The organism is Streptomyces cylindrosporus, from assembly GCF_022698165.1.
Taxonomy (GTDB): domain Bacteria; phylum Actinomycetota; class Actinomycetes; order Streptomycetales; family Streptomycetaceae; genus Streptomyces; species Streptomyces cylindrosporus.
In genome coordinates, this window is sequence record NZ_JALDAY010000002.1 from 56,549 (window position 1) to 508,248 (window position 451,700).

General features: G+C 70.3%; 429 protein-coding genes, 1 tRNA gene, 11 pseudogenes and 1 riboswitch (2 of these 442 running past the window's edge). Of the genes and pseudogenes, 208 read left to right on the top strand and 233 right to left on the bottom strand.

Annotation, left to right across the window (positions count from 1 at the left end):
* Together MQP27_RS05225 and MQP27_RS05230 are read left to right on the top strand one after the other, a co-directional pair.
* A protein-coding gene (locus MQP27_RS05225; RefSeq protein ID WP_242761676.1) for an endonuclease crosses the window boundary here: on the top strand, positions 1–302 show its 3' portion. The gene continues 346 nt to the left of window position 1, outside the view; 302 of the gene's 648 nt are visible here — the last part of the coding sequence; the start codon falls outside the window, past its left edge; the stop codon is at positions 300–302.
* Positions 303–356: 54 nt separating this feature from the next.
* On the top strand, positions 357–1,157 hold the full coding sequence (locus MQP27_RS05230) for an SAM-dependent methyltransferase (protein WP_242761678.1): 801 nt from the start codon (positions 357–359) through the stop codon (positions 1,155–1,157).
* A gap of 11 nt (positions 1,158–1,168) precedes the next feature.
* Here the strand turns inward: MQP27_RS05230 and MQP27_RS05235 are convergent, their stop codons facing one another.
* From MQP27_RS05235 to MQP27_RS05270, 8 genes are all read right to left on the bottom strand, one after another.
* Positions 1,169–1,858 (bottom strand): SDR family NAD(P)-dependent oxidoreductase, encoded by a 690-nt coding sequence (locus MQP27_RS05235; protein ID WP_242761680.1) that lies wholly within the window; start codon positions 1,856–1,858, stop codon positions 1,169–1,171.
* A complete protein-coding gene (locus MQP27_RS05240) occupies positions 1,855–2,730 on the bottom strand; it encodes a cupin domain-containing protein (protein WP_242761682.1) in 876 nt (291 codons plus the stop codon). Before MQP27_RS05240 ends, MQP27_RS05235 begins: the two co-directional genes overlap by 4 nt.
* Positions 2,727–4,079 (bottom strand): amidohydrolase family protein, encoded by a 1,353-nt coding sequence (locus MQP27_RS05245; RefSeq protein ID WP_242761684.1) that lies wholly within the window; start codon positions 4,077–4,079, stop codon positions 2,727–2,729. Before MQP27_RS05245 ends, MQP27_RS05240 begins: the two co-directional genes overlap by 4 nt.
* A gap of 22 nt (positions 4,080–4,101) precedes the next feature.
* Complete coding sequence (locus MQP27_RS05250; RefSeq protein ID WP_242761686.1) at positions 4,102–5,082, bottom strand: alpha-ketoacid dehydrogenase subunit beta; 981 nt, start codon at positions 5,080–5,082, stop codon at positions 4,102–4,104.
* Positions 5,070–6,047, bottom strand: a complete 978-nt coding sequence (locus MQP27_RS05255; RefSeq protein WP_242763567.1) for a thiamine pyrophosphate-dependent dehydrogenase E1 component subunit alpha — start codon at positions 6,045–6,047, stop codon at positions 5,070–5,072. The genes MQP27_RS05250 and MQP27_RS05255 overlap by 13 nt, the downstream gene beginning before the upstream one ends.
* A 16-nt stretch (positions 6,048–6,063) precedes the next feature.
* A complete protein-coding gene (locus tag MQP27_RS05260) occupies positions 6,064–7,389 on the bottom strand; it encodes a M24 family metallopeptidase (protein ID WP_242761688.1) in 1,326 nt (441 codons plus the stop codon).
* A gap of 52 nt (positions 7,390–7,441) precedes the next feature.
* The gene (locus MQP27_RS05265) at positions 7,442–8,098 is read right to left on the bottom strand and encodes a helix-turn-helix domain-containing protein (protein WP_242761696.1); all 657 of its coding nucleotides are present in this window, start codon (positions 8,096–8,098) and stop codon (positions 7,442–7,444) included.
* 113 nt (positions 8,099–8,211) lie between these two features.
* Positions 8,212–8,427, bottom strand: a complete 216-nt coding sequence (locus MQP27_RS05270) for a hypothetical protein (protein WP_242761697.1) — start codon at positions 8,425–8,427, stop codon at positions 8,212–8,214.
* Between the two features lie 227 nt (positions 8,428–8,654).
* On the opposite strand from MQP27_RS05270, the pseudogene MQP27_RS05275 reads away from it, so the two are divergent.
* A pseudogene (locus tag MQP27_RS05275) lies at positions 8,655–9,089 on the top strand (response regulator transcription factor); the annotation flags it as partial.
* 7 nt (positions 9,090–9,096) lie between these two features.
* Here MQP27_RS05275 and MQP27_RS05280 read toward each other — a convergent pair.
* A complete protein-coding gene (locus tag MQP27_RS05280; RefSeq protein ID WP_242761699.1) occupies positions 9,097–10,509 on the bottom strand; it encodes a cytochrome P450 in 1,413 nt (470 codons plus the stop codon).
* A 138-nt stretch (positions 10,510–10,647) separates the two neighbouring features.
* Positions 10,648–11,115, bottom strand: coding sequence for a potassium channel family protein (locus MQP27_RS05285; RefSeq protein ID WP_242761700.1), 468 nt, complete (start codon positions 11,113–11,115; stop codon positions 10,648–10,650).
* Between the two features lie 215 nt (positions 11,116–11,330).
* Here MQP27_RS05285 and MQP27_RS05290 point away from each other — a divergent pair, with 215 nt between their 5' ends.
* The 6 genes from MQP27_RS05290 (at position 11,331) to MQP27_RS05315 (ending at position 16,921) form a co-directional block, all read left to right on the top strand.
* Positions 11,331–12,155 carry a hypothetical protein gene (locus MQP27_RS05290; RefSeq protein ID WP_242761702.1) on the top strand — a complete coding sequence of 275 codons (825 nt, stop codon included), beginning with the start codon at positions 11,331–11,333 and terminating at the stop codon, positions 12,153–12,155.
* Between the two features lie 112 nt (positions 12,156–12,267).
* Entirely contained in the window at positions 12,268–13,671 is a 1,404-nt protein-coding gene (locus tag MQP27_RS05295) for a type I glutamate--ammonia ligase (RefSeq protein WP_242761704.1), read from the top strand.
* A gap of 1 nt (position 13,672) precedes the next feature.
* A complete protein-coding gene (locus MQP27_RS05300; protein ID WP_242761705.1) occupies positions 13,673–14,803 on the top strand; it encodes an amidohydrolase family protein in 1,131 nt (376 codons plus the stop codon).
* A 24-nt stretch (positions 14,804–14,827) separates the two neighbouring features.
* Positions 14,828–15,355 (top strand): NUDIX hydrolase family protein, encoded by a 528-nt coding sequence (locus MQP27_RS05305; protein WP_242763568.1) that lies wholly within the window; start codon positions 14,828–14,830, stop codon positions 15,353–15,355.
* Positions 15,356–15,369: 14 nt separating this feature from the next.
* Entirely contained in the window at positions 15,370–16,290 is a 921-nt protein-coding gene (locus tag MQP27_RS05310; RefSeq protein WP_242761706.1) for a sigma-70 family RNA polymerase sigma factor, read from the top strand.
* A 79-nt stretch (positions 16,291–16,369) separates the two neighbouring features.
* The gene (locus MQP27_RS05315; RefSeq protein ID WP_242761707.1) at positions 16,370–16,921 is read left to right on the top strand and encodes a dihydrofolate reductase family protein; all 552 of its coding nucleotides are present in this window, start codon (positions 16,370–16,372) and stop codon (positions 16,919–16,921) included.
* A 2-nt stretch (positions 16,922–16,923) separates the two neighbouring features.
* On the opposite strand, the gene MQP27_RS05320 is transcribed toward MQP27_RS05315, so the two are convergent.
* The 13 genes from MQP27_RS05320 to MQP27_RS05380 form a co-directional block, all read right to left on the bottom strand.
* Positions 16,924–17,259: a DUF2218 domain-containing protein gene (locus MQP27_RS05320; RefSeq protein ID WP_242761708.1), complete on the bottom strand. Its 336-nt coding sequence runs from the start codon at positions 17,257–17,259 to the stop codon at positions 16,924–16,926.
* A gap of 113 nt (positions 17,260–17,372) precedes the next feature.
* Positions 17,373–18,191, bottom strand: a complete 819-nt coding sequence (locus MQP27_RS05325) for a hypothetical protein (protein ID WP_372511134.1) — start codon at positions 18,189–18,191, stop codon at positions 17,373–17,375.
* Positions 18,192–18,338: 147 nt separating this feature from the next.
* The gene (locus tag MQP27_RS05330) at positions 18,339–19,322 is read right to left on the bottom strand and encodes an aldo/keto reductase (protein ID WP_242761709.1); all 984 of its coding nucleotides are present in this window, start codon (positions 19,320–19,322) and stop codon (positions 18,339–18,341) included.
* A 70-nt stretch (positions 19,323–19,392) separates the two neighbouring features.
* Positions 19,393–20,058 (bottom strand): NUDIX domain-containing protein, encoded by a 666-nt coding sequence (locus tag MQP27_RS05335; RefSeq protein WP_242761711.1) that lies wholly within the window; start codon positions 20,056–20,058, stop codon positions 19,393–19,395.
* 57 nt (positions 20,059–20,115) lie between these two features.
* Positions 20,116–21,558, bottom strand: a complete 1,443-nt coding sequence (locus MQP27_RS05340; protein WP_242761715.1) for an alpha-amylase family protein — start codon at positions 21,556–21,558, stop codon at positions 20,116–20,118.
* On the bottom strand, positions 21,555–24,242 hold the full coding sequence (locus tag MQP27_RS05345) for an MGH1-like glycoside hydrolase domain-containing protein (protein ID WP_242761717.1): 2,688 nt from the start codon (positions 24,240–24,242) through the stop codon (positions 21,555–21,557). Before MQP27_RS05345 ends, MQP27_RS05340 begins: the two co-directional genes overlap by 4 nt.
* Positions 24,243–24,356: 114 nt before the next feature.
* Positions 24,357–24,962 (bottom strand): helix-turn-helix domain-containing protein, encoded by a 606-nt coding sequence (locus MQP27_RS05350; protein ID WP_242761718.1) that lies wholly within the window; start codon positions 24,960–24,962, stop codon positions 24,357–24,359.
* Positions 24,963–24,971: 9 nt separating this feature from the next.
* Entirely contained in the window at positions 24,972–26,057 is a 1,086-nt protein-coding gene (locus tag MQP27_RS05355) for an FAD-dependent oxidoreductase (RefSeq protein ID WP_242761719.1), read from the bottom strand.
* Positions 26,054–27,373: an FMN-binding glutamate synthase family protein gene (locus MQP27_RS05360; RefSeq protein ID WP_242761720.1), complete on the bottom strand. Its 1,320-nt coding sequence runs from the start codon at positions 27,371–27,373 to the stop codon at positions 26,054–26,056. The genes MQP27_RS05355 and MQP27_RS05360 overlap by 4 nt, the downstream gene beginning before the upstream one ends.
* Before the next feature lie 15 nt (positions 27,374–27,388).
* Positions 27,389–28,063, bottom strand: coding sequence for a GltB/FmdC/FwdC-like GXGXG domain-containing protein (locus MQP27_RS05365; protein WP_242761721.1), 675 nt, complete (start codon positions 28,061–28,063; stop codon positions 27,389–27,391).
* On the bottom strand, positions 28,051–28,908 hold the full coding sequence (locus MQP27_RS05370) for a class II glutamine amidotransferase domain-containing protein (protein WP_242761722.1): 858 nt from the start codon (positions 28,906–28,908) through the stop codon (positions 28,051–28,053). Before MQP27_RS05370 ends, MQP27_RS05365 begins: the two co-directional genes overlap by 13 nt.
* A gap of 11 nt (positions 28,909–28,919) precedes the next feature.
* Positions 28,920–30,227 carry a type III glutamate--ammonia ligase gene (gene glnT / locus MQP27_RS05375; protein WP_242761723.1) on the bottom strand — a complete coding sequence of 436 codons (1,308 nt, stop codon included), beginning with the start codon at positions 30,225–30,227 and terminating at the stop codon, positions 28,920–28,922.
* 154 nt (positions 30,228–30,381) lie between these two features.
* Entirely contained in the window at positions 30,382–30,876 is a 495-nt protein-coding gene (locus MQP27_RS05380; protein WP_242761725.1) for a PaaI family thioesterase, read from the bottom strand.
* Between the two features lie 107 nt (positions 30,877–30,983).
* Here MQP27_RS05380 and MQP27_RS05385 point away from each other — a divergent pair, with 107 nt between their 5' ends.
* The gene (locus tag MQP27_RS05385) at positions 30,984–31,451 is read left to right on the top strand and encodes a winged helix-turn-helix transcriptional regulator (RefSeq protein ID WP_242761727.1); all 468 of its coding nucleotides are present in this window, start codon (positions 30,984–30,986) and stop codon (positions 31,449–31,451) included.
* A gap of 28 nt (positions 31,452–31,479) precedes the next feature.
* Here MQP27_RS05385 and MQP27_RS05390 read toward each other — a convergent pair whose 3' ends face one another.
* Together MQP27_RS05390 and MQP27_RS05395 are read right to left on the bottom strand one after the other, a co-directional pair.
* The gene (locus tag MQP27_RS05390) at positions 31,480–33,744 is read right to left on the bottom strand and encodes a heavy metal translocating P-type ATPase (RefSeq protein ID WP_242761729.1); all 2,265 of its coding nucleotides are present in this window, start codon (positions 33,742–33,744) and stop codon (positions 31,480–31,482) included.
* Between the two features lie 110 nt (positions 33,745–33,854).
* Positions 33,855–35,570 carry an LCP family protein gene (locus MQP27_RS05395; protein WP_242761731.1) on the bottom strand — a complete coding sequence of 572 codons (1,716 nt, stop codon included), beginning with the start codon at positions 35,568–35,570 and terminating at the stop codon, positions 33,855–33,857.
* A 167-nt stretch (positions 35,571–35,737) separates the two neighbouring features.
* Between MQP27_RS05395 and MQP27_RS05400 the strand changes: the two genes are divergently transcribed.
* Positions 35,738–35,944, top strand: a complete 207-nt coding sequence (locus tag MQP27_RS05400) for a twin-arginine translocase TatA/TatE family subunit (RefSeq protein ID WP_242761739.1) — start codon at positions 35,738–35,740, stop codon at positions 35,942–35,944.
* Here the strand turns inward: MQP27_RS05400 and tatA are convergent.
* Positions 35,938–36,120, bottom strand: a complete 183-nt coding sequence (tatA, locus tag MQP27_RS05405; protein WP_242761741.1) for a Sec-independent protein translocase subunit TatA — start codon at positions 36,118–36,120, stop codon at positions 35,938–35,940. The two genes, MQP27_RS05400 and tatA, sit on opposite strands and share 7 nt — an antisense overlap.
* 95 nt (positions 36,121–36,215) lie before the next feature.
* Between tatA and MQP27_RS05410 the strand changes: the two genes are divergently transcribed.
* Positions 36,216–36,605 carry a BlaI/MecI/CopY family transcriptional regulator gene (locus tag MQP27_RS05410; protein WP_242761743.1) on the top strand — a complete coding sequence of 130 codons (390 nt, stop codon included), beginning with the start codon at positions 36,216–36,218 and terminating at the stop codon, positions 36,603–36,605.
* Between the two features lie 6 nt (positions 36,606–36,611).
* Positions 36,612–37,544 (top strand): M56 family metallopeptidase, encoded by a 933-nt coding sequence (locus MQP27_RS05415; protein WP_242761746.1) that lies wholly within the window; start codon positions 36,612–36,614, stop codon positions 37,542–37,544.
* 254 nt (positions 37,545–37,798) lie between these two features.
* On the opposite strand, the gene MQP27_RS05420 is transcribed toward MQP27_RS05415, so the two are convergent.
* Positions 37,799–38,344, bottom strand: coding sequence for a hypothetical protein (locus MQP27_RS05420; RefSeq protein ID WP_242761748.1), 546 nt, complete (start codon positions 38,342–38,344; stop codon positions 37,799–37,801).
* 238 nt (positions 38,345–38,582) lie between these two features.
* On the opposite strand from MQP27_RS05420, the gene MQP27_RS05425 reads away from it, so the two are divergent.
* The 4 genes from MQP27_RS05425 (at position 38,583) to MQP27_RS05440 (ending at position 41,207) form a co-directional block, all read left to right on the top strand.
* Positions 38,583–38,813 (top strand): NfeD C-terminal domain-containing protein, encoded by a 231-nt coding sequence (locus tag MQP27_RS05425; protein ID WP_242763572.1) that lies wholly within the window; start codon positions 38,583–38,585, stop codon positions 38,811–38,813.
* A 29-nt stretch (positions 38,814–38,842) separates the two neighbouring features.
* Positions 38,843–40,018, top strand: coding sequence for a flotillin family protein (locus tag MQP27_RS05430; protein ID WP_242761750.1), 1,176 nt, complete (start codon positions 38,843–38,845; stop codon positions 40,016–40,018).
* 117 nt (positions 40,019–40,135) lie between these two features.
* Entirely contained in the window at positions 40,136–40,912 is a 777-nt protein-coding gene (locus MQP27_RS05435) for a DinB family protein (protein WP_242761752.1), read from the top strand.
* A gap of 4 nt (positions 40,913–40,916) precedes the next feature.
* Positions 40,917–41,207 carry a DUF1905 domain-containing protein gene (locus tag MQP27_RS05440; protein ID WP_242761754.1) on the top strand — a complete coding sequence of 97 codons (291 nt, stop codon included), beginning with the start codon at positions 40,917–40,919 and terminating at the stop codon, positions 41,205–41,207.
* A 50-nt stretch (positions 41,208–41,257) separates the two neighbouring features.
* On the opposite strand, the gene MQP27_RS05445 is transcribed toward MQP27_RS05440, so the two are convergent.
* Positions 41,258–41,617: an ArsR/SmtB family transcription factor gene (locus MQP27_RS05445; protein ID WP_242761761.1), complete on the bottom strand. Its 360-nt coding sequence runs from the start codon at positions 41,615–41,617 to the stop codon at positions 41,258–41,260.
* Between the two features lie 178 nt (positions 41,618–41,795).
* Here MQP27_RS05445 and MQP27_RS05450 point away from each other — a divergent pair, with 178 nt between their 5' ends.
* Positions 41,796–43,136, top strand: a complete 1,341-nt coding sequence (locus MQP27_RS05450) for an MFS transporter (RefSeq protein ID WP_242761763.1) — start codon at positions 41,796–41,798, stop codon at positions 43,134–43,136.
* Between the two features lie 424 nt (positions 43,137–43,560).
* On the opposite strand, the gene MQP27_RS05455 is transcribed toward MQP27_RS05450, so the two are convergent.
* The 3 genes from MQP27_RS05455 to MQP27_RS05465 form a co-directional block, all read right to left on the bottom strand.
* A complete protein-coding gene (locus MQP27_RS05455) occupies positions 43,561–44,745 on the bottom strand; it encodes an FAD-dependent oxidoreductase (protein ID WP_242761764.1) in 1,185 nt (394 codons plus the stop codon).
* 67 nt (positions 44,746–44,812) lie between these two features.
* Positions 44,813–45,415 (bottom strand): hypothetical protein, encoded by a 603-nt coding sequence (locus MQP27_RS05460; RefSeq protein ID WP_242761766.1) that lies wholly within the window; start codon positions 45,413–45,415, stop codon positions 44,813–44,815.
* 121 nt (positions 45,416–45,536) lie between these two features.
* Positions 45,537–46,199 carry a class I SAM-dependent methyltransferase gene (locus MQP27_RS05465; protein WP_242761768.1) on the bottom strand — a complete coding sequence of 221 codons (663 nt, stop codon included), beginning with the start codon at positions 46,197–46,199 and terminating at the stop codon, positions 45,537–45,539.
* 91 nt (positions 46,200–46,290) lie between these two features.
* Between MQP27_RS05465 and MQP27_RS05470 the strand changes: the two genes are divergently transcribed.
* On the top strand, positions 46,291–46,917 hold the full coding sequence (locus MQP27_RS05470; protein WP_242761770.1) for a TetR/AcrR family transcriptional regulator: 627 nt from the start codon (positions 46,291–46,293) through the stop codon (positions 46,915–46,917).
* Positions 46,918–47,012: 95 nt separating this feature from the next.
* Positions 47,013–47,984, top strand: coding sequence for an NAD(P)-dependent alcohol dehydrogenase (locus MQP27_RS05475; RefSeq protein ID WP_242761772.1), 972 nt, complete (start codon positions 47,013–47,015; stop codon positions 47,982–47,984).
* 35 nt (positions 47,985–48,019) lie between these two features.
* On the opposite strand, the gene MQP27_RS05480 is transcribed toward MQP27_RS05475, so the two are convergent.
* Together MQP27_RS05480 and MQP27_RS05485 are read right to left on the bottom strand one after the other, a co-directional pair.
* A complete protein-coding gene (locus MQP27_RS05480; RefSeq protein WP_242761774.1) occupies positions 48,020–48,169 on the bottom strand; it encodes a hypothetical protein in 150 nt (49 codons plus the stop codon).
* A 92-nt stretch (positions 48,170–48,261) separates the two neighbouring features.
* Positions 48,262–49,122 carry an MBL fold metallo-hydrolase gene (locus MQP27_RS05485; protein ID WP_242761782.1) on the bottom strand — a complete coding sequence of 287 codons (861 nt, stop codon included), beginning with the start codon at positions 49,120–49,122 and terminating at the stop codon, positions 48,262–48,264.
* A 181-nt stretch (positions 49,123–49,303) separates the two neighbouring features.
* Here MQP27_RS05485 and MQP27_RS05490 point away from each other — a divergent pair, with 181 nt between their 5' ends.
* The gene (locus MQP27_RS05490; RefSeq protein WP_242761783.1) at positions 49,304–50,134 is read left to right on the top strand and encodes an aldo/keto reductase; all 831 of its coding nucleotides are present in this window, start codon (positions 49,304–49,306) and stop codon (positions 50,132–50,134) included.
* A 37-nt stretch (positions 50,135–50,171) separates the two neighbouring features.
* Positions 50,172–50,615 (top strand): tautomerase family protein, encoded by a 444-nt coding sequence (locus tag MQP27_RS05495; RefSeq protein WP_242761784.1) that lies wholly within the window; start codon positions 50,172–50,174, stop codon positions 50,613–50,615.
* A gap of 111 nt (positions 50,616–50,726) precedes the next feature.
* Here MQP27_RS05495 and MQP27_RS05500 read toward each other — a convergent pair whose 3' ends face one another.
* Positions 50,727–51,590 (bottom strand): alpha/beta fold hydrolase, encoded by an 864-nt coding sequence (locus tag MQP27_RS05500; RefSeq protein ID WP_242761785.1) that lies wholly within the window; start codon positions 51,588–51,590, stop codon positions 50,727–50,729.
* Between the two features lie 88 nt (positions 51,591–51,678).
* Here MQP27_RS05500 and MQP27_RS05505 point away from each other — a divergent pair, with 88 nt between their 5' ends.
* The gene (locus MQP27_RS05505; protein ID WP_242761786.1) at positions 51,679–54,522 is read left to right on the top strand and encodes a helix-turn-helix transcriptional regulator; all 2,844 of its coding nucleotides are present in this window, start codon (positions 51,679–51,681) and stop codon (positions 54,520–54,522) included.
* Between the two features lie 98 nt (positions 54,523–54,620).
* Here MQP27_RS05505 and MQP27_RS05510 read toward each other — a convergent pair.
* From MQP27_RS05510 to MQP27_RS05530, 5 genes are all read right to left on the bottom strand, one after another.
* Positions 54,621–54,697 (bottom strand) — tRNA-Pro (locus MQP27_RS05510).
* Positions 54,698–54,791: 94 nt separating this feature from the next.
* Complete coding sequence (locus MQP27_RS05515; RefSeq protein ID WP_278195779.1) at positions 54,792–56,087, bottom strand: MFS transporter; 1,296 nt, start codon at positions 56,085–56,087, stop codon at positions 54,792–54,794.
* 115 nt (positions 56,088–56,202) lie between these two features.
* Positions 56,203–56,562, bottom strand: coding sequence for an MmcQ/YjbR family DNA-binding protein (locus MQP27_RS05520; protein WP_242761788.1), 360 nt, complete (start codon positions 56,560–56,562; stop codon positions 56,203–56,205).
* Positions 56,563–56,625: 63 nt separating this feature from the next.
* On the bottom strand, positions 56,626–57,150 hold the full coding sequence (locus MQP27_RS05525; RefSeq protein ID WP_242761790.1) for a GNAT family N-acetyltransferase: 525 nt from the start codon (positions 57,148–57,150) through the stop codon (positions 56,626–56,628).
* A complete protein-coding gene (locus tag MQP27_RS05530) occupies positions 57,147–57,710 on the bottom strand; it encodes a helix-turn-helix domain-containing protein (RefSeq protein WP_242761792.1) in 564 nt (187 codons plus the stop codon). The genes MQP27_RS05525 and MQP27_RS05530 overlap by 4 nt, the downstream gene beginning before the upstream one ends.
* Before the next feature lie 513 nt (positions 57,711–58,223).
* Here MQP27_RS05530 and MQP27_RS05535 point away from each other — a divergent pair.
* Positions 58,224–58,487, top strand: coding sequence for a hypothetical protein (locus MQP27_RS05535; RefSeq protein WP_242761794.1), 264 nt, complete (start codon positions 58,224–58,226; stop codon positions 58,485–58,487).
* Position 58,488: 1 nt separating this feature from the next.
* Here MQP27_RS05535 and MQP27_RS05540 read toward each other — a convergent pair whose 3' ends face one another.
* From MQP27_RS05540 to MQP27_RS05570, 7 genes are all read right to left on the bottom strand, one after another.
* A complete protein-coding gene (locus tag MQP27_RS05540; RefSeq protein WP_242761796.1) occupies positions 58,489–59,391 on the bottom strand; it encodes a LysR family transcriptional regulator in 903 nt (300 codons plus the stop codon).
* A 43-nt stretch (positions 59,392–59,434) separates the two neighbouring features.
* Entirely contained in the window at positions 59,435–60,682 is a 1,248-nt protein-coding gene (locus MQP27_RS05545) for a glycine C-acetyltransferase (protein WP_242761798.1), read from the bottom strand.
* A gap of 36 nt (positions 60,683–60,718) precedes the next feature.
* Positions 60,719–61,747, bottom strand: coding sequence for an L-threonine 3-dehydrogenase (gene tdh, locus MQP27_RS05550; RefSeq protein WP_242761800.1), 1,029 nt, complete (start codon positions 61,745–61,747; stop codon positions 60,719–60,721).
* 172 nt (positions 61,748–61,919) lie between these two features.
* Positions 61,920–63,104, bottom strand: coding sequence for a Gfo/Idh/MocA family protein (locus tag MQP27_RS05555; RefSeq protein WP_242761802.1), 1,185 nt, complete (start codon positions 63,102–63,104; stop codon positions 61,920–61,922).
* Complete coding sequence (locus MQP27_RS05560; protein ID WP_242761804.1) at positions 63,101–63,514, bottom strand: YybH family protein; 414 nt, start codon at positions 63,512–63,514, stop codon at positions 63,101–63,103. Before MQP27_RS05560 ends, MQP27_RS05555 begins: the two co-directional genes overlap by 4 nt.
* 32 nt (positions 63,515–63,546) lie before the next feature.
* Complete coding sequence (locus tag MQP27_RS05565; protein WP_242761806.1) at positions 63,547–64,260, bottom strand: SDR family NAD(P)-dependent oxidoreductase; 714 nt, start codon at positions 64,258–64,260, stop codon at positions 63,547–63,549.
* Positions 64,261–64,389: 129 nt separating this feature from the next.
* Entirely contained in the window at positions 64,390–65,352 is a 963-nt protein-coding gene (locus tag MQP27_RS05570; protein ID WP_278195733.1) for a LysR family transcriptional regulator, read from the bottom strand.
* A gap of 107 nt (positions 65,353–65,459) precedes the next feature.
* Here MQP27_RS05570 and MQP27_RS05575 point away from each other — a divergent pair, with 107 nt between their 5' ends.
* From MQP27_RS05575 to MQP27_RS05590, 4 genes are all read left to right on the top strand, one after another.
* A complete protein-coding gene (locus MQP27_RS05575; protein WP_242761810.1) occupies positions 65,460–65,750 on the top strand; it encodes a muconolactone Delta-isomerase family protein in 291 nt (96 codons plus the stop codon).
* Positions 65,751–65,806: 56 nt separating this feature from the next.
* Complete coding sequence (locus tag MQP27_RS05580; protein ID WP_242763575.1) at positions 65,807–66,973, top strand: YbfB/YjiJ family MFS transporter; 1,167 nt, start codon at positions 65,807–65,809, stop codon at positions 66,971–66,973.
* A gap of 13 nt (positions 66,974–66,986) precedes the next feature.
* Positions 66,987–67,592 carry a GOLPH3/VPS74 family protein gene (locus MQP27_RS05585; protein ID WP_242761812.1) on the top strand — a complete coding sequence of 202 codons (606 nt, stop codon included), beginning with the start codon at positions 66,987–66,989 and terminating at the stop codon, positions 67,590–67,592.
* 70 nt (positions 67,593–67,662) lie between these two features.
* Positions 67,663–68,076, top strand: coding sequence for a cytidine/deoxycytidylate deaminase family protein (locus MQP27_RS05590; protein WP_242761814.1), 414 nt, complete (start codon positions 67,663–67,665; stop codon positions 68,074–68,076).
* Here the strand turns inward: MQP27_RS05590 and MQP27_RS05595 are convergent.
* The 8 genes from MQP27_RS05595 to MQP27_RS05630 all read right to left on the bottom strand — a co-directional run bounded on the left by MQP27_RS05595 (position 68,073) and on the right by MQP27_RS05630 (position 74,521).
* Positions 68,073–68,666, bottom strand: coding sequence for a TetR/AcrR family transcriptional regulator (locus MQP27_RS05595; RefSeq protein WP_242761818.1), 594 nt, complete (start codon positions 68,664–68,666; stop codon positions 68,073–68,075). The genes MQP27_RS05590 and MQP27_RS05595 overlap by 4 nt on opposite strands.
* Positions 68,667–68,720: 54 nt before the next feature.
* Positions 68,721–69,302, bottom strand: coding sequence for a GAF domain-containing protein (locus tag MQP27_RS05600; RefSeq protein WP_242761820.1), 582 nt, complete (start codon positions 69,300–69,302; stop codon positions 68,721–68,723).
* Positions 69,303–69,357: 55 nt separating this feature from the next.
* On the bottom strand, positions 69,358–69,957 hold the full coding sequence (locus MQP27_RS05605; RefSeq protein ID WP_242761822.1) for a GTP-binding protein: 600 nt from the start codon (positions 69,955–69,957) through the stop codon (positions 69,358–69,360).
* A complete protein-coding gene (locus MQP27_RS05610) occupies positions 69,935–70,306 on the bottom strand; it encodes a DUF742 domain-containing protein (protein WP_242761823.1) in 372 nt (123 codons plus the stop codon). The genes MQP27_RS05605 and MQP27_RS05610 overlap by 23 nt, the downstream gene beginning before the upstream one ends.
* A gap of 2 nt (positions 70,307–70,308) precedes the next feature.
* The gene (locus MQP27_RS05615; protein ID WP_242761824.1) at positions 70,309–70,743 is read right to left on the bottom strand and encodes a roadblock/LC7 domain-containing protein; all 435 of its coding nucleotides are present in this window, start codon (positions 70,741–70,743) and stop codon (positions 70,309–70,311) included.
* Between the two features lie 86 nt (positions 70,744–70,829).
* Entirely contained in the window at positions 70,830–73,259 is a 2,430-nt protein-coding gene (locus tag MQP27_RS05620; protein ID WP_242761825.1) for a sensor histidine kinase, read from the bottom strand.
* 395 nt (positions 73,260–73,654) lie between these two features.
* Entirely contained in the window at positions 73,655–74,065 is a 411-nt protein-coding gene (locus MQP27_RS05625) for a VOC family protein (protein WP_242761826.1), read from the bottom strand.
* A gap of 63 nt (positions 74,066–74,128) precedes the next feature.
* Positions 74,129–74,521 (bottom strand): helix-turn-helix domain-containing protein, encoded by a 393-nt coding sequence (locus MQP27_RS05630; protein ID WP_242761827.1) that lies wholly within the window; start codon positions 74,519–74,521, stop codon positions 74,129–74,131.
* A 122-nt stretch (positions 74,522–74,643) separates the two neighbouring features.
* Here MQP27_RS05630 and MQP27_RS05635 point away from each other — a divergent pair, with 122 nt between their 5' ends.
* Positions 74,644–75,030: a cupin domain-containing protein gene (locus MQP27_RS05635; RefSeq protein WP_242761829.1), complete on the top strand. Its 387-nt coding sequence runs from the start codon at positions 74,644–74,646 to the stop codon at positions 75,028–75,030.
* Here the strand turns inward: MQP27_RS05635 and MQP27_RS05640 are convergent.
* Together MQP27_RS05640 and MQP27_RS05645 are read right to left on the bottom strand one after the other, a co-directional pair.
* On the bottom strand, positions 75,002–75,811 hold the full coding sequence (locus MQP27_RS05640) for a DUF429 domain-containing protein (RefSeq protein ID WP_242761831.1): 810 nt from the start codon (positions 75,809–75,811) through the stop codon (positions 75,002–75,004). The two genes, MQP27_RS05635 and MQP27_RS05640, sit on opposite strands and share 29 nt — an antisense overlap.
* 34 nt (positions 75,812–75,845) lie before the next feature.
* Positions 75,846–76,250 (bottom strand): annotated as a pseudogene (locus MQP27_RS05645) (MBL fold metallo-hydrolase); the annotation flags it as partial.
* A gap of 147 nt (positions 76,251–76,397) precedes the next feature.
* Between MQP27_RS05645 and MQP27_RS05650 the strand changes: the two are divergent.
* Both MQP27_RS05650 and MQP27_RS05655 read left to right on the top strand, forming a co-directional pair.
* Positions 76,398–77,966, top strand: a complete 1,569-nt coding sequence (locus tag MQP27_RS05650; protein WP_242761835.1) for a recombinase family protein — start codon at positions 76,398–76,400, stop codon at positions 77,964–77,966.
* A gap of 583 nt (positions 77,967–78,549) precedes the next feature.
* Positions 78,550–79,272: an endonuclease NucS domain-containing protein gene (locus MQP27_RS05655; RefSeq protein ID WP_308289910.1), complete on the top strand. Its 723-nt coding sequence runs from the start codon at positions 78,550–78,552 to the stop codon at positions 79,270–79,272.
* Positions 79,273–79,560: 288 nt separating this feature from the next.
* Here the strand turns inward: MQP27_RS05655 and MQP27_RS05660 are convergent, their stop codons facing one another.
* A complete protein-coding gene (locus tag MQP27_RS05660; RefSeq protein ID WP_242761837.1) occupies positions 79,561–80,310 on the bottom strand; it encodes a DNA-methyltransferase in 750 nt (249 codons plus the stop codon).
* A gap of 599 nt (positions 80,311–80,909) precedes the next feature.
* On the opposite strand from MQP27_RS05660, the gene MQP27_RS05665 reads away from it, so the two are divergent.
* The 31 genes and pseudogenes from MQP27_RS05665 to MQP27_RS51885 all read left to right on the top strand — a co-directional run.
* The gene (locus MQP27_RS05665; RefSeq protein WP_242761839.1) at positions 80,910–82,052 is read left to right on the top strand and encodes a C40 family peptidase; all 1,143 of its coding nucleotides are present in this window, start codon (positions 80,910–80,912) and stop codon (positions 82,050–82,052) included.
* 63 nt (positions 82,053–82,115) lie between these two features.
* Positions 82,116–82,424 (top strand): DUF6112 family protein, encoded by a 309-nt coding sequence (locus MQP27_RS05670; protein ID WP_191846835.1) that lies wholly within the window; start codon positions 82,116–82,118, stop codon positions 82,422–82,424.
* The gene (locus MQP27_RS05675; protein ID WP_242761841.1) at positions 82,424–83,110 is read left to right on the top strand and encodes a hypothetical protein; all 687 of its coding nucleotides are present in this window, start codon (positions 82,424–82,426) and stop codon (positions 83,108–83,110) included. The genes MQP27_RS05670 and MQP27_RS05675 overlap by 1 nt, the downstream gene beginning before the upstream one ends.
* A gap of 30 nt (positions 83,111–83,140) precedes the next feature.
* Complete coding sequence (locus MQP27_RS05680) at positions 83,141–84,523, top strand: SCO6881 family protein (RefSeq protein WP_242761843.1); 1,383 nt, start codon at positions 83,141–83,143, stop codon at positions 84,521–84,523.
* Between the two features lie 99 nt (positions 84,524–84,622).
* Positions 84,623–86,092, top strand: coding sequence for an SCO6880 family protein (locus MQP27_RS05685; RefSeq protein ID WP_242761845.1), 1,470 nt, complete (start codon positions 84,623–84,625; stop codon positions 86,090–86,092).
* Positions 86,093–86,136: 44 nt separating this feature from the next.
* Positions 86,137–86,592 (top strand): DUF6238 family protein, encoded by a 456-nt coding sequence (locus MQP27_RS05690; protein WP_242761847.1) that lies wholly within the window; start codon positions 86,137–86,139, stop codon positions 86,590–86,592.
* 17 nt (positions 86,593–86,609) lie between these two features.
* Positions 86,610–88,127, top strand: a complete 1,518-nt coding sequence (locus MQP27_RS05695) for a putative type IV secretion/conjugal transfer ATPase (RefSeq protein WP_242761849.1) — start codon at positions 86,610–86,612, stop codon at positions 88,125–88,127.
* A gap of 81 nt (positions 88,128–88,208) precedes the next feature.
* Positions 88,209–88,385, top strand: a complete 177-nt coding sequence (locus MQP27_RS05700; protein WP_242761851.1) for a hypothetical protein — start codon at positions 88,209–88,211, stop codon at positions 88,383–88,385.
* The gene (locus tag MQP27_RS05705) at positions 88,378–89,496 is read left to right on the top strand and encodes a hypothetical protein (RefSeq protein WP_242761853.1); all 1,119 of its coding nucleotides are present in this window, start codon (positions 88,378–88,380) and stop codon (positions 89,494–89,496) included. The genes MQP27_RS05700 and MQP27_RS05705 overlap by 8 nt, the downstream gene beginning before the upstream one ends.
* Positions 89,497–89,582: 86 nt before the next feature.
* Positions 89,583–90,299 (top strand): hypothetical protein, encoded by a 717-nt coding sequence (locus MQP27_RS05710; RefSeq protein WP_242761855.1) that lies wholly within the window; start codon positions 89,583–89,585, stop codon positions 90,297–90,299.
* Between the two features lie 29 nt (positions 90,300–90,328).
* The gene (locus tag MQP27_RS05715) at positions 90,329–91,099 is read left to right on the top strand and encodes a hypothetical protein (protein ID WP_242761857.1); all 771 of its coding nucleotides are present in this window, start codon (positions 90,329–90,331) and stop codon (positions 91,097–91,099) included.
* A gap of 33 nt (positions 91,100–91,132) precedes the next feature.
* Complete coding sequence (locus MQP27_RS05720; RefSeq protein ID WP_242761859.1) at positions 91,133–91,630, top strand: hypothetical protein; 498 nt, start codon at positions 91,133–91,135, stop codon at positions 91,628–91,630.
* Positions 91,631–91,649: 19 nt separating this feature from the next.
* On the top strand, positions 91,650–92,351 hold the full coding sequence (locus tag MQP27_RS05725) for a hypothetical protein (protein WP_242761860.1): 702 nt from the start codon (positions 91,650–91,652) through the stop codon (positions 92,349–92,351).
* Positions 92,352–92,479: 128 nt separating this feature from the next.
* Complete coding sequence (locus MQP27_RS05730) at positions 92,480–94,273, top strand: type IV secretory system conjugative DNA transfer family protein (RefSeq protein ID WP_242761865.1); 1,794 nt, start codon at positions 92,480–92,482, stop codon at positions 94,271–94,273.
* Positions 94,274–94,377: 104 nt separating this feature from the next.
* Positions 94,378–94,614 carry a hypothetical protein gene (locus MQP27_RS05735; protein ID WP_242761867.1) on the top strand — a complete coding sequence of 79 codons (237 nt, stop codon included), beginning with the start codon at positions 94,378–94,380 and terminating at the stop codon, positions 94,612–94,614.
* Positions 94,611–95,792, top strand: coding sequence for a DnaB-like helicase N-terminal domain-containing protein (locus MQP27_RS05740; protein ID WP_242761869.1), 1,182 nt, complete (start codon positions 94,611–94,613; stop codon positions 95,790–95,792). The genes MQP27_RS05735 and MQP27_RS05740 overlap by 4 nt, the downstream gene beginning before the upstream one ends.
* Complete coding sequence (locus MQP27_RS05745) at positions 95,789–96,391, top strand: hypothetical protein (RefSeq protein WP_242761871.1); 603 nt, start codon at positions 95,789–95,791, stop codon at positions 96,389–96,391. The genes MQP27_RS05740 and MQP27_RS05745 overlap by 4 nt, the downstream gene beginning before the upstream one ends.
* Complete coding sequence (locus tag MQP27_RS50830; RefSeq protein ID WP_278195735.1) at positions 96,381–96,671, top strand: DNA cytosine methyltransferase; 291 nt, start codon at positions 96,381–96,383, stop codon at positions 96,669–96,671. Before MQP27_RS05745 ends, MQP27_RS50830 begins: the two co-directional genes overlap by 11 nt.
* Positions 96,664–96,915 (top strand): annotated as a pseudogene (locus tag MQP27_RS50835) (DNA cytosine methyltransferase); the annotation flags it as partial. The gene MQP27_RS50830 and the pseudogene MQP27_RS50835, both read left to right, overlap by 8 nt.
* 510 nt (positions 96,916–97,425) lie before the next feature.
* Positions 97,426–97,587 (top strand): hypothetical protein, encoded by a 162-nt coding sequence (locus MQP27_RS05755; protein ID WP_242763665.1) that lies wholly within the window; start codon positions 97,426–97,428, stop codon positions 97,585–97,587.
* 96 nt (positions 97,588–97,683) lie between these two features.
* Entirely contained in the window at positions 97,684–98,295 is a 612-nt protein-coding gene (locus tag MQP27_RS05760) for a DUF4913 domain-containing protein (RefSeq protein ID WP_242761873.1), read from the top strand.
* Between the two features lies 1 nt (position 98,296).
* Positions 98,297–99,106 (top strand): hypothetical protein, encoded by an 810-nt coding sequence (locus MQP27_RS05765; protein WP_242761875.1) that lies wholly within the window; start codon positions 98,297–98,299, stop codon positions 99,104–99,106.
* Complete coding sequence (locus MQP27_RS05770) at positions 99,103–99,573, top strand: type II toxin-antitoxin system RelE family toxin (protein WP_242761877.1); 471 nt, start codon at positions 99,103–99,105, stop codon at positions 99,571–99,573. Before MQP27_RS05765 ends, MQP27_RS05770 begins: the two co-directional genes overlap by 4 nt.
* A 32-nt stretch (positions 99,574–99,605) precedes the next feature.
* Positions 99,606–100,415: a winged helix-turn-helix transcriptional regulator gene (locus MQP27_RS05775; protein WP_242761879.1), complete on the top strand. Its 810-nt coding sequence runs from the start codon at positions 99,606–99,608 to the stop codon at positions 100,413–100,415.
* Positions 100,416–100,512: 97 nt separating this feature from the next.
* The gene (locus MQP27_RS05780) at positions 100,513–101,367 is read left to right on the top strand and encodes an SPDY domain-containing protein (RefSeq protein ID WP_242761881.1); all 855 of its coding nucleotides are present in this window, start codon (positions 100,513–100,515) and stop codon (positions 101,365–101,367) included.
* 28 nt (positions 101,368–101,395) lie between these two features.
* A complete protein-coding gene (locus tag MQP27_RS05785; RefSeq protein WP_242761883.1) occupies positions 101,396–102,247 on the top strand; it encodes an SPDY domain-containing protein in 852 nt (283 codons plus the stop codon).
* An 855-nt stretch (positions 102,248–103,102) separates the two neighbouring features.
* Positions 103,103–103,315 (top strand): hypothetical protein, encoded by a 213-nt coding sequence (locus MQP27_RS05790; protein ID WP_242761885.1) that lies wholly within the window; start codon positions 103,103–103,105, stop codon positions 103,313–103,315.
* A 74-nt stretch (positions 103,316–103,389) separates the two neighbouring features.
* Positions 103,390–104,649, top strand: a complete 1,260-nt coding sequence (gene istA, locus MQP27_RS05795; protein WP_242761887.1) for an IS21 family transposase — start codon at positions 103,390–103,392, stop codon at positions 104,647–104,649.
* Entirely contained in the window at positions 104,650–105,534 is an 885-nt protein-coding gene (gene istB, locus MQP27_RS05800; protein ID WP_242761889.1) for an IS21-like element helper ATPase IstB, read from the top strand. It abuts the gene before it with no gap.
* Between the two features lie 264 nt (positions 105,535–105,798).
* Positions 105,799–106,866 carry a tyrosine-type recombinase/integrase gene (locus MQP27_RS05805; protein WP_242761891.1) on the top strand — a complete coding sequence of 356 codons (1,068 nt, stop codon included), beginning with the start codon at positions 105,799–105,801 and terminating at the stop codon, positions 106,864–106,866.
* Between the two features lie 1,250 nt (positions 106,867–108,116).
* Positions 108,117–108,713 (top strand): annotated as a pseudogene (locus MQP27_RS51885) (tyrosine-type recombinase/integrase); the annotation flags it as partial.
* A 224-nt stretch (positions 108,714–108,937) separates the two neighbouring features.
* Here the strand turns inward: MQP27_RS51885 and MQP27_RS05815 are convergent.
* Positions 108,938–110,749: an ISL3 family transposase gene (locus MQP27_RS05815; RefSeq protein ID WP_443735747.1), complete on the bottom strand. Its 1,812-nt coding sequence runs from the start codon at positions 110,747–110,749 to the stop codon at positions 108,938–108,940.
* Positions 110,750–111,180: 431 nt separating this feature from the next.
* Here MQP27_RS05815 and MQP27_RS05820 point away from each other — a divergent pair, with 431 nt between their 5' ends.
* The 4 genes from MQP27_RS05820 (at position 111,181) to MQP27_RS05835 (ending at position 112,643) form a co-directional block, all read left to right on the top strand.
* Complete coding sequence (locus tag MQP27_RS05820; RefSeq protein ID WP_242761900.1) at positions 111,181–111,453, top strand: SPDY domain-containing protein; 273 nt, start codon at positions 111,181–111,183, stop codon at positions 111,451–111,453.
* 36 nt (positions 111,454–111,489) lie between these two features.
* Positions 111,490–111,714, top strand: a complete 225-nt coding sequence (locus tag MQP27_RS05825) for a hypothetical protein (protein ID WP_242761901.1) — start codon at positions 111,490–111,492, stop codon at positions 111,712–111,714.
* A gap of 245 nt (positions 111,715–111,959) precedes the next feature.
* A complete protein-coding gene (locus tag MQP27_RS05830; RefSeq protein ID WP_242761903.1) occupies positions 111,960–112,136 on the top strand; it encodes a hypothetical protein in 177 nt (58 codons plus the stop codon).
* A gap of 153 nt (positions 112,137–112,289) precedes the next feature.
* Positions 112,290–112,643 carry a hypothetical protein gene (locus MQP27_RS05835; protein WP_242761905.1) on the top strand — a complete coding sequence of 118 codons (354 nt, stop codon included), beginning with the start codon at positions 112,290–112,292 and terminating at the stop codon, positions 112,641–112,643.
* A 171-nt stretch (positions 112,644–112,814) separates the two neighbouring features.
* Here MQP27_RS05835 and MQP27_RS05840 read toward each other — a convergent pair whose 3' ends face one another.
* From MQP27_RS05840 to MQP27_RS05880, 9 genes are all read right to left on the bottom strand, one after another.
* A complete protein-coding gene (locus tag MQP27_RS05840; protein WP_242761906.1) occupies positions 112,815–113,222 on the bottom strand; it encodes a hypothetical protein in 408 nt (135 codons plus the stop codon).
* 67 nt (positions 113,223–113,289) lie between these two features.
* Complete coding sequence (locus MQP27_RS05845) at positions 113,290–115,035, bottom strand: relaxase/mobilization nuclease domain-containing protein (RefSeq protein ID WP_242761908.1); 1,746 nt, start codon at positions 115,033–115,035, stop codon at positions 113,290–113,292.
* Positions 115,036–115,037: 2 nt separating this feature from the next.
* Positions 115,038–115,388, bottom strand: coding sequence for a plasmid mobilization protein (locus tag MQP27_RS05850; RefSeq protein ID WP_242761909.1), 351 nt, complete (start codon positions 115,386–115,388; stop codon positions 115,038–115,040).
* A 269-nt stretch (positions 115,389–115,657) separates the two neighbouring features.
* On the bottom strand, positions 115,658–115,882 hold the full coding sequence (locus MQP27_RS05855) for a hypothetical protein (RefSeq protein WP_242761910.1): 225 nt from the start codon (positions 115,880–115,882) through the stop codon (positions 115,658–115,660).
* Between the two features lie 92 nt (positions 115,883–115,974).
* Entirely contained in the window at positions 115,975–116,997 is a 1,023-nt protein-coding gene (locus MQP27_RS05860) for a DUF2637 domain-containing protein (RefSeq protein WP_242761911.1), read from the bottom strand.
* Positions 116,994–117,587, bottom strand: a complete 594-nt coding sequence (locus tag MQP27_RS05865; RefSeq protein ID WP_242761912.1) for a WhiB family transcriptional regulator — start codon at positions 117,585–117,587, stop codon at positions 116,994–116,996. Before MQP27_RS05865 ends, MQP27_RS05860 begins: the two co-directional genes overlap by 4 nt.
* A gap of 100 nt (positions 117,588–117,687) precedes the next feature.
* Complete coding sequence (locus MQP27_RS05870) at positions 117,688–118,395, bottom strand: ATP-binding protein (RefSeq protein WP_242761913.1); 708 nt, start codon at positions 118,393–118,395, stop codon at positions 117,688–117,690.
* Positions 118,395–119,336 carry a hypothetical protein gene (locus MQP27_RS05875; RefSeq protein WP_242761915.1) on the bottom strand — a complete coding sequence of 314 codons (942 nt, stop codon included), beginning with the start codon at positions 119,334–119,336 and terminating at the stop codon, positions 118,395–118,397. Before MQP27_RS05875 ends, MQP27_RS05870 begins: the two co-directional genes overlap by 1 nt.
* Before the next feature lie 3 nt (positions 119,337–119,339).
* Complete coding sequence (locus MQP27_RS05880) at positions 119,340–119,699, bottom strand: hypothetical protein (RefSeq protein ID WP_242761917.1); 360 nt, start codon at positions 119,697–119,699, stop codon at positions 119,340–119,342.
* Positions 119,700–120,449: 750 nt separating this feature from the next.
* On the opposite strand from MQP27_RS05880, the gene MQP27_RS05885 reads away from it, so the two are divergent.
* Positions 120,450–121,352, top strand: a complete 903-nt coding sequence (locus tag MQP27_RS05885; protein ID WP_242761918.1) for a helix-turn-helix transcriptional regulator — start codon at positions 120,450–120,452, stop codon at positions 121,350–121,352.
* Positions 121,353–121,409: 57 nt separating this feature from the next.
* Here MQP27_RS05885 and MQP27_RS05890 read toward each other — a convergent pair whose 3' ends face one another.
* From MQP27_RS05890 to MQP27_RS05900, 3 genes are read right to left on the bottom strand one after another with little or no spacing between them, the layout of a single operon-like run.
* On the bottom strand, positions 121,410–122,588 hold the full coding sequence (locus MQP27_RS05890; protein WP_242761919.1) for an amidohydrolase family protein: 1,179 nt from the start codon (positions 122,586–122,588) through the stop codon (positions 121,410–121,412).
* A 24-nt stretch (positions 122,589–122,612) separates the two neighbouring features.
* On the bottom strand, positions 122,613–123,728 hold the full coding sequence (locus tag MQP27_RS05895) for an MAB_1171c family putative transporter (protein ID WP_242761920.1): 1,116 nt from the start codon (positions 123,726–123,728) through the stop codon (positions 122,613–122,615).
* Positions 123,729–123,731: 3 nt separating this feature from the next.
* Positions 123,732–124,082, bottom strand: coding sequence for a hypothetical protein (locus MQP27_RS05900; protein ID WP_242761921.1), 351 nt, complete (start codon positions 124,080–124,082; stop codon positions 123,732–123,734).
* Between the two features lie 880 nt (positions 124,083–124,962).
* Here MQP27_RS05900 and MQP27_RS05905 point away from each other — a divergent pair.
* A complete protein-coding gene (locus MQP27_RS05905; protein WP_242761924.1) occupies positions 124,963–125,394 on the top strand; it encodes a pyridoxamine 5'-phosphate oxidase family protein in 432 nt (143 codons plus the stop codon).
* Between the two features lie 205 nt (positions 125,395–125,599).
* Here the strand turns inward: MQP27_RS05905 and MQP27_RS05910 are convergent, their stop codons facing one another.
* Genes MQP27_RS05910 through MQP27_RS05920 form a run of 3 tightly spaced genes read right to left on the bottom strand, consistent with a single transcriptional unit; the run spans position 125,600 to position 128,255 of the window.
* Positions 125,600–127,069 carry a UbiD family decarboxylase gene (locus tag MQP27_RS05910; RefSeq protein WP_242761925.1) on the bottom strand — a complete coding sequence of 490 codons (1,470 nt, stop codon included), beginning with the start codon at positions 127,067–127,069 and terminating at the stop codon, positions 125,600–125,602.
* A gap of 2 nt (positions 127,070–127,071) precedes the next feature.
* On the bottom strand, positions 127,072–127,668 hold the full coding sequence (locus tag MQP27_RS05915; RefSeq protein ID WP_242761926.1) for a non-oxidative hydroxyarylic acid decarboxylases subunit B: 597 nt from the start codon (positions 127,666–127,668) through the stop codon (positions 127,072–127,074).
* The gene (locus tag MQP27_RS05920) at positions 127,665–128,255 is read right to left on the bottom strand and encodes a UbiX family flavin prenyltransferase (RefSeq protein WP_242761927.1); all 591 of its coding nucleotides are present in this window, start codon (positions 128,253–128,255) and stop codon (positions 127,665–127,667) included. The genes MQP27_RS05915 and MQP27_RS05920 overlap by 4 nt, the downstream gene beginning before the upstream one ends.
* Before the next feature lie 208 nt (positions 128,256–128,463).
* On the opposite strand from MQP27_RS05920, the gene MQP27_RS05925 reads away from it, so the two are divergent.
* Genes MQP27_RS05925 through MQP27_RS05935 form a run of 3 tightly spaced genes read left to right on the top strand, consistent with a single transcriptional unit; the run spans position 128,464 to position 130,903 of the window.
* Positions 128,464–129,651, top strand: coding sequence for a CE1758 family FMN-dependent luciferase-like monooxygenase (locus MQP27_RS05925; protein WP_242761929.1), 1,188 nt, complete (start codon positions 128,464–128,466; stop codon positions 129,649–129,651).
* On the top strand, positions 129,648–130,184 hold the full coding sequence (locus tag MQP27_RS05930) for a MarR family winged helix-turn-helix transcriptional regulator (RefSeq protein ID WP_242761931.1): 537 nt from the start codon (positions 129,648–129,650) through the stop codon (positions 130,182–130,184). Before MQP27_RS05925 ends, MQP27_RS05930 begins: the two co-directional genes overlap by 4 nt.
* Positions 130,181–130,903 carry a CE1759 family FMN reductase gene (locus MQP27_RS05935; protein WP_242761933.1) on the top strand — a complete coding sequence of 241 codons (723 nt, stop codon included), beginning with the start codon at positions 130,181–130,183 and terminating at the stop codon, positions 130,901–130,903. The genes MQP27_RS05930 and MQP27_RS05935 overlap by 4 nt, the downstream gene beginning before the upstream one ends.
* Positions 130,904–131,025: 122 nt before the next feature.
* Here the strand turns inward: MQP27_RS05935 and MQP27_RS05940 are convergent, their stop codons facing one another.
* From MQP27_RS05940 to MQP27_RS05950, 3 genes are all read right to left on the bottom strand, one after another.
* On the bottom strand, positions 131,026–132,807 hold the full coding sequence (locus tag MQP27_RS05940) for a tannase/feruloyl esterase family alpha/beta hydrolase (RefSeq protein ID WP_372511135.1): 1,782 nt from the start codon (positions 132,805–132,807) through the stop codon (positions 131,026–131,028).
* Between the two features lie 179 nt (positions 132,808–132,986).
* A complete protein-coding gene (locus MQP27_RS05945; RefSeq protein ID WP_242761937.1) occupies positions 132,987–133,727 on the bottom strand; it encodes a response regulator transcription factor in 741 nt (246 codons plus the stop codon).
* A gap of 195 nt (positions 133,728–133,922) precedes the next feature.
* A complete protein-coding gene (locus MQP27_RS05950) occupies positions 133,923–135,578 on the bottom strand; it encodes a subtype B tannase (protein ID WP_242761939.1) in 1,656 nt (551 codons plus the stop codon).
* A 335-nt stretch (positions 135,579–135,913) separates the two neighbouring features.
* Between MQP27_RS05950 and MQP27_RS05955 the strand changes: the two genes are divergently transcribed.
* The gene (locus MQP27_RS05955; RefSeq protein ID WP_242761941.1) at positions 135,914–136,090 is read left to right on the top strand and encodes a hypothetical protein; all 177 of its coding nucleotides are present in this window, start codon (positions 135,914–135,916) and stop codon (positions 136,088–136,090) included.
* A complete protein-coding gene (locus MQP27_RS51595; protein WP_372511136.1) occupies positions 136,044–136,661 on the top strand; it encodes a SpoIIE family protein phosphatase in 618 nt (205 codons plus the stop codon). Before MQP27_RS05955 ends, MQP27_RS51595 begins: the two co-directional genes overlap by 47 nt.
* Here the strand turns inward: MQP27_RS51595 and MQP27_RS05960 are convergent.
* Positions 136,639–137,532, bottom strand: coding sequence for a zinc-dependent alcohol dehydrogenase (locus MQP27_RS05960; protein ID WP_242761943.1), 894 nt, complete (start codon positions 137,530–137,532; stop codon positions 136,639–136,641). The genes MQP27_RS51595 and MQP27_RS05960 overlap by 23 nt on opposite strands.
* 216 nt (positions 137,533–137,748) lie before the next feature.
* A complete protein-coding gene (gene shiA, locus MQP27_RS05965) occupies positions 137,749–139,122 on the bottom strand; it encodes a shikimate transporter (protein ID WP_242761945.1) in 1,374 nt (457 codons plus the stop codon).
* A 382-nt stretch (positions 139,123–139,504) separates the two neighbouring features.
* On the opposite strand from shiA, the gene MQP27_RS05970 reads away from it, so the two are divergent.
* Positions 139,505–140,299 carry an IclR family transcriptional regulator gene (locus tag MQP27_RS05970; protein ID WP_242761947.1) on the top strand — a complete coding sequence of 265 codons (795 nt, stop codon included), beginning with the start codon at positions 139,505–139,507 and terminating at the stop codon, positions 140,297–140,299.
* A gap of 158 nt (positions 140,300–140,457) precedes the next feature.
* Here MQP27_RS05970 and MQP27_RS05975 read toward each other — a convergent pair whose 3' ends face one another.
* Complete coding sequence (locus MQP27_RS05975; protein ID WP_242761949.1) at positions 140,458–142,242, bottom strand: multicopper oxidase family protein; 1,785 nt, start codon at positions 142,240–142,242, stop codon at positions 140,458–140,460.
* Positions 142,243–142,444: 202 nt separating this feature from the next.
* On the opposite strand from MQP27_RS05975, the gene MQP27_RS05980 reads away from it, so the two are divergent.
* The gene (locus MQP27_RS05980; protein WP_242761951.1) at positions 142,445–143,068 is read left to right on the top strand and encodes a TetR/AcrR family transcriptional regulator; all 624 of its coding nucleotides are present in this window, start codon (positions 142,445–142,447) and stop codon (positions 143,066–143,068) included.
* Between the two features lie 57 nt (positions 143,069–143,125).
* On the opposite strand, the gene MQP27_RS05985 is transcribed toward MQP27_RS05980, so the two are convergent.
* Positions 143,126–143,596 (bottom strand): MarR family winged helix-turn-helix transcriptional regulator, encoded by a 471-nt coding sequence (locus MQP27_RS05985; protein ID WP_242761953.1) that lies wholly within the window; start codon positions 143,594–143,596, stop codon positions 143,126–143,128.
* A 232-nt stretch (positions 143,597–143,828) separates the two neighbouring features.
* Here MQP27_RS05985 and MQP27_RS05990 point away from each other — a divergent pair, with 232 nt between their 5' ends.
* Positions 143,829–145,259, top strand: a complete 1,431-nt coding sequence (locus MQP27_RS05990) for an MFS transporter (RefSeq protein WP_242761955.1) — start codon at positions 143,829–143,831, stop codon at positions 145,257–145,259.
* Positions 145,260–145,412: 153 nt separating this feature from the next.
* Here the strand turns inward: MQP27_RS05990 and MQP27_RS05995 are convergent, their stop codons facing one another.
* From MQP27_RS05995 to MQP27_RS06015, 5 genes are all read right to left on the bottom strand, one after another.
* Positions 145,413–147,053, bottom strand: coding sequence for a sodium:solute symporter family transporter (locus tag MQP27_RS05995; protein ID WP_242761957.1), 1,641 nt, complete (start codon positions 147,051–147,053; stop codon positions 145,413–145,415).
* Complete coding sequence (locus tag MQP27_RS06000) at positions 147,050–147,298, bottom strand: hypothetical protein (RefSeq protein ID WP_242761959.1); 249 nt, start codon at positions 147,296–147,298, stop codon at positions 147,050–147,052. Before MQP27_RS06000 ends, MQP27_RS05995 begins: the two co-directional genes overlap by 4 nt.
* Before the next feature lie 596 nt (positions 147,299–147,894).
* Positions 147,895–150,090: an ATP-binding SpoIIE family protein phosphatase gene (locus MQP27_RS06005; RefSeq protein ID WP_242761961.1), complete on the bottom strand. Its 2,196-nt coding sequence runs from the start codon at positions 150,088–150,090 to the stop codon at positions 147,895–147,897.
* Positions 150,091–150,269: 179 nt separating this feature from the next.
* Positions 150,270–150,884, bottom strand: a complete 615-nt coding sequence (locus MQP27_RS06010) for a TetR/AcrR family transcriptional regulator (protein WP_242761964.1) — start codon at positions 150,882–150,884, stop codon at positions 150,270–150,272.
* 460 nt (positions 150,885–151,344) lie between these two features.
* Positions 151,345–151,989 carry a TetR/AcrR family transcriptional regulator gene (locus tag MQP27_RS06015; RefSeq protein ID WP_242761966.1) on the bottom strand — a complete coding sequence of 215 codons (645 nt, stop codon included), beginning with the start codon at positions 151,987–151,989 and terminating at the stop codon, positions 151,345–151,347.
* Positions 151,990–152,188: 199 nt separating this feature from the next.
* On the opposite strand from MQP27_RS06015, the gene MQP27_RS06020 reads away from it, so the two are divergent.
* Positions 152,189–153,106, top strand: coding sequence for a 3-hydroxybutyryl-CoA dehydrogenase (locus tag MQP27_RS06020; protein ID WP_278195737.1), 918 nt, complete (start codon positions 152,189–152,191; stop codon positions 153,104–153,106).
* A gap of 116 nt (positions 153,107–153,222) precedes the next feature.
* Here MQP27_RS06020 and MQP27_RS06025 read toward each other — a convergent pair whose 3' ends face one another.
* From MQP27_RS06025 to MQP27_RS06060, 8 genes are all read right to left on the bottom strand, one after another.
* Positions 153,223–154,194 (bottom strand): hypothetical protein, encoded by a 972-nt coding sequence (locus MQP27_RS06025; protein WP_242761968.1) that lies wholly within the window; start codon positions 154,192–154,194, stop codon positions 153,223–153,225.
* A 667-nt stretch (positions 154,195–154,861) separates the two neighbouring features.
* Positions 154,862–155,812, bottom strand: a complete 951-nt coding sequence (locus MQP27_RS06030; RefSeq protein ID WP_242761970.1) for an NmrA/HSCARG family protein — start codon at positions 155,810–155,812, stop codon at positions 154,862–154,864.
* Positions 155,813–155,998: 186 nt separating this feature from the next.
* The gene (locus MQP27_RS06035; protein WP_242761973.1) at positions 155,999–157,762 is read right to left on the bottom strand and encodes an FAD-dependent monooxygenase; all 1,764 of its coding nucleotides are present in this window, start codon (positions 157,760–157,762) and stop codon (positions 155,999–156,001) included.
* A gap of 53 nt (positions 157,763–157,815) precedes the next feature.
* On the bottom strand, positions 157,816–158,154 hold the full coding sequence (locus MQP27_RS06040) for a DoxX family protein (protein WP_242761975.1): 339 nt from the start codon (positions 158,152–158,154) through the stop codon (positions 157,816–157,818).
* 1 nt (position 158,155) lies between these two features.
* Positions 158,156–160,069 carry an acyl-CoA synthetase gene (locus MQP27_RS06045; protein ID WP_242761977.1) on the bottom strand — a complete coding sequence of 638 codons (1,914 nt, stop codon included), beginning with the start codon at positions 160,067–160,069 and terminating at the stop codon, positions 158,156–158,158.
* Positions 160,066–160,467, bottom strand: coding sequence for a hypothetical protein (locus MQP27_RS06050; RefSeq protein ID WP_242761979.1), 402 nt, complete (start codon positions 160,465–160,467; stop codon positions 160,066–160,068). The genes MQP27_RS06045 and MQP27_RS06050 overlap by 4 nt, the downstream gene beginning before the upstream one ends.
* Before the next feature lie 23 nt (positions 160,468–160,490).
* Positions 160,491–161,429: a fumarylacetoacetate hydrolase family protein gene (locus tag MQP27_RS06055; RefSeq protein ID WP_242761981.1), complete on the bottom strand. Its 939-nt coding sequence runs from the start codon at positions 161,427–161,429 to the stop codon at positions 160,491–160,493.
* Entirely contained in the window at positions 161,426–162,592 is a 1,167-nt protein-coding gene (locus tag MQP27_RS06060; RefSeq protein ID WP_242761990.1) for a VOC family protein, read from the bottom strand. Before MQP27_RS06060 ends, MQP27_RS06055 begins: the two co-directional genes overlap by 4 nt.
* A 131-nt stretch (positions 162,593–162,723) precedes the next feature.
* Between MQP27_RS06060 and MQP27_RS06065 the strand changes: the two genes are divergently transcribed.
* The 3 genes from MQP27_RS06065 (at position 162,724) to MQP27_RS06075 (ending at position 164,761) form a co-directional block, all read left to right on the top strand.
* On the top strand, positions 162,724–163,389 hold the full coding sequence (locus MQP27_RS06065; RefSeq protein WP_242761991.1) for a TetR/AcrR family transcriptional regulator: 666 nt from the start codon (positions 162,724–162,726) through the stop codon (positions 163,387–163,389).
* Between the two features lie 92 nt (positions 163,390–163,481).
* Positions 163,482–164,120, top strand: coding sequence for a TetR/AcrR family transcriptional regulator (locus MQP27_RS06070; RefSeq protein ID WP_242761994.1), 639 nt, complete (start codon positions 163,482–163,484; stop codon positions 164,118–164,120).
* Complete coding sequence (locus tag MQP27_RS06075; protein WP_242761995.1) at positions 164,111–164,761, top strand: TetR/AcrR family transcriptional regulator; 651 nt, start codon at positions 164,111–164,113, stop codon at positions 164,759–164,761. Before MQP27_RS06070 ends, MQP27_RS06075 begins: the two co-directional genes overlap by 10 nt.
* 78 nt (positions 164,762–164,839) lie before the next feature.
* On the opposite strand, the pseudogene MQP27_RS51345 reads toward MQP27_RS06075, so the two are convergent.
* A pseudogene (locus tag MQP27_RS51345) lies at positions 164,840–165,118 on the bottom strand (muconolactone Delta-isomerase family protein); the annotation flags it as partial.
* 277 nt (positions 165,119–165,395) lie between these two features.
* On the opposite strand from MQP27_RS51345, the gene MQP27_RS06080 reads away from it, so the two are divergent.
* From MQP27_RS06080 to MQP27_RS06105, 6 genes are all read left to right on the top strand, one after another.
* A complete protein-coding gene (locus MQP27_RS06080; protein ID WP_242761997.1) occupies positions 165,396–166,253 on the top strand; it encodes a carbohydrate ABC transporter permease in 858 nt (285 codons plus the stop codon).
* A gap of 14 nt (positions 166,254–166,267) precedes the next feature.
* Positions 166,268–167,128, top strand: coding sequence for a carbohydrate ABC transporter permease (locus MQP27_RS06085; RefSeq protein WP_242761998.1), 861 nt, complete (start codon positions 166,268–166,270; stop codon positions 167,126–167,128).
* A 117-nt stretch (positions 167,129–167,245) separates the two neighbouring features.
* Positions 167,246–168,589 carry an ABC transporter substrate-binding protein gene (locus MQP27_RS06090; protein WP_242761999.1) on the top strand — a complete coding sequence of 448 codons (1,344 nt, stop codon included), beginning with the start codon at positions 167,246–167,248 and terminating at the stop codon, positions 168,587–168,589.
* A 52-nt stretch (positions 168,590–168,641) separates the two neighbouring features.
* Positions 168,642–169,721 (top strand): LacI family DNA-binding transcriptional regulator, encoded by a 1,080-nt coding sequence (locus MQP27_RS06095; RefSeq protein WP_242762000.1) that lies wholly within the window; start codon positions 168,642–168,644, stop codon positions 169,719–169,721.
* A 201-nt stretch (positions 169,722–169,922) separates the two neighbouring features.
* Positions 169,923–172,550, top strand: a complete 2,628-nt coding sequence (locus tag MQP27_RS06100) for a CBM35 domain-containing protein (RefSeq protein ID WP_242762001.1) — start codon at positions 169,923–169,925, stop codon at positions 172,548–172,550.
* A gap of 120 nt (positions 172,551–172,670) precedes the next feature.
* Positions 172,671–174,806 (top strand): alpha-galactosidase, encoded by a 2,136-nt coding sequence (locus MQP27_RS06105; RefSeq protein WP_242762003.1) that lies wholly within the window; start codon positions 172,671–172,673, stop codon positions 174,804–174,806.
* A 50-nt stretch (positions 174,807–174,856) separates the two neighbouring features.
* Here MQP27_RS06105 and MQP27_RS06110 read toward each other — a convergent pair whose 3' ends face one another.
* A complete protein-coding gene (locus MQP27_RS06110) occupies positions 174,857–176,539 on the bottom strand; it encodes a subtype B tannase (RefSeq protein WP_242762005.1) in 1,683 nt (560 codons plus the stop codon).
* Positions 176,540–176,768: 229 nt separating this feature from the next.
* On the opposite strand from MQP27_RS06110, the gene MQP27_RS06115 reads away from it, so the two are divergent.
* Positions 176,769–178,007 carry an ROK family transcriptional regulator gene (locus MQP27_RS06115; RefSeq protein WP_242762007.1) on the top strand — a complete coding sequence of 413 codons (1,239 nt, stop codon included), beginning with the start codon at positions 176,769–176,771 and terminating at the stop codon, positions 178,005–178,007.
* Between the two features lie 72 nt (positions 178,008–178,079).
* Here MQP27_RS06115 and MQP27_RS06120 read toward each other — a convergent pair whose 3' ends face one another.
* The 9 genes from MQP27_RS06120 to MQP27_RS06160 are packed head-to-tail and all read right to left on the bottom strand — an operon-like array spanning position 178,080 to position 186,123.
* Entirely contained in the window at positions 178,080–178,475 is a 396-nt protein-coding gene (locus MQP27_RS06120) for an SRPBCC family protein (protein ID WP_242762009.1), read from the bottom strand.
* Between the two features lie 38 nt (positions 178,476–178,513).
* Entirely contained in the window at positions 178,514–179,974 is a 1,461-nt protein-coding gene (locus tag MQP27_RS06125) for an aldehyde dehydrogenase family protein (protein ID WP_242762011.1), read from the bottom strand.
* Positions 179,975–180,016: 42 nt separating this feature from the next.
* Positions 180,017–180,802 (bottom strand): SDR family NAD(P)-dependent oxidoreductase, encoded by a 786-nt coding sequence (locus MQP27_RS06130; RefSeq protein WP_242762013.1) that lies wholly within the window; start codon positions 180,800–180,802, stop codon positions 180,017–180,019.
* A gap of 11 nt (positions 180,803–180,813) precedes the next feature.
* Complete coding sequence (locus MQP27_RS06135; protein WP_242762015.1) at positions 180,814–181,662, bottom strand: fumarylacetoacetate hydrolase family protein; 849 nt, start codon at positions 181,660–181,662, stop codon at positions 180,814–180,816.
* Complete coding sequence (locus MQP27_RS06140; RefSeq protein ID WP_242762017.1) at positions 181,659–182,531, bottom strand: fumarylacetoacetate hydrolase family protein; 873 nt, start codon at positions 182,529–182,531, stop codon at positions 181,659–181,661. The genes MQP27_RS06135 and MQP27_RS06140 overlap by 4 nt, the downstream gene beginning before the upstream one ends.
* The gene (locus MQP27_RS06145; protein ID WP_242762026.1) at positions 182,528–183,145 is read right to left on the bottom strand and encodes a carboxymuconolactone decarboxylase family protein; all 618 of its coding nucleotides are present in this window, start codon (positions 183,143–183,145) and stop codon (positions 182,528–182,530) included. The genes MQP27_RS06140 and MQP27_RS06145 overlap by 4 nt, the downstream gene beginning before the upstream one ends.
* Before the next feature lie 31 nt (positions 183,146–183,176).
* Positions 183,177–183,935 carry an SDR family NAD(P)-dependent oxidoreductase gene (locus tag MQP27_RS06150; RefSeq protein ID WP_242762027.1) on the bottom strand — a complete coding sequence of 253 codons (759 nt, stop codon included), beginning with the start codon at positions 183,933–183,935 and terminating at the stop codon, positions 183,177–183,179.
* Positions 183,932–184,576 carry an MBL fold metallo-hydrolase gene (locus MQP27_RS06155; RefSeq protein WP_242762028.1) on the bottom strand — a complete coding sequence of 215 codons (645 nt, stop codon included), beginning with the start codon at positions 184,574–184,576 and terminating at the stop codon, positions 183,932–183,934. Before MQP27_RS06155 ends, MQP27_RS06150 begins: the two co-directional genes overlap by 4 nt.
* A gap of 8 nt (positions 184,577–184,584) precedes the next feature.
* Positions 184,585–186,123: a carotenoid oxygenase family protein gene (locus MQP27_RS06160; protein ID WP_242762029.1), complete on the bottom strand. Its 1,539-nt coding sequence runs from the start codon at positions 186,121–186,123 to the stop codon at positions 184,585–184,587.
* A gap of 206 nt (positions 186,124–186,329) precedes the next feature.
* On the opposite strand from MQP27_RS06160, the gene MQP27_RS06165 reads away from it, so the two are divergent.
* Both MQP27_RS06165 and MQP27_RS06170 read left to right on the top strand, forming a co-directional pair.
* Entirely contained in the window at positions 186,330–187,277 is a 948-nt protein-coding gene (locus tag MQP27_RS06165) for a LysR family transcriptional regulator (RefSeq protein WP_242762030.1), read from the top strand.
* A gap of 217 nt (positions 187,278–187,494) precedes the next feature.
* Complete coding sequence (locus tag MQP27_RS06170) at positions 187,495–188,721, top strand: MFS transporter (protein WP_242762031.1); 1,227 nt, start codon at positions 187,495–187,497, stop codon at positions 188,719–188,721.
* Between the two features lie 94 nt (positions 188,722–188,815).
* Here MQP27_RS06170 and MQP27_RS06175 read toward each other — a convergent pair whose 3' ends face one another.
* The 10 genes from MQP27_RS06175 to MQP27_RS06225 all read right to left on the bottom strand — a co-directional run bounded on the left by MQP27_RS06175 (position 188,816) and on the right by MQP27_RS06225 (position 197,878).
* Positions 188,816–189,466 (bottom strand): CoA transferase subunit B, encoded by a 651-nt coding sequence (locus MQP27_RS06175; protein WP_242762032.1) that lies wholly within the window; start codon positions 189,464–189,466, stop codon positions 188,816–188,818.
* The gene (locus MQP27_RS06180; protein ID WP_242762033.1) at positions 189,466–190,221 is read right to left on the bottom strand and encodes a CoA transferase subunit A; all 756 of its coding nucleotides are present in this window, start codon (positions 190,219–190,221) and stop codon (positions 189,466–189,468) included. Before MQP27_RS06180 ends, MQP27_RS06175 begins: the two co-directional genes overlap by 1 nt.
* Before the next feature lie 14 nt (positions 190,222–190,235).
* The gene (locus MQP27_RS06185; protein ID WP_278195738.1) at positions 190,236–191,015 is read right to left on the bottom strand and encodes an SDR family NAD(P)-dependent oxidoreductase; all 780 of its coding nucleotides are present in this window, start codon (positions 191,013–191,015) and stop codon (positions 190,236–190,238) included.
* The gene (locus MQP27_RS06195) at positions 191,012–191,764 is read right to left on the bottom strand and encodes an SDR family NAD(P)-dependent oxidoreductase (protein WP_242762035.1); all 753 of its coding nucleotides are present in this window, start codon (positions 191,762–191,764) and stop codon (positions 191,012–191,014) included. The genes MQP27_RS06185 and MQP27_RS06195 overlap by 4 nt, the downstream gene beginning before the upstream one ends.
* Positions 191,761–192,732, bottom strand: a complete 972-nt coding sequence (locus tag MQP27_RS06200) for a fumarylacetoacetate hydrolase family protein (RefSeq protein ID WP_242762036.1) — start codon at positions 192,730–192,732, stop codon at positions 191,761–191,763. Before MQP27_RS06200 ends, MQP27_RS06195 begins: the two co-directional genes overlap by 4 nt.
* Before the next feature lie 117 nt (positions 192,733–192,849).
* Positions 192,850–193,782 (bottom strand): VOC family protein, encoded by a 933-nt coding sequence (locus MQP27_RS06205; protein ID WP_242762037.1) that lies wholly within the window; start codon positions 193,780–193,782, stop codon positions 192,850–192,852.
* Positions 193,783–193,786: 4 nt separating this feature from the next.
* Entirely contained in the window at positions 193,787–194,785 is a 999-nt protein-coding gene (locus tag MQP27_RS06210; RefSeq protein ID WP_242762038.1) for an amidohydrolase family protein, read from the bottom strand.
* Positions 194,782–195,906, bottom strand: coding sequence for an FAD-dependent oxidoreductase (locus MQP27_RS06215; RefSeq protein WP_242762040.1), 1,125 nt, complete (start codon positions 195,904–195,906; stop codon positions 194,782–194,784). The genes MQP27_RS06210 and MQP27_RS06215 overlap by 4 nt, the downstream gene beginning before the upstream one ends.
* Before the next feature lie 23 nt (positions 195,907–195,929).
* On the bottom strand, positions 195,930–196,886 hold the full coding sequence (locus tag MQP27_RS06220; protein ID WP_242762043.1) for a cyclase family protein: 957 nt from the start codon (positions 196,884–196,886) through the stop codon (positions 195,930–195,932).
* Positions 196,883–197,878, bottom strand: a complete 996-nt coding sequence (locus tag MQP27_RS06225; protein ID WP_242762044.1) for a fumarylacetoacetate hydrolase family protein — start codon at positions 197,876–197,878, stop codon at positions 196,883–196,885. The genes MQP27_RS06220 and MQP27_RS06225 overlap by 4 nt, the downstream gene beginning before the upstream one ends.
* Positions 197,879–198,008: 130 nt before the next feature.
* Between MQP27_RS06225 and MQP27_RS06230 the strand changes: the two genes are divergently transcribed.
* From MQP27_RS06230 to MQP27_RS06240, 3 genes are all read left to right on the top strand, one after another.
* Positions 198,009–198,944 (top strand): LysR family transcriptional regulator, encoded by a 936-nt coding sequence (locus tag MQP27_RS06230; RefSeq protein WP_242762046.1) that lies wholly within the window; start codon positions 198,009–198,011, stop codon positions 198,942–198,944.
* Between the two features lie 292 nt (positions 198,945–199,236).
* The gene (locus tag MQP27_RS06235) at positions 199,237–200,514 is read left to right on the top strand and encodes an MFS transporter (RefSeq protein ID WP_242762048.1); all 1,278 of its coding nucleotides are present in this window, start codon (positions 199,237–199,239) and stop codon (positions 200,512–200,514) included.
* Between the two features lie 85 nt (positions 200,515–200,599).
* Positions 200,600–201,349: an EthD domain-containing protein gene (locus MQP27_RS06240; RefSeq protein ID WP_242762050.1), complete on the top strand. Its 750-nt coding sequence runs from the start codon at positions 200,600–200,602 to the stop codon at positions 201,347–201,349.
* A 636-nt stretch (positions 201,350–201,985) separates the two neighbouring features.
* On the opposite strand, the gene MQP27_RS06245 is transcribed toward MQP27_RS06240, so the two are convergent.
* Positions 201,986–202,489, bottom strand: coding sequence for a MarR family winged helix-turn-helix transcriptional regulator (locus MQP27_RS06245; RefSeq protein WP_242762052.1), 504 nt, complete (start codon positions 202,487–202,489; stop codon positions 201,986–201,988).
* A gap of 139 nt (positions 202,490–202,628) precedes the next feature.
* Here MQP27_RS06245 and MQP27_RS06250 point away from each other — a divergent pair, with 139 nt between their 5' ends.
* From MQP27_RS06250 to MQP27_RS06260, 3 genes are all read left to right on the top strand, one after another.
* Positions 202,629–203,381, top strand: coding sequence for an SDR family NAD(P)-dependent oxidoreductase (locus MQP27_RS06250; RefSeq protein WP_242762054.1), 753 nt, complete (start codon positions 202,629–202,631; stop codon positions 203,379–203,381).
* Positions 203,382–203,392: 11 nt separating this feature from the next.
* The gene (locus tag MQP27_RS06255; RefSeq protein WP_242762056.1) at positions 203,393–204,301 is read left to right on the top strand and encodes an NAD-dependent epimerase/dehydratase family protein; all 909 of its coding nucleotides are present in this window, start codon (positions 203,393–203,395) and stop codon (positions 204,299–204,301) included.
* A 66-nt stretch (positions 204,302–204,367) separates the two neighbouring features.
* Positions 204,368–205,225 (top strand): alpha/beta fold hydrolase, encoded by an 858-nt coding sequence (locus MQP27_RS06260; RefSeq protein ID WP_242762058.1) that lies wholly within the window; start codon positions 204,368–204,370, stop codon positions 205,223–205,225.
* Between the two features lie 66 nt (positions 205,226–205,291).
* Here the strand turns inward: MQP27_RS06260 and MQP27_RS06265 are convergent, their stop codons facing one another.
* Complete coding sequence (locus MQP27_RS06265; RefSeq protein WP_242762059.1) at positions 205,292–205,663, bottom strand: MerR family transcriptional regulator; 372 nt, start codon at positions 205,661–205,663, stop codon at positions 205,292–205,294.
* A 119-nt stretch (positions 205,664–205,782) separates the two neighbouring features.
* Here MQP27_RS06265 and MQP27_RS06270 point away from each other — a divergent pair, with 119 nt between their 5' ends.
* From MQP27_RS06270 to MQP27_RS06300, 8 genes and pseudogenes are all read left to right on the top strand, one after another.
* The gene (locus MQP27_RS06270; RefSeq protein WP_242762060.1) at positions 205,783–206,856 is read left to right on the top strand and encodes an alkene reductase; all 1,074 of its coding nucleotides are present in this window, start codon (positions 205,783–205,785) and stop codon (positions 206,854–206,856) included.
* A 26-nt stretch (positions 206,857–206,882) separates the two neighbouring features.
* Complete coding sequence (locus MQP27_RS06275; protein ID WP_242762061.1) at positions 206,883–207,221, top strand: putative quinol monooxygenase; 339 nt, start codon at positions 206,883–206,885, stop codon at positions 207,219–207,221.
* Between the two features lie 43 nt (positions 207,222–207,264).
* Entirely contained in the window at positions 207,265–207,429 is a 165-nt protein-coding gene (locus MQP27_RS51600; protein WP_372511137.1) for a hypothetical protein, read from the top strand.
* The gene (locus tag MQP27_RS50845) at positions 207,357–207,605 is read left to right on the top strand and encodes an SDR family oxidoreductase (RefSeq protein ID WP_372511138.1); all 249 of its coding nucleotides are present in this window, start codon (positions 207,357–207,359) and stop codon (positions 207,603–207,605) included. The genes MQP27_RS51600 and MQP27_RS50845 overlap by 73 nt, the downstream gene beginning before the upstream one ends.
* Positions 207,606–207,723: 118 nt before the next feature.
* Positions 207,724–208,632 (top strand): STM4015 family protein, encoded by a 909-nt coding sequence (locus tag MQP27_RS06285; protein WP_242762063.1) that lies wholly within the window; start codon positions 207,724–207,726, stop codon positions 208,630–208,632.
* Between the two features lie 680 nt (positions 208,633–209,312).
* The gene (locus tag MQP27_RS51350; protein ID WP_308289911.1) at positions 209,313–209,717 is read left to right on the top strand and encodes a hypothetical protein; all 405 of its coding nucleotides are present in this window, start codon (positions 209,313–209,315) and stop codon (positions 209,715–209,717) included.
* A gap of 99 nt (positions 209,718–209,816) precedes the next feature.
* Positions 209,817–209,964, top strand: a pseudogene (locus tag MQP27_RS06295) (STM4013/SEN3800 family hydrolase); the annotation flags it as partial.
* A 487-nt stretch (positions 209,965–210,451) separates the two neighbouring features.
* Complete coding sequence (locus tag MQP27_RS06300; protein ID WP_242762064.1) at positions 210,452–210,925, top strand: SRPBCC family protein; 474 nt, start codon at positions 210,452–210,454, stop codon at positions 210,923–210,925.
* A 207-nt stretch (positions 210,926–211,132) separates the two neighbouring features.
* On the opposite strand, the gene MQP27_RS06305 is transcribed toward MQP27_RS06300, so the two are convergent.
* A complete protein-coding gene (locus MQP27_RS06305) occupies positions 211,133–212,419 on the bottom strand; it encodes a multidrug effflux MFS transporter (protein WP_242762066.1) in 1,287 nt (428 codons plus the stop codon).
* A gap of 35 nt (positions 212,420–212,454) precedes the next feature.
* Between MQP27_RS06305 and MQP27_RS06310 the strand changes: the two genes are divergently transcribed.
* Positions 212,455–212,973 (top strand): MarR family winged helix-turn-helix transcriptional regulator, encoded by a 519-nt coding sequence (locus MQP27_RS06310; protein WP_242762068.1) that lies wholly within the window; start codon positions 212,455–212,457, stop codon positions 212,971–212,973.
* Between the two features lie 63 nt (positions 212,974–213,036).
* Here MQP27_RS06310 and MQP27_RS06315 read toward each other — a convergent pair whose 3' ends face one another.
* Genes MQP27_RS06315 through MQP27_RS06325 form a run of 3 tightly spaced genes read right to left on the bottom strand, consistent with a single transcriptional unit; the run spans position 213,037 to position 215,758 of the window.
* Positions 213,037–213,744 (bottom strand): maleylpyruvate isomerase family mycothiol-dependent enzyme, encoded by a 708-nt coding sequence (locus MQP27_RS06315; RefSeq protein ID WP_242762069.1) that lies wholly within the window; start codon positions 213,742–213,744, stop codon positions 213,037–213,039.
* Positions 213,744–214,592, bottom strand: coding sequence for a fumarylacetoacetate hydrolase family protein (locus MQP27_RS06320; RefSeq protein WP_242762070.1), 849 nt, complete (start codon positions 214,590–214,592; stop codon positions 213,744–213,746). Before MQP27_RS06320 ends, MQP27_RS06315 begins: the two co-directional genes overlap by 1 nt.
* Positions 214,589–215,758, bottom strand: a complete 1,170-nt coding sequence (locus MQP27_RS06325; protein ID WP_242762071.1) for a cupin domain-containing protein — start codon at positions 215,756–215,758, stop codon at positions 214,589–214,591. Before MQP27_RS06325 ends, MQP27_RS06320 begins: the two co-directional genes overlap by 4 nt.
* A gap of 134 nt (positions 215,759–215,892) precedes the next feature.
* Between MQP27_RS06325 and MQP27_RS06330 the strand changes: the two genes are divergently transcribed.
* On the top strand, positions 215,893–216,669 hold the full coding sequence (locus tag MQP27_RS06330; protein WP_242762072.1) for an IclR family transcriptional regulator: 777 nt from the start codon (positions 215,893–215,895) through the stop codon (positions 216,667–216,669).
* Positions 216,670–216,691: 22 nt separating this feature from the next.
* On the opposite strand, the gene MQP27_RS06335 is transcribed toward MQP27_RS06330, so the two are convergent.
* Positions 216,692–217,684 carry a LysR family transcriptional regulator gene (locus tag MQP27_RS06335; RefSeq protein ID WP_242762073.1) on the bottom strand — a complete coding sequence of 331 codons (993 nt, stop codon included), beginning with the start codon at positions 217,682–217,684 and terminating at the stop codon, positions 216,692–216,694.
* A 71-nt stretch (positions 217,685–217,755) separates the two neighbouring features.
* Between MQP27_RS06335 and MQP27_RS06340 the strand changes: the two genes are divergently transcribed.
* From MQP27_RS06340 to MQP27_RS06400, 13 genes are read left to right on the top strand one after another with little or no spacing between them, the layout of a single operon-like run.
* Complete coding sequence (locus MQP27_RS06340) at positions 217,756–218,694, top strand: VOC family protein (protein ID WP_242762074.1); 939 nt, start codon at positions 217,756–217,758, stop codon at positions 218,692–218,694.
* Positions 218,695–218,731: 37 nt separating this feature from the next.
* Positions 218,732–220,135: an aromatic ring-hydroxylating oxygenase subunit alpha gene (locus MQP27_RS06345; RefSeq protein ID WP_242762075.1), complete on the top strand. Its 1,404-nt coding sequence runs from the start codon at positions 218,732–218,734 to the stop codon at positions 220,133–220,135.
* Positions 220,132–220,665 (top strand): aromatic-ring-hydroxylating dioxygenase subunit beta, encoded by a 534-nt coding sequence (locus MQP27_RS06350; protein ID WP_242762077.1) that lies wholly within the window; start codon positions 220,132–220,134, stop codon positions 220,663–220,665. Before MQP27_RS06345 ends, MQP27_RS06350 begins: the two co-directional genes overlap by 4 nt.
* The gene (locus tag MQP27_RS06355) at positions 220,662–220,862 is read left to right on the top strand and encodes a ferredoxin (RefSeq protein ID WP_242762079.1); all 201 of its coding nucleotides are present in this window, start codon (positions 220,662–220,664) and stop codon (positions 220,860–220,862) included. Before MQP27_RS06350 ends, MQP27_RS06355 begins: the two co-directional genes overlap by 4 nt.
* A 3-nt stretch (positions 220,863–220,865) precedes the next feature.
* Positions 220,866–222,071, top strand: coding sequence for an NAD(P)/FAD-dependent oxidoreductase (locus MQP27_RS06360; RefSeq protein WP_242762080.1), 1,206 nt, complete (start codon positions 220,866–220,868; stop codon positions 222,069–222,071).
* Between the two features lie 35 nt (positions 222,072–222,106).
* Positions 222,107–222,934 (top strand): SDR family oxidoreductase, encoded by an 828-nt coding sequence (locus MQP27_RS06365; RefSeq protein ID WP_242762082.1) that lies wholly within the window; start codon positions 222,107–222,109, stop codon positions 222,932–222,934.
* A gap of 2 nt (positions 222,935–222,936) precedes the next feature.
* Positions 222,937–224,085 carry an alpha/beta hydrolase family protein gene (locus MQP27_RS06370; protein ID WP_242762086.1) on the top strand — a complete coding sequence of 383 codons (1,149 nt, stop codon included), beginning with the start codon at positions 222,937–222,939 and terminating at the stop codon, positions 224,083–224,085.
* A 9-nt stretch (positions 224,086–224,094) separates the two neighbouring features.
* Entirely contained in the window at positions 224,095–226,191 is a 2,097-nt protein-coding gene (locus MQP27_RS06375; RefSeq protein ID WP_242762088.1) for a hydantoinase/oxoprolinase family protein, read from the top strand.
* Position 226,192: 1 nt separating this feature from the next.
* Positions 226,193–228,376: a hydantoinase B/oxoprolinase family protein gene (locus MQP27_RS06380; RefSeq protein WP_242762097.1), complete on the top strand. Its 2,184-nt coding sequence runs from the start codon at positions 226,193–226,195 to the stop codon at positions 228,374–228,376.
* Complete coding sequence (locus MQP27_RS06385; RefSeq protein ID WP_242762099.1) at positions 228,373–229,275, top strand: beta-keto acid cleavage family enzyme; 903 nt, start codon at positions 228,373–228,375, stop codon at positions 229,273–229,275. The genes MQP27_RS06380 and MQP27_RS06385 overlap by 4 nt, the downstream gene beginning before the upstream one ends.
* Entirely contained in the window at positions 229,272–229,664 is a 393-nt protein-coding gene (locus MQP27_RS06390) for an acyl-CoA thioesterase (RefSeq protein WP_242762101.1), read from the top strand. Before MQP27_RS06385 ends, MQP27_RS06390 begins: the two co-directional genes overlap by 4 nt.
* Positions 229,664–230,422 carry a CoA transferase subunit A gene (locus MQP27_RS06395; RefSeq protein ID WP_242762103.1) on the top strand — a complete coding sequence of 253 codons (759 nt, stop codon included), beginning with the start codon at positions 229,664–229,666 and terminating at the stop codon, positions 230,420–230,422. The genes MQP27_RS06390 and MQP27_RS06395 overlap by 1 nt, the downstream gene beginning before the upstream one ends.
* Positions 230,419–231,066, top strand: coding sequence for a CoA transferase subunit B (locus MQP27_RS06400; protein WP_242762111.1), 648 nt, complete (start codon positions 230,419–230,421; stop codon positions 231,064–231,066). The genes MQP27_RS06395 and MQP27_RS06400 overlap by 4 nt, the downstream gene beginning before the upstream one ends.
* Positions 231,067–231,254: 188 nt before the next feature.
* On the opposite strand, the gene MQP27_RS06405 is transcribed toward MQP27_RS06400, so the two are convergent.
* From MQP27_RS06405 to MQP27_RS06455, 11 genes are all read right to left on the bottom strand, one after another.
* The gene (locus MQP27_RS06405; protein WP_242762113.1) at positions 231,255–232,670 is read right to left on the bottom strand and encodes a carboxyl transferase domain-containing protein; all 1,416 of its coding nucleotides are present in this window, start codon (positions 232,668–232,670) and stop codon (positions 231,255–231,257) included.
* Positions 232,663–234,111, bottom strand: coding sequence for an acyl-CoA synthetase (locus tag MQP27_RS06410; RefSeq protein WP_242762115.1), 1,449 nt, complete (start codon positions 234,109–234,111; stop codon positions 232,663–232,665). Before MQP27_RS06410 ends, MQP27_RS06405 begins: the two co-directional genes overlap by 8 nt.
* Before the next feature lie 9 nt (positions 234,112–234,120).
* Positions 234,121–235,215 (bottom strand): maleylacetate reductase, encoded by a 1,095-nt coding sequence (locus tag MQP27_RS06415; protein WP_242762117.1) that lies wholly within the window; start codon positions 235,213–235,215, stop codon positions 234,121–234,123.
* A complete protein-coding gene (locus MQP27_RS06420) occupies positions 235,212–236,111 on the bottom strand; it encodes a dioxygenase family protein (RefSeq protein WP_242762118.1) in 900 nt (299 codons plus the stop codon). Before MQP27_RS06420 ends, MQP27_RS06415 begins: the two co-directional genes overlap by 4 nt.
* A gap of 104 nt (positions 236,112–236,215) precedes the next feature.
* Positions 236,216–237,157, bottom strand: coding sequence for a VOC family protein (locus tag MQP27_RS06425; protein ID WP_242762119.1), 942 nt, complete (start codon positions 237,155–237,157; stop codon positions 236,216–236,218).
* Position 237,158: 1 nt separating this feature from the next.
* Entirely contained in the window at positions 237,159–238,283 is a 1,125-nt protein-coding gene (locus tag MQP27_RS06430) for an alpha/beta hydrolase family protein (protein ID WP_242762121.1), read from the bottom strand.
* A complete protein-coding gene (locus MQP27_RS06435; protein ID WP_242762123.1) occupies positions 238,273–240,084 on the bottom strand; it encodes a CocE/NonD family hydrolase in 1,812 nt (603 codons plus the stop codon). Before MQP27_RS06435 ends, MQP27_RS06430 begins: the two co-directional genes overlap by 11 nt.
* Positions 240,081–240,899, bottom strand: a complete 819-nt coding sequence (locus MQP27_RS06440; protein WP_242762125.1) for a cyclase family protein — start codon at positions 240,897–240,899, stop codon at positions 240,081–240,083. The genes MQP27_RS06435 and MQP27_RS06440 overlap by 4 nt, the downstream gene beginning before the upstream one ends.
* Positions 240,900–240,928: 29 nt before the next feature.
* Entirely contained in the window at positions 240,929–242,059 is a 1,131-nt protein-coding gene (locus tag MQP27_RS06445) for an FAD-dependent monooxygenase (protein ID WP_278195741.1), read from the bottom strand.
* 240 nt (positions 242,060–242,299) lie between these two features.
* Positions 242,300–243,322, bottom strand: coding sequence for a helix-turn-helix transcriptional regulator (locus MQP27_RS06450; RefSeq protein WP_242762128.1), 1,023 nt, complete (start codon positions 243,320–243,322; stop codon positions 242,300–242,302).
* A 202-nt stretch (positions 243,323–243,524) separates the two neighbouring features.
* Positions 243,525–244,796: an MFS transporter gene (locus tag MQP27_RS06455; RefSeq protein ID WP_242762129.1), complete on the bottom strand. Its 1,272-nt coding sequence runs from the start codon at positions 244,794–244,796 to the stop codon at positions 243,525–243,527.
* Positions 244,797–245,174: 378 nt separating this feature from the next.
* On the opposite strand from MQP27_RS06455, the gene MQP27_RS06460 reads away from it, so the two are divergent.
* From MQP27_RS06460 to MQP27_RS06480, 5 genes are all read left to right on the top strand, one after another.
* Positions 245,175–246,797, top strand: coding sequence for a GMC oxidoreductase (locus MQP27_RS06460; RefSeq protein WP_242762130.1), 1,623 nt, complete (start codon positions 245,175–245,177; stop codon positions 246,795–246,797).
* Entirely contained in the window at positions 246,787–247,206 is a 420-nt protein-coding gene (locus tag MQP27_RS06465) for a C-glycoside deglycosidase beta subunit domain-containing protein (protein WP_242762131.1), read from the top strand. Before MQP27_RS06460 ends, MQP27_RS06465 begins: the two co-directional genes overlap by 11 nt.
* The gene (locus tag MQP27_RS06470; protein WP_242762132.1) at positions 247,203–248,216 is read left to right on the top strand and encodes a sugar phosphate isomerase/epimerase family protein; all 1,014 of its coding nucleotides are present in this window, start codon (positions 247,203–247,205) and stop codon (positions 248,214–248,216) included. The genes MQP27_RS06465 and MQP27_RS06470 overlap by 4 nt, the downstream gene beginning before the upstream one ends.
* 51 nt (positions 248,217–248,267) lie before the next feature.
* Entirely contained in the window at positions 248,268–249,134 is an 867-nt protein-coding gene (locus MQP27_RS06475; protein WP_242762133.1) for a siderophore-interacting protein, read from the top strand.
* Between the two features lie 210 nt (positions 249,135–249,344).
* Positions 249,345–250,529, top strand: coding sequence for an ROK family protein (locus MQP27_RS06480; protein WP_242762135.1), 1,185 nt, complete (start codon positions 249,345–249,347; stop codon positions 250,527–250,529).
* A gap of 50 nt (positions 250,530–250,579) precedes the next feature.
* Here MQP27_RS06480 and MQP27_RS06485 read toward each other — a convergent pair whose 3' ends face one another.
* From MQP27_RS06485 to MQP27_RS06505, 5 genes are all read right to left on the bottom strand, one after another.
* Complete coding sequence (locus MQP27_RS06485; protein WP_242762137.1) at positions 250,580–251,587, bottom strand: sugar phosphate isomerase/epimerase family protein; 1,008 nt, start codon at positions 251,585–251,587, stop codon at positions 250,580–250,582.
* A 77-nt stretch (positions 251,588–251,664) separates the two neighbouring features.
* Positions 251,665–252,408, bottom strand: coding sequence for an ABC transporter ATP-binding protein (locus tag MQP27_RS06490; RefSeq protein ID WP_242762144.1), 744 nt, complete (start codon positions 252,406–252,408; stop codon positions 251,665–251,667).
* Positions 252,405–253,175: an ABC transporter ATP-binding protein gene (locus MQP27_RS06495; protein ID WP_242762145.1), complete on the bottom strand. Its 771-nt coding sequence runs from the start codon at positions 253,173–253,175 to the stop codon at positions 252,405–252,407. Before MQP27_RS06495 ends, MQP27_RS06490 begins: the two co-directional genes overlap by 4 nt.
* On the bottom strand, positions 253,175–255,205 hold the full coding sequence (locus MQP27_RS06500) for an ABC transporter permease (protein ID WP_242762150.1): 2,031 nt from the start codon (positions 255,203–255,205) through the stop codon (positions 253,175–253,177). Before MQP27_RS06500 ends, MQP27_RS06495 begins: the two co-directional genes overlap by 1 nt.
* Before the next feature lie 29 nt (positions 255,206–255,234).
* A complete protein-coding gene (locus MQP27_RS06505) occupies positions 255,235–256,503 on the bottom strand; it encodes an ABC transporter substrate-binding protein (RefSeq protein WP_242762152.1) in 1,269 nt (422 codons plus the stop codon).
* A 313-nt stretch (positions 256,504–256,816) separates the two neighbouring features.
* On the opposite strand from MQP27_RS06505, the gene MQP27_RS06510 reads away from it, so the two are divergent.
* Together MQP27_RS06510 and MQP27_RS06515 are read left to right on the top strand one after the other, a co-directional pair.
* Positions 256,817–258,091, top strand: coding sequence for an ROK family protein (locus MQP27_RS06510; protein WP_242762154.1), 1,275 nt, complete (start codon positions 256,817–256,819; stop codon positions 258,089–258,091).
* A 38-nt stretch (positions 258,092–258,129) separates the two neighbouring features.
* Positions 258,130–259,272 (top strand): Gfo/Idh/MocA family protein, encoded by a 1,143-nt coding sequence (locus MQP27_RS06515; protein ID WP_242762156.1) that lies wholly within the window; start codon positions 258,130–258,132, stop codon positions 259,270–259,272.
* Here the strand turns inward: MQP27_RS06515 and MQP27_RS06520 are convergent.
* The 3 genes from MQP27_RS06520 to MQP27_RS06530 all read right to left on the bottom strand — a co-directional run bounded on the left by MQP27_RS06520 (position 259,265) and on the right by MQP27_RS06530 (position 262,014).
* Positions 259,265–259,522 (bottom strand): hypothetical protein, encoded by a 258-nt coding sequence (locus MQP27_RS06520; protein ID WP_242762158.1) that lies wholly within the window; start codon positions 259,520–259,522, stop codon positions 259,265–259,267. The two genes, MQP27_RS06515 and MQP27_RS06520, sit on opposite strands and share 8 nt — an antisense overlap.
* Before the next feature lie 93 nt (positions 259,523–259,615).
* On the bottom strand, positions 259,616–260,830 hold the full coding sequence (locus tag MQP27_RS06525) for a GDSL-type esterase/lipase family protein (RefSeq protein WP_242762160.1): 1,215 nt from the start codon (positions 260,828–260,830) through the stop codon (positions 259,616–259,618).
* Between the two features lie 41 nt (positions 260,831–260,871).
* Positions 260,872–262,014, bottom strand: coding sequence for an FAD-dependent oxidoreductase (locus tag MQP27_RS06530; RefSeq protein ID WP_242762161.1), 1,143 nt, complete (start codon positions 262,012–262,014; stop codon positions 260,872–260,874).
* 110 nt (positions 262,015–262,124) lie between these two features.
* On the opposite strand from MQP27_RS06530, the gene MQP27_RS06535 reads away from it, so the two are divergent.
* Positions 262,125–262,811: a TetR/AcrR family transcriptional regulator gene (locus tag MQP27_RS06535; protein WP_242762162.1), complete on the top strand. Its 687-nt coding sequence runs from the start codon at positions 262,125–262,127 to the stop codon at positions 262,809–262,811.
* Between the two features lie 310 nt (positions 262,812–263,121).
* Here MQP27_RS06535 and MQP27_RS06540 read toward each other — a convergent pair whose 3' ends face one another.
* Positions 263,122–263,790: a TetR/AcrR family transcriptional regulator gene (locus MQP27_RS06540; protein ID WP_242762163.1), complete on the bottom strand. Its 669-nt coding sequence runs from the start codon at positions 263,788–263,790 to the stop codon at positions 263,122–263,124.
* A 134-nt stretch (positions 263,791–263,924) separates the two neighbouring features.
* On the opposite strand from MQP27_RS06540, the gene MQP27_RS06545 reads away from it, so the two are divergent.
* On the top strand, positions 263,925–265,106 hold the full coding sequence (locus tag MQP27_RS06545) for an amidohydrolase family protein (RefSeq protein WP_242762164.1): 1,182 nt from the start codon (positions 263,925–263,927) through the stop codon (positions 265,104–265,106).
* A 103-nt stretch (positions 265,107–265,209) separates the two neighbouring features.
* Here the strand turns inward: MQP27_RS06545 and MQP27_RS06550 are convergent, their stop codons facing one another.
* The 3 genes from MQP27_RS06550 to mhpA are packed head-to-tail and all read right to left on the bottom strand — an operon-like array spanning position 265,210 to position 268,675.
* Entirely contained in the window at positions 265,210–266,214 is a 1,005-nt protein-coding gene (locus tag MQP27_RS06550; RefSeq protein WP_242762165.1) for a VOC family protein, read from the bottom strand.
* Complete coding sequence (locus tag MQP27_RS06555) at positions 266,211–267,074, bottom strand: alpha/beta fold hydrolase (RefSeq protein WP_242762166.1); 864 nt, start codon at positions 267,072–267,074, stop codon at positions 266,211–266,213. Before MQP27_RS06555 ends, MQP27_RS06550 begins: the two co-directional genes overlap by 4 nt.
* An 11-nt stretch (positions 267,075–267,085) precedes the next feature.
* Positions 267,086–268,675: a bifunctional 3-(3-hydroxy-phenyl)propionate/3-hydroxycinnamic acid hydroxylase MhpA gene (mhpA, locus tag MQP27_RS06560; RefSeq protein WP_242762167.1), complete on the bottom strand. Its 1,590-nt coding sequence runs from the start codon at positions 268,673–268,675 to the stop codon at positions 267,086–267,088.
* A gap of 122 nt (positions 268,676–268,797) precedes the next feature.
* Here mhpA and MQP27_RS06565 point away from each other — a divergent pair, with 122 nt between their 5' ends.
* The 4 genes and pseudogenes from MQP27_RS06565 to MQP27_RS06580 form a co-directional block, all read left to right on the top strand.
* The gene (locus tag MQP27_RS06565) at positions 268,798–269,430 is read left to right on the top strand and encodes a TetR/AcrR family transcriptional regulator (RefSeq protein ID WP_242762169.1); all 633 of its coding nucleotides are present in this window, start codon (positions 268,798–268,800) and stop codon (positions 269,428–269,430) included.
* A gap of 2 nt (positions 269,431–269,432) precedes the next feature.
* On the top strand, positions 269,433–270,215 hold the full coding sequence (locus MQP27_RS06570) for a 2-keto-4-pentenoate hydratase (RefSeq protein WP_278195818.1): 783 nt from the start codon (positions 269,433–269,435) through the stop codon (positions 270,213–270,215).
* A gap of 170 nt (positions 270,216–270,385) precedes the next feature.
* Complete coding sequence (locus tag MQP27_RS06575) at positions 270,386–271,426, top strand: amidohydrolase family protein (RefSeq protein WP_242762173.1); 1,041 nt, start codon at positions 270,386–270,388, stop codon at positions 271,424–271,426.
* 171 nt (positions 271,427–271,597) lie between these two features.
* Positions 271,598–272,761 (top strand): annotated as a pseudogene (locus tag MQP27_RS06580) (MFS transporter); the annotation flags it as partial.
* A 300-nt stretch (positions 272,762–273,061) separates the two neighbouring features.
* On the opposite strand, the gene MQP27_RS06585 reads toward MQP27_RS06580, so the two are convergent.
* A complete protein-coding gene (locus MQP27_RS06585) occupies positions 273,062–273,784 on the bottom strand; it encodes an IclR family transcriptional regulator (protein WP_242763581.1) in 723 nt (240 codons plus the stop codon).
* Positions 273,785–273,883: 99 nt separating this feature from the next.
* Here MQP27_RS06585 and mhpD point away from each other — a divergent pair, with 99 nt between their 5' ends.
* The 15 genes from mhpD (at position 273,884) to MQP27_RS06660 (ending at position 284,919) form a co-directional block, all read left to right on the top strand.
* Positions 273,884–274,699, top strand: coding sequence for a 2-keto-4-pentenoate hydratase (gene mhpD / locus MQP27_RS06590; protein ID WP_242762175.1), 816 nt, complete (start codon positions 273,884–273,886; stop codon positions 274,697–274,699).
* On the top strand, positions 274,696–275,631 hold the full coding sequence (locus tag MQP27_RS06595) for an acetaldehyde dehydrogenase (acetylating) (RefSeq protein WP_242762176.1): 936 nt from the start codon (positions 274,696–274,698) through the stop codon (positions 275,629–275,631). The genes mhpD and MQP27_RS06595 overlap by 4 nt, the downstream gene beginning before the upstream one ends.
* Positions 275,628–276,650, top strand: a complete 1,023-nt coding sequence (gene dmpG / locus MQP27_RS06600) for a 4-hydroxy-2-oxovalerate aldolase (RefSeq protein WP_242762177.1) — start codon at positions 275,628–275,630, stop codon at positions 276,648–276,650. Before MQP27_RS06595 ends, dmpG begins: the two co-directional genes overlap by 4 nt.
* 381 nt (positions 276,651–277,031) lie before the next feature.
* A complete protein-coding gene (locus tag MQP27_RS06605) occupies positions 277,032–277,262 on the top strand; it encodes a hypothetical protein (RefSeq protein ID WP_242762178.1) in 231 nt (76 codons plus the stop codon).
* Positions 277,240–277,752 (top strand): DUF6879 family protein, encoded by a 513-nt coding sequence (locus MQP27_RS06610; RefSeq protein WP_242762179.1) that lies wholly within the window; start codon positions 277,240–277,242, stop codon positions 277,750–277,752. Before MQP27_RS06605 ends, MQP27_RS06610 begins: the two co-directional genes overlap by 23 nt.
* 27 nt (positions 277,753–277,779) lie before the next feature.
* Positions 277,780–278,625: a helix-turn-helix domain-containing protein gene (locus MQP27_RS06615; RefSeq protein ID WP_242762180.1), complete on the top strand. Its 846-nt coding sequence runs from the start codon at positions 277,780–277,782 to the stop codon at positions 278,623–278,625.
* Positions 278,626–278,717: 92 nt separating this feature from the next.
* Positions 278,718–279,107, top strand: a complete 390-nt coding sequence (locus MQP27_RS06620; RefSeq protein WP_242762182.1) for a hypothetical protein — start codon at positions 278,718–278,720, stop codon at positions 279,105–279,107.
* Entirely contained in the window at positions 279,104–279,646 is a 543-nt protein-coding gene (locus MQP27_RS06625; protein WP_242762184.1) for an NUDIX hydrolase, read from the top strand. Before MQP27_RS06620 ends, MQP27_RS06625 begins: the two co-directional genes overlap by 4 nt.
* An 82-nt stretch (positions 279,647–279,728) precedes the next feature.
* Complete coding sequence (locus MQP27_RS06630; protein ID WP_242762186.1) at positions 279,729–279,974, top strand: hypothetical protein; 246 nt, start codon at positions 279,729–279,731, stop codon at positions 279,972–279,974.
* Positions 279,975–280,034: 60 nt separating this feature from the next.
* Positions 280,035–280,838, top strand: coding sequence for a diaminopimelate epimerase (dapF, locus tag MQP27_RS06635; protein WP_242762187.1), 804 nt, complete (start codon positions 280,035–280,037; stop codon positions 280,836–280,838).
* A complete protein-coding gene (locus MQP27_RS06640; RefSeq protein ID WP_242762188.1) occupies positions 280,835–281,929 on the top strand; it encodes a D-alanine--D-alanine ligase family protein in 1,095 nt (364 codons plus the stop codon). Before dapF ends, MQP27_RS06640 begins: the two co-directional genes overlap by 4 nt.
* A 12-nt stretch (positions 281,930–281,941) precedes the next feature.
* On the top strand, positions 281,942–282,493 hold the full coding sequence (locus MQP27_RS06645) for a cysteine peptidase family C39 domain-containing protein (protein WP_242762189.1): 552 nt from the start codon (positions 281,942–281,944) through the stop codon (positions 282,491–282,493).
* Positions 282,490–282,852 carry a glutamate ligase domain-containing protein gene (locus MQP27_RS06650; RefSeq protein ID WP_242762190.1) on the top strand — a complete coding sequence of 121 codons (363 nt, stop codon included), beginning with the start codon at positions 282,490–282,492 and terminating at the stop codon, positions 282,850–282,852. Before MQP27_RS06645 ends, MQP27_RS06650 begins: the two co-directional genes overlap by 4 nt.
* 475 nt (positions 282,853–283,327) lie before the next feature.
* A complete protein-coding gene (locus MQP27_RS06655; RefSeq protein ID WP_242762191.1) occupies positions 283,328–284,008 on the top strand; it encodes a DUF488 family protein, N3 subclade in 681 nt (226 codons plus the stop codon).
* Positions 284,009–284,094: 86 nt separating this feature from the next.
* Positions 284,095–284,919: a DUF8757 domain-containing protein gene (locus MQP27_RS06660; protein ID WP_242762192.1), complete on the top strand. Its 825-nt coding sequence runs from the start codon at positions 284,095–284,097 to the stop codon at positions 284,917–284,919.
* 18 nt (positions 284,920–284,937) lie between these two features.
* Here MQP27_RS06660 and MQP27_RS06665 read toward each other — a convergent pair whose 3' ends face one another.
* On the bottom strand, positions 284,938–286,053 hold the full coding sequence (locus MQP27_RS06665; RefSeq protein WP_242762193.1) for a DUF3644 domain-containing protein: 1,116 nt from the start codon (positions 286,051–286,053) through the stop codon (positions 284,938–284,940).
* A 490-nt stretch (positions 286,054–286,543) separates the two neighbouring features.
* Positions 286,544–287,770 (bottom strand): MBL fold metallo-hydrolase, encoded by a 1,227-nt coding sequence (locus MQP27_RS06670; protein WP_242762195.1) that lies wholly within the window; start codon positions 287,768–287,770, stop codon positions 286,544–286,546.
* A 247-nt stretch (positions 287,771–288,017) separates the two neighbouring features.
* Between MQP27_RS06670 and MQP27_RS06675 the strand changes: the two genes are divergently transcribed.
* The 7 genes and pseudogenes from MQP27_RS06675 to MQP27_RS06700 all read left to right on the top strand — a co-directional run bounded on the left by MQP27_RS06675 (position 288,018) and on the right by MQP27_RS06700 (position 293,974).
* Entirely contained in the window at positions 288,018–288,962 is a 945-nt protein-coding gene (locus MQP27_RS06675) for an acyl-CoA dehydrogenase family protein (RefSeq protein ID WP_242762198.1), read from the top strand.
* Positions 288,962–290,317: pseudogene (locus MQP27_RS06680) on the top strand (thiamine pyrophosphate-binding protein); the annotation flags it as partial. The gene MQP27_RS06675 and the pseudogene MQP27_RS06680, both read left to right, overlap by 1 nt.
* Positions 290,318–290,384: 67 nt before the next feature.
* A complete protein-coding gene (locus MQP27_RS50850) occupies positions 290,385–290,570 on the top strand; it encodes a thiamine pyrophosphate-dependent enzyme (protein ID WP_278195742.1) in 186 nt (61 codons plus the stop codon).
* A gap of 13 nt (positions 290,571–290,583) precedes the next feature.
* Positions 290,584–291,762 carry a glutamate dehydrogenase gene (locus tag MQP27_RS06685; RefSeq protein ID WP_242762199.1) on the top strand — a complete coding sequence of 393 codons (1,179 nt, stop codon included), beginning with the start codon at positions 290,584–290,586 and terminating at the stop codon, positions 291,760–291,762.
* 414 nt (positions 291,763–292,176) lie between these two features.
* A pseudogene (locus MQP27_RS06690) lies at positions 292,177–292,693 on the top strand (acetate--CoA ligase family protein).
* Between the two features lie 62 nt (positions 292,694–292,755).
* Positions 292,756–293,175 (top strand): hypothetical protein, encoded by a 420-nt coding sequence (locus MQP27_RS06695; RefSeq protein ID WP_242762207.1) that lies wholly within the window; start codon positions 292,756–292,758, stop codon positions 293,173–293,175.
* Between the two features lie 178 nt (positions 293,176–293,353).
* A complete protein-coding gene (locus MQP27_RS06700) occupies positions 293,354–293,974 on the top strand; it encodes a TetR/AcrR family transcriptional regulator (RefSeq protein ID WP_308289912.1) in 621 nt (206 codons plus the stop codon).
* A gap of 109 nt (positions 293,975–294,083) precedes the next feature.
* Here the strand turns inward: MQP27_RS06700 and MQP27_RS06705 are convergent, their stop codons facing one another.
* The 4 genes from MQP27_RS06705 to MQP27_RS06720 all read right to left on the bottom strand — a co-directional run bounded on the left by MQP27_RS06705 (position 294,084) and on the right by MQP27_RS06720 (position 299,376).
* Positions 294,084–294,869, bottom strand: coding sequence for an SGNH/GDSL hydrolase family protein (locus tag MQP27_RS06705; RefSeq protein ID WP_242763586.1), 786 nt, complete (start codon positions 294,867–294,869; stop codon positions 294,084–294,086).
* A 144-nt stretch (positions 294,870–295,013) separates the two neighbouring features.
* Entirely contained in the window at positions 295,014–295,727 is a 714-nt protein-coding gene (locus MQP27_RS06710; RefSeq protein ID WP_242762209.1) for a DUF6250 domain-containing protein, read from the bottom strand.
* 185 nt (positions 295,728–295,912) lie between these two features.
* Complete coding sequence (locus tag MQP27_RS06715) at positions 295,913–296,839, bottom strand: M23 family metallopeptidase (RefSeq protein ID WP_242762211.1); 927 nt, start codon at positions 296,837–296,839, stop codon at positions 295,913–295,915.
* Positions 296,840–296,843: 4 nt separating this feature from the next.
* Positions 296,844–297,001, bottom strand: a riboswitch (cyclic di-AMP (ydaO/yuaA leader).
* Positions 297,002–297,306: 305 nt separating this feature from the next.
* The gene (locus MQP27_RS06720; protein ID WP_242762212.1) at positions 297,307–299,376 is read right to left on the bottom strand and encodes an alpha-galactosidase; all 2,070 of its coding nucleotides are present in this window, start codon (positions 299,374–299,376) and stop codon (positions 297,307–297,309) included.
* A gap of 168 nt (positions 299,377–299,544) precedes the next feature.
* On the opposite strand from MQP27_RS06720, the gene MQP27_RS06725 reads away from it, so the two are divergent.
* Positions 299,545–300,342: a tyrosine-protein phosphatase gene (locus MQP27_RS06725; RefSeq protein WP_242762213.1), complete on the top strand. Its 798-nt coding sequence runs from the start codon at positions 299,545–299,547 to the stop codon at positions 300,340–300,342.
* Positions 300,343–300,585: 243 nt separating this feature from the next.
* The gene (locus MQP27_RS06730; RefSeq protein ID WP_372511139.1) at positions 300,586–303,033 is read left to right on the top strand and encodes a DUF8508 domain-containing protein; all 2,448 of its coding nucleotides are present in this window, start codon (positions 300,586–300,588) and stop codon (positions 303,031–303,033) included.
* Between the two features lie 67 nt (positions 303,034–303,100).
* Here MQP27_RS06730 and MQP27_RS06735 read toward each other — a convergent pair whose 3' ends face one another.
* The 20 genes from MQP27_RS06735 to MQP27_RS06825 all read right to left on the bottom strand — a co-directional run bounded on the left by MQP27_RS06735 (position 303,101) and on the right by MQP27_RS06825 (position 324,126).
* On the bottom strand, positions 303,101–303,226 hold the full coding sequence (locus MQP27_RS06735) for a DUF6126 family protein (RefSeq protein ID WP_242762214.1): 126 nt from the start codon (positions 303,224–303,226) through the stop codon (positions 303,101–303,103).
* Positions 303,223–303,846 (bottom strand): helix-turn-helix domain-containing protein, encoded by a 624-nt coding sequence (locus MQP27_RS06740; RefSeq protein ID WP_242762215.1) that lies wholly within the window; start codon positions 303,844–303,846, stop codon positions 303,223–303,225. Before MQP27_RS06740 ends, MQP27_RS06735 begins: the two co-directional genes overlap by 4 nt.
* A gap of 68 nt (positions 303,847–303,914) precedes the next feature.
* Positions 303,915–305,300: an aspartate aminotransferase family protein gene (locus MQP27_RS06745; protein WP_242762216.1), complete on the bottom strand. Its 1,386-nt coding sequence runs from the start codon at positions 305,298–305,300 to the stop codon at positions 303,915–303,917.
* Positions 305,297–307,231 (bottom strand): 1-deoxy-D-xylulose-5-phosphate synthase, encoded by a 1,935-nt coding sequence (dxs, locus tag MQP27_RS06750; RefSeq protein WP_242762217.1) that lies wholly within the window; start codon positions 307,229–307,231, stop codon positions 305,297–305,299. The genes MQP27_RS06745 and dxs overlap by 4 nt, the downstream gene beginning before the upstream one ends.
* A gap of 27 nt (positions 307,232–307,258) precedes the next feature.
* Positions 307,259–308,416 carry a flavodoxin-dependent (E)-4-hydroxy-3-methylbut-2-enyl-diphosphate synthase gene (gene ispG / locus MQP27_RS06755; RefSeq protein WP_242762224.1) on the bottom strand — a complete coding sequence of 386 codons (1,158 nt, stop codon included), beginning with the start codon at positions 308,414–308,416 and terminating at the stop codon, positions 307,259–307,261.
* A gap of 4 nt (positions 308,417–308,420) precedes the next feature.
* A complete protein-coding gene (gene hpnH, locus MQP27_RS06760) occupies positions 308,421–309,443 on the bottom strand; it encodes an adenosyl-hopene transferase HpnH (RefSeq protein WP_194081685.1) in 1,023 nt (340 codons plus the stop codon).
* 5 nt (positions 309,444–309,448) lie between these two features.
* A complete protein-coding gene (locus MQP27_RS06765; protein WP_242762225.1) occupies positions 309,449–310,090 on the bottom strand; it encodes a 5'-methylthioadenosine/S-adenosylhomocysteine nucleosidase family protein in 642 nt (213 codons plus the stop codon).
* The gene (gene shc / locus MQP27_RS06770; protein WP_242762226.1) at positions 310,090–312,096 is read right to left on the bottom strand and encodes a squalene--hopene cyclase; all 2,007 of its coding nucleotides are present in this window, start codon (positions 312,094–312,096) and stop codon (positions 310,090–310,092) included. The genes MQP27_RS06765 and shc overlap by 1 nt, the downstream gene beginning before the upstream one ends.
* Before the next feature lie 119 nt (positions 312,097–312,215).
* Positions 312,216–313,346, bottom strand: a complete 1,131-nt coding sequence (locus MQP27_RS06775) for a polyprenyl synthetase family protein (RefSeq protein WP_242762227.1) — start codon at positions 313,344–313,346, stop codon at positions 312,216–312,218.
* Entirely contained in the window at positions 313,346–314,773 is a 1,428-nt protein-coding gene (hpnE, locus tag MQP27_RS06780; protein ID WP_242762228.1) for a hydroxysqualene dehydroxylase HpnE, read from the bottom strand. The genes MQP27_RS06775 and hpnE overlap by 1 nt, the downstream gene beginning before the upstream one ends.
* A complete protein-coding gene (locus tag MQP27_RS51605; RefSeq protein ID WP_372511140.1) occupies positions 314,770–314,907 on the bottom strand; it encodes a DUF6380 family protein in 138 nt (45 codons plus the stop codon). The genes hpnE and MQP27_RS51605 overlap by 4 nt, the downstream gene beginning before the upstream one ends.
* Entirely contained in the window at positions 314,907–315,857 is a 951-nt protein-coding gene (hpnD, locus tag MQP27_RS06785; RefSeq protein ID WP_242762230.1) for a presqualene diphosphate synthase HpnD, read from the bottom strand. The genes MQP27_RS51605 and hpnD overlap by 1 nt, the downstream gene beginning before the upstream one ends.
* Positions 315,854–316,756 carry a squalene synthase HpnC gene (gene hpnC, locus MQP27_RS06790; RefSeq protein ID WP_242762236.1) on the bottom strand — a complete coding sequence of 301 codons (903 nt, stop codon included), beginning with the start codon at positions 316,754–316,756 and terminating at the stop codon, positions 315,854–315,856. Before hpnC ends, hpnD begins: the two co-directional genes overlap by 4 nt.
* Positions 316,757–317,147: 391 nt before the next feature.
* Entirely contained in the window at positions 317,148–317,924 is a 777-nt protein-coding gene (locus MQP27_RS06795; protein ID WP_242762237.1) for an ABC transporter ATP-binding protein, read from the bottom strand.
* Positions 317,917–318,846, bottom strand: coding sequence for an ABC transporter permease (locus tag MQP27_RS06800; RefSeq protein ID WP_242762238.1), 930 nt, complete (start codon positions 318,844–318,846; stop codon positions 317,917–317,919). The genes MQP27_RS06795 and MQP27_RS06800 overlap by 8 nt, the downstream gene beginning before the upstream one ends.
* Before the next feature lie 38 nt (positions 318,847–318,884).
* Positions 318,885–319,757: a glycosyltransferase family 2 protein gene (locus MQP27_RS06805; protein WP_242763592.1), complete on the bottom strand. Its 873-nt coding sequence runs from the start codon at positions 319,755–319,757 to the stop codon at positions 318,885–318,887.
* Between the two features lie 5 nt (positions 319,758–319,762).
* Positions 319,763–320,542 carry a CDP-alcohol phosphatidyltransferase family protein gene (locus tag MQP27_RS06810; protein WP_242762239.1) on the bottom strand — a complete coding sequence of 260 codons (780 nt, stop codon included), beginning with the start codon at positions 320,540–320,542 and terminating at the stop codon, positions 319,763–319,765.
* On the bottom strand, positions 320,520–321,581 hold the full coding sequence (locus tag MQP27_RS06815; RefSeq protein ID WP_242762240.1) for an iron-containing alcohol dehydrogenase family protein: 1,062 nt from the start codon (positions 321,579–321,581) through the stop codon (positions 320,520–320,522). The genes MQP27_RS06810 and MQP27_RS06815 overlap by 23 nt, the downstream gene beginning before the upstream one ends.
* Positions 321,569–322,345 carry a phosphocholine cytidylyltransferase family protein gene (locus tag MQP27_RS06820; RefSeq protein ID WP_242762241.1) on the bottom strand — a complete coding sequence of 259 codons (777 nt, stop codon included), beginning with the start codon at positions 322,343–322,345 and terminating at the stop codon, positions 321,569–321,571. The genes MQP27_RS06815 and MQP27_RS06820 overlap by 13 nt, the downstream gene beginning before the upstream one ends.
* Positions 322,342–324,126: a DUF5941 domain-containing protein gene (locus MQP27_RS06825; protein ID WP_242762243.1), complete on the bottom strand. Its 1,785-nt coding sequence runs from the start codon at positions 324,124–324,126 to the stop codon at positions 322,342–322,344. Before MQP27_RS06825 ends, MQP27_RS06820 begins: the two co-directional genes overlap by 4 nt.
* A gap of 280 nt (positions 324,127–324,406) precedes the next feature.
* Here MQP27_RS06825 and galE point away from each other — a divergent pair, with 280 nt between their 5' ends.
* The 3 genes from galE to idi all read left to right on the top strand — a co-directional run bounded on the left by galE (position 324,407) and on the right by idi (position 327,241).
* Positions 324,407–325,381 (top strand): UDP-glucose 4-epimerase GalE, encoded by a 975-nt coding sequence (gene galE, locus MQP27_RS06830; RefSeq protein ID WP_242762245.1) that lies wholly within the window; start codon positions 324,407–324,409, stop codon positions 325,379–325,381.
* A 149-nt stretch (positions 325,382–325,530) separates the two neighbouring features.
* Complete coding sequence (locus tag MQP27_RS06835; protein WP_242762247.1) at positions 325,531–326,472, top strand: cation diffusion facilitator family transporter; 942 nt, start codon at positions 325,531–325,533, stop codon at positions 326,470–326,472.
* Positions 326,473–326,647: 175 nt separating this feature from the next.
* Positions 326,648–327,241 carry an isopentenyl-diphosphate Delta-isomerase gene (gene idi, locus MQP27_RS06840; RefSeq protein WP_242762249.1) on the top strand — a complete coding sequence of 198 codons (594 nt, stop codon included), beginning with the start codon at positions 326,648–326,650 and terminating at the stop codon, positions 327,239–327,241.
* A 6-nt stretch (positions 327,242–327,247) separates the two neighbouring features.
* Here idi and MQP27_RS06845 read toward each other — a convergent pair whose 3' ends face one another.
* Positions 327,248–327,757, bottom strand: coding sequence for an ATP-binding protein (locus MQP27_RS06845; protein ID WP_242763595.1), 510 nt, complete (start codon positions 327,755–327,757; stop codon positions 327,248–327,250).
* Positions 327,758–327,931: 174 nt separating this feature from the next.
* Positions 327,932–328,513, bottom strand: coding sequence for an HdeD family acid-resistance protein (locus tag MQP27_RS06850; protein ID WP_242762251.1), 582 nt, complete (start codon positions 328,511–328,513; stop codon positions 327,932–327,934).
* A 68-nt stretch (positions 328,514–328,581) separates the two neighbouring features.
* Here MQP27_RS06850 and MQP27_RS06855 point away from each other — a divergent pair, with 68 nt between their 5' ends.
* Entirely contained in the window at positions 328,582–329,337 is a 756-nt protein-coding gene (locus MQP27_RS06855; RefSeq protein WP_242762253.1) for an enoyl-CoA hydratase/isomerase family protein, read from the top strand.
* Here the strand turns inward: MQP27_RS06855 and MQP27_RS06860 are convergent.
* The gene (locus tag MQP27_RS06860) at positions 329,309–329,959 is read right to left on the bottom strand and encodes a DJ-1/PfpI family protein (RefSeq protein WP_242762255.1); all 651 of its coding nucleotides are present in this window, start codon (positions 329,957–329,959) and stop codon (positions 329,309–329,311) included. The two genes, MQP27_RS06855 and MQP27_RS06860, sit on opposite strands and share 29 nt — an antisense overlap.
* Positions 329,960–329,985: 26 nt before the next feature.
* Entirely contained in the window at positions 329,986–330,939 is a 954-nt protein-coding gene (locus MQP27_RS06865) for a GlxA family transcriptional regulator (RefSeq protein ID WP_242762257.1), read from the bottom strand.
* Between the two features lie 122 nt (positions 330,940–331,061).
* Between MQP27_RS06865 and MQP27_RS06870 the strand changes: the two genes are divergently transcribed.
* The 3 genes from MQP27_RS06870 to MQP27_RS06875 all read left to right on the top strand — a co-directional run bounded on the left by MQP27_RS06870 (position 331,062) and on the right by MQP27_RS06875 (position 334,594).
* Positions 331,062–331,931, top strand: a complete 870-nt coding sequence (locus tag MQP27_RS06870) for an SCO6745 family protein (protein WP_242762265.1) — start codon at positions 331,062–331,064, stop codon at positions 331,929–331,931.
* A gap of 61 nt (positions 331,932–331,992) precedes the next feature.
* Positions 331,993–332,124: an LPFR motif small protein gene (locus tag MQP27_RS50855; protein WP_308289913.1), complete on the top strand. Its 132-nt coding sequence runs from the start codon at positions 331,993–331,995 to the stop codon at positions 332,122–332,124.
* A 100-nt stretch (positions 332,125–332,224) separates the two neighbouring features.
* The gene (locus MQP27_RS06875) at positions 332,225–334,594 is read left to right on the top strand and encodes a Tex family protein (RefSeq protein WP_242762267.1); all 2,370 of its coding nucleotides are present in this window, start codon (positions 332,225–332,227) and stop codon (positions 334,592–334,594) included.
* A 3-nt stretch (positions 334,595–334,597) separates the two neighbouring features.
* On the opposite strand, the gene MQP27_RS06880 is transcribed toward MQP27_RS06875, so the two are convergent.
* Genes MQP27_RS06880 through MQP27_RS06890 form a run of 3 tightly spaced genes read right to left on the bottom strand, consistent with a single transcriptional unit; the run spans position 334,598 to position 337,777 of the window.
* Positions 334,598–335,056 (bottom strand): DUF1003 domain-containing protein, encoded by a 459-nt coding sequence (locus MQP27_RS06880; RefSeq protein WP_242762269.1) that lies wholly within the window; start codon positions 335,054–335,056, stop codon positions 334,598–334,600.
* Between the two features lie 21 nt (positions 335,057–335,077).
* Complete coding sequence (locus MQP27_RS06885) at positions 335,078–336,718, bottom strand: ABC-F family ATP-binding cassette domain-containing protein (protein WP_242762271.1); 1,641 nt, start codon at positions 336,716–336,718, stop codon at positions 335,078–335,080.
* 36 nt (positions 336,719–336,754) lie between these two features.
* Entirely contained in the window at positions 336,755–337,777 is a 1,023-nt protein-coding gene (locus MQP27_RS06890) for an oxidoreductase (RefSeq protein ID WP_242762273.1), read from the bottom strand.
* Between the two features lie 66 nt (positions 337,778–337,843).
* Here MQP27_RS06890 and MQP27_RS06895 point away from each other — a divergent pair, with 66 nt between their 5' ends.
* Positions 337,844–338,797: an FAD-dependent oxidoreductase gene (locus MQP27_RS06895; protein WP_242762274.1), complete on the top strand. Its 954-nt coding sequence runs from the start codon at positions 337,844–337,846 to the stop codon at positions 338,795–338,797.
* A 15-nt stretch (positions 338,798–338,812) separates the two neighbouring features.
* Here MQP27_RS06895 and MQP27_RS06900 read toward each other — a convergent pair whose 3' ends face one another.
* Positions 338,813–340,756 (bottom strand): Xaa-Pro dipeptidyl-peptidase, encoded by a 1,944-nt coding sequence (locus MQP27_RS06900; RefSeq protein WP_242762275.1) that lies wholly within the window; start codon positions 340,754–340,756, stop codon positions 338,813–338,815.
* A gap of 174 nt (positions 340,757–340,930) precedes the next feature.
* Here MQP27_RS06900 and MQP27_RS06905 point away from each other — a divergent pair, with 174 nt between their 5' ends.
* Positions 340,931–342,418 carry a M1 family metallopeptidase gene (locus tag MQP27_RS06905; RefSeq protein ID WP_242762276.1) on the top strand — a complete coding sequence of 496 codons (1,488 nt, stop codon included), beginning with the start codon at positions 340,931–340,933 and terminating at the stop codon, positions 342,416–342,418.
* On the opposite strand, the gene MQP27_RS06910 is transcribed toward MQP27_RS06905, so the two are convergent.
* The 3 genes and pseudogenes from MQP27_RS06910 to MQP27_RS06920 form a co-directional block, all read right to left on the bottom strand.
* On the bottom strand, positions 342,399–343,304 hold the full coding sequence (locus MQP27_RS06910; protein WP_242762277.1) for a PfkB family carbohydrate kinase: 906 nt from the start codon (positions 343,302–343,304) through the stop codon (positions 342,399–342,401). The two genes, MQP27_RS06905 and MQP27_RS06910, sit on opposite strands and share 20 nt — an antisense overlap.
* Entirely contained in the window at positions 343,301–343,789 is a 489-nt protein-coding gene (locus tag MQP27_RS06915) for a macro domain-containing protein (protein WP_242762278.1), read from the bottom strand. Before MQP27_RS06915 ends, MQP27_RS06910 begins: the two co-directional genes overlap by 4 nt.
* Positions 343,790–343,828: 39 nt before the next feature.
* Positions 343,829–344,089: pseudogene (locus tag MQP27_RS06920) on the bottom strand (amino acid permease); the annotation flags it as partial.
* Positions 344,090–344,213: 124 nt separating this feature from the next.
* Between MQP27_RS06920 and MQP27_RS06925 the strand changes: the two are divergent.
* Positions 344,214–344,996 carry a MerR family transcriptional regulator gene (locus MQP27_RS06925; RefSeq protein WP_242762279.1) on the top strand — a complete coding sequence of 261 codons (783 nt, stop codon included), beginning with the start codon at positions 344,214–344,216 and terminating at the stop codon, positions 344,994–344,996.
* On the opposite strand, the gene MQP27_RS06930 is transcribed toward MQP27_RS06925, so the two are convergent.
* From MQP27_RS06930 to MQP27_RS06965, 8 genes are all read right to left on the bottom strand, one after another.
* Positions 344,973–345,698 (bottom strand): SDR family NAD(P)-dependent oxidoreductase, encoded by a 726-nt coding sequence (locus MQP27_RS06930; RefSeq protein ID WP_242762280.1) that lies wholly within the window; start codon positions 345,696–345,698, stop codon positions 344,973–344,975. The genes MQP27_RS06925 and MQP27_RS06930 overlap by 24 nt on opposite strands.
* A gap of 185 nt (positions 345,699–345,883) precedes the next feature.
* Positions 345,884–346,624: an IclR family transcriptional regulator gene (locus tag MQP27_RS06935; protein WP_242762282.1), complete on the bottom strand. Its 741-nt coding sequence runs from the start codon at positions 346,622–346,624 to the stop codon at positions 345,884–345,886.
* 107 nt (positions 346,625–346,731) lie between these two features.
* On the bottom strand, positions 346,732–348,360 hold the full coding sequence (locus MQP27_RS06940; protein WP_242762284.1) for a thiamine pyrophosphate-binding protein: 1,629 nt from the start codon (positions 348,358–348,360) through the stop codon (positions 346,732–346,734).
* A 92-nt stretch (positions 348,361–348,452) separates the two neighbouring features.
* Positions 348,453–349,736 (bottom strand): MFS transporter, encoded by a 1,284-nt coding sequence (locus MQP27_RS06945; protein ID WP_242762286.1) that lies wholly within the window; start codon positions 349,734–349,736, stop codon positions 348,453–348,455.
* Between the two features lie 80 nt (positions 349,737–349,816).
* Positions 349,817–351,994: a 3-hydroxyacyl-CoA dehydrogenase NAD-binding domain-containing protein gene (locus tag MQP27_RS06950; RefSeq protein ID WP_242762287.1), complete on the bottom strand. Its 2,178-nt coding sequence runs from the start codon at positions 351,992–351,994 to the stop codon at positions 349,817–349,819.
* Between the two features lie 39 nt (positions 351,995–352,033).
* Complete coding sequence (locus tag MQP27_RS06955; protein ID WP_242762289.1) at positions 352,034–353,248, bottom strand: acetyl-CoA C-acetyltransferase; 1,215 nt, start codon at positions 353,246–353,248, stop codon at positions 352,034–352,036.
* A 21-nt stretch (positions 353,249–353,269) separates the two neighbouring features.
* Positions 353,270–354,412 (bottom strand): acyl-CoA dehydrogenase family protein, encoded by a 1,143-nt coding sequence (locus MQP27_RS06960; RefSeq protein WP_242762291.1) that lies wholly within the window; start codon positions 354,410–354,412, stop codon positions 353,270–353,272.
* Positions 354,409–355,557 carry a CaiB/BaiF CoA transferase family protein gene (locus tag MQP27_RS06965; RefSeq protein ID WP_242762292.1) on the bottom strand — a complete coding sequence of 383 codons (1,149 nt, stop codon included), beginning with the start codon at positions 355,555–355,557 and terminating at the stop codon, positions 354,409–354,411. Before MQP27_RS06965 ends, MQP27_RS06960 begins: the two co-directional genes overlap by 4 nt.
* A 213-nt stretch (positions 355,558–355,770) precedes the next feature.
* Between MQP27_RS06965 and MQP27_RS06970 the strand changes: the two genes are divergently transcribed.
* Positions 355,771–356,949, top strand: a complete 1,179-nt coding sequence (locus MQP27_RS06970) for a saccharopine dehydrogenase family protein (RefSeq protein ID WP_242762293.1) — start codon at positions 355,771–355,773, stop codon at positions 356,947–356,949.
* Positions 356,950–356,976: 27 nt separating this feature from the next.
* Here the strand turns inward: MQP27_RS06970 and mmpA are convergent, their stop codons facing one another.
* From mmpA to MQP27_RS06990, 4 genes and pseudogenes are all read right to left on the bottom strand, one after another.
* Positions 356,977–357,138 carry a morphogenic membrane protein MmpA gene (gene mmpA, locus MQP27_RS06975; protein WP_372511149.1) on the bottom strand — a complete coding sequence of 54 codons (162 nt, stop codon included), beginning with the start codon at positions 357,136–357,138 and terminating at the stop codon, positions 356,977–356,979.
* A gap of 553 nt (positions 357,139–357,691) precedes the next feature.
* Positions 357,692–358,375, bottom strand: a pseudogene (locus tag MQP27_RS06980) (endonuclease V); the annotation flags it as partial.
* A 105-nt stretch (positions 358,376–358,480) separates the two neighbouring features.
* Positions 358,481–358,813 (bottom strand): plasmid stabilization protein, encoded by a 333-nt coding sequence (locus tag MQP27_RS06985; RefSeq protein WP_242762294.1) that lies wholly within the window; start codon positions 358,811–358,813, stop codon positions 358,481–358,483.
* 88 nt (positions 358,814–358,901) lie between these two features.
* Complete coding sequence (locus MQP27_RS06990; protein ID WP_242762298.1) at positions 358,902–359,999, bottom strand: WD40/YVTN/BNR-like repeat-containing protein; 1,098 nt, start codon at positions 359,997–359,999, stop codon at positions 358,902–358,904.
* 224 nt (positions 360,000–360,223) lie between these two features.
* Here MQP27_RS06990 and ssgD point away from each other — a divergent pair, with 224 nt between their 5' ends.
* Positions 360,224–360,640 carry a spore wall synthesis regulator SsgD gene (gene ssgD, locus MQP27_RS06995; protein WP_242762300.1) on the top strand — a complete coding sequence of 139 codons (417 nt, stop codon included), beginning with the start codon at positions 360,224–360,226 and terminating at the stop codon, positions 360,638–360,640.
* Positions 360,641–360,762: 122 nt separating this feature from the next.
* Here ssgD and MQP27_RS07000 read toward each other — a convergent pair whose 3' ends face one another.
* On the bottom strand, positions 360,763–361,590 hold the full coding sequence (locus MQP27_RS07000) for an isocitrate lyase/PEP mutase family protein (protein ID WP_242762302.1): 828 nt from the start codon (positions 361,588–361,590) through the stop codon (positions 360,763–360,765).
* Positions 361,591–361,675: 85 nt separating this feature from the next.
* Positions 361,676–362,299: a GOLPH3/VPS74 family protein gene (locus tag MQP27_RS07005; RefSeq protein ID WP_242762304.1), complete on the bottom strand. Its 624-nt coding sequence runs from the start codon at positions 362,297–362,299 to the stop codon at positions 361,676–361,678.
* Positions 362,300–362,599: 300 nt separating this feature from the next.
* Between MQP27_RS07005 and MQP27_RS07010 the strand changes: the two genes are divergently transcribed.
* The 3 genes from MQP27_RS07010 (at position 362,600) to MQP27_RS07020 (ending at position 366,308) form a co-directional block, all read left to right on the top strand.
* Positions 362,600–364,213 carry an ABC-F family ATP-binding cassette domain-containing protein gene (locus MQP27_RS07010; protein WP_242762305.1) on the top strand — a complete coding sequence of 538 codons (1,614 nt, stop codon included), beginning with the start codon at positions 362,600–362,602 and terminating at the stop codon, positions 364,211–364,213.
* A gap of 126 nt (positions 364,214–364,339) precedes the next feature.
* Positions 364,340–365,116: a dimethylargininase gene (ddaH, locus tag MQP27_RS07015; protein WP_242762306.1), complete on the top strand. Its 777-nt coding sequence runs from the start codon at positions 364,340–364,342 to the stop codon at positions 365,114–365,116.
* 217 nt (positions 365,117–365,333) lie between these two features.
* Entirely contained in the window at positions 365,334–366,308 is a 975-nt protein-coding gene (locus tag MQP27_RS07020; protein ID WP_242762307.1) for an acyl-ACP desaturase, read from the top strand.
* 6 nt (positions 366,309–366,314) lie between these two features.
* Here the strand turns inward: MQP27_RS07020 and MQP27_RS07025 are convergent, their stop codons facing one another.
* Positions 366,315–369,668, bottom strand: coding sequence for a hypothetical protein (locus MQP27_RS07025; RefSeq protein WP_242762308.1), 3,354 nt, complete (start codon positions 369,666–369,668; stop codon positions 366,315–366,317).
* Positions 369,669–369,714: 46 nt separating this feature from the next.
* Positions 369,715–369,960 carry a WhiB family transcriptional regulator gene (locus MQP27_RS07030; protein ID WP_242762309.1) on the bottom strand — a complete coding sequence of 82 codons (246 nt, stop codon included), beginning with the start codon at positions 369,958–369,960 and terminating at the stop codon, positions 369,715–369,717.
* Between the two features lie 200 nt (positions 369,961–370,160).
* Here MQP27_RS07030 and MQP27_RS07035 point away from each other — a divergent pair, with 200 nt between their 5' ends.
* Entirely contained in the window at positions 370,161–370,946 is a 786-nt protein-coding gene (locus MQP27_RS07035) for a VOC family protein (RefSeq protein ID WP_242763598.1), read from the top strand.
* Positions 370,947–370,959: 13 nt separating this feature from the next.
* On the opposite strand, the gene MQP27_RS07040 is transcribed toward MQP27_RS07035, so the two are convergent.
* Both MQP27_RS07040 and ligD read right to left on the bottom strand, forming a co-directional pair.
* On the bottom strand, positions 370,960–371,985 hold the full coding sequence (locus tag MQP27_RS07040) for a LacI family DNA-binding transcriptional regulator (RefSeq protein ID WP_242762310.1): 1,026 nt from the start codon (positions 371,983–371,985) through the stop codon (positions 370,960–370,962).
* A 72-nt stretch (positions 371,986–372,057) separates the two neighbouring features.
* The gene (gene ligD / locus MQP27_RS07045) at positions 372,058–373,089 is read right to left on the bottom strand and encodes a non-homologous end-joining DNA ligase (RefSeq protein ID WP_242762312.1); all 1,032 of its coding nucleotides are present in this window, start codon (positions 373,087–373,089) and stop codon (positions 372,058–372,060) included.
* 73 nt (positions 373,090–373,162) lie between these two features.
* Here ligD and MQP27_RS07050 point away from each other — a divergent pair, with 73 nt between their 5' ends.
* A complete protein-coding gene (locus MQP27_RS07050) occupies positions 373,163–374,230 on the top strand; it encodes an ATP-dependent DNA ligase (protein ID WP_242762314.1) in 1,068 nt (355 codons plus the stop codon).
* 28 nt (positions 374,231–374,258) lie between these two features.
* On the opposite strand, the gene MQP27_RS07055 is transcribed toward MQP27_RS07050, so the two are convergent.
* A complete protein-coding gene (locus MQP27_RS07055; RefSeq protein ID WP_242762316.1) occupies positions 374,259–375,449 on the bottom strand; it encodes a zinc-dependent alcohol dehydrogenase in 1,191 nt (396 codons plus the stop codon).
* 127 nt (positions 375,450–375,576) lie between these two features.
* Between MQP27_RS07055 and MQP27_RS07060 the strand changes: the two genes are divergently transcribed.
* Positions 375,577–376,587: a DUF3048 domain-containing protein gene (locus MQP27_RS07060; protein WP_242762318.1), complete on the top strand. Its 1,011-nt coding sequence runs from the start codon at positions 375,577–375,579 to the stop codon at positions 376,585–376,587.
* 14 nt (positions 376,588–376,601) lie between these two features.
* Here MQP27_RS07060 and MQP27_RS07065 read toward each other — a convergent pair whose 3' ends face one another.
* A complete protein-coding gene (locus MQP27_RS07065) occupies positions 376,602–377,066 on the bottom strand; it encodes a MarR family winged helix-turn-helix transcriptional regulator (RefSeq protein WP_242762320.1) in 465 nt (154 codons plus the stop codon).
* A 197-nt stretch (positions 377,067–377,263) separates the two neighbouring features.
* Here MQP27_RS07065 and MQP27_RS07070 point away from each other — a divergent pair, with 197 nt between their 5' ends.
* The 8 genes from MQP27_RS07070 (at position 377,264) to MQP27_RS07105 (ending at position 384,582) form a co-directional block, all read left to right on the top strand.
* Positions 377,264–378,019 (top strand): CoA transferase subunit A, encoded by a 756-nt coding sequence (locus tag MQP27_RS07070; protein ID WP_242762322.1) that lies wholly within the window; start codon positions 377,264–377,266, stop codon positions 378,017–378,019.
* On the top strand, positions 378,019–378,663 hold the full coding sequence (locus MQP27_RS07075) for a CoA transferase subunit B (RefSeq protein ID WP_242762324.1): 645 nt from the start codon (positions 378,019–378,021) through the stop codon (positions 378,661–378,663). Before MQP27_RS07070 ends, MQP27_RS07075 begins: the two co-directional genes overlap by 1 nt.
* Complete coding sequence (locus MQP27_RS07080) at positions 378,660–379,862, top strand: thiolase family protein (protein WP_242762326.1); 1,203 nt, start codon at positions 378,660–378,662, stop codon at positions 379,860–379,862. Before MQP27_RS07075 ends, MQP27_RS07080 begins: the two co-directional genes overlap by 4 nt.
* 20 nt (positions 379,863–379,882) lie before the next feature.
* Positions 379,883–380,656 (top strand): protocatechuate 3,4-dioxygenase subunit beta, encoded by a 774-nt coding sequence (gene pcaH, locus MQP27_RS07085; protein ID WP_242762328.1) that lies wholly within the window; start codon positions 379,883–379,885, stop codon positions 380,654–380,656.
* 6 nt (positions 380,657–380,662) lie between these two features.
* On the top strand, positions 380,663–381,268 hold the full coding sequence (gene pcaG / locus MQP27_RS07090; protein ID WP_242762330.1) for a protocatechuate 3,4-dioxygenase subunit alpha: 606 nt from the start codon (positions 380,663–380,665) through the stop codon (positions 381,266–381,268).
* Positions 381,265–382,599, top strand: a complete 1,335-nt coding sequence (gene pcaB, locus MQP27_RS07095; protein ID WP_242762331.1) for a 3-carboxy-cis,cis-muconate cycloisomerase — start codon at positions 381,265–381,267, stop codon at positions 382,597–382,599. The genes pcaG and pcaB overlap by 4 nt, the downstream gene beginning before the upstream one ends.
* Positions 382,596–383,726, top strand: a complete 1,131-nt coding sequence (gene pcaDC / locus MQP27_RS07100; RefSeq protein WP_242762332.1) for a bifunctional 3-oxoadipate enol-lactonase/4-carboxymuconolactone decarboxylase PcaDC — start codon at positions 382,596–382,598, stop codon at positions 383,724–383,726. Before pcaB ends, pcaDC begins: the two co-directional genes overlap by 4 nt.
* Positions 383,727–383,790: 64 nt before the next feature.
* Positions 383,791–384,582, top strand: a complete 792-nt coding sequence (locus MQP27_RS07105; RefSeq protein ID WP_242762333.1) for an SDR family NAD(P)-dependent oxidoreductase — start codon at positions 383,791–383,793, stop codon at positions 384,580–384,582.
* Here MQP27_RS07105 and MQP27_RS07110 read toward each other — a convergent pair.
* Positions 384,579–387,263, bottom strand: coding sequence for an ATP-binding protein (locus MQP27_RS07110; RefSeq protein ID WP_242762334.1), 2,685 nt, complete (start codon positions 387,261–387,263; stop codon positions 384,579–384,581). The two genes, MQP27_RS07105 and MQP27_RS07110, sit on opposite strands and share 4 nt — an antisense overlap.
* Positions 387,264–387,444: 181 nt before the next feature.
* On the opposite strand from MQP27_RS07110, the gene MQP27_RS07115 reads away from it, so the two are divergent.
* The 3 genes from MQP27_RS07115 to MQP27_RS07125 are packed head-to-tail and all read left to right on the top strand — an operon-like array spanning position 387,445 to position 391,008.
* Positions 387,445–388,761, top strand: coding sequence for an MFS transporter (locus MQP27_RS07115; RefSeq protein WP_242762335.1), 1,317 nt, complete (start codon positions 387,445–387,447; stop codon positions 388,759–388,761).
* Between the two features lie 4 nt (positions 388,762–388,765).
* Positions 388,766–389,920, top strand: a complete 1,155-nt coding sequence (locus MQP27_RS07120; RefSeq protein ID WP_242762336.1) for an anhydro-N-acetylmuramic acid kinase — start codon at positions 388,766–388,768, stop codon at positions 389,918–389,920.
* Between the two features lie 50 nt (positions 389,921–389,970).
* A complete protein-coding gene (locus MQP27_RS07125; protein WP_242762337.1) occupies positions 389,971–391,008 on the top strand; it encodes a DUF2510 domain-containing protein in 1,038 nt (345 codons plus the stop codon).
* A gap of 158 nt (positions 391,009–391,166) precedes the next feature.
* On the opposite strand, the gene MQP27_RS07130 is transcribed toward MQP27_RS07125, so the two are convergent.
* Positions 391,167–391,781, bottom strand: a complete 615-nt coding sequence (locus MQP27_RS07130) for a TetR/AcrR family transcriptional regulator (protein WP_242762339.1) — start codon at positions 391,779–391,781, stop codon at positions 391,167–391,169.
* 228 nt (positions 391,782–392,009) lie between these two features.
* Between MQP27_RS07130 and MQP27_RS07135 the strand changes: the two genes are divergently transcribed.
* Complete coding sequence (locus MQP27_RS07135; protein ID WP_242762341.1) at positions 392,010–392,813, top strand: phosphatase PAP2 family protein; 804 nt, start codon at positions 392,010–392,012, stop codon at positions 392,811–392,813.
* Positions 392,810–393,751 (top strand): DMT family protein, encoded by a 942-nt coding sequence (locus tag MQP27_RS07140; RefSeq protein WP_242762343.1) that lies wholly within the window; start codon positions 392,810–392,812, stop codon positions 393,749–393,751. Before MQP27_RS07135 ends, MQP27_RS07140 begins: the two co-directional genes overlap by 4 nt.
* Here MQP27_RS07140 and MQP27_RS07145 read toward each other — a convergent pair whose 3' ends face one another.
* Positions 393,752–395,287, bottom strand: a complete 1,536-nt coding sequence (locus tag MQP27_RS07145; RefSeq protein WP_372511141.1) for an FAD-dependent monooxygenase — start codon at positions 395,285–395,287, stop codon at positions 393,752–393,754.
* 50 nt (positions 395,288–395,337) lie between these two features.
* On the opposite strand from MQP27_RS07145, the gene MQP27_RS07150 reads away from it, so the two are divergent.
* Complete coding sequence (locus tag MQP27_RS07150; RefSeq protein ID WP_242762345.1) at positions 395,338–396,108, top strand: TetR/AcrR family transcriptional regulator; 771 nt, start codon at positions 395,338–395,340, stop codon at positions 396,106–396,108.
* A gap of 24 nt (positions 396,109–396,132) precedes the next feature.
* On the opposite strand, the gene MQP27_RS07155 is transcribed toward MQP27_RS07150, so the two are convergent.
* Positions 396,133–396,954, bottom strand: a complete 822-nt coding sequence (locus MQP27_RS07155; protein ID WP_242762346.1) for an LURP-one-related family protein — start codon at positions 396,952–396,954, stop codon at positions 396,133–396,135.
* Between the two features lie 65 nt (positions 396,955–397,019).
* Complete coding sequence (locus tag MQP27_RS07160; RefSeq protein ID WP_242762347.1) at positions 397,020–399,074, bottom strand: phosphocholine-specific phospholipase C; 2,055 nt, start codon at positions 399,072–399,074, stop codon at positions 397,020–397,022.
* Between the two features lie 406 nt (positions 399,075–399,480).
* Here MQP27_RS07160 and MQP27_RS07165 point away from each other — a divergent pair, with 406 nt between their 5' ends.
* Genes MQP27_RS07165 through MQP27_RS07175 form a run of 3 tightly spaced genes read left to right on the top strand, consistent with a single transcriptional unit; the run spans position 399,481 to position 401,689 of the window.
* Entirely contained in the window at positions 399,481–400,554 is a 1,074-nt protein-coding gene (locus MQP27_RS07165) for a Rieske 2Fe-2S domain-containing protein (protein ID WP_242762348.1), read from the top strand.
* Positions 400,551–400,754: a hypothetical protein gene (locus MQP27_RS07170; protein ID WP_242762349.1), complete on the top strand. Its 204-nt coding sequence runs from the start codon at positions 400,551–400,553 to the stop codon at positions 400,752–400,754. The genes MQP27_RS07165 and MQP27_RS07170 overlap by 4 nt, the downstream gene beginning before the upstream one ends.
* A complete protein-coding gene (locus MQP27_RS07175) occupies positions 400,751–401,689 on the top strand; it encodes a PDR/VanB family oxidoreductase (RefSeq protein WP_242762350.1) in 939 nt (312 codons plus the stop codon). The genes MQP27_RS07170 and MQP27_RS07175 overlap by 4 nt, the downstream gene beginning before the upstream one ends.
* Here MQP27_RS07175 and MQP27_RS07180 read toward each other — a convergent pair.
* Positions 401,604–402,455, bottom strand: coding sequence for an IclR family transcriptional regulator domain-containing protein (locus MQP27_RS07180; protein WP_242762351.1), 852 nt, complete (start codon positions 402,453–402,455; stop codon positions 401,604–401,606). The two genes, MQP27_RS07175 and MQP27_RS07180, sit on opposite strands and share 86 nt — an antisense overlap.
* A 156-nt stretch (positions 402,456–402,611) precedes the next feature.
* Here MQP27_RS07180 and MQP27_RS07185 point away from each other — a divergent pair, with 156 nt between their 5' ends.
* From MQP27_RS07185 to MQP27_RS07200, 4 genes are read left to right on the top strand one after another with little or no spacing between them, the layout of a single operon-like run.
* Positions 402,612–403,580, top strand: a complete 969-nt coding sequence (locus tag MQP27_RS07185; RefSeq protein ID WP_242762353.1) for an ABC transporter substrate-binding protein — start codon at positions 402,612–402,614, stop codon at positions 403,578–403,580.
* Positions 403,577–404,350, top strand: coding sequence for an ABC transporter permease (locus tag MQP27_RS07190; protein WP_242762356.1), 774 nt, complete (start codon positions 403,577–403,579; stop codon positions 404,348–404,350). Before MQP27_RS07185 ends, MQP27_RS07190 begins: the two co-directional genes overlap by 4 nt.
* Positions 404,347–405,126, top strand: a complete 780-nt coding sequence (locus tag MQP27_RS07195; RefSeq protein WP_242762358.1) for an ABC transporter permease — start codon at positions 404,347–404,349, stop codon at positions 405,124–405,126. Before MQP27_RS07190 ends, MQP27_RS07195 begins: the two co-directional genes overlap by 4 nt.
* Before the next feature lie 20 nt (positions 405,127–405,146).
* Positions 405,147–405,959 carry an ABC transporter ATP-binding protein gene (locus MQP27_RS07200; RefSeq protein WP_242762360.1) on the top strand — a complete coding sequence of 271 codons (813 nt, stop codon included), beginning with the start codon at positions 405,147–405,149 and terminating at the stop codon, positions 405,957–405,959.
* On the opposite strand, the gene MQP27_RS07205 is transcribed toward MQP27_RS07200, so the two are convergent.
* From MQP27_RS07205 to MQP27_RS07280, 16 genes are all read right to left on the bottom strand, one after another.
* The gene (locus MQP27_RS07205; protein ID WP_372511142.1) at positions 405,928–408,072 is read right to left on the bottom strand and encodes a discoidin domain-containing protein; all 2,145 of its coding nucleotides are present in this window, start codon (positions 408,070–408,072) and stop codon (positions 405,928–405,930) included. The genes MQP27_RS07200 and MQP27_RS07205 overlap by 32 nt on opposite strands.
* Positions 408,073–408,154: 82 nt before the next feature.
* Positions 408,155–409,756 (bottom strand): glycoside hydrolase family 13 protein, encoded by a 1,602-nt coding sequence (locus tag MQP27_RS07210; protein ID WP_242762366.1) that lies wholly within the window; start codon positions 409,754–409,756, stop codon positions 408,155–408,157.
* A 30-nt stretch (positions 409,757–409,786) separates the two neighbouring features.
* Positions 409,787–410,647 carry a carbohydrate ABC transporter permease gene (locus tag MQP27_RS07215; protein ID WP_242762367.1) on the bottom strand — a complete coding sequence of 287 codons (861 nt, stop codon included), beginning with the start codon at positions 410,645–410,647 and terminating at the stop codon, positions 409,787–409,789.
* Positions 410,644–411,597 carry a carbohydrate ABC transporter permease gene (locus tag MQP27_RS07220; protein ID WP_242762368.1) on the bottom strand — a complete coding sequence of 318 codons (954 nt, stop codon included), beginning with the start codon at positions 411,595–411,597 and terminating at the stop codon, positions 410,644–410,646. The genes MQP27_RS07215 and MQP27_RS07220 overlap by 4 nt, the downstream gene beginning before the upstream one ends.
* Positions 411,598–411,602: 5 nt before the next feature.
* Positions 411,603–412,952: an ABC transporter substrate-binding protein gene (locus MQP27_RS07225; RefSeq protein WP_242762370.1), complete on the bottom strand. Its 1,350-nt coding sequence runs from the start codon at positions 412,950–412,952 to the stop codon at positions 411,603–411,605.
* A 110-nt stretch (positions 412,953–413,062) separates the two neighbouring features.
* A complete protein-coding gene (locus tag MQP27_RS07230; protein ID WP_242762372.1) occupies positions 413,063–414,058 on the bottom strand; it encodes a LacI family DNA-binding transcriptional regulator in 996 nt (331 codons plus the stop codon).
* Between the two features lie 69 nt (positions 414,059–414,127).
* Complete coding sequence (locus MQP27_RS07235; RefSeq protein ID WP_242762373.1) at positions 414,128–414,811, bottom strand: GntR family transcriptional regulator; 684 nt, start codon at positions 414,809–414,811, stop codon at positions 414,128–414,130.
* Positions 414,812–414,853: 42 nt separating this feature from the next.
* A complete protein-coding gene (locus MQP27_RS07240; protein ID WP_242762375.1) occupies positions 414,854–415,855 on the bottom strand; it encodes a proline racemase family protein in 1,002 nt (333 codons plus the stop codon).
* 2 nt (positions 415,856–415,857) lie between these two features.
* Complete coding sequence (locus tag MQP27_RS07245; RefSeq protein WP_278195747.1) at positions 415,858–416,757, bottom strand: dihydrodipicolinate synthase family protein; 900 nt, start codon at positions 416,755–416,757, stop codon at positions 415,858–415,860.
* Positions 416,754–418,163, bottom strand: a complete 1,410-nt coding sequence (locus MQP27_RS07250; protein ID WP_242762377.1) for an NAD(P)/FAD-dependent oxidoreductase — start codon at positions 418,161–418,163, stop codon at positions 416,754–416,756. The genes MQP27_RS07245 and MQP27_RS07250 overlap by 4 nt, the downstream gene beginning before the upstream one ends.
* Positions 418,156–418,458: a (2Fe-2S)-binding protein gene (locus MQP27_RS07255; RefSeq protein WP_242762386.1), complete on the bottom strand. Its 303-nt coding sequence runs from the start codon at positions 418,456–418,458 to the stop codon at positions 418,156–418,158. The genes MQP27_RS07250 and MQP27_RS07255 overlap by 8 nt, the downstream gene beginning before the upstream one ends.
* Positions 418,455–419,606 (bottom strand): NAD(P)/FAD-dependent oxidoreductase, encoded by a 1,152-nt coding sequence (locus tag MQP27_RS07260; protein WP_242762387.1) that lies wholly within the window; start codon positions 419,604–419,606, stop codon positions 418,455–418,457. Before MQP27_RS07260 ends, MQP27_RS07255 begins: the two co-directional genes overlap by 4 nt.
* Before the next feature lie 77 nt (positions 419,607–419,683).
* Positions 419,684–420,499, bottom strand: a complete 816-nt coding sequence (locus MQP27_RS07265; RefSeq protein ID WP_242762388.1) for an ABC transporter permease — start codon at positions 420,497–420,499, stop codon at positions 419,684–419,686.
* An 11-nt stretch (positions 420,500–420,510) separates the two neighbouring features.
* Entirely contained in the window at positions 420,511–421,374 is an 864-nt protein-coding gene (locus tag MQP27_RS07270; protein ID WP_242762389.1) for an ABC transporter permease, read from the bottom strand.
* Between the two features lie 4 nt (positions 421,375–421,378).
* Complete coding sequence (locus tag MQP27_RS07275) at positions 421,379–422,587, bottom strand: ABC transporter substrate-binding protein (protein ID WP_242762390.1); 1,209 nt, start codon at positions 422,585–422,587, stop codon at positions 421,379–421,381.
* A gap of 15 nt (positions 422,588–422,602) precedes the next feature.
* Positions 422,603–423,640: an ABC transporter ATP-binding protein gene (locus MQP27_RS07280; protein ID WP_242762392.1), complete on the bottom strand. Its 1,038-nt coding sequence runs from the start codon at positions 423,638–423,640 to the stop codon at positions 422,603–422,605.
* A gap of 128 nt (positions 423,641–423,768) precedes the next feature.
* Between MQP27_RS07280 and MQP27_RS07285 the strand changes: the two genes are divergently transcribed.
* Both MQP27_RS07285 and MQP27_RS07290 read left to right on the top strand, forming a co-directional pair.
* Positions 423,769–424,494, top strand: coding sequence for a FadR/GntR family transcriptional regulator (locus tag MQP27_RS07285; protein WP_278195843.1), 726 nt, complete (start codon positions 423,769–423,771; stop codon positions 424,492–424,494).
* Positions 424,495–424,531: 37 nt separating this feature from the next.
* Entirely contained in the window at positions 424,532–425,314 is a 783-nt protein-coding gene (locus MQP27_RS07290) for a cache domain-containing protein (RefSeq protein ID WP_242762404.1), read from the top strand.
* A 52-nt stretch (positions 425,315–425,366) separates the two neighbouring features.
* Here MQP27_RS07290 and MQP27_RS07295 read toward each other — a convergent pair whose 3' ends face one another.
* Entirely contained in the window at positions 425,367–426,029 is a 663-nt protein-coding gene (locus tag MQP27_RS07295; RefSeq protein WP_242762408.1) for an MmyB family transcriptional regulator, read from the bottom strand.
* A 240-nt stretch (positions 426,030–426,269) separates the two neighbouring features.
* Between MQP27_RS07295 and MQP27_RS07300 the strand changes: the two genes are divergently transcribed.
* On the top strand, positions 426,270–426,923 hold the full coding sequence (locus MQP27_RS07300) for a helix-turn-helix domain-containing protein (RefSeq protein ID WP_242762410.1): 654 nt from the start codon (positions 426,270–426,272) through the stop codon (positions 426,921–426,923).
* Positions 426,924–426,955: 32 nt separating this feature from the next.
* Positions 426,956–427,486, top strand: a complete 531-nt coding sequence (locus MQP27_RS07305) for a toxin-antitoxin system, toxin component (protein ID WP_242763602.1) — start codon at positions 426,956–426,958, stop codon at positions 427,484–427,486.
* A gap of 9 nt (positions 427,487–427,495) precedes the next feature.
* On the opposite strand, the gene MQP27_RS07310 is transcribed toward MQP27_RS07305, so the two are convergent.
* A complete protein-coding gene (locus MQP27_RS07310) occupies positions 427,496–428,515 on the bottom strand; it encodes an alpha/beta fold hydrolase (protein ID WP_242762412.1) in 1,020 nt (339 codons plus the stop codon).
* Positions 428,516–428,735: 220 nt separating this feature from the next.
* On the opposite strand from MQP27_RS07310, the gene MQP27_RS07315 reads away from it, so the two are divergent.
* Positions 428,736–428,963: a hypothetical protein gene (locus tag MQP27_RS07315; protein WP_242762415.1), complete on the top strand. Its 228-nt coding sequence runs from the start codon at positions 428,736–428,738 to the stop codon at positions 428,961–428,963.
* Between the two features lie 12 nt (positions 428,964–428,975).
* Here the strand turns inward: MQP27_RS07315 and MQP27_RS07320 are convergent, their stop codons facing one another.
* Both MQP27_RS07320 and MQP27_RS07325 read right to left on the bottom strand, forming a co-directional pair.
* Complete coding sequence (locus tag MQP27_RS07320) at positions 428,976–429,659, bottom strand: 4'-phosphopantetheinyl transferase family protein (RefSeq protein ID WP_242762417.1); 684 nt, start codon at positions 429,657–429,659, stop codon at positions 428,976–428,978.
* A complete protein-coding gene (locus tag MQP27_RS07325; protein ID WP_242762420.1) occupies positions 429,656–430,516 on the bottom strand; it encodes a metallophosphoesterase family protein in 861 nt (286 codons plus the stop codon). Before MQP27_RS07325 ends, MQP27_RS07320 begins: the two co-directional genes overlap by 4 nt.
* A gap of 284 nt (positions 430,517–430,800) precedes the next feature.
* Here MQP27_RS07325 and MQP27_RS07330 point away from each other — a divergent pair, with 284 nt between their 5' ends.
* On the top strand, positions 430,801–431,931 hold the full coding sequence (locus tag MQP27_RS07330; protein ID WP_242762423.1) for an ATP-grasp domain-containing protein: 1,131 nt from the start codon (positions 430,801–430,803) through the stop codon (positions 431,929–431,931).
* 139 nt (positions 431,932–432,070) lie between these two features.
* Entirely contained in the window at positions 432,071–433,756 is a 1,686-nt protein-coding gene (locus MQP27_RS07335) for a carbohydrate binding domain-containing protein (RefSeq protein ID WP_242762425.1), read from the top strand.
* A 34-nt stretch (positions 433,757–433,790) separates the two neighbouring features.
* Here MQP27_RS07335 and MQP27_RS07340 read toward each other — a convergent pair whose 3' ends face one another.
* The 5 genes from MQP27_RS07340 to MQP27_RS07360 all read right to left on the bottom strand — a co-directional run bounded on the left by MQP27_RS07340 (position 433,791) and on the right by MQP27_RS07360 (position 441,482).
* Positions 433,791–434,681 carry a sulfotransferase family protein gene (locus MQP27_RS07340; protein WP_242762427.1) on the bottom strand — a complete coding sequence of 297 codons (891 nt, stop codon included), beginning with the start codon at positions 434,679–434,681 and terminating at the stop codon, positions 433,791–433,793.
* Positions 434,682–434,848: 167 nt separating this feature from the next.
* Positions 434,849–436,099, bottom strand: a complete 1,251-nt coding sequence (locus MQP27_RS07345) for an alpha-L-fucosidase (RefSeq protein ID WP_242762429.1) — start codon at positions 436,097–436,099, stop codon at positions 434,849–434,851.
* Positions 436,100–436,103: 4 nt separating this feature from the next.
* Positions 436,104–439,148, bottom strand: a complete 3,045-nt coding sequence (locus MQP27_RS07350; protein WP_242762431.1) for an alpha-mannosidase — start codon at positions 439,146–439,148, stop codon at positions 436,104–436,106.
* Positions 439,149–439,231: 83 nt separating this feature from the next.
* Complete coding sequence (locus MQP27_RS07355) at positions 439,232–440,569, bottom strand: 6-phospho-beta-glucosidase (RefSeq protein ID WP_242762433.1); 1,338 nt, start codon at positions 440,567–440,569, stop codon at positions 439,232–439,234.
* Positions 440,570–440,717: 148 nt separating this feature from the next.
* Complete coding sequence (locus tag MQP27_RS07360; RefSeq protein WP_242762435.1) at positions 440,718–441,482, bottom strand: DeoR/GlpR family DNA-binding transcription regulator; 765 nt, start codon at positions 441,480–441,482, stop codon at positions 440,718–440,720.
* A gap of 128 nt (positions 441,483–441,610) precedes the next feature.
* On the opposite strand from MQP27_RS07360, the gene MQP27_RS07365 reads away from it, so the two are divergent.
* The 7 genes from MQP27_RS07365 to MQP27_RS07395 all read left to right on the top strand — a co-directional run.
* Positions 441,611–442,630: a carbohydrate kinase family protein gene (locus tag MQP27_RS07365; protein WP_242762437.1), complete on the top strand. Its 1,020-nt coding sequence runs from the start codon at positions 441,611–441,613 to the stop codon at positions 442,628–442,630.
* Between the two features lie 73 nt (positions 442,631–442,703).
* Positions 442,704–443,990: an ABC transporter substrate-binding protein gene (locus MQP27_RS07370; protein WP_242762450.1), complete on the top strand. Its 1,287-nt coding sequence runs from the start codon at positions 442,704–442,706 to the stop codon at positions 443,988–443,990.
* Positions 443,990–444,940 carry a carbohydrate ABC transporter permease gene (locus tag MQP27_RS07375; RefSeq protein ID WP_242762453.1) on the top strand — a complete coding sequence of 317 codons (951 nt, stop codon included), beginning with the start codon at positions 443,990–443,992 and terminating at the stop codon, positions 444,938–444,940. The genes MQP27_RS07370 and MQP27_RS07375 overlap by 1 nt, the downstream gene beginning before the upstream one ends.
* Before the next feature lie 12 nt (positions 444,941–444,952).
* Positions 444,953–445,792: a carbohydrate ABC transporter permease gene (locus tag MQP27_RS07380; protein ID WP_242762468.1), complete on the top strand. Its 840-nt coding sequence runs from the start codon at positions 444,953–444,955 to the stop codon at positions 445,790–445,792.
* Entirely contained in the window at positions 445,789–448,704 is a 2,916-nt protein-coding gene (locus MQP27_RS07385) for a glycoside hydrolase family 2 TIM barrel-domain containing protein (protein ID WP_242762471.1), read from the top strand. The genes MQP27_RS07380 and MQP27_RS07385 overlap by 4 nt, the downstream gene beginning before the upstream one ends.
* A 56-nt stretch (positions 448,705–448,760) precedes the next feature.
* On the top strand, positions 448,761–450,599 hold the full coding sequence (locus tag MQP27_RS07390; RefSeq protein ID WP_242762474.1) for a LamG-like jellyroll fold domain-containing protein: 1,839 nt from the start codon (positions 448,761–448,763) through the stop codon (positions 450,597–450,599).
* 29 nt (positions 450,600–450,628) lie between these two features.
* Positions 450,629–451,700: the 5' portion of a PHP domain-containing protein gene (locus tag MQP27_RS07395; RefSeq protein ID WP_242762477.1), read on the top strand. The gene runs 605 nt beyond the window's last position; 1,072 of the gene's 1,677 nt are visible here — the first part of the coding sequence; the start codon lies at positions 450,629–450,631; its stop codon lies off the right edge, out of view.

Genomic DNA, 451,700 nt, shown 5'->3' on the forward strand with positions numbered 1-451,700 from the left:
GGATGCGGAAGGAGGCGGACGGGGACGTCTCCGCGTTGCGCCGGCTGCTTCAGAAGGTGCCGGGGATGGGACCCGCCGGTGCCGACATCTTCCTGCGCGAGGCCCAGCGCGTATGGCCGGAAGTGGCCCCCTATCTGGACGGCAAGGCGCTCGACGGAGCCGCGCGGCTGGGGCTGCCGAAGGACCCCGACCGGCTGGTGAAGCTGGCCGGGGACACCGAACCGGCCGTGCTGGCCGCCGCGTTGGTGCGGGCGGCGCTCGACAAGGAGGTGGCCGAAGACAGTCTCCGCCGGGCCGCGTGACCGTGCCAGACTGCTCGGGCGTCACATCGGGCGCACCGAGCAGAGGAGCAGCACGTGACCGCGACCGGGCCGGGCGTCCCGCGGATCGACACCAGCAGGCCGCACCCGGCCCGCGTCTACGACTGGTTCCTCGGCGGCAAGGACAACTACCCCGTCGACGAGCAGCTCGGCCGGCAGATCATGGCCATCGAGCCCGCCGCGGCGCGGGCCGCGCGCGCCAACCGCGGCTTCATGCGGCGGGCCACGCGTCTGCTCGCCGAGGAGTCGGGCATCCGCCAGTTCCTCGACATAGGCACCGGCATCCCCACCGAGCCCAACCTCCACCAGGTCGCGCAGGGCGTCGCGCCGGACGCGCGGGTCGTCTACGTCGACAACGACCCGATCGTGCTCGCCCACGCGGGCGCGCTGCTGCGAGGCACCCCGGAGGGCGTCACGGAGTACGTGCAGGCCGATGCCCGCGAACCCCGCTCGATCCTCGAACAGGCGGGACGGATACTCGACTTCGACCGGCCGGTCGCGCTCTCGCTGATCGCCCTGCTGCACTTCGTCGCGGACGAGGACGGCGCCCACGACCTGGTGGACACCCTCGTCGAGGCGCTCGCGCCGGGCAGCTGCCTGGTCCTCTCGGCGATGACCGCCGACTTCGAGCCGGAGAACGTGCGTCGCAGCATCGAGGCGTACACGGCGGGCGGGGTGACCCTGGTGGCCCGCTCGCAGGCCGAGATGGCCGGGTTCTTCAAGGGACTTGAGCTGGTCGAGCCGGGGATCGTGTGCGTGGTGGACTGGCGTCCGGAGGCCGGTGGGGGCGGCGAGGAGCCGGTGGCGCTGTACGGGGGCGTCGGCGTGAAGGCCTGACTGAACGTCAATCACCCAAGCAGCCATCCCCCGTCCACGCTCAACTCCACCGCGTTCACAGACCTGTTGCGCAGCAGGAAGTCCACGGCGTCCACCACGTCCGCCACCGTCGCGAGCCGTCCCGTCGGGGTCCGTGCGCGCAGAGCGGCCAGGACTTCGGCCGGCTTGGCCTGCCAGTACGGGCTGTCGCCCACGACGCCGGGGTGCACGGCGTTGACGCGGACCGGGGCGAGCTCGACGGCGAGGGTGTTCACCAGGCCCCGTACGCCCGCGTTGACCGTCGCGACCGTCGTCGCCCCGGGATAGGGCCGTTCCTTGGCCTGGCCGCCGAAGACGACGATGGCGCTGTCGTCGGTCATGCGGGGCCGCAGCACGTGCACGACCTCGGTGTAGCCGACGAGTTTGAGGGTGACGAGGGCGAGGGCGGCGTCTATGTCGTAGTCGGTGGTGCGGTTCTCGTCGCGGGAGACGCCCGCGAGGACCAGGTGGTCGACGCGGCCGACGTCCGCCAGCGCGCCCGCTATCGCCCGCGGTCGGGACAGGTCGAGGGCGAGGCCGCGGGCGCCGATCTCCTTGGCGACGGTCGCGGCGCGGTCGGCGTCGCGGCCGGTGAGCACGACCTCGTCGCCCGACTCGGCGCGTACCCGGGCGAATTCGCGGCCGATGCCCGACGTACCGCCGACGACCAGGACACTCCTCATGACTCCAGGGCCTCCCTCAGATACTCCCAGTCCCGGGTGAACCGGTACGAGTGGCGCGGCGGCGGCTGCGGTGCCTGGGTCTCCAGCCAACGCAGCGGCCCACTACCGGCGTTGGCGAAGCCGTGCACGCAACCGGCGCCCGCCCAGGCGCAGTCGCCGGGGCCGAGGCGGTACCTCTCGCCGTCGAAGACCGCGTCGGCCTCCCCTTCGAGGAAGTAGTACGTCTCCTCGAAGGGGTGGTCGTGGGTGCCGGCGACGCCGTCGGGCGCGTACTGCACCATGAACATCGTCGAGGCGACCGCGCCGAGGTCGCTGTCGACCATCATCTTGACCGTGATGCCGCTGTAGACGAGCAGCGCGGTGCGCATGCTCGCGGAGACCGCGAGGAGGTCCTGGGACTGCTTGCCCGGGTCCATCGCGTCGGGCTCGAAGTGGCCGAAGTTCCTGGTGCGCGGGTCGCGTACGTCGATACGGACGGGGTCGCGCGGGGGCAGATCGGGGACCGCCTGGGTGTCGTACCCGTAGCGGGCCCGGGGCACCGGCGCCAGCATGTCCGCCCAGCGCGCCGCCGTGTCCCCGGCGCCGCGCCAGGCGTGCGGGAGGCCGGTCGGGAGGATGCCGTAGTCGCCCTCCTCCAGCAGGAAGGCGCCCTCGGGCACATCGAGGATCACGGTCCCGTCGAGGACGTGGAAGCTCTCCTCGTACGAGTGCACATGCGCGGGCACCGCACCGTCGGGCCGCAGTTCGCAGACGCCGAAGCCGGTGTGCACGCTTCCGTCGTCCTCGGCAACCAACACCTTTCTGCGGTGGCCGAGTTGGTCGTACGGCGGGTCGGGCCGGTCGGCGGCTCGTCGCACCAGGTGTCGGGTCATGCGGTGGACTTCGCCTCCTTCGCCGCGAGGAGCCGGTCGCGGGACTCCTCGACCAGCCGCCGGGCCCGCGCGACGTCGGCCGTCAGCTTTCCGTCGCGCTTGCGGACCACGCCGTCGACGATGACGGTCTCGACGTTGGACACGTCGGCGGACAGGGTCACCGCTGCCGCCGCGTCGTGCACCGGCGCGACGTTCAGGGCGGTGGCGTCGAGGGCGACGACGTCGGCGCGCTTGCCGGGGGTCAGGGAACCGGTGCGGTGCTCCAGTCCCGCGACATGCGCGCCGTTGACGGTGGCGATCTCCAGCATCCGACGGGCCGTCAACATCGTTTCGGGGACCGGCACATCGGCCTGCCAGCACTCGGCGTTGACGCGCGCCCGCTCGGCGCCGAAGGCCGCGCGGATCTGGGTGAACATGTCGCCGGGGACGGTGGTGACGACATCGATGCTGAGGGAAGGTCGCAGCCCGTGCTCGATCGCCTTCATCACGGGCGGCCAGCCGTGCCCCATCTGCGTCTCGACCTGCGGCGCGATCGACACCGTACCGCCGCTGTCGGCGACCATCCGCCACTCCTCCTCGCTGAGGTGGCAGCAGTGGATGTAGGTGGTGTCCGGGCCGAGGAGGCCGAGGTCACCGAGCTGCTTCACCATGCCGAAGCGGCCCGCCAGCCGGCCCATCGCCACGTGCACGGTGATGGGGATGCCGAGTTCGCGGGCGAGGGCCCATTCGGCGGTGACGACATCGTTGACGCAGAAGCCGGGGCCGCGGGTGGCGAGCGCCATGGTGAGCAGGCCGTCGTCGGAGGCGAAGTACTTGGCGCGTATACGGCGGACGTCGTCGCCCGGGATGGCGATCTTGCTCTCGAACCAGTAGTCGGCGAGGGAGGTGTTGGCGCTGCCGTAGGCGTACTGCGCGCGGATGCCGGTCTCGCCGAGCGCCTGGATCGCGGCGTCCGGGTGCTCGGGCGTGTTGTTGATGTGGGACCAGTCGACGAGTGTGGTGATGCCGGCGTCGAGGCATTCGAGGGCGCCGGCGAGGTTGGCCGCGTACACGTCCTCGGGTGTGTAGAGCGGGGCGAAGGTGTCGAGGATGTCGACGAAGTAGTCGTCCAGGGTCGCGTCGGGGGCGACGCCCCGGATGGACGCCTCCCAGGTGTGGCGGTGGGTGTCGACGAAGCCGGGGATCACGATCCGGCCGGTCATGTCGAGCACTTCGGCGTCGGCGCTGATCTCCGGCCGCACGGCCGCGATCTTCCCGTCCTCGATCAGGACGTCACCCCTCGGCAGGTCCCCGACGGCGGGGTCCATGGAGACGACGTGCCCGGCGCGAAGGAGTGTCCGATCGGTCATCGCGCTTCCTCCTAGCGGGTGTTCAGTACGCGGCGAGACTCCGGACGGCCGCCACGACCTTGTCTGTGGTGGGGATGACCTGCTCCTCCAGCGCGTCCGCGAAGGGCAGCGGGACGCACTCCCCCGCGATCCGCCGCACCGGCGCGTCCAGCAGGCCGAAGCCCTCGTCGGCGACGACCGACACGAGGGTGCCGCCCCAGCCGCCCTGGTACGGGTTCTCCTCGACGGTCACGAGCCGCGAGGTCCTGCCGAGCGAGGCGAGGACGGTCGCGGTGTCGAGCGGGACCAGGCAGCGCAGGTCGACCACCTCGACGCCGATGCCCTCCTCGGCGAGGCGCGCGGCGGCGCTCAGGGCCACCGGCACCATGGCGGCGAGCGCGACCAGCGTCACGTCGGCGCCCTCCCGCACGACGGCCGCGCGGCCCAGCTCGACCAGGTGGTCCGGCGGCGGGGGCGCTCCCTTGCTCGCCAGCAGCCCCTTGTGCTCGAAGAAGACGACGGGGTCGTCGCTGCGGATCGCCGCCGCCATCATGCCGACGACGTCGGCGGGGGTGGCGGGAGCGGCGATCTTCAGTCCCGGTACGGTCAGCGCCCAGTTCTCGGTCGCCTGCGAGTGCTGGGCGCCGAAGCCGAGACCGCCGCCGTTGGCGGTGCGCACGACGAGCGGAACGGTCACCTGACCGCCCGTCATGTACCGCACCTTGGGTATCTCGTTGGCGAGGTAGTCCCAGCAACAGGCGAGGAAGTCACTGAACATGATCTCGGCGACCGGCCGCATCCCGGTCATCGCGGCGCCCATCGCCGCGCCCACGATGGCCTGTTCGGAGATCGGCGTGTCCCACACCCGCTCCGGCCCGAACTCCTTGAGCAGTCCGACGGTCGTCTTGAACACCCCGCCCGCCTCGCCGATGTCCTCACCGAGGCACACGACCGACGGATCGCGCCGCATCTCCCGCGCGAGACCCTCGGCGACCGCCTCCCGGTAGGTGATCACGTCCGCCATGCCGCACCTCCGTCCGCCCATACGTCGGTGAGCGCGTCGCGCGGATCCGGCGGCGGCGCGTTCTTCGCCGCCTCGACCGCCTTCTGTACGACGTCACGGGCGCGCTCGTCGGCGGCGGTGACCTTGGCCTCCGGTACCCCCATCTCCACGAGCCGCCCGCGCGCGAGGTCCAACGGGTCGTGCTTGAGCCAACGTTCGACCTCCTCCGCCGGGCGGTAGGCGGCCGGGTCGGCGCGGCTGTGCCCGAAGTGGCGGTAGGTCTCGGCCTCCAGCACGGCGGGCCCGTCTCCTGCCCGGGCCCGTCGGGCCAGTCCGGCCACCGCGTCGCGGACGGCGACGACGTCGTTGCCGTCGACGGTCTCGCCGGGGATGCCGTACGAGGGTGCCCGGTCGGCCGCGGGGCGGGCGACGGCCGTGACGTCGGCGATCGGCGTGTACTCCATGTAGAGGTTGTTCTCGCAGACGAACAGCACGGGCAGCTTCCACACGGCGGCGAGGTTCAGCGCCTCGTGGAAGGCCCCGATGTTGGTGGCGCCGTCCCCGAAGAAGGCGACGGCGACCTGTCCGCTGCCGCGCAGCCTGGCCGACCAGGCGGCGCCGACGGCCATGGGGAGGTGGGCGCCGACGATGGCGTACGAGCCCAGCATGTTCATGGACGCCTTGGTGAGGTGCATGGAGCCGCCCTTGGCCCCGCACAACCCGGTCGCGCGGCTCATGAGTTCGGCGAGGCACTCCTCGGGGGTGGCGCCGCGGGCCATGGCGTGGTGGTGGCCGCGGTAGGTGGCGAAGACGTAGTCGTCGGGGCGCAGGGCCGCGCTCGCGCCGACGGCGATCGCCTCGTGGCCGGCGGCGAGGTGGGTGGTGCCCTTGACCAGGCCGGACATGAACAGGTCGTGGGCGGCCTTCTCCGTGCGGCGGATGACGGCCATCTGCTCGTACAGGGTGAGGAGTTCGGTCGCTTCCATCATTCGGTGCCGTCCATCAGCGGTCCCGGGTGTTGAGGTGGGACTGTGCCTCGCGCCGCGTGTTCAGCGCGCCGTCGACGGTCCAGTACTTGCGGCCCGCCACCAGCAGCTCCTCCGCGGGGAACTTGGTGATGACCTCGCAGCCATCGGCCGTGACGACCAGTTCCTCCTCGATGCGGGCCGCTGACCAGCCGTCGGCGGCGGGCCAGTAGGTCTCCAGGGCGAACACCATGCCCTCTTCGAGGACTTCGGGGTGGTCGAGGGAGACCAGGCGGCTGAAGATGGGCTTCTCCCAGATCGACAGGCCGACCCCGTGGCCGTACTGCAGCGCGAAAGCGGCGGTCTCGTCGGCGAAGCCGAACTCCTCTGCACGGGGCCACACTTGGACGATGTCGGCGGTGGTGGCGCCGGGCCGGACGAGGGAGATGGCCTCGTCCATGTACGCGCGGCAGCGGACGTAAGCGTCCCTTTGCGCGCGGGAGGCGCTGCCGACGGCGAAGGTGCGGTAGTAGCAGGTGCGGTAACCGAGGTGGCTGTGCAGGATGTCGAAGAAGGCGGGGTCACCGGGGCGGATCAGGCGGTCGCTGTAGACGTGCGGGTGGGGTGAACAGCGCTCGCCGGAGATGGCGTTGACGCCTTCGACGTACTCGCTGCCGAGGTCGTACAGCACCTTGCTGACGAGTCCGACGCACTCGTTCTCGCGCACGCCGGGGCGGAGGTGTCCGTACAGCTCCTCGTAGGCGGCGTCGACCATCGCGCAGGCCTGGGTGAGCAGGGAGATCTCGTCGCGGGTCTTGGTGCGGCGGGCCTCCAGGAAGACCTGCTGGCCGTCGACGACGTCGATGCCCTCGGCGCGCAGGGCGGTGAGGACGGGCATCTCGGCGACGTCGATGCCGAGCGGCTCGTTCGCGAGGCCGTGGTCGCGCAGTTCGGCGGCGATCTTGCGGGCCACGTCCTCGGCGATCCCGGCGTCCGGGTGGAAGGCTCCGCGCAGGGTCGATATGCCGGCCCGGGCGCCGGTGGGCGGGCCGCCCTTGCCGTCGCTGTAGTCGAGCCAGGGGTTGTAGAGCTGGTGGTGGCGGGCGGCGGAGCCGAAGTCCCAGACGACCGGTTCGCCGCCGCGGACCAGCAGGGCGAAGCGGATCAGCTTGTCGATCGCCCAGGTGCCGATGTGCGTGGCGGTCATGTAGCGGATGTTGGCGAAGTCGAAGCTCAGCACGGCGCCGAGGGAGGATTCGTCGAGCTTCTGGTGCAGCCTGGCGAGGCGCTCCTTGCGCAGCCGGTCCAGGTCGACGCGCTCTTCCCAGTCGACGGCATTGGGTCCGTATGTGCGGATCGCCATGGCGACCACCCCCACTTCGGAGTAGACGACCGCCGCGCCCGGCTGTCAAGTGCTACTGAACACCCTCGCTGAACACGAACCAGACGCCGACGGCCGGCTCGGTCCCGTCGTTGCGGTAGCGGTGCGGGGTCGTCGACTCGAAGCAGACGGCGTCGCCGGGGCCGAGGGTGTACTCGTCGAAACCGAGGGTGAGGACGAGTTCGCCGGAGGTCAGATAGCCGTACTCGGTGCCGGCGTGCCGCATCAGGCCGCCGGAGCTGGAGGAGGAGCCGCCGGGGCGGTAGGTCACGCGGAGGAAGTCGACGTCGGTGCCGGGGACATGGCCGAGCCGCTCCCACACGACGCCCGAGTCCAGCTCCAGCGTCTCGTGCGCACCGGCCGCTACCAGGGGTCCGATACGTCGGCCGGGGTCGGCGGCGAAGGCGGCGAGGGCGTGCAGGACCGTCGCGGGAGTGGCGGACGCGGTGACGGCCGGGGCCGCGGCGGCCTCCTCCTCGTACCCGTCGAAGAGCGACTCCACGGAGATCGACAGTGCGGTGGTGATGGCGTACAGGGTGCTCACCGACGGCTGGCTCTTGCCGGTCTCGATCTGGGAGACCAGGCTCGCGGACACGCCGACCTCCCGCGCGAGGGCCCGCAGACTCACGCCCTTGGCGAGACGGGCCTGCCGGATGCGCGCGCCCACGGGCGGCACGGCGGCGGGGGACACGGCGGCTCCTTTCCTGGCGCGGTAGGTGCAGTGCCATTCCTGGCGGCGGTATGTGCAGCACCATTGAACAGCCACCATCGGCCACGACACCAGAGGAACCGGCCCCGAGAGCATCACCGGCCACCGTCACCACCGATGGCCCGGTACAGCGCGACCAGCGCGGCGCACGTCCCTATCGTCCCGCCGAACGCGACGGCACCACTGCGCAGGACTTCAGGCCAGCCGGCCCCCGTCGCACGGGTGCACCAGGCCGCGACGACCGCGATCAGGGCGGCCGCCATCATCACGAGGCCGATCGTCAGCAAACGGACGAGCCTTGTGTTCTCCATACTCCATCGCTCCACCACTCGTCGATCCCTGGCAGGGATGCCCGGCCAGGCCCCTCGGTCACGGCCCTCCCCCGGGCAAGCAACGACCAAGGCCCCAGCAACGACGGAGCGGTTCGCGTATGAAGTTTCGCCCAGAATAACGCAGTTGGCGTTTCCTCAGGAGGCGGTCAGCAGAAATCCCGCACGCACTTCCCAGCCGCCGTGGGCCGCGGCCGGGGTGCCCCCGTCCGCGTGTCGTCGTGACCACCTTCGATCTCGACGAGTACGTGTACGGGGCGCTGCGCGGCGGTGCCTGCGGGTTCCTGCTGAAGGACTCGGGGCCCACGCTCCTCGCGGAAGCGGTCCGGGCCGCCGCGGCCGGTGACTCCCTGGTCTCGCCGTCGGTCACCGTACGGCTGCTCAGGCATCTCACCGAAGAGCCGCGGCCCACCGCGGCACCCCGGCCCGCGCCGCCCGCGGAGCCGCTCACCGACCGCGAACTCGACGTCGTCCGCCTCGTCGCCCTCGGCCGCACCAACGCCGAGATCGCCGCCGAACTCTACGTCTCCCTCTCCACGGTCAAGACCCACCTCTCCAGCGTGCAGCTCAAGATCTCCGCCCGGAACCGGGTCGAGATCGCGGCCTGGGCATGGCAGAACGGGTACGCGCGGCCGGATCCGTGACGGGGCGTCAGCCGTTCGAGCGGATGAGCCCGGTCAGGTACCGCCAGAGCGAGGACCGCCGCCGGTTGGCCCGCTCCCGCTCCTCCGGTACGTCCGCCGCCGGCGACGCCGGTTCGGCGGGCACCGGCAACTCCGGGACCGGACCGGCGAGTTCGTACCGCACCGGCAGCGAGCGCAGGCCGCGCATGAACGGCGAGGAGCGCCACGGGAGTTGGTCGACCGGGAGGGCGAGTTCCAGGTGGCCGAAGCGTTCGAAGACGCGGCTGACGCCGGCCGCCGCGATGGTCGAGGCGAGTTCGCGCGCGGGGCACTGGCGGGGTCCGGCGCCCCAGGACAGGTGGGCCCGGCTGCTGATGCTGGAGCCCGGTGTCATCTGTCCGGCGAAGAGCGGGTCGGCGTGCGCCGCCGCGGAGGACACCCACACCGGGTCGCCGGCCCGGACGGTGTAGTTGCCGAGCCGGGTGTCCTCGGCCGCGAACCTCGGCACGAAGTTGACCAGCGGCGGCTTGCGCATGACCACGCGGTTCATGGTCTCGCGGACCATCCCGGCGGACAGCGCGGTGCGCACGCCGCCCTCGGCCTCGCCGGAGATGACCTCGACGACGGTGTTGGAGATGAGGATGCCGACGTGGTCGGAGGTCATGCCGAGCAGCATGAACAGCTCGCGGGCCAGCGCGTCGACCGGCAGGTCGGGGTGGGCGGCGAGGAGGTGGGAGGGGAAGTCGTCGCCCGGCTCGGCGATCTTGGCGGCGGCGAGTTCCGAGAGGGTCACCAGCAGGCGGGCCAAGGCCGGTTCGGCGTCGGGTCCCGCGTCCAGCACCCGCCACATGTCCATCAGGGCGTCGTCGCCCTGCGAGCCGGGGAAGCCGAGCAGGTGGCTGGCCGCCATCAGCGGGAGCGGGCGGGAGAACTGCGCCGAGAGGTCGGCGAGGCCGGTGCCGCCGCCCTGCGCGAGGAGGGTGATCAGCTCGTCGGCGTAGCCGGTGACGGCCGACTTCAGCCGCCTGGCCTGCGGGTGGCGCGGGTCCTGGAAGGGGCGCAGGGCGGCGTCCCAGGCGGTGCGCAGAGTGCGGTAGGAGGGGCCGCCCTGGATCAGGACGTGGTTGACCTCCAGGGAGGGGGCCAGCGGCCAGTCGGCGGGGACGCGGCCCTCGCTGCGGGCCCGCCAGTTCTCCAGGCCCTTGGGCCAGGCGGCGTCGTCCTGGAGCACCTGGAGCGACTCGCGGTAGCCCAGCACGAGCCAGGCGGGCACGCCCAGCAGGTCGACCGGCGCGACCGGGCCGTGGCGGTCGCGCAGCCGCTCGTAGACGAGCGCGGGACGCGTCTCGTAGTCGCGGGTCAGCAGCGGCTGCGGGTCCAGGGCCTCCAGGCGCCTGTCGTCCGCCGCCGTGTCCCCTCCGTCGACCAGGTGGGATTCCATACGTCCGTCGCCCCCATTCGACACCGCCCGTAACGGCCCGCACGCTGCGAGTGCTTGTGAACCGCTGGGACCTTATCGCAGGGGTCGCGCGGGTCACACGGTGGGGTACTCGCGGGTAGCAGGAGGCAGCCTCCGGTATCAGTCGCGTTCGTCCTTCCCCGCCACCATCCGCTCCAGCCGGTCGAAGCGTTCGTGCAGCGCTCGCGTGGTCTCCTCGCCCAACTCCCGGGCGCCGTGTGCGAGATGGTGCCGGCGACGCTGCTCCCGGCCGACGAACCAGGTGGCCAGGGCCGCGGTGACCATGCCGTACGTGGTGATGCCGACGACCATCACGGCGGCGCCGATGAGGCGGCCGACCGGGGTGACCGGGTAGAAGTCGCCGTATCCGACGGTCGTCGCGGTCTCGATGGACCACCACAGGGCCTGCGGGTACGTCTTCAGGTTGGCGCCCCGGGCGCCGTCCTCGGCGGCGACGACCGCCCAGGAGCCGAGGAGCATGACGACCGCGAGGACAGCCGTCGCCGTGCCCGCCGCCTTCAGATGCAGCGAGCGACCCTCCCGGCCGAGCAGCAACTCGACGGCCCTGGCGAGGAATCCGGGCAGCATGGTCACCCCTTCGCGGACGTCGGCATGGGGTCAGTGTCGGTGCGGGGGCCCGGGGCCGCCTGCCGGGTGGGGCGTTCGAGTTGCCGTACGACCTGCGGTTTCGCGCCCGGGTGGGGGCTCGGGGCTCACCCGTACGGCCCAGTGGCGCTGGTGGGCGGGGGTGGCTGGTGATGCGCTGGGGGAAACCCCCGGCCGCTGCTTCGGAGGCATTCACGATGAGCCGTCGCCCCTCGCTCCCCAGGGCAGGCACCCCGGTCGTCCGCGCGCTCGCCTGCGTCCTGAGCGCTAGTGCCCTGCTGACCGTCGCGGCCTGCTCGGACGACGGCGGCTCCGCCGCGGGCTCCGGCCTCGCCGCCTCCCCGCTCGCCGAGGAGTCCACGGCTCCGGCCCGGCTCACCGAGGCCGGTGCGCGGGCCGCGCTGATCACCGCGGCGGACATCGAGGACGACTGGACGCAGGTGAAGGACGCGGCGACCTGGCGCGACAGCCTGCTCGTCGGCCGGGTCGACGTGGCGGACTTCCTCACCGCGAAGACGAACGCCGCCGACTGCCAGAAGCTCCTCGACTCGCTGTACGGCGAGGAGTTGCTGGGCAAGCCGTCCGGCGCGTCCGCGCTGACCGGGTTCGAGGAGGGCGAGTCCCGTCTCCTGTATCAGGTGGCCGCCTATCAACGCGCGGGCCTGGACAGGTCGTTGGCGTGGCTGAAGTCGCTGCCGGTCACATGCGACGAGTTCACCGCGACCGACGCGAAGGGCGGCAGGCGGACCGTCCAGGTGATCGACTCCCCGCTCCCGGACGAGGGCGACGCCCGGCAGGGCCTGCGGGTGACGGTGCAGGGCACGGTCGACGGGTCGGCGACCACGCTCACCCTGAACGTGGCCGCGGTGCGCGTGGGCGACGACGCGATCACCGTCACCGCCGGCGGCCTGGACGGCGGCGAGGAGGACTCCACCGAGCGGGCGGTACGGCAGGGCACCCAGCGGCTCGAGGACGTCCTCGCCGGGAAGACGCCCACCGCGAATCCCGGCCAGTTCGACTGACGCACCGGCAGGACCCCTTCTCACACCTCCGGGTCGGCGCGGCTCGACACCGCGGTCGCCGTGAAACCCTGACGCACGGCACCGACTGCGCCGACCCTGTCGAGGAGGACATATGACCACCCTTGCCGACCCCGTACCCGGCGGCCGCCCCGGCGACGTCGAACGGGCCACCGCGCTCGGCGGCGAGCTGTCCGGCCGGGGCGTGCACGGCGTCGTCCTGTCCTACGTCGACACCGCGGGCGTCTGCCGGGTGAAGACGATCCCGACCGCGAAGCTCGCCTCGGCCGCCGCCTGGGGCGTCGGCATGTCCCCGGTGTTCGACACCTTCCTGGCGAACGACTCCATCGTCGCCACCGACGTCCTCGGCTCCCCGGACGGCGACCTGCGCCTCTACCCCGACCTGGACCAGCTCGTCGCCTTGGCCGGGCAGCCCGGCTGGGCATGGGCGCCGGTCGACCGGATCACCCAGGAGGGCGAGCGGCATCCGGGATGCAGCCGGACCGCCCTGCGCCGGATCGTCGCCGAGGCCGCCGAGCGGCACGGCCTGAGCTTCAGGGCGGGCATCGAGATCGAGTGGTCGGTGGGCCAAGGAGCCGTAGAGGGCGGCGAGTTCGTGCCCGCGGCCACCGGGCCCGCCTACAGTGCCACGCGTCAGGTCGAGTTGAGCGCGTACACCGCCGACCTGCTGGCCGCTCTCGCGGCGCAGGGCGTGGAGGTCGAGCAGCTCCATCCCGAGTACGCGGCCGGGCAGTTCGAGATCTCGGTGGGCGCGCTGGACCCGGTGGCGGCCGCCGACCGGAGCGTGCTGGTGCGCCAGACGATCAGGGCGGTGGCCGGGCGGCACGGGTATGCGGTGTCGTTCGCCCCGGCGGTCCTCGCGCAGGGCGTCGGCAACGGCGGGCACATCCACCTCTCCGCCTGGCGCGAGGGCGTCAACCTGCACTCCGGCGGCGCGGGCCGGTACGGCATGACGGCCGAGGCGGAGTCGTTCGCGGCCGGGATCCTGCGCCGGCTGCCCGCGCTGACGGCGGTGACCGCGCCGAGCCCGGCGAGCTATCTGCGCCTCAAACCCTCCCAGTGGGCCGGGGTGTTCACCGCCTGGGGCCGGGAGACCCGCGAGGCCGCGGTACGGATCGTCACCGGCACCGCGGGCCTGCGCGAGCAGGCCGCCAACCTGGAGGTGAAGCCGGTCGACCTGGCCGCCAACCCCTATCTCGCCCTCACCTGCGTCATCGCGGCCGGCCTGGACGGCCTGTCCTCCAACACTCCCCTGCCGGAGGAGATCACCGGCGACCCGGCGCGCCTCGACCCCGCCGACACGGCGGCCCGTGGCGTCCGCCGGCTGCCGGCCTCACTGCCCGAGGCCGTCGAGGAGTTCCGCAAGGACGAGCGGCTGCGGGCCGCGCTGGGCCCGGTCCTCGCGGACGCGGTGATCGCCGTACGGCAGGGGGAGAGCGAGGCGGTCGAGGGGCTGGACGACGAGCGGGTGGCGGCCGCCTACCGCTGGAAGTACTGACATGGGCGCGGTCCAGGAGGCCCTCGACGCACTGAAGTTGACGGACCATCACTGCCACGGCGTCGTCACGGCGGATCTGTCCCGGGAGGAGTTCGAGCCCCTGCTCACCGAGGGCGGCGCCTGGCCCGGCGGCTCCACCTTCGACACCCCGGCCGGAGTCGCCGTCCGCCGCCACTGCGCGCCCCTGCTGGACCTGCCCCGCCACGCGCCCGCCGAGGAGTACGTGGCCCGGCGGGCGGAGCTGGGCGCGCGCGAGGTCAACCGCCGCTTCCTGACGGCCGCCGGCACGGACGTCTTCTGCGTCGACACCGGCTACACCCCGCACCGCCTCACCAGCCCCGCCGAACTCGCGGCGGCCGCGGGCGGGACACCGTACGAGATCGTGCGGCTGGAGAGCGTCGCGGAGGCCGTCGCGGCGCGAGGGGTCGAGGCGGGCGAGTACGCGGGCGCCTTCCGCGCGGCCGCCGAGGAGGCGGTACGGCGGCCGGGCGTGGTCGGTGTGAAGTCCGTCGCCGCCTACCGCACCGGCTTCGACCTGGACCCGGCCCGCCCCTCGGACCCGGAGGTCACCGAGGCGGCCCGGCACTGGCTCGCGGGCGGTGGTGGCCGGCTGGCGGAACCCGTTCTCGTACGGCAGCTGCTGTGGACCGCCGTGGACCTCGGGCTCCCCCTCCAGCTGCACGTCGGGCTCGGCGACAGCGACATCCGGCTGCACCGCTCGGACCCGGCCCATCTGACCGACTGGCTGCATCTGACCGCCGGCACGATCCCGGTGATGCTGCTGCACTGCTGGCCGTACCAGCGTCAGGCCGCCCAGCTGGCCGCGGTCTTCGAGCAGGTGTACCTGGACGTGGGCCTGGCGCTGCACCACGTCGGGCCCGCGCGGTCACGGGCCGTGCTGGAGGAGGCCCTGGAGATCACGCCGTACCGCAAACTGCTGTACAGCTCCGACGCCTACGGTGTGGCCGAGTTCCACCACCTCGGCGCCCTGTCGTTCCGCCGGGCACTGGCCGGTCTGCTGCAGGACCGGGTGGACGCCGACGAACTGGCCCTGCCCGACGCGCTACGGTTCGCCGAGTGGGCCGGAGCACACAATGCGCGTCAGGTCTACCGCCTTCCCTGGCCCTCCTGAAAGTATGATCAAGCAATGTCTGACATGACCGAAACCACGCCCGGCTGGCTCTCCCCCGACGAGCTCGAGCTGGCGCGCGCCCGCATGCCGATCCTGTACGTCGAGGCCGTGCCCGTGCGTGTCGACGACAACGGCGAAGTCACCAGCGTCGGCCTGCTGCTGCGCATCGGGCCGGACGGCACGGTCAGCCGGACGCTGGTCTCCGGCCGGGTCCTGCACCACGAGCGGGTGCGGGACGCCCTGCTGCGGCACCTGGAGAAGGACCTCGGCCCGGTGGCGCTGCCCCGGATCCCGGCCTCGCTCCAGCCGTTCACGGTCGCGGAGTACTTCCCGACGCTGGGCGTCACGCCGTACCACGACCCGCGCCAGCACGCGGTGTCGCTGGCCTACGTGGTTCCGGTGACGGGCGACTGCCGGCCGCGGCAGGACGCGCTGGACCTGGTGTGGTTCAGCCCGCAGGAGGCCGTGTCGGAGGCGGTGCAGAGCGAGATGCCGGGCGGGCACGGGATGCTGCTGCGGCAGGCGCTGGCCCACGTGGGCTGCTCGGTCTGAGCCATCATGGCCGCATGGACCTTGAGCCGTACCGCGGCGAGTTGGTGGCGTACTGCTATCGGATGACGGGCTCGTTCCACGAGGCCGAGGATCTGGTGCAGGAGACGATGCTGCGGGCGTGGAAGGCCCGTGAGCGGTACGACTCCTCGCGTGCGTCGGTGCGGACGTGGCTGTACCGGATCGCGACGAACGTGTGCCTGACCGCGCTGGAGGGGCGGGCGCGGCGGCCGCTGCCGTCGGGTCTCGGGGCGCCGAGCGAGGATCCGGGGGCCCCGCTGACGCCGGCGTTCGACATCCCGTGGCTTCAACCGTTCCCCGACGCGCGTCACGACGTCGAGGCGCGGGGCGATCTGCGGCTGGCGCTGGTGGCCGCGATGCAGGTGCTGCCGGCGCGGCAGCGGGCGGTGCTGGTGCTGCGGGAGGTGCTGGAGTTCAGCGCCGCCGAGGTGGCCGAGCAGCTCGGGACGACGGTCGCCTCCGTGAACAGCGCGCTTCAGCGGGCGCGGGTCGCGGTGGCCGGTGTGGGCGATCCGGGCGAGGTGGCCGAGCCGGCGGACGCGGGGGCGCGGAAGGTCGTGGCGCGGTATGCGCGGGCCTTCGAGGCGGGCGATGTACCGGCGTTGGTGCGGCTGCTCACGGACGACGCCGTGCTGGAGATGCCGCCGGTGCCGTTGTGGTACCGCGGGAGCGGCGACTACGGGCGGTTCATGGAGCGCGTGTTCGCGCTGCGCGGGACCGGGTGGCTCACCCGGGAGTGCCGGGCGGGCGGGGAGCCCGCGTTCGCCGCGTACGCGCCGGTGCCGGAGGGCGGGTTCCGGCTGCACACGCTGCAGGTGTTCACGGTGGTCGGGGAGCGGGTGGCGCGGAACGTGGTGTTCGCGGACCCGCAGGTCTTTGCCACCTTCGAGCTGCCCCTGGAGATTTCCTCCGACTGATGTCGCGGGCCGCGATGAGTCCGGGCGGTGGCGCCGGTATGTACCGGTGAGCATCGACCGATTCGAGAGGACACCGGCCATGAGTGTCATCGTCATCGAGTTCATCACCCTGGACGGGATCGTCAGCGACCCCGACGGCTCCTCGGGCACGCCAGGCGGGGGCTGGGCGTTTAGGCACGGGCCGGAGACGGTCGCCGGGGACAAGTTCCGGCTGGGAGCCACCCTGGACGAGGGCGTGCTGCTGCTGGGCCGCACCACCTGGGAGCTGTTCTCGCGGCTGTGGCCGGGGCGGACCGACCCCTTCTCCGCGCGGATGAACGCCGTGCCGAAGCTGGTCGCCACGCGCACCCTCACCGACGTCTCGGCCTGGGGCAACTCGCGGGTCCTGGACGGCGACCTGGTGGACGCGGTCAAGCGTGAGCGGCGGGACGTGGTCGTCACGGGCAGCCCGAGCGTCGTGCACGCCCTGATGGCCGAGGACCTGGTCGACGAGTACCGTCTGCTGACCTTCCCCACCGTCCTCGGCACCGGCACCCGGCTCTTCCCGGCCGGCGGCCCGCCGGTGCGGCTGGAGTGCCGGTCGGCCGAGCGGGCCGGGGCGGCGGTGCTCGCGAGCTACGGGAGGGCCTGAGGTCAGGCGGGGTCTTCCTCCGGCTTGCGCTGGACGCTGCCGGGTTCGCCGGTGTCGCGGTGCCATTCGACGACGAGTTCGTCCTTGGTGCCGAAGCGGACCAGGTGGCGGCCGACGACGTCCTCCAGCAGATCGAGGTTCCCGGCGTCCGTGTCGATCGTCAGGAGCAGGGCGCCGTCGGTCGCGGTGAGCGTGCCGGTGCCGTTCTGGAAGACGATGCCGCCCTCGCCCTTCTCCTCGTCCCAGCTGGTCCGACTGCGACGGCCCAGGTGGGAGGCGAGCTGCTTGGCGTAGCGGTGCGGGCGGTCGGTGCGGACGCGGGCTTCGGAGCGGGCCATGGGGAACTCCCGGGGTGCGGTGGGGCGGGACAGGATCGATGGTGCCGCAGGGAGGGTCCGGGCGCGCGTGTCCTCGGCGGTCGCGGCCCGCAAGTTATGGATGCGGTCCGAGGTCATGGGTGGGGCCCGATGCCCCGCAGGGCCTGGGCGCGGCACAGCTGGGGGCTCGGGGGTTCCGGGACCGGTGCGACCGGGCGCGGGTCCGGCGTCGCGGACTGCTCGGTGGCCGGCCACCAGCGGACGCGGCCGTGCAGCAGGCCGAGGACGATCGCGGCGGCGACCGCTATCAGGTGCTCGCGGCCGGCCAGGTTGGGTACGGCGATGGACTCCCAGACCATCGAGCCGCCGGTGAGCGTGAAGACGACGGGGGCGCGCCGGACGACCGAGATGTAGGTGAAGAGGCCGACGACCGCGGCGGACGGGCCGGTGTCGAGGACCTGGCCGATCTCGGGCGGCAGGCCCACGCCGTGCCAGCCCGGGCCGATGGCGAGCATCACCCGCACGGTGAGGGTGCCGGCCAGGGTGGTGACGTAGGAGACGGCGAGGGTCCGGGCCCGGCCGAGCACGAGTTCGGCCAGTGCGAACGCGAGGAAGAGCTGGGTGATGCCGGCCCACACCGGCAGGTCCAGGGCCGGGACGTACAGCGAGACCGGGGTGCGCAGCAGGGCCAGCCACAGCGGCAGGTCGGCGTAGACGCCGCCGAGCAGCCGTACGGCGACGGCGCCCGCCGGGTGCTGGGCGATCGCGTGGAAGAAGATGACCCCGAAGGCGGCCAGGAACGCCAGGAACAGCGCGGACGGGCCGCGCCGGCGCAGTTGCCGCACCGGGTCGACGACGATGCCGTACCACTCGCCGCGCAGCGTGCGCCCGACGAACAGCAGCACCTGCCACAGCACCTCGCGCGGCCCCTTGCGCCGCTGTTCGTGAAACAAGGTTCCCCCGTCTGTCGCCCACCACCGCACCGCCCTTGGCCGGGTACGGTGCGGCTCGCCCCCATTTGGGAGACGCCTTCACGGCGGAAAGCGTTCACCGGTCGAAGGTGATTTCTAGGCTTCGGACAGTCGTACGGCCGTTCCCGGTCAGTGGGCCGCGTCCAGCCGGGCCCGCTGATCCGCGGTGAGCTCCAGGTCCGCTCCGGCGAGGTTCTCCTCCAGCTGGGCCACCGAGGATCCCCCGGCGAGCGGGATGATCGGCAGCTCGCCGCCCGACTGCCAGGCCAGTACGACCTGGTTGACCGTGGCGCCGGTCTCCCGCGCCACCTCGTGCAGCGCGGCCAGGCGGGGCGGGGTGCCGGGGTGGTCGAAGTCCGCGGGCAGCCGGTCCGGGTGGGTGTAGGCGCCCCTCAGGAGCGGCGAGTAGGCGACCAGGGTCAGGGCGGGTTCGGCGCGCAGGTAGCCGAGCAGTTCGGGGCCCGCGTGGCCGAGGCTGCCGTCGGGGAACATGTCGTCGGGCACGTCGAGGCGGGGCCGCAGATGGCTGTGGGCGTACTGGAGCACCTCGTAGCCGGGCAGTCCGGCCGCGGCGGCGATGGCGCGGGCCCGCTCGACCCGCCACATGGCCTGGTTGCTGACGCCGAGCAGGCCGACCGTGCCCTCGGCGACGAGTTCGGCGAAGCCCTCGACGGTCTCGCGCTGGGGGACGGTCGGGTCGTCGATGTGGGCGTAGAGCAGGTCGAGCTTGTCGACGCCGAGGCGTTCGCGGCTGCGCTCGGCGGACTCGCGGATGACCTTGGCGGACAGGCCCTCGGGGTTGTCGATGTAGCTGGTACCGGGGGCGAGGGGGCGGGCGCCGAGCTTGGTGGCGATGACGATCTCGTCGCCGACGCCGCGGCTGCGCCGCCAGCGGCCGAGGAGTTCCTCGCTCTGGCCGCCCTGGCCTCCGTCGACCCAGAAGGCGTAGTTGTCGGACGTGTCGATGAAGTTGCCGCCCGCCTCGACGTACCGGTCGAGGATGGCGAAGGAGGTCTTCTCGTCCGTGCGGGAGCCGAAGAGCATGGCGCCGAGGGCGAGCACGCTGACCTCGCGGCGGCTTTCCGGGGCGGTTCCGATGGTGCGGTACTTCATGGGTGTCCCTCCGTTCGCGCCCGGGCTTCCGGGCACGAACAGGAGTCTTCATCTTGAAGTGCGCTCCAGGTCAAGCCTTCGCGAAGGGACCCTCCAGGGCGGCCCACTGGAGCAGCATGATCGTCTTGGCGTCGTTGATCTCCCCGGTGCGGATCATCTCCAGGGCCCGGCGGAAGGGCAGTTCGACGATCTCGATGTCCTCGCCCTCCTCGTCGAGGCCGCCGCCCTCGTGGGTGCGGGTCGAGGGGCCGTAGGCGGCGGCGTAGAAGCTGATGCGTTCGGTGACGGAACCGGGGCTCATGTAGACGTCGAAGACGTGTTCGACCTCGCCGATGGTGTGCCCGGTCTCCTCCACCACCTCGCGCCGTACGGCGAGTTCGGGGTGCTCGTCATCGTCGTCGAGGAGTCCGCCGGGCGTCTCGACCAGCATGCCGTCGGGGTGGCCGTTGACGTAGACCGGGTAGCGGAACTGCCGGGTGAGCAGGACGGTTTCGCGTTCGGGGTCGTACAGGAGCATGGTGGCGCCGTTGCCGCGGTCGTGCGTCTCGCGCTGCTGGGTGGACCAGGTGCCGTCGGAGCGCTGGAGGTCGAAGGTGGTGGCGCGCTCCACGTACCAGTGGCTGGAGAGCAGCTTCACCTCCCGCACCCGCACGCGGGGGTTGCCGGTCAGGTCGAGGCCGGTGCGGTCCAGGCCGGTGCGGCCGCGGCGGTCCGGGGTGTCGGCGCCGGCGGTCATCGGGTACCGCCGGCCGTGTGTGCGTAGGTCATGGTCGCTGTCTACCACGGCCGTCTTTCAGGTCAGGGCCAGCACGTGGGAGTGGCGGGCGGGCAGGTCGACGAAGAGGCCGGGGGTGAGCAGGGTGTCGCCGTCGCGGTCGTACGTCCGGTCCGTGAGCAGGTCGGTGAGCCGGCACGGGCGGCCCGCGAGATCGGGCCAGGGCAGGGGGAGCTGTCCCTGGGCCGGGGCGTCGGAGTCGTTGACGATCACAAGGTGGCGGGTGCCGGTCCAGGTCCAGGCGAGCAGATTGCGGTGGGTGTCGTTGTCCGGCCAGCCGGTGGTGGCCAGCAGCTGCCAGTCGCCGTCGCGCACGCGGGCGGCGGCCGGGAGCAACCGGCTGTAGAACTCCCGGAGTTGTTCGTCGACGGGTTCCTGCGGCCGGCGGGCGAGGAACACCGGTGGGCGAACCTTGCGACCCTCGAACTGGCCCTCGTGCCAGAGGGTGGCGCCGGGCAGGGTGGCGACGGCGACGGCCGCCGCGTACTGCCGCTCGCCGGGGAGGGTGGCGGCGGCGCGCGGCTCGTCGTGGTTCTCCAGGAAGCGGACCAGGCCGCGCTGGTAGGCAAGGTCGGCCTGGAGGTGGGCGCGGACCGGCTCGGCGCCCTCGTGCAGGAGGCGGTCGTAGAGGCGCTTGTCGTAGCAGTGGTCGAAGCCCTGGTGCTGGAGGGCCCATTCGAGGTCCCAGTAAGCCTCCGCGACGAACAGGAGGTCGGGGTGGCGCTCGCGGACGCGGGGGATCACGTACGGCCAGAAGTCCTCGGCTGGAGGGGAACCCGCCCGGTCGCCCCAGGTCTTGGCGAACACGTCGTTCATGAGCAGCATCGCCATGTCGCAGCGCACGCCGTCCGCCTGGTCGCCGATGGAGACGAGGGTGTCGACGGTCGCGGTGCGCAACTCCTCGCTGAAGGCGTTGAGTTGGACGACGTCCTGCCAGGGGGCGAAGTACGGGTCGCGGCCGTTGGCGTAGATCCGTCCGCCCGTCTCGACGAAGGCGCCGGGCGTGCGGGCCAGGTTCTCGGCGGTGCCCCGGATCAGGCAGTCGGGGCGGTCGGTGAGCCAGGGGTGGTCGGGGGCGATGTGGTTGGGGACGTAGTCGAGGATCAACTTCATCCCTCGCGCGGCGAGTTGGGCGCGGGCCTCGGCGAGCCCGGCCGGGCCGCCGAGGTTCTTGGCGACCGTGTAGTCGCGTACGCAGTAGGCGGATCCGGTGATGTCCGCCTCGGTGAGGTCGGGCAGGGCCGCGCGGAAGGAGGCCAGCAGGGACTCGTCGCGCAGGGCGATCCGGAGTCCGGCGGGGCTGCGTTCCCACACGCCCATCAGCCAGACCGTGTCCAGGCCGGGCCGGGCGACCTCGTCCCAGACCTCGCCGGGGACGTCGCCGAGGGTGACCGGGCGGCCGTACCGTCCGCTCAACTCCCCCAGCCAGACCAGGGTGTTGATCTCGTAGATCACCGTCATGACAGGGGCTCCTCACGCAGTGCGCCCCAGTCTCCGGAGCCGACCAGGCGGAACAGGGTCGCGGTGGCCGCGGCCAGGCCGGTCCAGCCGGTCTGGTGGGAGGCGCCGAGTCCGGCGCCGTCGTCGCCGTGGAAGTACTCGTAGAAGAGGATCAGGTCCTTCCAGTGCGGGTCCTTGGCGAACTTGGCCTGTGCGCCGTGGACCGGGCGGTGGCCGTCGGGGCCGCTGAGGAAGGTGGAGGTGAGCCGGTCGGCGATCTCGCGGGCGACCTCGTAGAGGTTGAGGTGCCGGCCGGAGCCGGTCGGGCACTCCACCCGGAAGTCCTCGCCGTGGTAGGCGTGCAGGTTCAGCAGGGCACGGATCAGCAGGACGTTGACCGGGAACCACACCGGGCCGCGCCAGTTGGAGTTGCCGCCGAACATGCCCGAGTCGGACTCGGCGGGCAGATAGCCGACGCCGAACGTCTCGCCGTGCACCTCGAAGGTGTACGGGTGCTCGGCATGGTAGCGGGACAGCGAGCGGATGCCGTGCGGGCCGAGGAACTCGTCCTCGTCGAGCATCCGGGACAGCACCCGCCGCAGCCTGTCCTCGCCGAACAGGGCGAACAGGTGCCGTCCGGCGACGCCGGGGCCAAGGCCCTCCCGGGAGGAGACTATGGCCGCGACGGCCGGATGCCGCTCCACGAACTCCTTGGCGCCGGCGGCGAGTTCGGGGAAGCGGCGGTCGATCCAGGCGCCGACCACACTGGTCGCGGCGAGCGGGATCAGTCCGACCAGGGAGCGCACCTTGAGCCTGGTCGCGCTGCCGTCGGGCAGCCGCAGGACGTCGTAGAAGAAGCCGTCCTCCTCGTCCCACAGGCTCTCGTTGTCCTTGCCCATGCGGCCCGTGGCGACCGCGATCCACGCGAAGTGCTCGAAGAGGGTCTGCGCCTGCTCGACGTAGACCGGGTTGTCGACGGCGAGTTCGATCGCCATCTCCAGCAGGTTCTGGCAGTACAGCGCCATCCACGCGGTGCCGTCGGCCTGGTCGATGTGGCCGCCGGTGGGCAGCGGGGCGCTGCGGTCGAAGACGCCGATGTTGTCGAGGCCGAGGAAGCCGCCCTGGAAGACGTTGTTGCCGTCGACGTCCTTGCGGTTGAGCCACCAGGTGAAGTTCTTCATCAGCTTCTGGAAGGAGTTCTCCAGGAAGGCGCGGTCGCCCCGGCCGGTGCGGTGCTTCTCCAGTTCGTAGACGAAGAGGGTGGCCCAGGCGTGCACGGGCGGGTTGACGTCGCCGAAGTTCCATTCGTACGCCGGGATCTGGCCGTTGGGGTGCAGATAGAGGCGGCGCAGCAGCACCTCCAGCTGGGACTTGGCGAAGCCGATGTCGACCATGGCCAGGGCGACGGAGTGGAAGGCGAGGTCCCAGGCCGCGAACCAGGGGTACTCCCAGGTGTCGGGCATCGACATGACCTCGTCGTTGACCATGTGGTACCAGGCGCTGTTGCGCACGCGCGGGTCCACGCCGAGCGGGTCGACGCCGTGTTCCTCCAGCCAGCGTTCGACGTCGAGGTAGTAGTACTGCTTGCTCCACAGCATCCCGGCGAGCGCCTGGCGCACCACGCGCCGCTCGTCCTCGCTCATCCCGTCCGGTACGACGGTCTCGAAGAACTCGTCGGCCTCGGTGCGGCGGGTGTCCATCGTCGGACCGAACTCACCCCAGGGGTCGGCGAGTTCGGTGTCGGCCAGCCGCAGCCGGACGGTCACGCTCTCGCCCGCCGGGACGGTCCTGGTGTCGTGCAGGGCCACCTTGGTGCCGGTCTGCGCCGGATTCACGGCCCCCGTCTCGCCGTGGACGACGAAGCGGTCGATGCCGTCCTTGACGTACGGCGTGGGGTTCGGGCTGCCGAAGATGCGCTCGTTGTTGGTGTCGTTCTCGGTGAAGAGGGCGGGCGCGTCGGTGTCGCAGTACAGCCAGCGGGTGCCGAGTTCCTCGTGGTCGGCGCGGACGGCGTCCGGGGTCCTCGTGAGTTTCGGTACGGCGGTGCCGCCGGCCCAGGACCAGGTGTGCCGGAACCAGAGCGTCGGCAGCAGGTGCAGGGTGGCGTCCTCGGGGCCCCGGTTGTGCGCGGTGATCTCGATCAGGAGGTCCTCGGGGCCGGCCTTGGCGTACTCGACGAAGACGTCGAAGTAGCGGTCCTCGTCGAAGATCCCGGTGTCGAGGAGTTCGTACTCGAAGTCGCGGCGGGTGCGGGCGCGGTTGGTGTCCACCAGGTCGGCGTACGGGAACTCGCCCTGCGGGTACTTGTAGAGGTACTTCATGTACGAGTGGGTCGGCGTGGAGTCGAGGTGGAAGTAGTACTCCTTGACGTCCTCGCCGTGGTTGCCCTCCTGGTTGGTCAGGCCGAACATCCGCTCCTTGAGGATCGGGTCGCGGCCGTTCCACAGGGCCAGGGAGAAGCAGAGCCGCTGCTTGTCGTCGCTGACGCCGGCGATGCCGTCCTCGCCCCAGCGGTAGGCGCGGGAGCGGGCCTGGTCGTGGGTGAAGTACGACCAGGCGTCGCCGTTCGTGCTGTAGTCCTCCCGGACGGTCCCCCACTGGCGTTCGCTGAGGTAGGGGCCCCAGCGGCGCCAGAGCGCCCGGTCCGTGTCGGCTTCCGCGAGCCGCTGCTGTTCGGCGCCCGTCGCACCGCTGTCCGCCACCATCGCCGCCTCCTCGTGGCCCTGCGCTGCTCCCAGCCTCGGGTGCCGGGGACGTACCCGCAATGGCTGAGTGGCGGAGGGGTTGCCTCCCTGCCCGGTGCCCATGGGTAGCGGGTTTCAGTGGTGCGGGCTGTCGCCGAAGGCCGTCACCGTGAGGAAGCGGATGGGGAGCTCGACGAGGGTCTCGGGGCCGTGCGGGGCCTCGCCGTCGAACTGGAGGGCGTCGCCGGGGCGCAGGGTGTAGCTGGACTTGCCGTGGCCGTAGACCATCTCGCCCTCCAGCATGTAGATGATCTCGGTGCCGGCGTGCTGGAAGAGCGGGAAGACCTCGCTCTCCTCGGTGAGGGTGACCAGGAGGGCGTCCATCCGCTTGTGGGCGCCGCGCAGGGAGCCGAGCTGGGCGTACTCGTGACCCACCCGGGTGCCCCGCCGGACGATCCGGGCGCCGTGGCCGGCGGGGACGAAGACGGCCTCGCGTTCGTCGTCCATGCCGCGGAACAGGGCGGTGACGGGGACGTCCAGGCCGCGGGCGAGCCGGGAGAGCGTGGTGAGGCTGCACGCGGTCTGGGCGTTCTCGATCTTCGACAGCATGGCCTTGGAGATGCCGACGCGCTGCGCCATCTCGCCGACCGAGAGCCCGGCGGCCTGGCGGTACTCGCGGGCCCGGACGGCGATGATGCGTTCCAGGGCCTTGTCGTCGTCCTCTGTGTGCTGCTCGGTCACCGGCGCATCCTATGCCGGGCGCACCAGCCGGAAGCGGGGGTGGCTCTCGGCGCGGCCGGTGGCGAGGTCGGCGGCCATCTCGCCGATGAGGGGGGTGAACTTGGCGCCCTGGCCGGAGCAGGGCGAGACGATGACGAGGGGGCCGTGCCGGTCGAGGACGAAGTCGTCGTGGAGGTCGGTGGTGTAGAGGCAGGTCGCCTCCGCGACCGGGGTGGGGTCGAGGCCCGGGAGGCGGTCCCGGACGAAACCGTTCACGCGGGTGCGCGACTCCGGGTCGACGAGGCCCGTGCGGGTACTGGCCGAGGTGCGGATGCCGTTGCCGTGCTCGGCGACCTTGACGGCGGGCAGCGGGCCGCCGTCACTGCCGGACGGCAGGCCGTAGATCTGCATGTCCTCGTCCTTGAAGACCAGGGTCGGCCACCGCACCGACGGCTCCCGCTGCGGGTAGTGGAAGACCTGCTGCTGGGTGACGGTCAACTCCGGCAGTTTTACGGGCAGTTGCAGCTCCGGCAGCCAGGCGCCGGCCGCGACCACCACGGTGTCGGCGGTGAGTTCACGGCCGTCGTCCGTGCGCAGCAGCACCTTCTCGCCCACGTCGAACCCGGTGACGCGGACGCCGGTCCACAGGTCCGCGCCGAGTTCGACGGCCCGTCGTACACACGCGGCGATCGTCCGGTCGGCGTCGATCACTCCCGCGTCCGCCTGGTACAGGACCGGCCCGTCGAAGGTGATGTACGGCCAGCGCTCCGACGCGGCTTCGGCGCTCAGGAGTTCACGGCTGACTCCGGCCTCGCGCAGCACTTCGGAGAGTCCCTGGGGGTCGCGTCCCGCCCCGAAGTCGAGGCCACCGGTGGTGCGCAGCAAGGGAGTCGAGCTGTCGTGCTCCAGCTCGCGCCACAGCTCGTGGGCCTGTCCGGTCAGGTCCACATAGAGCTTCTCGCCGTACACCCGACGGAAGATCCGTGAACTGCCGTGCGAGCTGCCGTATTTGTGGCCGATCTCGTAGGCCTCGATCAGCGTGACCTCGTGGCCGCGGCGGGCGAGTTGCCAGGCGGTGGCCGCGCCCATCAGTCCGGCACCCACGACTGCGATCACAGGCCCTCCCCGGGGATCCAGTTGGTGCCCGCGAGCGGGACGCGGGCCATGGCCGCGGACTCGATGGTAAGGGCGACCAGGTCCTCCGGCTCCAGGTGCAGCAGGTGTGCCTTGCCGCAGGCGCGGGCGAGGGTCTGGGCCTCCATGGTCATCACGCGGAGGAAGTTGGCGAGGCGGCGGCCGGCGTCGACGGGGTCGAGGCGGGCGGCCAGTTCCGCGTCCTGGGTGGAGATGCCGGCGGGGTCGCGGCCGTCCTGGTAGTCGTCGAAGTACCCTGCGGCGGAGCCCAGTCGACGGTACTCGGCGTCGTACCGGGGGTGGTTGTCGCCGAGCGCGATGAGCGCCGCCGTACCGATGGCGACGGCGTCCGCGCCCAGGGCGAGCGCCTTCGCCATGTCGGCGCCGCCGCGGATGCCGCCGGAGACGATCAGCTGGACCTCCCGGTGCACCCCCAACTCCTGGAGCGCCCGCACGGCTTGGGGCAGCGCGGCCAGGGTCGGGATGCCGACGTGCTCGATGAAGACGTCCTGGGTGGCGGCCGTGCCGCCCTGCATGCCGTCGACGACCACGACGTCCGCACCGGCGTGCACGGCGAGCTTCACGTCGTAGTACGTCCGGGTCGCACCGACCTTCACATAGACCGGTTTCTCCCAGTCCGTGATCTCCCGCAGCTCCAGGATCTTGATGGCGAGGTCGTCGGGGCCGGTCCAGTCGGGGTGGCGGCAGGCGCTGCGCTGGTCGATGCCGACGGGGAGCGTCCGCATGCCGGCGACCCGCTCGGTGATCTTCTGCCCGAGCAGCATGCCTCCGCCGCCGGGCTTGGCGCCCTGCCCGAGGACCACCTCGATGGCGTCGGCCTTGCGCAGGTCGTCGGGGTTCATGCCGTAGCGGGACGGCAGGTACTGGTACACGAGGTGCTTGGAGTGGCCGCGCTCCTCCGGGGTCATGCCGCCGTCGCCGGTGGTGGTGGACGTCCCGACCTCGCTGGCGCCCCGGCCGAGGGCCTCCTTGGCCTGGGCGGAGAGGGCGCCGAAGCTCATGCCGGCGATGGTGACGGGGGTGGCCAGGCGCAGGGGGTGTCTTGCGTGCCGGGTGCCGAGGACGACGTCCGTGTCGCAGCGCTCCCGGTAACCCTCCAGCGGATAGCGGGACATGGAGGCACCGAGCAGCAACAGGTCGTCGAAGTGCGGGAGTTTCCGCTTGGCACCCCAGCCGCGGATGTCGTAGACGCCGGTCTCGGCGGCGCGCTGGATGGCGTGGATGGTGGCGCGGTCGAAGGTGGCCGACTCGCGCAGGCCGTGGGATGCGGGTTCCATGTGCGTCGAACTCCCTCAGTACGCCGTCGTGTTGTCGACCTTGAAGTGGTACAGCTTCCGGGCCGAGCCGTAGCGCCGGAACCCGGCCGGGTCCTCGTCCCGCTCGGCCGCCTTCAGCAACTCGGCGAGTTCGGCGAGGTGTTCGGGCCGCATCTCCTTCTCCACGCAGTCCGCGCCCAGGGACTTCACCGTGCCGCGGACGTAGAGGCGGGCCTCGTAGAGCGAGTCGCCGAGCGCGTCTCCCGCGTCCCCGCACACGACCAGCCGTCCGGCCTGCCCCATGAACGCGCTCATGTGACCGACGTTTCCGCCGACGACGATGTCCACGCCCTTCATGGAGATCCCGCACCGCGCCGAGGCGTCCCCGTCGATCACCAGCAGACCCCCGTGGGCGGTGGCGCCGGCCGACTGCGAGGCGTTGCCGCGCACGCGGACCGTGCCGGACATCATGTTCTCGGCGACCCCGGTGCCCGCGTTGCCGTGGACGGTGACGGTGGCGCGCTGGTTCATGCCGGCGCAGTAGTAGCCGACATGGCCCTCGATGTCGACGGCGAGGTCCTCGCGGATGCCGCAGGCCACGGCGTGCGCGCCGCGCGGGTTGAGCACGCGCCAAGCCGTGGCCTCGGGCGCGTGCAGGGCCTGGTTGAGCTCCCGTACGGGCGTGGTGGCCAGGTCGATCAGCGTCGCCATACGTACACCTCTTCCGGCTCGGGTTCGAAGATGCGGGCGTCCTCGATCCCGGGCAGGACGTCCAGCGCCCGGTACTCGGAGGCCATCGCCACCCATGCGTCGGTCTCGGCGACGAGGGCCGGCTTGCAGGCGATGGCGTCCCGGACGACCGCGAAGGAGTCGCTCGTGGACACCAACAGGGTGTAGAAGCCGTCGAACCGCTCGCACAGCAGCCGCAGCGCCTTCTCCGGGTCGGCGCCCCGCTCCAGCTGGTGGGCGACGAAGCGGGCGCCGACCTCGGAGTCGTTCTCGCTGTCGAACTCGATGCCCTGGGCGCGCAGTTCACGCCGGATGGTGGCGTGGTTGGCGAAGGAGCCGTTGTGCACGAGGCATTGACCGGGGCCGACGGAGAAGGGGTGGGCGCCTTCGGGGGTGACCGCCGACTCCGTTGCCATCCGGGTGTGTCCGACGCCCTGCCAGCCGCTGACACCGGCCAGCCCGAAGGACTCGGCCAGCGCGGCGGGGTTCCCGGTGCCCTTGAGCACGGCGAACCCCTCACCGGTGCCGATCACCCTGGCGCCGGGAAGCGCGGCGGCGACCGAGGCGGCGTCCGTGTGCGCCACGGTCGTGGCGTCGGCGTCGTAGGCCCGTACGCCTGGCAGGGCGGCTTCCACCTCGGCCTTCGAGGTGCCCAGCAGCGACACGACGATCCGTCCCGGCGGGGAGAGGCGGGGGTCGCCGTAGACCGCTACACCGGCCGAGTCGGGCCCGCGTTCGACGACTTGGCCCAGCATCGCGGTCAGCAGCTCACCGAGCCGGGGTTCCAGTGAGGGCTCGCGCAGATGCAGCCCCACGATTCCGCACATCCCAAGTCCCTTCAGAACGCGGTGAGATAGCGGTCGAGCTCCCAGGGGCCGACCGTGGCGTGCCAGTCGAAGAACTCCTCGCGCTTGAGGTCGGCGAAGTACGCGCTCACTCCGGTGCCCGCCGCGTCCAGCGCGCCGCTGACCACGTCGTCCGCCTGGAGCGCCTCGACGGCGTGGAGCAGGGTCGGCGGGAGTTCCGGGCCCTTGCCCGCGGCGCCGGGTTCGCCCGGGTCGAGGCCGCGTTCGATGCCGTCGAGACCTGCGGCGAGGGCGGCGGCAGCGGCGAGGTAGGGGTTCGCGGCGCCGTCCCCGCCGCGCAGTTCGATGCGGTTGCCGTCGGGGACGCGGACGAAGTGGGTGCGGTCGTTGCCGCCGTAACTCGCCAGGCGTGGCGACCAGGTGGCGCCGGAGCGGGTGGAGACCGCGCCGGTGCGCTTGTACGAGTTGACCGTCGGCGCGATGACGGCCTGGAGGGCCCGGGCGTGCTCGACGATGCCGGCGACGAAGGAGTAGGCGAGCGGGGAGAGGCCGAGGCCGCGGTCGTCGGCCGTGTCGGGGAAGGCGGGTTCCTCGCCGCGCCACAGCGACATGTGCAGGTGCATGCCGGTGCCGGTGCGGTCGGTGAACGGCTTCGGCATGAACGTGGCGGTCATGCCCCGCTGTTCGGCCAGCACCGACACCAAGTACCGCATGGTGATGACCCGGTCGGCGGTGGTGAGGGCGTCGGCATGCCGGAAGTTCTGCTCGAACTGGCCGTTGCCGTCCTCGTGGTCGTTGGCGTAGTTGCCCCAGCCGAGGGTGTTCATGGCGCTGGACACGGCGGTGAGGTGGTCGTACATCCGGGTCAGGCCGCGGGCGTCGTAACACGGCCGGGCCGCCGTGTCCCTGCCGTCGGCGACGCTGAGCACGCCGTGTTCGTCGCGGTTGACCAGGAAGTACTCGACCTCGGCGCCCACGGAGAGCGAAAGCCCCCGCTCCGCGGCCCGCTCCAGCAGCCGGCGCAGGATGACGCGCGGGGCGTACGGCCAGGGTTCGCCCTCCACGTGCGGGTCGCAGTGCACGAGCGCGAGGCCGGGCTTGACGAAGGGGACCGGCGTGTACGAGCGGGCGTCCGGCCGGGCGATGACGTCCGGGTCGCTGGGCTGCTGGCCGAGCGCGCCGGCCGCGAATCCGGCGAACCCGACGCCCTCGTCGCGGAGTTCCTCGACGGCCTGGGCCGGGACGAGCTTGGCGCACGGCTTGCCGGTGAGGTCGACGAAGACGGCGAGCACGAACTCGATGCCGTCGTCCCGGACCAGCTCGGCCAGGTCGGTCGTCATGGGGGCCTCCCGAGGGGTGTCCACTGACAGGAATCAAGGTTGCATATCAGTAGACAGACCCCGCGTTACGGCGGGATTTCCGCGCGGGAAGGTCCGGGTAAGGCACGGAAGCGCCGCAGGTCCGCGTCAAGGGGGGGCTCGATGCGGACCGGGTTCAGGCGGCCGGGATCGGGAACAGCATGCAGGTGCTGGTGGCGTGGGCGAGGAGGCGGTCCGCCTCGTCGAGCAGTCGCGCCTCCGCCAGTGCGGTACGGCGGCCGCTGCTCAGCACGCTGCCCACGGCACGGACCTTGCCCATGTCGGCCTTGACCGGACGCAGGAACTTCACGGCCAGGTCCAGCGAGGTGTAGCCCATGCCCTGCGGCAGGGTCGACTGGACCGCGCAGCCGGCCGCCGAGTCGAGCATCGTCGCGTAGATACCGCCGTGCACGCTGCCGATGGGGTTGTAGTGCTCCTCCCCCGGCGTCAGCGAGAACACCGCGTGCCCGTGGTCGACCTCGTCGAGGTCCATGCCGAGCGTGGCGGCGATGGGCGGGGCGGGCAGCCGTCCGGCCAGGATCTCCCGGAGGAAGTCCAGGCCCGAGCCCTGTCCGACGGCGGACGCCGAGATCGAGGGGTCCTGCCAGTCGTACGTACGAGACCGTCCCATGCGCCCGCGCTTCCTTCCGTGGCATCCTGGCTATGTTTTTCGAAGCTAGCTCGGTCGGAGGCTGACTGTCAATGACAAAGCCAGGTGGCCGTCCCTACCATGACGGCATGAAGTGGCTGGAGATGAGCACCGAGAACTGCACGGTCCAGCGCACGCTCGACCTCGTCGGCGAGAAGTGGACGCTGCTGATCCTGCGGGACGCCTTCAACGGGGTGCGCCGCTTCGACGATCTGCGCCGGCATGTGGGGCTCTCGGAGGCGGTCCTCGCCGACCGGCTGCGCAAGTTGGTCGCGGCCGGGATCCTGAAGACGGTTCCCTATCAGGAGGAGGGCAGCCGGACCCGGCAGGAGTACCGGCTGACCGGCAAGGGCCGCGATCTGTGGCCGGTCATCGTCGCGCTGCGGCAGTGGGGCGAGACGTACGTGGGCAGTCCCGAGGGTCCGATGCTGGACATCCGGCACAGCGACTGCGGCTCGGCGGTGCGGGTCGTGGTCGAGTGCGTCGAGGAGCATGCCGCGCTCTCCCCGCGGGAGGTCACGGTACGGCCGGGTCCGGGGGCGCGGCCGCGGGAGTGAGTGGCCGTGCAGGCGGAGGTTCGGCGGGTCAGGCCCTGAGGTCCGCGGCGCGCGTCCAGGCCGCTTCCCGCAGCAGCCGCAGGCCGTTGAGGCCGACGAGCACGGTCGAGCCCTCGTGCCCGGCGACGCCGAGCGGCAGGGGCAGGGTGCCGGCGAGGTCCCAGGCGACGAGGCCGGCGATGAACACGCCGGCGACCACGAGGTTCTGCACGACCAGGCGCCGGGCGCGGCGGGAGAGGGCGATCACGGCGGGCACGGTGGCGAGTTCGTCGCGCACGATCACCGCGTCGGCGGTCTCCAACGCCAGGTCGGATCCCGCGCGGCCCATGGCGACGCCGGTGTGGGCGGCGGCGAGGGCCGGCGCGTCGTTGACCCCGTCCCCGACCACGAGCACCTTGCGCCCGGCACGCTCCAGCTCCCCCACCGCGCCCACCTTGCCCTGCGGCAGCAGCCCGGCCCGCACGTCCTCGATCCCGACCTCGGCGGCCAGCCGCGCGGCGGCGCGCGGATTGTCACCGGTCAGCAGCACAGGGGTACGCCCGGTGAGCGCGCCGAGGGCCGCCACGGCGACACCGGCCCCCACCCGCAACCGATCGGCAAGCCCCAGGACCCCGACGGGAACACCGTCGACCAGGACGAGCACGGCGGTACGACCACCCTGCTCCAACTCGGCGGCGAGGTCGGCGGCTTGTGCGGTGGCGTGGGCGGGGGCGGGCGCTTGTCCGGTGACATCGGCGAGGGCGGGCGCTTGCGCGATGCCGGCGGCGGAAGTGCCCGTTCGCTCGGCGGGGCGGGCGACGGCGGGCGCCTGAGCGGAATCGGCGGCCACGGCTGCCGCTCGCCCCGCCGGGTCGGTGGCGGGCGTCTGAGCGGAATCGGCGGCGCAGGCGACCGCTCGTCCGATCGGATCGGCCACGGCGCACACTCGGTCTGTGGCGTCGGCGGGTGGCTGTTCGGTGGTGGTGTCGCGCGCTGTTCCTTGCCCGGTTGCCGTGAGTAGTCGCGTAGGCGCTCCGACCGACACCCGGCATCCGTTCACCGTCGCCGTCACCCCCACACCGGGCGTCGATTCGAAGTCCCTGGCCGGTGGCACCGGCAGGCCCCGTTCGTGGGCCGCCGCGACCACGGCACGCGCCAGCGGATGCTCGCTCGCGTGCTCGGCCGCCGCCGCCAGGATCGTCAACTCCCGCTCCCCCACGCCGGATCCGGGCAGTGGTCGTACGTCCGTCACCCTCGGCACGCCCTCCGTCAGCGTGCCGGTCTTGTCCAGGGCCACCGCGTCGACCTGACCCAGCCGCTCCATCACCACCGCCGACTTGACGAGCACCCCATGCCGGCCGGCGTTGGCAATGGCCGACAGGAGCGGGGGCATGGTGGCGAGCACGACCGCGCAGGGCGAGGCCACGATCATGAAGGTCATCGCCCGCAGCAGGGCGGCCGTCAGCTCCTCGCCGAACAGGAGCGGGATCACGAACACCGCGAGGGTCGCCGCCACCATGCCCAGGGAGTAACGCTGTTCGACCTTCTCGATGAACAGCTGCGTGGGCGCCTTGGTCTCCGACGCCTCCTCGACCATGCGCACGATCCGGGCGATCACCGAGTCGGAGGCGTCCCGCTCGACACGGACCCGCAGCGCGCCCGTGCCGTTGACGGTCCCCGCGAACACCTCGTCACCGACCTCCTTGGCGACCGGCAGCGGTTCGCCGGTGATGGTCGCCTGGTCGACCTCGCTCGCCCCGTCCAGCACCCGCCCGTCGGCACCGACGCGCTCTCCCGGCCGTACGAGAATCGTGTCGCCGACCGTCAACTCCTCGACCGGAACGGCCTGTTCGGAGCCGTCCGGCGCGAGTCGGCTCGCCGTGGCCAGGGCCAGGTCGAGCAGGCCGCGCACCGAGTCGGCGGTCCGGGCCGTGGCCAGCGCCTCCAGGGCACCCGAGGTCGCGAAGATGACGATCAGCAGAGCACCGTCCATGACCTGGCCGATGGCGGCGGCGCCGAGCGCGGCGACGACCATCAGCAGGTCGACGTCGAGGGTCCGGCCGGCCAGCGCCTTCAGGCCCTCCCAGCCCGGCTCCCATCCCCCGGTGACGTACGCGAGCGCGTACAGCGGCCCCCAGAGCCAGGCCGACTGCCCGGTGAGCTGGAGCGGCAGCGCGAGCAGGAAGCAGGCGGTGGCCGCGGCGGCCCAGCGCACCTCGGGGAGCGCGAGCGTCCGGGTGCGGCGGCGAGTGCCGCGGGCGTCCGCGGTGGGTGCGGTCGGGTCGGCGGGCGGTGCGGTGAGCGTCGAGGTCACCGATTCACCATACAGGAACACATGAAGACTCATTCATCTCTTCATCAGTCCAGTCCAATCCAGTCCACGGCCCCCTTGGGTGTCGGTGCTCCTCAGCGCGTCCGTGCTTCTTAGGGTGCCGAGTCCTTCTTGTTGCTCGCCGCCGCGTACGCCTGCGCCGGGGTCATCGCCACGCCATTGATCTCCACCGTCTTGTACGGGCTGACCTTCGCGCAGGTCTTGGCCTTGTCGGCGGTCTGGGCGTGGGCGTCGGAGACGGCCGCGTGGGTGTCGGCGGGCGCGGCCGACGAGGTGCCGGAGGAGCCGAACGTCGTACCGCTCGGCCAGTCGGAGCCGATCACGAGGGTGACACCGCTGCCGCTGCCCTGGGTGAGATGGGAGGCGGGCAGGCCGAGGGCGGCCGCCGCCGTCTGCGCCTCGGCCTTCTCGCCGGGGCCGTAGGTGAGCGTCGTGGTGGCCGCCTGCTCCGGGGCGTTGCCGGAGGTGGTGCCCGAGCCGAAGCCCTTGGCCAGCAGGGCGTCGGCGACGGCCGAGGCACGTCCGCCGGTGGTGGTGCCGTTCTCGACCTTGACGTCGACCGCCGAGGGCGCGACGGTGGCCGTCGCCGAGGCGGATGGTGACGCGGAGGCCTTCTTGCCACCGCCCGAGGTGAGGGACTGGTCGCCGGCGATCGCGGCGAACAGCGCCTTGGCGGTGGCGGCGGGGACTACCCGGTTGGCGTTGGTGGGGTCGGCGGCGGTCTGCATCGTGGTGAACGTCATCCGCTTCGACGGCACCTTGTTCAGGTCGGTCGCCAGGTCGACGAGCTTGCTCACGCTGCCCAGGCCGGTGTCCACGGTCAGCGCCTTGGTGGCCGCGTCGGCGAGGGAGTACACCTTGGCGGGGTTGGCGAGTGTGCCCGCGCTCTTGAACTTGCGGATCATGGCGCTGAGGAAGAGGTGCTGCGAGACGGTACGGCCCAGGTCGCTGCCGTCGCCGAAGCCGTGCCGGGAGCGGACGAACTCCAGGGCCGCGTCGCCCTTGAGGGTGTGGGTGCCCTTGGCGAGCTTGAGGTGGGAGTACGTGTCGTAGACGTTGTCGCTGACGCACACCGAGACGCCGCCCACCGCGTCGGACATCTTGACCACGCCGGAGAAGTCGAGCATCACGAAGTGGTCGATGGTGATGCCGGTGAGCTGGTGGACGGTCTTGACCTGGCAGGCGGGGCCGTACTGGAGGGCGCTGTTGATCTGGCCGTAGTAGCCGGTCGTCGACTGCTTGCTGTCCGGGTCGGTGCAGGCGGGGACCTGGGTCATGGTGTCGCGCGGCACGCTCATCACGGTGGCGTTGGAGCGGTCAGCGGAGACGTGCACCACCATCTCGACGTCGGCGTTGTGTCCGACGGTCGACGTCGCCGAGCCGCAGCCGCCGCCGAGCTTGCAGTCGGCCGCGTTGTTCCGGCCGTCGGAGCCGATGACCAGGATGTTGATCGGGGTCCGGCCGAAGGCGTCGGCCTTCTCCTTGCCGCCGGCGCCGTCGTCTATCGCGACGCTCTTGATGTTGCCGTTGAGGTGCTCGTAGAGCCACAGCCCGCCGCCCGCGGTGACCAGGATCAGCGCGGACACGGTGAACAGGGCTATGCGGGCGATCCGTCTGCGGCGGGCCACCGGCTTGGCGCGACGTCCGCCGCCCCGGCGCCCCTGGGAACGCGCCGCCTGGCGGGCCGCCGCCCGGCCACCCGGCGCGGGAGAGGTCGGCGCGTCCTCCGTCGGGCGCTGACGTGGCACTCCGGCCCCGCGGTCACGTGTGGTCGCACGGCCGCGGGTCTCGCCCCAGGGGTCGCTCAACTCCCACTCCCTACGCTGTGGCCGACGCCAACCATCGGCGCGACGGCGCACCACTCGGGTTGGATGATTGCGCAATATAGCAACTGACGTACTTGTCGAACGATCACACCTCGGGAGAGACTTCTACAGCGCTGTAGATCACTGGTTCCCGGGAGAAAGCAGACCTGATGTTCGGCCTGAGCGAGCTCGCCCTGATCCTTCTCGTCGTCGCGGTCGTCCTGGGTGTCAGGAAACTGCCGGAACTGACGCGCTCAGCCGGGAAGGCGACCCGGATCTTCAAGAGCGAGGCCAGGGCGCTCAGGGACGAGGACCCGCCCGGTGCCGCGAAGGTGATCCCCGGCACCGTCGTCGAGCGGGACGAGTCCTCTCACTGACCCTGAGCCGCCTCCGTACCGCTCTCGTCCTTCATGGCCTTCGCCTCGCTCTTGAGGATGCGCATGGACTTGCCCAGCGCGCGTGCGGTGTCCGGCAGCTTCTTCGAGCCGAACAGCACGATGATGACGATCGCCACGATCAGCAGGTGCCAGGGTTCCAGTCCGTTGCGCAGCATCCCGCCCGCCCTTTCCGCTTCAATGATTGCTACATTGCGCAACTGTACAACCAGGGAAGGGCCGTCACGTACAACGCCCTCTATACGATGGGCGCATGGCGAAACCGGATCCGCGCCCCCAGCGCCGCGCGCAGGGCGAGTTGGAGACGCAGGTGATCGGTGCCCTGCGGAAGGCCGACGCCCCGGTGACCGCGGCCTGGGTTCAGGAGCGGCTGGGCGGGGGTCTCGCGTACACGACCGTGATGACCGTGCTGAGCCGGCTGCTGGACAAGCAGGCGGTCACCCGGAAGCGGGCGGGGCGTTCGTTCGTCTGGTCGGCGGCCGCGGACGAGGCCGGTCTCGCCGCGCTGAAGATGCACAAGGTGCTGGACCGTGAGCGGGACCGGCGGGCGGTGCTGGCCCGTTTCATCACCGCGCTGCCGGAGGGCGACGAGCAGTTGCTGCGGGATCTGCTGGACCGGGCGGCCGACGAGCCGGCGGACTGAGGCCCGGTGGGCGTCTTCGTCTTCCTGCCGCTCGTCCTGCCGTTGACCGCGTGGCCGATCTCCCGGCTGGCCACCCACCACCTTCATCCGCGCACCGCCACAAGGCTGTTGAGCGGCCTGGCCGCGGTCATGGCGGTGTGCAGCACGCTCTGCCTGGGCCTGCTGGTAGTGGTCGGGACCGCTCAACTCCCGGGCAATCCCCTGCCGGACGGCTGGTCGGACCCCGAGGTGCGGCAGAGCGTGCCGCACGACGAGATCGCGGGGAAGCTGGCGATCCCCTTGCTCCTGGCGGTCGTTGCGGGTTGCGGCCGTACCCTGTGGCACCACTGGCGCATCCGGCGGCGGGCGCACGCCGCCCTCGCAGGCCTGCGCGACACCGCGGTGGCGGTCCTCCCCGACACCGCGCCCTACGCGTACGCCCTGCCCGGCGGCCGGCGCGACCGGATCGTGGTCTCCACCGCCCTGCTCGGCTGCCTGGAGCCGCGCGAGCGCCGCGCCCTGTTCGCCCACGAGCGGGCCCATCTCGCCGCCCGGCACCACCGCCACCTGCTGGTCGTCGAACTGGCCGCCCGCGCCAACCCGTTCCTGCTGCCGCTGCGCACGGCCGTCTCGTACGTCACCGAGCGCTGGGCCGACGAGGAGGCCGCCCGGCGCGTCGGCAGCCGCCGGACCGTGGCCCGGGCGATCGGCAGGGCGGCCCTGGTCTCGCGCGCCGCCCCGGCACCGACGCTCGCCGCCCTCGCGGCCCCGGGCCCGCTCCCCCGCCGCGTCGCCGCGCTGCTGGCACCAGCGCCCGCGGCACACCTGTGGCCACCGCTGTTCACCACGGTGGGCCTCGCCCTGTGGAGCGCCACGGCGGGCACCGCCCTGTCCGCGATGTTCTCGGCCAACTCCGCGGTGACCCTGCTGCTCCTGCTGCACGCGGCGACGCCCTTGTAGGGGTACGGCGTCGGGGGTCAGCGGCTTCGGGTCCAGGCGGCCCTGGGAAGTCGGCTGCGGTCGGGCAGCGCCGCCGAGGGCGCGGGTCGGCGCCATGGGCGGCTCCGCCGGGAGGAGGGCCCCCGCTGGAGCGAAGAGGAGGGTTCCCGGGTTGAGCGAAGCCGAGAGTGGGGAGCGACCGGCCACGGCGGCGCCCCAGCCGGTGGACGCCCGTCCCCGGTGGACACCCCGTCCCCGCCCATCCCACGGAGCGCTCAGCGGCCCCGTTCCGGCGTGCGCGGATCGTCGAGCCGGCTCAGCAGGAACGGCACCATGCCGCGCTCCAGCAGCGCGAGTTCCCAGGCCTCCCGCGCCCGTACGTCCGCGTCGGCCCGGTCGCGGGCCCCGGTGGTGAGGAACCAGGCGGCGTCGCCGACCGCCGCGCCGGCCGCCATCGCGCCGACGATCAGCCCCGCCGTGATCAGGCCCTCGCCGATGTAGGGCCGGCCGTCCAGCGTGCACATGCTGAAGCCGAGGACCAGGAAGAAGGCCGCGGTGACGGCGGGCACGCCCGGCACGAGCATCGCCCGCACCGACAGGAACCGGCAGGCGTCCTGCGCGGCCCCGGCACGGTGGTCCACACCCGCCGCCGCGGCGATGGCGGCCCGCGCCTGGAGGGCCTGGGCGCGCAGCCGCTCGCGGGCGGGCGTGCCGCCGGAGCGCTCCAGCGCCTCCTTGACCTGCCCGGAGTGCAGGGCCCGCTCCAGGACCTGCTCGAACGCGGCACCGGCGTCGGTCCCCGCGTCGTCGGGTTCCGGCATGTGACTCCCCCGATGGACGAAGGCCGCGGGCGGCCGGAGCCGCTCACGCCCACGAGAGCTGTGTGGGGTGGCGAGTGTAATGGTTGTCCGCTTGCGCAAGCATGCGGGTCTGATGTTCGATTTCGTCGGCGGACCGGCGAACCGGTCGGCCCGGCTGGATCGTCCCTGGTGTTAGGCCCCTGCTACTGGTGGGTCTATCGTCGGAAACATGGGCCAACGCGTGGGAGGTCGGCCGGTGATACCGCAGGACGAGGCCGTGATCGGCTGCACGGGGAAGGTGCTCGTCAGGACCCGGGGAGCAGCCGGTCCCGGCGAGGTCCTGGTGAGCGTCAGAGGCGGATCCGAGACCTTCATCGCGTGGTCCGAGGATCCCCTGCCGACGGGGGCGACGGTGCTCGTGATCGAGTCACGCGGCTGTCGTGAGGTCGGCGTCATCGAGTGGGTGGATCCACTTGCCGCGCTCGGCTAGTTGCGCCGAGGCAGATTAGGAGAAGCAGAATGTTCGGTTACCGCGTTCCCGCTCCCGACGAGGCGATGCTGATCTCGGGTGGGCGGCGGGGACTGGGGGGCGCGCCGTTCCGGGTGGTGACGGGCCACGGCAAGTTCGTGATCCCGTTCTTCCGCAAGACTCGCTTCCTGACCCTGTCGATGAACGAGGCCGAGGTCACGGAGACCTGTGTCACCCGGCAGGGCATCTCACTGAGCGTCCGCGCGGTGATCGCCTTCAAGGTCGGCAACGACACCGAGAGCATCATCAACGCCGGTCAGCGCTTCCTCTCCGACCAGGAGCAGATGTCGGTGCTGACGGGCCGCATCTTCGCCGGCCACCTGCGGGCGATCATCGGCTCGATGACGGTCGAGGAGATCGTCACCGAGCGGCAGAAGCTCGCCGCGGAGGTGCTGGACACCTCCAAGACGGAGATGGCGAAGATCGGTCTGATCGTGGACTCGCTGCAGATCCAGTCCATCGACGACGGGGACGCCGGCTACATCGACGCGATGTCCGCGCCGCACCGGGCGGCCATCCAGCGGCAGGCCCAGATCGCGCAGGCCCAAGCCACCCAGACCGCGGCGGAGGCCCAGCAGGAGGCGGCCCGCAAGCAGGCGGAGTACGAGCGGCAGACCGCCGTCGTCAGGGCGCAGTACTCGGCCGAGGTGGACCGCGCCCAGGCGCAGGCCTCGCAGGCCGGACCGCTCGCGCAGGCGCACGCCCAGCAGGAGGTGCTCGCCGCACAGACCGAACTGGCCCAGAAGCAGGCCAGGTTGCGCCAGGAGCAGCTGGTCGCGGAGATCGTGAAGCCGGCCGAGGCGGAGGCCGAGCGGATCCGGCTGCTCGCCCAGGCGGACGCACAGCGGATGAAGATCCAGGCCGAGGCGGCGGCGTCGTACGACCGGGTCGCGCTCGACCGGATGCTGATCGACCAGCTCCCGCAGATCGTGAAGGAGGCGGCGGGCGGCCTCTCCGGGGCCAACGTCAACGTCCTCAACGGCGCGGACGGCCTCGGTGAGATCGCGGCCGGCCTGGTCTCGCAGGGCCTGACGATCCTGGACTCGGTCCGCGCGAACCTCAACGGCGGGGACACCGACAACCGTCCGCCGGCCGGCAACGGTGTCCTGGAACTGCGCGCGAAGGACGACCGCAAGCCCGGCGACGGCCCGGTGGACGTCGACTGACCGCGGCCTCCCGGACTCTGGACCCGGGACCGGACGCCGGGTCCGGTCCCGGGTCTTCTGTTGCCTCGTGTGACGACTGTGCCTGTGAGCCGACGCCCCGGCCCTACGCTGGCTGCCATGGGCGAGAGTGACTTCACGGATCTGCGCGGCGCTAAGTTCGAGCGCGCCGACATGACGGGGGCGCGCTTCACCACGGTGAACCTGAACCGGGCCTCGCTGCGGGACTGTGCCCTCAAGGGGGTCAGGATGCGCGGTGTCGAGATCACCGGCACCACCATCGACGGCGAGGTGGAGAGCCTGGTCGTCAACGGCGTCGACGTGGCGCCGCTGGTGGAGGCCGAGCTGGACCGCCGCCACCCCGACCGTCCCAGGTTCCGGCCGACCACGGCCGAGGGCTTCCGCGAGGCCTGGGCGCTGAACGAGCGGCTGTGGGCGACGACCGTCGAGCGGGCCCGCCGGCTGCCCCCGGAGCTGCTGCACGAGTCGGTCGACGGCGAGTGGTCCTTCGTCCAGACGCTGCGCCACCTCGCGTTCGCGACCCAGGCCTGGATCGACCGGGGCATCCTGGGCGACCCCGCCCCCTGGCACCCGCTGTCCCTGCCCTGGGACCAGATGGACCCCCGCCCGGGCGTCCCGCACGACCGCGAGGCCCGCCCGTCCCTCGACGAGGCGCTCGCCCTGCGCCTGACGGCGATGGGGACGGTTCGCCGGGTCGTCGCCGAACTCACCGACGAGCAGCTCGACTTGGTGACCGAGCCGCTGGAGGGCCCCGGCTGGCCGGACGAGGGCGCGAGCTTCCCCGTACGGCAGTGTCTGCTGGTCGTCCTCAACGAGGAGTGGTGGCACCGGATGTACGCCGAGCGTGACCTGGCCGTACTCGAAGGAAGGGGCTGAGACCGTGGAACTCGCCTTCACCGGCCGGGTGATCGAGTGGCGCGGGCCGGCGCCGTACTACTTCGTGCCCGTGCCCGACCAGGAGTCGGCCGACATCCGCGAGGTGGCCGCGATGGCCACGTACGGCTGGGGCGTGATCCCGGTCGAGGCCCGCATCGGCGAACTCGCCTTCGCCACCTCGCTGTTCCCCAAGGACGGGGGCTATCTGCTGCCGCTGAAGAACGCGGTACGGAGACCGCAGGGCCTTTCGGCGGGGGACGACGTGGCGGTGCGGATGACGGTACGGCTCAGCTGACCGTGTCCGTCGTCAGTCGTCTGACCGTGTCCGTCGTCAGTCGTCAGTCGTCAGTCGTGCGGAGCCTGCCCGCTCACCCGGTGGTCCGCGTGGCTGAGCGCCTCGACGACCAGGCGGCGCAGATGTCCGTCGCTGAGCCGGTAGTAGATGTGCCGCCCCTCCCGGCGAGTGTCCACAAGACCGGCCAGCCGCAGCTTCCCCAGGTGCTGGCTGACCGCCGTGCGCGAGGCCTCGCACCGCTCCGTGAGCGAACCGACGTCCGACTCGCCCTGCGCCAGCAGCCACAGCAGATGCAGCCGCGTCGCGTCCGAGAGCATCGCGAACACCCCGGTCGCCTCGGCGAGCCGGGCACTGTCCGGGGCCCGCAGATGCGCACCGGCCGCAGGTGAGATGGCGTTGCTTTCGGGCATGGGGCCAGCCTAGGGCCACCGGCCGGGTGGGTGGCCCTCGTGCGCGGCCCGGTGATTCCAGCCATCATGTGCGCAGGTGCGCACATGATGGCTACACTCGGAGGACGACGAGTCGATGCCGAAGTCGATCGCCCCGCCATGACCCCACGGTCACCCCGTCCGTCCGGGAGCCGCCCGCATGCTCGCCATCCTGCGCGACCGCGCCTACCGCCACCTCTTCGCCGCCCAGGTCATCGCCCTGGTCGGCACCGGGCTGGCAACCGTGGCACTCGGGCTCCTCGCGTACGACATCGCGGGCGCCGACGCCGGTTCGGTGCTCGGCACCGCGCTCGCGATCAAGATGGTGGCGTACGTGGTGATCGCCCCGGCCGTCGGCGCGGTCGCCGGCCGGCTACCGCGCCGCGCGCTGATGGTCGCCGCCGATCTGACCCGGGCCGGGGTCGCGCTGTTCCTGCCGTTCGTGGACCAGGTGTGGCAGGTGTACGTCCTGGTGTTCCTGCTGCAGTCCGCGTCGGCCGCGTTCACCCCGACCTTCCAGGCCGTCCTGCCCGACGTACTGCCGAAGGAGCGCGACTACACGCAGGCGCTGTCCATGTCCCGGCTCGCCTACGACCTGGAGAGCCTGTTCTCCCCCGCGCTGGCGGCCGCGCTGCTGTCGGTCGTCACGTACAACTGGCTGTTCACCGGTACCGTGCTGGGCTTCCTCGGCTCGGCCGCGCTGGTGGTCTCCGCGGTCCTGCCGAAGCCGGCCGCCGCTCCCCCGGCACGCCCCGGAGGCGCCTACGCCAGGGCGACGGCCGGTACCCGTCTCTTCCTCGCCCTCCCGCAACTGCGCGCTCTGCTCGCCCTGAACCTCGCGGTCGCCGCCGCGAGCGCCATGGTGACCGTCAACTCCGTCGTGTACGTACGGGACTTCCTCGGTCTGCCGACGGGTGCCGTACCGCTCGCGCTCGGCGCGTACGGCGCGGGCTCGATGGCCGTGGCCCTGTTGCTGCCCCGCGTTCTCGACCGGGTCCCGGACCGGACGGTGATGGTGCGCGGCGCGCTGCTGCTGACCGTGGTGTTCGCCGGGCTCGGTGCCGTCACGGCCGCGGGAAGCGGGAGTTGGCGGCTGCCCGCGCTGCTGCTGGTGTGGGCGGCGTTCGGTGCCGCGTGTTCCATGGTGCTGACGCCGACCGGCCGATTGATCCGCCGTTCCGCACCGGCCGAGCAGCGCACGGCGGCGTTCGCGGCGCAGTTCTCGCTGTCGCACGGCTGCTGGCTGCTGACGTATCCGCTGGCCGGATGGGTGGGTGCGGAGGCGGGTCTACAGACGGCCGTCGGCTGCCTGGGCGGAATCGCGCTGGTCTCCTCCCTGCTGGCCGTGCGGCTGTGGCGGGTGCCGGCGGCCGCCTTGGAGCACGAGCACAGGAATCTCCACGCCGGCCATCCCCACCTGGCCGACGCCACAAGGGTGGGGGCTGGCTGGCGGCACAGCCACATGGCGTACGGCGACGCACTGCACGCGGCCCACTCCTGAACGGCGCGCACCCGGTCGACTCCTGAACGGCGGTTACCCGTACGGGACTTGACCGGCAGCGACTCGTACGGGACTCGCCCGACGGCGACTCGTACGGGACTCGACCGGCGCCCACCCGTGAGGAACGTGCGCGGAGGCCTGCCGTGCGGACTTGAGCGGCGCGCACGCCGATTGCTCTTGGACGGCGGCCACTCGTACGGGACTTGAGCGACCCACACTCCGACCACTCCTCAACGCCGCCCACCCGTACGCGACCCGCACTCCGGCCGCTCCTCAACAGCACCCACCCGTACCCGACTTGCGTGGCAGCCACCCGTACAGGACAGGTGCGACGCGCGCCGCACCCGTCCTCCCCTGATCGCCGCCGCCCCCCTGACGCCCGCCGCACCCGCCCTCCCCGAATCGCCGCCACCCCTATGCGGGCCTACCCGGCCGCGACCCGCCCCGCCACGGCCTTCGCGAGCCTCGGGGCCGCGAAGGCCGTGCCGCAGGTGAACCTGAGCAGGGGGCCGAAGGTGGCTGCCGCCTGGATGCCGGTGAAGTAGAGGCCGGGCACAGAGGACTGGAGGCCCGCGTCGAGATGTGGGGAGCCTCCGGTGCGGGTGAGGGCGGCACGCAGTTCGGGGGCGAGGAAGTCCATCCCGTCGACGCGGACCCGGTAGCCGGTGGCGGCCAGGACGTGCTCCGCCGCCAGTGACCGCGTCCGCCCCGCCGTGTCCCTGGTGGTCAGGAGGAGACCGCCGCCCTGCCGCCGCGCACCGGTGATCCGCTCCCCCAGTCGCACGGGCACCACCCCGTCGAGCCGCGGCTTCAGCCACCACGCCCCGAACGGGCCGAGCACCCGTTTCACCAGCCGCAGCCGTGCGGCCGCCGGCAGGAAGCGGAAGGCGGCGGCCTGGTGGACGACCGCGTAGAGCCCCCAGGACCGGCCCAGCGGGGTGTCCGGCTGCCAGTGCGGCGGCGGAGTCGGGGCCGCGCCGAACACCAACTTCCGTGTCCGCGCCAGTAGTTGGACACGCGCCCCGGACTCGTGCAGCAGCGCCGCGCTCTCCTGCGCCGACTGCCCGGCGCCCACCACGACCACCTCGCGTCCGGCGAACACCGTGAGGTCGGCGTGGTGCGAGGTGTGCGAGACGAGCCCCTCGGGAACGAACCCGGCGAGCGGCTCCGGGACATGCGCGAAGCCGTCCATGCCGCTGGCCACGACCATGGCCGCGGCACGAAGTTCCTCGCCCGAGGCGAGCTTGAGCCGGAATCCGTCGGCCTGCCGGTCGACGGCGAGGACGCGGACCCGTTCCACCTCGGGCACCAACTCCTCGGCGAACCACTGCCCGTAGCGCACGAACATCCCGACGGGCACCGGCTCGTGCCCGGTCAGCCGGGGCTCGCCCGTCCGCCGAGCGTAGTCGTCCAGCGTGAACCCCGGACGCGGTGCGGACAGCAGCGACGCGCTCGGCGGCGACTTCAGCAGCATGCCCGCGGGCATGTTCTCGGCCCAGCTCGCCATCGGCGAGCCGAACACCCGGACACTCAGGCCGCGCGCCTTGAGGTGCGCGGCGGTGGACAGGCCGTAGGGGCCCGCCCCGATGACGACAACGGTCTCGGACATGAGTTCCCCCCTGGCGCGGGGCCGTTCGGGCAGCCCGCGCTCCGGTGTGGTGTGGACGGTCAGGGCTTCAGATGCACACCGAAAGCCGCCGCGAGCGCGGCAGCGGGGAGGGAGCGGGCGGACCACGCCGGACGACCGCGTCCGCGAGAAGGGCCGGTCGCGGCACACCGGGCACGGGTCCGGCGTGCGCGCGCCGCCCGGCACCGGGGGAAACGGTCGGATCGGCGGGCGGGCGGACCGGGGTGAACAGCCCGCGCAGCACCTCGCGCAGGTGCAGCCACTTGCGGCCCGCGACGTACAGGACGCGGCGGCGGCAGTTGTCCACGCCGCGCAGCAGCACCGCCGACAGCACGGTCAGCAGCACATGGCCGACGACGACGGGCGAGCCTGCGTGCACGGAGGACGGCCACAGCGCGTGCGGCGGCACGGAGATCGCGTGGTCGGCCCGTACGAACCAGTAGCCGACGCCCACCTGCGCGGCGGCCGCGAGCACCAACTGCCGTACCAGCGGCTTGTCGTGGCCCGCGCCGGGCAGCGCGAGGCCGAAGAGCACGAGGGCCGCGAGACCCCGTACCAGCAGCGAGGGGCTGGAGTCGAAGGCCAGATGATGCACCGTGGCGGCAACCGCCGTACCCAGCAGGGCGAACAGGCCCGCACGGGCAGCCGCCACCGGCACCACGCGCGGCCTCCGGCCACGGTGGCGCACACGGGACACATGCACCGAACCCCCCATACTCCACCCATGATGGGGCGCCGGCCGTGCCCGTGTCACCACCGCGTCCGGTCCGTGGTCACGGCTTCTCCGGGCGCACCCCCTGCACGTACCGCAGCCAGGGTCGTACGTCCCCGTGCCCCCGCACCTCGAAGCCCGCGTCCGCGACCAGCCCGTCGAGCAGATCCACCCGGTAGTCGGCCATGACGTGCCCGACGGTGGCGCCGACGAGATGCCGTACGGCGCGGGTGCGCGGCGGCCGGAAGTCGGCGACGAGGAGCCTGCCGCCGGGGCGCAGCACCCGGTACATCTCGCGCAGGGCGACCGGCCGTACGTCCTCGGGCAGATGGTGTACGGCGAGCGCGGTGACGACGACGTCGAAGGAGCCGTCGGCCGCGCGCAGCGCCTCGCCGACTCCCGTCTCGTACGTGCAGTGGGCCTCGCGGGTCTTGTCGCGCGCGTACTCGACGACCTCGGCGGACGGGTCGACGCCCAGCACGCTCCCGCCGGGGCCGACCGCCTTCGCCATGCGCCGGGTGAGGTAGCCGGTGCCGCAGCCCACGTCCAGGACCCGGTCGCCGGGGCGGGCGCCGCTGAGCCGGGCCAGGCGGCTGTAGGCACGGGGGCGCAGGCCGCCGAAGCAGACCGCGCCGCAGAGTTCGTAGCCCCGGGCGTCGGCGATGGTCAGGCCCTCGGTGTCGGGGTGGGAATGGCCGTGCTGGAGAAGCTGTCCGAGATTCACGAGCCGGTCTCCTTACTTAGTCATGACTAAGTTGACTCGGCTAGCTTAGTCACGACTAAGTAGAAGCGGCAAGAGGCCGTACGATGCTGTGGTGAGCGAGTCGACGAGGGGCACCGGAACGGGCACCAGGCGGGTCAGGCTGACCCCGGCCGAGCGCCGGGAGTCGATCCTGGCGGCGGCCACGGAGGTCTTCGCCGAGACCGGCTACCAGCGCACCAAGGTCTCCGCGATCGCCGCCCGGGTCGGGGTGAGCGAGCCCGTGGTCTTCCAGAACTTCGGCACCAAGGCCGCGCTGTACGAGGCGGTGCTCGACCGGGGCGTCGCCCATGTGTGCGCCGCGCTCACCGAGGCGGTGGAGGGCGGGCGGCCGGTGACCGAGCTGCTGGCCGGCTTCCTCGAACCCGGGCACATGGCCCGCTTCCACTCCCGCGGCTCGCTGGGGTTCCTGTTCGCGGACGCGTTCACGCTGCAAGGCGAGCCGGAGCTGCGCGAGGCCGTCCGGGCCGCGCACCAGCGCTTCGCCGACACCTTCGCCGAACTGGTCCGCGAGGGGCAGCAGACGGGCGCCGTACGCCGGGATCTCGATCCGCAGGCCGCCGCCTGGTGGCTGCTGTCCCTGCTGCACGCGCGTACCTTCCGGGCGGCCTTCATGCCGGAACAGCAGGTTCTGGAGGGCCAGTTGGTGGCCATGACACTGGACACCCTGACCGGTTCCTGACCGGGCGCCCGCCGAACTCTGGCCAACGGCGCGGTTGGTGAAGACCATCCGGAGGAGAGCACCCCCGACACGGCCCGCGGTGAGGGAGAGCCCCGATGAAGGCCATCGTCCAGGACGCCTACGGCAACGCCGACCGCCTGCAGTTGCGGGACATCGACCCGCCGGTCCCCCGCGACGAGGAAGTCCTCGTGCGGGTGCGCGCCGCCGGCGTCGACCCGAGCGTGTGGCATCTCATGACCGGGCGGCCGTACTTCGCCCGCCTCAACCCGCAGATCGGCCTGCGCAAACCCGCCCACCGGGTGCGCGGCTGGGACGCGGCCGGGGTGGTCGAGGCGGTCGGTGCGCGGGTGACCTCCTTCAAGCCGGGGGACGAGGTCTTCGGCCAGTGCGACGGTTCCTTCGCCGAGTTCGCCTGCGGAAAGACCGAGCAGCTCGCCCCCAAGCCGGCGGGCCTCGGCTTCGAGCAGGCCGCCGCGCTCCCCGTCTCCGCCGTGACCGCCCTGCAGGGGCTGGACCTGGCCCGCCCGGGGCCCGGCCAGGAGGTGCTGGTGATCGGCGCCTCCGGCGGCGTGGGCACGTACGCCGTCCAGCTCGCCGTCCACTACGGCGCCCGGGTCACCGGCGTGTGCGGGCCCACCGGCGCCGAGCTGGTCCGCTCCCTCGGCGCCGACGACGTCATCGACTACACGCGGGAGGACATCACCGACCGGCCCGTCCGCTACGACTTCGTCCTGGACTCCGCCGGCAACCGCCCCCTGTCCCGGCTGCGCCGCGTTCTCGCCCCGCGCGGGACCGTGGTGTTCGTCGGCGGCGAGGACGGCGGCCCGGTCCTCGGCGGCACGGACCGCTGGATCCGCGGCCTGGTGCTGTCCGCGTTCGTCGGGCAGAAGCTGCGCCCGGTCATCGCGGCGACCCGCCGGCAGGACCTGCTGAGGCTGACCGAACTGGTGAAGGCCGGGGCGGTGACCCCCGTCATCGACCGCACCTATCCGCTGACGGAAGCGGTCACCGCCGTACGGCACCTGGAGTCGGGGCATCCGCGGGGGAAGCTGGTCATCACCGTCTGAGCGGGAGTCGACCCGGACGGTTCAGCCGGCCGGGGTCACCGTGGCCCGATACGTTCGGACAGCTTGAGCGGGTTGCGGGTGGCGGTCCACTCGTAGGAGTGGCGCGAGCCCCAGTTGTTGCCGGCTTCGAAGTCGCGGGCGAGCACGCCGTCCGGCCGGGTCGTCTTCGCGACGGTGCGCGTCACGGGCGAGGCGGTGTGCCGGGCCGAAGAATGACCAGTCGAGGATTCAGCGCCACGTCCACGCGGGCGGCTTGAAGGCGAAGCCGTCCGGCGTCTCAGGGCTTGGCGCCGAGCAGGTCGTGGGCCGCGACCCACAGCGTGTAGGGGTTCGCCCACTCGGGGCGGGCCGCGGTCAGCCGGTCGATGAGTTCACGCGGGGTGGCACTGCGTTCCAGCGCCGCCTCGAAGTCGGTCAGGTAGCGGCGGCTCTCCTCGATCTGGCGGCGGGCGTCGTCGTCGGTGGCCCGTGGGTCGCGGTGGCCGGCGATCAGCGTGTCGGCGTCCAGCGCGGCCCCCGCGTCCAGGGCCCGCGCCCAGTCGGCCCGGGAGTCGGGTGTCGATCCCGCCAGCCACATGTGCGTCCGGTTGTAGACGACGTCACCGGAGACGACCAGGCTCAGTTCGGGGACGTGGACGACGCTGGAGTGCCCGGTGTCGGTGGTCCCGACCGGGATCACCGTGGCCGACGACGAGCCGCCGATCGGGATCGTGGTGCCGGCCAGCTGCTCGGGCGGGACGGGCCGGTCCGTCAACTGGCTTGGAAAGAAGCCGCCCCAGACCTGCATGTACCCGGGTGAGATCTGTTCCCGCATCGCGGGGACGGACTCGGCCAGGGCCACCGGCCTCGCCCGCGGGAACGCCGCCAGGATCTCCGGCAACCCGAGAAAGTGGTCCGCATGGGGATGGGTGATGTACACATACCCGAGCTCGCGGTCGTGGGACTTCACCCACGCCGCCAGCTTCCGGCCCTCCTCCACGGTGATGAGGCAGTCGACCAGTACGGCACCGTCGTCATCGCTGATCAGGGTCGATGTGCTCGGCGGCCAGGTCGCCGGGCCCACCGCCTCCTCGAAGCCCGGCACTGCGCTCGGGATCGGCTTGGCATCCACCACGAACACGTCGAAGTCAAGGCTCATCGTCTGCTCCCGCCGTTCCGACTCGGCCGGCCCTCATGCTCACCCGGGGAACGGCGCCGCAGTATCGGCATGTTGACTGCACTGCCGGCCACCGCGACCGCACCGACCACACCGGTCACTGTCGGCAGTGCAGTCATCCTGCTGATGCCGTACCGCGGCGGTCTGCCCCATGCTGGTGCTCATGAACCTGAACGCATCCACCTCCGGCGACGGCACGCGCCTGCTGGCGGACGGAAACCGGTTGCCGGTGCTCGGTCTCGGCGTCTGGCAGGTGCCTGACGGACGGGAGTGCGTCAACGCCGTGCGGTGGGCGCTCGACGCCGGGTACCGGCACATCGACACGGCGCAGGCCTACGGCAACGAGGAGAGCGTCGGCCGCGCCCTGCGCGACAGCGGCATCCCGCGCGAGGAGGTGTTCGTCACCACCAAGTTCCAGCCGCGCAGCGGAGATCCGGTCGCCCAGGCGGAGGCCAGTCTGCGCCGCCTCGGCCTGGAGCAGGTCGACCTCTACCTCGTCCACTGGCCCGCGGGCGGCCCGACCCGGGCCTGGGCCGGGATGGAGCAGGCGCGGGAGCGGGGACTCGCCCGGTCCATCGGCGTCTCCAACTTCGACGTCGCCGAACTCGAAGCAGTGATCGCCGCAGGCTCGGTGCCGCCCGCCGTCAACCAGATCCTGTTCAACCCGCCGCACAACCGGCGCGCGCTGCTGGACGCCTGCGTGCGGTCGGACGTCGCCGTCGAGGCCTACAGCCCGCTGGGCACCGGCCGGTACGTCGACAATCCCACCGTCGCCGGGGTCGCCCGCAGGACGGGCCGGACACCGGCGCAGGTGCTGCTGCGCTGGGGCGTGCAGCATGGACTCGTCGTCGTGGCGAAGTCGACGCACCGCGACCGCATCCACGAGAACGCGCAGATCCACGACTTCACCCTGTCGGCCGAGGACATGGCCGAACTCGACGCCCTCGACCGGACCGGCGGCACGGGCCGCGCGCTCGAATCCAAGTGGTGGTGACACCGACGAGTGGTGGCGACACCAGAAGGAGCAGGCCATGCCGATGATCGACGTGTACGCCGCGGCGGGCACTTTCAAGGACAAGCACCAGCTCGCCAAGGACCTCGCAGCGACCCTGATGGGCATCGAGCAGGTGCCGGACATCCCGATGTTCCGGCAGAACACGGCCGCTTTCATCCACGAGTTGCCGGCCGGCGACCTCTCGAACGTCGACGGCGCGTCCGACTACGTACGCGTGCAGGTGCTGACCAACGCGGGCGCTCTCGACCGCGACCAACAGATCGCCGTGGTGCGCCGGTTCACCGGCATGGTCGCCGACGCGGCGGGCGACCGGACGCTCGTGGACCGGACCTGGGTGCTGCTGACCGAGGCCGTGCCCGGCGGATGGGGGCTGGGCGGCCACGCGAACACCAACGACGAACTGGTCACCGCCGCCCGGAAGCAGATCGCCGAACTCCAGGCACCGGCAAAGGACCAGTGAGGCAGTCCGCGGTCACGCCGCCTGTTCCTGTTCATGGACCAGGCCGGGGTGAACACGTGCCGGCCTGAGACGCCTGTTCGCCGCACACGGAGCGCTGTCCGCTCCGGTCGGTCATTGCGGAGCGTTCAAGAAGGCGTCCACGTCGGCGGCGAAGTCCGCGTGGTGCTGGAACAGGAACCCGTGCGCCGCGTCGGGATAGATCGTCAGGTGAGCGTGCGGGATCAACCCCGCGAGCAGGTACGAGTAGTGCGGCAGGATCATCGGGTCGCTGTCGCCGTTCGCCACGAACACCGGCATCTTCAGGCAGCTGAGCCGCTGGAGCTTCGCGTGGTCGGGGATCCCCCACGTGCACACCGCGTCGTACTGTGCCTCGCGGGTCGCCCAGTCGGTCGCCGCGTCCCGGTCCGCGCCTCGGGCGCCGTAGATCCGTTGCAGGGTTTGCCGCCCGGCCCGCAGACTTGACGGCGACCGGGTGAAGAAGACGCCCAGGTACTCCTCGGGGCTGGTTTCCGGACTGCCGATGGCGCCGATGACCTCGGGGGCCCAGCCGTGCATCCCGGCAGCGCCCCGCGGTGCCGACGACGCGAGGACCAGCTTTCTGACGGTCCCGGGCCTGATCAGGGCGATCTCCTGCGCGACGAAGCTGCCGAGGGAGAATCCCAGGACATCCACTTGGCCGAGATCCAGGGCCTCGGTGAAGGCGATGGCGTCGTATGCCATCTGCTCCACGGTGTGCGGCGTCGTCCCGGTGGAGCCGCCGACTCCGGTGTTGTCGAAGGTGATGACTCTCCGGGCCGATCCCAGCGCGTCGATCAGCGCGGGATCCCAGTTGTCGAGGTTCCCGCGGAAGTGCTGGAGAAGGACCAGCGGCACCGCGCCGCCGTCCGTCGGGCCGGTGTCGCGGTAGACGTAGTCGATGCCGTTCGCGGCCTTGGCCCGCTGGTTCGGCAGGTCCGAGTACGAGGTGAGGTCCATGACCCGAGCGAATCAGCCGCGGCGGGGCAGCGGAATCCGCATGTTGACTGCACGAACGTCACGCGGTACCCGGCCGTGCATACGGCCCTTGCGGGCCCGGATCACCCTGACCGTGTGCGACGCCTATATTTGGCCGCGTGAGGACGGCGACTCCGCGGTGACCGGCAAGGACGCGAACATGGTCGGGCGGGGCGCAGAGCTGTCCCTGCTGCGCGAACTGGTCGCCCCGCCCCACAAGGAAAGCCGCGTCCTGCTGCTCCTGGGCGACCCGGGTCTGGGCAAGACCGTCCTGCTGGCCGAGGCCGCGCGGGAGGCCAGGGCGGCGGGGATGCGGGTCCTGGGGACCACGGGAAGGGAGTCGGAGCGGGACCTGGCGTTCGCCGGGCTGCACCAGCTGCTGCGTCCGGTGCTGGACCGGGTGGCCGACCTGCCGACCCGCCAGGCCGAGGCGCTGCGCGGTGCGTTCGGGCTCTCCGACGAACCCGCGCCGCCCGACCCGCTGCTCACCGGGATCGCCGTACTCACCCTGCTGTCCGACCTGTCCGACGAGCAGCCGCTGCTGGTGGCCGTCGACGACGCGCAGTGGCTGGACGGCGCCTCGCTCGACGCGCTCGCCTTCGCCGCCCACCGCCTGGAATCGGAGCGGCTCGTGCTGCTGGCCGGGGCCCGAGGGAACGTGCCTCCTGCCGCGTTCCGGCGAGACCTGCCCCACCTGCTGCTACGACCGCTGACCCGGTCGGACGCGAACCTTCTCCTGGACGCCCAGCCACGCCCACCGCACGGCCGGCTCCGTGAACAGGTGCTGGCCCAGGCGGCCGGCAACCCGCTCGCGCTGATCGAGCTGACCAGGGCGATCGCCACGGATCCGGAAGCCGCGCGCCGCTGGACCGCCTCGCCGCTGCCGTTGACGGGGCAGCTCACCGCCCTCATGGCCGCCCAGTATGTCACCCTGCCCCCGGCGACGCGCACCGCGCTGTTGCTCCTCGCGGCCGCCGACAGTCCGCACCTGACCGCCACTGTGCCGGGGCTCTCCGCCGACGCGCTCGCCCCGGCGGAGGCGGCGGGCCTGATCCGGCTGGGCACGCCGGGCCCGCGGTTCGCCCATCCGCTCACCCGGTCGGCCGTCTACCATGCCGCGCCCTTCGCCGAGCGTGCCGCCGCGCATCTGCGGATCGCCGACGCACTCCGCGACCAGCCCGACCGCCACGCCTGGCACCTGGCAGCCGCGGCGCTGGAACCCGACGAGCGGCTTGCCGCGCTCCTGGAGGACAGCGCGGTCCAGGCGCAGCGCCGTGGCGGTGCCGCCGCGGCGGCCCGTGCCCTCGAACGCGCCGCCGAACTCAGCCCCGCCGAACCCGACAGGGCCCGGCGCCTGCTGGCCGCCGCCGATCTCGCCCTGCCCGCCGGACAGGCCGACTGGGTACGCGAACTGGCGGGCCAGGTACTCACGTTGACCTCCGACCCCGACCTGCGCATCGCCGCCCGCCTGGACATCGGCTGGTCGCTGCTGTGGTCCAACCGCAACGCCGACGCCTTCGACACCCTCCTGTCCGTCGCCGCCGAGGCAGCTCCGCGGCTGCCGGTCATCGCCTGGCAGGCCGCCTGGATGGCCGCGACGGTCGCCCACCAGACCGGACTCCCCGAAGTGCGCGCCAAGGCACGCGCCGTCCTCGACGTGCTCGACTCCCCGGGCGGGTCACCCTCGTCGGCCGAGGGCTCGACCCCCGCTCACGCCGATGAGTACCGGATCTGGATCCAGGCCTGCACGGACCCCTTCGGCGACAGAGCCGAGATCGTCCGCCGCCTGCGGCGCATGGCGGCCGGATCCCTCTCCGACCCGGGCACGTTCGGCGCGGCGGCCTGGGTCCTGGACGAAACCGAACTGGCGGTCAGGGTGCTGCGCGCGTCCCTCAGCCGGCTGCGTGCCCCGGGGGTCCGCGGCGCCGGCGGCGGTGTGCTGTCGGCACTGGAATGGGCCTGCGTCGACAGCGGACGCTGGGACGACGCGCTCGCCGCCGCACGCGAGGCGAGCGACATCGGCGCCGCCTACAAGATGGAGACCGTCGCCGCCTCGGCCGACCTCACCACGGCCGTCGTGGCGGCCATGCGCGGCGACCACGCCCAGGTGGCACCGCTGCTCGCCCGCGTACGCGCCGCCGTCGACACCGCCGAATACCGCGGGTTCGCCGCCAGGACCTGGCAGGCGTCCGGTCTCGCCGCGCTGGCCCAGGGCGACTACACGACCGCCCATGCTCAGTTCAGCCACCTCTTCGCCGCCGACGGCACACCGCTGCACCACCACTTCTCCTACCTCGCCGTCGCCGATTTCGCCGCCGCGGCGGCACGCGCCGAGCGACATCTCGAAGCGCGTACGGTGCTGGAGCGCGCGTTGGCCCGAGTGGCCCCCGCACCCGGGCCGCGCCTCGAACAACTCGCGGCCAGGGCCCGCGGACTGCTCGCCGGGCCCGACAGCGCCGAAGCCCACTTCGCCGCGCCCCTGGCCGATCCCGCCGGAGACACCTGGCCGTTCGAACGGGCCCAACTCCAGCTGGACTACGGGGAATGGCTGCGCCGACAGCGACGGATCAACGACGCCAAGCCGCTCCTCGCCACCGCCCTGGAGACCTTCCGCCGCCTCGGCGCGGCTCCGTGGACCCGGCGCGCGGAATCCGAACTGCGCGCCTGCGGCGTCACCGTCCAGGCCTCGCCGACCGCCCCGAGCGCACTGGACGGGCTCACGGCTCAGCAGCGCGAGATCGTCATCCTCGCCGGACAGGGTCTGACGAACGGCGAGATCGCCGACCGCCTGTTCCTGTCCCCGCGCACCGTCGCCTCACACCTGTACCGTTCCTACCCCAAGCTCGGCATCGCCGGCCGCCACCGACTCCGAGACGTCATCGACCAACGGAACGCACCACAGGCCGGCAGCTAGCTGGTCGGCCCCACCACCAGGGTGGTGACGCCGACGCCAGGAACGCGAAGAGCCGCCCTCCCACGAACGAGAGAACGGCTTCCGACCTGCATCAAAGCTGGTCGGGACGACAGGATTTGAACCTGCGACCCCTTGACCCCCAGTCAAGTGCGCTACCAAGCTGCGCCACGTCCCGGTACCTTCTGGCCTGGGGTTTCCCCTGGCAGAACGTGCATGGAAACCATACCGCACTCGGGTCGGTGGTCGCGCATCGCTTTTCGCCGGGGTCGTCATCGTCCGGGGTCGTCGGCCCGTATCAGGTCCCGTACCGCCGGTACGGAGAGCAGGGCGACCGGGATGGCGAAGCTGATCGCCCCGGAGACGAGGAGCACCTGGTCGGCGCCGAGGGCCGAGGCGGCCGGGCCGGCGAGGGCCTGGCCGACCGGCATCATGGCGAGGGACCCGGCCACGTCGTACGCGTGGATGCGGTTGAGGACGTCGGGCGGGACCTGTGTCTGCACGCTGGTCGCCCACATCACGCCCCAGAACGACATCCCGGCCCCGGCGACGGCCGCTCCGGCCGCCATGACCGGCACGCTCAGGTCCGCGCCGACGGTAGCCGGGAACCCGGCGAACACGAACAGGGACACCGCGCCGGCGCGCAGCATCCGGCGGGGACGCAGGCGCAGGGCGAGGAAGCCGCCGACGACCGTGCCGGCGCCGAGGGCGGAGTTGATCAGGCCGTAGGCGCGCGGGCCGTGCTGCTGGACGACCTCGGTCGCCACCAGCGGTACCGACGGCCCCCAGACGGCGATCATGTACACGCACCAGACGACGATCACCGCCCAGAGCCAGGTGCGCGCTCTGAACTCCCGCCAGCCTTCGACGAGATCGGCCCGGAAGGTGCCGCCGCCGTGTTCCGGTACGCCGCCCGGGACCAGCGGGGCCAGGCGCAGGAGCAGGAGACACAGGGCGCTCACGGCGTACGTGGCGGCGTGGGCCGCGAAGACTCCGCCGGCGGAGGCGAAGCCGACCAGGAGGCCGGCGAGGGCGGGCCCGCCGAGCTGGGCTGCGGACTCGGCTATGCGTATCGCGCCGTTGGCGCCCTGGATGTCGGAGGCGAGCCGGGGCACGGTGCTGGCCACGCCGGGCTGGAAGACGGCACCCGCCACGCCGTTGACGAAACCGATGACGCAGATCTCCCAGAGCACGACGTGCCCGGAGTAGAAGAGGGCGGCGGCGAGGGACTGGGTGCCCAGGCGCACCAGGTCGGCGCCGATCATCAGCTTGCGGGTGCTGAAGCGGTCGGCGATGACCCCGCCGAAGACGACGAGACCGGCGAAAGCGACGGACGTGGCGGCCATGGCGAGGCCGACCGCCCCCGCGCCGTACCCGTGCTGGAGCAGGCCCGCGGCGAGGGCGACGGGCAGCATGGTGTCACCGAGGCGGGCGACGGCCCGGGCCACGAAGAACAGCGCGAAGTCCCGCGACCAGACGGGCCGCGCACCGGCACCCGCGCCCGCCGGATCCTCGCGGCCCCCTGCCGCCCCCGCCTCCGCAGACGGCAACGGCGACTGCGCCGGCATACCGGCCACCCCTCCTGCTCCCTCCCCGTCCGATCCCCTCGGCCCTTACATCCCCTCGGCCCCTGCACTCACCTCCGGATCATGCCACCCGGCACTGACAACGCCCGAGCGAGTTTCAGTCCGCGGCCGGAAGCCCCAGTTCCGGGTAGGCGTCGAGCAGTCGGGGCGGGGCCGCCTGGCGCCAGGAGTCGGCCAGGATGTCGCGTAGTTCGTCCTCGTCCTCGATCGCGGAGAGGCGGGCCCGGACCCAGGCGAACTGCGCCTCGTGCCCGGCGATCCAGAACTTCTCCGGCTCGGCCAGCACCAGTTCGTCGCGCTCCTCCTTCGGGCAGCGCACGGCGATGGAGGTCTCGTCCTCGGGCAGCGTGGCGAACATCTTCCCCGCGACCCGGAAGGTGGGCATGCTCCAGGCCACCTTCTCCGTCGTGTCCGGCAGGGCAAGGGCGATACGGCGTACGTCTTCGGCATCCGGCATGCATCGCACGGTAGCGGCCGCCACTGACAACGACCTGGTGAGAGCGCTCACTCGGTCAACCGGTCAGGGGCGGTCACCCAGCCGCTTGTAGTACAGGGTCGTGGGCCGCAGCACCCCGGTCGGGTCCGCCGCGTAGTCGGGGATGACGCCGGCGCGGGTCCAGCCTGCGGAGTCGTAGAGGCGTTCGGCGGGGCTGTCGGTCTCGGTGTCCAGGTGGAGGAGGGTGATTCCGGCGTCGGCTGCCGCTTCCTCCGCGGTGCCGAGCAGCCGGCGTCCGAGGCCCTGCCCTCTCGCGTCCCGGTGCACCATCAGTTTGACCAGTTCGGCGCGGTGCCGGCTGTTGGGCTTGGCGGGGAAGGCGAGGCTGACCGTGCCCACGGTGCGGTGCCCGTCGTACGCCGTCCACACCGCCCACCGTCCCGCGGCCACCTCGGCCGCCCGCTCCTTCCACCAGGCGACGGCAGCCGCGTGGTCCATCGGCGCGAGGAAGCCGATGGAGGCGCCCCCGTCCACGGTGTCGGCCATCAGCTCCGCCAACTCGCCCACGCGCTCCGCGAGTCGGCCCTCGTCCAGGCGCTCCACGATCACGGCAGCACCACCGCCAGCACGTACCGCACCTCGCCCGGCCCCGGGCAGTGGAACCGAGTCGGCCCCCACACCCGCAGCCGCAGACAGTCCCCGGCGTCGAGCCGATGCCCGGCATCCTGAGCCGTCACCTCCAACACCCCCTCCAGAACCCAGATGTGCTGTTCCAGCCCGGGCACAGGGGGCCGGTCGTACGCGATGTCGGCGCCCGCGGCCAGCCGTCCCTCGACGAGTTCGCCGCGCAGCCCGGGGTGCGGCGGTGACACGGACCGTCGTACGAAACCGGAGGCCCGGTCCTCCCAGACCGGCTGCTCGGCGCTCGGCACCAGCAGCGCGGGCTCGGCCTCCACCTCGCTGAGCAGCCGGGACATGGTGCGCCCGTAGACGTGGCACAGGCGGTTCAGGAGCGAGGCGGTCGGACTGATCTCGGCGCGCTCAGCCCGGGACAGCGTCGACCTGCTCACGCCGCTGCGCTCCGCCAACTCGCCCAGTGACCACCCGCGTTCGGCCCGCAGCGCGGCGAGGCGGGCACCGAGCCGGGCATCGACTTCAGCCTGTTCCATATCCGGGACGATATCCCATATTCGCAACGCCCGTGTCGGCGACAAGACGGGGGAGGCGCGAGGTGTCGGACATCCGCATCGCGTGCATCTTCCGGGCCGGCGCCAGAACCATCGCCGCCCACATGTTCCCCGCAGACGCAACGGCCATCGCCGCAACCGCCCGCATCTTCCGGGCCAGCACCAGAGCCATCGCCGCAACCGCCCGCACCTTCCCCGCAGACGCCGAGCCCGTCGCCGCAATCGGCCTGGCCTCCTCCGCAGGTGGCCGTTCCCCCGCCGCAGAGCCCTGCCGGACCTCACCCTCAGCCATCGCCGTCGGTCGCGCTTCGTCCGACCACGCCGCGTTCGTTCCAGCCACCTGGACCCTCCGGCACGGCGGCCTGGGCATGGGCCCGATCGTCGGTCCCGAGGCCATCAGCATCGACATCAGTCCCCGAGCGTCACACACGGCCGCGGGCAAGCGCCGCCGAGAGCAGCCCCGGGCGCACCTCGCGCCTCCGGTCCCGACTTGCGGTGCTGCTCATCGCGCCGGCCGTCGTTCTGCCCGTGACCGCCCGCCTGACGGCCACGGCCACCCCCGCCGCCATCACGATGGTGTGCATCGCCCCGGTGGCCCTCGTGACCGGTGTCGTGCTGGACGAGAAGCTGCGGCCCGCCGCCGTCCCCGTAGCCGCGTCCTCGCTCTTTGGCCGCGCCCCCGTCACGCTCCTGGCCCTGGCCCTCTCCGGCATCGTCTGGCTCGTCACCAGCTTCCTCCGCCGGAGGAAGGCCCCCTGACCTACACCCCCGCCGCCTCCCCCAGCGCCCCCAACACCTGCCGGATCAGCGGATGCCCCTCCGCCCCACGCCGCACCGCCGCGAACACCCGGCGTGTGGGCGCCACCCCGTCCACCGGGCGTACCACCACACCCGTGAGGTCCACGCCGCGCAGTGCCGAGCGCGGCACCAGTGCCACTCCCGCGCCTGCCGAGGCGAGGGCGATCACTGCGTGGAAGTCGTCCGAGGAGTGTTCGAGGCGGGGCTGGAAACCCGCGTTCTCGCAGGCCAGGACCACCACGTCATGGCAGGGGTTGCCGGGGTACGGGCCGATCCACGCGTCCTTGGCCAGTTCCGCCAGCGGCACCTCGTTCGCGTCCGCCAGCCGGTGCCCCACCGGTACGACCGCCTCGAACGGCTCGGCGTACAGCGGGACATGGGTCAGGCGAGGGTCGTCGGCCGGCGGCGCCCCCCGGTACTCCACCGCGACCGCGACATCGACCTGCCGGTCCAGCACCATCGGCAGGCTCGCGTCCCCCTCCGCGTCCTGGACCCGGATCCGGATCCCCGGCGAGGTCGAGGCGAGCCGGGCCACCGCGGGCGCGACGACCAGCGCGATGCCGGTCGCGAAGGAGGCGACCGTGACCACGCCGGCCGCACCCGAGCCGTACGCCGCCAGTTCCGCCTCCGCCCGCTCCAGCTGGGCCAGGACCGCGTTGGTGTGCCCGAGCAGGATCTCGCCGGCCGGAGTCAGCCGTACCCCCTTCGCACCGCGCTCCACCAGGCGGTGGCCCGTCTCCTGCTCCAGGGCCGTGAGCTGCTGGGAGACCGCGGACGGGGTGAGATACAGCGCGGCGGCAGCCGCCGTCACCGTGCGATGGTCCGCCACCGCCCGGAGGATGTGCAGCCGCCGCGCTTCGATCATGGGATCGATTGTCTCAAATGCCCCGTGTGCCGAAGCCCGCGCCTCAGCCCGCCGTCTCGGCCCCCGCCGCCGTCTCGGCCCGCACCGTCGGCTCGGCCTCCGTCGCCAGCTCGGCCCGCGCCGCCACGAACGCGTCCACGGCGCGGTTCACGTCCTCCGTGGAGTGCGCCGCGGACAGCTGGACCCGGATGCGGGCCTGGCCCTGCGGCACGACCGGGTACGAGAAGCCGATCACGTACACGCCCCGCTCCAGCAGCAGCTCCGCCAGCCGCCCGGCGACCGCCGCGTCGCCGATCATCACCGGCGCGATCGCGTGGTCGCCGGGAAGGATCTCGAAGCCCTCCTCCGTCATACGGCGCCGGAAGAGCGTGGTGTTCGCGGCCAGCTTCTCCCGCAGATCCCCCGCCGACTCCAGCAGGTCCAGCACCTTCAGGGACGCCGCCGCGATCACCGGGGCGAGCGTGTTCGAGAAGAGGTACGGGCGGGAGCGCTGGCGCAGCAGGGCGACGATCTCGGCGCGGGCGGCCACGTAACCGCCGGACGCGCCGCCGAGGGCCTTGCCCAGCGTGCCGGTGATGATGTCGACGCGGTCCATGACGCCATGCAGCTCGGGGGTGCCGCGGCCGCCGGGGCCGACGAAGCCGACCGCGTGGGAGTCGTCGACCATGACCATGGCGTCGTAACGGTCGGCGAGGTCGCAGATCTCGCGCAGGGGCGCCACATAGCCGTCCATGGAGAACACGCCGTCGGTCACGATCAGTCGGCGGCGGGCATCCGACGCGTCCTTCAACTGGCGTTCCAGATCGGCGAGATCACGGTTGGCGTAGCGGAAGCGGCGGGCCTTGGACAGGCGGATGCCGTCGATGATCGACGCGTGGTTCAGCGCGTCGGAGATCACCGCGTCCTCCGGGCCCAACAGGGTCTCGAAAACACCCCCGTTGGCGTCGAAGCAGGAGGAGTACAGGATCGTGTCCTCCTGGCCGAGGAACGCCGACAGGCGGGCCTCCAGCTCCTTGTGCACCTCCTGCGTGCCGCAGATGAAGCGGACGGACGCCATGCCGTAGCCCCAGCGGTCCAGTGCCTGATGCGCTGCGGCGACGACCTCGGGGTGGTCGGCGAGGCCCAGGTAGTTGTTGGCGCAGAAGTTGAGGACCTCGCCGGGGCGACCGCCCGCGGTGACGTTCACGGTCGCGGACTGCGGGGTGCCGATGACCCGCTCGGGCTTGTGCAGGCCGGCGGCGCGGATCTCGTCGAGGGTGGCGCGCAGATCGTCGCGCACGGAGTCGAACATCAGGGAAGCTCCTAAGAAACCTTCGGCGAAAGGGAGTTACGCGGTCCAGTCGAGGATGACCTTGCCGCCGCGGCCGCTCGCCGCGTCGGAGAAGGCCGCCTCGAAGTCGCGGTGGCCGTACCGGCCGGTGATCACGGGCGAGAGGTCGAGGCCGCCTTCCAGCAGGACCGACATCGCGTACCAGGTCTCGAACATCTCACGGCCGTAGATGCCCTTGATGGTGATCATGGAGGTGACGATCCGTGCCCAGTCGACCGGGAACTCGGCGGACGGCAGGCCCAGCATGGCGATACGGCCGCCGTGGGTCATGTTGGCGATCATGTCGCGCATCGCCTCGGGCCGGCCGGACATCTCCAGGCCGATGTCGAAGCCCTCGCGCAGCCCCAACTCCCGCTGTCCGTCGGCGATCTGATGCTCCGCCACATTCAGGGCCAGGCTCACGCCGACCTTGCGGGCCAGCTCCAGGCGCTCCTCGCTGACGTCGGTGACCACGACGTTGCGGGCGCCCGCGTGCCGGGCGACGGCGGCGGCCATCAGGCCGATCGGGCCGGCGCCGGTGATCAGCACGTCCTCGCCGACCAGCGGGAAGGAGAGGGCGGTGTGGACGGCGTTGCCGAACGGGTCGAAGATCGCCGCCACGTCCAGGTCCACGGGGACGCGGTGCACCCACGCGTTGGACGCGGGCAGGGCGACGTACTCCGCGAAGGCCCCGTCCCGGCCGACGCCGAGCCCGACGGTGGCCCGGCACAGATGGCGGCGTCCGGCGAGGCAGTTGCGGCACTTGCCGCAGACCAGGTGGCCCTCGCCGCTGACCCGGTCGCCGACGGCGATGTCCGTGACGTCCCGCCCGGTCTCCATGACCTCCCCGACGAACTCGTGCCCGATCACCAGCGGGGCGCTGATCGCCTGCCGCGCCCAGCCGTCCCAGGCCCGGATGTGCAGGTCGGTGCCGCAGATGCCGGTGCGCAGCACCTTGATGAGTACGTCGCCCGGTCCGACGACGGGCTCCGGGACGTCCGCGAGCCACAGCCCGGGTTCCGCCTTCTCCTTGACCAGCGCCTTCAACGCTACGGCTCCTGTGCGTGAGGTCCCGGCCGCGGGCACGCCGAAGCTGCCCGCGGCCGGGGAGGGGGGTGGAATCGACTAGCAATCTGCCGTACCCGCAGCCCCAGGTCCATCGAGCTTTTCTTAAGCCACGCCGCAGCTCCGCTTCACACCGGCCACCCCTGGCTCCGCTTCACGCCCGCTGCCCCCGCTCGAAGTAGCCGGCCAGCTCCGCGTCCAGCGGCGGCACCTCCCGTACGGCACCGCCCGCGCGCAGTGACCGGGTCGCCTCGAACCCGGCCGCGACCGCCATCCGCGCGGCCACCGGCGAGGTGTCGGTGGGCCCGCCGTCGCGTACGAAGCGCAGGAACTCGTCGATGATCAGCGGATCGGCGCCGCCGTGCTCGGCGTCCTCGGTCACCTCCGGCACCGGGTACTCGGCGTCGGGCTCGGCCCGGTAGCCGGAGCGCCGGGAGTTCCAGACGCGCACCACTCCGCCGGGCCCGTCGCCGAAGTTCTCCAGGCGGCCGGCGTCGCCGATGACGGTGTAGTTGCGCCAGTAGTCGGGGGTGAAGTGGCACTGCTGGTAGGCCGCCAACACCCCGTTGTCCAGGCGCATGTTGACCAGTGACACGTCCTCGACGTCGATGACGGGGTTGAGGGCCCGCTGGGTGTGCGGCGGCCAATGGCCGTCCTTCGTGTACCAGTCGGCGGTCTTGGGCTCGCCCGGCGCCCGGCGGTGCGGGTTGTCGCCGTACACCATGAGGTCGCCGAAGGCCTGCACCTGGCGTGTGTAGCCGCCGGCCAGCCAGTGCAGCACGTCGATGTCGTGGGCGCCCTTCTGGAGCAACAGGCTTGTGGTGTACCGGCGTTCGGCGTGCCAGTCCTTGAAGTACCAGTCGCCGCCGTAGCCGACGAAGTGGCGGACCCAGACGGTCTTGACGGTTCCGATGTCGCCGCGGGTGACGAGGTCGCGCATCAGGCGGACCACCGGCATGTGGCGCATGTTGTGGCCGACGTAGAGGCGGGTGCCGGTCTCGCGGGCGGTGCGCAGGATGTCGTCGCAGCGGTCGACGGTGATGTCGAGGGGTTTCTCGACGAAGACGGGCCGGCCCGCGCGCAGGGCGGCGCGGGCGAGGTCGGCGTGGGTGTGGTCCGGGGTAAGGACGAGGACGGCGTCGACGTCCGGGGCGTCGATCACCTCGCGGTGGTCGTCGACCGTGCGCACCCCGGGGATGTCGGCGGCGGCCCGCTCCCGCCGCTCCGGATCAGGGTCGGCGACGACGGTCACGCGCGCTCCCCCGCCGGGCCGGTGGGCGAGCCGGGCGAGGGAGCCGCGCAGTCCGTGGCCGAGGACACCGAGGCGCAGATCGGTCATGGCGGACCTTTCCGTAGCGGGCGCCTCGGGTGGCGGGCCTGGTCGAGGCGGGAGACCTGATAGTGACTGATGTACCAGTCGTCGCCCACGCGGCTCAGCAGGACCGCGAGCTTGACGGGCAGTACGGGCCGGTCCGTGAAGGAGAACTCGACGTCCAGATAGCCGAGGACGAGACCGTCGGCCGGGCGCCTGGTCTCCAGGATGCGGTACGACGCCGTCATGCCGGGCGGCTGGGAGTCGTAGTACTCGGCGATGCCCTGCCGTCCGACGCTGTAGGGGTGCAGCCCCTGGAAGATCGCGTCCTCGGTGAACCGGGCGGCGACGCGCGCGGGTTCGTGGGCGTCGACGCCGGCCTTCCACTCGTCGAGGACCGCGGTCAGAAGCGCCTTGTCGTCCGTGGTGGTGGTCATGTCCGCTCCTCGGTGCGTGATGTGACGGCCTGTCAGTGTCCGGCGCTCATACCGCCGTCGACGTGCAGGATCTCTCCGGTGACGAACGGCGCCGTCTCCAGGAAGAGCACCGCGTCGACGATGTCGGCCACTTCGCCCATCCGGCCGACCGGGTGCAGGGCGGCGAGGAAGTCGTGGGTCTCCGGCGCGTGCATGGGAGTCCTGATGGTGCCGGGCGACACCGCGTTGACGCGGACGCCCCGGGTGGCGTACTCGATGGCGAGGGACTTGGTGGCGGCCTGCAGGCCACCCTTGGTCAGCGAGGCGAGGACGGACGGGACGCGGGAGTCCGCGGCGTCGACCAGGCTGGTGGTGACGCTGACGACGTGGCCGCCGCCCTGGGCGAGCAGGTGGGGCAGGGCCCGCTGGGTGAGGCGGAAGAATCCGGCGACGTTGACGCCGGTCACGGTGGCGTAGTCCTCGGCCGTGTAGTCGGTGAAGGGCTTGGCGACGAAGACGCCCGCGTTGTTGACCACGGTGTCGATACGGCCGAAACGCTCCACGGCGGCCGTAACGACCCGCTCGGCGGTCGCCGGGTCGGCGATGTCGCCCTGCACGGTGAGGACGTCGGCGTCGTCCGCGGGGGCGATGGTGCGCGAGGTGGCGACGACGGCGTGGCCGAGCTTGCGGTAGCCCTCGACGAGGGCGGCGCCGATGCCCTGCGAGGCGCCGGTGACGATCGCGACCTTCTGGTTCTGCGTGCTCATGGTGGCCTGCTCCCAAGTGGGTGACCGGTCACTAGCCGACCGGTCGACTATTTGGAAGGTAGGTCAGCCCCGGCAGGGGCGGAAGGATCGGCTTTCTCCCGCGTGGAAGGCGCGGGCTCCCAGCCCAGGTCAGCCGGTGGATCGCGTACCGGCCGCCGGAGGTCGGCCCTGGATCGCGTGCGGGTCGTCGGCCGGGAGCCAGGCGTCCGGGTCGTGGATGCCGAGGTCGCCGACGCCGTCGCTCAGGGCGTCGACGGCGGCGAGCACGCCGGGGCGGTCCTCGTCCGCGCGCCGGACCAGGGACCAGGTCCAGTAGATCCTCGGCTCGACGATCTCGCGGCGGACCAGGTCGGGCGGGAGCGGAGTGGTCTGTCCCTTGGGGGAGTTGAGGACGGGTCGGGTGCAGCGGCGGACGTGGTCGAAGAAGGCGGGGCCGGTGACGGCGCCGTCGGAGATGCGGACCTCGCGGGCGCCGGTGACCTGGGTGACCTCTTCGGCGTAGGCGTTCCAGGACGCCCAGGAGGTGATGTCGTCGTCGATGAGGACGTCGGTGTCCCGGGCCCGGACGTCGCTCGTGTCGGTGCCCTTGGCGACGGCGTACAGCCGGTCGGCGCCGATCAGCCGAGCCCGCAGCCCGAGCCGTGCGAGATCCTCGTTGCGCAGCCAGCACACGGCGAGGTCCAGGCTGCCGTCGGCGACCCGGGCGGCCTGGGTGTGGGAGGGCGCGACCCAGGCGTCGACGTGCACCCGGGCCACCGCGGCCGTGCGTGAAGTGAGGTCCGGCGGCAGCCAGTTGACGTAGCCGAGCCGTACGGACTGCGAGCCGGAGAGGCGGCCCGCCCGGCGCTTGAGGTCGTCGGCCCGCTCCAGCAGGGCGCGGGTGTGCGGGAGGAGGTCGGCGCCGGCCGGGGTGAGGGAGACCGAGCGGCGGTCCCGGTCGAAGAGCCGGACACCGAGGTCCCGTTCGAGGGCCTTGATCTGCTGGGAGAGCGAGGGACCCGCGATGAGCAGCCGCTCGGCGGCCCGCCCGAAGTTGAGCTCCTCGGCGACCGCGACGAAGTACCGCAGCTGACGCAGTTCCACGCGCGCCATCGTACGCGCTGGGAGGCTCGGCCTATCAGCAGCGAGGAAGCCGGTCGTGGCATCACCCCTGGTGACGGGCGCACGATGGGGCCGTCGAACGACGAAGGGAGCGCGTCATGCGAGAGTTCCTGGTCGAGATCACCACCACCGTCCCCGAGGGGACCGGTCAGGACGAGGTCGACCGGCGCCGGGCCGCCGAGGCGGTGCGCGCGAGAGAGCTGGCCGCCGGCGGCAATCTGGTCCGACTGTGGCGCCCCGTGGGCGAGTTGCGCAGCATCGGCGTCTGGCGGGCCGCCGACGAGGAGGAGCTGACCGAGAAGGTGCTCGGCACGCTGCCGCTGCGCCCGTGGATGACCCTCACCGTCACCCCGCTGGAGTCCCATCCCAACGACCCGGGCCGGATGTGAGCGCTTCCTCCCCCTGGTCGCATGTCGCCCGGGCCGCCGCCGCGCTTGCCGCGGGCATGGGCGTCGGCCGCTTCGTCTACACCCCGATCCTGCCCCTCATGCACAACCGGGCGGGCCTGTCCGCCGGCGCCGGGGCGAACCTTGCCACCGCCAACTACGTCGGCTATCTGGTCGGCGCGCTGGCGGGCATCCTCTCCCCCGCGCTGGTCCGCTCGCGTGCCGTCCTGCGTGGCTCCCTGCTCCTGCTGACGGCGACGCTCACCGCGATGCCCCTCACCCGCGACACCGCGACATGGGAGGTGCTGCGCCTGCTGGCGGGCGCGGCCAGTGCCCTGGTCTTCGTCGTCGCGGCCGGCTCCCTCATGCACCATCTGCGCGAACACCCGCCGCACCTGTCGGGCTGGGCGTTCGGCGGTGTGGGCGGCGGCATCGCGCTGTCCGGGCTGCTCGTCCTGGCGCTGCGCCCGGTCGGCGACTGGCGGGCCGCCTGGTGGGCGTCGGCCGCGCTCGCCGCACTGCTCACGGCCGGCTCCTGGAACCTGCGCCCGGAGGACGCCCCCGCCACCGAGGTGTCCGGGGCCACCGGGAAGCTCCGCACCCGCCGCTGGTTCGGCGCGCTGTTCGTCAGCTACACCCTGGAGGGCGTCGGCTACATCGTCGCCGGGACCTTCCTGGTCGCGGCCATCGGCCAGGGCTCCCCCGGCTGGGTCGGCGGCGGCGCCTGGGTGCTGGTCGGGCTGGCCGCCGTACCGTCGTCGGCGCTGTGGGCCCGGCTGGGGCGGCACTGGTCGCGCCCCGGGCTGCTGCTCACCGCGCTGGTGGTGCAGGCCGCCGGGATCGCGCTGCCCGCGCTCGTCGGCGGGACGGCCGCCGCGCTGCTGTCCGCGGTGCTGTTCGGCGCCACGTTCCTGGGTGTGAGCACGCTGGCCCTGGCCACCGGGGCGCACCTGCGCTTCCCGCGCTCGGTCGCCCTGCTGACCGCCGGGTACTCCGTCGGCCAGATCCTCGGCCCACTGGTCGTCGCCCCGCTGCTCCACCACGGCTACCGCGGGGCCCTGCTCCTGGCCGCCCTCGTGGTCCTGGCCGCGGCCACGGCCGCCGCCGTGCTGCGGATCGGCTTCCCGCACCACATGGTCGTAGTACGACACACGAAACCCGAAAGGCGGCGAGAATCGAGCGAGGGCGTCGATCCCGACGCGCTCGCCCCGCACTCGGCCGACTGATGTGGAGCCGCTCATGACCACCGCACGGGACCTCGCGATCGTCGCCCTGGACATCCCGGCCGGCAAACCGGTGGAACAGGGCGACCTGTCGCTCGCACTCGCCGGGGCCGAGGTGTTCGACCTCGTCGAGGCCCGGGCCCTCGTCCTCGACGGCGACCGCATCGTGCCGAACGCCCAAGCCCCCACGGGCGACCGCCTGTTGGACGAGGCCGCCGGGGCGCTCGTACGACAGGAGCCGTACGAGTCGGTGGAGGACTGGCTGTGGCGCCGGGGACGCGGGCTGTCCGCGGCCTATGTCGACGACCTGGAGCGGATCGGGCTGACGGCCCGGCCGCGGGGCCGCCGGATTCCGCTGCTCGGCGGTCGCGCGGAGCTGGTCGACTCGCCGGCCCGCCGCGAGGCCGAGGACCGCTGGACGGCCGCCGAGCCCGTCCTGCTCGCCCTGGCCTCGGCCGCCGGTATCGGCGACGAACCACCCGTGGACACCCCGGAGTTGACCACCGACACCGCCGCGACGGTGCTGGCGGCGGTGGGCGACGCGGTGATGGAACTGGAGGCCGTACGGCAGCGCAAGGCGATCGAGGACGCGGCCTTCGACAACGTCTGGCGCGGCTACTAGGGCGGTTATTCGCTTGCGTGTCCTCGTCGCACGGGTGATCGTCGGCTGACACCCGACGAAGGCGGAGATGATGACCACGCAGTCCCACCCCGTGGACCACGAACTCGTCGAGGCCGCGGCCGAGGTCGCGCGCACGCGCTGCCGGGGCGACAACCACACCATGGCGGCCGCGGCGCGCGCCGACGACGGCCGGATCATCACCGCGGTGAACGCCTACCACTTCACGGGCGGGCCCTGCGCCGAGATGGTCGTCATCGGCGCGGCGGCCGCCCAGGGCGCCTATCAGTTGGACACGATCGTCGCCGTCGGGGACCGCGACCGCGGGGTCGTCCCTCCGTGCGGCCGGTGCCGCCAGGTCCTGCTCGACTACTTCCCCGCCGTCAAGGTCGTCGTCGGGCAGGGCGACCGCGTCCGGGCCGTCCCCGTCGCCGCCCTGCTGCCCGAGAGCTACGTCTGGGCGGACCACCAGGTCGAGGACGACTAGGAAGCGCCCAGCAGAGCACGGCAGTTGGCCCAGAGCGGACCGAGGCGCTGCGGGCTGTTGTAGAGCTTCGCGAACATCACCTGGCCCTCCAGCTGAGCCACCACCGCCCGCGCCGCCTCCCGGGTGTCCGCGACCCCGACCTCACCGCGCTCGCGGGCCTGGGCGACGACCGCCTCGACCATGTCGACCTGCGCCTCGAAGATCTCCTGCAGCCGCGCGCGAACGGCCTCGGTCTGATTGCTCAGCTCCAGGGTGAGGTTGCCGAACAGACAGCCGGACACACTGCCGCAGCCCTCCTGCACCGCCCGCTGCCCGGCCTCCGTCTCCACGAACAACTCCCGCAGCCGCTCCAGGGGTTCGGCGTCCGAGCCGAGCACACGCGCCCAGTCGCTCCGCTGCGCCGCCCAGTGCTCGTCCACGACCGCGAGCGCCAGGGACTCCTTGGACTCGAAGAAGTAGTAGAAGCTCCCCTTCGGCACCCCGGCCGCCTTGCAGATCTCGGCCACGCCCAGCGCCGAGTAGCCGCGCTGCTCGATCAGCGAGCGGGCGGCCCCGAGGATCTTCTCCTTGGCGTCGCTGGTACGTCCCATGTCGCGAGTGTACGGAGGTACTAGACCGGTCGGCTAGCGATGGGGCGCCCGCGGTCACAGCAGCGGGAGCCCGTCCGCCTCCCGTCGCTCGAGCCGGGCCACCAGCTCCGCCGCCGACGCCTTGATGGTCTCCAGACCCGCCCTGCCCCAGGGCCGCGGCTCCACGTCGACCACGCACAACGTGCCGAGCACCATCCCCGTGCTGTCGATGAGCGGGGCGCCCAGATAGGAGCGGATGCCGAACTCGTCGACGACCGGGTTGCCCGCGAACCGCGGGTAGTCGCAGACGTCCTCCAGGACCAGCGCCTTGCGCCGGACCACCACATGCGGGCAGAAGCCGTGGTCACGGGCGAGTTCGCGGCCCATCTCCGGCCTGCTCCCGTCGGGTTTCACGACGGGCAACGGCACGCCCGGGAGGTGCAGGCCCGCGAAGAACTGCCGGTTCTCGTCGATGAAGTTGACCATGGCGTACGGCGCACCGGTCACCTCGGCGAGCCGGTCCGCGTAGGCGTCCAGGTCGGGGTCCGGGTGTTCGCCCAGGTGCAGTTGGCCGAGGCGGCGGGTGCGGGCGGGGGCCTCCTTGTCCTCCGGGGTGAGCAGCAGTCGGCCGGCCGGACGCGAGGGGTCGTACCTCATGGGCGGTCGCTGTGGACGTCGGTCATATATCAACTCCGTGGCGGGTGTGCGGGGTTCACATGTGGGCACCGTGGCTCGGCGCATGGGCCGGGGCGTGGGCGATGAGATGGCGTACGAGGGTGAGCAGGGTCTGGACGCCGGAGCTGGAGATCCGGGCGTCGCAGCGCACGACCGGGATCTCCGGGGCGAGGTCGATGGCGGCCCGCACCTCCTCGGGGTCGTAGCGGTACGAGCCGTCGAACTCGTTGATGGCGACGATGAAGCCGAGGCCGCGCTGCTCGAAGAAGTCGACGGCCGCGAAGCACTCCTCCAGGCGCCGGGTGTCGGCGAGGATGACCGCGCCGAGCGCGCCCTCGGAGAGTTCGTCCCACATGAACCAGAACCGCTCCTGTCCGGGCGTGCCGAACAGGTACAGCACATGTTCCGGATCCAGGGTGATGCGGCCGAAGTCCATGGCCACCGTCGTCTCGACCTTGTTCTCGATCCCGTCGAGGGAGTCGGTCGCGGCGCTGACCGTGGTGAGCAGCTCCTCCGTGCTGAGCGGCGCGATCTCGCTGACCGCGCCCACGAAGGTCGTCTTGCCTACTCCGAAGCCTCCCGCGACCAGGATCTTGAGTGCGGTGGGGAAGGGGTCAGAGCTGTCGTCGTAGTCCATCGAGCACTGCCTCCAGTAGGGCCCGGTCAGTCGGGTTGTGGTGGAACTCGGGTGGCTTGGTGGTGAGCGCCCCGCAGTCGACGAGGTCCGACAGCAGCACCTTGGTGACCACCGCCGGCAGCTTCAGATGGGCGGCGACCTCGGCGACCGAGACGGGTGCGCGGCACAGGTCGAGCGCCTGCTGGTGCTCGGGGCCGAGGTAGCCGAGGGGCGTGGCGCCGGTGGCCATCACATGCGACAGGAGGTCGAGGGCGATGGTCGGCCGGGTGCGGCCGTTGCTGACCGTGAAGGGGCGCACGAGCCGTCCGGCCGCGTCGTCGAGCCAGGGCCCGTCGCCGGCCGCCGCCACGCTCAAGGCCTCATCGCCGTGGGTTCGACGGCATGCTGTCGGGGTGCGGTCACCAGGTACGGGCGGACGCTCTTGACCAGCATGGCCATCTCGTAGCCGAGGACGGCCGCGTCGGCCTCGCGACCGGCCAGCACGGCGAGACAGGTGCCGGAGCCCGCGGTGGTCACGAACAGCAGGGTCGAGTCGAGTTCGACGACGACCTGGCGCACGTCGCCGCCGTCGCCGAAGCGGACGCCGGCGCTGCGGCCGAGTGAGTACAGGCCGGAGGCCAGCGCGGCCATGTGGTCGGCGCTGTCCGCGTCGAGGCCGTGGACCGACTTCACGAGCCCGTCGCAGGACAGGAGTACCGCGCTGGTCGTGTGCGGTACGCGCTGCACGAGGCCGCTCATCAGCCAGTCGAGATCGGATACATGGCCGGTCGGCGCATCGCTCGCCATGGTGGATCGACTCCTTGGGGTCCGAAGGTCTGCGGGAGCGGTGGGGACGGGGGCGGGGGTGCGAACGGAGGTGGGGGCTGGGCTGCTCATCCGGCTGGTGCGCTCCCGTCGTGCCGGGTGGGATGGTCGACACCGCGCGCGGCCGCGGGACGCGCCTCGGCTATGTGCGCCGGGTCCATGGGAGTTACGTCCATGCTGTGCGGCGGGGTGGTGGCGCTGACGTCCGTGCGGAGTGCGTCCAGGTGAGGGGTCGGAACCCTGGGGAGGGATCCTGTGTGGGTCGGCTCCATAGGGTCCATTGGGTCCATGGGGGTGGGCTCCATGTGGCCGCGGTCCATGTGTCCTGGCCCCATGTGGGCGCGATCCATGTCGGCCGGTTCCATGGACACCGACGGCGGCATGGGCGCGGTCCGGGTGTGTGCCGCCGGTGTGTCCGACGTCAAAGCGTCCTCCGCCTCCAGGTGCTGCTGGGCCTCGGCCAGGCCGATGCCCCGCTGGAAGGCCGCCATCAGGCCGGGGTCGTGGCCTGCGGCCGGGTACTCGGCGTCCTGGCGGGGCGCCGGGCCGTCGCGGAGCTGGGGCGCGATGTGTTCCTGGGCGCGGCGGCGGGGCAGTTGGGGCTTGCCCATGGTGCCGCGGACCGGCCCGGTGCGGGGCCTCGGCGGGGTGACCGAGTGCTCGGCGACGAGCCGCCGGTCGTCGGCCCGGATACCGGGCAGCGCCTCGGCCGGATTGGCCCGCTCCTCGTGATGCCCGCGCACGGGCAGAGGCGCCGGCGCGCCGCCGTCGGCCGCCCGACTCCCGTCGGCTGCCCCACCGCCACCGCCACCGACCGGCATGCCGCCACCGCCGGACATGGTCCCACCAGGCACGGGCACCCCGGGCGCAGCCGGATCCGCCGCGCCCCCGCCCCCCTGCATGTGGCTGCTGTGCATCCCGCTGCTTTGCACGCCACCGTCCGACGCCGGGCCGCCGTGCGCCAACCCGTCGCGCACCCCGCCGGCCGCCACACCGCCACCCGGCATCGCACCGCCCGGCACTGCCCCGTCGCGCATCGCGCCATTCGGCGCCGCGCCCCCGCGTGCCGCCCCGTTGAGCGGCGTGCCGCCCGGCATGGCTGCATTCGGCGTCGGGGTGGTGGCGGGCCGGGCGTTCTCCCACCGCTCCCCTCGGCGTGGTGCGGGGGGTGGGGGTGTGACGCGTCGGCCGGAGAGTGTCTCGGGGCCAGGGCCGGCCGCGGTCTGCGGGCGGGGCTGGCCGGGGGGTCCCGGCACGCCCTGCGGCTGCGGGGCCGTCCCGGGCACTCCCGGCGTCGAGCCGAGCAGTCCCTGGGGTACGACGAGCACCGCCTGCACACCGCCGTAGATGTTGGTCTGCAGCCGGACGTTGATGCCGTGCCGCCGGGCCAGCTGCGAGACCACGAACAGTCCGATCCGGCCGTCCGCCAGCAGGCTCGCGACGTTGACCTGGTCGGGGTCGGAGAGCAGGGTGTTCATCTTCTTCTGCTCGGCGACGGGCATGCCGAGCCCCCGGTCCTCGACCTCGACCGCGAGCCCCGAGGTGACGAGGTTGGCGCGGAGCAGGACCTGGGTGTGCGGCGCGGAGAACACCGTGGCGTTCTCGACGAGTTCGGCCAGCAGGTGGATGACGTCGGCGACGGCGTGCCCGCGCAGGGTCCCGTCGATCGGCGGCACCAGCTTGACCCGCGAGTACTGCTCGACCTCGGCGATGGCGGAGCGCAGCACCTCGGTCATGGAGACGGGGTGGCTCCACTGCCGCCGGGAGACCGCGCCGCCGAGCACCGCGAGGTTCTCGGCGTGGCGCCGGATGCGGGTGGCGAGGTGGTCGACGTGGAAGAGGCCCTTGAGCAGGTCGGGGTCCTCGATCTCGTTCTCCAGCTCGTCGAGGATCGAGATCTCCCGGTGCACCAGGGACTGCAGCCGCCGGGCGAGGTTGACGAAGACCTCCAGCTTCTGTTCGCTGCCCGCCTGGCTGGAGAGCTGGGCGGCCTGGACGACGGCGGTGACGGCGCCGTCGTGCGCACGGGCCAGATCGGCGGCGAGCAGCTCGAAGTCGTCCGCGTCCTCGGGCGGCCCGCCGCGCGGCTTGCGCTGGGGCGGGGCCTCGCCCTGGCGCAGGGCGTCGACGAGGGCGCGCAGGTCGGCCTCGCCCCGGGCGCTGCGGCGGCGCAGGGCCCCGACGCGGTCGCTGACGGCCTTGGCCGCGCGGTCGGCGGCCACGGCCGCGATCACGATGGCGGCCAGGGCCACGGAGACCGCGCCGGCGAGCACGCCCCACAGCGGGAGACCGGGCCGGGCGCCGGTCGAGCGGACCGTGAACAGCACGGCCGCGCCGGCGCTCAGGGCTACCGCGATGGGCGGCAGCACGGCCAGCCGCAGCAGCTGGGGCCGTATGTGGGCCTCGGGCAGCGAGGGAACGGGGCGGGCGACGGGCCGTCCGTGCCGTCCGCCCTCGCGGCGGTCTGCGCGTGCGGCCGGTGCGCGGAGGTGAGACATCGGTGTCCTCGTCGTACTGGTCCGTCGGTGCCTGGGCGCGGTCTGCGCGGTTCGGGCAGGCGTTGCCCGATGGACACTCACAGTAGTCGCCAACGCATCATGTGCGGTGGGCAGTTGACAAAGTCCCACGCGCAGCGTCCCGCTCTGGTATGAGGCGTCGTACGACAGACCGATAAACCCAGCGGGCGGCCGGTCCGACTGGGCAAGGAAGCGATCAGAGCTGGTCAGAAGCGGACGCTCGAAAATGCCGGGGGCCGGGGAGCGGTTGCTCCCCGGCCCTCGCCGTTTGCCGGTATCCGTCCGGTCCGCGTCCCGACCGGACCGTTTCGGGTCCTACCTTGCCCCTCGGAGTCCTCCCCCGAACGTCACTGTCCGTGTCAACCGCGAAGGCCGGCTCACGCCTTCGGCTGGGTGAAGCGGATGCTGTTGCCGAAGGGGTCGCGCAGCGCGCAGTCGATCCCGTACGGCCGCTCGGTGGGCTCCTCGGTGAACTCGACGCCCTTCGCCTTGAGGGTCTCGTACGTCTTGCGGCAGTCGTCGGTGCCGAAGATCAGGTAGCCGCCCGTCGCGCCCTTGGTGAGCAGTTCGCGGACCTGCTCGGCGGTCTCCTCGGACAGCCGCGGCGGTCCGGGGCGCTCCAGGAGGATCTCGCGGTCGGGGTGGCCGGGGACGCTGACGGTGAGCCAGCGCATGATGCCGAGATCGGCGTCGGTGTTGACCTCCAGGCCGAGCTTGCCAACGTAGAAGTCGATGGCCTCGTCCTGGTCGAGGACGTAGATCTGCGAGTGCGTGATGGCTGTGAACATGGGCATCACGCTACGACGCGGGCCCCGCGAAAACTTATCCAGAACTGCTCTGTCGGCCGGCCGTCAGGCGCCCGGCCGCAGCCAGGCCATGGTGAAGCAGGTGGGCACGTCCACGGCCACCGCCTGCTTGCGGTACTCGCGCGGCGAGCGGCCGACGATGTCGCGGAAGGTGCGGCTGAAGGTGCCCGGGCTGCCGAAGCCGACGTCGAAGCAGATGTCCGTGACGCTGCGGTCGGTCTCCCGCAGCAGGAACATCGCGCGCTCGACCCGGCGGCGCTGCAGGTAGCGGTGCGGGGTCTCGCCGAAGGTGGCCCGGAAGGTGCGGCTGAAGTGGGCCGGGGAGACATGCGCGATCCGCGCCAGGTCCGGCACGTCCAGCGGCTGCGCGTAGGCGCGGTCCATGGCGTCCCGGGCCCGGAGCATCCGGCGGTTGCTCTCCTCTGCGGCGCGGCTCACGGCCCCATCACATCACGGATCGCCCCTGGTGGAGAGGGATCACGGCTAGCCTGACGGGAGGACGTGACCACCCGTTCACTGCCGGGCCCGGGTCCGCGGCGGCCCGGGCGGAAGGAGCCGCCATGGAGCGCCGAGACGACGAGGTCGTCGTCGTACGACCCGGTGACCGCAGGCCGGGGCCGAGCACACCGGGGATGGACCGGCAGGAGGCGTTCGCCACCGAGGGCACGTGGTCGGGGTTCGTGCGCACGGATGCCGGGACGGTCTCCGGCTGGCATCACCACGGCGAGTACGAGTCGGTGATCTACGTCCTGACGGGCTCCCTGCGGATGGAGTTCGGCCCGGACGGCTCACGCGTCCTGGAGGCGGGTCCCGGGGACTTCGTGTACGTCCCGAAGGGCGCCGTGCACCGCGAGGGCAACCCCACGTCGGAGCCGGCCGACATCATCGTCATGCGGTCCGGGACCGGGCAGTCCACGTTCAATGTCGACGGGCCCGAGCATTCCTGAGTACGGCGAGGTCGCCGGCCGGCAGATGGATCCAGCCCTCCTGCGCTGCGACCGAGGACTCGGCCGGCGTGCGCGGCCACCCGGTGTGCCCGGCCAGGACGGCACGGGCGACCAGCGCGCACACCAGGGCGTCGAGATGGTCGTGGCTGTCGGCGCACCGCTCGCGCACGGGCTCGGGCAGGCTCAGTCCGAGGCCCGTCTCCAGTGAGTGGAGGATGTGCTCCCGGACCTCGCGGGCTTCGGGTCCGGCGTTCTTGTAGCTGCGGGCCGGGCGGATCCCCCACAACCGCAGCGCCGCCGCGGGATACACCTCGGCGACCGGCCCCGACCCGTCCCGGGGCACCGGCGCACCGGCCGCGGCGAGGGCGTCGAGGAGGCGGGCGGCGCGCAGGGCGACCACGCCCAGCAGGTCGGTGGAGACGGACAGGGGCGGCCTCATCGAGGTCGCCTTCCAGGTGAGGTCGTCGGTCAGCCGGAACCGCAGCGGGTCGAGCCCCGGCCTGCCGTCCGCCCGCGCCTCGAACCGGTCCGGGACCGGCAGCCGTACGCCCTGATGGTGGGCGAGCACGGTCGCTACGAAGTCCGAGGGCCACCCCAGCGGACAGTCGAGCCCCGTCTTGTCGGCGTCCCGGACCAGCGCCAGCAGTTCCTCGTCCCCGTCCGGGACGAGGAACTCCACGTCAAGGGCGCCCTCGTCGCTCCAGACCACCCGGCACACCGCGGTGCGCCGTGCACTCGCGGCCAGATCGACGCCGACGGTGACGGCCCGCTCCCGCTCCATGCAGGGGATCCTCCCGCAGCCGCTCCCGGACGCCTCAGCCCGCGGAAACCGTCTCGGGCTCTCCCGTGCCCGTGCCCTCGGCCGTCTTGCCCTGCGCCTGTACGGACTCGATCCCGACCACTGTCTCGGCCACCGCGTCCTGCACGGCCTCCACGGCCGGCCAGCCGCCCTTCGGCGCCTGTGCCACCGCCCGCCACCACGGGTCCGTCGGCACCGTCTCCGCCGTGGGTTCGAAGGGCTCTCCGGGACGGGGTACGGCGATGCGCGAGCCGGTGGCCCGGGCGGCCGCGACGGTGCCCTCGCCGGGCTCCGCCCACGGGTGGGTCGCCAGGTTGAACGTGGCCCAGTGGATCGGCATCATCACGCCGTGCGGCTGCCCGCCCTGGAGGTCGAGGTGGGCGCGCATGCCCTCCTCGGGGGTCATGTGGATGTCCGGCCAGAGCCACTCGGACTGTAGACGCCGGGCGGGTGTGTCCTGTGTGTGGATGTGGACCTACATCCATGCATATTACACCGGTCACATAACGTCACATTGATGCATCTCGCCCAAGGCCACCCCTATTTTCCCGATTGATAGGATTGGCCAGTGCATGACGTTGAGTGGTCCGCTGCGGAGCTGCGGGAACTGGAAGATCTGCGGCAGCGGGAGTCGCTCCTCCCTGCCGACGCTCCACGCGCCCTTCTCTCCATCCGCCTGTCCGTTCTCACGGACGAGACAACATCCCCGGCACGGCAAGAGCTGGATCTTCGCCGATTCGCCCTCATGCGTGGCTGCCGCGTAATCGGCGTCGCCAGGGACCTGAATGTCTCCGCGACCAAGGTTCCGCCGTGGAAGCGCCCCGAACTCGGCGACTGGATCAACAACCGCGCTCCCGAGTTCGACCAGATTCTCTTCTGGAAGCTGGACCGCTTCGTCCGACGCATCTCCGATCTGCACCTGATGATCGAATGGTGCAAGGAGTACGACAAGATCCTGGCAGCGGACAAGGACCCGATCGACCTCGACAGCGCCTACGGCGAAATGATGGTCACGATGATCGCCGGCATGGCGCGCATCGAGGCCGCCAACACCGGCATCCGCCTGGAATCGCTGTGGAAGTACGCGCGCACTACGGATCGGTGGGTGATCGGCAAGCCGGTCTACGGTTACACCACAGAAGAGGGACCGGACGGCCGGAAGCTTGTGGTCCACCCCTTCCGCAAGAGGGTGCTGCGATGGATCTTCGACATGCTCATGCGTGGTCGATCCATGTACAAGATCACGCAGATAGTGAATCGCGCGAGCATCCCCTCGCCCAACGGCGGAAAATGGTACGCGAAGAACCTCACCTCGATCCTCACGAATCCAGCCCTCAAGGGCGTGCGAGTGATTCGGCCCCCCAAGGCCAAGAGTAAGGAGGTCTCACGCATCGTCTACGGCTCGGATGGCCAGCCGATCAGGCTAGCCCCGCCGATCTTCACGGACGCCGAGTTCGATCAGCTTCAGGATCGCCTCAAGCGGAACGCCAAGCATGGGCGCAAGGACAGCAAGGGAAAGAGGCTGTCGCTCTTCCTCGGCGTAATTCTGTGCGGCAGCTGCGGCGCCAACATGTACAAGCACATCTCGAAGAAGGAACGGAAGGACGGGTCAACTCGCGTCTATCCCAAGCTACGCTGCTCGTCGTACACAAAGGAGCCCTGCGGCGCTCCGGTTTTCGACCCTGACGAAATGTACGGTGCGCTCGCCGCTACGGTGCTTGATCAGCTGGGCAACTACGAGGTGATCCACCGCGAGTACGCCCGCGGCGCTGAGAACCTCGCCCGAGTCACGGAACTGCAGGCGTCAATCAAGCACTATATGGACGGCCTTGCACCTGGCGGCGCCTTCGCCATTGGCGGCTTCATCCAGACGCAGGCCGAGGAAGCCCTCCAGAAGCTGGGCGCGGAGCTGCAAACCATCGATCCGGACAGTACCCAGGATCGATGGCACTACCGCTCCATGGGTGTGACCTACCGCGAGCACTGGACCAAGATGGGCACGGACCAGATGGAGAAGGACCTGCTACGGGGCGGCATCACGTTCCTGGTTCATTCGGACCACTGCGACCTGCTGATCCCTGACGACGTGAAGCAACGGTTGGTCGTGAAGGACGACTACTTCAAGAAGAAGCTGTAGCGGCAAAACCTGGCACACGCCAGGTTCAACCGAAGCACCGAGGACCTGTCTCAGCGGACGGGCAGGCTCTCGGTGAGAAGCGACCATCCCGATGATCGGGATGTCTCCGATCAGTACACAACGACAGTCACAAGCTGCCGTTCGCCGTTCTTTCCCGTCCGGTAGACATACACCTTCAAGGGCCTGTCGCTCACTCTCGGAACCCCTCGGATCAGCCACTGCCCTACAGAGCAGCACAAGGAACATGGACAGTTCCGCGCCGCCCGTGAAACGCGACGCGAACTACGTCCACGGTCCTGAAAACCCCCAGTTTGGTGAGGCAGGGATCATCGACTACGGTGCGCCCTTCACGAAGGAGAAATGGCCGTCGCTCACCCCGCTCCGACGACGTTCGGTCAGTGGGACCGCAGACGGCTGTCGGCAGCGGCACGCGGTGAGCAACCGCTGCGAGCCATCAGCAAGACCCAACTGGGCTGTCCCGTCGGCGAAATCAACAGGGTGGGACCACGCCCTTCCGCCGGAATAAATGCCTCCTGGCCTGGATTGTTCGTTGGCAGCGATCGAGGTGGAGTCGGGGAGACACATGAACAACCTGAAGGTCTTCAGGGTGAAGGGCGGGCAGGCCACCGAGATACCAGGAGCATCCGTAGGCGTGGAGCGCGAGTTGCAGACGCTCATCGAGGCCAACATGGAGGCGATGCTCGGCATCCGCTTCCTGGCAACCGAGTACCGCACCGGTCGCCACCGGGGCCGGATCGACTCGCTCGGTCTGGATGAGAGCGGGACGCCGGTGATCGTGGAGTACAAGCGCTCGCGCGACCAGAACGTCGTCACCCAAGCTCTCTCATACCTGTCGTGGCTGCACGATCACCACCACGAATTCGAGAGTCTGGTCAGGGAGAAATACGGCGCTAGGGCGGCTGAGGAGATCGACTGGAGCAATCCCCGAATCGTGTGCATCGCCGGGTCGTTCACACACCACGACACCGTCGCCGTTGAGATGATCGGCCGCCGGATTAACCTGGTGGGGTACCGGGTGTTCGACCATGTGCTCACTCTCCAGCTCGTCGCATCGGTCGCCGGGGCTACTCCTCCGTCTCGGGGAAAGGCCTCCACGCCTCGCCCCTCTGCGCCAACTTCCGCAAAGTCGGTGCAAAAGTACCTCGACGAATCCCCGCGAGGCCTACAGAACCTATATGCGGACCTCGACGAGGTCCTCCTCTCCTACGGTGACGTGCAGAGGGAGGCCCAGCTCCACTACATCGCGTACCGGCGGATCAAGAATGTCGCCACAGTGCGTGTTTAGCCACGCAATCGGGTTCTGGTAGTCAACCTGAAGCTGGATCCCGACACAGTGCAGTTGCAGGATGGCTTCTCAAGGGACGTCCGCGGGGTGGGGTGCCTCGGCATCCGAGACGGCGTCGAGGTACGGATCGGAACGCGTGAAGATCTCGATCGGGCGAGTGGCCTGTTCCGGCGGTGTATCGAGACCGCCTAATCCGTCTTGTAATCAAGGGCGGTTGCGGTCACCTCAACCCTGTGACCGCAACCGCCCTTGTTGTGTTCTGCCCCTGCTGATAGGAGCTTCTGGCTCTCACTCCTCCGGCCCGGCGAGTTCGAATTCGTCTTGCGTCAAAGCGCTGTGGAGGCGAGCTTCCGCGATGGAGGCGTAGTGCTCAGACAGCTCGACTCCTATGAATTGACGGCCTTCTCGCAAGGCGGCGACGCCGGTGGTGCCGGAGCCGGTGAAGGGGTCCAGGACCGTGCCGCCCGGGGGGCAGATTTTTACGAGTTCCTGCATCACTTCTACGGGCTTCTGCGTGATGTGCACGCGGTCCTTCCGCGGCTGGCTCGCTGTGTAGAGCCCCGGGAGGTAGACGGGGTTGCGGTTGGCGTCGACGGGCCCCTTGGTTCCCCAGACGATGTACTCGCACGATTGCTTGAGTCGACCCTTCTGCGGCCGGGAGACGGGCTTGTGCCACGAGGCGATCCCCCGCCAGGTCCAGCCGGCGGCTTGGAGTGCGTCCGTTGTGGTCGGCAGCTGCCGCCAGTCGGTGAAGACGAGCGCCGTGCCGGACTCGACGGTCGCGCGATAGGACTCGGTGAGCAGGAGGGTGAGCCAGAAGCCGTACGAGCGCTGGTCCCGGTTCTCGCCAGGGAAGTTGGCGAGGTCCTGCTCGGCGTCCGCCGAAGTGTACTTCGCGCGCGCGGAGCGGCCGGTGCGCTCGCTGCTCGTTCGGCCGCCGCTGTTGTAGGGCGGGTCGGTGATGACGGCGTCGACGCTGTTGTCGGGGATGTCGGCGAGGGCGGTCAGCGCGTCGCCTCGGTGGAGGGTGTACGGCATTGCGCGGTTCTCTCTTTCGGGGAGGCGGTCGTGCGTCGGCATGCGTCACTTTGCGGAACTGCGCAAGCAGCCGCCGTGACAAGCAATGCGCTGGAGGTTAACCCCGAATTCCGGCCGCACCCAATGAGGCAGATCTCGGCGCAGCGCCTCGAAACCGCCCGGGGCACGGGCGTTTGGTGCGGCCGGATTTCGTCTCTACAGTCTCGCCGTGTTCGCAGGACGGGACCTGGGTCCGGCCCTGTTGAGCTGTGTCGATGCGTGCTGTTCCGTCCGAAGGACGGCGTGCCTGACATCCCATCGACTGGCTTCCTAATCGACGAAGGGGACTCCCCCATGTGGCGAGTGAGATTACGAGCGCGGCTGGCTGCCGCTGTCCAATAGGGGGCCAGCGGCCGGGAGTTAGCAGCTCCCGGCCTTGGCTTCCCAGCCTCCCTCAGGGATTGCGAATTCATAACCGGTGCGGTGCCGGTGGCCTTTTCGACGAGAACGCCTGCGCCGTGCTGCCTACGCAGTAAGGAGCTGCCGATGCAGCATGTCCAGGCGCGCCCCTCCCCGGGCCCAGATTCCCTGTCCCGCCGTTCGGCGTGCGGCCCGCGTCCGTGAAGAAGGCCATCGCCATAGCAGGGGCCGTGGCGCTCGGCCCGATGTTGTTGATAGCGCCGGTCGCTGTCGCTCTCGCTGGCTCCAGCAGTGCTCAGGCCGCCTGTTCCGCGGACGGTACACAGGCTGTAGACAGCGCGGCGGTCGCGAAGCTGGTGAAGTCGATCCTCAAGGGCGACGGCAAGGAGTCCGTGTCTGTTTCGGGGCTTTCCGACCCCGAGGAGCAGATAGCGAACGCCGAGACGATCCAGGCCACTGGTATCGCGATGAAGGTGCCGACGCGCGGACAGATCGTTGCCCTGGCCACGGCTCTGCAGGAGTCGGGGCTGCGGAACCTGGATTACGGCGACCGGGACTCGCTCGGCCTCTTCCAGCAGCGCGCCAGCCAGGGTTGGGGTACGGCTGCCGAGGTTCGCGATCCGGTGCACGCCTCTACGAAGTTCTACGAGGGCCTGCTCAAGGTCTCGGGCTGGCAGTCGATGACCATCGCCCAAGCCGCGCAGGCGGTTCAGAAGAGCGGCTTCCCCGACGCGTACGCGAAGTGGGAGCCGCTGGCCACGGCCCTCCAGAAGGCCATCGCCAAGTCGCTCGGCCAGAACGGAAGTTCCGGCAAGGGCGGCGACACCGGGGGTGAAGCCGAGCAGGCGTCCTCCTCGGCGGCTACCGCGTGCGACACCGGCGATGACGGGTCCTCCTTCGGCCCGATTCCCGCGGGGGGCGTCCCCGAGGGCTACGAGATCCCGGCCAGCGCGCCCAAGTCGGTGCGTACGGCGATCCGTTGGGGTCTTGGTCAGCTCGGTACGCCGTATCAGTGGGGTGGAACGTGTTCCGCTCCGCACGGCCAGGATCCGATGGGCCGGTGTGACTGCTCGTCTCTGATGCAGGCGTCGTACAAGGCCGGCGGTGTCTCGATCTCCCGGACCACGTACACACAGGTCAAGGAGGGCAAGGCGGTCAGCGTCGATGCCCTCAAGCCGGGTGACCTGCTGTTCACCCGCGGCACGGCCGCAGTGCCTGAACACGTCGGGATGTTCATTGGCCAGGGCTTGATTCTGCAGGCCCCAAAGAGCGGTGACGTGGTCAAGATCTCGACCCTCGCCGACTGGCGCGGAGACATCGTCGCCGCCCGCCGGATCGTCTGACCGGCCTCTCCTCCCCCTCTCCTCCCGGGCCTTCGCGCGCCCAAATTCGCACTGGAGTTCCAAATGAAGCTCATGCAGCACGCCCAGTATCTGGCGTACAACCCCGGCATCACACCGAAGGAGGGCGGTCTCCCCGGCCTCAGCGTGCTGAAGAACGTCGTCTCCTCGATCAACCTCTTCGGGATCATCGCCGTGGTCGGCGCCCTGGCCATCTCCGCCATGGTCTGGGCGTGGGGCCACCACAGCGGTGGCCACCAGGCCGAGGCGAACGGGAAGAAGGGCACGGTCATCGCCGCCGGGTGTGCGCTGCTGCTGGGCGCGGCCAACGGCATCGTCGCGTTCTTCTCGGCAATGGGAACGCAGGTCCACTGATGCCGAAGAAGCGTTCCCTCTCTGCCCAGGAGCGCACCTACGGGGCACCATCCTCGGTGCTGCGGCGTGCACTGCTGGGCGGCCTCGTGCTGACCGTACTGCTGGCCGTCGCCGGGCTCCTCGCGTATCTGACCCGCGCGGACAGCCCCGTCTCGGCGAAGCCCGCCCCGACTGCGACGTCCACGCAGCGCACTGCTTCACCCGAGGCAACTCCCGGCGAACGTGAGGCAGTTGCGGCACCGCCCAAGACGAGCGATCCGATCGTCTTCGCCAAGGCGGCCACCAAGGTGGTGTGGACGTACGACACTCGGTCCTTCTCCCGTGCCGAGCACGTCGCCGGGCTGAAGCGGTGGATGACCGGCGAGAAGAAGTACGCCGACTGGGACTCCGTCTCCGACCAGATTCCCAGCCCGGTGCTGTGGTCGCGGATGCACGACAACCGCCAGCACGCGACCGCGAAGATCGGCGAGGGTCACTTCCCGCAGGCGTTCAAGACCGCCCTGGCGCAGGATCCCGGCGCGATCACCGAGGCGTACGTCTACGCCGTCACGGTCACCGGCAAGCAGTCCATCGCGTGGAAGGGCTCCGGGGCCGGGGCCGAGTCCCGCTCCACGACGCTCGCCGTCCAGTGCCGCCCCGACACGGCCTGTGCCCTGGTCGGCGTGCTGCCGAACGTCGCGCCCTGACGCCCTCAATTCCCGAAAGGAGGTGCCCCCATGGGGGCTTGTGACCTTCCCCTGATGAGCGCGGTGTGCGACACCGTCGGCGGTGTCGTCGGTTCGACCGGCGAGGCGATCACCGATGGCATCGGTGCATGGATCGCCAAGTCGATGGGCGAGCTGGCCCAGTCCGCCGCAGACCTCGCCTCGACGGCCGTCGACAAGACCACCGCCGTCGATCTCGACGCCGAGTGGTTCCGCAGCAACTACGAGCTGCTGCTGCCCATCGGTCTCGTGCTGACCGTCGGCACGTTTTGTCTGCAGCTGATGCGGGCGGCCTGGCGGCGTGACGAGCGCGCGCTTGCGCAGGCGGTGACCGGGACGGTGGCGGGTGTCCTGTTCGCGTTCGCCGCGATCGCCTGCACCACCGTCGCGCTAACCGTGGTCGACGCGCTGTCCGCCGGGCTGTTCAAGGCGGCGAACACTTCGGTCGACGACGCGATCCGCCGCGTCATCGAGGTCAACAACCTCGGCCCGATGTATGCGTTGGGCTGGACGATCCCAGCCATGGTCGGCTTGGGGTGTGCCATCGGCGCGTTCCTGTACTGGGCGGTGATGGTCGCCCGCAAGGTCGGCATCCTGGTCCTGGTCACGCTGGCGGTGTTCGCCGGCGCGGGCGGCGGCTGGGAAGTCGCGCGGCGCTGGCGGCGCGGGTGGATCGAGGCGACCGCGACTCTGATCGTCAGCAAGCTGCTGATGACGATCGTGTTCCTGCTGGGCGTCTCGGCCATGGGCAAGAGCGACGCCTCCGACGGGCTCGCCGCCCTGTCCGACGCCATGGCGGGCATCGTCGTCATGGTCCTGGTGATGCTGTGCCCCTACGCCACGTACAAGTTCGTGCACTGGGCGGCCGACGGCGGCGGCCAGGACGACCTGCACCGTACAGGCGTCGCCGGAGTCGCGGTGGCAGCCGGTGCGGCGAAGACCGCCGGCCAGCTGGCGATGCAGGCCGGCACCGGCATGCGGGCTCCTCAGGGCCCGTCGAAGGTTCCGGGCCAGGGCTGGGGCGGTATCGCCTCCGGCATCGACCCGACCGGCGAATCGACCGACGGCGACCAGCCGAAGCAGGCCCACTTCCGCTTCGGCGAGGACCCCAACGCCACCGGCGACAAGGGCCGCGCGCTGATCCGACGGCCTCCTACCGATGGTGACCGCGGGCAGCCGCTGATCCAGCGTCCCGGTCAGGAGGCGGCGGCCGACGCGGCGCCGGTTTCCTCCGGGCCGACGCCCCAGGGTGCGGCGGTGGCGCCGCCGCGCATCACGCACCTGGACCCGCCGACGCCCCGGCGTCCCGGGCCGGTGAGCGGGCCGTCTCCGCAGGGCGGTGCGACGCCGCAGCGGTGGGTCTATCCCGAGCCGCCGGGTGGATCAGGCTCGTAGCCCTCGCCTGACGGGGCGGGCGGCAACGGTCGCCTCCGGCGCCGCCCGCCCCGTCGACTCCCCTCTTCTTGTTCTCCACGTTCCAAGGACGGCTTCGCCATGCTCTCCGAAACCTCTCAGCCTGACGGCCCGGCCACCGTGAAGTTCCCGCATCGCTCGCGGCGCGGCATCCTGCTCGGCCTGTCGGCTCCTCAGCTGATCGTCGTCGCCGTCACCGGGCTGCTGCTGCTCGCGGTGCTGCTCATCTCCGGCGTCACCGGCGCGATCAAGCTCATCCCTGTGTGGGCGGTCATTCTGGCGGCGGTGTTCGTCCGCCATCGCGGCCGGTCGCTCGCCGATTGGGCGCCCATCGCCACGGGGTACGCGTTGCGTCGTTTCCGGGGCCAGCTGGTCTGGCTCGCCCGGCCGTCCACCCGGCCGCGCCGCGAGGGCCTGCTGCATCTCCCGGGCACGGCGGCGTCCCTGCGGGTGGTCACCGCCCCGCACGGCCGCTTCGGTGCGGTGCACGATCCGCACCACGGCACGCTCACTGCGGTCGTCAAGGTCTCCTCGCGGGCCTTCGCGCTCCTCGATCCGGCCACGCAGAGCAGCAACGTGGCGGGCTGGGGGCGGACGCTGGCGGCGCTGGCGCGCACCGGGCACATCGCCCGAGTCCAGGTCCTGGAGCGCACGGTGCCCGACTCCGGCGACGCGCTCAACCGCTACTGGCACGAGCACGGCGACGAGGCGACCCACCTCGCCGGCCCCATCTACCGCGAGCTGCTGGCCGCCGCCGGCCCGGCTGCGGCTCCGCACGAGGCGTACGTCGCGCTCGCCCTCGATCTGAAGGCCGCCCGCCGTCTGATCAACCAGGCCGGCGGCGGACTCACCGGTAGCTTCGCAGTCCTGGCCCAGCTCACCGCCACCTTCGACCAGGCCGCCCGCAACTCCGGTCTCACGCCCGGCGACTGGCTGGACGCGGCCGAGATCGCCGCCGTGATCCGTACCGCGTACGACCCGAAGGCCTCGGCCGCGCTGGAGCAGTGGTCCGATTCGGGCCGCGCGCAGGCCGAGCCCGCTGCCGCCGGACCCGTCGTCCTGGTCGAGAAGGCCGACCGGATCCAGACCGACTCGGCCCACCACGCCACGTTCTGGATCGAGAACTGGCCCCGCATCGAGACCTCACCCGGCTTCCTGCACCAGCTCCTGTTCACCTCCGGCTTGCGCCGCACGCTCTCGCTGACCTACGAGCCCAAGGGTCTGGACTCCGCGCTCAAGGACGTGCAGCGCCGCAAGGCCACCGTGATCGCGGACGCCGCCGAGCGGCAGCGCAAGGGGCAGGTCGACTCCGAGGAGGACTCGGTCGAGTACGCCGACATCAAGCAGCGCGAGCGCCAGCTGATCGCCGGACACGCCGATGTCGCCCTGACCGGTCTGCTCACCGTGAGCGCCGACACCGACGAGCAGCTCAACGCCGCGTGCGCCGCGATCGAGACGGCCGCCGTCGCCGCCCTCGTCGACCTGCGCCTTCTGACCTGGCAGCAGGCCGAGGCCTTCACCAACGCCGCCCTGCCCCTCGCCCGCCCCTAGGCGCACCCGCACCACCGTCTCGCGCTCTACCGAAGGGCACCCTCATGCCGACCGAGCCCCTGCCCGAACTGGCTCCGGACTTCGTCCCGTTCGCCACCGCCGCGCTCGACTTCCACCAGGCGATCAACATGCCGGTCGCCCCCATCGCCGCAGGCCGTGCCGAACTCGACTCCCTGCACGCCCACGTCGTCGCGCTGTACGGGCTGCTGGATGCCCACACCGCCCGCACCACCTCGGTGGCCAGGGCGGAGGGCGATCACCTGCGGGCGTGCCGGATCCGGCTGTGGCAGGCAGCCGAGCACCTCCACGCCGCCTTCCACGCCGCCCCACACCCCGGCACCGGCCGCCTCCCCACCCGGGAGGCGTGCCGGGCCCGGCGGCCCGAGGGGGCGCCCGAACTCACCGTGTGCCAGCGCCACCTGGCCACCGCCACCCGCGTCCGCCGTGACCACACCCCGGCCGACCTGCGCGACCCCTACACCGGCCTCACCCGCCACTGATCAGGAGCACCACCCCCATGCCCTCTCGCACCACCCGCGCCAGCGCCAGCCCGCTGTTCGTCCCGCGCAAGAGCGACCGCCGCACGGCGCGCGCCGCCCGTCATCAGTTCGCCGCCGCCCGGGACCAGGCCCGGCACGCCGCCCGTCCCGAGGCCCGCCCGACCGCGCCCGGTCTCGACCCCGAGCTGCGGGCCACCTACCCGGCCGCCGGCCGTCCCGGACCGGCCTCCGCCCGCGGCGGCCGTCTCAAGCTCCCCGCCCACCGGATGACGACGGCCACCGCATCGGGGGCCTACCCCTTCCTCGCCGAGGGCGGCCTGGGCGCGCAGGGCATCTACATCGGCCGCGACGTGCACGCCGAAGCGGCCTTCACCTACGACCCGTTCGCCTTGTACGGGCGCCTCGACGGCTTCACTAACCCCAACATCCTGCTGGCCGGGATCATCGGCATGGGCAAGTCCGCCCTGGCCAAGTCCCTCGCGGTGCGCGCCGTAGCCTTCGGATACCGGATCTACGTGCCCTGCGACCCGAAGGGCGAGTGGACCGTCGTCGCCCAGCAGCTGGGCGGTCAGACCATCGCGCTCGGCCCCGGTCTGCCAGGTCGCCTGAACCCCTTGGATGCGCCCGCCCGACCGTACGGGATCAGCGAGGAGGACTGGGCAAGCGAGGTCCGCAAGCGGCGCCTGCTGCTGCTCGGCTCGCTCGCGAAGACGGTCCTGGGGCGCGAGCTGCATCCCATGGAGCACACCGCCCTGGATGTGGCGCTCGACCAGGTCGTCGCCTACGCCGAGGCCAACGGCACCACCCCGCTGCTGGGCGAAGTCGCCTACGTCCTCGGCTCTCCCGAGCGGCTCGATGCCGCGCTCGGCGAGCTGTCCGGCCGCCTCGGGCATGCCGCCGAGGACCTCGCCCACGCACTGCGCCGTCTCGTGCACGGCGATCTGGCCGGGATGTTCGACGCGCCGAGCACCGTGGCCTTCGACCCGAGCGCGCCGATGCTGTCCATCGACCTGTCCCGCCTGGGCGGCGCGGGCGACGACACCGCGCTCGTCCTGGCGATGACCTGCGCCTCCGCCTGGATGGAGTCCGCGCTTGCCGACCCCGCAGGCGGACGGCGCTGGGTGATCTACGACGAGGCCTGGCGCGTGATGCGGCACGTCGCGCTGCTGGAGCGGATGCAGAGCCAGTGGAAGCTCTCACGCGGTTTGGGCATCGCGAACCTGATGGTCATCCACCGCCTCAGCGACCTACTGGCCGCCGGTGATGCCGGCTCCCGGGGCCGGGCTCTGGCCGAGGGGCTGCTCACCGACTGCTCCACCCGGATCATCTACCGCCAGGAAGCCGACCAACTCGCCTCAGCCGCTTCCCTGTTGGGACTCACCGGCGTCGAGACGCAGGCGGTCTCCGCGCTCACCAAGGGGCGTGGCCTGTGGAAGGTGGCAGGCCGATCGTTCATCACTCAACATCTTTTGCATCCGCAGGAACGCGAGTTGTTCGACACGGATGCCCGGATGGGCGCGATCACTCGTCCTTGATCAATCCCGCTGCTCGGGGGCCGACGCCACGTCCCGGCCCCCGAGTCTTCCCGCCCCGAGCGTTCCTAGGAAGTCCCCTTCATGTCTCAGCAGTCCAAGATCCGTCGCCTGGTGCATCGGCTCGTCCAGCGCTACCTCCGCGCCACCGCGGCCAACGCTTCTCACGGCTACATCCCCCTGGCCACGGGCCCGTTCGGCGCCCTGGAAGAATCCCGGCGGCTCGGCGCCCGGCAGGAATCAGGCGTCCGTCATGGCTGAACGGACACCGACGCCCGCCGCCGGCTCTCCTGCGTCTTATTCCGCCACGCCGGCTACAAACGACCCGGCCTTCCTCGCTGCCTGCAGGTCCAACGAGCGTGCGGACCTTGCGACGTTCGCCCAGGGTCTCGCCGCCCGATTGCCCGGCTCCTGGACCGTCGTCGCCCAGGACCATGCCGCGTACGCCGATCAGTTCGCGCTCGCGGAGCGGCTCTGGGACGACGGGCATGTGCAGTGGGCTTTCGAGCAGTTCGTGCTGTCCCGCCACGCCGTGCTCACCAGCGGCACCGGTTGCGGGCTGGTCGTCGTCGACCGCCCGCGGCGCACACGGGAGTTCCTGGTCGCCGCCTTGCAGCCGAGCGGCAGTGACGTCGCGGACCAGGTCAAGACACCCAATGGCATCGTCGTCGACGCGGACCCGGCGCGCGCGGCATCGGCGGTGGCTGACCGGCTGATTCCCCGTTATGAGCAGGCCGTACGTGCGGCACGCGTTGAGCAGGTCGCCGTGGCGGTGGCTGCCGGTGAGCGGGTTCTTGCCGAGTGGGACGCGATCTCCGACAGCCTGTGCGACGCCGGCCACTGGCCCCTTGATGAGCGCTACGGCCTGCGCCAGCAGCAACGGGATGCGGAGATGTGGGCTCTGTTCGCTCCCTTCCTCGACCATGGCCCTGCTCTGGTCGCCCACGCCGAGGAGACGCTTCCGTTCCTGGATCCGCAGGATCGTGCGGAGGGTCGGTGGCCGTACCGGCTTGGGGTGCTGCGCGAGGCATTGCAGGGCGGCGCGCGTGTTCAGGCCGACTTCGAGTTCGTCACCGGTGCGCTCCTGCCGGATCACCCTCGTGCCGGGGCCGCGTTCGCGAGGGCTGTCGTCGAGCGCAATGCCGAAGGCTGGCATTACTCGCTGACCTGGATGGAGAACGGCGGCGTGCTCGTCGAGATGGCACGGGCCGAGCGCGGTCGGCCGGTCAGTTCGCAGCAGTCCGCGCAGGTCCAGGCCGCCCGTGCCCGTTCGCCTCATGCGGTCGGTCAGAGTCCCGCGATGACGGCGGTGTCCGCCGCTACGGCGCCGCCCGGTCTCCTCGCGCAGGACCGCGTGCGCCGATCGCGCTAGCGCACATTTCCCGGCCCCGCCAAATCCGTCTTCGGGCCACATCATCGTCGTCCGCATGGCCCCGACCTCTGCGAGGTGCACTTCTCGTGGCGGAAATACGCCCGCACATCACCGTCGCCCACCACGCCCAGTACGGCGTCGTGGCCGCGATGTCACACGACAACCACGTCGCCGATCACATGCTGCGGCGGGTCGGTTTCGAGCGGCTGCCCGGCAGCCGCCTGTACGCCCTGACCGAGCCGAGCCGTGATCTGACGCGGCGCGGGCAGCAGGCCGTTCAGTCGTTGCGTGCCGCGCAGTACAGCGTCACCTCCGACGCGGTGTACGACCTCAAGACCGCCACCCGACCCAATCCTGGCCAGGGCTTCCTCGACGGGCAGGCGAACAACCCCGTCCCGGGGATCCTCGGTGACGGCGAAGCGGTCTCCGTCTTCGCCCGCGTGCTCGACGCCGACATCCGGTCCGCCCGGATCGTCGTGCACGATCAGGTCCGCGATCCCGACGGCACGTTGCGGGCGGTCGGCACCGACATCCGCACCGGCGAAGGCGTGCTGCTGCACGGCGAGGGTGATCTGCGGTACGTCGAGACGCGGCTGGACAGCACGGCCCTCGCGTTCGACGCGTTCTCCTATATCCGCGGCAACGGACGCCCCGATCCGACTCCCGCGACGTCGCAGCGCCGGGTCCAGGCCGCCACCGCCATCTCCCCGGCCCGCGCGACCACGTCGGTGCCGCAGCGGCCCGACGTCACCGTCGTCTTCCGCCCGGCCCAGGCTCCCCTGCAGCCGGCCCGCGCCCGCTAGGTCCTCCGAACCCGAAGGAAGCCTTCAGCATGAAACTGCAACTCGAGCCCGACGTCGCCTTCGGCGTCCACCCGGAGTTCGGTGTGGTCGCCGCCGTATCGGACGATCACCCGTTCCTCGACGAGGTGCTGCGCAAGCACCACTTCCGCCACAACAACACCCTCGATCTCTACGTACTGTCCGACGACACCCCGCACAACACGGCGGTGCGGGCCGTGGCTCGCGCCAGCCGCGACTTCCAGGACGTCGGCCTCTCGGTCGCCGCCGACCCCCGCATCATGCTGCCGCCGCCGATCCCCACGCCGGACGGGGTGCCCGCACGCCAGGCGCTGCCCGGGCAGTCGCTTACGGCCCTGACCGGGGAACTGCACGAGCTGCGCCGCTCGGCCGATGTCGCCGATGTCCTAGAGCAGATCCTCGACGAACACCACGGCGTCGTCGGCGATTTGGAGGAGTTCATCGACACGGCAGCCGCCTGGTGCGATCGGCTGGGCACCGCCAACGGACGCGAGCTGGGCCAGCATCTGCGCACCATCGCCCACCACCTCGCGTTCCTCGGCGACCAGCTCGTCACCGCCCAGCTCGACCTGTCAGTCATGCCGGACCTGACCCCGGAAGACGCCCCGCCCCTGGCCAACGTACCGCTGCTTCCCCGGTACGAGCTCCCGTCGGTCACCCACACCGCCCGCGCCCGCGCCGCTCTCGCATCCTCCCCGAGTCGCCCGTTCGACCTGCCCACGTCCCCGGCCGAAGCAGCCCATTCACCGGCTCCCCCGTCCAGCCCCCGTCGTACGCGCTGACCTTCCTCCCGATCCCACGAAGGAGTCCGACTCATGGCCGTCCAGAAGATCTGGACCATCAACCACGCCTGCGGGGACACCACTCAGGCCGATCTCTCCGACCGTGCGGCCGACCGCCGGGCCGGATACGCCCGCTGGCTCGCCGAGCGCGACTGCACCGACTGCTGGCGCGCCACCCAGGACGAGGACACCGAGTCCAAGGCCGAGTGGCTGGCGAAGAAGCGGGCCGCCGAACAGGCCGAGGCCGAGGAGTGGTCGGCGCAGTACCGAATGCCCCCGCTGGAGGGCACCGACCGCGCCATCGCCTGGGGCACCCGCTGCCGTCACCAGCTCATGGGCGCCGCGTACACCTCCCTGGTCCTCGAAGGCAGCGCCAGCGAGGCGGAGTGGGCGGCCATCGAGGACGCCGCGCGGCCCCTGACGCGCGCCGGGTGGTGGATCGACCAACGGGACACCGACCCCGCCGACCTGCCCGAACTACTGGCCGCCGCCACCGGAGGCGACCGGCCCACCGAAAACCCGCACTTCTGACCCGCCCGCGGAGGCCTCCATGTCCACCACGCCCCAAGTCGTCATCACCCGCGAACCGACCGGCAACGTCATCGCCGAGGGCGGAGACGAGTTGGCCGTCACCCTTCTCAAGCGCGCCGGCTTCGTCATCGAGACCACGCCGCTCTCCTTCTGGTACCGCCTGCCCTGGGACATGGGCAAGAAGCGCGAGAACCAGATGGCCAGCCACGCCGCCCGAATGCTCACCGCAGTCGGCTACCAGGTCGAACTCGATCCCGGCCTGGACGTCACCCGGATCACCACGCCCACCGATCCCCTCGGCACACGCGTCTACGGGCATCAGATCCTCTCCCTGACTGACACGCTCAATGAGGCCGAGACGTACACGGGGGCAGCCGATCTCGTCGAGCACGTCGTCGACCCGAAGGACGGAGTACTTGTCCGGCTCAGCGAGTTCTTCGAAGCCGCCGCCGAACAGGCCAACGTCGCCGACACCGATGCCGGCTGGGACCTGTCCCACCTCTTTGAAGACGCCGCTGCCACCCTCACCTCTCTCGCCGAGGAGGTACGCGGTGCTGGCCAGCAGATGCAGAGGCTCGGGCCGCCCCAGAAGCGGAGCTGGCAGGAAGGCGTTGCCAGCTACTACGCGACCGCCCCGCACGCGGACACCGGAGTCACGCCCACCGCCGAAGAGCCCTCCGCCACACCATCGACCACGCCCAGGCCGGGCCGGTCTCGCTGACCGGCTGCCCCGCCGCTCCGTCCGACTCCCTTGTTCACCGCCACAACCGCCAGGAGCCCGCTCGTGATCACCAGAGCCACTTGCCGCCCCGCCGCCACCCGTAGGTCCGCACCCCTCTGGATCCCGCCTTGCCATCTCCGCGCACCAGCACGCCCTCGACCACCACCGGCACCGACTTCCTGCTCTACCTCCTGATCGGCATCGCCGGTCTCGGCATGGTGGGAGGCTCGCTGGCCTGGCTGTTCGGCAACCTCACCAACGTCCTGGTCGGCTCCGGTCCGTGGGCTGCCTTCCAGCCGACCAACGCCATCCTGCACCCCGAACTTCTCTGGCCGCACCTCACCCGGCCCGCCGTCCTCACCGGCAGCTACCTGCTGCCCGCCGCCACCCTCACCACGGCAGCCGTACTCGGCGCCCGCCTGTGGTTGCGCGTTCGCCGGAACCCCAACGGGCTGGCCGATCAGCGAGACCTAGCCGACCTGCTCGCCAAGAACGTCGCCACCAAAGCCATCGACCTGCGGCCCAGTCTGAAGGGCACGAAGCCTAAGGACGTCACCCCGGACGACCGCGGCGTCCTGCTGGGCACTTTGAAGCCGGGTGCCACCGAGGTCCGCTCCTCCTGGGAGGATGTACTCCTCGCGATCATGGCGCCCCGCTCCGGGAAGACCTCGGGCCTGGCGATCCCCGCGATCCTGCGCGCCCCCGGTGCGGTATTGCTGACTTCGAACAAGGCGGCCCGCGACGCCTACACGGCGACGCTCGACGAGCGCTCCCGCGTGGGCACGGTGTGGACGCTGGACCCGCAGCAGATTGCCCACGCCCCGCAAACCATGTGGTGGGACATCCTCGCCGACGCTCACGATCTCGCGGGGGCCCGTCGGCTGGCCGGACACTTCGTGACCGCCTCAGTGGACGATTCCAACGCGGGCGACTTCTGGTCCACCGCCGCCGCCAACACCCTCACCGCGCTGTTCCTCGCCGCGGCCCGCGACCGCCGGCCGATCACCGACGTGCTGTCCTGGCTCGCCTCCCCCGCCGACCGCACCCCTATCGACCTTCTGCAAGACGCCGGCCTCGATGCCGTCGCCGCCCAGCTCCAGGGCACCGTGGCCGGAGCCGTGGAGACCCGCGACGGCATCTTCGAGACCGCCCGGCAGTACGCCAGCTGCCTCCTCGACCCGGGCATCGCCGCCTGGGTCACCCCACCGGGCGGCCTGGAGAAGGTACGGGAGTTCAAGCCGGAGGCGTTCGCGACCAGCAAGGACACCCTGTTCCTGCTGTCGAAGGACGGCGGCGGCTCCGCCTCGGCGATCATCGCCGCAGCCGCCGACGCGGTGATGCGCGCGGCCGTCATCCAGGCCGAACGCGACGGCGGGCGCCTCGACGCCCCGCTGCTCGCGATCCTCGACGAGGCCGCCAACGTCTGCAAGATCTCCGACCTCCCGGACCTCTACTCCCACCTCGGGTCCCGCGGCGTCATCCCGATCACGATCCTGCAGTCCTACCGCCAGGGCGTACGGGTCTGGGGCGAGGCCGGCATGGACTCCCTGTGGTCCGCCGCGACGATCAAGCTGGTCGGCTCCGGCATCGACGACGCCGACTTCGCGGACAAGCTCTCCCGCCTCGTCGGCGACCACGACGTACGCACCGTCTCCGTGTCCACGAGCGAGTCGGGCAAGTCCACGTCGGTGTCGATGCGTCAGGAGCGGGTGCTGCCGGCCGACGCGATCCGGGCCCTGCCCAAGGGCTCCGCCCTCCTGCTGGCCACCGGAGTGCGCCCCGCCCTCCTCGACCTCAAGCCCTGGTACCGCGAACCGGACGCCGACCGGCTCGGCGCCGCCTCCGCCCAGGCGACCGCGGCCATCACCGAGCGGGCCCTGGCCAAGCAGCTGCACCGCGACGACTTCGGCCCGGCCGCATGACCGCCCCGGCCCGGCACGACGTGCGCACGAGACACGCGGAAGTACGGCCCGCCGCCTCCCCGAGCCGCTGCTCGGCCTCCCCATGTACTTCTTGAGGTGCTCCCGTGTCCCACCCCGTACCAACCTGGGCATCCGTCCGCCCGTCCGAGCGGCTCGCTGGCACTCCAGCCGTACGCCGCGGCAGCGCATGGTGGCTGGTCACCCCGACCGGCGCCATGTCCGCCTCGGACCCCCTCTTCACCAGCGAACTGGACCGCTTCGCCGCTGACATGGCCGCCGCCGACCGTGCCGTCGCGCGGCTGCGCACCGAGCGCGCGGCCGCGCAGAAGGGCCAGCGGTGACGCCGCTCGTCCAGGCCGAGCAGGCGGTCCTGGGCGCGGTGTTCCTCGACCCCGGCCAACTCGACCAGCTCTCGCCCTGGCTCCGGCCCGATCACTTCTACCGTCCGATACACGCCGCCCTCTACGCCGCGATGCTCAAGCTCCACTCCGACGGCCACCCAGCCACAGCAGCAAAGAGCGGAGACCCGATCCCGCTGTCCTGGGTGACGGATACCGTGCGGGAGGCCAGCACTCGGACCCGGGGACTGACCGCGTCGTACGCCCACTCCTTGATCTCCGCATGTCCGCGCCCCACCCATGCGCCCGTCTACGGGCGGATGGTCCTGGAGGGCGCCATCCACCGTAGCGTCACCCAGCACGCGATCCGCCTCCACCAGGCCGCGCGTGCCGACGCCGTCCGAGGCGGGGTCGAGGAGACGGTCCACCACACCCAGGTCCTGTCCGACGTGCTCGCCGATCTCGCCCACCGGTGGGGAACCGAGCCGCGACCGGTACCGCCCCCGGAGCCGATCACGTCGCCCGCCCAGCAGCCGCAAGCTGCCGACGAACACGTCCTCGCCGACGAGGAGTTCCTCCTCGGCTGCATCAGCGCCCGGCCCGAGCAACTCCTCGACGTCGTCGACTGGCTACGTCCTGGTGACTTCGCGGACACCGGCCACCAGCAGATCTACCGCGCCCTGAGCGCCCTGCACCACCGCAGCGAGCCCATCGACCAACTGACCGTGCTGTGGGAGACCCAGCGCCGGGGCGCGCTATCCGACGGGACGCTCAACGCCGAACGCGTCCTCAGGATCTGCGACCCGCTGTCCTTCTCCGGTGTGGCCGAGCACTTCGGCGAGCAGGTCGTCCAGGCCTCGCTCGTCCGCACAGCCACCGCCGTCGCCCGGCAGGTGCGCGCGCTCGCCGACGACGAAGCCCTGGCCCCAGGACGGCTGATCAGCTACGCCCTGCACACTCTCGGCCCCCTCGACGACGTGCGCCGCCGCTTGCACCTCACACACGAAGCCAGCCCCGAGCTGCGGCGGCCGACCAGTCGGCCCGGTGCGTCACCGCCTGCCGCCCGCATCGAGGCGGCCCGAGCCCGCAGCCGCCCTACAGCTACCCCAGCCCCCTCGGCGCCGGTCGCGGCCTCGTGCGCCGCGCTTCCCGACCGGCACAACCATCGGAGTCCGTCATGACCGACCACGTGGGCCGAGCGGGCCTGGAAAAGGACGAACTGTACGCGCTGGCCCTGGAGTTCGAGCAGCTCCGAACTGCCGTGGTCCGCTCGTACACGCACAGCTCCCTGCCAGACCTCGCCACCGCGTCCCAGCATCTCGGCGCACTGACGGGGCTGGTGAAGGATCTGTCCGACGAGGTCCTCTTCCACGCTACAGACAACGACCCGGGACTCGACCTCGGCCCGGTCATCGCCGGTTACACCAGCGCGTCCGCCCCGGCGGGACGTGCCATGAACAACTACACCGAAGCCTTCGAACAGCTCGGATTCCTGCGCAGGTACGCGAAAGCCACGGCCTCGGCGGATCTAAGCGATGCTCGCGGGGCCGCGTTCGCCGTCGCGCAGGACCAGCTGGACCTCACCGTGGACTCGCTGAAGGAAGCCTTCGTCACACTGCGGCGCGCCGCCGACCGGATCGACGGCACTCCACCTCGTGTTCTCGCCGCGTTGAGCCGCTCCGCACGACCAACGAACTCGATCTACCGCCTGCCCGTGGAACCGCCCGCTCCGAGTCCGGTCCGGCTCGCCTACACCCCGGCGCCCCGCCATGGCCGCTGACCTGACCTCGGCGCAGTCTCCGCCGTCGATCGGGAGCCTGTGTTCCGGGTACGGCGGTCTGGATCTCGGCGTCCAGGCAGTCCTCGGCGGAACGATCGCCTGGCATGCCGAGATCGATCCGGGAGCGGCCCGGATCCTGTCCCGGCACTGGCCCACCGTGCCGAACCTCGGCGACATCACGGCCGTGAACTGGGCCGAAGTCCCGGAGGCGTGCGTCCTGACAGCCGGGTTCCCCTGTCAAAGACGTCTCGGTCGCCGGCCGTCGCGCCGGACTGGCTGATGGCACCCGGTCCGGTCTGTGGCACCACGTCGTTCGCGCCATCGAAGCCCTCAACCCCTGCCTGGTGGTGATCGAGAATGTCCGAGGGCTCCTCACCTCGCCCGCCGGTTCCCCTGGCGACATGGAACTCTGCCCGTGGTGTCTGGGAGACACCGCAGGCCAGCCTGCTGTGCGCGCACTCGGTGCCGTACTCGGCTCCCTGGCCGACATCCGGTTCGATGCGCGCTGGTGTGTGCTTCGCGCCGCTGACGTCGGAGCCCCGCACCGTCGCGAACGGATCTTCCTCGCCGCCTGGCCCTCCGGACGGATCACCGCTGCTCAAGACGCCGACCAGCAACCTGGGCGCCAACGGGGGCAGCCAGCACCCGGCGAAGCGCAAGCAGGGCGGCCACGGCCCGAACCTGGCGGACGAGGTCGAGTGGCTCCTGCCCACCCTGAAAGCCTCGGACGGAACCAAGGGCTCGCCCAACCAGCGCCACGGCAACGGGGACTTGACCCTGCCCTGGGCGGCGGCACGCCTGCGGCCCGCCCCGGATGCCACGTCCACACGCACGGCCGGGCAGCGGAAGAGCTCGATGGGCAGGGCTCCGTTCACGCAGTCGCTGCCGCTGTTCGGGGACCCGTCGGCCACGGGGGACGGGCCGAGATCTGGGGGCCGTACGCCGCGGCGATCACCCGCTGGGAGCGGGCCACCCGTCCAGCGCCTCGGCCGACCGACGACGCCGGCCGCCTCAGCCCGCGGTTCGTGGAGTGGATGCAAGGACTTGCGCCCGGCTGGGTGACCGGCACCCCGGGGCTGGGACGCCCCGCCCAACTGACCGCTCTGGGCAACGGAGTTGTGCCCCAGCAGGCCGCCCGTGCCCTGCAGATCCTGGCCCCGCCCTGGACCGTGTGCCGCCATCACGCGCCGCGCTGACCTGGGCCTTCTACACCCACTTTCCCGGCCGGGCCAAACCCCCGTTTCTCCAGAACCTCGTCACCCCACCCACCAGAACTTGCACCAGGGGTAGCCATGTCCGAACCCGCCCACGAGAGCGAGCCGGTGCGCATACCGGACCACGACCTCGACGACCTCGTCGCCACGGTCACCCGGCTCGTCGCCGAGAGCCGCAAGCAGGGCGAGACGCTCGCCCGGCTCACCGACGACCAGCCCGCCCCACAGGACGGCGAACCAGCCGATCCCGAGCACCCTGACAGCCCGGCGTCAGCCCCCGCCCCGGCCGAATCCAACGCCGACGGCGCCAAGAGCGACGGACCGGCCTCCGTCTTCATCCTGGCGCTCGGCGCCCAGGCGTACGCCGTGGAACTGGCCGCGCTGACCAACTGGGTACACAACCTGCTTCTGCCGGTCTACGGACGGGAGATCACCACCGGCCGCCCGTGGTGCCATCAGTGGCAGGAGCACCCCGAGGGGGTGGCCCGGCTGCACGCCCTCTGGCTCGCCTGGCAGCAACTCACCGATGTCCAGGCCGGCCTCACCGGTCCCTCCACCTGGCACCGCGACCACCTAGACCCAGCCTTGCTCCAACTCCGCACCCCAGATGGCCCTTTCGGCGCCTGCACCACCAGTGCGGCCCGACCCCACCACCGGCTGCTGGCCTCGCCCGAGCCCGTCGGAGTCTGAGATGGCCGGCACGCACGAACCCTCTGCGCCGGACTACCGGCTCGACGGTTTCCAGGCCGTCACCGATCAGATCGAGGACGACTTCTCCTCCGTCACCCTCTCGGACGACCTGTTCGTTCCCCTCGCCGAGCACCACAGCGCCGACGACCGCGACAGCTACCTGCTGCTGCACGATCGCTCCGCGATCTGGGACATCCCTGGGATGGCGGAGTACGTCACGCTGCACATCACCCGCGACATCGAGCAGCGCACATTCGACTTCGCTTCCGAGCGCCACCCGGTCGTTCCGCTGGCGCAGAACTGGCTGCTCCGCAGGGGCTGCCCGCCGGAAGTCGTCAGGGGATCCCACCCCCACGGGCCCCGCCCTGCCGACGGACTCACGGCACGTCTTGAGGGCCTGCTGCGGGCCAACTCCGGCAACCGGTACGAGGTCCTCGATCACTACACCGACAACCCATGCTCCTTCGACGTCGGAGTCGAGGTCCGCACGCTCGTCTACGACAGCCATCCCGACTCTGTAGATGCGCCGTATCGCCTCTTCCTCGAAGAGACGACCAAGGACCTGCGCTCCCACACCGTGCGGGAGGGCGCCTTCACCAGCGCCGAAGAGGCCGATACGTGGATCACGGAACGGGACTCACCGCTCCCCCTGGCACCTGCCCCACCGAGCGCCGTCGGCCGCAGGGCGGCAGCCGCCCGCGCTCGCTCCACGGTCACGGGCAACGGCCTCGCCGTGGCTCCGGCACCCGTATCACCACCGCGGTCAGCGACAGGGCCTGCCCCGGCGCACTCCCGTGGACGCGAGCGATGAGCCGGGCACGGTACGCCTTCGCCGCCCATCCCGAGGCTCTCGCCGACCTGCGCGCCGTCCCGGAGAACATCCGCGACCTGGCCCTGCTCGAACTGCAGCACCTCGTCCACGGCAACGAACGCGGCGCCGCCCTCCAGCGCGAACTGGCGGGCTGCCACAAGGTCTACGTCGACCCGGAAACCCGCTGGCGACTGGTCATCCAGTACCGGGACGCTCCCGCTTCCTCCCAGCACAAACGGGAGATCTACCTCCTCGCGGTCGGCGAGCGCCAAGACCAGGCCGCCTACCGCACCGCGGCCCTCCGGCTGGAGCGCGAACGGGCGGCCACCGCCACGTCCCCGCACGACCGGCGAACCCAAGCCGCCAGGGCCCGCTCTCCTCAGCACCGCGGCGGGCAGCCGATCACCGCTGCCCAGCAACCCGCGGCAACGACCTCCGTCACGAACCGCACCACGCGGTCCCGCTGACCGCACTCAACCACCCTTCGGAGAACCCCACCGTGCCCGACCTCGCCAACTCACCCACCCCTCACACCGAACTCGTCGACCAAGCTGTCGCCCGCCTCTCACCGCGTTGGACCACCTGGACCCTGCAGACCATGCAGCAGCACGGCCCCATGCGCCTGACCGAACTCAACTCCGCGCTGCCGTGGGTCGGTGTCCACGCCATGGCCCAGATCGTGCGCCGCATGCAGACCAGCAATCTCCTCGACCGGCCTCAGTTCGGCGTGTACGACCTCACCCCGCTCGGCCGCCACACCAACGACGTCCACCGCGCGCTCTCAGCCTGGCACCGCATCCACCTCACGGACGGCACGTCGTCACCAGGAGAGGCAGAACGCGTACAACCGGAACCCGTAGAAGTCGTGCTCAGCCGACTGCGCGGGAAGGGCACGATCCCCCTTCTCCACACCCTCGCACAGCACGGTCCCCTGCCCAACGGTGCGCTACGAGACGAAGCCGGGCTCGCCACCGGCTCCTTCCACTACCGCATCACACAACTTCAGACCCACCAACTCATCACCCGCACAAGCCCCTTCTCCGGCCGAGGCACCGAGTACACCCTGACGTCCGCGGCCCGTGGGCTCACGCCGGTGTACGCCGAACTCGCGGAGTTCGCCCGTAAGGCAACCCCAGCGACAGCCCTCCCTGACGAACACGGTGCGACGGCGCAGTACGCCATACGCGCGAGCGCGGCAGTGCACCGCAGTCCGGTTGCCTCTTCCGAGCTGTTCTCGCACGTCCCCGACTCGCCGCCGCGCGTACCGGCGTACGTAACTGCACTCTCGCACCCGTCCCGGACCAGGTGACTCCAGTGCAGACAGCCAGAGCCGCCGCGCGACCGCGCCCACGTGCCCCCACACGAGCCGTTCAGCCGCCCGTGTCCCACCGCCCGAAGGCCCTCTCATGCCCAGCCTGGATCCCCTCGCCCTCGACCCGAACGCGGATGTCCTGGTCAGCCCCGGCTACCTCGCCGGTCCTGGGGACAACCTCAGCATCTTCAACTCCCTGGAACTCGCTCCCGGTTGGACCAAGGCCGTCGCCTTCGGCACCGACACGTACTACACGAGCCCATGCCAGCGCGTACGCGTCGCCAACGCCCTGGAGAGCTTCTACGGCGGATGGACCATCTCCTACACCGAGGACCCACTCGGCGTCCCCGACTGGATCACCACGTTCGACCGGAACACGCCCCACGAGATCGTGGCCGCCTTCACCGAGACCCTCGTCGAGGGAGTGCACAACAACTTCGCCGACTACCTCAGCGGTGGCCGGCGCTACACAGGCACCAGCCCCGCGTCCCTGACCGCGCGCCACCGGTGGGAGCCGGTACACGGCACCCGGCCGTTCCGTACGGTCTCCCCCGACGGCCACGCCACCTATCAGATGAGCGTCGGCTGGCTACACGAGTACGACGAGCTGCTCACGCCCGAGAAGTCGACGTGGCGCATGTCCGCCGGCCCCGACCCCGTGTACACGCCGAGCTGGCAGGCCTTCTTCAGCCGGTACACCCCGCAACACCTCATCACGGCCTCCACCGCCGTATTCACGGACCCCACCCCCGTGCCGCGTGCCCTGGACCAGATCCCCGACCGGCACCGCTCACTGATCTCGGTCGCCCGCGCGGAAACGACCAGGCCCGACCCGCGGGCCGCAGCGGCGCTCGCGCGCAGCACCCAGACCCAGGCGATACACGTACCTCCGCCTCTGGCCGCGCCGACCTCGCTCGCCGCGCACGTCGGCTCCCGACGGCAGCGCTAACCCCCACCCTCAGCCCCGGAGTCCCACCGTGTCGATCACCGCCCCCGAGGGCGACCTGTACGTCTCACCGCTCTACCTCGCCGGCTGTACCGTCACCGGCGACCCCGCCCTCGCACCACTCCTCGATCACGGCTTCGCCCTCCACGACGACGAGCTGGCGAACGTGTACGTCTCCTCCCCACAACGGCACATACGCCTTGGCTATCTGCCCGAGGGGGAGGACAACACGCTGTGGAAAGTCGCCGTCCACGCCGATCCCTTCGGCCCTGCGCACTGGATAGCCACCTTCGACACACCCACCCCCACCGAACTGGTGACCGCCTTCACCACCACCCTCGCCAGCACTTACACGAAGGGGCCGGACGCCTACCTGTCCAGTGCGGACCATCCGATCGACGAGGCCCTGCGACCCCTGACACGAGCAGGGTGGCAGCGCACGGACACGTGGGCTGCCACCACGTGCACCGCCCCCGACCAACTGGCCGGCCTCACCTACTCGCGCCGACTCCCCAACGCGCAGGCCGAGCTGCACTCCGACACGCACCGATGGCTGCTGTGGGGTGGCAAGGACGGCTACCACTCACGCTGGTATGCCTCTTTCACCTCTCACACGCCCCTCCACCTGATCGCGGCGACCACCGCGCGCCTTGCCGACCCCACACCCGTGCTCCGGTATGCGCCCGAGGTCCCGTCCCGAAACTGCGGAGCGGCCCACATCACTCCAGTCACACCGCCGGTACCGACTCCACTGGATGTCCGCCGAGTTGCTGCCGCTCGCGCTCGCAGCACCATTTCCCGGGCCGTCGTGCGTGCCCCCACGGTGGCAACAGCATCCGGTCCCAGCGCCGTTCTTCCGGCCCGCGCCTACCGGCGTCGATAAGCGACGCTCCACACAAGGGAAACCACGTGAACGGCAATGCACTCGACGGTCCCATCAGACCCGTCCGCAGATGCCCGCCAGAGTCGATGGCCGTCGCCGTCGAGTTCGGCCACCACATGCGACGCACGTTCGTCTCCCAGTCAGGCTCCTTCGAGCAAACACACCAGCGAAGCAGTGATCACGCGGTGACGGCCTCCGAGGGGCAGAAGCTTGACCGGCGACTCCCCCCCCGTTTGATCAGTGCGTGAAGGTGGCTACTTGAGACGCCGAGCGCGGTCGCGGCCTTGGGGACGCTCACCGTAGCGGGCCAGGAGCGAATCTCATCGAGAGTCGGGCCGTTACTGGACTTCGAGCGGCCGTCGGCGACATCACTCGCGGTGACCTGCGCATGAGCAGTTCGCTCGGTGAGGGGCCGCTCCCACAGCCGGAGCAGGGCGCGCAGCCGGGCGATGTCCTCTGGGGGTGGCAACGGCGCGTTGTCCACGAGGTTGCGGATGTGCGCCTCCCGTTCCTCAGGCGTCATTGGCCTGCGCTCGGTCCGTACGACTGGGCTCGGTGAGGTGTTCGCGAATCATCATGCCGTGTCCCCTGCTCTGGCCGCCCACTCACGCTCGATTCGCTCTGCCGCGAGGCGTTCAGCGGCGGGGCGAGGATAGGTCTGAGCTGGGCAATCATCTCAGGGGGAATGCCCACGGTGCGGATCGCACGGTCGGCCTGGGCACGGGCATCTGCGACCTCTGCCGGGGTGAGGATCGCGTGGCGCTCTTCCTTGGTCATCAGATCTCCCGCCTTCGTACAAGCCAAGTGCATCGCCCGATAGCGGGTCCGGCAAGGCTCGCAGGAGATGTGCGAATCGTGCGTTCGAGCGGACCAGGGGCCCGAACCTCCGCGCGCTCAGAGCGGTCCGTCGGCCTCGGCGTTCACCAGCCGTACCAGTTCCTCGACGCTCAGCTCGACCCGCCGCCCATCAGCCAACCGGGACCGGCCCAACGACGCCGCCTCGACGTCGTCGACAGCCTCGTCGTGCTCGCGAATCTTGTCGGCGTCGGCCGAACGCTGACCCTCTGACGGCGTATCAAATCTGACCCTCTTGGTGATCTTCGTCTGACTCTGGCCTTGTTGATCAAGGTCAGGAGGAAGAGGTGATCCTTGTGGAGGACTGGGCAGAGATCCGCCGGTTGCACCGGGCCGAGCAGATGCCGATCCGGGCAATCGCTCGTCATCTGGGCATCTCGAAGAACACGGTGAAGCGGGCGCTGGCGCACGACCGGCCGCCGAAGTACGAGAGACCGGCCAAGGGCTCGGTCGTGGACGCGGTCGAGGTGCAGATCCGCGAGCTGCTGCGGGAGACGCCGACGATGCCGGCCACGGTGATCGCCGAGCGGATCGGCTGGGAACGTGGGATGACGGTCCTCAAGGAGCGGGTCCGTGAGCTGCGGCCGGCCTATGTTCCGGTGGATCCGGTGTCGCGGACGACGTATCGGCCGGGCGAGCTGGCCCAGTGCGACCTGTGGTTCCCCGACGCGGAGATCCCGCTCGGCTATGGGCAGACCGGACAGCCGCCGGTGCTGGTGATGGTCTCCGGCTACTCGCGGATGATCACCGCGCGGATGCTGCCCTCGCGGCGGACCGGGGACCTGATCGATGGGCACTGGCGGCTGCTGTCCGCCTGGGGCGCCGTCCCCAGGATGCTCGTCTGGGACAACGAGTCCGGCATCGGCCGCGGCAAGGTGACCGGCGAGTTCGCCGCGTTCGCGGGCCTGCTCTCCACCAAGATCTTCCTCTGCCGTCCCCGCGATCCGGAAACGAAAGGGCTGGTCGAGCGCGCGAACGGTTACCTGGAGACGAGCTTCCTGCCGGGCCGTCACTTCGCCGGCCCCAACGACTTCAACACCCAGCTGGACGAGTGGCTGAAGATCGCCAACCGGCGCCGGCACCGCGCTCTGCAGGCCCGTCCCGTCGAGCGGTGGGAGGCCGACAAGGCCGGAATGATCGCGCTGCCACCGGTCGACCCGCCGTCCTGGTGGCGCTTCTCCATCCGGCTCGGCCGCGACCACTACGTCCGCATCGACACCAACGACTACTCCGTCGACCCCGCCGCGATCGGGAAGACGGTGACCGTGCTCTGCGACAACGACCAGGTCCTCGTCCTGGCCACCGGCGGGGAGATCGTCGCCCAGCACCCCCGCTGCTGGGCGAAACACCAGACCCTCACCGACCCCGAACATGCTGCCGTCAGCACCCGGATGCGTCAGGAAGCGCACCGTCAGCAGGCCGCCCGCCCGCCAGGGCGGCCAGCTGCTTCGTCCGGCCCGCTGGTCGAAGTCGAACAGCGTGAACTGGGCAGCTACGACCGGCTGTTCACCGTCATCGACGGCGGCAACAACCAGGAGGCGAGCTGAATGCCCCGCACCCCGACAGCCGCCGGTGACGAGGTCTGCGGGGACGAGCCGGCAATCGCCGGGGAATCCTCCACGGCCGTCAAGACGACCACGGCGGCCTCCGGCCGCCGCACGGGCCGGCAAACCTCCTCCGACCTGGCCTTCCTTGCCCGCGCGATGAAGGCCCCAGCCATGCTGGACGCCGCGGAGCGGCTCACCGAGCGAGCCCGCAAGGAGTCCTGGACGCACGCCGAATACCTCGTCGCCTGCCTTCAGCGCGAGGTCTCGGCCCGCGAGTCGCACGGCGGCGAGGCCCGCGTCCGCGCCGCCCGCTTCCCCGCCATCAAGACGATCGAGGAACTCGACGTCACCCATCTGCGCGGCATAACGCGCCAACAGCTCGCGCATCTGGGCACGTTGGACTTCATCGCGGGAAAGGAGAACGCCGTTTTTCTGGGTCCGCCGGGCACGGGAAAAACACACCTGGCGATCGGGCTCGCGGTCCGCGCCTGCCAGGCCGGACACCGCGTCGCGTTCGCGACCGCCTCCGAGTGGGTCGACCGCCTCGCCGCCGCCCATGCCACCGGCCGCCTCGCCGACGAACTCACCCGCCTCGGCCGCTACCCGCTCCTCGTGGTCGATGAGGTTGGCTACATCCCGTTCGAGGCCGAGGCCGCGAACCTGTTCTTCCAGCTCATCTCGAACAGATACGAACGCGCGTCCGTGATCGTCACCAGCAACAAACCCTTCGGACGCTGGGGAGAGGTCTTCGGCGACGAGACCGTCGCCGCCGCGATGATCGACCGCCTCGTCCACCACGCCGAGGTCCACTCGTTCAAAGGCGACTCGTATCGCATGCGCGGCCGTGAACTCGGACGCATCCCCACCGACAACCAAGACGACTGAACACACGCAACAGAAGACACCTGGGTCACTTTTTACCCGCCCAAACTGGGTCACGGTTCAGGTTCTGGATCACTTTCAGTGCCGGAGCCACGGAGGGTCACCACAAGCGCGATCATGAACGGCCTCGCCCGGCGAGGAGGACCCGCTTGCGGAGCAGGTCGAAGTTGGCGCGGCCGAACATCTGCCGCTTCAGCATCTTAAAAGTTACGTGGAATCTGCCGGGGTGATCATGTCTCCCCGGTGACCACGGACTTGGGAGATGGCTTGAGCGGCACGACGGTACTCACGGAGAAGTGGCCGGTGCTCAGCCGGCATGAACAGGCGGCGGCCTGGCTGACGGTCTGGACGGATCTCGGACGTGCACCACGCACGATCGACGCCTACGGCCGGGGACTGGCCGAGTACCTCTTGATGTGTGAACGGGAGGACGTCGACCCGGTTTCGGCGAACCGCGCCCATGTCGCCGTCTACGTACGGGAGTTGACCACCCGGCCGCACCGGCGGGGTGCGAATGTGATCTCCATTGACTCGGGTGCAGGGCTGGCGAACGCGACGATCCAGCAGCGCCTGGTGCCAGTCCGTCTGTTCTACGACTTCCTCATGGAAGAGGGGCTGCGGGAGTCCAACCCTGTCGGTCGCGGTCGGTACACCCCAGGTCGACGGAACGGCGGTCAGCAGCGAGGCTTGGTGCCGCGGCTGACGAAGCTGCCGTGGATTCCCAGCGAGCAGCAGTGGCTGCGGATCCTGGAGGTGGCTCGGCGAGAGCCGGTACGCAACCGCGTGATGCTCGCCCTGGCCTACGACGCCGCCCTGCGGCGCGAGGAGTTGTGCTCGCTACGGACCGACGACGTGGATCCGGCCCATCGCACGCTGCGGATACGGGCGGAGACGACGAAGAACCGGCTGGAGCGGGTGGTGCCCTACTCGGCGTCGACCGGGGTGCTGCTGTCGGCCTACCTCGCTCACCGAGGGACGATCAGCCGGGCCCGCGGGTCGCTCTTCCTGTCGGAGTCGCGCCGCAATCATGCTCAGCCGCTGAGTCTGTGGACATGGTCGAAGGTGGTCCGAAAGATCGCGCTGACCTCCGAGGTCGAGCGGTTCTCCACGCACACCACGCGGCACCTGTGTCTGACAGACCTTGCCCGGATGGGCTGGGAAGTGCACGCGATCGCCGCGTTTGCCGGACACCGGCACACCGACTCCACACTGCAGTACATCCATTTGTCCGGCCGGGAGTTGGCCGACAAGCTCGCTCGCGGCATGGAGCACATGCACGCCTGGCGCATCCAGGCCCTCACCAAGGACGGCGCTGCCGGGGAGGAGAGCCGGTGACCTCGCTCATCTCAGCCTCGGTGGTCTCGGACCCGTCCAATCGCTGGATATGGCCGATCGACCCGAGTCGCTACGACATCGCGGCCGTGTTGCGGACGGAGGAGAAGCGGGCCATCGCGGAGCTGGGCCTGGTCAACCTGCGCCGGATGGCCCGTCACGATCCTAACGCCCCCGGCTGGCGCGCGATCCGGCGGCTGCTGCGGCCGCTGGACGACGTTGCCGCCGCGTCGCACGAGCCGGCCACCTCGCACCGCCGCCGGGGAAGGCTGGATGCCGCCGCGGTGATCCTGCTGCGGTGCGCGGAGACCGGCCGCTCCTACTGGGTCTGGAGCGGCGAGGAGTGGGCCCGTCTGCTCGGGAGCGATCTGCCGAGCTTCCGCGCGAGCGTTCCCGCCTGGGCTGAGGAGGCGGCCCGTCCCCAACTGGCCGCGCATGCCTTCTTGCTCGGCGGTTTCGCCGACTTCTACAAGCTGGGCAGCTTCGGCCGTCTCGCTCTGGCCTGGCGCGTCTTCGGCCGCGACCGCGTGGACGGCGAGATCCGGCGGATCCGCACGGTCCTCGCCGGCTGGGGCTATCAGCTCGGCCGCGAGGACGACCAGCTGCTGCCGATGGTGGTCTGCCAGGTTCTGCTCCTCAACCGCAGCCCGCACCTGGAGGACTTGACCACCGACCTGTTCGAGCAGATCCGCGCCGAGCGCCTACTGCCCGCGGCGCGGGGCAACACGCTGCATGCCATGCAGCGGGCCGTCGCCGAGCTCGGCTTCTGCGAGCCGCCGCAGCGGATGACGGGCCGTCACTCGGCGCGGGCGAGCGGAGGCTCCCCGGTCTGGGCGGCATGGGTGGAGCGTTGGTACGACACCTCCACGCTCACGCCCCGGGTCCGCGGCACGGTCCGTTCCACCTTGCTCAAGGTCGGACGGTGGCTGGAGGCCGAGCATTCCGAGGCCGCGGACCCGGCGAAGTGGTCGAGGCGGACTTGCGCGACCTGGGTCGCCGCGCTCGACAGAATGAAGGTCGGCGACTACGTCCAACGCACGGCCGGTCTGAAGGACCGTATCGGCAAGCCGCTCGAAGCGCCTACGAAGGCGACCCAGCTCAGCGCGGTGCGAACGTTCTTCCGCGACTGTCAGGAGTGGGAGTGGATACCTCGGCGCTTCGATCCGCAGCGGGCGCTTGGCACCCCGCGCAGCATCGCAGCCTTGCTCGGTCCGGACCCCCGTGTGATCGCGGACGGCATCTGGGCGAAGCTGATGTGGGCCGGGCTGAACCTCACCGACGACGACCTTCCGCAGACCCAGGCCGGGAACTTCTACCCGCTGGAACTCGTCCGCGCGGTCACGCTGACCTGGCTGTTCTCCGGGCAGAGGAGCGATGAGATAGCCCGGCTGCGGATCGGCTGCATCCGCTGGGAGCACGACGGCTCGGTGATCACGGGCGACTCGCAGCAGGTCCTCGCCCGCGACGCGGTCTGCCTGCTGGACGTGCCGACCCACAAGACCGGCACCGCCTTCACCAAACCGGTCGACCCGATCCTGGGCCAGGCCCTCGATGCCTGGCAGTCCATCCGTCCCGTCCAGCCGAAGTTCACCGACCGCCGCACCGGCGAACTCGTGGACCCGCTGTTCGCGTTCCGGGCCCGGAAGGTGTCCTCCGTCTATATCAACAACACCGTGATCCCGATGCTCTGTCGCAAGGCCGGCGTCCCCGCCGCCGATGTCCGCGGGAACATAACCAGCCACCGGGCCCGCTCCACGATTGCCAGCCAGCTCTACAACGCCAAGGAGCCGATGACACTGTTCGAGCTGCAAGCTTGGCTCGGACATCGCTCACCGCAGTCCACGCAGTTCTACGCGAAGATCAGTCCCACGACGCTGACCCGGGCCTACGACGATGCCGGATACTTCTCCCGCAACGTCCGCACCATCGAGGTCCTCGTCGACCGCGACGCAGTCGCCTCCGGCGCCGCCGCAGCGGGCGAACCCTGGCAGCACTACGACCTCGGCCACGGCTACTGCACCTACACATTCTTCGAGCAGTGCCAACACCGCATGGCTTGCGCACGCTGCGACTTCTACACCCCGAAGGACTCCAGCAAGGCCCAACTCCTGGAAGCCAAAGGCAATTTGCTGAAGATGCGAGCATCGATCCCGCTGACCGAGGACGAGCAAGCGGCCGTCGACGATGGGCAGGCGGCCCTCGACCGCCTCCTGGACCGACTCGCCGACACCCCCACCCCCGCCGGGCCGACACCTCGCCAACTCGATCTCCCGGCGAACACAACTCTGCTGCCGATCGTCGACGTCCGCCAGGGCAAAGCACAGCAACCTTGACAATTCTGATTCCACAGAATGATCTTGTTGTTGTGACCCTCGACGGCGCCGGAGCTGTAGCGCAGGCTGAGCCCGGCGACTACCGCGTCGAGGTCCTGGCCGAGTCCGTTGACGAAGCCGTGGAGGACGGGCAGGTCGTCGGCCTGGACGCGCTCGATCCACTGGCCGAGGTCCCGGCCCCGGCGGCTATTCATCAACTCGGCGAATGCCCGGACGTGTTCGGCAGTTCGGTCCAGCTCCGGACAGCGGGCGAGGATCTTCTTGAGCCGCTCGGCTTGGTCATCATTGAGATCCTCGGGGCGGCGGGTAATCCAGCCGGTCACATCGCGCACGGACGGATCCTTGCGGGGCGGGTCGTTGTGCGGGAGGACCTCTCGGAGCCGCCGGACGTATTCGCGGACGATGGTGACGCCGCCGCGGTAGCCGCGCTGTTGGAGTTCACCGAAAAGGTAGGCGGCATTCGTGCGTCCCTCGGCCCACCGCTGGTGTAGATAAGGCTTGTAGGGGTCCAGGATGCTGGTGCGGCCAGTCCACTGACCGACCAGCAGTTCGTCTGGGGTGGCCGCATGGGCGAGACGGCGAACCGTGGTCCGGCTCAGTCCGAGCTCACGGGCGATGGCCCGCAACGCCATTCCCTGAGCGAGCAGTTGGTGAACGGTGGCGTGCTGCCGCCGCACCCGCTCGGACAGGCGCCCTGAAGTGCGCGGGTGGGCCGTCGGCTTCTCTTCCAGCGCCGATATGTCCATCGATGGGGCCGTGGCCGTGGCTTTCTGGTCCGGCTCGCGGAGCAGGACGCGGTGGCGGACGACGGTCTTCTCGACGGCCTCGGCCAGGTTCTTCCAGAGGTGCCAGCGGTCCGCGACATGAATGGCGTCAGGGGCCCCGAGCCGTCCGGCCTCGGCATAGGCGGTGGAGCGATCGCGGCAGATCACCTCGATGCCGGGGTGGTCGGCAAGCCACTTGGCCACCGTCCCTGTGGTCCGGTCGGGTAACAGATCGACCGGGCAGCGCGTCTCGATGTCGATCAGGATCGTGCCGTAGTTGTGTCCCTTGCGCAGCGCGAATTCGTCCACCCCGAGCACGCGTGGCGTGGGCGGCGAAGGCTCCGGCAGGCGGCGTATCAGCCGGAGGAGTGTTGACCGACTTGCCCGCACGGCGAGCGCGTGGGCCAGGCGGGCGCCAGCACGGCCGGCCAGCATCACCGCCAGCTGCTGCAGGACCGTCTGCAGTCCAGCACTGCGTCGCCCGTGGCGGAAGGTCAGCCCGTCGACCTGCTCAGCAAACGTCGCCTGCGCGCAGGTACTTTCGCGGCAGCGGAACCGCCGTACCTGTAACTCGATCACGACTGGACGCCCGCCGACCGCGGTGTCGGCGAGTCGGCGTACATACCGGCTGTGCACCCGAATCGAGAGTGTTCCGCAGGCGGGACATGGAGCCCCCTCAGCTGACACGGTGGCCCGTACGATCACCAACTCGTCCTCAACTACGACGCCTTCGATCAGGACGCCTTCGGCCTTGTGGAACCACAGGTCCCGGAGGAGTACATCACCCACGACCGTTCATGATCGCGCTTGTGGTGACCCTCCGTGGCTCCGGCACTGAAAGTGATCCAGAACCACGGTTCACCCGCCGCCGACAAATCTCCTCGCTACTCAAGCCCGCTCCTCCCCTTCTCTCCATCCAGCCACGCAAATGGCCGCTCCCGCACCAGCTGAGGGGACGACCGTTTCATTCCGCGTTGCACGGACATCAGTCGCCGCATCCGGGGCCAGTTCGCCCATGGCAGACGCACACCGCGGGCAACGACTGGAGACACCGCCCAAGACCATGGCAACGTACGGGAGCCCGGAAAAACCGCAGGTCAACGAAGGGTTCTCTGTTCGTGACGCTCACCACCACAACCATGTTCCGGCCTCTCGCAGAGCTTCCTCCACCCGCCCTCGGCGAGCGTGAGTGGCTCCTCGAATGCCACTGCGCCCGAACCGTGACCGACCTTCTCAAGGCCCAGGGATGGGACGTCGTCGCCGACCTGGACTGCAACGTCCACTGCTCCAGCCCCGACCGACGCGTGTACGTGGGCTTCCTCCCCGAAAGCCGGGAGGCAGCACGCGGCGAGCTGTGGCACATCCACGTCACGGACAACAGCGGGCCCAGGGCCTGGCGCCAGACCTTCGGACCGGATACCCCGGCACAGGCCGTCGCCGGATTCCTCGCCGCTCTGATCAACTTCCCCACCCGCTACTGCACCTGCGTGTAACACCCGCTCCGCACGCTCATCGCCAAGGAGACCGTCATGCCCTCCGAGATCACCGTTGGCCAACTGGTTCACCAGCTCCAGTCCTTCGACCCCGACCTGCCCGTGTACCTCGCCATCAATCCCGACTGGCCCTACGCCCACCGCATCGGCCGCACCATGGAGATCACCGGGGCGACCGGAGCTGTCTACATCGCTGAAAACGGCCAGGAGGGCGTACTGCCGCCCACCGTCCGCAACCAGCTGGACTGGGCCGATGTATGACGTGCCACCCGCGGACACAGCCCACTGCGCCGCCGATCAACTCCTCCGACTCCTGGCACCACCTCCTCAGTGACCTGGTCCATCACCCCATGCCACCGTCGGTGCGCGGCGCTCTCCTCCGCTGCGTGCCGCCTCATCCCGCCCAGCCGATCCACACGGTGTGGATAAGCAACCTGAAGCCCGAGCGTCTTCATCCCGGCTCCATCGTGCTCAGCTGGGAGCCCGGGCTCGGAGGCGGAATGGATGTGACCGCTCGCCTCCGTCTGGCCTCGGCGGAGGTCCTCCTCGCCAGCTGGCCGGACCTCCATGGCGACTGGACCACGGTCGTGCACCCCACTCTTCACGAGGCCATTGGGCTTCACACCGCGCTGTCCGTCGCCACCGACGCGCTGCACCTCGCCAACCACCTGGCGAGCCGCTGACGACCCGTTCGCCGTGAACTTCCGAGGGCTGCCCCACGATTGGGGGCAGCCCTTGTGGCGTTGGGCCATCGCACCCTTCACCGCCTGGTAGAGCAAGTGCTCCGGCTCAGCGGCGAGCGCCGTGTCCTCGGCTTTGCGGGAGGTGTCTTCCGCGTGAGCGTCACGCACCATCCGCCGCACGACCTCGGCGAGGTCGGCGGCCGCGCGGACCACGGCGGAGAGCGCCTCCACCACGGAAGGCGGCCCCTCCAGGATGACGAGTTCGGCTGCCCGGTGGACGTCGCGGGCCCGGGAGACGAAGCGTTCCATCTTCTGGTCGACGTCCCGCAGGTCCGGTCGGTCCGCCCGCAGCGCGTCGCGCACGGCGTGCAGAGCGACGTCGCGGTCGTACACCGCGCCCAGGTAGTTCGCGTAGGCGTCCCGGCGGTGCTGCCGACGCCACTGGACGAACTGCGAGCGCGCCGCCGCGCGTCCGGCGACCATCGCGGAGCCGAGGGCGGCGAGTGAGCCTACGGCGGCACCGAGCAGAGCGGCGAGTCCAACGTCCATCTCCCCATTCTTCCTAGGTCCAGGCCTACTTGAGGTGCGAGCAGAAGCGAGACCTGGTCGTTCACCGGGAGCCTCATGAGCCTGGTGCATGTACCACCGGACGTCGTCCACGGTGCTTTCCCACGGGACCTATTCGGGCCTGGGCTCGGTCAGATAGATGCCGGCGAGCGTGCCGTCGTAGCCCGTGGCCTGGGCCGCGGCCTCCAGGCTCGGGTAGTCCTGGCCGCCGACGTCGATCATCGCCTCGTAGTCCGCGCGGGTCAGTTCACGCTCGACCCACTGGTGTGCGCAGCGGCAGCGGATACTGACCTCGTTGCGGTCGCAGATGACCATCCAGTCGCGCCGGGCGCCGCACCGCGGGCACATCACCGGGATCCCGGTGATCACGATTTCCTCGGGGTGGGTGGTGGCACGAAGACCGATGCTGCCGTCGCCGAGTTGCATCTCCTCCTGGAGGCGCCGCAGGGGGTCGTCGCCGAGGGCCGTCTCCGGCAGAACGGTTCTCTGAGGGGGGAGGCCTTCGTCGAGTATCTGCATTGTCTCCTTCTCCATATCAACCAGCCCTAACAGGCGTCGGCCGTCGATGTCCAGCTCTTTGCGCTGCTCAGCGCCTTGGTCCTCGGGGGTGGGGGTCCGCGCGGTAGGTCACGGCCGGCGCCTCGGGTACCGGTGGCGGAGCCGGGTGAGAGCGCGATTGCGCCGCCCGCGTGTCCGTGCGTGCGCGCGGTTGCGCCATGGTGGCGGGCAGGTTGGCGATGCGTCGTAGTCGCCAGACCAGGACGTCGGTGACGCTGTCGGCGGTTTCCAGTTCGCGCCATTCGACGGCTTGTTGGAGCAGGGCGTCGGGGTCGTGTCCTGCGCGCTCGGCCTGGTCCAGGGTGGCGGCGAGGGCGTCCCAGCCGGGTTCGTGACGTATCGCGCCGGCCTGGTCGGGCAGGGCGGTTTCGAGAGTGCCGGCGTACCGCTCTCGTACGGGTTTGGGGAGGCGTCGGCCGTGCTCGCGCATCGTGTTCATGGGGGCAGCAGCGGCCGATCGGTAGGCAGTGCGCAGGTGTTGTGCGGCTCGTTGGGCGGCGGCTGCCTGCTGGGCGTGGCCGCGGGCGGAGTGCCAGCGCGCGGCGGCGATGGTGACGAGGACCATCGTGGACAGGACCATCGCGGTGGCGCCACCGTCTTCGCCCTTGCCGAGGGCGTTGCCGGCGCGGATGATGCTGCGGGCGGCGGAGCGGATGGCTCGGTTGTCGGCGCGTTCGGCGCGGATGTGGGAGCGGGTGGCGCGTTCGTAGGCGCGGGCGGCCACGACGAGTTCCTTGCGGGTGGAGGCCGGGGCGGTCTGGGCGATGGCGTCGAGGAGTTCACCGACACCGACGAGTTGGGCGGCAGAGTGTCCGTCGTCGTCCTCGTGGAGGATCGATGCCGCTCGTTCGGCGGCCGGGACTGCCTGGCGCCGGGCGCGGGCCGGGGGAAGTGCTCGTTCGTCACCGTGGTCGGTGACGGGTTCGCCGTCGGGGCGTCCGGCGTCGAGGCGCCGGCGGATCCTGGGGAGGGAGAGGTCCGGGGCGAGTTTGGAGCCGGAGAACCAGATGGGTTCGCCGTCGCGGTTGCGGTCGCCGGGGAGGGCGACCTTGTATCCCAGGGTGTCGCCGGACGGGGCGATGCGCCGTTCGACCCGCAGGCCGGCCTCGGCGAGACGGTGGAAGAACTCCTCCTCGCTGGCGGCTCCGGCCAGGGCGTGGCGGACGCTCTCCCGCAGAGTCTCGCGGGGTGTCTCGGTCCGGCCGGTTCGTTCGGCTTTGGAGCGTTCGGCGCTGGTGGGGCGCTGGGCGGCGGTGCGGTCGCCGCCGTTGAGGATCTGCAGGCCGAACTCCTTCTCGATCTTGCGGCATTCGGCCTGGGCGCGGATGCCGTCCTCGTGGCGGCGGGGGCTGCGTCCGTCTTCGCGCTTGAGGGTGGCGACGAGGTGGATGTGGTCGTCGGCGTGGCGTACGGCGATCCACCGGCAGGCCTTGTCGTCGCCGTATTCGGCGATGCCGGTGGCGTGGACGATGCGGCGGGCGACTTCGGCCCATTCGGCGTCGGTGAGGTTGCGGTCGCCGGGGGCGGTGCGGACGGGGCAGTGCCAGACGTGCCGGGCCGGTCGCCGGTCCTTCAGAAGGGCGAGGACGGGGAGATCGAGTCGGTCGGTGAGTTGCTTGAGCGTGGCGGACGGGTCGCGTCCGGGGTCGGGGGCGAGTTCGGGCATCCAGGCTGCGACGAGGTGCGGATCGGTGTGTTCTTCACGGCGGCCGGGGCCGTAGAGGTAGTTGAGGAGCCCGTACGTGCGGCTGCCGGTGGAGATGTCGGGGACCACCGTCAGCGCCGCGCGATCTCGGTCGCGGCGGCCTCGACCCGGTCCGCAACCCGCAGGACACGGGCGACCGCGGCGTCCACGTACTCCACCTGACCGCCGGAGTTGAGGATGCGGGCCACCTGGTTGAGGTTGCCGCCGACACGGGCGAGCTGTGCGCTGGCGGCCATCAGTTCTTCGACCCGACCACGCTGGTCCAACAGCCAAGGCTGGGGGCCTCCTTGAGCCTGGGCGACCGCGACCGCCGCGTCGGCAAGAAACCCGGCGGTCTTCAGACCGACGGCTTCCGCCGCGCGCTTCACCAGCACGAGTTCGTCGGAGGTCAGCCGGACGCTGCGGACTTGGTCACGGTGCACACGCTGGCGCAGGCGAGGGCGCGTACGCGGTGCAGCGGGCGAGTTCGGTGCCCCTCCTGGCTGCGATCCGCCCTCGGTCGCAGCCTCCGAGCCCGGCACCCCCTGGTGCCGGGCCTCCCCCGCCGCTCCTGGGGCGGGGGTAAGCCCTTCCGAAACTCCTCCGCAGCCCGTGGCTGCGGAGGAGTTTCGGAAGGTACAGCTTGCTCGGCTTCGTGCCGGGCAGTCGTCTTGCCGCAGGTCAGAGGTTGTTTCGGGCGATTCGGAGGGCGTCATCGGGGCGTCTGGGCCTTCGTAGGGCGCATGCCGCGGAGGACCTCGGCGACGAAGTCGAGGGCGAGGACCGGATGGTGCAGGGTGCGGGGCGTACTGGCGGGGGTTCGCTGGACGGTCCAGGTGCCGTCCGCGCCGGGTTCGGCGCGGTGCAGGTGGCCGTATCGCAGGAGCACGGTGATCCAGGCGTCGGCTTCGGCGTGGGTTGCCGGGGTGGTGCGCATCGTGGTGTCTCCGGTGCGTGGAGGGGAGTTGGTGGGGTGCGGGCGGGCGGCCCTGTTGCGGCCGTTGGCCGCCCGCTTGTCCGGCCGGTCGGTCAGCCGGTCTTGGTGGCCGACTTTTGGCCGGTCTCGGCGCGGAGTTGTTGCATCAGGGCGGTCAGCCGGTCATTGGCCAGCGTTTTACCCTGTCCGCGGATGGCGTCGGCGACGACCTCGCGGGTGACCTTGCCCGCGTCGGCGACCGCCTGACGGGCGATCGGCAGGAGGGTGTCCGCCGATGCGGCGGTGTCCGGGCCGCCGTTGTCCGAGCCCTCCGAAGCGGTGTCCGGTCCGGTCTCCGGCCCGGTGACCGAGGAGGCGGCGAGCCGCAGGCGGGTGACCGGGGCAGGTCTGCTGACCGGCTGTCCGCCCAGGTCAGCGGCGTCACCGCCGTTCGCCAGCTCCGCCTCCGGAGCGCTCGCCGGGTGTCCGGACGGCTCCTCCCGGTCAGCCGTTCGCGGCACGTTCGGGCCGGAGGTGACCGCCGGACGGCCGTTCTCCGGCCGGGTGAGCGTGGCCGAGTGTCCGGAGGTGGCCGGGTCCGACCGGTGTCCGTCCGCCGCGAGCGGGGTGTCCGGCCGGTCAGCAGCGATCCGGTCAGTGCGGACGGTGAAGGTGTCCGGGTGTCCGTGGTGACCGGCCTCGGTGACCCGGCGGGCGATGAGGATGTACAGGTGGACGGCTCCGGCCAGGGCGAGCGGGGCCAGGGTGGACAGGGCGCCGACGGTGACGTCGCCGAGCCGCAGTCCGCCGCCTCCGGGGTGCTGCTGGTTGAGGCGTACGGCGTGCAGGGCGTTGGCCCAGATGCTGGCGGCCGTCGCGGTGCCGAAGAGCGTCCACACGTACAGGCGGGCCGCGAAGGAAGCGGTGCGCAAGACCAGGAGGGCGCGTACTCCGTAGGCGATGAAGCCGTCGATCACCAGGGGGAAGAGGAACGTGAGGGGTCCGCGGACGTGGATGGCGGTGGCCATCTGCTGCAAGGCGTCGTACGAGAGCGCGCACCCTGCACCGCCGAGCGCGACGATCGCGGCTCGGTCCCAACCAGTGATCTGAGCCGGTGTCGGTGCGCTGTGGCTCACGCGGCCGTCCCGAGGTTGTCGCGTGCGGGGGTCTCGGCTGCGGGTGTCTTGAGTGCCTTGGTGGGGCTCTTGGGCTTCTTCTTCCCCGTGTTCGCCTTCTTCTTCTGGTCGACGGCGCGGTTGCGGATCTCCCGGCGGATGTTGCGGTAGAGCTTCTCGGCGTGCTCCTCGCTGACCTTGAGCAGCCAGGCGAGCCGCTCGGCCGGCACCTCGGCGTGGTAGGCGGCTATCACGACGGCGTCGCGCTCGGCTTGGGTGAGGTGGATGTCGCGGCCAGCCAACACCTCGTTCACGCGGGCGTAGTCGAAGCGGCGATGGAGCTTGCGGTGCAGGGGGTCGCGTTCCTCTTCGGTCATGCCGCCCCGGATGCCGTCGCGGTCGCCGTTTTCAAGGGCCGCGTCGAGGCAGGTGGCGCGGACAGGGCACTGCGCGCACAGGGCCTTGGCAGCGCGGATGCGGTCCATCTCGTCCGGCTCGGGGAAGAAGATCTCCGGATCGACCTGGTGGTGGGTCGTCGAGCGGCAGGCAGCGCTGTCGTGCCAGGTGAGGTCGCCGAGGGTGCGCGGGGTCTGGTTCTCGGTGCTGTGCATGTGAGTGTCTCCGGTCGCCCCGGGCGCGTTTTGGGCAGGCGCGTCCCAGGGGTTGGTGCGTGAAGGTGGCGGAGGCGGCGGCAGCCGGTCGCGGCGGGGATCAGGCGGCGGCGATGCGGCGCCGCTCGGCTGCGAGGGCTCGTCTGCGGTCGGGGCCGTCGAGGATGACCTTGTCGCTCATCTCGGTCAGCCTGGAGGCGACCCGGTCGCCGATGTGCTGACGCAGGTCGACCATGCCGAGGTTGGTGGTGATGAGGGTCGGGAGCATCTCGTTGTAGCGGCGGTTGATCAGCCGCATCGTGATCTCCTCGGTCCACTCGCTGTTCTTGGCCGCGCCGAGGTCGTCGATGATCAGCAGCGGGCAGCGGGCGAGGTCCATCAGCTCCCGCTCGCCGTCGTGCCCGGGGCGGGGTCGCAGTTCGGCGTAAAGGTCGGCGGCCGTGGTCGCCTTCCAGCGCAGCCGGACCCCGGCGATGAGCAGCGAGCGGATCGCGCCGTACGCCTGGTGTGTCTTGCCGGTGCCGGTGGTGCCGACGATCAGCAGCGAGCGGCCCTGCGCGATCCCCGGAGCTCCCTCGGGTCCGGGACGGCCGGCCTCGGCGATCGCGCGGACCCAGGCGGTGACCGCCGGGTGGTCGGCGACGGCGGCCTGGTAGCGGGCCGGGATGCGGGCCTGTGCCGCCTGAAGGGCGGGGATCGGCTCGACGGGGTCGGTGATTGGAGCGGCCGGATCGATGCCGCGGGCGGTCAGGATGGCGGCCAGGCGGCGGGCGATGCCGCCGATGGGCTGGGCGTCACGATCGCGCATCACAGCTCCTCGGCGTAGGCGGCGGCAGGGTCGGCGGGGTTGGCCCAGGCCCGGTGACCGGGCACGTTAGGCCGGGATTCCGTCCGCACCAAACCGGCGGGGACGGCGTTCATGGCCTCGTGGACCAGGCTCGGCAGGGTGCTCGGGTGCAGCCCCTTGGCCCGGTGGCGGGCCAGCCCGGCCCGGATGTGGTCCGGATCGATGCCCTCCGCGAGGAGCTTGGCGGTCTCCCGCCCGAGGTGACCGAGCACGCCGCTGGGCGGGCGGTGGGCACAGGCAGCCGCGTACTCGGCCATGAGCTGCTGGGTCGAGACGGTCTCCAGTGCGGGGGCGCATGCGCTCCCCGAAGGAGCAGTAGTTCCTAGATCCAAGTTCCTAGGTCCTAGATCCGGGCAGTGAGGGCTCAGCGAGGGCTCACTGAGTCCTCCGTGAGTGCTCCGTGAGGAGTCACGGAATGCGGTCTGAGCTGCGGTTTTGTCGGGGGCGATGAGATCGCGCGAGGTACGTGCGGCTTCACTGAGTCCTCCGTGAGCCATCACGGAGGACTCAGTGCCGTCTCCGTGAGTTCTCGGTGCGTCCGGCGCGGGCTGCTCGGCGTCGTGGTGCGGGCAGGCGGGGAAGCGAACGCCGCTGGGCCGGTTGATCTTCTGGTGCTGGCGCCAGGTGACGATGTGCAGGTACTGCTTGCCGTCGTCGCCCTCGTAGCGGCAGATCAGGTGGGCGGCGGCAAGTTGGGTCAGGTCGTCCTCGACGTCCACCGGGCCGTGCTCTGGGCGCAGTGACCACAGCAGTCCGGTGATCACGGCGGGCTGGTCGCGGAAGCGACCGTGGTCGTCGGCCTGGGTGAGGAGGCCGAAGAAGGTCCGCTCCGCGGCGAGGGAGACAGCGGCGAGCGACTCGGACGCGAAGGCTTCGGGCTTGATCGTTCGGATCCGGGCCACGGGTCAGCGGCTCCCGTCCGAAGAAGCGCAGGCTCCGACAGTGGGACGCAGGATCCCAGTGGCGAGGTCGAGGTCGTGCGCCTCGTCCCAGTTCGCCTCGGGGAAGGTACTGATCACCCAGCGCGCGGCGGCCCCACGCTGGGTCCGGTTGAGAGGTATCGGCTGTCCCCGCTCGTCGTAGGCGCGGGTGTAGGGGCTCGGCCAGGTCTGGCTGGGCTGGTGCTGCGAGACGCGGATGATGCGGGCGCCGGGCACCATGTCCGCCAGGAGGGCGGCCAGGCGGTCCTGGCGGGCACCGTCAGCGGGCATAACGGCCTTGGCGGGCTGGGCAGCGAGTGCCCTTCCGCTTCGGGACGCGGGCATGCGAGAATTCCTCACTCGTAGGTGGGGTGAGACGGCCGTTCTCGTCGAAAAGGCCAGCCGACTCGCCCCGGTTATGAATCCGCACCCTCAGGGGTGGCGGGCTTGGCGCCCGGGAGCTGCTAACTCCTGGGCGCCGTGTCATTTCCCCTTGGAAACCGCGGACTTGACGTTGGATGTGGTTTTGCGTCTCTCCCTTGAGAGGTTCGGGTTCGGCGGTTCCGCCGAGGGAGCAGCAACATATGCAGACGGCGGTCAACACTCCAGCGGACAGCGGGTGATGAGCAGGTTCGACGCCAACTCGACATATATCGCTTGCGGATCAGGCGCTTGGCCGGCTGATGCAGGAGCGAGTCTCTGTCGATGGCGTACCTCCGGCCCGAACCGCGACAGCAAAGCGGTTCGATGAAGCAGAGACATACGAAACTCCTCACGTGACAGCCACCCGCAATTGCCAGAAAGGAGTGACCGCAGTGCGGACTTCGCGCCTCTCCGAGGCCGAACCCGCACACTTCCCGACCCCCGGTAGACGAACCCCCGGGCATCAATGCCTTCTGGGAGCGCTTCGTACACAGCACGACACAGCCGCGCCCCCATCCCCCTCCCGGAGCCCGAGAGCCCTGGCGGAGAGCGAGCGCGAAGATCGAGCAGGTATGCAACCGTGCCCGTTCTTCGCTAAGCTGAAGCTATTCCCGCCTACAGAAAAAGTCAACACACTGGATCACTTCCAGCTTGCATAAAAAACGAGGTCAGATGCCTGCTCGTCACTTCGACCGAACCCGTCTGCGTACGGTGCGGCGGGCCGCCGAGATCTCCCAAGCCGCCGTGGGCAAGGCGCTGGGCGTGTCCGACTCGGCGGTTGCGAGCTGGGAGAACGGCGCGCAGACACCAGATCCCGAGAAGCTGCCGGCGCTGGCGCGCGCCATCGGGCGCGATGTGGACAACCTGTTCCCGCGCTCCGGGCCACCCGATCTCAAGGATCTACGGTGCGATGCCGGTTACTACCAGTACGAGACGGCCGCGTTCATCGGCACCAAGAGCGCCGGGCCAGTGGCGGCGGCCGAGCGTGGAGAGCGGCCTCTCAAGGAGAAGTACGTCCTGGCCCTGGCTGTGAAGTACGGCGTCAGCGAGGACGAGCTACGACAAGCGGGAGCCCGGTCGATCGCCACCGCACAAGGCGTTCCCGTCGATGCACCCGCATCGACGGGAACGAAAAGGACATCGGCCGCTGACACCCCTCCCGGATCGCTGTCCGAGAAGATCACGCTGCTGCTGGACGGCTCGTACCCCAGCCCTCCAGGGCCGCCGTCCGATGCGGAGATGGCGAAGGCGGTGAACGCCACAGCCGGAGGGCAGCTCCTCACCGAGAAGGACTTCCGCGATCTCCGTACGGGCGTCACCGAAACCGCTCCCCCTGAGGTTCTGGACGCGCTGGCCGACACCGTCGGCGTCTCGCGGCTGTACTTCAAGCCGGACGACGCCGTGGCCGCTCAGGTCTATGAGGGACTCCAGCTGCTGGCCGCCGCGAAGCAGGGGGCCGTGGGCCGCGTAAGGGCCCGTGGCCTGGGCGCTCAGGGTCTGTCGCCGAAGGCGATGGGACTCATCAATGATCTGGTGGCGGAACTGGCGGAGAAGGAAACGGACGCGAACGAGTAGCGCCAGCCTGCAGCGCACTGGCTGCGAGCAGGCAACGTGGCTACCGCTGTTCTGGCCTCACGCCGACTCGTGGAGGCGACCGGCAGCGACCACGCCTCGGACGGTCTTCAGCGCGCCGAGATCCGCCAGAGGGTCTCCGTCGATCACGAGCAGGTCCGCGCGGAACCCCGGAGCGATCCGGCCCGTCGTTTCGCCCACTCCGAGCGCGTCGGCAGCCTCGATGGTCGCCATGTCGAGGATCCGGCTGTTCGGTAGGCCAAGGTGTGCGTAGAAGGAAAGGGCCGGGACCAAGCCGTCGAACCCAGCGCGCTGGACTCCTGCGTCGGTGCCGGCGATGAGCTTGGCGCCGGCCTCCGCCATCTGCCGTACGAGATCGAACATGGCCGCCGCACGCTCCTCGCCGAAGAAGCGGGGAAGCATCTGCCAGTGGGGGCTCACGGCGGGGCAGACTGCGATGTCCCGGTCGATGATCTGCTTCAAGACGTCCTGCCGCAGGTCGAAGCCGTCGTCGGTCATCCACGTGCAGTGCTCGATCGTGTCCACGCCCGCCTCCACGGCAGCGGTGATGCCGTCCGTCCCGTGCGCGTGGGCGGCCACCGGCAGGCCGGCCTGGTGAGCCTCGTCCACCAGGGCCTGGAGTTCCTCCGGGGAGAACTGGCTCCGCCAGCTCTTCGGTCCGTCCTTGGTCAGGCCGCCTCCGGTGACCATCGCCTTGATCACGCCGGCACCCGCCGCGACGTTGCGCCGAACGAGGTCGCGGACCTCGGCCACGCCGGAGACTTCGCCTCCGAGAAAGTGGCAGTGTCCCCCGGGCGGAGTCGCGGGCGTCCCCGCCGAGACGATGCGAGGCCCAGGCGTGCTGCCACGGGCGATCTCCTCGTCCAGGCGCAGGGCGAGGCCGTTGCGATCTCCCAGGTCTCGGGCGGTCGTGACACCGCTGAGCAGGAGCTGCTCCGCACGGTGGCGCATGTCCGCCAGCAGGATCTCGTCGCTGGACTCGTGGAGCGTGGCCACGGGGTCCGCACCTCCATCGAAGGCCAGGTGGACGTGCGCGTCAATGAGGCCGGGCACGACCGTTCCCGCGGGGAACGCGAGGTGCTCCGCGTCTGGGTCTGCCTGGTTCGTGATCTGCGCGCGTGGCCCCACCGCCGCGATCGAGTCACCCTTGATGAGGACGGCGCCATCGTCCAGGTACGTCCCGGAGCCGACGAGGACTCGGCCGGCGGTGATGAGCATCTGGTTTCTCCTTGACTTCAGTGGCTAGGCAGAGAGCCGCAGCGCGTCCGACACGGCGATCAACTGACGTACATCCGCTTCCCGGTTGTCCTCCTTGGGCACGGCTATCGGTACCGCCGAACGTGGCTCCAAGGCGCCCTTCCCCATCGTGTCCACGGCGTGCCGGAGACGGTGCGCCAGCACGGCGGGCGGCAGGTCGAGCACTGCGGCGCCCTCCGACGCGTCGGCCAGGTGCGGGCTCACATCAACCAGTCCGTCACGACACTCCACTATCCGTCGGTGGTAGCGGCGGTGCACGCCACGCGCCCGCCACCGGTCCCACAACCCGGAGGAGGCGGGCCGCAGCACGTTCTCGGGATAGGCCTCGGCAAGCAGTCGCCACAGCGGAGCCAGCCGACGGTGGTCACGGCGACGTCGCAGCCAGAGCCGCACGGCCGTGATCCTCGCGCGGGCCCCCGGATAGGTGACGCCCACGACGAACATCAGGATCGACACCACGAGAAGGAACGCGACAGCCGTCATGAGCGCCTCCGGCACGGTCCCACCGCTCCACCGAATGGCGACGAAGACCGCGCGGACAGCGCAGGCCACTGCCATCGCGCCGAGACCGATGGCGGCCATCCACAGGCCCGTCGCGTGCGGGCGCCCCGACATGCGGGCATAGCGGTGAGTCCACCGGCCGGCGACACCGAGGGCGTACATGAGGTACAGACCGGCGCCGCCGTAGAAGAAGGCGATCTGCGGGATGGTCATGTCCGCTGTGCTGAACGAACCGGCGAACACGCTGTGCGGGACCGACACCGCGGCGACCGTGATCGCCACCGCCACGGCGGCCACAACGAGTGCCTCCCGCCTGGCGCGGACTCGCCCGGCCTGTTCGTCGGCCGAGTACAGGTAGAAGCACATGAGGAAGTAGACCGTGAGCAGGAGCAGCACGTTCTGGATCAGCTTCGCGGTCCCGTGTCCCGCCACAGTGTCGACGCCCGAGGCTCCGCCGGGCATGGCCAGCGGATAGGACAACGCGGCGCTGAGCAGGCACAGCGTGACAGAACGAAGCGGTGCGTCATAAGGCGCTCGTGACCACTGATAAAGCTTCCAGACGACGGCTGCGGCAAGGCCTAGGAGGATCACTCCGGTCACGGGTCAGAGCCACCCTCGCCGGTCACCCAACGCCGCCTGAACACGTCGGACCGAGGGATCCTCGGACAACGGGGTGACGTGATCGAGCACCGACGACCATTCCAGGATGATCGTGGCCGCGAGCTCGACCTGGCACTCCTCCCCGTCCTCGTACGAGCACCGGCGGGCGACTCGACGAATGAGCTTGGGGTCGAGTACGGGGATCAGAGTCGCCCAGCCCTCGACGAAGTCGTCCGGCGCCTCCTTCTTCTCCGTCTCCTCCCACTCGGCTACGAAGATGTGGAAGAGCTCGTGAAGGATGATCTGCTGCTGATGCAGGTGGGTCGTCTCCTGCTGATAGAGGATGAGGTCCATCTGGGGCGTGTCGACACACAGCCCGGAAGGACCCGGCTTCTCCAGCGGGAAAGGTCGAAGGACGATCGGGCGCCCACGCCTCTCACCGACCAACTGGCACAGTTCTTTCACGTCCAGCGGTGGTTGCACGCCGAGCGTCTGAAGCTCTCGCCGCAGCCGACGGTGCAGGTCTCGCTCCACCGTCCGCTTCTGAGCGGTACGCCGGCGGCCCAACCGCCAGCGGCTCACTCCGCCCTGCACAGGCACCCCGGGTTCAGCCGCATCTCGGTCACCTGTTCCCAGCCCCATCAGTACTCCCCTTCGCATCAGCCGTGACGGCTCCTCGACGAAGCCGGCCAACGGCCGTGATCGCTTCGAATCAGGTTTAGTCCCCATCACATGACGCCGCCGCAGGAGATCACGGGTGTCGAAGGCCGTACAGCAACCCATCTTGCGAACACACCCGACCCACGGGTCGCGGGGGCGTGCTCTCGACGCTCCCCGACTTTCAAAGTCGCAAGAGCGAATAAGTAATGGCCAGTGACCAAGCACCCCAGCACGCTTCGGGAACTTCGGCGGACACTACGCGAAGCCTCTGTCAGGACCTGGCTGGAAGTCGCCCCTCGGGCTTCAGTTCCACCTGCACGGCGAACTGCACCAAAACAGGGAATATCGACGCGACTCGACCTCCTGAGCTGGGCATTTTCAATCTTGACGCGACCCCGCCAGCCATCATGAGGCCCTCTAACTTCGTTACCAATCCGAGATTTTTGGGGATTGAGCACGCGGGATAATTTCACGCATACTGCCGAAATCTCCCCTTCGTCATACCGATAGCGAAAGTGTGGCCCTAGCCACTTTCAGCCGACTTGCACGGCAATCGCGAGTACTCTTCCCAGCCATGTGCAACGAGATAGCCCGCCAGGGCGACAAGTACCTGGAGTTCTGGAACGAGTACCATCTGTGCACATTGACAACGCTTCGGCCGAATGGGCGCCCACACGTAGTGCCGGTTGGCGTCACCGTGGACGTCGGCACCGGAATCGCACGAGTTATCACTCGCAAATCGAGCAGGAAAGTCGCCAATCTTCTGGCAGCGCTGCCGGGCCAAGCACGCGTCGCGGTCTGCCAAGTGGCCGGAGGGCGCTGGGCGACGCTGGAGGGCACAGCCGAAGTCCGCACGCATCCAGCCGCTGTAGACGACGCCGTTACCCGCTACGGACAGCGGTACGGGCGGACTCCGGCTCCGGATCCGGAACGCGTCGTCATCGAGATCGCGGTCGACCGGGCCTTGGGGCACTTGGGTGGTCCCAGCGCCACGTCAACGCAATGACCTAGATCGCGGACGCCCAGATGTCCGTGCCGCCGTTCACCGTGAAGCCGCATGCAGTGCTGGCCATGACGAAGGTCGGCGCGCGCGTGAGCGAGCGCCACTCGTCTCGTTCACCTTCCGGGCCGGCATCTACCCCTGAGCCTGCCGAGCAGATCCCGAAACAGGTGGCCGGCATGGCGATGCCAAGCACATGGCTCTCTCCGGATCACTCCTGGTAGCCGGGGTACCAAGGGGTGGGGTCGACGTCCCGGAACTGGGCACGGGTGAACATGTCCTTAAGGTGGTACGGACGGGTCGCGTCGTAGACCATCTTGGCGGTGACGCCCTTGTCCGGCAGGGCGGGGTTGTACTGCGGGGTCTGCGAGGGGTCCAGGACGTGCCCGGCGATGCCGGGCAGGATCACCAGGTCCCTGTCGGCCTGGAAGCGGGTGGTCATCGCCCACAGCACGTCCTCGCTGTCGAACGGGTCCACGTCCTCGTCGACCAGGACCACATGCTTGAGTTCGGAGTACACGCCGAGTGCGAGCACACCCGCCTGCCGGGCCCGCCCGTCGTCGAACTCGCTGGTCTTCTCGACCTGGATGATCTGCAGGAACTTGCCGCCGCCGGAGGAATGCGCATAGGTCTGCCGTACGAAGCCGGGGAACTCGTCTTCACAGATCTTGAACACCGCGGCCTCGGTCGGAATGCCGGCCAGCGAAACGTGCTCCTCGCCCGGCCCGACGAGAGTCTGCACGATCGGGTTGGTGCGCGTCGTGACCGCCTTGACCTTGATCACCGGCAGCGAGGGGTTCGCGGGGCCGTCGTATCCGGGAAACTCGGGCATGGCGTGCCCGGTGTTGGTGTTCTGGTCCTCGGCGACGCGTACGTTCGGAAGGATCTCCCCCTCGATGACGATCTCCGCGCGGGCCAGGGCCTTCTGATTGATCGTCAGGCATTCGACGAGGTGGACGCCCTCGCCGCGCAGGGCGCCGCCGATGGTCAGTTCATCGAAACCCAGAGGAGTGGTGGGCGCCTCGAACGACGTACCCATGTAGGCGGCCGGGTCGACGCCGATGTTGATGGACACGGGGAGGGCCTCGCCCTTGGCCTCGGCCTTCTTACGGAAGGCGTCGATGTGGCGGCCGGGCGCGAAGAAGATGGAGATCTCGTCCTCGCTCTGCACGCAGAGCCGGTGAATCGTCACGTCCGTGTGACCGTTGTCGGGGTCGGAACCGAGGACCATCGCCTCGCAGAAGTACGGCCCCGCATCCATGTCGGTGTTCGTCGGCGCGGGCAGGAGGGTGCGGATGTCGAAGCCGGCGTCGTCGGCCTTGTGCACCACCTCCTGACAAGGTGCCTGAGAGGCGTCGACGAACACGGGCTCCAGCGGATTGCGGACGGCCTGGGCGAACTTCTGGGTCAGCTCCCGCGGGGGACAGTCCAGGAGCATCCCGACGCGTTGGCGGCTGGCCAACAGACCGACCAGGATGCGGGCGCCCGGGTATCCCTTGACGTTCTCGAACATCATCGCGGGGCCCAGCTTGGTGGGCCGCTGGACAGTGGCGCCGGCGCCGACCCGTTTGTAGACACCGGCCAGTTCGCCCATGGGATCGATCGGATGGTTGGTGGTGTGCAGTTGCCCGGGGTGCTTGGCCAGCACCTCCAGGGCCGAGCGCAGATCGTGGACGGCCATGGCTACTCGGCTCCTTCACTGTCGGAGGTGCGGGACAGGCCCGTCCAGCGCCGGGCATGGGGGGATTCGAGCCCGAACTGGTCCAGCACACGGGCCACGGTGTGATCGACGACTTCCTCCAGGGAGGTGGGCCTGTGGTAGAAGGCGGGCACCGGCGGCACCACCTGGGCTCCCATACGGGACAGAGCGAGCAGGTTCTCCAGATGGATCTCGCTCAGCGGAGTCTCCCGCGGCACCAGGACCAGGCGGCGCCGTTCCTTGAGGGTGACGTCCGCGGCCCGCGCGATCAGTCCGTCCGCGTACCCGGTACGGATACCTGCGATCGTCTTCATGCTGCACGGCACGACCACCATGCCGTCCGTGGGATACGAGCCGGAGGAGATCGCAGCCGCCTGATCACCGGCTCCGTACACCACATCCGCCAGCTTGGACACCTCACGGGCGCTGTATGGAGTCTCCAGCTCGATCGTGGTCCGTGCCCACCGGGACAGCACCAAGTGGGTCTCCACCCCGCCGATCTCGCGCAGCACCTCCAGCAGCCGTACCCCCAGCGGGGCGCCACTGGCTCCCGTCATCCCGACGATCAGGCGCGTCGTCATACGCCCGCCCCCGCCTGCTGACCAAGCCCGACGAAGTCCATCAGCCGTGCCGTGAACTGCTCGTACATCTGCTCCACCGTCTCGGGCAGCGTGTAGAAGCTCGGGATCATCGGGTACACGACCGCACCCGCCTCCGTCACCTGGGTCATGTTCCGCAGATGGATCAGGTTGAACGGGGTGTCCCGTACGCACAGCACCAGCGGGCGGCGCTGCTTGAGACACACGTCCGCGGCCCGCTCGATCAGCGAGTCCGAGTGTCCCTGGGCGACGCGGGACATGGTGCCCAGCGAGCACGGCACGACGAGCATGCCCCAGACGGCGTGGCTCCCGGAGGTGTGGGGCGCGGCCCAGTCGTCCGCGTCCCAAGCCGTCACCTTCCCGGACTCCCTGCCGAGAACGGCCTGGACCATGTCGCGGTCCTCGGCACCGCCGAACTCGTGGGCGACCAGTTTGCGTCCGCACGACGACACCAGAAGGTCGACATGGCCGACACCCTCGTCGGCCTCCAGCGCGGCCAGGACGTGGTGAGCCATACGGGTGCCACCGGCACCCGTGACGGCCAGGATCATGTTGCGCTGCTCCGCCATGCGGGAGGACTCCTCATCGACACAAAGTGACAAAACACCCCCACACGGTCACCGCGCTCCCACCTTGCCATGAGTCTGCTCGCCTCGCACGGGGAGCCGCCGCGGGCCCGTCGGGCATCGCGCGACCACCGGGAATACATGAATAGTCATGCATGTTGGAACGGTCGAACCGCCCTCGTAGGTGAGAAAGACAGATAAGGCAGCAAGCATGCAGTTCGGGATCTTCTCCGTCAGTGATGTGACCCGCGATCCGGTCACCGGATACACGCCGAGCGAGGCCGAGCGGATCGACGATGTCGTCGAGATGGCTCGCCACGCCGACGAGGCGGGATTGGACGTGTTCGCGATCGGCGAGCATCACAACCCACCGTTCTTCGACTCCTCGCCCACGACTCTGCTGGCCGCGATCGCCGCGACGACCAGAGGCATCACGTTGTCGACGTCGACGACGCTGATCACCACCAACGACCCGGTGAAGATCGCCGAGGATTACGCGATGCTGCAGCACCTGGCCAAGGGGCGGCTCGACCTGATGCTCGGGCGTGGCAACACCGGCCCGGTCTACCCGTGGTTCGGCAAGGACATCCGCAAGGGAGTCCACCTGGCCTTGGAGAACTACAACCTGCTGCACCGGCTGTGGCGGGAGGACGTGGTGGACTGGGACGGCGAGTTCCGCACCCCGCTGCAGGGCTTCACCTCCACCCCGCGCCCACTGGACGACGTCCCGCCGTTCGTGTGGCACGGCTCCATCCGCACCCCCGAGATAGCCGAGCAGGCTGCCTACTACGGCAACGGCTTCTTCGCCAACAACATCCTGGCGCCCAACGGCCACTTCAAGCCGCTGGTCGACCTCTACCGAAAGCGCTACGAGCACTACGGCCACGGGCGGGCCCAGGACGCCATCGTCGGTCTGGGCGGGCAAGCGTACATCGCCAAGCGCTCACAGGACGCCTACGCCGAGTACCGCCCGTACTTCGACAACAACGCGCACGGCATCCGGATCCCGCTGGAGGACTGGGTGAACGCGACGCCGTCGAGCGTGGGAAGCCCGCAGGAGATCATCGACAAGACCCTCGGCTTCCACGAGATCTTCGGCGACTACCAGCGGCAGCTGTGGGTGGTCGACAACGGCGGGCTGCCGCAGTCCGCAGTGCTCAAGCAGATCGACCTGCTGGCCGAGGAGGTCGTCCCGGTGCTGCGCAAGGAATTGGCCGCACGCCGCGCACCCGGTGTGCCCGAGGCGGCGCCGACCCATGCCGACCTGGTGCGTGCCAAGTACGGTGACCGACCTGCCCGTCAGCCGCGCCCCAACGCCAACCGCGGCGACAACACCGCCGGCACCTCGCCCTACCAGGACAGCGACCCGGACAAGGTCGCCGTCCACCCCTCCCTGTGACCACCACCGGCGCGGGGCCAGGCACCGGCGCGGGACACGGAGCCAGCGCCCCGGGGCAGGCCATCGGGGCATGGGAGAGCCTCTTCCGCGCGCAGGTGGCGCTGGCACGGGAGTTCGCCGCCGGGAACATCTGGGACGAACTCTCACCGTACGAGTACGACGTCCTGTACACCCTGTCCACCGCCCCCGAAGGACTCCGTTCGACGGAGCTCAACCGCCTGGTCCTGCTCACCCAGTCGGGCGTCTCCCGGATGATCGCCCGTCTCAACGATCGCGGGCTGATAGAGCGCCGCACCGATCCCGACGACGCTCGTGCCCACCGGATCGCCCTCACCGAGGCAGGCCACGAACTGCAGCGCGCCGTCGGCCGGCGACACGCCAGGCAGATCGTCCAGGCCATGACCCGCGCACTCGACGCCGACAGCCTGCGGCAGCTCGACGAACTGTGCACCAAGCTGCGCACCGCCGCCGATGCCGCGTCCGAGGCCAGAAACTCGACAACAGATACTGAAAAGGATCACGAGACCCCATGACCACCGATATCGAAGAGCCCCGCACCATCGTCGTGGTAAGTGCGGGCGTGAGCGATCCGTCCTCGTCCAGGCTGCTGGCGGACCGGCTGGCACAGAAGACACACGACCTGCTCCACGCCCACGGAATCGAGTCCCGCATCACCACGATCGAACTGCGCACCCTGGTGGACGAGATCGGCCGGGCGACCGTGGCCGGCTTCGTGGGCGAGGGGCTGCGTCCCGCGATCGAGCACCTCGCCGCCGCCGACGCCGTGATCACCGCGACTCCCGTGTACAAGGCCGGTGTCAGCGGCCTGTTCAAGTCCTTCGTCGACCTCCTGGACAACGATCTGCTGATCGCCAAGCCCGTTGCCGTCACCGCGACCGCCGGCAGTGCTCGGCACGCCCTGGTGCCCGACGAGCAGATGCGCCCGCTCTTCGCCTACATGCGGGCGTTGGTGACGCCGACCGCGCTCTTCGCAGCCCCGGAGGACTGGGGCGACGGGGCGTTGGGGGATCGCATCGCCCGAGCCGCCACCGAACTGGCTGCACTGATCGAGAGCGGCGTCTCCCGGTCCGTCGTGGACGGAACCTGGTCTCGCTATCAACACCAGTTCGGCAGCTCTGCGCAGCGGAGCGGTCGAGCCGTCGAACCGGGCGAGATCGATTTCGACACGGACCTCATGCGTCTCGCGACCGGTGGCAGGGCCACGGCAGCCGCAGTTCCTCAACGCAGTTGATCCGCGGGGCCACCGCACCTGTGGCACCTGTCCCAGAATCGGACCCCCTCGACACGGTCCCCAAAAGTTGACCCTGCGACGGAGAAGGCCGGCACACCAGTAGGGTGCCGGCCTTCCAGCGCCTATGCGGTACCGTCGCGTTCGGTCAGCCAGGTACGCGTCGGCCGGCACACCAACTTGCCGTTCACGACCTTGCACCAGGTCTGGTAACCGTGGGAGTACAGCCGCTTGCCGAGCCAGTTGTAGGCATCGGCGCCAGGACGGGTCGACGGGGTGTAGGGCTCGAAGTTCGCGGCGTCGTCGACGCTGCCCGTGCCGTCGTAGCGGGCGACCTTCGGGTACGGGTACACCGGGCGGGTACGAGTCACCGTGCCGTTGGTGATGTTGGACGCGACGATCTTGCCGGGCTTGGTCGCTGTCTCCGCCCAGGCCATCACCGGGGTGAGGACGTCGAAAGCGTTCGGTCCGTTGCCGCCGCCGCAGTGCGCGACACCCGGGAACATGTAGAGCTTGGCGAAGCGGTCGGCCGTCTTCGTCCCCATCGTCTTGCGCAGGGCGTCGTAGTAGGCCAAGGTCCCCTGCGGCGAGATGTGTTGGTCGTTCCAGCCGTGCCAGAGGAGCAGCTTGCCGCCGCTCTTCGCGTACGCGCCGAGGTCGGGGTCCATGGCGGCGAGGTAGCTGGAGGACTGGACCGTCTTCCAGAACGACTCGACGGTGAAGTCGAGGTCGGAGAGCTGGAATCCGGGGTTCGCAGCGTTCGTGTACGCGAGGTAGCGGGTGAAGGACGTCACGAAGTTCTCGCTCGCCACCGTCTGGCCCTGCGCCGTCGGTACGAACAGCGTCCACTCCAGCTCGGAGCCCCATTCATGGGAGATCGCGAGTTCCAGCTTGCGCCCCTTGGCGTCAGTGGCGCCGTCGTGCAGTCGCTGGACCACTGCGGCCTGAGCGGTCGTCAGGCAAGTCGACGCATCCTGACCAGTCGTACACACGAGCGTCTTCGGGTCGAAGTCGCAGTTGCGCGGGTCGTCGAGGATGCCGTCCGTGACCCCGTCGAGCGCGTCGCACTTGTCCAGCACGGCCTGGTGGATCAGGGGCAGTTTGTCGGCGAGGAGGATGTAGCTGCTGTCCTTGTCCTTGTTCGTCAGAACGTTCCAGGCGTGGTGGACGGTGTTCTGGACGACCATGTTGTTCGCGGGCGCGCCGGCGGCGATGCCGTCGAAGTCGTCCGGGTAGCGCTGCGCCTCCATGAGGGCTTCGCGGCCGCCGTCGGAGCAGCCGGTGAAGTACGAGTAGGCAGGGCGCCGGCCGTAGAACTTCGTGATGACCGCCTTGGCAACCTGAGAGGTGACGTGCACGCCTCGGTAGGCGAAGTCGATCTGTGCCTGCGGGTTGTTCAGCGCCCAGGAGCCGTCGTTCTGTCCCTGGTGCCCCATGTCGGTGGTGGCGCTGGCGACGGTGCCGTCCTGGACGACCGGACAGGTCGATGCCTGGCCGTAGTTGATGTTGGCGCTGCCGCACAGACCGCCACAGCCGGTCTGCACGTAGCGCTGGGTCCAGCCATTGATCGGCAGGCGCATCACAATGGTGTTCGCCGGGGCGATGGTTCCCCGCACCTCGCAGTAAGGTGCTGCGCCTGTTGTCACTACCTTCGCCGAGGAGATCGTGACCGGTGCGTCGGTGACTCCGCTCAGTTCGAGGTTCGGCACATCGGTGCAGTCCCGCACGGGCTTCACGGCAGGCAGATCCGCCAGGCCTTCCGCCGTGACGCCGCGACGCGACGACTCGACATCACCAGCGGAACTCGCGCTCGCGGTGGGCACCACAAGAACCGCGAGCATCGCCGCCACCGCCGCGCACACGCCGGCAACGGATCTCGGGCGGCCGCGAACGAAGGACCAACGCATGGGTTACCCCTCTCGATATCGGCGCGCGGCTCCCGCAGCAGCGCCACCGAGCGGTGAGCGTGCCCGAAGCCCGAACTATCGTCAACAATTTCGACAACAATTTCTCGCCGTATCGCGCCCCTCGCGGCATACGCAGGTGCCGCGGCAGTGAGGCATGTGGCAACCGGTCGTCGTGAGCTCTACGCGGTGGCCGGCTTGAGCAGGTAGCCGACGCCGCGCTTGGTGTGGATCATCGGTTCTCGGCCCGCGTCGATCTTGCGGCGCAGGTAGGAGATGTAGAGCTCGACGACGTTGGAGCTCCCGCCGAAGTCGTAGGACCAGACCCGGTCCAGGATCAGTTCCTTGCTGACCACGCGGCGCGCGTTGCGCATGAGGAAGCGCAGTACCTCGTACTCGGTGGGCGACAGGCGAATGCTCTCGCCGCCCCGCCACACCTCTTGGCTGTGTTCGTCGAGCGTGAGATCGCCGACGACGAGGAGGGGGTCGTCACGTCGGTCGGCGGCGCCGGCACGCCGTATCAGACCGCGCAGCCGTATGACGATCTCCGCCAGGCTGAACGGCTTGGTGACGTAGTCGTCGCCGCCCGCGGTGAGGCCGGCGATCCGGTCCTCCACCGCGTCCCTCGCGGTGAGGAACACGACGGGGACGTCCGGCTGCTGCTCGCGCAAGCGCCGAAGGACACTGAGGCCGTCGGTGTCAGGGAGCATCATGTCCATGATGACGGCGTCGGGTTGGAAGGCGCGCGCCGTACGTACCGCCGACGCTCCGTCCCCGACGGTCTCGATCAGCCAGCCCTCGTACTGCAGGGCCATGGTGAGGAGTTCGGTGATGTACTGCTCGTCGTCCACGACGAGCACCCGGACAGGGCTCCCGTCCGGCTTCAACGGTTCGGTACGTGTCGGGGGCAAGGTCGTCGTCATGTCAGATCCTGGAGCAACTTCGGCGGGGGGGGTGTGGCCCCGCCCTCCGGCTCCCCAAAGGCGAAGGACGGGGCAGTGGGCGGTGTCCGGTACGCGGAAGACGTCAGGCCGGACACGCGCCTCGCAGGTGTCCGCCAGGCAGGAGGCAGCAGGACGGACGCCGCGTTCGTGGGGGTGAGCGTTGTTCGGTGAGGGCTACTTCTTGTAGCCGGTCACCTTGGCAACCCAGGTGAGGAAGTCGCCGGGGTCTTCGTTGGTGGCGTGACCCTTGTCCCAGTAGAAGGAGTAGTTGACGTCGTCTCCCAGGTTGTCCGCCGTGGCAGCCAGGTTGGAGGAGATGACGTGCGAGGTGTCGGTGTCGCTGGTGCCCAGGCGGATCCACCAGTACTTCGACCGGTCCGGATTGCGCTCTTCGAGCAGGTGGTACATCGGGTTCATCAGCTTGAGCTTCTCGGGGATGTCGCTCGCGACCCGCTTTGAACTCAGCCCGGTGCTGTCGTTCTTGGCGCTGTACGCGGTGAAGTGACGCGACTCGGTCGTCCCCTCGCCGAACTCGTTGTTCTCACCAGCGGACAGGTCGAAGGCGTCGAAGGCCGGGGAGGTCTTCTTCCGCGCACCCACGTGCGTGAGGTAGTCCTCCCACGTGAAGGTGGCCTTGCCGCCGGACCAGGTGATGAAGGTGTTCTTCGCCAGGTAGGTCTCACGCTCCGAGTCAGACAGAGCCGCGAGGTACTTGGTCGCGGACGGCTCCAGGAAGTTCTGCAGGAGGTAGTCGTCGTAGTTGCGGGCGGTCAGCTTGCCGAAACCGTCAAGGCCCTTCAGCTTCAGACCCGCCTGGTACTCGGCGAACTGGGACTGCAGTTCCTTCGACGCGGTCTGGTCGACGACCTTGCCGGTGGACTGGGTGACGTTGGAGCCCCAGTTCCACTCGTAGGCGCCGTCGGCGTGCTCCAGGTCGGTGATCGGGCACCAGGCGCCGGTCGCGAAGATCGCGTCCGGGGCGTCGGCGGCGCCGGCCTCCTTCAGGTACGAGTCGTAGAGCTTGCTGTTGCCGGACGCGCCGAGCAGGGCTGAGGAGGCACCGCCGGCGCTGGTGCCGGTGGAGACGATCCGGTCGGCATTACCGGGCAGCCGGCCCTTGTTGAAGCGGATGTAGCGCACCGCGGCCTTCAGGTCCACGATCACCGCGGGGGCCGTGCCGTAGTAGACGCCGGAGGAGTCGGTCAGGCTGCGGCCTCGCGTGCCGGGCTCCACGACGACGTAACCCGCAACCAGCGCGAGCTTCGCGAGGTTGACCATCCCGTTGATGGCGCCCGTGCCGCCCGTGCCCGTACCGCCCGACGGCATTCCGCTGGGCAGCGCCCCGTCGGTGGGCATCCCGGACGACGTCCCACCGGTGCCGGTTCCGGTGCCGCCAGTCATTGAGCCCATCTCCAGCGCGGCCTGGCCGACACCCGTGGCGGTCGCGACGGTCGACGGCATGTAGGCGCCCACCGCGTTGGCCAAAACGATCGGTGCCCTGGATGCGTCGACGGTCTTGCCGTCGATCTTGACGGGCACGCTGACGACGAGACTCTGGTGGGTGTCGTCGCTCGGGTTGGTGACGTAGTCGCGGGCCTTGTAGAAGTGGTAGGTCACCGAGTAGTCGGTGCCGGCCGCGTCCGCGAGCGTCTCCGTCAGTTCCGTGTAGTCGTCCTTGTCGAAGACCAAGGCGTCGGAAGACGACGCCGCGGAGTCCTTCTTCTCCCCCGACGCCTGCGCCGTCAGCGCGACGCCGCCGATCGCCGCGACACCCGCGGTCGCGCCGATCCCGATGACGACGTTCCTTCGCTTGATTGCCCGGTGCTTCACGGTCTCTCTCCTCATGAGGCGGTTGACGGTCGCCGGTTTGTTGGCATTTGTGAACCTAATGACGCTTCACGCAGATCGTCAACATTTCCGTTGACTTCTCAGCAAACCCTCAGATAATTTTTCAACCATTGAAAAATATGGTCTCACCGTAGCAGGTCAGCCGGTGGGGGCCAGTACGCGAACAGTCCAGCCACCTCCGAAGGCGAACGCCGCTAGCGAGGCCGGGGCATCGACCGGGACTGCCAGGACCGGGTTCGACGTGCAGATTGATGAGGAGCTCCGATCATGGAACGGCCGGTCACGGTCGGTAAGAGGGGTGACGACAAGGAGGTGCCGTGGGATCACAAGCACAGGGTCCCGAACTGCTGCTGTCCACGGATGTCGACGCCCTGCTCGCAGCGGCGGGTGCGGTGGCCTCGTCACGGCTGGACCGCGAGTACCGGATCCTGCGGGGCATCGTCGGCGGTGCCGCCGCGATCGCCGCGCTCGACTCCGAGCTGCTCTACCTCTGAGGGCAGGAGCGAGTTCATCCACATCCCGGCCGGCCCACCGCTTGGCACCAAGCTCGGCGAGTACACCACCGTGACACACCCCGATGTAGCCGGGGGCACGCTGATCTTCTACACCGACGGCCTCGTCGAGCGCGCTGCGAGGACATCGACACCTCGCTCCACCGTCCGACCCGGCTCCACCTCAGCCCACAGGACGACCTGGACACGATCCTCGACTCGGTCCTCGCCCAACTCACCGAGGACCCGCCGAGGACGACATCGCGCTTCTGGCCGCCCGCGTCCGCAGGGAGTGAGCCCTCGAGACCGGGTCTCTCGACCCTTGGCAGGAACCCGTCCTCAGACAGCCCCCGACATCTCTCCACATCGGCTGGTTCAGGTCGACGGTCCGTGCAAGGTCAGCGGTGTCGCAGCGGTTCTCCTCCGGCGGGAGCGGGCTTGCGGCGAGGACATGCTCCAAGATCTCGGCACCATCGAGGTCTGCGTGCGCAGCAACTGCCCGCTTCCAAGTGAGAGAGCCGATGGGGCCTACCCTCGCCGTGGACCGACGCCTACTCGTGGCTTCCGATACTGATCCAGGTCTTCCCTGCACGTTCGGCCGCGCCGGCGAAGGCCTGTTGGGCCTGCTCCAGCGGGAAGCGGGCCTCGATGATCGCGCCGGGCCGAGCCTCGGACAGCTCGTGGATCGCGCTGGTGAAGTCGCCGGGATGGTCGTAGATCATCGACCCGCGAATCACCAGTTGACGGCGAACCACGTCGTCCGTGGTGAGCGGCAGTGTGTGGGAATTGAGACCGATCAGGACAACGGTGGCGCCCGGCGCGGCTCGCTCCGCGGCAAGGTGGAGAGCGGGTGCATGGCCGGAGGTTTCGAAGACGTACGTGAACCCGGTGCGACCATCGTCAGGGACCGCCCCCACCTGTTGGGCGCGAGCGAGCCTTTGCGCGTGAGGCTCGGTGACGACCGGTTCGATGCCGAGGCGGGACAGGATCGAACACACCAACAGCCCCTGGGCCCCGGCACCGACGACCAGGCAGTGATCCGCGGTGGTGACGCCGCTGCGCCGCACGGCGGCACGGGCCACCGTGTAGGGCTCCGTGCTCGCCAGGTCCTCGACGGTCGGACCGTCGGGGACCTCGTGGGCGAAGTGCGCGGGGAGGGCTACCTGTTCGGCCAGGACGCCCGGGACGTTCAGACCGACGATGGCACGGTGCGGACAGGCCGACGTCAGCCCGCTGAGGCAGTCGGCGCACTTCAGGCAGACGTAATTGGGTTCAACGACCACACGTCGGCCCACCTGACGGTCCCGCACATCGCTGCCGACCGCGGCAATCCGCCCGAAACCCTCGTGGCCGACGATCCATGGAACGGTGGGTGTGAGCCGCTCGCCGTGAAAGACATCGAGGTCCGAGCCGCACAGCCCGACGCCTTCCATCTGCACGATCACATCGCGCGGACCGCAGACGGGCTCCGCGCAGTCGTCGACGGTTTCGATGCGGCCAGGTGCCGTGAGGACAGCAGCTTTCACCGGAACTCCAAGTGGTCCACTAGATGGAACAATTGATCCACTATATGGTGAGCAAAGAGCGCGGGGCTCACCCCCAACAAGCCGAGGTGCCACCGACGAGCAGATGTCGGCGGCACCTGGACCGGAGCGCAGAGCTCAGGCGGTCGCACCTTCCCTTGCGGTGGCACGCGCCTGCGTGGACTCCAGGGAGCCTGCCACGGCGTCGTCGCCGCGCATCCGCAGCGCGACGAGGAAGGAGACGGCGCAGCCAAGAGCGATGTAGGCGGCGACCAGGCTCCAACTGCCGTCGGCCCAGATCACCAACGAGCTGGCGATGAACGGTGTGAATCCACCGCCGACCGCGCTCGCCAACTGGTAGCCGACGCCGGCGCCGCTGTAGCGGTACTCGGGACCGAACATGTCGGTGAACAGGGACTGCTGAACGGAGACCGCCATGTCGTGGGCGACGTTCACCAGCAGCACGGCACAGGCGACGATCAGTACCAGCGAACCCGACTCCATGGCCCAGAAGTACGGCACCGCACTCACCACACCCGCCAGAGCACCCCAGCAGTACACCTTGCGACGGCCGAAACGGTCGGCGAGGTAGGCGAAAGCCGGGATGGTCAGGACGGCGAGGCCGCCCACAGCCAGGTTGACGTTGAGCAAGCTGTCGCGGTTCAGGCCCAGTTCGTCCGTGCCGTAGGCGAGGCCGAAGGTTGTCACCCCGTAGAAGGTGAACAGTTCCACGAAACGCAGCCCGATGATGGCGAAGAAGCCTTTGGGGTTCGACTTCACTGCGGCGATCAGGGGGACGCGGGGCTTGGTCTCCTCACTCATCGAGGCGACCTTCTTGGTGAAGACCTCGGACTCCTCGACCTTGGCCCGCACGACCAGGCCGACGATCACCAGGACCGCGCTGACCAGGAAGGGAACGCGCCAGCCCCAGGAGCGGAAGGCCGCGTCGGTGGTGGCACCCGACATGATCTTGGTAACGAGTGTGGCGAGGAGCAGACCGACCGAGGCACCCACCTGGACGCCGCTGCTGAAGAGGGAGCGCCACTTGGCGGGTGCGTTTTCCACCGCCATCAGCGCGGCACCGCCCCACTCTCCGCCGACCGCGAAGCCCTGAGCGGCCCGCAGCACGACCAGCAGCACGGGGGCCCAGACCCCGGCCTGCGCATAGGTCGGCAGTACGCCTATCAACGTGCTGGCCACACCCATGATCAACATGGTGAGGACCAGCATCCGTTTGCGGCCCAGCCGGTCTCCGAAGTGACCGAAGACGATCCCGCCCAGCGGCCGGAAGAGAAATCCAACCCCGAACGTGGCCCACGCGGCCAGCGTCCCGACGGCCGGCGAGGCGTCGGGGAAAAAGAGATCGCCGAACAGAAGGCCGGCGACGATGCCGTAGAGGAAGAAGTCGTACCAGTCGACAACCGCTCCCATGAAGCTCGCGATCGCCGCCCTTCTCGCCACACCGGGGTTCGTGGACCCGGCGGCCGCGACCTGCTGTCGCTCCTTGCTCATCAGATACTCCCTTGGAGGCTGCGCCTCTCGCGCCCGACCGAGCCGCACGAGCGGGGCGCGGCAAATGAGGTTCGGGACACGAATGGCTACGGTGGGGACGGATACCGGCAAAGGCGGGCGCTCGGCGGGTGTGGAGCGGCCGTACCGGCAAACCGGGCCATCGCCGACGGTATGGGGCGGCGACCCAAAGGTGCGGTCCACTCAGCGGAACGATTGGACCAAGTAGCGGAAACATACGGTTCGCCGTTTCCGGCTTCAAGGGTTACGACAAGATTTCTCAGTCTTTACGGTTCCAGAGATCCGCCTGGTGGACTACCGTCATGGCTGAGCGCGCCCCGCACCAGGGGCCGTCCATCGATGACCAGTGCGGGGAGGGACCTACGTGGATGACAGGGACACAGCGGCCGAGGCGGTCAAGGAACCGAACGGCACGGGCGTGCGCAGCGTACGGCGCGCTGTGGACATTCTGGGTCTGCTGAGCGAGGACCGTCCTGTCATCACTCTGCGCCAGATCACCGACACCACCGGACTGGCCAAGACGACCGCACTACGCCTGGTCCAGACCCTTGAGGAGACCGGCCTGCTGTCATCCCACCCGCTGGGTTACACCGTCGGCCCCGGCCTGTGGCGCTGGGCCTACCTCGCCCGCAGCCAGTGGGAAGTGCCGCAAGAAACCCGCAAGGTCATGCGCGACCTCGCAGACAGGTCGGGGGAAACGGTCAACGTCTTCGTCGCCCGTGACGTGCGCCGCGTCTGTGTCGCACACGAGGAGAGCCCGCTCCCGCTGCGTCACGTCGTCGACGTCGGCGACGAACAGCCACTGTGGGCTGGCGCATCCTCCAAGATTCTTCTTCGCGACGCCTCCGAAACGCAGGCACGCCGCATTGCCGCCGCCTCCCCCCATGGCGAGACATACGCGCCACAGCTACTCAGCTGGGCGCAGGAGGCGGCGGACCGCGGCTATGCCGTCAGCAGCAGCGAGTTCGACGAGGGGCTGACTGCCGTCGCCGTCCCGGTGACCAACCGCTCAGGCAGGGTCATTGCTTCTCTCTCCGTGAGCGGGCCCAGCAATCGCTTCTCCTACGAGGCCGTCGAACGCTTCGCCACGGATCTCACGGAGGCTGCCGCGCTCATCTCCGCCCAGGGTTTCAGCCACCCCTTCAGCCAGGACCGCTGAACCTGGCAGCGGCCCTTACGCCGGCAAGACACAGGGCTCGGAGGCGCGCCAAAGAGGCCTCGTCGGCCCCTGCCGGAGTGTCCCGCACCCGGAAGGTGCCGCGAGTCGGCGACGGCGAAAGGCGTCGTGTGGCCGCTCTCGCGGTACGAAACCCAAGGTCAGGATTCAACCAGGCGATAACGCGCCATCATGCAGTCGTCCTCGTGATCGAGGATGTGGCAGTGCCACACATAGCCCTGCAACGTATGGCTCTGCTGGTCCGCCTCCATCCCCTCCATCGAGTGTCCGCCCCCTGCGGCCTCCCATGTTGCATCCGGGTCGAAGCCGAGCTCGTCCGCCGAGGGGAACCGGACCAGCACGCGCGTCACCATGCCCTCCGGGCAGGCAACGGTGTCCTTCGCCCCGGCCTCCCACGCCGCGGGCGGCTCCGGCTCACCCTTGAGGAACCGTGCGGGTGAGGGCGCCCACCGCGTGCCCTTCGGCGGTCGCGGATTGGCCAGCAGGTAAGCACCCAGCCTGAACTCCTGGCGGTTCAAAATCCGCATGTTCACCAAGTGCAGGTGCACCGGGTGTTCCTCCACCGTGGCGTTGACGATCTCCCACAGCTCCGTGGTGCCCTGCCGGGGCATCTCGATGTCCTCGTCGGTGAAGGACAGGTTGTTCAGCGACATGCCCACCGGCGGCCAGCGCTTCAGGTCACCGTCCTGGGTCAGTGCGACGACACGCGTCCGGACGGGAGTCTCCGGGCGCGGCAGCAGAGGCGGACGTCCGGCTCCGCCGCGCAAACGGGCCGGCGGGGTCGCCGTGTGCCCGGTGACGCCGGTACCGATGAACCGTACGAGATGCGGGAGGGGTTCGGCGCCGCTGACGAGCTTGATGATCGGCACTTCCTCCTGGTCGTTGGTGAGCTCGACCCGCTCCCCCTTGGACAGCCGGGAGAAGTCGACAACCAGGTCGATGCGTTCGCCAGGAGTGAGCCGCACGGACGTGGTGAGCACCGAGGTGTCGAGCACGCCGCCGTCGTTGCCGACCACCCAGAACGCCATGCGGTTGCTGAAGAACAAGTGGTAGCTGCGGTAGTTCGAACCGTTGACCACCCGGAACCGGTACAGGCCCTTGGCGACGCGGTAATACGGGGAGACGACCCCGTTCACCGTCATGAGGTCGCCGATCTGCCCCGGGTCCCACTTGCCCTCGGGGATGCTGGTCAGGGTGCGGAAGTTGAGCGACCCGTCCTCATGGAACCGACGGTCCTGAAGGACCAGCGGCATCTCGAACTCACCGCTCGGCAACCCCCAGGCGTTGTCCACCCCGCCGGTGTCGAAGCCGTCCCGCAGCAGGTACATCCCGGCGAGCCCGCCGAACACGTTGAGGCGGGTGAGTCCCTCCGCGTGATCGTGGTACCAAAGGTGGGCAGCCTCCTGGGGGTTGTCATAGCGATGGCGACGCGAGCCGCCGGGCACGAAGACGTCCTCGGGATGCCCGTCCATGTCCGGCGGCGCCACGGCCCCGTGCAGGTGCACCGATACCGGCGGCATGGTGCGGGCTGCCTCGGTGGCGCCGTGCAGTGAGGTGTCGATGTCCTTCGCGAACAGGTGCATGCCCAACTGGTTCTCGAACGTCAGCTCCAGGGATTCATGGGCATGTGCGTCGACGGTCGGGCCGAGATACGCCTGACCGCCATAACCCCACGTGGGTGCGGGGTTGAGGTCCCGGTGGAACCGGTGACGCGCGCCGGCGACCGCCAGGGTGCGGTCGCCGCGGACCACCGGCGGCACGGGCAGTTCGTCGACGTAGGGCTCCAGGTAAGGGGACGGGAAGGTGCGCGGATCCGCGCTGTCCGACGCCTGCGAGAAGTACGGGTACGCCAGCCCCAGGCTGCCGGCCAGACCGGCTCCGAGTCCGGTCTTCAGTAGCCGACGTCGTGACAGGCGGTGCGACATCTCATCAACCCCTTGGTGTTCGTGGAGAAGCAGCCGGGTGCGGGCCGAACGCGTGAGGCCGTGAAGGAGCAGAGCACGGTTGTGGACACGACCGCAGCGGAGCGATGACACGTCCCACCTGCACACAAGCCAATAACTGAGTGGATGCTATCAGTTAGATGAGGTCAAAATGATAGAGGCATATCGCTTGATAGAGTGAGGCGTGTCCACTCAGATCCGGCCCCTGCGAGCCGACGCGGCCAGAAACGTCCAACGCATCATCGACGCGGCGCACGCCGTGTTCGTCCGGGGCGGCTACGACGTACCCATGGACGAGATCGCCGCCGAGGCGGGCGTTGGGATCGCCACCGTCTACCGCCGCTTCCCGCGCCGCGAGGATCTGGTCAAGTCCGTTCTGGAGCAGCGCCTCAGCGCCCGGCTGAACCCTGTGCTGGAAGCGATACGGCACGAGCCGGACACGCGCAGGGCCATCCGGCTCGCTCTTGAGGCAGGGGTGTCCGCTGCCGCGGAGGAACGCGGCACGCTCGCCGCCGCCTCCAATATCGGCGCGATGACCCTGGACGTCGCGCAGCGATTCTTCGAACCGGCGAGTCAGATGATCGAGCGCGGTCAGCTCAGCGGAGTGGTTCGAGCGGACCTCGTCGCCGACGACGTACCTCGGATCGTGCTGATGCTGGTGGGGACCTTCCCGTCCTTCGAACCCGGGTCGGACGGCTGGCGCCGCTACCTGGACCTACTCATGGACGCCATCGCCCCACTGGATGGCCCCAGTCGACTGACTCCGCCACAGTCCCTGAAGAACCACACGCCGCCCATCGACCTCTAGGCCACGAGTCTCCGTGACCTGGACAGCCCTACTTACACACTCCTGGAATCGACCGGATCAACGCGGGTCCTCGTCCATCCTCTGGACGATTCTCTCCGACATCTCTGCCAGCAACCGCAGCTCGGCGGGCGTGACGTGGTCGAGGAACAGCTCGCGCACCGCCGTGACATGTCGCGGTGCCGCAGTCTCGATCGCGGCCTGCCCTGCAGCAGTGATCACCACGTAGGCCCCACGTCCATCGTCCGGGCAGTCCTCCCGCACCACCAGCCCCCGTCCGGCCATCCGGGCGATGTGGTGGGACATCCGGCTCTTCTCCCACTCCAATTCACGCGCCAGATCCTGATAGCGCTGCCGCCCATCCCCCACATCCGTGAGATTGACCAGCACGGCATAGTCCGCGGCCGACAGCTTCGACTCCGTCTGCAGCCGGCGCGCAAGCCGGCCCTCGAGCCTCTCGTTCAGCCGGACGAAGCTCCGCCACGCGTGCTGCTCATCCGGCGTCAACCATGGCACTGCCGCGTCGTTCATGAGGCCAAAGTGTAAAGCGGTTGACGAGTCATCCGCCTCGATCGGCGGCCGTAGGGCATTCAGCCTCGTGCCTCAAAGCCCTTGATCAACAGTCAGGCTGCGGCAGCGGTCATGTCCGTTTCGATTCGCCAGGCCAGTACCGGCAGCCCTCCTTACCTCCGAAGCGCATTCTGGCCGTCTCCGACCAAGCACGGCGGCATCACCCGTACGATGCCTGTCATGCATCACCTCTGTGACTGACCAGCGATCGGTCCGTCGTCGTCCGCAGGCCACGGACCTTCACGACGTCATTCCGTCGTTCGTCCCGGTCATCGTCCGGGACGTCACACTGCTGGAGTCACTGGTGCTCTTCACCCGACGGCGCCCTCACACAAGTCTCGTCGCGCTCCTGCGCGACAACGGCGACTTCCGACGCCTCTTCTGCGCTTCCGCCCTCAGTCTGATCGGTGACTGGTTCACTTTCGTCGCCCTCAGCACCTTCATCTATCGCCATACGGGCTCGGCAGGCTGGACAGCACTGTTGTTCGCCGTCAACTCGCTACCCGGGGTCGTACTGCTGCCGCTGATCGGCCCGCTCACCGACAGGTTCGACCGGCAAAGCCTGCGCATCGTGTGTGACCTGGGCGCGATCATTCCAGTCGCCGGCCTGCTGGTCGCCTTTCACACCCAGTCCGTTCCACTGGCCCTTGGCTGCCTTGCAGGGCTGTCCGTCGCCGCCGCCGCTGCGGGCCCCATCCCCGAGGCCGCACTGCCGAATCTCGCCACCTCCGGCGAACTGCCACTGGCACAAACGGCCCTCGGAAGCCTGTACTCGGCGGGCCTGTTGGTGGGAGCCGGCCTGGGCGGCGTGGTCTCAGCGGCATGGGGTGCCTCGGCAACTCTCGTCATCGACGGTGTGTCCTTCGCGGTCTCCGCGCTCCTCATAGCGAGGATCAGACAGCCGCTCTCCAAGGCGGTCACGACTCGTCGGATCCGGATGCGGGCGGATACGGCCGAACTCTGGACCTTTGTGCGGTCCACCCCCGTGGTATCCGCATTTCTGTGGCTGACTGTGGGGCTACGCCTCTGCTACAGCATGGTTGGTCTGTTACCTGTGTACGCGCTCGACCGCTTTCATGTCGGCGACGCCGGTGTTGGGGCCCTGTATCTGGCACAGGGGTTCGGCGCCGTACTCGGTCCCTTTCTCGGCCGGCGGCTCGCCGCCGGGTCGATGCGTCGGAGACTGCGCGCAGCCGGAGCCGGCCTCGCCCTCTTCGGGGTCGGCTATCTTGGCTTGGCCCAGGTCACCGCCCTTGGCCCCGGCACGGCCGCAGCACTGGTCGGCCACATCGGAGTGGGCGCGTGCGCGATCCTCGCTGTCAACGGCCTCCAGCTCGCGACACCCGACCACATACGCGGCCGTGTGATGGTCCTCGTCTTCGGCCTCTCGTCCGCTTTCCAAGGTGTGTCGTCTCTCGCGGTGGCGCCTTTGGCCACGACCATCGGCATGCCCGACACCACCCGGCTTCTCGCGGGGCTCGCTGTTGTCTACGCGTTCGTCTGGGCAGTCCGCGCAACACGCACAGGGAATGTGCGAAAGATCGTCGAACCGGACACGGCCCACAAGGACACTTCCGACCACGCACACTGCCCCCGTTGCACTTCCGACTGCCCATGTGCGTGACGCCACCAGCATGATCAGGGCGGGGCGAGCGCCCGTGTTCGCCCCGCTTCCATGTCGAAGACGTCTGGCCGGGCGCATCCAGGTAGCACTTCGTAAGCGCACCTGCAGCCAACGAGACAACGCCGGTTCAGCGCCGGAACATCTGCCCGTTCCTCATGGGGTCAGTTCCTTGCCTGTCAGGCTCTTGTATTCGATGTTCCGGAAGTCACATTCTGGATTTTCCGGTGGCGTGACACTACCGAGCCAACCGAGGACAAACGCCGCTGGCACGGAAACAATTCCCGGACTCTGAAGCGGGTACCAATCGAAATGTACGTCCGGCCACAACGCGAAGGCGGTGCCGGAAATAGTTGGCGAGAAAGCTGTGAGAATGAGACAGATTGCGAGGCCGCCGTATACCGACCACAACATCCCTCGCTGATTGAAACGACGCCAGAAGAACGAGTAGATCAGTGCCGGGAAAATACATGACGCGGCAACACTCAGTGAAAAAGTGGCCAGGAACTCCATCGGGTACCGATGAGTAACGGCTGACAAAGAAAGACCCGAGATACCCACGAACACAGCTGTCCGGCGCACTCTGCGCACTTCCCTTCCGCGAGTCCCGAAATGTTCTCCCTTTTGTCGCGTGACCCCTCGCGCAGAAGCGTCATGCGTCAGCGAGACAGCGGCAGCGAAGGTCGCACTGGCCACTGTGGTGAGGACAGCGAGGAACACGACACAGGCCACGACGGTGATGAGGGCAACACGCGCCGCCGAACCGTCATCGAGCACACCGGCAGCCAACGAGATGAAGGAAGACTGCCCGGAGACGTCGACCGCATAGAGGCTCTTACCCCCTACCACGGCGGAAGCCGCAAACCCGGCAGCGATCAGCAATATGACGAAGGCACCGACGAGTCCTACAGCGATGCTCATGGAACGTCTCGCCGCGCGTCCGGTCTGCGAGGCGTTGACACGCAGGATCATCTGAGGCAGCACGGCCGCCCCGAGAATCACTACTATGTGGTTGCCGAGGGTGTTCAACGGTCCGAAGGCCTCGGTGTACGGCCAGAGCCCGGGGGCAAGATAATCGTCCGGTGCGACACTCCGCTCGATCGCAGCGGAAAGGAAGCGTCCGGGATCCCAGGAGAACTCGCCAAGAGTCAGGAACACTACCGCCGCAAGGGCCGCCAAGGTGACGGGCACTTTCACCACGTGAATGAAGCTCGTACCCCGGAGGCCACCGACCACGGCGAGACAGGTGACGAGACCTCCCATCAGCACCGTACAGAGCACCTGGGCCTCAGCGCTCGGCAGCCCTATCAGGAAGGCGACGCTGACACCGGCGGCTCGCAGCTGGACCAAGAGCACCGGAATCGTGATGACCAACGTCACCAAGTTTGCGGCAATCCGAGGTCGCACCCCTGATGCACGCAGGGCGAAAATGTCACCGAGAGTATAGCGACCGCTATTGCGTATCCTTTGGGCCAGGATCAGCATCACGCCGAGTGTCAGCAAGCCATCGACGGCAAAGGTGACTCCGTCATAGCCGAAAAGAGCAACAACCCCGGAAGCTCCCAACAGGGTTAGAACCGAAATGTGCTCGCCCGCCATAGCGAACCCGTTAAACACCGGAGACAGCGAGCGGTTGGCGACGAAGAGCTTTTCCGGAGTGTCCTCCTCCACCGCTGCAAGCATGAGGAGCCACAGGAGAGTCGCACCGACGAAGACCATGAAGGCCATGATCACCGGTCGCCTGGCATCCGACCCGACCTGGTCGAATACGCCCGCGCTCAGGAAATCGAGTGTCACCACTTCACCTGCGAGAGATCGGAGTTCAGGGACACCTCGACGGGATCACACAACCGTTGGGAACGCAGCTCGAACAGCCAAGCGGTGATGACAAAGAGGCATATCTGCAGGAGTCCCCACACCATGCCCAGGGTAAGACGGCGATACAGGAAGATCGCTGGAATGTCGGTGAACGAGGAGAGCAGACTGCCGACGACGAGAGGAACCACGTTGACCACGAGCAACGTGCGCTGAACACGGCGCATGGCTTCTCGGAGATGTTCAGCGCCTGGCGGCAGCGGAACATCACGCGGGCTGTGGGATGCCGGTTGGGGACCGGAAGGTACCGGCTTGACAGAAGGATGCACGGAAGCCTCTGAGCAGTGCGGGGACGGGCACATACGGAGCGCGCCCGCATACGCGCAGTTCGTCATCGGGTAAGGGACGAGCCATTCGCATCCGCCGTCACCCGGCACATTGTGTGGTGCATCGGGTGCGGCGGTGAATGCGGACACAGGCCTGGGTACAGATCCGCAGGCCGAAACAAGCCCTCCCCTACAGCGTGCCTACGCTTGAGCCGCCGTGGGTGCAGGGCCGGGTGAGCAGTAGGAGCATCACCGATAGCGGGTTGATGTGTCAACCGACTGTACGATGCCCCTCACCCTGAGCAATACCGGATCACGGCGTGGGGACCGGAGACGCGGCCGTCACAGTCAGGGCAGGACAGGTCGCACCGCGCCTCCGGAGCCGGGCCAGAACTCGACGGCATGAACCCAGGGCACATCGAGAAACCGGATACAACAGGACACCTTAGGCCAGACCTGTTGATGCATCAACTAGATGCGCTTGGAGGCGGGACACCTCAGCGCTGGGCCGTATCGACGTCCGGATCCAGGAGCTCGGCAAAATTCCACGCCGAGAAGCCGGACGTCTCGTTCAGCTCGGCCCAGACGGTTTTGCCCCCGCGGGCGTGCCGCGTGCCCCACCGCTGGGCGAACTGGGCAACGAGGAGGAGTCCGCGACCACCCTCATCGAAGACTCGGGCCCGGCGCAGATGCGGGGTGGTGCTGCCGGCGTCGGAGACTTCACAGGTGAGCGTGCCGTCATGGATCAGGCGCAACCGGATGGGGGGTCGACCGTAGCGGATCGCATTGGTGACCAGTTCGCTGACCACCAACGCGGCGGTGAAGTCGAGTTCCTCCCTCCCCCAAACGGTAAGCTGCCCAGACACGCGTGAGCGAGCCCACGACACCACCGAGGGGTCGGGGTCCAGATCCCAGGTGGCGACCTGATCGCCACCTAGCGCGTGGGTACGGGCCAGAAGAAGGGCTACATCGTCGCCCGGGCCGACAGGCAGCAGCGCATCGAGCAGCATGTCGCACGTGGCTTCAAGCGAGGCGTTGGGCTGGGCCAGCGTGTTGCGCAACAGCCTGAGCCCCTCGTCGACATCACGATCGCGGGCCTCGATCAGTCCATCGGTGTAGAGGGCCAGAAGACTCTCTTCGGGCAGGTCGAGTTCCATCGCCTCGAACGGCAGGCCCCCCAGCCCCAACGGAGGGCCCGGTGGCAGGTCGAGGATCTCGACGGTGCCGTCCCGACTGACCATCGCAGGCTGCACATGCCCCGCGCGCGCCATGGAACAGCTCCTCAAGACCGGGTCGTACACCGCGTACAGGCAGGTGGCACCGATGTCCCCGGCAGCTCCTTCGCCGAAGCTCATGGATGCGTCGGCCGCGAGACGGAGCACGACGTCGTCCAGGTGTGTGAGCAGTTCGTCGGGCGGCAGGTCGATGTCGGCCAACGTACGCACCGCCGTTCGGAGTCGGCCCATGGTGGCGGCGGCGTGGATCCCGTGGCCGACCACATCTCCGACGACCAGCGCGACGCGTGCTCCGGAGAGCGGGATGACGTCGAACCAGTCGCCGCCCACCCCGACCCGCGCCTCGGCTGGCAGATAGCGACAGGCGACTTCTACGGCGGACTGCTCTGGCGCCTGCTGCGGCAGCAGACTCCGCTGCAGGGCAAGTGACGTGGCTCGCGCACTCGTGTAGCGGCTGGCGTTGTCCACGGCCACGGCGGCCCTGGCTACGACCTCATGGGCGAGCAGGAGGTCGTCCTCGTCGAAGGGATCGGGATTGCAGTGACGCGAGAACTGCGCGACGCCCAGGATGGATCCCCGCGCGCACAGAGGGACGATCAGCATCGAATGGACGGGGTGCATATCGGTGCTGCAGCCGACGTCCTCGTGCAGCGGTGGACCAGCGTCGAGGTGATGGCGAGCGGATTGGCCGGTGGCCAGGGCACTCGCCTGAGGCGATCCCTCCTCGTAGGTGAACGTCTCCTGCCGCACAGGCGTCAGATTCGGGTCGCGGTCGACCACGGACCGCTCAGCGACCCGGCGCAGCACGACCGCATCCGGCACCGGCACATCACCTTCGGGGAGCGCTGAGTCCAGCAGGTCGACGGTGATGAGGTCCGAGAAGTCCTCAGTAGCGAGGTTCGCTAGTTCCTGAGCCGTTCGAGTGATGTCGAGGGTGGTGCCGATGCGCATGCTGGCGTCGCTCACCGCCGCCAGCCGACGGCGCACTCGGCGCTCGTGTTCCTCCTGGTACGCGACGACACCCTGCGCTGCCGTGCATTCGACGTAGCTGGTCATCATCGCGAGCGCCTCGCGCATCGCCGCGCTGATCAGCTCAGCGTCGGTTGTGAACCCGGGCATCTGGCGTAGCAGTCCGTCGAGTACGACGCCTTCTCCCAGCCGGAAGGCCCGGAGCAGCACGCTCACCGGCGCTCCGTGGCGGGCCAGGAGACGTGTGCGCCCGAGGTCCATGTCCGGTGGCTCGATGCCAGCCGGCCCGACACCCCGTTCGAGGCCGGCCAATACAGCGTCTATATGGTCGGCGACGGCGTCCGAGGTCATGCGGGCAATCTCCGGGGCGTCCCAGAGTTCGGGCACCCCGCGCCGCAGCGTCAGCTCCACGTCGTGGATCAGACCGATGATGTGCGATCTGAGCTCACCCGCGGCATGCGACACAAGACTGTCCGCTGTGAAGTCCACCCTGACGACGTTACGCCTCGTCGCCGGATGCGCATGGCTGGCAGTCCCGGCGACTTCGGAGTGCCGGTCGCAGGGCCATCAGGCACCTGGTTTCGCCACCGTCTGGTCGGGTCCGCTGCGGGACGCTCAGCCTGTGACCGGGCCGGACAAGGAGCGGCGGGCCCGACAAGACGGACCACTCAGAGCGCGGGCAGTTCGGGCAGCTGAGCCTCGGCGATTGCCCGGGCTTCCTCATGAGGCACGCCCAGGGCGCACAGGACGAGTTCGGCAGCGCCGGCGCCGGCCTCCCGCCAGCCCTGGTGTCCCTCCAGGACCATCCACATCGCGCTGACGACAGTGCCCGTCATCAGCGAGGCGATGCTCAGCTTCAAGCCTGAGGCAAAGGGGTAGCGGCCGGCCTCGATCCCTGCCTCGATGTCATGCATCGGCGCACCGCTCAGTACCTCGCGCAGCGACTCGTCGGTCAGGCCGAACCGGATGAGGAATCTACCCATCGCGGCGTCGTAGTGCGCCTGGCGTACAAGCATGCGAATGGCCGTGGCCAGTCTCAGTGGCGGATCGGTCTGGCCATGAGCCGTCATGGCGCGGGCGTTGGCGTCGTGGATGTCGCGGGCGAGCTGGGCGCTGACGTGGTCGAAGAGCTGCTCGACGGATTCGACGTTGCGATACAGCGTCCCTCGGGCGACACCGGCCGCGGTGGCCAGCTCGCTCACGGTCAGTTCCGTAGTCCCCCGCTCGGCGAAGAGCCTCATCGCCGCGGCGTTGATCCGCTTCCGCGTCGCATTCACCGGCATCCTCTTCCTTGGTTCCGTCGCCACGCTGCACGACGTTACCCAAACAGATCAAGAAGGGCTCTCACGGAACATTCTCAGGTCCGGTTGAACAATTGCGTTCAGCGAGTCGCGTGTGTGGTGAAGGACTGCAGGTCAAATGGGCTGGTGTGCGCGGGTTGCAGTGCGCTCATGCTGGTCGGCGGCCGGTGTCCATGGTGAAGATCGTCTGACCGGTTGGTTGGGTCGGTTCTCAGGGGCTGCTGTGCCTGGCAGGAGGGTCTCCATACGATCCGTCGGCGCCGGAGCGAGCTGGACGCGTTGGCCGCGGGGCATGCGGTGCTGCTGATCCCGCACCGCGGCGAGATCAGGGGTGGGCGAGACACCGCAACCCGCACATACCAGTCCACTTGACCTGCAGTCCTTCACGATGGACACGACTCGATGCGGGGGAGACCAGCCCCGCTGGTCGACAGAAGCCCGATCAGCGGTTGCGCAAGCCGTCGAGGATCAGGTCGGCGACGAGGTTCGCATGGTCGGTCACAGCCTGAGGGTCCTGGGGATCTCCGGGGCCGATGCGGCGAGCCAATCCGATCAGGCCGTAAGGGGCGCTGGCCCCGTGGGCGATGAGGAAGTACAAGGTGCGCAGGGAAACAGGAGCGATGGCACCCTCGCCCATCAGGCGGCGCATCGGAGCTGTCGTGGCAGCGAGCAGCGGGTCCACATGACGCTCGTAGAGATACTGGAGTCGGGGAGTCTCCGCGACACCCTCGACGGTCAGCAGGCGCAGGACCTCGGGCCGGCGGGCGTTGACCCGCACGAAGCGCACGATGACGCGGCGGAACTGTTCCCAGGGCCCGCCAGAAGTGTCTTCCAGCTCTGAGCGCAACTCGGCCGCGATGGCCCCGAACGCCCGGTCGACGGCTGCGAACCAGAGTTTCTCCTTGGAGCCGAAGCGCTGGTGGATCAGATTGTGACTCACGCCCAGTTGCCGGTTCAGTGCGGCGACCGACGCCCCGTCGTACCCCTTGTCCGCGAACATCTGCAGGGCCGCGCCCAGGATCTCGTCGAGTGTGGCCGGGGCCAGGTCGGCAGGGGGTCGGCCGATCCGCGGCGTCGAGTTGGTCATAGAGGCCGAGTCTAGGCGTGCCTCGCCGTACTGGATGTTGACTAGCATCAATTTAAAGTTGATACTCATCAACATCGGCTCTGCAGGCCGCGGCCCCGCAGACGGCCCACTCTCCGGTTCCGGGCGCCCGGGTCGGCGCACGCGCCCGGAACCGGGCTCGGCCTCGCCGTCTCATCGACCCCCAGGAAGGCAATCAGTCATGGCTGCATCGACGGCCGGCTCTCCGGCCATGTCTCCCACTGTCGACGCCACGGTCGACGACATCCGCCGCGTGGGCGTCGTCGGCGCCGGCCTCATGGGGAGCGGCATCGCCGAGGTCTGCGCCCGTGCGGGCCTGGATGTGCTGGTCACCGAGACCGGACAGGCAGCGGCCGAATCCGGTCGTCGGCGCATCGCCACCTCCCTGGACCGGGGCCTGCGCAGCGGCAAGCTCGACGAGGTGGAGCGCGACCAAGCGCTGAAGCAGATCTGCTTCACCACGGATCTGGCGGATCTGGCCGACCGCGACCTGGTGATCGAAGCAGTGGCGGAGGACGAACGAGTCAAGACGGAGGTATTCGCCGTTCTCGACGCAGTGGTTACACGCCGCGACGCGATTCTCGCTTCTAACACGTCGTCCATACCGATCATGAAGTTGGGGATGGCAACCGAGCGACCGAAGCAGGTCGTCGGCGTCCACTTCTTCAACCCGGTCCCGGTGCTGGGCCTCGTGGAACTGGTGCCTTCTCTTCTGACAAGCGATCGGACACGCGAACGCATCGAGCACTTCGTCACCGACGTGCTCGGCAAGCAGGTCATCGGTTCCCAGGACCGGGCGGGCTTCGTGGTCAACGCCCTGCTTGTGCCCTACCTGCTCTCAGCCATCCGCATGCTCGAATCCGGCTTCGCGTCCGCTGACGACATCGACGACGGGATGATCCTGGGATGCGCCCACCCCATGGGCCCGCTGCGCCTGGCAGACCTGGTCGGCCTCGACACTCTCAAGGCCATCGCAGACTCGATGTACGAGGAGTTCAAGGAACCTCTTCACTCTCCGCCCGCGCTGCTGCTGCGGATGGTGGACGCGGGCCTGCTGGGCAGAAAGGCCGGTCGCGGCTTCTACGACTACTCCCACTGAGCAGCCCCCTCTGGTCAACGGTGGATCAGGCACGCGGTGTTGCAGTCCTTGTCCAACACCGCGTGGTGACTCCCATGTCCTCCTGCTCGGCCGAGGTGTTGTCGCTGTTCAGGCTGCTACTGGGCTACGCAGTCGGCCGTCCATTCGCGCACCGGATCGTCCGTCTTGCGCCAGCCGCAGCTGTGCCGCGTATAGGTGCTGTCCGTCCAATGGAACTCACCCATCGCCGCGGCAACGCTCGTCGAACCGAGGATCGAGGCCATCTGGCTGCCGGGGGCGGCGTCGATACGCCCGACGGCCGCTCCCGGCCGGAGGCCCTCGAAGGTGGCCTCGACTTTGACGGTGCCGTGCTTGTCCTCGAGCCAGATGTCCGTGCCGATCAGGTTCGTTCCCGCCGGCTGGATGTTCTGTGCCACGGCCCGCATCCTGAAAGGCGACAGGACGGGCGAGCGGGCCTCGAAGCGGAACGACGGGTCGAGGAGACCGAGGAGAGGATTGAACGACCAGGTCATGTTCCGGGTGTAGAGGACATCGGTCAGCGGTCCGGCTTCGTCGCCGGGGGTCATGCCGAGCCAGTTGACCGCGGCCTCGTTGTCCTGTGCCCAGAAGAGCATGTACTGGTCGATCGACTGAGGGTCCCCAAGACCGAGCCCGGGCAGGTCCGCGGGGCCGCCGTCGGGATCCTCGATGGCCAACGCCATGTTGCCCTCGACGGTCGGCGCCGTCTGCCCGTCCGGCCCCTTCCGCTCGCATCGCGCCGAGCGCACGATCGCCAGAGCCGTCCCAGGCGCGGGCTCGAGCAGCTCGAAGTGCGACGGCAGGTACGGGCGCGCACGCTCCGCCGCGACGGGAACGAACGCCAGGAGGTCGTGACACGCGTCGTTGTGGAAGCGGGGAGCGTCGTCCGCCGCGGCTGGCGTGGGGTTGACGAACATCGCACCGAGCAGAAGGGCCGCTGCGCCGCACCACCGCACGCCGCGTGCCGCTCTGCCCGGTCGCGGGCGCGTCGGACCACGCCGCGCCACAACATCCGGAAGCTCGGCAGGGACGTGGTCCTGGGTCACGACGGTTTCGGGGGCATCAGGCATGTTGTTCCTCCTTGGGATATCGAGCGCCGACGATCGTGAGCGGGAATGCGTCGTGAGTGCCCTCGCGCCATGGGCGCGATCACGGAACCGCATCCCGGTCCCGAGCGATGCGGCATATTGCACAGCAGTGTTCAATTCGCGTCAACTATGTGACGCATAGAACATCAGTGTTCTGGAATACCTGAGAGGGATGGACAGTTTTCTGCACTCTGACAAGGCGAGACACTTCACACCCGTCCTGGTGCAGCCCCTTGCCACGCGCGAGTGAAATCCATGCCGGACAAGCCACGCTGACAGCACGCCAGAGGTACGGCACACCCAACCCGACGGCGCTTGCTGAGGAGTTGGCGTGACCGCCGATCCTTTGTCACGTAGCAGGCTCCGTCGCCCGGACCTCCCTGAGCAGTCCTGGACAAGTAGGTGCCGTTCGCCGCCCACGCCCCAGCCGGGCACGGGCGCACTGCAGAGACAGGAGCCGACGCACGAAGGTCCGGCCGGCTCGCCGGCAATCGCTCCGGCCCGACTCCCCTCTACATCACCACGCCGGTTACGACCTGTTCGCAGACGTAGTCAATGGATGCCGCCTTCCCGAATGTTGAGTGCAAGACTCCGCATGGACCTACAGCCCCCTGGGCTGGTGGCCGCTCAACCGGAAGGGCGCCCCCGTTCAACCCACCAGGAGATTCCTGGCGTTCCCGGCCAGCCAGGCCTCGAAGTTCTTGAGTTCAGGGTTGAGTTGTCGCAACTGATCCAGGTCCCGGGCACCGGTGAACTGCCGATCGAAGTCGCCGTAGAACTGGAACATGTTGCCGATCTCTTCGCCTGCCGGGATGCCTAGGGCACGGAAGACGTCGTACGGCACAGGCTGGAAGCGCACCGGCTCGCCGAGCGCAGCCGACATCTTCTCCGCGTACTGCGCACCGGTCAGGTGGTCGCCGGCCAGACTCACCGTCTTGCCGATGTACCGTTCTCCGGCCTTCAGGATGGCGTAGGCCGTCCGACCGATGTCCGCCACGTCCACACCGGCGAGAAGTTTCCCGTCTTCAAGGGGCAGCGACAGCGTCAGCACGCCGTCCTCGGCGCGCACTGGGCCGAGGCCCTGCAGGAAGCCTTGGAAGAAGTAGGTGGTCCTCAGGAAGGTGGTGGGCACGTGGGCCTTCCTGAACAGTTCGTCCCCCTCACCCTTCGCATCGAAGTGGGGCACGTTGTACTTGCCCTGCAGGACAGGCATCCGGTCATCGTCGATCGGCAGGAGTGCACGGGTGTCCTCCAGCGTCGACCAGACGACGTGCCGCAGTCCCGCGCCGTCGGCGGCCCGGACCAGGACGTCGATCTCCTCCGATTCCTTGGCTGCTGAGCCGTGCGCCCAGAAGTTGGTGACGAGGAAGGCGCCGTAGGCGCCCTTAAGCGCGCTGTGCACGGTCGGCTCGTCATGGAAGTCCGCCCGCACGACCTCGGCCCCGAACCGGGCGAGTTCCCTGGCGGCGGGCGAGTCCGGATTCCGGGTGAGCGCGCGAACGGCGAACCCGGCGCGGGAATCAGCGAGAATCGCTCGCACGACACCGCCGCCCTGCGCGCCTGTCGCTCCCGCGACCGCGATGATCTTCTTGTCGCTCATGACAGTTCTACCTCTCCATGGAGAATCACGGATGACGCACCACCCATCGCACACATAAGTTGATGCATCATCTATTCGGCGATGAGTCACGTACGCCGAAATGGACCGAAACCGTGGGCGCCGGCGCACCCTCAATACACCGGCGCCCACTCACCCCCTGTCCGGGGTGGCTTTACTCGGAGCGGCTCAGTTGTGGGCGCCCCGGATCCGGTCCATGACGCGCACTGGCTCCAGCGGAGCGGTGTCTCCACGCCAGGCGACGTGCTGGTCAGGGCGGATGAGAACGAGGTCGCGCTCGTACAGCGCACGCGCGTGTGCGTCGCGCACGTCGACGACCTCCAGCGGCACGCCCCGCTCGGCGGCGGCGCCGGTGAGCGCGGTGACGTCTTGGTCGGCGAACCGCAGCAGGGTGAATCCACGGTGGTGGAAGAGGTCGAACAGAGCCCGTCCGTCCTGGAGGAGAACGCTCGGTGGGCGGGCCCCCGGCCAGGTGCTGGGGGTGTACTCGTCCATCGTCTGGCGCGGGGGCCGGCTTGCGGTCTCATGACACATGACGGGTGAGGTGTCGTAGCGATAGCCGAGTTCGATGCCGAGGGCCTCGTTCTCCAGGTTCCCCAGGTCGCTGATCTCCCGCCCGAGCCGCATGCGGGCACGGGCCCCGACCCAGCGTTCGCTGTGGACGTCGGTCCGGTACGCGGCCTTGACCGCTCCCCGTATGGCACTGTGCCGGGCGGCGGCTGTGCGGTTGCGCAGCGCCACCCCTCGCCGCTCGTGTTCGTAGGCGCGCAGCAGACCGGGGGTGCCCCAGCCCTGGAGCACTGCGGCAAGTGCCCAGCCGAGCCCGATCGCGTCGCCGACACCGGTGTTCATTCCGTAGCCCCCGGTGGGGGGCACCTGGTGCACGGCGTCGCCGGCGAGCCATACCCGGCCGCTGCCGTACGCGTCGGCCACGGTGAGGCGCGGTGTCCAGGCGTTGGCCACCAGGACGTTCATCTCGAAGCGGCGCCCGATGCGTTCGTAGACGAACTCGCGGGGGTCGATGCGGTCGGCGTCGATGCCCACGCCGAGCGGGGCGTGCAGGGTAAAGGTGTCACCGTCGTTCTGGGAGATCACCGTCCAGCCCTCCGGCGACTGGAGGTGCCAGACGTTTCCGAATCGCCGGAAGATCTCGGGTTCGGGCGTCGTGAAATGCACGAGGTAGATGCGGCCGTCCATCGGCCGCTCCCCCGTCGCTCTGAAGGAGCGGGCCAGCATCGCCGCGGTGCGCGGAAGTCCGAGTTCCTTGATGAGCATGCGGCGCAGATCGGTCTCGTCCAGGCCGATGCCGAGCTGTCTGCGGGTGCGGCTGCCGGCGCCGTCGCATCCGGCGAGATACTGCGCCCGGACCGTACGCCGACGGCTGCCGTCCGCGGACACCAGGTGGGCGGTGACCCCTTCGGCGTCCTGCTCGAAGCTCTCCAGCCCCCAGCCGTACTGCACCCTGACATGTTTCGAGCGGGCCTCCAGCACGTCCCTCAGCGCCGGCTCCAGGATGACCTGGGATACCCGCATCCACGGTTCCAGCGGGAGGGTGCCGTCGTTGCGCTCACGGATCGTCTCGCGCAACTCATCGACACTGGGATAGTCGAAGGAGGCGAGCTTCCACCCCACCGCGCTCGTCGCCCACGTCACGCTGGTGGGCTGATCGGCCGGGATGGCGATCTTGCGGAGCTCGTCGGCGACTCCGAGCCGCCGGTACAGCTCCATGCTGCGCCCGTTGGTGACGTCCATCTTCGGGTGCCGAGTCGTGGAGAGGTTCCTCTCCACGAGCAGGGCCTCCACGCCGTGATGTTCGAGTTCCATGGCCAGCGTCAGGCCGACCGGTCCCGCACCGACCACCAGCACCGACGTTCTCTCGACCGTCTCGGCTTCGGGTGCCTGCCCCCGTTTCGGGGGTGCCTGCTTGCTCATCTTGCGGCCCATTTCTCGTACGACGGTGTACGACTGTCTTCTACGACGATGATCTAGAGGAGGACGACCAGGTAGCCCGCCACAAGGGCAGCCGAGACAACCGCCGGCGCCACGCCGAGCAGTCGGTCCCCGGCACGCAGGTGCGCCACGGCCGCACCGGCGAGCAGCAGCAGGAACCCCGCTGCGGCGGCGACGCCGACACCAGTGACCGCCCATCCGACGAACAGGCCGATCACACCCGTGAGTTCGAGCAGACCGATGACCCGGTAGGCGCCGACGCTGAACCCGACATGAGCCGCTCGCTCGGCCATCGCAGGGATGGCCACGACCTTTGTGGCGCCTAGCAGTCCGAACCAGACGGCCAGGACGAGGGTGAGGATGGTGAGTGACATGTCAGGCGTCTCCTGGCTGCTGTGTGACGATGCGGCAGGGCACGGTGTAATCGGCCACCCTGCGTTCCACTTCGGCTGTGGTGAGGGCCGACGCCGAGGCGCGCAGCGTCACCGTGGCCGTCACCGAACCGGATTCGGCCTCGGCGATGACCTGCTCGACGTCGTTGATGTCCCGCAGGGCGTCGGCCAGCACACGGCGTGTGGCATCGGCGCGGAGCGGAAGCTTGTACGGCTTGCCCACGGCGGTGAGGGGCAGGGTGTCCAGGACGCGGACCGCCTTGGGAGCGGCTGCCGCCTCGCTGACGTGTGCGGCGGCCCAGGCGCGGAGTTCGTCCTCCGTGACACCGCGGTCGGCGACGGTCACGTACGCCACCGGCACCTCACCCGACCGACGGTCCGGCTGGCCCACCGCCTGTGCTCCGGTAACCGCGGGGTGCGTGAGCAGGGCGTCCTCGATCACCCGGGGATCCATGTTGTGGCCCCCGCGGATGATGAGGTCCTTCGCCCGCCCGGTGAGGTGGAGAAAGCCCTCCTTGTCGAGGTAGCCCAGGTCGCCGGTGTCGAGCCAGCCGTCGACGACCTTTCCCAGGCTGTCGATGTGGTACCCATGCTCGTCACGGCCCTGGACGTAGCCGGGAAAGACGGTGGGGCCACTGATGAGGACCGTGCCCACCTCGCCGGCCGGAAGCCCGGCGGGCAGGAACCCCGACACGGCGTCGACGTCGACGATCTTGATGTGCTGGTACGGCATCCGCTGCCCGACCGAGCCGGGCCGTCGCACGTCCAGGAAGCCGCGGACGCTGGCGCACGTCGCCTCGGTCAGTCCGTACCCTTCGAGGAGCGGGATCCCGGTCGCCGCCTCGAAGCTGTTCCGTACGCCCTCCGGGAGCGCGGAGGCGCCGACGACCGCGAAGCGCATCGAGCTGATGTCGGCTCCGTCGACCGGACATGTGGCCAGGGCCGCGTAGACGGTCGGCACGGCGCTCATCGTGGCGACGCGGTAGTGCTCGACGATGCGCCAGAAGTCTTTGAACAGCGAGATGTCGCGGTAGCCCAGCGGGCCCGCCCACACCACCTGCTGTCCTTTCAGCAGCGGTGAGAGGAGCGTGACCACGAGGGCGTTGACGTGGAACAGCGGCAACGCGGCGAAGACGACCGAGTCCTCGTCCGCCGCGGTGTTGGCGCCGATCATCCAGGCGTCGCTGACCTCGTTGGTGTGGGTGTGCGCCGCGAGTTTCGGCAGTCCGGTGGTACCACCGGTGTGGAAGACGGCCGCGATGTCGTCGGCGGTGGGCGCTGTCCCGAGGAACTCCTCACCGGGGAACGGCGCCGCCGCTTCGGACACGTAGCCGACCACGACACCCTCGACGGACGGCAGGGGCGGTGCCGCGCCGTCCGCTCCGGTGGGCCGCAGGGCGAGCAGGGCACGCACCGCTCCGCCGCGCGCCAGCTCAAGGGCCGCCGCCCACAGCGCCTCGTCGAGTTCGGGGCCGGCGGCCACCAGAACCCGGGCGCCCGAGAGCCGCAGCAGCTCCCGCACGTGGGCCGGGTTCAGCGCGCCGTTGACGGGGGCCGCGACACCGGCGGCTTGGGCCGCCAGCGTCGCTACGATCAGCTCCTGGCAGTTGGGGGACAGGAGCGCGACGGCGTCCTCGCGCCGGACTCCCAGGCCGTAGAAGAGGTTCGCGACACGGTTGACCTGGGCGTGGAGCTCGGCGAACGTCACCATGACGGGCTCGCGCCAGCGGGCGGCCTCGGGCAACACGACGACGGCCGTGCGCTCCGGCCAAAGGTCGGCGGCGCGGCTCAGCACGTCGTACGTCGTGGCGGGCACGCCCCGGGCGGCCAGAGGCACCGCTTCGATCGCGGCCAGGTCCTCGGGGCGGTCGTAACGGTCGGGCCAGAGCTCGGTCACAGTGATGCCTTCCGGTAGCCGTACCAGGCCCACGTCGCGTTGAGCGCGTCCCAGGCGCCGAAGACCAGCAGTCCGGCCGGCAGCCAGTCCGCGATCACGATGACGGTGGCGAAGCAGAAGAAGAGGTAGCGCGAGTAGATGCACCAGCGCACGAAGGCCGCGGGCAGGTCACGGGCCATCGGGAAGTAGACGAGGCCGAGGTTGAGGATCAGGGCTCCGAAGACACGGATCCAGTTGTCCTCGATGTCGGGGAAGCCGAACAGACCGATGAGCTGGTTCGGCACCAGGAAGAGCAGTGCCCCGACGGTCATCATGTAGCAGCCCCAGACCCTCAGGGACAGGCGCAGCGGTTTCGGGTCGCCCTGGGCGGTCTGTGCGGTGTGTGCAGTCGTCGACATGGTGTTTCCTTCGGTGCTGCCGCTCAGGTGAACCGAACGACGGTGTGCTGGGTTCCGAGGTCGATGGCGCCGTCGTCGGTGGCGACTCCGGCCTCGATGACGTCACCGTCATGGAGGTAGCGCGGGTTGCCGGCCTGGCGCTTGAAGAAGGTCTTCCACTTCAGGTGAGCGGGCAGGAGCGAGGCGATGAACTGCACCACCTTCGGCGGAGCGCTGAGTGCGGTCCCGATGGGCGTACCGGTGAGGAGCAGATCGCCTGCGTCGAGGCGCTGGAAGCGGGTGAGAGCCCGCAGTGCCTCAAGCGGCTGGAACACCATGTCCCCGGCGACCAGCGCGTCCTGACGGACCTCCCCGTTGACTTTGAGACGAAGCCTGAGGTCGGTGAACCGCTTGAGCTCGTCGGCGTCGAGAAGGACGAGTTCAGGTCCGACGGGGGTGAACGTCGGATAGGACTTGGCCTCGAAGAACTGGGTCTTGGGCAGCTGCACGTCGCGGGCGCTGACGTCGTTCGTGACCACCAGGCCCGCGACGTAGTCCGCGATGTTCTCCGCCATGATCCTCGTGCCGACCGGCATCGACCGGCCGAAGACGATGCCGATCTCGACCTCGTAGTCGAGGAACTGGACGTGGGCCGGCTTGACGACGTCGTCGAACGGTCCGGAGATCGAGCCCGACGTCTTGCGGAAGAACGTCAGCGGCACGGTGTCGGGGTTCATGCCGGCGTCCGCGATGTGCGACCGGAAGTTGGTCATCTGAGCGACGACCCGGCACGGCGCGGTGACGGGCGAGATGAGACCGAGGCGCTCGACAGGGACCGTCCCCTCGCTCGCCGCGGCCCTGGCGATCGCCGCACGGTCGGCGAGGAGCTCTCCGGTGGTGGCGGCACTCGTTTCGATCTTCGCCGCGCCGGTGGGCGTACGCACCCACCATGCGTCGTTGGTACGCAGGACGGAAATGCTCATGAGGTAGCCACTTTCAGCAGGCCGCGCAGGCGCGACAGGTCGAACTCGTTGTCTTCACGGAGAGCGGTCACCATCGAGCGCAGCTCGCGCAGGGACTCCCGGCCGGGGCTGATGCCCAGGAAGTCCTTGGTGGCGGGAGGGCCCCACTGCGCCAGGCGGGATGCCGTCATCGGCGCCCAGCCGGGCTCCAGGGTGCTGTCGAACATGTCACCGTCGGTGAAGTGCTCGACGAGGAAGCCGTCGGGGTCGCGCCAGTAGTCGAAGATCTGGCTGCCCTGGTTGTGCCGGCCGATGCCCCAGGAGCGGAAGTACCCCTGATCGAGCAGGTACTGGCCGCCGGCCGCCAGTGCGTCGAGGTCGGTCACCTCGTAGGCCGAGTGGACGTAGCGGTTGGACGGCCCCAGGGTCAGGGCCAGGGTGTGGTGGTCGGTCAGGGTGCCGCCCCGGTCGCAGCGGACGAAGCTCATGGTCGGGCCGCGTTCGCGCTGCCCCTCGTAATAGAGGAAGTCACTGACGATGAGGCCGAGGTGCTCCAGGTACCAGTTCAGCGTCCCCATGTAGGTCGTCGACTGCAGAACCACATGCCCCAGGCGCCTGACGCCCGCCGGCTCGCGGGGCGGCCGCTGGATGCCGTTGATCCGGTCGAGCTCGCCGCCGAAGTTGAAGCGCAGCGGCTCCTGCGCCGAGAGGGCGGGGAGCTCATCCGTGTCGGCGACGACCCGGACCCGTAGTCCGTTGGGGTCGAGCAGATCCACGACAGAACCGCCCAGCGTCTCGGGCAGGGCCTGCACCCGGGTACCAAGGGTGTCGCCGAGCCGCAGCAGATCGCGGGTGTCGGCGGCGCGGAAGGCCGGGCCGAGGAACCGCGACCTGCGCCCCTTGCGGATAATCACACACGGGGCCCCCGCCTGTGTCCCCCGCAGATGCAGTTCGCGCCCGTCACGGTATGACGTGACGAAGCCGAACGCCCGGCCGAAGGCCTCGGCCCGGTCCAGGTCGGGCTTGAAGAACTCCAGCCACGCGATGTCGTGAACCTTGATCACCGGGTTCGCCGCCCGGCCCGGATGCTCCCCGGCCAGGGCGCCCCGCTCGGAGTGCAGGTCATTGTGCGTGCCGTGATGGCCGTCGTGCGTACCGGCTCCGGCGCTGGGGTGAACAGCCATGGTCACCACCTCCTGAAGAAATATTCACTAACGAAGCTGACGTCAGTCAATAGAACTGAAGAAATATTCAAGAAACAAGTCTCAGCGGCTAGAGTGCAGACAGAGCACGTACGGGTGGGATGGAGGACGCGATGGCCGACAAGAGCGTGGCCGAGAAGAGCGCACCCCGGCGCATCGACCGGCGCCGGGCACGGACACGACAGGCACTGGTGTGCGCGGCCCAGCGCATGCTGGCCGAGGGACGGACCGACGTCCCCATCCTGGAGATCACCGAACTCGCCGACATAGGAGTCGGTTCCTTCTACAACCACTTCGACAGCAAGGAGGAGCTCTTCCGCGTCGCGGTCGAGGAGGCACTGGAGTGGTGGGGTTCCCTCATGGACCGTCTCACGGCCGATGTCGACGATCCCGCGGTCTCGTACGCGCAGAGCTTCCGCATGACGGGCCGCCTGCACCGCCGCCACCAGGAGCTGAGCAAGGTCCTCCTCAATCACGGGCTTGAGCTGGCCCACTCCAACCGGGGCCTGGCTCCACGCGCCCTCAACGACATCCGTGCCGCGGTGGACGCCGGACGATTCGAGGTGGAGGACCTGGACCTCGCGCTGGCGATGACGGCGGGCGCCGCGCTGGCGCTGGGCGCACTGCTGCACGCGCAACCGGACCGGGACGACGGCAAGTCCGCGGATCGGGTCGCCCTCGGCCTGCTGCTCCAGTTCGGCATGCCCGCCGAGGAGGCCGAGCGGATCTGCTCGCTCGGCCTGCCGGATTTCGATCTTGTCGACACGATGGTCGGCTGAACGAAGCGCCCGCCGGACCGGCAGGCGCCGGCGTCACCCCGGCGGCGATCGGCGGTCGGCCCACCGTCTGCACGAACTGGAGATACACAGCTATGACCAGGGGGAATACGGACCGCAAGCAACGCGCCAACGGCGCGGAGTCCCGTCGTCGCATTCTCGATGCCGCGGTGGAGATCGCGGGTGAGCGCGGCTACGACGGCACGTCCATCGCGGCCGTGAGCGCCAAGTGCGGACTACCCGCGAGCTCGATCTACTGGCACTTCAGGGACAAGGACGACCTGATCGCGGCAGTGATCGAACGCGGCTTCAAGAGCTGGCTCGCGGCCGTCGCACTGCCTGGAGAGGAGACCGGGACACCACTGGAGCGGGTCACCGCCATGGCCACGAACGTGGCGAAGGCGCTCGCCGACTCACCGGATTTCCTGCGCCTCGGCCTCATGCTCGCCCTCGAACGCCGTCCCACCGAGCCTCGCGGCCGAACCGTGTTCCTGCAGGTCCGCGAGATCGCCCACCGGAGAACCGTCGATGTGGTCAGGACTCTCTTCCCCGACCTGGACGACGACGCCTCCGAGACGCTGACCACCTACGCCATCGCCGGCGCCGACGGCCTGTTCACACACCGGGAGATCACCGGTGACACCGTCGACCTGGTGGCGTTGTTCGAGCTGCATGCGCGACTGGTCTACGACGCGGCGACCCGCATGGCGGAGAGGGCACAACCATGCAGCTGACCGATCCTCCGAGTCACACACCGAGGCGCAGCATCGCACGCTCGAATCGCGCACGGATTCTCGCGACCGCCCGGGAGGAGCTTCGGGACAACCCTGACGCGACTCTGGACCACATCGCTCAGGCGGCCGGCGTCGTGCGACGCACTGTTTACGGGCACTTCCCAGGCCGGCATGAACTGATCACCGCCCTGACACAGGAAGCCGGGCAGGCACTTGAGCAAGCGTTCACGGAGGCCAGGGCTCCCGGCGCCGATCCGGTGGAGGCGATGGCACGGATGGTTCTGGCCGCCTGGGCGGTGGGCGACGAGTACCGCATGCTCATCTCGTTGGGGCGCCGCCACCTCGGCGAGGACGCCCTGCGCCTCGCACTGGCGCCCGCCCGGGAAGAGGCCACGTCCATTTTGAAGCGTGGTCAGGATGAGGGCGTCTTCGACGACCGGGTCCCCGCACCCGTCCTGGCCCTGGGACTGGAAGCACTGATGCTGACCCTCGCCGAGGCACACGCCACATCTGTGTGGACGGATCCCACCGGCGAGGCTGCGACGGCCGCCTTTCTCGTCGCCGCCGGCGTGTCTCCGGACATGGCCACGCTGCGCGTCCGGGGCGTCGTGCACGAGTCGGCGGAGCGCCGACGATCTTGACGGCGCTCCGCTGCGAGATCCCGGGTTCCGTCGCCCCCAGCCGGTGACGCTTCCTCGGTGAATGCCGGAAGGATGCCGGGTCGGCGACGTCACTGAGATGCTCATGCAGGGGAAGAGCGGCAGGTTCCACAGCGTCTCGTTGAGCCTGTCGTTGTCGGTGACGTCGGCGACGTTCACGTCCTCGTGGACGTACGCGCCGTCCTTGAAGTAGAGCCGCGCGGTCAGCATGCGATGCCGGGTGCCGACGTCTTCAGGTGCGGATGAGCCACGCACCGTCCGGTTCGGAACAGAGACCGTACCGGCCGTCCAGCCACGGCCCGACGGCCGGTACACCATCGCAAATCCGCCACAAGCCATTGACCGGACTGGTGTTAGCGTTCACACTCTCTTAACGCCGCCGAAGTCGCTGCACGATCGAGACGTGATCCGCACATCATCGTCTTGGCTCGCCAGCGGCATCCTGTCGCATTCCCTGCCGCACCGAACGAGCCGCCCCCGACGGAGTTTTAGTGTGAACGTTAACACTGTTGCCGACGCAGGCCGTCCATCGACTGGCCGAGATCTACCCCCGTCCAAGGAGCCGCCCCTGGACAATGCCGCACCCCACCGCAGGAGGAACCGCATCCGCACCGCCGTGGAGGCGTACATCCTGCTGACACCCAGCCTGATCGGGTTCCTGCTCTTCCTGCTCGCGCCGATCGCCGGGGTCGTCGTGATCAGCTTCTTCGACTGGAACCTGATGGGCTCCCCCCGCTTCGTCGGACTGGCGAACTACCGCGAGATCGCGGGTGACAGCGAGGTGTGGCGGGCGGTGCGCAACACCGTCTACTACGTGGTGCTGAACATTCCGGCGCAGACGGTCCTGGCACTGCTGCTCGCTCTGGCGATGAACCGGAGGATGCGCGGCGGCAAGGTGTTGCGGGTGCTGTTCGTCCTGCCCTGGATGGCGATGCCGGTGGCCCTGGGCATCGTATGGAACTGGGCGTTCGACCCGCAGCACGGCGTGATCAACCAGTTCCTGTCGCTGTTCGGCGTCGACGGCCCGGCTTGGCTGTCGTCCACGACCTGGGCGATGCCGGTGCTCGCCTCGGTGAACGTCTGGCAGTACACCGGCTACACCATGCTGTTCCTGCTGGCCGGCCTGCAGGCGATACCCGAGTCCTTGTACGAGGCGGCCGACCTGGACGGCGCGGGTCCCGTGCAGAGGTTCTTCCGGATCACTCTGCCGCTGCTGCGACCGTCGATGTTCTTCGTCCTGGTCACCAACACCATCGGGTCGTTCCAGATGTTCGACACGGTCTATGTGATGACCCAGGGCGGGCCCGGCGGCTCGACGGACACGATGAACTTCCACATCTACCAGCAGGCGTTCCAGCTGTTCCGCAGCGGCTACGCCTCGGCCCTGGCGATGCTGCTGTTCGCCCTGATCCTGCTGGTGACGGCCGCCCAGGTCCTGTACTTCCGCAAGCGCACCGTCTACGACTTCAGCTGAGGGCGGCCACCGTCATGTCTTCGTCCATCACCTCTTCGTCCTCGATGTCGATACCCGCCGTCCTGCGCAGGTCGACGCTGTACGCGATCCTCCTCATCGGAGCGCTGCTGTCGGTCGGGCCATATCTGCTCACACTCAACGCCGCGTTCAAACGCCCGGCGGACCTGCTGTCGACCGACGCCTGGACCCCCGCGCACCCCGCCACGTTCGCCAACTTCGCCGACGTGTGGAACCAGTACGGGATGTCCTCCTTCCTGCTGCACACCCTCGCCGTGTCGGTGGTCGTCACCGCAGGTCAGGTGGTGTTCAGCGCGATGGCGGCATACGCGCTCGCCCGGCTGGAGTTCCCAGGGCGGGACTGGCTGTTCTGGGGCTACCTCGCCACGATGATGGTGCCGCAGATGATCACTTTGGTGCCGCTGTTCCTAATGATGCGCGACCTGGGCATGGTCGACACCTACGCCGGGCTCGTCCTGCCCACCGTCTTCGGCACCCCGTACGGCGTCTTCCTGGTACGGCAGCACTTCATGACCATCCCCAAGGACCTTGAGAGCGCGGCCCGTATCGACGGGGCGACCACGTGGGGAATCTTCGTACGCATCATGCTGCCGTTGAGCCGTCCGATCCTGGCCACCCTCGCCACCATCACGTTCATCAACACCTGGAACAACCTGATCTGGCCGCTGATCATCACCAACAGCGACCGCACCCGGGTGATCACCGTGGGCATCGCCGCGCTCCAGGGCCAGCACGCCTCCGATCTCCCGCACATCGTGCTCGCCGGAGCGGCGATCGCCCTGCTCCCCCTGATCGTCGTCTTCCTGGTCTTCCAGCGGCACATCGTCCGCTCCATCGCCCTCACCGGCCTGAAGTAGGTCCCCCTCCCCTCTCCCTACCCACCTGTCGACTCCTTCGCCATGTGAACGTTCACATGAGCGTCGGGAGACGTACCCCCTGCTCCGCACGCCCGCACTCGAAGGGACACCCGAACCATGTCCGTATCCGTCAGAAGAATCCTGGCCGGTGCCGCCACCGGCGCCCTCCTGCTCGGCCTCACCACCGGCTGCGGCTCCTCCGGCTCCACCTCCTCCGACGGCACCGTCACCCTGCGGTACGCCATCTGGGACGCGGTCCAGAAGCCCGCTCTGGAGAAGTCGATCGCCGCCTTCGAGAAGCAGCACCCGAACATCAAGGTCAAGATCGAGCTGAACGCATGGGCCCAGTACTGGAGCAAGCTCCAGACCCAGCTGGCCGGCCGGACCGCGCCGGACGTCTTCTGGGACCATGTGGCCTACTTCCCGCAGTTCGCCCAGCAGGGCGTGCTCGCCGACCTGACCCCGTACATCAAGGCCGACAAGCTGGACACCTCGGTCTACGATCCCAAGCTGCTGTCCGGCTGGGAGCAGGACGGCAAGCAGTACGGCCTGCCGAAGGACTGGGACACCATCGCGCAGGTCTACAACAAGACGATGCTGAAGGCTGCCGGACTGACCCAGGAGCAGCTGAGCGCGCTGTCGTGGAACACCGCCGACGGCGGCACCTTCGTCAAGGCGCTGCAGAAGCTGACCATCGACGAGAACGGCAAGCACCCGGACGAGGCCGGCTTCGACAGCAAGCACGTCAAGCAGTACGGCCTCGCGCTGGCCTCGCCCAACGGCCAGACGGACTGGTGGAACGCCGCCACGCAGAACGGCTGCAAGCTCCAGGACAAGGCGTGGGGCAAGTGGACGATCGACCAGCCGTCCTGTGTGGAGGCGATCCAGTTCATCCGGGACTTGCGGCTGAAGTACCACGTCGCGGTTCCCGCCTCGGTCACCAACACCCCGAACGGCGCCGCCCTGCCGCAGGTCATGGCCCGGAAGCAGGCCGCGGTGGTGTGGGACGGCAGCTGGGACCTCAACGCGTACCAGAGTTCCATGCAGGACAACTTCGGCGTCGCCGAGCTGCCCTCGGGACCGGTCGGCAAGGGCACGGTCTACAACGGTCTGAGCAACGCCCTGTACACCGGCAGCGCGCACCCGAAGGAAGCCTGGGAGCTCGTGAAGTGGCTGGGCTCCGAGGAGTCCCAGAAGATCATCGTCGCGACGGGTTCGGTGTGGCCCGGCATCCCGACGCTCAACCAGGAGTTCGTGGACGTCTGGAAGAAGAAGGGCGTCGACGTCAGCGCCTTCTCGGAGGAAGCCGCCGGCACGACGACGGGCTACCCGCTCACCACGTCGTCGGCGACCTACAACATCAAGGTGCTGGACGCCTTCAACCAGGTCTGGCTGGGCCAGCAGTCCGCTCAGAAGGCCGCGGAGTCCGTGAACGAACAGTCCAACGCCGCGGTCAAGTAGCAGCCGCGGACGAGTAGCCTTAGCGACGACCAGCGACCAGGAGCCCACCACCATGCAGGAAGCGTCCCCGGCCCGCCATGACGAGGAGCTGCCCCACGAGGGCACCGACCGGCACCGGTCGGTCAGCATCCTCGATGTCGCCAGGGCGTCAGGGGTCTCCCACCAGACGGTCTCCCGTGTCATCAACGGCAGCCCGAGGGTGAAGAAGGAGACTCGGGAGCGCGTACTTCAGGCCGTCGAGGACCTGGGCTACAAGCCCAATCGGCTGGCCCGGGCCCTGGCCGGCGGGACCGTTCGCTCAGTGACGGTCCTGACCTCGGACACGACGCTGTACGGAGCGTCTCTGGCACTGCGCGGCATTGAGGAGGCGGCGCGCGGGGCGGAGTTCGCGGTGGCGGTGAGTGTTCTGGACGAGAACGCTCCGCTGACCCCGGACGACATCGCGGGCCGGCTCGCCCGTCCCGGTGAGCCTGTTTTGGTCATCGCGTTCAACGCACCCGGCGAACGCGCCTGGCGCGCCCTGCCGGTGGACTGTCCGGCGGCGGCCGTGGTGGAGCTGCCCCGGGAGGGGCACACCAGCACCCGGCCCGAGGCGTGGCTCGACGACCGCGCCGCGGCGGCGCAGGCCACCCGGTATCTGCTCGGCCTCGGCCACCGCACGGTCCACTACGTGGCCATCCCCTCCTCCACGGCCCGCGTCAGCCAGCGCGCGGGCGGCTGGCGACAGGCACTCGTGGACGCCGGCCGCCCCGTTCCGGAGCCGGTGGGAGGTGGCTGGAGCCCGCGATCCGGGTATCTGGCCGCCCGCTCCCTCGTCGCGGATCCGCAGGTCACCGCCGTGCTGTGTGGTAACGACGACCTTGCGCTCGGCGTACTTCGAGCGGCCCGGGAAGCGGGCCGGGACGTGCCCGGCGACCTGAGCGTCGTCGGCTTCGACGACGCACCGTACGCGGCGTTCACCCACCCTCTCCTGACCACCGTCCGGCTGGACTTCGAAGGACTGGGGCGCGGTGCCTTCGCGATGCTGCACCGGTTGCTCGACCCCGAGAACGCACCTACACCGCCGCTGTGGGCCGAGCCCGAGCTGATCGTCCGCGAGAGCTCCGGCCCGGCACCACACCGCTCGGCCTGACTTCCTCCGGGCCCGCCTCACCCTCGTCCTCACCTGCCCCCGCGCCGTACGTGTCCGGCGCGGCCGGGGCGCGCCTTCCGTACCCACCGTCAGCGACGGTGACGCCGCACCGCTCCCTCCGCGGGGGATGTGAGCGGTCACATCTCGTTCCCATGAGCCGTCCTCCCGCAGCGCGGCGGGAGGGGAAAGCCAGGTTCCTCCATGTCTCCTTACCTCAACCCCCCGACGCCGGGCGCGTCACCGCCCAAGCGCGGAAGACTGACCCTCACCCGGGCTCTGCTCGCGGTCACCGCCCTCGTCGGCACGGTCCTTGCCGTCCCGCAGTCCGCCGAGGCGGCCTCCCAGACCTACACCGTGGACCTCGGCACAACCACGGGAAAGGTGCTGCGCGGTTCGAACGGCGCGCTCTACGGGCAGAGCGACGACGGCGTCCCCGGTGACAACCTGCTGGCCCCGTTGAAGCTCACCACCGGCTCCCAGAAGCCCCCGAACGGAGCCCAGCACCCCAACGGCGACATCCTGGACGTCGCGCCCTCGTTCTTCCGCAACGGCGGCGGCACGATGTACACGAACATCCAGGACATGTACTCGGCCTGGCCTTACCAGAACCTGGGCCTGAGCGACTACCTGACCAAGGTCGACACCGCGGTCGACACCATCGAGGCGACCTCGTACGCCGACAAGGTGGTGTTCGTCCCCTTCAACGAACCCGACGGCAACTGGTACACCGGCCTCACCAGCTCGAACTCCACCACCTACGCCACCGCCCGCGACAGTTTCCTCTCCGACTGGAAGACCGTCTACCAGCGGATACGCTCCGACTTCCCCGGGGCAAAGATCGGCGGTCCGAACACGGCGGTCTGGAACCAGCGGTTGTTCGGCGACTTCCTCACTTTCGCCCGCGACAACGACGTCCTGCCGGACGTCTTCACCTGGCACGAGCTGGATCCGTCGTCACTCGCCAACTACCGGGACCACTACACCACTTACCGCTCCCTCGAGAGTGCCCGGGGCATCAGCCCGATCACGATCAACATCGACGAGTACGGCAACCGGCGCGACATGTCGGTTCCCGGCCAACTCGCGCAGTGGGCCGCGATGTTCGAGGACACCAAGGTCTACGCTCAGCAGCCGTACTGGGACATCGCCGGCAACATGGACGGCAACACCGTCCAGGCCAACATCCCGAACGGCTCGTGGTGGTTCTGGCGTTGGTACGCCGGGATGACGGGGCAGACCGTCAGGACGACTCCGCCGCAGGCCGACGTGAAGGACACGCTGCAGGGCATGGCCTCGCTGGACACCGGTCGCCGGCAGGCGCAGGTGATCGTCGGCGGTTCCGCCTCGGACACCGACGTGGTCATCGACAACATCCCGGGCGCCACCTTCGGCAGCAAGGTCGAAGTCACTGTCCAGGCCCTGGACTGGAGTGGCTACGAAGGTGCCTCCGCACCTCCGCGGACCATCTCCCGCACCGCGTACACGCCCTCGAACGGCTCCATCACCGTGCCGCTCACGGGCCTGAACGCCATGTCGGCGTACCGCATCACGGTCACCCCGAACGGCGGTGGCACCGCGACGGCGCCGAGCGTGCCGTGGAGCGCGTCCTACGAGGCGGAGAACGCCGCCATCACCAACGGCACCGTCGTCACCCAGGCCACCGGCGACAACTACGGCACCGCCCAGCGGTACGCCACGTCCGGCACCAAGGATGTCGGCTATCTGACAGCGAGCGACAGCAAGGTCGTCTTCGGTGTCAGCGTTCCTTCCGCCGGTACGTACAACCTGCGCGTCTTCTACGGCAACATGAACGGCTCGCCCTCCCAGCAGGTCCTGCGCGTCGACGGCGCCGACCCGAAGTTCGTCACCTACCCCTCCACGCTGAACTGGCAGTACCGCTCCACCGTCACCGTCCCGGTCACCCTGGGCGCCGGCAGCCACACCGTCTCGCTCGCGGTGACGGACCCGACGCTGGGCACCTCCAAGGGCCAGGTGACCCTCGACAAGATCGACCTCACCGCCGCCCAGAGCACACCGGAGACGGTGTACGAGGCGACGTTCGCCGACATCAGCGGCAACCCGGCCTTCTCGTACGACTCCATCGGTGAGACCGGCACCGGCCGCCTGATCATGACCAACGGGGACAAGGCCACTTTCGACGTGTACGCGCCGGCCGACGGCTACTACACCGTCAAGACCGACTACTCCTCGGCCGGTCACGGCACCACGCTGGCTCTCAACGGCAACTCCGTGGCCACCTACGGTTCGTCGGGCGGCAAGGCCACGACCTCCAGCACCCGGCTGTACCTCGCGGCCGGCGTCAACCGCATCGCGGTCGGCCCGGACAGCGGCACCATGCTCAGCCTGCGCGACCTGAAGGCGGCGGGCGCGGGTGACACCACCGGCGTGACCAAGTACGAAGCGGAGAGCGCCACCCTCGCGGGCCAAGCGAAGGCGCAGTCCGACAGCTGGGCCTCCGGCGGCAAGAACGTCGGCTACGTCGGGGGCGGCAGCGCGAACACGCTCACCTTCGCCAACGTCAGCGCCTCGGCCGCCGGCCGCTACACGGTCGTCGTCCACTACGCCCACAACGACCGGTCGGGCTCCGGCAATTACAACACCAACGTCATGTCCCGCACCGCGCAACTGTCGGTCAACGGCGGCACGGCCACCACGATGACCTTCCGCAACACCTACAGCTGGAACGACTACTGGGCGCTGCCGACCACCGTCAGTCTCGGTGCCGGCACCAACACCCTCAAGTTCTCCAACTCGTCCGCCTGGGCGCCCGACCTCGACTACATCGAGGTCGCCCCAGTGAGCGGCTGAGGCCGATCCAGTACCCCTTCTCCAGGGGCCCCGCCGGGCCGTGAACCGGTCCGGCGGGGCCCCGCACCGTCAACCGCGGCGGCCCTCCACCGCGACCCAGCGCCAGACCGAAAGGCGGCCATGCCGAGCATCGCCCACGACCCCGCGCACCGGCTGTGGGTCCTGTCCGGACCCGGCTCCAGCTACGTGCTGCACCTCGACGACGACCACCGGCTGCGTGGCCTGCACTGGGGGCCTGTCCTCACTCTCGAACAGGCCGCCTCTCTGCTCCAGCGGCCGGCGCCGGGCCGCCGCTCGTTCGAGGATCCAGCCGACGGCACACTGGACCTCGACACCGCGGGCGCCATGCGCTACGCCCACGCGGGTGTCCAGGTCCGCTTCCCCGACGGCGTGCGCGATCTGGAGCCCCGGCTCCTCGGGTACGAGCAGATCGATCACCCCGACGGAGGCAGTGAACTGGTGCTCCGGTTCGCCGACCGTCGCTACCCCCTCACCGTGGACACCCACTACCGCGTCAGAACCACCACCGACGTCATCGAGCGTCACCTCGTGCTCCGCCACACCGGCACCGAGACCGACGGCCCGGTCACGGTCGTCCGCGCCGACTCCGCGACCTGGGTCCTGCCCCGCCTCGGCGAGTACCGGCTCAGCCAGGTGCGCGGCCAGTGGTCGGCCGAGACCCGGCTGCACCGGACGGCGCTGCCGTACGGGGAGTTGATGCTCACCAGCCGCCGCGGCACGACGGGCCATCAGGCCAACCCCTGGGCCATGATCGACGACGGCCGTACCGACGAGGAGCACGGTGCGGTGTGGTCGTGTGCGCTCGCCTGGAGCGGCAGCTGGCGGCTGACCGCCCAGCGGCTGCCCACCGAACGCGTCACGCTGTCGGCAGGCTTCGGGCACGACCCGGTCACCTGGGAGCTGGCACCCGGTCAGGAACTGACGACCCCGCTGTGCGCGGGCGCCTACACCGAGGGCGGCTTCGGCGCCGCGTCCCGGCTGTGGCACCGGCATGTCCTCGACCACGTCCTGCCGCACCCGGACGAGCTTCGGCCCGTGCTCTACAACTCCTGGGAAGCCACCGAGTTCGACATCGAGGTCACCGGACAGATCGCTCTCGCGGAGAAGGCCGCGAAGCTCGGCGTCGAGCTGTTCGTCATGGACGACGGCTGGTTCGGCGCCCGCACCCACGACGCCGCCGGGCTCGGTGACTGGACCCCCAACCCGGAACGCTTCCCCGACGGCCTCGGCCCGCTGATCGACCGGGTCCACGAGCTGGGCATGCAGTTCGGCCTGTGGGTCGAGCCCGAGATGGTCAACCCCGACAGCGACCTCTACCGCGCCCGCCCTGACTGGGTGCTCCACCACCCGACCCGGCAGCGCACCGAGCACCGCAACCAGTTGGTGCTCAACCTCGCGCGGCCCGACGTCGCCGCCTGGCTGCACGGCCGGCTGGACGAACTGGTGACGAAGAACGAGATCGACTTCCTCAAGTGGGACATGAACCGGCCCTTCACCGAGGCGGGCTGGCCCGATGCCGAGGCCGACCCCGACCGGCTCTGGGTCGACCACGTACGCAACCTGTACGCCCTGCTCGACCGGCTGCGCGCCGACCACCCCGGCCTGCGCATCGAGTCGTGCAGCAGCGGCGGTGGCCGCCTCGATCTGGGCATCCTCACTCGCACCGACCAGGTGTGGACATCGGACAACACCGACGCCCTGGACCGCGTCGAGATCCAGCACGGCTTCTCGCAGCTGTATCCGGCCCGGGTGATGGGCGCCTGGGTCACCGACAGCCCCAATCCCTACACCGGGCGCAGCGCGCCGCTGGACTTCCGTTTCCGCACGGCCATGGCCGGCGTGCTCGGAATCGGCGGCGACCTGAACCGGTGGAGCGCGTCCGATCTGGCTCGGGCCGCCGAACTGGTGGCCGACTACAAGCGGGTACGGCACCTCGTCCAACTGGGCGAGCAGTACCGGCTGGAGGTCCAGGGGAACGGCGAGCTGCACGCGGTGCAGTTCCTCGCCCCAGACGGCAAGGAGTGCGCCGTCATCGCCCTGCGCCGTTCACGCCACTTCGGCCACAGCGATCCCGCGCTGCCCCTGCGGGCCCTCGATCCCGCGGCCCGCTACCGCGACACCACGTCCGGAGCCGTGCACCACGGAGCCGTCCTGCTCAGCCATGGTCTGCCCCTGGACCTGGCCGCCGACGACTGCGCGTCCACGCTCGTCCACCTGGTACGTGAGACGGGCTGACCCACTCCCCTCCAGGCCGGCCATATCTCCCGGCCCGGAGGGGAATCGGCCTACTTCTTGTAACCCGTGACCTCGGCGACCCAGGTGAGGAAGTCACCGGGGTCTTCGTTGGTGGCGTGACCCTTGTCCCAGTAGAACTCGTGGTTGACGTCGTCGCCGAGGTTGTCCAGGCGGGCCGCCAGGTTGGCGGAGATGACGTGCGACGTGTCGGTGTCGCTGGTGCCCAGGCGGATCCACCAGTACTTGGAGCGCTTGCCGTTGACCTTGTCCACCAGGTGGTACATCGGGTTCATCAGGTTCAGCAGCTCGGGGATGTCGCTCGCGACCCGCTTGCTGCTGAGCCCGGTGGTGTCGTTCTTGGCGCTGTACGCCGTGAAGTGGCGCGTCTCGGTGGTGCCGGAGCCGAACTCGTTGTTCTCGCCCGCCGAGAGGTCGAAGGCGTCGAAGGCCGGGGTGGTCTTCTTGCGGGCGCCGACGTGGGTGAGGTAGTCGTCCCAGGTGAAGGCGGCCTTGCCGCCGGACCAGGTGATGAAGGTGTTCTTGGCCAGGTACGTCTTCCGGTCCGAGTCGGAGAGGGCGGCGAGGTACTTGGTGGCGGAGGGCTCCAGGTACTGCTTGACCAGGTACTCGTCGTAGTTGCGGGCGGTCAGTGTGCCGAAGCCGTTCAGGCCCTTGAGCTTCAGTCCCGCCTGGTACTCGGCGAACTGGGACTGCAGTTCCTTGGAGACCGACTGGTCGACGACCTTGCTGGTGGACTGGGTGACGCTGGCGCCCCAGTTCCACTCGTAGGCGCCGTCGGCGTGCTCCAGGTCGGTGATCGGGCACCAGGCGCCGGTCGCGAAGATCGCGTCGGAGGCGTCGGCGGCGCCGAGCTCCTTGAGGTACTTGTCGTAGATCTTGCTGTCGCCGGACGCGCCGAGCAGCGAGGACAGCGCTCCGCCCGCACTGGTACCCGTGGACACGATCCGGTCGGTGTCGCCGGGGATACGGTCCTTGTTGAACCGGACGTACCGCACAGCCGCCTTCAGGTCCACGATGGCGGCAGGCGCGGTGCCGTAGTAGGTGCCCGAGGAGTCCGTGAGGCTGCGGCCGCGCGCACCGGGCTCCACGACGACGTAACCCGCGACGAGCGCGAGCTTCGCGAGGTTGACCATCCCGTTGATGGCGCCCGTACCACCGCCCGCACCGCCGCCACCCATACCGCCGCCCGCCATGTCGGTGGGTATCCCGCTCGGCATGCCACCGGCCATGTCAGTGGGCATCCCGCTCGGCATCCCGCCGGCCATGTCGGTCGGCATCCCGCTCGGCATCCCGCCCGATCCCCCGCTGGGCATGCCTCCGCCGGAGCCACCGCCCATCCCTGTCATCTCCAGTGAGTTCTGTCCCACGCCGGTCGCCTTGGCGACGGTCGACGACATGTAGGCGCCCACCGCGTTGGCGAAGACGATCGGAGCACGGGAGGCGTCGACCGCCTTGCCGTCGATCTTCACCGGCACGCTCACGACCAGGCTCTGGTGGGTGTCGTCACTCGGGTCGGTGACGTAGTTGCGGGGCTTGTAGAAGTGGTACGTCACCTCGTGGCTGTCGCCCGCCGCGTCGGCGAGCGTCTCGGTCACCTCGGTGTAGTCGTCCTTGTCGAAGACCAGGTCGCCGGAGGACGCGTCGTTGTCCGCCTGCGCGCCCAGGGCGTAGGCGCCGAGCCCCACGACACCGGCCGTCGCGCCGATTCCCATCACAACGGTCCTTCGCTTGATAGCCCTGCTCTTCACAGCTTCGTCTCCTGGTGACGCGGCATACCAGCTGCCGCCTGGCGAATTCGAACCGGACACGCATCCGGTCGCGCCGGGTGTGACCACCCGGCTTGACTGAGTCTGCCGACCCTCCACTATTTTTTTCAAGCTACGAAAAATTAGAAGTTCCTGTGGTCCCGCCACCGTGTCCCGAGCAGGCAGAATCAATGACGTGAACAGCCCCGCCGATTCCGCGGCCGTCCGCCGCGGCAACCTCTCCCTCGTCCTGCGCCACATCGCGGCACACGGCCCTTGTGCCCGCACGGAGATCGCCGCCGCCACCGGCCTGGTGCACGCCACGGTGACCGCTCTGGTCGCCGACCTCATGACGCGCGGCCTGGTGGAAGAGGTGGGCGTTACCGCGTCGGGCAGCCGCGGCCGGCCGCGCCGACTCCTGCACCTGGTGGCGGAGCGGGTGCGGATCGTGGCCGCCCATGTGACCTGGGGGGACATCCGGCTGGTCACGGCCGGGGTCACGGGCGAGCTGATCGACGCCGGGCGGGCTCGGCACCCCGGTCCCTTCGGGCCCCCCGAACCGATGGCCGACGCCATCGCCACCGCCGTCACGGAGGCGGTCTCCCCCGGCCCGGACGTGCATCTGGGCCGGCTGGTGATCGCCATGTCCGGGCCGGTCACTTCCGGACGCGCGAAGGCACCGACCGAGGGAGTCGGTTGGCACGCGCCCACGCTCGGCGCCCTCGTCGCCGAACGGCTGCCCGGCCTGTCCTGCCCCGTCGAGGTGGTCAACGACGCCGACCTGGCGGCGCTGGCCGAGTACCACGCTCTGAGGCTGCCGGGGACGGAGGGGCCCAGCACCGTCGCCTACGTCAAGTCCGACTCCGGAGTCGGTGGTGGCCTGCTCATCAACGGCCGTATCCACCAGGGCAGTCACGGTCTGGGCGGCGAGGTCGCGCACCTGCCCGTCTCGCTCGACGGGCCCAGGTGCAGATGCGGCGCCCACGGCTGTCTGACCGCGTATGTGAGCACCCACGCGGTTCTGGAGTCGGCCGGTCTCGGCAGGGAGTCCGTGCCCGAAGGCATCGACGCGGCACTCGCCGAACTCGGCCGACGCCTGCGTGCCGGGGAACCTCGCGCCCTCGCCACCCTCGACCAGGCCGGTCACGCTCTCGGCGCGGCGATCCAGTCCATCGTCGGGCTGACGGACGCCGAGGAGATCATCCTCGGCGGCCATCTCACCGACTGGATTCCTTGGCTCACCCCGGGCATCGACACCCGGCTCGCCGCACGACGGCGCGCGTTCCCCACCCTCCCGATCGCTGTCACACCGGGTGTTCTGGGTGCCCGGGCCGCACTCCACGGTGCGGTGCAGACCGGCCGTGACCGCGTCCTCGCCGACCCCGCCGAGGTGCCCCCGTGCCGGGCGCGACCGAGCCAGGCACACCCCGTATGACGGGCTCCGACACGGCCGCACACCGACGGTGAGGGACTGCGAACCGGGTGACGCCGACAGCCGCGTCCTGTTTCAGGGACGTGCGGCGAAGTACCGCGCGATGCCCGCGATTCCCTCACCGACGGCCCGTTCGACGATCGGTGCCAGGTTCTGCGGAAGGATCTCCTGGCTGTAGACCACACGTGAACCGTCTCCGTCGGGGAGTACGTCGATGGTGCCGAGGTGGTACTCGATCGGCGACGGCAGACCCTCGACGAACCGGTACTGGAAGCGCCGGAGTTCGTCGTTCTTCGTCACCACGAGGGCCTTCAGCGTGCCCTCGGGTGTGCGCAGGTGGCGGTACTCCCCGTCGAAGCGGGCCTCCAGGACGGCGGGAAACCAGTCCGGGATCGTGCGGACATCGGTGAGCACGGTCCAGACCCGGTCAGGGTCCTGCTCGACCCGGGTGTCGAAACGCAGCGTTGCCATGTGTTCTCCCACGTCTGGACGGCAGTGGCCTCGAACGGTCAGAAGGGGTAGTGCGGTTGCTCGGTGGAGAGGGTGATCCAGCGGGTGTTGGAGAAGGCCTCGATGCCCCAGCGTCCGCCGAAGCGGCCGTAGCCGGAGGCCGCGAAGCCGCCGAAGGGGGCCTGCGGTTCGTCCGCCACGGACTGGTCGTTCACGTGCACGATGCCGGTACGGATGCGGCGGGCCACCTTCAGGCCGTGGGTGGCGTTCTCGGTGAGAACGCCACAACTGAGACCGTGCTCGGTGTCGTTGGCCAACTGCACGGCCTCGTCGTCGTCCGCGAACGGCCTGATGACGACAACGGGCCCGAAGGCCTCGCCGTGATGCAGGGCCGCGTCCTCGGGAAGTTCCGCCAGGACGGTCGCCGGGTGCAGCGCCCCCTCCGGCGCGCCACCGCCGGTGAGCACGCGCGCGCCCTTCTCGACCGCGTCCGCGACCAGGGCGGCCACTCGGTGGGCGGCGGCCTCGTTCACCAGCGGTCCGATGACGGTGGTGGACAGGCCCGGGTCCCCGCTCGGCAGGTCGGCGATCTTCGCGGTGAAGCGGCGGGTGAACTCCTGTGCGAGGGACTCGTGCACCAGGACGCGGTCGGCGCACATGCAGATCTGGCCGGAGTTCATGAACGCGGCGAAGGCGGCGGCGTTCACGGCGTGGTCGAGGTCGGCGTCCTCCAGCACGATCACCGAGTTCTTGCCGCCGAGTTCGAGCACGGCCGGCTTGAGATGCTGTGCGGCGAGGGTGCCGATGAGCTGTCCGACGCCGGTCGAGCCGGTGAAGTTGACGGCGCGGACACGCGGGTCCGCTACCAGCGTCTCGGCGATCGCGGCGGCGTCCTCCTTGTCGTTGGTGATGACGTTGAGGACGCCGTCGGGGAGTCCGGCGTCGCGCAGTACGTCGGCGACGAACAGACCGCAGGAGATCGGGGCGTCCTCGCTGGCCTTGACCACGACGGTGTTCCCCGCCGCCAGCGCGGCGGCGACCGCTCGCGTGCCCAGGATGACCGGCGCGTTCCACGGCGCGAAGGCGGCGACCACGCCGAGCGGTTCGCGCACGGCCATGCTGAGGCCGCCGGGCTCCTGGGTGGCCAGCACGTCCCCGCGCGGGGCGGTGATCGCGGCGGCGGCCTCGCGCAGCATGTTCGCGGCCAGCGTGACGTTGAACAGCGCCCAGCCCCAGGTGCCGCCCACCTCCTCCGCCATCAGCCCCACGGCCAGCTCACCGCGCCGCTCCATGAGGTCCGCCGCGTCCAGGAAGATCTTCCGTCGGGCGTACGGCGCGAACGCGGACCACTCGGCGAAGGCGGCGTCCGCAGCGTCCACCGCCGCCCGTACGTCCTGCGGCCCGGCGGCCGCGACCGTGGCGTACGGTTCGCCGGTCCACGGGTTGATGTCGGCCGTGGACCGGCCCGAGGCGGCGGGAATCTCCTTGCCGCCGATCAGCAGGTTCCGGTGAAGGGGCATGTGTCGTCCGCCTTTTTCGTCGGGTGGGGTGGCAGCGCCTGCTCAGGCGCCGATCATGTTGAAGCCGCCGTCGGCGTTGAGGTAGACGCCGGTCATGTGGGCGGCGTCGTCGGTGGCGAGGAAGAGGGCGGTGCCGGCGAGTTCGGCGGGGCCCGGGATACGGCCGAGCGGGGTCTTGGAGATCAGTTCCTCACGGCGGCCGGACCGCCAGTCCTCGCGGCTGAGGAGACGCTCGGTCTCGATGAACCCGGGCGCGAAGGTGTTGACCCGCACGGTCGGCGCGAAGGCCTGGGCGTAGGACTTGGTGACGCCGAGGAGGCCGTACTTCGCGGCGGCGTACTGAGGCGCCCGCGCGCTGCCGCGGACGATCACGGTGGAGCCGATGTTGACGATCGAGCCGTGGCCCTGGTCCAGCATCCGGGAGCCGAACTCGTGGACGCACAGCATGGTGCCCTTGATGTCCACGGCGAGGACGTGGTCGATGGACTCCTCGGTGACGTCCCGCCAGGACATCTGGTCGGCCGCCACGTCACCGACGTTGTTGACCAGCACGTCCAGGGTGCCGAACCGGTCGAACACCTCCTCGGCCATGCGGATGACATCGGCGTGGACGGCAATGTCGGCCTGGACGGTGAACGCCTCGCCGCCGACGACCTTGATGCGGGCGACGGTCTGGTCGGCGCCGGCGGCGGAGCTGCGGTAGTGGACGGCGACCCGGGCGCCCTCCCGGGCGGCCCGGACGGCGATCTCCGCGCCGTAGCCGGTGCCCGCGCCGGTGACCAGGACGGAGCGCCCTTCGAAACGGCGGGGCATGGGCTGTGCTGCCATGGAAGGTCCCTTCAGAGGTGTGCGGGGGTGAAGCGCTGGCGGAGCTCGCCGATGCCCTCGACACGGCTGACGAGTTCGTCGTCCGGGGTGAGGTAGCGGGGCGGGTCCATGCGGTTGCCGACGCCGGCCGGGGTGCCGGTGAAGATCAGATCGCCGGGGAACAGGGGCACAACGGCCGAGAGGCGGGCGACGAGGTCCGGCACCGGGAAGATCATGGACTTGGTGCGGTCGTGCTGGACGACCTTCCCGTTGAGCAGCCCGGTGATCTCCAGGTCGTCCGGGTCGTCGAACTCGTCCGGGGTGACGAGCACCGGGCCGGTGGGCCCGAAGCCGGGGAAGGACTTGCCCAGGCTGAACTGAGCAGGTTTCCCCCGGAGTTGGGACACCCGCTCGGACAGGTCCTGACCGACGGTGAGTCCGGCGACGGCGTCCCAGGCGCGGTCCTCGCTCACTCGGTACGTCTCCCGACCGATCACCGCGACGAGTTCGACCTCCCAGTCGACCTTGCCCGGCGGAAGGGGGACGGTGGTGTGCGGGCCGGTGACGCACGCCGGGAACTTGGTGAAGACCAGCGGCTCTTCGGGCGGGGTGTATCCGGCTTCGGCCGCGTGCGGCGGGTAGTTGAGGGCGACCGCGAACACCTGGCGGGGGCGGGGCACGGGCGCGCCGAGAACACCCGGATCGACAGGAATGTCGTACGCGGTGTCGGCCAGTCCGGCCGCCCAGTCACGCGCTTCCTGCCACCGCTCCAGCAGAGCCATCGGGTCGGCGGGCAACCCGCCCCGCGAGACCCTGTCGACATCCACGGCCCGGTCGCCACGGACCAGCACGGCACGGCCGTCGACGACTGCGAGCCTCACCAGTCCACCTTCTTCGGTACGGGCGTGCCGTTCCCTTCCTGCCAGCTGACGATCGGAGTGCGCAGGACGCCGAGGCGTTCGACCTCGGCCTCGACGACATCGCCGGGCTTGAGGTACATGTCCGGGTCGCCGCTGAAGCCGGCCACGCCCTGCACGGTCCCGGTGGTGATCAGGTCGCCGGCGCTGTAGCCCTGCGGGGAGTGGTAGGCGACCAGGTGCGGGATGGAGACCGACATGCGGTTGGTGTTGGACTTCTGCCGGACCACGCCGTTGACGCGCAGTTCCATGTCCAGGTTGTGCGGGTCGGGGATCTCGTCGGCGGTGACGATGTAGGGGCCGAGCGGGCAGAAGGTGTCGATGGCCTTGCAGAAGGAGAAGACACCGGACTCCATCTCGCGGCGCTGGATGTCGCGGGCGGTGATGTCGTTGAAGACGACGTAGCCGGCGATGTGGTCGGGGGCGTCGTCCACTCCGAAGAACTTGCCGGGCTTGCCGATGACGACGGCGATCTCCAGCTCGTAGTCCAGCTCGCTGGTCAGGTGCTCCGGGTGGATCACCGGTTCCTCGGGGCCGACGATCGCGTCGACGTTCTGGAAGAAGACGATGCCCTTGTGCATGGGGTGCGACCAGTCGACGTTCTTCGACTCGTCCTCGTGCTCACGGAAGTTGCCGGAGGTGTGGAAGAACTTCTTCGGCACGATCGGGGCGCGCAGCCGCACGTCGTCCAGCGACAACCGCTCGCCGGTCTCGGTGACCCGGCCGTTCCGTTCGAAGTACTCGCGGGTCGAGCCGACGTTCAGCGGAAGAACGAGCCGTTCTTCCAGTTCCAGCCGGCCTACGCGTCCGTCGTCGAAGGTGATCAGTTTCATGATGTGCCGCTTTCGGATGGAGGGGTGGGGTGTTCCACGGGGCGTTCTGCGGGTTGTTCTCCGGCGAAGACCCGGAGTTGGAGTGCGAGCAGGGAGTAGTAGCCGACCAGGGTGGTGAGTTCGAACAGGCCCCGCTCGCCCCATGCGGCCACCGTGTCGTCGTACTCCTGGTCGCTCAGCGCGCCGGTGCGCGTCAGTGCGGCGGTCGCCCGCAGGGCGGTCCGCTCGGCCGGGTCCGCCGACTCCGGCAGTCCGCCCTCGCGCAGGGTGTCCAGCTCGGGCTCGGTCAGGCCGCATGTCCTTCCGACCGCCTCGTGGGCCTCGCGCTCGAAGGCGCTGTCCCAGGCGGCGGCGACGACCAGGATGGCCATCTCGCGTACCCGGTCGGTGAGGACCGACTCGTAGCGCACGGCCGCGCCGACCGCCTGGACGGCAAGCCCGACGGGCGGGCTGAGCAGCATGGCGTTGAACGGGCCGCGCAGTCGGCCCTCCTCGTCGGCGAGGGAGAACGCCTGCGGTCCCGACGCACGTCGGCCGCCGGCGATGGCGCGGTAGACCTCGGTCTGCCGCTCGTTCAGTTCGCCGGGCAGCAGACCGGCGAGGCGTGCGCTCATGCGCGTTCCCTTCAGGGCGGTCGACGGGTCGTCAGACGAGGGTGCGGCCGCCGTCGACGTACAGCACCTGGCCGGTGACGAACGACGCTCGGGCCGAGGCGAGGAACAGCACGGCGCCGACCACGTCCTGCGGGGTGCCCAGGCGCCCGGCGGGGACCAGGCTCGTCATCTCCTCGCGCATGCCCGGCTTGGCCAGGTAGGCGCTGGTCAGCTCGGTCTCGGTGTAGCCCGGGCCCACGGCGTTGACGGTGACGCCGTCGGCGGCCCATTCCCGGGCCATCACCTTCACCAGCTGGTCCAGGCCGCCCTTCGACGCCGCGTAGGGGGCGTGGTGCTTGTGCGCGAGCAGGGAGGAGACGGAGGAGAAGAACACCATGGTGCCCCGGCTGGCCTCGCGCATCAGCCGCCCCGCGGCGCGACCGGTCCAGAAGGCGCTGGACAGGTTCAGGGTCAGGATGCGGTCCCACACCTCGTCGGGTGTCTCCAGCACGGGACGGCGGTCGTTCGTCCCCACCGCGTGCACCAGCACGTCCAAGCCGCCCAGTTCACGAGCCGCCGTCGCGACGGCCTCCTCGCACGCGGCGGACGAGGACAGGTCCGCGGTGAGGGTCCGTACCTCGGTCGTTGCCAGGGCCGGATCGTCGCGCAGGGCCTTGAGCCTGATCTCGTCGGCATCGACGACCATGAGCCGTGCCCCGGTCTCCGCCAGCCCCCGGACGCACGCGGCGCCCAGTCCGCCAGCCCCGACGACGAGCGCGCGGCGCCCCTCGAAACCCAGCCATCCCGTCATGTGAGCTCCATTCCGGCTCCGGCCGCCACCCGCAGGTAGTCGGTCGCGGAGTCTCGTACACCCGCTGTAAGCAGGCTGTCCGTCAGCGCGTTTCCGCCCTCGCTGAGGCCGCCGTCGTGGATCGACAGAGCGTGCCGGGGCTTGATCTCCCGGACGTAGTCGATGATTTCGCCGGTCTTGGACCACGGGCCGTGGACCGGCACCAGCAGCGTGTCCACCGGGCGGCTCGGTACGGTGAACGCGTCGCCCGGGTGGAAGACGGCGCCGTCCACGAGAAAGCCGACGTTGGTGACGCGGGGCAGATCGGGGTGGGTCGGCGCGTGCAGTTCGCCGTGCGCTTCGACGCCGATGCCCTCGATGTCGAAGGCGTCCCCGTCCCCGACGACGGTGACCCGGCCGCCGCCGAGCCCGTCGAGCCGGGCTGCCACCGAGCGGTCCGCCCAGATCCGCAGGGCGGGATCGGTCTCGGCCGCCGCGCGCAGCACGGGCTCGGCGAAGTGGTCCACATGCTCGTGGGTCACCAGCACCGCGTGGGCGCCGTCGAGCGCGTGCGGGTCGGAGTAGACACCGGGGTCGATGACGATGACGGCGCCGTCCCGCTCCAGCCGGACGCAGGCGTGGCCGTACCGGGTGAATCGCATCGGCCCGCTCACTTGCCCAGCTCGCTGTCGGGAACCCAGGTGCCGTGGAAGCCGTAGCGGAGCCGGAAGGGGATCTTCACGGTGGCAACGGGACCGGCGGCGATGTCGAGGGCGTCGAGGACGACCAGGTCGTGCCGGTTCTGGTCGCGGCGGCCGACCAGCACCAGCAGGTAGCCCTCGCCCTCGCCGGAGTCGCCCGCCTTGGGGACGAACACCGGCTCCTCCGGCGCGGCGTGCTCGCCCGGCGTCCAGAAGACCGACTCGCCGGTGTGGTCGTCGCGGTGGATGAGAGAGTTGAACGGCGGTCCCATCGGGCCGATCTCGACCTTCGGTACGTCGGGGTGCATGCCGCCGATCCAGGCGTGGCGGTTCTTCTCCATGAGAATGCGCGGGTCGACGCGGGGCATGTCGCCGGGCGAGGCGATGAGCTGCTCGCTGCGGTAGGTGTCGGTGGCGTCGTCCCAGTGCGCGGCGCCGCCCCTGAGGTCGAACGTCCAGCGGTGCAGGAACGGCGGCTGTTCGGGCAGGAGGCCGACGGTCGTCTTCGGGAACTGGGAGAACCAGCCGGACTTCGTCGTGAAGTGGTCGGCGACGAGGGTGTCGCCGTCCGTCCAGGCGTTCAGCGAGTGGGTCTCCATGAGCTGTTCGCTGCGGAACCACTTGATGCCGCGCACGCCCTCGTCACGGGGGATGATCGCGACGTACGTCCCCTGGTTCGGGTCCCAGACGAAGTACTGCTCCTCCCGCTTCAGCTGCTCCGGGTCGGCGACCATCGGCGAGATGGTGAACACGAAGTGGTCCCGGGTGACCAGCCAGTCGTGCACCATCGAGGAGTACGGCACCTCGAAGGTCTGCGAGCGGGTGACCTTGCCGGAGGCCGAGATCTCGTGGATGTGGATCTGCTTGTCCGGAAGACCGGTCGCGTTGTAGGCGAAGGCGATCAGCTCGCCGGTGCGCGGGTCGTGCTTGGGGTGGGCGGTGAAGGTGCGGCCCGGGATCTGGCCGTCGAAGTCGTAGATCCCCTTCGTCTCCAGCGTCACCGGGTCCAGCTCGTACGGGAGGGCCGCCTCCTTGAGGGCGAGCAGCTTGCCGGCGTGCCAGATGATCGAGGTGTTGGCGTTGCCGTCGTCGATGCCGGCCACGGACGGGTCGTCGGTGTACGGGTTGCGGTAGGCGCCGAACAGGGCCTTGCGGGCGGCGCGTTCGAGTTCGAAGCGCTTGGTGCGGACGTACTTGGTCTTGAGGTCGGCGTGGCCGTTCTCGAACCGCACCATGTGGATCATGCCGTCGCCGTTGATGTACACGTCGTTCGGAAACCGCGGCGGGTACTGGGTGTCGGCGGCGGCACGGTAGAACGCACCGTTCAGCTCCGGCGGGAGGCGGCCCTCGATCTCCAGGTCGTAGACGTCCGCCTCGATCCGCGACGGCGCGAAGAATCCCCGGAACTTCGGGGTGTCCGGCCACGTCATGGTCTCCGGCGGCGGCTGGGTCCCCACGGGCCGCTGCCCGGGTGTCCCGCTGGACTGCGTCGTTGCAGTGGTAGCCATGGCTCTCTCCCCTGTGGCAAGGTTGGATCAAGCGAAGAATGTGATGGATGCCGACGGGCGACAGTTTCCTGACCGCGAGAGCGACCTCGCGAATCCTGCTGAATCCGCCGAAGAGCCAGCGTCGATCGGCTCGTTCCGACCATGATGTCCCCGGCGCATCTCGGGTGTCCAACAGTGAAACATGCACGAAATGATCGGAGTCTTCGATGGATCTGCGGCAGATGGAGTACGCGGTGGCCATCGCCGACGAGCTCAACTTCACGCGCGCCGCGGCCCGCTGCCGCATCGGCCAGTCCGGGCTCAGCCACCAGGTCACCCAGCTCGAACGCGAGCTGGGAGCCCGGCTGTTCGAGCGGACCAGCCGCAGCGTCCGGCTGACGCCCTCCGGGCAGACCTTCGTCGCCTGCGCGCGGCGCGTCCTCACGGCGGTGCAGGAGATGCAGGCGGAGATCGCCTCACTGGACGGCCCCGTGCGCGGACGGCTGCGCGTCGGCTCGGTCACCCTGACGGCCGGGAACATCGACCAGCTCGGCCTGCTGCGGGAGTACCAGGAGGCCTACCCCGCGGTCGAGGTCACCGTGTCCGATGCGGACGGAGTGGAGTCCGCCGCCCAGCTCCTGACCGGCGAACTGGAGATCGCTGTGATCGCCCTGCACGAACACCAGTTGCCCGCCGGCATCGCGCACCACCTGCTGAGCCTGGTGCCGCTCGTGGCCGTGGTGGGCCGGCAGCACCGGCTGCGCGGGACCGGCGTGACGCACCTGGGCGACCTGGCCGACGAGCGCTTCCTCGACTGCGGACCGGACACCGGACTGCGCGCCCAGGTGGACGCCGCGTTCGAGCGGGCCCGCGCCCGCCGCCGGGGGGTCTGCGCGTTGCGCAGTGCCGGAGACCTCGCCTCGCTGGCGTTCGAGGGCATCGGAGTCACCGTCGTGCCCCGCCCGGTCGCCGACGCCATCGTCCCGGCAGACCACGCCGACTGCGTGCTGCGCCTCGACGACCCGCAGGCACTGCAACCGCTCGCCCTCGCCCACCGCGACCCGGCCCCGACCTCACCCGCCGCCCAGGCGTTCCTGCGGCTCGCCCTCGCCCGGCTCCCCGGGCAGGGACTGCCCGCACTGGACGCGGACCCGGGCGGCGCCGCAGCCGAGTGACGGAGCGACAAGGCATCCAGCGGCTGGATGGAAGCTTGCGGAGAGTTCGATCACTCGAGGGGTAGGCGGCGCCCAGAGCATGGCCCATAGTCATGCGGGTTCCTGACGCCCGATGTTCCGGGCGCATTCGCTTCGGGTGCGGCGCCGCCCCGCGATGTGGCACGGCCACGGCGACGGCTCGGCCGCGCCCTCACCGTCGCCCTCGTGGAGGTCTCCCATGCCCGCGTTCACTTCGCCACCCGTGTCGTCCGACGGCGCCGCCGTCCACGGCACAGGGCCGCTCCCCGAAGGCGTCGGCGAGCGCAGGGGGGTATGGCTCCTGATGGCCGGCAGTTGTCTGCCCATCCTCGGCGCCGTGCTGCTCGCTCCGGTACTGCCGAAGATGCAGGAGCACTTCGCGGCGGCGCCCGGTGCCAGGGTGCTGATCCCGATGGTCCTGACGATCCCCGCGCTCGCGCTCGCTCTGACGGCTCCCGTCGCCGGCGTCGTCATCGACCGGCTGGGACGCGGGCGCCTGCTCGTCGTCATGTCCACCCTGTACGCGCTGTTCGGCACCGCGCCCCTGTGGCTGGACTCGCTTGATGCCATCGTGGTCAGTCGCGCCTGTCTCGGCGTGACCGAGGCCTTCATCATGACCTCCTGCACCACCCTGATCGGCGACCACTCCACAGGCCGGGCACGCCACCGCCACCTGGCCCTGCAGACGGTCTGCGTCTCCGCCTCCGCCACCGCCTTCTTCGTACTCGGCGGCGCCCTCGGCTCCGCCGACTGGCGTACCCCGTTCTGGCTCTACGCGGTCGGGCTCCTCTTCGCCCCCGCGACGGCCGTGTTCCTGTCCCGGACCGAACCGGGTGCGGCCATGGAGAACACCACCGCCCTCGAAGCCCGGCCGCTCCCCGCGCTCCGCCTGACCGGCATCTGCCTGCTGTCGGTTCTCGGCGCCCTCGTCTTCTACACCGTCCCGGTGAAGACGGCCTTCCTGCTGAACGGCCTGGGCGTGAGATCCAGCGAGCTCATCGGCATCGTCACGGCGATCGCCAGCGCCGCGACCGTCGCCGGCTGCGTCCTCTTCGCTTCGCTGACGGGCCGGCCGGGGCGCAGACTGCCCGCCGTGTTCGCCGTGTGCGGAGCCGGATGCGCGCTGATGGCCGTGGCCCAGAACCCCCTGGTCCTCGTCGTCGGCGCGATCCTCAACTGCGTCGGCACCGGCTTCCTGCTGCCCTCACTGGTCACCTGGGCCATGTCCGGACTCTCCTACGGCAACCGCGGTCGCGGGACCGGCCTGTGGATCGCGTCCTTCTTCCTCGGACAGTTCATGTGTCCACTCGCCCTGTCCGCCGCCGAGTCCGCCACCGGCAGCCTCGCCACCGCCGTCGGCTTCCTCGGCCTCGCCTCCCTGCTCACGGCGGCCGGACTGCTGCCCCTCGTCCGCCGGACGGCGTGATCGCGGGAGATGCCACAGGCCTGAACACAGACGTTCGGGGCCCGCTCATCGGCAACAGGCCGGGGAGCGGGCCCCGAGGGCGTCCGAACCGGTGTCAGCAGGCGGCAGTCACCGCGTCGGTGTGCAGGGGGGCGTCGGTGCGGGCGGTGATGTCCTCGATGGTCACGCCCGGGGCGGTCTCGACGAGCGCGAGGCCGCCGGACGTGACGTCGAGGACACCGAGGTCGGTGATGATCCGGTGCACGCAGGCCTCACCCGTCAGGGGCAGGGTGCACTCGCGAAGGATCTTCGGGGTGCCGTCCTTGGCCGTATGGTCCATCAGCACGATGACCCGGCGCGCGCCGTGGACGAGGTCCATCGCGCCGCCCATCCCCTTGACCATCTTGCCGGGGATCATCCAGTTGGCGAGATCGCCGTTCTGCGAGACCTGCATGGCACCGAGGACGGCGGTGTCGATGTGACCGCCCCGGATCATGCCGAAGGACAGCGCCGAGTCGAAGAACGCGGCGCCCGGCAGGACGGTCACCGTCTCCTTGCCCGCGTTGATGAGGTCCGGGTCGACGTCGCCCTCGGTCGGGTAAGGGCCGGTGCCGAGGATGCCGTTCTCGGAGTGCAGGACGACCCGCACTCCGAGCGGGAGGTGACCGGGGATCAGGGTGGGTAGGCCGATGCCGAGGTTGACGTAGGAGCCGTCGGTGACTTCGGCGGCGGCGCGGGCGGCCATCTGGTCGCGGGTCCAGGACATCAGGAACGTACCGTCCTCTTCTCGATCTGCTTGTCCGCGGCCTGCTCGGCCGTCAGCTCCACCACCCGCTGGACGTAGATGCCCGGCAGGTGCACCTCGTCGGGGCTCAACTCGCCCGGTTCCACGAGTTCTTCGACCTCGGCGACCGTGATGTGCCCGGCCATCGCGGCGAGCGGGTTGAAGTTCGCGGCGGCCTTCCGGAAGACGAGGTTGCCGTGCCGGTCGCCGCGCCAGGCCCGGACGAGGGCGAAGTCGGTGGTGATGCCGTGCTCCAGGACATGTGGGCGGCCCGCGAACTCGCGGGTCTCCTTGGGTGGGGAGGCGACCGCGACCGAGCCGTCCTCGGCGTGCCGCCAGGGCAGTCCGCCCTTGGCCACCTGCGTCCCCACGCCCGCCGGGGTGTAGAAGGCGGGAATGCCGGCGCCGCCGGCGCGCAGCCGCTCGGCGAGCGTGCCCTGCGGAACCAGTTCCACCTCCAGTTCCCCGGACAGGTACTGGCGGGCGAACTCCTTGTTCTCCCCGACGTAACTGCCCGTCACGCGGGTGATGCGCCCGGCGGCCAGCAGCACGCCCAGGCCGCGGCCGTCGACGCCGCAGTTGTTCGAGACGACGGACAGGGTGGTGGCGCCCTGCTCGTGCAGGGCCCGGATGAGGGTCTCCGGGACCCCGCTGAGACCGAAGCCTCCGACGGCGAGCGAGGCTCCGTCGCGGATGTCCGCGACCGCCTCGGCCGCGCTGGAACTGACTTTGTCCATGGGGAAATTGCCTTTCAGCCGGCGGCGCCGGGGAGGACGGACGACCAGCCGCCGTCGACGACAAGGTTGGCGCCGGTGATGTACGAGGCCTCGTCGGAGGCGAGGAAGACGGCCGCGTTGACCACCTCGTCGGGCAGCCCGACACGACCGAGCGGGATATGGCGGGCGATCGTGCGCATCGGGTGGTCCTCGGCGAGCAGGTCGCCGCGCGTGGCCTCGGTGTCGATCATTCCGGGGCTGACGCAGTTGGCGCGGATGCCGTACGGGGCTCCCTCGGCGGCGAGTTGGCGGGTCAGGGCGATCACCGCGCCCTTGGAGGCCGAGTGTGCGGTACGGGCGTTGGTGAGGGAGCCGGTGAGGCCGGCCGTCGAACCGACGGTGAGGATACAGCCGCGGCTCGCGACCAGGTGCGGCCAGGCGATGCTCGCCGCCAGCCACACCGAGTCCAGCTCTGCGCGCATGGTGAACGCGAATTCCTTGTACGGCTGTTCGTCCACCGCGCCGAACCGGACGGCGCCGGCGTTGGTGTACAGGATGTCGATCCCGCCGAAGGCGACGACCGCCTCAGCCACCCAGGCCCGCACGGACTCCTCGCTGGTGACGTCCAGCGGGACCGGGGTGAGGGCGGTGCCGCCCGCCTCCCCGACGAGCCGCTGTGTCTCCAGGGCGCCCTCGTGCAGCAGGTCTCCGCCCACGACGATCGCGCCCTCGGCCGCGAACCGCAGCGCCGCCGCCCGCCCCTGACCACGGGCCGTACCCGAGATCAGGGCCACTTTCCCTTCGAGCCGTCTCATGCGGCTCCGTCCCGCAGCGCGTCGGAGACGGACTTGACGCCGCCGTGCGCGGTGAGGCCGCCGTCCACGGGGATCTCGGCGCCGGTGATGAAGGAGGCGTCGTCGGACAGCAGGAACACCACCAGCGGCGTGATCTCGTCCACCGTGCCGGTGCGGCCGAGCGGCGTCTCACGGATGTTGGCCTCACGGAAGGCGGGGTGCGCGGAGGCGGTCATCTCGGTCTCGATGAAGCCGGGATGGATGGTGTTGACGCGGATGCCGCGCGGGCCCAGCTCCGTGGCCGCCGCCTTCGACAGACCGCGCAGGGCCCATTTGCTGGCCGTGTACGCGACCGGGTAGTGGCCGGTGAGCGCGGCGGCGGAGCCGACGTTGACGATCGACGAGCCGGGCGGCATCAGCGGGGCGAGATGCTGGATGCCCAGCAGCGGTCCGGTGACGTTGACGGCCTGGACGCGGTCGAAGTCCTCGGGGCGTACGTCGCCGACGCGGGCGCGCCAGGTGATGCCCGCGTTGTTGACCAGGCCGTGGACCTGTCCGTACGACTCCCCCAGCTCGGCGGCGAGTTCGGCCCACTCCTTGTCGCTGGTGACGTCGAGCCGACGACAGCCGGGCGCGTCCGTCACGTCGGCGGCGATCACTCGGGCGCCCCGGCGGGTCAGTGCCTCGGCCTCGGCCGCACCCTGGCCGCGGGCCGCGCCCGTGACAACGACGACCTTGCCGAGCAGCCGCTTGGGGTACAGGTCGGTCACGGCCGCTCCCGGGTGCGACGGCGGGCGGTCGGCAACCGCACCGGGTCGGCGCCGGCGACCACGGTGTTGGAGACGGTGCCGATGCCCTCGACGGTGAGGGTGACGGTGTCGCCGGGCTTGAGGGGCGGCGGGTCCTGACGGCCCCGTACACCCCACAGCTCCGCCAGGCAGCCGCCGTTGCCGCACGTGCCCGAACCGAGCACGTCGCCGGGGCGGACAACGGTGCCGCGTGAGGCGTAGGCGACCATTTCCTCGAAGGTCCAGCTCATGTTGGACAGCAGGTCCTTGCCGATGACCTCGCCGTTGACCTCGGCGGTCAGCGCGAGCCGCAGGAAGCCGTCCGCGTCCCGGTACGGCTCCAGCTCGTCGGCGGTGACCAGGTACGGCCCGAGGGTGGCGGCCGTGTCCTTGCCCTTGCACGGGCCGAGGCGGACCTGCATCTCGCGGGACTGGAGGTCGCGGGCGGACCAGTCGTTGAAGACCGTGTAGCCGACGATGTGCTCGCGTGCCTGCTCAGGGGTGAGGTCACGCCCCTCGCGGCCGATGACCGCGGCGACCTCCAGCTCGAAGTCGAGCACGGCGCTGCCCGGCGGCACCGCCACGTCGTCGTGCGCGCCGATGATGGCGTACGGGTTGGTGAAGTAGAAGGTCGGGGCGTCGTACCAGGCGTCGGGTACTCCGCCCACGCCGTCCACGGACCGCCGTACGCCCTCGACGTGCTCCTCGAAGGTGACGAAGTCCCGGACGGTCGGGGGCGCCAGCGGCGGCAGCAGACGCACCTCGGACACGTGAGGTCCTGCCGGTACGTCAAGGGTGGCGGCACCGGCGGCGAGCAACGCGGCGAGGCCGCCGCCGGAGCCGATCAGCTCCGTGAGCGAGCGCGCTCCGGGGACCGGGTACAGGGTGTCGTCCTCCTCGACGACGGCGACACGGCGTTGGTGCTGGTGTTCGTAGGTGGCGAAACGCATGTGCGGCTCCAGGCTCCGACGGGTGTCGGACAGGCGTCGGCAGAAGGGGGACCGGGGACACGGTGTGGACAGTCAGGGCAGTTGACAGGGCCGCCGTGTCCCCGGAACTCGGGGGGATCAGACCGGCGGGGCGACGAACACGCCGCGGTCGACGTCGTTGAACGACTCCTTGGCTACCAGTTCGTTCATCGCGTTGGCGGTGCCCCACTGGTCGGTGACCTCGGGCTGGGAGAAGTCGTAGACGTGGGGGTGCCAGGTGTCCTCGTCCAGCACCTCCAGCTCCGTCGTGTACTCGACGGTGTTGCCCTGCGGATCCAGGAAGTACGTGAACGTGTTGTCACCCGCCAGGTGCCGGCCCGGACCCCACAGTTTGCGGGCACCGGAACGGATCACCCGGCCGGAGCCGCGCATGTACTCGTCGATGCCGCGCATCTCGAAGGAGATGTGGTGAAGGGCGGTGTGCGGGCCCTGGGCGATGGCCATGGAGTGGTGCTGGTTGCTGATCCGCATGAAGTGCATGGCCTCACCCATCTTCGGGTGCATGAGGGTGTCGGAGAGGCGGAAGCCCAGGTGGCTCTCGTACCACTCCCTGGTGCGGTTCAGGTCCGGGGAGTTGAGGACGACGTGGGACAGCTTGACCGGGATCGCCTCCTTCTCCTCGATCTTGCGGTGCTGCCTGACCTCGACGTCCGCCGAGACCTCGATGGTGCGGCCGTCGACGTCGAAGAAGCGGAAGCCGTAACCGCCGCCGGGCGTCTCGACCTTGCCCGGTTGGGAGATCAACTGGACGCCACCCGCGAGCAGTTGCTCGGCGAGCGTGTCCACGTCCGTCGCCGAAGCGGCACCGTAGGAGACGAGGTCCAGGCGCTTCTCGTCGGCTTTGCGCAGCCGGACCACGTACTGCTCCGGTGAGCCCTCGGCCGCCAGGAAGGAGACCCCGGAGTCCTCGGCGACCTTGGTCAGGCCCCAGACGCCGGCGTAGAAGTCGAGCTGCTTGTCGTAGTCGGGCACGGCGAGGTCGACGTGGCGCAGATGGGTGAGCAGGCGCATGAGGTCAGTCCTTCCGGAGGAGGGCGGCGGCGTTGCCGCCCCGAACGGCGTGGAAGTCGGGGTCGGAGAGCCGGGCCGCGCGCAGTGCGCCGACGGGGTCCTCGGTGCCCATGTCGAAGGGGAAGTCGGAGCCGAGCACGACCCGGTCGGCGCCGACGGCCCGGATCAACTCCCGCAGCACGTGCGGGTCGTGGACCAGGGAGTCGAACCAGATCCGCTTCAGATAGCTGCTCGGCAGGTGCGCGCAGCCGGCGCCAGCGTCGGCGCGGGCCGACCAGGCGTAGTCGGAGCGGCCGATGTGGGTGGGGAGATAGCCGCCGCCGTGCGCGGCTATCAGCCTCAGGCCGGGATGGCGGTCCAGCACGCCGGAGAAGATGAGGTGGGAGAGCGCGACGGCGTTCTCCGTGGGCTGGCCGACGACGTTGGACAGGTACCACTGGTCCAGGCGCTCGTCGAGGGTGCAGCCGAAGGGGTGCAGGAAGAGGAGCGCGCCGGTCGTCTCGGCCAGCGCCCACAGCGGGGCGTAGGCGGGGTCGGACAGTTCTCTCCCGGGGGCGTGCGACGAGATCTCCACTCCCTCCAGGCCCTGGTCCAGGGCGTGGGCGAGGGCGCGTACGGCCTGCTCGGGATGTTGCAGCGGGACGAGCCCCAGCCCGCGCAGCCGGTTCGGTGCCTGTGCGCAGTGCGCGGCGGTCGCCTCGTTGGCGAGCCGGTACACCTTCTCGGCCGTCTCCTCGTCCGCCCAGTAGTGGTAGTGCGACGGGGACGGGCTGACCAGCTGGATGTCCACGCCCTGGGCATCCATCGCGGCCAGCCGTACGGAGACGTCCGTCAGCCGTGGGATCCGCTCGCGGATCATGGGGCCGTTGACGGCCAGGGCGGCCGGGCCGCCCCGCCGGGCGTCCAGCGCCTTGGCCTCGGCCAGGGCGGGCAGACCGGCCACGAGGGCCTCGACCTCGGGCAGCAGGACGTGCGCGTGCACATCGACGGTGGGTCCCGTCACGGCAGTTCCTTGAGGGCGGTCATGGTGGTGCCCATCAGGCCGGCCACGTCACCGGCTTCGCCGTCCAGCTGCCACTGGCCGATCCGCACCGACGCCTCAACGACCATGCGGACCCGGTCCACGCGCCGCTCGTAGTAGTCCATGAGCAGCCGCTCGTCCCACACGGCCGCGCTGGTCAGCATCTGGGACAGCACCCAGGCGTCTTCCAGGGACATCGCCGCGCCCTGCGCCATGGTGGGCGGGCAGCAGTGCGCGGCGTCGCCGACGAGGACGACCCGGCCCCGGTGCCAGGAGCCCTCGACCAGCAGCCGGTCGAACCAGGTGTAGTTCACCTGCGCCGGATCGGTGATCGACGCGCGGATCTCGTCCCACGCGCCGCCGTAGCCTTCGGCGAGCCTGCGCATCTCGTCCGCGTAGGACTCGGGCGGGATGGTGGCGCGGTCGCGGTTGGGCTCCACCAGGTAGGCGTAGAGGGTGTCCTTGCTGGTGGGGGTGTAGCCGGCGATGTAGCAGGGTCCGCCGTGGGCCAGGTCGCTGCGTTCCACGCCGGCCGGGCGGGGCGCCGGGACCCGCCAGATGGCCATGCCGGTCGGCTCGGGTTTCGCGTCGATGCCGATGGCGGCGCGGGTCGCGGAGCTGAGGCCGTCGGCGGCCACGACGAGGTCGTAGCGCCCCTCGGTGCCGTCGCTGAAGCGAACGGCGACCCCGGTGTCGTCCTGGGCGACGATCTCGGCGGTGGTGCCGAGCCGGACGTGGGCGCCGGACGCCCGCACGGCGTCGATGAGGACGCGCTGGAGCACCGGGCGCTGCATGCCGAGGGTGGCCGGGAGGTTGTCGCCGCCGGTGCGGATGTCCTCGCTGACGTGGAGCACGGTGCCGTCAGGCGTGGTCAGCCCGAGGGAGTCGAAACCGAAGCCGTGCGCGCGGACCTCGTCCCAGACACCGAGTTCGCGCAGCACGCGCAGGGCGTTGCCCTGGAGGGTGATGCCGGAGCCGCGCACGTTCCCGTCCGGTTTGACCTCGACAAGGTCGACCTCGATGCCAGCCCGACGCAGCAGCACGGTGATGGCGTTGCCGGAGGTGCCCCCTCCGATGACCAGGACGCTCTTCTGTCTTATCATGGCCAACTCCTTTGTTGGACGGGTCACTTGACGGCGACTGGGTTGACGGGGGAGCCGACGGCTCCGGTGATGGGAAGGGGTGCGGCGGTCAGCCAGAACGCGTACACGCCGTCGGCCGCGCAGTCGGCGGCGAGTGCGTCCGGGTCCCACATCTCGCCGATGAGCAGGCCGATGTGCGGGATGGCGACCTGGTGCAGCGGCTGGAAGGCGTGCTCGAACTCGTTCGGCCGTACCTCGAAGCCCCAGGTGTCGGTGGCGATCGCGGCGATCTCGCTGCGGTGCAGCCAGCCGGCCGTCGCGAAGGACAGGCCCGGCGAGTCGCCGCCCGCGTAGTCGCCCCAGCCCTCGCGGCGGGCGCGGGCCAGCCGCCCGGTGCGGACGACGACGATGTCCCCGCGGCCGACGGTCACGCCGTGGGCGTCGGCGGTCGCGGTCAGGTGCTCCTCGGTGATCGCGAAGCCGTCCGGCAGTTCGCCGTCCTCGCCGATGACTCGGCCGACGTCCAGGAGGACTCCGCGTCCGGCGATGTACGGCGCCATGTGCTCGATGCCGGTGACCAGGTCGCCGTCGGAGGTGACGACCTTCTCGGCCCGTCGCCCGTTCCAGGCGTTGCCGTGGTCGAAGATGTGGCCGAGCCCGTCCCACTGCGTCGAGCACTGGAGCGGCATCGCGATCACGTCGTCCGCGCCACCGATACCGTGCGGAAAGCCCTGATTGCCGAGGGCCGCGTCGGTGCCGGTGTCCAGCATGGTGTGCACCGGGTTGGTGCGCCGCCGCCAACCCTTCTGCGGGCCGTTCATGTCGAAGCGCTGGGAGAGCGAGAAGCTCGCCCCCCGGCGGACCAGGGCGGCCCCCTCGCGGCGCTTGGCCTCGTCGAGGAAGTTCAGGGTGCCAAGGACGTCGTCCGCACCCCAACGCCCCCAGTTCGAGAACTCCTTGGCCGCCTCGGCGATCGCGCCCTCGGGATCGTGCCGGTTCACGACCCCTCCTTGACACAGCGTGTGCGCTGGGCGCCCAGCCCCGTGATCGACCCGTCCATCACATCGCCGTCCCGCAGCAACCGGCCCCAATGCATGCCGTTTCCGGCCGGGGAACCCGTCAACACCAGGTCGCCGGGAAGAAGTTGAGACGTCTGCGAGGCGTACGACACGATCCGCGCGACGCTGAAGAGCATGTCCTTGGTCGACTCGTCCTGCATCGTCTCGCCGTTGAGCTTCAGCGTGACCCGCAGATCGCCGGGATCGGCGAGTGAGGAGGCGGGCACGGTCCACGGGCCGAGCGGGGTGAAGCCGGGCGCATTCTTGGAGCGCAGCCAGTCGGTGCCGATGGCCTTCATGTCCCGGCGGAAGACGGTGGCACGGTCGGTGAGGTCGTTGGCGATCGTGTACCCGGCCACGTACTCCAGCGCCTCCTCGACCCCGACCTGGTAGGCGGGCCGGGAGATCACGGCCGCCAACTCCAGCTCCCAGTCCGGCTGTTCGGCCCACGAGGGGAGGACGACGTCGTCGTACGGGCCGGTGATCGCGCTCGGCAGTCCGATGAAGACGTACGGCAGGTCCTCGGCGGCCCGGCGGTCCATGACCTCGGCGATCTCGGCGCGGGCCTCCTCGACCGTGCGCGGGTCGTCGGGGGCGCGGTGGGCGACCTCCAGGTCGATCACGTGCTGCCGGTAGTTCGCACCGGACTGGAAGACCTGCCGGGGTTCCACGGGAGCGTGCACCCGCAGACCGTCGAGCGGCTGCCAGGCGTCGCCGGTGGCGTCCGCCGCCAGGGCGCGCAGTCGCGGAAGGAACTCGTCCCAGCGCTCGAAGATCCCCCGGGCCGTCAGGGCAGGGTTCTCAAGGCCCGTACGAAGGTCCAGCACGCGCCGCCCGGGGACCACCAGACCAGGGAAGGGCGCCTGGTCAGGGGCGGAGAGGGTGCCAAGGGCGAAGGGTCCGGAGAAGGACGCCGAAAGGGCTGCGGGTTTCACGGAAATGTCCTCCAGATTGCGGTGGGACCAATGTGCACGCCACCCAGTAATCTGGGAAATAGATTCTTTGAATGTTGATCATCTGCCGAACAAATGCATCTGTCTCGTGCGGCTCAACTCTGGAGGCGTCGTGTCCCTCTCCGGCCTCGATCTCAACCTCGTTCTGTCCCTGCGAGCCCTTCTGGAAGAACGCAACGTCACCCGCGCCGGGCAACGCGTCGGGCTGAGCCAGCCCGCGATGAGCGCGGCACTGGCCCGGCTGCGCCGCCACTTCGACGACGAACTGCTCGCCCGTGCCGGCAAGCAGTACGAGCTGACCGCACTCGGCCGCGCGCTCCTCGACCGCACGGCGACGGCCTGCGACCTGCTGGAGCGGGTCTTCACCAGCAGGGCCGACTTCCTCCCCGGCAGCGAGGAGCGCGAGTTCACCCTGTTCGCCTCCGACTACGCCGTCGCCGTGTTCGGGGCCGAACTCGCCCGGACCGTGCACGCCGAGGCCCCCGGGGTGCGGCTGCGTTTCCTGCGGCCGCCGACCGATGTCATGGAGGACACCGCCACGCCGCTCAGCACGGCGGACGGGCTGCTGATGCCGCGCGGTGTCATCAGCGGCTTCCCGGCGGTGGAGCTGTTCACCGACCGCTGGGCGTTCCTCGTCGCCGACACCAACGACGAGGTCGGCGACCGGCTGACCATGGACGACCTGGCACGTCTGCCCTGGGTCAGCTACCAGCGCACCTACGACGCTCCGGCCGCCCGCCAGCTGAGCATGCTCGGCATCGACCCCCACGTCGAGGTCTCCGTCGACACCTTCCAGGTGCTGCCGTTCCTGGTCGCCGGCACCCGACGGATCGCCCTGGTGCAGCACCGGCTCGCCGAGCGGCTGAGGGGGGTGGCCGCCGTACGGATCATGGAGCCGCCTTACCAGACGGTTCCTGTCCAGGAGACTCTGTGGTGGCACCCGGTACACACGCACGACGCCGCCCACATCTGGCTGCGTGAGACAGCCGCCCGCGTGGGAACGGCGCTGGCGACGTCCGAGCCCGCCGGATCACCGCCGTCGCACTGACGCAGGCGCCGATGACAATCGAGCATCCAAGACATCGATGATCCACATCCCCGATATCGATCAGCAGGGGGCTAGGCATGACCTGGTCGGTAGCCCATAGTCGTCTCAACCCGGCGCCGGAGCCGCACCACCCACCGTCGCCGGGACCGCGCGGGAGCCCGACGAGCCGGCCCTTCGCGACGCCATGGCAGTCATCGGCGCGTATCACTCACCGACCCTGCCCGGGACGCCGGGGCGGCCTCACCGAGACGGCCGCCCCCGTCCCCTCCCTACACGCCAGGTGGAGTTTCGCATGCCTGCACCCATGCCCCCGTCCCCCTCCCCCGCAGCCGTCGAGGACGCCCCGGCCGTCGAGACCGTGTCCGGGGCAGGCCATCGGCTTCGCATCACCCTGCTGATGGCCGGCAGCTGTCTGCCCATCCTGGGCGCCGTGCTCATCGCCCCGGTCCTGCCGCAGATGCGCGACCACTTCGCCGATGTGCCGGGCGTGGACGCGCTGGTCCCGATGGCCCTGACCGTCCCCGCCCTGTCCCTGGCACTGCTGGCCCCCTTCGCCGGCGTGATCGTCGACCGGATCGGCCGCAAACGTCTGCTTGTCGTCGCCACCGTGATCTACGCCTTCCTCGGCACCGCTCCGCTGTGGCTGGACTCCCTCGGCGCGATCGTCGCCAGCCGCGCCCTCGTCGGTGTCGCCGAAGCCGCCATCATGACCTGCTGCACGACCCTGATCGGCGACTACTACTCCGGCCGGCAACGCGACCGCTACCTCGCCCTGCAGACGATGTGCGCGTCGATCTCCGCGACGGCCTTCTTCGTCCTGGGCGGCGCGGTCGGCTCAGCCGGCTGGCGGGCCCCGTTCTGGGCCTACGCCGTGAGCCTCCTACTCGCCCCCGCCATGGCCGCCTTCCTGCCCAAGCCCGGACCCACCACCTCCGTGAACGCGCCCTCCCCCACCGCTGGGGAGCCGGTCAAGCGGCCGTTCCCCTGGCGGCCGCTGGCCGGGACATGCGCGCTGACCGTCTTCGGAGCCGTCCTCTTCTACACCCTCCAGGTCGAGATGTCCTTCCTCCTCGACGACATGGGCATCACCGACCCCGCCGTGATCGGACTGGCCACCGCCGTCTCCAGCGCCGCGATCGTGATCGGCGCCGTCGTCTTCACCAAGGCCGGCCGGAGTCCGCAAGCCTGGATGCCCACGGTCTTCGGCCTGTGTGCCCTCGGCTTCGCGGTGGTCTGGCTCGCCCCCAACCCCGTCATCCTGACCACCGGGGCCGTGATCACCGGCCTCGGCAGCGGGATCATGCTGCCGAGCCTGCTCACCCTGGCCATGTCGAAGCTCGACTACGCCGACCGCGGACGCGGCACCGGCCTGTGGACGGGCTCCTTCTTCGTCGGCCAGTTCATCAGCCCGCTCGTGGCACTCGCGCTCGGCTCCGCCGTCGGCGGCCTGGCGGGCGCGATGGGCGTGCTCGCCCTCGCCGGGGCGGTCGTCGCCGCCGTACTCGGTGCCGCCGCCCGGCGACGCCGCACGAGCACCGCGCCGGAACCGACCGAGCAAACGGCCCTCTGACACACCACGCCACACACGGACACACCGTGATCGGCATCGAGGGCAGACCCCGCGATGCCGATCGCACCAGTTCCAAGGAGAGAAGATGCTGAACCTGATCGCCGCCATCCGCCGCAAGCCGGGAATGACACACCAGGCGTACCTGCACTACCTCCAACATGTGCATGGCTCTCTGGCCGCCGCGAATCCTCTCCGGATCAGCCGCTACGTCCAGAACCACGTCTTCGACTCGTCGTTCGGCACCGAGGAAGACCCTGCCTACCTGACCGAGTTCGGCCGGGACTCCGTCACCGAACTGCACTTCGAGGACATGGAGGCGCTGGCCGTCACGATGTCCGACCCGTACTCGCGCGAGGTCATCGGCCCCGACGGCGCCAACTTCAACGACCTGCCCAGCGCACTGGCCCTGCTGACCCGCCCCGTGGTACTCGTACCACCGCCCACGTCCAGCGAGGACGACGGCCCCGTGAAGGTTCTCCACTTCCTCCGCATGCCGGAGGGACCGGGCCCAGACGACTTCGACAAGCGGTGGCGCGCCGCCCATGAGGCGGCCCTGGCCGAACAGGAATCACACGCCAAGGCGTTGCGCGGCTGTGTCCAGTACTGGCAGGCGCACGGGGCCGAGAAGGCACTGCGCCACTTCGGCGGCGGGGGCGAACCCGCGTACACAGGGATCACCACCCTCTACTACGACTCCCCGGACGAGGCGCTGACCCACTTCCCATCGTACGAGCGGGCCCTGCGTCAACATTCCGCCGAGAACGACGACTGCTACGACCCGTCCCGTTCCTTCGCCCTTTACAGCCGCGAAGTGATCATCTTCCAGCAGAGCTGAATCCAGGACAGCCGACGGCAGACATTGCCTACCCGTCCCGTAGCAATGCTGCTGGTGCGCTTGCCCTGATGAGCATCCCTCGGCGTGCGGGAAGCACTGATCAGATGGCCAGAACGGGTTGACGGGGTTTCAAGTCATCGTCGTCCGAGTCTCCGAAACAGACCCCCATCGGTCGCGATCATCGTCAAATCGGTGACCCACAGCCGGTTCGGTGCACTCGCGGTGAAGCCGCACATTGACACGGCGCGACAGGGGGAACTCGTAGAACATGTAGACGCTGTTCAGCACACGGTTCACTGTCGATGCCTCCCGCGCCAGGCTCGACTCGGCGGCGCAACCGGCCGGCGAACTGGTTCCTTCAGGTCGAACGCACGCACTTGCAGCGTGTTCGGCGAGTGTTGCCGGTCGGTGCACAGTGCGAGTTGGTCGTCCACCATCTCGACGGCCCTCCCAGCCCCGTCCACGACTGTGTGCGTAACGGCTGTCACGGACAACGGTCCCTACCAACTGTCAGCCACAAGGACGCATCGGTGGTGATGCGGTACACCGAGCAGGCGAAAACAGCGTGCGGGGCATGGCGAAGATGTCGGTCCCTTCGGTCGACGTCACCGGCTCGCAATGCGTGGAGGCTGCTCCTCAACAGTCCGCTTCTTCAGGGGCGATCGACTCCCGCTGGGCGGTCCGCGCGACGCGGGAGAGAAGGGTGCGCAGGTCTTCGGCGTCTTCGTCGCTCAGATCGGCGAGGAGATGCGCTTCGGCGGCGGACAGGCCCTGTCGTACCTGTGCGAGCCGGGCGCGTCCGGCGTCGGTGATGAGGACCTGACGTGCACGTCGGTCACGAGGATCGGGCCTTCGGGTGATGAGCCCCTGCGCTTCGAGGTCGTCGAGCAGGTAGGTCATCACGGTGCGGTCCAGGCTGACCTCTTTGGCGAGAGCGAGCTGTGAGGGCGGCTCGCCGCCGGCCAGCGCGACCAATACGAGGTAGCCGCGCGGCCCCCCGGGCAGCTGGGAGACGGATTCGGTGGCGACGCGGCTGAACGCGGCGGAGACCATGCGGATCGCCCAGCCCAGATCGGTCTCCAGCGCCAGGTCCTCGGCGCCGCCGCGCCGCTCGTCGTTTTCGGAAGTCGGTGCGCTCACCCGCCCAATGTAGCACTTAAGAGCTACCCAACAGATGTTCTTGTGGACAGAACATCTGTTGTGCATAGTTGATGGAGCAGGGGCGCTGTGCGTGTGTTCCGCACGCTGACGCGTCATGACATCGGCACGAGGGATTGCAATGAACATCAGCACTGCCTTGCAGGGCAGCACCGCACTAGTGACCGGAGCGACGTCGGGTATCGGAAAGGCCATCGCACACAGCCTGGCCCGGCAGGGCGTCGAGGTCGTGGCGCACGGGCGTGACCGAGGTCGCGGCGAGGCTCTGGTGAAGGAGATCGCAGCCGAAGGCGGCACCGCCCGGTTCATCGCCGCCGATCTCACCGATGCCGAGGACACGCTGCGGCTGGCTTCGCGCGCCAGCGATGTGGACATTCTGGTGAGCAACGCGGGCCTGTACGAGTTCGCGCCGACCTCCGCGACGAATGCCGCGAGTTTCGACCGGCAGGTCGCGGTCAACACGCGTGCCCCGTTCCTGCTGGTCGGTGCGCTGGCGCCCGGCATGGTCCAGCGCGGACGGGGATCGATCGTGCTGATCGGGTCGAGTGCGGCGCGTGTGCCCGCTCCCATCGGAGCGGCCTACGGTGCCTCCAAGGCCGGGGTGGAGGTCCTCACCCGCTACTGGGCCACCGAGTTCGGGCCTTCCGGTGTGCGTGTCAACTCGGTGTCTCCCGGCCCGGTGCGTACGGAGGGCACCTCGGCGATGCTCGGTGAGCACATCGCGGCTCTGGACAAGACCAACGCGCGCGGACGGGCGGGCGAACCGAGCGAGATCGCCGACATCGTCTCGTTCCTGGTCGGCCCGGCCAGCAGCTACGTCAACGGCTCCATCCTGTTCGCCGACGGCGGCGAGCTCAGCACTCTGCCCAGCTGAGGCATGGAGTCGTGAACGTCTTCGTCATCGGTGCCACAGGCTTCGTCGGTGGCGCCCTCGCACGCTACCTGGCGGCCCGCGGCCACTTGGTCACCGGCCTGGCCCGCACCGAGTCCGCCGACATCGCGCTCGCCGCCGATGGAATCACCCCTGTCGCCGCAGACCTGGATTCCCGGCGCTCGGCCACGATCGACGCGGCCCTGCGGGCCGATGCCGTCCTCTACGCAGCCCAAGCCGACCCGGCACTCGAGACAGCGACGGTCGACAGGCTCACCCGTGCCCTGGCGGGAACGGGCAAGACGTTGGTCTTCCTCTCCGGGAGCGGTGTGCTGCTACAGCGCACCGCGGGCACGTGGAGCCAGGACAGTTTCGCCGAGCACGACCCCTTCGTCGTCGAGCCCTTGGCGGTCTCCCGCAAGGCCTCCGAGGACACCATCCTGGCCGCTGCGTCCGGCGGGCTGCGGGCCATGGTCGTCCGCCCCGGTGTCATCTGGGGCCCTGGCGACCACGGTCACGTGCCGATGATCTACCAGTCGGTCGCCGCGACCGGTGCGGCCTGCTACGTCGGGCCGGGATTGAACACCTACAGCCACGTCCACATCGACGACGTGATCCGCCTGTTCACCCTCGCTCTGGAAGCAGGACGCGCGGGAGGGCTGTACCACGCCGTGGCCGGGGAAGCGCCCAACCGCTGGATCGCGGAGAGGGTCGCAAGCGATCTCGGCTGCGACATCCGCAGCGTCACACCGCAGGAGGCGGCCTTGGTGTGGGGCGAGTTCGGGGCCCTCGTCATGGGAGCCTCCTGCCGACTGCGTGCGGTGCGCGCTCAGCAGGAACTGGGCTGGCGACCCGAGCACACCGACATGCTGTCCGAGATCGGTGCGGCAAGCCTGCGGGAACTCGCCGCCCACAGCACGTGACGGACACCGCACTTCTCAGGCCCAGCGCATCACTCACCTTCACTCGTACACGGAAAGAAGGCGTTCATGAGCACGTTCGACTGGGTTCCGGAGAGCTTCGAGATCCGCCGGATCTCGACCAACGGCACCCATCTCTCCGTCGCTGTCGGCGGCACGGGCCCGGTTCTGGTTCTGCTCCACGGTTGGCCGCAGACCTCACGCGCCTGGGCACGCGTCATGCCGGACCTCGCCAAGCGGCACACTGTGGTGGTGCCAGATCTGCGGGGCACCGGAGCCAGCGATCGCCCCGAGACCGGTTACACAAAGACCAACCAGGCGCGTGACATGAGGGGGATCCTCAAAGAGCTCGACCGCTCCGGTCCAGTAGCTGTGGCCGGTCACGACATCGGCGCGATGGTCGCCCTGGCATGGGCAGCCGCCTACCCCGACGACATCGACCGGCTCATCCTGGTCGATGCGCTTCTGCCGGGGCTCGGCCTGGAGGAGGCGATGAACGTCGCCGAGGGCGGCATGTGGCACTTCGGCTTCTTCATGACCCCCCAGGTCCCCGAGATGCTCTTCGACGGGCACGAACTGGAGTTCGTCACCGCCACCTTCACGGCCTTGTCCAACCCCGGCACCTTCAGCCCCGACGACCTCGTCGCGTACGCGGACTCGTATACCGGACGGGACCGGCTTCGCGGCGGCTTCGAGCACTACCGCACGCTCTTTGAGGACGGCCGGGAGAACCGTGCTCTGCTGGCCGACCGCCCACTGCCCATGCCCGTCCTGACCGTCGGCAGCGCCCACACCGGCACAGCCGCCGCCGAAGCGCTGAGCTCTCACACGAAAAGCCTGCACAGCGAGGTCTCGTCAACGGGGCACTTCATCGCCGAGGAGGATCCGCGCTGGTTCACAAAGGTCACTACCGACTTCCTCGCCTGAGTAACTTCTCGACACTCCCGGTGCTTTTGTGCGGCAGTACGGCACCGCACAAAAGCACCGAACAGCTCATGCGGCGGTCCGGCGGCCGTCACGGTCGGCCCGGGCCGCAGCGATCAGGCCGTCGAGCGAATCACGAGTGTGCAGCAGCTCCTTGATGTGGGTGGAGAGCCTGTCGCGCTCCTGGGCCATGCGTTCCAGCGCGGAGTCGGAGTTCTCATCGCTGGGCGCGTCGCGGCACGGCATCAGTTCCATGATGGTGCGGCTGGACAGTCCGGCCACGTACAGGCGCTGGATGAAGTCGACCCGATCGATGTCGTCCTCCGTGTAATGCCGCTGCCCGCCGCCGCTGCGGGTGCTGACGAGCAGTCCCTGCTCCTCGTAGTAGCGCAGTGAACGGACACTCACTCCGGTGCGCGCCGCGAGTTCGCCGATCCGCATCTCACCCTCCCGACTGTGACCTGGGTCCCAGGGCTTGCATCTCACATTGATGTCAGGTTTTAGCGTACTGGTCGGGCCCACTTCCCCCGGGTCTTCGACGCATATTAAGGAGTTCCTGCATGACCACGCTGTTCGACCGCCACCGCCTCGGCGGTCTGGAGCTGCCCAACCGAATCGTGATGGCCCCGATGTCCCGGGTCCGGGCCGCGGCCGGGGGTCTCGCCACCCCGTCCATGGCGGCCTACTACGCCCAGCGGGCCACCGCCGGACTGATCGTCACCGAGGGGGTGCAGCCCAACCTGGTCGGACAGTCCAACCCTGGCACCCCGGGGCTCCACACCGATGAACAGGTGGCCTCCTGGCAGTCCGTCACCGACGCCGTGCACACCAACGGCGGGCGCGTCTTCGCCCAGGTCATGCACGGCGGCCGGGTCTCGCATCCCGACACCACCGGGCTGCAGCCGGTCGGGCCCTCCGCCATCGCCGCCGTGGGCGAGGTGTTCACCCCGACGGGGCCGCAGCCCGCGCCGGTCCCCCGTGCCCTGGAACTCTCCGAGGTGCCCGAGCAGGCCCGTTCGTACGCCGATGCCGCCCGGCGCGCCGTCGACGCGGGCTTCGACGGCGTCGAACTGCACGGCGCGAACGGCTACTTGATCTCACAGTTCCTGTCGTCCAACGCCAACCTCCGCACCGACTCCTACGGTGGCCCGATCGCCCACCGCATCCGCTTCGCCGTCGAAGCGGTCGCCGCCACGGTGGACGCCGTGGGCGCGGCACGCACCGCGATCAGGCTCTCCCCCGGCGGCACTTTCTGGGGCATCGAGGAGAAAGAGGTGCCAGAGCTGTCCGGAGCCCTGCTCACCGAGCTCGCCCGCTTCGACCTCGCCTACGTGCACCTGACGGCAACAGCCGCAGAGGAGGTGCTGGTCGGACTGCGCCGCGCCTGGCCGGGCAGCCTCGTCGTGAACCCAGTGATGCCGATGGGCCCGAAGCAGACCGACCGGGCCGCCGCCGACCACTGGCTCGGTCTGGGCGCCGACCTCATCAGCTTCGGCCGCGCCTTCCTCGCCAACCCCGACCTGGTGGAACGACTCCGCACCGGCCTGCCCCTCGCGCCCGCCGACCCGGACACCTTCTACCAGGGCGGTGACACGGGCTATCTCACCTACCCCGCCTACCAGCACACCGCCTGACCCGACACGAAGGACAAGGAAGAACGATGAGTTCGCCGAACAAGACCCAGGATGACGCCCGTACGACCGTCATCATCGCCGGCCGGGTCCACGTCCCCGCCGAGGACGTGGAGACGTTCATCGCCGAGGCACGGGCGACGTCGTACCCGCTCGCCGCGGCGAACCCGGGAAACGTGATGATCTCGTTCTGCGTGGAGGACGCGGCGACCGGTACCGTGACGGTGCTCGAACAGTGGGCCTCCCAGGAGGCCCTCGACCGGCACGTGGCCACACCGGAAATCACGGCGCTCCTCACCAAGTGGGGCCCGCGCATACGCAACGAGGTGCGCAGGTTCGACGCCGACGAGACGAACGCCCGGGCCTGAACCGAGCTCGATCCGGCCATGGCCGAGCGTGGCCGGGGCCATTGTGAACGTGGGGAGCCCGAGCACGTCGATGGCCACTGCCGGCACCGCCGCCTTCCAGGCATCAAAGGCGGCGTCGTCCATGATGACCAAGTCGTGGACCGCGGAGTACGGTCCCCAGGCGTCCGGATCAACTCCGTCGATCCCGGCTTCATCCTCACCCCGGTGAACGAAGGCATCCGTGACATGTTCGAGACCTACCTCGCCTCGCTGCCCGCCGGACGTGGCGGAGACGCCGAAGAGGTCGCCAACGTGATCCGGCTCCTGGTGTCACCCCAGGCGTCGTACGTCAACGGAGCAACACTGACCGTGGACGGCGGGAAGGACGCAGTTGTTGTCATGTGAAGAGCCGGGTGGGGGAACCGACCAATAGGTGCCCGTGTTCGCGCGGTTCTTCCCCTGCACCGTAGCCTCCGAGTGAACACCCCTCACTGACAAAGAAGTTGAATGAAATGAGCAACCCATGTTCTTCGAGGACGTGACTGTTTTCGCTGGGTACTACTTCGACTGGAATGACGTCGACGAGTCCGGCGAGGCAGTTCGCCTGCGCAGACACTGGGAAAACGACGCCCCGTTCTCCGAGATATGGCAGGAGTTCAAGGAAACCTTCGACCTCGGCACGGTCGAGGCTCTGGTCATCAGCGACTGGTGGTCCTACGGAGACCAGTACGAAGAGAGCCTGTATCTGGAGCCCGTGCTCGGGCTCCTGACGGACGACGCGTCACAGATGACTAGCCTGCGCGCCCTCTTCATCGGTGAACGGGAGCGGCCATCCCTGGGCTACATGGCCGATGTCACGCCCGTCCTGGAGGCGTTCCCCCAGCTGGAGTACCTTACCGTCCGTGGCAACTTCGGCGTGGCGCTGAGACCCGTACGGCACGACAAGGTGCGTGATCTCAGGTTCGAGTCGGGCGGGCTGCCGAAGGTAGTCGTCCAAGGGATCGCGGGCAGCGAACTCACCGCCCTGGAACACCTGGAGGTCTGGCTGGGTGCCGAGGAATGGGGCGCGGGTACGACCCTCGACGACCTCGAGCCGCTGCTCGCCGGCGGTCGCTTCCCGGCCCTGCGCCATCTGGGCATCCGGAACAGCGAATTCCAGGACGAGATCGCCGTCGCCGTCGCCAGAGCCCCCGTGGTGGCCCGTCTCGACTCCCTCAGCCTCTCCCATGGCACGCTCTCCGACGCGGGCGCCGACGCCCTGCTCGACGGGCAGTCGCTAACTCATCTGTCCCGGCTCGACCTCCAGCACAACTATCTGACTGCGGAGGCCGTGCGCCGGGTCCGCGAGGCATTGGAACCGAACGGGGTCGAGGTCGACCTGTCCTCAACGGTGGGCCCGGACCAGGAGCGCTCCGTCGCCATCTCCGAATAGGCCGCCACGGCCGCTGCGCGAGCAGGTTCTCGCGCGGCGGCCGGGGCGAGCCTCCGCTTGGGGGTTGTCGGCGATCCGGAACCCCGTCGGGTGACGATGTTCTCCGCCGCTGCACGGGAGGCCGGACCGCCCGTGTTCCGGCTGCCGGCCTGGCGTGATGTGCCCCGCGACCGGGCGCGGTTCGAGCCCGGCAAGACCGTACGGATCGACTCGCCGGGTAACGACGAGGAGGTGGAGCGGCAACTCCGGCAACCCCACGCGAGTAGAGCGTGGGGGCCGCTCGTACGCACGGTTCACCGGCGCCGTACGAGATGTCGCGGCCGACGCGCGGGAGGCGGGCGCCCCCTGCTGGACGATCCGGCCGAACTCGCCGACGATCGACAAGCGGCTGTGCCATGGCGTGCTGAGCACGGCCGGGGCCGCGATCCCGCCATCGCTCCCTCGGGTCCCGACGCCCTACGGGTCGATGGCTGAGACGACGTACGAGCGGCGCTGCTCTCCTACAAGGGAGTGCGGCGCGTGTTCATGAAACTCGCGCACGGCTCGCCGGCCTCCGGCCTGCTTGCCACCACGGCGGCTGGTCCCAGCTTGTTCCGTGCGGTCACCTCCGTTGGCTCACGCCGGAGGGCAAGCTCTTCAACTGCCTGCGAGTGCGCGGATACTCCAGGGAGACGGACATCGTGGCGATCGTCGACACCCTCGCTCTGGACGGGCTTCACATCGAGCGTCGGCTGCCCAACGCGGCACGCTCCGGCCGCTCCGCCGACCAGCGGGTCGTCGTGGTCGGCGGCCGGGCCACTCATGCCGTTGTCCGCGCGAGCCGATCCCGGATGGCCAGCCTCCACCTCGGTGGCGTACCCGATGATCTGGCCGCAGCCCGGGCCGCCACCGCGGCGACGGGGGCGGATTGGGCCGGTGATGTGCCGGTCCTCGCCGAGCAGGCCGCCGCCTGCATTCCCTGGACGCTGTGCGTGGGTGTCGATCTGCTTCCCACCACCGGGGGGCGACGGTTCGCGGTCGGTGAGGTCAACTCCTTCGGTGATCTGCTGCTGCGGCTGACCGGCCTTGACGGCAACAACGCCTAGGGGAGACACGTACACCGCCCAAGGTTGCGGCCGTGACCCACCGCACCGCAAATCAAGAGGTGCCCCGCGGTACCGCTGGCTGAGTCAAAGACGAACCAGATGGTTGGCAGTCACGATCTGCTGCTCGTCACCCTGGACACTCTGCGCCACGATGTGGCGGCCAAGCTCGCGGCCGAGGGCCGGATCCTGACCCCTCCATATGCCGAGCGGTGTCCGGGACGAGCGGCAGGCTCCGGGCAGCTCCACCCAATCCGGTCCGCACACCGGAACGGCAGCAGTGCCCCGGCGAGTTCACTCAACCGACGTGAGGGCGTCGGACAGTCCGATGCAGCTGAATCCCCCGGGGTCCGTCCTCCGTTCCTGCGGTCCAGAGCAAGGTGTCGCCAGAATTGATGAGAACGTTTCCGTCGGCCTGGAACACAAGGACCGCACCTGGGCGGCTATTTGGTTCGCGAGAACCACAGAAGCCGCCCGCCTCCGCCCGCCTCCAGTGTGAACGACCAGAGTGCCGTCCGACCTGGAGAAGCGAGCGAAGTTGCTCTCGCCCTCAGTCATCACAGTTCGGCGGCGAGCGAGAGCTGTGCGGCAGCAGGCCGTGGTCCGTGACGCATTCGACCAGCGACGGCGCGGGCACGCACTCGGTCATCGGCCAGTGCGGGCGCCGGCCCGTGGCTCTGTAGTAGCAATCAGGCATTCCCTTTCCGAGGGTGTGACCAGTTCAGTAGGCTCCGATCATGAGCCGCTGGGTGGAGTCAGTCGAACGCCGCATCGCCGCCCCCGTCGACCGGATCTACGCGTTGGTCGGCGACCCCGCACGCCACAAGGACTTCGACGGCTCAGGCAGTTTGGTCAAGGCGTTCGACATCAGCTCGCCGGTCCGGCCGCTCAGTCGCGGCGACTGGTTCAGCATGGACATGGACCTCCGTGGCAAGTACGCCATGACGAGCACTGTCGTCGAAGCCGTGCCCGGTGAGCGGTTCGCCTGGCAGGCTCGGCCGCACAAGGACTGCGCCAAATGGCGCTTCATGTTCGGCGGCCGGATCTGGCGCTATGAGTTCGAGCCGGATGGCGACACCACCCTGGTTCGCGAGAGTTGGGATCTGAGCGAAGAGCCGCTGCGTGGGTTCGTCGTCCTCGGCCGCCGGCCGGCACGTGAGGCCATGCGCCGCAGCCTCGATCGCATCGCTGCGTTGACCGAATCAGAATGAGCCGCCCCCACGACAGCGACACCTGCTTTGTGCTCCGCAGCACGCTTCCATCTCGCGACGTCATGGAGAGCCGGCGCACCTGCAGGACAGGCGACCAATTCGTGCCGGCTGCGGCGGTTCCCCTCTCCCCGCCCCCTCCACGAACGATCCCGCACGAGGCGACGCCTTGTTCATTCATCCCAACGGCCAGCTCCTGGTCAAGAGGAGCTACCCCGAGACGTGCTTCGCCGAGTCTCCCGGCTCGCCGTGCCCTTGCCAGGGCCGGGCAAGCCCGACAAGGGCGACGCCTGCCGCGGCCACGGCGATCAGCATGATGAGCGCCATGGGCAGGGAGCTGTCCTCTCCGAACAGACCCACCAGGGGCGAGGCGAGGGCGCCGAGGAAGAACTGCAGGCCGCCCAGGAGCGCGGACGCGGCGCCGGGAGCCGTCCGGCCCACCGCCTGACCGATGCTCATGCCGCCGGGGAAGATCAGGCCGATGCCACTGACCGTCACGAACAGCGTGACCCAGGTGCCCACGAGGCTCTCCCCAACAGCCAGGACCAGCACCACCTGGGCGAGCGCCCCCACCAGGGAGATGCCGACACCGACCGACAGCAGGGTGTTGAGGCGTACACCTCGCCCGGCGAGGCGGGAGAAGACGGCCCCGGCGATCAGCATGCCGACGGCGTTGGTGGCGAAGATGAGCGAGTAGGTCGTCGAGGAGACCCCGTGCAGGCTCTCGAAGACGAAGCTGGAGCCGCTGATGTAGGCGAACAGCGCCGCCGAGACAAGGGCGATGACGAGGACGTACCCCATGAACGTGCGGCGGGCCAGCAGCGAGCCCATCGCACGGAAGGTGCTGGCGACCCCGCCGCTGTGCCGCCGCTCGGGCGGCAGCGACTCCGGCACCCCCCTGATGACGGCCAGCAGGAGCAGGATGCCGAGCAGGGCCAGTACGGCGAACACCGCGCGCCAGGTGGACACGGACAGGATCACCCCGCCCAGTACCGGCGCCGCGATCGGGGCCACGCCCATCACCTGCGACAGCACCGCGAAGTAGCGCGGGAGTTCGGCGCCGTGGAACCGGTCGGTGAGCACAGCACGTGCCAGCACCATGCCGGCCGCTCCGGCCAGCCCCTGCAGGAAGCGAGCACCCGTGAGGAAGGTGACGTTCGGCGCCACAGCACACGCGAAGGTGAAGAGGACGAACCCGACCGACCCCGTTATAAGAAGCCGACGCCGGCCCAGCCCATCACTGAGCGGTCCGATGACCAGCTGGCCCACAACCAGCCCGGCCAGGAACGCGGTCATGGTCAACTGCACGGCCGAGCTGCTCGCACCGAGCGCGTCACCCATCGCGGGGAAGCCGGGCACGTACATGTCGGTGGCGAGCGGTGCCACCGCGGTCAGGGCGCCGAGGACGGCGACGAGCGCGGCGGTTCGGCTCCTGGCGGAGGCGGGACCCGCAGGGGACGGAACGGAGGTGGTACTGGAGGGGGACGGAGCTATCATGGAAAAACAGTAACCGATAGTTCACCAGCTAACAAATGGCGAATGAGAAGGCGAGCCGCATGTCCTCCTCCCACTCCGACGTGAGCGCCCGGTGGGCCGAGCGCCATCCCGGGCTGGACACCTCCCCCATGGAGGTCGTCGCCCTCCTCAAACACGCGAACGGCCTACTGGGACGTTCCGTCGAACCCCTCTATGCGGGTGCCCCGCTCACCGCGCCGGAGGTCGACATGCTCATCCCCCTCCGCCATGCCGACGATCCGGTCATCGCCCGCAGCCTCGCCGAACGCCTGGGCATGTCCCGCGCCGGGGTCAGCAAGACCCTCGCCAAGCTGGAAAAGCGGGGCTTCATCGCGCGCACCCCCAACCCCGCCGACCGGCGCGCCGCTCTCGTCACCATCACCGAGCCCGGCGCCAAGGCCGTCGATGAACTCTTCCCCCGCCAACTCGCCGCCGAGGCGGACCTGTTGGCGGGACTCGGGGAAGATCGCGAGTGGGTGCTCAAGGCGCTGGGCAGACTTGTGGAGGCCATGGAGTCCCGCGCAGGCCACGCCTGACAGCGGCGAAGAGCTGCTCAGCCCCGTCGAGGGAGACACCTGGGATGTGACCCGTCCCAGCGGTCAGAGCCAGCGAGTCAAGGTGGGGGCGGGCCCGCCATCGACGGCCGTGAGGACGTGCTCGCGTCCGGTGAGGTAGGCGGTGATCTCATGGACGGGACCGGCGAGCACGGTCGGCTCCCCCTCCCCCGGCAACTCCCAGGAAGCAGCCGTGTCCGTTGCCTCCAGGCGCAGCGCCGGGCCGTGCTCCTTGGTCCGCTTGGCCACGACGTCGTACCCGAGCGCGGCGAGGAAGCCGGTGGGCAGGTCGGCGAAAGTCAGGCCGGTGCCCAGGTCGACCGCGTGGACGCACACCTCCCGGGAGCGCATCCAGGGCAGTTCGGTCGCGGGCACGGTACGGCCCTGCGCCGTCACGACCAGGGACTGCCACTGCGCATCGTCGAGTGAGGCCATGGCAGCGGCCAGCGCCTCCGCGGAACGGCGCAGCCACGTGGCCAGTTCGACGGCCACCATCCCGGCGCCCCGTTCGATGCCTGCGGCGCGTTCCTCGGAGGAGGTGTACATCGGCGTGCGCTCGCCGGTGGCTGCCCAGTGGACGAGGTTGCCCAGGGCGTCGGCGTTGGCGGCGACGTGCGCGACCAGGTGCTTGCGGGTCCAGCCGGGCAGCGCGCTCGGCGCGTCCAGCCCGGCGTCGTCAAGGTCCGCGGCTTGCAGGAACAGGGCGGTGCCGAACTCAGCCCAGCTACGAGCGTCGTCGAAGGTTCGGGACATCAGGCCGACTTCTCCTTGACCACCCGGTTCTCCAGACGGCCGATGCCGCCGATCTCGGCGACGACCGTCTCACCGCCGAGAAGGTAGCGTCCCGGCTTGCGCGCGTGCCCGACGCCTCCGGGGGTACCGGTGGCGATGATGTCGCCGGGGTTGAGGCGGGTGGTCGTCGAAATGTACTCGACCAGGGCGACCGGGTCGAAGAGCAGGTCGGCGGTGGTGTCGGACTGCATGACCTCGCCGTCGACGGTCAGCCGGACGTCCAGGGCGGGGCGAACGCCGCCGGGCAGTTCGTCGGGGGTGACCAGGTAGGGGCCGACCGGTGTGCTGGAGTCCCACATCTTGCCCTGGAGCCACTCACGGGTGCGGAACTGCCAGTCCCGGCAGGTGATGTCGTTGAGCACGGTGAATCCGGCGATCGCCCGTTCGGCCTCCTCGCCCCGGGCGCGGCGCACCCGCGTGCCGATGACCACCGCGAGCTCCGCCTCCCAGTCGAACTGGTCGGTCTCCTCCGGGCGGAGGATGTCGTCGCCCGCACCGATCAGCGCGTCGGCGAACTTCGCGAACAGAGTGGGGTGTTCTGGCAGGTCCCGACCCATCTCCTGGATGTGGTTACGGTAGTTGAGTCCGACGCAGACCACTTTCGAAGGCTGCAGGACCAAGGGTGCGTAGTCGGCGCCGTCCACGGCGTACGTCTCGGCGTTCGCGACGGTGGTCGTGGCGGCACGCTCGGCCCAGTCGTCCTGGCCCAGCAGGGTTCCGACGTCCGGGACGCCGAGGTCGACCAGGGCGTCGCCGTCGAGCCGTACGGCCCTGGTCGTGCCAGCGGTACGGAGGGTGGCGAGCTTCATCGGGTGGTTCCTTCCACGTGGGTGCGATCGAGCCCGAGGGCCTCGAAAATCGGGGAGTCGCTGAAGCGGAACAGGTCCAGGGCCCCGGAGTCGGAGTCGCTGGTGCCCGCTTCGGAGCGCACGGACAGCGGCTGCCAGGACGGCACGACGAAGAGGTCGCCGCGCGTCACGGACCAGGACTCCTCCCCGACGGTGACGGCGCCGGAGCCGTCGAAGACCTGGTAGACCGACGAGCCGGTCTCGCGGATCGGCGCGGTCTCGGCGCCGCGCGCGACCCGGTGCATCTCGGCGCGCAGGGTGGGGAGCACGTCGGCGCCGGTCGACGGGTCGCTGAAGCGAACGGCCGCGTGGCCGGGCTCGACGGTGCCGGCGAAGCCTTCGGCCTCCAGCGCGAGTTGGTCGTTCAGCGCTCGGTCGGTGTGCTCCCAGCGGTACGCCAGCAGGGGCGTGCCAGGAGATGGTTCGGGGGCCGAGACCGGGCGCAGACCTGGATGCCCCCACAGCCGCTCGGCTCGCGAACGGTCGGGGGTGGCGTGCTCAGCCGCGCTGATCTCGTCGCGGCCGAACTCGAAGAACTGGGCTTCGTTCGCGTACTGGAACGGGATGTCGAGGCCGTCGATCCAGGCCATCGGCTCGGTGGTGGCGTTGTGATGGGCGTGCATGTTCCATCCGGCCTGCGGCAGGAAGTCGCCGCGTCGCATGGCCACCGGATCGCCGCCGACGACCGTCCACACACCCTCGCCCTCGACGACGAACCGGAAGGCGTGTTGTGTGTGCCGGTGCTCCGGGGCGTCCTCCCCGGGCATGAGGTACTGGATGGCGGCCCACAGTGTGGGCGTGGCGAACGGCCGGCCGCCCAGCGAGGGATTGGCCAGCGCGATGGCCCGGCGCTCACCACCACGACCGACCGGGACGAGGTCGCCGGCCTGTGCCGCGAGCGCCCGCAGGCGTTGCCAGCGCCACACATGTGGGGTCGCACGTGAGCGTGGGTGTGCCGGCATCAGGTCCCCGATCTCGGTCCACAGCGGGACGAGGAGTTCCTGTTCGAAGCCCCGGTACAGCTCTTCTAGTGCCGGGGTGACCTCGGGCTGGCCCTCCGCGGAAACGGCTTGCAGCCGGACGGGGGAACCCAGGGCGGTGTCTGGGGCGAGGGAAGACTGAGTCACGGACGACAGCGTGCGCCGGGCTCGTCCACTGGACATGTAGATTCTGGAGAGCAGAACCGTGGGCCGGGCCGCGAGGTCGGGCCAGAACAAAGGCGCACCGGGCGCAAGGCCGGAAGGCCGCACCGGGAGGCCCTGTGGACAAGCCGCTCAAAACGCCACCGCCGTACCCCATCGCGAGCGTCGACCATGCGCTCAGGCTGGCGACGATGCTGCAGTTGGAAGGCGGGGCGACTGTCTCGCAGATCGCCGAGCGGCTGGGGGTCGCCCGATCCACCGCTCACCGACTCCTGGCCATGCTCGTCTACCGGGACTTCGCCGTACAGGACGAGGACCGCGTCTACCGTGCGGGACCCGTACTGGAACTCGCCGGTCACTCCCAGTCCCTCGTCTCGCGGCTGCGCGCGGCGGCTCTGCCTCATCTGCATCAGGTCGTGGGGCTTCTGGACGAGACCACGAACCTGATCGTGCGCACCGGAGACACGGTCCGGTTCATCGCCAGCGTCGAGTGCCGGCAGACGCTGCGGGTCGGTTCCCGGGAGGGCATGGTCTTCCCGGCCCATCGGACGACGGCGGGAGTGTTGCTGCTGGCCGACCTTCCCGACGAGCAACTGGACGACCTCTACGCCCGCGAGCGCTATCGCGATCGGCCCGACGATCGCCCCGACCTCTCCACATTGCGGAACGAGCTGAGGCGCATTCGCCGCAACGGGTTCGCCGTCAATCAGGAACGGTCCGAACGCGGCCTCGTCGCCGTCGGAGTGCCGGTGCGCGACCGGGAGGGCACCGCGCTGGCCAGCCTGGCCATTTCCATGCCCAGCGTGCGCTACGACCGGCATCGCCTCCAGCCGCTGGTCGCCACCCTGAACGCCGCGGCGCGCGCTGCGGAGAAGGATCTGACCGAGCAGCGGTGAGCTCCCGACCGCGGGACAGGGCTCAGGGACGGCTCGTCGGTTCCTCCTCGGCCAGCCTGAGCAGGCACTGGCGGAACCAGCGGTGTCCGGGATCGCGGTCGGTGCGGTTGGTCCACGCCATGATCTCGGTGATCGGCTGAAGCTGAGGGATCGGCGGTTCGAGCAGGCGGATCCCCGCGGCCTCTCCGATCCTGCGCCCGAGCCGCTCGTGGACCAGCGTGATCAGCCGTGTACCGCTCAGCAGGAACGGCGCCATACCGAACCCGGCGGTGATCTCCACGTTGCGTGGCACGCCCAGGAAATCGAGCTGCATCTCCGACAGGCCCCGCAGATGCCCCGAGGAAGCGGCCAGGTAGGGAAGGCTCGTGAACTGCTCCAGGGTGATCTCGTCACCCACCTCGGGATGGTTCTTGTCGACGGCGACCAGATAGCGGTCCCGGAAGAGCACCCGGTGCGGGAACTGTTCGTGCTCCTCGAAAGCCTCCCTCGGCATCACCAGCAAGTCCGCCCGGTGCCCGCGGAGTTGGTCGGCGAAGTCGTCGCCGGTCGGGAAGATGTTCAACCGGATGCCGGGCGCCTCGACGGACAGCCGGGCGATGAGCGGCTGAAGGAACGTCATCGTCAGGTAATCGTTCGCGATCACCGAGAAGGTCCGCTCGGCCGTGGTCGGGTCGAACGCCTCACGCTGGGAGAGCACGATCTCGATGCCGGTGAGGAGCTCGCGCACCGGCCCGGCGAGTGACTCGGCCAGCGGTGTGGCGACCAGAACACGTCCCTCTCTGGTCAGGAGCGGGTCGTTGAACAGCTTCCGCAGCCGGGACAGCGTCGACGACATCGCCGACTGCCCGATCGAGAGCCGCTTTGCCGCTCTGGTCACACTCCGCTCGATCATGAGCATGTCGAAGGCGACGAGCAGGTTGAGGTCAACGCGTCGGAGATCCACGAGGCCAGAGTAATTGATTTCATCAATGCGCCGCATTGTCAGGAATTGTTTGATCGCGATGTCAGGCGTCACTACGTTCACGTTAACGACGCGTGAACTTGCACTTCATCGCCGCTGTCGTCGCCACTCAACGAGGAGACAACGTGACGAAGCCTCTGATCACCCACCTGCGCCATGTGGCGATCGCGGCCCCCGACCTCGACCGCCAGCTGGCCTTCTACCGCGACCTCTGGGGCCTCACCCCCGTCGAGTCCGAGACCGGCGTGCACTTCCTTGCCGCCGAGGGGTCCCCCGAGCAGTACATCGTCCGCCTGCGGAAGGACGACCAGAAGCGACTCGACCTGGTGTCGTTCGGGGCCGCCTCCGCGGCGGACGTCGACACCCTCGCCGCACGGCTGGCCCAGCAGGGCGTCCGCATCGTCCACGAGCCACGCAAGCTCGGCACACCCGGCGCCGGCTACGGCTTCCGGTTCTTCGACGGCGACGGACGCGTGGTCGAGGTCTCCTCGGACGTCGCCACCCGGAGCTTCCGGACGATCGAGGCCCGCGAGTCGATCCCCGTCCGCCTCTCGCACTTCGTGGTCAACTCCGACAACCCCGAGGCGACCGTCGACTGGTACGTCAAGCACCTCGGCTTCAAGCTCTCCGACACGCTGTGCCTCGGCGCCCGCGGGGACTTCATGTGGTTCCTGCGCTGCAACGACTGGCACCACTCCTTCGCCGTCGCCCGTGGTCCGCACGTCGCGGTCCACCACCTCTCCTTCGAGATGCGCGGGATCGACGAGTACCTGCGCGGCACCGGCCGGATGCTGCGCGAGGGCGTCCAGCACATCTGGGGCCCCGGCCGCCACAAGGCCGGCGACAACACCTACTCCTACTTCCTGGACCGGGTCGGGAACTGCGTCGAGTACACCACCGAGCTGGAGACCGTCGACTGGGACCGGCACCACCCGTCCGTCTACGACGTCACGAAGCCCGACTTCATCGACCAGTGGGGCACGGCGAACCAGATGAACGAGTTCGTGGCCAAGCAGCAGTTCAACGACCCCGACCACGGTGTCTTCGTCGCACCCCCGCTCTGAACCGGCTCTGAACCCTCCCGTGAACAGGAAGTCAACGATGACTCTCACGAACGAACCCCCGTCGTCGGCGCCCTTCTCCACCCCGCTGGACGTGCTGCTCGACCGCGTCGAGCAGGACATGCAGGAGGATCTCGTCCCGGCCGAGATCTTCAACAACGACGACGTCTTCCGGGCCGAGATGGAGCGGATCTTCACCAACACCTGGGTCTTCGTCGCCCACGAGAGCGAGATACCCAAGGCCGGCGACTTCGTCCAGCGCAGGATCGGACTCGACCCGGTCATCGTGACCCGCGACGGCAAGGGCGGCATCAACGTGCTGTCCAACTACTGCCGCCACCGCGGCACCCAGGTGTGCCAGACCGACGCGGGCAACTCCCGCTTCTTCACCTGCCCCTACCACGGCTGGACCTACGCCAACGACGGCCGGCTCGTCGGCACGCCGCTCATGAACCGCGCCTACGGCGAGCCGTTGGACCCGAACCAGTGGAGCCTCAAGCGCGCCCCGAGGGTCGAGAACCGCAAGGGCTTCGTCTTCGCCTCACTGTCCGACGACGTGCCCGAGCTGGAGGAATGGCTCGGCGGCGGCGCCTGGATGCTCGACCTGATAACCCAGCTCCACCCCGACGGAATGCGCGTGGCGGGCCCGCCGGAGCGATACACGGTCAACGGCGACTGGAAGACGGCGGGCGAGAACTTCGCCGGCGACGTCTATCACCTGCCGACGCTGCACTTCAGCGTCCAGGAGGTCGACCTGATCCAGGGCATCCAAGGCACCTGCGAGATCGGCCGGACCTACGAGTTCGAGAACGGACACACCTTCATCGGTCACGCCTGGACCGAGGCGATCCACCCGGGCTTCACTCTGTGGGGCTACCCGGACGAGTACAAGGAGCGGTTCGACCTCAGCGGCCTGGACGAGACCCAGCGCTTCGTCGTCGACCACCAGCCCCCCACCGTGGGCACCATCTTCCCCAATCTCAGCTTCATCCGGATCTTCTCCCCGCTCCCGGACGGCCCGCCGGCCGTCATGACCAGCTTCCGCCAGTGGCAGCCGGTCGCCCCCGGCAAGCTCGAACTGTGGAACTGGCAGTTCGTGTGGAACTTCCAGGACGAGGAGTCCGCACAGCGCGACTACGTCGGCGGCCAGTACTGCTTCGGTTCGGCCGGGCTCTACGAGCAGGACGACACCGTGGCCTGGGAGGGCGTGGCGCGCGCCGCCGCCAGCCCGTGGATGCGCAAGGAACGGCTGAAGTTCAACTACCAGCAGGGCCGCAACTCGCCGGTCGACGACGCTCCGGACCCGGACTGGAGGGGACCTGGCGTCCACCGCAACAGCGGTTACGGCGAGCACGTGCAGTTCAACTTCCTCTGCCAGTGGCTCCGCATGATGAAGGGCGAGAGCGCCACCGGCAACGGGACCACCGAAGGGACGCAGGCATGACCGCCGCCGCCGAAGCTCCGGACACCCTCACGGTGGACACCGCGACGTACACCCTGGTGGCTCAGTTCCTCGCGCACGAGGCGCGGCTGCTCGACGAGGGACGCGAGCAGGAGTGGTTCGAACTGCTCGACGACGACCTGCTCTACACCGTGCCGTCGCGTCAGTCGACCGAACCGCGCGACATCGAGGTCAACCGCTCCGCGTGGCGCATCCGGGACACCAAGGCACACGTGCGGACGCGGCTGGACCGGCAGAACACCGGCCACGCCTACTCCGAGGTGCCCCCGTCGCGCACCATGCGGCTCGTCGGCAGCGTCGAGGTCCATGCGACCTCCGAGCCCGGCGTCGTCGCGGCGCACAGCTCGCTGCTGCTCTACCGGCAGCGCGGGATCGACGTCCACTTCGACCTGATCCCGTGCCGCCGCAACGACCGGATCCGGCTCACGGCCGCCGGTCCGCGGCTCCTGACCCGCGAAGTGATCCTGACCGAGACCAGCCTCAAGACCGCCAACCTGGGGGTGTTCCTGTGACCAGCGTGACCGTCGACCCCGGGCGCTGCACCGCCTACGGAATCTGCGTCGGCATCCACCCCGAGGTGTTCGCCGTGCCGCCCGGCAGCCCGCTCACGGTCGTCACCCGCGACGTGCTGACCGAGGACGACCTGGAAGACGTACGGGAGGCTGTCCGGGCCTGTCCGGCGCAGGCCCTGCGCCTGGTCGAGGGCTGATCCGTGGGACGGATCAACGACGGCGTCGTGATCGTCGGCGCGTCCGCGGCGGGGCTGTCCGCAGCCGACGGGCTGCGCGAGGTCGGGTACACCGGCCCCCTCACCGTGCTCGACGAGGAGGCCGAGCCGGGGTACGACCGGCCGATGCTCTCCAAGAGCCTGCTGGCCGCCGAGGAACACTCCGCACCGGCTCCGCTGCGGACCGAGGAGCACCTGGCAGCCAGGGGAATCGACCTGCTCGCCGGCCACGGAGCCATGGGGCTGGACATCGATCGCCGCCTCGTGGTCACCAACTGGGGCGAGGCGATCGGCTGGCGGCACGTCGTCGTAGCGACCGGCGTCACGGCCCGCCCGATGGTGACGGCCGGCGGCACCGCCCTGCCGACCCTGCGCACCCGTGCCGATCTGGCCGCCGCCAGGCGGCTCGCGACGAGCGGGCGTCCGGTGACGCTGATCGGCGGCGGGTTCATCGGCCTGGAGGTGGCCTCGGCGCTCCGCTCGCGCGGCGTCGAGGTGACCCTGCTGTGCGCGACCGGACTGCCCCTCGCCGGAGCCCTCGGGGACGAGGTCGCCGGCTGGCTGCACGGTCTGCACCTGGCGAACGGGGTCCGCTTCGAGCTCGGCGCCGCCACCGTCTCCGTCAAGGAGACGGCGCGGGGCCACGACGTCCGTCTCGCCGACGGGCGGGTGCACCGGGCCACGAGCGTGCTCGCGGGAATCGGCGCGGAGCCGGCCACCGACTGGCTGATCGGTTCGGGCGTCGAGCTCGACCACGGCGTCGTCACCGACGCGGCCGGGCGGACGAACGTCGAGGGGGTGTGGGCCGCCGGTGACATCGCCGCCCGCCGGGACCCGCTCCACGGCCGTCACCGGCGCTTCGAGCATTGGACCCACGCCGTCGAGCAGGGCCGACGGGTCGGTCTCAACATCGCCCGCGGCGAGGCCACCGCCTACGACGCCGTGCCCTACGTCTGGACCGAGCAGTTCGGCCTGACCCTCCACCTGCTCGGCGAGCGCCGCCCCGGCGACACCGACATCGTCGTCGAGGGCTCCGTCTCCACCGGCGACTTCGTCGTCGTCCACGGCGCCGGCGACGAGCTGCACGGCGCCACCGTCTGCGGCCGCGTCCGCGCCCTGCGGACGTACCGGAAACTGCTGCGCGCCGGCGCCTCTCTGAACGACGCCCTGGGCGCGGCGGCGTCCGCCTGACCTCCTCTCTTCGACTCCCCCAGCAAGGACCCACCATGCAGATGCTCGACAACCATGTCGTCCTCGTCACCGGCGGCGGCTCCGGCCTCGGCCTCGGCCTCGCCCGCCACTTCATCGGCGAGGGCGCGCAGGTCGCCGTCATGGAGATCTCCGCGGACAAACTGGCCGACCTCAAGGCCGAGTTCGGCGACGACGTGCTTCTCGTCCAGGGTGACGTCACCCGCACCGAGGACCTCCTCGCCTGTCGGCAGGCGGTACTGGACCGCTTCGGCCGTATCGACGCCCTCGTCGGCGCACACGGCATCTTCGACGGCAACATCCCGCTGCGCGACGTACCCCTGGACCGGGTCGAGTCGCTGTTCGACGAGGTGTTCCACGTCGACACCCTCGGCTACATCCTGGCCGCCAAGGTCTTCGTCGACGACCTGGAGAAGACCGGCGGCGCCATCGTGCTGACCTCCTCCACCGCGGCCTACGCCGCCGACGGCGGCGGGCTCTTCTACACCGCCGCCAAGGGCGCCGTGCGCAGCGTGGTCAACCAGCTCGCGTTCGAGTTCGCGCCGAGGGTCCGGGTCAACGGCGTCGCCCCGTCGGGGATCGCCAACAGCCAGCTCCGCGGCCCCCGCGCGCTCGGACTGGAGAACAACAAGCAGTCCGACATCCCCAAGGAGGACTTCGAGTCGCAGTTCCTCACCCTCGCGCTGCTGCCCACGCTGCCGACCCCGGAGGAGTACGCGCCGCTCTACGCCTACCTCGCCTCCCGCGCCAACACCACCATGACCGGCCAGACGATCGTCGCCGACCAGGGCGTGTTCAACCGCGCCGTGATCAGCAACGGCGCCGCCGACCGCGTCGGGAAGTGACCATGTTCCGCTACTTCCCGACCAACTACGTGTGGAGCCTGTCGGTCAGCATCGCCATGAACTGCGGTGGCCAGATCGGCGAGGTCGAGCAGATCTGCGCCCCGCTCGCCGACGCGGCCAAGGACGGCGACGACGCCGGCACCGAGAAGTTCTTCCGGTCGTGGTGCGACTTCGCCGACGGACTCGTCCGGGGCGCCGAGCGGGATCTCGCCGAGGGGCATCCGCTGTCGGCCGGTGCGCGCTACGCCCGCGCCTCCGTCTACTACCTGGTCGCCGAGCGCATGCAGAGCCGTCACTACGCGCCGCGCGAGACCGCCTACCGCAAGTCCGTCGAGACGTGCCGGCTCGCGATCGAACACGGCGGGGAACGCGCCGAGTTCGTCGAGGTCCCCTACGAGGGCACTTCGTACCCCGCGCTGTTCGTGCCCGCCGACGGTGAGCCCCCGGCGGACGGCTACCCGGTGATGGTCTTCTGCAACGGCCTCGACTCGATGAAGGAGATGCTGTTCCGGCTGGGCCTGCCGAGGGAGTTGGCGCGTCGCGGCATCGCGACGCTCTGCGTCGACCAGCCCGGCACCGGCGCCTCGCTGCGCGAGCGCGGACTGCACGCGGTCCACGACAGCGAACGCTGGGCGAGTGCCGCGGTCGACTACCTGGAGACGCGGCCGGACGTCGACGCCACCCGGATCGGCATGAGCGGTGTCTCGCTGGGCGGCTACTACGCCCCGCGCGCGGCCGCGTTCGAGAAGCGCTTCAAACTCTGCGCGGTCTGGGGCGCCAACCACAACTGGGGCGAACTCCAGAAGCGCCGCCTGCAGCGCGAGGGCGAGAACCCCGTGCCGCACTACTGGGACCACGTCCAGTGGGTGTTCGGCAAGGACGGCCTCGACGACTTCATGGCGTTCGCCCCGAACATGACGCTGGAGGGCGTGGTCGAGCGGATCACCGTCCCCTTCCTCGTCACCCACGGCGAGGACGACCGGCAGATCCCCATGGAGTTCGCCGTACCCGAGTACGAGAACGCCGTGGGCAGCCCCGACCGTCACTTCAAGGTGTTCAGCCGCGCCGAGGGCGGTGCGTCGCACGCCGGCGCGGACAACGAATCCGTTCCCGCGCACTACATCGCCGACTGGGTCGCCGACCGACTCTGAAAGGGAGCCATGACCACTCCATCCACCGCCTCCGGCTGGGCGATCGGCACCGACGTCGGGGGCACGTTCACCGACCTGTGGCTGCGGTCCCCGGAGGGCGAGTCCTGGGTGTGCAAGTCCCCCACCACGTCCGACGTGGTGACGGGCGTGATCGACGCCGTGCACCTGGCCGCCGGGACCGTCGGTCTGGACACCGGCGAGCTGTGCTCCCGGGTGACCCGGTTCGGGCACGGCACCACCGTCGGCCTGAACGCGCTGCTGACCGGACGCTCGGCGAGGACCGGGCTCATCACGACCGCCGGCTTCGGCGACGTCCTGGAGATAGGCAGGCTGCGTCGCGGCACGGCCGGGCTGCAGGGCCTGGACCTCGGCGACTACCATCTGCGCGGCCAGGTCCCGCCGTTGGTGCCCCGCACCCAGGTCGTCGAGATCACGGAGCGCGTCGACGCGGACGGTGTCGTCCGCACCCCGCTGGACGAGGGCAGCGTGCTCGACGCGATCGGCAGGCTGCGGGAGATCGGGGTGGAGGCCGTCGCCGTCTGCCTGCTGTGGGCCACCGAGAACCCGGCCCACGAACTCGCCGTCGCCCGGCTGGTCGAGGAGAAGCTGCCCGGCGTCTTCCTCTCCCTCTCCCACGAGATCGCCCCCTCGGTCGGCGAGTACGCACGCGCATCGACCACTGTGGCGAATGCGGCGCTAGGGCCGGTCCAGGGGCGCTACCTCACCCTCCTTGAGGAGCGGCTGGCCGCCCTCGGCATGACCGCCCCCATCATGATGACGACGAGCGCCGGCGGCGTGGTCCCGGCCCGGACGGTCACCGAGCGGCCGGTGTCGAACCTGCTCTCCGGTCCGGCGTCCTGCGTCGTGGCGGGCCAGAAGCTCGGCGCCGAACTCGGCACCCCGCACGTCCTGACCATGGACGTCGGCGGTACCAGCTTCGACGTCGGCGTCATCGCGGGCGGCGTCGCGCTGATGAGCGACGAGGTCACCTTCGGCGGCGCCGACATGCGCGTGCCGAGCATCGACATCGCCTCGATCGGCGCCGGCGGCGGATCGATCGCGGCGGTCGAGGGCGGCGCGCTCGGCGTCGGACCGCGCAGCGCCGGTGCCGAACCCGGCCCGGTCTGCTACGGCAAGGGCGGCACCGAGCCGACGACCACCGACGCCGACCTCGTCCTCGGGGTGCTCGACCCGGAGCAGTTCGGCAGCGGGGGCATCGTCCTGGACCGCGAGGCCGCGCGGCGGGCCATCACGGACAGGGTCGGGGCGCCCCTCGGGCTGAACGCCGTCGAAGCGGCCCGGGCGATCCGGGTCGTCTTCGACAACGCGATGGCCGACCTGCTGCGCGCCGTCACCATCGAACGCGGCCACGACCCGCGGGAGTTCACCCTGGTCGCCGGTGGCGGATCCGGGCCGTCGCACGCGTGGGCGCTGTGCCGCGAGGCAGGCCTGGCCGGCTTCGTCGTGCCGCCGACCGCGACCGCGCAGTCGGCCTTCGGCGCCGGCACCTCCGACCTCAGGACCACGGCCTCCCGCACCTGTTACCGGCGCGTGCTCGCCGAGGTCGGCCCGAGCGACCAGGACGCGCGGGTCGTCGCCGACGCGCTCGACGACACCCGGGCGCGCGCCCTCGCGGCCCTTCCCGACCCCGGGGTCGGCACGGTCACCCACACGGCGTCCATCCGCTACTTCGGCCAGGCCCACCACGTCGACGTCACCGTTGCCGCCGCACCCGACAAGGACGCCGCCGCGGAGCTCCTCCTCTGCTTCGAGAAGGAGTACGAGCAACTGTGGGGCAAGGAATCCGGCTTCCGGGAAGCCGGGTTCGAGATCCTCTCGGTGCGCTCGGTGGCGGCCCTGCCCGCAGCCGACGCGGACGGCCACGGCACGGGCGAGCCCTTCACCCGGCTCGGGACGCGCCCGGTCGTGTTCGACGACGCCGACCGGCCCGACGAGACCGCCGTGTACACCGTCCGCCGTCCGGCGGCCGGTCAGGAGATCGCCGGTCCCGCGCTCGTCCAGCTCCCCGGCTGTGTCGTGGTGATTCCCCCGCGCGGGGTCGCCACCACCGACGCACTCGGCCTCATCCACGTGAAGGTGAACTGACATGACCGTCGCGATCGACGTCGCCCCCGTCTCCCCGGACGGCGCGAGCACGGACCAGGTGATCCGCCAGGTCGTCCGCAGCCGCCTCGTCGCCATCACCGACCAGATGCGGCTCGCGCTGCAGTCCGTCAGCGGCAGCCCGACGGTGACCGAGGCGAGCGACTTCTTCACCGGCATCTACCTGCCGGACGGCGCCTTCGTCACCATGGGGCACCAGGTGACCTTCGAGGCGCCCCCCGTGGGGTCGCTCATCCGGCACCTGCTGAGCAACGGCACCAAGCTCAAGGACGGCGACCGCATCATCGGCAACGACCCGTTCATCGGCGCACTGCACCAGAACGACGTGCAGATGTGCGCGCCGCTGATCGTGGACGGCGAACTGCTCGGCTGGGCCGGTGTGATGGCCCACGAGACCGACATCGGCGGCATGGACTTCGCCTCGTGGTCGCCCAAGGCCACCGAGGTGTGGCAAGAGGGTTTGCGCATCCCGGCCGTCAAGCTGGTCGACGGCGGTGAACTGCGCGAGGACGTCCTGGAGATGATCCTCACCGCGTCGCGCCTTCCGGACCAGGTGGGCCTCGACATCCGGGCCTTCATCGCCACCCTGAACGTCGCGGCCGAGCGGCTCACCGACCTCTCCCACCGGTACGGGAAGTCCACCGTGCTCTCGGTGATGCACACGATGGTCGACGACGCCGAGGCCCTGGTGCGCGCGCGGCTGCGCGAGCTGCCGGACGGGGTCGTCCACACCCGCGACTTCCTCGAACACGACGGCAAGCAGAACCTCCTCTTCGTCATCGACTGTGTGCTGACCAAACGCGGTGACAGTCTGCACTTCGACTTCTCCGGTTCCTCGCCGCAGGCGAACGGATTCGTGAACTCCTCGCGGGCCGGCCTGGCCGGTGGCGTCGCGGGTGCGGTGATCCCCACCCTGGGCTTCGGCATCCCGTGGAACGAGGGCCTGCTGCGCCCGGTGGAGATCTCGGCGCCGGACGGGCTGGTTTGCACCGCGGTGCCGCCGGCGCCGGTCGGGTCGGCCACCGTCGAGGCCGTCTGGACGGTCAGCAACGTCGTCTCCGCGGCGCTGAACCGGCTGCTGCTCGCCTCGCCGAAGTACGCGCACCGCGCCCAGGCCGTCAGCAGCGGCACGATGGCGACGTTCAACCTCTCCGGCCGCGACCGGCACGGCAAGGTGTTCGGCCTGCATCTGATGGACCCGCTGGCCGGCGGCTTCGGCGCCTTCGCCGACCACGACGGCCAGAATGCCGCCGGACCGATCAACGCGCCCTGCCCGTCGATCGCCGACGTGGAGGTCAACGAGCAGAAGACCCCGCTCTTCTACCACTACCGGCGTCTCGCCCCCGGCACCGGCGGTGCCGGTCGCCGCCGTGGCGGTCTCGGTGCCGAGGTCGGCATCACCGTCTCCGTGCCTCAGGCCGAGGCGCTCGTGATGACGCACGGCGCCGAGGTGCCGAACTCCGTCGGACTCGGCGGCGGCCTGCCCGGCGCCATGGTCAGCCAGCGCTTCCGGGCCGCCGGGGAACAGCCCCGGGACCTCGGGCCGAAGCCTGGCTCCTTCCCGATCACCCCGGCCGACCTGTTCGAGGTGACCTGGCAGGGCGGCGGCGGCATCGGCGACCCGCTCGACCGCGACCCCGCCGACGTCCTGGACGACATCCGCTACGGCCTGGTCACCGAGGTGGAAGCCCGGGAGAGCTACGGGGTGGTCCTCGCCGGGGACGGCGGGTCGGTCGACGCGACCGCCACCGCCGCCGCCCGCCGGGAGCGGCGCGCCGCCCGGCTGGGCGTCGAACCGGTCGCCGTCATGGACCCGGTGGCGGTCACCGACGCGGTTCCCAGCGACGCGGTACGGCTGGGCGACCGGCTGCTTCTGGTCAAGGACGCGGCCACCGGGCGATTCCAGGTGCGTACGCCCGAGGGCGTCGTGCTCTCCTCCGGCTCCACCAAGTGGCGTGAGGGCGCCCACCGATTCGCCCTGACCCTGCCACCATCCGTCGGCACGGCCCTCCACTCCGACCTGGCGGTCACCGGCTGGGCCTGCCCGAGCACCGGAGCCCTGCTCGCGGTCGACGTGCATCTGAGCGGCCACGAGCCGTTCCACGATCTCGAACTCGACCTCGCCTCTTTCGAACGCACCGGCACCACCGCGGGAGACCACCGATGAGCCGCAAGATCATCCTGACCATCGCCCCGACCGGCGGCATGGCCACCAAGGAGCAGAGTCCGTACCTGCCCGTCACTCCGCAGGAGATCGCCGACGACGTGGCCCGCTGCTGGGAGATCGGTGCCAGTGTCGTTGCCGTCCACGCCCGCCGCGCGGACGGGCTCGCCACCTGCGATCCCGACGTGTACTCCGAGATCAACTCGCTGATCCGGGCCCGGACGGACATCGTCATCAACAACTCCACCGGCGGCGGCATCCACGGCGACATGCCGGTCCAACTCAATGACGAGCTGTGGGAACTCGACTGGCACCAGCGGATCAAGGGCATCGAGGGCGTGGGCTGCGAGATGGCCACCCTCGACTCGCACACGATTACAGCCAGCACCCCCGACCGGGAGTACCTCGTCACCACCACGCCGAAGCGCTCCCGCTGGCTGCTGGAGGAGATGACCAAGCGCGGCATCAAGCCGGAGTGGGAGGTCTTCAACCTCGGCCACATCCTGTCCGACTTCACCACCCTGACCGCCGAGGGCCTGGATTCCCGGCCGTACTACTGCAACATCGTGCTCGGCGGCCAGCGCGGATTCCAGGGCGGTCTGCCGTACACCCCGAAAATCCTCCAACTGCTCGTCGAGCACCTTCCCGAAGGAACGGTGTGGGGGGTCTCGGGCATCGGGCCGACCCAGCTCCCGGCGACGACCCACGGCCTGCTCCTCGGCGGCCACATGCGGGTCGGCCTGGAGGACAACCTCTACTACTCGCGCGGCCGGCTTGCGACCAACCTCGAACTCGCCGAGCGCGCCGTGCGCGTCATCCGTGAACTCGGCTACGAGATCGCCAGTCCGAGCGAGGCACGCGAGATGCTGGGGCTCAAGCAGCTCGACGAGGTGGCGGCATGAGCGTCCACAGCGCGTCCGGCGTCGTCGCCTGGTCCGACACCGATGCCTCCGGCCGGTTCCATTACTCCGCCGCGTACCGGTGGGCGGAGAACACCGAGCACGCCTTCTACCGTTCGGTGATGCCGGACATCGACATCGGCAGGTTCCCGCGTCGTGCGACGGCGGCCGCGTACGAACAGCCGCTCAGAGCCGGTGACTCGTACACCGTCCGCCTCGATGTCGAGCACGTAGGGAACTCCTCGATCGCCTATACCTGGACTGTCGTGGGCCCGTTGGGCGTCTGCGTGCACGGTGAGCACACCGTCGTCCACGTCGACGCCGAGGGCCGCCCGGCACCGCTGCCCCCGGCGCTGAGGGAACGGCTCGCCGCGAACGCGGGGAGGGCGTGATGGACAAGGTCGTGGCCTCGGCCGCCGAGGCGGTCGCCGACATCCCCTCGGGCAGCACCCTCGCCGTGGGCGGCTTCGGGCTGTGCGGCATCCCGGCGGTGCTGATCCAGGCCCTGCTGGATTCCGGTGTCGACGAGCTGGAGACGGTGTCGAACAACGCCGGCGTCGACGACTGGGGGCTGGGCATCCTGCTCAGCGCGGGGCGACTGCGCAGGGTGGTGGCCTCCTACGTCGGGGAGAACAAGGAGTTCGCCCGGCAGTACCTCGCCGGTGAGCTGGAGGTCGAGCTGACTCCACAGGGAACGCTCGCGGAGCGGATGCGTGCCGGCGGCTCCGGCATCGCGGCGTTCTACACCCGCACCGGTGTCGGCACCCAGGTCGCCGAGGGCGGCATCCCGTGGAAGTACGGCGCCGACGGCACCGTCCAGGTGATCTCCCCGGCCAAGTGGGTGGAGCCCTTCGACGGCGTCGACCACGTCCTGGAGTACGCCATCGTGGCCGACTTCGGGCTGGTGCGGGCCTGGAAGGGCGACCGCCACGGCAACCTCGTCTTCAAGGACGCGGCCCGCAACTTCAACCCGCTGGCGGCGATGTGCGGCCGGGTCACGATCGCCGAGGTCGAGCACCTGGTCGAACCCGGCGACATCGACCCCAACGAGGTCCACGTCCCCGGCGTCTACGTCCACCGGGTCGTCGCCCTCACCACGGAGCAGGCTGCGGAGAAGCGGATCGAGAAGAGGACGGTACGCGCCGAATGAGTTGGACACGGGAGCAGATGGCCGCACGCGCGGCCCTGGAACTCAAGGACGGCGACTACGTCAACCTCGGCATCGGGCTTCCCACGCTCATCCCCAACCACGTTCCCGATGGTGTGGAGTTGGTGTTGCAGTCGGAGAACGGCATCCTCGGCACCGGCCGTTACCCGACCGAGGACGAGGTCGACCCGGACCTCGTCAACGCCGGCAAGGAGACGGTGACAGTACGCCGTGGCGCGAGCTTCTTCGATTCCGCGACGTCCTTCGGGATGATCCGCGGCGGCAAGATCGATGTTGCCGTCCTCGGCGCGATGCAGGTCTCCGCCACCGGCGACATCGCCAACTGGATGATCCCCGGGAAGATGGTCAAGGGCATGGGTGGGGCGATGGATCTGGTGCACGGCGCGAGGAAGATCGTCGTCCTGATGGAGCACGTGGCCCGGGACGGCAGCTTCAAGATCGTGGAGGAGTGTTCTCTGCCGTACACCGGCAGGGGCGTCGTCCATCGGATCATCACCGACCTGTGCGTACTGGACGTCACAACTGACGGCCTGTGCCTGGTCGAACTCGCCCCGAACGTCACCCTTGAAGAGATCCGAGCCAAGACCGAACCCGCGGTGCGCTCGCTGTCGGCGCCGAAAGCCTGAACTTCGTTCGGGCCACCTGCCAGTGCCTGCCCGAGGGGCCTTCGGCTTCGGGGCCCGATTGAGGCCCCGAAGCCGAAGGCCCCTGGCTGCAAGATGATCGATCCCAGCGGTCAGTGGCCAACGGTCCCGACACAGGAACCGGGGTCGCCCCGGGCCATGGCGAGCGCTGTGTCCATCAACCGCTCCTCTCAACTCGCCTCGTACAGAGCGGAGTCCGATGAATTCTCCACGTCAGACGTGGCACCTTCTCCGGCCGCACCCCTGATGCCTCGGGCGACGCCCAGGCGCACGACATCCTGAGGCCGGAGGCGGAAGGCGTCCGCGATGTCGGGGGCGTCGCCCGCCGGGCGTTTCAAGATCGCCGCAGCCGACTCCGGTGCGATCACGGAGAAGTAGCTGTCCGGAGTGACCCAGGTGTCGCCGACTGCGGCGAGCGCCAGAGCGCCGCCTGAGCCGCCCTCGCCGATGACCAGTGTGGTGACGGGTGTGGCAGCGGTGGCCAGTGCCTCGAAAAGTCCGGCGATGGCTCCCCCGACGCCCTCGCGTTCGGCTTGCGGATCGTTCGCGGCACCCGGGGTGTCCACCAGAGTGAGAACGGGCAGGGACAGCCGCCCGGCCAGCTGGACGAGCCGTGTCGCGGTCCGGTATCCGGCCGGTCGCGTGTCGGTTCCCTGCTGGGCGACGAAGGCGATCGCACGACCGCCGTGTTCGCCCACTCCGCACAGCACGCCCTCGTCTCGGCCGCCGCCCGCTCTGTCTCCGCTGATCAGCACCCTGCGGGTGAAGTACGCGTCGAGGTACTCCGCGGCACGTGGACGGCTGGGATGCCGGGCGCGCAGTACGGCTTCCCAGCCCGTCGTCGGCAAGTCCGTGCGGCCCAGTGCGTACGGCGCCGGCGCCGGTTTCGTGGACCCGCGGGTCAGTAGTCCGAGCCAGAGCCCGAGCCTGTCCCGGAGTTCCGCGGGGGTGACAAGAGCGTCGACCGCACCGCTCGACCACTGGGCTTCGGCCGTGTAGTGCCCGTCGGATGCACCGGCCGGCCGGACTCGCGCGCCCGCGAACCCGACCTGGGCCCCCGGCAGCGCCAGGGTGACGTCGGCGCCCGCTCCCACGGTCGCCCAGCCGCCGCCTGTACAGGGATCCCGCAGAACCGCGATCTGCGGCAGTCCTTCGGCGCGGGTACGGGCCGACTGCTGAGCCACTCTCTGGAGTTGGGAGAGGGCACGCATGCCTTCTTGCATCCTGCTGCCGCCCGTAGCGATCAGACTGACGACCGGGAGGCGGTGGTGCCGAGCGAAGACGTGGGCGGACTCGACGAGATCCCCGGCGCGTTGGCCAAGTGATCCGCCAAGGAAGCCGAACTCGAATGACATCAGGACCACGCGCGTGTCTCCGACCAGCGCGGTGCCGCACACGACGGCCTCCTGCTCACCGGTGCGGCAAGCGGCCTGTGACCGCATGGCATCGTATCCGTGCCATGTCAGCGGCCCGTCGACGTCAGCCCCCGCCTTCTCAGGAGGCGGCGGAAGCACGCGGAAACTGCCCGGGGTGGTTGCGAGGGATATCGCCTCGCGCGCCGACATTCGCGGCCGGGTGTCACCCATGCAGGTCCCGCTTCCTAATCTTGCCCATGTCGTTGCGCGGCATCGCGGGGATGAAGTGCACGACCCGGGGACGCTTGTGCGGGGCGAGTCGTCGTGCGACATGGTCGGCCAACTCGGCCGCGGAAGGCGGTGCCTGAGGGTCCGCGGGAACAATCCAGGCGACGATGCGCTCTCCGAGATCGTCGTCCGGCTCACCGGTGACCGCGGCTTCCGCGACAGCGGGGTGCTCCAGCAGCGCGTTCTCGATCTCGCCGGCACCGATCTTGTAGCCCCCGCTCTTGATGAGGTCGGTCGCCCGCCGGCCGACGATACGGATCGATCCGTCGGTGCCGCGGACCGCCATGTCGCCGGTACGGAACCAGCCGTCCCCGGTGAAGGCGGCCGCAGTGGCATCGGGCCGGTTCAGGTACTCGGAGAAGAGGTTGGGACCGCGCACCTGGATCTCCCCGACGGAGTCCGGTACCTCACCGGTGATCTCCGTGTCGGCGTCGTCGACCAGGCGCAGTTCGACACCAGGAAGGGGGTGGCCCACGGTGCCGGCGACGGGCGGGGCGTCGAGGCACACGCTGGTGTTCATCAAGGTCTCGGTCATTCCGTATCGCTCTACGACACGACGGCCGGTGGCAGTGGTGATGCGCTGGTGGTCGTGGACCGGCAGCGCCGCGGACCCCGACACTAGGAGGCGGGCCGTGGACAAGGCCTTGACCAGGGCGGGATCTCCTGGGAGTTCCTCCGCAATGCGGTGGTACATGGTCGGCACGCCGAAGAGCATCGTGGCGCCGGAGGACAGCTCCCTGGTGACGCCGTCGGTGCTGAAACGTCCCAGGTGCCGGACGGTGCCGCCGCGGCGCAGCGGACCCAGCGCCCCCAGGATGAGGCCGTGCACATGGAAGAGCGGCAGTCCGTGGACCAGGACGTCGTCGGCGGTCCACTCCCACACGTCGGCCAGCCCGTCAAGGGTGGCCGCGATGGCCCGGCGCGGCAGCACAGCGCCCTTGGGCGGCCCGGTGGTGCCCGAGGTGTAGACGATCAGGGCGGCCGCGGCGCCGTCATCCGGTTCGAGTGCGTCGGAAGCAAACGTGTTCGCCGGATTCCTGTCGACGTCGATGCGGTCGATCTCCGCCAAGGCCGTGGGGAGTTGAACCGAGGGTGCGGCCAGAATGTGGGCAGGGGCGCTGTCGGTCAGGATGTGACCGAGTTCCGTTTCGCCCGACTTGGGGTTGAGCGGGACGGCCGGCACTCCGGCCAACAGCGCGGCCACGACGGCGATCACGGTCTCCGGCGACGAGGTGGCCCAGACGGCGACTCGCTGCGCGGCGCCGATCCTCCGAGCCAGGCCATTCGCCGCGGCGGCCAGTGCGCCGTACGTCATGCGGTGATCGCCGAACTGCAGGGCGGTACGTTCCGGTGTCCGGGTCAGAGCCGGAAAGAGGGGGGCCATGAGGTTCCTTCAAGTGGTGCGGGGCAGCGGTCGCGGAGCGTCGCCGGTGAATGCTGCCGTCAGGATGGTGTCGAGGCTGTCCCGGTCCACTGGCCGGGGATTGGCATAGGGCACAGAGAGGGCCTGGTCGACCACCGTCGCCAGATCGGCCCGGTCGGCACCTAGGGCCCTCAGGGACGCTGGTACGCCCAGCTTCTGGTTGAGCCGCCACAGCCTGGCCGGTGGGTCGTCGTGGCCCAGAGCTCGCGCCATGAGCGTGCGGGCTTCTGGTGCGCCCTCCAGGTTGAAGGCCAGGGTGTGGGGCAGCAGTACGGCGTGTGTCGCCGAGTGCGGCAGGTCCAGGGTGCCGCCCAGTGCGTGGCAGAGCTTGTGGTGCAGGGACATGGTGGTGAGGCCCAGGCACATTCCGCACAGCCACGCGGCGTAGAGGGCGGCCGACCTGGCCCGGATGGCGGTCGGGCGAGCGGCGACGGCAGGCAGGGAGTCAGTCATCGCCTGTACCGCTTCTTGTGCCATCAGGTCGGTCAGGGGGGAGCGGTCGGGAGCGTAGAGGGCCTCGGCGGCGTGGGCGACGGCGTTGAGACCGCTGGTGACGGACACGTCGGGCGGCAGGGAGTACGTCAGGTCGGGGTCGTAGATCACGGTGACGGGACGCACCTTCTCGGCGCGGCCGGTGGTCTTGATCCCGCCCTCGGTGATGCCCCACACGGGTGTCATCTCCGAGCCGGAGTAGGTCGTGGGTATCGCGAGATACGGCAGGCCGGCTTCCAGCGCCAAAGCCTTGGCCAGGCCGATGGCCGAGCCTCCCCCGACGGCGACACACACGCGGGCTCCGACGGTGGCTGCGGCCTTGCGTGCGGCCTCCACAGTGTGCCGGGGTACGTGCATGCGTGCCTGGTCGAAAACGCCCATGACGGTACCGGGGAGCTCGGCGGTCAGCCGTCGGGCCAGTTCGCGGCCGCTGTCCGAGCAGAGCAGCAGTGCCGGGCCTGGTGCGGTCGTCGCCAGTTCGTCGCCCAGGGCGGTGATACGGCCTGGGCCGAAGAGCACCCGTGTAGGCAGTGCGGGAACGGTGAAGTCGTGCCCGCCGGGGATCACGTTCACGCGGATCCCTCACCGCGCGCGGGCTCAAGGACCAGTTCGATCTCTGTGTGCATGAAGGGGTTGGGCAGTCCGTGCCGGGTGGCCGTGTCCGCGTCGTCGGTGCGGCGGAAGTCCCGGACCAGGCTGCGCTTGACGGCGAAGACGGCGTCCGAGTCGAGGTAGGGGCTGTCGGCGACGAAGATGTGCGTGGTCACGGGGAGATGGCTGTTGGCGGTGACGATGAAGTGGATGTGGGCCGGACGGTAGGGATGGCGGCTGGTGGCCAGCAAGAGCTGACCCACTGGTCCGTCGGTGGGGATCGGATAGTGGGAGGGGACGACGGTGGTGAAGCAGAAGCGGCCGTCGTCGTCCGTGGTGAACAGACCTCGTCCGTTGCCGGGCGGCAGCACGCCGGGACGCTGCACGTCGTAGTAGCCGTCCTCGTCCGCCTGCCAGACGTCGACGCCCGCGCCCCGTAGCGGAGTCCCGTCGACGGAGACGACGCGGCCGGTGACCAGGCAGGGCTCGCTCTTGGCGACCTCGTCGATGCTCTCGCCCAGTTCCCGCTGGGGGGACTCGGTCATGTGGAAGGGGCCGAGGACGGTGGCCTCGGTGGCGCTGGGCGACTTGCGGTGGTTGATGTTCTCCACCAGGGAGGAGATGCCCAGGACGTCGGAGAGCAGCACGAACTCCTGGCGGGTGTCGTCGCACTTCTGCCCGGTGGCCGTGAGGAAGTCCACGGCCTGCTCCCATTCCTCGATGGTGGGTTCCATCTCACGGACGGCAGCGTGCAGATGTTTGACGAGGATGGACAGGCAGGCGCGGAGCCTGGGGTCAGGTGTGTTGTCGAAGCTGGCGACGGCCGCCGCGGTGACGGTGGTCTCGTCGAGGTCGGCGGGCAGTGCGAGCCCGGTCATGGTGTTTCTCCCGTCGGTGGGGCTGGGTGAAGGCCCGCCCGCGCCGTCCCGAAGGGGACGGCCGGGGCCGGGCCCGCTGTGTCGGCGCTGCGGGACCGGTGGTCCTACAGAGGCGGCGCGATGAACAGCCCGGGGTCGACGTCGTTGAAGGAGCGGCCGGCGACGAACTCGTTCATCTGATTGGCCGTGCCCCACTGGTCGATGATCTCGGGGTTGGTGAGGTCGTGGACGGAAGGGTGCCAGGTGTCCTCGTCGACGAGTTCCAACTCCGTGGTGTACTCGACGGTGTTGCCCGCCGGGTCGAGGAAGTAGCTGAAGGTGTTGTCGCCGGCGTGGTGACGGCCGGGCCCCCAGACCTTCTCGACCTCGCCGCGCAGCATGCGACCCGTGCCTCGCATGAACTCGTCCACGCCGCGCATCTCGAAGGAGGCGTGGTGCAGGGCGACATGGGGCCCGCGGGCGATGGCGAAGCTGTGGTGGAGCGGGTTGCAGCGCAGGAACCACATGAACTCGCCCTTGGAGCCGATCCGCAGGGTGTCGGACAGGCGGAAGTCCAGGTGTTTGACGTACCAGGCGACGGTCTGCTCGGGGTTGGGCGAGTTCATGACCACGTGGGACAGGCGGACGGGGATCGACTCGCGCTCTTCGATCTTGCGGTGCGTGCGGGTCACAACGTCGGCGGAGACCTCGACGACGCGGCCGTCGCCGTCGAAGAAGCGCACGCCGTAGCCTCCGCCCGGCGTGGTGAGGGGCCTCGGTTCGTGCACCAGCTTCACGCCCTGCACGGTCAGACGCTCGGTCAGGGTGTCCACGTCGGTGGGTGTGGCGGCACCGAACGAGACGAGGTCCATGCGCTTTTGGACGTCGCGCCGCAGCCGCACCACGTACTGCTCGGGCGAGCCCTCGGCCGCCAGGAAGGACACCCCGCTGTCGGAGTGGGTCTCGGTCAGCCCCCACATGTCGGTGTAGAAGGCGTGCTGGGCCTCGAAGTCCGGCATCGCTATGTCGATGTGCCGCAGGTGGGTGATCAGGTGCTTGGTGCTCATCTCAGGAGCCTTCCTTGGTCAGACGGTCGGTGAGCCAGTCGGCGATGGTCGGCATGACCGGTCCGGTGCCCATGTGGCCGCCGGGGAAGAGCCGCGCGGTCTTCGGGTCGCCGTGGCGCAGGCTGAGGTGGATGTCCTCGGAGCTGTTCTGCCGGTCGTCCATGCCGTTGACCAGCAGCAGAGGTGCGGACGGCCGGTCGAGGATTCCCTGGTCGAGCAGGGACAGCCGCGGGCAGGCGGCGACGTAGTCCTCGAAGGTGTGCCCGCCGAAGATCCGGGAGCGGGCGCCCATCAGATCCATGAGGTACGAGGAGGCGTTGCGGGACTTCTCCTGCCACTCGGGCTGGAAGGTGAGGTGTACGCCGCCGCCCCAGTTCACGGCCGCGGTCAGCCGATCACGGTGGGTGTGGGCGAGCTTCATCGCCCAGTAGCCGCCGAACGACAAGCCCAGTGCGGCGCAGCGCGAGGCGTCCAGGTCGCTCTCGTCGAGCCAGGCGAAGACCGGGTCCCACTGGCGTTCGGCGTCGACACCGGCGAGGACCGGCGACTGGCCGACGCCGGGCTTGTCGATGTGGAGGGTCGCGAAGCCACGCTCGCGCAGCAACCGGCCGCGGGCGTACGTCTCTTCCTTCCAGACGTCGATGCCGCCCCACATCATCACCACCGGAGGCCGCTCTACGCCGCGGGGCCTGGCCACGAAGAAGGAGACACTGTCCCCTTCGCCGTCGCGGCCCTCGAAGGGGACGGTGACGTGCTCAACGGCCGGATTGTCCAGAGCGGTTGCCCGGTCGAAGTAGACACGGGCCTGGACGTACGCATCCAGCTTCGCCGGGTGGACGGGTGACGGATAGCGTCCCAGGAAGGCGAACTGGTAGGCCTGCCACCATGCTTCGCGGGCCGCTTCCAGCTCGCCGCTCTTCTCGCAGGCCTGCGCACGGTCCGCGAAGTCGGCGGCGAACCGGGTCCAGTGTCCGGCCCAGGCCACCGGGTCCGTCCCCGGCAGAGTGTCGATGGCCTGGCGGGCCGCGGCATCGTCGATGGCGTTGAACGGGTTGCGTCGCTCCGTCAGATGGGTACGCAGCCACTCCTGCGCGTCGGGCAGGGTGCGGATCAGGTCAGCGCTCACTGGGAACCACCGGCAGCAGCAGTCGGGACGGGTAAGCCGTGTTGTGGTGGACGTGGTGCAGCGTCGTCCTGGAGCTGCCGACGTGGTAAGGCACGTACTCGGCGTTGGTCGCGCCAGCCACACCGGTCGGGGTGTCCAGGCTGGAGATCTCCAGGCAGATGCGGTGGCCGCGGCGGAACTCGTTGGCGGTGGCGAGGATTTCGATGTCGTACTCCACGACTTCGCCAGGCACCACCGGCTGCCGCGCGTCTCGGGTCAGCTTGTGGAACGGCTTCCACTCGGTGGACCGCTTCTCGTCCAACGCCCGGTTGGACGCCTTGAGCCAGCCGCGCGTCAACTCCCGCTTGGGCAGGGTCTCGTCGATGTCACGCTCACCCTCGCGGACGGTGCGCACCGAGGGGTCGGGGCCGACGTCGGAGAGGGTGACGATCCAGTTGGTGTCGTCCTGGTCGATGGCGGCGAACAGTTTGAGGACCGCGGGCCCGGCGATGGTCAGGTCCTCGGGCAACGGCTCCGACAGATAGCGCAGAGAGGCCACCTGCCGGGTGTGCGTGAGCGGCATCTGCACGAACGAGTCGGGCGGGATGGTGTCGTCGGCCGAGGCGGGCACGAACGGTGTGGGCCGCAACCGCTCCCAGCTGTTCAAGTAGAAGGGGGTCCACTGCGTCTCGGGCAGCGGCCAGTCCTGACCGGTGCGCCACTCGTTGGCGCCGGTCACCCAGTAGCGGACCGGCGGCTCGTCGAGGATGCCGGTGTCGAGGCCCTTCAGCCAGTGGTCGTACCAGCGCAGGATCTCGCTGTGCAGGCCGTGGAAGGGACGCTCCAGGTGGGCCGGTCCCGCGAAAAGCATCTTCTTGGGTGCCTTGTCGAGGTGACGCCAGTAGGTCTGGGCGCCCTGCAGGTGCGTCTTGTACGTGTACGCGTACCAGCCGGATCCCGTGTAGACGGGGATGTCGATCTGCGCGAACTCGTGTTCGCTGCGCTCGACGGTGCCTTCGGGTTCGTACGGGTCGATCAGGACGTCGAAGTAGGCCGGCAGGTGCTGGCCCTTCATCGTCAGTACGTTGTACAGGTGCGGGTGGAGCTTGTAGTCGTCGTTGTTCATCGCCTCGTTCCACAAGGTCTCCTTCTCGGCGCCCAGTTCGCCGGGCGCGCCCTTGTCCTGGTGGAAGACCCCGAAGTGGGAGACGAGGTAGCGGAAGAGATGGACGACGCCGCCGGGGTACTCCTCGCGGAAGCCGCCGAGGGTGCCGTAGGCGCCGCGCGGGTCGAAGGGGAAAATCGCCTTCAGGTGCGGGGGCCGCTGCCGGGCCACATACATCTGCTCGGCGCCGAAGCCGGAGATGCCGACCATGCCGACCTGGCCGTCGCACCACGACTGTTCGGCGATCCACTCGATCAAGTCGTAGGAGTCCCACGTGCGTTCACCGCCGCCTTGTGACTTGCCGATGGCGCGCGGGGAACCGATCACATGGATGTAGCCGCGGGAGGTGAGGAAGCGTGTGTCGCCGGCCTCCTGCGGACCGCACCACAGCGGCGACCAGGAGGGCTGCGGCGGGATCGTGGTGGCGATGTCCGGGCCCTGCAGGTCCTTGTTGTAGATCGCGAAGGCGAGCAGGGCGGGCAACGGTTCCTCGGTGCGCGGGCGGTAGATGTCCACGCACAGCTCGACCCCGTCGCGCATCGGGACGCGTACATCCCGTTCGGCGATGAAGTCGTCGTACTCGGCCGGGCGGTCGTAGAGCGTGGGCGGCGTCTCGGACGTCACGGGCAGGGCCACGCGGGAAAGCTGGTCGGTCACTTGTCGCCCTCCTCGGGGATCCAGGCGACGACGCGGGTCCAGGCACCACTGGCCCGGTCGACCTTGACGGGGAACGCGGTCACGTGGAAGCCGTGGCTCACGGGCAGGGCCGCCAGGTTGTCCAGCTTCTCGATGTGACAGTAGGGCTTCTCCCTGCCGAGCAGGTGCGACTCCCAGAGCTGGTCCACGTCCCCGGCCTGGTACTCACGGGACATCACGTCGAAGGGCCGGTCGAAGCCCCAGGCGTCGATGCCCATGAGGCGGACCCCGTGGTCGATCAGCCACTCGGTGGCGCTGCGCCGCATCCCGGGATGGGCGTTGTGATACCCGGGTTCGCTGAAGCGCAGCGATGTGTCCGTCCGTATGAGGGCGACGTCCCCGGCCTTGACCTCGTAGTCGATCTGCTCAAGGGCGGCGATGACGTCGGTGTCCGTGATGCCCTCACCGGTCTTCTTGTGCGTCATGTCGAGCACGAAGCCGTCACCGGCGAACCAGCCGAGGTCCACGTTGTCGATGGTCGTCGCCTCACTGCCGTCCGCGCTCTGCGGCCAGTAGTGGTACGGGGCGTCGACGTGGGTGCCGCAGTGGGTGCCCAGCTTGACGACCTCGGTCGCGGCGGCGCACTCGTGCGGCCAGTGCACGCCCTCGCCCAGCATGTAGCTCATGTTCTTGGCTTTGGTGCGGTGATCGGTGTACTCGATGTGATGCGGCATCGGCTCAATGGCCGAGGTGCTGTTGGAGATGCGCTGGCTGAGATCGACCAGGCGGTAACTGCGTCCCGCGAAGGTGACACGCTGGGCGTCGGTGTGTGACATGACGGCTCCTGAATATGTGGGGGTTGGGATCAGATGGGCTGAGCCATCACCTGGTGGCAGCGGTCCTGCAGTTTGTGGGCTTCGGCGTGGCGGCCTTCCCGCTCCAGTTCGCCCACCTTCACCGAGGTCTCCACCACCAGTCGGCAGCGCTCCAGACGACGCCGCCCGAAGGCCTCCAGGGCGGTCTCGACGTCGTCGTGCAGTCCGAGTTCCTCGGCGAGCACCAAGCTGTCCTCGATCGCCAGCGCCGCTCCGCTGACCATCTGCGGAGAGGGCGCGTGCGCCGCGTCGCCGATCAGTACGGTGCGGCCTCGGTGCCACGGTCCGTCCACGACCCCTGCGTGCACCGGCCTGCGCACGACGAGTTCGGGGTCCTTGATCGTCGCGGCGACCTCGGCGACCCGACCGGAGAACACGTTCAGCAAGTCCCGCATGCGTTCCGCCAGTTCCTCCTGTGGCAGGACACCTGAATCGGCGTGGTTCTCGGTGACGAACGCGTAGGCCTGGTCCTGGGAGATCGGGATGAGTCCCGCGTTGTGCACCGGCCCGGCGAAGGTGTGCAGCGTGGTGGCCCATCCCGGCCGGGGAACGATCGCGCGCCACACCATTTGGCCGGTGTATGCGGGTTCGGCGGGCATGCCGAGCATGTCGCGCACCGTCGAACGGATGCCGTCCGCCCCGACGACCAGGTCGACGTGGCGTGCGGAGCCGTCCGTGAGCCGCGCGGTGACACCGTCCGCGGCCTGCTCCAGCGCCGCGACGCTCATACCCGTGTGCAGTACCGCCCCTCGGGCGAGTGCGGCGTCACGCAGAACCTCGTGCAGCACGCCCCGGCTGAGGCCGGCGAGTGCGGGCATGTCCGGACCCAGCAGCAACGGCAGGTCGATGACGTTCCGCGTCCGGCCCGCGGAGTCGCAGTTCGAGATCTGGGTGAGTCCGAAACCGCCGTCGATGCAGGCATCGGCGAGTCCCAGCCGCTGCAGAGCCCGTAGTGACGGCCCGGTCAGACTCAGCCCCCAGCCCGTGACGGACCAGTCGCGATTTCGCTCGACCACGTCGACGGTATGTCCGCAGCCGGCCAAGGCGATGGCCGCGGTCATACCCGCGATTCCCCCTCCCACGATGAGGACTTGACGGCGTGCGTCGTCGCGCGCGTTCATTCGGCCTCCAGAAACAGACAACGTGACGGAGGTGACCGTAGGACCATGGGAGCGCCGCAACTATCCGGATCGTGAGGGGGCTGTCCGCTTCCTGCATCGAAGTTGCGGGGCCTCTTCGTGCAGGTCAGAGGAGGTGCGCGGCAGGCGGGCGACACGACGGGTCCTTCATCGCTTGGAGCCGTCGTGATCCCAGCGCACTCTGCGACGGCCTCAGGGCGCACACTGCAACCCCTGACGGCGTCATGCGTTGCGGACGGTCTCCGAGGGCAGAACGCCGAAACGGCTGCGGTAACTCGCGGAGAAACGGCTGAGATGAGTGAAGCCCCAGGCGGACGCGACATCGGTCACCGAACGGCCACTGATGCGCAGTTCGTCGTGCACATGCTGCAGACGCTGTTCACGGACCCAGCCCATAGGAGTGTCACCCACGCCTGTCTGGAAGTGTTCGTGGAGCGTACGGACGCTGCACCCCACTGCTTCCGCGATGTCGCTGACGGTGATCGGCTCGGTCAGGTGCCTCTCCACGTATTCGAGCGCCAGGCGCAGGGTGCGGGAGCGGCGGGGCGTGGATTCAGGCAGGGCCAGCGCGTCGGAGTAGTTGTGCTGATGCGTGGTCAGCAGTGCGACCACCAAGGTGCGGATGTGGTGCAGTTGCACGGCCGGCTGGTCGAAGAGCCCTCCCGGCATTCGGCTCGCTTCGACGAGCATGAACCGTATGAGGGCCACTATGCCGCTGCCCGCGGCGCCTGTCAGATCCAGCACCGGAGTGAACTGGACGGGGCGTCGCGGCTCCCTGCCGAGCAAGGCGGTGAGTTCGGCGTCGACCAGGGCTCGATCGATCTTGATGCCGATGGATTCGGTCGCAGCGGCACTGGGGGTCAGCCGTTGCCGGGCACCGGCCGACATGATCACCGCGGTGGTCGGATCGTTGAGGATCCGCACATCTCCGACTTCCGACAGTACGGCGCCGCTGGGCGCGAGGTTGAGGTAGTAGGGGCCGGTATCGGGTGGTGGAGTGATGGTCACCGCCAGGCCTGATCGCACGTAGCCGACGGTGAAGCCGTGGCCGATCAACGCCCGCAACTCGTAGTGCTGCTTTCCACGGGCCGGCTCGGCCAGCGCGACGGTCGGTGTCCCATAGGCCCGGTTGACGGCGGCGACGAACTGCTCGGGATCATCTGAGCGCACCAGGGGAAATCGACCGAGGATCTCGGTGTTCGCATCGGGATGCCCCGTCGGCGGGTACGCCAAGGCGTTCGTCATCGAGAACTCCCGTGGTGCTTCGGGCCGCCCAGGGTGTGCCTGGGGGCTCGGCTGGGTTCCGCGACCTACATAGATCGCGTTACACGCAAGTTATGCCGCAATCAAGCGTAAGTCAACGAATAGCGGTCGGAAGTTCCATGAGTGGGTCCGCCCGGTCCACCGCACCCCCGACAGGGCATCGGACGCCGCTGCGCCGCCTCGATCAGCCGCGCCCGGCGGGTGCCGCGCGAGTGGCATCTCCGGAGCACCCCACGTCATCCTGCCCGCTGACAGCCAGCGGACGACGACGCAGGACGAAAATCGCCGCCAGGCCGGCAAGCAGGCCGCCCACGGCACAGAACCTGATGGCGTGAGCCAGACCCCCTACGGCGGCACCCAGCGCTCCGACCGCGACCGGCGAGAGGAACTGCCCCAGATAGAAGGCCGACGTCCAGGCAGCAGTGCCTCTTCCTCGTTGATCAAAGGCGAGCCGCGAAGTGGTGCCGATCAGCAGGGACGGAAGCATCAGCCCACAGCCGACGCCCGACACGAAGCCACCGCCCGTCACGGCCACCCAGCCGTGGCCCGCGGTGACGAGCATCAGCCCGAGACCACCGACGACGAAGGCCGCGACCAGAAGACGGCCCGCACCGTCACGCACCCACCGCACGAAGCACAATGACCCGGCCACCACTCCGGCATTGGCGATCGCCGCCGATGCACCGATCCCGGCGCTCCCCACGCCGAGGTCGTCGAGCACGAAACCGAGCTGCACCTGCAGCACGAAGAAGACGCAGGCCGCGCCTACCACGGTGAGCACCAGCAGGGGGGCGAGAGCCCGCCAGGGCAAGGAGGTCACCTGTCGGTCGGCCAGCCCTGCCGCCGCCCGGTCGAAGGACGGCTCGCGTAGCAGCACGACCATGGCCCCCAGCAGCGGAAGCGCTGCTGCATAGAGCCAGAAGGGCGTACGCCAGCCCGCTGCACCGAGGCCGCCCCCGACCGCCAGGATGCCGACTGCCGCGACGGACGTGATCACTGAGTGCCAGGTCATGTACCGGTCTCGCCGCGCACCGGTGAAGTAGTCACCGAGCAATGTCAAAGCGACGGTCATCACCGCCGCCTCGACGACTCCCAGCAGTGCACGGCTGAGCAGGATGAGCGGGAGGGAGTCGAGCCACAGGGGCGCCGTGCCGAGTACCGCATAGGCCGGCATCGCACCGAACAGCAGCCGTGTCCTGCCGAAGCGGTCCGTGACCGACCCTGCGAGCGGACCGAGCACGGCGATACCCAAGGCGGGCAGGGTCATCGCCATGGGGGCGAGCGTGTCGACGCCTGGGGTGCCCGCGAAGGCACGCTCGAGTTCGGGCAGCACGGGGGCTATCAGCAGCGACCCGAGGACGGACGCGCAGGCGGCCGTCAGCAGTATGGCGGCCTGCCGCCTTCCTGGCTGCCAGTGCGGCACCGGAGAGGCGGAGGGGCTTCGGGATGCGTCCATGAAATGCGGCTCCTCGACGAATGGTCTGTTCGAGCGAGGGGCGACAGTAGGCAGGCGGCCACGCGACCACTATCCGGAGCGTGCGCCCACCAGCCGATTCCTGCGACCGTCGACCGCGGCAAGCAGACCCTGATGAACGTCGGCCGCAGTTCGGTGCGACTCAGGCCGATGTACCACCCAGCGGAACCGAATCCTCATTGACTAATGCCGCAGCGCGACATTAGTCTCCCGTTAGGCAACGTAAGAGGCTGAGGGGCGACTGTGGCCCCGCACCACCGCGTTGACGGCCGATCGACGCCGCCGCAGACAGCCACCGCGCCCGCGCCGACCCCGTCTTGGACCGCATGCGCCACGAGAGCCGCTAGGGAGCAACCTGCTATGACATCACCGCACTCCGCACCGCGCGGAGTGAGCAGCGACGGCCCGGTCAGGCCCGTCGAGCACGTCGACGTACTGATCATCGGGAGTGGACCGACCGGGTCCGCGTACGCCCGCGTTCTCGCTGACGAGGCACCCGGCGCCCGCGTGCTGATGGTCGAGGCCGGCCCTCAGGTCAGCACCCCCAGGGGCCGCCACGTCAAGAACATCACGGATCCCGCGCTGCGCGTCGCGGCCCAGACCGCTTCCCAGGGACCCGACCGGGACATCCGCCCCGGAGATCCGGTCCACTCGCGCCCGCCGGGAGTGATGGTGCGCCCCGGCACCTACCTGCTGGGCGAGAAGGCGTCGGGCGTGCCGGACGAAGGGGACTCCGCCGACGGCTCTGTGGGCATGCCCGGGGCATCGCTGTCGACCAACGTCGGTGGCATGGGCGCTCACTGGACGTGCGCCTGCCCAAGGCCGGGCGAGGGCGAGCGGATCACCGACATCCCGGACGCCGAACTGGACGCGGCGCTGGATCGGGCCGAGGAGCTGCTGAACGTCACCACGACCGCCTTCACCGACGCTCCTTTCGCCGACGAGGTGCGCAAGCGCCTGTCGGCCGAACTGGACGCGGGGCGCTCGCCCGAGCGGCGCGTGCAGACCATGCCACTGGCCGTGGAGACCTGGCCCGACGGCAGCCGGCACTGGTCGGGGACCGACGTCATCCTCGGCGATCTCGCCGACAAGGACACCGATACCTTCGAGCTGCGCCCCGACACGCTGTGCCGACGGCTGCTGCTGGAGGGGTCCACCGTCGCCGGCGCCGAGCTGGAACACCTCCCCACCGGCCGGCGCACCACGGTGAACGCCCGCTGGGTGGTCGTCGCCGGCGATGCGCTGCGCACGCCCCAGCTGCTGTTCGCGTCCGGTATCCGGCCGGCCGCACTGGGCCGCTACCTCAACGACCAGCCGCAGATCGTCGTCGCCGTCCGGCTGGACCCCGCGGTCCTGGCGGCGGCCCGTGACGCGGCCGCCGTGGAACGCCCGGACGCCTCGTTCAACCCGGTCAGTGGCGTCAGTTGGGTCCCTTACGACCACGAGACGCACCCGTTCCACGGACAGGTCATGCAACTCGACGCCTCCCCCGTCCCGTTGGAGGAGGAGGTCGAACCCGGCTCCATCGTCGGCCTGGGCTGGTTCTGCGCCAAGGACGTGCGCGCCCAGGACCGTGTGGAGTTCAGCGAGACCGAGACCGATCCCTACGGCATGCCGGCGATGACCCTCCACTACCGGTTGACCGAGGTGGACGAGGACCGCATCGAGGCCGCCAAGCGTGCGGCCGCCCGGGCGGCTCGGCTGCTGGGCGCCTTCCTCGACCCGCGCGGACCGCGTCGGCTGCCCAGCGGATCCTCGCTGCACTACCAGGGGACCGTGCGGATGGGTGCCGTCGACGACGGCACGTCCGTGTGCGACACGCACTGCCGGGTCTGGGGAACCGAGAACGTCTACGTCGCGGGCAATGGCGTGATCCCCACCGAGACCGCCTGCAATCCCACTCTGACCTCGGTCGCACTGGCCGCCCGGGGAGCCCAGGACATCGCCCGCCGGTACCACGAGGAGAACGCCCGTGTTTCCTGATCGCCTCATCGTCCCGGAGGAGCTGGGAGTCGAGGAAGACGCCGGTGGAGCGACCGCGGTGACCTTCCGGGTACGGCTTCCGTGGTACCGGGCGCTGCCCATGGACGGGCTCCACCTGTCCGACGTCGCGTTCGACGGCCGGCCGGTCGCGTCCGACCGACTGGACGTGGAGATCGACGGCACCTGGCGGCCCTACGAAGACGTGGCGGGGCTCCGCGACGCGTGGTGGTTCGTGCTGGATCCGCTGCGGGTGCGCGTTCGCGGCCTGGAGCCGGTCGCGGACGGCGAGCACAAGGTGACGGCGACCGTCGGGGCGCGCGTGCCCTACATCGTCCTGGGCACCGAGGCCCTCGTCATCAAGGAGACCCTCACCAGGGCCCTCCCCCTGAACGCAAGGAGCGCCGCATGAGCCGCCCGCTGCCGAAGCTCGGCGTCACGACCTACAGCTTCACCCCTCAGTACCATGGTCTGGAGCTGTCCTTCGAGGACATCGTCCGCCGTATCGGGTCCCTCGGCATCGGGCCCGGGCTGGAGATCGTCGGCTTCCAGAGCATCAAGGGCTTCCCCGAGATCCCGGACGATTTCGTACGCCTCTTCCGCGGCCTGGTCGACGAGTACGGGCTGGAGCCGTCCTGTCTGGCGGTCAACGCCGACCTCGGCCTGCTGCCCGACCGGCTGCTGTCGCCGCAGGAGATGGCCGACTATCTCGCCCCCCAGGTGCGGGCCGCGGCCGAGCTGGGCTTCCCCGCGGTGCGGCTGCAGAAGCCCGCCGCACCCGAAGCCGTGGAGCTGCTGCTGCGTGTCGCCGAGAAGGAACAGGTCAAGATGGGCTTCGAGATCCACGCTCCGGACAGCGTCCACAGCGACTGGGTCATGGCACTGCGCGAGCTGTACGCCCGGCTGGACTCGCCGTACCTGGGGTTCATCCCAGACTTCGGCTCCAGCACCCGGCGGGTCTCCCCCAGTGTGTGGGAGGAGTACCGTCGGCGCGGGGTCTCCCAGGAGGCCCTGGACACGCTCGACGCACGTTGGAACGAGATTCACGCTTCCGACCAGCGGCCCTCGGAGAGCGAGCTGATGGGCGAGTTCTCGGAGCTCACCCACTCCCTCGGGCTGGGCGCCTTCGCCCACCCCTTGGCGATGTTCTGCGCGGGCATCCACGGGCACCAGGATCCGCAGGACTGGGCTGAGATCGGCTCCCAGATCATTCACGTACACAGCAAGTTCTTCGGGTTCGACGAGGACGGCGACGAACCCGCGATCCCGCTGGCCGACCTGCTCAAGGTGCTTGTCGACGCCGGTTACACCGGATACCTCAGCAGCGAGTGGGAGGGCTGGCACTGGGACCCGACGCCGGACGCCGCAGCCACGGTGCAGCGTCACCACCGGCTCAGCCGAGACATCCTGGAATCGCTGTAGCCGGTGATCGAGACGAACCCGCCGGCGGTCGAGCCGGAGCAAGGAGCACCCGTGACACCACCGGTTCCCGCTCGTCGTGGACGCGGCACTCCGACCGCGCTGCGCGCGCGAGTGCGATACGTCGAGCGCCTCACACCACACATGATCCGCGTCGTCTTCGACGGCGAGGGCCTGTCGGGGTTCGACGCCGGCGAGTACAGCGACCACTACGTGAAGCTGCTGTTCCCCGCGCCCGGCGCCGTCTATCCCGAGCCCTTCGACCTGCGCCGTGTACGGGAGGAGCTGCCGCGGGAACAGTGGCCACGCATGCGCACCTACACCGTCCGCCGCTGGGACGCCGAGGCGCGGGAGCTGACCGTCGACTTCGTCGTCCACGGCGACGACGGCCTGGCGGGACCGTGGGCCGCCCGGGCGAAGGCGGGCGACGAGCTCTACTTCGTAGGACCGGGAGGCGGATACGTCCCCGACCCCGCCGCCGACTGGCATCTGCTGGCCGGTGACGAGAGCGCGCTGCCCGCGATCGCGGCGGCCCTAGAGCGGCTGCCCGCACATGCCGAGGCGTACGTGTTCGTGGAAGTCGCCGGGCCTGACGAGGAGTTGAAGCTGGCCTGCCCCGAGAATGCAGTGATCCGCTGGCTCCATCGCGGTGACGGGCAGGTGGGCGAGGAACTGGTGGCCGCGGTCCGGGCCCTCGAATTTCCCTCAGGTCGACCACAGGTCTTCGCGCACGGTGAGGCCGTATTCGTCAAGCAGCTGCGCGGGCTGCTGAGGAACGAGCGGAACGTGCCGCGGGAGGATCTGTCCATCTCCGGTTACTGGCGTGCGGGCCAGGACGAGGACGGATGGCAGGAGTCCAAGCGGCAGTGGAACCGTCAGGTGGAGACCGAACAGGAGGGGCCCGTCACGGAGTCTCCGTGACACTCCGATGCCCCTGGGGGCCGCAGCCGAGCGACGGCTGCGGCCCCCCTTCCTGTGTCGATCATGAACCCCGACCCCTTCCGTCCGGCTTGTCGATGCTAATGTCGCATGGCGACAGAAGCAGGCGTCGACGCATAGGGGAGATTGGTGAACACGGTCAGGAGCGGGACGGACAGCGGTCCTGAGGATCTCTCACAGACCCTGCTGAGCATGCTGCGGTTCACCGGGCCCGCCACCAAGCCGGCACTGACCGAGCGAGTCGGCGCGGGCCGCACCCTCGTCACGCAGAAGATCAACGAAATGATCGACGTCGGCCTGCTGGTCGAGGACCGCATCGGAAAGTCCACCGGAGGACGCATCCCGCGCGAGGTTCGTTTCCGCAGTGAGGCGGCAGCGGTCGTGGGCATCGAAGTGGGCAGCTCCGGAATCGACGTCGGCATCACCGACCTTGCCGGTCACCCGGCTGTCACCCATCACGAAGCGTGGGACGTCGCACAGGGCCCGGAGGCCACCCTCGACAAGCTCCAGCAGATCGTGAACGTACTTCGCACCGATCCGCGAGCGCCTGACGCACCGCTGGTCGCCGTCGGAGCCGGCCTGGCCTCACCGGTCGAGTTCTCCAGCGGCAGGCCCGTCTCTCCGCCCTACATGCCGGGCTGGGACGACTACCCGGTCCGTGACCAACTCGCCGACCGTTTCGGCGTAGAGGCCTGGGTGGACAACGACGTCAGCGCCATGGCCCTCGGGGAACTGCGCGCCGGACTCGCCCGCGACGCGTCGGATTTCATGTTCGTCAAGCTCGGCTGGGGCGTCGGGGCGGGCCTGGTCTCGCGCGGTGGGCTGCATCGCGGCGCCGACGGCTGTGCCGGCGACATCGCCCACATCGTCGTGCCCGCGAAGTCGCCGGCACTGTGCCGGTGCGGACGCCGGGGTTGTCTGGCCGCGCACGCCAGCGGTGCGGCGCTGGCACGCGAGGCACAGCGCCTGGCGGACACCGGGGAGAGCCCCTATCTGGCGTCGCTGGCAGCCGAGGGAACGGTATTGGAAGCCGCCCATGTCACGGCGGCCGCCCGCGCCGGCGATCCCGCCGCGACCGAGTTGCTGGTGCAGACGGGCAGGTTCATCGGAACCGCCCTCGGCACGTACGTGAGCTTCTTCAACCCCTCGCTCGTCGCGATCGGGGGAGGCGTGTCGAAAGCGGGCGACGTTCTGTTGGCGGCCATTCGTCAAGCGGTCTACGAGTTCTCACTACCGCTCGCCACACGCCACCTCCAGATCGTGCCCGCGGGCCTGGGCGAAACTGCGGGCATCGTCGGAGCCGCTTTCACCGCGCTGGACGCGGTGCTGCGTGCGGACCGTCTCGCGTGGTGGGCCGAGCAGCCGCTCAAGGACTGACAACGAGCCCGGCCACCTCACGATGTCCGGGCTCGCTGCACTACGTGGCGTCAGACCTCGGGTTGGGCGAACACGGCGTCGAAGCGCGTGGTCGCCGGTGCGAAGTCCAGGCCGCGCAGGAAGGCCAGGCTTGCAGGCGCCCCCTCGTCCCGTGACATACCGGCGTCCTCCCATTCCACCGACATCGGCCCGTCGTAGCCGATCGCGTTGAGCATGCGTACACACGCCTCCCAGGGCACGTCCCCGCGGCCGACCGAGACGAAGTCGAAGCCGCGCCTGGGATCGCCCCAGCCCAGATGCGAGCCCAGGACCCCCGCCCGCCCGTCGAGCTGGATCTTGGTGTCCTTGCAGTCGACGTGGAAGATGCGGTCGCGGAAGTCGTGGATGAAGGCCCGGACATCGACCCGCTGCCACATCAGGTGCGAGGGATCCCAGTTGAACCCGAAGGCCGGATGATGGTCCACCGCCTCCAGCGCACGCTGTGCCGTCCAGTAGTCGTAGGCGATCTCGGACGGGTGCACTTCCAGGGCGAACCTCACTCCCTGCTCGGCAAAGACGTCCAGGATCGGCCGCCAACGGTCGGCGAAGTCCCGGTACCCCCGGTCGATGACGTCCTCCCCCACCGGCGGGAACATCGCCACGTAAGGCCAGATGGCGGAGCCGGTGAAGCCCACCACGACATCCACCCCGAAGCTGCGGGCCGCCTGCGCCGTGACCTTCATGGTGTCGGCCGCCCGGCGCCGGACCCCCTCGGGATCGCCGTCGCCCCACACGGACGCCGGCACGATGGCCTGGTGACGGAAGTCGATGGGGTCGTCGCAGACGGCCTGGCCGACCAGGTGGGCGGAGATCGCCCAGCAGCCGAGCCCGTAGCGGTCGAGGATTCCCCGCCGCTCGGTCCGGTAGGCCTCGTCGTTCACCACCCGGTGCACGTCGAAATGGCGGGGATCGCAAGCGATCTCCAAACCGTCGAATCCCCAGTCCGCGGCCTTCTTGGCGACCTGTTCGAACGTGAGGTCCACCCATTGGCCGGTGAACAGAGTATGGGGACGGGACACGCTGACTCCTTTGCTCGCACCATGATGCGGTGGACGACGAGGCACACGACGGGCCCGTGCGCCGGTCGGTCGCCGGTCTATCCGGCAGCCGCCGACCGCTTTCCGCTCTGCGGCCCCTCGCCGAGGTAACTGGACATGATCAGTTGGCGGTCCGCCCTCATGGCCTCCGCGGACTCCTCCAGCACGAGGTCGCCGTGCGACAGCACCAGCCCGCGGTCGCCGATTTCCAGGGCGAGGTGGATGTGCTGTTCGACCAGCAGGACGCCGGCCTGGGAGTCGGTCGCGTAGCGGCGGACCACCGGCAGCAACTGCTCGACGATGACCGGTGCCAACCCCAGGCTGAGCTCGTCCACGATGAGCACCGAGGGCCGGCGCGCCAGCGCCCGGGCCAGGCCGAGCATCTGCTGTTCACCGCCTGACAACAGCCCTGCACGGCGGTGGCGCAGCGGTTCGAGCGCGGGGAAGTACGCGAAGGCCGTGCCCAGGTCCAGTGACTTCCCCCCGTCGCCGAGCCGGAAGTGCTCCTCGACGCTGAGGCCATGGAAGATGCCCCGCCGGTCGGACATGTGGACGAGCCCTTTGCGGGCGACAGCCTGCGGTTTCAGAGACGTGATGTCCTCGTCGCGGAAGCGGATGGTACCGGCCATGGCGGGCTGCAGGCGGGAGATCGCCCGAAGCGTCGTCGACTTGCCGGCCCCGTTGGGGCCCAGCAGGGCCACCACCTCTCCGGCGCCGACCGTCAGGGAGAGGCCACGGACGACCGGCATACCGAAGTAGCCGGCGGCGAGTGCGTCGACCTGGAGCAGGGGCTGCGCTGTCATGTCATGACTCCGGTGTCCTGGGAGGTGCCGCTCTGGCCGAGGTAGGCGTCGACGACGCGCGGATCGTTGCGGATCTCGTCGGGGGTGCCGACGGCGAGGACCTTGCCGAACTCCAGGACGACGATGCGGTCGCACACCCCCATGACCAGCCCCATGTCGTGGTCCACGAGGAGCATGCCGATGCCCTGGGTGACCATGGTGCGCAGGTGCTCGCCGAGGGTCCGGCTCTCGTCGGTGTCCAGGCCGGCGGCCGGCTCGTCCAGCAGCACCACGTCGGGCGAGCAGGCGAGGGCCCGGCCCACGTCGACGAGCTTGCGCTGGCCCTGGGTCAACTCGTCGGTGGCGCAGTCGGCGAGGGCCTCCAGGTCGAGGAGTTCGAGTGCCATCGAGACGGCGGGGGGCTCGCTCGTCCCGACGCCGACCACATCCCGCAGGGCGTGCAGAAGGCCTGGCGGCGAAGCCGCGACGGCCAGGTTCTCGCGCACGGTCAGGTCGTCGTACAGTTCGGCCTGCTGCCATGTGCGAGCCAGGCCCAGTCGGGAGCGTTTGGCGGCGCCGAGCCGGCTCAGCTCCGTGTCGCCGAGTCGCACGGTGCCCGACGCGGGGGTGAAGCCGGTGGCCGCGTCGATGAAGGTGGTCTTGCCGGCCCCGTTGGGACCTATGAGTCCGACCAGTTCTCCGGGAGCGATGGACACAGACGCGTCGGTGAGGGCGGCCACGCCCCCGTATCGGACGCTGAGTGAATCGATGGTCAGGGTCTCGGCCATCACTTTCCTCCGACCTTGGCCATGGACATGGCGGCAGCCGTGGTCGCAGTCGCGGGTGCGTCGTCGTCAGATCGGCGCAGGAGGCGTCGGACGAAGGTGAACTTCGGCGGTGGCTGCAAGGCGATGCCACTTCCGTTCATGATCAGCGTGACGACGAGGAGGACGCCCGCGATGAGCAGTTGGTAGTTGGTGGGCAGTCCCAGGTAGCTGTCGAGGATGTGGCTGGCGATGCCCTCGGTGACCATGAACCCGGCGATCAGCGCGCCCTTGACGGTGGTGATGCCGCCGATGTACGCGAAGGCGATCAGGGCGAAGGTGTTGACGATGTCGAACCGCGAAGGGTCGACCGAGCCGAAGTTGTACGCGTACAGCACGCCCGCGATCCCGACGATGAAGGCGGAGAGAGCGAACGCGGTGAGCTTGACGGTGCGGGTCGAGATGCCGACCGCCGCTGCCGCCCGTTCGTTGGAGCGCACCGCCAGCATGCGCTTGCCCAGGCTGCTGCGGCGGACGCCCACGACCAGGCTCACGACCGCGAGCAGAAGGATCAGGCAGACGAACCCGAACAAGGGGCTGGGCTGGTCGGCGTCGTTGATGGGGAACGAGCCCGTCGGGCCGAGATTGACGCCGAACAGGGTCGGGGCGGCGACCGGAGAGCCGTTGCCTCCCGCGCCCCAGGAGGGGTTGTTGAAGCCGAAGGCCTGGACGGCCACCGCGGCGGCCATCGTGAGGACAGCCAACTGGACTCCGCGCACTCGCAGGGCCGGGATGCCGATGAGGACACCGAGAGCCGTTGCGGCCAGCACGCCCAGCACAGGGCCGAAGGGGAAACCGATGCCGGCGTTGATGGCCAGCTTGGAGACGGTCAGGCCTGCCACGCCCGCGAACGCGTACTGCGCCAGGGACATCTGGCCCACGAATCCGGTGAGCACCACCAGGGAGAGGCAGGCGATGGCACCGATCATGGTGTTGGTCAGGGCCTGGCGCATGTCGTAGGGGAAGGTGAGCAGCGCGAGCACGCACAGCCCGGTGAGGACGACGGCGGGCCGGACGACCCGCTTCGGCGCGGGGGCGGGTGGCAGTCGCGGCTCGACATAGGCGCCGCGCACCGGGAGCGACTTCCCGCGCCAGATCAGCGCGGCAACGATGACCAGGAAGTAGACGACGTCGGTGAGGCCGACGACGGCGGTTCCGTCGGCGGTGGGGAACCACGGCTGGGTCTGGCAGTAGGTCGTCACGGCGCGCAGTACGCCCATGCCGATTCCGGCCAGGGCGGCGATCGGGAACGACGTGAAGCGGGCGATCAGGGCGGCGCCGAGCGCGGGGACCACGGCGATGGTCAGGGTGTTCGGATCGAGCTGGGTCATCGGCGCGACGAGGATGCCCAGGGCTCCGCAGACGGTCGCGGCCAGGAAGCTGTTGGCCATCGAGAGCTTCTGCGGCGACAGGCCGGTCAGCAGGGCCTCCGCCTCGTTCTCCTGGGCGGCGCGGGTGGCGAGCCCGAAGCGGGAGCGACGGTAGACGGCGGCGAGGAGTACGGCGGCGAGCAGCACGATGCCGACGAGTTCGAGCCGGTTGACGGGCACGGTTCCGCCCAGGACGTGCAGGGCTGTGGTGTCCAGGACGTCGCTCGCGCTCTGGCCTTGGCCGCCGAAGCGCAGCACGATGACCGCCTGAATGGTCATCAGGACGCCGACTCCGGCCACGAGTTTGGCCAGCGGTGACTGCCGGCGCAGGGGGCGGAAGACGGCGAAGTCGATGAGCAGCCCGAGCGCGCCGGTGGCCGCGACCGCGACGACGAAGGCCACGGGCAGCGGAAGCGGTCCGCCGATGTCCGGGTAGAGCAGGGGCAGCAGTAGGTGTCCCTCGCGCAGCCCGTAGTAGAAGTAGGCGCCGAACATGGCCATGGCTCCGGCGGAGACGTTGATGGCTCCGGAGCCCCGGTAGGTGAGGACCAGGCCGAGGGCGATGCCGGCGATCAGGGCGCCGGGTCCCAGTCCGAGCAGGACGAAAAGGAGCAGCTGTTCCACGGTGGGATTCCTTACGCGTCGTCGCGGTGTTACTTGGGCGCGTTGATCCAGGTCCCGGAGGCCTTCCAGGTGCCGCTGCCCTCGTACTGGTAGAAGCGCACGGCCAGGGATCCGATGGTGGGGTTGTGGGGCACGGAGCCGAAGTCGAGGGTCGGTGAGCCGAGCAGCACCGGTCCGGTGTAGTTGCGGGCCGCCGCCTTGACGGACTTGGCGTTGATCTCGCCGTAGCCCACCTTGTTGAGGATCGTGGCGGCGGAGAAGACCGAGGAGAACCCGTAGGGGGCGTTGATGCCCAGCTCGGCGTTCTTCGGCGCGTAGGCAGCCATGACAGCGCGGTAGAGGTCGGTCTGCTTGGTCGGATCGTCGACCAGCAGGCTGAGTGTGGAGCTGCTGTAGATCCACTTCGGGTAGTCGCCGAGGGCACTCTTGATCTGGTCGGTGGCGCAGAGGTTGGAGACGACGGCGGGGGTCGTCAGGCTCATCTGCTGGTACGCCTTGGCCAGGGCGGTGCATCCGGTCGTGGTGACGACGATGGGGACGACGGCGTCGGCGCTCTGCGCGCCCGCGGCGGTGAGCGGAGAGATCAGGTCGGTGCTGGTGGCCGGGAAGGTCGCGTAGGTGACCTTGATGCCCCGCGACTCGAGGTCGGTCTTGAAGATCTTCGCGATGGCCAGGTCTCCGGCGTTGTCATTGGAGACGATCGCGACCTTCTTGGCCTTGAGAGTGTTCTTCAGGTACGGGCCGACGCCGTTGAGCGACGCAAGTGCGCTGGCGTTGGTGGCATAGCTGTTGGCGGCGACGGTGTCCGGTCCCGGGTTCGCCTGCCCGATCAGGACGGGCTTCTCGCCGGCGATGGTGCGGTGCAGGGACTGAGTGCCGACGTTGAGCCCGCCCTGCAGGATCAGGCTGATCGAACGGTCGGCGAGCAGGCGCTGGGCGCACACCTGCCCCTGCTCCTCCGAACTGACGATGTAACAGGTCTTCAGCTTGATCGGGTGTCCGTCGATGCCCCCGAGGTTGGCGTTGATGTAGTCCGCGGCGGCCTGAGCCGCGACGGTGAACTCGGGATTGGACACGGCGCCACCCTGCTGGTTGACCAGCCCGATCGTCACCGGCGTGCCCTTGGCCTTGGTGCCGCTCTTCCCGCCGCTGAACGTCGCGCCGAGAGCGGAGTCGATCTTCTTCGGTGCGCCCGTCGTCGACGCACCAGAGGAGTCCGCCGCGCTGTTCGCGCATGCGCCCAGAGTGATGGCGCAGGTCAGGCCTATAGCGGCGGAGCTGAGGCGTCGAGTCGTCATTGATCTCACAGGTACTCCTCTGGGACGGGCGGCGTTCGCTCCGCCTGAGCGATGGAGCGAGGCGTTTTCGGGCGGGGGTTGGCCGGCGGAATGGACCGGCGGCGTCGGCGCTTTCCCGCCGGGCTACCGCCTGCTGCCGAACGGCGGGGCAATGGATGCCGTCGGCGACCCACTTCAGTTTTGGGACTGTCCGAAGAGTCGGTTACTGAGTTAACCTCTCGCCAGATTGCGGCAAAGTTAAGTCTGACTGCGACGTAAGTCAACAGTCTGAACCGCATCAACCAGCCACAGGAGAAGAAGGGGGAAAGGGCCCATGTCCGCCCTGCCTGACCCGCCCGGCACCGACCACGACGCTCTCGTCGGGACCCTGCTCCAACTGGTCCGCTCCGAGCCGACCAGCACCCGCGCCTCCCTCACCGAGCGCAGTGGGATGGGCCGGACCATCGTCACGCAGCGGGTCAACGAGCTGATCGAGACCGGCCTGCTCGCTGAGACCGGCCGCGGGAAATCCACCGGAGGCCGCGCCCCTCGCGAAGTGCGCTTCAGACGGGAGGCCGCGTGCGTCGTGGGTGTGGAAGTGGGGGCCTCCAGCATCGACGTGGCCCTGACGGACCTGGCAGGGCGTCCCCTCGGCTGTCACGAGCAGTCCTGGGACGTCGCGCGTGGACCGGACGCCACCCTCGACCAGATCGACGTGATCATCGATCGCCTGCGCACTGCACACCAGCCCCGAGCGGTCCCCCTGGTGGGCATCGGTGTGGGTCTTCCCGGCCCGGTGGAGTTCGCTACCGGTACGCCCGTGGCCCCGCCGATCATGCCCGGCTGGGACGGATACCCCGTAAGAGATCACCTCGCCGCCCGTCATGGCGTCGGCGTGTGGGTGGACAACGACGTCAATGTCATGGCCTTGGGCGAACTACGGGCGGGAACCGCGGTCGGCGTACGGGACTTCCTCTACGTCAAGGTCGGCACGGGCATCGGCGCAGGGCTGGTGTCCGACGGGCGCCTGCACCGGGGCACGGGGGGCTGCGCCGGGGACATCGGACACATCGCGGTGGTCGGTGGCGCGCCTCAGCCCTGCAGGTGCGGCAAGCGAGGGTGCCTGGAGGCCCTGGCCGGCGGCGCCGCCCTGGCCAGGGACGCCCTCGCCTGCGCCGAGAACGGGAGCAGCCCCTACCTCTCGGCACGGCTCGGAGACGACCGGCCGGCGCTCATGGCGTCCGATGTGGCGGCCGGGGCTCGCTCGGGAGACCACACCTGCGCCGACCTGCTCAAGCAGGCAGGCGAGCAGATCGGCCGAACCCTTGCCGGACTCATCAACTTCTTCAATCCCTCACTGGTCGTCATCGGGGGCGGCGTCGCCCTCTCCGGAGACCTCCTGCTCGCCTCCATCCGGCACTCCGTCTACGCGCTGTCCCTGCCCTTGGCCACCCGCACGCTGCGCGTCGAGATGTCGGCGCTCAGCAGTCAGGCGGGCATGGTCGGCGCGGCCTTCACGGCCATAGACGAGTTGCTCGCACCCCGGCAGCTGCCCGGATGGACGCACAGACTCTGCCGCGATCCCCTGCCGCAGGCCGCGACGGCCTGATCCAGCCCCCTCTCCTCCCACCACACCAAGGACCGCCCATGCTCCGACCGCTCAAGGCAGGTTTCATCGGTACCGGTTTCATCGGTTCCGTCCACGCCCGCGCCGCACTCCAAGCCGGCGCGCGCCTCGCCGGGGTGGTGTCCTCGACTCCCGAGCGATCGCAGGCCGCCGCCCAAGCCCTGGGCGCCGCACGCGCCTACGCATCGGCCGAGGATCTCATCGACGACGACGGTGTCGACGTCGTGCACATCTGCACCCCGAACCATCTGCACGCTCCGCTCGCGGTCCGAGCCCTGGCGGCGGGCAAGCACGTCATCTGCGAGAAGCCCCTCGCCCTGACCTCCGCGGAGGCGGCCGGCCTCGTAGAGGCGGCGAACAGCTCCGGACGTATTGCGACGGTTCCCTTCGTCTACCGCTACTACCCCCTTGTCAGGGAGGCCCGGGAGCGCCTGCACAGCGGGAAGGCCGGTCGGCTCAGGCTGATGCACGGCAGCTACCTGCAGGACTGGCTACTGCGGGAGGACGACGACAACTGGCGCGTCGACGCGGCTTTGGGCGGTGCGTCCCGGGCCTTCGCCGACATCGGCTCTCACTGGTGCGACCTGGCCCAGTTCATCTCCCAGCAGAGCATCGTCCGCGTGAGCGCGCGCAAGCTCATCGCCGTCCCCCGGCGTCATCGGGGCGATGGCGCTTCCTCCTTCACCGGCGCCGCCACGGCGGGCGGGACCTCGCTCGTGGACACCGAGGACGCCGTGCTCGTCCACTTCGAGACGGCGGAAGGCGTGCTCGGCTCGGTCACCGTCAGCCAAGTCTCCCCCGGGCGCAAGAACCGGCTGTGGATCGAACTGGACGCCAGCGACGAGTCCTTGGTCTTCAACCAGGAAGAGCCCGAGACTCTGTGGTGCGGCCGCCGGGAGTCGGCCACTGTCCTGCGACGGGACCCTGCTCAGCTGACCGCGGCCGGCGGCCGGATGGCAACGCTCCCCGCCGGTCACCCGGAAGGGTACGCATCCTGCTTCGAGGCCTTCGTCGGGGACACCTATGCGGCGATCCACACCGGGGAGGTCCCTGAGGGCCTGCCGACCTTCGCCGACGGGCTGGCGGCCGCCTCGATCACGGACGCGGTGCTTGCCTCCGCCGACAGCGGACAGTGGATCGACGTCGACCGGCACATCAATTGATCGTCGACCGCTCGTGCGCGACGGCACCGGCCGGGGTGTTGGTGCCGTCGAGCAGGTGCATCACCTGGCGGCCACTACAAACGCTCCCGAAACCCACTGTCCGCTCAGTAGCTCCGTGCACACACGCGACCTTCGCCACCACAAGGTCGATGCCGCCGCCGACGACGCTCCGCCGCACGCCCAACCTGGCACCGGCGCCGAGAACGGCGTCGATCGCGTTGTAGCGGTCGATGGCGCCCTCGCCAGGCAACTCGCCCTGGTGGCAGGAGTGCCGGACATCGCGAAGCGCGTCCCGCTGTCGATGTGGTGGACCATGGGGCCGGTGCCCCTGACGGCCTGGCCTTCAGGGGTTCGCCGGTTGGAGCGGCAACCGGGCCAGGGCTTCTGCCATCACCTGGGCGAGTCGCTTGGACCCGTTGACGTTGGGGTGGGTGTGGTCGGGGGCTGCATATCCGTCTTGGAGGCGGGAAGGGTCGGCTTGGGAGCGGAGCGCTGTGTCGAAGTCGACGAACTCATGCCCAGAGGTGCGGATCCAATCGTTGACGGCGAGGCGGAAGTCCTCGCGGCCGGGCTCGCCTGCGACCTGCGGGTCGAGCGGGGTGACGGTGGCGAGAACCACGGTGAGCCCTTCCTTCCGGGCCCGTTCCACGAGCTCTCGGTAGCCGTCGATCAGCTGAGCGACCGTCGGCATCTCGTCCAGCGACGTGATCCCGCCGGGAAGACCCCAGTCGTTGCTGTTGTAAGCAATCACCAGGTGCGTAACGCCGTGGGTCGCCAGTACGTCCTCGTCGAACCGGGACAACCCGGCCCGGCCCCACGACGGAGTCTGTCGCGGCGCGTCCAAGCGGATCCGGTTTCCGGCGATGCCACGGTTGACGATGGCGATCTTGGCGTCGGCTGGCAGCAGGGCGGCGGTGTACTGCGGCCATCCCATCGCGGTGCTGGAGCTCCCAAGGCAGACGACCACCGCCTTCGCGTCGGCTCCGGCGACCTCGACGGTGCGCAGGAACGGGCCTCCCGCCGGCAGCGACCAGCCGGTCCCGTCAGGCTCGGGGGTGGTGCCGGTATCGGTGGCGGGGAACTCACGCGATGCGTCGACCAACGCCGACGCCGACCCGTCAAGCGGGAACTCGGGTGACCCCGCGAAGTCTCCGGGAAGTGACCGGTCGAAGGTGAATCCGTTCGCTGTCGCATAGGGGGTGGGGTCGGGCAGATACACATCTACGACGACCTGGTCACCGTGGCTGACAGCCAGGTGCGCGGGGTCGCTCCAGCGCGACTCGCCGACCGCGATCTCGGTTGAGGGCTGCCCATCGAAGGAGACCTCGGCGAACTGGCCGCCGATGCCGATCGCGCACCGTCCGATCCGCACGGACTCGTCTGCGAAGCGGTTGCTCAGTTCCACTCGTACCTGACTGCCGCCGATGCTCGCCGGCACCGTCATACGGACAGTGACATCGTCGAACGGCGGCTCGTCGTCCTCACCGCGACAGTCCGTCACGGCCTGGGTCCAGGTCGGCGCCCAGCCCATGGCGTCCTCGGTCTCGTGCGCACTCACGCTGATCTCACCTTCTCTGCTGAGGATCTCGGGCGTTGCTGTCACTCGGCCTGGTCGGCAGAAGTGAACAGGTCGATGAATCCAAACGGCGTGCTCGGGCCAAGCAAGAGCTCCAGCATCCCGTGCGCCTGGGCGTAGAACGGCTCGGTGCGCGCGAACAGGGCCTGCTCGTAGGCGGTCAGAGCCGCCTCGAAGTCGCCTGGACAGGCGGCGATGGCCGTGCCCAGTTCCGCGCCGTCGAGCATCGCCAGGTTCGCGCCGTCACCGGACGGCGGCATGAGGTGAGCGGCGTCGCCCAGGAGTGTGACCCCGGGGACGCGCTCCCACCGGTGCCCGTCGGGGAGTGTGTGAATCATGCGCGCGGCCGGCGCGGTCTCGCCGTCGGTGATCAGCGCGGTCAGCTCCGGCGCCCACCCGTCGAACTCTGCCGCGACGCGGGAGGTCGCGGAGGCGGCGTCGGTGAAGTCGATACCGGCGATCCACTCGGCGGAGCGGTTCAGCTCGACATAGGTGTGCAGGATGTTCCCTGCCTCGCGGTGCGCGGCGATTCCCGCGCCCGGTGTCAGCGCGAACATCGCGCCGGCTCCGACCGCCTCGGCCGTCGCGGAGTGCCGCTCGTCAGCGTCGTAGAGACAGGTCTCGATGAAGGTGGTGCCGGTGTACCGGGGTATGGCGTCGGACAGCAGCGGCCGGATCTTCGACCAGGCGCCGTCCGCACCGACCAGGAGCGCGCTGGTCGCGGTCGCGCCGTCGGCGAATGTCAGCTCGTGTCGACCCTCACCCAGCGGCCGGAGACCGGTGACCTTGCGCTCCCACTGGACCGTCTGGTCGGGGAGGGAGTCGAGCAAGATGCGGCGCAGGTCTCCGCGGAGCACTTCGGGGCGCCGCCCCGCGCCGTCATCGGGCTGGTCGAACAGCACCTTGCCGTACTGGTCGAGGATGCGCATCGCCTCGGCGCCCTCGTGGACGATCGAGTGGAACTCCTCGGTGAGGCGCGCGGCGGCCAGCGCGCGCTGCCCGTCCTCCTCGTGAATGTCGAGCTGGCCGCCCTGCGTGCGGGACGCGGCAGAGGGATCGGCCTCGTAGACCGTCGCAGCGATGCCGTGAACGTGCAGCACCCGGGCGAGGGTCAGGCCGCCGAGGCCGGCGCCGACGATGGCAATCGGGTGGTGGACGGTGTTCATGGGCTTCCTCATTCCCGTACGGCGCAGCACCGGGCCCGACTCCGGCCCCTTATGGACCGTCGTTCCATAATGAGTATGGAACGTGGTTCCAGACGTGTCAAAATGAGGCCATGCCACGGACGCGAGGAAGAGCACCCGCTGGAGGGCGCGCCGACGCCCTCTCACAGGAGGTCGTCGTCGGCGCGGCCATTGCCCTGCTGGATGAGCTCGGTGAGCGAGGGCTCACCTTCCGACTGCTGGCCGAACAACTACAGACCGGAACCGGCGCCCTGTACTGGCATGTGTCGAGCAAGGACGAGCTCGTGGCCCTGGCGGCCGATCAGGTGCTCGGCCACGCCGTCGCAGCAGACCTGGACCCCGCACCAAGCGCCGGCACCGCGTTGCACGCGCTCGCCATCGCCGTCTTCGATGCGTTTGACCAGCACCCGTGGGCAGCACCCCACGTGTCCGCGCCGCCCACGCTGCCGAACGCCCTGCGTCTGCTCGACCGCATCGGCACCCTCGTCGCGCGGACCGGACTGCCCGCCGAACAGCGTTTCGCGGTCTCCACGGCGATCTTCTACTACATCACCGGCGTCAGTGCCCAGATAATCGCCCCCCGCGCTCCCCTCAACGCGACCACCGAGCGTGACGCCTACCTCGCCCAGACCGCCGAGCACTGGCAAAACCTCGACCCTGCCGACTACCCCTTCCTGACCCTCATCACCAAGGACCTGCGCCACCACGCAGACCGCGACCAGTTCATCACCGGCCTCGACATACTCTTGCGGGGCCTGAAGACGTCCGCCGACACATAGCGCTTGCGGGCATGTGGCAACCCTGCCTGCCTTCGCCGCCCGCGGCGAAGAGCCTCGCCGTCGCGTGCCTCGGCTTCAGCGTGGCTCTGCCGCTGAGCCTCGATCGCCTCCTCAAGGCCGTGAGCACGAGACAGGTCACGACTCCTGGGTCAGAAGCCACGATGTGGCCTAAGAGCAGCTGCGAGGAATCAGCATCGACAGAGAGTCCGTTTCATCAATGCCACTGTTTGTGGTCAATGCAAGCATCACGGCCCGGAGCATTGGTCACACGGCCGATAAGTGGGTGGCCGTGGAGTGCGGTGGTGCAGTCTCACGGTCGCGGGGCCGGGACTGCGCCGTACGCCGTCGGCAGCGGGCCCGTGGCCAGGGCCCTGGCTTCGTCGTGCGGCAGGCCGAACATGCAAAGGAGGTTCGCCGCAAGTTGGTCCGCGGCAGCGTCGGCGTCCACGCGCGGCTCGGCCTCCAGGAGTTGCATGAGCCCCAGCAGGGCTCCCCCGGCCCCAACCAGTGCCACGTCCACGTCACCGACGCGCAGCCGGCCGGTGACCCTGCCGGCGTTCAGGACGTGCCGGGCCCGCGGGGCCAGACCCTCGGAGGAAAGCAACCGGGACAGTCCCAGGCGCAGCAGGATGCGGACCACCTGGGGTCGGTTGCGCTGGAGACGGCCAGTCAGGCGCACACCGACGGCCAGCATCTCGGCGGGGTCGTCCAGCTTCTCGACCACCGACTCCAGCCAGGCGCTGTGCTGTTCGAGCGTGAGGGACAACGCCGCTTCCAGCACTTCCTCCTTGCCCGCGAAGTGGCCGTAGAAGGTACCGAATCCCACGTCCGCGGCCTCGGTGATTTCCTTGATGGTCATGCCCTCCCGGTGCCGCTCGACCAGCAGGCGCTGCGTCGCCTCGACCAACGCTGTCCGGGTGTGTGCCTTACGGCGGAGCATGCGCCCGGGCCTGCGGGACGAGTCCTCTGGTTCAGCCATAAGAATCACGCCATCCGTCAATAATGATGAATTCGTCAATACCGATGTCGATTGACGCGGACGATCGCCAAGATCGAGGATCACACCCGGGTGGCCGCCTCCCTCCCCACATCCCCCTCCTCCGAGGAGTTGACGTGGCCCAAGAGCCCATGAAGCCCGAAAAGACCCAGATCCGTCGCGCCCCCGCGCACCGCCCGGGCCGACGGGGCGTGCTGAAGGCTGCCGGTGCGGTCGGTGCCGCCGCTGTCGGCAGTGCGACGGTGCTGACGTCACGCGACACGGCGAGCGCTGCCATCGCCTCACTGCCGACCGGCAGCTACCGCATCGACGTGCACTGCCACCTCCTCCCCGACTTCTACCGCGAGTCCCTGGACTCCGCCGGCATCACCGACATCGGAGGCCGCCCGATCCCGGACTGGAGCCCGGAGCTCGCGGTGAACTTCATGAACCGCTACGGCATCCAGACCCAGGTGGTCTCCGTCTCCGAACCGGGCGTCGAGCACCTGACCACCTCCGACGCGCGTCTGGAAATGGCGCGGCGGCTCAACGACTTCATGAGCGAAGACCTCGTGCACACCAACAGCGCCGAACTCGCCAAGCGCTTCGGCGGTTTCGCGGTGCTGCCGCTGTCCGACATCGAGGACTCCGACGACGTACAGAACGCCGTCACCGAGGTCAAGCGGGCGTTGGGCGAGCTGAAGTTGGACGGCATCGGCATCTTCAGCAGCTACCACGGCGTCTACCTGGGCGACCCGCTCCTCGACCCGCTCATGAAGGCACTCGACGACCTGGGCGCGATGGTTTTCATCCACCCGGTCACCCCGCAACACGCCCCGGACCTGGGACTGCCTACCTTCCTCTACGAGTTCACCTTCGACACCACCCGCGCGCTGGTCAACATGCTCTACAAGAACACATACGTGCACTACCCGCGCATCCGCTGGATCGGCGCCCACGCCGGCGGCACCCTGCCGTTCCTGTCGTATCGGACCAGTCTGCTCTACTCCAAGACCGTGGGGCTCGCGCAGACCCTGGGCCTGGACCGACTCGACGACGCCAACGTCCTGTACAGGAAGCTGTTCTTCGACACCGCCCTCTCCCCCGCGCCGCAGTCGATGAAGTCGACCAGGGAACTGGCCGGTGTCGGCCACATCATGTTCGCCTCCGACTGGCCGTTCACCGCCGAGCTGTTCCCCGCCGCAGGCGATCCGGCCCCCCAGCTGGACGAGACCTTCAGCACCGCCGAGCGGCTACGGGTGGAGCGGGGCAACGCGCTCGTCCAACTGCCGCGTGTGGCCGCCCGATTGAAGCGCTGAACCGCGTCGCACGGGACATCGCACTCGGCCCTCGGGCGGGATGTCCCGTGCGCTCAGCGCACGACATTTCGGTGCGGTCGGGCCATCGTGGCGTCATCGCTGCTCAGTCGTCGGGGATGCCCCTGCCGCTCAGCGCCGGCACGGTCGTCTCCGGGCGAGCCAGGGAGCGGGCGCCGAAGCGGAACTGGTCGAGCAGGTCGACGATGGTCTGGCCGACGGGCTTGTGACCCCAGATGCTGATGCCCTGGTGGGTGGTGGGCTCCCAGGTCGACTCGTCGATGACGAGGGGGTTCCAGCCGACCTCCCACTCGAAGCCCGAGGGGGTGCGGGCGTAGTAGGAGAGTTCCTTGTCGTTGGTGTGCTGGCCGACCGACAGGGCCATGTCGAAGCCGAGTTCGTGTACGCGGTCGTAGCTCTGCGCGAGGTCGTCGAGCGACGTGGCCTGGATGTTGAGGTGCTGGACGCGGGTGCGGATCGGGTCGATCGGCAGGCCTCGGACGGCGGCGATCGCTATGGAGTGGTGGCGTTCGTTGACGCGCAGGAAGCGGATCTTGAGCTTGACGCCGCTGATGGTCTCGTCGATGTAGTCCGTGAGGCGGGCGTCGAAGACGGTGTCGAAGTACCCGCGCAGTTGCGCCGGTTTGGCGGAGGTGATCGCGACGTGGCCCATGCCGGCGTCGCCGGTGACCCAGCCGGAGGCCAGCATGTGCAGCGGCTCGGAGGAGACGACCGGGGTGGTGTAGATCTCCTGGGTGATGCCCTTGGGGCCGGGGAAGCGCAGAAGGCGTTCGACGCCGCGCAGGGCGGCCTCCTCGGCGGAGCCCTCGGTACAGGGGGCGCCGTGGGCGCGTACCCGGGCCTCGATCTGTTCGAAGGCGGCGTGGTCGTCGATGTGCCAGCCGGTGGCGACGACGTCCTCGGCGGGGCCGCGCCGGAGCAGGAAGCGGCACTCCTGGTCGTCAAGGCGGAAGCGCATGACGTCACGTGAGATGTCGTCGTGGTGCATGCCGATGGCGTCGGTGCCGAAGCGGCGCCAGTCGGTGAAGCGGTTGGTCTCGATGACGAGGTAACCGAGGTGGACGGCTCCGAACACGGACGCGGTGTTCATCGGCGGCCTGCCAGGAAGTCGGCACACAGCTGGTTGAACAGCTCGGCTCGCTCCCACTGCACCCAGTGTCCGGTGTTGGCGACCTCGTACAGATCGCAGTTGGGCATGCGGTCGGCCAGCATGCGGCCGCCGGAGGGCCGGTTGACCTGGTCGGCCGCGCCCCAGAGGACGAGGGTCGGCACGGGCAGCCGGGACAGTCGCTTGTCGCGCGTGAAGTCCATCTTCCAGACGGTGCGCAGGTCTTTGGGGCGCCGGAGCGGTGGTGCGGCGACCACCTCGGGGTCGATGCTCGCCTCGTAGCGGGCATCGATGACCGAGTCAGGTACCTGGGCGGCGTTGAAGACGAGGTAGTTGCGGATGAACTTCTCCAGCTTCAGCCGCGAAGGGCCGTCCCCGCCGTAGTAGTTGAGCAGGCTGTTCAGACCCGGCGTGGGCAGCGCTCGGGTGGTGCCGATGCCGCCGGGGCCCATGAGCACCATGCGGTCGACCCGCTCCGGCGTGTCCAGGGCGAGGCGCAGAGCGCAGGCACCGCCGTAGGAATTGCCGACGAAGTGGGCCTTTTCCAGGCCGAGTTGGTCGAGCACTCCGCGGATGGAGTCCGCGAGGTGGCCGAACGGGTCGGCTCCGTCGACTCCCTTGCTGCTGCGGCCGTAGCCGGGCAGGTCGGGCACGATGACCCGGTACTCCTTCGCCAACTCCGCGATGTTCCGGGAATAGTTGGAGACGCCGGAGGCACCGGGACCGCCGCCGTGCAGCAGAAGTACGGGCGCCCCCTCCCCCGTCTCCGCCACGAAGATCTTCTTACCGTCGACGTCGAGCAGGCGCTCCCGCATCTCGGGAAGCTCGGTGTGTGCGGTCATGGGGATGGTCCTCACTTCGCAATCAGTCGGGATGCCGGAGCGAACCCGGCGGGCGGGGGCGGGAGTTGGCCTCCGGCGGGGGCGGCGGCGTACACGTAGGCGTCGGGGCGCAGGGCGAGCGTGGTCGCGCGGTGCTCGGTCAGCCAGGGCAGCAACACGCCGTCGCTGTCGACGACCGCGCCCTCGGCGGGCTTCGAGCCCACCGGGAGGACGGCGAGCGACTCGACGCCCAGGTGCTCCCACGCCGGTTGCGCGATGGGGAGTCCGAGGTGCAGCAGCAGCCAGCGACTCCCCAGCACGTCGTCCAGGCGTACCCGTTCACCGTCGGCGGCGGTCACCCACGGCTGGGGTATCTGGCGTCCGGAGGCCTTGGTGCGGGGGCGGGCCTGCAGCCCCTCGGCGTAATGGGCGACGGGAATCCAGTTGGAGTCCTGGAGCCAGGCGCTGAACCCACCCACCCGGTTCAGCACCGGCATCACGGCATCACGGACCCGTGTGACGGCCCGCCGCCGCTCGGTGATGACCCGCCCGACGAAGACGGCCCGCTTGGTGACCTCCTTGACGTGCGGCTTGCGCTCGACCTCGTAGGAGTCGAGCACCGACTCGGGCAGTCGGCCGCGCAGCACCGCGTCCAGTTTCCAGCACAGGTTCGCCGCGTCCCGCACCCCGGCGGCCATGCCCTGCCCGATCCACGGTGGCATGGCGTGCGCGGCGTCACCGGCGAGGAAGACCCGGCCGACCCGGAAACGGGCGGCGAAGCGGACATGGTGGCTGTAGACCGTGGCGCGCAGGATCTTGATCTGGTCCCGGCCGATGCCGTACTTGGCCACCATCGAATAGATGGCGTCATGGGTGACCAGGTACTCCTCGTCATCCCCAGGGAGGATCGGGAACTCCCAGCGGTGGTGCCCGAGCGGCGTCGGACAGTCGACCGCGGGTCGGGCCGGGTCGCAGCGGAAGCGCAGCCGGTCGTGGTCCGGCCACGGTTTCAGCATCTCGGTGTCGATGACGACCCACCGGTCCTCGTACGTCCGCCCCTCGTAGCCCACGTTCAGCTGTGCCCGGGTGAGGCTGGAGCCGCCGTCGGCCGCGATGACGTACTTCGCCCGCAGCCGTCGTACCGCATCGTCGGCACCCACCACGGTCAGTTCGGCACCCTCAGCGTCCTGGCGCAGCCGCAGGCACTCGTGCCGGAGCAGGATCTCCACGTTCGGGTAGCGGTCGACGCCGTCGCGCAGGACCTGCTCCAGGGCCGGCTGGTAGATGAACATCTGCGGCGGATGGCCATGGCCGCGCGGGGTCGGGCACGCGCTGACGAAGGTACGGCCCTTGGCGTCGACGAAGTCGAGCGGCCGGTCGGCCAGCATGTCCTGCTTCAGCCGGTCGGCCAGGCCTATCCGCTGCCAGATCCGGACGACCTCCTCGTCCGTGGAGATCGCCCGGGCCCGGGAGAAGACCTCCGCATCGCGCTCCAGGACGACGACCCTCAGGCCCATCGCCCCCAGCAGATTCGCCGCCGTGACGCCGGTGGGGCCGTACCCGATCACAGCCACGTCGTAGGAGCCTTCCGCGGCTCCGTCTTCGGCGCTGATTTCACTCATCAGGCCACCTCACTGTGTCCCTGTCGACTCTTGGTGTAGCGTTCACTCCAATTGGAATGACCGATACGGTAAGCTCGGCTCGGGAAGCGGTCAAGTGCCGGTGCGACGGGAAGGCGGAGCGCATGACCAGGCCACGGACGACGCGGCAGAAGCGCGCCAACGGGGTGGAGTCGCGGCAGCGCATCCTCGACGCCGCCGTCGAGATCGCGGGCGAGCGCGGATATGACGGCACGTCGATCGCGGCGGTCAGCGCCAAGTGCGGACTGCCCGCCAGCTCGATCTACTGGCACTTCAAGGACAAGGACGATCTGATCGCCGCGGTCATCGAGCGCAGCTTCGAGACCTGGCTCACGGCCGTCGAACTGCCCGGGGAGGAGACCGGCACGCCGGTGGAGCGGGTCACCGCCATGGCCGCCCATGTCGCCAAGTCCCTGGTCGACGCGCCGGACTTCCTGCGCCTGGGTCTGATGCTCGCCCTGGAGCGGCGGCCCACCGAGCCGCGCGGCCGTACCGTCTTCCTCCAGGTCCGCGACATCGCCGGCCAGAAGGTCCGCGAGATGGTCCAGACCCTGTTCCCGGCCCTGGACGAGGAGGCCGTGCGCACCCTCACCACCTACGCCGTGGCGGGCGCCGACGGCCTGTTCGTGCACCGGGAGATCCACGGCGACGCCATCGACCTGGTGGCCCTGTTCGAGCTGCACGCACGGTTCGTCTTCGATGCGGCGAGCCGCCTGACGGAGGTGGGCGGACAGTGACGCTGACCGCCGAGGAGCGAGCCACCGCGGCAGCCATGCTGCGCCGGGCCGAGCATCACGTGACACCCGTCGAGCCGCCGTCGGAGCTGCTGCCGGGCCTGGACCTGGCCGACGCCTACGCGATCCAGCGGGACAACATCGCACTGCGCCTCAAGGACGGGGCGAGCGTCGTCGGTCACAAGGTCGGGCTCACTTCGGCGGCGATGCGGGAGCTGCTCGGCGTGGACGAGCCCGACTTCGGCCACCTGTTGGACGACATGCTCCACCGCGACGGCGCGCCGGTCCTCGCGACCCGCTACTGCGCCCCGCGCGTCGAACCGGAGATCTGCTTCCGGCTCGGCCGACCTCTCAGCGGCCCCGACGTCACCGTCGAGGACGTCCTCGCCGCCACCGAGGCGGTCGCCCCGGCCCTGGAGATCGTCGACAGCAGGATCCGGGACTGGCGCATCACGCTCGCCGACACCGTCGCCGACAATGCCAGCTCCGCCGGACTGGTCCGCGGCCCTTGGACGCCGCTCGCGGACGTTCCCGATCTCGCCGACGTCGGCGTCGATCTCCTCGTCGACGGCGAGCGCGTCGCCCGCGGTCGCGGCAGCGAGGTGCTGGGGCACCCCGCAGCAGCGGTCGCCTGGCTCGCCAACATCCTCGCCACCTTCGGCACCGGGCTGGAGCAGGGCCAGGTGGTGCTGCCCGGCGCCATGACCACCGCACCGTTCGTCAGCGCCGGTCAGCGAGTCGAGGCCCGCTTCGGTGTCCTCGGGCCGGTGTCGGTGACCTTCGTCTGAGCCACCGGAGGGGTAGTTCCCGGACCCTTTGTCGCACCGCGCCCGCCTCCACGCCCTACGGCCGACACCGCCGTTGCCTTCTCACCGAGACCGGCGGACAGCCGGGGCCACGTGGAAGGCGCACGGCATCCACGTCACCTTGCTTCGCCCCTCACCAAGGAAGCCGCCTCATGCCCTCCACCCCGCACCGCATCGACGTCCACCAGCACATCGTCCCCGCCTTCTACCGGGACCTCCTCGCCAAGCGGGGCATCGCCGAGGCCGGTGGCCGGGCGCTGCCGGAGTGGAGTCCCGAGGCGGCACTGGCACTTATGGATCTCCTGGGTACGGCGACGGCGATCGTGTCGGTGTCCACGCCAGGCGCCGGGTTCCTCGACGATCGGGCCGAGGCCACCGCCCTCGCCCGCCGGCTCAACGACTTCTCCGCCGATCTCGCAGCCGGGCACGCGGGCCGGTTCGGCTGGTTCGCCACCCTGCCCATGCCGGAGGCCGAAGCCTCCGCGACCGAGGCCCGGCGGGTGCTCACCGAACTGGGCGCCGACGGGGTCACGCTGCTGGCCAACAACCGGGGCACCTACCTGGGAGCGGAGGGGCAGGACTCGCTGTGGCAGGTCCTCGACGAGCACGCGGCCATCGTGTTCGTACACCCGGCCGACCTTCCCGCGCCGCCGGTCGAGGGCATCCCGCCGTTCGCCGCCGACTTCCTGCTCGACACGACGCGGGCCGCCTACCTCCTCGTACGCAACGGAATCCCGCGCCGCTACCCCCGTATCCGGTTCATCCTGAGCCACGCCGGCGGCTTCGTCCCCTACTCCTCACACCGCATGGCCGTCGCCATCGCGGGCGACACCGGGCGCAGCCCGCTGGACGTCCTGGACGACTTCCGCGCCTTCTACTTCGACACCGCGCTCTCCTCCAGCCCCGCCGCGCTGCCGACGCTGCTGGCCTTCGCCCAGCCCGGACACGTCCTGTTCGGCAGCGACTGGCCCTTCGCCCCCACGCCCGCCGGGCAGTACTTCGCGAACGGCCTCGACAACCACCCGCTCACGCCGGACGCGCTCAAGGCCATGAACCGCGCCAACGCCGAGGCACTCTTCCCCCGCTTCGGCGGGGCCGCCGCGCCCTCCCGGCCCCGGGCACGCCTACGACAGTCCGCGCAGCGAGCCGCCGCGCGCCTCGTCTTCAAGCTCGTGCAGCCGCGTACCGGCTGACACACCTCAAGCTCGCTTCCCACGACTCCGATCGAGGCACGCCCCATGTCCACCGCGCCCGAACCCGAGACGCGCGCACCCGACGCGTCCATCACCCCCGAACCAGAGGCACACACACCCGAAGCGTCCATCGCCACCGGACGGGCCGGACACCGTGGCGTCCTGTTCGCGATGTGCCTGGCGCTCGTCCTGGTCGTCGCGTCCGTCTCCGCACTCAACCTCGCCCTGCCCGACCTCGCTCTCGACCTGTCGGCCTCCAACTCCTCCCTGACCTGGATCGCCGACGCCTACACCGTCGCCCTGGCCGCCCTCGTACTCCCGCTCGGCGCGATCGGCGACCGGGTCGGCCGCCGCAACGTCCTCATCGTCGGCACGTTCGTCTTCGGTGCGGCGTCGTTGGCGGCGTCCTTCGCCGACTCCACCGGCATGCTCATCGCCTGGCGGGTCGTCATGGGCGTCGGCGCCGCGATGATCATGCCGGGCACGCTGTCCACCATCACCGCGGCCTTTCCTCCTCAGCAGCGCACCCGGGGAGTCGCCGTCTGGTCCGGCTTCGCCGCGGCGGGCGCCATCATCGGCATGCTCGCCGCGGGCGCCCTGCTGGAGCAGTTCTCCTGGCGGTCGATCTTCGTGACCAGCGCCGCCGTGGCCCTCGCGGCCGCGATCGCCGCGGGCCTCCTGGCACCCAACACCAGGGACGAGCACCCCGGCCCCCCCGACGTGCCCGGCGCCGTGACCACCGCGCTGGCCATCGGCACCCTCGTGTACGCGATCATCGAGGGTAACGAACAGGGCTGGGGTGAGCCCGTGGTGATCGGCGCCCTCGTCGTCACGGTGGTGTGCTTCGGCGCATACGCCTTCTTCGGCCTGCGTACCGAACACCCGCTGCTGGACCCGGCGCTGTTCGGCATCCCCGGCTTCCGGGCCGGCGCCGTCACGGTCCTCGTGCAGTTCATGGCGGTGTTCGGGTTCTTCTTCGTGGGTCTGCAATATCTCCAACTCGTCCTCGGCTACAGCCCCTTGAAGGCCGCCCTCGCCCTGGTGCCGGTCGCCGTGGTCGTTCTGCCCACTTCCCAAGCCACTCCGCACCTGGTGCGCAAGGCCGGCATGAAAGTCACCATGTCGACCGGACTGCTCCTGCTCGCCGTCGGCCTGTTCGTCATCTCCCGGCTCGACGTCGACTCCGGCTACGGCCCCTTCCTCGGCGGCCTGATCGTGTCCGGCGTCGGCATCGGTCTGAGCGGCGCCGTCGGCACCTCCGCCATCACCGGATCGCTCGCGCGGGGTCAGCAGGGGGTGGCCTCCGCGATGAACGACACCACCCGCGAGGTCGGCTCGGCCGTCGGCATCGCCCTCATGGGCTCGATCTACGGCAGCCACTACCGCTCCAGCCTGCCCGACTCGGTGGACCGACTCCCCCACGACGCCGCCGAGAACGTCAGGGACTCGGCGGCCGGCGGCCTCCATGTCGCCAAACAGCTCGGCACCCAGGGCAAGGCCCTCGCCGACAGCGTCAAGTCCGCCTTCATGGACGGCCTGTCCGCCTCGCTCGTCGCCGTCTGCTGCGTGGTCCTCGCAGCCGCGATCGGTGCCCTGCTCCGGGCCCCAAAACCCCACCCACCACGGACTGACGGCTCAGCCGCCCCCACGCAACGCCCGAGACAACCCCAGGGCAGCCGTGCGCACCGCAGGAGCCAACTGCGCCGGGCTGAAGCGGGAGCGCGGTACGGCAACCGAAAGGGCGGCGACCGCGGTACCCCCCGAGAACACGGGGGCCGCGATGCAGTTCACGCCGACCGCGGCCTCCTGCTCCTCGTAGGCCAGGCCCGACACCTGGATCTGCTCCAGGGCGAGGCGCAGCCGCACCGGGTCGGTGATCGAGTGCGGCGTGAGACTCGGCAACGGCTCGGCCAGCACCTGCTCGGTCAACTCCTTGCCGGAGAAGGCCAGGAGCGCCTTTCCGACGGCCGTGCAAGTCAGGGGCAGGCTGCCGCCGATACGGGAGGGCAGTCGCAGGGCCTCGTGGCCGTGGATGCGCTCCAGGTAGACGACCTCCATGCCCTCGCGGATACCGAGGTGCACGGTCTCGCGGGTGGCCTCGAACAGGTCCTGGAGGAACGGCAGGGCTGTCTCGCGCAGGTCGAGCCGGTGCGGGACCAGGGAGCCGAGCTCGAACAGCTTGGCTCCGAGCCGGTACTGGGTGCCCGAGCGCTCGAGCCAGCCCAGTCGGACGAGGTCCGCCGCCAGTCGGTGGACGGTCGGCTTGGGGAGGCCGGTGCACTCCGAAAGTTCCGACAGACGGAACGGTCCGCCGCTCGGGCTGAAGCATTCCAAGATGGCTGCGGCCTTCTCCAGCATGCTGCCGCTCGCGATGTTCCGTGACACGGAACAAAGCTTGGCTCATCCGGAGTCAGCTGTCTATATCGGTGTCAGCACTCGCACCCCCTGGAGGAATCCATGCCGCACGCCGCCTCACCGGCCGTGGTCAAGGCCGCCGACCTGCTGGAGGAGGCCGCCCGTACCCGGGCCGCCTGCCCGCCGGTGCGGACCCTGCTCGACGCCGGCGACCTGGAGGCCGCCTACGCCGTGCAGCAGGTCAACGTCCGCCGCGCGCTGGACGCCGGGCGACGGATCGTCGGCCGCAAGATCGGGCTGACCTCGACGGCCGTGCAGCGGCAACTGGGCGTGGACCAGCCCGACTTCGGCGCCTTGTTCGCGGACATGGCGGTGCCGCAGGGCACCGAGGTGCCGGCCGGGCGGCTGCTCCAGCCCAAGGTGGAGGCCGAGGTCGCGCTCGTCCTCGCCGAGGATCTGCCGCACCGCACGTGCACGGTCGTGGACGTGTTGCGCGCGGTGGACTTCGCGCTGCCCGCCCTGGAGATCGTCGACAGCCGGATCGCGGGCTGGGACATCTCCCTCGTCGACACGGTCGCCGACAACGCCTCCTGTGGCATGTACGTCCTCGGCGGCAGCCCCGTACCGCTGAGCGGGCTCGATCTGCGCTCGGTGTCGATGACCATGACCCGCAACGGCGAGACCGTCTCCGAGGGCACCGGCGCCGACTGTCTCGGCAGCCCCCTCAACGCGGCCGTCTGGCTGGCCCAGGCCCTCGCCGAACGGGGCGACCCGCTGCGCGCCGGCGACCTCGTGCTGACCGGGGCGCTGGGCCCGATGGCCCCCGCCGCGCCCGGTGACGTCTTCGACGCCCACATCTTCGGCCTGGGCTCGGTCCAGGTCGGCTTCGCCCAGGAACAGGAAGGGGCACGGTCATGACCACCAAGGTCGCCATCATCGGCTCCGGCAACATCGGCACCGACCTCATGATCAAGGTCCTGAGGCTCTCGGAGAGCCTGGAGATAGCCGCCCTCGCCGGTATCGACCCGGACTCCGACGGCCTGGCCCGCGCCCGCCGCCTCAAGGTCGCCACCACCCACGAGGGCGTCGAAGGCCTGGTGAAACTGGACGAGTTCGCCGACGTCGACATCGTCTTCGACGCCACCTCTGCCGGCGCCCACCGCCACCACGACGAGGTGCTCCGCGCACTGGGCCGCACCCTGGTCGACCTCACCCCGGCCGCGATCGGCCCGTACGTCGTCCCGTCGGTGAACGGCGACGCCCACCTCGACGCCGGAAACGTCAACATGGTCACCTGCGGCGGCCAGGCCACCATCCCGATCGTCGCCGCGATCAACGCCGTGTCGCCCGTCCATTACGGCGAGATCGTCGCGTCCATAGCCTCCCGCTCCGCAGGCCCCGGCACTCGGGCGAACATCGACGAGTTCACCGAGACCACGTCGTCGGCGATCGAGCAGGTCGGCGGGGCCGCGCGCGGCAAGGCGATCATCGTGCTCAACCCGGCCGAACCCCCGCTGATCATGCGGGACACCGTGCACTGCCTGGTCTCCGAGTGCGCGACCGAGGCCGTGACGGCGTCGGTCGAGGAGATGGTCGGCCGTGTCCAGGCGTACGTGCCGGGCTACCGGCTCAAGCAGAAGGTGCAGTACGAGAAGGTGGCCGCCGACGATCCGCTGCGCACCCTGGCCTCCAGCGGGGATCCCCTGAAGGTCTCCGTCTTCCTGGAGGTCGAGGGTGCCGCCCACTACCTCCCGGCCTACGCCGGGAACCTCGACATCATGACCTCGGCCGCGCTGCGCACCGCGGAACGCATGGTCGCCCACCGTTCCGTCGAAAGGGCCACGCGATGACCCGTCTGTACATCCAGGACGTCACCCTGCGGGACGGCATGCACGCCGTCCGGCACCGCTACACCGCCGAGCAGGCCCGCACCATCGCCGCCGCCCTGGACGCGGCCGGGGTGGCCGCCATCGAGATCGCCCACGGCGACGGACTGGCCGGTTCCAGCATCAACTACGGCATCGGCGCGCACACCGACTGGGAGTGGATCGAGGCCGTCACCGACGCCGCCTTCCACGCCGTCCCCACGACCCTGCTGCTGCCCGGCATCGGCACCCTGCACGACCTCCGCCAGGCACACCGCCTCGGCATCCGCTCGGTGCGGGTCGCCACCCACTGCACCGAGGCCGACATCTCCGCCCAGCACATCGCCGCCGCACGCGAGTTGGGCATGGACGTCGCCGGGTTCCTGATGATGTCCCACATGGCCGAACCGGCCGAACTGGCCCGCCAGGCCAAGCTGATGGAGTCCTATGGCGCTACTTGCGTCTACGTCACCGACTCCGGCGGCCGCCTCACCATGGACGGCGTCCGCGACCGCTTCCACGCCTACCGCGAAGTCCTCGACCCGGCAACGGAGTTGGGCATCCACGCCCACCACAACCTCGCACTCGGTGTCGCCAACAGTGTCGTCGCCGTGGAAAGCGGCGCCATCCGCGTCGACGCCTCCCTCGCGGGCCAGGGCGCCGGCGCGGGCAACTGCCCCCTGGAGGCGTTCATCGCGGTCGCCGACCTGATGGGCTGGGAGCACGCCTGCGAGCTGTTCCCCCTCATGGACGCCGCCGACGACCTCGTACGCCCCCTGCAGGACCGCGAGGTCCGGGTCGACCGCGAAACCCTCAGCCTCGGCTACGCGGGCGTGTACTCCAGCTTCCTGCGGCACGCGGAGACCGCCGCCGCGCGCTACGGGTTGGACACCCGCAGCATCCTGGTCGAGGTGGGCCGCCGGGGCATGGTCGGCGGCCAGGAGGACATGATCACCGACATCGCCCTGGACCTGATCACACAGATGCGAAGCACCTCGGTCTGATCCACCCTGACCGGGACGACGACCTCCGAGGGCCTGGTGCGCAGCGGTGCGCGCCAGGCAACGCCCACCATGTGTCAGGTCCACACCCCGACGAAGATCTTGCATTTACCGACTCACCGCCGGCGCCGCGGGGGTTACTCCGCTCTCGCATCAAGGCCCGATCCGTAGGGATCGACCTGCCTGGGATCACCAGGGCGCGGTCCTGGAGCTGCCAGCCCCGTCCAAACGAGTGGATATCCACGCGCCCTGCGCCGACAGCCTGCTTCCCTGCTCGGGTCGCTTTCCGAAGTTCTGGCAAGTTTCCGCAAGTTCCTGGCTTGAGGGCTCAGTCGCGGGCAAGCTCTGGCACAGAGATCCTTACCGGCATCCGAGGAGGACATCATGGCCCTGCGCAAGCTCGGCAAGGACCCGGAGAGTCCGAGTGGCGGCTCGCCCACCATCTACCTCGACGAGGAGAAGGACAGCTACCTCGTGCAGGGGTGGAAGGTGGAGGACTCCGAGCGTCTCGGGCAGATGGACATCCCCGGCCATGAGTCGGTGGTGGAGATCCCCCGGCGCATGGTGCAGTTCTTCCTGGAGGTGAAGAAGGATGACGAGGCCCCCGACGTTTGAGGAGCTGTTCCGCGACTGCCAGAGGACGGCCGTCCATCTGGAGATGCGCGACGCCTACATGAAGTCGGACCCGGCCTTCATCGACTGGAAGGCCGGCGTGGTTCTCGACCCCTCCGAGCGCTGGGCCGACTGGCACGCCATTGTCACGGAAGCGACCTCGCGCGGCGTCGAGGTGCGCCGCGCCCGCGTCGTCTCGACACCGGTCAGCGAGTACATCCGCTTCGAGTACGACGTGACGGACGGGCTGAACATCGCGGCCGGCGAGAGCGTGCGGTGGCTCCCGCGGCGCTCCGCGACCGACATCGCGCTTCCGGGCAACGACTTCTGGCTGTTCGACTCCCACCTCGTCCTCGTCAACCACTTCGACGGCGAGGGCGAAAACATGGAGGTCGAGCTCACCGAAGACCCCGAGGTGGCGAAGCTGTGCGAGTCGGCCTTCGAGGCCGTATGGCAGCGCGCGACGCCCCACGCCGCGTTCGAGCTTGCCTGACAGCGCGAACAGCACCGCCGCACCGAGATGACATCGCCCTCTTCGAGCGTCCAGGAAGCCCGCAAGGCGCTCGGACAACGTCTGGCCGAAATCCGAAAGACCGCCGGATTTACCAAGCGAGCGCTGGCCCAAAGCCTGGGCTGGCACGAGTCGAAGGCTTCGCGCTTCGAGAGCGGCACACGCGCGCCCTCGGAGCGCGACCTTCGCGCGTGGTGTTCCGCGTGCGGCGCGGAAGGCCAGGCAGAGGATCTCATCTCGACGGCCCGCGGAATTGAGGGCATGTATGTCGAGTGGCGCAAGATGGAACGCCACGGTCTCAAGTGGGCGCAGGAATCCGTGGTTCCTCTCTGGGAGCGCACCGAACGCTTCCGGATTTACTCGCCCTGGCTCATCCCCGGCCCCGTGCAGACAGCCTCATACATTACTGCGCTTCTGACCTCCATTCGCGACCGCCGAGGACTCATCGACGATGTACCGGCGGCCGTCAAGGTGCGCGTCGAGAAGCAGCAAGTCGTCTACGGGAACCACAAGTTCGCCATCCTTCTGGAGGAGAGCGTGCTGCGGTACCGCATCGGCGGAACCGACGTGATGGCCGGCCAGCTCGGCTATCTCCTCAGCGTCATGGCACTGCCGTCGGTGAGCATCGGCATCATCCCCCAGGACGCCGACCGCTCGGGCCTGTGGCCGGTCGAGGGATTCTTCTTGTACGACGACGAGTTGGTGAACGTCGAACTGGTTTCGGCTCATCTCACCGTCGTCCAGAAACACGAACTTGCCATGTATGCCAAGACATTCAGCGAGCTGGCCGAACTTGCCGTCTACGGCGCCGCAGCGCGGGAAATCATCACCGCTGCCATCGAATCTCTAGGGTGAATGCACGGCAAGTTCCGGCATACTCGTGGAAGCCCGTTCGCTTCCCTTCCTAGCGTTATAGCCACGGCTGAAAGCGCGCTCCGGAGGGGCCAATGATGACTGTGGCAAGTACGGGCAAGACATTCGAGACGGCCGAGGACTTCGAGGACGACGGCATCCCCATCGACGTAGAGGCGATCTCGTCGCATACGAATGCCGCCCTCGGCCTGCGGATGGACACCACGACCCGCGCGGCGATGGACCAGCAGGTGCCGGCGATCGCCGGTCATCTGAACCGCCTGCTCCACGAGGATCTCGGCGCCGACGACGACAGCGAGGTGCGCAAACTCCTCCGCGAGGGCACCAAGTTGGTCGACCTCACCAACCGGCCGACCCCCGAGACGCCCACCTTCGGGACCTACCTCTACCTTCGCAATGTCGCCCTGCTGACGCGACGCCTGCTGTGGATCTACTCCGAGCGCAACGGGCTGGATACCCCGTGAGCGTCAGGGACGACCAGATCGTGCGGGAACTCTCCCACTACATCTACGAGCACCCCGCCGACCGGATGGCACTGATGCCGGTCTACGACGCGGCCCGCGACCACTCACAGCGCCGCGCCTGCACCCACGAGCAGCGCTGCCCCCTCGTGACGACGGGCGCGGTCGTCGTCGACGAGCACGATCGCGTCCTGTGCCTGCGGCACGACGAAGGCTATGCCCTCGCGGAGGCGGAGCCGGAGGAGAGGGACGACTCCCTCAGCGAGGCGGCCCTGCGCCTGCTGGCCGAGGAGGTCGGTATCCGGGACGTGTGGACGCAGCCCGGCGCCGAGGGACCCTTCCTGGTCGACGTGACCAGGCCCGGACAACACCGGTACGGGCCCCGTCTCCGGGTCGGCGTCCGCTATCTCTTCCGGGCCCACTCGGGCGCCGTGTTCCCGTCGATGATCGAGACCGGTGCGGCGGCATGGGTGCCCCTCCCCGACATAGGCATCCCGTCGGTCCGCGCCCGCGTGGAGCACCACCTGATCGGAACCCTATGAGCCCCCGCAACCAACAACTCGCCTACGTGGCAAGCCTCGTCGCTCTCGGCGGCTCCCTTCTGCTCGGCATCTGGAGGCGCTGATGTACGAGCACAGAGCGAACGAGTCGCCGCCCCTGCCCCCTCCGCCGATCGGAACGATCGGGCACACCCGGCCTCCGGGCGATGTCCGCGTCGGTGACTTCGTCTACCTCGACGGCGAGTACCAGCGCGTCCGGGACATGAGGTCCGCGGGCACCGCAGCCCACCGCGTACTGATCTTCGCCCGACGCGAGCCCTGGGTCATGCGAGAAGCCCGCACCACATACCGGCCCATCGACCGCCACTGACCCCGCTCTGCTCGGGCACCTCACCCTCAACCCTCACCTCACTGCACGAGGAATTTCACCATGCGACGCTTCCGCAAGATCCACGGCGCGGGAAACGACTTCGTCCTGCTCTGCGACCTCGGACCGGACGACGACAAGGAATGGCCCAAGGAGGCGGAACGCCTGTGCGCCCGGCGTACCGGCGTGGGCGCGGACGGCCTGGTCATCAGCACACTGGTCAGCCACCGCCCCGCCGTCCTCGACGTCACCTGCTACAACGCGGACGGCTCGACCGCGACCATGTGCGGCAACGCCCTACGGTGCTCCGCCTGGGCCGCGCACCATGATCACGGCTTCCGGCAGATGAGTCTCCACATGGCCGGCGTGGAGCACGAGGCGGTCGTGTCCGACGACTCCGTGTGGGTCACAGCCGAGGTCGGCGCGGTCGACCCTCGGCGCTTACAGACCGTCATCAACGGCAGACCGACCTGGTTCGACAGCGCCCACACAGGCACGGAACACGCCGTAGCCATCGTCGACGACGTGGACGCCATCGACACGGTGACAATCGGGCGCCTCGTGCGCCACCACACCGACATTGCCCCGTTGGGCACGAACGTCAACTTCGTTCAATCCGCAGGCCATCAGGCACTGAAGATCCGCACCTACGAACGCGGGGTCGAGGCCGAAACCCTGTCGTGCGGAAGCGGCGCCGTCGCCGCCGTCGTCATCGCCACCCTGCGCGGATTGGTCGCAGGGCGCACCGTCACCGTCCACAACCGCGCCGGGCAGCCGCTCACCGTCCGGCCGCACGACGCCCGGCCAACTCGAACGCACTGGGTCGGCGGCCCGGTCACCCACACCTTCGAAGGGGTACTCGCATGACTGGCTTCCTCAACCCCAGCTCGGACAACGCACTGCAGAAGGCTGCCGAGGAGCTTCGCGAGTGGGGGCGGAGCCGCCAGGGCCTCCGGGTCGCCCTCACCTACGGGCCCGTGTCCGCCGAGGACCGGCTCTATCACTCCAAGTGCCCCGTCGAGCAGCGATCCGTCACCGCCCTGGGCGCAGCGCTGGAAGAGATCGGTGCCCGCTGGAAAGTGCTGGACCCGTGCGAACCCGACTTCATCATCGACCTGGCCGGGTACGACGTAGCACTCTCCAATCTGCACGGCCCCTACGGCGAGGACGGCCGATTGCAGGGACTGCTCGACTACCTGCGCGTGCCCTACTGCGGCAGCGGAGTCGCTGCATCCGCGGTGGCCGCCGACAAGATCCTCTGCAAGCGGGTGATGCTGACCCTCGGCGTCCCCACGCCCGGCTGGCACGTCTGGTCCGGCGGCGGCCCGGTGGCCTGGAACGGGCGTCCCGTGATGGTCAAGCCGCCCTTCGGCGGGTCCAGCGTGGGCATGAGCCTCGTACGCGACCCGGCGGACCTGCCCGCCGCTCTCGCGGATGCGGCCAGTCCTGAGGGTGCGGAGGTGCTCATCGAGGAGTACGTGGCGGGCACGCCCATGACTGTGGGACTCCTGGAACTACCGGGCGACTCGGTCGTCGTCTTCCCGCCGCTGACCACCGAAGCGGCCGAAGCCGACTTCTACGACGCCCACTCGAAGCTCGACGTGGACTCCAGGGCCGCGGTCACCGTGCGCGCTGCCGAGTTGGAGCCCGAGGTGCTGGACCAGGTCACCGGGCACGCCCGGACGCTGTGGGGCGGCCTCGGGCTGCGCGGTTCAGCACGCATCGACTTCATCCTCACTGACGACGGCGATCCGTACGTGCTGGAGGTCAACAGCACGCCCGGCATGTCCCGCAACAGCAACTTCGCCGTGGGGGCCGCGATGGTCGGACTCACACACACGGACGTCGTGTTGGCGATGCTGCACGAAGCCCTGGCCCGCCCGCCCTACGATGTCCCCCTGCCCACTCCCGCGTTCGCCGGCACCACACGGGCCCGGGAGGCTGCCGTCTCACCGTAGGAGCCCGCCACTGTGCCGCGCGTCCACGATGTCCCCCTGTGCCGTCAGCTCATCGACCCCGCCGAATGGGACCTGCACGGCGGATGGGCACTCGGGGACAGGATCGAATGGTCCAACCGGGCGTGCGGCCTGGCCTCGCTGAGAATGATCCTGCTCGCCTACGGCCGCGAAGCACGCACCGTCACGGAACTCCTGAAACTCGCCGTCAAGCACGAGGTCCTGACCCCACGTGGAGCACTCCACGTGGGCATCGCGAGCCTGGCGACCGACCTCGGAGTCCCCGCGACCGCCGAGCCCGTCCCCGTCGAAGACCTGACGGCACGCCTCGACCACGCCCCGCTCATCGTGTCCGTGACCGAACAGTTCCCCGACGACGGCCGCACCGGCGGCCACCTGGTCATCCTCCGCGGCTACGTCGACGGCCCCGACCCGACGATCCACTTCCGGGACCCATCGGCCTGGGGCCAGACCCACGACCGAGTCCCCCTCAGCCGCGTATCCGCTTCCTACACCGGCCGCGCAATCACCTTCACGCCCCTCAATTCCAACGGAGAGTCTCGATGACCGAGGCAATCGGCGACACGACCGAGGCCACAGGCGGCCGGCGAATCGCCGTACTCGGAGAGATGCTGGAACTGGGCGATGCTGCCGTCGAAGCCCACCGCGAGGTCGGTCGCATGGCAGCCGAGAACGGCGTCGACCTCGTCGTAGCGGTAGGTGGGGACATGGCCAAGCAACTCGCCCTCGCGGCAGGTGCGGCCGGAGTGCCGGACATCGCGCTGGTCGGCGACAACATCACCGCCGCCGCCTACCTCGACTCCATCCTCCGCCCCGACGACGTCGTACTCGTCAAGGCATCCCGCGGCGGCCAACTCTGGCAGATCGCCCAAGCCCTCACTGGGCAACCTGTTACAGGGTTGTGAGTCATCTTCACCCCGAGCGAATGGGCCCCGCACTCGGCCCGTCACACTGAACGCCCCATCCACGTTTCAAGGCAGCTGCGCCGCAGGCAATTCCTCCGAAGCCTCCGGTTCAGCTGACAGGCCACCAATGGTGAGACCCATCCTTGGCCACCGCCGCCGTCCCAGCCGCCGAGAACGACGGCAGCCAACCGGCGTCAACGTCATCACCCGGGCCTTCTAGGACCAGGCCGCCCTCGACTTCGCGGCGTCCCTCACCTGCGAGCAGTCCTCGACGCCCCCGCCCTGCAGGGGAGTAGATCTTGCAGTCGGCTCGAGGCGACCACATCGAGCCTGGGCGGGAGCGGCCAGCTGGCTCGTAAGAGGAGGCGTGTGACGCCACGGCCGTCGGACAGGCGGAGGGTATTCGCCAGTCCCGCCCCATACCTGACCGGGAACGCCGCCCCTTGCGTTCTCAGCGGCCATTAGGATCACGACCATGGCAAGCCACCACTCAGCGCGTCCTCATGACCACGCCCGCGTTCTCGCCCAGAGGTTGCGGGCGTTGCGGGAGGAACGCGGGTGGTCGCGTGAGCGACTCGCCAAGGATGGGGGCGTCTCTGTACAGACGGTGGCTCGCCTGGAAAGCGAGGGAGCAATCCAGCCAGGTTTCTTGACCGTTGGAGCGGTCGCCGAAGCCCTTCACGTCTCTCTCGACGACTTGTTCCGGGAAACCAAGGCAAGGCCCGGACTGTGGTCTGCGGGGTATGAAGGACGGGACATCGACTCGTTCGTCGCCTCGCTTGTCGAGAGCCATATCGATGTGGTGGCGGACGTGCGGCTCACGCCGATCAGTCGCAAGAAGGGCTTCAGTAAGACCCGGCTCGGGGAGGCGCTCGCGGAGGCTGGCATCGAGTACACCCACCTACGTGGCCTGGGCAATCCGAAAGACAACCGTGCGCCGTTCTGGGACGGCCGCGTCGCCGAGGGCAGGGCCCGGTTCCAGGGGGTGCTGCGGTCTGAGGAGGCGCAGACCGATCTCGATCGCCTCGCCGAGCGCGCCCAGCAGTCACGGGTGGCGGTGTTGTGCTTCGAGCAGGACGAGAACCGCTGCCACCGGCAGGTCGTCCTCGAGACGGTGCGTAGGCGTGCCGCAGTGCCTGTGATTCCCTTGGCCTGACTTCACCGCCTGCTCCCGCACGCGCCCTTGCCCGTGGCGCGTGCCTCTCCTCCAATCAGATCCGGGAGATCACGGAGGGGGCGTCCATGGCAGCGGGGAATCGGCAGCGCGCACGCATACTGATCACGGTCAAGACGTACCCAGAGCTATCCAACAAGTACCGCGAGACCAGTTGTGTGGCTGGCATACGCCTGGACCAGCACGAGCCGCAGCACGTACGGCTCTTCCCGGTGCCATTCCGGCTCCTGGTCGAAGAAGCCCAGTTCTCCAAGTACTCGATCATCGAGGTCGACGTCGAACCGCACCGGCCGGAACGGGACTCACGCCCAGAGAGTCTCCGCCCCGACCTCGACACTCTGGAGATCGTCGGGGACGTGCCGCCAGACGGAGGTTGGAAGAATCGGTACCGCTACGTCGAACCGCTGGTCGCCCCGTCGCTCTGCGCCATCAAGCGGGATCAGGAGGCGCGGGGGACATCCCTCGGCGTCTTCCAGCCCGCTGAGATCACCCGTTTCCGACTGGAACCCGCAGCGTCCTGGTCAGCCTCCAAGGCGGCATTGGCCGATCAACTCGACCTGTTCGAACAGGAGTTGAATCCGCTGGAATGGGTGCCCCTCGACCTCCGCTACAGCTTCCGCTGTGCTGACGACAGCTGCCCGACCCATGACATGGGGCTCAAGGACTGGGAGGCCGGCCAGTCGTACCGCAAGTTCCGGCGCAAGTACGGCGAGCGCGGAGTCCGTGAGGCACTGCGCGAGGTTTGGTACGACCGGATGTGCGCCCCGAACCGGGCCGTCCACTTCTTCGTCGGCAACATCGCGGCCCACCCCAAGACCTTCATGCTGCTGGCCGTCTTCTACCCGGAGCGGAAGGCCATCCAATATATGCAGGACAGTCTGTTCGGTGAGTGACACCCTCCTGTCGCAGATTCAAGCAGACCTGCTGTGCTGCTGCGCTTCGCTCACTTCTGGCGTCCCCGCCTGTTTCGGGAAGTGGGTCACCTTCTTCATGCGCGGCTCCCGGCCGAAGAACACGCGGTACTTCTCAATCGTGCCGATCTCCCTGACGACCTTCTTCACCCAGGCGTGCGTGTAGACGTAGGCACCGAATGCCTCGCTGTAGACGCAGTACTTCGCGTCCGTGGCGAGGGGATCGAGGGCCCCTGTGGCAGGCCTGACTCCCAAGCGTCGCCACATGATCGCGTGCTCGTGGCTGGCGCTGAATTCGAAGGGCACCTGCTCTTCCACGAGACGAGCCACTCGCTTCGGGAGCAGCTTGCCCTTATCAACCACTTCGACGTGCTTGACCTTCTCGATCACTGTGCCGAGACGCCCGGCTTCGACCATGACCGTACGCTCCTCCTCGCTCAGTTCGTCGAGCTTGACGAAGTTGATCGCCAGGTCGGCGTCCGTCTTCGAGCCGATGATCGGCACGAGCCGCACGCGGTAGTCGTACCTGAGATCGTCGAGTACGGCCGGATCGACAGCGGCATCGAACTTCGCCACAAGGTCGCGGGTGCGTTTCGGTAGCTTCCTCGCAGCTTCCTGGAGCTGCTCTCGCCCCTCAGCGGTGAGAGCCTGCAGTGTCATCGGGAAACGAAGCCGGTCGGCAAGGCTGTACTCGGCGCCGAAGTGGGCGACCAACTCCTGCTCGTAGTTCATGACGAGGGCCTGCGCCCTGCCGCCCGTGGCGATCTTCAGGTTGTGCTCGTACCGGTGCTCCACCTTGTTACGGAGCGCCACGAACAGCTCTCCGTTCAAGCGCACCGGATCCCTGCTGTCAGGGAAGCGCTCCCGAAGGCATCGGTCCAGATCCCATGCTTTCGGATCACCGTCGATGAGCTGGTGCTGACCGGTCTTGGGATCCCGGTAGTGATAGTCGATCTTCGCCTTGTGAAACTCCGCGTGGAGCAGGTAGTGCCACGCCCTGTGCATGTGAGTGAGGAAGTCGCTGTAACTTCCAGTCGAGCAATTCCACTCGTCGACCGCTTTGAGGGCGTGACGCTGCGATTCCGTGAGGATGTGGCGCCATCGAGCGTATGCCATGTCATGCGTCCTTCTCGTCCACAAGAAGGATCACACCAGCGACCGTTCCACGACAAGCACAATTCCCACAGCGTGCCAGGGAGAACACCTGTAACAGCCCCTGGACGCGTCTGCCCCCATCGCAGTACTGACTGTTCGTGGACTACACCAAGGAGTAGCCACAGATCACAGTGACACCGCCGCAGGTTCACCGCGCCTGCGCCCACCGTCGGCATCCTGGTGAACCCGTGCTGGGCATGCGACCCGCCGTCAGGCAGCATGGCTCGGGAAGATGTCAACACCACACCGCCGTATCTCGGACGCTACGCGCCGATCACCTTCACTCGGACCGTCACCTCTCTACGCGCCAAGGAAGGCAGCGGTCGGTACCCCAACGTCTGCTCCTGTCTGTGCCGACGCGCGGGCCCATCGATCGCTTGCAACGCCTGATTCCGTTCCACCTCCGACATGGCTACCAGGACGTCCGTCACACGCCTCAGCTCGTCCACCGTCAGACCTCGCCCACAAGATCAAGGTCTTCCCGGCTCGTCTTCGCAGCGATCTCCGGAACGGGCCATTCGTGGTCAGGTACATACCCGACACCCCGCCACCAAGGATCGACAGGCAGCACCCCGGCCGGCTCGAACGGCTGCCCCGGCACAGGAAGCGCAACCGCCTGCCCCACCGCATCAGCAGCGGCCTTCGTCCACTCACCAGGCTCGGCCCACGGATGGAACGCCAGGTTGAAGGTCCCCCAGTGGATGGGCAGCAGTACCCCACCCGGCTCGCCTTGCTGCAGGTCAAGGTGCGATTGAACGCCCTGCAGAGGGCTCATGTGAATGTCCGGCCACGCACCCGGCACCGGCGTAGAATCCGTGTGGTTCTTGGGCCAGAAGTCGGAGTACGCACCGATCTGGATCATCGTGGCGTCGAACGGACCGTGCTCGGCGCCGATGTCCTTGAAGCCCTCGAAGTACCCGGTGTCGCCGCTGTGGTAGATCCGGTGCTCCTCGCCGGCGACGGACCAGGACGCCCACAGTGTGTGCTGGGTGTTGCGCAGCCCTCGGCCGCAGAAGTGGCGGGCCGGGGTCGCCGTCAGGGTCAGCCCGCCGACCTTGGTCGCCTCGTGCCAGTCCAGCTCGCGGATCCGGTCGGCGGAGACACCCCAGAGTTCGAGGTGCTCGCCCACCCCGAGCGGCACGGCGAACAGCGTGTCCGTGCCGGCCAGCGCCTTGATCGTGGGCAGGTCCAGGTGGTCGTAGTGGTCGTGCGAGATGACGACGACGTCGACCGCGCCGAGCGCGGCGAGCGGCACCGGCACGGGGTGCAGCCGCTTGGGCCCGACGAAGGAGAACGGGGAGCAGCGCTCACCCCACACGGGGTCGAAGAGCACCCGCTGTCCGTCGATCTCCGCGAGCACGCTGGAGTGCCCCATCCAGGTCAGCCGCAGCCCGGTGGCGGGCGGCTTCGCGATGTCGGCGAGCGTGGTGGCGTCCACCGGGATGTTGCCCTTGGGGGCGCGCCGGGGCCGCTCGTCCTTGTCGAAGTAGACCTTCGCGAAGTCCAGGGCGGAAGCGGAGGGGCGGGTCCGGGTGGTGCCCCCGGGGTTCTGGAAGACCCCGTCCTTGAAGTGCGGTGATCTGCGGATACGAGCGAGGCGCTCACCGCTCGGGTCCGCGCCGAAGGCCGCGGGCTGCAGCGCGCGGAGCCCGGAGCTCAGGGGACGGAAACCGGACACGGTACCTCCAGGTGGAGTCGGTGAGGCGTTCCATTATGGTCCGCTCCTCCGACAACACCCCTGTCGTCCGAGTCCTGCCGGGTGCTTTCCAAAGAAAACCCAAAGAAATCCGTCGGCGCGCCGCGGCCTGCTGATGATCCGTTCAGCACGTTGACAGGGGGCCGGGAGACTTTCGATACTGACCGACGGTTCAGTAACCGTCAGTGGGATCAGTGAGTGACCGTTCCCGCGGCCTGTTGGAGGCACCATGTCCGACCTCCCCACCGAGTCGGTCCCGCTCAGCCGGGAGCAGCGCGACGTCGTGGATCTCAACCTGCTGTGCTCGAACGGCTTCTTCGCCGACCCGGTGCTCGAGCTGGGCACCGAGGAGCAGAAGCGGGAGTGGCTGACCCCGCTGACCGGCCCGGACACCCCCATGACCGCCCTGGCGACCACCGAGCCGGGCACCGGCTCGGACGCCGCCTCGGTCGTCACGACGGCCCGCCGTGCGGACGACGGCTGTCTGCTCAGCGGCCAGAAGGCGTGGATCTCCAACGCGGGCGAGGCCGAGCAGTACGTCGTGTTCGCCAAGACCGACCCGGCGCGGCGCTCGCGCGGGGTGAGCGCGTTCCTGCTGCGCAAGGGCACCGAGGGCGTCTCCTTCGGTCAGCCGGTGAAGAAGATGGGCCAGCGCGCGATCGTGTGCCGGGAGGTCTTCCTCCAGGACGCCTTCGCGCCCGAGGAGCACCGGCTCGGCGCGGAGGGGCGGGGCTTCCACGGGCTGATGCGGACCTTCGACATCTCGCGCACGGTGCTGGGCGCGGCCGCGACCGGCGTGGCGCGGGCCGCGTACGAGTACGCGCGTGACTACGCGCGCGGGCGGCAGCAGTTCGGCAGGCCGATCGTCGAGCACCAGGCCGTCGCGTTCCGGCTCGCCGACATGCGCACGCGCGTGGAGCAGTCCCGGCTGATGACCTGGCGGTCCGCGCGGCGCCTGGACGCCGGCCTGGACGCGACCGTCGAGGCGGCCATGGCGAAGCTGACGGCGTCCGAGACCGCCGCGTACCGCACCTGGGCGGCCGTGCGGACGCTGGGCGGCTGGGGCTACTCGCGCGAGTTCCCGGTGGAGCAGTGGATGCGGGCCGCCAAGCCGGAGGAGATCGAGGAAGGCACCTTGGACATCATGCGGCTCGTGACCTCGCGGAGCCTGTGATGGGCGCGGGCCCCTTCAGGAGCCTGGCGAAGGGCGGGCTCCTGACCGGCGGCGAGGCCGTGGTCCGCGCCCTGTGCGGGCACGGTGTCACCCAGGCATTCGGCATCCCGGGCACGCACAACCTGGAGGTCTACCGGCACCTCGCGTCCTATGGGATACGGCATGTGACGCCCCGTCACGAACAGGGCGCCGGTTACGCCGCCGACGGGTACGCGCGCGTGACGGGCCGCCCCGGCGTCGTCCTCACCACGACGGGTCCCGCCCTGCTCAACGCGGCGGCGGCCGTCGGCCAGGCGTACTCGGACAGCGTGCCCCTGCTCGTCGTCTCCCCCGGCATGCCGCTGCGCCATCCACGCCTGTCCACGGGCCTGTTGCACGAGATGCGCAGCCAGACGGAGGCCCTGCGGGGCGTGGCCGCGTTCAGCCACCGCGTCTCGTCCGTCGCCGAGATCGACTCGGCGGTGGCGCGCGCGTTCACCCTGTTCCGTACGGGACGGCCGCGGCCCGCACACATCGAGATCCCGCTGGACCTCCTGGAGGCGGCGGAGCCCCTGGGACCCGTACGGCTGTCTCCGCCCGTCCCGCGGCCGGTCCCCGCCGTACGGGAAGCCGCGCGGGTCCTCGCCGGGGCGCAGCGACCCGCGCTGGTGCTCGGCGGCGGCGCGCGCAACGCCGGGGCCGCCTGCCTCGCCCTCGCCGAGAGACTCGGCACTGCGGTCGTCACCACGGCCAACGGCAAGGGCACCGTCCCTGAGACGCACCCGCTGTCGCTCGGGGTCTCGCTGCACAGCCCGGCGGTCCAGAAGTGGCTCGCCACCCGGGACGTCGTGCTCGCCGTCGGCACCGAGCTGGCCGAGTCCGATTTCTGGACTCTCCCGCCCCGGCTCGACGGCACCCTGGTCCGCGTCGACATCGACCCCGACCAGATGCACGCGGGCACACCGGCGGACGTACCGCTCGTCGGGGACGCGCGAGCCGTCCTCGAAGCCCTGCTGCCCGAACTGCCGCTCCACGCGCGCGTACCGGACGACGTCACCGCCCTCCGCGCCACCCGCGACGCCGAGACCGCCGCGCGCGACGCGCGCTGGATCCCGTACCTGAAGGCGATGCGTTCCGTGCTCGCCGAGGACGCGGTCGTCACCTCCGACAGCGCCCAGTGCTGCTACTACGGCGCTCTCCCCCACCTCCCCGTCGGCCCCACCGGCCGCTACCTCCACCCCACCGGCTTCGGCACCCTCGGCTACGCCCTGCCCGCCGCGATCGGTGCCAAGGTGGCGCGGCCCGGCCGGCAGGTGGTGGCGCTCAGCGGCGACGGCGGCCTGCAGTTCACCGTGCAGGAACTGGCGACCGCGGCACAGCTCCGACTGCCCTTGCCCATCGTGGTGTTCGACAACGGCGGCTACGGCGAGATTCCGCGACGAGATGACGGCGCGCGGCGACACGCCGACCGCCGTCGACCTCCCGCCGGTCGACCTGCCGGCCCTGGCCCGCGCCTACGGCGGACACGGCACACGCGCGTGCAGCCCGGCGGAACTCCGCCACGCCCTCGCCGAGGCCCTCGACCGGCCCGGCCCCACCCTGATCGTCATCCCTGAGGAGACCGCATGACCGAGGAGACCGCATGACCGCCCCCCTGATGTCGCTCACCTGGACCGACCATGTCACCGGCCGCCAGGGCTTCCTGGTCGTCGACCGCCTGGTGCGCGGCGTCTCCAGCGGCGGACTGCGGATGCGCGAGGGCTGCACGCTCGACGAGGTCGCCGGCCTCGCCCGCGGCATGACCATGAAGGAGGCGCTGCACTACAACCCCGAGGGCCGTTACATCCCGCTGGGCGGCGCCAAGGGCGGCATCGACTGCGACCCCCAGGACCCGGGGTCGTACGGACTCCTTGTGCGCTACCTGCGGGCCATGAAGCCGTACATCGAGACCTTCTGGACCACCGGCGAGGACCTCGGCCTCACCCAGGACCTGGTGGACCGGGCGGCGGCGGAGGCGGGGCTGGTCTCCTCCATCCAGGCGGTCTACCCGCTGCTCGACAATGAGGCGACGGCCCGTCGGCGACTGGCGGACGCTTTCGCGATCGAGGTGGACGGCATCGGCCTCGACGAGCTGGCCGGCGGCTGCGGGGTGGCCGAGTCGGCGCTGGCGGCCCTGGACCGGGCCGGTGTGCCGTACGAGGGCACCCGGGTCGCCGTGCAGGGGCTGGGCACGATGGGCGGGGCCACGGCACGCTTCCTCGCGCGCGCGGGCCTCACGGTCGTCGCCGTCGCCGACATCAAGGGCACGATCGCCAACCCGGCCGGCCTGGACGTCGAGGCGCTGCTCGCGGCACGCGACGCGTACGGCACCGTGGACCGGGCGGCACTGCGTTCCGGGGACCGTGAACTGCCCGGTGACGCCTGGCTGTCCGCCGAGGCGGAGGTGCTGGTGCCGGCGGCCGTCTCGTACGCGATCGACATCACCAACCAGGAGCGGATCACGGCCCGTTGGATCGTCGAGGCGGCCAACATGCCGGTGCTGCCGGAGGCGGAGCAACTGCTCGCGGCCCGGGGTGTCACCGTGCTGCCGGACGTCGTCGTCAACTCCGGTACGAACGCGTGGTGGTGGTGGACCCTGTTCGGCGACATCGACGCCGACGCGGACGAGGCGTTCGCCCACACGCGCCGCTCGATGCGGGCCCTGGTCGAACAGATGCTGACGCGAGCGGAGGCCGACGGGACGACCCCGAGGACGGCCGCGCATGCGATCGTCGCGGACCGGCTGCCGGTGATCGCGGAGCGGTTCGGGTGGTATCGGTGACGGGGGATGGGGGGCGGGGGTGGGGGACTGCTCGCTGAGGGGACGGGGGTGGGGGGACTGCTCGCTGGAGGGGCGGGGGCGTGGGGACCTGCTCGCTGGAGGGGTGGAGGCAGGAGACCTGCTCGGCGGAGAGGCGGAAGCCGGGGACCTGCCCGCATCGAACAGGCCGCCAACGGCACTCACCTCGGCCGCCCGGCTCACCGGCACGCCCCCGCACCCGCACCCGCACCCACCACCGACCGCGCCGACCGCCCCGTACCGCATCCGTCACGGCAGCTACGAGACCCTCCGCGAACTCCTCGCCTCCCACGGACTGACCTTCCCCGCCGCCGAGTTCGTGCCGGACGCGGAGCAAGCCGTCGAGGCCACGCACCGCGTCCCGTCGGCGTCGGCTACCCCCTGGTCCTCAAGGCGATGGGCCTGGCCCACAAGACGGAGGCCGGCGGGGTGGCCCTGGGTCTCGCCGACGAGGAGGCTCTGCGGGCCGCCTTCGGCCGGATGCGCGCGGCCACCGCTGCCGGGCGCTACGTCGTGGAGGCCATGGCGACACCGCCGTACGCTCATGAACTCATCGTCGGCGTTCGCCGTGCCCCCTCCTTCGGCCCGGTCGCCCTGGTGGGGACCGGCGGTGTCACCGCGGAGCTCCTCGCAGACACGGCAGTCGCCCTGGCCCCGCTGACGCACGCACGCGCGCGCCCCGCTGCTCGAACTGCGTCACGCGCCCCTGCTGACCGGCTGGCGCGGCGCCCCGCCCGTCCACCTGGACGCGGCGGCCGCCGCCGTGTGCGCCGTGGCCCGCGCCGCAGCCGCGCATCCGGAACTCGGCGACCTGGAGGTCAATCCGCTCCTGGTGCATCCCGGCGGCCCGCTCGCCCTAGACGCGCACGCCCTCCTGCGGGACCCGAACTCGTCATACCCTGCCGGGAATTGAGACCAGGGACCGGCGGCACGAGAGTCGAGGGCATACAGAGCTCATCGCACAGGAGGAGCACCATGCCCGCCATCGACGCGCAGGATCTGGCCGACCGCTACATCGGCATGTGGAACGACCCCGACCCGGAGAGCCGCCGCAAGACCGTGCTCGACCTGTGGGCGGAGGACGGGGAGCACATCCTGCTGCCGCCGCAGCAGATGCACGACCAGGCGGTGGCCCTCGGTTTCGCCACCGCCGCGCTGGAGGCCCGGGGGCACGACGAGCTGCACGCGCGCGTGACGCGTGCGTACGAGGAGTTCGTCGCGCCGGGTACGTTCGTCTTCCGCCTTCAGGAGGCGCCCCGGCAGGTGCGGGACGTGGTCACGTTCCGCTGGGAGGCCTTCCAGCGGGAGGAAGGCCAAGTGACCGGAGGCGGCCGGGACTTCCTGGTGCTGGACGAGGCCGGCCGCATCCGGTTCGACTACCAGTTCCCGGACTGACCCGGCCCCTTCAGGCCGAGGCCCGCCGCGATGCCGCCGCACACCGCGCCGAAGCCGCTCGGCGTGACCGTGCCGTCGACCGCGAGCCGGGTCAAGACGCACGGGCCGCCCTGGACCGGAACCGGTCACATGGTGGCCTCGACCGGCACCACCGGCGGCGACGCAATAGGGTGGCCGCGTGGCGAGAGTGCGGTTGAGCGTGGCGGAGCGGCGTGAGGAGTTGCTGCGGGCCGCCATCGAGCAGATCGAGGCGCGGGGCGTGGCGGCGGTCAGGATCGCCGACGTGGCCTCGGCGCTCGGGGTGAGCAACGCGCTGGTGCTGTACCACTTCTCGACGAAGGAGAAACTGGTCGCCGCCGCGTTCACCTACGCCGCCGAGGACGACCTCGCCCATCTGCGCAAGCTGCTCGGACGCCGTACGACGGCGCTGCGGCGACTGCGTGCGGCGGTGCGCTGGTACGCGCCGACCGGGCAGGCCAAGGGCTGGCGGCTGTGGATCGAGGGCTGGGCGGCGGCGCTGCGCGAGCCCGCGCTGCAGGAGGTCACCCGGGACCTCGACCGGCAGTGGAAGGCGGCGCTCGCGGAGGTCATCGCGGAGGGCGTGGCGGCGGACGAGTTCCGCTGCCCGGACCCGACCGGCACGGCCCTGCGCCTGACGGCCCTGCTGGACGGACTCGCCGTCCAGCTGACCTCGTACACCGGCACCGTCTCGCGGACGCGGGCGCAGGAGTGGGTGGACGAGGCACTGGCCCGCGAACTGGGGCTGGCGCGGGAGGCGTTGACCGCGTCGGAGCGGTGAGCCCCGGCTCCGCTCTCACGTCACCGAGGCTCACGCCATCGCCATCGCCATCGCCATCACAGCTCACGCCATCGCGGCTCACGTCACCGACGCTCACGCCATCGCAAGCTCAAGCCACCGAAGCGATCCGGCTCTTGATGTCCTGCGGCGACAGCGCGCCCTTCGCCGTGACGTGGTCGCCCGAGGACTCGCCGCGCAGTCGCCGTCCGATCCACGGCACGAGGTACTCGCGCGCCCAGTGAACGTCGTCCCGCCGGACGTCGAGGGTGCCGCGCGGCGGCAGCGGCGGCCAGGGCTGGTCGGGGTCGGCCGGGACCTCCAGGCCCAGGACCTGGCCCGCGCGCAGCGCCACGCGCGTGTGCCCCTCGGGAGAGAGGTGCAGCCGGTCGCCGTCCCAGGCCCTGCGGTCCTGCACGGTCTTCAGGGACCACAGGTCGAGCACGGGGCAGCCGTACCGGTCGGCGATGGCGCGGACGTGCCCGTTGTACGTGGCGATCTTGCCGCGCAGATGCTTGAGCACGGGCACGCCGCGGGTGTCGAACCCGGTCGTCACCATGACGGTGCCGACGGCCTCGGTGAGCCGTACGACGGCCCGCTCGAAGCGCTCGGCGACCTCGTCGGGGTCGGTGCCGGGCCGGATGATGTCGTTGCCGCCCGCACAGAAGGAGACCAGGTCCGGCGCCAGTTCGAGCGCCTTCGGGACCTGGTCCGCCACGATCTGGTCGAGCAGTTTGCCGCGCACGGCGAGGTTGGTGTAGTCGAAGTCGCCCTCGGGCCTGCGGTCCGCGAGCAGCACCGCGAACCGGTCGGCCCAGCCGACGAACGCCCCGTCGGGGCCGGGGTCGCCGACGCCCTCGGTGAAGCTGTCCCCCACCGCAACGTACGACCCGATCACTGATCTGCTGTCACTCTTCGAATCGTCTGCCACGCGGTCCATGATTCACCTTCGAATGTGACCTACGCGACCGTAAGCAGGGGTTGACGGGCGGTGAGATAAGCCACTTCCCAAGGATTCCCCAAGCCAGGAATAACTCTCCGATCAGCGCTGTTGACGCCTCAACCGCCAGACCTTGAAGTCGCTGATCCGGAAATGGCTCCAGGTCGTCCGGAAGGCGAAATGCCCGCTTGTGTACGGTTCCTGGTCCTCGTAGTCGAAGACGAGCCGCCCATTGTTCCACCAGCGGACCGTCGGCCCGTCGGACACGATCCGGACCCGGTTGGGCTCGTTCGCGACGAGCAGCGGCTCGGTGTAGTCGTAGACCAGCGGTCGGGCCCCCGCCTGGCCGACGTAACGGCGCAGCCGGGTCGTGGTGTTGGTGTTGGCGCCGTAGCCGACGTAGTAGGTCCGGAGGTAGTCGTACTCGGCCAGCGCCCCGCCGCGCCGCGTGGCGAAGATGTCGTCCGGGGAGCGGACGTCGGTGGCGTTCCAGAAGTTGTTGAGGTCGGAGACACGGTCGTCGACCCCGCCTTCGGAGACGGCCGTGGCGGTGTACTCGATGACGTACGGCCCGTCGAGGCGCTGCCTGAACCAGACCGTCGCCCCGGCGGGTACGTCGACCTCCAGCATCCCGCGCGACGCGGCGACCGTCCCGCCCTGCTCCAGTTCGACGGCCCACTTGCCGAGGCCGTGCCGGAAGTCGTCGTGGGCGAGGAGACGCCTGCGGGGTGCGGCGCTCGCGCCTTCCGCGGGGGCGAGGGCGGCCAGGGCGGCACCTGCGGCGAGGGCTCCGAATGCTCTGCGCGTGGTCGTCACGTCGGACGGCTCCTTCTAGGGGAAGCACACTGGGAAGGGGGCGATGGAAAGCGCTTGCACCAGTTGACGGGGATCACCCTGCCCCGCGCGACTCCCGTTGTCGACACCGCGGGAACACCGAAGGCCGGACCCGGGGATCGGGGTCCGGCCTTCGGCGGCGTGTCAGGCAGTCGGTCGGCGGGGGGTCAGCCGACGGCGACGCCCTTCGAGCGGAGGTAGGCGACGGGGTCCACGTCGGAGCCGTAGTCCGGCGTGGTGCGGATCTCGAAGTGCAGGTGCGGGCCGGTGACGTTGCCGGTCGCGCCGGAGAGGCCGATCTGCTGGCCCTCGGTCACGGTCTGGCCGGCCGAGACGGAGAGCTGGGAGAGGTGGCCGTACTGGGCGTAGTAGCCGTCGGCGAGCTTGATGACGACCTGGTTGCCGTAGGCGCCGCCCCAGCCCGCGGAGACGACCGTGCCCGCGCCCACGGCCTTGAGGGGGGTGCCGGTCGGGACGACGAAGTCGACGCCGGTGTGGTAGCCGCTGGACCACATGCTGCCGGCCACGTGGTAGCCGGTGCCGATGGTGGCGCCGGAGACCGGGAGGGTGAACCCGGTGGCGGTGCTGGTGGTCTCGGCGGTGCGAGTGGCGGACGTCTTGGCGGAGGACGACTGCGACTTGGCCGAGGAGGAGGACCCGGTCGAGGACGAGGACTTGGACTTGGTGGTGCTCGTCGCGGCCTGCCTGCCGATGGTGAGCTTCAGGCCGGGGTGGATCAGCGACGGGTCGTCGCCCACCGCCTGGCGGTTGTCGGCGTAGAGCTTCTTCCAGCCGCCGGTGACGTTCTGCTCGTCGGCGATCTTCGAGAGATAGTCACCGACCCGCACCGAATAGGTGCGCACACCCGCGTTGTCGGCGGCGCTCTTCTTCTCGGCGGCCTTCTTCTGGGTCACCGGAAGGGATTGGGCGGCCTTTTCGGAAACCGACTGGGAAGCGGACTGCGTGGTGGCCGCATGGGCGCCGGTGGCCCCCATGAGCGGGAGGGCGAGAGCGGCGCCACCGGTTCCGGCGACGGCGATCGAGCGGGAAAGACGCGGGGACTTCGGGCGGCGGTGCTTACCCTTCGCGGGCATGGCGAATTCCTCTCCGGCGCCTGCGAGGTGAGCTGTCGGGTGCGGGCTGGAGATGCCCGGCCGCGCCGAGACGCGGCTTTACCCCTAGCCGTTCCGGAGACCGGAACAGGCGGTTGTACCTGTGGGTCCCCCGCTCCTGCCGTTCACGGGTGAGTTGTGCGGGCACCGGGCGGCGGCAGGATTGGGCGTCCGTCCGGATTGGTGTGGAACGTAAGCGACCAAGACGCAAAGGGACAAGTGACGGTTCCCTGTGAATGCGATTCCCTTGATCCCTTTCCGGAATTCCCCGTCACCCTCCGTGAATCAGGAAGCTGTCGCCCGGACCAAATCCCCTTGAAAAACGCCCTGATTACGTGAACATGACGGGGCACGCACCGTCACGGATATGACGCTCCTCACGTGACGCTGCTCCAGCTTTCCTTATTCCACAGCGAGTTGGAATGAAGACGCCAATTCGGACAGAAGGCTCAGATGCGGCGCAGGCGGAGGACTGTCGCATCGAGGTCGCCGCGCAATCCGGTCCGAAGTCCGTGATGCAGCAATACGGCACCCCCGTGAACTTCGCCCGTTTCACGGCATTCGTACGAGGCCGTCGGGTCGAGGCCGCGCAGTCGCAGCGCCGGGACGGGTTCGCCGTAACTCTGCGCCTGGAGCCAGGCGAGGACGACCGCCTCGTCGCCGCGCACGTACTGCACCGCGCTCAGGCCGCCCGTCGGAGGCCGCAGCCGGTAGAGGTCGCCGTGCTGCACGAGGGGCCTGATCTCCTTGTAGAGGGCGACCCACTCGCCGGCCTCGGCGAGCTCCTCCTCGGTCCACCGCGTGAGGTCGCCGCCGACCCCGAGCACGCCGGCCATGGAGCTGACGAAGCGGAAGCGCAGTGAGCTGATGCGGCCGTTGAGCTGCGCGTTGGGGCTGTCGGTGACCCAGGCGGCCATCACGCGCGCGGGGTGGATCTGGCTGAAGCCGTGCTGGATGGCGAGCCGGTCCAGCGGGTCGGTGTTGTCGGAGGTCCACACCTGGTCGGTGCGGCTCATGACGCCGAGGTCGATCCGGCCGCCGCCGCCCGAGCAGGACTCGAAGGCGACGCCGGGGTGGGCGGCCCGCAGTCGGTCCAACAGGGCGTAGAAGGCGCGCACATGGTCGACCCACAGACGCTGCGGGTAGGCGTCGCCGGGCCAGCCGGCGTCGGTGAAGCAGCGGTTGAAGTCCCACTTGACGTAGTCGATCGGGGCGCTCGTCAGGAGGGTGTCGAGGCGCTCCCAGAGGTACTCCTGGACGTCCTCGCGGGCGAGGTTGAGGACGAGCTGATTACGGAATTCCGTCCGCTTTCGTCCGGGTTGGAACTGCACCCAGTCGGGGTGGGCGCGGTAGAGCTCGCTGTCCGGATTGACCATTTCGGGCTCGACCCAGATACCGAACTGCATGCCGAGCGCGTGCACGTAGTCGGCGAGCGGCGCGAGGCCCTTGGGGAACCGGTCGGGGTTGGGCGTCCAGTCGCCGAGCCCGGCGCGGTCGCTGGTGCGCGCGCCGAACCAGCCGTCGTCGACGACGAAGAGCTCGACGCCGATCGCCGCGGCCCGCCGGGCGAGCGTGCCCTGCTGCTCCTCGGAGATGTCGAACTCGGTGGCCTCCCAGGAGTTGAACAGCACCGGGCGGTCCTGCTCGGCGTCCGGGATCACGTACGCGCGCTGGTACGCGTGCCAGGCCCGGCTCGCGCCCCCGAAGCCGCCGTCGCTCCACAGGCCGGCGAAGACGGGGGTGGTGTACGACTCCCCCGCCTCCAGTCTCAGCAGCCCGGAGTCGTCGTGGCCGGCGCCGCCGGTGATCTGCACGCGCGCGTCCGGGAGTTGCGCCACCGCGATGCGCCAGGAGCCGGACCAGCCGAGGGCGCAGCCGTAGACCTCGCCGCGCTCCTCGGTGGCGTCGGTGTCGAGCGCGACCCAGGGCAGGTGCTGGTGGCCGGTGTGGCCGCGGCGGCTGCCGATGATCTTCTCGCCGTAGGTGAGCGGCGCGGCGGTGAGCAGGGACTCCGCGGCCCAGCGGCCGTGCAGCTGGGACAGGCGCCAGTCCTCGCGGTCGGGCAGGGTCCAGGTGGCGGAGTCGGCCCGCAGCAGCTCCAGGGCGGGCCCTTCGTTGCCGAGCTCGACCCAGCGCTCCACGACGTCGTGGCGCATCCGGTAGTGCAGCGTGACGGTCAGCCCCGCGTCCCGGAAGCGCAGCCGCAGGTGGTCGCCCTCCGCCTCGTACGCCTCGAAGGTCCACTCGGTGCCGCGGCGCTCCTCGGTGCGCACGGACAGGGCGGGGCGGACGAAGCGGGGGCCGCCCTCGACCGGGTACTCCTCACGGCCGTCGAGCCGCGACTCGAAGGGCCAGTAGTCCGGCAGCGGGCGCACGGCGAGCGCCTCGGCGTCGGCGAGCGCGATCCGCGGACCCCAATGCAGATGCAGCAGCTCGTCGGCCTCGGTGAGGTGGACGGCGTAACTGCTGGTCGGCCCGGAAAGAACCCAGGTACGGCCGCGGTCGGAGATCTCCAGCATCAAGCCCCCACACATTCGAACAGGTGCGATCAATCGGCAACATCATCAAGGGACGCGGGGTCGGACTGCAACGCCTGTGGACAACTCATTGCCCCAGGAACCCATGTCGTATCGTCGAGAAGGTGCCCGTCGACGAGCGGCGACGGCGGGCGAGTGGGAGGAGCCCCCGTGACGCAGCAGATCCCCTCGACGGAGCCCGAGCTGTCCGGTGTCCGCAATTTCCGCGACGTGGGTGGGCTGCCGACGGTGGACGGACGGCGGGTGCGGTACGGAGTGCTGTTCCGCAGCGGGCACCTCGCGCACGCCACGGAGGAGGACGCGGAGTTCCTCGCCTCCCTGGGACTGCACACGATCTTCGACTTCCGCAACGCGGCGGACCAGAAGCTGGAGGGCCCGGACGTCGAGCTGCCGGGCGTGCTCAACGTGAACCTGCCGCTGACGGACCCGGCGGACGGGGCCGAGTTCTGGAAGATGGTCCGGGACGGCGAGATCGAGCAGCTGCGGGAGATCCTCGGCGAGGGCAAGGCCGCCGATCGGATGATCGTCTCGTACCGCACGATCATCAAGGAGCGCACCGGTGAGCACGCGCGCGTACTGCGCTCGCTGGCCGAGGACAGCGTGCCGGCGCTGATGCACTGCGCGGCGGGCAAGGACCGCGCGGGGCTGTCCATAGCCGTGACGCTGCTCGCCCTGGGTGTGGAGCGCGAGGCGATCGTCGCCGACTACCTGGAGTCCAACGCACGGCACCGCCGCTACAAGGTGCACCGCAGCGGCTCCTCCGCAGCGGGCTACTCCCCCGAGGTGATGGAGCTCCTCAGCCCCCTGTTCGAGGCCCGCGCCGAGTATCTGACGGCGGCCTTCGACACCATCGAGGAGACGTGGGGGGACGTGGACACCTACCTGGCGCAGGGCCTGGGGGTCACGCCCGAGGTGCGCGAGCGGCTGCGGGAGCGGCTGCTCGACTAGGGCGCGTTCGGGTCGGGAGCACAGGGCCGGTCGTCGCCGCGGAGTGGATGCCGCGGCGGGGCCGGCTCAGTCATGTCGCGCCGCTGACAGTTGCTCACATACCTGCTGGACCCACAGATTTAACCGCATGCCCCTTGTCACGCCATTTTCTACGCGCGTAACCTCAGCCGATCGCATGGATCCCACCGGTCGTCAGCACCTCATGTGCCGTTTCTCCGGCGGACGTTGAAGGAGTCAACCCTCGTGCAGATTCACAGACCGAGCGCATCGCGCGTGGCCGGCGCCGCGTTCATAGCCGCCACCGCCACCGCGGCCGTCATCGTGGCACCGCTGCCCGCCGCGTTCGCCACCCCGTCGGCGAACGCCGTCATCTCGGAGGCGTACGGCGGCGGAGGCAACTCCGGCGCGACGCTCACGAACGACTTCGTGGAGCTGGCCAACCGCTCGACGGCGGCCTTCCCGCTGGACGGCTACAGCCTCCAGTACCTGCCGGCCTCCGCCTCCGCGGGCTCGCTGTGGCAGGTCACCCCGCTCACCGGGTCGCTCCCGGCCGGCGGCGACTACCTGGTCTCCGAGGCCGCCGGCACCGGCGGCACGACCGCGCTGCCGACCGCGGACGCGAGCGGCAGCATCGCGATGGCCGCGGGCAGCGGCACCGTGGCCCTGGTCAAGGGCACCACGGCCCTGACCTGCAAGACCGTCGCCGACTGCACCGGCGACGCCGATGTCGTGGACCTCCTCGGCTACGGCACCGCCGTCGTCCGCGAGGGCACCGCCGCACCGACCGCGAGCAACACGACCTCCGTGTCCCGGGCCGCCTCGCTCGCCGACACCGACGACAACTCGGCGGACTTCACCGCCGGTACGCCCACCCCGACCAACAGCGCGGGCGACACCGCGAGCGGCGGCAGCGGCGGCGGTACGGGCGGGCCGACGGCTCCGGGCCCGTTCCGGATCCACGACATCCAGGGCACCACCCGTATCTCGCCCCTCAAGGGCCAGAGCGTCGTCGGCGTCCCCGGCATCGTCACCGCCGTGCGCACCACCGGCAGCAAGGGCTACTGGATCCAGGACCCGAACCCGGACTCCGACCCCGCCACCAGCGAGGGCCTGTTCGTCTACACCGGCTCCGCCACCCCGACCGTCTCGGTCGGCGACTCGGTGCTGGTCAGCGGCAAGGTCTCGGAGTACTACCCGTCCTCCACCGCCCAGTCGGTCACCGAGCTCGGCAGCCCGGTCTCCACCACGCTCTCCACCGGCAACGCGCTCCCGGACCCGGTCGCCCTGAACGACTCCACCATCCCGGACGCGTACACCCCGACGAACAACGGCGGCAGCATCGAGGGCCTGACCCTCCAGCCGACCGTGTACTCGCAGGACTTCTACGAGTCCATCGAGGGCATGCGCGCCTCGGTCACCGACGCCCGGGTGACCGGTCCGACCAACAGCTACGGCGAGATGTTCGTCACCGCCAAGCCCGGCGAGAATCCCACCAAGCGCGGCGGCACCATCTACGGCGGCTACGACCAGCAGAACACCGGCCGGATCGAGATCGTCTCGGCCGACGGGACCACGCCGGTCCTCAACGTGGGCGACGAGCTGTCCGGCACCACCACGGGGCCGGTCGACTACTCCGACTACGGCGGCTACCTGCTCGCGCCCACCGCCGCGACCACCGGCACGGCCGTCGACAACGGGCTCAAGCAGGAGGTGACGCGCCGGCAGAAGGGCGACGAGCTGGCGCTTGCCACCTACAACGTCGAGAACCTCGACCCGACCGACAGCGACGACAAGTTCGCCCGGCTCGCCAAGGGCATCGTCACCAACCTGTCCAAGCCGGACATCGTCACCCTGGAGGAGATCCAGGACGACAACGGCGCCACCGACGACGGCACGGTCTCCTCCGAGGCGACGCTGAAGAAGTTCACCGACGCCATCGTGGCGGCCGGCGGGCCGAGGTACTCGTGGCGCTACGTCAATCCGGTCAACGACCAGGACGGCGGCGAGCCCGGCGGCAACATCCGCCAGGTCTTCCTGTTCAACCCCCAGCGCGTCTCCTTCGTGGACCGCGCCTCCACCGGTGACGCCTCCACCACGGCCGTGTCGGTGGTCAAGGACCGCAAGGGCGCGGCCCACCTGTCCGCCTCCCCGGGCCGCATCGACCCCACCAGCACCGCCTGGAACAGCAGCCGCAAGCCGCTGGTAGGCGAGTTCCGGTTCCAGGGCAGGACGGTCTTCGTGATCGCCAACCACTTCAACTCCAAGGGCGGCGACCAGCCCATGCACGGCCGCTACCAGGAGCCGACGCGCTCCTCGGAGACGCAGCGCAAGCTTCAGGCCGAGGAGGAGAACGCCTTCGTCGACAGCCTCCTGGACGCCGACCCCAAGGCCCAGATCGTGGCCCTCGGCGACCTGAACGACTACGAGTTCTCCGACGCGGTCAAGACCCTCACGGACAACGGTGACGTCCTCACGGACCTGATCACCACCCTCCCGGCCGCCGAGCGCTACAGCTACGTCTACGACGGCAACAGCCAGACGCTGGACCACATCCTGACCAGCCCCTCCATCACCCACTACGACTACGACGTCGTCCACATCAACTCCGAGTTCGCCGACCAGGCGAGCGACCACGACCCCCAGGTCGTCCGGATCGACGTCAAGGACTGCGGCTTCAAGGGCCACAAGTAGTACGCGAGCAGTATGTGGGAGGGGCCCCGGTACTCGTCGGGTACCGGGGCCCTGGCCGTCGTGGCGACTACTTGGCGCCCACCGCGAACAGCAGGTAGACGAAGGCCGCGAAGAGGTGTCCGACGGCGATGTAGATGATCAGGCGCACCCAGAGGGCGCGGGGGAACTTCTCCTCCATGTTCCGTTCGCTCATGGCGTGTCTCCGGTGATCGGGCCCAGGCACAGCGTGGCCGTGGGGCTCTGCAGCAGGGTGTGTACGAACAGGAGCTCGACGCCGTCGGGATCCTGGGCGGCGATGCGGTGCGGGGTCAGCGAGTCGAAGTGCGCGCTGTCGCCCGGTCCGAGCCGGTGCGTGGTGTCGCCGAGGCGCAGCCGCAGCCGTCCGCGCAGGACGTACAGCCACTCCTCGCCGGGATGCACCCGCACGATGTCGCCCTGGGAGCCGTGCGGCACGTGGACGCGCAGGGCCTGCATGCCGCGGCCGGGCGCCCCGGCCTGGAAGTAGGTCCAGCCGCCCGCCGCCGTCGGCTCCATGTCGGCCGCGCGCACGATCGAGTCCCGGTCGGCGACCGTCTCGCCGAGCAGTTCCGAGACCGTCGTACCGTAGATACGGGCGAGTGCGAGCAGCATCGGCAGCGAGGGCTGGCGCTGCCCGGTCTCCAGCCGGGAGAGATGGGCCGCGGACAGCCCGGCGGCGCTCGCCGCGGCCTCCAGCGTGAGGGAGGCACGGCGGCGCAGGGCGCGCAGCTGTGGCGCGACGGCGGGCAGGTCCGGTCCGGCGGGCGGCTCGGACGCGGCTTCCGGAGAGCTCATGCTCTCCATTCAGCCGGAGCTTTGCCTCCGCGGCAAATTTCTTGCCTCAGAGGCAAAACCCCCTGCCGCTAGCGGTTGGCCACCGCCTGCTTCACCAGCGTCTTGCCGAAGTCCCACATCAGCCCGCCACCGCTGTGCGCGTCGTCCATCACGGCCGTGAACGCGTCCACGAACCGGTCCACGTCCTGCTCGCCGACGACCAGCGGCGGGATCAGCTTGATCACCTCCAGGTGGTCCCCGGAGACCTGGGTGAGGATCCGGTGCCGCTGGAGCAGCGGTACGACGACCATCTGCGCGAACAGGCCCTTGCGCGCGGCCTGCAGCATGGTCCAACGGCTGCGCAGCTTCAGCGACTTGGGCCTGCCGAACTCGATGCCGATCATCAGGCCGCGCCCGCGGACGTCGGCGAGCAGATCGTACTTGTCGATCAGCGCGGTGAGCCGGGACTTCAACTGCTCCCCGGTCGCCCGGGCGCCCGCGACGACCTGCTCGTTCTCCATGACCGAGAGCACCGCGAGACCGGCCGCCATGGCCTGGGCGTTGGACCCGAAGCTCGCCGAGTGGACCAGCACCCGGTCCATGGACGAGTAGACCTTCTTGAAGATCCAGTCCTTGCCCAGCGTGGCCCCGACCGGGACATAGCCGCCCGACAGCGCCTTCGCCACGCACACCAGGTCCGGCTCGACGCCGTCCTCGTGCTGGTAGGCGTAGAAGTCGCCGGTCCGGCCGAGGCCCGTCTGCACCTCGTCGGCGATCAGCAACGCCTTGTGCCTGCGCAGGAGTTCCTGGGCCGCCCGCAGATACCCGGGCGGTGCCTCGTGCACGCCCTTGCCCTGGATCGGCTCGACGATCAGGGCGGCGACGTCGCCCTTCTTCAACTCCCGTGCCAGGGCGTCGAGATCGCCGAGCGGTACGGCCGTGTCGGGCAGCAGCGGGGCGAAGCCGTCGCGGAAGCCGTCCTCGCCGTTGACCGACAGCGAGCCGGTGGTCAGGCCGTGGAAGGCGTGGTCGCAGTAGAGGATCCTGGGCCTGCCGGTGGCGTACCGGGCGAACTTCAGCGCCGTCTCCACCGCCTCCGTGCCGCTGTTGCCGAAGAACACGCGGTCCAGGTGCGGGCTGTACGTCAGCAGCTTCTCGGCCAGCAGCCCGGGCAGCGGCTGGCAGTCGAAGCGGGTGAGGTCTGCGAGCTGGGCGTCGAGGACGTCGTGCAGCGCCTTGCGGACGACGGGGTGGTGGCGGCCCAGGCCCATCACCCCGAACCCGGCGAGCATGTCCAGGTAGTCGTTGCCGTCCGCGTCCCAGAAGTGGGCGCCCTCGGCGCGCTCGTAGACCTTGTCGAAGCCGATGGTGTGGAGCATGCGCGGGAGTTGGTGGTTCAGGTACTTCCCGTGCAGCTCGTAGCGCTCGGCTCCGCGCTCGGCCAGGAGTGCGCCGAGGTCGAACTCCTTGGTCATTCAGCCTTCTCCTTGACTGTGCCGTCCAGCTGTTCCTTGACGGCCAGGGTGTCCTCGGCCTCCTTGACCGCGAGGCTCGCGCTGATCCGTCCGGCGACCTCGACGGGCGTGAGCCCGATGTCGGCCAGCACCTCGCCGCGCTTGGCGTGCGCGAGGAACTGCTCCGGGATGCCGAACCGCCGTACCGGTACGTCGACTTCGGCATCCCCGAGGGCCAGCGCGACCGCGGCGCCGACGCCGGCCGCGCGGCTGTTGTCCTCGACGACGGCCACCAGGCGGTGTTCGGCGGCGAGGCCCGGCAGCGCCGGGTCGACCGGCTTGACCCAGCGCGGGTCGACGACCGTGCAGGAGATCCCGCGCGCCTCCAGCAGCTCGGCGGCCTGGAGGCAGACGGGTGCCATCACGCCGACGGCCACGAGGAGCACCTCGGGTGCGTCCGGGCCGCGGTGCAGGACGTCGAGGCCGCCGACCCGGTCGATCGCCGGGATCTCGGGCCCGACCGACTCCTTCGGGAAGCGGACCAGCGTCGGCGCGTCGTCGACGGCGACCGCCTCGCGCAGCTGCGCCCGCAGCTGGTCGGCGTCGCGCGGGGCGGCGATCCTGAGCCCCGGTACGACCTGGAGGATGGACATGTCCCACATGCCGTTGTGGGAGGGCCCGTCGACGCCCGTGACGCCGGCCCGGTCCAGGACGAAGGTCACTCCGCAGCGGTGCAGCGCGACGTCCATGAGGAGCTGGTCGAAGGCACGGTTGAGGAAGGTGGCGTAGACGGCGACGACCGGGTGCAGCCCGCCGGTCGCCAGGCCTGCCGCGCTCACCGCCGCGTGCTGCTCGGCGATGCCCACGTCCCACACCCGGTCCGGGAACCGCGCCGCGAACTTGCCGAGCCCCACCGGGTGCAGCATGGCCGCCGTGATCGCCACGACGTCCTCCCGCTCCTGTCCGATCGCGGCGATCTCGTCGCCGAACACGGAGGTCCAGGAAGGGGAGTTGGCCGGGGTGAGGGGCTCGCAGGTGAGCGGGTCCATCACGCCGACGGTGTGGAAGTGGTCCTCCTCGTGGGCGAGGGCGGGCTCGTAGCCGCGGCCCTTCTCCGTGAGGCAGTGGACCAGCACCGGACCGTGGAACCGTTTCGCGCGCCGCAGCGCGGACTCGACGGCCCCGACGTCGTGCCCGTCGATCGGGCCGACGTACTTCAGGCCCAGGTCCTCGAACATGCCCTGCGGGGCGAACGCGTCCTTGAAGCCCTTCTTCGCGCCGTGCAGCGACTCGTAGATGGTGTTGCCGACGACCGGCGTGCGCAGCAGCACGTCCTTGCCCCAGGCCAGCACCTTCTCGTACGAGTCGGTGGTGCGCAGGGTGGCCAGGTGGTTGGCGAGGCCGCCGATGGTCGGCGCGTACGACCGCTCGTTGTCGTTGACGACGATGATCAGCGGGCGGTCCTTGGCGGCGGCGATGTTGTTCAGCGCCTCCCAGGCCATGCCGCCGGTCAGCGCGCCGTCGCCGATGACCGCGACCACGTGCCCCTTCTCGCCCTGCACCTGGCGGGCCTTGGCGAGTCCGTCGGCCCAGCCGAGCGCCGTGGAGGCGTGGCTGTTCTCGACGATGTCGTGCTCGGACTCCTCGCGCGACGGGTAGCCGGACAGGCCGCCCTTGCCGCGCAGCTTCGAGAAGTCCTGACGTCCCGTCAGCAGCTTGTGGACGTAGCTCTGATGGCCGGTGTCCCAGACGATGCGGTCGACGGGCGACTCGAAGACCCGGTGGAGCGCGATGGACAGTTCCACCACCCCCAGGTTGGGCCCGAGGTGTCCGCCGGTCCTGGCCACCGCATGCACCAGGAACTCCCTGATCTCTTCGGACAGTTCACCGAGTTCCGCCTCGGACAGCGCCTTAAGGTCGCGTGGTCCCCGGATGTTCTCCAGAATGGTCACGCTCGGGCCCCCTTCGGTCCGTGCTGTTCAACTCACGGTGACGGCCGGCTCCCCCGACGCGACGCCGTCCTGCTCCATCTGTTCGGCGATCTTCATCGCCTCCTCGATGAGGGTCTCCACGATCTTCGACTCGGGCACGGTCTTGACGACCTCGCCCTTGACGAAGATCTGGCCCTTTCCATTGCCGGAGGCGACCCCCAGGTCCGCCTCCCGCGCCTCGCCGGGGCCGTTGACCACACAACCCATCACGGCTACCCGCAGCGGGACTTCCATGCCCTCCAGGCCCGCCGTGACCTCGTCGGCCAGCTTGTAGACGTCGACCTGGGCGCGCCCGCAGGACGGGCACGACACGATCTCCAGGCGGCGCTGCCGCAGCCCGAGGGACTCCAGGATCTGGATGCCGACCTTGACCTCCTCGGCGGGAGGCGCGGACAGCGAGACCCGGATCGTGTCCCCGATGCCCTGCGACAGCAGCGCCCCGAAGGCGACGGCGGACTTGATCGTGCCCTGGAAGGCGGGACCCGCCTCGGTCACCCCGAGGTGCAGCGGGTAGTCGCACTGGGCCGCCAGTTGCTTGTAGGCCTCGATCATCACGACCGGGTCGTTGTGCTTCACCGAGATCTTGATGTCCCGGAAGTCGTGCTCCTCGAAGAGCGAGGCCTCCCACAGCGCGCTCTCGACGAGCGCCTCCGGGGTCGCCTTGCCGTACTTCTGCAGCAGCCGCTTGTCGAGGGAGCCGGCGTTGACCCCGATCCGGATCGGCGTGCCGTGGTCCTTGGCGGCCCGCGCGATCTCCCTCACCTGGTCGTCGAACTTCTTGATGTTGCCCGGGTTGACCCGTACCGCGGCACACCCGGCCTCGATCGCCGCGAACACGTACTTCGGCTGGAAGTGGATGTCCGCGATCACCGGGATCTGCGACTTGCGGGCGATGGTGGCCAGCGCGTCCGCGTCGTCCTGCGTGGGGCAGGCGACGCGGACGATCTGGCAGCCGGACGCGGTGAGTTCGGCGATCTGCTGGAGCGTGGCGCCGATGTCCGAGGTACGGGTCGTCGTCATCGACTGCACCGACACCGGTGCCCCGCCCCCGACCGCCACCGGCCCGACCTGGATCCGCCGCGACACGCGCCGCTCGGCGACGGGCCGGGCCGGTACCCCGGGGAGGCCCAGAGGAATGGCGGTCACGACGTCACTCCCGGTTTCCGGAGACCGTCTCGCGCATCGCGCGCAGGGACTCCTTCAGGGACCCCATGGTGGCGAGGACGGCGGTGGGCTCGTAGCCGCAGTGCGCCATGCAGTTGGCGCAGCGCGGGTCCTTGCCGCGGCCGTACTTGTCCCAGTCGGTCTCCTCGATGAGTTCGCGGTACGTCGGCACGTACCCGTCGCTCATCAGGTAGCAGGGGCGCTGCCAGCCGAAGAGCGAGTAGTTCGGGATCGCCCAGGCCGTGCACGGGAAGTCGACCTTGCCCTCCAGGAAGTCCAGGAAGAGCGGCGAGTGGTTGAGCCGCCACTTGCGGCGGTTGCCGCCCGCGAAGGCCTTCTTGAACAGCTCGCGGGTCTGCTCGACGCCGAGGAAGTGCTCCTGGTCGGGGGCCTTCTCGTAGGCGTAGGCGGGCGAGATCATCATCTCGTCGACCTTGAGGTCGTCGTTGAGGAAGTTGAGCACCTCGATGATGGTCTGCGGGGTGTCGGTGTTGAAGAAGGTCGAGTTGGTGGTGACCCGGAAGCCGCGCCGCTTGGCCTCCTTGATCGCCTCCACGGCCTCGTCGAACACGCCCTCCTTCGCCACGGACTCGTCGTGCCGCTCGCGCAGCCCGTCGATGTGCACCGCGAAGGCGAAGTACGGGGAGGGCTTGAACTTGTCCATCTTCTTGCGCAGCAGCATGGCGTTGGTGCAGAGGAAGACGTACTTCTTCTTCGCCACCAACTGCCGCACGATCTCGTCGATCTGAGGGTGCATCAGGGGCTCACCGCCCGCGATGGACACCATCGGCGCACCGGACTCCAGCACCGCCCCGACGGCCTGCGCGACCGGCATGCGCTGCTTGAGCACGCCCGCCGGGTGCTGGATCTTGCCGCAGCCCTCGCACTTCAGGTTGCATGCGAAGAGAGGTTCCAGCTCCACGATCAGCGGGAACTTGTCCCGCTTGCGGAGCTTCTGTTCGGCCAAGTATGTAGCGACCTTGATGGACTGACGCAGCGGCATGGCCATCTGGCTCACCTCCTGGGGAGCAGCAAGGAACGGTGCCATTCGAAGAAAGCTGGAAGTACGGAACGAAGGACGCGGAAGGCTGATATTCCACCGCGCACCGTGCCGATCCGGACGAGTTCATGTTCAGGAGCGTCCACGACCACCCGTACGGCCGCAACGGGGCGCTCGCCTGCGCGAACGGCGCTCAGGAGCGTCGCCGCGGATTCCATGTCGACCGCGATTGCGCCGGTCGTGAGCAGATCCGACCGTTCCTGACCGCGGACGACGTGATCGGAGCCGGTGAGCGGTCCGGTATGCACGGTGCGCCCGGGCACGGCCCGTACCAGCTCCTTGACGAGTAGGTCGGTTCCCACGCACGGAACGGTTCCGTCCGGGTCCCGGGTCTCCTCGGCCACCACGAGGTCGCCGGGGTGCATGCCGGGAGCGAGCCCCGCGCAGAACCCGGTGGCCAGCACGGCGGCCTCACGAAGCGCCGGATCGGCGAGGACTCGGGTGACCGAGCGCTCGGCCGCCCTGGGCCCCATGCCGGTGCGGAGCACGGTGACGGGCCCGCCGGCACCGCCGCGGTCGCCGGTGCGCAGGGCGAGGTGCTCGATGCCGAGCGCGCAGGCGATCAGCAGCGGGGCCGGAGCGGGCTGTGTGCTCATCAACCCCCCTTGACCTCGGCGAGAGGCTTCGCGGAGAAGGGCTCGCCGTTGACGTACCGGCCCAGCGCGGTGAGCGGGAACACCTGCCGGTAGAGGTGGTAGTTGATCGAGAAGTCCCAGGGGAAGCCGGTTCCGGTGAAGTACGGCTCGTCCCAGGAGCCGTCCTCCCGCTGGGTGGCCGCGAGCCACTCGACGCCGCGCTCGACGGCCTTGGAGTCCCTCTCCCCCGCCGCGAGCAGCGCCATCAGCGCCCACGCGGTCTGCGAGGCGGTGGAGGCGCCCTTGCCGCTCCACTTCTTGGCGTCCTTGTACGAGCGGAGGTCCTCGCCCCAGCCGCCGTCGTCGTTCTGCACGGACTCCAGCCAGGCCACGGCCCGCCGGATCGCCGGGTGCGAGCCGGGGAACCCGGCCGCGACCAGAGCGGGCACGACGGACCCGGTGCCGTAGATGTAGTTGACGCCCCAGCGCCCGAACCACGAGCCGTCCGGCTCCTGTTCGGCGAGCAGCCACTCGATGCCGCGCCGGGTGCGCGGGTCGTGCGAGAGGCCCTCGACCGCAAGCATCTCCACCACGTGCGCGGTGACGTCGGCGGACGGCGGGTCGATGACCTCGCCGAAGTCGCAGAACGGCAGCCGGTTGGGGAACGGGCTGGTGTTGTCGACGTCGAAGGCGCCCCAGGCCCCGTTCTTCGACTGCATCCCGAGGTTCCAGCGCACCCCGCGCCCGATCGCCCGGTCCACCCGCTCCGGGTCGTGGTGCTTGACCCGGCGCAGGGCGAGGACGACCTCGGCGGTGTCGTCGATGTCGGGGTAGTTGTCGTTGTGGAACTCGAACGCCCAGCCGCCGGGCGGCAGTTGGGGTCGCTTCACGGCCCAGTCGCCGGGCCGGACGATCTCCTCGCCGAGCATCCAGTCGGCGGCCTTGACGAGCTGCGGATGGTCGGCGGGCACGCCCGCGTCCACGAGCGCGATGGTCGCCAGGCACGTGTCCCACACGGGCGACTGGCAGGCCTCGACCATCCGGGCGCCGTCCTCGCGCCACACGGCGAAACGGTCCAGCGAGGCCAACCCCTCGCGCATCACCGGGTGTTCGAGGTCGTAGCCCAGCAGGTACAGCGCGATCACCGAGTACACGGCGGGTGGCTGGATGCCGCCCCAGCAGCCGTCGTTCTCCTGCCGCTCGATGATCCAGCGCGCCGCGGAGTTCATCGCCGACCTGCGCAGTCCGCGCGGGACGACCTTGCGCAGCCGGTGCAGCGCCTTGTCCAGACGCTGGAAGGCGCCGTCCCAACTGGCCGCCGGGGCAAGGGGTTTCGGCGGGTTCGGGTTGTCCGGGTCGGTGTGCAGCTCGTCGAGCGGGAAGGGCGCGGGCCGCACCGGCCGCTTCGCGGAGACGATCGTCAGCGGGACGATCGTCTGCCGGGCCCAGCACCCGAAGTCGTAGATGTTGAGCGGCACCCACTTGGGGAAGTAGATGAGTTCCGGCGGGAGTTCGGGCAGGTCCTCCCACTTCCACCAGCCGAACAGCGCGAGCCAGATCCGGGTGAAGACCCGGGAGGCGGCGATCCCGCCCCGCGCGCGGATCCACGCCGAGGCCTTCGCCATGTGGGGGGCGTCCGGCTCGTCGCCGGCGAGGCGGAGGGCGACGTACGCCTCGACGGTGGTGGAGAGTTCGCCGGGGCCGCCGTAGAAGCTGGCCCAGGTGCCGTCCTCGCGCTGCTCGCCGCGGATGAACAGCGCCGCGGCGTGCGCGGTCGCCTCGTCGAGGATGCCCAGGAACTGCCGCAGCAGCAGGTCCTCGGCGTCCATGGTCACGTTGGTCTCGAGGTCGCCCTTCCACCAGCCCTGGGCGTCCTGCCGGGAGAGCAGGAAGGCGGTGGAGCGTTGTACCGCGCGTACGGCGACGTCGTGCACCCCCGTCGCCACGGGGTTCGTGCTGTCGGTTTCGCTGGCCGAGGCTGCCCGGGGCGGCAGTGCCCCGGTGCTTCCGTCGGTCGTCGCTGTCATGGCTTCCCCTTCGTGCAGTCGTGCGAGTCGTGCTGCTGTGGGTCCGCCGTCGGCCGGTGCCCTGATGGTGCCTTCGGCACCGGCCGGCGACTACGCGAGGGCTATTCGACCGATAGTGATCATCTCTTTCGTACGACGACGAAGTCCGCGAGCGCCGCGAACCGGGCCCTCACCCGGTCGGGCATGTCGATGGCGTCCAGCGCCTCGATGGCGGTGGTGTACTGACGGCGCGCCTCCTCGGCCGTCCATTCCCGGCCGCCCGCCTCCTCGATGAGGGCGGCGCGGGCCGCGAACTCCTCCTCGGAGAAGTTCTCGAAGTCGCTGCTCTTGGCGTCGGCCGCGAGGATCTCGCCGAGCTGGTCGGAGGCGGGTCCGCCCGCCGCGAGCGCGGCCACGACCGGCAGGGACTTCTTGCGCTGGCGCAGGTCGCTCCAGGTCTGCTTGCCGGTGGAGACCGGGTCGCCCCAGATGCCGAGGAGGTCGTCGACGGCCTGGAAGGCGAGGCCCAGGTGGTAGCCGTACCTCTCCAGCGTGTCGGCGGTGCGGTCGTCCGCGCCGCCGAGCACCGCGCCGATGGAGGAGGCGCAGGCGAGCAGGGCGCCGGTCTTGTTGCCCTCCATCTCCAGGCACTCCTCGACGCTGACGCGGTCGCGGTGCTCGTAGGAGATGTCCTGCGCCTGGCCGTCGATCAGGGCGCGGGTGGCGCTGGTCAGGCGGCGGGTGGCGCGGCCCGCCTCGACCGAGCCGAGCTCCAGCAGCACCTCGTTGGCCAGGGCGAACAGGGCGTCGCCGACCAGGATCGCCTGGGCGGGGCCGTGCACCTTCCAGACGGTGTCGCGGTGGCGGCGCTGTTCGTCGCCGTCCATCAGGTCGTCGTGCAGGAGCGAGAAGTTGTGGACCAGCTCGACGGCGACGGCGCCGGGGATGCCGACCTCGGGCGCGGCGCCGGTCACCTCGGCGGACAGGACCGCGAGGGCGGGGCGCACGGCCTTGCCGCCGCCGCCGGCCGCGGGGTTGCCCTCGGCGTCGATCCAGCCGAAGTGGTAGGCGGAAACGGTGTCCATGGGAGGGGCCAGGCGGTCCACGGCCGCCCGCAGTACCGGTGTGGCAAGGGTCCGGCCGCGCTCCAGGAGCGCGGTCACGTCCACCGCGTCGGCAGCCGTCTCGGCCGGGGGCACAGTGGGCACAGTCTCTCCTCTTGTTGCGGTACCGGGGGTGCGGGGGCCGCCTGCCGCCTGCTGGTCGAGCATCACGCCGCCTCCTCGAACTCGAAGAGGCGAGCGGGGCGGGGCCGGCCCAGGGCGGCGAGCGCGGCGTCCGCCGCACTCACACCACTGCGGACCGCACTCTCCATGGTCGCGGGCCACCCGGTGGCGGTCCACGCTCCGGCCAGGTAGAGGCCGGGGGCTTTCGTTCGGGCGCCGGGCCGCAGCCGTCCGACGCCGGGGCTCGGAGCGAACGTCGCCGTGCGCTCCCTGGTCACGAAGAAGTCCTTCACCTCCGCGCCGCGCGTACCCGGAAGCAAGCGTTCCAACTCGGGCAGATAGCGCTCGCGCAGCACGGCGACCGGCTCGTCGATCTCGTCCCGCACGGCCGACTGGGACAGCGCGAGGTACTGGCCCTCGCGCAGCCCGGAGGCGTCGGTCCGGTCGAAGACCCATTGGACGGGGGTGCCGAGGGCCGCGAAGAACGGCTTGTCGAGCACCTTGCGGTCGTAGACGACATGGACGTTGAGGATCGGCGCGGTGCCGATCTGAAGAAGATTTTCCGGGGCGTCGAGCGCGCCGTGAGGCAGCAGGTCATGGGCCTCGCGCTGGGGTACGGCGAGCACGACGGAGTCCGCGGTGAGGGTCTCGCCGGGAACCTGGACGCTCCAACGCCCGTTCTCGTCAGTAGAGATGGAGGTGACGCGTGTACGGACCTCGGTACGCACGCCCGCGGAGTCGAGCGCCTTGCGGGCGAGCCGGTCATGCAGTTCACCCAGCGGGACGCGCGCCCATCCGATGTCGGCCGCGCCCGGGTCGGACAGCAGACCGGTCTTGAACACCATCGCGGCGAGCCCCAGCGAGGAGTCGCCCGCGACCGCGTTGAGGGTGGCGACCCCGACCAGGTCCCACAGGGCCTCGACGGCACGCGCCGACTGACCGTGCGCGGTCAGCCAGCTGCCGAAGTCCTGCGTGTCCAGGTTCGGATCGGCGAGGTCGAGCCCCTTGAGCGCGAGCGCGGCACGCCCCACCCTGGCCCGCTCGGCGAGCGAGAGGTGCGGATACGTGGCGAGGCTGCGCCCCAGGTGCAGCGGCACCGGCAGCGCGTCGCGCCGCAGCCGTCCAAGGCGCCGCCCCTCGGGCTTGTCGACGTCGAGAACGGGCACGTCGAGACGATCCTGCAGCGGCGCCAGCGCCGTCCCCTCGATGCGGTCGAGGAACCAGCGGTAGGCGGTGCAGCAGCGCAGGTAGACGTGCTGTCCGTTGTCGACGGTCAGTTCGCCGCGCTGGAAGGAGAAGGCGAGACCGCCCAGTCTCGGCCTGCCCTCGATCAGGGTGACGCGGACACCCGCGTCGGCCAGTGCGAGCGCCGCGGTGATGCCGGCGAGCCCGCCGCCGATCACGACGGCGTCCCGCCCGCCTCGTTCCGGCACGTCGGCGGCCGGTTCCTCGGACTGTGTGCCCTCGCTCATCGTGCGCCCTCCCCTGCGCGACCGCCGTGGTTGAACCGTGCACGGCAGGCCGTTGCAGTCAGGGACGCGGTCCCCGCCCGGAGGGTTGCGTGCCGCATTTCGCCGATAGAGTCACCTTGGGCCGTTTTGTCCATCAGGCGCGCCTCCTGACGGTCCTCCGCGTCACATGCCGGGTGTCGAGGCCGGACAGGCCGCGGACGGCGACGTACGCCTTCTCCCGCCCCGGCAGCGAGACCCGGCCGCGCAGTACCGCCTCGGGGTCGCGCTCGATGCGGTCGAGCAGACGGCGGTAGATGCCGGCCATCGCGGCGACACAGGCGCCACTGCGCCGGTCGAGCATGGGGAGCAGCCGGTAGCCCTCGGCGAAAAGGGCGCGGGCCCGTCGCACCTCGAAGTGCACGAGGCCCGCGAAGTCGGAGCCCTCCGGCGGGGTCGGGCCGTTGAAGCCGGCCGAGCACCCGAACTTCGCGAGGTCGTCGGAGGGCAGATAGGTACGCCCGCCCTCGGCGTCCTCGCGGACGTCTCTGAGGATGTTGGTGAGCTGCAGCGCGAGCCCGAGGGTGTCGGCGTACTCCGCTGCGCGCTCGGCGCCGCGCGCCCCCGGTTCCGTGCCGAACACACCGAGCGAGAGGCGTCCGATGGCGCCGGCGACGCAGCGGCAGTAGACCTTCAGGTCGTCCCAGGTCTCGTAGGTCTCGCCGCGTACGTCCATCAGTACGCCGTCGATCAGCTCGTCCAGGCCGCCGAGCGGGATCGGGAAGACCTCCGCGGCATGGGCGAGGGCGACCGCGACCGGGTCGACGTCGTCCTCGGCGACCTCGCCCGCGCGCACCCGGGTCAGCAGCGCCCGGGTGTCCTCGAGTCTCGCCGCCTTGACGTCGTCCGCCAGCGCGCCGTCGCCGATGTCGTCGACACGCCGGGAGAACGCGTACAGCGCCGACATCGCGCGACGCTTGGGCGTCGGCAGCAGCCTGATGCCGTACGCGAAGTTGCGTGCCTGCTGTCCGGTGACGGCCTCGCAGTAGCTGTAGGCGGCGAGTACCGGTGCGGACACGTGTTGTTCCGACTCCACGGTCCGGATCACCCCTCTCCTCGCAGAGTCACGCCCACCTCGCGCAGCAGCCGGAGCTTGCCGGGCTTGGGCGGGCCGGGAAGTACGTCGTATTCGGCGGCGGCGACCGCGTGGATCGCCGCCCTTCCTCCCGCCACGAAGCCCGCGAGCAGCAGCTTCAACCTGCCGTGGACGCTACCCACCAGGGGGGCGCCTTCATTCAGGAGACCGCGGGCGCGTTCTGCTTCGTATGCAACCAGTGCGCGCACCGATGCGCCCGCGGTTTTCGTGGCCAGATCCGACTCCTGGACATGAAAGTGCTTCATGTCCTCGGCGGGCAGGTAGATGCGGTCGCGGCCGAGGTCCTCGGCGACGTCCTGAAGGTGTTCGACGATCTGGAGGGCCGTGCAGATCGCGTCCGAGAGCCGGACCCGCTCGGGGGTCGAGGTGCCCGTGACGGAGAGCACCAGACGGCCGACCGGATTGGCCGACAGTTCGCAGTAGGCAAGCAGGTCGTCGTAGGTCTCGTAGCGACTGACGAGCTGGTCCTGGCGGTTGGCGGCGATCAGGCCGAGAAAGGGCTCGGGGGTGAGCGAGCGGCGCCGGACCGTGGGCTGCAGGCGGCGCAGCAGGGGGTGACGCGGCTCTCCGGAGAAGACCCTGTTCAGGTCGGCCTCGAAGGCGTCCAGCAGCAGCAGCCGGTCCTCGGCGTCCGCGGGCGACACGCCGAGCAGCCTGGCATCGGCGCCACCGGGGGCCAGGTCGCCGTCGCCGATGTCGTCGACGAGGCGGGCGAAGCCGTACACGGCCATGAGGTCGTCGCGCCAGGCCCTGGGCAGGAAGAAGGGGGCCACGGGGAAGTTCTCGCTCGCGGCCTTGTCGAGCGTGCCGCGCTCCGGATCGGCGGGGCGCGGCGCACCGGCTCCCGTCACCGCTCGCCGCCCGGGGCGGGGACGGCACAGGCAGCAGCGCTGAGCTGGGGAGTTTCCGTAGCCATTGCCGTCACATCTCCCGTTCTACACCGCAGACCCAATACACACTATTTCGGACACGCCGCCCGGCCGTCCGCACGCCTGTCCCGCTTGTGGGTGTCGCGCATTATCGCCCCACTTTGCCGCGTTTCGGGACCGGTACAGCTTACGTTGTACAACGCAGCGAGCTTCCCTGGGGTGTCCTGCACATCACAACAACACACCGATTGGCGTCAAGATTCCTAAGGCCGAGCCGAGTTGACGTTTCCTTTGCAGACGCGGGGCCCCGCCGCGAAGGTTGCGGCAGGGCCCTGCGATCCGTCCTGGCCAGTTGCGTCCAGGGCCGGGTGGACTACTTGCCCGTGAACTTCTCGTACTCCTTGAGGACCTCTTCGGTCGGTCCGTCCAGGCGCAGCTCGCCGCGTTCCAGCCACAGGACGCGGTCGCAGGTGTCGCGGATCGACTTGTTGCTGTGACTGACGAGAAACACCGTGCCGGCCTGCTTGCGCAGTTCGCGGATGCGCTCCTCGGAGCGGATCTGGAACTTGCGGTCACCGGTGGCCAGCGCCTCGTCGATCATGAGGACGTCGTGGTCCTTGGCGGCGGCGATGGAGAAGCGCAGGCGGGCCGCCATGCCGGAGGAGTAGGTGCGCATCGGCAGGGTGATGAAGTCGCCCTTCTCGTTGATGCCGGAGAAGTCGACGATCCCCTGGTAGCGCTCCTTGATCTGCTCGCGGGACATGCCCATCGCGAGCCCGCCCAGGATGACGTTCCGCTCGCCCGTCAGGTCGTTCATCAGGGCCGCGTTGACACCCAGCAGCGAGGGCTGGCCGTTGGTGTAGACGCGGCCGCTCTCGGCGGGCAGCAGGCCGGCGATGGCGCGCAGCAGGGTCGACTTGCCAGAGCCGTTGGAGCCGATCAGGCCGATGGCCTCGCCTCGGTAGGCGACGAAGGAGACGCCCTTGACGGCATGCACCTTGCGCACCCCGCGCTCCTCGCCGCGCTTGAGGATGCGGCTCAGGGCGGCGGTGGCGCTGCCCTTGCCGGTCTTGGCGCCGTGCACGCGGTACACGATGTGCAGCTCGTCGGCGATGACCGTGGGGATGCGCTCCTCGTGCTGCTCAGCCACGGCCGTACCTCTCCTCCGCCTTCCAGAAGTACACGAAGCCGCCGAGGGCGATCAGCGCCGCCCAGCCGCCCGCGACCGCCCAGGCGTGGTCGGGGAGGTTCTCGGAGCCGTAGCCCTCGATCAGCGCGAAGCGCATCAGGTCCATGTAGATCGCGGCCGGGTTCAGCTGCAGGACGTTGGCCAGCCACTGCGGCTTGTCCGCCAGGAAGATCGGGATGGAGAACATCACGCCCGACGCGTACATCCACGTACGCATCACGAACGGCATCAGCTGCGCCAGGTCCGGGGTCCTGGAGCCCGCGCGGGCGAAGATCAGCGCGAGGCCGGTGTTGAAGAGGAACTGAAGGACGAGCACCGGGACGATCAACAGCCAGGACAGGTCCGGGTAGCTGCCGAAGGCGGCGGCCACGGCGAACAGCACGATCATCGAGTACAGCAGTTGCTGGAGTTGCTGAAGCGCGAAGGAGATCGGCAGCGAGGCGCGCGGGAAGTGCAGCGCGCGGACCAGGCCGAGGTTGCCGGAGATCGCGCGGACGCCCGCCATCACGGAGCTCTGCGTGAAGGTGAACACGAAGACGCCGGTGACCAGGAACGGGATGTAGACGTCGTGGTCCAGGCCGCGGTTCGCCTTGAGGATCATGCCGAAGATGAAGAAGTACACGGCCGCGTTCAGCAGCGGCGTGGCCACCTGCCACAGCTGGCCGAGCTTGGCCTGGCTGTACTGGGCGGTCAGCTTCGCCCGGGAGAAGGCGAGGATGAAGTGACGCCGGTCCCAGAGCTGGCGGACGTACTCGGCGAGGGAGGGCCGGGCGCCGCTCACGGTCAGGCCGTACCTGGCGGCGAGCCCGGCAGCCGTGAGGCCCTCCTCGGGCGACACGCCGGTGCCGAGGGCGACCGTGGCGTCGTGGGTTGTCTCACTCACTGCTGGAAACTTTCTTCTGGCTCACAGGAAAGAGCTTGTCAGATCACAGGAGGCCGGCCCAGTCGGGTCAGCCGCCACACGGTGCGCCACTTCATGGGCCGTCGCGGGCCGCAGGGAGTGGTCCAGCCCTCCCGGAACCCGCCGAACCACGCCCGGAGCGCGGGCCGCGAGGGGCGGCGGACGAGGGTGAGCAGCAGCCAGACCCCGAGGTAGACCGGGACCAGGAGCGCGGGGAGGTTGCGGCGGGCGAGCCAGACCCGGTTGCGGGCGACCATGCGGTGGTAGACCGCGTGCCGCGAGGGCGCGGTGGTGGGATGGAACAGCACCATGTCGGACCGGTAGTCGATCATCCAGCCCGCGTCGAGAGCCCGCCATGCCAGGTCGGTTTCCTCGTGGGCGTAGAAGAATGCGTCCGGCAGCCCGCCGACTTCGGCGAAGACCTGGGTGCGTACAGCGTTGGCGCCGCCGAGGAAGGTGGTGACCCGGGAGGAGCGCATCGGGTCCGCGGCGCGCAGGCGCGGCACGTGGCGGCGCTGGGTGACCCCGGTGTCGGGGTCGGCGATGCGGAAGCTGATGATGCCGAGCCTCGGGTCGGCCTCGAAGGCCTTGCGGCACAGCTCGGCGGTGTCGTGGCCGGCCAGGAGTCCGTCGTCGTCCAGGAACATCAATATGTCGACGTCGCGGCCGCTGGGCCCGAAGGCCTCGATGCCGACGTTGCGCCCGCCGGGGATGCCGAGGTTCTCGGGCAGCTCGACGGTCCGCACGCCCTCGGGGACGTCCGGGACCGGCGAGCCGTTGCCGACCACGACCACCTCGACCAGGTCGCCGTCCTGCTTGGCGAGCGAGTCGAGCAGGGCGCGGAGTTCGTCGGGGCGGTTGCCCATGGTGATGATCACCGCGCCGACCTTCATGCCGGTCACTTCAGCCTGCTCGACGCGAGGATGGAGACCAGGTGCAGCAGGGTCTGGAGCAGCGCGATCCCGGCCAGTACGGCGACGCCGAGGCGGGAGAAGAACAGGTCGCCGCGGAGGTTGTCGACGACGGCCAGGACCAGGATCAGCAGGGACGCCTCGATGCCGAGGATCAGCCGGTGGAACTTCAGCAGGGACGCGGCCTTGCGGGCCAGCGCCATGCCGGAGGAGCGCATCTCGGCGGCGGACTCCTGGACGGGCGGCTTGCCCGCCTGGTGCCGGGCGACGCCGACCAGGTCGGTCTCCGCCTTGATCAGGATCGCGCCGAGCGCGGCGAGGGTGCCGAGGAAGGCCCACAGCCAGTCGATACGACCGCTGCCGAACAGGTCGGCGGCGCGCAGCCCGAAGCCGACGAGCACGGCGGCGTCGGTGAGGTAGGCGCCGACGCGGTCCAGGTAGACGCCGTTGAGGGAGTACTGCTTCTTCCAGCGCGCGATCTCGCCGTCGACGCAGTCGAGGAGCAGGTACATCTGGACGCAGACCACGCCGAGCACGGCGCCCGGGATCCCCGGCACGAGCAGTGCCGGGGCCGCGAGCACGCCGAAGACGGTCATCAGGTACGTGAGCTGGTTGGGCGTGACCCTGGTGTTCACCAGGTAGCGGTCGACCCGCAGGGACACCTCACGCATGTAGAGGCGTCCCATCCAGTGCTCACCGCTGCGCCGGTCCTTGACCCCCGCGGGGTGGACGACCGGGCGGAGTTCAGCTACCGATGGCCTTGACATAGTCGGCGTATGTGTCCTTGATCTGGTCGGTTTTCAGGTCGAGGTGTTCGAGGATCGTGTAGCGGCCGGGGCGGGTCTCGGGGGCGAACTCCACGGCGCGGACGAACTCGTCCACGCTGAAGCCGATCTCCTCCGGGAGCACCGGCAGTCCGTGCCGGCGCAGCACCTCGGCCATGTAGGCGGACTCCTCGTGGGCTCCGCGCAGGTACATCGCGAAGGCCGCGCCCAGGCCGCACTGCTCGCCGTGGGCGGCGGCGCGCTTGGGGTAGAGCAGGTCGAAGGCGTGGTTGATCTCGTGGCAGGCGCCCGAGGACGGGCGGGAGTCGCCCGACACGGACATGGCGATACCGGTGAGGACCAGCGCCTCGGCCAGCACCTGCAGGAAGCCGTCGTCGCCGACGCCGCCCGGGTGCCGCAGCACCGCCTCGCCGGCCTGGCGGGCCATGGCCGCGGCGAGACCGTCGATCTTCTCGCCCTTGACGCGGCCCGCGAGCTCCCAGTCGGCGACCGCGGAGATGTTGGAGATCGCGTCGCCGATGCCCGAGCGCACGAAGCGGACGGGTGCTTCACGGATCACGTTCAGGTCGATGACGACCGCGATCGGGTTCGGCACGCCGTAGGAGCCGCGGCCCGCGTCGTTGTCGAGCGTGGCGACCGGCGAGCACAGGCCGTCGTGCGCCAGGTTGGTGGCGACGGCGACCAGCGGGAGGCCGACGCGCGCCGCGGCGAACTTGGCGCAGTCGATGATCTTGCCGCCGCCGAGCCCGACGACCGCGTCGAAACGGCCGGCCTTTATGTCGGCGGCCAGCCGCACGGCGTCGTCGATGGTGCCGCCGCCGACCTCGTACCAGGTCGCGCCGGGCAGGGTCGGTTCGAGCCGTGCGCGCAGCCGGGCGCCCGAACCGCCGCTGACGGCGATGGCGAGCCTGCCGGACTGCGAGATCCGCTCGTCGGCGAGCACGCAGGCCAAGTCGTCGAGGGCACCCGGGCGGATGTCCACGACGACCGGGGACGGAATCAGCCTCGTCAGTACTGGCACGCGATCTCCCGTCCGCGGGCGAGATCGTCGTGGTTGTCGATCTCGACCCACTTGACGTCGCCGATCGGCGCCACATCGATCCGGAAGCCTCGGTTCACCAGTTCCTGGTACCCGTGCTCGTAGAACTGCTGCGGGTCGGTCTCCCAGACGGCCTTGAGGGCGTCGGCCAGCTCGGCGGCGGCGTCGCCCTCGATGAGGGTGACGCCGATGTACTCGCCGGTGGCCTCGGCGGGGTCCATCAGCTTGGTGATCTTCGTCATGCCCTTCTCGGGGTCGACGACGACCTTCATCTCCTCGTCGGCGAGGTTCTTCACCGTGTCCAGGGCCAGGATGATCCGCCTGCCCTCGCCGCGCGCGGCGAGCAGCGTCTTCTCGACGGAGACCGGGTGGACGGTGTCGCCGTTGGCGAGGATCACACCGTCCTTGAGGGCGTCACGCCCGCACCACAGGGAGTAGGCGTTGTTCCACTCCTCGGCCTTGTCGTTGTCGATGAGGGTGAGCTTGAGGCCGTACTTCTGCTCCAGGGCCGCCTTGCGCTCGTACACGGCCTCCTTGCGGTAGCCGACGATGATCGCGACCTCGGTCAGGCCGATCTCGGCGAAGTTGCCGAGGGTGAGGTCGAGCACCGTGATCGCCGCGGCGGAGCCGCTGACGGATGCAGCCTCTATACCGGCGGGCCCCACCGGCACCAGCGCCTTGGGCAGGCTGTCGGTGTAGGGGCGCAGACGCCGCCCGGCGCCCGCCGCCAGCACGAGGCCGATCATGCGGTTTCTCCTTCATCGTGTACGGCGGGCGCCCCTGCGGACACCCAGAAGCGGATGCTCTCGACGAGCACCAGCAGGGCGACGGCCACGGCGAGCACCGTGAGCGCGACCTTGAACTGCGAGGCGGTGAGCGCGGCGGCCAGGACGGTGACGAGCAGCGTCCGCCCTTCGTGCCCCCCGACGGCGCGCACCAGCCAGGCCGGGGGCGCTCCGGCGTTGCCGCGGATGCGGTACACCGTGTCGTAGTGATGGTAGGCGACAGCCGCTACCAGGCCGAAAGCCGCGGGAAGGACTCCGTTCACCCCTGATTTGGCTGCCAGCACCAGGACGGTGCCGTACTCGGCGGCCCGGAAGAAGGGGGGAACGAGCCAGTCCAGGGCGCCCTTGAGGGGACGGGAGACGGCGACGGCGGACAGCAGGACATAGCCGACGGCGGCCAGGACGGTCGGCCAGTCTCCGCCCCAGACTGCGGCGGAGATCACTACCAGCAGACCGCCGGCCGCGGCGGCCACGGGCGCCGGGAAGCGGGGGGCGACACGCGCCACGGCCTCGGAAAGCGGCCCGTTGTCCGCGAGGTCGGCCAGCGCCTGCGCCGCCCGGTCCGTGCGCTGCGCCTTCCGCGTCAGCGAGCGCAGCACCCGGCCCGCAGTGGTGTAAGTCGCCGCGAACGCGCAGCCGACGAGCAGCACCCAGAAGGTGATCCGGGGTGTGGTGACCGCCGTGAGGACCGCGATCATCGCCCAGCGCTCGCCGATCGGCAGCACGATCATCCGGCGTACCCACACCGTCCAGCCGACGCTGTCGAGCTTGTCCGAAAGGGCCGCGGTGGGGCTGGTGTTGGCGGTGGCGTCGTGGTTCGCCTCGTTGAAGGAGAAGTCGACGACGTGCCGGCAGGTCTGCAGGATCATCGCGCCGAGCGCCAACGCCCATACGTCGTCGCCGCCTTGGGCCGCGCCCAGCGCCAACCCCGCGTAGTAGGCGTACTCCTTGATGCGGTCGAAGGTGGCGTCCAGCCAGGCGCCGAGCGTGGAGTACTGGAGGGAGTAGCGGGCCAACTGGCCGTCGGTGCAGTCCAGTACGAAGGACGCGATGAGCAGGACGCCGGCCGCGACGAAGCCGCCGCGGGTGCCGGTGGCCGCGCAGGCCGCCGCGATCAGCGCGGTCAGCAGCGAGGCGGTGGTGACCTGGTTCGGGGTCAGGCCGCGGCGGGCGCACCAGCGGGCGATGTAGCGGGAGTAGGGGCTGATGAAGAAGGTGGTGAAGAAGCCGTCGCGGGACTTCACGGCCGACTTCAGGCGTACGGCTTCGTCGTCGACGTCGGCGACGGCCTGCCGTGCCTCGTTGCGGGCCTGCGGGTCGGCCGGGACGGCGGCGATGAGGCTGCCGAGCTCGGGGCGGTGGACGCCGGCCTCCTCGGCGTCCAGGGCGGTGACGACGCGGTCGGCGAGGCTGTCCACCGCGACGGCCGTACCGCCGCCGGACGAGTTCTCGCGGGCCAGTGCGCGGGTGAGCGCGACCCGGCCCCCGGGCTGTGCGGTGACGGCGCCGGGGATCGCGGCGAGCGGGAAGCGCGGGTCGGTCAGGCCGAGGCGCAGCGCGTGCAGGTGGCCGACGAAGCGGGCGTCGACGAGGGCCACGCGCCCGTCGCAGGGTGCCTCGGCGACCAGCCGTTCGGCGTCCGCGGCGTCGACGGCGACCCGCACGTCGAAGCCGAGGGACCGCAGATCGCCCTCGATCGACGATCCGGGGACCGGCTGACCGGTGAGGATGGCGGTCGACAACCGAACTCACTCCCTGGGTGCCGGCGCCCTGGCGCCGGTCATGTGCATGGTGTGGGCGCCGCCTTGGAGGCTCCGGGCGGGCGGCATGTCGGCAGAGGCTATCGGATGCCCGGAGGCTTGCGTTCACCGGCCGTTCACGGGCCGATCAACGCCGTCTCCACTGGCCTTTGCCGCGATCATCATCGGTGATCCGGGGCTCCGCCCACAAACCGCGCCTGACGGACCGGGCATTCCGGGACATTGGGTGACGTGCTGAAACGTCGGCATAGGGTGGGCGACCATGACATGGCTGATCACTGGCGGAGCGGGATACATCGGGGCCCATGTGGCGCGGGCCATGACGGAGGCCGGGGAGCGCGTCGTCGCGCTGGACGACCTCTCGGCCGGGTACCCCGCACGGCTGCCCTCGGACGTCCCGCTCGTCGAGGGTTCGTCGCTCGACGGCGCCCTGCTGAAGCGGGTGCTGGCCGAGTACGGCGTGACGGGCGTCGTCCATCTCGCCGCCCGCAAGCAGGTCGCCGAGTCCGTGGCACAGCCCACCCGCTACTACCGGGAGAACGTCGGCGGCCTCGCGACCCTCCTGGAGGCGGTGGCCGAGGCCGGCGTCGGGAGGTTCCTGTTCTCCTCCTCCGCGGCCGTGTACGGCAACCCGGACGTGGAGCTGATCACCGAGGACACCCCGTGCGCGCCGGTGAACCCGTACGGCGAGACCAAGCTCACCGGCGAGTGGCTGGTCCGGGCGGCGGGCCGGGCGCACGGCATCTCGACCGTGTGCCTGCGCTACTTCAACGTGGCGGGCGCCGCCACGCCCGAGCTGGCGGACACCGGCGTCTTCAACATCGTGCCGATGGTCTTCGACCGGCTGACCCGCGACGAGGCCCCGCGGATCTTCGGCGACGACTATCCGACCCCGGACGGCACCTGCGTCCGCGACTACATCCATGTCGCCGACCTGGCCGAGGCCCATCTGGCGGCGGCCCGGCGGCTCGTCGACCGGGAGAGCGGCGACGGCGACCTCACGGTCAACATCGGCCGGGGCGAGGGAGTCTCCGTGCGCGAGCTGATCACCGTCATCGGCGAGGTGACCGGCGACCGCCGTACGCCCGTGGTGGAGGCCCGCCGCCCCGGCGACGCGCCCCGGGCCGTCGCCTCCGCCGCGCGGGCCGCCGAGAAGCTCGGCTGGACGGCACGGCGCGGGGTGAGGGAGATGGCCGAGTCCGCCTGGCGGGGCTGGCTGCTGCACCACGGCCAGTGAACTTAGGCTGCCCTGACCTGCGATTTGTTTCCGCAGGTCAGGGCACATGACAACGGTGTTCAGTGCCGCGTTGCCCAATACCCCCCACCCGTAGTTCACTGTGATCCCGGACGGGCTGTTCCGTATCGACGCACAGGAGGGTGGCCGCCATGGGGGCTGGGCACGATCACGGACACGGCCACTCGCATGCGCCGCCCACCGGCACGGCGGCCGCGGCGTACCGCGGGCGGCTGCGCGTCGCGCTGTCGATCACGCTCACCGTCATGGTCGTCGAGATCGTCGGCGGTGTGCTCGCGGACTCGCTCGCGCTGATCGCGGACGCCGCCCACATGGCGACCGACGCGCTGGGACTCGGCATGGCGCTGCTCGCCATCCACTTCGCCAACCGGCCCGCGACCGGCAACCGCACCTTCGGGTACGCCCGCGCCGAGATCCTCGCCGCGCTCGCCAACTGTCTGCTGCTGCTCGGGGTCGGCGGCTACGTCCTGTACGAGGCGATCCAGCGGTTCGTCACGCCGGCCGACACCGAGGGCGGGCTGACCATCGTGTTCGGTCTGATCGGTCTGGTCGCGAACATGATCTCGCTGACGCTGCTGGTGCGCGGCCAGTCGGAGAGCCTGAACGTGCGCGGGGCGTTCCTGGAGGTGGCCGCGGACGCGCTCGGTTCGCTCACGGTGATCGTCTCCGCGCTGGTGATCCTCGCCACGGGCTGGCAGGCCGCCGACCCGATCGCCTCGCTGGTGATCGGCCTGATGATCGTGCCGCGCACCTTGAAGCTGCTGCGCGAGACCCTGGACGTCCTGCTGGAGACGGCGCCGAAGGGCGTCGACATGGCGGAGGTGCGGGCCCACATCCTCGCGTTGGACGGTGTGGAGGACGTACACGATCTGCACGCCTGGACGATCACCTCGGGCATGCCGGTGCTCTCCGCGCATGTGGTCGTGCGCTCCGAGGTGCTCAGTGCGATCGGCCACGAGAAGATGCTGCACGAGCTCCAGGAGTGCCTGGGCGACCACTTCGACGTGGAGCACTGCACCTTCCAGCTGGAACCGGGCGGGCACGCGGAGCACGAGGCGAAACTCTGCCATTGAGGCAGGTGGGACGCCTCGCGGCCGGAATGCAGCGATCCGCCGCCCGGCTGCGTCCTGAGTCCCACAGCCGCCCCCCGGACGGTTCCCCGCCCGCCGCGCCGGGCACGATCAACTGCCGGGAGTGCCGGATTCGTACGGCACACTTGGGGCGCGAAGACCGATGCGAAGGATGGGTATGCCGATCACACCTGCCACCGCGACGCACAGTCCGTCGAACGGCACCGCAGACGCGATTTTGCTGGAACTGGTCGACGAGGACGGCGTCACGATCGGCACCGCGGAGAAGCTCGCCGCCCACCAGCCGCCGGGGCAGCTGCACCGCGCCTTCTCCGTCTTCCTCTTCGACGAGCACGGCCGGCTGCTGCTCCAGCAGCGGGCGCTGGGCAAGTACCACTCCCCCGGTGTGTGGTCCAACACCTGCTGCGGCCACCCCTACCCCGGCGAGGCGCCCTTCGCGGCCGCGGCCCGGCGGACGTACGAGGAACTGGGCGTCTCGCCGTCGCTGCTCGCCGAGGCGGGCACGGTGCGCTACAACCACCCGGACCCGGACTCGGGCCTGGTCGAGCAGGAGTACAACCACCTGTTCGTCGGGATGGTGCAGTCCCCGCTGCGGCCGGACCCGGAGGAGGTCGGCGACACGGCCTTCGTGACCCCCGCCGAGCTGGCGGAACGGCACGCGAAGGACACCTTCTCGTCCTGGTTCATGACGGTGCTGGACGCGGCCCGTCCGGCGGTCCGGGAGCTGACGGGCCCGTCGGCCGGCTGGTGACGCCCCTCAGAGCACCCGCACGGGTTTGAGCGGCAGGGCGGCCCAGATCACCTTGCCGCCGCTCGCCGTGTGCTCGACGTCGCACACCCCGCCCGCCTCCCGGGTGACCTCGCTGACCAGCAGCAGCCCCCGGCCGCCCTCGCCGCCGTGGTCGGCCTCCAGCGCGGTCGGGCGGTAGGGGTGGTTGTCCTCCACGGACACCCGCACCCACTCGGCGCCCACCGCCACCTCGACGGCGAGCATCGGCGAGAGGAGCGCCGCGTGCTTCACGGCGTTCGTGGCCAGCTCCGAGACGATCAGCAGGAGGCCGTGGACCAGTTCGTCGGAGACGGGCACTCCCTGGCGGTACAGCAGGTCCCGTACGGCGTGCCGGGCCTGCGGGACCGAGGCGTCGACGGCCGGCGCGGTGAACCGCCAGACGCCTTCGTACGGCAGTGGATCCGCGGGCCTCGGTTCGAGGGGCTCGTCCGGGCCCCCTTCTGGGCGTGGGCCGGACCCGCGCCCGTGGTTCTCCATCGTCCGGTCGCCACCCTTGCGCTCGATTGTCACCACACGTCGAGTGTTGGTAACGACCCGCTCCGCTCCGGGTGACTGAACAGAAGTCAGCGGGTATCGAGCGCTTGTGACCGTTTTCTTATGACACGGTCAGCCATTGGACCGCTCTTGTCCCGCTTCAGTGGGCTTCGCGAACTATTCGGGTTGTACGGGTTTGGCGTCGGCGACCATGCCGACGACACGGCGGCCGCCGTACCCGGTGGCGATCAGTCCGAGTCCGTCGAACAGCAGCGCGAGCGAGAAGAAGCAGCCGATGACGTACTTGCTGCTGCTCGGCCAGGAGGCCAGCACCAGGATGCCGAGCAGCAGGTCGAAGGCGCCCTGGAGCAGGGTCCAGCCGAACTGCGGGCCGCGCACCACCAGGCTGCCGGCCAGCCGGAAGACGCCACCGGTGAGGAAGAGCAGTGCCGCGAACATGGTCAGGGCCTCGGCGGCGGCCTCGGGGCGGCGGATGACGACCACGCCGGCCGCGATGTTGAGGGCGGCGACGACCACGCCGAGCCAGAAGAAGTTGGTGCCGCGGGCCTGGATCGCGTGCAGCAGCCCCACCGCGCCGCCGATCAGCAGCAGCCAGCCGAACAGGAGCATCGAGGTGAGCGTGGCGACGCCGGTGTAGACCAGGCCGACGAGTCCGGCCAGGACCAGGACGACGCCGAGCGCGGCCAGCCAGCCGAAGCCGCGGCTGAGCTTGGCTGTCTCCTGCGTTTGTGCGGCCATGCGGGGCCTCCTCGGGTACGACCCCCTCCTTGATCGTACGGTCGCGGGATGCGGCTAGCATCCGGCCCATGGAGCCCCAGCTGCTGCACACCGTCACCGACTCCGTCGCCACCGTCGTAGTCCACAACCCCGCCAAGCGCAATGCCATGACGGCCGCTATGTGGGCGGCGCTGCCGCCGCTGCTCGACACCCTGGCGGCCGACGCGGACCTACGGGCGCTGGTGCTGACCGGGGAGGGCGGGACGTTCTGCGCCGGGGCCGACATCTCCACGCTGCGGGGGTCGCCGGAGGAGGCGCAGCGGCTCGCGGTGCAGGCCGAGGAGGCGCTCGCGGCCTTTCCGAAGCCGACGCTGGCCGCGGTCCGCGGGCACTGCGTGGGCGGCGGGTCGCAGCTGGCGGCGGCCTGCGATCTGCGGTTCGCCGAGGAGGGGGCGCTGTTCGGGGTGACGCCGGCGAAGCTCGGGATCGTGTATCCGGCGTCCTCCACGCGGCGGTTGGTGTCGCTGGTGGGGCCGGCCGCCGCCAAGTACCTGCTGTTCTCCGGGGAGTTGATCGACGCCGAGCGGGCGCTGCGTACCGGCCTGGTGGATGAGGTGCTGCCGGAGGCAGAACTCGCCAAGCGGGTCGCGGAGTTCACCCGGATCCTGGTCTCGCGTTCGCAGCTGACGCAGGCCGCGGCGAAGGAGTTCGCGAACGGGCGCACCGACCGGGACGACCACTGGATGGCGCAGGCGCGCGGCAGCGGCGACACCGCCGAGGGCGTCGCCGCGTTCCTGGAGCGCCGTCAGCCGCGGTTCACGTGGGCTGTTCGTGACCGAGGATGAACCGGCTGCGTGAGCGCATGAACTCCGTGACGTCCGCCGGTGCCTTCTCCGGCGACCCCGCGTCGTAGGGCGGCCGCGGGTCGTACTCGATGCCCAGCTGCACGGCCTGGGCCACGAAGTCGCCGGAGATCCTGCCCAGCAGGGCGAGCCCCATGTCGATGCCGGAGGAGACGCCTGCCGCGGTGACGTACTTCCCGTCGGTCACGACCCGCTCCCCCGTCGGCTCGGCGCCGTACTTGCCCAGCTCTTCGAGGGCCAGCCAGTGGGAGGTCGCGCGGCGGCCTTCGAGGAGGCCGGCGGCGGCCAGCAGCAGGGAGCCGGTGCACACGGACGTGGTCCAGGTGCTGGTGGCGTCGGCGGTGCGGATCCAGTCGAGGAGGGCCGCGTTCTCCATCTGCTGGGTCTGGCCCGGGCCGCCGGGGACGACCAGGACGTCCGGGTGCGGCACCTCGGCCAGCGTCTTCTCGGCGACGAGTGCGAGGTTGCCGCTGTCGTTGCGGACCGGGCCGGTGTGCTCGGCGACGAAGACGGTCTCGGAGTCGGGCAGCCGGCCGAGGGTCTCGTACGGTCCCACGGCGTCGAGGGCGGTGAAGCGGTCGTAGAGGACGATCGCGAACTGCATGGGTTCCCCCTTGGGTCGGCGGGTGCTCAGTGGGTGGTCGCCGGGCGGAACCGGCGCCGGTACTCGGCCGGTGCCGCGCCGAGCGTGCGGACGAAGGAGCGGCGCATCGCCTCCGGGGTGCCGTAGCCGCAGGCCCGGGAGATCTCCTCGACGCCGTCGGCGGTGTCCTCCAGCAGGCGGCGGGCGTGTTCGAGCCGGACCCGGTCGACGTAGCGGCCCGGGGTCATGCCGGTCTCGGTCTGGAAGGCGCGGGCGAAGTGGCGGGGCGAGAGGCGGGCGCGGGCCGCGAGGGTCTCCACCGACAGGTCCGCGCCGGGGTGCTCGGTGATCCACTGCTGGACCTCGCGCAGCGGCTCGCGCTGCGCTGTCTGCGCGGCGAGCTGGGCGCTGAACTGGGCCTGGTTTCCCGGCCGGCGCAGGAAGACGACCAGGTGGCGGGCGACCGACAGGGCCACCTCGCGGTCCAGGTCCTCCTCGACCAGCGCGAGCGCGAGATCGATGCCGGAGGTGACGCCGGCCGAGGTGGCGAGGCGGCCGTCGCGGATGTAGATGGGGTCCGGGTCGACCTCGACGCCCGGGTACTCGCGGGCGAGCTTCTCGCACACCGACCAGTGGCTGGTGGCCCGGTGGCCGTCGAGCAGGCCCGCCGCGGCGAGCAGGAGCGCTCCGCTGCACACCGACACCAGGCGCCCGGCCCGCGGGCCATGCTCGCGCAGCCAGGCGACCACGCGCTCGTCGGGGCGCCGGGTGCCGGCCCCGCCCGGGACCAGCAGGGTGTGCGCGGGCGGGGCGTCGGCGAAGGCGTGGTCCGGGACCAGGGTGAGGCCGCTGGAGGTGCGCACGGGGGCGCCGTCCGGGGAAGCGGTACGGATCCGGTAGGTCCCCGGGCGGTGCAGCTCGGCTCCGTTGAAGACCTCCACCGGGCCGGTGACGTCGAGGCTCTGGACGTTGTCGAAGAGGACGACCAGGACGGTTTCCATGCCTTCGATTCTTGGCGGGCCGGTCGATGGCCGCAATGACGAGCAGCCCACCTTTCCTGCCATCGGGGACACCGTCGACCTGGCCCTGGAGGCCGTACCAACCAGTCGGTAACCTGCCGGGCATGACTACCGCCACCCTCGAACCGCGCGCCGGCCGCAGGTGCCACAACGGGCTCAACTCCCTGCACGCGACGCTGTACTTCTCGCCCGACCTCGGCACCGAGATGGCCGCGATCGGCATCACGCACCCCAGGGCCGTCAACTTCGCCGTACGGGCGGCCGCGATGGGGCCGGTGGGAGCGGGCACGGTGACGGCGGCCTTCTACAACTACAAGTACGAGCTGGTGGCCCGGCACGTGCCCGCCGTGTGGTCGGCCGCCGCGCCCCAGGACGTGCTCGCGGCACGCGCGCGTGCCGTCGACGCGACACTGCGGCGACTCCTCGGCGACGAGGTGGCGGCATCGGCGGAGATGGCGGAGGCGGCCGGGCTCGCACTGCGCGCCACCGAGGCCTGCTCGCGCTCCGCCCGTCCGCTGTACGCCGCGCACGCCGACCTGCCGGTGCCCGGGGAGCCGCACCTGGCGTACTTCCACGCCGCCACGCTGCTGCGCGAGCACCGGGGCGACGGGCACCTCGCCGTACTGATGTCGGCGGGGCTCGACGGTCTGGAGGCCGTGGTGACGCACACCGCGACCGGGAAGGGCATGGCGCCGAAGTGGGTGTTCGGCAGCCGCGGTTGGAGCCAGGAGGAGTGGGACGCGGCCGTCGGACGGCTGCGGGAGCGGGGGCTGCTGGACGCAGCGGGCGAACTCACCGAACAGGGCATCGCCCTGCGGGCCGAGATCGAGGCGGAGACGGACCGCCTCGACCGGGCGCCGTACGAGCATCTGGGTGCGGAGGGCGTCGCGCGGCTGACGGAGCTGGGGCGGGCGTTCGCGGGTGCGGCGCTGGCGGCGGGGGCGTTCCCGGCGGATCTCATCGGTAAGCGCTGAGGAATTCCGGGTACCCGGGCCTCTCCCGGCCGTCCTGGGCGGGAGAGGAAAGGGGAAGTTCGTGTTCCGAGCGATAGCAGACGTGCTGCGGCAGATCGGTGGCGCCATCGCCACCGTCGTGACGCTGCCCTTCCGGGCACTGGCCCGCCTCTTCGGCGGAGCCTCGGCCTCCACACGCGGCCGAAGGGCCTGATTCCGCCGCCCCGGGCCGCCCGTTGCCGCCCTGATCCACGGTTGTCGGTGCCACCTGCCACAATTGCCGCGCAACCTCAGTGAGAAGGCGGTACGGCATCGTGACGACACCCCTCGTAAGCTCCGTCGAAGGCAGGATCGCCGCGGAGCTCGGCGTACGGGAGCGGCAGGTCAAGGCCGCCGTGGAGCTGCTCGACGGCGGTTCGACGGTGCCCTTCATCGCCCGCTACCGCAAGGAAGCGACCGAGATGCTCGACGACGCGCAGCTGCGCACGATCGAGGAGCGGCTGCGGTATCTGCGGGAGCTGGAGGAGCGGCGGACCGCGATCCTCGACTCGGTGCGCGAGCAGGGCAAGCTCACCGAGGAGCTGGAGGCGCAGATCCGGGGCGCCGAGACCAAGGCCCGGCTGGAGGACATCTACCTCCCCTTCAAGCCGAAGCGGCGCACCAAGGCGCAGATCGCGCGCGAGGCGGGCCTGGAGCCGCTCGCCGAGGGGCTGCTGGGCGATCCGACCGTGGACCCGCTCGCCGCGGCCGCCGCGTTCGTCGACGCCGACAAGGGCGTCGCCGACCCGCAGGCCGCGCTGGACGGGGCGCGGGCGATCCTCACCGAGCGGTTCTCCGAGGACGCCGACCTGATCGGCGAGCTGCGCGAGCGCATGTGGGTGCGCGGGCGGCTGGCGGCCAAGGTGCGGGAGGGCAAGGAGGAGGCGGGCGCCAAGTTCGCCGACTACTTCGACTTCGCCGAGCCGTTCACCGCGCTGCCCTCGCACCGCGTCCTCGCGATGCTCCGGGGCGAGAAGGAGGAGGTCCTCGACCTCGTCCTGGAGCCGGAGGAGCCGACCGAGGGGCCTTCGTCGTACGAGGGGATCGTCGCCCACAGGTTCGGCATCGCCGACCGAGGGCGCCTCGCCGACAAGTGGCTGAAGGACACGGTCCGCTGGGCCTGGCGCACCCGCATCCTGGTGCACCTCGGCATCGACCTGCGCCTGCGGCTGCGTACGGCCGCCGAGGACGAGGCCGTCCAGGTCTTCGCCGCCAACCTCCGCGACCTGCTGCTCGCCGCCCCGGCGGGCACGCGCGCGACGCTGGGCCTGGACCCCGGGTTCCGTACGGGCGTGAAGGTCGCCGTCGTCGACGCGACCGGCAAGGTGGTCGCCACCGACGTCATCTACCCGCACGTGCCCGCCAACAAGTGGGACGAGGCGATCGCCAAGCTGGCCCGCCTCGCCAAGGAGCACGCGGTCGAGCTGATCGCGATCGGCAACGGCACGGCGTCTCGTGAGACCGACAAGCTCGCCGGTGAACTCATCACCAAGCACCCGGAGTTGAAGCTCACCAAGGTGATGGTGTCCGAGGCCGGCGCGTCCGTGTACTCGGCCTCCGCGTTCGCCTCGCAGGAGCTGCCCGACATGGACGTGTCGCTGCGCGGCGCCGTCTCCATCGCCCGGCGCCTCCAGGACCCCCTGGCCGAGCTGGTGAAGATCGACCCCAAGTCGATCGGCGTCGGCCAGTACCAGCACGACCTGTCCGAGGTGAAGCTGTCGCGTTCGCTGGACGCGGTGGTGGAGGACTGTGTGAACGGCGTGGGCGTGGACGTCAACACGGCGTCGGCCCCGCTCCTCGCGCGCGTGTCCGGCATCACCTCGGGTCTCGCCGAGAACATCGTGGCGCACCGGGACGCCAACGGTCCCTTCAAGTCCCGCGGCCAGCTGAAGGACGTGGCACGGCTCGGCCCGAAGGCGTACGAGCAGTGCGCGGGCTTCCTGCGGATCCGCGGCGGCGACGACCCGCTGGACGCGTCCAGCGTGCACCCGGAGGCGTACCCGGTCGTCCGGCGGATGGTGAAGACGTCCGGGCAGGAAGTGGCGTCGCTGGTCGGGAACACGGGTGTGCTGCGCTCGCTGCGGCCGCAGGACTTCGTGGACGAGACGTTCGGTCTGCCGACCGTGACGGACATTCTGAAGGAGCTGGAGAAGCCGGGGCGTGACCCGCGTCCGGCCTTCAAGACGGCGACCTTCAAGGAGGGCGTCGAGAAGATCTCCGACCTGGCGCCGGGGATGGTGCTGGAGGGTGTCGTCACCAATGTGGCGGCGTTCGGGGCGTTCATCGACGTGGGTGTCCACCAGGACGGGCTCGCGCATGTGTCGGCGCTGTCGAAGACGTTCGTGAAGGATCCCCGGGATGTGGTGAAGCCCGGGGACATCGTCAAGGTGAAGGTGCTGGACGTCGACATTCCGCGCAAGCGGATCTCGCTCACGCTGCGGCTGGACGACGAGGCGACGGCCTCCGGCGGTGAGCGGCGACCGCAGCGGGGTGGGCGTCCGCCTCAGCAGCGGCAACAGCAGCGGCAGGGTGGGCGAGGCGGTCAGGGAGGCGGGTCCCGTCAGGCGCCGCCGCCTGCGAACAGCGCGATGGCGGATGCTCTGCGCAAGGCCGGGCTGCTGGATCAGAAGAACAAGGGGCGCTGAGGATCAGTGGCCCTCGTTCATGCGGGCTCGGTTCTCCTTCAGTAGTTCCTGGACCCGGTGTTCGACCTCCACCGGGTCCACCCCCAGCGCCCGGCCCATGTGGACCGCCCAGACCTCCGAGCGGACGTTGGTCTCGAAGTCCAGGTCGGCTCGGACGTTCTCACGGGCCGCCTGGCGGTTCTGGCTCACCATGACGAAGGTGGAGAGGAAGATCGCCTCCAGACTGACGATCATGGTGAGCAGGCCGAACGGGTACGGGTCCCAGATCGCGCCCTTGCCGAACACGCCCTCGTTGCACACGATCCACACCGCGAACCACAGGGCGTGGAGGTACACGAACGTCATGGTGCCGGCGAACGCGGTGATCGCGTCCGCGATCCGGTCCTGGGTGCCGCGCATGCGCGCGACCACGTCCTGCTCGTGCTTGATCTTCACGGCCGGACGTCTCGGCGATGTACCCATCGTCTCTCCCTGGTCGAGCCGCTAGCGTTCGGTGACCTTGCCCGCCGCGACCTCCAGGCGGCGGGTCACGTGGACCGCGTCCAGCATGCGGCGGTCGTGGGTGACCAGGAGGAGGGTGCCCTCGTAGGCGTCGAGGGCGGACTCCAGCTGTTCGATGGCCGGCAGGTCGAGGTGGTTGGTCGGCTCGTCGAGGACCAGGAGGTTGACGCCGCGCCCCTGGAGAAGGGCCAGGGCCGCTCGCGTGCGCTCGCCCGGTGACAGGCTGGTCGCGGGGCGCAGCACGTGTTCCGACTTGAGGCCGAACTTGGCCAGCAGGGTGCGCACTTCGACCGGTTCGGTGTCGGGTACGGCGGCGCAGAACGCGTCCAGCAGGGACTCCGTGCCGTGGAACAGCTTGCGGGCCTGGTCGACCTCTCCGACCAGGACGCCGGAACCCAGCGCCGCGTGGCCCGCGTCCAGGGGGATGCGGCCCAGGAGCGCGCCGAGCAGTGTGGACTTGCCCGCGCCGTTCGCGCCCGTCACCGCGACCCGGTCCGCCCAGTCGATCTGCAGGGAGACCGGGCCGAACGTGAAGTCCCCGCGCCGTACCTCGGCGTCCCGCAGGATGGCGACCACGGCGCCCGAGCGCGGGGCCGACGCGATCTCCATGCGCAGCTCCCACTCCTTGCGGGGCTCCTCGACGGCCTCCAGGCGCTCGATCATGCGCTGGGTCTGGCGGGCCTTGGCGGCCTGCTTCTCGCTGGCCTCGCTGCGGAACTTGCGGCCGATCTTGTCGTTGTCGTTGTTCGCCTTGCGGCGCGCGTTCTTGACGCCCTTGTCCATCCAGGAGCGCTGCATCTGGGCGCGGTCCTGGAGGGCCGCCTTCTTGTCGGCGTACTCCTCGTAGTCGTCCCGCGCGTGCCGGCGGGCGACCTCCCGCTCCTCCAGGTACGCCTCGTAGCCGCCGCCGTAGAGGTTGATCTGCCGCTGGGCGAGGTCGAGTTCCAGGACCTTGGTGACCGTGCGGGTGAGGAACTCGCGGTCGTGGCTGACGACGACGGTGCCGGCCCGGAGGCTCTTCACGAACCGTTCGAGGCGTTCGAGGCCGTCCAGGTCGAGGTCGTTGGTGGGCTCGTCGAGGAGGAAGACGTCGTAGCGGGACAGGAGGAGGGAGGCGAGGCCGGCGCGGGCCGCCTGGCCGCCGGAGAGGGACGTCATGGGCTGGTCCAGGTCGACGGCGAGGCCGAGCGAGTCGGCGACCTCCTCCGCCCGTTCCTCCAGGTCGGCGCCGCCGAGACCGAGCCACCGCTCCAGGCTCGTCGCATACGCGTCGTCGGCACCGGGCGCGCCGTCCACCAGGGCCTGCGTGGCCTCGTCCATCACCCGCTGCGCCTCGGCGACACCGGTACGGCGGGCGAGAAAGGCCCGCACCGTCTCCCCGGGCCGCCGGTCCGGCTCCTGCGGGAGATGCCCGACGGTCGCCGTGGGCGGCGAGAGCCTGAGCTCCCCCTGCTCCGGCGCGAGCAGCCCCGCGAGCATCCTGAGCAGCGTGGACTTGCCGGCACCGTTGGCACCGACCAGCCCGATCACGTCCCCGGGCGCGACGACGAGATCGAGCCCGGAGAAGAGGGAACGGTCGCCATGTCCGGCGGCGAGGTTCTTGGCGACGAGGGTTGCGCTCACAGAGGGCGATCCTAATGGGCGGGGCGGACCGGGGCGCTACCGTGCCATCGCCTCCACCAGCACGCTCCCCGAGGTCCGCGCGACCACGAAGGACTCCCCCTTCACCGCCTTCGCGTCCAGGGCGATGCGATGACGACCCGGTTCGAGCACGCCGTCGAAGACCTCGTTGGCATGGGTCCGGTACAGCCGGTCCAGGCGGTACGCCGTGAGCCGCACCCGGCACGGCGACGTCACCTCCACCCCCGCCTCCCCGTCCGCGGCCACCAAGCCTGTGAGCCGCCGCTGCTCCATCGGGCTGCGGTCCAGGGCGTGTTCGATCTGCGCGACAAGCAGGGGAACTATCGGCGCCAGCCCCTCGACATAGGCGACATCGAGCCCGGCCTGCTCGAAGGCGCGGCGCACGGCGGCACGTTGCTCCTGCGTGATCGCGCGGCCGAAGGCGACCGCGCCGTAGGCGGCCAGCTCGTCCGCGGGAACGCCCTCCGCGTCGTGGGCGATGTCCGCGCCGATGCCGATCGTGCGCAGGGCGGCGGCGAGCTTCGCGAGCAGGGCGACCCGCGCGCCGATGAGCAGAACCCGGCGGCGCGGCGACCGGGACTCGCCGTCGAGGAGCGCGGCCAGCGCGTCGCGGTACTCGGTGCCGTGGAAGCGGAACGGCCCTATGCCGTGGTAGCCGTTGAGTTCGAGGTCGGCCTGCTCCTCCGTCTGCCAGGCGAAGTCGCGCCAGATGTAGTCGTCGCCGTCCCGCTCGATGACCGCGGTGACGGCGCCGCACGCGAGGTCGGCGCACTCGGGGCAGCCGTAGATGACGTAACGGCCGTCGGGAAGCGGGGGCTCCGCCTCCAGCAGGAGGCTGCGGACCTGCTCGGTGAAGATCGCCGGCGGGACGTCCGAGGCCAGCGGCGAGACGGCGTCGAGGTCGGAGAGCTGGAACAGCAGCGGTCGCCCGTCGACGATGAAGTCCACGAATTCCCGGTGCACCTGGTAGTCACCGTTGGCGAGGACGCCACCGGCACGCATCGCCGGTGCCAGGCCGAAGGTCGCGTACTCGGCAGACATGCTGTGAGTATCCCCAGACCGGACGCGGTCTGCGCACGGCATGGGACATTCCGCTACGGTCCGGGCGTGGAGAGCGGATCGAACAACGATGTCATCGTGGTCGGCGGCGGGGTCATCGGCCTCACGACCGCCGTCGTCCTCGCCGAGCGCGGCGTACGGGTGCGGGTGTGGACGCGGGATCCCGTCGAGCGGACCACCTCGGCGGTTGCCGGCGCGCTGTGGTGGCCGTACCGGATCGAGCCGGCGGCGCGGGCGAGGGCGTGGGCGCTCAGGTCGCTGGACGTGTACGAGGAGTTGGCGGCGCGGCCCGAGGTGACCGGCGTACGCATGGTCGAAGGGGTACTGGGCGAGGCGGATCCGGACCGGGCCGAGGAGTGGGCGGCCGCCCGGGTGCCGGGGCTGCGGGCGTCGACGGCCGAGGAGTACGCCGGGAGCGGGATGTGGGCGCGGCTGCCGCTGATCGACATGGCGGCTCATCTGCCGTGGCTGCGGGAGCGGTTGCTGGCGGCGGGCGGGGTGGTCGAGGAGCGTACGGTGACCGACTTCGCCGAGGTGGCCGCGCCGGTGGTGGTCAACTGCACCGGACTGGCGGCCCGCGCGCTCGTGCCGGATCCTGCCGTACGTCCCGTGCGGGGGCAGCTCGTGGTCGTGCAGAACCCGGGCGTGCGCACCTGGCTCACCTCCACCGGCGCCGACGGGGAGATGGCGTACTTCTTCCCGCAGCCGGGACGGTTGATCCTGGGCGGCACGGCGGTCGAGGACGACTGGTCACTGGAGCCGGATCCGGCGGTGGCCGAGGCGATCGTACGGCGGTGTGCGGCGCTGCGGCCCGAGATCGCCGGGGCGCGGGTGCTGGAGCACCGGGTGGGGCTGCGGCCGGCGCGGGACGCGGTGCGGCTGGAGCGTGAACCGCTGCCGGACGGGCGGGTGTTGGTGCACAACTACGGGCACGGCGGGGCGGGTGTGACGGTGGCGTGGGGATGCGCGGAGGAGGCGGCCGGGCTGGCCGCCTCCTCCTGACGCCGGTCGGCCTCCCTAGGGGACTCGGTGGGCGGAGCCCGGTGAGCGCACGCCGTCCAGGGTGGCGGCGGAGGGAGCCGTGGCCGTCGTACTGGAAGTGGCGCGGGCGAAGGCCGCCGCGCCGCCGACCAGCGGGACGCGGGCCGAGGTGCGGGACAGGTCCAGGGTGAGGGTCGGCTTGTCGGCCGGCGGGTCGATGAGGTCCTTGTCGGTGCCCGCGACGATCAGGGCGAGGCGGTGGCCGGCCGGGACGACGTGGTCGGTGGCCGCGAGGTCCACGGTGATGGTGTACGCCTTGCCCGGGGTGAGCGGGACGCCCTTGAGGTCGGAGGCGTAGTTGCCGAGGTCGGCCCAGCCGCGGCTGAACACCGTGTAGTCGACGTCCGCCTTCTTGGCCTGCGTGTTCTTGAAGCAGGCGCTGTCGCCCGCGGTGCTCGCGCCCCAGCAGCTGCGGTCGGTGAGGGTGGTGATGCCCTCGGCGGCGTCGGCGTAGTCCCGGATGGTGTCGGGGCCGAGGTCGACCAGGACGGCGGAGAGGTGGGCCGTCGGGGTGGTTGGGGTCGCGGTGATCGTCACCTTGGACGAGCCGGACAGGCGCAGGCCGTGGGTGAGGGGTTTCGTCACGAAGCCCGCCTTGTCGGGGGTCGACGTGTCGATCTGCGCGGCCCAGTCGGTCTCGCTCCGCGTCGGGTCGTCGGTGAAGGTCTCGCTGCCCTTGTGCTTGGAGAGGCCGAGGGTGCCGACGCCCGCCTGGGTGCCGGTGGCCGGGCGCAGGGTCGTGGTGGTCGTGCCGGCCGGCGGCCAGACCTTGGAGGTGACCCACTGGTCGGGGTGGCGTTCGATGTCGGCCATCGGCTCGCGGTCGATGCCGTTGTCGTAGCCGAGGAGTTCGTGGTCGAACCAGCGGTGCAGGGTGTCCACCCAGGTGGCGCGGCGGAAGTCGAAGGGGTCGACGTGGCCGGTCTGGGAGAGCCAGATCTTGCGCTCGACGCCGTTCTTGGCGAGGGCGTCCCACCACTGGCCGAAGTGCTTGGTGCGGACGTTGAGGTCCTGCATGCCGTGGACCAGGAAGACGCTCGCCTTCACCTTGCTCGCGTCCTTGACGTAGTCGCGCTCGGTCCAGAACGGCGTCCAGTCACCGGTGCGCGGGGCGCCGTCGACGATCTTCTGCTGTACGGCGGCGCACTTGGCCCGGGCGTCGGGGCTGTCGACGTAGTCGGAGAGCCAGTCGGGGCCGGAGTCGTAGAGCGGGGCGCCCTGCTGGAAGTAGTAGTCGTACCAGGAGGAGATGCCGCTGATCGGGACGATGGTCTTGAGGCCCTTGACGCCGGTGGCGGCGACGCCGTTGGCGATGGTGGCGTCCCAGCTCTTGCCGATCATGCCCGTTGTGCCGTTGGTCCAGCCGGCCTTGGCGGTCGTCGTGCCGGTGCGGGTGGTGTACGCCTTGGCGCGGCCGTTCAGCCAGTCGACGACGGCCTTCGCGGACTGGATGTCGGAGCGGCCGCCGACGTCCACGCAACCGTCGGAGCGGTTGGTGCCGGCGAGGTCGACGCCGACGAAGGCGTAGCCGCGGGGCACGAAGTAGTTGTCGTAGAAGAGCGGCATCTGGACGACGTTGCCCGCCGCGTCGTACGTCTTCTTCTGGCTCTCGTTGCCGCGGCCGCAGCAGGAGTAGTAGGGGCTGGCGTCCATGATGACGGGCACCTTGCGGCCCTGCTGGGCGGGTTCGCGCGGGCGGACGATGTCGACGGCGACGCGGTCGGTCTTCCCGTCGCCGTCCCCGTCGAGTCCGGTGTCCACCCACACGGCCTCGCGGATGGCATCGGCGTAGGAGTAGACGGGTTGGCTCTCGCGCGGGGTCGCGTGGGCCGCCGCCGGGGCGATGAAGGCCGCCAGGAGGACGGCGATCGCCGCCGTCGCGAGCGGTCTCCAGGTCGTGAAGCGCATGCGTATCGGCATGCGCGGACGTTACAACGGTCAACTCCCGTACAGAAAGGGGGAGTAGGAAGGGCCAGGAGGAGTGATACGGCCGAATGGCGATCGTGTGACAGGTGGGGCCATGGACAGGCCTGCGCGCACAGGGACTCAATAGGCTCCGAACAGACTTCGTGCCCCCACCACTTGGAGCCTTTCGTGCATCGCAGACTCATCGCCCCGGGCGCACTCGCCGCGGCCTCCCTGATGCTGGCGATCCCGGCCTCGGCCGCGAGCTTCTCCCCCGGCGCGCCAGGTATCGGCGACCCCTACTACCCGGCCTACGGCAACGGCGGATACGACGTCTCCCACTACGACCTGCGTCTTCAGTACCAGCCCTCGACCGACGAGCTGGCGGGTACGGCGACGATCCTGGCGAGGACCACGCAGGACCTGTCGAGCTTCGACCTGGACTTCCTGCTGGACGTCAGCGAGGTGCGGGTCAATGGCGTCAAGGCCTCCTTCGCGAGCTCGGGGCAGCACGAGCTGGTGGTGACGCCGAAGACGCCGCTGGCCAAGGGGACCGCGGTCACCGTGGTCGTGCGGTACAGCGGGGTGCCGTCCTCGAAGAGCGCGTACGGCTTCAACGCCTGGCACCGGACGCCGGACGGGGCCGTCGCCGCGGACGAGCCCGAGGCGGCGTGGTGGTGGTTCCCGAGCAACGACCATCCGCTGGACAAGGCGACGTACGACGTGTCCGTCGCCGTGCCGGACGGCACCCAGGTCATCTCCAACGGGCTGCTCCAGTCGACGAGTTCACGGCTGGGCTGGACCCGCTACAACTGGCGGGAGAACAAGCCGCAGGCCACGTACCTGGCCACGCTGGCGGTCGGGAAGTTCGACATCACGACCAGTACCTCCGAGGGCGGGGTGCCGATCGTCAACGCCTACAGCAAGGACCTCGGGGACAACGACGGGGCGGCGCGGGCGAGCGTCGAGCGGACCGGGGAGCTGGTCGACTGGCTGAGCGGCTACTTCGGGCCGTATCCGTTCGCTTCGGCGGGCGGGTACGTGCCGAACACGACCACCGGGTACGCGCTGGAGACGCAGACGCGGGTCTACTACAGCCCGCGGCAGTTCGCGAACGGGGCCAACACCTCGGTCGTCGTGCACGAGTTGGCGCACCAGTGGTACGGGGACTCCGTCTCCCTCAAGGGCTGGAAGGACATCTGGATCAACGAGGGCTTCGCCCGGTACGCGCAGTGGCTGTGGTCCGAGCACGAGGGCGAGGGGACGGCACAGGAGCTCGCCGACTACGTGTACGCCTCGCACCCGGCCGACGACGCGTTCTGGACGGTCGAGCCCGGGGATCCGGGCCCGGACAACCAGTTCGACATCGCGGTGTACGACCGGGGGGCGCTGGCCGTGCAGGCCCTGCGGAACGCGGTCGGTGACGACACCTTCTTCGCCATCCTGAAGGGGTGGCCGCGGGAGCACGCCTACGGGAACGCCTCGGTGGCCGACTTCGAGGCGTACGCCGAACAGGTCTCGGGCAAGTCGCTCGGCTCGCTGTTCGACGCGTGGCTGTTCCAGCCGAGCAAGCCGGCGGCGGCCGCGGTGAAGGCGGCGGCGGTGAAGGCGGCGGCGGTTGCGCCGGTCCAGCCGAAGTCGTGGAAGAAGATCGAGGCTACGAACGACGTGCGCTGACCGCCAGGAGCTCCTCGCGGGACATCGACTCCGCCTCCGTGGCAGGGACCGTGCAGGCGTGGGCGCCTGCGATCGTGCCGTAGAGCGCGGCGCGCTCAGGGGTTTCGCGGTTCAGCCAGCCGTAGAGGAAGGCCGCCGCGAAGGCGTCGCCCGCACCGTTGGTGTCCACCACCGGTGCGGGCGGCGCCGCCGGCGGGATGTGGGTCAGTTCGTCGTCGGTCAGCAGGTAGGCGCCCTTCGCGCCCGCCGTGGCGACGACGACCTCGGCCCTGCCCCGTTCGGTGATGCGGCGCATCGTGCGCTCGGGGTTCGGGAGTGCGGTCGTGGACAGGAAGACCACGTCCGCCTCGTACGCGAACGGTTCGTGGTACGGGTTCTCGCCGTCCCAGTCGTGCAGGTCGGTGGAGACGGTGGTGCCCGACTCCCGCAGCAGCGGCAGCGCGTGGGCGGCGGGCTGGGTGATGGCGACGTGGACGTGCCGGCTCGCCCCGGCCAGGGTGCGGACCGTCGTCTCCGGGAAGCGGTCGTCGGGGTGGGAGCGGCTCACGTCGTACAGGGAGAGCCGTCTGCCGTCGGGGCCCACGAGGTTCACGGCGCGCTTCGTCCCGGCGGGCTGGGGGATCGCCGTGAGCGCGATGCCCTTCTCCTCGTGCAGGGCGCGCACCAGGTCGCCCTCCGGGTCGTCGCCGAGCAGGTCGAGGTGGTGGACGCGGAGGCCGAGGGCGGCGAGGCCCAGCGCCACGAAGTCGCCGGTCTGGCCGGCGCGGGTGCGGATGCCCTGCTCGATCATGTAGCTGTCGGCGTACGGGAGCGGCAACCGCGGCACGTACACGATGGTGTCCACGCCGGCGCCGCCCAGCACGAGGACGTCGATCTCGCGGCTCAACTCTGGCCCTCCCCATGGTCGTACACCGTGACGCCGATGCCCCGCCGCACCAGCCGCTGCACGATCAGCGGCTCGACGCGGGACCACTTGCCACCGGCCCGACCGCACCCTATCCGGGGCATGTGGACGGAGGCACCCAGCTCCAGGGCCTTGTCGGCGAGCCTGGTGAGGGCCGTGTCGATCGCTTCGTAGCGGACCGGGACGCCCTTGCTGCCGGTCCTGGTGCCGCGCTGGCCGATCATGTTGGCCACCCACACGTACTTCTCGACCTGGACGAACCGGACCGCGCCCAGGCCGAAGTCGTTCGACGCGCGCTCGCGGTGCCATGCGCGGTACGACGCCTCCGGCTCCGGCCAGCGGCGCGATATCGCCAGCACGAAGCCCTTCCCCCAGCCCCCGATGTCGTTGCAGACATGGGCGATCACCTTGACGCCCTTCACCGACGGCGCGGTGGCGTCCCCCCGGATGTAGATGATCTCCGACATGACGCCACCGTACGACCCGCCACTGACAACGGCTCCTGATTACTTCGCGAACTCGGTCAGCTCCCGGTCCTCGTCGCGCCCCACGCGGCGGCGCACGGCGAACCAGCTGGCCACCAGCATCGCGGCGATCACCGGAATGAGGAGGAGGGTCCTGCGGCCGACCTCGGCGTCGTTCCACATCAGGCCGAGGACGGCGAGAAGGAAGGCGATCGTGCTGATCTCGGTGACCGGGCTGCCGGGGAGGCGGAAGGCCGGGCGGGAGAGCAGGCCCGCCTTCGCCCGGCGGACGAAGACCAGGTGTCCGGACGTACTCGGCCGGCTCCCTCGGTGGAAGGCGCGGATCACACAGCGGCTCTTCTCACAGGCCCCACGGGCACCTCGTACGAGGTTTCGCAGTACTGGTGTGACAGCGATACTGCTGCACATGACGACCGACACGGCCAGCGGCACCGGCAGCGACACGGGCGAGCCGACGCTCACGATCGACGAACTGGCCGCGCGGGCCGGCATCACGGTCCGCACGGTCCGGTTCTACGGCACGAAGGGGCTGCTCCCGCCGCCGGTGATCGGGCCTCGACGGGTGGGGCACTACGGGCAGCAGCACGTGGCGCGGCTCGCGCTGATCGAGGAGCTCCAGCACCAGGGCATGACGCTGGCGGCGATCGAGCGCTACATGGAGCAGCTGCCGCCGGACCTCAGCCATCGCGACCTGGCCATCCACCGGGCCGTGGTGGCCTCCTGGGCGCCGGACACGGTGGAGACGGTGTCCGCGGAGGAGCTCCGGCGGCGGGCAGGGCGGCCGCTGGGCGCGGACGACGTGGAACGGCTCACCGCGATGGGCGTGGTGCGGCCGAACGCCGAGGACGCGGAGGACGCGGAGGACGCGGAGGACACGGAGGACGCGGACGGGTACCGCGTCGACGCGGGGCTGCTGCGGCTCGCCGTGCAGCTGCTCGACGTACCGCTGTCGCAGGAGGCGATCCTGGCGGCGCGGAAGGTGCTCGTCGCGCACTCGCGGGCCGCCGCGCACGAGTTGTCGCAGCTGTTCAGGGGCGAGGTGGCCGAGCGGGCCGAGGAGGACGTGAAGTCGCTGTCGGCGCACATGCAGCCCATCGTCGTGCAGGCGCTGCTGACGACGTTCCAGCGGTCGCTCCGGGACGAGGTGCACCAGTGGCTCGCGGCGTCAGAGGAAGGCCGATCCTCCTGACACGTTGAGGGTCTGGCCGGTGAGGAAGCCGCTGCCCTCGTCGACCACGTAGAGGAGAGTGGAGACCAGGTCGGACGGCTGCTGGGTGCGCTTGACGACCTGGCCGGAGCGGACCTCGTCGAAGCCGCCGGCGGCGCCGACCGTGCGCTCGGCGGTGGCGGTGCGGACCATGGTGGGCGCGATCGCGTTGACGGTGATGTCGTACGGGGCGAGGGCGGACGCGAGTGCCCGGGTGAAGCCGATCAGACCGGCCTTCGAGGCGACATACGGGACCATCGTGGGCGGCGCGGTGAAGACGGCGGCGGAGACGATGTTGACGATCCGGCCCCATCCGGCGGCCTTCAGGTACGGCAGCGCGGCCCGGGTGACCAGGAACGGGGCCTCCAGGTTGACGCGCATGACGCGGCGCCAGTCCTCGGCGGTCGTCTCCTCGAAGGGTTTCGCGGGGTGGACGCCGGCGTTGTTGACGACGACGTGCACCGTGCCGAACTGGTCGATCACCCGCTCCAGCCCCGCCCTCACCTGCTCCTCGTCGGTGACGTCACCGACCAGCTCCAGGTAGTCGAGCACCCTGCCCGCGGTCTCCGGCTGCGGAAACAGATCCAGTCCGGCCACCCGGTACCCACGCCCGGCGAGCGCGACGACGAACTCCTGCCCGAGCCCCTGTGCCGCACCGGTCACCAGGGCGGTACGCGTCTCCATGCGCCGAGTGTGATGACCCGTCAGTCACTCGGCAAGGGCACATTCCACTCGCTGAAACCACCTGGCTGCCGCACGCGGTCGGGGGATCGGCGGGGTGTCGACGTCGGCGTACGGGCTGAAACGCACCGCATCGTGGGCGCGAGGGTGTGCGCGGCGGCCGTCGCGGCGGTGCCCTGCGGCGCAGGTCACGCCGACAGTTTGCGGGTCAGTGCTCTTGCCGCCGCGCACACCCTCGCGCCCACGCGGTCCACGTCCAGTCGGCGGGTGCCGCCTGTGACCGAGATCGCGGCGATCGGGCGGGGGCCGTGGTCCCGGGCGTAGATCGGGGCCGCGACGGCGGAGACGCCGACCTCGGCCTCCTCCAGGTTCACGCCGTAGCCGCGGGCCCGGGTCAGGGCGAGGTCGCGGGCGAGCTGGCCGGGGAGGACCAGGGTGCGCGGGGTGAGGCGGGGCAGGGTGCGGCGGGGCGGGGACGGGTCCTCGGCGAGGAAGACCTTGCCGGTGGCCGTGCAGTGCGCGGGCAGGCGGCCGCCGGTGCGGGAGACGATCGGGGTGGCGCGGTGGCCGGTGACTTTCTCCAGGAACAGTGTGTCGGTGCCGTCGGGGACAGCCAGGTGCACGTTCTCGTGTGTCGCCTCGTGCAGGTCGCCGAGGTACGGCAGCGCCGCGTCCCGCAGTTCGCGCACGGTCGGCGCGGACTGCCCCAGCACGAACAGTCCGAGGCCGATCCGGTAGCCACCCTCCGCGGTCCGCTCGACCAGCCCGAGCCGCACCAGCTCACCGACCAGCCGGTGCGCGGTCGGCTTCGGCAGCCCCGTGCGCAGGGCAAGCTCGGCGAGGCTGAGAGCGACGTCGGCCTCGGCGCAGACACGCAGCAGCAAAGCCCCGCGCGCGAGCACGGACTTCGGAATCTGACCGTCCGTCATGGACCGATGGTGGTGGCCGACGCGGCCGGGTGACAAGGCGTGCGGCACCGTGAATCCGCGCCGCAGGTCGACGTCGCACGGAGTCGACGTCGTACGGAATGGATCGTTCATTCCCGCAGCGGTACGTCCACCAGCAGCGGGCGGGTCAACGCGCCCGCCCCCGCGACCAGTTCGCGCAAGTGGTCCGCGCTCTGCGCGCGTACCGCGTCCACCCCGAAGAAGCCGGCCGCCCGGGTGAAGTCCAGGGGGCCGAGTTCGGTGCCGGGGCAGGTTCCCTGGTTGCCCATGGCCTCGTAGGTGTCCTGGAGGGTGCGGTAGGCGCCGTTGTTCATCACGACGAAGAGGACGGGGGCGGGTTGGCGGGCGGCTGACCACAGGCCCTGGAGGCCGAACAGGGTGCAGCCGTCGCCCAGGACGGCGACGACCGGGCGGCCGGGCTCGGCGAGGGCGCGGCCGACGGCGGCGCCGATGCCCCAGCCGAGGCCCCCGCCGACGGTGTGGGTGTAGCTGCCGGGGCGTTCGAGGCGAACGAGGCGGCGGAGCAACAGGCCTACGGTGATGGCCTCTTCGACGACCACGGCGTCGGCGGGGAGCCCGCGGGCCACGGCGTGGGCGGCGGCCCAGGGGGCGAGGGGGGCCGGGGAGTAGGCGGCGCGGGCGGCGGTCTCGGCGCGCTCGCGTTCGGCGGTGTGGCGGTCGCCGGCGCGCAGGGTGCGGGCCTTCGCGGTGTGGGCGGGGACTTGGTCGCGCAGGAGTTCGGCGAGGCGGTGCAGGGAGGGCGCGAGTGCGCCGACCAGCCCGGTCGTGGCGGGGAAGTTGCGGCCGATCTCGTGCGCGTCGGAGTCGAGCTGGACGACCGTGAGGCCGGGGGGCAGGGCGGGGCCGGGGCTGTAGTGGTGGGGCGTGAAGGCGTGCGCTCCGACGATCAGGACGGTGTCGTACGCGGCGAGCGCGGCGCGGATGGCGTCGTGCCGGGGCGGCAGCACTCCGGCGTGAAGGGGGTGCGTGGTCGGGAAGTTCAGGCAGTCGGCCATCGGCTGGTGGTGGACCACGGCCCCGCACGCCTCCGCGGTGCGCACGAGTGCGGGCAGGGCGTCCTCGCGGCCCACGCCGTCCCCGGCGACGATCGCCGGGCGGGCGGCGGCGCCGAGCAGGAGGGCGGCTCGTTCCAGGCCGGCGGCCGGGGCGGGCGGGGGCAGGGGCGTGCGCGCGGGGACCTCGACCTCGGTGGGCTCGCCGAGCATGTCCATGGGGACGGAGAGGAACACCGGCCCGGCGGGCGGCCGTACGGACAGCGCGAAGGCGCGGCGCAGGGCGAGCGGCAGGTCGTGGGCGTGCTGGACGTCGTACGCCGCCTTCACCGCGGGCGTGGCCAGGCCGATCAGGTCGCCGGAGAGCATGGGGTCCTGCTGGAGGTGGCGGCGGTCCTGCTGGCCCGCGGTGACGACGAGGGGGGTGCGGGAGCGGCGGGCGTTGAGCAGGCCGATCAGGCCGTTGGCGAGGCCGGCGGCGATGTGCAGGCTGACGAAGGCGGGGCGGCCGGTGCCGCGGGCGTAGCCGTCGGCCATGGCGACGACGGCGCCCTCGTGGACGCCGAGCACGTACTCGGGGGCGCCGTGCGCGTCCGCGAGGGCGGCCAGGAACGGCAGTTCGGTGGTGCCGGGGTTGCCGAAGACGCGGTCCACGCCCTCGCCGCGCAGGATGTCCAGGACGGCGAGGGCGGGACGGTATCCCATGGGGGGCTCCTCGTGGGGGGACGGCTGCCGTGCGGGGCGTTCGCGGTCAGCGTGGGGCGCCCGGGGGGTGATGGGCAAGGGGGCCGTGTCGCTCAGCGGTACGTGGTCCGGGGACGGCCGGGCCGGGTGTCCTTCCCGCGGCGGGCCGCCAGCAGGACGGTTGCCGCGGCGCCGAGTGCCACGGTCGCCAGGCCCGAGGCGCCGAGGGTGGCCCGCGGGCCGAGCGCCGCGGTGAGCGGGCCGCCGAGGGCCGTGCCGAGCGGGGACGCGGTGAGCAGGGCCGCGCTGTTGGCCGCGAACATCGCCGCCAGGTGCCGCGGTGGGGCCTTGGCCTGCATGAGGGTCGCGGAGAGGGCGACGAACGGTCCGTAGATCGCGCCGCCGAGGGTGAAGGACGCGACGGTGGCGGCCGTCGGCGCGCCGAGTCCGAACGGCAGCAGCGTCAGGCCCCAGCCGATCACGATCGCGACCGTCACCGGCCACAGAGGCAGCCGGCGCAGCGCGCCGACCGCGAGTCCGCCGGTCACCGCGCCGACGCCGAACAGCGCCCAGTAGAGGCCGAGCAGCGTGCCCGGCGCGTGCAGGTCGTCGGTGACGTGCAGCGGCAGGGCGACTTCGAGGGGGCCGTACAGGAAGTTGAAGAACCAGGTGAGCGTCAGCAGTCCGAGCAGTTCGGGGTGGGAGCGCAGCAGCGCGAATCCGCCGCGCGCGGCCTCGTGGTCGACCGCTTCGACCCGCCCCGACCCCGGCAGCCGGGTGCGTGCGATCAGCACGGCGAGGAAGACGTACGTCAGCGCGTCCAGCCCGATCACGAACGCGGAGCCGGTGTACGTGACGAGGACCCCGGCGATCGCCGGTCCGGCGATGGTGGCGGCGAAGTTGAGCGTGCTGACAAGGGTGTTGCCGGCGAGCCGCTGCTCCTCGGGCAGCAGTTCGGCCAGCAGCGTGTACTTGCCCGCGCTGCCCCACGCGTGCAGCAGCGAGGAGACCGCGAGCAGGACGACGTACAGGGTGGGGGTGAGCAGTCCCGCGAGGGAGGCGAGGGGTACGACGCCCAGGAACACGCCGCGCACCACGTTGTCGGCGAGCAGGAGCTGCCGGGCCGGCACCCGGCGCAGCCGGCGTGCGAAGGCGAGGGCGCCGATCACGCCCGGCAGTGTGTACGCGGCCACCGCGCCGCCGACCCACAGCCCCGCGCTCACCTGCGGCGCGAGTTCGATGGCGAGCCATGCCACCGCGACGAAGCTCATGCCGTCGCCGAGGTAGGAGACGGCGAAGCCGAGGATCAGCCGCCGCAGGACCCGGTGGGCGAGCACCGGCCGGTAGGCGGAGGGGACGAGACGTCCCGGCGTCAGCAGCACCTCGGCAGACTGCACCAGCCGACGCCGGGAGGTCCAGGGGCTCACGGCCCCCGGAGCACGTCACGCGTCCCGAAACGCTCGCCTGCTCGGACGCGTCACGCGTCCGTGAAGCGCTCCCCCTTCTCCGCCTTCTCGACCAGCAGCGCGGGCGGCTCGAAGCGCGCCCCGTACCGCTCGGCGAGCTCACGCGCGCGTGCCACGAATCCGGCGAGCCCGCCCTCGTACCCATTGATGTACTGCAGGACGCCGCCGGTCCAGCCGGGGAAGCCGATGCCGAAGATCGAGCCGATGTTGGCGTCGGCGACGGAGGTCAGCACGCCCTCTTCGAGGAGCTTCACGGTGTCGAGCGCCTCGGAGAAGAGCATGCGTTCCTGCATGTCGCGGAACGGGATCTCGTACCCCGGCTTGGTGAAGTGCTCGCGCAGTCCGGGCCACAGGCCGGTCCGCTTGCCGGACTCGTCGTAGTCGTAGAAGCCCGCTCCGCCGCTGCGGCCCGTGCGCCCGAACTCGTCGACCATGCGGTCGATGACGGCCTCGGCGGGGTGCGTCGGCCAGGTGCCGCCCGCCTCCTCGACGGCCCGCCTGGACTCGTTGCGGATCTTGCGCGGGAGGGTGAGGGTCAGCTCGTCCATCAGGGAGAGGACCTTGGCCGGGTAGCCGGCCTGGGCGGCCGCCTGCTCGACCGACGCGGGCTCGACGCCCTCTCCGACCATGGCGACGCCCTCGTTGATGAAGTGGCCGATGACGCGGGAGGTGAAGAAGCCGCGGGAGTCGTTGACGACGATCGGTGTCTTCTTGATCTGCCGGACCAGGTCGAAGGCGCGCGCGAGGGCCTGCTCGCCGGTCCGCTCGCCCTTGATGATCTCGACGAGCGGCATCTTGTCGACGGGCGAGAAGAAGTGCAGTCCGATGAAGTCGGCCTGGCGCTCGACGCCTTCGGCGAGGGCGGTGATCGGCAGGGTCGAGGTGTTGGAGCACAGCAGCGCGTCCGGCTCGACGATGTGCTGGATCTCCTGGAAGACCTTGTGCTTGAGCTCCGGGTTCTCGAACACGGCCTCGATGACCGCGTCGCAGCCGGCCACGTCCTGCGGGTCGGCGGTGGGCGTGATGCGGGCGAGCAGTTCGTCCGCCTTCGCCTGGGTCGTACGGCCCCGGGAGACGGCCTTGGCGCACAGCTTCTCGGAGTAGCCCTTGCCCTTGAGGGCGGCTTCCTGCGTCACGTCCTTCAGGACGACGTCGATGCCCGCGCGGGCGCACGAGTAGGCGATGCCCGCGCCCATCATCCCGGCGCCGAGCACGGCGACCCTGCGGACCCGGCGGGGCTCGACGCCCCCCGGGCGGTTGGCGCCGGAGTTGACGGCCTGGAGGTCGAAGAAGAAGGCCTGGATCATGTTCTTCGACGTCTGGCCGGCGGCCAGCTCCACGAAGTACCGCGCCTCGATGACCTGCGCGGTCTCGAAGTCGACCTGGGAGCCCTCGACGGCCGCGGCGAGGATGTTGCGCGGGGCCGGGTAGGGGGCGCCGCCCGTCTGCTTGCGCAGGTTGGCCGGGAAGGCGGGCAGGTTGGCGGCGAACCTGGGGTTGGCGGGGGTGCCGCCCGGGATGCGGTAGCCGGGCTTGTCCCAGGGCTGCTGGGACTCGGGGTTGGCGTCGATGAAGGCGCGCGCCTTCGCGAGGAGTTCGTCCGGGGTGGCGGCGACGTCGTCGACCAGGCCGTTCTGCAGGGCGCGCCGCGGGTTGTACTGGGTGCCCTGGAGGAGGACCTTCAGGAGGGCGTCGGCGATGCCCAGGAGGCGGACCGTGCGGACGACGCCGCCGCCTCCGGGGAGCAGGCCGAGGGTGACCTCGGGGCAGCCGATCTTGGAGCCGGGCGCGTCGAGGGCGACGCGGTGGTGGCAGGCGAGGGCGATCTCGTAACCGCCGCCCAGGGCCGCGCCGTTGATGGCGGCGACGACCGGCTTGCCCAGGGTCTCGATGCGGCGCAGGTTGCGCTTGATGGCCATGCCGCCGTCGAAGAGGTCCTGTGCGGTCTCGGGGGTGACGCGGATGAGGTCGCGCAGGTCGCCGCCGGCGAAGAAGGTCTTCTTGGCGGAGGTGACGATGATGCCGCGGATGGAGTCCTTCTCGGCCTCCAGGCGGTCGGTGATCACGGCGAGGGAGTCGCGGAACGCCTGGTTCATGGTGTTCGCGGACTGGCTCGGGTCGTCGAGGACGAGGGTGACGACGCCGGTGCGGTCCTGTTCCCAGCGGATGGTCGTGGACTGAGTGCTCATGTGGAGGTGCTCCGTGTGATCCGTCGTATCCGTCGGGGGTCAGATGCGCTCGACGATCGTGGCGATGCCCATGCCGCCGCCGACGCACAGGGTCGCGAGGCCGTACCGCTTGTCCTGGCGCTCCAGTTCGTCGACCAGGCTGCCCAGGATCATCGCGCCGGTCGCGCCGAGCGGGTGGCCGAGGGCGATCGCGCCGCCGTTGACGTTGACCTTGTCGAGGGACAGTCCCATGTCCTTGACGAAGCGCAGGACGACCGCCGCGAAGGCCTCGTTGATCTCGACGAGGTCGATGTCGTCGATGGTCAGCCCGGCCTTGGCGAGTGCCTTGCGGGTGGCGGGCGCGGGTCCGGTCAGCATGATGGTGGGTTCGGAGCCGGAGACGGCGGCGGAGACGATCCGCGCGCGGGGCGTGAGGCCGTGGCGCTCGCCGACCTCCCGGTTGCCGATGGCGACGAGGGAGGCGCCGTCGACGATGCCGGAGGAGTTGCCCGCGTGGTGGACGTGGTCGATCTTCTCGATCCAGTGGTACCTCTGCAGGGCCACCGCGTCGAAGCCGCCCAGGTCGCCGATGTCCGCGAAGGACGGCTTCAGCTTGGCGAGCGAGTCGGCGGTGGTGCCGGGGCGCATGTGCTCGTCGTGGTCGAGGACGGTCAGACCGCTGCGGTCCTTGACGGGGACGACGGAGCGGTCGAAGCGCCCCTCCTTCCAGGCGGTCGCCGCGCGCTCCTGCGACAGCGCCGCGTACTCGTCGACGTCACGCCGCGAGAACCCCTCGATGGTGGCGATGAGGTCGGCGCCGATGCCCTGCGGCACGAAGTTGACGGCCAGGTTGGTCATCGGGTCGTTGAACCAGGCGCCGCCGTCCGAGGCCATCGGCACCCGGGACATGGACTCGACGCCGCCCGCGAGGACCAGGTCCTCGAAGCCCGAACGGACCTTGGCGGCGGCCATGTTGACGGCTTCCAGGCCCGACGCACAGAAGCGGTTCTCCTGGACGCCCGCGACCGTGTCCGGCAGTCCGGCGGCGATCGCGGCGATCCGGGCGATGTCGGAGCCCTGGTCGCCGACCGGGCCGACGACGCCGAGCACGATGTCGTCGATCGCGGCCGGGTCGAGGCCCGGGAAGCGGCCGCGGAGCTCGTGGATGAGGCCGACGACCAGGTCGATGGGCTTGGTGCCGTGCAGGGCGCCGTTCGCCTTGCCGCGGCCGCGCGGGGTGCGGATCGCGTCGTACACGTACGCTTCGGTGCTCACGGAGAAGCCTTTCAATGAGGGTTAGCCGAGCAGGGAACGGCCGATGATCTCCTTCATGATCTCGGTGGTTCCGCCGTAGATGGTCTGGATGCGGCCGTCGGTGAAGGCCTTGGCGACGGGGTACTCGCTCATGTAGCCGTAGCCGCCGTGCAGTTGGAGGCAGCGGTCGGCGACCCGCTTCTGCAGCTCGGTCGCCCACCACTTGGCCATGGAGGCGTGCACCGCGTCGAGCGTGCCGTCGGAGTGGTCGGTTATGCACCGGTCGAGGAAGGTGCGGGTGACGGCGCACTCGGTGGCCATCTCGGCCACTTCGAACCGGATGTGCTGCTTGGTCGCGAGGGGCCGCCCGAAGGCCTCGCGCTCCTTGACGTAGTCGGTGGTGATCTCCAGCAGGTGCTCGGCGGCGGCGATCGCGGAGACGGCGATGCTCAGCCGCTCCTGGGCGAGATTCGTCATCAGGTGGACGAACGCGCCGTTGAGCTCGCCGAGCAGGTTCGCCTTCGGCACGCGCACGTCCGTGAAGAACAACTCGGCGGTGTCCTGGGCCTTCTGGCCGATCTTGTCGAGGTTGCGGCCGCGCTCGAAGCCGTCCATGCCCCGCTCCACGACCAGCAGCGACAGCCCGCGCGCGCCGCCCTCCGGGGTGGTCCTCGCGACCACGATCACCAGGTCGGCGAGGATGCCGTTGGAGATGAACGTCTTGGAGCCGTTGAGCACCCAGTGGTCGCCGCGGTCCTCGGCATGCGTCTTGATGCCCTGCAGGTCGGAGCCGGCGCCGGGTTCGGTCATGGCGATGGCGGTGATGGTCGAGCCGTCGCAGAAGCCGGGCAGCCAGCGCCGCTTCTGCTCCTCGGTGGCGAGCGAGGTCAGATACGGGCCGATGATGTCGTTGTGCAGGCCAAGCGCGAGGCCGGGGGCACCCGCGCGGGTGAACTCCTCGGCCAGTACGGCGCTGTAGCGGAAGTCGGCCGTGCCGCCCCCGCCGTACTCCTCGGGCACGGCGAGCCCCAGCAGGCCCTGCTTGCCGGCCGCCCGCCACGCGTCACGGGAGACGATGCCGTCCTTCTCCCACTGCTCGTAGTACGGCAGCACCTCCCTGGCCAGGAAGGCACGTACCGTCTCGCGGAACGCGTCGTGCTCGGGGGCGAAGATCTGCCGCTTCATTCGGGGCCCTTCATGGGTTCCTGGTCCTTCAGAAGGTCGGGTACGTCCCAGTCGCGTGCCACGCCGGCGGTGTCGGCGCCGGGCTGTGCGGGGCCGGTGCGTACGGCGGTGGGCGTGGCGGAGAACCGGGGCGCGGGGGCCGGCTGGGTGATGCCCCCGTGGTCGGTGAAGGTGCCGCGGGCGGCGAGGTGCGGGTGGTCCGGTGCCTCGTGCAGGGTCAGTACGGGCGCCACGCAGGCGTCGGAGCCGTCGAAGACGGCCGTCCACTCGTCGCGGGTACGGGACCTGAAGCGGGCGGCGACCGCCTCGCGCAGCTCGCCCCAGCGGACCCAGTCCTTGCGGGCGTCGGCGTGCTCCGGGATGCCGAGCAGGGTGACGAACTCGTCGTAGAACTGCGGCTCCAGGGAGCCGACCGCCATGTACTTGCCGTCGGACGTCTCGTAGGTGCCGTAGTACGGGCAGCCGCCGTCCAGGAGGTTGGCGCCGCGCCGGTCCTGCCAGCCGCCGGCGGCGAGCATGCCGTGGATCATCGCGGCGAGGTGGGAGGTGCCGTCGACGATGGCGGCGTCGACGACCTGTCCGGTGCCGTGCACGCGCGCGTGGTGCAGGGCGGCGAGGACGCCGACGACGAGGTAGAGGGAGCCGCCCGCGTAGTCGCCGAGGAGGTTGGCCGGGACGGCCGGGGGGCGGCCGGGTTCGCCGATCATGCCGAGGGTGCCGGTGAGCGCGATGTAGGCGATGTCGTGGCCGGCGCGGTGGGCGAGGGGGCCGTCCTGGCCCCAGCCGGTCATGCGGCCGTAGACCAGTGCCGGGTTGCGGGCGTGGCAGGCCTCGGGGCCGACGCCGAGGCGCTCGGCGACGCCGGGGCGGTAGCCCTCGATGAGGATGTCGGCGCGTTCGACGAGGTCGAGCACGCGTGCGTGGCCGTCCGCGGACTTCAGGTCGACGATCACCGAGCGCTTGTTGCGGTTGGTGACGTCGTACACGGGGTTGATCGCGAGTCCGACACCGCCGGGGCGGTCCACGCGGACGACGTCGGCGCCGAGGTCGGCGAGGAGCATCGCGGCGAACGGGCCGGGCCCGATGCCGGCCAGCTCGACCACGCGCACGCCGGTGAGCGGCCCCTGTCGTGGCGTCGTCGCCATCCAGCCCCCAGAAGTCGTGACCGCGGGTATGACACAACTGATGTAACACCGGTGATGCTATGAACGGGCCCCGCCGAGCACAAGACCCGGGCGAGCAAGCGCTTAGAAATTATCGGGCCGCAGCCGCGATCAGCACCTTCGCTGTCGGGCTCCGCACTCCTCACGCTAGCCTCGGCCACCGACAACGGCGCGCACTGTGGAGCAAGGGGTGTCATGAGCAGGCTAAACGGGACGGACCGTCCGTACGACATCGTGCTCTTCGGAGCCACGGGTTTCGTCGGGACGCTCACCGCGGAGTACCTCGCCGCACACGCCCCGGAGGGCCTGCGCTGGGCGGTCGCCGGGCGCAGCGAGCGGAAGCTGGAGGAGCTGCGCGAGCGGCTGCCCGGCGGCGACGAGGTCGGGGTGCTGCGGGCGGACGCGGCCGAGCCGGCCTCGCTGCGCGAACTCGCCGAGCACGCGCGCGTGGTGGCGACGACCGTGGGGCCGTACGTGACGTACGGCGAGGAGCTGGTCGCCGCCTGCGCGGACAGCGGGGCGGACTATCTCGACCTCAGCGGCGAGCCGGAGTTCGTGGACCTGACGTACGTCCGTCATGACGCACGCGCGCGTGAGACGGGCGCGCGGCTGGTGCACGCCTGCGGTTTCGACTCGATCCCGCACGACCTGGGCGCGTACTTCACGGTCCGGCAGCTGCCGGAGGGGGTGCCGCTCAGGGTCGACGGGTTCGTGACCGCCGACGCCACCTTCTCGGGCGGCACGTTCGCGTCGGCGCTCAACCAGTTCGCGCGGGTGCGGCCGATGCTGGCCGCCGAGCGGGACCGCAGGCGGCACGAGCCGCGTCTGGTGGGCCGAAGGGCCGCCGCGCCGACGGGGGCGCCGCGGTTCGCGAAGGAGGTCGGCGCGTGGGCGCTGCCGCTGCCGACCATCGACCCGCAGATCGTGGCCAGGTCGGCGAAGGCCCTGCACCGCTACGGCCCCGACTTCCGCTACCGCCACTACGCGGCCGTCCGGCATCTGCCCGTCGCGGTGGGCGGGGTGGCGGCCATGGGCGCTCTGGTCACCGTGGCCCAACTGCCGCCCGCGCGGCGCTGGTTGTCGGACCGGCTCAAGCCCGGCGAAGGGCCGGACGCGGAGAAGCGCGCGAAGAGCTGGTTCTCGGTCCGCTTCGTCGGCGAGGGCGGTGGCCGGCGGGTCTTCACGGAGGTGTCGGGCGGCGACCCCGGCTACGACGAGACGGCGAAGATGTTCGCCGAGTCGGCGCTGTCCCTCGCCCTCGACGAGCTGCCGGCCACGTCCGGCCAGGTCACCACTGCGGTCGCGATGGGCGACGCGCTGACGGACCGCCTGCGCAGGGCCGGCATCAGGTTCCGGGTCGCCGCGACCGGTTGAGCCCCCGTCACATGGGGTGAGCCGCGGCTACAGCGACCACCCGGCGACCGTGTAGATCATCCCGGCGATCCAGCCGAGTCCCGCCAGCACGGCGAGCACGAGCGCGGCCGTCACGGCCCGCTCGACGGGCCGGTTCGGGTCGACGAGGGGCTTCGGGGAACGCCGGGCGGTCGTGCGGTGCGTCGTCATGCGGTGCGTCGTCATGCGGGCAAGCCTGCCGACCGAAGGGATCCGGCCACATCCGTACGGATACTCAGACCGGATACTCAGATCAGCCGTCGAGGTACCCGTCTCGGGAATCGTCCGGCGGCCGCTCCCCCAGGGCGTCGGTGATCCGCTCCCGAAGCTCGGGATCGTCCGTGATCGTGGCGAGACGCCAGGCCAGGGGGCCGATCTGCCATCCGGCGTGGTGGTCGAAGAAGGGCGGAGGGCCGGCCGCGTTGTGGGCCAGCTTGGCCACCAACTCGGCCAGGCGGAACACGATCCGCTCCGACTCGGTCGCCTGCTCCTCGGCACCCGCGCCCCGGACCAGTCCGAAGACCTCGCGCCCGCGGTCCCAGCTGTCCCGGTCGCCCGCCAGGTCCACGGCGGCCTGGATCGCCGGTTCCCGAACGGGACCGGCAGCCGCGTCCAGCACGCGGCCCGCCCAGGTCACCGGGTCGCGTCGGCGCTCGAACAGGGCGCGTCCCCAGGAGCGGGTCGGGTCGTTCGCGGCGGCCTCGGCGAGCGGCTTGCGCGGCAGGGACGCCTCCCGCAGGGCCTTCCGGCACAGCGCGTCCGCCCGCCGGGTCGTCTCCGGGAGGCGGAACCGCGGGGTCAGGGCGAGGACATGGGCGCAGGCGTTGTCGAGGACGGTCCGGTGGCCCACCGAGACGAAGACCGGCTTGACGCCCTCCCGGGTGCGCAGAGCGCGGCCGACCTCCTCGGTGCCGGCGAGCAGCGGTGAGCTGCTGCCGCGCGGGGCGGGCGGGTCGTCGTACGAGAAGGCGAAGGGGTTCTTCGCCACGCCGATCGTGGGGTGGCCGGTGAGGACGCCCAGGTGGCTGGCGAGGCCGAAGCGGCGGGGGTGGGCGCGGCCGTAGCCGTCGCAGACGATCAGGCCGGGCGGGACGGACAGGGCGTCGAGGGCGGCCAGGACCGTGGGGATCTCGCGGAAGGCGAGCAGGCCGGGCACGTACGGGAAGGAGACGCGGCCGACGGCCGTGGACTCGGCGACCACCTGGAGGGTGGCGGCGTCGAGGACCACCGCCGCTGCCGCCACCACGTCCAGTTCGTCGTCGTAGGCCACGTCCACACCGGTCACGTGTCCCGTGCCGGGCGGCGGGCCGGGCTCGTCGAGCACCACGCGCGCGTGCAGCTCGTCCTGTACGGCCCTGGCCTGCTCCTCGGTCGCGGGCCAGCCCGCGGGGATCTTCACGGTCGTCATGATGGGGACGAGCGTAATGGCGCTGTGCGGGGCCGGGGCGGGCGCGTGCCGCGGGGAAGGCCGGGGCAGCTGCCTACGGCTTGTCCCGCTCGAACTCGCCCCCGGTCAGCTCTTCTTGCCGCCCAGCGCGCGCTGCAGCTCGCTCTTGTTCATGTTCGAACGGCCTTCGATGCCGCGCTGCTTGGCCTCGTTGTACAGCTGGTCCCGGGTCGGGCCCTGGGAGCCCTTGCCGGAGCGCTGTCCGCCCCGCTTGCCGGACGACATGTCCTGCGTGGAAGTGCGGCTGGCCTGCTTGGACTCGCCGGACCGGGCACGCTCCTTGTTGACCGTCCGCGCGGCGATCTCCTCGGCGCGCCTGGTGCTCTCGCCCCGGTCCTGCGCGCTCTTCTTGATGTGCTCGTACTGGCGTTCCCGCTTCGAGCTGGAACCTGCGGGCATGGTCGCTCACTCCTCTCACGGCCGGCGACTCACGCGGCCGGCGACTGTCGCGGTCGCCGACCGAGTACCCGCATTCCGGTTCCTTGCGTCATCGCTCCAGACGTGCCACCCGTCCCTGCTCCCCCGCCGCCCAGCAGCCGAGGTCCGGGGCGCAGTCCACGGTGTCGTACGAGCCCGTGTCGACGGTCCGCCAGGTGCGGCCGCCGTCGGTGGTGAGGTCGGTGCCGGTCGGGCCGACGGCGAGGGCCGCGGTGCGGCTGTGCGGGAGCCAGGCGGCGCCGGAGCGGTAGGCGGGCGGGGGCGTGGCGGCGGGCCGCCAGTCGCGCCCCGCGTCGGAGGTGCGGGCGGCGGCCTGCGGGGAGGCCTGGTCGGCGCGGTAGTCGCCGCCGACGGCGAGGCCGTGGGTGCGGTCGCGGAAGGCGAGCGCGAAGACGCCCTTGGCGGGGTCGCCGGCCGGGATCGGAGTGTCGGCGGCCGTCCAGGTCAGGCCGCGGTCGGCGGAGTGCAGTACACGCGCGCGTGCCCCGCCGCCGGTGGCCAGCCAGACGTCGGAGGGGCCCGAGGAGACGAGGCACTGGCCGCTCGCCGCGAAGCCGGCCTCGCCGTCCAGCGCGGCGGGCATGCCCTTGCTCGGGAGCACCTTCCAGGAGCGGCCGCCGTCGGCGGTCGACAGGATGCGGAACTTCCCGTCCACCGGGTCGCTCATCGCCAGGCCGTGGCGGCTGTCGAAGAAGGTGAGGCAGTCGTAGAAGGCCTTGGCGTCGGTGTTGCGGAAGGACTCGGTCCAGGTCGCGCCGCCGTCCTCGGTGCGGTAGACCCGGGACGCCTCGCCCTCGCCGATGGCCAGCACCACGGCCCGCCGCGCGTCGAAGGCCTCGATGTCCCGGAACTGCAGATCAGCGGCGCCGGGCGGCGAGACGTTCCGCCAGCTCGCTCCGCCGTCGGTGGTGCGCAGCACGGTGCCGCCGGTTCCGGCGACCCACGCGGTGTCCCGGCCCACGGCCGACAGCCCGCGGAAGCGGACATCGGGCGTTCCGGTGGCCTTGAGCTCCCAGTGCGGCACCCCGTGCTCCCCCGCCTGCGCGGGTACGGCGGTCACGGCCGCCAGCGCCGCCGAGCACACCGCCCCCGCGGCCACCGTCCGAAACGTCCGTCTCCGACCTCGCGTGTTCCCCAAGCGCCTCATGGCGGGCGAAGCTAGCCGACCGCCCGGACGCCGTCCAGAGGCCCGCGATCACCACAAGTGGCTGTCGGGGCACGGGAGATGAACCACGTCACTTCTGTGCATGAACGCGGTGACGCAGGTCACTCGAATCTGGTGTGCACGGATTGGCCGATTCCGACGTCTCTAGCAGTGCCCGGACCGATCCGCCCGGCAGCCCGTTCAGCCGTCACCAAGGGAGCAAGGCGTTGTCCACCCTCATCGAGCAGCCCGTGGAGGCCCGCCTCGTCGCCGCCGCGCCGCGGATGCCGAGCATCCCGGCCAAGCTGCACTACGACCGTAGTGACCCGTTCGCGGTCCGGATGACTTTCCCGGCCCCGGCCACCCTGGAGGGCGTGGAGGTCTGCTGGACCTTCTCGCGCGAGCTCCTCACGGCCGGCCTGGAGCGGGCCGAGGGCCACGGCGACGTACGGGTGCGCCCGTACGGCTACGACCGCACCGTCCTGGAGTTCCACGCCCCCGAGGGCACCGCCGTCGTGCACGTCCGCTCGGGCGACCTGCGGCGCTTCCTGGAGGCCACGGGGCAGCTTGTGCCCGCGGGCCTGGAGCACCTGCACCTCGACCTGGACCACGACCTGGCGGAGCTGATGCGGGACGCCTGCTGAGCGCTCCGCGGATGTGCGGCGATGGGTCGTCGGTCGGTCGGCTGCGGCACCGTCGTGGCTGGTCGCGCCCACGCGGCGGAGCCGCATATCGATACAGCCCCGCGCCCCTTGGCGGCGCTGCCCTACCGCGTCCGGCCCAGCAGGGCGTTGAGCTCGCCGTAGTCGAGTCCGTCGGTCAGCGTGTCGTACGTCCCCGCGCCCAGCAGCTCCCGCGCGGCACGGCGGACCAACGCGTGCGCGGCCTGCGCGATGCCCGAACCGACGCTCACCCGCGCCACCCCGAGCGCGGCCAGCTCGGCGACCGTCGGTGCGCCGGGATGGGCCATCACGTTGAGCGGCCCATCGATCCCCTCGACGAGGAGCTTGACCGTCCCCGGCTCGACGGCCCCGGGGACGAAGATCCCGTCGGCGCCCGCGGCGAGGAACGCGGCCGCCCGCTCCAGGGTGAGGTCCACGTCCCCGTCGCCCCTCAGGAACGTGTCGATCCGGGCGTTGACGAACAGCGGCACCCCTTGCGCGTCCGCGGCCTCCCTGGCGGCGGCAATGCGCTCGGCCTGCTCGGCGACGGGACGCAACGGTCCCGTTCCGTCCTCGTACAGCGCGTCCTCGATGTTCACCCCGACCGCCCCCGCCGCGATCACCGCACGGATGGTGTCGCCGACGCCCGCCGCGTCCTCGGCGTAGCCGGACTCGACGTCGGCGCTGACGGGAACGTCGACCGCGGCGGCGATGCGCGCGACGGCGTCGAGGGCCGTGGCCCGGTCCACTCGGTCTCCGTCGGCGGAGCCGAGCGCCCAGGACAGGCCCGCGCTGGTCGTGGCAACGGCGCGGGCGCCCGCGTCTTCGACGAGGCGGGCACTCGAGGTGTCCCAGGCGTTCGGCAGGACCAGCGGGCGGCCGGGGACGTGCAGGGAACGGAAGGCTTCGGCGCGATCACGCGATGAGGTCATGCGCCCTACTCAAGCAGCGGCGGCGGGGCGGGGCTGGCAGGAATCCGACATCGACGTGGCGCGGGTGCGGCGCTCGCCGCCGACGTCAAGGTGACGCGGTCGCCAGCGCCTCGCAGAGCTCGCCGAGGATCTCTCGCGGCCCGCCGCTGTGCTCGATCAGCACCTCGACGCGCTCCTTGTGCCGCTCGCGATCGCCGTCGGGGAACAGCGCGGGCAGCCCGGCCGCCGCGGCGAGCGCCACGGCCGCCGCATCCCCTTCCGAGACCTCGGCGACCGGCACGGACCCCTCCAGCACCCGCCGTGCCTCGTCCCGGAGAGCGTCCACGGCCTCCACTCGCTCCAGTACGTGCTCCACGCTCGGGAACACGCCCAGGACCCGCTTCTTCTCCGCCCGCAGCCACCCTTCGGCGGTCAGCTGTTCCCGTACGGCGTCGGACGTCACGCGCGCGTGCAGCGGCACCCAGGACCGCCACCGGTGCGGCCGGGACTCGCGGACCAGTTCCAGGAGCCCGTCGAGGACCGCGTCCCCGGTGAGAGCGTCCATGTCGGCAGGGGTGGCGATGCCGTCCTCGTCGGTGAGCAGACCGGCGCGGGCCAGCTCGACGAGGGCGCCGGCGCGTACCAGGTGGGCGGTGCCCGTGACCTCGGCGGTGGGGTCCCAGGCGAGCAGACAGAGCCGGGCCGGGAGCGAGAGCGAACCGTGGGGCACAAGGTCTCCTTGGTGCGGCGAGTTCGGGGTTCACGTTAATGCGTTGACAGCCACCGACACCGCTCGTACGGTGTACAGCGGTTCTGTTGCCGTCGATCGGAGAAGGACGTTGCTCGTCTGAGGTCTTGAGACACCGCGTCACACACCTAGGTGTGTGCGCCGCGTGCGACCTCGGTGTTCGAGCCGTCCCGACGGAGCAGGGCCCTTTCTTGTGCCCCGCCGTTTCCTCCGGGCTCCTGGGTCGCAGGTGTCTCGATACGCGTTTGCCCCTGATCGCATCGAGCAACCGCGAGGCGCCTTGTGTCTACTTCCATCATCTGCACGTCCCTCTTCTTCGCCTGGCCCGACGGCACCCCCGTCTTCGAGGACCTGGACGTGGCCTTCGGCCCGGGCAAGACCGGGCTCGTCGGGGTCAACGGGTCGGGAAAGTCCACCCTGTTGAAACTGATCGCCGGTGAACTCGCCCCGGCCGAGGGCGCCGTGCGCGTCGCCGGCGAGGTCGGCTACCTTCCGCAGAACGTCACGCTCGACACGCACCTGCGCGTCGACGAGGCGCTCGGCATCGCCGCGAAGCGGGCCGCGCTGCACGCCATCGAGGCCGGCGATGTGGCCGAGGAACACTTCGAGACGGTCGGCGACGACTGGGACGTGGAGGAGCGCGCGCTCGCCACGCTCGGCGAACTCGGGCTCGGCCACATCCAGTTGGACCGCACCATCGGAGAGGTCTCCGGCGGCGAGTCGGTGCTGCTGCGCCTGGCCGCACTGCTGCTGCGCCGCCCGGACGTCCTGCTCCTGGACGAGCCGACCAACAACCTCGACCTGTATGCGCGCAGGCGGCTGTACGCGGCCGTCTCCGCCTGGCCGGGAGTGATGGTCGTGGTCAGCCACGACCGTGAACTCCTCGACCTGGTCGACCAGATCGCGGATCTGCGCTCCGGTGAGGTCACCTGGTTCGGCGGCAACTTCTCCGCGTACGAGGAGGCGCTCGCCGTCGAACAGGAGGCGGCCGAGCGGATGCTGCGGGTCGCGGAGGCCGACTTCCGCAAGCAGAAGCGGGAACTGGTCGACGCCCAGGTCAAGCTGGCCCGCCGCAAGCGGTACGGGCAGAAGATGTGGGACCAGAAGCGCGAGCCGAAGATCGTCATGGGGGCGCGCAAGCGGGCGGCCGAGGTGTCCGCGGGCAAGCACCGCATCATGCACGAGGAGCGGCTCACCGAGGCGAAGGAGCGACTCGACGAGGCGGTGGAGGCCGTACGGGACGACGACGAGATCCGTGTCGACCTGCCGTACACCGCCGTGCCGCCGGGCCGTACCGTGCTCACCCTCCTGGACCTGGAGCTGGCCTACGGCGCGCGCGTCGCCGGGGGGCTGGATCTGCGCGGGCCCGAGCGGGTCGCGCTGGTGGGGCGCAACGGCGCGGGCAAGACGACGCTGCTGCGGACCATCGCCGGGGAGCTGGCGCCGGTGGCGGGCGAGGCGCACGCGCACGTGCCGCTGCGGTTCCTGCCGCAGCGTCTGGACGTGCTCGACGGCGAGCGGTCGGTCGTCGAGAACGTGGCCCGGTTCGCGCCGGGCGCCAGCAACAACCGGATCCGGGCGCGGCTGGCCCGCTTCCTGTTCCGGGGCGCCCGCGCCGACCAGAAGGCGGCGACCCTGTCCGGCGGCGAGCGCTTCCGGGCCGCCCTGGCGATGCTGATGCTGGCCGAGCCGGCCCCGCAGCTGCTCATGCTGGACGAGCCGACGAACAACCTCGACATGGCGAGCGTGCGCCAGCTGACCACGGCCCTGGAGTCGTACGAGGGGGCGCTGATCGTGGCCTCCCACGACCTGCCGTTCCTGGAGTCGATCGGCATCACGCGCTGGCTGCTGCTCGACGGCGAGCTGCGGGAAACCGCGCCGGAGGAGGTGGGATAGCGCATCTCAGGAGGGGCACAGCCTGGCAACGGGGGTTTTGCCCCGGACGGTCCGCGCTGCATGATGGCGGACCGGGCCCCGCTCCACGGGCGCCCGGTCCGCCGTCCCGCCGTTACGGAGTCCCCAGTGCCCAGCAAGAAGGCCCTTGTCCGCCGCCCCAGCCCGCGCCTCGCCGAAGGTCTGGTGACGCACATCGAGCGGGAGAAGGTCGATGCCGGTCTTGCGACGGAGCAGTGGGAGGCGTACGTCGAGGCCCTGCGCGAGCACGGCTGGGAGACCGTCGAGGTGGACCCGGCCGACGACAACCCCGACTCGGTGTTCGTCGAGGACACCGTCGTCATGTACCGGAACGTTGCGCTGATCGCCCGCTCCGGCGCCGAGTCGCGGCGCGAGGAGACCATCGGCGTCGAGGAGGCCGTGGCGAGGCTCGGCTGCTCGGTGAACTGGATCTGGGAGCCGGGCACCCTCGACGGCGGCGACGTGCTGAAGATCGGCGACACGATCTACGTCGGCCGCGGCGGGCGCACCAACGCGGCCGGCATCCAGCAGCTGCGGGCCGCCTTCGAGCCGCTCGGCGCCCAGGTGGTCGCCGTACCGGTCAGCAAGGTGCTGCATCTGAAGTCCGCGGTCACCGCGCTGCCCGACGGGACCGTCATCGGGCACATCCCGAAGGTCGACCGGCCTTCCCTGTTCCCGCGCTTCCTGTCGGTGCCCGAGGAGTCCGGCGCCCATGTGGTGCTGCTCGGCGGCGACAAGCTGCTGATGGCGGCCAGCGCGCCGAAGACGGCGGAACTCCTGGCCGACCTCGGCTTCGAGCCCGTCCTCGTCGACATCGGCGAGTTCGAGAAGCTCGAGGGCTGTGTGACGTGCCTCTCGGTGCGGATGCGGGACCTGTACGCCTGACGGGTGAGCCTCTCACCCTTTCAGCCCTTGGACCTGCGGGTCCCGGGGCTTTTTGGCATGCCCCCGGAAGGCTTGTGCGGGCTGCCTGATCAGGGCTCTTTACAACGCGCTTAACCTACGGTTTCGTAACCTACGGATTCGTAGCCTACGATCCCGTAGGTTCCGGCGCCGCTCGCCGATCCGTCCCCCTTCTGTCGTGCGTCCCCCTGGAGTTCCTGTGACGATCACTTCCCCGCACCTCGGCAGTCCCGCCGTCTGGACCGACGCCCGGCTGCTGTACGCGCTCGAGGAAGTGGTCGAGCAGGAGCTGAACCGGCATCTGAAGGTCGCCAAGGACTGGATGCCGCACGAGTACGTGCCGTGGTCGGACGGCCGTAACTTCCCGGGCCTGTTCGAGGACGGCGAAGCCTGGGACAAGGAGCAGTCCAAGGTCACCGAGATCGGCCGCATCGCCCTGGTGGTGAACCTCCTCACCGAGGACAACCTCCCCAGCTACCACCACGAGATCGCCTCGCTGTTCGGCCGCGACGGCGCCTGGGGCACCTGGGTGCACCGCTGGACCGCCGAGGAGGGCCGGCACGGCATCGTGATGCGCGACTACCTGCTCGCCTCACGCGCGGTGGACCCGGACAAGCTGGAGGCGTTTCGCATGCAGCACATGTCGGAGGGCTTCGAGTCCGACAACCGCCACTCGATGCTGCACTCGGTCGCCTACGTCGCCTTCCAGGAGCTCGCGACCCGCATCTCGCACCGCAACACCGGCCACCAGTCCGGCGACCCGGTCTGCGACCGCATGCTGGCGCGCATCGCGACCGACGAGAACCTCCACATGGTCTTCTACCGCAACCTCCTCAAGGCCGCGTTCGAGCTCGCGCCCGACCTCACCATGCAGGCGGTCCGCGACGTCGTCGTGAACTTCCGCATGCCCGGCCACGGCATGCCGGGCTTCGAGCGGTTCGCCGCGCAGATGGCGATCGGCGAGGTCTACAACCTCCGCATCCACCACGACGACGTGCTCCTGCCGGTCATCCGCTTCCTGAAGATCATGGAGATCGACGGCCTGGGCCCGGAGGGCCGCCAGGCCCAGGAGGAGCTCGGCCTCTACCTGGGCGGACTGGACGCCGAGGCCCTGAAGTTCGACGAGAAGCTGGCGGCGCGCAAGGCCCGGATGGCGGCGCGCGCCGGAGCCTGACGACCCTCACTCGTACGCCGTCGTCTCCTCCAGGGCCGCGTCCCGTACGTCGGCCCAGGGGTGGCGGCGCAGCGCCCGCAGCCGCTCCCGCCAGACGGCGGGCCACTCGGTACCGTTGCCGACCGCCTGCACGACGGCGAGGGCGAGCAGGCCCTGGGTGTGCCCGCCGTGCTCGGTCAGCCGTACTGCCTCGGCCAGCAGGGCGTCGGGGTCCACCTGCTTCTCGCGGTGCCCCAGGCGGGTCGCCAGTCTGTCGGCGACCTCGGCGGCCAGCACAGGCCGGCCGTCGCCCACGGCGGCGGCCAACCGGTCCAGGTCCAGCGGTACGGCGGCCAGGTCCAGGTGGGTCGCGGCGAGCGCGGCGGCATGCGGGACGTGGGCGTCGTACTCCCCCAGCAGTTCGCTCGCGGCGAGCGCGACGGGGCGGACGGCCTCCGGATCCGTGCGGGCGCCCTGTTCCAGACAGGCGACGAGGAACCCGATGCGACGGCGGGCGGGCCGGTCGCGCCGCTCCTCGGCGTCGGGTTCGGTGTCGGCCGGGGTCTCGGCCAGGGTGCGCAGCGCTTCGCGCAGCCCGAGGGCGCCCTCGGGAGTGGCCGCCGCGGCCGTGACCAGGCCCCGGGCGGCGGCATGCCAGTTGGCGCGCTCCGTCAGGTCGGTCGCGGCGCGGGCCAGCACGCCGGGTGCCTCGGGCGACCAGGGGGTCCAGCGGGCCAGTGCCGTGAAGGCGAGGTCCGCGGTCTCGGCGTCGTCGGTGGCGCTGACCTCGCGGACCAGGGCGGCGTAGCGCTCCCGTCGCGGCTCGGGCAGGTCGAACGGGGTGACGCGGAGCACGGCGGCGCGCAGGACCGGTTCGGCGCCGGCCGCGTCGCGCAGCAGCGCCCAGACCTCCTCGTGGCCCAGCAGGCCTCCGGTGAAGGCGACGCAGGCCGCGCGTACGTCGAGGTGGGTACCCGGGCGCGCGTAGGTGTCGGTGACCAGGCGCGCGGCCTGCGGCACGGGCAGGCGGGTCGCCGCGAGCCGCACGGCCTCCTTGCGGCTGGTCACCTTGGCGTCCGGCGCGGTGAGCACCTCCGTCAGCTGCGCGGCAAGGCGCGACGGCGCCGCGTAGCGGGAAGCGCGGGTGGCCGCGTAGACGGCGACCCGGGCCCGGTCCCCGCCGGCGTGGGCCAGCAGCTCGGGCAGCGCGTCGGCGGGTCGGTCGGTGCGGGACAGCGCGGCGAGCGCCGCCTCCGCGAGGACGACCTCGGACGATCCGGTCCAGCGGCGGACCAGGTCGGCGCCGCCGTCCGGCACTCGCGCGGCCTGTGCCACGGCGTGTGCCCGCTGGTACACCGGCAGCCCGGCGTCCCCGGCCTGCGCCGCCAACTGCCTGAGCAGCGCGGCCTGTTGACGTGGCACCCAGCGCCGCACGTCCGTGGTCGCCGGTACGGACCACGGGGTGCCCTTGGTCAGGAAGCGGCCGTAGGGCGGGGTCTCGGCGAGCAACTGGTCCAGGAGGTCGGTGCGGCGCCGGACGAGGGTGTGCAGCACCGTCGGCAGCACGGCCGCGGAGGGTTCCTGGGCGAGGATGCGCGCCACCCGTTCGTCGCGGGTGGCGTGCGGCTCCAGCCACAGCTCGACGGCGGTGCGCACGGTGGCGTCGTTGCCGTACCGGACCGCCTGCCACAGCAGTTCCTGCAGCTCGGTCATGCCGGCGGCGCGCCGGCCCGCGGCGCGGGCGAGGGCGAAGGCGAGGCCGTAGTCGGCCTTCTCCGCGCCCGCCTCGATCCACGGCCGCAGCGCCTCGTACACCTGGTGCTCCTGGCCGCGCCGCAGCGTGCGGTCGAGGCCTCCGAGGTCCGCGCCGCCGGTGTGGCCGGAGATCCGGACCAGGGTGCGCAGCGCCCAGTTCACCAACTCCCTTGATCCGCCCGCCGCCTGCTCGCGCAGTACGGCGACGGCGAGCGTGCTGAGCCGCCGCCGGGTCTCGGGCGAGGAGTCACGGGCCTCGACGGCGTCGCCGGCGATCCGGTCCAGGTGCGGCGCCGCGTCCTCGGTGAACAGGGCGGCCCGGGTGCCGGCGAGGGCGCGCAGCGCGGCCGACCGCACGGGGTCCTGTTCGTTGCGCAGCCGCTCCATGTCCCGCAGTACGGCGGTGACGGCGGCTGGGTCGCCCCAACGCGCGGCGTTGCGGATCAGCAGCGGCCAGGCCTCGGCACGGTCCTCGGCGGCCGCCCGCCGGGTCGCGGCCAGCAGCCGCTCGCGCACCTCGTCGACGGGCAGATACGACTCGGCGAGCAGCACCGCGTTCCACCGCGCGCCGCGTTCACGGGCCCGTTCGGCCGACTCCCTTGCCCGGTCGGCCGCATGACGGCGCGTCAGTACATCGAGTACGGCGACATCGAGCGTGTCGGAGTCGCCGCGCCCTTCGTTGACGGCGGTGTACAGCGCCTGTCGCCGGGACGGCGGGAGTGCCGTCAGCAGGACGGGCAGAGTGCCGTACGGCAGCAACGACCGCCCGTAGTCGACGAGTTCGGGCCGCTCGGAGCGGGCCAGCCGGCGCAGGGTGCCCGTGCTCATCGAGCGGACGCCGACCACGTCGGCCCACGCCGGAGTGAGCAGGAGCCGCAGGACCCGGCCCGGATCCACGGCGGCGAACGTCCGTACGTGGTCGCGGAGTTCGTACGGCAGCCGGGCGGGCCCCAGCCGGTCGAGGAGGTCGAGCACGCGCAGCGGCTCGGCGGGCGTCACCGTGGCCACCGCGCGCCCGTAGCGCGACCACCAGGTCTCGCGCAGCGCCGGCGGCAGCGCGGACAGCTGCGCCTCCAGCGTGTCGAGCAGGACCGTGGGGTGCCGCCTGGCCAGTGCCGTCCACGCCCCGACGCCGTGCAGCAGCCCGGGCAGCAGCCGCGCCACCGTGTCGGCCGTGCAGCCGGGCAGCAGCCTGGCTGCCTCCGTGTCTCCCCGGTCGGCGCGCACCGCGTCGACGAGCCGGTCGGCGAGCGCGGTGCGCCCCGAGGCGACCACCGCGTGCAGCAGGTCCCGGCGCACGACCTCACAGGCGTCGGCGAGTCCCGCCTCGAAGGCCGCGTCCGGCACGCCGAGGCTGTCGGCCACCCGCAGCGCGTGACCCCGGACGAAGGAGTCGGCGTCGGCGATCCGTGCGGCGATCCACTCGCAGTCGCCCCCGACGGACGCGGCGACGACGGCGAGCTGCCGTCCGTAGGTCCCGCGGCCTTCCAGTTCCTCCAGCACCGGCCGCAAGGGCGTCGTCTCCCGTACCCGGGTGGCGAGTCTCCGCATGCGCTGCGGGTGCGGGAGGGGATCGAGGACGTTCAGCAGGCTCTCGGCCTGCTGCTGCGGGGTGAGACGGACCATGCGGGGATTGTGCCTGCCCACGCACGCGTGGCGGGCGGAATTTCGCTCAGCAGCGGGTGCGCCGGAGCTCCAGCCGTTCCTTCTCCGACAGCCCGCCCCACACGCCGAAGCGTTCGTCGTTGCGTATCGCGTACTCCAGGCAGGCCGGCCGCATCTCGCACATGCCGCAGATGCGCTTCGCCTCACGTACCGAGCTGCCCGGCTCGGGAAAGAAGAAGTCCGCCCCGGTCTGCGCGCACAGCGCCTGGGCCTGCCAGGCGAGGTCGGCCGGTGGGATCGTGTCGATGTGCATGGACGGGATCGTGCCGGGCACCGAAAAACGTTCGATCAACGCGCGATCAACGGCGCCTGCGCGGCCCCCGGCCACCCTGATGGTGGCGTGCCCGCACCCCGGCGCGCACGGCGGCGCGCGGAACACTTCGGCGGCGATTGTCAGTGGGCGGTGCAAGACTCGGCAGTGCAGAGAACGGGACCCTTACGAGGAGGGCGATGATGCTCACCACCCGTTTCGTCAACGGCGCTCCGAACTGGATCGATGTCGGCACCTCCGACATCGACGGCGCCATTTCCTTCTACGGCGGCCTCTTCGGCTGGGAGTTCCGGTCGGCGGGACCGGACGCCGGCGGTTACGGCTTCTTCCAGCTGGGCGGTAAGACGGCGGCCGGCGGCATGCAGACCACGCCCGAGCAGGGCCCACCCTCCTGGACCGTCTACTTCCAGACCGCGGACGCCGAGGCCACCGCCAAGGCGGCCGAGCAGGCGCACGGCAGTGTGCTGATGCAGCCGATGGACGTGATGGGCGAGGGCCACATGGCGATCCTCGCGGACAAGGCGAGCGTGCCGTTCGGCATCTGGCAGCCGGGCCGCACCAAGGGCGTCGACGTGGCGAACGAGCCCGGTTCGCTGTCCTGGGTCGAGCTCTACACCCCGGACATCGCCGCGGCCGCGTGGTTCTACCACGAGACGCTGGGTCTGGAGACCGAGGCGGTGTCCTTCCCGGGCGGGACGTACACCACCTTCAACCCCGCCGGGGGCGGCGCGGACTCGATGTTCGGCGGCGTCGTGCCCCTGGCCGACGACCCGTCCGAGGACAGCGCCTACTGGCTCCCGTACTTCGAGGTCACCGACACGGACGCCACGGTGGCCAAGGCCCGGGAGCTGGGCGGCACGGTCCGCGTCCCCGCCACGGACATCGAGGGAGTGGGCCGCTTCGCCAAGCTGACGGACCCGTACGGCGCCCGCTTCGCGGTGATCAAGAGCGCGACTCAACAGGCATAGGGGCGCCGCAGGGTCACGCCGAGGCGCGCCGCACCAGCGTGGTGGGCAGCACCACGCTGGACGGCGCGCCTTCGACCCCCTGCTCCGCGCCGCCGCGCAACAGCAGCCGAGCCATCAGCCGCCCCATCTCCTCGATGTCCTGCCGGACGGTGGTCAGCGGCGGATCCGTCTGCTCGGCGACCGGCAGCATGTCGTCGAACCCGATCAGCGCGACGTCCTCCGGCACCCGCCGCCCTCGCTCCCGCAGCACACGCAAGGCCCCCGACGCGGTGAGGTCGTTGGCGGCGAACACGGCGTCCGGAGAAGGGTGCCGTTCGAGCAGCTCCCGCATGGCCCGCTCGCCCCCGGCCGGAGTGAAGTCGCTCTCCACGACCAGCCCGGGATCCGCGTCACCCATCACGTCCCGGTACCCTTCCAGCCGGTCCGCCGCGGACGTCTGGTCCAGCGGCCCGGTGATGTGCGCGACGCGCGTCCGCCCGAGCCCGACGAGGTGTTGTACGGCCTCCCGCGCCCCGCCCCGGTTGTCGCTGTCGACGTACACCGCACCGCCACTGTCCTCGCTCCAGCCGGGCCGCCCACCGAACACCGTGGGCACACCGGCACGCTGGATCAGCCCGGGCAGCGGGTCGTCGAGGTGCAGCGAGAAGACGAGCGCGCCGTCGACATGACCGCCGGCGAGATACCGTCCGACCCGCGCGTGGTCGTCCCGGCCCTCCGTCAGCAGCAGCACGAGCTGGTTGTCGTGGGCGGTCAACTCCTTGCTGATACCGCGCAGTTGCAGAGCGAAGAAGGGGTCGGCGAACACCCGCGTCTCCGGTTCGGCGATGACCACGGCGACGGCGTCGTGCCGCCGGGTCACCAGGCTGCGGGCGGCCTGGTTCGGCACGTACCCCAGTTCTTCCACGGCCCGCCGCACCCGCGCCACGAGCGGCTCGCGCACCCCGTCCCCGCCGTTCACCACCCGCGACGCGGTGGCCCGGGAGACTCCGGCCCGGGCGGCCACGGCCTCCAGAGTGGGACGCGGCGCTGTGTCGGTCACTTCGGGGCTCCTCATCGGCGGGGTGCCGATCAGGATAACGCCGGGCGCACAGGTCGTGAGAGCGCTCTCGACTCAGGGACCCGAAGGTCCCGGCTGCTCCTTCTTCGCGCGGCTCGGCTGCACCCGCTTGGGCTCACCCGGCATCTTGGGGTATTCGGGCGGGTACGGCAGATCGCCGAGGCCGTGGTCGTGCTCGTCGCGGCGGGCGAGCTCCAGCAGCGCGTCGAGCGAGTAGCGGTGGTCGTCCATGTCCGCGTGCACATCGCCGAGTTCGGCGAAGCGCGCGGGCATGGTCGCGAGGTCGAAGTCCCGCGGATGCACCTCTCCGACCTCGTCCCAGCGCAGCGGCGCGGAGACGGGGGCGTGCGGGCGGGGCCGTACCGAATAGGCGGAGGCGATGGTGCGGTCGCGGGCCGTCTGGTTGTAGTCGACGAAGATCTTCTCGCCCCGCTCCTCCTTCCACCACTTGGTCGTCACCCGCTCCGGCATCCGGCGCTCCAGCTCGCGGCCCACGGCGATGGCGGCGCGCCGGACCTGGGTGAAGGTCCAGCGCGGTTCGATCGGCACGAAGACGTGCAGGCCCCGGCCGCCGGAGGTCTTGGGGAAGCCGCGCAGACCGCCGAACTCCTCCAGGACGCCCCGGAGTTCGAAGGCGGCGCGCACCGCGTCGTCGAAGTCGGTGCCGGGCTGCGGGTCGAGGTCGATGCGGAGTTCGTCGGGGCTGTCGACGTCGTCGCGGCGTACCGGCCAGGGGTGGAAGGTGAGCGTGCCGTACTGGGCGGCCCACAGTACGGCGGCCTCCTCGGTGGGGCACATCTCGTCGGCGCTGCGGCCGCTGGGGAAGGTGATGTGGGCCCGCGGGATCCAGTCGGGCATGTTCTTGGGCGCCCGCTTCTGGAAGAAGTTCTCGCCGGTCACGCCTTCGGGATAGCGCTCCAGCGTGGTGGGCCGGTCGCGCAGGGCGCGCAGGATGCCGGGGCCGACGGCGATGTAGTACCGGGCGAGGTCCAGCTTGGTGAATCCGCGCTCGGGGAAGAAGATCTTGTCCGGGCTGGAGAGCCGGACGGTGCGCCCGCCCGCCTCCAGTTCCACCGCTTCGCCCATGCGGCCACGGTAGGCGTACCTCGCAAAGCTCGCACACCGGGCGACAGTGGGCATATGCGAGCAGAATCGGAGCATGGATCTCCCGGTGATGCCGCCCGTGAAGCCGATGCTCGCCAAGTCGGTGGCGAAGATCCCGCCGGGCATGCAGTACGAGGCGAAGTGGGACGGGTTCCGGGCGATCGTGTTCCGCGACGGGGACGAGGTCGAGCTCGGCAGCCGTACCGGAAAGCCGCTGACCAGGTACTTCCCGGAGCTTGTCGCGGCGCTGCGGGAGCGGGTGCCTGAGCGGTGCGTGCTGGACGGCGAGATCGTCATCGCGCGCGACGGGCGGCTCGACTTCGACGCGCTGACCGAGCGCATCCACCCGGCGGACTCCCGGGTGCGGATGCTCGCCGAGAAGACCCCGGCGTCCTTCGTGGCCTTCGATCTGCTCGCGCTGCACGACGAGTCGCTCCTGGACGTGGCGCTGACCGACCGGCGCGCCCTGCTGGCCCGCGCCCTGGACGGCGTCACCGCGCCGGTGCACCTCGCGCCGGCGACGACCGACGTCGAGGTCGCGCAGGGCTGGTTCGAGCAGTACGAGGGTGCGGGCCTGGACGGCGTGATCGCCAAGCCGCTCACCTTGCGCTACCTCCAGGACGAGCGCGCGATGTTCAAGATCAAGCACGAGCGCACGGCGGACGTGGTGGTCGCGGGCTACCGCTTCCACAAGAGCGGACCGATCGTCGGCTCCCTGCTGCTCGGCCTGTACGACGACCAGGGCAGGCTCCAACATGTGGGCGTGTCGGCCGCGTTCGCCATGAAGAAGCGCGCCGAGCTGGTCGAGGAGCTGGAGCCGCTGCGGATGGACAGCGCCGAGGGGCATCCCTGGGCCGCCTGGTCGGACGAGGCGGCGCACGAGACGGCCCGGCTGCCCGGCGCGCCCAGCCGCTGGTCGGGCAAGAAGGACCTGTCCTGGGTGCCGCTGCGGCCGGAGCGGGTGGTCGAGGTCGCCTACGACCACATGGAGAACGGCGCGCGCTTCCGACACACGGCCCGCTTCCGCCGCTGGCGCCCGGACCGCACCCCGCAGAGCTGCACGTACGCGCAGCTGGAGGAGCCGGTGCGCTACGACCTGGGCGAGATCCTGGGCGGTCCCTGAGGAAGGCGGTCCCGAGGAAGTCCTCGACTCAGGGCGTCATCAGCACCTTCACCGCGCCGTCCCGCTTCTTCTGGAACATCTCGTACGCGCGCGGGGCCTCGGCCAGCGGCACCCGGTGGGTGGCGAAGTCGTCGACGCCGAGCGGGTCCTCGTCGGTCAGGTACGGCAGGATCTCGTCGCTCCACCGGCGCACGTTGGCCTGGCCCATGCGGATCTGGATCTGCTTGTCGAACAGGGTGAGCAGGGGCAGCGGGTCCGCCATCCCGCCGTAGACACCGACGAGGGAGAGCGTGCCGCCGCGGCGGACCAGGTCGATCGCGGTGTAGAGGGCGGCGAGCCGGTCGACGCTGAACCGTTCGGCGAACGGCCCGCTGAGCTTGCGCGGCAGCAGGGCCGAGGCCTGCTGCGCGAGCCGGGCGGCGGCACTGCCGTGGGCCTCGGTGCCGACCGCGTCGATCACCGCGTCGGGGCCGCGCCCGTCGGTCTCGTCGCGGATCGCGGAGACCAGCTCCTTCTCGCTGTCGAAGTCCCTGAGGTCGTACGTCTCGACACCGCGGGCCCGTGCCCGGCGCAGCCGCTCGGTCACCAGGTCGACGCCGAACACCCGGCCCGCGCCGCGCACCTGGGCCACCCGGCAGGCCATGTCCCCGATCGGACCGAGGCCGAGCACGGCGACGCTGCCGCCCTCGGGGACGCCGGCGTAGGTGACCGCCTGCCAGGCGGTGGGCAGCACGTCGGAGAGGTAGACGAAGCGGTCGTCGGGCGGGCCGTCCGGCACCTTGATCGGGCCGAACTGGGCCTGCGGGACGCGCAGGTACTCGGCCTGGGCACCCGGGACGGCGCCGTACAGGCGGGTGTAGCCGAACAGCGCGGCGCCCATGCCCTCGCCGGTGACCTGGGTGGTCTCGCACTGGGTGGGCAGCCCGGTCAGGCACATCCAGCAGTCGCCGCAGGCGATCTGGAACGGCACGACGACCCGGTCGCCCACCGCGAGGTCCGGCACCCCGGCGCCGACCTCCTCGACGATGCCCATCGGCTCGTGTCCGAGGATGTCGCCCGGTGTCATGAACGGGGTCAACACCTCGTAGAGATGCAGGTCGGAGCCGCACAGTCCGGTCGACGTGATGCGGATGACCGCGTCGGTCGGCTCCTGGATCTTCGGATCGGGGGCGTCTTCCACCCGTACGTCTCGCTTGCCCTGCCATGTCACAGCCTTCATGGCGGCCGAGTACCCGACGTTCACCCTCGTTCACGTCCGATTGGCGTATTCAACGCGCACAATCAGAACCGAGCGGGTATGGCCACGAATGAACTTATAAGCGCACAATCAATGACACGGGATGTGGATGGTGGCCACGGTGAGCAAGGGACGAACGGCACGTGGAAGACGTGCCTCGACGACGGTGGCGCTGCTGGCCGCCACGGTGACGGCCGCACTGGCGGCCGGCTGCACGGGACAGCACACCCCGGCGGACGACGGCCGCGGCCGGACACAGCCGCCCACGTCCCCCTCGCCGTCCCCGGACCAGAGCGCGGCCGCCGGCGCCCCGGTGCTCGCCGTGAAGATCGACAACGTGCCCGCGGCCCGCCCGCAGACCGGGCTGCGCTCCGCGGACGTCGTCTACGCCGAGCAGGTCGAGGGCGGCCTCAGCAGGCTGATGGCGGTCTACGCGAGCCAGTTGCCCAAGTCCGTCGGACCGGTCCGCAGCGCCCGCGAGTCCGACCTGGAGCTGCTGCGCCAGTACGACGACCCGACGCTCGCCTTCTCCGGCGCCCAGCACAAGCTGCTGCCACTGATCGACAAGGCCCCGCTGACCGCCGAACCCCCGGACAAGGCCGACGGCGCCTACTACCGCGGCGCCGACAAGCCCTCACCCCACAACCTCTACCTGCACCCCGCCCGTCTGATGCCGTCGGCACCGGGTCCGGAGGCGCTGACCAACGGATTCCGGTACGGCGCCGCACCCGCCGGCGGCACGCCGGACACGTCGGCCACCGTCCGCTACCCGTCCGCCCGCTTCGACTTCACCTGGTCCGAGGACCGCCACCGCTGGCTGGTCTCGATGGACGGCACGCCCACCGTGACCACCGACGGAAAACGGGTGACACCGGCGACGGTCGTGCTGCAGTACGTGAAGGTGCGCAAGTCCGCCTTCCACGACGTCCTCGGCAACAACACCCCGTACACCGAGACCGTGGGCTCCGGGAGGGCGAAGGTGCTGCGGGACGGGAAGGCGTACGACGTCGACTGGAAGCGCGCGAACGCCACCGACGGCACGGACTTCACGACCGGGGACGGCGCGCCCGTGAACTTCGCGAAGGGCCAGGTGTGGGTGGTCTTCGTCAAGGCCTCCTGACGGCGGCCGTGGTCTCAGCGCTGCGCGACGAGGGGTTCCGCGGGGTTGCGGAGCCCCTCGGCCGCGTCCGCGACCCGCCGGATGAGTTCGAAGAACAGCGCCTGCTCGTCGGCGGAGAGCGGGGCCAGGAAGACCTGGTTCATCCGGGCCGTGCGCACGGTCAGCTTGCGGTGGGTGCGCAGGCCCTCGTCCGTCAGCCGCAGCAGGAACCGGCGGCCGTCCCGCGGGTCGCGCACCTTGCCTAGCAGGCCGCGCCTGCCGAGCCGGCTGATCACCTCGGCGATCGTGGACCGGTCGAGCCCCACCCGCTCCCCCACCGTGCGCTGGTCCAGGCCGGGCTCGGCGACGAGCGCGTTGAGGACCGCGAACTGCGGCGAGGTGATCTCCTCCGAGACCATGGTGTTCCACAGCAGGTAGTGGGCCTGCTGCAGCCGCCGGGCCAGGTGCCCGGGGTGGGTGGTGAGGTCCACCGCGGCCATGTGCGCTCCCCGAGGTCGAATTCGTTGGTGCACTGAACGATACCCGCCGCGTTCCTCCCCTGTCTGTACACCGGCACGCCTCCCCTGACCTCATGCTTCTCCTGGGTCTTGACGCCGACTCCTTCCGGTGGCAGCGTGAAGGAAACTTCACCGAAATAGTCAGTGCCCTGATTAATCAGCGAGATGGAGCTTCACTGATGGACAAGGTGGTCGCCACAGCCGCCGAGGCGGTGGCCGACGTGCCGGACGGCGCCACACTCGCCGTCGGCGGTTTCGGGCTGAGCGGGGTGCCGAACGTGCTGATCCAGGCGCTGTACGAGCGTGGCGTCGGCGGTCTGGGCGTGGTCTCCAACAACTGCGGGGCGATGGAGTCCGGCCTCGCGGTGCTGCTGGCGGCCGGGCGGATCGCCCGGGTCACCGGCTCCTACATCGGGGCGAACAAGGAGTTCGCGCGGCAGTACCTGGCCGGCGAGCTGGAGGTGGAGCTGATCCCGCAGGGCACGCTGGCCGAGCGGCTGCGGGCCGGCGGCGCCGGGATCCCCGCCTTCTACACGCCCGCGGGAGTGGGCACGCAGGTCGCCGAGGGCGGACTGCCGTGGCGTTACGACGGTGAGGGCGGCGTCGCGCTGGCCTCACCGCCGAAGGAGGTACGGGAGTTCGACGGGGTGGAGTACGTGCTGGAGCGCGGCATCCGCACCGACTTCGCGCTGGTGCGGGCCGCCAAGGGCGACCGGCACGGCAACCTGGTCTTCAACAAGTCCACCCGGAACTTCAACCCGCTCGCGGCGATGGCCGGGCGGGTTACGGTCGCCGAGGTGGAGGAGCTCGTCGAGCCCGGCGAGATCGACCCGGACGCGGTGCATCTGCCGGGCATCTTCGTGCAGCGCGTGGTGGCGCTGAGCCCCGAGCAGGCGGCGGACAAGAAGATCGAGCAGCGGACGGTGAGCAGCTGATGGCCTGGACACGTGAGCAGATGGCCGCCCGGGCCGCGCGCGAGCTTGCCGACGGGCAGTACGTCAACCTCGGCATCGGCCTGCCCACGCTGATCCCGAACTATCTGCCGGAGGGCGTGGAGGTGATCCTGGAGTCGGAGAACGGCATCCTGGGCACGGGCCCGTATCCGGCCGAGGACGCGGTCGACCCGGATCTGATCAACGCCGGCAAGGAGACCGTGACGGTCCTGCCGGGCGCCTCCTTCTTCGACTCCGCGCTGTCCTTCTCGATGATCCGCGGCGGGCACATCGATGTCGCGGTGCTGGGCGCGATGCAGGTCTCCGCGAAGGGGGACCTGGCGAACTGGGCCGTTCCCGGGAAGCTGATCACCGGGATCGGCGGGGCGATGGACCTGGTGCACGGGGCTCGTACGGTCATCGTGGTGATGACGCACACCGCGAAGGACGGGTCGGCGAAGATCCTGGAGGAGTGCACGCTGCCGCTCACAGGCCAAGCGTGTGTGAACCGGGTCATCACCGATCTCGGGGTGATCGACGTGACATCGGACGGACTCGTGTTGACCGAGGTCGCGCCGGGTGTGAGCGTCGAGGACGTCATCGCCGAGACCGACGCGAAACTGACCGTTGCGGAGGACCTGCTGTGAACACGGTTTACATCGTCGACGCTGTCCGTACCCCGATCGGCCGTTACAACGGTGGTCTCGCTTCGGTGCGCCCGGACGACCTGGCCGCCCACGCCATCCGCGAACTGATCGCCCGCACCCCCGCCCTGGACCCGGCCCGGATCGAGGACGTCTACTTCGGCAACGCCAACGGCGCGGGCGAGGAGAACCGCAACGTCGGCCGCATGGCCGCACTGCTCGCCGGCCTGCCCACCTCCGTGCCCGGCGTCACCGTCAACCGCCTGTGCGCCTCCGGCCTCGAAGCCGTCATCCAGGCGTCCCGTGCCATCGCGGTCGGCGACGCCCACATCGCCGTGGCCGGCGGCGTCGAGTCGATGACCCGCGCCCCCTACGTGCTGCCCAAGAACGACAAGCCCTTCCCGGCCGCCCACACCGAGCTGTACTCGACCACCCTCGGCTGGCGCATGGTCAACCCGAGGATGGACCCGCAGTGGACGATCCCGTTGGGCGAGTCCGCCGAGCTGATCGCCGAGAAGCACAAGATCAGCCGGGAGCAGCAGGACGAGTTCGCGCTCGCCTCGCACCAGAAGGCGGCCCGGGCCCAGCAACAGGGCCTGTTCGACGCCGAGTTGGTGCCCGTGTCGATTCCGCAGCGCAAGGGTGAGCCGGTCGTCCTCGCCGCCGACGAGTCGGTCCGCGCGGACGCTTCCCTGGCCGCGATGGCCAAGCTCAAGCCGTCCTTCCGCAAGGAGAACGGCACGGTCACCGCGGGCAACGCCTCCCCGCTCAACGACGGTGCCGCCGCCCTGCTCCTGGTCGACGAGGAGGGCCTCAAGGCGGTGGGCCGCGAGCCGCTGGCCCGGGTCTCCGCGACCGGCGTGCACGCCGTCGACCCGCAGTACTTCGGGCTCGCCCCGGTCGAGGCCGTGGGCCGCGCCCTCACCAAGGCCGGCAAGGGATTTGACGACCTGTCAGTTCTCGAACTGAATGAAGCCTTCGCCGCCCAGGTGCTCGGCTGCGTCGCCGAGTGGCCCGAGTTCGACCCGGCGATCCTCAACCCCCAGGGCGGCGCCATCGCCCTCGGCCACCCGCTCGGCGCCTCCGGTGCCCGCCTCGCCGGGACGGTCGCCCACCAGCTCGCCCGCCGCGGCTCCGGCACCGGCGTCGCCACCCTCTGCATCGGCGTCGGCCAGGGCCTCGCCCTCGTCCTCGAACGCTGAGACCCCCGAGGAAGATCCCCATGACTCTCACCCAGCACGACATCGACCAGGAGATCGCGGCCGAGCACGCCGCGTACGAGAAGCGGGTCGCCGACGGTGCCCCCGTAGAGCACCACCCGCGCCGCGACTACGCGCCGTACCGCTCCTCCGTACTGCGCCACCCCAAGCAGCCGCCGATCGCCATCGACGTCACCAAGGACCCGGAGCTGGTGGAGCTGCACTCCCCCGCCTTCGGCGAGCGGGACATCACGATCATCGACAACGATCTGACCCGGCAGCACGACGGCGAGCCGATCGGTGAGCGGATCACCGTCTCCGGGCGGCTGCTCGACCGCGACGGGCGTCCGGTGCGCGGTCAGCTCATCGAGATCTGGCAGGCCAACTCGGCGGGCCGCTACGCCCACCAGCGCGAGCAGCACGACGCCCCGCTGGACCCGAACTTCACCGGCGTCGGCCGCACGATCACCGACGCCGAAGGCCACTACCGCTTCACGACGATCCAGCCCGGCCCCTACCCCTGGCGCAACCACCTCAACGCCTGGCGCCCGGCGCACATCCACTTCTCGATGTTCGGCACGGCGTTCACCCAGCGGCTGGTGACGCAGATGTACTTCCCGAGCGACCCGCTGTTCCCGTACGACCCGATCATCCAGTCGGTCACGGACGACGCGGCGCGCCAGCGGCTGGTCGCGACCTACGACCACGACCTGTCCGTGCCGGAGTTCTCGATGGGGTACCACTGGGACATCGTGCTGGACGGCCCGAACGCCACCTGGCTCGAAGAAGGGCGCTGACCTGCCATGACGAAGATCGACACGAGCAGGCCGGAGAGCGTGCTGCCCACCCCGTCGCACACGGTGGGCCCCTTCTACGGCTACGCGCTGCCCTTCCGCGGCGGCGAGGACATCGCCCCGCTCGGCCACCCGGACACGATCACGGTCCACGGTTACGTCCTGGACGGCGAGGGCAAGCCGCTGCCCGACGCGTTCGTGGAGCTGTGGGGCGCCGACCCCGACGGCAACGTGTCCACCACCGACGGCTCGATACGCCGTGACCCGGCCTCCGGCGACTATCTGGGCCGCAACGGCGTGGAGTTCACCGGCTGGGGACGCATCCAGACGGATGCGAACGGGCACTGGTACGCGCGGACGCTGCGCCCGGGCGCCCGGGGGCGGAGCGCGCCGTACATCAGCGCGTGCGTGTTCGCGCGGGGACTGCTGGTGCACCTGTTCACCCGGATCTACCTGCCGGGCGACGAGGCGGCGCACGCGACCGACCCGCTGCTCGCGCGGCTGGACGAGGCGCGGCGCGGCACGCTGATCGCGGCGGACGAGGGCCGTGGCACATACCGTTTCGACATCCGCCTTCAGGGCGAAGGCGAGACGGTCTTCCTGGAGTTCCAGTGACTTCTGCCCATCCCGACGACACCGGCCTGCTCGCCCCCGGGTGGGCAGGCTCCCCCGCCGCGTCGGCGACCTCCGACACGGCCTGCCTGCAAGCCCTGCTCGACGCCGAGGCCGCCCTGACCCGGGCCCAGGCCTCCCTGGACCTCGCCCCGGCCGGGGCGGCCGGCGCCGTGACCGAGGCGGCGGTCGCCGACCGCTTCGACGTGCGCTCCCTCGCCGAGCGCGCCCGCGGCGGCGGCAACCCGGTCATCCCGCTGGTCGCCGACCTCACGGAGGCGGTCGGCGAGGAGTACGGCCCGTACGTCCACCGGGGCGCGACCAGCCAGGACATCATGGACACGGCCATGATGCTGGTCGCCGCCCGCGCCCTCGACACGGTCCTCCCCGACCTCGCCCGCACCGAGCGGGCGCTGGCCCGGCTCGCGGCCGGGCACCGCGACACCGTCATGCCCGGCCGCACCCTCAGCCAGCACGCCGTGCCGACGACGTTCGGGCTGAAGGCGGCCGGGTGGCGGTCGCTCACCCTCGACGCGCGCGACCGCATCAAGGCTGTACGGGAGTCGCTGCCCGTCCAACTCGGCGGCGCCACCGGGACCTTGGCGGCCTTCACGGCGTACGGCGCCCAGGACCCGCAGGCCCTCGTGGCGGCCTACGCCCGCGAACTCGGCCTCAAGGAGCCCCTCCTCCCCTGGCACACCCTGCGCACCTCGATCGCCGACCTCGCCGGCTGTCTCGCCTTCGCGGCCGGGGCGCTGGGCAAGGTCGCGGCGGACGTGCTGGTGCTCGGCCGTACCGAGATCGCGGAGGTCGCGGAGGGCAGCGGGGGCGGCTCGTCCGCCATGCCGCACAAGGCGAATCCCGTACGGTCCACGCTGATCGCGGCCGCCGCGTGCCGGGCGCCCCAGTCGGCGGCCACGCTGTACGGGTCGATGGCGGCGGAGGACGAGCGGCCCGCCGGGGCCTGGCACGCGGAGTGGGAGCCGCTGCGGGATCTGCTGCGGCTGGTCGGCGGGGCTGCCCGGGACGCGGCCGAACTCACCGAAGGGCTGCGGGTGAACGCGGAGGCGATGCGCGAACACCTGGGTCTCACCCACGGGTTGATCGTCTCCGAGCGCCTGTCGGCCGAACTGGCCGCGGTGCTGGGCCGGGCCCGCGCCAAGGCCCTGCTCACGGAGGCCGCCAGGCGGACGTACACCGAAGGTCGCCCCCTTGCCGAACTCCTCGCCGAAGAACCCGAGTTGAAGGACGTCGACCTCGGCGAGCTCACCGACCCCGCCCGTTACACGGGTGCAGCCGCAAGCCTCACCGACCGCGCCCTGGAGCGACGTTGACCGGGAAACTCCTCAACCACCGTGCCGAGGGCTCCACTTCGGCTCCCCCGCTGCTGCTCGGGCCCTCGCTCGGGACGTCGTACGCCCTGTGGGACAAGGTGGCGCCCGAGCTGTCCACCACCCATCGGGTGATCCGCTGGGACCTGCCGGGGCACGGCGGCTCGGCGGCCGGGCTGATCGGGCCGGGCGTCACCGTCGGTGACCTGGCCGACCTGGTGCTGGCGCTCGCCGACTCGCTCGGGATCGAGCGGTTCGCGTACGCGGGGGTGTCGCTGGGCGGGGCCGTCGGCCTGCATCTGGCCGTGCATCGTCCGGAGCGCGTCGAGTCCCTCGCCGTGCTCTGCTCCTCGGCCCACTTCAACGGCTCGAAGCCGTGGGAGGAGCGGGCCGAGCGGGTCCGCCGGGACGGGATGGGGTGGCTGCTGGAGAGCGCGAACGCCCGTTGGTTCGCCGGGGACTTCACCGTGCCGGAGCTGGTCCGCGACCACGCCGAGGCCGACCCGGAGGCGTACGCGCTGTGCTGTGACGCGCTGGCCGCCTTCGATCTGCGCGACCGGCTCGGCGAGATCCGCGCGCGGACGCTGCTCGTCGCGGGCCGCGAGGACCCGGCGACACCGCCGGCCCATCTGCGGGAGATCGCGGACGCCGTGCCCGGTTCGGCCCTGGTCGAGATCCCGGGGGCCTCCCATCTGGCGCCCGCGCAGTGCCCGGAGGCCGTGCTCACGGCACTGCGCGCCCACCTCGGCGGGGGTGCCGAACGCGGTATGGAGGTACGGCGGCAGGTGCTCGGGGACGCGCATGTGGACCGGGCGCAGGCCCGGCAGACCCCGTTCACCGCCCGGTTCCAGGACTTCATCTCGCGCTACGCGTGGGGCGAGATCTGGACCGACCCGACGCTCTCGCGCCGCGAGCGCAGCATGATCACGCTGACCGCGCTGGTCGCGCACGGGCACTACGACGAGCTGGCCATGCATGTACGGGCCGCGCGGCGTAACGGGCTCACGCCCGAGGAGATCGGCGCGGTGCTGCTGCAGACGGCCGTGTACTGCGGGGTTCCGGCCGCGAACTCGGCGTTCGCGACGGCCCAGCGGGTGCTGGCGGAGGAAGACGCGGCGAACGAAGGGTGACACTGGTGGTCGTAGCCTCAGCAGCACCTCGCACATGGCCGCACCGCGTGCCTACGGTGGAGGCATGTCCACCATTCTGATCACCGGCGCCACATCCGGTCTCGGCCGTTACGTCGCCTTCGAGCTGGTCCGCTCCGGGCACGTCGTGCTCGCCCACGGGCGTGATCCCGGCCGGACGGAGCAGCTGGTCGCGGAGTTGCGTGCGGAGGGCGACGCGGAGGCCTTCGTCGCCGACCTGGCCTCGCTGACGCAGGTCCGGGAGCTGGGCGCGCATGTCGCGGACGCGCATCCCGACCTGGACGTCCTGATCAACAACGCGGGCATCGGCGCCGGCGCGCCCGGCACGGGGCGCGAGCTGAGCGCCGACGGCCACGAACTGCGCCTCGCGGTGAACTACCTGGCCCCGGTGGTCCTGACGCGGGCCCTGCTGCCGACGCTGCGCCGCAACGCGCCCGCCCGGATCGTCAACGTGGGTTCGGTGGGCCAGGAGCCCGTCGACTTCGACGACATCGAGTTCCGGCGGGGCTACGACGGCTTCGCGGCCTACTGCCGGGCCAAGTTCGCGCTGGCCGCCCACACCTTCGCCCTGGCCGAGGAGCTGGCGGACACCGGCGTCGCGGTGAACGTCCTGCACCCCGCGACCTTCATGGACACGGCGATGGTCCGCGAGGGCGGCGTCACCCCCTGGAACACGGTGGCGGACGGCGCCCCGGGCGTACTGGCCCTGGCCACACGGGAGTTGGGCACGGGCGGCTACTTCGACGGCACATCCCCGGCGCGGGCGCACGAGTCGACGTACGACCGCGACGTCCACAAGCGCCTGTCGGCGGTGACCGATCAGCTGCTGTCGCTCTAGCGCAGCCCCCGGCCCGTCTCCAGTACCTCCCTGGCCTGCGCCACCAGTCCGTCCGCTCCGCACGAGCGGGCCAGTGCCAGGCCGCGGTTGATCTCGGCGACCGAGCGGGCGGCGATGCCGTACTCCACGCGGGCCGCCGCGTGCTCGTACTGGCAGGGAGAGGCCTCCAGGTAGGCGACGGCCTGGGCGGCCAGGCGGACCGCCCGCTGGCCGGTCTCCAGGGCGGCCGCGCAGCGAAGTGCCTCGCCGATGGCGGTGTCGGTGCCGAAGCGCTCGGCCTGGCGGCGGGCGTCCGCGGCGAGCTGCGCGGCCCGCGCGGGCTCCTCCCGGGCGAGGGCTCGCGCGAGGTCCAGCGCCCAGGCGACGACCACGGGGTTGCGGTGACCGCACGCGGCCGCGGCCTTCTCGGCTTCTTCCAGTTCGCTGATCCCGTCCTTGGTGCGGCCGACGGCGAGGAGCAGGCGGCCGCGGACGGAACGCGCGTCGGGCATGACGACGGTGGACGGGTAGGGCGGGGCGAAGTCGTACTCCTCGGCGATCTCCCAGGCCTCGGCGACATGGCCCCGGGCGAGCAGCGTGTCGACGAGGTTGCAGGTCACCGTCCAGTACAACGGCAGCCCGCGGCCGACGCGTTCGGCGAACCGCAGCGACTCGCGCAGGGACGCCTCCGCCTCCCGCAGCCGGCCGCGCCGGCGGTGCGTGAGCCCGACGTAGGCGTGGGCGAGGACGAGATGGCCGCCGCTCCAGCCGGCCGCCTCATAGGCGCGCAGGGCCTCGTTGCACAGGCTCTCGGCGCGGTCGAGGCGGTCGGCGTGGGCGTAGGAGCTGGTCAGCATGATCAGGAGCTCGACGCCCCACTCGGTGTCGGTCCAGCCGAGGCCCGGAGGGAGCCGGCCGTTGACGAGGGCGCGGTCGCAGTACTCGACGACCTCCTCGGCGTTCTCGCCGTGGATCAGGGCGTCGAAGCCGCGCAGAATGAGCAGGGCCCGCTCGGAGTTGTCGCGGCCCGTGCAGGTACTGGCGAGTGCGGCCAGTCGCTCGGAGCGGCCCGGCGAGACGGCCTCGCCCGAGAAGATGCCCTCCCACATGAGCTGGACGGCCTGCAACCGCAGTTTCGCCGGACCGTCCTCGAGCCGTGCCGCCTCCGCCTCGACCGTGCGGACGGCCTCTTGCAACTGGTCGTTGTGGAGGAGGGCCTGGGAGAGGCGGAAGACCGCGTCCACGCGCGTGTCGCCGTCGAGGCCGGGCATGCCGAGGGCGGACTGCAGGTGGTCGATGGTGACGGCGGGCGCGGTGAGCAGGGTGGCGCAGCCCAGTTCGTAGAGCACGCGCGCGTGGACCTCCGGGCGGGGCGGCTCCAGCAGGGCGCGCTCCAGGCAGCGGCGGGCCGCGTCGGGGGCGCCGACGGCGAGGTGTTCGCGGGCGGCCTCGCGCAGTTGCTCGACGAGTTCCTCGTCGTCGTCCGGATGGACCCGCAGCAGGTGCCGGGAGGCCATGGCGGCGCCGCGCCCGGAGTCGGTGATGACCTGGGCGGCGATGCCGTGCATGGCGGTGCACAGGGCGTCCGGGATGGAGTTGTAGACGGCGGACTGGATCAGCGGGTGGACGAACTCCATCTCCCCCGTGCCCAGTTGGGTGCCGGCCGGATCGGGCTCGGTGAGGATGCGGGCGCCCTGGAGCAGGGTGGCGCAGCGGGCGGCGTTCTCGTGGTCCATGGTGGCCAGGCGGGCCACCAGGTCCACCGAGATGTCGTTGCCGAGGATGGCGGCGGCCCAGGCGAACCGGGTGGCGTCGACGCCGAGTTCCTCCAGGCGGGCGACGAGACCGCCGCCGCGGGCCGAGCGGTTGAGGGCGCGCAGCTCGACGGCCGCGCCCTCGGTCGGCTCCAGCTCGCTGTCGCCCACCTTGGCGAGGAGTTCGACGGTCTCGTACGGGTTGCCGCCGGTCACGGCCCAGACCTCGCGGCAGAACGGGGCGTCGGCGTGGGCGCCCAACGTGGCGCGGGTGAGGCCGGCGGTGGCTTCCGGGGTGAGGGCGCTCAGGGTGGCGTCGGGGTGGCCCGAGGCGGCGGCGATCGCGTCGAGGTGGCGGGCGCTCTCGCCGGTGACCTCGCCGGGGCGGCGGGCCACGACGACCAGGACGGAGAGGTCGTCGAGCCGCTCGGCGAAGGCGGCGAGCCAGCGCAGGGTCTCCTGGTCGGCCCAGTGCGCGTCGTCGATCAGCAGCACCAGCGGCCAGTCGCGCCGGGCCAGCCTGCGTACGGCGGCGACCAGGCCGTCGCACACGCCCTGCGGGTCGGCCTGGGGTCCGCCCGGCTCGGTGATGCCGAGGGCGGGGCCGGCGACGTCGTACCAGTCGCCGAGGTATTCGCGGGCCTCCTCCGGCATCAGCCTGATCAGCGCGGGCTGCAGCAGCTGCCGCACCACGTTGAAGGGGACCGACCTGAGGGTCTCGCCGCCGCGGGCCGACCACACCTGGCAGCCGCGCGCCTCGGCCATGCGGCGGGTCTCGTTCAGCAGAGCCGTCTTGCCCAGTCCCGCCTCGCCCTGGATCACCAGCAGGCTGCCCGAGGACGAGTGGTCGGCGCGCAGGGTGTCGATGGCCCGCTCGATGGCGGCGACTTCCTCGGCGCGCTCCCACAGGGAAGTCGAGGCGGCCTCCGCGGGCCGTGCCTCCGTCATCCCGTTACCTCCCCAAGTCGCCCGAACGACGTACAGACCTTGAGCGTAGCCGTCCGATTGCCGAAGTGGAGGCGGGTCGGAGCAGCTGTTGCCGTGATGGGTGACAGCGGGTTCACGCAGGCGACGCGTATCGTCTGTGACCTGCCTGTGCGAAGCCGACGGACAGTCAAAAGGCGCTGAAATGACGCTGTTTTTCGGACAACGCCGGGACACGCGGAAGCCGTCTGCGCTAAGGGCGCTGGCCGCGGGTTCGGTGGGCAATCTCGTCGAGTGGTACGAGTTCGGGGTCTACGGCTGTTTCGCCACGGTCATCGCCTCACGTTTCTTCACACCGGAGGGCGGCGGCGCGGCGGAGGCACTGGTCAGGACGTACGCGTCGTTCGCGCTGGCGTTCTTCTTCCGGCCGGTCGGGGCGGCCCTGTTCGGGCGGCTGGGCGACCGGGTCGGGCGGCGGCCGGTGCTGATCCTCGTCATCGTGCTGATGACGGTGGCCACGGCGCTGATCGGCGCACTGCCGACGTACGCGACGGCCGGGGCCCTGGCTCCTTGGCTGCTGACATTCCTGAGGGTGCTTCAGGGGCTGTCCGCGGGCGGGGAGTTCGGGGGTGCGGTGGCGGTCATGACCGAGTTCGCGCCACCGGGCCGGCGCGGGCTGTACGGGTCGTGGCAGTCGTTCACGGTGGCGCTGGGGCTGCTGGGTGGTGCGGGGGTGGCGGCGGTGCTGGGTTCGGTGCTGACGGAGGATCAGCTGGGCGAGTGGGGCATGGGGGTCCCCCCGCTCGAGCGAAGCCGAGAGTGGGGGAGGGTGCCGTTCCTGCTGACGCTGCCGCTGGGGCTGGCGGCGCTGTGGCTGAGGCTGCGGCTGGACGAGACGCCTGCGTTCCGGGAGGAGGCGAAGGTCGTACGGGCGCCCGTGCGCGAGGTCGTGGGCGCGGTCGCGCTGGGTGCCGCGCGGGTCATGGGCTGGGCGGCGGCCGGGTACACCTTCCTGGTCGTCCTGCCGGCGTATCTGCAGAGCGCCTTGGGCGCGGGCTTCCGGCAGGCCCTGGTCGCGACCGTGCTGGCCAACCTGGGCTTTGCGGCGACGATCGTCCCGGCCGGCCTGCTCAGCGACCGGATCGGACGCCGGCCGGTGATGCTGACGGGCGCCCTGCTCGTGACGCTGCTCGCGCTGCCGCTGCTCAACCTCCTTCAGGACGACGGGACTTCGAACATCGTGCAGGGCGTGGCGGTGTTCGGCGCGGGTGCGGTGGTGGGGCTGATGGCAGGGCCGGGACCGGCGATGCTCTCGGAGCTCTTCCCGACGAACGTCCGCTACACGGGGCTCGGGCTCGCCTACGCGCTGTCGAACGCCGTGTTCTCGGGCTGTGCCGGTCTCGTCATCACGGAAACCGTCGAGCGGACGGGGAACGTCGACATTCCCGGGTACTACGCGGCGGCGGCCTGCGCGGTGAGCGTGCTCGCGCTGGCCAGGACACCGAGGCGGAAGGCGAGTTGAGCGGATGCGGGTGATCGGTCTGATGTCGGGCACGTCGTACGACGCGATCGACGCGGCGGCGGCCGACCTGAGCCTGGCCGGCGACAGTCTCGTGCTGGAGCCGCTGGGGATGGTGAGCGAGGGGTACGACGAGGAGCTGCGCAGGACGCTGACGGGCGCACTGCCGCCCGCGGCGACCTCGCTCGCCGAGGTGTGCCGGCTCGACACGCGGATCGGGCAGGCGTTCGCGGCGGCCGCTGTCCGGGCGGATCGCGAACTGTGCGGCGGGGAGGCCGAGTTGGTGGCCTCGCACGGGCAGACCGTCTTTCACTGGACGGAGGGCGGGAAGGTGCACGGCACGCTCCAGCTGGGGCAGCCCGCGTGGATCGCCGAGGCGACCGGTCTGCCCGTGGTCGCCGACTTCCGGCCGCGCGACATCGCCGCCGGCGGCCAGGGCGCGCCCCTGGTCAGCCTGGTCGACCTGTTGTGGCTGCGCGGCCGCCCCGGCACGCCCGTCGCCCTGAACCTCGGCGGCATCGCCAATCTGACCGCGCCGGACGGCACCGCGTTCGACACGGGGCCGGCCTGCGCGCTGATCGACGCGGCCGCGAGGGGGTTCAGCGGCGGGCGGCTCGCGTACGACGCCGACGGGGCGCTGGCCGGTCGGGGCCGCGTCCACGAGCCGCTGCTGGAGCGGCTGCTGGCGGAGCCGTACTACGCGCTGCCCGCGCCGAAGACGACCGGCAAGGAGCTGTTCCACCTCGGGTATCTCCAGGACGCGCTGGCCGGGTTCGGGACGCTGCGGGCGGAGGACGTGGTCGCCACCCTCACCATGCTCACCGCCCGCACGGTCGCGGACGCGGTGCTCGCGCTGGGGGCCACGGAGGTGATCGCGTCCGGCGGCGGGATCCGGAATCCGGTGCTGATGCGGATGCTGGCCGGGCTGCTGCCGGGGATCGCGGTGCGCACGTCGGACGAGCTGGGCCTGGCCTCGGACGCGAAGGAGGCGTACGCCTTCGCCGTACTGGGGTTCCTGACCTGGCACGGGCTGGCCGGCACCGAGCCCGCGAGCACGGGGGCCCGGCATGCGAGCGTGCTCGGTTCGATCACGCCGGGCCGGGGCGGACTGCGGCTGCCGGCACCGGGTTCGCGGCGGCCGGCCCGGCTGGTCATGGCCTGAAAGCCGGATCCTCTCATCCCGCTTTCACCGACGCCTCATACGGTGGGGGCATGACGCAGGTGACTCCTCCCGGGTGGTATCCCGACCCCGGGCAGACAAGTGAGGGTCCCGCCACCGAGCGCTGGTGGGACGGCAAGGCATGGACGGACCGGACCCGCCCCGCGGGCTCGGCCGCCGTATGGGGTCCCCCGGCACAGGCGCCGACGGAGGGCGCGGATCCGGCGCTCGCGGCGTATCCCACCTATCCGGCGTTCCCCGCCGAGCCGCCGGCCGCACCGCGGCGCGGGCTGCGGACGGGCATAGCCGTGGCCGCGGCCGTGGCGGTGCTGGCCAGCATCGGCGTGGGCGTGTGGGCGTTGACCGGCGACGGCGGTTCCGGCGGCAACACCAACTCCCAGCAGGGGCCGGGCGGCCAGGGCGGCACCGGCGGCCAGGGCGGCACCGGCGGCCCGTTCGGCGGCAACGGCGGACCCTCGGGCGCGCCCGGCGGCCAGGGCGGCTCCGGGGGTTCCGGCGGCACCGAGTCGCCCGCGCCCGGCCAGTCCGAGGCCCCGAAGATCGAGAGCGGTTCGGTGACCGACCCGATCAGCGGGATCAGCCTGCCCATCCCGGACGACTGGTACGGCCAGCAGATCACGGTGGGCGCGCAGGTCACGTCGAACGACTCGTACAAGTGCCCCGGCGAGACCTCGCAGACCTGCACGAAGGGCGGCGCGTACTCGGCGCCGGCCTCGGTCCTGAAGACCGCGGGCAGCACGGCCGAGGCGGTCGCCAAGGCCGACATCGAGGCGAACGCCGAGGAGTCCTACGGCGGCAAGACCTACGGCTCGATCACCTCGCACCAGGTGCTCGCCTCGAAGGCGGTCACCGTGGCCGGGCAGAAGGGCTATCTGGTCCGCTGGAAGGCGGTCACCAGCAAGGGCGCCGACGGTTATGTCGAGTCGCTCGCCTTCCCGTCGCCCGCGAACTCCTCGGAGATCGTCGTGGTCCGCTTCGGCGTCGACGTCGGCCAGAAGGAGTCGGTGATCGACGACATCACCAAGGGCATCAAGGTCTCGACGGGCAGCGGCAACGGCCAGAAGGTCTGACCCCGCCCCGAGAACGCCGGTCCCAACGGTCGGCCGGGTGGAGCGCCCCTCCGCTCAAAGGGGAGCCCCACCCGGCCGGGGGGTGCGCGCCGCCCCCGTCCCCACGGTGCGGCGCGGCAGGTCACCGTCCAGTCATCCCGTGGACGGCGGCCTGGTTCTCAGGTGAGTCCGAGTGCGGGCAGCACCGCGGCCTCCACGAAGCGGACCAGGTAGTCGGGGTCGGCGTACTCGCCCTCCAGGACGGGCCTGGCGCGCATCACGCCGAACATCTGCGCGGGGACGTACGGCAGTGCCGGGTGGTCGGCGGCGATCTCGCCGCGCTCCACTCCGCGCCGCAGGATGTCCTGCAGCGCGCAGATCTCGGGATCGATCAGCGCCTCGCGCAGAGCCTTCTGAAGCTCCGGGTCCTGCATGATCGCGTGGCCCAGGGCCTGGTGGAGGGCGGTGTCCTTCCTCCCCCACTGCGCGGCCACCCGTGCGGCCTGGCGCAGGTCCTCGGCCAGTGAGCCGGTGTCGATGCCGCCGAAGCGGGCCTGGCGCGCGGAGCGCAGCGCCGCCGCCACGAACTGCGGCTTCGTCTTCCACTGCCGGTAGAGGGTCGACTTGCTGCACCGCGTGCTGGCGGCGACCCCCTCCATCGTCACGGACTCGTATCCGCACTCGCGGATCTGTTCCAGCACGGCGTCGAAGAACTCCTGCTCACGCTCCGGCGTGATCTTGGAGCGGCGCGAGGCGGCGACCGTCTCCGGTCCGTCCGCGGCCTGCGACGTCATGTGCCCTTCTCCTTCGCTGCGAGCGCCGGCCTTATCCCGGCTTTATTCCCTGAACCCGGTGTGTCGTACCTCAATCGATACGCCAGTGTACCGGAACGCCTGCGTATCGGTACACTCTCGTATCGGAACGCATTCGTTTCGGGACGGACGCGTACCGATGAGTTCGGGCTCCGGCCCGGGTCTCACCACGTACCACCACTTGCACCACGTCAGCGAAGGGGCCGGGGGATGAATGCCCGCACCGAGCCTGCAGAAGGAGAGACCGGCGCGATAGCCCGGCCTCCGGTCGTCCGTGAGCTCCTGCTCGTCGCGGGGCTCTTCCTCGTCTACAAGTTCGGCCGCCAGCTGGCGACCGGCCACACCGGCGAGGCCCTCCACAACGCGCGCCGCGTGTGGGACCTGGAACGGACGCTCCGTCTGCCCGGCGAGGGCGCGGTGCAGTCGGCCCTGCTGCACAGCGACACCCTGGTGCACATCGCGAACACCTACTACGCGACCGTCCACTTCCCCGCCACCCTGGCCTTCCTGGTCTGGCTCTACCTGCGGCGCCCCGCGCACTACGTCTGGGCCCGCCGGGTCCTGGCGGTGGTCACCTCGGCGGCCCTGGTGCTGCCCTTCGTGTTCCCGCTCGCGCCGCCGCGGATGCTGGCCGCCACGGGACTCGTCGACACCGCGCACGTGTACGGGCCCTCGGTGTACGGCCCGCCCTCCTCGGACCACCTCTCGAACCAGTTCGCGGCGATGCCCTCGCTGCACTTCGGCTGGGCCCTGATGGTGGCGATCGGCCTGATCGCGGCCACCCGCTCCCGGTGGCGCTGGCTGTGGCTGCTGCACCCGCTGGTCACCCTGCTGGTCATCGTCGGTACGGCGAACCACTACTGGCTGGACGCGATCGTGGCCACCGCCATGCTGGGCGCCGCCCTCGCGCTCATCCACCGTCCGCACCGCACGGTCAGCACCGCCGGGCGCGCGGGTGAACGGCTCACGCCGGTCGCCGAGGACGCCAACGTCTTGGTGGGAGCGGGCCGATGACCGCCACCCTGATCGCCGTCGCCCTGTCGCTGGTCTCCGCCGTCGCCTACGCGGCCGCGGCCGTGGCCCAGGAGCGGCTCGCCGCCCGCAGCGCCGACACCGGCATGCTGCGGCTGCTGGGCGCGGGCGCCTGGTGGGCGTCGGTCGGGCTCAACGCCGGCGCGGCCCTGCTGCACGTCGTGGCCCTCAAGTACGGCACGCTGACCGTCGTACAGCCTCTTGGTGCTCTCACGCTCGTCGCCGCGGTGCCGATGGGAGCACGGGTGGCCGGGCGGAAGGTCACCGCGGCCGAGTGGCGCGGCACCGCGCTCACGCTGGCCGGTCTGGCCGCGCTCCTGGTCACCGCCTCCGGATCGGCGCCGGACCAGGTGCTGAGCCTGACGGAGGCCCTGGTCGTGGCGGGTACGACCGCCGCGCTGATCGGCCTGCTGTCCCGCCCGGGCGCCAAGCCGGGCCTGCGTCACGCCACGGCCTCCGGCTTCGCCTCGGGCGTGGCCTCGGCGCTCACCCAGACGGTGACGGTGGCCGCGACCGACCGCTCGGGCCCGGTGCTCAGCCTCCAGGTCGTCCTGGTCGCGGTGCTGGTGGCCGCCTTCGCGGTCGGCGGGCTGCTGCTGTCGCAGATGGCGTACAGGGGCGGTCTCGGCGCTCCGCTCGCGGTGGTCACCCTGTCCAACCCGATCGCCGCCGCGGCGATCGGCCTCACCCTGCTCGGGCAGGGCCTGCGCGGCGGTGCGGCGGGAGTGCTGCTGGCCCTCGCGGGCGGGGCGGTCGCGTCGTGGGGTGTCGTACTGCTGACGCGGGTGACGCCCGTGGTCGAGGCCGACGAGGAGCACCCGGTCGCCGCGGTCCTGGCCCTCAAGCCGGAAACGGCGACCCCGGAACCGGCGTTGGTGCCGCGGCAGCCGTCCGATCCGGGGCATCTCACGCCGCTCTGATCAGGGCGCGACCTCCACCGCGGGTGACGGTGCGCCGGCCCAGCGGCGCAGGGCGGCGTCGAGGCCGGTGGCGTCGGCACTGTCCGAGGCCCAGGCGACGACTCCGTCGGGGCGTACCAGCACGCCGGTCGGGGTCGCGTGCCGGTCAGGGTCGCTCACCACGGTCACGCGCCCGGCGCGGCCCTCCGCGAGGCGGGCGAACGAGCCGTCTGCCGTACGGTCCAGCAGCACGAACCCGCCCCCGTGGCCGTGGTCGGCCGGCCGGGAGCCGTCGCCGAGCGGCAGGTCGGGGACGTACCGTCCGATCAGCGGGTGGTCGCCGGGCAGGTCGATGCGCTGGGTGACGCCGGAGATCTTCCTGACGGCGTACGTGGCGCCGTCCCGGGTGCTCAGCAGATCGGCGACGACCTCGCGGAGCGCGGCCGACTTGGCGTCCCCGCGCAGCACCCCGATCTGGGCCCGCGTCCAGTCCAGAACCCAGGCGCCGAGGGGACGGCGTTCGGCGTCGTAGGTGTCGAGGAGCTCTTCGGAAGCCCAGCCGGCGATGACGGCGCCGAGCTTCCAGCCGAGGTTCATCGCGTCGCCGAAGCCCAGGTTGAGCCCCTGGCCACCGAACGGCGAGTGCACGTGCGCGGAGTCGCCGGCCAGCAGGACCCGGCCCGAGCGGTAGGTCGCGGCCTGGCGGGCGTTGTCGGACCAGCGGGTGGCGGGGGCGCGCAGCGCGGTGAGCGTGACGTCGGTGCCCGAGACCCGGCGCAGGCTGCCCTGCACCTCCTCGATCGTCACCGGCGCGGTCCGGTCGGCGGGAGGCACGTCGAACTCCACGGTGACCACGCGCCCGGGCTGCGGCCCGTAGCGGTACGCTCCCCGGCTCGACCAGGTCCATCCGTCGGCGAGCTTCTCCGGGTCGGCGATGTCGGCGAGCGCGAGGTGTCCGGTCAGTTCCGGGTCGGTGCCCGGGAAGTCGATGCCCGCGAGGCGGCGCACGGTGCTGCGCCCGCCGTCGCATCCGACCAGCCAGCCGGTGCGCACCGGACCGGCGCTGGTGCCCACGAGGACGCCGTCGCCGGTGTCCTCCAGCTCGGTCACCTCCACACCCCGTCGCACCGGTACGCCCAGCCGCGCGACATGGTCCGCCAGCAGCGCCTCCAGCTCGCGCTGCGGCACCATCCGCGCGCCGTCGGCGCGGCTGTGCGCGGCGAGGTCGGCGTCGGACCAGTCCACCAGGCCGAGTTCGAGGACCATCCCCGCGAAGTGCCCCGTGAACCGTGCGCCGTCCCCGCCGCCGAACGACCCCACCTTCTCCAGGATCTCCCGCTGCACCCGCTCGGCGGCCGGCAGCAGACCGCGGCGGTCCAGGGCCTCGGCGGTCGGCACATTGATCGACCCGGCCTTCATCGACCGGTCCGGCTCGGCCAGCCGTTCGAGCACCTGCACTGTCGCTCCGGCCAGCGCCAGCTCCGCGGCGAGCACGAGGCCCACCGGCCCGGCTCCGACGACGGTCACGTCCGTGTACTGATTCGCATTCGTCTTCACGAACACTGTTCTACGAACGAACAGCGTTCGTGTCAAGTTATGATGAGGCGGTGAACCCGAGAGAGCGACGTGCGGCGCGTCACCTGCCGCCCAAACCCGAGGCCGGCGCCACCCCGAGGACGAGGCGCCGTACGGCACCGATCACCGTGGAGCAGGTCGTCGACACCGCGCTGGACGTCGTCGCCACGGAGGGCTACGAGGCGCTGACGATGCGGCGGCTGGCGAATGCGCTCGACACGGGGCCCGCCTCGCTCTACGCGCACGTGGTGAACAAGGCCGACCTCGACGAGCTGCTCATCGGGCGGCTGTGCTCCGAACTCGACCTGCCCGAGCCGGATCCCGCGGCCTGGCGGGAGCAGATCCTCGGCGTGTGCGCGCGGATCCGCGACCAGTACCTGAAGTACCCCGGGATCTCACAGGCCGCGCTCGCCATGGCGCCGACCGATCTGGAGACGGTGCGCGTCACCGAGGGAATGCTGGCGATCCTGCTCGCGGGCGGCGTCGCCCCGCAGGCGGCGGCCTGGGCGATCGACGCCCTGCTGCTCTATGTGGCGGCCTACTGCCTGGAGACGTCCATCGCGCGTCGGCGGTCGGCCCAGGACGACGCCGTATGGGTCGTCGACCGGGACGAACTGCTGCGCCGGTTCGCGGCGCTGCCCGCCCACACCTTCCCCCACACCACCCGTCACGCCGCCGAGATCACGGCGGGCGAGGGCCACGACCGCTTCGACTTCACGCTCGGCCTGATGATCGACGGCCTCGCACACCATCAGGGCCCGGTCGACACGGAAACGCGAACGGCCGGCCACGCACAAGCGTGACCGGCCGTCATCCGACCCGGGGTGTCACCCCAGGCCGCGCGAGTCCTGCTTCAGCGCCGTGTCCACGGTGAGCGCCGTCGCGACGACGAGGCTCAGCAGCGGCTCGGGCAGCTGGTAGTGGATCTGGAGGACGTAGTTGTCCGCGGTGGTGAACATCGTCTTGGCGAGGCCCTCCCACGTCTTCGTGATCCGCGCGACCTCGTTCTCCGCGTGGTCGACGATCGCGAAGTTCCACGCCCGCCAGTTCTCCGCCTTGATCGCACCGACCTGCTGGCCGTTGACGTTCATCGCGAAGTTGATCTTCCCGATCATGTTCTGCTGGACGATCTCACCGACCGGCGTCCCGTCCGGACGGGACACGATCACCCGGGACTTGAGGAACTTCGCGGGCCGGGTCAGCACCAACTGCGGCTGCCCGTAGGCGTCCCGGATCTCCAGCCGGTGGGTCATGAACTGGTCGAGGCTGGAGACGAACCGCGCCACCTTCTTCAGCGTGCTCTGTCCGACCTCGGTGACCGAGCCGATCTGGTTGCCGTTCTGATCCATGACCTTGTACTCGTTGGTCAGCTCGATCAGCTTGGCCTTCTGGTTGACCACCAGGACCGGCTCGGTGAACAGGCTGCCGCCGCCGGAGCCGCTGGGCGCGACTCCGGCCTGCTGCTGCACCTGGCGCTGGACCCGGGGGTCGGGCCCGGCGGGCTGCTGGGGCACCTGCTGGGCGGCAGCCTGCGGCTGGCTCGCGTTGGTGTGCTCGGTCCACTGGGCGCCGTCCCAGTAGCGAAGGGTCTGCGGCGCTCCGTGCGGATCGGGATACCAGCCTGCAGGAGTGTTCGATTGCGTGGTCACCGGGGCACACTACCCCGCTTCCCCACTGGAGCCACCAGTCCCGGCAACACCGCATGAATCAGCTTTTACCCCGTGATGATCGCCGGGTCACTGACGCCCGGACGCCCGTTCTCGACATGTCCGGCGAATCGCCGCAGGAAGGAGGCGTCGGCCTCGGACGTGACGGTGAGGTCGTACCAGCGCCGGCTCGCCGCGAGGTCGACCGTGTGCCTGACCGTGGCACCGGCGCGCACGGTGATGGTCCCCGGCTTGCAGCCGTAGCCGCCCTTCAGCTTCAGCCGGACCGTGCCGGAGCCCTTGTTGGTGAAGGTGAGCTCGACGTCGTCGCCGTGGTGGCGGGCGGTGACCTCGGGACCGGCGGTCTTGTTCGAGCCCTTGAAGACGCGCAGGAAGCCGTTGGGGCCGTGCACGCTCAGGTCGTACGAGCCGTTCGAGTACGCCGAGTTCCAGGTGTCCGCGACGGACTTGCCGGCCTCGGTGGTGTAGCTCCAGGGGCCGTCGGTGCGGTTGCCGGAGGTCACCAGGAAGGCGGCGCCCGCCTTCGCCCCCGAGGCGAAGGTGAGCGTGAACTTCCCGGCCGCCGAGTCGACCGAACCGTCCACGTACGGGGCGTACTTGAGCGGGCGGGCCGGGCGCAGGCCGCGCTCCTGCTTCGGCAGCACCGGGTTGGCGGGCGGGGTCGGCTTGTAGTCGGGGTGGCGGTCCTTGTCCGGCGGCTGGTAGCCGTCGGTGTCGGGCAGGGCGACCGGCCGGGTGTCCTTGCGGGAGAAGTCGAAGGCCGCGGTCAGGTCGCCGCAGACGGTGCGCCGCCAGGGCGAGATGTTGGGCTCGTGGACGCCGAAGCGGGCCTCCATGAACCGGATGATCGAGGTGTGGTCGAGGGTCTCGGAGCAGACGTAACCGCCCTTGCTCCAGGGCGAGACGACGATCATGGGCACGCGCTGGCCGAGGCCGTAGGGGCCGGCCGGGTGGCTGCTGTCGCCCTTGAACAGGTCGAGGCTCGGGTCGACGGTCGACTTGCCCTGCGCGGCGGAGCCGGCCGGGAACGGCGGCACCAGGTGGTCGAAGAAGCCGTCGTTCTCGTCGTACGTGATGAACAGGGCCGTCTTCGCCCACACCTTCGGGTCCGAGGTGAGCGCGTCCAGGACCTGGGCGACGTACCAGGCGCCGTAGTTGGCGGGCCAGTTGGGGTGCTCGGTGAAGGCCTCGGGGGCGACGATCCAGGAGATCTGCGGCAGCTTGCCGCCCTTGACGTCGGCCTTGAGCTGGTCGAAGAAGCCCTCGCCCTTGGTGGCGTCGGTGCCGGTGCGGGCCTTGTCGTACAGCGGGTCGCCGGGCTTGGCGTCGCGGTACTGGTTGAAGTAGAGCAGTGAGTTGTCGCCGTAGTTGCCGCGGTAGGCGTCGTTGATCCAGCCCCAGCCGCCGGCCGCGTCCAGGCCGTCGCCGACGTCCTGGTAGATCTTCCAGGAGACGCCGGCCTTCTCCAGCCGCTCGGGGTAGGTCGTCCAGCCGTAGCCGACCTCGTCGTTGCCGAGGACGGGCCCGCCGCCCTGGCCGTCGTTGCCCGTGTAACCGGTCCACATGTAGTAGCGGTTCGGGTCGGTGGAGCCGATGAACGAGCAGTGGTACGCGTCGCAGACGGTGAAGGAGTCGGCGAGGGCGTAGTGGAACGGGATGTCCTCGCGGGTCAGGTAGGCCATCGTCGTGGAGCCCTTGTTCGGCACCCACTTGTCGTACTTGCCGTTGTCGAAGGCGGCGTGTCCGTCGTTCCAGCCGTGCGGGAGGTCCTGGATGAAGGCCATGCCCAGGTCGTCCGCGTCGGGGTGGAAGGGGAGGATGTCCTTGGTGCCGTCCGACTGGTACCAGACCGGCTTTCCGTCCTGCCGGGTCACCACGGGCCGCGGGTCGCCGAAGCCGCGAACGCCCCGGAGCGTGCCGAAGTAGTGGTCGAAGGATCGGTTCTCCTGCATCAGGACGACGATGTGCTCGACGTCCTCGATGGACCCCATGCGGTGGTTCGCCGGGAGCGCGGCGGCGCGCTGGATGCTGTTGCTCAGCGCGGTGAAGGCGGTGGTCGCGCCCGCGAGTTGGAGGAATCTACGCCGGTTGACTTCGGGCATGGGTTGCTGCCTCTCATCCTGAGGTGCGGATGGCCGGAACGTGACGGAATGCGCGCGGTGCGAGTGTTCCAAGAGCAGCAAACGTCAGGGAAGGGTCGGGTGGCGTCTGTGTGAAAGTCGCAGGTACGTGGGGTGCGGCGCGGCGGGTGTGAAGTGCCGACCGGGCAGGGCGAAGGGGGTTGCCGACGGCAACTCGGGGACGGGCAGGGTGGGTTGGGTGCGCTGCTCGGGGGCGAGGGGGGTCGGGACGGGGCGGAGCTGACGGAACCGTCTCTGACCAGCCTCCTTGTAGAAGCGCTTCCGTCTGGCAGAAGTGCCCTTGCCGAGTCGGCGTGGGCCTCAGGACCCTGATTCCAACCACGGCACGCGGGGCGACGGCGCCCCGCCGACAGGGACGGGAACTGCCATGCCGCACATGACCGCTTTCGCCAGGAATCAGTGGTACGTCGCCGCCTACAGCCACGAGGTGGGGCGCGAGGAGCTGCTCGGGCGGACGATTCTCGGTGAGCCGCTCGTCTTCTACCGGACGGAGGAGGACGGGACGCCCGTCGCGCTCGCGGACCGCTGTGTGCACCGCCGCTTCCCGCTGCACGAGAAGCCGAGCCGGCTGGACGGCGACCGGCTGGTGTGCGGGTACCACGGGTTCACCTACGACACGACGGGTACCTGCGCGTACGTGCCCGGTCAGAAGCGCATACCGCGCACCGCCCGTGTCGCCTCCTACCCCGTGGTCGAGCTGGACTCCCTGGTGTGGGTGTGGATCGGCGACCCGGCGCTCGCGGACGCCGACACCATCCCGCGCGCCCGGCACCTCGACTCCCCCGGCTGGACCACCGTCCGCGGCATGGAGCCCATCGACGCCGACTACGGCCTCCTCGTCGACAACCTCCTCGACCTCTCCCACGAGACCTATCTGCACGGCGGCTACATCGGCACCCCCGAGGTCGCCGAGACGCCGATCACCACCGAGGTCGACGAGGGCGCGGGCATCGTACGGGTCAGCCGGCACATGGACGACGCCGAGTGCCCGCCGTTCTACGCCAGGTCGACCGGCATCGAGGGCCGGATCACCCGCTGGCAGGACATCGAGTACCACGCCCCGTGCCTGTATCTGCTGCACAGCCGGATCGCGCCGGTGGGCGTGCTGCCGGAGGCCGACGGCAGCGACCCGAACGCCTTCCACACCGAGATCACGTACGCGATCACCCCGTCCGCCGACGGCAAGGTGTACGACTTCTGGGCCGTCTCCCGCGACTGGGCGACCGAGGACGACGAGGTCACCGAGTTCCTGCGGGGCAACAACCACACCGTCGTGATGCAGGACGTCGACGCGCTCAACCTCCTTCAGCGGACATTGGGTTCGGAGCGTGCCGGCTACCAGGAGCTGAGCATCAACATCGACACCGGCGGCCTGGCCGCCCGCCGTATCCTCGCCCGCCTCGTCGAGGAGGGCGACAAGCCCGTGGAGAAGGTCCTGTGAGCAGCAGCGCCACCGGGGAGATCTACCGGATCGACTGGCTGCCGGGCACGGACGTCCTGCACGGCACCTGCCACTGCGGCGCCGAGCACACCGCCCAGGACCCGGTCGAGATGTGGGAGTGGATGCTCGGCCACCCCGAAGGACACCGGCCGCCGGGGCATCAGCCGCCGGGCCACGAGCCGCGAGGTAGCGATTCATGAGCGATGTGTACGAGGCCGAACTCGTAGTCGACCGAAGGGAGTTCGCGGCCGACGGCGTGCTCGCCCTCACCCTGCGCCACCCGCTGGGCGAGGAGCTGCCGGCCTGGGAGCCGGGTGCCCATGTCGACGTGGTGCTCGGGCCGGAGCTGGAGCGCCAGTACTCGCTGTGCAGCGACCCCGCCGACCGTTCGGCGTGGCGGATCGCCGTCCTGCGGGAGCCGGAGGGGCGCGGCGGATCCGCCCATGTGCACGAGCAGTTGGGGCAGGGCGACAAGGTGCGGGTGCGCGGCCCGCGCAACCACTTCCGCCTGGAGCCCGCGCCGCGCTACCGCTTCATCGCGGGCGGCATCGGCATCACACCGATCCTGCCGATGCTGGCCGCGGCGGAGGCGGCGGGCGCCGAGTGGACTCTCCTGTACGGCGGTCGCACGCGCGAATCCATCGCGTTCACCGAGGAGTTGGAGCGGTACGGCGACCGGGTGACCGTCGCCCCGCAGGACGAGACCGGGCTGCTGGACCTCGCCTCCGTGCTGGACGGCCTGCCCGAGGGGACGCTCGTGTACTGCTGCGGTCCCGGGCCCCTGCTGGACGCGGTGGAGGAACGCTGCCCGGCCGACCGGCTGCACGTCGAACGGTTCTCGCCCAAGGCCCAACCGGCGGGCGAGAACGGCGAGTTCGAGGTCGAGCTGGCGCAGAGCGGCCGTACCGTCACGGTCGCGCCGGACGTCTCCGTGCTGGACGCGGTGCGCGCCGCCGGTGTCGAGGTGCTGTTCTCCTGCACCGAGGGCACCTGCGGGACCTGTGAGACCGATGTCCTCGAAGGCACGCCGGAGCACCGGGACTCGGTGCTCACGGACGAGGAGCGGGAGAGCGGGGAGACGATGATGATCTGTGTGTCCCGCTGTCGTGGGAAGCGGCTCGTGCTGGACCTGTGATCCCGAGGTCGGCGTCGATCCGGGCGACGGTCGCCAGCAGCGGCGGCAGCAGGTCCCGCCGTATCGACTCGACGGTGTTGCGGCCGGCCGGCACCGCGATGTTCACGGCCGCGACCACCTCGCCGCTCCGGTCCCGCACCGGGGCGGCGATCGACCGGAGCCCCTCCTCCAGCTCCTGGTCGACGACGGCGTACCCCTGACCTCGTATCCGCCTCAGTTCGGCCCGGAGTTGACGGGCCGACACGATGGTGAACGCGGTCAGGGGGCGCAGCTGTGTCCGGGCCAGCCGGGCGTCGATCTCCTCGTCCGGCAGATGGGCGAGCACGACCCGGCCCACCGAGGTGACGTGGGCGGGGAAGCGGGTGCCCACCGTGATGGTCGCGGACATGATGCGGCGGGTCGGCACCCGGGCGACGTACACGATGTCGTCGCCGTCGAGGACGCACAGCGAGGACGACTCCTTCACTTCCGCGACGAGCCGCTCCAGGTGCGGTTCGGCGATCTGCGGCAGGGTGAAGCTGGAGAGGTAGGAGTAGCCGAGCTCCAACACCTTTGGCGTGAGCCGGAACTGGCGGCCCTCCTGGTGGACGTAGCCCAGATCGGCGAGAGTGAGCAGCAGGCGGCGGGCGGCGGCGCGGGTCAGGTCGCAGCTGTCGGCGACCTCGCTCAGGGTACGGGCGGGATGCTCGGCGTCGAAGGAGCGGATGACGGCGAGACCGCGCTCGAAGGACCTCACGAAGTGTGGTGCACGGCCTGCCGCTGGCATCGCGTCTCCAAAAGTGTCAACAATGTTGTCGGCGAACCCATTGACCTGACTCGATTACGGCTTCTACCTTCCGGCTGAGCAAGTCCGCGCACTACTGTGCGCCTTGCGCACAACCTGTCGGAACACCGCTGCACCGTTCTCTGCACAGGAGGAGCCATGCGCCGTCTGATCGCCGGTCTCACCACCGGCGCCTTCCTGCTCGTCGCGACGGCCTGTGGCTCGTCGGGCGGCGACTCGTCCAGCGGGAGCACGTCGTCCGGGGGTGTCACCACCGTCAAGGTGGGCCTGATCCCCATCGTCGACGTGGCGCCGCTGTATCTCGGTGAGAAGAAGGGCTTCTACGAGAAGCAGGGCCTGAAACTGTCGCCGACACTGGCCTCGGGCGGCGCCGCCATCGTGCCCGCGGTGGCCTCCGGGCAGTACCAGTTCGGGTTCTCCAACGTCTTCTCGCTGATGGTCGCCCAGACCAACGGCGTGTCCCTGAAGGCGATCTCGAACGGCGCCGCGTCAACCGGCGTACAGGGCAAAGACTTCGGGGCCACCGTGGTGAAGAAGGGCAGCCCGATCAAGACGATGAAGGACCTCGAGGGCAAGAAGGTCGCCGTCAACACCCTCAAGAACATCAATGAGTTGGCGGTCCGGGAGTCGGTGACGAAGGCGGGCGGCGACCCGGACAAGGTGAAGTTCGTCGAGCTGCCCTTCGACCAGATGCCCGCCGCGCTCGACAAGGGGCAGGTCGACGCGGCCATGGCCGTGGAGCCCGCGCTCACCACCATGAAGGAGCAGGGCGCCCAGGAGATCGCCTCACCGCTCGTCGACATGGCTTCGAAGCTGACCGTCGCCATGTACTTCACGTCGACGCAGTACGCGCAGAAGAACCCCGAGATCGTGAAGAAGTTCCAGAAGGCGACCGCCGAGTCCCTGGCCTACGCGGACGCCCACCCCGACGAGGTCCGCCAGATCGTCACCACGTACACCCAGGTCCCGGCGTCGGTGCTGGCCAAGGTCACCCTGCCGAAGTGGCCGGCCGAGGCGAACCGCGCCTCGATCGAGACGCAGGCGAAGCTGGGCGAGCAGTACGGCTTCTTCAAGAAGTCGCCCGACCTGGACGCGCTGCTGCCGTGAGGGGTACGAACGCCGCGCTCGGCGCGGCCGGGCTCGCGGCCTTCCTCGCCCTGGGCGAGGCGGTGCCGCGGCTCGGCCTCGTCAAGGAGGCCTACTTCCCGCCGACCAGCCGTATCGCCTCCGCGCTCGGCGACGAACTCGCCGACGGCGGCTTCTGGTCGGCGCTCGGCGACACCCTGACCGGCTGGGCGATCGGCCTCGCGATCGCGGTCGGCGCGGGTGTCGTCGTGGGCGTGCTGGTCTCGATCGTGCCGTACCTGCGCGAGGCGACGGCCTCGACGATCGAGTTCCTGCGCCCGATCCCCTCGGTGGCGCTGATCCCTCTCGCCGTCCTGCTGTACGGCACCGAACTCAAGTCGGTGCTCCTGCTCGTCGTGTACGCGTCCTTCTGGCAGGTGCTCATCCAGACCCTGTACGGCGTCCAGGACGTGGACCCGGTCGCCGAGGAGACGGCGCGGTCGTACGGTCTGGGCACCTGGGCGCGCGTGCGCCATGTGCTGTGGCCGACCGCGCTGCCGTACGTCATGACGGGTGTCCGGCTCGCCGCGGCGGTCGCGCTGATCCTCGCCATCACCGCCGAACTCGTCATCGGCGCACCGGGGCTGGGACAGGAGATCGCGGTCGCGCAGACCTCGCAGGCGGTGCCGGAGATGTACGCGCTGATCGTGGTCGCCGGGCTGCTCGGACTGCTCATCAACGTCGGCGCGCGGGCGGTGGAGCGCCGGGCGCTGGCCTGGCACCAGTCGGTGCGCGGAGAGGTGGCGGTGTGATGCGCGTACTGCTGCGGCTGTTCTTCGTGGTGGCGCTGCCCGTGCTGCTGGTCGCGGTGTGGTGGGCCGCGTCGTCCGGCAGCACGGACCCCTTCTGGCCGCCGCTGCGGACGATCCTCAAGACCTTCCCGGACGTCTGGACCGCCGACCGGCTGCGCACCGACGTGCTGCCCAGCGTTCTGCGCCTCGCGGCGGGATACGCGCTGGCGACCGTCGTCGGCATCGGGCTCGGCACGGTCATCGGCTCCTACCGGCGGGTGCGGGCGGTGTGCGAACCGGTCCTGGAGTTCCTGCGGGCGGTGCCGCCGCCCGTGCTCATCCCGGTGATCATGCTGTTCGCGGGCATCGGCGACACGATGAAGATCGTGGTGATCGCGAGCGGCTGCGTCTGGCCGATCCTGCTCAACACGGTCGAGGGGGTGCGCGCGGTCGACTCCGTGATGCTGGAGACGGCCCGCTCGTACGGCATCACGGGCGTGGCGCGCCTGCGCGACCTGGTGCTGCGCTCGGCGAGTCCGCAAATCTTCGCGGGCCTGCGCCAGGCGCTGTCCATCGGCATCATCCTGATGGTCATCAGCGAGATGTTCGCGGCCAGCAACGGCATCGGCTTCACCGTCGTCCAGTTCCAGCGCAGCTTCGCCATCCCGGACATGTGGACCGGGATCCTGGTCCTCGGGCTGCTCGGCTTCCTACTCTCCGTCGTCTTCCAGCTGGTCGAGCGGCGGGTGCTCGGCTGGTACCACGGTCTGCGCGCGTCCACCCGGCGGTCGCAGTGAAGCTCGCGAAAGGGCGGTCCATGCTCGACGTACGCGGCCTGAAGAAGGTCTACGAGGGGTCCGGCCGCCGTGTGGAGGCGGTGCGCGACCTCACCTTCACGGTGGAGGCGGGCGAACTCGTCTGCCTGGTCGGCCCGTCGGGCTGCGGCAAGACGACCCTGCTGAAGTGCGTGGGCGGCCTGCTCACGCCGACGGCCGGCCAGGTGACCCTGGCGGACCGTCCGGTGAGCGGGCCGCCGCCCGGCATGGCCTTCGTCTTCCAGGAGTACGGCCGCAGCCTCTTCCCCTGGATGCGGGTCGCCGAGAACATCGAACTCCCCCTGAAGCAGAAGGACTTGACCAAGTCCCGGCGCAGGGAGCTGGTGGCCGACGCGCTGGAGTCGGTCGGCCTCACGGACGCGGCCGGCGCCTATCCCTGGCAGCTGTCCGGCGGTATGCAGCAGCGCGTCGCCATCGCCCGCGCGCTCGCCTACGAGCCCGACGTCCTGCTGATGGACGAGCCGTTCGCGGCGGTGGACGCCCAGACCCGGGCCGATCTGGAGGATCTCGTACGCCGGTTGTGGCGGGAGCGCGGGATGACGATCCTGTTCGTCACCCACGACATCGACGAGGCGGTGTACCTGGGCGAGCGGGTGGTCGTCCTGTCCGCCTCCCCCACCGTCGTACAGGAACAGCTCAAGGTCGATCTGCCCGACGAGCGCGACCAGTTGCACACACGGGTCGCCCCGCGCTTCGCCGAGCTGCGGACCCATGTGTACGAGCAGATCCAGGCGGCGAAGCGGGGGACGCCCGAGGACGCGGTCACGAAGTCAGATACGCCTCCACCTCACTGAACTGCCCTGCGGGCCAGCCGGTGTTGGCGCTGACGGACAGCCGCAGATAGCGCAGGTTCGTGCTGCTCGGCAGGGAGACGGTGGCCGTGTTGCCGGTGGCCGGGTCGAAGCGGTAGCCGGAAGAGCCCACCACCGTCGAGTAGTTGGACCCGTCGGTGCTGCCCAGCACGGTGATGGTCTGCGTACGCGCGCCCCACGCCGAGGACGGCGGCAGCTTCAGCACCAGGCGGCGGACCGCGTAGGAGGAGCCCAGGTCGACCGTCCAGGACTGCGGGAAGGCGTTGTTGGTCGACTCCCAGTAGCTGTTCGCGTCTCCGTCGACCGCCTTGCCGGGCGTGTAGACGTCCTGCGAGCCGGTCGCGGTGGCCGGGCGGCCCTTGGCGAGATTGCGGTTCGGGTCCGGGTCGGGGTTGCCCTGGCCGGGCTGCGGCCATGTCGAGCAGTCCGACCAGGTGCTGTTCCAGCCGGAGTTGCCGCCGCCGTCGGTGAGCGTGAAGGTGCCGGAGCTCGCCGGGTAGGGGCAGTTGTAGATGCCGGCCGCGCCCACCGAACTCGCGGTCACGTTGCGGAACGTGGCCGCGCCCTGTGCCTCCGCCTGGACGACGACCGTCCCGGTGTTGCGCACGGTCGCGCCGTCCACGGTGACGTTGCGGACGGGGTACCCCTGCCCGCCGCCCGACACGAACTCGAAGGCGCTGTACGGGCTGTCGGTGATCGTCGTGTTGGTGATGTTCACGGTGGCGTTGATGGCGCTGTCGTAGGAGTCGACGCGCAACGCTCCCATCGGATGGTTCCAGTTGGGGTTCATCGCCCCCGCGCGGACGAGCGTGTTGCCGTCGACGGTGATCGTGCCGGCCAGCGGCGAGAAGGGGTCGAGGAACTTCTGGTTGGAGATCGCGATGCCGCTGCCGAGGGCGTTGGTGTCGGAGACCAGGTTGTTCTTCACCGCGATGTCAGTGCCGCCGTAGATCGCGATGCCGTTGGCGAGGTTGGGCTGCGAGATGGTGTTGTTCTCGAAGCTGCTGTTGGTGTCCGCCGAGTACAGCGACCACATGGCGAGGGAGTCGTCACCCTGGTTGCGCAGGAAGTTGTTGCGGACGCGGACCCCGCGGGCGTTCCCGTTGAGGTTGAGGCCGTCGGCGGTGGTGTCGAGGATGCGGTTGTTCTCGACGACCAGGTTGTCGTTGTTGCCCATCAGCCAGAGGCCGACCTTCATGTGCTGGATCCACATGCCGGAGACCGAACTGTTCGGTCCCAGCGAGCCGTTGACGAAGTTGTCCGGGTTGGAGTCGACGCGCTCGGTGACCTCGCCGATCACCGCGAAGTCCTTGATGTGCACGCCCCCGGAGGAGCTGGACTGGTCGATGAAGCGGGAGGTGTGCACGACGGAGTACCAGCTGCCGGCGCCCTGGAGCGTCACGTTCTGGACCCCGCTCAGCGAGGACGTGAGCCTGTAGTCGCCCGGCGGGATCCAGACCACCCCGCCTTGGGCGGCGGCGATCGCGTCCCGGAAGGCCTGCGTGGAGTCGCCGTTGCCGCTGGGGTCGGCGCCCTTGGAGGTGACCGAGACCGAGCCCGCGGGCTGGGAGGCGGCGGCGTCGACCTGCTCGAAGTCGGCCACGTCCACGGTGACCTGGGTACCGGTGGACTGGAAGGCGACCTTGTCGCCGGCCTGGAGGTTCTGCCCGAGCAGCAGCCGGGAGTTGTCGAAGAAGTGGTGCTGCTTGGCGCCCGGGATCCAACCGGTGTCGATGTACGAGTACTTGGAGGTCACCGGCAGCGTCCTGGTGAGCCTGGTGCCGTTGACGTACACGTCGAGCGAGCCCGACTGGCCGTCCGGGACGCTGTAGGCGAGGTTCACGGCGTTGGCCGCGCGCGGCACGGTGAACTCGACGCGCTGCCCCGAGGTGAGCCGCACGGCCTGGCGTCCGGAGGCCTCGGAGGCGAGGGTGCCCTGGGTGTAGTCGGGGCCGATCCTCGTGCCGGTGGAGGTGGCGGACTCGGCCTCGACGGAGGTGAAGGGCAGGGTGGCGCCGGAGGCCGCGTGGGCGGCCGGGACGGTCGCGGTGAGCAGACCGGCGGAGAGGGCGACCACGGCACCGATTGCTGGCATGTGCCTGACAGATCTGGACCTGTGCATGTGCTGATCCCTTCGGGGTGGGGGTGCGGGGATAGCGGCTGCGGTCGGCTGCGGCTCAGGCGCGCAGCCAGACCGCGGTGTCCTTCGGCAGCCGGCCGTCGGAGCTCAACGGGCCGCTGGCGAGGAGGAGTTGGGAGTGGGCGGGCAGTTCGGCGGGGGTGTCGGCGAGGTTCACCACGCACAGGGCGCCTTCCGCCCGGGCGAAGGCGAGGACGCCGTCGGGTGCGGGCAGCCAGGTGAGGGGGCCCTGGCCGAAGACGGGTCGCAGGCCGATCGCCGCGCGGTAGAGCGCGAGCATCGAGGAGGGGTCGGCGGCCTGCCGGTCGGCGGCGTACGTCGCCCAGCCGTCGGGCTGCGGCAGCCACGGCTCCTGCCGCGAGCCGAATCCCGCGTACGGCGCTTCGTCGACCCATGGCAGCGGGACCCGGCACCCGTCACGTCCCGGGTCGGTGCCGCCGGAGCGGAAGTACATCGGGTCCTGGATGCGCTCCCGTGGGATGTCGGCCTCGGGCAGGCCCAGTTCCTCGCCCTGGTAGAGGTAGACGGCGCCGGGCAGCGCGAGCGAGAGCAGGGCGGCGGCGCGGGCGCGCCGGGTGCCGAGGGCGAGGTCGGTGGGGGTGCTGAAGGCCTTGGCGGCGAAGTCGAAGCCGGTGTCGGCGCGGCCGTAGCGGGTGACCGTGCGGGTGACGTCGTGGTTGCAGAGCACCCAGGTCGCGGGGGCGCCCACGGGGGCGTGCTCGGCGAGCGTGGAGTCGATCGACGTACGCAGCCTGTCCGCTTCCCAAGGGCAGGACAGGAAGGCGAAGTTGAAGGCGGTGTGCAGTTCGTCGGGGCGGAGGTAGCGGGCGAAGCGCTCGGTGTCCGGGAGCCACACCTCGCCGACGAAGACGCCGTCGTAGTCGTCGGCCACCGCGCGCCAGGAGCGGTAGATGTCGTGGAGTTCGTCGCGGTCGACGAAGGGGTGCGGCTCGGGTGCGTCGGCGAGGTCGGGCAGGTCCGGGTCCTTGGCGAGGAGGGCGGCCGAGTCGATGCGGACGCCGGCGACGCCCCGCTCGAACCAGAAGCGCAGGATGTCCTCGTGCTCCTGACGGACCGCCGGATGCGCCCAGTTGAGGTCGGGCTGCTCGGGCGTGAACAGGTGCAGGTACCAGTCGCCGTCGGGCAGCCGTGTCCACACCGGCTCGGTGGAGCCGACGAACTGGGAGGGCCAGTCGTTGGGCGGGAGCCCGCCGTCCTCGCCGCGGCCGGGCCGGAAGTGGAACAGCTCGCGCTCGGGGCTGCCGGGACCCGCGGCGAGCGCCGCCCGGAACCAGGGGTGCTGGTCGGACACGTGGTTGGGCACGATGTCGACGATGGTGCGGATGCCGAGCTCCCTGGCCTCGGCGATCAGCTTCTCGGCCTCGGCGAGGGTGCCGAAGGCCGGGTCGATCGCCCGGTAGTCGGCGACGTCGTAACCGCCGTCCTTCATCGGCGACAGGTACCAGGGGTTGAACCACAGGGCGTCGACGCCGAGTTCGGCGAGATACGGCAGCTTCGCGCGGACGCCCGCGAGGTCGCCGGTGCCGTCCCCGTCGCCGTCGGCGAAGCTGCGGACGTACACCTGGTAGATGACGGCGGAGCGCCACCACTCCTTCTGGGCAGGGCGGGGCTGTCCCACGGTGCGTGCCTTTCTGTCGGAGGGAGGGCGTCAGCCCTTGGTGCTGCCCGCGCTGATCCCGGCGATGATGTGCCGCTGGAAGACGAGGAACAGCGCGACCATCGGGATGCTGGCGATGACCATCGCCGCGATGAGCACGGTCAGTTGGATGTTCTGCGAGAGCTGGACGAGGGCCACGCTGATCGGCTGCTTGTCGGTGTCGGAGAAGACCATCAGCGGCCAGAGGAAGTCCTGCCAGACGGCGACGAGGGCGAAGATCGAGACCACGCCGAGGACCGGGCGGGACATGGGCAGCACCACCGACCACAGCGTGCGCAGCTTTCCGGCGCCGTCCATCTCCGCGGCCTCCAGCACGTCGCGCGGGAGTTGGTCGAAGAACCGCTTGAGCAGATAGAGGTTGAAGGCGTTGGCGGCGGCCGGCAGCCAGATGGCCAGCGGGTCGTTGAGGAGACCCAGGTCCGCCACGGTCAGGTACTTCGGTACGACGAGCGCCTGGGCCGGGACCATCAGGGTGGCGAGGATGCCGCCGAGGATCACCTTGCCGAAGACCGGCCGGAGCCGGGAGAGGGCGTAGGCGGCGGCCGTGCACAGGACCAGTTGGAACGCCCAGGCGCCGGCCGCCTGGACGACCGTGTTCCACAGGTGCCGCGGGAGCTGCATCAGGTCCCAGGCGTCGGTGTAGCCGCCGAGGTGCCAGTGCTCGGGCACGAGGGTGGGCGGGGTCCGTGTCACCTCGTCCGGGGACTTCATCGCGCCGGTCACCATCCAGTAGACCGGGAAGAGGAAGGCGAGGGCGAAGAGCAGGACGACGGTGGTGAAGACGGTCCAGTAGAGGGCCTTGCCGCGCGGGCGGGCCAGGGTCGCCGGGGAGATCAGGGTGCGGGTGCTCATGCGTCCCCCTCGGACCGGGTCAGCCTCAGATACACGGCGGAGAAGGCGCCCAGCAGCACGAGCAGCAGCACGCTGAGCGCGCAGGCGCCGCCGAAGTCGTTGTAGAGGAAGGCGTACTTGTAGATCAGGTAGAGGACGGTGACCGTGGCGTTCTCCGGGCCGCCGCCCGTGATCACGAACGGCTCGGTGAAGACCTGCATCGTGGCGATGATCTGAAGGAGCATCAGCATGAGGATGACGAACCGGGTCTGAGGGATCGTCACATGGCGGACGCGCTGGAGGAGGTTCGCGCCGTCCAGTTCGGCCGCCTCGTACAGCTCGCCGGGGATGGACTGGAGCGCGGCCAGGTAGATCAGGACGGTGCCGCCCATGTTGGCCCAGGTGGCCACGATCACGAGCGAGATGAGGGCGGTGTCGGCGCCGTTGGACCAGTTCGAGGTGGGCAGGTGGAGGAAGCGGAGGGTCTCGTTGGCGAGGCCGGCTCCGGGGTCGTAGAACCACTTCCACAGCAGCGCGCTGACCACCGGCGGGATCATCACCGGGAGGTAGACCACGACCCTGAAGAAGGCCTTGGCGTGCCGGAGTTCGTTGAGGACCAGGGCCATCACGAAGGGGATCGCGAAGCCGATCAGCAGGGCGAGCAGGGTGAAGGTGAGCGTGTTGCGCCAGGCGGCCGCGAACTCCGGGTCGTGCCAGACGCGGGTGAAGTTCGCGGTGCCGACCCACTCGGGTGACGAGCCCGGCGTGTACTTCTGGAAGGCGATCACGACCGCGCGGATCGCCGGGTACCAGGAGAACAGGGCGAAGCAGATCAGGCCGCCGAGGAGGAACGCGTAGGCGCGCGCCTGGTCGGCGAGGCGGCGCCGTCCCCGGCCCCCTACCGGGGACGGCGCCTGGACCGGTGGGACGGCGGCCGTCTTGACGGGGTGCCGCTCGGCCGTCTTCGTCATGTGCGTCAGCCTCGCGCCAGGATGCTGTCGATCTTGCCGGAGGCGTCCTTCAGCAACTGGTCGATGTCCGCGTCCTTCTTGGTGAGGACGGCGGAGACGGTGCCGTCGAGGACGGAGTAGATCTGCTGGGCGTTCGGCGGCTCGATCTTCAGCTGGAGGCTGTGGTTGCCGTCGAGGAAGGCCTGGTAGTTCTCCACCGGGACATTGGCGTTGGCCTTCTTGACCTGCTGGTCCTTGGCGTCGGCGGCGCCGGTGAACAGGCGCGGCTCGGGCAGGCCGACCGGGGCGTCCGCCTTCTTGGCGCGGGCGTAGTCGCCCAGGAAGCCGCTTCCGGGGGTGAGGAACATGTGGTCCAGCCACTTGAGGCCGGCCTTGATCTGGGCGGGCGTGTCGTGCTTGTTGAACATGTAGCCGTCGCCGCCGATGAGCGTGCCCTTGCCGCCGGGCATCGGACCGAGCGCGAGGTCCTTGTAGTTGCCGCCCTTCTCCTTGACCAGGATCGGGATGTTGTCCGGCGCGGACAGATACATGCCGAGCTTGCCCGAACCCATCATCTGCTGCACGTCGTTGATGACGAGGAGCTGCTTGCTGCCCATCGAGTCGTCGGTCCAGCGCATGTCGTGCAGGTTCTGCAGGACGGCGCGGCCCTCGGGGGTGTCGATGGTGGCCTTCTTGCCGTCGGCGCTCACGACGTCGCCGCCCTGCGAGTACAGCTCGGCGGTGAAGTGCCAACCCCCTTGGTTCTGGGCGCTGTAGTCGGCGTAACCGACGGTGCCGCCGCCGAGCGCGGCTATCTTCTTGGCGTCGGCGCGGACCTCTTCCCAGGTCGTCGGCGGCTGGTCGGGGTCGAGGCCGGCCTTCTCGAAGAGCTTGCGGTTGTAGATCAGGCCCATCGAGTAGCCGGTGCGCGGGATGCCGTAGACCTTCCCGTCGACGGTGTAGATGTCGCGCAGCTGCTTCTGGATGGTGCTGTAGCTCTTCAACTCCTTGATGTACGGGGTGAGATCGGCCGCCTGCTTGATGTCGACGACGTGCCTCGCGTCGGTGAAGTACGTGTAGAAGACGTCCTCCATCTGTCCGCCGGCGAGCTTGGCGTCGAAGGTCTTCGGGTCCTGGCAGGGGAACGCGTCGTGCGCGACGACGTCGATGTCCGGGTTCTGCTTCTCGAAGGCGGCGACATCCTGTTCGAAGAAGCCGCGGTCGACCTTGGCGCTCTTGGGCGGCTCGCAGTTGACGGTGATGCGCGTCTTGCCGCTCGCACTGCCGTCGTCGCCCGACCCGCAGGCGGACGCCGCGAGGGCGAGGGAACAGACGCTGAGCGCGACGAACGTACGGCGGAACCCGGTGCTTCTCATCGGTGGACCCCTCGTGGCAGGAGCGGTGGGCGGGGCACACTCAAGCACCGCCGACATCTGTCCGCAAGATGTCGCGCGAAATTTGAAATTATTGGACAGCCGAGCGGATCTCAGTCACGAGGTGCTTGCGCGGTCGACCCCCGGACCACCAGCTCGGGCTCGAAGAGCAGTTCGTCGGGGGCTACGGAAGCGCCGTTGACCTGCGCGTTCAGCAGCTCCACGGCCGCTCTGCCCATGGCCTCGATGGGCTGGCGGACGGTGGTCAGCGGGGGTTCCGTGCAGTTCATGAAGGCCGAGTCGTCGTAGCCGACCACCGACACCTCGCCGGGGACGTCCAGGCCCTTGCGGCGGGCCGCCCGGATCGCGCCCAGCGCCAGCGGGTCGCTGGCGCAGATGATCCCGGTGACACCCCGGTCGATGAGCCGGGTCGCCGCCGCGTGCCCGCCCTCGATCGAGAACATGGCACGGACGACATGCTCGTCGGGCAGTTCGCCCATCGTCCGCGCGGCGGCCAGCTTGCGGGCCGACGGCATATGGTCGGCGGGCCCGAGCACCAGGCCGATCCGCTCGTGCCCGAGGGAGGCGAGGTGCCGCCAGGCCTGCTCGACCGCCACCGCGTCGTCGCAGGAGACGCCGGGAAAGCCCAGGTCGTCGATGGACGCGTTCACCAGTACGACCGGGATGTTGCGCTCGGCGAGCCGCCGGTAGTGGTCGTGCGGGGCGTCGGCCTGGGCGTACAGGCCGCCGGCGAAGACCACTCCGGACACCTGCTGTTGCAGCAGCAGGTCCACGTAGTCGGCCTCGGAGACGCCGCCCTTGGTCTGGGTGCACAGCACCGGCGTGAGGCCGAGCTGTGCGAGTGCCCCGCCGATCACCTCGGCGAACGCCGGGAAGATCGGGTTCTGCAGTTCGGGGAGCACGAGCCCGACGAGGCGCGCGCGCTCGCCGCGCAGCTGCGTGGGCCGCTCGTAGCCGAGCACGTCCAGCGCGCTCAGCACGGACTGCCGGGTGGCCTCGGAGACGCCCGGCTTGCCGTTGAGCACCCGGCTGACCGTGGCCTCGCTGACCCCGACCTTCTTCGCCACTTCAGCAAGTCGTCGCGTCATGCGCGCAAGAATAGCGCAAGAAACGCAAGCCGTTTGCGTAACGGTGTCATCGGATCTCGCCCGGGCGGGTCAGCCGTCTTCGCCGCGAGCCGCCCACAGTCCGCGGACGTGCCCGAGATGCCGGGTCAGCACGTCCCGCGCCTTCTCGGCGTCGCGGTCCAGCAGCGCGTCGAGGAGTTCGAGGTGTTCGCGGGCGGAGGCCTCCAGCCTGCCCGCCTCGACCAGCGCGGTCAGCCCGTACAGCCGGGAGCGGCGGCGCAGGTCCCGTACGACCTCCACGAGATGCTCGTTGCCGGCCAGCGCCAGCAGGCCCAGGTGGAAGTTCAGATCGGCCTCGACGTACGCGATGAGGTCGCCCTTCCCGGCCGAGGTGAGGCACTCCGTCGCGGTCGCGCGCAGCGCCTCCAGGTCGGCGGGGTTGGCGGTGGCCGCGAGGCCGACGGTGGTCGGGATCTCGATCAGGGAGCGGATGTGGGTGTACTCGTCGAGCTGCTGCTCGGAGACGGCGGTGACCCGGAAACCCTTGTTGGGGACGATCTCGACCATGCCCTCCTTCACCAGCTCCAGCATCGCCTCCCGGACCGGGGTCGCGGAGACGCCGAGGCGGGGGGCGAGGGCGGGGGCGGAGTAGACCTGACCGGGGCGCAGTTCACCGGAGATCAGCGCGGCCCGCAGCACGTTCACGACCCGTTCCCGGTAGTTGGGGCTCCTGCCGCCGAGCTCGGGCACGGCGGGGCGTTTCTGCGGGGTCATGGTGATCGTCCTCCTCTGGGTCACCGGACATTATCGGGTCGCCTAGAGCACGAACCCGGCGGGGAAGGGATCTTCCGGGTCGAGCAGGTACTGGGCGGTACCGGTGATCCAGGCGCGGCCGGTGAAACTGGGCAGGACGGCCGGGCGGCCGGCGACCTCGGTGGTGCCGAGCAGGCGGCCGGTGAAGCGGGTGCCGATGAAGGACTCGTTGACGAACTCGGTGTGCAGGGGCAGTTCGCCGCGTGCGTGCAGCTGCGCCATGCGGGCGCTGGTGCCGGTGCCGCAGGGCGAGCGGTCGAACCAGCCGGGGTGGATCGCCATGGCGTGGCGCGAGTGGCGGGCGGTGGAGCCGGGGGCGATCAGGTGGACGTGGTGGCAGCCGCGGATGGACGGGTCCTCGGGGTGGACGGGCTCGTCGTCGGCGTTGATGGCGTCCATGAGGGCGAGGGCGGCGGCGAGGATGTCGTGCTTGCGGGAGCGGTCGAAGGGGAGGGAGAGGCGGTCGATGGGGAGGATCGCGTAGAAGTTCCCGCCGTATGCCATGTCATATATTACTGACGACCCGTCAGCCAACGTCACCTTCCGGTCGAGCCCGACCGCGAACGACGGCACGTTCCGCAGCGTCACCGCCTTCGCCGCCCCGCCCTCCACCGCCACCTCGGCGATCACGAGCCCGGCCGGGGTGTCGAGGCGGATCGTGGTGACCGGTTCGACGACCTCGACCATGCCGGTCTCCACGAGCACGGTCGCGACGCCGATCGTGCCGTGCCCGCACATCGGGAGGTAGCCGGAAACCTCGATGTAGACCACACCCCAGTCGCAGTCGGGGCGGGTCGGCGGCTGGAGGATCGCGCCGCTCATGGCGGAGTGGCCGCGCGGCTCGTTCATCAGCAACTGCTTGATGTCGTCGCGGTGTTCGCGGAAGTACAGCCGTCGCTCGTTCATGGTCGCGCCGGGGATGGTGCCGATGCCGCCGGTGATCACGCGGGTGGGCATGCCCTCGGTGTGCGAGTCGACGGCGTGCAGGACGAGTCTGCTGCGCATGGCTACCTCTCCTGGGCCAGTCCGGCGGCGACGGCCTGCTCGGTGGCGGCGCGGACGGCGGCCTCCTGCTCGGGCAGCAGGGGGACGCGCGGGGGCCGGACGGGTCCGCCGTGCCGGCCGACGATGTCCATGGACAACTTGATGGCCTGCACGAACTCGACCCGCGAGTCCCAGCGCAGCAGCGGGTGCAGCTGCTCGTACAGCTTCCTGGCGGTGGCCAGGTCGCCGTCGAAGGCCGCGCGGTACAGCTCGGTGCTCGCGGCGGGCAGGGCGTTCGGGTAGCCGGCCACCCAGCCCTTCGCGCCCGCGATCGCGAGCTCCAGCAGCACGTCGTCGGCGCCGATCAACAGGTCGAGTTCCGGGGCGAGTTCGGCCAGCCGCCAGGCGCGGCGGACGTCGCCGGAGAACTCCTTGACGGCGTGGATGTGACCTTCGGCATGCAGTTCGGCGAGCAGCTCCGGTACGAGGTCGACCTTGGTGTCGATCGGGTTGTTGTACGCCACGATCGGCACGCCCGCCTTCGCGACCTCGGCGTAGTGGGCGAGCACCGAACGCTCGTCGGCGCGGTAGGAGTTGGGCGGCAGCAGCATCACGGACGCGCACCCGGCGTCGCGTGCCTGCTCGGCCCAACGGCGGGCCTCGGCACAGCCGTAGGCGGCGACGCCGGGCATGACGCGCTGCCCGCCGATGGCGGCAACGGCGGTCTCGACGACCTTCGCGCGCTCCTCGGGTGTGAGCACCTGGTACTCGCCGAGCGAGCCGTTGGGGACGACTCCGTCGCAGCCGTTCTCGACGAGCCAGGCGCAGTGCTCGGCGTACCTGTCGTAGTCGACGGAGAGGTCGTCGTTCAGCGGGAGTGCGGTGGCGACGAGGACGCCGCGCCAGGGGCGGTGGTCGGTCATGAGGATCCTCTCTCGGTGGGCCGGTCGGGCTCCTGGGCGAGTACGCCGAGCGGCACGGGCCGGGCGAACGGCCGCCGGGACGGGGTGAGTCGGCATCCGGCGAGCCCGGCGACGGCGGGTCCGCACATGCGGCCCTGGCACCAGCCCATGCCGGCCCGGGTCAGCAGCTTCACGGTGCGCAGATCGCCCGCGCCGAGTTCGTCGACGGCCTCGCGCACGGCCCCGGCGGTCACCTCCTCGCACCGGCACAGGACGGTGTCGTCGGCGACCTGCTCGGTCCAGTGCGCGGGCGGCCGGTAGACGCGGTCGAGGCCGGCCGCGAACTCCCTTTGTCTCGTACGGGACTTGGCGGCCGTTGCCCACTCCCCCGGGTCGGCCTCGGTGCCGAGCAGGCGGGCCGCGGCCGAGAGGCCCGCGATGTGCCCCTCGGCGAGCGCGAGCGCCGAGCCGCCGATGCCGGTGGGCTCTCCCGCGGCCCAGACGCCCGGCACGTCGGTGCGCTGCTCGTCGTCGACGTGGACGCGCGGGCCGTCGAGACGGCAACCGAGGCTCTCCGCGAGGTCGGTGTGCGGCTGCATGCCGTGGCTGACGGCCAGGGTGTCGCAGGCGATACGGCGTCCGGTGCCGGGCCTGACCCGCCCGTCCGCGTCGAGCGCGGCGAGGGTCACGGCCTCGACGCGGTCGGTGCCGTGCGCCTCGACGACGGTGTGCCGGAACAGCGTGCGCACCCGGCGCCGGAGCAACTGGCCCGCGTACGCGGCTCCTTCACCGAGCTTGCCCGGCTGGGAGACCAGTGCGCGGGACTGCCGTACGAAGGCTCGCGGATCGGCGGACTCGACGAGGGCCGCCAACTCCACTCCGGCCGCGGCGAGTCCGGTCGCGACCGGCAGGAGCAGCGGCCCGGTCCCGGCGACGACGGCGGTGCGGCCGGGCACGGTGAGGGTTCCCTTGAGCATGGCCTGGGCGCCGCCTGCCGTGAGGACGCCGGGGAGGGTCCAGCCGGGGAAGGGCAGGACGTGCTCGTACCCGCCGGTGGCGAGGAGCACGGCGTCGGCGTGGACGGTGGCCGGGTCCTCCTGCTCGGGGCCGAGCAGGGCATGCACGGTGAAGCCGTCGGGCAGCCGCTCGACGAACCAGACGTGATGGTCCGTCAAATGCCGTACGGCGCCTGCCTTCACGTGGTCGTGGAGTCCGTCCCGCAGGCGCTCCCATGTCCGCCACTGGTGGTGCAGGGCCTGCGGCCGACGCGCGCGGAGCTCGGCGGCGGGCTGCCGGTAGAACTGCCCGCCGGCCGCCGTGCCCGAGTCGACCAGCGTGACCGGGACCCCGCGGCCGGCGGCGGCCAGTGTCGCGGCGAGACCCGCAGGGCCGGCGCCGATCACCGCGAGCCGCGGCCGCTCACTCATCGCACCCCGTCCCCTCCTGCGTACGGATCACGTCGCCGGGGGTCACCGGCACCAGGCAAGCCCGTTGGCCGGAGCGGTCGTTGACGGTCACGAGGCAGTCGAAGCAGACGCCGATGCCGCAGAAGACACCGCGCGGGCGGCCCTCGCCCCGGGTGGTGCGCCAGGAGGTGACGCCTGCCGTCCAGAGCGCGGCGGCGACGGTCTGGCCGGGCAGCGCCTCGATCTCCCGGCCGTCCAGGGTGACCGTGAAGGCGGGGCCCGGGTGAGCGTCGGCCAGGTCGAGCGGGGAACTCACGCGGCCTCCTCGGCGAAGCGGTCGGGGCGGAACGGCGTCAGGTCGAGGTCGGGCGTCTTCGCGGCCAGGACCTGGGCGAGCAGATGACCGGTGCCGGTGGACAGGCCGATGCCCGCGCCCTCGTGGCCGCAGGCGTGGTAGAGCCCCGGGACGCGGGGGTCGGGGCCGATGGCGGGCAGATGGTCGGGCATGTAGGGGCGGAAACCGACGTACGAGCGGATGGCGCGGACCTCGGCCAGGAACGGGAACAGGCGTGTCGCGCCCGCGGCGAGCGCGCGCAGGGCCGGGAGCGAGAACGACCGGTCGAAGCCGACGCGTTCACGGCTCGCGCCGATCAGGATCGGCCCGGCGGCCGTGCCCTCCACCACCGGCGAGGTCTGCAGCGCGGCCGAGTGGCTGGCCACGTCGGCCACGTAGTCGGCGGCGTACACCTTGTGCCGGATCATGCGCGGGAGGGGTTCGGTGACGAGGACGTAGCCGCGGCGCGGGAGGACGGGGAGGGTGGCGCCGGCGAGGGCGGCGAGGTCACCGCCCCAGGTGCCGGCCGCGTTGACGAGCGCGGGGGCGTGGATGTCGCCGCGGTCGGTGCGGACTCCGAGCACCGAACCGTCCGAGGTGCGCGGTACGCCGGTCACGGTCCGGCCGGTGAACAGGCGGGCGCCGGACGCCCGTAGCAGATGGGCGGCGGCCAGGGCGGGCATGACCTGGCTGTCCTGCGGATAGTGCACGCCCCCGGGGAGGCCGGGGGCGAGGTGGGGTTCGAGGGTGTAGAGGGCGCCGCCCGCGACCGGTTCGGCGAGGACTCCGGCGGCGCGCTGCTCGGCGGCGAGGCGTTCGAGTGCGGTGAGACTGCCGGGAGAAGTGGCCACGACGACGCCGCCCTTGGCCTCGTACTCGATGAACTGCCCGAATTCCTCGGCGAGTTGCCCCCACAGGCGGCCCGAAAGGAGCGCGAGGTCCAGTTCGGGTCCCGGTTCCTTGTCGGAGACCAGGAGGTTGCCCTCCCCCGCACCGGTCGTGCCGCCGGCCACCGGGCCACGGTCGACCACGACGACGTCCAGCCCGGCCCGAGCCGCGTACAGGGCGCAGGCGGCGCCGACCATTCCGGCGCCGACGACCACGACATCGCAGGTCAGCGGCTGACTCACGCCAGTACTATGTCACATACCACTGGGGCGGGGAACAGTGCGCACGCGGCCGGCAACGCCCTCCCCCCTAGACCCGACTAGACCCGACTCCCCGTAGCCGTATCCGCCGACAACCGCTGAGCCACATAGATCGGAACCACCGACAGCAGCACCAGCACCGCCGCCACCACGTTCACCACCGGCGCCTGCTGCGGTCGGGTCATGTTGTTGAAGATCCAGATCGGCAGCGTCTCGATCCCGGGCCCCGCCGTGAAGGTCGTCACCACGATCTCGTCGAAGGACAGCGCGAAGGCCAGCAGGCCGCCCGCGAAGAGCGCGGACCGCACCAGGGGGAAGGTGACGTCGGCGAAGGCGCGGAAGGTGTCGGCGCCCAGGTCCATGGCCGCCTCCTCGTACGACCCCGCGGTACGGCGCAGCCGTGCGACCACGTTGTTGAAGACCACGACGATGCAGAAGGTGGCGTGTCCGACGATCACCGTGAAGAGGCCGAGCCCCACCCCCAGCGGCTCGAGTACCGTGCCGAAGGCGGAGTTGAGGGCGATGCCCGTGACGATGCCGGGCAGGGCGATCGGCAGGACGACCACGAAGGAGATGGCGTCCCGGCCGAAGAAGCGGTGCCGGGCGACCGCGAAGGCGATCAGTGTCCCCAGCACGAGAGCGATGGCGGTGGCGCCGAGGCCCGCCTTGACCGAGACCCAAAGCGCTTCCCTCGCACCGGAGTTGTCCCATGCGACCGACCACCAGTGCAGGGTCAGACTCGGCGGCGGCCAGCTCGCGCTGCGGTCCGGATTCAGGGAGTTCACAAGGACGAGCAGCAACGGGACGTAGATCACGGCGAATCCGAGCCCGGCTGCGACGCGCAACGCGATGCGCGCGGAACGGGAGAGTTGCACGGCGGGCTCCTCTACAGGCTGCTGAGCGCGCCGGTGCGGCGCATGGCCAGCAGGTAGACGACGATGACGACGACCGGGACGGTGCCCAGCGCGGCGGCCATCGGCAGGTTGAGTTCGATGTTGGAGTAGACGAGGTTGCCGATGAGCTGGGTCTTGCCGCCGACGATCTGCACGGTGATGTAGTCGCCGAGGCTGAGCGAGAAGGTGAAGATCGACCCGGCGGCCACGGACGGCAGCACCATCGGCAGCACCACCGACCGGAAGGTCCGCCCGCTGCGCGCGCCCAGGTCCGCCGACGCGTCGAGCAGGTTGGCGGGCAGCTGCTCCAGTGCCGTGTGGATCGGAAGGATCATGTACGGCAGCCAGAGGTACGTCAGGGTGAGTACGGCGGCAGGGAGGCCGAAGCCCGGTCCGCTCAGGCCGAACGGCTTCAGCATCCAGTCGGCGAGCCCGCCCTCGGACAGGATCAGCCGCCACGCGTACACCTTGACCAGGTAACTCGCCCACAGGGGCGTGAGGATGGCGACGACCAGCAGTGGACGCCACTTCGGCTTCGCCACCCGCGCGGTGTAGAAGGCGAGGGGGAAGGCGATCACCACGCACAGGGCGGTGACCGCGAGGGCCACGCCGATGCTGCGGAGGATCACCTGGCGGTAGACCGGCGTGGTGAACAGGGCGTGGAAGTTGTCGGTCGACCAGACCTTCACCACCTCGGAGGTGAAGGAGTTGGTGGTCCAGAAGGCGGAGACGAACAGTACGGCGAGCGAGCCGAGGTAGAGCAGGGCCAGCCACAGCAGCGGGGCGGTGAGCAGCAGGGCCAGCCGCAGCCGGGGGCGCCGGTGCAGCGCCCCCGCCGTCCGGGTGAGTGCGGTCACGTGCTCAGCCCTTGATCTCGGTCCAGGCCTGGACCCACTTGGCGTACGGCACGCACTTCACGTCGGTGCGGCCGTCGAGGCACTGCTCGATGGGCGTGTTCCAGAAGGCGATGTTCTTCCAGTAGCTCTCGTCGGCCGCGTGGTAGGTCTCGCAGAAGGTCTTGTCGCTGGTGTGGTCGCAGGCCTTGGAGTTGGCCGGGGCCTCGCCGAAGTACTCGGCGACCTGGGCGTTGACCGTCGGGGAGACGATCCAGTTCATCCACTGGTAGGCGCAGTTGGGGTGCTTGGCCTTGGAGTAGAGCATCCAGGTGTCGGACCAGCCGGTCGAACCCTCCTTGGGTACGAAGGCCTTGACCTTGACGCCCTCGTCGGCGGTCAGGTTGGCGATCACCTGCCAGGTCGTGCCCACCACCGAGTCGCCGCTCTTGAAGGCGGAGATCTCCTTCAGGTAGTCGCTCCAGTACTCGCCGATGTCCGCGTTCTGCTTCTTCAGCAGTGCCACGGCCGCGTCGAACTGCTTCTGGTCGAGCGCGTAGGGGTCCTTGATCTTCAACTCGGGCTTGGTGGCCTTGAGATAGAGCGCCGCGTCCGCGATGTAGATCGGCGAGTCGTAGGCCGTCACATGTCCCTTGTACTTCGACGCGTCGTCGAAGACCGCCGACCAGGAGGTGGGCGCCGGGCTGACCTTCGCGGTGTTGTACATCAGCAGGTTGGCGCCGCGGCCGTGCGGGATGCCGTACATCTGCCCCTTGACCGAGTTCCAGCTGCCGTTCTTCAACCCGCTGAAGATGTCGGCGTAGTTGGGGACGAGCTTGGTGTTGACGGGGGCGGCGTCGCCGGAGGCGATGAGGCGCAGGGAGGCGTCGCCGGAGGCGGAGACGGCGTCGTACTGGCCGGTCTTCATCAGCTTGACCATCTCGTCGGAGCTGGCCGCGACCTTGGAGTTGACCTTGCAGCCGGTCTGCTTCTCGAAGGGGGTGACCCAGTCGACCTTGGGGTCGTTGGAGCCGTCCTCGACGTAGCCTGCCCAGGCTATGAGGTTGACCTGGCCCTCGGACGTGCCGAGCTTCGACTGCGCCTTGAGATCAGGGGGGTTGAGGCCGGTGGCCGAGGAGCCGCCGGAGCCGGAGGAACCACAGGCGGTGGCCGCGAGGAGCAGCGCGGCGGCGGCCGCCACCTGGAACGTTCGGGTGATGCGCACGACGTTCTCCATAACCGTGAGGGGGCTTCAGCGGGTGTCGGGGACCTGGATCGTGTGGCGGTGGTGCCACTGCAGGCGCACCCGGGTGCCTCGGTAGGCGGCCACGTCCTCGGCGGAGGTCTCCAGGTTCTGCTGGAGGGCGGTGAGGCGGCCGCCGGCGTCGAGGTCGACGAGGAAGCGGGTGGCGTCCCCCAGGTAGACGACCTCGGCGACGGTGCCGACGGCGGTGGCGTGGTCCGGCTCGTCGGCCTCGGCGGACTCCTTGAGGACGCGGATCTTCTCGGGCCGGATGCTGTAGACGCCGGGGGTGCCGACGACGCGCTGGGCGGACTCGCCCTCCAGCAGGTTGGAGGTGCCGACGAAGGACGCCACGAAGGGGGTCGCGGGGCGTTCGTAGATCTCGGCGGGGGTACCGACCTGCTGGATGCGGCCCTGGTCGAAGACGGCGATGCGGTCGCTCATCGTCAGGGCCTCCTCCTGGTCGTGGGTGACGAAGACGAAGGTGATGCCGACCTCGCGTTGCAGGGCCTTGAGCTCGACCTGCATCTGCTCGCGCAGCTTGAGGTCGAGGGCGCCGAGCGGTTCGTCCAGGAGCAGCACGCGGGGGCGGCCGACCAGGGCGCGGGCGAGGGCGACGCGCTGGCGCTGGCCGCCGGAGAGCTGGGCGGGCCTGCGCTTGCCGTAGCCCTCCAGGCGCACCTCGGTGAGTGCCTTGCGGGCGCGCACCAGCCGCTGCGCCTTGGGGACCTTGCGGACCCTGAGGGGGTAGGCGACGTTCTGCTCGACGGTCATGTGCGGGAACAGGGCGTAGTCCTGGAAGACGGTGTGCACGTCCCGCTCGAAGGGCGCGAGCCCGGTGACGTCCTGTCCGGCGAGCTCGATCCGGCCCTCCGTCGGCGTCTCGAACCCGGCGATCATCCGCAGCACGGTGGTCTTGCCCGAGCCCGAGGGGCCGAGCATGGAGAAGAACTCCCCGTCCCTGATCTCCAGGTCGATCCCGGCCACCGCGGTCGTCTCCCCGAACGACTTCCGCAGGTCCTGCAGCCGGATCGCAATTCCCTCCATGGGCGGGAACCTTTCTGGCGCTCTCTTACGTTGCACGGAAAGATATGAAGTCATAGTTCAAAGCTCAAGGCCCCCTTAGGGTAAAGCTTGAGTCAACGCACAAGGTGGTGGCCGTGAAGCAGCAGCAGATGGACGGCGGCGCCCGCAGAGCCGTCTTCGCCCCGGTGGACAACCGCGCGCGCGTCGACGCGGTGGTCCGCCGCATCGGCGACGCCATCGAGCTCGGCCTGCTCGCCGACGGGGAGCAGCTGCCCGGCGAGAGCGAGCTGGCCGGCCAGCTGGGCGTGTCCACCGTGACCCTGCGCGAGGCCCTGATGGCGCTGCGCCAGCAGGGTCTGGTCACCACCCGGCGGGGCCGCGGCGGCGGCTCCTTCGTCTCCCTCCCGGAGGTCCCCGGCGAGGAGCGCCTCAAGGTCCGCCTGCGCGGCTGGAGCCCCGAGGAACTGCGCGACCTCGGCGACCACTGGGCCGCCCTGTCCGGTACGGCGGCCCGCCTCGCCGCCGAGCGCACGGAGCCGGACGACCTCGTACAACTCAGGCGTACGGCAGAGGAGTTGACGCACGCGGAGGACGCCGCGGCGTGCAGTCGCGTATACGGGCGCTTCCATGTGGAGCTGGCCGCGGCGGCCCAGTCGGCGCGGCTCACCCGGGAGCAGGTGGCGCTGCAGACGGAGGTCGGGGCGCTGCTCTGCCTTGTGCTCGGGGACGACGAATATCGTGAAGAGGTGGCGGACCGTCACCGGTCCGTAATCTCGGCCGTGCAGGATGGGGCCCACACATCGGCCAGGGAGCTGGCCGAGCGGTGCGTCCAGGAGTCGACGGCACGGCTGATCGCGCTGCGCCTCACCCTCTGAACCGCACCGCGCCCGGTTCCGTCCGCTGGAGGGCGCCATGCGCAGCAGCCCCGGCCTCGTCCCCGCGGCGACCACGACGCTCGTCGCGTCCGTCGAGGAGCAGGTGGCGGCACAGGTCGGCGGCGCCCTGGAGGCGGTGTTCGAGGCCGTCGCCGAGACCCGGGCCGATACGGCGGCCCTGCTCGCGCGAGTGGCCGCGGAGCGCCGCCGGCCCGCGACCGTGGACCTCGCGGCGCTGCGTCCCGGCCTACATCTGCGGCTGGCCCGGCAGGAGTTGGTGTCCGGCGTCGGCTTCGTCGCCGCGCCCGGGCTGCTGACCGACGTACCGGCGTGGCTGGAGTGGTGGCAGACCACCGCCGAGGGTGGCGTACGACCGCTGCTGCTCGACCTGGATCCGAACCAGTCGGCGTACTCGGACTACACGCACTGGGACTGGTTCGCGCTGCCCCGCGACACCGGTGAGCGAGCGGTCGCCGGGCCGTACGTCGACTACCTATGCTCGGACGAGTACAGCCTCACCCTCTCGGCGCCGGTCGAGGTGGCGGGCCGGTTCGCGGGAGTGGCCGCGGCGGACGTCTACCTGCGCCACTTCGAGGCGGCCGCGCTGCCCCTGCTGCGCCGGCTGCCCGGACCGGCCCATCTGGTCAACGCCCGCGGAAGGGTGGCGGCTTCGGCCGACCCGGCGCACCTCGCCGGGTCCCTCACCAAGGGACCGGACTTCGGCGCCGTACTGGAGCGGGGGCGGCCCGCCCGGCACGACGGGACGCGGCTGATCCCCTGCCGGGGCGTCCCGCTCGTCCTCGTCACGGCGGCCGGCTGACCGGGCTTGCTGACGTGGCACCGTCGGCGACCTGAACGCCGGCGGGGCCAGGTCAGGCCTCGGAGGCCGGCACCACCTTCAGGTGCGAGCCCGCGAGGCGTGCCGAGCGGGCCCGGGGCCGCTCGCGGCGCGCCTCCCGCAGCACCAGCGTCATCCGTGTGTATCCCATGTCCCGCAGTGTCCGCGGCGTCTCGTCCACGACCCGGCAGTCGGTGGCACCCCATCGCGGATCGGGGTGCACCAGAGGCCGTACGGCGCCGTCGTGTTCGACCGCCTGCTCGCCCATCACCCGGATCCAGTGCGGCAGGCCCTGCCGGTAGGCGGCCTCCATGATCGGGTCCTGGGCGATCTCCCGCCGGATGGCCTGGAGCCCGTGGTCGTGGCCGTACCGCTCGACGGCGGCGGAGAAGTGGGCCAGCATCGGCAGGCACCAGCTCGACTCGTGCTCGCCGAGCACGGTCCCGGCGTCCGGGTGGAAGAGGACGAATCTCAGGAAGTTCTCACCGGGCATGGCCGTGGGATGAGGGCCGACCGTACGGAAAAGTGACGCGAAAGCGTTGTTGGAGAGAACGACGTCCCAGCGGTGGTCGAGGACGACGGACGGGAAAGGTACGGCCTCCAGGAGGGCGGCGTAGTCCTGCAGATACGCCTGGGCCTCGGGACTCTCGGGGACGGGCCGCGGTGCCGGTCGCTGCCCTCCTGCCTGAAACGCCATCGGGAGGTCACCCCTCTTGCCTATGCGGCCTTCACGCGGCGCCTTGATCCTGCGGCCCGGACGCGAGTTGTGTCAACTATCGTGGCATTCCGTGCCTGTTGACGGCTGAAATTGGCCACAGTTGTGGCGACGTCTGGATGTGAGTTCGAACCAACCGGTAATCTCCGTCGAGTTCACGGCAACCGCTTGTGAGAAGCCTGTGAGATACGTAGGCCAGTGAGATACGTAGGAGATCTGTCGGTGACGGATGGCTTCGAGAGTCCGGGCACCACGGCGACGCCCGCCGCGCTGTCGGCCGTCGTCGCTCGCGTCACCGCGCTCGCCGACCGCCTGGGCGTGCCGCACGCGGAGGTCTTCGACACGGCCCGGCTGTCGGCCGCCTCGGGCGTCCCGGAACCGGTCGTCAAGGCGCTCCTGCGCGGCCGTCCCGCCGGTGAGCCCGACGTGCAGGCCCGTTTCCTGCAGCGCCTGGACCTGCTCCGGCGCACCCGGCTGAAGCCCAACGGCCGCAAGTACACGCAGCAGGAGATCGCCGACGGCGCGGGCATGTCCCGCCAGCAGGCGGGCGCGCTGATCAACGGCGACCGGCGGCCCACGATGGAGCACTGCGACGCCATCCAGCGCTTCTTCCGCGTGCACGCGGGCTTCCTGACGGCCGAGGACCCCGAGGCCCTCACGGGCACCCTGCAGAGCACCGAGCAGGAGCTGCTCCAGAAGCTCGCCGAGCGGGAGGAGGCCGGGGCGGCCGAGGACCCGCTGGAGAGGCTGCTGCAGGACCACGGCGTCCGGGGCATCGCCTGGCGGGCCGCCCAGCTGCCCACCGACCAGCACCGCGACAAGGTGGCGGAGTGGCTGGACATGCTCCTGGAGAGCGTCAAGCGGCCCGAGTCGTGAGCCGGGGGAGAACTGTGGGCATCGGCAGGGAAATGCGCCGCCTGTGCGGCGAGTTGGTCGCGGAACTCACCCTCCCGGTGCCGGCCGCGCCCACGGACCTGTACGGCGCCCTGTGCGCGGCCATGGGCCGGCGCCGCGCCCGCCCGGTCCACTTCCGCACGGCCGCCTTCCCGCCGGACACGGCGAGCGGCCTGTGGCTGGACATGGCCGACCAGGACCTGGTCGTGATCGAGGAACGCACGGCCCCCGACCACCAGTTGGTGATCCTGGGCCACGAGCTGTGGCACATGCAGGCGGGCCACTGCGGCCACCACGTCGAGGGTACGAAGGTGGCGGCCCGGCTCCTGGACGACGAGGCCGACCTGCGGGCCACGGTGCGCGCGGTGGCCGCGCGCACCCACTTCGCCCTGGCCGAGGAGAAGGATGCCGAGGCCTTCGGCCTGCTCCTGGCGAGCAGGTGCCGTACCTGGCTGGCGGGTTCGGGGCAGCGGGGCCCGGTGCCGCGGGATCATCTGGCGGGCCGCATCGAGGCGTCGCTGGGGTATCTGGGACCGCAGGGCTGACCGCGTCCCTCACGTGGCGCTGCGTTCGCTCGCCTCCCTCAGGTCCCGTTCCACCGTCCGGGTGCGGGACGTGTCGGGGCCTTCCACGAGCAGGTCGCGCCAGTGTTCCCGGCTCCAGTCCGCGGGATCGGTGCTCGCCGTGAACTCCTCGACCAGGGCGACGAAGCGCGCCGGGTCGGTGTGGAACGGGAAGTGTCCGGCCCCCTCGAAGATCTCCAGCCGGCTGCCCGGCATCGCCTCGTGCGCCCCGAAGGCGTGCCGTACCGGCACCACGCTGTCCCGGTCGCCCCACAGCAGCATGGTCGGCATGCCCTCGGTCAGATAGCAGCGGTCCAGCATGGTGACGACCTGGCCCCGCCAGTCGACGACGGCGCGCAGGGTGCGGATGAAGGCGTTGCGGGAGGTCTCGTCCGGCAGGGCGTCCACGAGGTTGACCAACTCCGGGGCGTCCTGGCCGAGGTCGGTGTCGAGGAGCTTCATCAGCCGTACCGCGAGCCCCACCTGTGTCCGCATCCCCGGCAACCGCAGCGAGGACAGCACGAGATGCGCCCCCGGCAGCGACACCAGGCGCAGTACGGGATTCACCTCGCGTCCCACCCCGCCCGCGCTGACGAGGATGAGCCGCTCGGTGCGCTCGGGGAACTGGTACGCGAACTGCATGGCCACTCCCCCGCCCAGCGAGTGCCCGACCAGGGTCGCCGACTCGATGCCGAGCGTGGTGAGCAGGTCCCGCACGCCGTTGGCGTAGGCGGCCACCGAGTAGTCGGCGCGCGGCTTGTCGGAGTGGCCGTGGCCGAGCAGGTCGGGGGCGATGACGGTGTGCGTGCGGGCGAGGTCGGGGATCAGTTCGGCCCAGGTCGCGGACGAGTCGCCGATGCCGTGGATGAGGACCAGCGCGGGGCCCTCGCCGGCCATGCGGAACGCGCGGCGGTAGCCGTGCACCACGCGGTACTGCAACTCCAGTTCGCCGTCGCCCACCGGGCGCAGCCGTACCGCCCGCACCGGACGCCGTCGAGGTCCTTCGACCACGCTCGCCTCACCCCTTCCCCGGCCGCTCGGCAGCTGCCGAAAGCCCTTGCCCTCCAGCGTAGGACGGCTTTCCCACAAGGGATTTCGAGGACGTTTCGCCTCCGCTAAGCGGGCGAAAGGGCAGGTGCCCGGACCCGATTGTCAGTGGTGGACGGCAAGCTGGAGTTGCGCCCCTCTGTGCGGGGCGTGACCGACCAGCCGACGCGGGGAGAGCCGACCGATGCCGACAGCCGTACTGACCGACCGCGAGCGCACCGCCGTACAGGCCTACCTGCGCCTTTTGCACACCGTACGAGCCGCCTTCGACGGTCCGCCGGGAGACGCCCGACCACCCGTGGTGCCGCCCGCCGTGCTGGCGGAGGCGGAACAGGCCCTGGCCGCGGCCGGCCTGACGGGGAACGAGGAGGAGTTCTTCCGGCTGCTGCAGAGCTGGTGCCCGGAGCCGTGACGCCCGATGGGGTCAGGTGGTGTGCGGCACGGTGACCGCCGTCGCCACCAGCCCCCGCTGGACCGTCCAGCGGCCCTCGAAGTGCCCGAGCCGACGGCCGCCCACCACCGGCCCGGGGACGAGGAGTTCGGCGCGGAAGGCGCCGTGCAGGCGCTCGCCGGGGTCGACGGAGACCTCGATGTCGGCCTCGGTGAACTCCAGCCACTGGCCGGTGAGCGGGAACCACGCCTTGTAGACCGACTCCTTGGCGCTGAACAGCAGCCGGTCCCAGTGCACCTCGGGGTGGTCCACGGCCAGCCGGCGCAGCCGCGCGCCCTCGGCGGGCAGGGACACGGCGTCCAGGACGCCCTCGGGGAGCGGCCCGTGGGGTTCGGCGTCGATGCCGAGGGAGGCCAGGTCACGGGTGCGGACCAGGGCGGCGGCGCAGTAGCCGTCGCAGTGGGTCATGCTGCCGGCCAGGCCGGCGGGCCAGCCGGGTGCGCCGCGCTCGCCGGGCAGCAGGGGCTGTGGGGGCACGCCGAGCTTCTCCATGGCGCGGCGGGCGCAGGCGCGCACGAGGGCGAACTCGCGGCGTCGCTTCTCCACGGCCTGCGCGACGACCTCGGCCTCCCCGGGGTACAGCGGCGCGGGCTCGGTCCCGTCGTCGCCGTGCACCTCCACGGCCACCACCTCGTGCGGCAGCAGCTCCTCGATCACCCGTCCCCGACCTCCTTCGGCAGGATGCGACGCAGTCTCCCCGGCGGCTGCGGGCGCTTGCTCCACTCGCGCGGGTAGCCGACGGACACCTCCTCGAAGCGGACGCCCTCGTGCCAGGTGGTCCGCGGGATGTGGAGGTGGCCGTAGACCATGGTCTCCACGCGGAAGCGGCGGTGCCAGTCGGCCGTCAGTTCCGTGCCGCACCACATGGCGAACTCGGGGTGCCACAGGATGTCGCAGGGGTGCCGGTCCAGCGGGTAGTGGTTGACGAGCACGGTCGGCAGGTCCTCGGGCAGCGCGGCGAGTCTGCGCTCGGTCTCGGCGACCCGGGCCCGGCACCAGGACTCGCGGGACGGATAGGGGTCCGGGTGCAGCAGGAACTCGTCGTTGCAGACGATCCCGGTGCCGTGCGCGTACTCCAGCCCCTGCGCCTTGGTGACACAGCCGGACGGCAGGAAGGAGTAGTCGTAGAGCAGGAACAGCGGGGCGACGGCCACCGGGCCGCCGGGGCCGTCCCAGACCGGGTACGGGTCCTCGGGGGTGAGGACGCCCAGGTCGCGGCACATGTCGACGAGGTGCTCGTAGCGGGCGACGCCGCGCAGGGTGACGGGGTCCCTGGGGTGGGTCCACAGCTCGTGGTTGCCCGGCACCCAGACCACCTGGGCGAAGCGGCCCGCGAGGGTCTTCAGGGCCCAGCGGATGTCGGACACGGTCTCCGCGACGTCGCCGGCGACGAGCAGCCAGTCCTCGTCGCCGTCGGGGCGCATCGCCTCCACGAGGGCGCGGTTCTCGGGGTATCCGATGTGGAGGTCGCTGATGGCCAGCAGCTGTCCGGCACCACCGGCCGTCGACGTCACCTGTCGCCCCCTCCGCACTCCCACGCGCATCCGGTCGCCACCACGACAACATATCCGTGCCGCCCGGACAAGGCGGCACCGGACGGGCGGCGCGGGACCGGCACCTGAGGCCGGGGAATCCGTAACACGTACGTTGCACGCGGGCCCCTCGAAAGCCGTATGATCGCCCCAACACCACCGCTACGAGCTCCCCTTCACAGGGGCTTTTTGGCGACCCTCCAACTCCCCTGCCCGGGCACGGGCTTGCTTTGCCCTGCCCGCGAACCTTGAAAGGACGGCCCTGCATGGTCTCTCGCGTACGCGTCTGGCTCAACCGCACGTACGCGGAGAACGTGTTCTTCATGGATCAGCTACGCCGAAATCCCAGCGATCGGGCGGTGGAGATCCATGCGACACACGGGGACGCCGACTCGCCCGTGCTGGCCGCCGCCGACACCGCCGAGCTGGAGCCGGAGGGTCTTTCCCCGGCCGCGTACGTGGAGTTCGCGCTCGCCCAGTGCGAGCGGCGCCGCATCGACGTGTTCGTGCCGCGGCTGCACCAGTCGGCGATCGTGGCGCACCGCGCGGAGTTCGAGGCCGTCGGTACGGCCCTGCTCGCGCCGCCGCCCGAGGGCGTCGCCGTCTTCGAGGACAAGGTGATCGCCTACGAGGCCGTGCAGGCGATCGGGGTGCCGGTGCCGCCGTGGTGGCGGGTGCGGTCCGCCGACGAACTCGTCGCCGCCGTCGAGGAGTTGGAGGCCGGAGGGCACAAGGCGTGCTTCAAGCCGGCGTCCGGTGCGGGCGGGGTCGGCTTCCGGGTGATCACGCGTGCGCCCTTCTCGATGATGCATCTCAACGGCTTCCCGAGCCCGTACGTGCCGATGGACCTGGTGCTGACGGCGCTCAAGGAGAGCGACGAGCCGGTCGACTGGATCGTGATGCCGCGGCTGGAGCAGCCGGAGGTGTCGGTGGACTGCCTGACCGGGCCCGACAACCGGCTGCGGCTGGCCGTGGGACGGACCAAGAACGGGCGGCGGCGCGGGTTCACGCTGCACGAGCAGTGGCTGGAGCCGGCGCGGCGGATCGCCGAGGGGTTCGGGCTGCACTACCTGTCCAACATCCAGTTCCGGATGTTCGGGGACACCCCGGTGCTGATGGACGTCAACACGCGGCCCGCGGGCGGACTGCACCAACTGTCGCTGTGCGGGGTCAACGCGCCTTGGGCCGCTGTGCAGTTGGCGCTCGGGGAGGACCCCGGGGAGATGGTCCCGCCGTTCCTGGGGCAGGACTACACGGTGGTCTCCGGGCCGCGGCCGCTTCGGGCGATCTCGCTTCCGCAGCAGCGGATCGAGGAGGCCGAGGCGCTGCTGCCGGCCGTCCCGACACCCGCGCCGGTCGACTCCGTCGAGGTGGCGGCCCAGGTACTGCCGCTTTAGGAAAGACATTTCACTCACCGGTATGGACCAATTCCGCCGTTCGCCTTGACAGCGAGATTGGTCCATACCAACTTGTGTTACGCACCCCTGCACTTCTCTCTGCACTCCCCGAACACCCCCATTCCTCCAGGGAGATCGCGTGCGCAACACACTCAGACGTTCCAGACGTCGACTCCTTGCCCTGCTCGGCTCCGCCGCTCTCGCCCTTGCCGGAGCCATCGCCCTTCCGGGTACCGCCCAGGCGGCCAACATCCTGACCAACCCCGGCTTCGAGTCGGGCAGCCTCTCCCCCTGGACCTGTACCGGGAATCTCGGCTCGGTCGTCTCCTCGCCCGTGCACGGCGGGTCCAAGGCCCTTCAGGGGGCGGTCAGTTCGAGCGACAACGCACAGTGCAGCCAGACCGTCGCCGTGCAGCCGAACACCACCTACTCGCTCAGCGGGTGGGTGCGCGGCTCGTACGTGTACCTCGGCGTCAACGGGGGCGCGTCCACCTGGACCACCTCCCCCTCGGCCTACAGCCAGCTGACCGTGTCCTTCACGACCGGTGCCGCCCAGACCAGCGCCACCATCTACGTCCACGGCTGGTACGCCCAGGGGACCTACTGGGCCGACGACATCAGCCTCGACGGGCCCGGCGGCGGTGGCGGCTCCGACACCCAGGCGCCGACCGCGCCGACCGGTCTGACCTCCACCGGCAAGACCTCGTCCAGCGTCTCGCTGCAGTGGAACGCCGCCACGGACAACGTGGGCGTCACGGCGTACGACATCTACAGCGGCTCCAACAACGTGCTCAGCGTCTCCGGCACGTCCGCCACGGTCAGCGGGCTCTCGCCCAGCACCGCGTACACCTTCACGGTGAAGGCGCGGGACGCGGCCGGGAACACCTCCGGCGCCTCCAACTCCGTGTCCGTGACCACCGATGCGGGCACCGGCGGCGGCAGCGGGTTCAAGCAGGCCGCGCCCTATCTGTACGAGGGCTGGGGCGATCCGCCGAGCCCGAGCACCGTCATGAGCGCCACCGGCATCAAGTGGTTCACGATGGCCTTCGTGCTGGACTCCGGCGGCTGCACGCCCGCCTGGGACGGCAGCCGGGCGCTGACCGGCGGTGTCGACCAGACGGCCATCAACAACATCCGGTCGGCCGGCGGTGACATCGTGCCGTCGTTCGGCGGCTGGCAGGGCAGCAAGCTCGGGGCCAACTGCTCCTCCGCGAGCGCGCTCGCGGGCGCCCTGCAGAAGGTGATCGACGCCTACTCGCTCAAGGCGATCGACATGGACATCGAGAACACGGACGAGTTCGAGAACGAGGCCGTACAGGCGAAGATCCTCACCGCGCTGAAGACGGTCAAGGCCAACAACCCCGGCCTGAAGACCATCGTCACCTTCGGCACCTCCACCACCGGTCCGACGTACTACGGCAACCGGCTCATCGAGCAGGCCCAGTCGCTCGGCGCGAACATCGACGTCTTCACCATCATGCCGTTCGACTTCGGCGGCGGCTCGGACATGTACGGCAACACCGTGAACGCGGCCGAGGGGCTGAAGACCAAGCTCAAGTCGACGTTCGGGTGGGACGACGCCACCGCGTACTCCCACATCGGCATCTCCGGCATGAACGGGCTGTCCGATCAGCAGGAGACGACGACCCCGGCGATCTGGACCCAGATCAAGGACTGGAGCAACAGCCACCACATCGCGCGGCTCGCCTTCTGGTCGGTCAACCGTGACCGGCCGTGCGCGGGCGGGGGCGTGGTGAGCAACTGCTCCGGCATCAGCCAGAACAACTGGCAGTTCACCTCGATCACGGCCGGCTTCACCGGCTGAGCCGTACGACGGACGCAGGCGTGGGGTCGCCCGCTCAGACCGGGTAGCCCCACGCCTTCGCCAACTCCGCGAGACGCGGCGGGAGTTCGGTGGTCTCGTCGGCGCCGCGGGCGGGCTGGACGCGGCCCGACTTGATGGTGCTGGACCAGTCGCCGAGCTGGGGGCGGAAGGTGCCGTGGTCCTTGCTGCCGTAGTCGAGCATCGCGGGCTCCCAGTCGACGCCGAGGTAGGCGCACAGGGCTCGGGTCGTGCGCTCCGGGTCGGCGGTGAGCTCCTCGTAGGTGACCACGTGGACGTCCAGGCTCTGCCGGGCCTCCTCCAGCTTCTCGGCGTAGCGCAGGACCTCGGCGCGGATGGCCTCGTGGTCGGGGTCCTTGCGGCGGTCGGTCAGGGAGGCGATGACCGCGCCCGGGTGACGCAGCAGCAGGATGTAGCGGGCGCCGGGCCAACATCGGTGCAGACGCGGCCAGATGAGGGTGTTCGGCGGTGTCTTGTCGACGATGACGTCCTTGCCGCTGCGGGTGAGCTCCAGGTGCAGCACCCGGTCCCACAGCATGTGTTCCAGCTCGGTCTTGTCGAGTTCGAGCGCCTCCATGGCCGCCGGGGTGAACGAGCGGGACATGTCCACGTGCAGGGTGCGCAGATGCATCTCGTGCGGGGCACGGATACGGCTGTGGCTGTTCAGCAGGACCCGCAGCAGCGTCGAGCCGGAACGCACGGAGGACAGCACGAAGACCGGCGACTCCACCAGACGCGGAGCGGGCGGGGCGGTGTACGACGACTTCGACGTGCCGTACGACATCCTCGACGTACGCGGCGACGGCACGGCGTCCAGCGTGCGGCGCGGCGGGCTCACCGCCTGCGCCATGAGCCTCCCCCGACGCTTGAGTCCCTTGCCGATCGCGGACATACGCGGCTCACGCACGCTGGCACCTTTCTCTCGTCTTTCGGCGGCATCACAGGGGTGGAAGACGAACTCCAGGTGTCCGGGAAAAGAACGCCCCTGGTCGCGGCCGCCCGGAACTGGGCCGCGACCAGGGGACTTACCGTTTTCTTAATTCTCGATGGGAATCGGGCAGCCTGTGAGCGGGCTCAGAACCGGCCCGCTCCCCGGTACAGCTCCAGCTCCCCGTCCAGCTCGACCTTGAGCACCGTGGCGTACGGGTCCAGGTCGGCCTGCGCGGGCGGGTCGATCCACACCACGCCGACCGCCTCGTGCAGCCCGCCCACGACCCGGTGCGCGAGCTCCGTGCCGCTGCCGAGCACGCTCACCCGGCTGACCTTGGTCGCCAGGCCCCGCACCCCGATCTCGGCGCGCGGGATGTCGAACAGGGTGAGGTAGAGGGTGCGCCGGTCGGCGGAGAGGGTGCTCGGCCCGTAGTGGTGCCCGGCCGGCAGCCCGCGCACCGTCCCGTACACGCTCTCCGCGTGCTTGCGGATCCACTCCCCCAGCCCTTCCAGGCGCTCGACCTGCGGCTGCGGGACGGTGCCGTCCTCCATCGGGCCGACGTCGAGCAGCAGGTTGCCGCCCCCGCCGATGGTCTCGGTGAAGTACCGGATGAGCTGGGCGAGGGACTTGTGGTTGTGGTCGTGGTGCTGGTAGCCCCACGAGTCGTTGATCGTCAGGCACAGCTCCCAGGGGCCGTCCGGCGGCACGACGGGGGCGCCCTGCTCGGGGGTGGCGTAGTCGCCCTCGCTGAGCATGCGGGCGTTGAACACCACGTCCGGCACGAACGACCGGATGAGCGCGGCGAGTTCGGGGATGCGCCACTGCGCCTCGCTGCGGTCCCACTCGCCGTCGAACCACATCAGGTCGGGCCGGTAGCGGGAGGCCAGCTCCCTGATCTGACCGTCCCGGTAGGCGATGAACCGCTCCCAGGCCGCCAGGTCCTCGTCCTCGGCCGCCACCTCGGAGTAGCGGTTGTCCTCCTGCTCCGGTGGGCGGCCCGGCTTGCGCGTGGAGGCGTAGTCGGGGTGGTTCCAGTCGGAGTGGGAGTAGTAGAGGCCGACCTTGAGGCCCTTCTCGCGCAGGGCCTCGGCGTACGGGCCGACGTAGTCCCTGCCGAGGTTGAGGTCGCCGTACTCCGTATCCCACAGGGCCACGCCGTCGTGGTGACGGGTCGTCAGCACGGCGTACTTCGCGCCCGCCCGGGCGAACAGGTCCGCCCAGGCGCGCGGGTCGTACTCGGCGCCGGTGAAGCGCTCCAGCTGGGACATGTACTGCTCGTGCGGCACGATGTCGTCGTAGAACGACCAGGACTCCTGGACGCCGTCGACGGCGTAGATGCCCCAGTGCACGAAGATCCCCAACTTGGCGTCGGTGAACCAGGGTTGCATCGCCACGGGGTCAGCCCCTGCGCAGCCGGAGCGTCAGGATCTGGAAGGGCCGCAACTCGACGCGGACACCGCCGTCAACGAGCTCCGCGTCCTCCTGCGGACGCTCCAGCAGGTCGGTGACCTGGGCGCCGGCGAGCGCGAAGCCCGTGCGCAGTACGCCGGTCGCGCGACCGCCGCTCGACTCGTAGAGCCGTACGACGACATCGCCGGAGGCGTCGTCCGCGAGCTTGACCGCCTCGACGGTCAGGCCCTGGCCGTCCACGGAGACGACCGGCTCGGGCGCGCCCGCCGAATCGGCCACCCGCAGCGGCAGGTTGAGGGCGTACCCCTCGGCGACCGCGTCCTCGATGCTCGCGCCGGGCAGCAGCGAGTAGGTGAAGCGGTGGCGGCCCTGGTCGGCCCCGGGGTCCGGTACGCGCGGGGCGCGCACCAGGCTGAGGCGGACCGTGGTGGTCGTGCCGCCGTCCTCGCGGACCGTGCGGGAGACGTCGTGGCCGTACGTCGAGTCGTTGAGGACCGCGACGCCGTAGCCGGGCTCGGCGATGTGCACCCAGCGGTGGCCGGAGACCTCGAAACGGGCCGCCTCCCAGCTGGTGTTGGTGTGCGTGGGCCGCTGGATGTGACCGTAGGCGATCTCCGCCGAGGAGTGCGGGGCGCGGATGTCCACCGGGAAGCCGGCCTTGAGGAACTTCTCGGCCTCGTGCCAGTCGATGTCCGTCTCGAAGTCGATCCGGGGGCTGCCCGCGCGCACGGTGATCGTCTGGGTGATCTTCGAGCCCTTGCCGAAGGAGCGCGTGACGCGGATCGAGCCGAGCAGCGGGTCCTCGTCGACGACCGTGATCTCGGAGGCGTCCAGCAGGTCGGTGTAGCGGTTCTTGTAGTGCTTGTCGACGTCCCAGGCGTCCCAGTAGTTCGGGAGGTCGGTGTGCAGACGGAGCAGGTTGCCCTTGTCGGCGAGGACTTCACGACCAGCGGCCCGGAGATCGCGTACCGAGGAGAGCGTGCCGTCCTCCGCCACCTCGACGCGGACCAGACCGTTGTCGAGGACCCGGCCGCTCACCGTCACCGGCGTCGGCACCGTCTCGGCGGCGAGGGCCGCGCTGCCGCTCGCGGGCACCTCGACGTACATCGGGACACCGGTGGCCGTGCGGATGACCTCGGCGCGGTCGAAGGGGCTGGTGTTGAAGACGCGGGTGGTGCCGCCGCCCAGCGCCGACACCGCCTCGGCGGTCAGCTCCTCCAACTCCTTTGCCACACGCGCGTATTCGGCCTCCGCCTCGCGGTGCACCCAGGCGATCGACGAGCCCGGCAGGATGTCGTGGAACTGGTGCAGCAGCACCGTCTTCCACAGCCGGTCCAGCTTCTCGTACGGGTAGGCGTAGCCCGGCGCGTGCAGCGCGGCCGTCGTCGCCCACAACTCGGCCTCGCGCAGCTTGTGTTCGCTGCGGCGGTTGCCCTGCTTGGTGCGGGCCTGGGAGGTGTAGGTGGCGCGGTGCAGCTCCAGGTAGAGCTCGCCGACCCAGACCGGGGCGTCCGGGTACTCCTCGCGGGCCTTGGCGAAGAAGTCGTCCGGGTGCTCGACGACGACCTTGGGCGAGCCCTCCAGGTCGGCGAGCCGGCGGGCGCGCTCCATGATCTCGCGGGTGGGGCCGCCACCGCCGTCGCCCCAGCCGAAGGGGGCCAGCGAGCGGGTGGCGCCGCCCTTCTCGGCGTAGTTGCGGACCGCGCGGGACATCTCCTCGCCGCTGAAGCGGGCGTTGTAGGTGTCGACCGGCGGGAAGTGCGTGAAGATGCGGGTGCCGTCGATGCCCTCCCACCAGAAGGTGTGGTGGGGGAACTTGTTGGTCTGGTTCCAGGAGATCTTCTGGGTGAGGAACCACTCGTTGCCGGCCAGCTTGGCGAGCTGCGGGTAGGCCGCGGTGTAGCCGAAGGAGTCCGGCAGCCACACGCCCTTGGTCTCGATGCCGAAGTGCTCGATGAAGAAGCGCTTGCCGTGGATGAGCTGGCGGGCGACCGCCTCGCCACCGGGCAGGTTGCCGTCGGCCTCCACCCACATGCCGCCGACCGGCGCCCACTGGCCCTTCTTCACGGACTCCTGGATGCGGGCCCACACCTGCGGGTAGTTGTCGCGCACCCACTCGTACTGCTGGGCCTGCGAGCAGGCGAAGATGAACTCCTCGTACTCCTCGGCCAGGGACGTGACGTTGGAGAAGGTGCGGGACGTCTTGCGCTTGGTCTCGCGGATCGGCCACAGCCAGGCCGAGTCGATGTGCGCGTGGCCGACGCCGGAGATGATGTGCGCGCTGGCGTTGGCGGGCTTGGACAGCACCGGCTTCAGCGCCTCGCGGACCGCGGCGGCCGAGCCGGAGACGTCGTCCAGGTCGAGCAGGTCCAGGGCCCGGTCGAGCGCGTGCGTGATCTCGTGCCGGCGCGGGTCGTGCTCGCCGAGCTCCACCATCAGCTCGCGCAGCACCTGGAGGTCGAGGTCGAGGTGCCAGACCTCCTCGTCGAGGACGGCGAGGTCGGCGCGCCTGAAGGTGTACAGGGGCTTGTCGCCGGCGGTGAGGACGTCGCCGAGCGGGGTGGGGGCCGCGAAGTCGTTGGCGAGGATGTCGGGGTTGGAGGCCGCCTCGACCAGGTAGTCGACCTGCTCCCCGCCCGTCGCGGGGTTCGCGACCCGTACGTACTGGTTGAGCGGGTTGACCGCCTTCAGTGGGGTGCCGTCGGTGAGGTGGACCAGGGCCTCGGCCTGGTTGCCGGGCCAGTCGCCGACGAAGCCGAGGTCGATGACCGCCTCGACCCGCTTGCCGGCCCACTCGGCGGGCACCTGCCCGCTCATCCGGAACCAGGTCGTGCCCCAGGGCGGGCCCCACGGGGTGTCCATCGCGAAGGGGGCGTACGGGGCGGCCGCGGCCTCCTCGAAGGAGACCGGCTCGCCCGGTGCCTGCCAGGCCTCGACCGTGAAGGGGGTGGTGGCCGCGTAGATCGCGGGCTTGATGCGCTGGTTGTGGAGGCGCTCGGCGCGCTCCTCGATCCGGCGGCGTTCGTCGTGCATGAAAGTCTCCAGGAAGAGGCGGAGAGGGCGGCGGCAGGTGGGGGCGGGCGGAGGATGGGCGGAAAGCGCTTTCCGCCGGGAGCTTACTTCAGGTAGGCGAGGCCGGGGTGGGCGGCCTTGTAGCCCTCGACCAGGCGGCGGGCCACGTTCACCGAGTCGACGAGCGGGTGCAGGGCGAAGGCCTTCACGGCCGTCGTACGGGAGCCGGACTCGGCCGCCGAGAGCACCTCGCGCTCGACGGCCTTGACCGCGCAGACCAGGCCCGTGGCGTGGTCGGGCAGGGGGGCGACCGAGACCGGGTGGGCACCGTTGGCGTCGACCAGGCAGGGGACCTCGATGACGGCGTCGGTGTCCAGGACCGACAGGGTGCCCTGGTTGCGCACGTTGAGGATCAGGGTGGTGCGTTCGTCGCGGGCGATGGCCCGCATCAGGGCGAGGGCGACCTTCTCGTAGCCGCCCGAGAGGTCGTCGGCGTCGCGCTCGCCGGCGCCCGCGGTCTCCCGGTTCTCGGCCATGTAGGTGGCCTCGCGCTCGGCGCGGGTGCGGTCCCAGGCGGCGAGGGCGTGGGCGTCGGGGTCGCGCATCTCCTCGTAGAAGTGCGCCTGCTGGTCGCGCAGGAAGGCGCCGCGGGTCTTCTCGGCCTGCTGGTAGGCGCGGACGGCCTCGCGGTTGAAGTAGTAGTAGTGCAGGTATTCGTTCGGGATCGCGCCGAGGGACTGGAGCCAGTCGACGCCGAAGAGCTTGCCCTCCTCGAACGAGCCGAGCAGGTCGGGGTCGGCGAGCAGCCGCGGCAGCTCGTCGCGGCCGGCGATGTGCAGGCCGCGGACCCAGCCGAGGTGGTTGAGGCCGACGTAGTCGATCCAGGCCTCCTTGGGGTTCCCGCCGAGGACTCGGGCGATACGGCGGCCGAGGCCGACCGGGGAGTCGCAGATGCCGATGACGCGGTCGCCGAGGTGGCGGGACATGGCCTCGGTGACGAGACCGGCGGGGTTGGTGAAGTTGATGACCCAGGCGTCCGGGGCGAGGCGGGCGACACGCTGGGCGATGTCGACGGCGACCGGGACCGTGCGCAGGCCGTAGGCGATGCCGCCCGCGCCGACCGTCTCCTGGCCGAGGACGCCCTCCGCGAGGGCGACGCGCTCGTCGTTCGCCCTGCCCTCCAGGCCGCCGACGCGGATCGCGGAGAAGACGAAGTCGGCGCCGCGCAGGGCCTCGTCGAGGTCGGTCGTGGCGGTCACCGTCGGCGCGTCCACGGCCTGGGCGGCCTGCTCGGCGAGGACCCGGGTCACCGCGGAGAGCCGGCCGGCGTCGAGGTCGTGCAGCACGACCTCGGTCACCCTGCCTTCACCGCGGTCCCCCAGGAGGGCCCCGTACACGAGCGGCACGCGGAATCCGCCGCCGCCGAGAATAGTCAGTTTCACCGGGTTCCTCCGAAGACGCCCCGGCGTTCAGGCTGGGGGGAGAACGGGCTGCTGCACAACAGGTAGGGAAGAGGGGAGACGGCGTGCGTGCGGACTGCCGTCCGCACGGGGTGAGCCGGGAGTCTCCTTCGCTCGCGAGGGGGAGCCTTCAACCTTGCACCTTTCCTGCCACGACCACCTCGACGCCCGCCTCCTCCAGGGAGGAGCGGGTCGCCGGGTCGGCCGGGGCGTTCGTGACCACCACGTCCAGGTCCTCGGGACCGCAGACCTTCGCCATCCCCGTACCCGGGAACTTCGCCGCGTCGGCGAGGAGGACGACCTTGTCGCTCGCCTTGATCATGGCGCGCTTGACCGGCACCTCGACGACCGTCGTGTCCATCACCTGCCCACCGGGGCGCACTCCACTGGTGCCGAGGAAGAGCCAGTCGGCGTGCAGCTGGCGCAGGTTGTCCTCGGTGAGGAAGCCGACCAGGGACCGGTACTCGCGGCGGACCATGCCGCCGAGCAGCACCAGCTCGATGCCCTCGTCGTCGGCGAGTTCCTCGTAGACCACCAGGTTGCTGGTGATCACCGTGAGGCGGCGGCCGTGCAGCTGGCGGGCCAGGCGGTAGGCGGTGGTGCCGATGTCGAGCAGGACGGACTGGCCGTCCTGGACCATGGCCGCCGCGCGCGCGGCTATCGCGTCCTTCTCGGCCACCCGGACCTCGGCGACCTCGGCGAAGGGCTGGTCGCCCTCCTCGGCGCGCGCACCGCCGTGGACCCGGGTGAGCAGCCCGTCCTCCTCCAGCTTGACCAGGTCCCGCCTGATCGTGGCCGGGCTCACGCCCAGCTGTTCGGAGAGGTCGGTCACAGCCGCGGGGCCGCCCGAGCGCAGGGCCCGCAGGATGAGTTGGTGTCGTCGTTCTGCCAGCACGCCGTGAACACTACTCGTCATCTTCAATCATTTCCATGCTCAGTTCTGCTCGGGTATTGACCAATCGTGCGGAGCGGCGCACGATTCCGGTCATCGAAATTGACGAGTTTTGACGAGAGGCTGTGCGCGTGGACGACGACAGGCCCGACGTGCTCCTGACCGGGCTGCTCTTCTACGACCTCGTCCTCACCGGGCTCGGGAAGCCGCCGACGCCGGGCGAGGAGATCTGGACGGGCGGCATGGGCTGCGGCCCCGGCGGCATCGCGAACCTCGCGGTGGCCGCGTCCCGGTTCGGCCTCGGCACCTCGCTGGCCACGGTCTTCGGCGACGACTTCTACGGCGAGTACTGCCGGGACGTCCTGTGCGACCAGGAGGGCATCGACCTCTCGCTGTCCCGTACGGCGGACGGCTGGCCCACCCCGGTCACCGTCTCCATCGCCACCGGCCACGACCGGGCCCTGGTAACCCACGGCCAGGAGCCCCCGTACTCGCAGGACGCGCTGATGGGCCATCCGCCCGAGGCGCGCACGGCGCTCGTGCACATCGAGGCCGAACCGCGCGAGTGGATCGGCAGGGCGGCCGCGCAGGGCACGCACATCTACGCCGACGTCGGCTGGGACCCCACCCAGCAGTGGTCCACCGACCTCCTCGACCAGCTGAAGCTGTGCCACGCCTTCCTCCCGAACGAGACCGAGGCGATGGCCTACACCCGCACCGACAGCGCGGTCGCGGCCCTCGGCACCCTCTCCGAGCTGGTCCCGGTTGCGGTCGTCACCCGCGGCGGGGACGGCGCGGTGGGCGTCGACCAGACGACCGGCGAGTACGCGGAGGTCCCGGCCCTGGACGTGGACGTCCTGGACGCGACGGGCGCCGGTGACGTCTTCGGCGCGAGCTTCGTCGCGGCCTCGCTCGGCGGCTGGCCGCTGGAGGAACGGCTGCGGTTCGCGGTCCTCGCCGCCGGGCTCTCCGTCCAGCAGCACGGCGGCGCGCTCGCCGCCCCCGGCTGGTACGGCGTCGACCGCTGGTGGCGCTCGCTGACCGACCCCGAGCTCAGGCGCGCCTACGGCTTCCTGACCGACCGGCTGCCCCCGGACCCCGGGCCGCCGGTCCACCTCGCCCCCGTGACCCCACCCGCACGCCCCCACTGATCCCCCGCACCACCCCTCCCCCACAAGCCCCTCGTATGCACGTCCCGAAAAGATCCGAAAGGCGGTGGGAGCTGTGCGGCTCTCACGAAGAGGCCTGCTCCGCGCGGGCCTGGCCGGTACGGCCGCCACGGCGCTCGGCGGCCTGGCGTCCGGCTGTGCCGTTCCGACCGGCTCGACCGGCCGGAACATGGTCCTGTGGTACTGGAGCGGCGGTCTGAGCGACACCGTCGTGAAGAACGCCAAGGCCCGCTACGGCGGTTCGGTCGACCTGGAGGCCATCCAGATCGGCGGCCAGTACCGCTCGAAGCTCATCACCACCATCACCGGTCGCGCCCGCATCCCCGACATCGCGGGGCTCAAGGGCGAGGACATGGCCGCGTACCTGCCGAACGCGGACCAGTTCATCGACCTCAGGACCCTGGGCGCGGAGAAGTACAAGGACCAGTACCTGTCCTGGAAGTGGGACCAGGGCATCGCCGACGACGGCACGATGGTCGGCTTCCCGATCGACTGCGGGCCGGTCGCGCACTACTACCAGTACGAGGTCTTCCGGAAGGCGGGGCTGCCGTACGAGCCCGACGACGTCACCAAGGAGCTCGACACCTGGGAGAAGTTCTTCGACGCGGGCGTGCAGTTGGGCAAGCGGGTGTCGGGGGCGAAGCTGCTCACCGACGTCAACTCCGTCTTCGAGAACGTCGTGCAGCAGGGCGCCAAGCGGTACGTCGACAAGGACCGCCACTTCATCGGCGACCAGGAACACGTGCGCCGGGCCTGGGCGCTGGCCGTCGAGGCCAAGCAGCGGAAGATCGTGTCCGACCTGGTCAGCGGCACCCCGGACCAGCTGTCCGCCATCCAGGACGGCAAGCTGCCGAGTCAACTCAACGCCTCCTGGGCCTCCTTCGACATCAAGAACGGCGTGCCGAAGACCAAGGGCCGGTGGCGGGTGGCGCAGATGCCGGTGAGCCCGGCCAACAACGGCGGCTCGTTCCTGTCGATCACCAAGGAGTGCCGGGAGCCCGAGAAGGCCTTCGAGATCATCACCTGGATGCTCAACGCGGCCAACCAGGCGCAGGGTTACGTCGACGCGGGCCTCTTCCCCTCCACGCCCGCCTCCTACGGCCTGAAGCAGATGCAGGAGCCCGACCCCTTCTTCGGCGGCCAGGTCACCACCGACGTCTTCGGGCCGGCCGCGCAGAAGATCGTGGTCGCCTACAACAGCCCGTACGACATCGCGCTCGGGCAGCCCCTCAAGGACGAGATCAAGAACGTCGGCGTCCTCGGCAAGGACCCGAAGAAGGCCTGGAGTGACGCCATGAGCAAGTGCCGTCGCATCGCGAAGCACCTGGGGGTGAGCTACTGATGGCCGTCCTGGAGCAGACTCCGCCCGCCGTCGCCCAGCCCTCGCCGGCGCCGCCGAAGAAGGGCCTGCGCAAGTACTGGCACCTGTACGCCGCGATCTCCCCCTTCTACCTGATCTTCCTCGCCTTCGGCCTCTTCCCGGTCGGCTTCTCGCTCTACCTGTCTTTCCACCGCTGGGACGGCCTCGGCTCGATGGAGTGGGCCGGGCTCTCGCAGTACCAGTACCTGCTGAGCGACAGCGACTTCTGGAACTCGATCGGCAACACGATCATCATCTGGGCGCTGGCCACCTTCCCCATGATCTTCCTGGCGATGGTCACGGCCGTGATGCTCAACTCCGCGGTCCGCTTCAAGGGCCTGTACCGCGTCGCGTACTTCCTGCCGAACGTCACCTCGGTCGTCGCGATCGCGATCGTGTTCGGGTCGATCTTCTCCACCAACAACGGTGTGATCAACGCGATCCTGCACGGGGTGGGCCTCGACCAGGTCGCCTGGCTGAACACACCCTGGGGCATCAAGGTCACCATCGCGGCCCTGATGACCTGGCAGTGGACCGGCTACAACGCCATCATCTTCCTCGCCGGCCTGCAAACCATCCCGAGCGACCTGTACGAGGCGGCGCGCATGGACGGCGCGGGCCCGGTCCAGACCTTCTTCCGGATCACGCTCCCGCTGCTGCGGCCCACGCTGCTGTTCGTGCTCGTCGTCTCGACGGTCACCGGCCTGCAGAGCTTCTCCGAACCGCAGGTGCTGCTCCAGACCTCCTCCAACGACTCGACGTTCGCGGGCGGTCCCGGCCACTCGGGCCAGACCATGGTCCTCTACTTCTTCCAGCAGACCTTCGACAACAACGACTTCGGGTACGGAGCCGCGGTGGCCTGGGGCATCTTCCTGGTCGTCGTGCTCTTCTCGATCATCAACTGGCGCCTCGTGCAGCGCCGGGGCGAGTAGGAAGGGACCGCCATGTCTTCCATCAAGGGGTCCCGCCGCAGAGGGATCGCGCTGCACCTCCCGCTGATCCTCGGCACCCTGATCTCGGCCTTCCCGTTCTACTGGGCCGTGATCATGTCGACGCACAGCTCGTCGGAGATCTTCTCCTACCCGCCCAAGCTGCTGCCGGGCACGCACTTCCTGGAGAACGTCCGCAACCTCTTCGACGCCGTCGACTTCTTCGGGTCGATGTGGAACTCGCTGATCGTCGCGGTGTCGGTGACCTTCCTGGTCCTGCTCTTCGACTCGCTCGCCGCCTTCGTCTTCGCGAAGTTCGACTTCCCCGGCAAGAACGTGCTGTTCGGGCTGCTGATGGTCATCTTCATGGTGCCGGCGCAGCTGTCGGTCATCCCGCAGTTCGTCATCATGGCGAAGATCGGCTGGATCGGCTCGATGACCGCGCTGATCGTGCCGGCCGCGGCCAACGCCTTCGGCATCTTCTGGATGCGCCAGTACATGAGGTCCGCCATCCACGACGAGCTGCTGGACGCCTCCAAGCTGGACGGCGCGAACTTCCTGCGCCAGTACTGGCACGTGGCGCTGCCCGTGGTCCGCCCCGGCCTCGCCTTCCTCGGCATCTTCACCTTCATGGGCCAGTGGAACGACTTCGCCTGGCCCCTGATCGCCCTGACCAACCCGAACAACGTGACCCTCCAGGTCGCGCTGTCCCAGCTCAACGGCACCCATGGCACCACCGACTACGGAATCGTGATGACCGGGGCCCTGCTCGCTCTCATCCCGCTGCTGATCGTCTTCGCGATCGGCGCCAAGCAGATCATCGGCGACCTCGCGAAGGGAGCGGTTCGCGGATGAACCCGCTGCTGGCGCTCCGCCCCTGGGAGGCACCCGAGGTGACCTCCTGGGGGCGGCTGCCCATGAACGCCGTCGACCGGCGCCCCGGCGCACTCCCCCTGGACGGCGACTGGCGCTTCCAGCTGCTGTCCGCGCCGGACGCGCCGGTCGGCGGTGACTGGGGGTCGTCGCATGTCCCCGGCGTCTGGACGATGCAGGGCACGGACGACCTGCCGCAGTACACCAACGTCCGGATGCCGTTCCCGGACTTCCCGCCCGGCTCGCCCGACGCCAACCCGACGGGCTTGTACGAGCGTGACGTGGACGTGCCCGCCGAGTGGGCCGGGCGGCGGATCGTGCTCCAGGTCGGGGCCGCCGAGAGCGTGCTGCTCGTGCACGTGGACGGGCGGCCCGTGGGCATCTCCAAGGACTCGCATCTGGCCGCCGAGTTCGACCTGAGCGGGGTCGTGCGGCCGGGCGAGCGGTCGGTGGTGCGGCTCACCGTCGTCAAGTGGTCGGACGCCTCGCACATCGAGGACCAGGACCAGTGGTGGCACGGCGGGATCACCCGCTCCGTGCTGCTGTACGCGACCGACCCGCTGCACCTCGCCGACGTGACCGTACGGGCGTCGTACGACGGCGAGCTGCGCGTCGACTGCCGGGTGCGGGACGCACGCGGGGCGCTGCCGTCCGGGTGGTACGTCAGCGGCGAGCTGGAGGGTGAACTCATCGCCCAGGACGCCGAGTTCGACCGGGTCAACATCGAGGACGACCGCGTCTCCGACTTCCTCGGCGAGGCCCGGCTGCACGCCACCGTGCCGGACGTGCGCACCTGGAACGCCGAGACGCCCGAGCTGTACGGCCTCACCGTCCGCCTGCACCGCCCCGACGGAACGGTCGCCGACACCTCGTACCAACGCATCGGTTTCCGTGACGTCGAGATCGTCGGCCGGGACCTCCTCGTCAACGGCGAGCGGGTGTTCATCCGGGGCGTCAACCGGCACGACTTCCATCCGCTGACCGGCCGGACCGTGTCGTACGACGACATGCGCGCGGATCTGGTGCTGCTCAAGCGCTTCGGGTTCAACGCGATCCGCACCTCCCACTACCCGAACGACCCGACGCTGTACGACCTCGCGGACGAGCTCGGCTTCTACGTGGTCGACGAGGCCGACATCGAGTCCCACGACCACGCGCACGAGATCGCCGACGACCCGCGCTATCTCAACGCCTTCGTGGACCGGGTCTCGCGCATGGTGCTGCGCGACAAGAACCACCCCTCGATCATCATCTGGTCGCTGGGCAACGAGTCCGACTACGGGGCCAATCACGACGCGGCGGCGGGCTGGGTACGCCGGCACGATCCGACCCGGCCCGTCCAGTACGAGGGGGCCGCCAAGCTCGACTGGGCGGCCACCGACGACTGCTCCGACATCGCCTGCCCGATGTACGCGCCGCTGGAGGACTGCGTCGCGCACGCCCTGTCGGGGCGGCAGACCAGGCCGCTCATCCAGTGCGAGTACTCCCACGCCATGGGCAACAGCAACGGCACGCTGGCGGACCATTGGGCGGCCATCGAGTCCACGCCAGGTCTTCAGGGCGGGTTCATCTGGGAGTTCTGGGACCACGGCATTCTCCAGCGTGTGAACGACGGCAGACCGGTCGGGCGTGGGGGCGCCGAGCTGTATGACAACGGTGTCGCCGCGCCCGGACATCGTTGGGCGTACGGCGGCGACTTCGGCGAGACCATCCACGACGGCGCCTTCATCGCCGACGGCGTGGTCTTCCCGGACCGCACCCCCAAGCCCTCCCTGTACGAGCACCGGGAGATCGCGGCGCCGGTGCGCATCGAGTGCTTCAAGCACGAGGGCATCGTCCTCGGCAACCACCAGCACTTCCGGGGCCTGGACTGGCTGTCCGGCACCTGGGAGCTGGCCCTGGCCGACGGCCGCACCCTGACCGCGCCCGCCGAACTGCCCGATCTGCGGCCCGGGGAGACGGCCGCGGTGCCGCTGCCCTTCGAGGTGCCGCGCGACGGCGGCGAGGCCTGGCTGACGCTGCGGGTGACCGTGGCCGAGGACCAGCCGTGGGCGCCGGCCGGCACCGAGATGTGCGTGCCGCAGATCCGGCTGCGCGGGCCTGCCGAGCGCGTGGACGTCACCGTGGACCGTCCCGTCGCGGTGGACGGCGAGGGCCTGCTGGTCCACCCCCTGCTCACGGCCGCCCCCGCGCTGTCCCTGTGGCGGGCGCCCACCGACAACGACGAACTGGGCGGCATGGCTCTGCGCTGGCGGACCTGGGGGCTCGACTCGCTGGTCCGCAAGGTGGTGTCGGTGCGGGAGGACGGCGGCCGGGTCACCGTGGTCGCCGAGTACGCCGGCACGGTCGGGGTGGTACGGCACCGTCAGGTGCTCACGCCCGTCGAGGGCGGGGTGCGCATCGACGAGGAGGCCGAGCTGCCGGCCGAGTTCGACGACGTGGCGCGGGTCGGGTCCGTCTTCGAGACGGTGCCGGGCCTGGACCTGCTGGAGTGGTTCGGGCAGGGGCCCTGGGAGTCGTATCCCGATCGTGGCGCGGGTGCGCCGGTCGGCCATCACTCGCTGCCCGTCGACGAGTTGTTCACCCCCTATCTGCGTCCGCAGGAGAGCGGCGGGCGGCACGGTGTACGGCGGTTCACGCTGTCGGCGCCGGACGCCACCGGTCTCGCGGTCGAGCTGGACGAACCGCGCCAGGTCTCCGTCACCCGGCACCGCGCCGAGGATCTGACGGCCGCCGCGCATCACGACGAGCTTGTGCCGCGGGCCGGGTGCGTGGTGCACCTCGACGCGGCGCACCGGGGCCTGGGCACGGCGTCGTGCGGCCCCGACACCTTCCCCGAGTACCGCATCGCGGCGGGCGTCCACCGCTGGAGCTGGACCCTGCGCGTTCTGTAACCCCCCGCGAACCCCCCGCGCCTTTCCCCGCTCATGTCACCTCTCACGGAGCACACGTGTGTACTTCGCATGACCACAACCAGGGCGAGGCCGCGCAGGCCGGTGCCGGAAGACGCAGTTTCCTCCGGGCCACGGCGCTGCTCGGCGCCGCCGCCACCGCCGGGGTCGCCCTGCCGGCCGTGGCCGAGGCGGCGCCGGCGAGCGCGAGCGGCCGGCGGCCCGACACCGAAAGCCGTCGCTTCACGCTCGCGGTGATGCCGGACACCCAGTACCTCTTCGACGGGCCGAGCATCGACAAGGAGCCGGTCGAGGCTTCCTTGCGCTATCTGCTGGAGCAGGGCGACGAGCCCGGCGAGAACATCGTCTTCCTGTCCCATCTCGGCGACCTCACCCAGAACGGCGCCACGGCCGAATTCGCCGCGATCAGCGAGGCGTTCGAGCTGCTGGACCGCAAGGGCGTGGGCTACAGCGTGCTCGCCGGCAACCACGACGTGAAGTCCTCGACGACCGACCAGCGCGGTGCGACGCCGTACCTGGACGCGTTCGGGCCGCAGCGCTTCAAGGGGAAGAAGACGTTCGGCGGGGCGTCCGACGACGGCTACAACACCTACCACCTGTTCCGGGCGGCCGGGCGCGAGTGGATGGTGCTCGCGCTGGACTGGCGGCTGTCGGACAAGGGTTACGCCTGGGCGAAGGACGTCCTCGCGCGGCACCCGAAGACGCCGGTGATCCTCACCACGCACGAACTCGTCGTCGAGGACGACCAGTTGTCGGCCTACGGCCGGCAGCTGTGGGACCAGCTCATCGCGGACCACGACCAGATCTTCCTCACCCTCAACGGCCACTACTGGCCGGCCGGCCGGGCGACCCGCAAGAACGCGGCCGGCAACGACGTGCACCTGCATCTGACGAACTACCAGAACCGCTACTTCGGCGGGGCGGCGATGATCCGCCTCTACCGCTTCGACCTGGACCGGAACGTCATCGACGTCGAGACGGTCTCCCCGTGGATCCTCGGCCGGGCGAAGAAGGGCCTGAACGAGCTGGAGCGGCAGGAGATCGAGCTCAGCGGCGACGCCGACCGCTTCTCCGTCGACATCGACTTCGCCGCCCGCTTCGCCGGCTTCGACCCGGTGCCGGCGCGCCCGGCGCGGCCCGTCTCGCGGATGCTGGTCCGGGGCACGGCCGCGTACTGGCGGTTCGACTCGGCGGTCTCGGGAACGGTCCGTGACCTGTCCGGCAACGGCAACGACCTCACCGTGGTGTCGGTGGGCGGCGGCACGCTCGGCTGGTCGGCGGACCACCATCCGGACCAGCCGGGCCACGGCAGCCTGGAGTTCAGCGGCTACAAGTCGCCGCTGAAGGGCTCCTATCTGCAGACGGTCGACAAGGCGCCGCTCAACTCGGCGGTGTTCAAGGACGGTTACACCATCGAGGTGTTCTACCGGATGCCGGCCGACTGGGACCCGGACCACAACGCCTGGGCGGGACTGGTCAGCCGACGGGGTACGGGCGGCGCGGCGGGCAAGACCGGCGACGACCCCGACGAGCCGCTCGCCACCCTGTCGCTGTCGAACGACCGCGAGCCGCAGTGGGCGATGCGCCCGCTCAACCAGGAGGGCATCGCCACCAACTGGGGCCAGGAGACCCCGCTGGAGACCTGGTGGCACCTGGCCGTCGTCAACGACGGCCGGCACACCACGATGTACGTCCAGGGCTGCCCGGTGGTCCGCAATCCGAAGGCGCCCGCCGTCGGGATCACCTCGGTCGGGGAGCCGTGGCTGCTGGGCGGCTACACCTACGCCGACAAGATCGACCAGATCCTGCACGGCCGCCTCGGCGACGTCCGGATCGTCTCGCGGGCGCTGCCCGTCACCTCCTTCATGACCCACTGACACCCTTCCCAGAGGACCTTCCCAAGATCATGACCGAGCAGCAGCTGCCCGCCTGGGCCGACCCGTCCGTCTCCCCCGCCGACCTCGACGCCCAGGGCGTCTCACGTCGTCAACTCATGCGCCGCGCGGGCCTGTTCGGCGCCGCGTTCGCCCTCGGCTCGGCGGCGACGCCCGCCTTCGCCGCCTCCTCCGACGGGAAGGGCTTCGGCGGCGACGACCCGCGCCTGGCCTACCTGGTCGGCGACCACCACGTGCACTCCGTCTACAGCCACGACGCCAAGTACACGTTCTCCCAGCAGGCGCAGGCCGCCGCCAAGTACGGCCTGGACTGGATGGTGTTCAACGAGCACTCCAACTTCGGGCACGCCTACTACGGCGCGAAGATGGAGCACGCGGAGATCCTCAAGGCCCGCGCCGAGAACCCGCGTCAGCTGATCTTCCAGGGCCTGGAGTGGTACATCCCGGCCGCCGAGCACTGCACGATCTTCGCCGCGCCCGGCCCCAACGAGACCGACCTGCTCACCCAGTTCGAACTCGCCTACGACGGCAAGCTGCTCGGCTACACCGACGGCTCCGCGACCGGCACGGACACCGCCCGCAACGAGGCGCACGCCGTGAAGGCCATCAAGTGGCTTGCCGAGCAGCGCCGTTCGGGTTACGTCGACGACGTCCTGGTCCTGGCGAACCACCCGCTGCGCCTCGGCATCGACTCCCCGCACGAGATGCGCAACTGGCGGGACGCGGCCCCCGAGATCATGATCGGCATGGAGGGCGCGCCAGGCGCCCAGGGCGCGGCGATCCCGGGCTGGCGCGGCGCCACGTCCATCCGCGGCGAGTACGAGAACAAGCCGTCGGCGCAGTCGTACGCGGGCTACCCGGCGGACGCCTACCTCACGTACGGCGGTTTCGACTGGGCGACCGCGACCGTCGGCGGGCTCTGGGACGCGATGCTGTCGGAGGGCCGCCTGTTCACGATCACCACCAACTCCGACAACCACCGCACGGTCTTCGACACCTGGAAGAACGGCGACTGGCCGGCCGGACAGAACTTCGACAACACCGGCAAGCTGCCCGACCCGGTGAACACCGACTCCCCGCAGC

What these genes read in the sequence shown, in the direction of transcription:
- MQP27_RS06010 (WP_242761964.1), bottom strand. Translation starts at nt 150,884, where the DNA reads ATGCCGGTGAATGCGACGCGGAAGCGGATCAACGCCGCGGCGATGAGG.
- MQP27_RS06850 (WP_242762251.1), bottom strand. Translation starts at nt 328,513, where the DNA reads ATGGCCGCACAAACGCAGGAGACAGCCAAGCTCAGCCGCGGCTTCGGC.
- MQP27_RS05760 (WP_242761873.1), top strand. Translation starts at nt 97,684, where the DNA reads ATGTCCGAACCCGCCCACGAGAGCGAGCCGGTGCGCATACCGGACCAC.
- MQP27_RS05345 (WP_242761717.1), bottom strand. Translation starts at nt 24,242, where the DNA reads ATGGTGGCGGACAGCGGTGCGACGGGCGCCGAACAGCAGCGGCTCGCG.
- shc (WP_242762226.1), bottom strand. Translation starts at nt 312,096, where the DNA reads ATGACAGCGACGACCGACGGAAGCACCGGGGCACTGCCGCCCCGGGCA.
- MQP27_RS06395 (WP_242762103.1), top strand. Translation starts at nt 229,664, where the DNA reads ATGGACAAGGTCGTGGCCTCGGCCGCCGAGGCGGTCGCCGACATCCCC.
- MQP27_RS06490 (WP_242762144.1), bottom strand. Translation starts at nt 252,408, where the DNA reads ATGACAGCGCAGCCCCTGCTCCAGGTCGACGCACTCGCCGCCGGCTAC.
- MQP27_RS06515 (WP_242762156.1), top strand. Translation starts at nt 258,130, where the DNA reads ATGCTCCGACCGCTCAAGGCAGGTTTCATCGGTACCGGTTTCATCGGT.
- MQP27_RS06550 (WP_242762165.1), bottom strand. Translation starts at nt 266,214, where the DNA reads ATGAACACCGCGTCCGTGTTCGGAGCCGTCCACCTCGGTTACCTCGTC.
- MQP27_RS06855 (WP_242762253.1), top strand. Translation starts at nt 328,582, where the DNA reads ATGGAGCCCCAGCTGCTGCACACCGTCACCGACTCCGTCGCCACCGTC.
- MQP27_RS05825 (WP_242761901.1), top strand. Translation starts at nt 111,490, where the DNA reads ATGCCCTCCGAGATCACCGTTGGCCAACTGGTTCACCAGCTCCAGTCC.
- MQP27_RS05915 (WP_242761926.1), bottom strand. Translation starts at nt 127,668, where the DNA reads ATGACGACGCGCCTGATCGTCGGGATGACGGGAGCCAGTGGCGCCCCG.
- MQP27_RS05370 (WP_242761722.1), bottom strand. Translation starts at nt 28,908, where the DNA reads ATGTGCGGAATCGTGGGGCTGCATCTGCGCGAGCCCTCACTGGAACCC.
- MQP27_RS07350 (WP_242762431.1), bottom strand. Translation starts at nt 439,148, where the DNA reads ATGCACGACGAACGCCGCCGGATCGAGGAGCGCGCCGAGCGCCTCCAC.
- MQP27_RS06930 (WP_242762280.1), bottom strand. Translation starts at nt 345,698, where the DNA reads ATGGAGACGCGTACCGCCCTGGTGACCGGTGCGGCACAGGGGCTCGGG.
- MQP27_RS06420 (WP_242762118.1), bottom strand. Translation starts at nt 236,111, where the DNA reads ATGACCGGGCTCGCACTGCCCGCCGACCTCGACGAGACCACCGTCACC.
- MQP27_RS06890 (WP_242762273.1), bottom strand. Translation starts at nt 337,777, where the DNA reads ATGTCTGCCGAGTACGCGACCTTCGGCCTGGCACCGGCGATGCGTGCC.
- MQP27_RS05365 (WP_242761721.1), bottom strand. Translation starts at nt 28,063, where the DNA reads ATGGCGACGCTGATCGACCTGGCCACCACGCCCGTACGGGAGCTCAAC.
- MQP27_RS06120 (WP_242762009.1), bottom strand. Translation starts at nt 178,475, where the DNA reads ATGGCAACGCTGCGTTTCGACACCCGGGTCGAGCAGGACCCTGACCGG.
- MQP27_RS05330 (WP_242761709.1), bottom strand. Translation starts at nt 19,322, where the DNA reads ATGAAGTACCGCACCATCGGAACCGCCCCGGAAAGCCGCCGCGAGGTC.
- MQP27_RS07220 (WP_242762368.1), bottom strand. Translation starts at nt 411,597, where the DNA reads ATGACGAAGACGGCCGAGCGGCACCCCGTCAAGACGGCCGCCGTCCCA.
- MQP27_RS05700 (WP_242761851.1), top strand. Translation starts at nt 88,209, where the DNA reads ATGTCTCAGCAGTCCAAGATCCGTCGCCTGGTGCATCGGCTCGTCCAG.
- MQP27_RS05410 (WP_242761743.1), top strand. Translation starts at nt 36,216, where the DNA reads ATGGCGAAACCGGATCCGCGCCCCCAGCGCCGCGCGCAGGGCGAGTTG.
- MQP27_RS05890 (WP_242761919.1), bottom strand. Translation starts at nt 122,588, where the DNA reads ATGCTCATCACCGCCGGCCGAGTCCTCGTCGGCTCCGGGACGTACCTG.
- MQP27_RS05755 (WP_242763665.1), top strand. Translation starts at nt 97,426, where the DNA reads ATGCAAGGACTTGCGCCCGGCTGGGTGACCGGCACCCCGGGGCTGGGA.
- MQP27_RS06030 (WP_242761970.1), bottom strand. Translation starts at nt 155,812, where the DNA reads ATGAGCGACAAGAAGATCATCGCGGTCGCGGGAGCGACAGGCGCGCAG.
- MQP27_RS07285 (WP_278195843.1), top strand. Translation starts at nt 423,769, where the DNA reads ATGGACGGCGGCGCCCGCAGAGCCGTCTTCGCCCCGGTGGACAACCGC.
- MQP27_RS06695 (WP_242762207.1), top strand. Translation starts at nt 292,756, where the DNA reads ATGCCCGCCATCGACGCGCAGGATCTGGCCGACCGCTACATCGGCATG.
- MQP27_RS06540 (WP_242762163.1), bottom strand. Translation starts at nt 263,790, where the DNA reads ATGGCTGAACCAGAGGACTCGTCCCGCAGGCCCGGGCGCATGCTCCGC.
- pcaH (WP_242762328.1), top strand. Translation starts at nt 379,883, where the DNA reads ATGACTCTCACCCAGCACGACATCGACCAGGAGATCGCGGCCGAGCAC.
- MQP27_RS06410 (WP_242762115.1), bottom strand. Translation starts at nt 234,111, where the DNA reads ATGGCCCCCCTCTTTCCGGCTCTGACCCGGACACCGGAACGTACCGCC.
- MQP27_RS06765 (WP_242762225.1), bottom strand. Translation starts at nt 310,090, where the DNA reads ATGAGCACACAGCCCGCTCCGGCCCCGCTGCTGATCGCCTGCGCGCTC.
- MQP27_RS06775 (WP_242762227.1), bottom strand. Translation starts at nt 313,346, where the DNA reads ATGCTCGACCAGCAGGCGGCAGGCGGCCCCCGCACCCCCGGTACCGCA.
- MQP27_RS07055 (WP_242762316.1), bottom strand. Translation starts at nt 375,449, where the DNA reads ATGAAGGCTGTGACATGGCAGGGCAAGCGAGACGTACGGGTGGAAGAC.
- MQP27_RS07105 (WP_242762333.1), top strand. Translation starts at nt 383,791, where the DNA reads ATGTCCACCATTCTGATCACCGGCGCCACATCCGGTCTCGGCCGTTAC.
- MQP27_RS06950 (WP_242762287.1), bottom strand. Translation starts at nt 351,994, where the DNA reads ATGAGCACTCAGTCCACGACCATCCGCTGGGAACAGGACCGCACCGGC.
- MQP27_RS07070 (WP_242762322.1), top strand. Translation starts at nt 377,264, where the DNA reads ATGGACAAGGTGGTCGCCACAGCCGCCGAGGCGGTGGCCGACGTGCCG.
- MQP27_RS06970 (WP_242762293.1), top strand. Translation starts at nt 355,771, where the DNA reads ATGAGCAGGCTAAACGGGACGGACCGTCCGTACGACATCGTGCTCTTC.
- MQP27_RS05770 (WP_242761877.1), top strand. Translation starts at nt 99,103, where the DNA reads ATGAGCCGGGCACGGTACGCCTTCGCCGCCCATCCCGAGGCTCTCGCC.
- MQP27_RS06595 (WP_242762176.1), top strand. Translation starts at nt 274,696, where the DNA reads ATGACCACCAAGGTCGCCATCATCGGCTCCGGCAACATCGGCACCGAC.
- MQP27_RS06380 (WP_242762097.1), top strand. Translation starts at nt 226,193, where the DNA reads ATGACCGTCGCGATCGACGTCGCCCCCGTCTCCCCGGACGGCGCGAGC.
- MQP27_RS07275 (WP_242762390.1), bottom strand. Translation starts at nt 422,587, where the DNA reads ATGGAGAACGTCGTGCGCATCACCCGAACGTTCCAGGTGGCGGCCGCC.
- MQP27_RS06070 (WP_242761994.1), top strand. Translation starts at nt 163,482, where the DNA reads ATGACCAGGGGGAATACGGACCGCAAGCAACGCGCCAACGGCGCGGAG.
- MQP27_RS51605 (WP_372511140.1), bottom strand. Translation starts at nt 314,907, where the DNA reads ATGGACAAAACGGCCCAAGGTGACTCTATCGGCGAAATGCGGCACGCA.
- dapF (WP_242762187.1), top strand. Translation starts at nt 280,035, where the DNA reads ATGCGACGCTTCCGCAAGATCCACGGCGCGGGAAACGACTTCGTCCTG.
- MQP27_RS05455 (WP_242761764.1), bottom strand. Translation starts at nt 44,745, where the DNA reads ATGTCCGAGACCGTTGTCGTCATCGGGGCGGGCCCCTACGGCCTGTCC.
- MQP27_RS06270 (WP_242762060.1), top strand. Translation starts at nt 205,783, where the DNA reads ATGACCACGCTGTTCGACCGCCACCGCCTCGGCGGTCTGGAGCTGCCC.
- MQP27_RS05585 (WP_242761812.1), top strand. Translation starts at nt 66,987, where the DNA reads ATGACCACCGCACGGGACCTCGCGATCGTCGCCCTGGACATCCCGGCC.
- MQP27_RS06530 (WP_242762161.1), bottom strand. Translation starts at nt 262,014, where the DNA reads ATGAACACCGTCCACCACCCGATTGCCATCGTCGGCGCCGGCCTCGGC.
- MQP27_RS06275 (WP_242762061.1), top strand. Translation starts at nt 206,883, where the DNA reads ATGAGTTCGCCGAACAAGACCCAGGATGACGCCCGTACGACCGTCATC.
- MQP27_RS05580 (WP_242763575.1), top strand. Translation starts at nt 65,807, where the DNA reads ATGGGCGTCGGCCGCTTCGTCTACACCCCGATCCTGCCCCTCATGCAC.
- MQP27_RS07050 (WP_242762314.1), top strand. Translation starts at nt 373,163, where the DNA reads ATGGATCTCCCGGTGATGCCGCCCGTGAAGCCGATGCTCGCCAAGTCG.
- MQP27_RS05540 (WP_242761796.1), bottom strand. Translation starts at nt 59,391, where the DNA reads ATGATCGAAGCGCGGCGGCTGCACATCCTCCGGGCGGTGGCGGACCAT.
- MQP27_RS06385 (WP_242762099.1), top strand. Translation starts at nt 228,373, where the DNA reads ATGAGCCGCAAGATCATCCTGACCATCGCCCCGACCGGCGGCATGGCC.
- MQP27_RS06300 (WP_242762064.1), top strand. Translation starts at nt 210,452, where the DNA reads ATGAGCCGCTGGGTGGAGTCAGTCGAACGCCGCATCGCCGCCCCCGTC.
- MQP27_RS05865 (WP_242761912.1), bottom strand. Translation starts at nt 117,587, where the DNA reads ATGCACAGCACCGAGAACCAGACCCCGCGCACCCTCGGCGACCTCACC.
- MQP27_RS05605 (WP_242761822.1), bottom strand. Translation starts at nt 69,957, where the DNA reads ATGGACTACGACGACAGCTCTGACCCCTTCCCCACCGCACTCAAGATC.
- MQP27_RS06810 (WP_242762239.1), bottom strand. Translation starts at nt 320,542, where the DNA reads ATGTCAAGGCCATCGGTAGCTGAACTCCGCCCGGTCGTCCACCCCGCG.
- MQP27_RS07315 (WP_242762415.1), top strand. Translation starts at nt 428,736, where the DNA reads ATGCCGACAGCCGTACTGACCGACCGCGAGCGCACCGCCGTACAGGCC.
- MQP27_RS05570 (WP_278195733.1), bottom strand. Translation starts at nt 65,352, where the DNA reads ATGGCGCGCGTGGAACTGCGTCAGCTGCGGTACTTCGTCGCGGTCGCC.
- MQP27_RS05745 (WP_242761871.1), top strand. Translation starts at nt 95,789, where the DNA reads ATGACCGACCACGTGGGCCGAGCGGGCCTGGAAAAGGACGAACTGTAC.
- MQP27_RS06675 (WP_242762198.1), top strand. Translation starts at nt 288,018, where the DNA reads ATGTCCGACCTCCCCACCGAGTCGGTCCCGCTCAGCCGGGAGCAGCGC.
- MQP27_RS06425 (WP_242762119.1), bottom strand. Translation starts at nt 237,157, where the DNA reads ATGAGCACCAAGCACCTGATCACCCACCTGCGGCACATCGACATAGCG.
- MQP27_RS06870 (WP_242762265.1), top strand. Translation starts at nt 331,062, where the DNA reads ATGACTACCGCCACCCTCGAACCGCGCGCCGGCCGCAGGTGCCACAAC.
- MQP27_RS05940 (WP_372511135.1), bottom strand. Translation starts at nt 132,807, where the DNA reads ATGCGTTGGTCCTTCGTTCGCGGCCGCCCGAGATCCGTTGCCGGCGTG.
- MQP27_RS07380 (WP_242762468.1), top strand. Translation starts at nt 444,953, where the DNA reads ATGTCTTCCATCAAGGGGTCCCGCCGCAGAGGGATCGCGCTGCACCTC.
- MQP27_RS05450 (WP_242761763.1), top strand. Translation starts at nt 41,796, where the DNA reads ATGCTCGCCATCCTGCGCGACCGCGCCTACCGCCACCTCTTCGCCGCC.
- istB (WP_242761889.1), top strand. Translation starts at nt 104,650, where the DNA reads ATGCCCCGCACCCCGACAGCCGCCGGTGACGAGGTCTGCGGGGACGAG.
- MQP27_RS06095 (WP_242762000.1), top strand. Translation starts at nt 168,642, where the DNA reads ATGCAGGAAGCGTCCCCGGCCCGCCATGACGAGGAGCTGCCCCACGAG.
- MQP27_RS05880 (WP_242761917.1), bottom strand. Translation starts at nt 119,699, where the DNA reads ATGCCCGCGTCCCGAAGCGGAAGGGCACTCGCTGCCCAGCCCGCCAAG.
- MQP27_RS05245 (WP_242761684.1), bottom strand. Translation starts at nt 4,079, where the DNA reads ATGACCGATCGGACACTCCTTCGCGCCGGGCACGTCGTCTCCATGGAC.
- MQP27_RS05360 (WP_242761720.1), bottom strand. Translation starts at nt 27,373, where the DNA reads ATGGAACCCGCATCCCACGGCCTGCGCGAGTCGGCCACCTTCGACCGC.
- MQP27_RS06585 (WP_242763581.1), bottom strand. Translation starts at nt 273,784, where the DNA reads ATGCTGGAGAAGGCCGCAGCCATCTTGGAATGCTTCAGCCCGAGCGGC.
- MQP27_RS06035 (WP_242761973.1), bottom strand. Translation starts at nt 157,762, where the DNA reads ATGAGCAAGCAGGCACCCCCGAAACGGGGGCAGGCACCCGAAGCCGAG.
- MQP27_RS05725 (WP_242761860.1), top strand. Translation starts at nt 91,650, where the DNA reads ATGTCCACCACGCCCCAAGTCGTCATCACCCGCGAACCGACCGGCAAC.
- MQP27_RS06075 (WP_242761995.1), top strand. Translation starts at nt 164,111, where the DNA reads ATGCAGCTGACCGATCCTCCGAGTCACACACCGAGGCGCAGCATCGCA.
- MQP27_RS05935 (WP_242761933.1), top strand. Translation starts at nt 130,181, where the DNA reads ATGACCACCGATATCGAAGAGCCCCGCACCATCGTCGTGGTAAGTGCG.
- MQP27_RS07200 (WP_242762360.1), top strand. Translation starts at nt 405,147, where the DNA reads ATGCTCGACGTACGCGGCCTGAAGAAGGTCTACGAGGGGTCCGGCCGC.
- MQP27_RS06835 (WP_242762247.1), top strand. Translation starts at nt 325,531, where the DNA reads ATGGGGGCTGGGCACGATCACGGACACGGCCACTCGCATGCGCCGCCC.
- MQP27_RS06575 (WP_242762173.1), top strand. Translation starts at nt 270,386, where the DNA reads ATGCCCTCCACCCCGCACCGCATCGACGTCCACCAGCACATCGTCCCC.
- MQP27_RS06860 (WP_242762255.1), bottom strand. Translation starts at nt 329,959, where the DNA reads ATGCAGTTCGCGATCGTCCTCTACGACCGCTTCACCGCCCTCGACGCC.
- MQP27_RS07025 (WP_242762308.1), bottom strand. Translation starts at nt 369,668, where the DNA reads ATGGTCCGTCTCACCCCGCAGCAGCAGGCCGAGAGCCTGCTGAACGTC.
- MQP27_RS06400 (WP_242762111.1), top strand. Translation starts at nt 230,419, where the DNA reads ATGAGTTGGACACGGGAGCAGATGGCCGCACGCGCGGCCCTGGAACTC.
- MQP27_RS06320 (WP_242762070.1), bottom strand. Translation starts at nt 214,592, where the DNA reads ATGAAGCTCGCCACCCTCCGTACCGCTGGCACGACCAGGGCCGTACGG.
- MQP27_RS05495 (WP_242761784.1), top strand. Translation starts at nt 50,172, where the DNA reads ATGCCGATGATCGACGTGTACGCCGCGGCGGGCACTTTCAAGGACAAG.
- MQP27_RS05870 (WP_242761913.1), bottom strand. Translation starts at nt 118,395, where the DNA reads ATGCGCGATCGTGACGCCCAGCCCATCGGCGGCATCGCCCGCCGCCTG.
- MQP27_RS06845 (WP_242763595.1), bottom strand. Translation starts at nt 327,757, where the DNA reads ATGGAGAACCACGGGCGCGGGTCCGGCCCACGCCCAGAAGGGGGCCCG.
- MQP27_RS05475 (WP_242761772.1), top strand. Translation starts at nt 47,013, where the DNA reads ATGAAGGCCATCGTCCAGGACGCCTACGGCAACGCCGACCGCCTGCAG.
- MQP27_RS06145 (WP_242762026.1), bottom strand. Translation starts at nt 183,145, where the DNA reads ATGAGCGCACGCCTCGCCGGTCTGCTGCCCGGCGAACTGAACGAGCGG.
- MQP27_RS05625 (WP_242761826.1), bottom strand. Translation starts at nt 74,065, where the DNA reads ATGTTCACAGCCATCACGCACTCGCAGATCTACGTCCTCGACCAGGAC.
- MQP27_RS07385 (WP_242762471.1), top strand. Translation starts at nt 445,789, where the DNA reads ATGAACCCGCTGCTGGCGCTCCGCCCCTGGGAGGCACCCGAGGTGACC.
- MQP27_RS06650 (WP_242762190.1), top strand. Translation starts at nt 282,490, where the DNA reads ATGACCGAGGCAATCGGCGACACGACCGAGGCCACAGGCGGCCGGCGA.
- MQP27_RS06660 (WP_242762192.1), top strand. Translation starts at nt 284,095, where the DNA reads ATGGCAGCGGGGAATCGGCAGCGCGCACGCATACTGATCACGGTCAAG.
- MQP27_RS07225 (WP_242762370.1), bottom strand. Translation starts at nt 412,952, where the DNA reads ATGAGAAGCACCGGGTTCCGCCGTACGTTCGTCGCGCTCAGCGTCTGT.
- MQP27_RS06965 (WP_242762292.1), bottom strand. Translation starts at nt 355,557, where the DNA reads ATGGCGACGACGCCACGACAGGGGCCGCTCACCGGCGTGCGCGTGGTC.
- MQP27_RS07180 (WP_242762351.1), bottom strand. Translation starts at nt 402,455, where the DNA reads ATGCCAGCGGCAGGCCGTGCACCACACTTCGTGAGGTCCTTCGAGCGC.
- MQP27_RS05695 (WP_242761849.1), top strand. Translation starts at nt 86,610, where the DNA reads ATGCCCTCTCGCACCACCCGCGCCAGCGCCAGCCCGCTGTTCGTCCCG.
- MQP27_RS06495 (WP_242762145.1), bottom strand. Translation starts at nt 253,175, where the DNA reads ATGGCCGAGACCCTGACCATCGATTCACTCAGCGTCCGATACGGGGGC.
- MQP27_RS05715 (WP_242761857.1), top strand. Translation starts at nt 90,329, where the DNA reads ATGAAACTGCAACTCGAGCCCGACGTCGCCTTCGGCGTCCACCCGGAG.
- MQP27_RS05765 (WP_242761875.1), top strand. Translation starts at nt 98,297, where the DNA reads ATGGCCGGCACGCACGAACCCTCTGCGCCGGACTACCGGCTCGACGGT.
- MQP27_RS06865 (WP_242762257.1), bottom strand. Translation starts at nt 330,939, where the DNA reads ATGGAAACCGTCCTGGTCGTCCTCTTCGACAACGTCCAGAGCCTCGAC.
- MQP27_RS06090 (WP_242761999.1), top strand. Translation starts at nt 167,246, where the DNA reads ATGTCCGTATCCGTCAGAAGAATCCTGGCCGGTGCCGCCACCGGCGCC.
- MQP27_RS06305 (WP_242762066.1), bottom strand. Translation starts at nt 212,419, where the DNA reads ATGATAGCTCCGTCCCCCTCCAGTACCACCTCCGTTCCGTCCCCTGCG.
- MQP27_RS07135 (WP_242762341.1), top strand. Translation starts at nt 392,010, where the DNA reads ATGAATGCCCGCACCGAGCCTGCAGAAGGAGAGACCGGCGCGATAGCC.
- MQP27_RS05925 (WP_242761929.1), top strand. Translation starts at nt 128,464, where the DNA reads ATGCAGTTCGGGATCTTCTCCGTCAGTGATGTGACCCGCGATCCGGTC.
- MQP27_RS07280 (WP_242762392.1), bottom strand. Translation starts at nt 423,640, where the DNA reads ATGGAGGGAATTGCGATCCGGCTGCAGGACCTGCGGAAGTCGTTCGGG.
- MQP27_RS06440 (WP_242762125.1), bottom strand. Translation starts at nt 240,899, where the DNA reads ATGTCACACACCGACGCCCAGCGTGTCACCTTCGCGGGACGCAGTTAC.
- MQP27_RS07250 (WP_242762377.1), bottom strand. Translation starts at nt 418,163, where the DNA reads ATGAGTGAGCGGCCGCGGCTCGCGGTGATCGGCGCCGGCCCTGCGGGT.
- MQP27_RS05435 (WP_242761752.1), top strand. Translation starts at nt 40,136, where the DNA reads ATGGGCGAGAGTGACTTCACGGATCTGCGCGGCGCTAAGTTCGAGCGC.
- MQP27_RS07375 (WP_242762453.1), top strand. Translation starts at nt 443,990, where the DNA reads ATGGCCGTCCTGGAGCAGACTCCGCCCGCCGTCGCCCAGCCCTCGCCG.
- MQP27_RS05430 (WP_242761750.1), top strand. Translation starts at nt 38,843, where the DNA reads ATGTTCGGTTACCGCGTTCCCGCTCCCGACGAGGCGATGCTGATCTCG.
- MQP27_RS06555 (WP_242762166.1), bottom strand. Translation starts at nt 267,074, where the DNA reads ATGACCGCACACACCGAGCTTCCCGAGATGCGGGAGCGCCTGCTCGAC.
- MQP27_RS06310 (WP_242762068.1), top strand. Translation starts at nt 212,455, where the DNA reads ATGGCGAATGAGAAGGCGAGCCGCATGTCCTCCTCCCACTCCGACGTG.
- MQP27_RS05680 (WP_242761843.1), top strand. Translation starts at nt 83,141, where the DNA reads ATGGGGGCTTGTGACCTTCCCCTGATGAGCGCGGTGTGCGACACCGTC.
- MQP27_RS06250 (WP_242762054.1), top strand. Translation starts at nt 202,629, where the DNA reads ATGAACATCAGCACTGCCTTGCAGGGCAGCACCGCACTAGTGACCGGA.
- MQP27_RS07305 (WP_242763602.1), top strand. Translation starts at nt 426,956, where the DNA reads ATGCGCCGCCTGTGCGGCGAGTTGGTCGCGGAACTCACCCTCCCGGTG.
- glnT (WP_242761723.1), bottom strand. Translation starts at nt 30,227, where the DNA reads ATGACGACCGACCTGGCCGAGCTGGTCCGGGACGACGGCATCGAGTTC.
- tatA (WP_242761741.1), bottom strand. Translation starts at nt 36,120, where the DNA reads ATGCTGCGCAACGGACTGGAACCCTGGCACCTGCTGATCGTGGCGATC.
- MQP27_RS05900 (WP_242761921.1), bottom strand. Translation starts at nt 124,082, where the DNA reads ATGGACCTCATCCTCTATCAGCAGGAGACGACCCACCTGCATCAGCAG.
- MQP27_RS05400 (WP_242761739.1), top strand. Translation starts at nt 35,738, where the DNA reads ATGTTCGGCCTGAGCGAGCTCGCCCTGATCCTTCTCGTCGTCGCGGTC.
- MQP27_RS06100 (WP_242762001.1), top strand. Translation starts at nt 169,923, where the DNA reads ATGTCTCCTTACCTCAACCCCCCGACGCCGGGCGCGTCACCGCCCAAG.
- MQP27_RS07030 (WP_242762309.1), bottom strand. Translation starts at nt 369,960, where the DNA reads ATGCACATCGACACGATCCCACCGGCCGACCTCGCCTGGCAGGCCCAG.
- MQP27_RS05290 (WP_242761702.1), top strand. Translation starts at nt 11,331, where the DNA reads ATGAGCCGTCGCCCCTCGCTCCCCAGGGCAGGCACCCCGGTCGTCCGC.
- MQP27_RS06390 (WP_242762101.1), top strand. Translation starts at nt 229,272, where the DNA reads ATGAGCGTCCACAGCGCGTCCGGCGTCGTCGCCTGGTCCGACACCGAT.
- MQP27_RS07240 (WP_242762375.1), bottom strand. Translation starts at nt 415,855, where the DNA reads ATGCGCAGCAGACTCGTCCTGCACGCCGTCGACTCGCACACCGAGGGC.
- MQP27_RS05780 (WP_242761881.1), top strand. Translation starts at nt 100,513, where the DNA reads ATGCCCAGCCTGGATCCCCTCGCCCTCGACCCGAACGCGGATGTCCTG.
- MQP27_RS06105 (WP_242762003.1), top strand. Translation starts at nt 172,671, where the DNA reads ATGCCGAGCATCGCCCACGACCCCGCGCACCGGCTGTGGGTCCTGTCC.
- MQP27_RS06160 (WP_242762029.1), bottom strand. Translation starts at nt 186,123, where the DNA reads ATGGCTACCACTGCAACGACGCAGTCCAGCGGGACACCCGGGCAGCGG.
- MQP27_RS06990 (WP_242762298.1), bottom strand. Translation starts at nt 359,999, where the DNA reads ATGAGGCGCTTGGGGAACACGCGAGGTCGGAGACGGACGTTTCGGACG.
- MQP27_RS07000 (WP_242762302.1), bottom strand. Translation starts at nt 361,590, where the DNA reads ATGACCTCATCGCGTGATCGCGCCGAAGCCTTCCGTTCCCTGCACGTC.
- hpnH (WP_194081685.1), bottom strand. Translation starts at nt 309,443, where the DNA reads ATGGCCATGCCGCTGCGTCAGTCCATCAAGGTCGCTACATACTTGGCC.
- MQP27_RS05575 (WP_242761810.1), top strand. Translation starts at nt 65,460, where the DNA reads ATGCGAGAGTTCCTGGTCGAGATCACCACCACCGTCCCCGAGGGGACC.
- MQP27_RS07125 (WP_242762337.1), top strand. Translation starts at nt 389,971, where the DNA reads ATGACGCAGGTGACTCCTCCCGGGTGGTATCCCGACCCCGGGCAGACA.
- MQP27_RS05985 (WP_242761953.1), bottom strand. Translation starts at nt 143,596, where the DNA reads ATGAACGACGCGGCAGTGCCATGGTTGACGCCGGATGAGCAGCACGCG.
- MQP27_RS06620 (WP_242762182.1), top strand. Translation starts at nt 278,718, where the DNA reads ATGATGACTGTGGCAAGTACGGGCAAGACATTCGAGACGGCCGAGGAC.
- MQP27_RS07060 (WP_242762318.1), top strand. Translation starts at nt 375,577, where the DNA reads ATGGTGGCCACGGTGAGCAAGGGACGAACGGCACGTGGAAGACGTGCC.
- MQP27_RS05555 (WP_242761802.1), bottom strand. Translation starts at nt 63,104, where the DNA reads ATGACCGATCTGCGCCTCGGTGTCCTCGGCCACGGACTGCGCGGCTCC.
- MQP27_RS05300 (WP_242761705.1), top strand. Translation starts at nt 13,673, where the DNA reads ATGGGCGCGGTCCAGGAGGCCCTCGACGCACTGAAGTTGACGGACCAT.
- MQP27_RS05655 (WP_308289910.1), top strand. Translation starts at nt 78,550, where the DNA reads ATGAACAACCTGAAGGTCTTCAGGGTGAAGGGCGGGCAGGCCACCGAG.
- MQP27_RS05920 (WP_242761927.1), bottom strand. Translation starts at nt 128,255, where the DNA reads ATGGCGGAGCAGCGCAACATGATCCTGGCCGTCACGGGTGCCGGTGGC.
- MQP27_RS05305 (WP_242763568.1), top strand. Translation starts at nt 14,828, where the DNA reads ATGACCGAAACCACGCCCGGCTGGCTCTCCCCCGACGAGCTCGAGCTG.
- MQP27_RS06470 (WP_242762132.1), top strand. Translation starts at nt 247,203, where the DNA reads ATGAGCCGCCCGCTGCCGAAGCTCGGCGTCACGACCTACAGCTTCACC.
- MQP27_RS07130 (WP_242762339.1), bottom strand. Translation starts at nt 391,781, where the DNA reads ATGACGTCGCAGGCCGCGGACGGACCGGAGACGGTCGCCGCCTCGCGC.
- MQP27_RS07165 (WP_242762348.1), top strand. Translation starts at nt 399,481, where the DNA reads ATGCCGCACATGACCGCTTTCGCCAGGAATCAGTGGTACGTCGCCGCC.
- MQP27_RS06260 (WP_242762058.1), top strand. Translation starts at nt 204,368, where the DNA reads ATGAGCACGTTCGACTGGGTTCCGGAGAGCTTCGAGATCCGCCGGATC.
- MQP27_RS06240 (WP_242762050.1), top strand. Translation starts at nt 200,600, where the DNA reads ATGCTGAACCTGATCGCCGCCATCCGCCGCAAGCCGGGAATGACACAC.
- MQP27_RS06085 (WP_242761998.1), top strand. Translation starts at nt 166,268, where the DNA reads ATGTCTTCGTCCATCACCTCTTCGTCCTCGATGTCGATACCCGCCGTC.
- MQP27_RS06805 (WP_242763592.1), bottom strand. Translation starts at nt 319,757, where the DNA reads ATGAAGGTCGGCGCGGTGATCATCACCATGGGCAACCGCCCCGACGAA.
- MQP27_RS06720 (WP_242762212.1), bottom strand. Translation starts at nt 299,376, where the DNA reads ATGCTGGAGATCTCCGACCGCGGCCGTACCTGGGTTCTTTCCGGGCCG.
- MQP27_RS06915 (WP_242762278.1), bottom strand. Translation starts at nt 343,789, where the DNA reads ATGTCGGAGATCATCTACATCCGGGGGGACGCCACCGCGCCGTCGGTG.
- MQP27_RS06605 (WP_242762178.1), top strand. Translation starts at nt 277,032, where the DNA reads ATGGCCCTGCGCAAGCTCGGCAAGGACCCGGAGAGTCCGAGTGGCGGC.
- MQP27_RS06880 (WP_242762269.1), bottom strand. Translation starts at nt 335,056, where the DNA reads ATGGGTACATCGCCGAGACGTCCGGCCGTGAAGATCAAGCACGAGCAG.
- MQP27_RS05420 (WP_242761748.1), bottom strand. Translation starts at nt 38,344, where the DNA reads ATGCCGGAACCCGACGACGCGGGGACCGACGCCGGTGCCGCGTTCGAG.
- MQP27_RS06405 (WP_242762113.1), bottom strand. Translation starts at nt 232,670, where the DNA reads ATGGGTGACACCCGGCCGCGAATGTCGGCGCGCGAGGCGATATCCCTC.
- MQP27_RS07185 (WP_242762353.1), top strand. Translation starts at nt 402,612, where the DNA reads ATGCGCCGTCTGATCGCCGGTCTCACCACCGGCGCCTTCCTGCTCGTC.
- MQP27_RS07290 (WP_242762404.1), top strand. Translation starts at nt 424,532, where the DNA reads ATGCGCAGCAGCCCCGGCCTCGTCCCCGCGGCGACCACGACGCTCGTC.
- MQP27_RS06065 (WP_242761991.1), top strand. Translation starts at nt 162,724, where the DNA reads ATGGCCGACAAGAGCGTGGCCGAGAAGAGCGCACCCCGGCGCATCGAC.
- MQP27_RS06450 (WP_242762128.1), bottom strand. Translation starts at nt 243,322, where the DNA reads ATGACGAACGCCTTGGCGTACCCGCCGACGGGGCATCCCGATGCGAAC.
- MQP27_RS06630 (WP_242762186.1), top strand. Translation starts at nt 279,729, where the DNA reads ATGTACGAGCACAGAGCGAACGAGTCGCCGCCCCTGCCCCCTCCGCCG.
- MQP27_RS06040 (WP_242761975.1), bottom strand. Translation starts at nt 158,154, where the DNA reads ATGTCACTCACCATCCTCACCCTCGTCCTGGCCGTCTGGTTCGGACTG.
- MQP27_RS05690 (WP_242761847.1), top strand. Translation starts at nt 86,137, where the DNA reads ATGCCGACCGAGCCCCTGCCCGAACTGGCTCCGGACTTCGTCCCGTTC.
- MQP27_RS06365 (WP_242762082.1), top strand. Translation starts at nt 222,107, where the DNA reads ATGCAGATGCTCGACAACCATGTCGTCCTCGTCACCGGCGGCGGCTCC.
- MQP27_RS05885 (WP_242761918.1), top strand. Translation starts at nt 120,450, where the DNA reads ATGCCTGCTCGTCACTTCGACCGAACCCGTCTGCGTACGGTGCGGCGG.
- mhpA (WP_242762167.1), bottom strand. Translation starts at nt 268,675, where the DNA reads ATGAGTGAAATCAGCGCCGAAGACGGAGCCGCGGAAGGCTCCTACGAC.
- MQP27_RS05720 (WP_242761859.1), top strand. Translation starts at nt 91,133, where the DNA reads ATGGCCGTCCAGAAGATCTGGACCATCAACCACGCCTGCGGGGACACC.
- MQP27_RS06345 (WP_242762075.1), top strand. Translation starts at nt 218,732, where the DNA reads ATGACTCTCACGAACGAACCCCCGTCGTCGGCGCCCTTCTCCACCCCG.
- MQP27_RS05675 (WP_242761841.1), top strand. Translation starts at nt 82,424, where the DNA reads ATGCCGAAGAAGCGTTCCCTCTCTGCCCAGGAGCGCACCTACGGGGCA.
- MQP27_RS05250 (WP_242761686.1), bottom strand. Translation starts at nt 5,082, where the DNA reads ATGGCGGACGTGATCACCTACCGGGAGGCGGTCGCCGAGGGTCTCGCG.
- MQP27_RS05315 (WP_242761707.1), top strand. Translation starts at nt 16,370, where the DNA reads ATGAGTGTCATCGTCATCGAGTTCATCACCCTGGACGGGATCGTCAGC.
- MQP27_RS06960 (WP_242762291.1), bottom strand. Translation starts at nt 354,412, where the DNA reads ATGAAGCGGCAGATCTTCGCCCCCGAGCACGACGCGTTCCGCGAGACG.
- MQP27_RS06685 (WP_242762199.1), top strand. Translation starts at nt 290,584, where the DNA reads ATGACCGCCCCCCTGATGTCGCTCACCTGGACCGACCATGTCACCGGC.
- ligD (WP_242762312.1), bottom strand. Translation starts at nt 373,089, where the DNA reads ATGGGCGAAGCGGTGGAACTGGAGGCGGGCGGGCGCACCGTCCGGCTC.
- MQP27_RS06235 (WP_242762048.1), top strand. Translation starts at nt 199,237, where the DNA reads ATGCCTGCACCCATGCCCCCGTCCCCCTCCCCCGCAGCCGTCGAGGAC.
- MQP27_RS05380 (WP_242761725.1), bottom strand. Translation starts at nt 30,876, where the DNA reads ATGGGACGGTCTCGTACGTACGACTGGCAGGACCCCTCGATCTCGGCG.
- MQP27_RS06460 (WP_242762130.1), top strand. Translation starts at nt 245,175, where the DNA reads ATGACATCACCGCACTCCGCACCGCGCGGAGTGAGCAGCGACGGCCCG.
- MQP27_RS06175 (WP_242762032.1), bottom strand. Translation starts at nt 189,466, where the DNA reads ATGTCCTGGACCCGCGACCAGATGGCCGCCCGCGCCGCCGCCGAAGTC.
- MQP27_RS05595 (WP_242761818.1), bottom strand. Translation starts at nt 68,666, where the DNA reads ATGGGACGTACCAGCGACGCCAAGGAGAAGATCCTCGGGGCCGCCCGC.
- MQP27_RS05240 (WP_242761682.1), bottom strand. Translation starts at nt 2,730, where the DNA reads ATGACCCGACACCTGGTGCGACGAGCCGCCGACCGGCCCGACCCGCCG.
- MQP27_RS06055 (WP_242761981.1), bottom strand. Translation starts at nt 161,429, where the DNA reads ATGAGCATTTCCGTCCTGCGTACCAACGACGCATGGTGGGTGCGTACG.
- galE (WP_242762245.1), top strand. Translation starts at nt 324,407, where the DNA reads ATGACATGGCTGATCACTGGCGGAGCGGGATACATCGGGGCCCATGTG.
- MQP27_RS05515 (WP_278195779.1), bottom strand. Translation starts at nt 56,087, where the DNA reads ATGCCGGCGCAGTCGCCGTTGCCGTCTGCGGAGGCGGGGGCGGCAGGG.
- MQP27_RS06180 (WP_242762033.1), bottom strand. Translation starts at nt 190,221, where the DNA reads ATGGACAAAGTCAGTTCCAGCGCGGCCGAGGCGGTCGCGGACATCCGC.
- MQP27_RS05685 (WP_242761845.1), top strand. Translation starts at nt 84,623, where the DNA reads ATGCTCTCCGAAACCTCTCAGCCTGACGGCCCGGCCACCGTGAAGTTC.
- MQP27_RS07140 (WP_242762343.1), top strand. Translation starts at nt 392,810, where the DNA reads ATGACCGCCACCCTGATCGCCGTCGCCCTGTCGCTGGTCTCCGCCGTC.
- MQP27_RS05255 (WP_242763567.1), bottom strand. Translation starts at nt 6,047, where the DNA reads ATGGAAGCGACCGAACTCCTCACCCTGTACGAGCAGATGGCCGTCATC.
- MQP27_RS07295 (WP_242762408.1), bottom strand. Translation starts at nt 426,029, where the DNA reads ATGGCGTTTCAGGCAGGAGGGCAGCGACCGGCACCGCGGCCCGTCCCC.
- MQP27_RS05670 (WP_191846835.1), top strand. Translation starts at nt 82,116, where the DNA reads ATGAAGCTCATGCAGCACGCCCAGTATCTGGCGTACAACCCCGGCATC.
- MQP27_RS05335 (WP_242761711.1), bottom strand. Translation starts at nt 20,058, where the DNA reads ATGACCGCCGGCGCCGACACCCCGGACCGCCGCGGCCGCACCGGCCTG.
- MQP27_RS06130 (WP_242762013.1), bottom strand. Translation starts at nt 180,802, where the DNA reads ATGGCAGCACAGCCCATGCCCCGCCGTTTCGAAGGGCGCTCCGTCCTG.
- MQP27_RS05640 (WP_242761831.1), bottom strand. Translation starts at nt 75,811, where the DNA reads ATGGAGCGGGAGCGGGCCGTCACCGTCGGCGTCGATCTGGCCGCGAGT.
- MQP27_RS05590 (WP_242761814.1), top strand. Translation starts at nt 67,663, where the DNA reads ATGACCACGCAGTCCCACCCCGTGGACCACGAACTCGTCGAGGCCGCG.
- MQP27_RS06640 (WP_242762188.1), top strand. Translation starts at nt 280,835, where the DNA reads ATGACTGGCTTCCTCAACCCCAGCTCGGACAACGCACTGCAGAAGGCT.
- MQP27_RS05620 (WP_242761825.1), bottom strand. Translation starts at nt 73,259, where the DNA reads ATGTCTCACCTCCGCGCACCGGCCGCACGCGCAGACCGCCGCGAGGGC.
- pcaG (WP_242762330.1), top strand. Translation starts at nt 380,663, where the DNA reads ATGACGAAGATCGACACGAGCAGGCCGGAGAGCGTGCTGCCCACCCCG.
- MQP27_RS06900 (WP_242762275.1), bottom strand. Translation starts at nt 340,756, where the DNA reads ATGCCGATACGCATGCGCTTCACGACCTGGAGACCGCTCGCGACGGCG.
- MQP27_RS06820 (WP_242762241.1), bottom strand. Translation starts at nt 322,345, where the DNA reads ATGATCGGCCTCGTGCTGGCGGCGGGCGCCGGGCGGCGTCTGCGCCCC.
- MQP27_RS06715 (WP_242762211.1), bottom strand. Translation starts at nt 296,839, where the DNA reads ATGCCCGCGAAGGGTAAGCACCGCCGCCCGAAGTCCCCGCGTCTTTCC.
- MQP27_RS06505 (WP_242762152.1), bottom strand. Translation starts at nt 256,503, where the DNA reads ATGACGACTCGACGCCTCAGCTCCGCCGCTATAGGCCTGACCTGCGCC.
- MQP27_RS05340 (WP_242761715.1), bottom strand. Translation starts at nt 21,558, where the DNA reads ATGACGGTGATCTACGAGATCAACACCCTGGTCTGGCTGGGGGAGTTG.
- MQP27_RS05660 (WP_242761837.1), bottom strand. Translation starts at nt 80,310, where the DNA reads ATGCCGTACACCCTCCACCGAGGCGACGCGCTGACCGCCCTCGCCGAC.
- MQP27_RS06165 (WP_242762030.1), top strand. Translation starts at nt 186,330, where the DNA reads ATGGATCTGCGGCAGATGGAGTACGCGGTGGCCATCGCCGACGAGCTC.
- MQP27_RS06375 (WP_242762088.1), top strand. Translation starts at nt 224,095, where the DNA reads ATGACCACTCCATCCACCGCCTCCGGCTGGGCGATCGGCACCGACGTC.
- MQP27_RS06615 (WP_242762180.1), top strand. Translation starts at nt 277,780, where the DNA reads ATGACATCGCCCTCTTCGAGCGTCCAGGAAGCCCGCAAGGCGCTCGGA.
- MQP27_RS07245 (WP_278195747.1), bottom strand. Translation starts at nt 416,757, where the DNA reads ATGACCGACCACCGCCCCTGGCGCGGCGTCCTCGTCGCCACCGCACTC.
- MQP27_RS06350 (WP_242762077.1), top strand. Translation starts at nt 220,132, where the DNA reads ATGACCGCCGCCGCCGAAGCTCCGGACACCCTCACGGTGGACACCGCG.
- MQP27_RS07235 (WP_242762373.1), bottom strand. Translation starts at nt 414,811, where the DNA reads ATGACCCCGCAGAAACGCCCCGCCGTGCCCGAGCTCGGCGGCAGGAGC.
- MQP27_RS07065 (WP_242762320.1), bottom strand. Translation starts at nt 377,066, where the DNA reads ATGGCCGCGGTGGACCTCACCACCCACCCCGGGCACCTGGCCCGGCGG.
- mhpD (WP_242762175.1), top strand. Translation starts at nt 273,884, where the DNA reads ATGCCGCACGCCGCCTCACCGGCCGTGGTCAAGGCCGCCGACCTGCTG.
- MQP27_RS05235 (WP_242761680.1), bottom strand. Translation starts at nt 1,858, where the DNA reads ATGAGGAGTGTCCTGGTCGTCGGCGGTACGTCGGGCATCGGCCGCGAA.
- MQP27_RS05295 (WP_242761704.1), top strand. Translation starts at nt 12,268, where the DNA reads ATGACCACCCTTGCCGACCCCGTACCCGGCGGCCGCCCCGGCGACGTC.
- MQP27_RS07175 (WP_242762350.1), top strand. Translation starts at nt 400,751, where the DNA reads ATGAGCGATGTGTACGAGGCCGAACTCGTAGTCGACCGAAGGGAGTTC.
- MQP27_RS05445 (WP_242761761.1), bottom strand. Translation starts at nt 41,617, where the DNA reads ATGCCCGAAAGCAACGCCATCTCACCTGCGGCCGGTGCGCATCTGCGG.
- MQP27_RS06315 (WP_242762069.1), bottom strand. Translation starts at nt 213,744, where the DNA reads ATGTCCCGAACCTTCGACGACGCTCGTAGCTGGGCTGAGTTCGGCACC.
- MQP27_RS06940 (WP_242762284.1), bottom strand. Translation starts at nt 348,360, where the DNA reads ATGGGATACCGTCCCGCCCTCGCCGTCCTGGACATCCTGCGCGGCGAG.
- MQP27_RS05565 (WP_242761806.1), bottom strand. Translation starts at nt 64,260, where the DNA reads ATGAGCACGCAGAACCAGAAGGTCGCGATCGTCACCGGCGCCTCGCAG.
- MQP27_RS06510 (WP_242762154.1), top strand. Translation starts at nt 256,817, where the DNA reads ATGTCCGCCCTGCCTGACCCGCCCGGCACCGACCACGACGCTCTCGTC.
- MQP27_RS05840 (WP_242761906.1), bottom strand. Translation starts at nt 113,222, where the DNA reads ATGCAGATACTCGACGAAGGCCTCCCCCCTCAGAGAACCGTTCTGCCG.
- MQP27_RS06455 (WP_242762129.1), bottom strand. Translation starts at nt 244,796, where the DNA reads ATGGACGCATCCCGAAGCCCCTCCGCCTCTCCGGTGCCGCACTGGCAG.
- MQP27_RS05320 (WP_242761708.1), bottom strand. Translation starts at nt 17,259, where the DNA reads ATGGCCCGCTCCGAAGCCCGCGTCCGCACCGACCGCCCGCACCGCTAC.
- MQP27_RS06060 (WP_242761990.1), bottom strand. Translation starts at nt 162,592, where the DNA reads ATGGCTGTTCACCCCAGCGCCGGAGCCGGTACGCACGACGGCCATCAC.
- MQP27_RS06155 (WP_242762028.1), bottom strand. Translation starts at nt 184,576, where the DNA reads ATGCGATTCACCCGGTACGGCCACGCCTGCGTCCGGCTGGAGCGGGAC.
- MQP27_RS05600 (WP_242761820.1), bottom strand. Translation starts at nt 69,302, where the DNA reads ATGAGGTACGACCCCTCGCGTCCGGCCGGCCGACTGCTGCTCACCCCG.
- MQP27_RS05975 (WP_242761949.1), bottom strand. Translation starts at nt 142,242, where the DNA reads ATGTCGCACCGCCTGTCACGACGTCGGCTACTGAAGACCGGACTCGGA.
- MQP27_RS06185 (WP_278195738.1), bottom strand. Translation starts at nt 191,015, where the DNA reads ATGAGACGGCTCGAAGGGAAAGTGGCCCTGATCTCGGGTACGGCCCGT.
- MQP27_RS05945 (WP_242761937.1), bottom strand. Translation starts at nt 133,727, where the DNA reads ATGACGACGACCTTGCCCCCGACACGTACCGAACCGTTGAAGCCGGAC.
- MQP27_RS07115 (WP_242762335.1), top strand. Translation starts at nt 387,445, where the DNA reads ATGACGCTGTTTTTCGGACAACGCCGGGACACGCGGAAGCCGTCTGCG.
- MQP27_RS06935 (WP_242762282.1), bottom strand. Translation starts at nt 346,624, where the DNA reads ATGACGGACGGTCAGATTCCGAAGTCCGTGCTCGCGCGCGGGGCTTTG.
- MQP27_RS06110 (WP_242762005.1), bottom strand. Translation starts at nt 176,539, where the DNA reads ATGGGAATCGGCGCGACGGCCGGTGTCGTGGGGCTCGGCGCCTACGCC.
- MQP27_RS05310 (WP_242761706.1), top strand. Translation starts at nt 15,370, where the DNA reads ATGGACCTTGAGCCGTACCGCGGCGAGTTGGTGGCGTACTGCTATCGG.
- MQP27_RS06735 (WP_242762214.1), bottom strand. Translation starts at nt 303,226, where the DNA reads ATGAGCGAACGGAACATGGAGGAGAAGTTCCCCCGCGCCCTCTGGGTG.
- MQP27_RS05905 (WP_242761924.1), top strand. Translation starts at nt 124,963, where the DNA reads ATGTGCAACGAGATAGCCCGCCAGGGCGACAAGTACCTGGAGTTCTGG.
- MQP27_RS07110 (WP_242762334.1), bottom strand. Translation starts at nt 387,263, where the DNA reads ATGACGGAGGCACGGCCCGCGGAGGCCGCCTCGACTTCCCTGTGGGAG.
- MQP27_RS50830 (WP_278195735.1), top strand. Translation starts at nt 96,381, where the DNA reads ATGGCCGCTGACCTGACCTCGGCGCAGTCTCCGCCGTCGATCGGGAGC.
- MQP27_RS05500 (WP_242761785.1), bottom strand. Translation starts at nt 51,590, where the DNA reads ATGGACCTCACCTCGTACTCGGACCTGCCGAACCAGCGGGCCAAGGCC.
- MQP27_RS07120 (WP_242762336.1), top strand. Translation starts at nt 388,766, where the DNA reads ATGCGGGTGATCGGTCTGATGTCGGGCACGTCGTACGACGCGATCGAC.
- MQP27_RS06445 (WP_278195741.1), bottom strand. Translation starts at nt 242,059, where the DNA reads ATGAACGCGCGCGACGACGCACGCCGTCAAGTCCTCATCGTGGGAGGG.
- MQP27_RS06025 (WP_242761968.1), bottom strand. Translation starts at nt 154,194, where the DNA reads ATGCCTGATGCCCCCGAAACCGTCGTGACCCAGGACCACGTCCCTGCC.
- MQP27_RS07035 (WP_242763598.1), top strand. Translation starts at nt 370,161, where the DNA reads ATGCTCACCACCCGTTTCGTCAACGGCGCTCCGAACTGGATCGATGTC.
- MQP27_RS06205 (WP_242762037.1), bottom strand. Translation starts at nt 193,782, where the DNA reads ATGCGCCTGCTCACCCATCTGCGCCACGTCGACCTCGCCGTGCCCGAC.
- MQP27_RS06215 (WP_242762040.1), bottom strand. Translation starts at nt 195,906, where the DNA reads ATGATAAGACAGAAGAGCGTCCTGGTCATCGGAGGGGGCACCTCCGGC.
- MQP27_RS06665 (WP_242762193.1), bottom strand. Translation starts at nt 286,053, where the DNA reads ATGGCATACGCTCGATGGCGCCACATCCTCACGGAATCGCAGCGTCAC.
- MQP27_RS05285 (WP_242761700.1), bottom strand. Translation starts at nt 11,115, where the DNA reads ATGCTGCCCGGATTCCTCGCCAGGGCCGTCGAGTTGCTGCTCGGCCGG.
- MQP27_RS50850 (WP_278195742.1), top strand. Translation starts at nt 290,385, where the DNA reads ATGACGGCGCGCGGCGACACGCCGACCGCCGTCGACCTCCCGCCGGTC.
- MQP27_RS06925 (WP_242762279.1), top strand. Translation starts at nt 344,214, where the DNA reads ATGACGACCGACACGGCCAGCGGCACCGGCAGCGACACGGGCGAGCCG.
- MQP27_RS05490 (WP_242761783.1), top strand. Translation starts at nt 49,304, where the DNA reads ATGAACCTGAACGCATCCACCTCCGGCGACGGCACGCGCCTGCTGGCG.
- MQP27_RS05530 (WP_242761792.1), bottom strand. Translation starts at nt 57,710, where the DNA reads ATGGAACAGGCTGAAGTCGATGCCCGGCTCGGTGCCCGCCTCGCCGCG.
- MQP27_RS06745 (WP_242762216.1), bottom strand. Translation starts at nt 305,300, where the DNA reads ATGACCAAGGAGTTCGACCTCGGCGCACTCCTGGCCGAGCGCGGAGCC.
- MQP27_RS06150 (WP_242762027.1), bottom strand. Translation starts at nt 183,935, where the DNA reads ATGACGGGATGGCTGGGTTTCGAGGGGCGCCGCGCGCTCGTCGTCGGG.
- MQP27_RS06740 (WP_242762215.1), bottom strand. Translation starts at nt 303,846, where the DNA reads ATGAGCTCTCCGGAAGCCGCGTCCGAGCCGCCCGCCGGACCGGACCTG.
- hpnE (WP_242762228.1), bottom strand. Translation starts at nt 314,773, where the DNA reads ATGAGCGAGGGCACACAGTCCGAGGAACCGGCCGCCGACGTGCCGGAA.
- MQP27_RS05260 (WP_242761688.1), bottom strand. Translation starts at nt 7,389, where the DNA reads ATGGCGATCCGCACATACGGACCCAATGCCGTCGACTGGGAAGAGCGC.
- MQP27_RS05635 (WP_242761829.1), top strand. Translation starts at nt 74,644, where the DNA reads ATGGAGCGCCGAGACGACGAGGTCGTCGTCGTACGACCCGGTGACCGC.
- MQP27_RS05705 (WP_242761853.1), top strand. Translation starts at nt 88,378, where the DNA reads ATGGCTGAACGGACACCGACGCCCGCCGCCGGCTCTCCTGCGTCTTAT.
- MQP27_RS05270 (WP_242761697.1), bottom strand. Translation starts at nt 8,427, where the DNA reads ATGGAGAACACAAGGCTCGTCCGTTTGCTGACGATCGGCCTCGTGATG.
- MQP27_RS07075 (WP_242762324.1), top strand. Translation starts at nt 378,019, where the DNA reads ATGGCCTGGACACGTGAGCAGATGGCCGCCCGGGCCGCGCGCGAGCTT.
- MQP27_RS06000 (WP_242761959.1), bottom strand. Translation starts at nt 147,298, where the DNA reads ATGCGCCGTGTTCAGCGCACGTTGCTCGTGGTCAACGTGGTTCCTCTC.
- MQP27_RS06565 (WP_242762169.1), top strand. Translation starts at nt 268,798, where the DNA reads ATGACCAGGCCACGGACGACGCGGCAGAAGCGCGCCAACGGGGTGGAG.
- MQP27_RS06610 (WP_242762179.1), top strand. Translation starts at nt 277,240, where the DNA reads ATGACGAGGCCCCCGACGTTTGAGGAGCTGTTCCGCGACTGCCAGAGG.
- MQP27_RS06265 (WP_242762059.1), bottom strand. Translation starts at nt 205,663, where the DNA reads ATGCGGATCGGCGAACTCGCGGCGCGCACCGGAGTGAGTGTCCGTTCA.
- MQP27_RS05560 (WP_242761804.1), bottom strand. Translation starts at nt 63,514, where the DNA reads ATGACCACCACCACGGACGACAAGGCGCTTCTGACCGCGGTCCTCGAC.
- MQP27_RS06535 (WP_242762162.1), top strand. Translation starts at nt 262,125, where the DNA reads ATGCCACGGACGCGAGGAAGAGCACCCGCTGGAGGGCGCGCCGACGCC.
- MQP27_RS05545 (WP_242761798.1), bottom strand. Translation starts at nt 60,682, where the DNA reads ATGTTCGACTCCGTGCGCGACGATCTGCGCGCCACCCTCGACGAGATC.
- MQP27_RS06370 (WP_242762086.1), top strand. Translation starts at nt 222,937, where the DNA reads ATGTTCCGCTACTTCCCGACCAACTACGTGTGGAGCCTGTCGGTCAGC.
- MQP27_RS05615 (WP_242761824.1), bottom strand. Translation starts at nt 70,743, where the DNA reads ATGGCGAGCGATGCGCCGACCGGCCATGTATCCGATCTCGACTGGCTG.
- MQP27_RS07205 (WP_372511142.1), bottom strand. Translation starts at nt 408,072, where the DNA reads ATGCCAGCAATCGGTGCCGTGGTCGCCCTCTCCGCCGGTCTGCTCACC.
- MQP27_RS06020 (WP_278195737.1), top strand. Translation starts at nt 152,189, where the DNA reads ATGGCTGCATCGACGGCCGGCTCTCCGGCCATGTCTCCCACTGTCGAC.
- MQP27_RS06125 (WP_242762011.1), bottom strand. Translation starts at nt 179,974, where the DNA reads ATGCCCCTTCACCGGAACCTGCTGATCGGCGGCAAGGAGATTCCCGCC.
- MQP27_RS06480 (WP_242762135.1), top strand. Translation starts at nt 249,345, where the DNA reads ATGCTGCGGTTCACCGGGCCCGCCACCAAGCCGGCACTGACCGAGCGA.
- MQP27_RS05485 (WP_242761782.1), bottom strand. Translation starts at nt 49,122, where the DNA reads ATGAGCCTTGACTTCGACGTGTTCGTGGTGGATGCCAAGCCGATCCCG.
- MQP27_RS05385 (WP_242761727.1), top strand. Translation starts at nt 30,984, where the DNA reads ATGAAGTGGCTGGAGATGAGCACCGAGAACTGCACGGTCCAGCGCACG.
- MQP27_RS05280 (WP_242761699.1), bottom strand. Translation starts at nt 10,509, where the DNA reads ATGGAATCCCACCTGGTCGACGGAGGGGACACGGCGGCGGACGACAGG.
- MQP27_RS07330 (WP_242762423.1), top strand. Translation starts at nt 430,801, where the DNA reads ATGGTCTCTCGCGTACGCGTCTGGCTCAACCGCACGTACGCGGAGAAC.
- MQP27_RS06200 (WP_242762036.1), bottom strand. Translation starts at nt 192,732, where the DNA reads ATGCGTTTCGCCACCTACGAACACCAGCACCAACGCCGTGTCGCCGTC.
- MQP27_RS06050 (WP_242761979.1), bottom strand. Translation starts at nt 160,467, where the DNA reads ATGTCGACGACTGCACACACCGCACAGACCGCCCAGGGCGACCCGAAA.
- idi (WP_242762249.1), top strand. Translation starts at nt 326,648, where the DNA reads ATGCCGATCACACCTGCCACCGCGACGCACAGTCCGTCGAACGGCACC.
- dmpG (WP_242762177.1), top strand. Translation starts at nt 275,628, where the DNA reads ATGACCCGTCTGTACATCCAGGACGTCACCCTGCGGGACGGCATGCAC.
- mmpA (WP_372511149.1), bottom strand. Translation starts at nt 357,138, where the DNA reads ATGACGACGCACCGCACGACCGCCCGGCGTTCCCCGAAGCCCCTCGTC.
- MQP27_RS05855 (WP_242761910.1), bottom strand. Translation starts at nt 115,882, where the DNA reads ATGCGCACCACCCCGGCAACCCACGCCGAAGCCGACGCCTGGATCACC.
- shiA (WP_242761945.1), bottom strand. Translation starts at nt 139,122, where the DNA reads ATGAGCAAGGAGCGACAGCAGGTCGCGGCCGCCGGGTCCACGAACCCC.
- MQP27_RS06985 (WP_242762294.1), bottom strand. Translation starts at nt 358,813, where the DNA reads ATGCCCGCAGGTTCCAGCTCGAAGCGGGAACGCCAGTACGAGCACATC.
- MQP27_RS06170 (WP_242762031.1), top strand. Translation starts at nt 187,495, where the DNA reads ATGCCCGCGTTCACTTCGCCACCCGTGTCGTCCGACGGCGCCGCCGTC.
- MQP27_RS06140 (WP_242762017.1), bottom strand. Translation starts at nt 182,531, where the DNA reads ATGAAACTGATCACCTTCGACGACGGACGCGTAGGCCGGCTGGAACTG.
- MQP27_RS06015 (WP_242761966.1), bottom strand. Translation starts at nt 151,989, where the DNA reads ATGACCAACTCGACGCCGCGGATCGGCCGACCCCCTGCCGACCTGGCC.
- MQP27_RS07215 (WP_242762367.1), bottom strand. Translation starts at nt 410,647, where the DNA reads ATGAGCACCCGCACCCTGATCTCCCCGGCGACCCTGGCCCGCCCGCGC.
- MQP27_RS05520 (WP_242761788.1), bottom strand. Translation starts at nt 56,562, where the DNA reads ATGCCGGATGCCGAAGACGTACGCCGTATCGCCCTTGCCCTGCCGGAC.
- MQP27_RS05910 (WP_242761925.1), bottom strand. Translation starts at nt 127,069, where the DNA reads ATGGCCGTCCACGATCTGCGCTCGGCCCTGGAGGTGCTGGCCAAGCAC.
- MQP27_RS07160 (WP_242762347.1), bottom strand. Translation starts at nt 399,074, where the DNA reads ATGCCCGAAGTCAACCGGCGTAGATTCCTCCAACTCGCGGGCGCGACC.
- MQP27_RS07230 (WP_242762372.1), bottom strand. Translation starts at nt 414,058, where the DNA reads ATGACGCGACGACTTGCTGAAGTGGCGAAGAAGGTCGGGGTCAGCGAG.
- MQP27_RS06655 (WP_242762191.1), top strand. Translation starts at nt 283,328, where the DNA reads ATGGCAAGCCACCACTCAGCGCGTCCTCATGACCACGCCCGCGTTCTC.
- MQP27_RS06285 (WP_242762063.1), top strand. Translation starts at nt 207,724, where the DNA reads ATGTTCTTCGAGGACGTGACTGTTTTCGCTGGGTACTACTTCGACTGG.